Consider the following 457,970-nt stretch of genomic DNA (forward strand, 5'->3'; position numbering starts at 1 on the left):
GGTCAACATCACGTCGAGCCGTTCGCTGCGCCTGTCTGAAACGCGCGAAGTGATGAACACGATCAAGAGCTACGCGGCGGAAGACGCCACGGTGATCTTCGGTGCGGTGTACGACGACGCAATGGGCGATGCACTGCGCGTGACGGTCGTGGCGACGGGTCTGGGCCGTGCGGCGAAGAAGCAGCAATCGGCTCCGATGACGCTGCTGCGCACGGGTACCGACAACCAGCCGGTCAGCGCGGTCTCGCACGGCTATGCGCAGCCGCAGCACGTCAGCACGGCCGACTACGGCGCGCTCGATACGCCGGCGGTGTGGCGCAACTCGCGCGAAACCGCGGCATCGCACGTGCAGGCGCTGCAGGAGAAGGGTGTCGACACGTACGACATTCCGGCTTTCCTGCGCAAGCAGGCTGACTGACGACGCACACACAGGCGAAGCCGCGGCGCGATCGACGAGATTGCCGCGGTAACGCCGGCGTGACGGATGCCACGGACCACGACAGGCCGCGTCGAATGCGACGCCGGGCCGGGAAACGTGCCCTCTTCGCATGAGCGGAGCGGGATGGGACGTGCTGTCCGCAATACGCCGAAAAACCGTATCGCTATGAGGGACCAGCCATGATTCAAGTGGGCGACGCGCTGCCCGACGCGCAACTGTTCGAGTTCATCGACGACGCGCGCGAAGGCTGCACGCTGGGGCCGAATGCCTGCAGCGTGCGCGATCAGGTTGCGGGAAAGCGGGTGGTGATCTTCGGATTGCCGGGCGCTTTCACGCCGACCTGTTCGGCGCAGCATGTGCCGGGCTATGTCGAGCACGCCGAGCAACTGCGCTCGGCGGGCATCGACGAGCTCTGGTGCGTGTCCGTCAACGACGCATTCGTGATGGGCGCATGGGGACGTGATCTGCACACCGCGGGCAAGGTGCGCATGATGGCGGACGGCAGCGCTGCTTTCACTCATGCGCTGGGGCTGACGCAGGATTTGTCCGCGCGTGGCATGGGAATCCGTTCCCTGCGCTACGCGATGGTGGTCGACGACGGTGTGGTCAAGACGCTGGCCGTCGAAGCGCCGGGCAAGTTCGAAGTGAGCGATGCGGCGAGTGTGCTCGCGACGTTGACGTCCTGATCGTGCGGTGCGCCGTTGCCTGCCGGCAACGCTGCTCACCGGCCTCAGGGCAGTTGTAACACGGGCCGATGACCGGAAACGCCTCCGTTCCGGGCATCGGCCCGTCCCGTATCGGTGCGGGTAAACAGTCGAAACAGATTGATACGCAGTTTCAAACAGCGTTGAATAGGGAATTACGCTATAATCCCACCTATCGAATATAACTCCTGATTGATATTCTCAATCAAGATGAAGAACATCATGCTGAAGCAGCGCACCATCAAATCGATCGTGAAGACCGTGGGCATCGGTCTCCACTCGGGCCGCAAGGTCGAACTGACGCTCCGCCCGGCCGCGCCGGGCACGGGGATCGTTTTCTCGCGCGTCGACCTGCCCACGCCTGTCGACATCCCGGCATCCGCGATGTCGATCGGCGACACGCGGCTCGCGTCGGTGCTGCAGAAGGATGGTGCGCGCGTGTCGACCGTCGAACACCTGATGTCGGCGTGTGCCGGCCTCGGCATCGACAACCTCTACGTCGACGTGACGGCCGAGGAAATCCCGATCATGGACGGCAGCGCCGCGTCCTTCGTGTTCCTGATCCAGTCCGCGGGCATCGAGGAGCAGAACGCGCCGAAGCGCTTCATCCAGGTGAAGAAGCCGGTCGAAATCCGCGACGGCGACAAGTTCGCGCGTCTCGATCCGTATTTCGGCTTCAAGCTGAAGTTCACGATCGACTTCCGTCACCCGGCCGTCGACAAGACCGGCCAGGAACTCGAGGTCGACTTCGCGAACACGTCGTACGTGCGCGAGATCGCGCGTGCGCGCACGTTCGGTTTTGCCCATGAAGTCGAAATGATGCGCGAGCTGGGTCTCGCACGCGGCGGCAGCATGGACAACGCGATCGTGCTCGACGAATACCGAATCCTGAACAACGACGGGCTGCGCTACGACGACGAGTTCGTGAAGCACAAGATGCTCGACGCGATCGGCGACCTGTACGTGGTCGGCCATCCGCTGCTGGCGTCGTACACCGCATACAAGTCGGGTCACGGGCTGAACAACGCGCTGCTGCGCGAACTGCTCGCGCGCGAGGACGCGTACGAGATCGTCACGTTTGACGATCCGCAAGCCGCGCCGAGCGGCTTCGCATTCGACACGCAGACGGCCTTCGCCTGATCGGCGTTCGGCACCCGCGATAAAAAAGCGACCTTCGGGTCGCTTTTTTGTTGGGCGTCAGGCCCGCGGGGGCGGCGCGCACTCAGCGCGACGACTTCGCACCGTGCCGCGCGGCCATTCGCGCGAGTGCAGCCTGCAGTGGCGACGGCTCGAGGTGATCGGCGAGGTCGCGCAACGCGGTGGCGCCGACGGTCGTCATGCGCGCCTGCTTCACGTGCGGGGGTTCCGGCGCGTCCTTCGGACGCACGCGCACGCGCAGCGCCGAGACCGGCCAGCCGCGCTTCTGGAGATCGGCGAGCAGGCGCGGCTCGACCTGCCGCAGCCGGGCGGCGAGCGCATTGTGCGCGGCAAAGAGGGTCAGGGTGCCGTCCTTGATGGAGCCCGGTTCGACGTGATTCGCGAGATAGTCGGGCAGCAGCGCGGCCAGGTCGCGCTGCAGCGACGCGACCTGTTCGACGCCGGCGCGCAGCGCCGCGAACGCGTCGGTGCGGTTGAGCACTTCGGACACGGGTTGCGGGCGATAAGCGGGGAGCGGGCCGAAACGCTTGGAAAATCGGTTCATCGAGGCATTCTTCGGGCGCGCACGGGCGCGGACGTTGACGCCGATTGTACCCGCGCCGGCTCGCGCACGGGCGGCTTTCGGGCCATGCGCCCGATTGCTCGCACGGGTTTGGCGTGCGGCGCGAGTCCGGCCGGGACACCGGCGCATGCTTCCTCGCGTGCTAAAATTCCTCGTTTGATTCCACTAATTCGCTAAGCCGCCGAGGCTCGGGCGTCGGGGCGCGCAACGCGCGCCGGGCGCCGGTGCTGCGACGCAGGATCCGATCCGATGACAACCGGTTTTCTCCAGAAAATTTTTGGCAGCCGCAACCAGCGGCTCGTCAAGCAATACCAAAAGACCGTCGCGACGATCAATGCGCTCGAAACGCAGATCGAGAAGCTGACGGACGACCAGTTGCGCGGCAAGACGGATGAGTTCCGCCAGCGGATCGCGGGCGGCGAGTCGCTCGACAAGCTGCTACCCGAGGCGTTCGCGGTCTGCCGGGAGGCGAGCCGCCGCGTGCTGAAGATGCGCCACTTCGACGTGCAGATGATCGGCGGCATGGTGCTCCACTACGGCAAGATCGCGGAAATGCGCACCGGCGAAGGCAAGACGCTCGTCGCGACGCTGCCCGTCTACCTGAATGCGCTGGCCGGCCGTGGCGTGCACGTCGTGACGGTCAACGACTACCTCGCGCAGCGCGACGCCGAATGGATGGCGCGCCTCTACAACTTCCTCGGTCTGTCGGTCGGCATCAACCTGTCCGGCATGGAGCACGACCAGAAGCAGCAAGCCTACGCGTCGGACATCACCTACGGCACGAACAACGAGTTCGGCTTCGACTACCTGCGCGACAACATGGTCTACGAGACCGACGCGCGCGTGCAGCGGGCACTGAACTTCGCGGTCGTCGACGAAGTGGACTCGATCCTGATCGACGAGGCGCGTACGCCGCTGATCATCTCCGGCCAGGCGGAAGATCACACCGAACTGTACGTGCGGATGAATGCGCTGCCGCCGCTGCTCGAGCGCCAGATCGGCGAGGAGAAGGCCGACGGCACGGGCGTCGAGAAACCGGGCGACTACACGCTCGACGAGAAGGCGCGCCAGGTGTTCCTGACGGAGTCGGGCCACGAGAAGGCCGAGCGGCTGCTCGCCGAGTGGGGCCTGATCGGCGAGGGCGAGAGCCTGTACGCGCCGCAGAACATCACGCTGATGCACCACGTGTACGCGGCACTGCGCGCACACACGCTGTTCCACAAGGACCAGCACTACGTCGTGCAGAACGGCGAAGTGGTGATCGTCGACGAATTCACGGGCCGCCTGATGGCGGGCCGCCGTTGGTCCGACGGCCTGCACCAGGCGGTCGAGGCGAAGGAACACGTGAAGATCCAGAGCGAGAACCAGACGCTCGCCTCGATTACGTTCCAGAACTACTTCCGCATGTACGCGAAGCTCGCGGGCATGACCGGTACGGCCGACACCGAAGCGTACGAATTCAACGAGATCTACGGCCTCGAGACGGTCGTGATCCCGACCAACCGCCCGCCGAAGCGGATCGACAAGCAGGACCAGATCTACAAGACGGCCAAGGAGCGCTACGACGCGGTGATCCGCGACATTCGCGACTGCTACGAGCGCGGCCAGCCGGTGCTGGTCGGCACGACGTCGATCGAGAACTCGGAACTGCTGTCGCACCTGCTGAAGCAGGCAGGCCTGCCGCACGAGGTGCTGAACGCGAAGCAGCACGAGCGTGAAGCCGCGATCGTCGCGGAAGCTGGCCGGCCGAACCGCATCACGATCGCGACCAACATGGCCGGTCGCGGTACCGACATCGTGCTCGGCGGCAACGCCGAGAAGCAGGCTGCGTTCATCGACGCCGACGACGCGATCCCCGCCGACGAAAAAGCGCGCCGCATCAAGCAACTGCACGACGAGTGGGAAACGCTGCACGAGCAGGTGAAGGCTGCGGGCGGCCTGCACATCATCGGCACCGAGCGCCACGAATCGCGCCGGATCGACAACCAGCTGCGCGGCCGTGCGGGCCGCCAGGGCGACCCGGGATCGTCGCGCTTCTACCTGTCGCTCGACGATCCGCTGCTGCGTATTTTCGCGGGCGACCGCGTGCGCTCGATCATGGATCGCCTGAAGATGCCGGAAGGCGAGGCGATCGAGGCCGGTATCGTCACGCGTTCGATCGAGTCCGCGCAGCGCAAGGTCGAAGCGCGCAACTTCGACATCCGCAAGCAGCTGCTCGAATACGACGACGTGTCGAACGACCAGCGCAAGGTGATCTATCAGCAGCGCAATGAACTGCTCGAAGCTCACGACATCACCGAGACGATCTCGGCGATGCGTCATGGCGTGATCGCCGAAGTCGTCCACCAGTTCGTGCCGCAAGGCAGCATCGAGGAACAGTGGGACGTGCCCGAGCTCGAGGAAGCGCTGCGCAACGACTGGCAGCTCGACCTCGCGATCCAGGAAATGGTGAACGAGTCGTCGTCGATCACGGCCGAGGAGATTCTCGAAGCGGTGACGACCGCCGCCGACGAGCAGTACGAGACGAAGGTCGCGATGGTCGGCCGCGAATCGTTCAGCGCGTTCGAGCGCTCGGTGATGCTGCAGACGGTCGACCGCCTGTGGCGCGAGCACCTCGCGGCGCTCGACCACCTGCGCCAGGGCATCCACCTGCGCGGCTATGCGCAGAAGAACCCGAAGCAGGAATACAAGCGCGAAGCGTTCGAGCTGTTCGCCGCGATGCTCGAGGCGATCAAGCAGGAAGTCACGCGCATCGTGATGAACGTGCAGATCCAGTCGCCGGAGCAGCTCGAGGAAGCCGCCGAGCAGATCGAGGAGCGCGGCGGTCATCTCGAGAACGTCGAGTATCAGCATGCCGACTACGCGGAATCCGGCGCGCCGGTCGCGAACGTCGCGGCCGCCACCGCGGCCACGGCGACGGCCGACATGGTTGGCAGCGCGATGACCCACAGCGGCCCCGGCGGCGAGATGCCGAAGGTCGGCCGCAACGACCCGTGCCCGTGCGGCAGCGGCAAGAAGTACAAGCAATGTCACGGGAAGCTGTCATGATCGGCGGCGGCGCGCATTCGCGTGCCGCTTCGTTCGCAGCTTCGAGTCAGTGACGTGAGTTGCGGCGGCCCGCGCGTGCGGCCGCCGGTTCTTCCAATCGATGCCGGCGCATGCCGGCATTTTCCATCCGGCAGGTGTGCCCCATGGCTGTCAATTTTCCGTCGATCGATCCCGCCCAACTCCATCCCGTCGCCGGCGTCACGCTCGGCTGGGCGGAAGCGAACATCCGCAAGCCGAATCGCAAGGACGTGCTGGTCATCTCCGTCGACGAAGGGGCGACGGTCGCCGGCGTGTTCACCGAGAATCGCTTCTGCGCCGCGCCGGTGACGGTGTGCCGCGAGCATCTGGCAAAGGTGCGTGCCGGCGGTGCGGGCATCCGCGCGCTCGTCGTGAACACGGGCAATGCGAATGCGGGCACCGGCGAGCCGGGCCTCGCGAACACGCGCGAGACCTGCTCGGAACTCGCGCGCCTCGCGGGCATCGACGCTGCACAGGTGCTGCCGTTCTCGACCGGCGTGATTCTCGAGCCGCTGCCGATCGACCGCCTGAAGGCCGGGCTGCCGGCAGCGCTCGCAAACCGCAAGGCCGCGAACTGGTACGACGCCGCGCATGCGATCATGACGACCGACACGCTGCCGAAGGCCACGTCGCGCCAGGTGACGATTGATGGCCACACGGTCACGCTGACGGGCATCAGCAAGGGTGCGGGCATGATCAAGCCGAACATGGCGACGATGCTGGGCTTCCTCGCGTTCGATGCGAACGTGGCGCAGCCGGTGCTCGACACGCTCGTGAAGGAAGTGGCCGACCGCTCGTTCAACTGCATCACGATCGACGGCGACACGTCGACGAACGACTCGTTCATCCTGATCGCGTCGGGCAAGAGCACGCTGCCCGCGATCACGTCGACCGACTCGCCGGCCTATGCGGCGCTGCGCGACGCGGTTACGCAGGTCGCCCAGGTGCTGTCGCAGCTGATCGTGCGCGATGGCGAAGGCGCGACGAAATTCATGACGGTGCAGGTCGAAGGCGGCAAGAGCGTCGCCGAGTGCCGCCAGATCGCGTATGCGATCGGGCACTCGCCGCTTGTGAAGACGGCTTTCTATGCATCCGACCCCAATCTTGGCCGGATTCTCGCGGCGATCGGCTACGCGGGCGTCACGGATCTCGACGTGGGCAAGATCGATCTCTATCTCGACGACGTGCTCGTCGCCAAGGCCGGCGGCCGCAATCCGGCTTACCAGGAGGAGGACGGCCAGCGCGTGATGAAGCAGAGCGAAATCACGATCCGCGTGCTGCTCGGCCGCGGCGACGCGCAGGCAACCGTCTGGACGTGCGATCTTTCGCACGATTACGTGAGCATCAACGCGGATTACCGCTCCTGATCGGGAGCGCTCGAACGACATGGACAAGCTCGAACAGTTTCTGACGCGCGCGGAAGCGCTGCTCGGCCGCCTCGAGGGGATGCTGCCGCCTGCGCCGGCGGCCATCGACTGGAACGCCGCCACCGCGTTCCGCTGGCGCAAGCGCCAGGGGCGCGGCTATCTGCAGCCGGTGCCGGCAGCATCGTCGATTACGCTCGACGATCTGCACAACATCGATCGACAGAAAGGGCTGATCGAGCAGAACACGCGACAGTTCGTCCAGTGCAAGCCGGCGAACAACGTGCTGCTGACCGGTGCGCGCGGCACCGGCAAGTCGTCCTTGATCAAGGCCTGCCTGAACGCGTATGCGAAGGACGGCCTGCGCGTGATCGAAGTCGACAAGGACGACCTGCACGATCTCGGCGACATCGTCGACCTGATCGCGCAGCGTCCGGAGCGGTTCATCGTGTTCTGCGACGACCTGTCGTTCGAGGAGGGCGAGTCGGGCTACAAGGCGCTGAAGGTCGCGCTCGACGGCTCGATCGCTGCGCAGTCCGACAACGTGCTGATCTACGCGACGTCGAACCGCCGCCATCTGCTGCCCGAGTACATGAGCGACAACGAGTCGTACAAGCATCTGCCGGACGGCGAGATCCACCCCGGTGAAGTCGTCGAGGAAAAGATCTCGCTGTCGGAGCGCTTCGGGCTGTGGGTCAGCTTCTACCCGTTCAAGCAGGACGACTACCTCGACATTGTCGCGCACTGGCTGCGCCATTTCGGCTGCGCGGACGCCGAGATCGAGACGGCGCGCGGCGACGCGCTCGTCTGGGCGCTCGAGCGCGGTTCGCGTTCGGGGCGCGTCGCATGGCAGTTCGCGCGCGACTGGTCGGGTCGCAAGGAGCAGGTATGAGTGCGGATTTTGCAGCAGGCAGCGTGCGCGCGCCTGATGGACGCAAGGTGACGGAGGTCGCGGTCGGCGTGATGGTGCAGGCAGACGGTCGTTACCTGCTCGCGCAGCGGCTGCAGGGCAAGCCGTACGAGGGCTACTGGGAGTTTCCTGGCGGCAAGCTGGAGGCCGGGGAGAGCGTGGAGGACGCGCTGGCGCGCGAATTGCACGAGGAACTCGGCATCGAAGTCACGGCCAGCCACCGCTGGCATACGCTCGAGCACGACTATCCGCACGCGTACGTGCGGCTCTATTTCTGCAAGGTGACGGGCTGGACGGGCGAGCCGCACAGCAAGGAAGGGCAGGCGTTCGTGTGGCAGCAACTGCCGGTCGAGGTCGCGCCGCTGTTGCCGGCGGCGCTGCCGGTGCTGGAACTGCTCGAGAAGGAGGCGGCGTCGCAATGACGCCGTGGCGGCTCGTCGGAAAGGCGGGCCACATCGCAGGACGGGCGGCGTCGCGGGCCGCTCAGCTGTCGCGGCGGCCGTCGGTGCCGTCTTCCTCCGACGACGGACCCTCGTCGGAGGACCCGCCGATCCGGTACTTTTCTGCGGCCCATGCGCCGAGGTCGAGCTGCTTGCAGCGGGCCGAACAGAAGGGACGGAACTTGTTTTCAGGCGTCCAGCGCACTTCTGCGCCGCACGAAGGACATTTCACAACGGTAGTCATACGAGAGCGTCGAACCGGCACGCGGCCGTTACAGATTGCACAGTGTCAGGTGGAATGGCACGTCGATGTCCACCGCACGCGGCCGCACGTCGCCGTCCTGCATGGTGAACCGTACCCACAGCATGTATTTGTTGGCGCTCGCTTCGGGAATCACGCGCAGCTCCGGGGGCACGCGCACCTGCATCAGCTGGTAGGTGCGCCCCGACAGCATCTGCTGGTAGCTGCCCTGCATTGCCATCACTTTCGAAGCCTGGCCCGATTCACGCGCGAGCCGCAGCACGATCGCAGCGGCGTCGCGCAACGGCAGCAGCGGCAGGATCCATTTCGCGATGTCCTGGCGCCGCTGTTCCGCGGGCCATTGCTGCCACGCATAGTACGACGGCAGGTCGAACTTGCATGTGCCGCCGGGAATCACCGCGCGGCTGCGGATGCTGGCGAGCCACTCGTTGTCGATCAGATGCTGCCCGGTCTTGCCCTGCATCTGCGCAAGATTGGCGAGCGTCTGCTCGATTTCACCGAGAACGGCCTCGAGCGCATTCTGTTCGATGCCCGGATTGCCGCGAAAGGGGGCGAGCGTCTGGCGTTGACGTTCGAGCTCCTTCATCAGATCCGATTTCAGGTCCGCGCGGCCTGTGACCTCGGCGATTTCGAACAGCGTCGTCAGCGCGACGTGATGTTCACGCGGGTCCTCCTGAGCCAAAAAGAACGCGAAGCGCTCGAACAGGTCTTCGAGGCGCAGCAGCGTGCGAATTCGCTCGTTGAACGGATACTCGTAAAGAATCAAGCGCGCTCGCCTCTAGGGTAGGGATTGAAACAATGCAGGACATTCTAATGCTCACTGTCTACCCTAGCAACGCACCAATTTCGTACACCATCACGATCGCGCGCGGCGATCAGTGCGCGGCGGCCGCGAATGCGAGATAGCGTTGGTGCAGTGCATCGACCTGTGCGGCGAGAGCCGCGGGTGTCGTCGCGTCGTTGACGATCACGTCGTCGGCCGCAGCGAGACGCGCTTCGCGCGTCGCCTGTCTTGCGATGATCGCTTCGACCTGTTCGCGCGTGAAATCATTGCGCCGCATCACACGTGCGATCTGCGTCTCGACCGGGCAGTCGACGACCAGCACGCGATCGCTGCGCGCCTTCCAGTTACCTGACTCGACGAGCAGCGGCACGACGAAGATCACGTAAGGGCCCTGCGCTTCGCGGGCCTCGCGCTCGGTCTCGGCGCGGATCAGCGGATGCGTGATCGCTTCGAGGCGCCGGCGTGCGTCGTCGTCGCTGAAAATGAGTGCGCGCATCTTTGCACGGTCGAGCGAGCCGTCGGCCGCGACGAAGTCCGGTCCGAATGCATGTTCGATCGCCGGCATCGCGAGGCCGGCCGGTGCGGTGATGCGGTGCGCGATCAGGTCGGTATCGACGAGCGATGCACCGCGTGCGGCGAACATGTCGGCGACGGTCGTCTTGCCGCTGCCGATGCCGCCGGTGAGTCCTATTGCAAACATGTGAGCCTCCGCCGTGCCGTCACGAGGCAGCGAAGCGCCTCCCCGCGACGCAGCGAACATGGCGGCCGCCGGCGGTGCGTCATGTCAGCCGCCGAGTGCCGAATAGAAAGGGGTGCCGAAAAACAGCGTCGCGACGCCGCCTGCCGCGAGGAACGGGCCGAACGGAATCGGCTCCTCGAAGCGCATGCGTCCGCGCCAGGTCGCGACGAGCCCGACGAGTGCGCCCGTCACCGCGGCGAACAGCACGACCTGCGGCAGTGCGGCCCAGCCCATCCATGCGCCGAGCGCGGCGAGCAGCTTCAGGTCGCCGAAGCCGATGCCCTCGATGCCGCGCAACCATTTGAACAGCCAGTAGATCGACCACAGGAACAGGTAACCGGCCATCGCGCCGACCACGGCCGAACGAAGCGACGTGAACGTGCCGCCGAGGTTCAGTGCGAGCCCGGCCCACAGCAACGGCAGCGTCATCGAATCGGGCAGGTACCCGGTCCGGATATCGATCGCGCTCATTGCCAGCAGTGCCGCGCACAATCCGAACGCGGCGAGTGCGGCGACGGTGGGGCCGAACGCGGCGAGCGAACCGGCGGCGAGCAGCGCACCGGCGAGCTCGACGAGCGGATAGCGCACGCCGATCGGGTGGCCGCACTGACGGCAGCGCCCGCGCAACAGCAAGTAGCTGACGAGCGGGATGTTCTCCCACGCACGCAGCACGTGGCCGCAATGCGGGCAGGCGCTGCGCGGGCGCCACAGATCGTAGTGCGGCGGATAGCCGTCATCCGGCGGCGTGCTTGTGCTGCCGGTCGCTTCGGCGATCTCGGCCTGCCAGGCGCGCTGCATCATCACCGGGATCCGGTGCACGACGACGTTCACGAAGCTGCCGACGCACAGGCCGAGCATGACGGCGAACGCATACTGCACTGCGGGCGGCAACATCGCCAGCGCGAGCAACGTACTGTCGGGCGAGTCGAAAACGGTGATCAGGGGCGCGGACGTCATGGGGCTCGGGTTCGGGCATGAAAGGCGACAGAATCGGTTGCGATGCTACACCACGTTGCCCAGCTGAAGGATGGGCAGATACATCGCGATCACAAGGCCGCCGACGAGTGCGCCCAGCACGATCACGATCAGCGGCTCGCCGAGCGCGGCGAGCGCATCGAGGCGCGCGTCGAGCTGACGCTCGCATAGCGCGGCGATATCGGCGAGCATCGTGTCGAGCGCGCCGGTTTCCTCGGCGACGGCGATCGGCTGCACGACGTCGTCCGGGAAGCATCCTGCCGCGTGCATCGCATCGGCCAGACGCGCGCCGCGCAGCACGCGCGTCGCGATCTGTGCGGTGGCCTGTTCGAACACCGGATGGCCGGCGGTGCGCTCGAGCGTGGCGAACGCATCGGCGAGCGGGACGCCCGCGCCGAGCAGCGTTGCAAGCGAGCGGCACCAGCGCGCGGTCGCGAAGCGTGTGAGCGCGGTGCCGACGAGCGGCAGATTCAACAGATGCCGCGCGACCGTATAGCGCAGCGAAGGCGAGCGCCGCAGCGCGTGGCGCGCGACGAGTCCGACGCCGGCTGCGCCCGCAACCAACGTGCCGCCCCAAGCCGATGTCGCGGACGAGAGGGCGAGCAGGGCGCGGGTTGGTGCCGGCAGCGCCGCGCCGAAACCGTCGAAAATCTGTCGGAACGTCGGCACGACCCACACCATCAGCGCGGCCGAGATCGCGAGCGCGAACACGATGACGGCGACCGGGTATGCGAGCGCGGCACGCAGCTTGCGCCATTGCGCGTCGGCGCGTTCCCGGTGCTCCGCGACGCGGGTCAGTACGGTACCGAGCGCACCCGATGCCTCGCCCACCTCGATCAACTGGCGATACAGCGTGCCGAACTGGGACGGATAGCGTGCGAGCGCGGCGGCGAAGCGTTGCCCGCCGATGATCTCGCGCGCGAGACCGGCGGCGATGCGCGGCAACCCGTCGCGTGTACGGGTGCGGGCGAGCATCTCGAGCGACGGTGCGAGCGGTAGTCCGGCTTGCAGCAGGCTCGCGAGCTGACGCGTGAAGCGCGTGACCTCTCGTGCGCCAGCCGCGGGTGGTCGGGCCGCGCTGCGGACGTCGAGCGACAGCACCGCGACGCCGTCGCGCGCGAGTGCTGCTCGTGCGGCGGCTGCATCGAAGGCGATGACGTTCCCGCGGCATGGCGTGCCGTCGCGACGACGGCCGCGCCACGCGAAGCAGGTTTCCTTTGGCGGTGCATGCATGGCGATCATGCGTCGGGCGTCGCGGCCAGCGCTTCCGCGATGCTCGTCGTGCCGTCGCGGACGTGCGCGAGTGCCGCGTCGCGCAGACTGCATACGCCCTCGGACGCCGCGCATTGCGCGAGCGTGCCGACGCTTGCGCGTGCGACGATGTGCTCCGCCATTGCCGGTGAAACCGGCATCGTCTGATGCAGGCCGATCCGGCCGCGATAACCGATGCCGTGACAGGTGGCGCAGCCGTGCGCGACGAACGGGCGCCATCCGGATTCCAGCGCTGCCGAATCGCAGCCTGCTTCGCGCAGCGCGCGTGCCGATGCGTCCGAGCGCACGCGGCAGACGGTGCAGAGGCGCCGAACGAGGCGTTGTGCGGTGACGAGGCGCAATGCGGCCGCCAGGTTGTATGGTGCGACGCCGATGTCGAGCAGTCGCGCGACGGCTGTCGGCGCGTCGTTCGTGTGCAGCGTCGACAGCACGAGGTGCCCGGTCTGCGCGGCCTTGATCGCGACGTCGGCCGTCTCCGCATCGCGAATCTCGCCGACCATGATGACGTCCGGGTCCTGCCGCAGCAGCGCGCGCAGCGCAGTGGCGAAAGTGAGCCCGGCTTTTTCGGCCACGCCGACCTGGTTGATGCCATCGAGCTGAATCTCGGCCGGATCCTCGACCGTGCACACGTTGTGCGCATCGCGGTCGAGCATCTGCAGCGCGCAATAGAGCGACAGCGTCTTGCCGCTTCCGGTCGGCCCGGTGACGAGCACGAGACCGTGCGGCGCGCGAATCGCGGCCTCCATCGCCGCGGCCTGACGCGCGTCGAAGCCGAGGCGCGCGAGCGTGAGGTCGGGCGGCAACATTTCCAGGCGACGCAACACGAGCTTCTCGCCGAACAGTGTGGGCAGCGAGCTGACCCGGTAGTCTCCTCGTATGCCGCCGTCGACCGCGATGCGCAGCCGGCCGTCTTGCGGAAGCCGGCGCTCGGCGATGTCCATGCGGGCGAGCACCTTGATGCGTGTTACGAGTGCATCGCGCAGATGAGCTGGCGGCCGCGCGTGTTCATGCAGGACGCCGTCGATGCGCAGGCGGATGCGCCAGCCTCCTTCGAACGGCTCGACGTGGATGTCGGACGCGTCGCGCACGCGGGCGGCGTGCAACGTGTCGGTCAGCAGCCGTACGGCGGGCGAGTCGTCGAGTTGCGCCGCATCGAGCGACCGGGGCGTTTCAGCGGGCGATGCGTCGAGGGTGGCGGGCGGCCGCTGCGTGCGCGGCGGCGCCCCGGGAGGTGGGAAGTGCATGTGAGCCGGCGCTCGGCCGCCTGTTGATCGTGACCAGCAAATGGTCGCGTATCGCCAGCGGCGCCGACAGTCGGCCGTTCGGCTAGCGCGCGGCGCGTGCGCGCGTGCTGCGCGGCTTGAAGAGCTTGACGGTGCGCACGGCCTGATCGTCGCTGCGCATGACCTCGAGCATTACGTCACGGATTTTCAGGCACACGTCGCCTTCGGGAATTTCTTCGAGGATTTCGAGGATCAGGCCGTTCAGCGTCTTCGGTCCGTCGGTTGGCAATTGCAGGTGCAGCCAGCGGTTCAGTTCGCGCAGCGGCATGCTGGCGGCGACGATGCATTCGCCGTTCTGGTCCCAGCCGCCCGCGCGTTCGCCGCGCGGCATCGACGTCGTGAATTCGCCGATCAGTTCCTCGATGATGTCCTCGGGCGTGACGAGCCCCTCGAGTTCGCCATACTCGTTGACGACGAGCGCAGTTCGCTGCCGGCTTTCCTGGAAATACTGGAGTTGCTGGACGACCGGCGTGCCCGACGGCACGTAGTACGGCTCGGCGAGCAGCGTGCGCAACGTTTCGCGGTCGAAATCCTGGTTGTGCAGTGCGGTGAGTGTCTTCCGGACGTGCAGCACGCCGAGCACCTTGTCGATGTCGCCTTCGTAGACGACCAGGCGGTTGTGATAGCAGGTCTCGAGCTGATGCAGGATGTCGTCGAGCGGCGCGTAGAAGTTGAGCGATTCGATTTGCCGGCGCGGCACCATCACGTCGTCGACCGTGATGTTCTCGAGGTCGAACAGGTTGAGCAGGATGCTGCGGTGCTTGGTCGGCATGAAGCTGCTCGATTCGAGCACGATCGCGCGCAGCTCGTCGGCAGACATCCGCTGATCGCGGCCCTTCTTCGTGTTGATGCGCAGCACCCAGAGCACGCCGTTCGCGAGCGCGTTGACGAACCAGACGACCGGCTTGAACACGCGCATCAGCGGCGCGATCACGAGACTGGCGGGCAGCGCGATGCGCTCGGGAAAGGTTGCGCCGACGATCTTCGGCGCGATTTCCGCGAACACGATGATCAGGAACGCGACGATGCCGGTCGCGATCGACAGCGCGAGGTTGTTACGGCCGAACGTATGCAGCGCGAGCGAGGTCGTCAGAACCGGGATGATCGTGTTGAACAGATTGTTGCCGATCAGGATCACGCTGAGCAGCAGGTCGGTGCGCGTGAGAAGACCCTGCGTGGTTTTCGCGCCGAGCACGCCCTGACCGGCAAGGTGCTTCAGCCGATGGCGGTTGAGCGCCATCATCGCGGTCTCGGAAATGGAAAAGAAGCTGGAGCAGAGGAGAAGCAGGAAGACGGCGCCGATTTGCGCCCATAAGGGAATTTGGTCCACGCGTCAGAAGGGCAGTGAAGGACAGGGATGGAGGGAATATAGCAGAGGCCGGCGGCCGGGATGTGTCGCACGCGGCATCGGGCCCGTGCGACCGGGCAAAACGAAGGCAAAAAAAAACCGTGCACATGGTGCACGGTTTTTTCAAATCTGGTCGGGGTGAGAGGATTCGAACCTCCGGCCTCTACGTCCCGAACGTAGCGCTCTACCAGGCTAAGCTACACCCCGATTTTTTGCTCTTCCGACTCTGGCGCCTTCGTGAAGATCGCTGCGTCGTCTCAAGCAAGAACGTAACTATAACGATGTTTTTTCTAAAAGGGAATACCTTGTTGAAGAAATTTTTCGAGGCAAGGTATCGCGTTCCCTTCGCGGCGCGTTTACGACTGCCGCGACGTCGAGTACGAGCACAGCGCGAGCAGGCTTTCCTTGTAGATCGAATCCGGGAACGCGGCGATCGCGGCCGCAGCGGCCTGTGCTTCCTGGCGCGCGCATTCGAGCGTATGGTCGAGCGCGCCCGAACGCGTGATCGCGTCGAAAATCGTATCGAAGCGATCGGTGCCGCCTTGTTCGATCGCCTCGCGCGCGAGCGCCGACTGTTCGGGCGTGCCGCGTTCGATCAGATAGATGAGCGGGAGCGTCGGTTTGCCTTCGCGCAGATCGTCGCCGGCATTCTTGCCCATCGCTTCGGCCGTGCCCGCGTAGTCGAGCCAGTCGTCCATGATCTGGAATGCGGTGCCGATCCGGCGGCCGTATTCGGCCGCGGCGGCTTCGGTCGGCGCATCGGCGCCGGCGAGCACCGCGCCCAGGCGGGCCGATGCCTCGAACAGCTTCGCCGTCTTGTAGCGGATCACCTGCATGTAGCGCGACTCGTCGACGTCCGCGTCGTGCATGTTCAGAAGCTGCAGCACTTCGCCTTCGGAGATGATCGTCGTCGCTTCCGACAGGATCTCCATCACGCGCATCTTGCCGACGCCGACCATCATCTCGAACGAGCGCGAATAGAGGTAGTCGCCGACCAGCACGCTCGCCGCATTGCCGAACAGCGCGTTCGCCGTCTGGCGGCCGCGCCGCAGTTCGGATTCGTCGACGACGTCGTCATGCAGCAGCGTGGCCGTATGGATGAACTCGACGACGGCGGCCAGCACGTGCCGCTGGTGTGACGTCTCGCCGAGCGCACCGGCGACGAGCAACAACAGGGCCGGACGCAGCCGCTTGCCGCCCGCGCCGATGATGTACTCGGCGATCTGGTTGATCAGCAGCACGTCGGACGCGAGGCTTTGCCGGATAACGCGATTCACCTGCTCCATGTCGCTGGCGATCGGGGCGAGCAGGTGGGCGGCGCTGAGGGTGGGGGAGGCGGTGGACGACGACATGATGATCGAAATGGGTGATGCCGCGGATTATAAGTCGAATCCGCGATATCCCGGTCTGTCGGACGTGCCTGCACCGTGATTTTGGCCGTCCGGCCAGGGCTTGCGCGCGGCAATCGTGGATCGGCTTTGACTCGGGTGCTAACCCCATGTATAATCACGTGTTTTCCGCGCGTGGTGTGCGGAAAAATTGGATCCAGAGTGAGGTTCTCAATGTACGCGGTCATAAAAACCGGCGGCAAGCAGTACAAGGTTGCCGTTGGCGAAAAACTCAAAGTAGAACAGATACCGGCTGACATTGACGCTGAAATCACGCTCGACCAGGTTCTCGCAGTGGGCGAAGGCGAATCGATTAAGTTCGGTACGCCGCTGGTCAGTGGGGCTTCCGTCAAGGCCACCGTTGTGTCGCACGGTCGTCATGCCAAGGTCACCATCTTCAAGATGCGTCGCCGGAAGCACTACCAAAAGCACGGCGGCCACCGCCAGAACTACACTGAGCTGCGCATCGACGCGATCAACGCGTAAGCGCCTCGGTAAAGGAGCAATCAGATGGCACACAAAAAGGCAGGCGGCTCTTCCCGGAACGGCCGCGACTCCGAGTCGAAACGTCTCGGCGTGAAAGTGTACGGCGGCCAGGCGATCAACGCTGGCGGCATCATCGTGCGTCAGCGTGGTACGCGCATGCACGCTGGCGAGAACGTCGGCATGGGCAAGGATCACACCCTGTTCGCGCTGGTCGACGGTCACGTCAAGTTCGCGACCAAGGGCGCGGACAAGAAGCATCTGGTCATCGTCGTCCCGGCGGCTGCCTAAGTTCAGGCACCCACGGGCTTCGTAGCCGAAAGGCCCCGCAGTCTTCGCGGGGCCTTTTTTTATTTGGCCGCCGGGCGCATGTGCGCACCGGCGGCTGTCGCGAAACGGCGGGCAATCGGCCGAACGGCAGATTGTTCAAGCGCGCCGGCGCGCGGCACAATAGCGGAAATACTGGTCGGAGTGACGAATGAAGTTCATTGACGAAGCACGAATCGAAGTCATCGCCGGCGACGGAGGCGATGGCAGCGCGTCGATGCGCCGCGAGAAATTCGTCCCGTTCGGCGGGCCGGATGGCGGCGACGGCGGCCGGGGTGGCAACGTCTACGCGATCGCCGACCGCAACATCAACACGCTGATCGACTACCGTTACGCGAAGAAGCACCTGGCGCGCAATGGCGAAAACGGTCGCGGATCCGATTGCTACGGCAAGGGCGGTGACGACGTCACGCTGCGCATGCCGGTCGGCACGGTCGTGACGGACATGGACACGGGCGAATTGATCGCCGACCTGACCGAGCACGATCAGCAGGTGATGCTCGCGAAGGGCGGCGCAGGCGGCCTCGGCAACCTGCATTTCAAATCGAGCACGAACCGTGCGCCGCGCCAGAAAACCGACGGCAAGCCGGGCGAACGGCGCATGCTGAGGCTCGAACTGAAGGTGCTCGCCGACGTCGGTCTGCTCGGCATGCCGAACGCCGGCAAGTCGACCTTCATCTCGTCGGTGTCGAATGCGAAGCCGAAGATCGCCGACTATCCGTTCACGACACTCGCGCCGAACCTCGGCGTCGTGCGTGTCGGCCCGAGCAAGAGCTTCGTGATCGCCGACATCCCTGGGCTGATCGAGGGCGCAGCCGAAGGTGCGGGCCTCGGCCACCAGTTCCTGCGACACCTGCAGCGCACCGGTGTGCTGCTGCATCTCGTCGATTTGGCTCCGTTCGACGAAAGCGTCGATCCGGTCGCGGAAGCAACCGCGATCGTCGGCGAACTGCGCAAGTACGACGAGGCGCTCTACGAGAAGCCGCGTTGGCTCGTCCTCAACAAGCTCGACATGGTGCCGGAAGACGAGCGCGAGGCGCGCGTCGCCGATTTCCTCGACCGTTTCGGCTGGGACGGCCCGGTGTTCGAGATTTCGGCGCTCACGGGTCAGGGCTGCGAAGCGCTGTGCTACGCGATCTACGACTACCTCGCCGAGCATTCGGATGCGCATCGCGCGGCGGAAGAGGAAGATCTGGCCGCGGACGTGCGGTTCCGCGATGCACCGCCCACCGATGGCGGCGCGACGCCCGGCGACGACGCCTGAGCGGGGCCGGAGCGCACCGGGCGTCGCGCCTGGTGCCGGAATTTAATCGCGCCCGGTCGGGCCGGCATCAGATACAGGAGACAGCGCACGATGCGTTCGATCATCGCGGATTCGAAGCGATTGGTGGTGAAGGTGGGCTCGAGCCTCGTAACCAACGACGGCAAGGGGCTCGATCATGCTGCGATCGGCCGCTGGGCGGCCCAGATCGCCGCGCTGCGCGCGCAGGGCAAGGAAGTGGTGCTCGTTAGTTCGGGCGCAATCGCTGAAGGGATGCAGCGGCTCGGCTGGAGCAAGCGTCCGCGCGAGATCGACGAACTGCAGGCCGCCGCCGCGGTTGGCCAGATGGGACTCGCGCAAGTCTACGAAAGCCGCTTTACCGAGCACGATATCCGCACCGCGCAGATCCTGCTGACGCATGCCGACCTTGCCGATCGCGAACGCTACCTGAATGCGCGCTCGACGCTGCTCACGCTGCTGCGGCTCGGCGTCGTGCCGATCATCAACGAGAATGACACGGTCGTCACCGACGAAATCAAGTTCGGCGACAACGACACGCTCGGCGCGCTGGTCGCGAACCTGATCGAAGGCGATGCGCTGATCATTCTGACCGATCAGTCCGGGCTGTTCACCGCCGATCCGCGCAAGGATCCGAACGCGACGCTGGTCGCGGAAGCCAGTGCGGGCGCACCGGAACTCGAGGCGATGGCGGGCGGAGCCGGCTCGAGCCTCGGCCGCGGCGGAATGCTGACGAAGATCCTCGCGGCGAAGCGCGCAGCGCACAGCGGCGCGAACACCGTGATCGCGAGCGGCCGCGAAGCCGACGTGCTGGTGCGACTGGCGGCGGGCGAGGCGATCGGCACGCAGTTGATCGCGCGCACCGCGCGGATGGCCGCGCGCAAGCAATGGATGGCCGATCATCTGCAGGTACGCGGGCACGTCGTGATCGACGCCGGCGCGGTCGAGAAGCTGACGGCTGGCGGCAAGAGCCTGCTGCCGATCGGCGTGATCGGCGTGCAGGGCGCATTCGCGCGCGGCGAGGTGATCGCATGTGTCGGCCCCGACGGGCGCGAAGTGGCGCGCGGTCTCACGAACTACAGCAGCGCGGAAACGAAGCTGATTCACCGCAAGCCGAGCGGCGAGATCGAGACGGTGCTTGGCTACATGCTGGAACCGGAGCTGATTCACCGCGACAACCTCGTGCTCGTGTAATCATCCGGCCAAGGCGTCGCGAGACACTAAAAAAGCCCGCGTTATGCGGGCTTTTTGTTGCGACTGGCGAGAGGCAGGGGCCGGGCCGGCGCCCTGCGTCGCGCGGTCAGCGCAGCTGGCTCATCGCGGTGCGGTGGAACCGGATGTTCTCGAGAATCTGCTGGGTCGTGCCCTGTGGCATCTTGTTCGAGCAGAAGTAGTCCTGATATAGCGCCGAATGGTACGCGTTAAGCTCACCGTTCTCGATGCGACGCCAGTCGTTCTCGACCGTGCGGTCCCAGCCGTCGTGATCCGAATTCAGGCCTGCATACTGACGCCATTCGTAGGTGTCGCAGCGGATGCCTTCGTAGTTCACGTTGCGTGCGCCGGCCGGGCTCGTGATGACGACCGCATAGCGCACGACGCCGTCGGTGCCGACCGCGAGCGACTTCGCATCGACGGAGAACTTGAGCGGCGTGTTCTGCGATACGTTGAACGGCAGCAGGTCGCCCGCTTGCGGAAGCGGCGGCAGCGTGTCGACCGGGTTTTCCTTCCAGTTGCCCTGGCGGTCCAGCAGGTACACGAACTCGCTGTCATCCTTGTTGGTCGGCGTCTTCGAATTCGCGCAACCGGCCAGCGTGGCCGCCGCGACAATCGATGCGAGCGCGAGAGCAATCGCTTTCAATATGCATTCCTCGTAAAAAAAGGGCGCGACACAAGGTCGCGCCCGGTCATGCAGTCCGACTCGTCATTTGCCGATGATCTCGCGGGGCGGCATCTCCTCGAGCGTGCTCGCCTCCACTTCGATCTCCGAACAGACCACCGATGTGTCGACAATCGTCAGCGTCTGCTGGACCTGCGCACCGATGACGCGCGGATAGCGCGACGGACGCGGCCCACGCGGCTTTTCGGCTCGCTGCGCCGGGCGGCGCAGGAAGCGCGACAGTTCCGTCAGCGCCAACTGATAGACATCCCGCTTGAACTCGATCACCGCATCGAGCGGCACCCAATACTCGTTCCAGCGCCACGCATCGAACTCCGGGTGATCGGTCGCGCGCAAGCAAATGTCGCAATCGCGTCCGACCATCCGCAGCAGGAACCAGATCTGCTTCTGGCCGCGGTAATGGCCGCGTACTTCGCGTTTGATGAACTTGTCAGGCACCTCGTAACGCAACCAGTCGCGGGTGCGGCCGATTATCTTGACGTGTTCCGGGTGCAGGCCGGTCTCCTCGTGCAGTTCCCGGTACATCGCCTGCATGGGGGTCTCGCCGTACTTGATCCCACCTTGAGGAAACTGCCAGGAATGCTCGCGGAGCCGCTTGCCCCAAAACACCTCGTTGCGCGCGTTCAAGAGGATGATGCCGACGTTCGGGCGAAAGCCTTCACGATCCAGCATACAACCACCTTCGAATCCTTTAAAATTGCTTTGATTATAAACAGATAACGGGCGCTGCGCACCGTGACGGAGCGAATCCGCGCGGGGTGCACCGGCTGAATTGTCCCTGATTAGTCTGCTACGTCATCTGCGCCATCGTCGTTCGTCGCGCGCAGCTTTTTCACCTTGAAACTTTTTCGGGCGCCCCGCCTGGGGGCGCCGTATTTGGAACCGTCCGCATGAAAGCTTCCCGTTTCTTTATCGGCACCCTCAAAGAAGCACCGGCCGACGCAGAGATCGTCAGCCACAAGCTGATGGTGCGCGCCGGCATGATCCGTCGCGTCGCCGGCGGCATCTACAACTACCTGCCGGTCGGCCTGCGTTCGATTCGCAAGGTCGAGGCGATCGTGCGCGAGGAAATGAACCGGGCAGGCGCCATCGAGCTACTGATGCCGGCCGTGCAACCGGCCGAGCTGTGGCAGGAATCGGGGCGCTGGGAACAGTACGGCCCTGAACTGCTGCGCTTCAAGGATCGCAAGGACAACGACTTCGTGATCGGGCCGACGCACGAGGAAGTCGTCACCGACATCGCGCGCAACCAGATCAAGAGCTACCGGCAGATGCCGGTGAACTTCTATCAGATCCAGACGAAGTTCCGCGACGAGATTCGTCCGCGCTTCGGCGTGATGCGCGGCCGCGAATTCATCATGAAGGACGCGTATTCGTTCGACAAGGACGCGGCCGGCCTGAACGAGTCATATCGCAAGATGTATGACGCATACGTGCGCATCTTCACGCGCCTCGGCCTCGAGTTCCGCGCGGTCGCGGCCGACAGCGGCTCGATCGGCGGCAACTTCTCGCACGAGTTCCACGTGATCGCCGATACCGGCGAGGACGCGATCGCCTACTGCCCGACGTCCGACTTCGCGGCGAACGTCGAAGCGGCCGAAGCGCTGCCGCTGACGCCCGCGCGCGCCGCACCGGCCGAAGCGATGGAGAAGGTCGCGACGCCCGGCAAGGCGAAGTGCGAGGCCGTCGCCGAACTGCTGGCGATCCCGCTCGAGCGCACGATCAAGTCGATCGTGCTTGCCACCGACAACGAAGGCGCCGAGCCGACCATCTGGCTCGTGATGCTGCGCGGCGACCACGATCTGAACGAGATCAAGGTGTCGAAGCTGCCGGGGCTGAAGAACCACCGCTTCGCGACCGAGCAGGAAATCGTCGAGTGGTTCGGCACGCCGCCGGGCTATCTCGGCCCGGTCGGCACGAAGAAGCCGGTGAAGGTGATCGCCGATCGCACGGTCGCGAACATGAGCGATTTCGTCGTCGGCGCGAACGAGGTCGACTATCACATCGCGGGCGTGAACTGGGGCCGCGACCTGCCGGAGCCGGACGTCGCCGACGTGCGCAACGTCAAGAAAGGCGATCCGTCGCCGGACGGCAAGGGCGAGATCGACATCTGCCGCGGCATCGAAGTCGGCCACGTGTTCCAGCTCGGCACCAAGTACTCGGAAGCGATGGGCGCGACGTTCCTCGACGAATCGGGCAAGCCGCAGCCGATGCTGATGGGCTGCTACGGCGTCGGCGTCACGCGCATTCTCGGCGCGGCGATCGAACAGAACTTCGACGACCGCGGCATCATCTGGCCGGAGTCGATCGCCCCGTTCGAGGTCGTGCTGTGCCCGATGGGCTACGATCGCAGCGACATGGTTCGCGAGGCGGCCGACAAGCTGTACGCGGAACTGGCCGCTGCCGGCATCGACGTGATCCTCGACGATCGCGGCGAGCGCCCGGGCGTGATGTTCGCCGACTGGGAACTGATCGGCGTGCCGCATCGCCTGGTGATCGGCGAGCGTGGCCTGAAGGAGGGCAAGATCGAGTATCAGGGCCGCCGCGACGCCGAAGCGACGCTGCTGCCGGCCGACGCGGCCGCGGCGACGGTGACGGAGAAGATCCGCGCCGCGCTCGCGCGCTAAGCGCTGCAACCGGGGGACACGGTGGAATACACCTTCCTGTCGGCCACCGTGCTCCTCGTGCTGATCACGGATCCGCTCGGCAACATTCCGCTGTTCATCACGGCGATGCGGGACGTGCCGCGCGAGCGGCGCGTGAAGCTGATTCTGCGTGAAGTGGGGATCGCGTTCGTGATCCTGCTGTTCTTCATGGTGGTCGGCGACCGCTTCCTGCGGATGATGAGCCTCACCGACCTGTCGCTGCGGCTCGGCGGCGGGATCGTGCTGTTCCTGATCGCGCTGCGGATGATCTTCCCGCATCCGGACGGCGCGCTCGGCAGCGATCCGCGCGCTGGCGGCGAGCCGTTCATCGTGCCGCTCGCGATTCCGGCGCTTGCCGGGCCGTCCGCGCTCGCGACGGTGATGCTGCTGACGTCGCAGGCGCCGGGCAAGATGTTCGAGTGGGTCGGCGCGCTGACGGTCACGATGATCGTCTGCGCGATCACGCTGGTGCTGGCCGAACGGATCCAGCAGTGGCTCGGCGAGCGAACCGTCGCCGCGTTCGAGCGGCTGATGGGTTTGGTGCTCGTCGCGATCTCGGTCGAGATGCTGCTGGCCGGCATCCGGGCGTTCGTGCACCAGCTGTAGCGCGGGCGGGGCGCGGCGCGTGCCGACGCAAAAAAGCGGCGCTCCGGAAAACCGGAGCGCCGCTTTTCTTTGTGGCGGGCAGGGCGGTCAGACGTTCGCGGTCAGCGCGCGGATCGTCGGCAGATTGCGCCAGTAGCCCTTTGCGTCCATCCCGCAGCCGAACACGTAGCGGTCCGGCACCGAGAAGCCGCAGAAGTCCGGGTGCAGCGGTTTCGCCTTCGCGAGCGTCTTCTCGCACAGCACGGCGGACATGAAGCGCTTCGCACCCATGTCGAGGATGCGGTCGCGGATCGCCGCCATCGTCTCGCCTTCGTCGAGGATGTCGTCGAGCACGAGCACGATCCGGTCCTTCACCGATTCGCGCGGCGCGACGCGCCAGTGCATCTCCGGGCTGCCCTGCGTCGTGTTGCGGTAGCGGGTCAGGTGGATGTAGTCGAATTCCAGCGGGAAATCGAGATGCGGCAGCAGCATCCCGGTAAACACCGCGGCGCCACCCATCACCGAGAGCACGAGCGGGAACGCGTCGCCGATGTCGGCGCGGATCGCGTCGGCCATCCGGGCGATCGATGCGTTGACGGCATCGGCCGAGACGATCTCTTCGGAGTGGTCGAAAATGTGGAGGGCTTCTTCGCGGTTCATGTGTTCTGGCGGGCAGTCGGTATACAAATAAGGATGAAGCAGAACGGCCGGCGCGCGCTACGGCAAAAACCCGCGCGCCGACCGACGGGCGAAATCAGCGCATGCCGGGCATCATGCCCTTCAGGCCGCGCATCATCTTCTGCATGTTGCCGCCCTTCAGCTTCTTCATCATCGTACGCATCTGGTCGTACTGGTTCAGCATTCGGTTGACTTCCTGCACCGGCACGCCCGCGCCGGCTGCAATGCGGCGCTTGCGCGTCGCCTTGATGATTTCGGGTTTCGCGCGCTCGGCGGGCGTCATCGAGCTGATGATCCCTTCCATGCGGCGGATCTGCTTCTCGGCCTGGCCCATGTCGGCGCCGGCCGCCGCCTGCTGGAACTGCGCGGGCAGCTTGTCCATCAGCGACGACAGGCCGCCCATGTTCTTCATCTGCGAGATCTGCGCGCGGAAATCGTTCAGGTCGAAGTCGCCGCCTTTCTTCACCTTGTCGGCGAGCTTCTGCGCGGCCTGCACGTCGACGCCGCGCTGGGCCTCCTCGACGAGCGCGAGGATGTCGCCCATGCCGAGGATCCGGTTCGCCATCCGGTCCGGGTGGAACACCTCGAGGCCGTCGAGCTTCTCGGCGACGCCGACGAACTTGATCGGCTTGCCCGTGATGTGGCGCACCGACAGCGCGGCACCGCCGCGCGAATCGCCGTCGAGCTTGGTCAGCACGACGCCGGTGAGCGGCAGCGTGTCGTTGAACGCCTTCGCGGTGTTGACCGCGTCCTGACCGAGCATCGCGTCGACGACGAACAGCGTTTCGGCCGGCTTCAGCGTGCCGTGCAGCGCGGCGATTTCCTGCATCATCGCCTCGTCGATACCGAGGCGGCCGGCCGTGTCGACGATCAGCACGTCATGGTAGTGGCGCTTCGCCCAGTCGACGGCCGCGAGTGCGATGTCGACGGGCTTCTGGTCCGGCGTCGACGGGAAGAAATCGGCGCCGACCTGTTCGCTCACCGTTTTCAGCTGCATGATGGCGGCCGGGCGATACACGTCGCACGACACCGTCAGCACCTTCTTCTTGTACTTCTCGCGCAGCAGCTTCGCGAGCTTGCCGGCGGTCGTCGTCTTGCCGGCGCCCTGCAGGCCGGCCATCAGGATCACGGCGGGCGGCGTGACGGCGAGGTTCAGCTCGGCGGCCTTGCCTTCGTAGTCGCCGCCGATCACGGCGGTCAGTTCCTTCTGGACCACGCCGACGAGCGCCTGACCCGGCGACAGGCTGCTGATCACTTCCTCGCCGAGCGCCTTTTCCTTGACCTTAGCGATGAATTCGCGGACGACGGGCAGCGCGACGTCGGCTTCCAGCAGCGCGAGACGCACCTCGCGGAGCATCTCCTGGGTGTTCGCCTCGGTGAGCCGGGCCTCGCCGCGCAGCGTCTTGACGACGCGCGCCATCCGTTGAGTGAGATTGTCGAGCATGGGGAGCGATGGACAGTGGGGCCCGAAGGCGCAACGGAACCGAACAAAGGGAGCCGTCGCGGGAAGGGGGCCTAGTGTAAACTTCGAACATGGATATTGTACTGTATGCCCTCACCGCATTCCTGTACGGCGGCCTCGCCGTCGCAGGCTGGCGCACGCACCGCCAGGGCGCGACCTCGCTCGTCGCGAGCGTGCCGGCCGTGCCGGTTCCGGCGTCCGCCGCGTCGGGGATGAGCGGGGCCGGCCGCGCGCTGCTGTTCGCGGCGCTCGTCGCGCACGGCGTGCTGCTGCACATGACGATTTTTCCGCACGACGCGATGGTCTTCGGCTTCGCGTTCGCGCTGTCCGCGATGTTCTGGCTCGGCGCCGGCATCTACTGGATCGAGAGCTTCTTCTTCCCGCTCGACAGCCTGCGCCTGCTGGTGCTGCCGCTCGCGTGCGGCGCGTCGCTGCTGCCGCTCGTGTTCGGCGGCGTGCGGGTGCTGCCTTATGCCGCAGCGCCGCTGTTCAAGATGCACTTCCTGATTGCGAACATCGCGTACGGCCTTTTCGCGATCGCCGCGCTGCACGCGGTCCTGATGCTGATGGTCGAGCGGCGTCTGCAGTCGTTGAGGAGCGGCGGGCGCGACGGCTCGACCGGCTGGATCGCGAGCTGGCTCGAAACGCTGCCGCCGCTGCTCACGCTCGAGAAGCTGCTGTTCCGCCTGATCGGCGCCGGCTTCGTGCTGCTGACGCTGACGCTCGCGTCGGGGATCCTGTTCAGCGAGCAGGTCGATGCGCGCGCGTTGCGGCTCGATCACAAGACCGTGTTCGCGGTGCTGTCGTGGTTGATGTTCGGCGGCCTGCTGGTCGCCCACAAGACGTCCGGCTGGCGTGGGCGCGGCGCCGCGCGCTGGGTGCTCGTGTCGTTTGCCGCGCTGCTGCTCGCGTATGTCGGCAGCCGGTTCGTTTTCGAGGTGCTGCTGCACCGCTCCGTGGTTTGAACGCAGGTTTCCGATGCGACAGATTCTTCTCCTGATCCTTCTCTTCTTCGCGGGTTCGTGGCTCACGCGCAAGCTGCGCCAGGCCCAGGAGCACGCGCAGGCGCGCAACGGCCGCGGTGGCGGCTTCGACGGCGCGCCCGGTTCCGGCAGTGCCGGGACGGCACGCCCGAACGGCGATGCGCGCTCGCTGCCCGAACCGATGGTGCGCTGCGCCGAATGCGGCGTGCATACGCCGAAGGGCGACGCCGTCGCCGCGGGTGGCGAATACTTCTGCAGCACCGAGCACGCGCAGCGCCACGGCGCACACGCGAGCGGCCGCGACGCCCGATGAGCGACGCAGCGCTGCTGTCGGTCGACGCGCACGGCTGGGTGCGCGAAGCGCGCCACGCGCCGTCGCCGAATTTCGAGGCGCGGCCCGCGGGCGCGGTGCCGACGCTCGTCGTCGTCCACAACATCAGCCTGCCGCCCGGCGAGTTCGGCGGCGACGCGATCGAGGCGTTGTTCCTGAATCGCCTCGATTGCGATGCGCACCCTTATTACCAGAGCCACCTGCGCGGCGTGCGCGTGTCCGCGCATTTCCTGATCCGTCGCGACGGTGAGCTCGTGCAGTTCGTGTCGTGCGACGAGCGTGCATGGCATGCGGGCGCGTCGGAGTTCTTCGGCCGACCGCGCTGCAACGACTTCTCGATCGGCATCGAGCTCGAAGGCGCGGACGACGTACCGTTCGACGCGGCGCAGTACGCGACGCTCGGCGTGCTCGCGCGCACGCTTGCCGCGCGCTATCCGATCGATGCGGTGGCCGGGCATTCCGACGTCGCGCCGGGCCGCAAGACCGACCCGGGACCGCACTTCGATTGGCAACGCTTCGCAGGCGATGCCGGCTTTTCCGCCGAATACTTTCCTTTCCGTCAGCACTGAGCGCAGGGTTTTTTGACCGGGGAAAGTTTTTTCTCCGACCAATGCCTTGTCGTGTCTGCGCGCGAGCGATGTCAAGACCTCCATCGCAAATTATCCGTTTTGACCTCGTCCGAATGTCCACTATACTTGGTGCCAGTTGAGCAGTTCTGTACTAGATATAGTGTGTGTCGCAGGGGAAACCCGAGCGGCACCGGCCGGCGGGCAACGCCGGCGGACAGGGTTCTCAGGGCGGCGCGCCAGGCCGGGCGGTCCGGGCGTCGCGATCAAGCGCAGCGAACTTCGACGGGGCAGGGTACACATGACGAAGCACACGACCGGAACGGTTGTCGCGCATCGACCGAACCGGCTTCCCCGACGCATCGCTCGCCTCTTACCGCTCGCGCACGCCATTGCGCAGCGTTCGTTTTAATCCGCGGTTCTCTCCGCACCATCCAACACCAGGAGCTTTGCACATGCAAACCACCGACAACGCGACGTCCCAGTACGAGAGCGCCTCGAGCCGTCCGCTCGGCGGGACCGAACAGGGCGCACAGGCGCTCGCGCCGCAGGCCACGTTCGCCGACTACAAGGTGATCCGCCGCAACGGCAGCGTGGTGTCGTTCGAGCCTTCGAAGATCGCGATTGCGGTGACCAAGGCTTTCCTGGCCGTCAACGGCGGGCAGGGCGCGGCATCGGCGCGCGTACGCGAACTCGTCGAGCAGCTGACGCACAACGTCGTGCGCGCGCTCGTGCGCAGCCGTCCGAACGGCGGTACGTTCCATATCGAAGACATCCAGGACCAGGTCGAACTCGCGCTGATGCGCGGCGGCGAGCACAACGTCGCGCGTGCGTACGTGCTGTATCGCGAGAAGCGTCACCTCGAGCGTCAGCATGCGGGCGAGGAAGCAGCGGCCGTGGGCGGTGAGTCGAGCACCGGCATCAACGTCGTCGACAACGGCGTCACGCGTCCGCTCGACATGAACGCGCTGCGTGCGCTGATCGTGTCGGCGTGCGACGGCCTCGGCGCTGCGGTTAACCCTGACCCGATCGTCGCGGAAACGGTGAAGAACCTGTACGACGGCGTGCCGATGAGCCAGGTCTACGACTCGGCGATCCTCGCTGCGCGCACGATGATCGAAAAGGATCCGGCATACAGCCAGGTCACGGCCCGCATCCTGCTGCACACGATCCGTCGCGAGATCCTCGGCGAGGAAGTGGTGCAGGCCGACATGTCGGCCCGCTACGCCGAATACTTCCCGCAGTTCCTGAAGCGCGGCGTCGACGCCGGCCTGCTCGACGACAAGCTGCTGCAGTTCGACCTGAAGCGTCTGGGCGAAGCGCTCGACGCGAACCGCGATCTGCAATTCGGCTACCTCGGCCTGCAGACGCTGTACGACCGCTACTTCCTGCACGTCGACGGCACCCGCATCGAAATGCCGCAGGCATTCTTCATGCGCGTCGCGATGGGCCTGTCGCTGAACGAGATCGACCGCGAAACGCGCGCGATCGAGTTCTACAACGTGCTGTCGAGCTTCGACTTCATGAGCTCGACGCCGACGCTGTTCAACTCGGGCACCCACCGCTCGCAGCTGTCGTCGTGCTACCTGACGACGGTCGCGGACGACCTCGACGGCATCTATGAAGCGCTGAAGGAAAACGCGCTGCTGTCGAAGTTCGCCGGCGGTCTCGGCAACGACTGGACCCGCGTGCGCGCACTCGGCTCGCATATCAAGGGCACGAACGGCAAGTCGCAAGGCGTGGTCCCGTTCCTGAAGGTCGTCAACGACACGGCCGTCGCGGTCAACCAGGGCGGCAAGCGCAAGGGCGCGGTGTGCGCGTACCTGGAATCGTGGCACCTCGACATCGAGGAATTCCTCGAGCTGCGCAAGAACACCGGCGACGACCGCCGCCGTACGCACGACATGAACACGGCGAACTGGATTCCCGACCTGTTCATGAAGCGCGTGATGGAAGGCGCCGACTGGACGCTGTTCTCGCCGTCGACCTGCCCGGATCTGCACGACAAGTTCGGCGCGGAGTTCGAGAAGGCTTACACGGCTTACGAAGACAAGGTCGCGCGCGGCGAAATCAAGCTGTTCAAGAAGATCCCGGCGCAGCAACTCTGGCGCAAGATGCTCGGCATGCTGTTCGAAACCGGCCACCCGTGGATCACGTTCAAGGATCCGTGCAACGTGCGCTCGCCGCAACAGCACGTCGGTGTCGTCCATTCGTCGAACCTGTGCACGGAAATCACGCTGAACACGAGCGACACCGAAATCGCGGTGTGCAACCTGGGCTCGGTGAACCTCGTCGCCCACCTGGTGAAGCAGGCCGACGGCAGCTACGCGCTCGACCACGACAAGCTGAAGCGTACGATCAGCGTCGCGATGCGCATGCTCGACAACGTGATCGACATCAACTACTACGCGGTGCCGAAGGCGCGTAACTCGAACCTGAAGCACCGTCCGGTCGGCATGGGCATCATGGGCTTCCAGGACTGCCTGCACCTGCTGCGCACGCCGTACGCGTCGGAAGCGGCCGTCGAGTTCGCCGATCGTTCGATGGAAGCGGTCTGCTACTACGCGTACTACGCGTCGACCGAGCTGGCCGAGGAACGCGGCCGTTACTCGAGCTACCGCGGCTCGCTGTGGGATCGCGGCATCCTCCCGCAGGACACGCTGAAGCTGCTGACGGAAGCGCGCGGCGGCTACGTCGAGGTCGACACGTCCGAGTCGCTCGACTGGACGACGCTGCGTTCGCGGATCGCCGCACACGGCATGCGCAACTCGAACTGCGTCGCGATCGCGCCGACGGCGACGATCTCGAACATCATCGGCGTGTCGGCATGCATCGAGCCGACCTTCCAGAACCTGTACGTGAAGTCGAACCTGTCGGGCGAATTCACGGTGGTCAACGAGTACCTCGTTCGCGACCTGAAGGAACGCGGCCTGTGGGACGAAGTGATGGTTGCCGACCTGAAGTACTTCGACGGCATGCTGTCGCGCATCGACCGCATCCCGGCCGACCTGCGCGCGATCTACGCGACCGCGTTCGAAGTCGACCCGACGTGGCTGGTCGAAGCGGCGTCGCGTCGTCAGAAGTGGATCGACCAGGCGCAGTCGCTGAACATCTACATGGGCGGCGCGTCGGGCAAGAAGCTCGACGAGGTCTACAAGCTCGCATGGCTGCGCGGTCTGAAGACGACCTACTACCTCCGCACGATGGCGGCGACGCACGTCGAGAAGTCGACGGTCGCACACGGCGCGCTGAACGCAGTGCCGACGAGCGGCGGCTCGAGCAGCGGCGGCGCGCAAGGCGCGGCAGGCGGCTTCGGTGCAGCGGGCGGCGATGCATCGTCGGGCGCGATCAATGCTGCACCGGCGCTGGCGCCGGTCGAAGCAGACGGTCCGGTGTGCACGATGCGTCCGGGCGACCCGGGCTTCGACGAGTGCGAAGCCTGCCAGTAACGCGGCGCGCATGACCTGAAGAAGGTTCGGGCGGCGCGCACGGCAACCGATCGAGGTTGAAGTGTGCGCCGCTCTCTACTAAAAAAATGATAAGGAATCTGTAACGCGGCACTTGCGTTGCAGGCAGTGACAAGCGATCGAAACATCCCCGACGACGTCGCGTTTCGATCAGCGTTCGATGCGTCGAGCGCACCTCGCGATACATGCGTGACACGCGTCGCGCTCTGCATGAACGACGATGCGTTGCTCAAAGTGTTGTATCGAGGTCGCAACGCGAATCGAAAAAAGGATTTTTCGTGAGCGAACCCTTTTATCGCTCAGGAAAAGATGGTACAAACCGTTCTAAATTGATGGTGAGAATTTATGCTCAACTGGGATGACGAGAAGACTGCCGTAACCCCCGCGAGCGGAGCGCAGCAAAACGCGATGCGCACCTCCGCAGGGATGGCTGTCGGACTGCAGGCTGCAACGCCTGCCGCCCATCAGGTCCGCGACATTTTCGAAGGCGATCTTGCGGTGCCGCCGCAAGCATCGGCTGTTCCCGCTGGCGGTTCGGAAGCGCGGGTCAATGTCGCCGACAAACGCATCATCAACGGCCAGACTGACGTCAATCAGCTGGTGCCGTTCAAGTACAAGTGGGCGTGGGAAAAGTATCTGGCGGGTTGCGCGAACCACTGGATGCCGCAGGAAATCAACATGTCCCGCGACATCGCACTGTGGAAGGACCCGAACGGTCTGACCGAGGACGAGCGCCGCATCGTCAAGCGCAACCTCGGCTTCTTCGTGACGGCCGATTCGCTCGCCGCGAACAACATCGTGCTCGGCACGTACCGCCACATCACGGCGCCCGAATGCCGGCAGTTCCTGCTGCGCCAGGCGTTCGAGGAAGCGATCCACACGCACGCGTATCAATACATTGTCGAATCGCTCGGTCTCGACGAAGGCGAGATCTTCAACGCGTACCACGAGGTCACGTCGATCCGCGCGAAGGACGAATTCCTGATCCCGTTCATCCACACGCTGACGGACCCGGCCTTCAAGACCGGCACGCTCGAAGCGGATCAGAAGCTGCTGAAGTCGCTGATCGTGTTCGCCTGCATCATGGAAGGCCTGTTCTTCTATGTCGGCTTCACGCAGATCCTCGCACTCGGCCGCCAGAACAAGATGACGGGTGCTGCAGAGCAATATCAGTACATCCTGCGTGACGAGTCGATGCACTGCAATTTCGGTATCGACCTGATCAACCAGATCAAGCTCGAGAACCCGCATCTCTGGACCGCGGAATTCCGCGCCGAGATCCGCGAGCTGTTCAAGCAGGCTGTCGAACTCGAATACCGCTACGCCGAGGACACGATGCCGCGCGGCGTGCTGGGTCTGAACGCGTCGATGTTCAAGAGCTATCTGCGCTTCATCAGCAACCGTCGTTGCCAGCAGATCGGCCTCGATCCGCTGTTCCCGAACGAGGAAAACCCGTTCCCGTGGATGAGCGAGATGATCGACCTGAAGAAGGAACGCAACTTCTTCGAGACGCGTGTGATCGAGTATCAGACGGGCGGTGCGCTGTCCTGGGAATAACCCGCAGCAGCGAACCCGTCACATGATGGAGCAGCCGGCGGCCTCTCGGCCCCGGCCCAAGGTTTAGGAGCAAGAACGCCTGATGCAAAGCATGCCCGGTGCCTTATCGGCCCAACGACATGATCGGCACTTTGCGAACCTTCAGTGGGATGGGCAAACTTCCCTCCGGAAAAAGCGGACGGCCGTGTGGCGGTCCGCTTGATCAAGCGATTAGGGGTAGCGGCGCGAGGTGCGCCGGCTACCGACTTGATTTGGCGCGCGAGGCCATGGGGTCACGCGCGCCATACCGTATTCATTAGCGTAAGCGCGTGGTATCCGCGTACGCCGATGAATAGCCCGCTTCGAAGCGCACGTCCTGAACAGCGTCCGCGGGAAGCGGGTTTTGACGAAGGGTGTAGTTTGAACTGACTCTCATCTGAACCTGAAGGAGAACAACATGGCTACTGCCAAGAAAAAACCGGCTGCTAAGAAGGTCGCTGCCAAGAAGACCGTTGCGAAGAAGGCTGCTGCTCCGGCGAAGAAGGCCGCTGCGGTGAAGAAGGTTGCCGCGAAGAAGGTCGCGGTGAAGAAGGTCGCCGCGAAGAAGGCAGCACCGGCGAAGAAGGTCGCGGCAAAGAAGGTCGCAACGAAGAAGGTTGCTGCGAAGAAAGTCGCGGTGAAGAAGGTTGCCGCGAAGAAGGCAGCACCGGCGAAGAAGGCCGCTGCGAAGAAGGTTGCAGCCAAGAAAGTCGCAGTGAAGAAGGTTGCTGCGAAGAAGGCAGCGCCGGCGAAGAAGGCTGCTGCGAAGAAGGCCGCGCCGGCGAAGAAGGCTGCCGCGAAGAAGGCTGCCGCGAAGAAGGCTGCGCCTGCGAAGAAGGCCGCTGCGAAGAAGGCTGCCCCTGCCAAGAAGGCTGCGCCTGCGAAGAAGGCTGCCGCTGCACCGAAGGCTGCCGCACCGAAGGCCGCTGCCCCGGCGAAGAAGGCTGCTGCTCCGAAGAAGGCCGTCGTGAAGAAGGCTGCACCGGCAACCACCGCGTCGACCGCATCGGTCGCGCCGGCATCGGGCGTGAAGACCGCGCTCAACCCGGCAGCGGCATGGCCGTTCCCGACCGGCAGCCGTCCGTAATCGCGGCTGACCAGTACCACCCGGACACTCACGTGGTGTCCGCGGGTTGAGTAGCGCTACTCAATCGGTCCCGCCATCTGGCTCAGGTGGCGGGATTTTTTTCGTCCGTATTCGTCGATGCGTCGACCGGCTGCCGGGCACGGACGAAAAAAAACGCATGTGCAGCTTCGCACATGCGTTCGACCGCGGCTTGCGCCGCGTGCTGAGGATGCTCGTTAGTGCGTGACGCGCGTGACGCCGCCGCTCGACAGCAGTCGCACACGCTCGCCGGCGCGGAACACTTCGCCGCTCGCCGCCTGCGTGATCGAACGCAGGTCGCCGTTGTCGAGGCGCACGGTGATCTCGACACCGTTCGCCGTGCTGAGGTTTTCGCCGACCGCGTTGCCCGCGACCGCGCCGACGAGACCGCCCGCGATGGCCGTCAGGATCGACCCCTTGCCGCCACCGATCGCGCTGCCTGCGACCGCGCCGAGCGCACCGCCACCGAGCGTACCGATCGCGCTGCCGCCGCCGTCGGACTGGATGCGCACGGCACGGACGCTTTCGACCGTGCCCATGCGGACGGTCTGTTCGCGCTGCGCCTGACCGACGCTATAGACATCTGCCGAGCCCGGCGCCGTGAAGCAGCCCGCGAGCGTCAGCGTGGCCGTCAGCATGGCGGCGAGCGTGAGGGTTTTCTTGGTCGTCATTTTTGCTCTCCCACAATATTCATTTGAGACTGTACCCGAAGGCAGCCTCGAAACGCGCGTCGATTTCGGCGCGCGTCAGTGCGTAAGTTTGAGGCCCCTGGTGGGCGATCTTGATCGAGCCCATCAGGCTCGCGAGGCGGCCCGTGGTTGCCCAGTCGAGGCCATTCTCGATGCCGTACAGCAGGCCGCCACGGAAGGCGTCGCCGCAGCCGGTCGGATCGACGACACGCTCGGCTTGCACGACCGGAATCTGTTCTTCGCCGTTTTTGTGAAGAATAGTGGAGCCGTGCTCGCCGCGCGTGATGATCAACGCCTGAACCCGGCTGGCGATTTCCTGTTCGGACCAGCCCGTCTTGTCGCTGACGAGTTTGCCCTCGTAGTCGTTGACCGCGACGAAGGTCGCGAGTTCAATGATGCGGCGCAGCGTCGCACCATCGAACAGCGGCAGGCCCTGGCCCGGATCGAAGATGAACGGGATGCCGGCCTTCGCGAATTGCTCGGCGTGCTGGACCATCCCGTCGAAGCCGTCCGGCGCGACGATGCCGAGCTTCACGCCCGACACTTCGTCCGCGCGGTTCAGGTGCGACTGCATCATCGCGCCCGGGTGGAATGCGGTGATCTGGTTGTTCTCGAGATCGGTCGTGATCATCGCCTGTGCGGTGTGCGTTTCGGGCACCACGCGCACGCTGGCCTTGGACAGGCCGAGGCTGTCGAGACGCTCGAGATAGCGATCGGCGTCGTTCGCGCCGACCGTCGCCATGATGCGCGCGTCGCCGCCGAGCATGTGCAGCGCGTAAGCGATGTTCCCCGCGCAACCGCCGAATTCGCGACGCATCGTCGGCACGAGGAAGCTCACGTTCAGAAGGTGAACCTGGTCGGGCAGGATGTGCTCGCGAAACCGGCCTTCGAAGGTCATGATGTTGTCGTAGGCGAGCGAGCCGCAAATCAGCGTAGTCAAGGCGTGCGTTCCTGTAGAGAGCAAAAGGAAGCGGCCGCCCGGCCGGTGCGCCGAGGCCGTCGGGCCTCGCGCGGCAGCGCCGGGCGGCAGCGGGTTACTTCAGTGCGGCGAGCGCTGCGTCGTAGTTCGGCTCGTCCTTGATCTCGCCGACGAGTTCCGCGTGGATCACCTTGTCCTGCGCGTCGAGCACGACGACCGCGCGGGCCGTCAGGCCGTTCAGCGGGCCGCTCGTCACGTCGACGCCGTACGCGTTCGCGAACGCGCGGGCGCCGCGGAACGTCGAAGCCGTCACGACGTTCGCGAGGCCTTCCGTCGTGCAGAAGCGCGTGGCGGCGAACGGCAGGTCGCCGGATACGACGATCACGACCGTGTTGTCGAGCGACGACGCGGCTTCGTTGAACTTGCGGGTCGACGTTGCGCAGGTCGGCGTGTCGAGGCTCGGGACGATGTTCAGCACCTTGCGCTTGCCGGCGAAGCTGGCGAGCGACAGATCGGCGAGGTCCTTGCCGACCAGCTTGAAGTCGGGGGCTTGCGAGCCGACGGCCGGGAACGTGCCGGCGAGATCGATCGGGTTGCCACCCAGCGTAACTTTGCTCATGTTCGTGCTCCGAAATAGCGCGCCGCTGCGGCGCGCGGGTTGAGACGGCGCGCATGCGCGCGCCGCGGGGCGTCACGGATAGAAGATCTGGACGCGGAAATTCGAGGCGGGTGCGCCGTTCGTGTCGAGACGGACGATCATCGTCCGCGTCGTGCCGGGCGGCAACCCGGCGTCGATCGGCGTGCCCGGGCGGACGTAGTCGCGCGGCGCGAGCACGCGGCGCACGGTCACGTGATTCGTGTCGTCGAGCAGCGTCAGCTCGAGCGACGGGTAGGCGAGCGCGACGCGGTAGCGGTTCGTCAGCGGCACCTTCAACTCCAGCACGCGCGGGCCGTCGAGCTGGCGCAGGTCGGCCGCGTCGAGCCGCAGGCCGTCGATCGCGCGCGGCGGCGTGACCGTGCAGCCGAGCGGCGCGCACGCCTGCCGGAACCAGCCTTGCGTGACCGGCCAGTAGATCATCACGGTTTCGCGCTGCCACCACGCGAGTTGAGCGACGAGCAGCACCGCGAGCGCGGCGGCGACGAGTCCGCCGAAAAAGCCGCCGAGCATCCCGCGTCGCTGCGGCGCGCGCGTCTCGCGGGTCACGGCGAAGTGCGGGCGATCGTCGTCGGCCAGTGCGGCGGGGAAGGGCGCGGCCGGTTGGACGGCCGCTTCGCTGGCCGGTGCGGGGGCGCGCTCGTCGGCGCCGGGTTCAGGGACGGCTTGCGCCGGCGTGAATGCGAAGCGCGGTTCGCGCGGTGCGCGTTCGTCGTCGGGTACGGAGAAGTGCGCGTTGCCGACAGGTTCGTCCGCGTCGGCCGCCGACGGCGTGTGCGCGACGAAGCGCGGTTCGCGCAGGTCGGGTTCGGCGGGTGGCGTGGCCCGCGTTGCGCTGGATGAGTCGGTTTCGTGGCGCGCCCAATCCGGCTCGGCCGACGCGACAGCGTGCAGTTCGGCCGGAGCCGACGCGATCGGGGCAGGCGTGCCGGACAGGTGGACGACGCCAGCGTCCATGGCCGGCGGCGCGAGCGGCACCAGCGGCTCGGTGCGCACGGTCTGCACGGTGTGCTGCAGGGACGGGTCGACGCCGGCATCGAGCCACGGCGCCCACATGTCCCAGCCTTCGGGCTGGTAGTCGGAGCCGGACGTCGGCTCGACCGGTGCGTCGGTGGCGAAGAGCCGTGCGGGCGCGGCTTCGTGTTGCGGTACGGCGGCGGCCGGCCCGGCCGGTTCCGCTTCGGTCAGCGCCGGCTCGGGAACGAGCGACTGCGCCGCGTTGAAGACCTGATGGCAGTGTCCGCAGCGCACGAGCCCGTCATGCAGCGAGAGCTGTTCCTGCTGCAGCCGGAAGACGGTTTCGCAATGAGGGCAGCGCGTCGCAAGAAGCATGTCGAGCCGGGCGGCCTGCTGGCCAGAGTGAAGGACAGCGCTATTCTAATGGCTTTCCCGCCGCGTTCCGGCGAGGCATACCCAACCTTCGTGTTCGCGCCAGACCGAGATGTCGACGTAGCGCGCATAGACGGCCGCGACTTCGTCCGCCTGGCGCGCGAGCACACCCGACAGCGCGATGCGCCCGCCCGGTTTTACCTTCGATGCGAGCATCGACGCCATCAGCTTCAGCGGGTTCGACAGGATGTTGGCGACGACGATGTCGAATTCGCCGGCCGGGCATGCGTCGGGCAGCCCGTACGTGACTTCCGCGTGGTTGCGTTCGCTGTTCTGCCGCGCCGATTCGACCGCTTGAGGATCGATGTCGATGCCGACCACGGGGTTCGCCCCGCATTTCTTCGCGAGGATCGCGAGAATGCCCGAGCCGCAACCGTAGTCGAGCACGGACTGGCCGGGCTTCACCGACTGTTCGAGCCATTCCATGCACAGGCGCGTGGTCGGGTGGCTGCCCGTGCCGAATGCGAGGCCGGGGTCGAGTTCGAGGATCAGCGCGTCGGGGTCGGGTGCGTCGTGCCACGACGGAACGACCCAGATCCGCTCGCCGATCGGAATCGGCTCGAACTGCGATTGCGTGAGCCGCACCCAGTCCTGTTCCTCGACTTCGCGTACGTCGAACTTCGGCGTCTCGGCGACGCCGATCTCGTTCGCGGCCGCCGCGAGCAGCACGGCCGGATCGTGATCGGGCGACAGCAGCGCGATCACGCGCGAGTGCTGCCACGCGGTGCGTTCGGGAACGAGGCCCGGCTCGCCGAAGAGCGGCTGTTCGTCGGGCGTGTCGGCGTCGGCGTCCTCGACGGACACCGACAGCGCGCCCAGGCCGAGCAGCGCGTCGGACAGCGCCTCCGCATGCTCACGGGCCAGTTCGACGACGAGTTCGCGATAGCTCATGCTTACGCTTCTTCCGGTGCGACCTGCTGCTTCTGGGCGAGCCGGTGTTCGAGATAGTGGATGCTGGTGCCGCCTTCGACGAACTTCGAGTCGATCATCAGCTCGCGGTGCAGCGGGATGTTGGTCTGGATGCCTTCGACGACCATCTCCGACAGCGCGATGCGCATCCGGCGGATCGCCTGGTCGCGCGTCGCGCCGTAGGTGATCAGCTTGCCGATCATCGAATCATAGTTCGGCGGCACGAAATAGCCATTGTATGCATGCGAGTCGACGCGCACGCCGGGGCCGCCCGGCGTATGCCACGACGTGATCCGGCCCGGCGACGGCGTGAACTTGAACGGATCTTCCGCGTTGATCCGGCATTCGATCGCATGTCCGCGGAACTGGATGTCGCGCTGGCGCAGCGCGATCTTCTCGCCGGCCGCGATGCGGATCTGTTCCTGGACGATGTCGACGCCCGTGATCATCTCCGACACCGGGTGCTCGACCTGCACGCGCGTGTTCATCTCGATGAAGTAGAACTCGTTGTTCTCGTACAGGAATTCGAACGTGCCCGCGCCGAGATAGCCCATCTTCTTGCACGCGTCCGCGCAGCGGTCGCCGATGCGCTCGATCAGGCGGCGCGGAATGCCGGGCGCCGGCGCTTCCTCGATCACCTTCTGGTGACGGCGCTGCATCGAGCAGTCCCGCTCGCCGAGCCAGATCGCGTTCTTGTGCGCGTCCGACAGCACCTGGATTTCGATGTGGCGCGGGTTCTCGAGGAACTTCTCCATGTACACCTGCGGGTTGCCGAACGCACGGCCGGCTTCCTCGCGGGTCATGTTGACCGCATTGACCAGCGCGGCCTCGGTGTGCACGACGCGCATCCCGCGCCCGCCGCCGCCGCCCGCTGCCTTGATGATGACCGGATAGCCGATCGCGCGGGCAATCTTCACGATCTCCTTCGGATCGTCCGGCAACGCGCCTTCCGAACCCGGCACGCACGGCACGCCGGTCTTGATCATGGTCTGCTTCGCGGTGACCTTGTCGCCCATCAGGCGGATCGTTTCCGGACGCGGGCCGATGAACGTGAAGCCCGACTGCTCGACGCGTTCCGCGAAGTCGGCGTTCTCCGACAGGAAGCCGTAGCCGGGGTGGATCGCCTCGGCATCGGTGACTTCCGCGGCGCTGATCAGCGCCGGCATGTTCAGGTAGCTCAGGTTCGACGGGGCCGGGCCGATACAGACGGCTTCGTCCGCGAGGCGGACATACTTGGCTTCTTTGTCGGCTTCCGAGTAGACAACCACCGTCTTGACGCCGAGCTCGCGGCACGCGCGCTGGATGCGCAGCGCGATTTCACCGCGGTTGGCAATGAGGATTTTTTCAAACATAGCGAGTATTCGTCTCTTCGAGGGGCGCGCGAACGGCGCCTGGCGAGCATCGGCGGTGCGCGGCCGGACAGGCCGCGCGGCGGGCTTAGCCGATCACGAAAAGCGGCTGGCCGTATTCGACGGCCTGGCCGTTCTCGACGAGGATTTCCTTGATCACGCCGGCCTTGTCCGACTCGATCTCGTTGAGCAGCTTCATCGCTTCGATGATGCAGATGGTCTGGCCTTCCTTGACCGTGTCACCGACCTGGGTGAACGGGTCCGCGCCCGGCGACGGCGCGCGATAGAACGTGCCGACCATCGGCGACGTCACGACGTGGCCTTGCGGCACGGCGGGCGCGGCAGCGGCGCCTGCGGCCGGCGCGGCAGCCGCACCTTCGGTCGGCAGCGCGACCGCCGGGGCCGGTGCGCTGACCTGCGGGGCAAATCCGCCCGTCGGCTGGACATAGACCGGCGGCGCGTTCTTGACGATACGCACCTTGCCTTCGCCTTCCGTCACTTCCAGCTCGGAGATGCCGGATTCGGAGACGAGGTCGATCAGAGTTTTCAGCTTACGAAGATCCATCGGGAATTCCCCTTTCAATACGTGAAAGCGCCGGTGGGACCGGCGCTGAATCTAGATCGCGAAATCAGCCGCGCGACGCGCCTTGGAGCTTGTCGAGCGCGTACTCGAGCGCGTACAGATAACCTTTCCAGCCGAGCCCGCAGATCACGCCTTCGGCCTGGTCGGAAAAGTAGGAGTGGTGCCTGAACGCTTCGCGGCGGTGCACGTTCGACAGATGAACCTCGACGAACGGGATGCCAACGCCGGCGATCGCGTCCCGGATCGCGACGCTCGTGTGCGTATACGCGGCGGGATTGATCAGGATGAAATCGGTCTGTTCCTCCCGCGCGGCCTGGATGCGGTCGACGAGCGCGCCTTCATGGTTGCTCTGGAACGACGACAGTTCGGCGCCGGCTTCCTGCGCCCGCGCGGCAAGCGCCTGATCGATCTGCGCGAGCGTGACGCGGCCGTACACCTCCGGTTCCCGGGTGCCGAGAAGGTTCAGGTTGGGGCCGTGCAGCACCAGCAATCGTGTCATGGTCGCTTCTATTTCTGCGGAATTGCGCGAACTTTAGCGCTATTTAGAGAAATTTGTCTAGTTTTGCCGAACGGCCGCGCGCGCCGGACCTGCAAGAATTACCGGTGCGACCGCAAAGTATCAGCGAATTCCCGTGAAATTGCGCCGATCGACGCACAAATCGCCGCCAACGCGCAGGCAGCCGTTCAGGGCGATCACAACGCGTCGAGGGTCTTTTTCAGCTCGGCCGGTTGGATTTGTCCCAATTTTGTCTCGCGAATCTTGCCGGTTTCGTCGATGACGACCGTAAACGGCAGCGCGCCGGCGGTATTTCCAAAATTACGGGCCAGATCGGCGCCCGCATAACCGCTGACGAAAACCGGATAGTCGACCTTCACCTTCTGCAGAAAGTTCTTCACGTTCTGGTCGGAATCGACGCCGATCCCGATGAAACGGATGCCCTTCTGCTTGTATTGGTGCGACAGCGCGACGAGCTCCGGCATCTCTTCGACGCACGGGCCGCACCACGACGCCCAGAAATTGACCACGACCTTCTGGCCCTTGAAGGAAGCGAGCGACGCCGGCTTGCCGTCGACGCCGGTCAGCGACGCGGCCCACAGCTGCTCGACCGGGCTGCCTTTCGCGGTGGATGCGGCGACGGCCACGCCGTCATCGGCGCTGCCGCCGCGGAACCAATGGCCGGCGGCGAGCCCGCCGGCAACGGCGGCGGCCGCGACCACCGCGAGCGCCAACATGCGTTTCATCATCATCGTTGAATCATTCCGGTTCGGAAGGGGCGTTGCTGGCCTCGAGCAGCGCGCGCAACACGGTGGCGTCGGCGCGGGCGACCCGGCCGCGGGCGTCGGCCTTGACCGCGCCGCGCAGGTCGTCGCTCGCGTAGAGCGCGACGTGAATGCCGATCGCGTCCACGTCGCGCCGCGGGCGCCACAGGAAGCTGAGCGTCTCGACGTCGGCGCGACCGGCGAAATGCCGCGTTTCGGACACGTCGTACTGGACGTTCTGGTTCAGCAGGTAGATCGCGACGTCCTTCGGGTTGTCGGTGAATATCTGCAAATGGATGTCCGAATGCGCGTTCGCGGTGCCATTCAGCACCGCGCCCGTCACGTACGGATTGAACTCGGCGAGCCGGCGCATCCAGTCGAGCGCGATCTCGCGCAGGCGGCGCAGTTCGTCCGGCTGCGTGTCGCTCTGGAACAGCGCGAGGTACTCGCGCAGTTCTTCCTCGATCAGGTCGTTATCCGGCAGCCATTCGCCGGCAACGCGCGTATCGCCGAACAGCTGGCGCGCGGCCTTGCGTTTCGCGCCGGCGTAATCGAGGCCGTCTTCCGCGATCAGGCGGGCGGCGGACTGGGCAATTTCCTCGCGGGCACGCCGCGGGTCGACAAGAGGTTTGCGAGACATGATCCGGCAATCATACTCGATCGCCGCCACGGTCGAACGCGGTGCGGCCGGGTGCCGTCCGCCGCGCCGCGCGGCGTTCGGATCCATCGTTCGGGCCGCCGGGCAGGGCGGGCCGTCAGTTACAATGACGGTCTTTGTGTCGCGGCGAAAGTCGTTGGCCGGGCGGCCTGTCCGGCGTGCCGCAGACCTTCCTTTCCGAATCGACGGCGCCCGGCGGCGCGAAAGCATTCATCTATGCACATCCACATTCTTGGCATCTGCGGCACCTTCATGGGCGGTCTCGCCGTGCTCGCGCGCGAGGCGGGCCACACGGTGACGGGTTGCGACGCGGGCGTCTATCCGCCGATGAGCACGCAGCTCGAGGCGCAGGGCATCACGCTGATCGAGGGCTACGGCGCCGAGCAGATCGACCTGAAGCCCGACCTGTTCGTGATCGGCAACGTCGTCACGCGCGGCAACCCGCTGATGGAGGCGATCCTCGATCGCGGCCTGCCGTATGTATCGGGCCCGCAATGGCTCGGCGAGCACGTGCTGGCCGGCAAATGGGTGCTGGCGGTCGCGGGCACGCACGGCAAGACGACCACGTCGTCGATGCTCGCGTGGCTGCTGGAAGATGCCGGCCTGAACCCGGGCTTCCTGATCGGCGGCGTGCCGCTGAACTTCGGTGTGTCGGCGCGGCTGACCGATTCGAGTTTCTTCGTGATCGAGGCCGACGAATACGACACGGCGTTCTTCGACAAGCGCTCGAAGTTCGTCCACTACCGGCCGCGCACCGCGGTGCTCAACAATCTCGAATTCGATCACGCCGACATCTTCCCGGATCTCGCCGCGATCGAAACGCAATTCCATCACCTTGTGCGCACCGTGCCGGGCGTCGGCCGGATCGTGACCAACGGCCGCTCGGACGCGCTGGAGCGCGTGCTCGCGCGCGGCTGCTGGAGCGAGGTCGAGCGTTTCGGCGTCGACGGCGGCTGGCAGGCGCTGCCTGCCGAGGACGGCGTGCCGGTCGACGAGCGTTTCGCGGTGTATTCGCAGGCCGAGCGCGTCGGTGAAGTTGCGTGGCAGGTACAGGGCGACCACAACCGGATGAACGCGCTCGCGGCGATCGCCGCCGCGCGCCACGTCGGCGTGCCGCCCGCGCAGGCTGCCGAATCGCTCGCATCGTTCCGCAACGTGAAGCGGCGCATGGAAGTGCGTGGCAGCGTGGACGGCGTGACTGTCTACGACGACTTCGCGCACCATCCGACCGCGATCGAAACGACGATCGCCGGTCTTCGTGCGCGCATCGGCCGTCAAAATTCCCGCATTCTCGCCGTGCTCGAGCCGCGTTCGAACACGATGAAGCTCGGCGTGATGAAGGCGCAACTGCCGGCAAGCCTCGCCGACGCCGACCTGGTGTTCGGCTACGGTGCCCCGACCGGGCGCGATGCGCTCGGCTGGAACCTCGGCGACGCGCTCGCGCCGCTCGGCGACAAGGCCCGCGCGTTCGACGATCTCCACCTGCTGGTGAAGTCGGTCGTCGAGGCCGCGCGCCCGGGCGACCACGTGCTCGTGATGAGCAATGGCGGCTTCGGCGGCGTGCACCAGAAGCTGCTCGACGCGCTCGGGAGCCGCGCGTGATCCTGTATCTGCACGGATTCCGGTCGTCGCCGGAGTCGCAGAAGTCGCGGCTCCTCGCCGCGCGCATGGCCGAGCTCGGCCGCACGCACGAGTGGCGCTGCCCGTCGCTGTCGGTGTCGCCGCTCGAGGCGATCGCCGTTGCGGAAGCCGAGGTGGCCGGTGCGTGCGACGTGACGGTGATCGGCAGCTCGCTCGGCGGCTACTACGCAACCTGGCTCGCCGAAAAGCACGGCTGGAAGGCGGTGGTGCTGAATCCGGCGATCGTGCCGCAACGCGATCTCGAGCAGTATATGGGCGAACAGCCGCTGTGGCACGGCGGCGGGTCGATCGTCGTCGAACGCCATCACCTGCACGAGCTCGATGCGTTGCGCGTGCCGGCGATTTCGCGGCCCGAACGCTACTATCTGTTCGCGGCGACGGGCGACGAAGTGCTGGACTACCGCGAGATGCTCGCCCATTACCCGGGCGCGAAAACGCGCGTGATCGAAGGCAGCGATCATGGAATCAGCGAATTTGCCGACTATGTCGACGACGTTCTCGCCTTTTGCGACGAAAGAACGTCATGAACCCGGCGTCATGCCGATCGAATTCCCATCATCATGCGGCGCCGCCGATGCGGCGCCCGGCAGTCTGAACGAGAGTACTGAGTGAACGTTTTCTTCGAGGAATCGGGCAGTTTCAAGGCGGGCAGCGTGCTGTCGCGCCAGGGCGACGCATTTCAGGTCGAGTTGCCCGGCGGGCGGCGTGCGAAGGTCCGTGCAAAGGACGTGCTGATCGAATTCGAGAAGCCGGCCGCGAGCGAGCTGATGCAGGAAGCCGATACGGCCGCGCAACAGATCGACCTGGACTTCCTGTGGGAATGCGCGCCGGCCGAGGAATTCGCATATACGGCGCTCGCCTCGGAATATTTCGGCGCGACCTACGGCCCGGTCGAGCGCGCGGCGCTGGTGCTGCGGCTGCACGGCTCGCCCGTCTACTTCCGACGCAAGGGGCGCGGCCAGTATCAGCGGGCGCCGGAAGAGCAGCTCAAGATGGCGCTCGCGTCGCTCGAGCGCAAGCGCCAGCAGGCGCTCGTCCAGGCGCAGTATGAAGAGGAACTGAAGGCCGGCAAGCTGCCGGAAGCGTTCGCGGGCAAGGTGCTCGGGCTGCTGACGCGGCCGGACAAGAACGCGATCGAATACAAGGCGATGGAAGCGGCGGCCGGGGCGCGCGGCGTATCGCCGGCGCGACTGATGCTCGACTGCGGCGGCATCGCGTCGCCGCGCGCGCTGCACGAGGCGCGCTTCCTCGCGGAATTCTTCCCGCACGGCACGGGCTTTCCCGCCGTCACGGTCGGCCCGCTGCCGGACGACCTGCCGCGTGCGGACGTCGAGGCGTTCTCGATCGACGACATCACGACGACCGAAATCGACGACGCGTTCTCGGTCGAACACCTGTCCGACGGTCGCGTGCGGATCGGCGTGCACATCGCGGCGCCGGCGCTCGGCATCGTGCGCGGCGACGCGGTCGACGCGATCGCGCGCGCGCGCCTGTCGACCGTCTACATGCCGGGCGACAAGATCACGATGCTGCCGGACGACGTCGTCGACGTGTTCACGCTGAAGGAAGGCGATTACCGCCCGGCGCTGTCGCTGTACATCATCGTCAACCGCGAGACGCAGGAAATCGTCGCGAACGAGACGCGTGCCGAACTCGTGTTCGTGAAGAACAACCTGCGCCACAACACGCTCGACGAGCTCGTCAACGAAGAGACGCTCGCGGCCGGCACCGGCGACTACCCGCACAAGGACGACATCGCCGTGCTGTGGCCGCTCGCGCAGGCGCTGTTCGAGAAGCGCCAGGTCGCGCGCGCGGGCTACGGCCTGAAGCGCGAAGTGCAGCGCAACACCGACTACAACTTCTACGTCGAAGGCGAGCACGTGACGATCACGCCGCGTCGCCGCGGGTCGCCGCTCGACCTGATCGTGTCGGAGCTCGCGATCCTCGCGAACTCGACGTGGGGCGCGTTCCTGCACGATCACACGGTGCCCGGCATCTATCGCTCGCAGCGCGGTTTCGGCGCGCCGGGCCCGAAGCGCACGCGGATGCAGACGACGGCCGCGCCGCACGAAGGCCTCGGCGTCGCGCAGTACGCGTGGAGCACGTCGCCGCTGCGCCGCTACGTCGACCTCGTGAACCAGTGGCAACTGCTCGCGTGCGTGCAGCACGGCGTCACCGCGAAGCTCGCCGCACCGTTCAAGCCGAAGGACGCCGACCTGTACGCGGTCGTGCAGGGCTTCGACGACACATATACCGCCTATGCCGACTACCAGCGCCGGATGGAGTACTTCTGGTGCCTGCGCTGGCTCGCGCAGGAGCAGAAGAAGCAGGTCGTCGCGAGCGTCGTGAAGGGCGACCTGGTGCGCCTCGAGGAAATCCCGCTGCTGCTGCACGTGCCGGGGCTCGGCGTGCATGCGCGCGGCACGCGCGTGCTGCTCGACGTGATGTCGCTCGACGAGCTGACGATCGAGGCGTCGGTGCGGCTTCTGAACGTGCTCGACGCGCCGACCGTGACGAGTGGTGACGCGGCCGACGACGAAGACGAGACCGAAGGCGGCGACGACACGCTGGTCGATGCGGAAGACGCGTCGGCGGAAGCCGAGGCCGAGGCACTGGCCGAAGCGGACGGCGCGGCGGTCGAAGGCGGCGAGGCCGCGAGCGGCAACGGCCAGGAAAGCGAAGAGAGCGAAGAGGGACGCGCATCATGAACGCAGTCGCGTCGACGAGCGGCGCCGACCGCTACGTGGTGTTCGGCAATCCGGTGGCGCACAGCAAGTCGCCGTTCATCCACGCGCAGTTCGCCGCGCAGACGGGCGAGGCGATCGTCTACGAGCACCGGCTCGCGCCGGTCGACGGCTTCGAGGCCGCCGTGCGCGCGTTCATCGCCGAAGGTGGCCGCGGCGCGAACGTGACGGTGCCGTTCAAGCTCGACGCGCATGCGCTCGCCGATACGCTGTCGCCGCGCGCGGCGGCGGCGGGCGCGGTGAACACGCTGCGCATCGAAGCCGACGGCCGCATCTACGGCGACAACACGGACGGCGTCGGCCTCGTGCGCGACATCGAATCGAATCTCGGCGTGTCGCTCGCGGGCGCGCGCATCCTGCTGCTCGGCGCGGGCGGTGCGGCGCGTGGCGTTGTGTTGCCGATGCTCGAGCGCGCGCCGCTGTCGATCACGATCGTGAATCGCACCGCGAGCAAGGCCGAGGCGCTCGTCGGTCAGTTCACGCAGGCCGCGCACGATGCGGGCTGCGTGCTGTCGGGCGGCGGCCCGGACACCGTGCGTGCGGAACCGTACGACGTGATCGTCAACGCGACGGCCGGCAGCCTCGACGCGGCGCTGCCGGAGTGCGACGCGGCGGCGTTCGGCGCGGGCACGCTCGCGTACGACATGATGTACGGCGCGCAGCCGACCGTGTTCATGCAGCATGCGGCGTCGCTCGGCGCACGCACGGCCGACGGGCTCGGGATGCTGGTCGAGCAGGCGGCCGAATCGTTCTTCATCTGGCGCGGCGTGCGGCCGGACGGCGCACCGGTGCTGGCCGCGCTGCGCCAGGCGCTCGCGGCGGCCTGACCGGAGCGCGGCAGGTGGTGGCGGTAAGCGGCACGCAGCGCACGCGGACGATCAGCCCGACCCGCTGGATCGTCTATGCGGGTTCGGTGTTCGCGGGCGCGTGGCTCGCGACGCAGCTGTTCTATCTCGTGCAGATCGCGCTTTGGTCGTTCATCAATCCGGGTTCCACCGCGTTCATGCGGACCGACGCGTGGTGGCTGTCGCGCGACAATCCGCCCGCGCGGATCCAGCACCAGTGGGTGCCGTACGACCAGATCTCGCGCAACCTGAAGCGCGCGCTGATCGCGTCGGAGGATTCGACGTTCGCGACCAACAACGGCTACGACGTCGACGCGATCCTGCAGGCGTGGGAGAAGAACAAGGCGCGCGGCCGGATCGTCGCGGGCGGTTCGACGATCACGCAGCAACTCGCGCGCAATCTGTTCCTGTCGCGCGAGAAGAGCTACATCCGCAAGGGGCAGGAGCTGATCATCACGTGGATGCTCGAGACGGTGCTCGACAAGGAGCGAATCTTCGAGATCTACCTGAACTCCGTCGAATGGGGCCGCGGCGTGTACGGTGCCGAGGCCGCCGCCCGCTATTACTACAGGGTTCCCGCGAGCCGGCTCGGCGCGTGGCAGTCGGCGCGCCTCGCGGTGATGCTGCCGAAGCCGCGCTGGTTCGACGCGCACCGCGGCTCGGCGTACCAGGCGCAGCGCGCGGCCGTAATCGCCCGCCGGATGGGCGCGGCCGAACTTCCGCAATCGCAGTGAGCGGCGCGCCCGCGCCGTCACATTGTCCGTTCCGTCGCCGGCGCGCCATTGGTGCGCTGCAGCGCATTCATGTCGCCCGCATTTCGGGACATATCCATTAGACGAATTCGTCTATTTCGCTTTACTGAGCAATGCCAGCCCGCGCGGGATTTTGTTTGCCGATATGGCACGAAATCCACGCGGTTTTAGTGTTTCCGGGTAAACGCGAAAGCAGTTGAAAGGCTGCCGAAAAACAATGGTTCGTTAATCGAAGCATTCCTGAAAGGTGTGCACCGCACCGAGCGGTGCTCGAATATTTCCAAATTTTTCAAAGCCGACCCGCTCACGTATATTGGCCAGCGCCTCGGCTTATCGGCCGCAATCGAGGCGGGGGGCGGCTTACCCGGCTGCTCGACACAAAAAACATTCGAGAGAAGGAAAGCAACGATGCCAGCGAGCAAAGCGAAGCTGTTGTTGGGAGTTGTGTTCTCTTCGCTGATTCTGACGGCCTGCAACGACGACGTGTCGTCGTCCTCCGCAGCAGGTACCGACAATTCAGCCGATCCCGCCGCTCAGGTGGACAAGCCGTACAACGATCCCAACAGTTATTCGTCGAGCGCGACCGCGTCGCTCGACGCGTCCGCCGCGGTCGAAAAGGCCGCCGTCACCCATCACCAGATCACGCTGAACGGCAAGACGATTCGCTACACGGCCACCGCCGGCCACCTCGTCGCGCGCAATCCGCAGACGGGCGCGCCCGAAGCATCGTTCTTCTACGTCGCGTACACCGCCGACAACCAGCCCGCGGCGAAGCGGCCCGTCACGTTCCTGTACAACGGCGGCCCCGGCTCCGCATCGGTGTGGCTCCATCTCGGCTCGTTCGGTCCGAAGCGGATCCAGACGGGCGACCCGAACGCGAACGCGTCGACGTTCCCGTTCGTCGACAACGCGGAAAGCCTGCTCGATACGACCGACCTCGTGTTCGTCGATGCGATCGGCACCGGCTTCTCGGAGGCGATCGCACCGAACACGAACCAGACGTTCTGGGGCGTCGACCAGGACGGCGGCGCGTTCCGCGACTTCGTGACGCGCTACATCGCCGTGAACCAGCGCGACACTTCGCCGAAATACCTGTTCGGCGAGTCGTACGGCACGCCGCGCACCGACGTGCTCGCGAACCTGCTCGAGACGGCCGGCGTCAAGCTCGACGGCATCGTGCTGCAGTCGTCGATCCTGAACTACAACGCGAACTGCGACATGGCGAGCGACTATGTCGGCAACTCGAACAACGGGGCGAGCCCCGTGAGTTGCGCGGGCTTCGTGCCGTCATACGGCACCGTCGGCGCGTACTACCAGCTCGACAACCCGAACCCGTCGAGCCTGCCGCAATACGCGGACCAGATGCGCCAGCTGACGGCCGGCAGTTACGTGCCCGCCGTGAACGCGTATCTCGCGAGCCACACGCCGCCCCCGCCGACGCTCGTCACGACGATGGTGAATTCGACCGGCGTGAAGCAGTCGCTGTGGAACGCGGACTTCAACGTCGTCCCGACCTTCTTCGACAACAGCTTCCAGGTGTCGCTGATCCCGGGCACGCTGATCGGCCGCTACGACGCACGCGTGAACGTGCCGTCGTCGAGCCCGCTCGCGGCGGACGGCGACCCGTCGAGCACGTTCATCACGAAGCCGTTCACCGACACGATCGGCAGCTACCTGCCGAACGTGCTGAAGTACAGCGCGCAGTCGGCGTATTCGCTCAGCAGCAATGCGATCCAGACCTGGGACTGGACGCACGACGGCCTCGCGATGCCCGACACGATTCCCGATCTTGCGGCTGCGCTGACGCTGAATCCGTCGCTGAAGGTGCTGTCGCTGAACGGGTATCACGACATCGCGACGCCGTTCTACCAGACCGAGCTCGACCTCGCGCGGCTCGGCGCGCAACCGAACCTGACGATCAAGGACTATCAGGGTGGACACATGGTCTATCTCGACGATACGTCGCGTCCGCAGGAGAAAGCCGACCTCGTGACTTTCTACAACGCGGCCGCGCACTGATGCGATGTGCGGGCCTGGCGACGCGCGCCCGTGGCGGCGCCGTTCGCCGGCCGTCGACGACCTCATTCCAGACTGGAGCCTGACATGAAGAAACGTTTCATCGTCGTTGCCGCCGCGCTCGCGTGCGCCGGCGTTGCAGCATCCGCATCGGTGTCCGCGTTCGCGCAGGCGAGCGACGACGCCACCCCGGCGCGCGCGCGCCAGGCGCAGCTCGGCGATCCGTACGTGCCGCCGGCCGCGCGCAAGCCGACCGCCGGCACGCAGACGACGGGCGCCGCGCTGCACGCGCAGGTGGTGCGCAAGCTCGCGCGGCAGTTCGGCGCGGCCGATACGCAGAACACCGGCTCGATCACCGAAGCGCAGGCGCGCGCGGCCGGCCTCGGCTATGTCGCGAATCACTTCCGGCAGATCGACGCGAGCGGTAGCGGTCGCGTGTCGTTCTCCGACGTGCAGCGCTACATGCAGGCGCGCAGCACGAACCAGCAGTAAGCGCGGCGCGCATGACCAATACGGGGGCGGAACCCGCGACGTGTCGGGTTCCGCCCCCGTGCGCATGGCGCGGGCCGTTTCGCGACGGCCGCCGCAGCCCTTCGCTGGGTTATCTCATTATCTGGACAACGCATTCAAATATTGGAGACGAGTGCGTGCGCTCCTACAATCCGAAGCACATCGACAGCTTCGGACCCACGCATCGCGCGGCGCCCGACGCACACGGAGACACATTCCATGAAGTTCGCCGGGCGCTTTCCTCGGTGCATCGACCGCCGCGTTGCCGCGACGCCCGACCTCGTTCCGGCGTCGCGACGGCGGCTTCACCGATTCCGTTGAAGAAGCACGTTCCATGACCAAGATGCCCGATTCCCTTGCTCTCGACACCCGGCGCGCGACGCCGGACGCTGCGCCGCTCACCGACACCATCGGCGCGACCAGCACGCCGCTCGACCTCGCCGCGCAGCAGGCCGGCACGCAGACGCTGTTGCGCGGTCTCGCGATCCTCGAAGCGATCGCGAACGGCGCGCGCGACATGCGTGCGATCGGCGCCGCGCTCGGCACGACGCGCAGCACGACGCACCGTCTCGTCAGCAGCCTCGTGCAGGCGCGCTACCTGCGCCAGGTGCAGGGCGGCTACCTGCTCGGCCCCAAGCTGATCGAGCTCGGCACGATCGCGCTCGAGCAGATGCCGCTCACGGCGGTCGCGCGGCCGCACCTCGAGGCGCTCGCCGAAGCGACGCTCGACACGATCCACCTCGGCGTGCGCGACGGCGACGACGTGCTGTACATCGACAAGATCCCCGGCACGCGCGGCCTCGAGATGCGCTCGCGTGTCGGCCACCGGATGCCGCTCGCGTCGACCGGCATCGGCAAGGCGATGATGCTCGACCTCGATCCGGACCTGTGGCGCTCGCTGTTCGAAGCCGCGCGGCGCGCGCTGGCCGGCGTCAACTTCAAGCCGGACAACCGGCCCGAGACGAGCGCGTTCCTGCAGCGCATGGCGCATTACGCGGCCGGCGGCTACACGTTCGACCTCGAGGAAAACGAGGCGTCGATCCGCTGTGTGGCCGCGCCGATCCGTGACGCGTCGGGCGCGATCGTCGCGGCCGTATCGGTCGCGAGCACGATTCCGTACATGCCGCACGACCGGATGGACGAACTGATTCCGCTCGTGCAGCGCGAAGCGCGAGCCATTTCCGCGGAACTGGGCTGGAGCCCGCCGCAGGGTACCCGCAGGATCAAACGATGACCAATTCGACCCGGACCGCTCCGGACGCCTCCTGCGCCGCACCGTCGTTGATCGCGCTCGACTGGGGCACGACGTCGCTGCGCGCGTATCTGTTCGACGCGCACGGGGCGCTGCTCGACACGCGCAGCCGTGCCGCGGGCGTGATGCACGTGCCGGCCGGCGGCGCGCGTGCGTTCGACGTCGTGTTCGAGGAAGCGTGCGGCGACTGGCTCGACCGCGCGCCGGGCGTGCCGGTGCTGGCAGCGGGGATGGTCGGCAGCGCGCAGGGCTGGCGCGAGGCGCCGTACGTCCAGGTGCCGGCCGGCGCCGACGCGCTCGTCGCGGGGCTCGTCACGGTGACGACGTCGCGCGGCACGACGGTGTCGATCGTGCCGGGCGTGATCGCGACGGGCGACTTGCCCGACGTGATGCGCGGCGAAGAAACGCAGATATTCGGCGCACTCGCGAACGATCCCATGCTTGATGCAGATCGTTCAGGCGTACTGATCGGATTGCCGGGCACGCATGCGAAATGGGCATGGGTGAAGGACGGGCTCATCGAGCGCTTCCAGACTTTCATGACCGGCGAGTTGTTCGCGGCGCTGCGCGATCACACGATCCTCGGCCGCACGATGCGCGCGAGCGAATCGCCCGACCGCGCGGCATTTGCGCGCGGTGTCGCGGTGGCACGCGGCGCGCAGCGCGCGGGGCTGCTCGCGACGATCTTCAGCACGCGCACGCTCGGCCTGACCGACCGGCTCGCGCCCGATGCGCAGGGCGATTACCTGTCCGGCCTGCTGATCGGCCATGAGATGAACGCGCTCGACGCGATGCTCGCGGAACGCGGTGTCGCGCTCGCGAACCAGCCGCTGCTGCTGATCGGCGACGACGGATTGTGCGCGCGCTATGTCGACGCATTGAGCGTGTTCGGCTGCACGCACGCGCGCGTCGTCGCGCAGGCGACGGAGCGCGGCTTGTGGTGGATCGCGTCGCGCGCCGGGCTCGTGCGCGCGGATGGCGAGCCCGTCTGCGCCGACCAGTGAACCGATTGAAGAGGAACCGTTGATGTCGTCCGACCTTACGCTGCCCGCACCGTACACGCCGCACGCCGCGCTGATGCGCGCGTTCGACGCGTGCCCGCTGATCGCGATCATGCGCGGCATCACGCCCGCCGAAGCGGCCGACCACGGCCTGGCGCTGCACGAAGCGGGCTTCCGGATCGTCGAGGTGCCGCTCAACTCGCCGGATCCGTTCGGCAGCATCGCCGCGCTGCGCCGCGCGCTGCCCGACGACATGATCGTCGGCGCCGGCACCGTGCTGCGCGCCGAGCATGTCGACCGCGTGCAGGACGCGGGCGGCACGCTGATCGTGATGCCGCACAGCGACGCGGCCGTGATCCGCCGTGCACGCGAGCGCGGGCTCGCGAGCGCGCCGGGCGTCGCGACGCCGACCGAGGCGTTCGCCGCGCTCGCGAACGGCGCCGACGTGCTGAAGATGTTCCCGGCCGAGCAGCTCGGCGTGCCCGTCGTGAAGGCGTGGCGCGCGGTGATCGCCCGCGCGGTGCCGCTGGTTCCGGTCGGCGGAATTTCGCCGGACAACATGCAGCCGTTCCTCGCGGCCGGCGCCAACGGCTTCGGGCTCGGTTCGGCGCTGTACCGGCCCGGCCAGTCGGCGAACGAGACCGCGGCGAACGCGCGCGCGTTCCAGGCCGGCCTGCGCGCGGCGCGCGGCGGAGCCGCATGATGGGACGTCTCGCGGGCAAGGTCGCGATGGTGACGGGCGCGGGCCGCGGAATCGGCGCCGCGATCGCGCGGGCGTTCGCGCGCGAGGGCGCGGCCGTCGCGCTCGTCGACCTCGACTTCCCGCAAGCGCAGCGCACGGCCGCGGCGATCGCCGACGACATCGACGGCGCGCGTGTGCTGCCGCTGCTTGCGGACGTCACGCGGCAGGATTCGGTGCGCGACGCGCTCGCGCAGACCGAGGCCGCATTCGGCCCGCTCGACGTGCTGGTGAACAACGCGGGCATCAACGTGTTCGCCGATCCGTTGACGATGACGGACGAAGACTGGCGCCGCTGCTTCGCGGTCGACCTCGACGGCGTGTGGCACGGCTGCCGCGCGGCGCTGCCGGGAATGGTCGAACGCGGTCGCGGCAGCATCGTGAACATCGCGTCGACGCATGCGTTCCGGATCATCCCGGGCTGCTTTCCGTACCCGGTCGCGAAACACGGCGTGCTGGGCCTCACGCGTGCGCTCGGGATCGAATACGCGGCTCGCAACGTGCGCGTGAACGCCATCGCGCCCGGCTACATCGAGACGCAGCTCACGCGCGACTGGTGGGACGCGCAGGCCGACCCGGCCGCGGCGCGCGCCGAGACGCTCGCGCTGCAGCCGATGAAGCGGATCGGCAAACCGGAGGAAGTTGCGATGACGGCCGTGTTCCTCGCGTCCGACGAGGCGCCGTTCATCAATGCCGCGTGCATCACCGTCGACGGCGGGCGCGCGGCGCTGTACCACGACTGACACAACGATTCGACAGACCGCACGTGCGACGGCCGCGCGCACGCTGCGTCGAAACCAACAAGCGGCTGCATTCCGTTCGATGAAGACAAGGAGACACTGGAGATGAAACGCAGAACCTTCGTAACGCTGGCCGCCGCGGCGGCAGTGGTGATCGGCAGCCCGGTCGCGCATGCGGCCGACCCGGTCAAGATCGGCTTCCTGGTGAAGCAGCCGGAAGAGCCGTGGTTCCAGGACGAGTGGAAGTTCGCCGAGATCGCGGCGAAGAACAAGGGCTTCACGCTCGTGAAGATCGGCGCGCCGTCGGGCGAGAAGGTGATGAGCGCGATCGACAACCTGTCCGCGCAGAAGGCGCAGGGCTTCATCATCTGCACGCCCGACGTGAAGCTCGGGCCGGGCATCGTCGCGAAGGCGAAGTCGCACAACCTGAAGATGATGACGGTCGACGACCGCCTCGTCGACGGCGCGGGCAAGCCGATCGATGCGGTGCCGCACATGGGGATCTCCGCGTACAACATCGGCAAGCAGGTCGGCGACGGCATCGCGGCCGAGATCAAGAAGCGCGGCTGGGACATGAAGGACGTCGGCGCGATCGACATCACCTACGAGCAGCTGCCGACCGCGCACGACCGCACGAGCGGCGCGACCGACGCGCTGGTGGCGGCCGGCTTCCCGAAGGCGAACGTGATCGCGGCACCGCAGGCGAAGACCGACACCGAGAACGCGTTCAACGCGGCGAACATCGCGCTCACCAAGAATCCGCAGTTCAAGCACTGGGTCGCGTACGGCCTGAACGACGAGGCCGTGCTCGGCGCGGTGCGCGCGGCGGAAGGACGCGGCTTCAAGGCGGACAACATGATCGGCATCGGCATCGGCGGTTCCGATTCGGCGCTGAACGAGTTCAAGAAGCCGCAGCCGACGGGCTTCTACGGCACCGTGATCATCAGCCCGAAGCGCCACGGCGAGGAAACCTCGGACTTGATGTACGCGTGGATCACGCAGGGCAAGGCACCGCCGGCGCTGACGCTGACGACGGGCATGCTCGCGACGCGCGACAACGTGTCGAAGGTGCGCGAGGAGATGGGGCTCGCGTCGAAGTAAGCGGCCCGCCGGCTGCCGCGGCGATGCGGCGGCCGGCGATCGATGGAACTGGAAGTAGGGAGACGACGTGTCAGCGGCACTGCGTTTTGACAATATCGGCAAGGTATTTCCCGGCGTGCGCGCACTCGACGGCATCTCGTTCGACGTGCACGCGGGCGAGGTGCATGGCCTGATGGGCGAGAACGGCGCGGGCAAGTCGACGCTGCTGAAGATTCTCGGCGGCGAATACCAGCCCGATGCGGGCAGCGTGCTGGTCGACGGCCAGCCCGTGCATTTTTCGAGTGCGGCCGCGTCGATCGCGGCCGGCATTGCGGTGATTCACCAGGAGTTGCAGTACGTGCCCGACCTGACGGTCGCGGAGAACCTGCTGCTCGGCCGTTTGCCGAATGCGCTCGGCTGGGTGAGGAAGGGCGAGGCGAAGCGCCATGTGCGCGAGCGGCTCGCCGCGATGGGCGTCGATCTCGATCCCGACGCGAAACTCGGGCGGCTGTCGATCGCGCAGCGGCAGATGGTCGAGATCTGCAAGGCGCTGATGCGCAACGCGCGCGTGATCGCGCTCGACGAACCGACGAGCTCGCTGTCGCATCGCGAGACCGAGGTGCTGTTCAAGCTCGTCGACGATCTGCGCGCGCAGGGCCGCGCGCTGATCTACATCTCGCACCGGATGGACGAGATCTACCGGCTGTGCGATGCGTGCACGATCTTTCGCGACGGACGCAAGATCGCGTCGCACGAATCGCTCGCCGACGTGCCGCGCGAGCGGCTGGTCGCCGAGATGGTCGGGCGCGAGATCGCGGACATTTATCACTACGCGCCGCGTGCGCTCGGCGACGTGCGGTTTGCGGCCGAAGGCGTCGACGGCGCCGCGTTGCGCGAACCCGCGAGCTTCTCGGTGCGCGCGGGCGAGATCGTCGGCTTCTTCGGGCTGGTCGGCGCGGGGCGCAGCGAACTGATGCGGCTCGTGTACGGCGCGGACCGCCGGCGCGCCGGCGCGCTGACGCTCGACGGCAAGCGCATCGATGTGAAGCGCACCGGCGACGCGATTCGTCACGGCATCGTGCTGTGCCCGGAAGACCGCAAGGAGGAAGGGATCATCGCGATGGCGTCGGTCGCGGAGAACATCAACATCAGTTGCCGCCGTCATTCGCTGCGCGCGGGCCTGTTCATCGACCGCAAGACCGAAAGCGAAACGGCCGACCGCTTCATCCAGCGGCTGAAGATCAAGACGCCGAACCGGCGGCAGAAGATCCGCTTCCTGTCGGGCGGCAACCAGCAGAAAGCGATCCTGTCGCGCTGGCTCGCGGAGCCCGACCTGAAGGTCGTGATCCTCGACGAGCCGACGCGCGGCATCGACGTCGGCGCGAAGCACGAGATCTACGACGTGATCTACCGGCTCGCGGAGCGCGGCTGCGCGATCGTGATGGTGTCGTCGGAACTGCCGGAAGTGCTCGGCGTGTCCGACCGCATCGTCGTGATGCGCGAAGGCCGCATCGCGGGCGAGCTGCCGCGCGAGCAGGCGAACGAGCATGCGGTGCTGAGCCTCGCGCTGCCGCAGACGAGCGTCGTCGAAGCGGCTGACGCAGCGTGAGGTCGCCACGGGCGGCGCACGACATTCGAATCGATCAAGCGCGGCGCGGGTCGCGCGATGCAGGAGCAGGAGATACAACCATGCAAGTCAGGGAAAACCTCGCCAGCGCAGCCGTGAAGCCGTCGGCCGACGCGCTGGTCCCCCAGCAGAGCGACCGCCAGAAGTGGTGGCAGCACCTCACCGAATACAGCCTGATCGCGATCTTCGCGGTGATGTTCGTGACGATGTCGCTGACGGTCGATCACTTCTTCTCGATCGACAACATGCTCGGCCTCGCGCTGTCGATCTCGCAGATCGGGATGGTCGCGTGCACGATGATGTTCTGTCTGGCCTCGCGCGACTTCGACCTGTCGATCGGCTCGACCGTCGCGTTCTCGGGTGTGCTGTGCGCGATGGTGCTGAATGCGACCGACAACACGTTCGTCGCGATCGTCGCGGCGGTCGCGGCCGGCGCGGCGATCGGCTTCGTGAACGGCGCGGTGATCGCGTACCTGCGCATCAACGCGCTGATCACGACGCTCGCGACGATGGAAATCGTGCGCGGGCTCGGCTTCATCGTGTCGAAAGGGCAGGCGGTCGGCGTGTCGTCGGATACGTTCATCGCGCTCGGCGGGCTGTCGCTCTTCGGCGTCTCGCTGCCGATCTGGGTCACGCTCATGTGCTTCATCGTGTTCGGCGTGCTGCTGAACCAGACCGTGTACGGCCGCAACACGCTCGCGATCGGCGGCAATCCCGAGGCGTCGCGCCTCGCGGGGATCAACGTCGAACGCACGCGCGTGTACATCTTCCTGATCCAGGGCGCGGTGACGGCGCTCGCCGGCGTGATCCTCGCATCGCGCATCACGTCGGGCCAGCCGAACGCGGCGCAGGGCTTCGAGCTGAACGTGATCTCCGCATGCGTGCTCGGCGGCGTGTCGCTGATGGGCGGCCGAGCGACGATCTCGGGCGTCGTGATCGGCGTGCTGATCATGGGCACCGTCGAGAACGTGATGAACCTGCTGAACATCGACGCGTTCTACCAGTACCTGGTGCGCGGCGCGATCCTGCTCGCGGCCGTGCTGCTCGACCAGCTGAAGAACCGCGGCGTACGCGACTGACCGATTCCACGGAGACGATTCGCATGACCAACGAAACTTCCGCGCAGAACCCGCGCGCCACGAGCGACGCGCGCTATGCGCGCTACCCGAGCCTGGAGGATCGCGCGGTGCTGATCACGGGCGGCGCGACCGGAATCGGCGCGGCGTTCGTCGAGCACTTCGCGCGGCAGGGCGCGCGCGTGGCGTTCGTCGATCTCGACGAGCACGCGGGCCAGGCGCTCGCTGAAAGCCTCGCGCAGGCGCCGGACGTGCGCCACGCGCCGCTGTTCATCCCGTGCGACCTGACCGACATCGACGCGCTGCGCCATGCGATCGACGCGATCCGCGCGCGCATCGGCGCGATCGCGGTGCTCGTGAACAACGCGGCGAACGACGCGCGCCACGCGATCGGCGACGTGACGCCCGAATCGTTCGACGCGGGCATCGCGGTGAACCTGCGTCATCAGTTCTTCGCCGCGCAGGCGGTGATCGACGACATGAAGCAGCGCGGCGGCGGCGCGATCATCAATCTCGGTTCGATCAGCTGGATGCTGAAGAACGGCGGCTACCCCGTCTACGTGATGGCGAAGGCGGCCGTGCAGGGCCTCACGCGCGGGCTCGCGCGCGATCTCGGCCCGTTCGGGATCCGCGTGAATTCGCTGGTGCCCGGCTGGGTGATGACCGACAAGCAGCGCAGGCTGTGGCTCGACGACGCGGGCCGCGCGGCGATCAAGGCCGGCCAGTGCATCGACGCCGAGCTGCTGCCGGACGATCTCGCGCGCATGGCGCTGTTTCTCGCGGCCGACGACAGCCGGATGATCACCGCGCAGGACGTGGTGGTCGACGGCGGCTGGGCCTGATTGCCGACGTTCGTGTTCGCGCGGCACCGCGCGACGACCCATATCGCTTCATCGACGAAGGAAAGGAGCTCACCATGACCGCCACGTCCTCGCGCGCATCGTCGTCGTCCACGAGCCAGTCGCGCCGCGCGCGCCTGGCTGCCGCCGCGCAGCCGGTCAGCGCCGGCCCGCAGACCGCCGCGTTCGCGCAGGGCGTCGGCGCCGCGCATGCGGCGGCCGTCACGCTGTCGAACGCGGCGCTGCGGCTCGATGTGCTGCCGCACCTCGGCGGCGGCATCGCGCGCTTCGACTGGCGTGGCGACCACGGCGCGCTGGTGCCGGTGTTCCGGCGGTGCGAGCACCCGGAAACGGCGACGGACCCGAACGCGCTCGCGTGCTATCCGCTGCTGCCGTACTCGAACCGGATCGGCAACGGCCGCTTCGAATGCGACGGACGCAGCGTCGCGGTGCCGCGCAACCGCCGCGACGAGCCGCTGCCGATTCACGGCGACGGCTGGCTCGCGCCGTGGCAGGTGGACGACGCGACCGACACGACGCTGCAGCTGTCGCTCGATCGCGCGAGCGGCGCGCCGTACGCGTTTCGCGCGATCCAGTCGTTCGCGCTCGACGACACGACGCTGTCGATCGCGCTGACGATCGAAAACGCGGGGCGTGCACGGCTGCCGTTCGGGCTCGGCCTGCATCCGTTCCTCGTGCGCGACGACGCGACCGAGCTGGCCGCGGCCGCGGGCGGCCTGTGGCTGTCGGGCACGGATTTTCTGCCGGTGCGGCACGTGAGCGTGCCGCCGGCCTGGCAGTTCGGCGTCGCGTATCCGTTGCCGACGACGCTCGTCAATCATGCGTTCACCGGCTGGGGCGGCCACGCGACGGTAAGCTGGCCGCGCCGCGGGCTGTTGCTGACGATCGCGGCCGACGCCGATTCGTACGTGCTCTATACGCCGCCCGGCGAGCATTTCTTCTGCTTCGAGCCGGTCGATCATCCGATCAATGCGGTGAACCTGCCGGGCGGCGCGGCCGCGCACGGGATGACGCTGCTCGCGCCGGGCGAGCGGCTCACGCGGCGTTTCGCGTTCACCGTCGAACGGTCCGATGCGCGCATCGACGCCGCCGCGCGCGAAGGACGCCGGCGACGCGGGTAAAATACGCGGTCTACCAACGGTTTGCCGCGAGTATCCGCCATGTCTTCCCCGCTTACTTTCATCGAATCGCTGCGCGCCGCGTGGCAGCGCACGAATTCGCTGCTGTGCGTCGGCCTCGATCCCGAGCCGTCGCGCTTTCCCGTGCAGTTCGACGGCCAGCCCGACGCGATCTTCGAATTCTGCCGGCAGATCGTCGACGCGACCGCGCAGTATGCGAGCGCGTTCAAGCCGCAGATCGCGTACTTCGCCGCGCATCGCGCGGAAGATCAGCTCGAGCGCCTGATCGCGCACATCCACCTCCAGCATCCGGGCCTGCCCGTGATCCTCGACGCGAAGCGCGGCGACATCGGCAGCACGGCCGAGCAGTACGCGCGCGAGGCGTTCGAGCGCTATCGCGCGGACGCGGTCACCGTGAACCCGTACATGGGCTACGACTCGGTGGAGCCGTACTTCGAGCATGAAGGCAAGGGCGTGATCGTGCTGTGCCGCACGTCGAACCCGGGCGGGTCGGACCTGCAGTTCCTCGACACCAACGGCCGGCCGCTGTACCAGGTCGTGGCCGACCTCGCGGCGAACAAGTGGAATGCGAAGAACGGCCAGCTCGGCCTGGTGGTCGGCGCGACATTCCCGAAGGAAATCGAGATCGTGCGCGGGATCGTCGGCGACATGCCGCTCCTGATCCCCGGCATCGGCGCGCAGGGCGGCGACGTGCAGGCGACCGTCAACGCGGGCCGCACCGCCGACGGCACCGGGATGATGATCAACTCGTCGCGCGCGATCCTGTACGCGAGCAAGGGCGAGGATTTCGCCGAAGCCGCCGCGCTCGCCGCGCAGAAGACGCGCGATACGATCAACGCGTATCGCTGAAATATCGCCGAAACACGGGCCGCCTGCACGGGCGGCCTTTCACCGCCGAGCCCGCATCCGCGGGCCGCGCGGCAGAACGCGCCCGGCCTGCCGGTCACGGCGGACAAGAGCGGGAGCGTCGTGAAGCCCGACGCGATCCAGCAGGCGTGCACGGGCGGAGGCCGCCCCTGCCGCTGCGCCGGCGAATCAGCGTTCGCGTTCGTCGAGCAGCTTCAGCAGCCCGCGCAGCGCATGCGCGGCCGCCTGCGTGCGGATCTGCTCGCGGTCGCCCTTGAATACGAGGGTCTCGACGTCGGTATGCAGCCGGTTGCTCCATGCGAACGACACGGTGCCGACCGGCTTCTTCTCGCTGCCGCCCGCCGGGCCGGCGATGCCGGTGACGGACAGCGCGACCTGCGCGCGGCTGTTGCGCAGCGCGCCTTCGGCCATCGCGCGCGCGACCGGCTCGCTGACGGCGCCGTGTTTCTCGATCAGGTCGGGCGGCACGCCGATCATGTCGATCTTCGCCTGGTTCGAGTAGGTGACGAAGCCGCGCTCGAACCACTGGCTGCTGCCGGAGATGTCGGTGATCGCGGCGGCGATCATGCCGCCCGTGCAGGATTCGGCGGTGGCGAGCGACAGGTGCTCGTCACGCAGCTTGTTGCCTGCGCGGATCGCAAGCTGATGGACGACGGAATCGGTTGGCATGCGCGTCGGGAAACGGGAGTCGGGAAATCGGTCAGCCGACGACGGAGCGCCAGAACGCGATCACGAGCAGCGTCATGAACGCGGCGATCAGGTCGTCGACCATGATGCCGAGCCCGCCTTTCACGCGACGGTCGAAATAGCGGATCGGCGGCGGCTTGAGCATGTCGAAGAAGCGGAACACGACGAACGCCCACAACTGGCCGATGAAGGTCGCGGGCGTGACGAACAGCATCACGAGCCAGATCGCGACGATTTCGTCCCAGACGACGGCGCCCGGATCGGACGTGCCCATCTTCCGCGCAGTGAAACCGGTGATCCACGTGCCCGCCGCGAAACCGACCGCGATCAGCGCCCACCATTCGGGCACCGTCAGGTAGCGGTTGAACACCACGAACGTGAGCCAGCCGAACAGCGAGCCGAACGTGCCGGGCATGAACGGCGCGAGCCCGCTGCCGAAGCCGAGCGACACGATGTGCGCCGGGTGCGACAGCATGAAGCGCGCGGTGGCGCGCTGCGGCACGTGTCGGGCGGCGCCGGGCGCGGCCGCGGATTGCGCGGTCGGGTCAGTCTGCATGGAAGTGGTCGAAACCGTGCAACGTGAGAGTCAGGGGGGCGCCGGCGGCGTCGCGCCACGCGATCGCGGGCTGCTCCGACGGCGAGGACAACGCGTGTATTGTACCGACTCGCGTCACCCGAACGCCGGCTGCGGCGCCCGCTGCCTCGATCGCCGCGCGGGCCGCGGCCGGCGCGGTGAAGCACAGTTCGTAATCGTCGCCGCCGGCGAGCGTGCAGCGTCGCTGCACGTCGGGCGGCAGCGTCGCGAGTGCGGCCGAGCGCGGCACCGCGTCCGCGTCGATCTCGGCGCGCACGTTCGAGCGGGTCAGGATGTGCTGCAAGTCGCCGGCGAGGCCGTCCGAGATGTCCAGCGCCGCATGCGCGACGCCAGCGAGCGCAAGCCCGAGCGCGATGCGCGGCTCGGGACGCTCGAGCGCCTGCCGGAACGCGGCGGCTTCGTCCGCGCCGGCGGTCCATTCGCCGCGCGCGAGCCCGAGCCCCGCGCGGGCGTCGCCGAGCGTGCCGGACACCCAGACGTCGTCCCCGTCACGCGCGGCGTCGCGCCGCAGCGCCGCGTCCGGCGAGACTTCGCCGAACACGGTCACGCACAGGTTCAGCGGCCCGCTCGTCGTGTCGCCGCCGATCAGTTCGCAGCCGAACCGCTCGGCGAGTGCGAACAGCCCGTTGCTGAACGCCTCGAGCCACGCCGCGTCGGCGCGCGGCAGCGCGCACGCGAGCGTGAACGCGCGCGGCTCGGCGCCCATCGCCGCGAGATCCGACAGGTTGACCGCGAGGGTCTTGTGGCCGAGCGCGTCGGGCGCGACATCGGGGAAGAAATGGCGGCCTTCGACCAGCATGTCCGTCGAAATGGCCAGCAATTTTCCGGATCGCGGTGCGATCAGCGCGCAATCGTCGCCGATGCCGAGCGTCGACGCACGCGCCCCCCGGGCCGCGCGGCGCGCGAAGAAGCGATCGATCAGCGAAAACTCGGACAAGGCGGCTGGCACGGCGGACGAACCCGGAAGCGGTGAAGGGAACGGCATTGTACGCAGCGAACGGCGCCGTTCCTGCACCGTTCAGTACATTTTTGTCGCGGCTGTTGCACTCGAATCGCCGGTCTGGCGGCCTTCGATTGGCGCTACAATGCCGTCGAACAGTTATTCTAATCCGCACGTCAAGAGACACATGTCGACCCAAGCCTCCTCCAAAGCCAAGCTCCGCGAAGCCGCTCTCGACTATCACGAATTCCCGACCCCGGGGAAAATCGCGATCGCCCCGACCAAGCAGATGATCAACCAGCGCGACCTCGCGCTCGCGTATTCGCCGGGCGTCGCGTATGCGTGCGAGGAGATCGTCGAGAACCCGCTGAACGCCGCGCGCTTCACGGCGCGCAGCAACCTGGTCGGCGTCGTCACGAACGGCACGGCGGTGCTCGGGCTCGGCAACATCGGCCCGCTCGCGTCGAAGCCGGTGATGGAAGGCAAGGCCGTACTGTTCAAGAAGTTTGCCGGCATCGACGTGTTCGACATCGAGCTGAACGAGTCGGACCCGCACAAGCTGGTCGACGTGATCGCCGCGCTGGAGCCGACCTTCGGCGGGATCAACCTGGAAGACATCAAAGCGCCGGACTGCTTCATCGTCGAGCGCGAAGCGCGCAAGCGGATGAAGATCCCGGTGTTCCACGACGACCAGCACGGCACCGCGATCGTCGTGGCCGCGGCCGTCACGAACGGCCTGAAGGTCGTCGGCAAGGACATCAAGAAGGTGAAGCTCGTCGCGTCCGGCGCGGGTGCGGCCGCGCTCGCGTGCCTGGACCTGCTGGTCGACATCGGCCTGCCGCTCGAGAACATCACGGTGACCGACCTGGCCGGCGTGGTCTACAAGGGCCGCACCGAGCTGATGGATCCGGACAAGGAGCGTTTCGCCCGCGAAACCGAAGCCCGCACGCTGGCCGAGGTGATCGACGGCGCGGACATCTTCCTCGGCCTGTCGGCCGCCGGCGTGCTGAAGCCGGAGATGGTGAAGGGCATGGCCGAGCGTCCGCTGATCCTCGCGCTCGCGAACCCGACGCCGGAAATCCTGCCGGAAGCGGCGCTCGAAGTGCGCCCCGACGCGATTCTCGCAACCGGCCGCACCGACTATCCGAACCAGGTCAACAACGTCCTGTGCTTCCCGTTCATCTTCCGCGGCGCGCTCGACGTCGGCGCGACGACGATCACGCGTGAAATGGAGATCGCGGCCGTCAACGCGATCGCCGAACTGGCTCAGCACGAGCAGAGCGACATCGTCGCGACCGCATACGGGATCCAGGACCTGTCGTTCGGGCCCGAATACCTGATTCCGAAGCCGTTCGATCCGCGCCTGATCGTCAAGATCGCGCCGGCCGTCGCGCAGGCCGCGATGGACGGCGGCGTCGCGACACGCCCGATCGAGGACATGGAGGCGTACCGCGTTCACCTCCAGCAGTTCGTGTACCACAGCGGCACGACGATGAAGCCGATCTTCCAGCTCGCGCGCAGCGCGCCGGCGGAGAAGAAGCGCGTCGTGTTCGCGGAAGGCGAGGAAGAGCGCGTGCTGCGCGCCGTGCAGATCATCGTCGACGAGAAGCTTGCCAAGCCGATCCTGATCGGCCGTCCGTCGGTGATCGAGCACCGTATCCAGCGCTACGGCCTGCGTCTCACGCCGGGCACCGACTTCACGGTCGTCAACACCGAGCACGACGAGCGCTACCGCGATTTCTGGCAGACGTACTACAAGATGATGGCGCGCAAGGGCATCAGCGAGCAGCTGGCCCGTGTGGAGATGCGCCGTCGCACGACGCTGATCGGCTCGATGCTGGTGAAGAAGGGCGAAGCGGACGGGATGATCTGCGGCACGATCAGCACCACGCACCGCCACCTGCACTTCATCGACCAGGTGATCGGCAAGCGCCCGGGCTGCAGCGTGTACGCGGCGATGAACGGCCTCGTGCTGCCGGGCCGCCAGATCTTCCTGGTCGATACGCATGTGAACGTCGATCCGACCCCCGAGCAACTTGCCGAGATCACGATCATGGCCGCGGAAGAAGTGCGCCGGTTCGGTATCGAGCCGAAGGTCGCGCTGCTGTCGCACTCGAATTTCGGCACGAGCAACGCGCCTTCGGCGCAGAAGATGCGCGATACGCTCGCGATCCTGCAGGAACGTGCGCCGGAATTGAAGGTCGACGGCGAAATGCACGGCGACGTCGCGCTCGACGCCGCGCTGCGCAAGGAAATCCTGCCGGAATCGACGCTGGAAGGCGACGCGAACCTGCTGATCCTGCCGAACATCGATGCCGCGAACATCGCGTACAACCTGCTGAAGACGGCGGCCGGCAACAACATCGCGATCGGGCCGATCCTGCTCGGCGCGGCCCAGCCGGTGCACGTGCTGACCGAATCGGCGACCGTTCGCCGCATCGTCAACATGGCGGCGCTGCTGGTCGCCGACGTGAACGCCGCCCGCTGAGTCGGAAAGAACCGCGCGGCAACGGTCGAACCGGTGCCGCGCGTCGGGCGAAATTGTAAACAAAAGCAAAAAGAGGCGCGCCCGCAATGGGCACGCCGTCGGGCAGGGCGCAAACGCGCTTCCCATAAGCAGCAGCAACATCTCTCCACTCCAGGCAGCGAGCGTGGCAAGGAGGCAAAGTCTTGCCATACGAGAGATGCCGCCAATATTCTATCTCATGTAAGATAAATGTAGTCTTGTTTCGGTAAAAAATGCGCGATTCCGGGCGGGGCCAGCCTTTCGATTCCCAAACGAACATTGATTCGCGCGGACAATAGCGCTACGCTAACGCCTTTGGTTGGTCGTCAACTACTTGATTTAACAGCGGGAACCCTGGTTCATGGCACGCAAGTGGCTCCGCAACGGCGCGCTCGCGTCCGTCTTCGCGATGTTCGCGATGGGTATCGTCGGTACACCGACGGGCAGTCTGGTTTCCGCCGCTTACGCACGGCAGGCCGCGTCGGCCGACTTGGCCGTCGGCGGGGTCGATACGATCCCGACCGCCTGTCTGCCGCGCGAGGCCGTGACCACGCTTGGCCTGATCGGCGCCGGTGGCCCCTATCCGTACGAGAAAGACGGCGTCGTCTTCGGCAACCGCGAGCGGATCCTGCCGAAGGCGAAGCGCGGCTACTACCACGAGTACACGGTGCCGACGCCGCGCGCACGCAATCGCGGCGCGCGCCGGATCGTCTGCGGCGGGCCATTGCGCCGGATCGACAACTGTTATTACACAGACGACCACTACAACAGTTTTAAACGTATTGTTGAATGACTTCGGGATGAACGGAATGAGCGACTCCATCTACGCGCACGATACGGCGGCGGCGGAACTGTTCGCGGCCGGCGACGGCAATCTGTTTCAGCGCGTGATGCAACTCCACGCGGCGGCACAGGCCGGCGGCGCGCCGGAGCAACAGGAAGCCGAGCCCGGGCTTTCATCGAACGAGGAGCCTATGAGCCTTTTCACGACCGTGCGACCCAATCTCGTGCAGTCGATCCGCGCGTTCCGCGTGCAGGATCTCGCCGACGAAGCCAACCGGCTCGGCCAGCATTTCCTGTACGCGTATTGCGGCGCCGCGCAGTCGAAGCAGGAAGTGATGGAGACGATCGCGACGTCGTTCCTGTTTCCGAAACATTTCGGGAAGAACTACGATGCGCTGTACGACTGCCTGACCGACCTGGTCGCGAAGGCCGGCGCGCAGCCCGGTTTCGTGATCGTCCTCGAAGGGCTGCCGATCGCGCAGAAATTCGACAAGGAAGGGCGCGAAACGCTGCTCGACGTGTTCCGCGAAGCCGCCGAATTCTGGGCCGAGCGCAAGGTCGCGTTCCGCGTGTTCTATTCGTTCGCGTAAAGCGCGAACCCGTCGGCCGCCCGAACGCGGCCGATCCGGCAAAAGGCCCGCCTCTCGCGGGCTTTTTTGCGTCCGCGCGTCGCATTCGCGCGGCGACCCCGCGAGCCGGCGCGCCGCGTGTCGCGACACGTCGGGCTCGTCACCAGCCGCCCCAGCGCGCGGCCAGCGCCGCGAGCACAGCCGCGCCGGCCGTCTCCGTGCGCAGCACGCGCGGGCCGAGCGACAACGCGGTGAACCCGCGTGCGCGAGCCGCGTTTTCCTCGTCCGGCGACAGCCCGCCTTCGGGGCCGATCAGCAGCGTGACGGCCGCCGCGGGCGGCGCGTCGGGCAGCGACGCGAACGGGATGCTCGCGCGCGGCGACAGCAGCAGCCGCAGCTCGCCGTCAGCCGGCGCGGCCGGCAGCCCATCGAGCCAGGCGCCGAAGCCGCGTACCGGCGCGACGTCGGGCACGCGGTTGCGCCCGCATTGTTCGCACGACGCGCGCACGACGCCGCGCCAGTGCGCGACGCGCTTGTCCGCGCGCTCGCCGGACAGTTTCACGACGCCGCGCGCGGTCGACAGCGGCACGACCGCCGCGACGCCGAGCTCGACGGCCTTCTCGATCACCCAATCCATCTTGTCGCCGCCGGCGATGCCTTGCGCGAGCGTCACGCGATAAGGGGGCTCGGCCTCGGCCGGGTCGAACGCCTCGATCTGCGCGAGCGCGCTGCGCTTGTCGATCTCGACGAGCCGCGCGCGGTACTGGCCGCCACTGCCGTCGAACAGCGCCAGCGCGTCGCCGGGCTGCAGCCGCAGCACTTGCGCGTGACGCGCGACGTCGGCCGGCAATGCGAGCGTCGCGTCGGTGCGCAGCGCCGCCTCGATGAAAAAGCGCGGCACGGCCGCGGTGGTGGTGGCTTCACTCATGCGTATCGCGGCTCCGTTCATGCGCTCAGACGGCGCGCGAGCGCCCAGCGGTAGCCATCGAGATCCTCGATCTGCGCGAAGCGGTCGCCCCAGAACTGGTCTTGCGGCGCGGTCAGCGATTTTGCGCCCGCGTCGAGCGCGCGCTGCCAGGTCGCGTCGACGTCGTCGACATACAAATAGAACGATTGCGGGGCGGTTGCGCCCGCACTCTTCGGTGTGAGCGCGGTGGAGCCGAACGCGCCTTCTGGCGCGAACATCACGATCAGTTGCCCGCGGTAGGTCATCTCGACGTGCATGATCGCGCCGTCCTCGTCGAGGACGTCACGCAACTCGAAGCCGAACGCGGCCTGGAAGAACTCGATGGCCGCATGCGCATTGCGCACGGCCAGGTAAGGCGTCAACCAAGGCACGTTGGCCGGACGTGGATCGGTCATGAAAATCTCCTGTCGAACGGTGTTGGCGCTTGAGCGGTTACTCCGGTCCCATGCTTGGCAGTCCAACGGATATTGGCGCGCGGGCGCCCGGTGCGGTTCCGCGGACATGCCGGCGGGCCGCGTGCATCGTTCCGGGCGCGGGCGTCGCGGGTCGAGCGCGGCAGAACGCGCGGCCAACCCGCAGAACGATGCGTCCGCCCGGGACGCTCAGCGACGAACGCCCAGTGTATCGCGCAGCGCGCGCGGCAGGGCAAAGAGGGCCGCATGGAGCCGCGCATCGTAGTGGCGCAAGCCCTGCACGCGGCGCGCGGAGAGACGCTCGTCGATGTCGTGCGCGAACAGCGCGGCGGCATCGAGCGTGTCGCTCGCGATCGCCATCAGCCATTGGGATCCGTACAGCGGCACGTGCGCGGACAACGGATCGACGAACGCGAAGCTCGCGCGCAGGTCGGCGAGCAGCGCGGCGATGCGCGCCGCGTGGAACACCGGCGAGCCGAGATGCAGCGAGATCGCGCCGCACGGCGTGAGGATCCGCTTGAGTCGCGCGTAGAACTCGCGCGTATAGAGGCCGGCCGCCGGCGAATCCGGCGGCGTGAGGTCGAACACGACGAGATCGAAATGCTCGACGGTCGACGTGACGAACTGCGCGGCGTCGCCGATCACGACCTCGACGCGCGGGTCGTCGAGCGCGCCCTGGTGCACGTCGTCGAGATAGCGGCGCGCCATGCCGACCACTTCATCGTCGAGTTCGGCGACGACGATCCGCTCGATGCACGCGTGCTTGAGCAGCTGGCGCGCCGCGCCGCCGTCGCCGCCGCCGAGCACGAGCGCCTTGCGCGGGCACGGATGCGTGAGCGCGGCCGGGTGCGTCATGCACTCGTGGTACACGTATTCGTCGCCGACCGACGTCATCGGCCGTCCGTCCAGCGTGAACAGGCGGCCGAGCTGCGGGGTTTCCCAGACTTCGATGTGCTGGTGCGGCGACGCGACGTGCGCGAGCCGGCGTGCGTTCGGGAAGCCGTACGCGGCGTCGGGCGTGGGATGGAAGAGAAGGGTCGTGTTCACGGGCGGGCCGCTCGGGGCGGGCAGTTCCGACGCCTGAATTATAGGAGGCATGCGGTTCCGCGGAAAAGCGTGCCGGAACACCGCGCGCCGACAAGGGAAATGTCAGCCCATCTGTTAAAATGTCGAGCTTTGCAACCCCGTCCGTAGGCTCCGTCCGCTTCGCGTCCGTCAGGCGCCGCACCGCGCGCTGGGAACGATTGACGCTCGAGCTTCCGGATGCCGCCGTGCCCCCGTTTCCTCGACTCGTTCTCCGGACTCGACATGACGACTTCGTCTCCCGCCTCCACTACCCTGATGGCCAACGCGATCCGTGCGCTCGCGATGGACGCCGTCCAGCAAGCGAACTCCGGCCACCCCGGCATGCCGATGGGCATGGCCGAAATCGGCGTTGCGCTCTGGTCGCGCCACCTGAAGCACAACCCGACGAACCCGCACTGGGCAGACCGCGACCGCTTCGTGCTGTCGAACGGCCATGGCTCGATGCTGCTGTACTCGCTGCTGCACCTGACCGGCTACGACCTGCCGATGGAAGAGCTGAAGAACTTCCGCCAACTGCACTCGAAGACGCCGGGCCACCCCGAATACGGCATCACGCCGGGCGTCGAGACGACCACCGGCCCGCTCGGCCAGGGTCTCGCGAACGCAGTCGGCATGGCACTCGGCGAAGCGTTGATGGCCGACGAGTTCAACCGTGACGGCGCGAAGATCGTCGATCACCACACGTACGTGTTCCTCGGCGACGGCTGCCTGATGGAAGGCATCTCGCACGAAGCCTGCTCGCTCGCGGGCACGCTGAAGCTGAACAAGCTGATCGCGCTGTACGACGACAACGGCATCTCGATCGACGGCGACGTCGTCAACTGGTTCCACGACGACACCCCGAAGCGCTTCGAAGCCTACGGCTGGAACGTGATTCCGAACGTGAACGGCCATGACGTCGACGCGGTCGACGCGGCGATCGCGAAGGCGAAGCTGTCGGACAAGCCGACGCTGATCTGCTGCAAGACGGTGATCGGCAAGGGCGCGGCGACCAAGGCCGGCGGCCACGACGTGCACGGCGCGGCGCTCGGCGCGGAAGAAATCGCGAAGACGCGCGCAGCGCTCGGCTGGAAGTGGGAACCGTTCGTGATCCCGCAGGAAGTCTATGCGGCGTGGGACGCGAAGGAAGCCGGCAAGCGTGCCGAATCCGAGTGGGACGCATCGTTCGCGCAATATCGCGCGAAGTTCCCGGCGGAAGCCGCTGAATTCGAGCGCCGGATGGCCAACAAGCTGCCGGCCGACTGGGCCGAGAAGGCCGCGGCGATCATCGCCGGCGCGAACGAGCGCGCCGAGACGGTCGCGACCCGCAAGGCATCGCAGCAGGCGATCGAAGGGCTGGCTGCCGCACTGCCGGAACTGCTCGGCGGCTCGGCCGACCTGACCGGCTCGAACCTGACCAACTGGAAGGCATCGAAGGCGGTCCGCGCGAATCCGGAAGGCGCGGGCGTGCTGCTCGGCAACCACATCAACTACGGCGTGCGCGAATTCGGCATGAGCGCCGCGATCAACGGCCTCGCGCTGCACGGCGGCCACAAGCCGTTCGGCGGCACCTTCCTGACGTTCTCCGACTACAGCCGCAACGCGCTGCGCGTCGCGTCGCTGATGAAGGTCCCGTCGATCTTCGTGTTCACGCACGATTCGATCGGCCTCGGCGAAGACGGCCCGACGCACCAGTCGATCGAGCACGTGTCGAGCCTGCGCCTGATCCCGAACCACGACGTATGGCGTCCGGCCGACACGGTCGAGACGGCCGTCGCATGGACCCACGCGGTTGCCGCAGACCGTCCGTCGAGCCTGATCTTCAGCCGCCAGAACCTCGCGTTCAACCCGCGCACCGACGCGCAGATCGCGAACATCGAGAAGGGCGGCTACGTGCTGAAGGACTGGGACGAAGAGATCGTCGCGCGCAAGATCATCCTGATCGCGACGGGCTCGGAAGTCGAACTCGCGATGAAGGCCGTCGAGCCGCTCGCGCAGCAGGGCATCGCGGCCCGCGTCGTGTCGATGCCGTCGACCAACGTGTTCGACCGCCAGGACGCCGAATACCGTGAACGCGTGCTGCCGCACGGCGTGCGCCGCGTCGCGATCGAAGCGGGCGTGACCGCGTTCTGGCACAAGTACGTCGGCCTCGAAGGCGGCGTCGTCGGGATCGACACGTTCGGCGAATCGGCCCCGGCCGGCGTGCTGTTCAAGTACTTCGGCTTCACCGTCGAGCACGTCGTCGAGACCGCGAAGGCCGTGCTGGCCTAAAAGCATTCGCGACGCGCGTCACCCCCGCGCGCGTCGCACCGTGAAGCTGCACGAAACGAATTTTTTCAGCCATCAGGAGATAGACCATGACGATTCGCGTCGCAATCAACGGCTACGGCCGTATCGGCCGCAATACGCTGCGCGCGTTTTATGAAAACGGCAAGAAGCACGATCTCGAGATCGTCGCGATCAACGACCTGGGCGATGCGAAGACCAACGCGCACCTGACCCAGTACGACACCGCGCACGGCAAGTTCCCGGGCGAAGTGTCGGTCGACGGCGACTACCTCGTCGTGAACGGCGACAAGATCCGCGTGCTGGCCAACCGCAACCCGGCGGAACTGCCGTGGGGCGAGCTGGGCGTCGACGTCGTGATGGAATGCACGGGCTTCTTCACGACGAAGGAAAAGGCGAGCGCGCACCTGAAGGGCGGCGCGAAGAAGGTGATCATCTCGGCGCCGGGCGGCAAGGACGTCGACGCGACGATCGTCTACGGCGTGAACCACGACGTGCTGAAGGCCGAGCACACCGTCATTTCGAACGCATCGTGCACGACGAACTGCCTCGCGCCGCTCGTCAAGCCGCTGAACGACAAGATCGGCCTGGAAACCGGCCTGATGACGACGATCCACGCGTACACGAACGACCAGGTGCTGACGGACGTCTACCACGAAGACCTGCGCCGCGCGCGTTCGGCCACCCACAGCCAGATCCCGACGAAGACGGGTGCTGCATCGGCCGTCGGCCTCGTGCTGCCGGAACTGAACGGCAAGCTCGACGGTTACGCGATCCGCGTCCCGACGATCAACGTGTCGATCGTCGACCTGTCGTTCATCGCGAAGCGCGACACGACGGTCGAGGAAGTCAACGCGATCATGAAGGAAGCATCGGAAGGCGCGCTGAAGGGCATCCTCGGCTACAACGACGCACCGCTGGTGTCGATCGACTTCAACCACAACCCGGCTTCGTCGACGTTCGACGCGACGCTGACCAAGGTGTCGGGCCGCCTCGTCAAGGTGTCGAGCTGGTACGACAACGAGTGGGGTTTCTCGAACCGCATGCTGGATACGGCAATCGCATTCGCGAACGCGAAGTAATCCCGCACGTCGCGCGGCCGCCGCAAGGCGGTCTGCGTCGCGAACGAGCCCGGCCCGGTTTTTCCGGCCGGGCTTTTTTATGGTTCATCGCAGAAAACCGTGGAGGGTTTTCGAGCGATTGCATAATCTGACACCTGATTCTAAGGATGTCGGAGGGGGCAATTGCTCGATAGAAAGGCACTTCAGGCATTGGGCTGCTGGACCGGCTATCGGTTGGAGCGTGTGGAATGGCCGCAAGGAGAAGAGCGCACGCTATCGCTGCATTTGAAGCCGGTCAGCAAGGTGATGTACTGCGAGCAATGCGGTGCACGGTGCAATCAAATCCACGAGACGATAGTTCGCCGCGTGCGCGATCTGCCGCTGTTCGAATACCGAGTAGTGCTGCACGTCCCCCGCCGCCGGGTCTGGTGCGAACGCTGCGGCGGTCCACGACTGGAGAAACTGGCGTGGCTGGGCCGTTACCAGCGAGTGACGGAGCGATTTGCCAAGGCCTGCGAGAAACTGCTGCAAGCAGCCAGCGTGCAGGCAGTGGCGGCCTTCTACGATCTGGGCTGGCACACGGTCAAATCGATTGACAAGATGCGCTTGCAAGCGCGTGTGGCTGAGCCGGACTGGTCGACGATCCGTTATCTTGCGATGGACGAGTTTGCACTCCATAAAGGCCATCGATATGCCACGGTGGTGGTCGATCCGATCGGCCGGCAGGTGCTCTGGATTGGATCGGGACGCTCACGCGAGACGGCCCGCGCCTTCTTCGAGCAGCTTCCTGAGGGTGTCGCCGAGCGCATCGAAGCAGTCGCGATCGACATGACCACGGCCTACGAGCTGGAAATCAAGGCGCAGTGTCCGCAGGCCGAGGTGGTCTACGACCTGTTCCACGTCGTGGCCAAGTACGGGCGCGAGGTGATCGATCGGGTGCGAGTGGATCAGGCCAATCAGTTACGCCATGACCGGCCGGCCCGCAAGGCATTGAAATCCAGTCGCTGGCTACTGCTGCGCAACCGCCACAACCTGAAGCCCGAGCAGTCCGTGCATCTGAAGGAATTGCTGGCTGCCAATCAGCCGCTGCTGTGCGTCTACGTGCTACGCGACGAACTCAAACAGCTCTGGTTCTACCGAAAGCCTGCCTGGGCGGAAAAGGCCTGGGAACACTGGATCGAGCAAGCCCGGCAAAGCGGGATTGCCGCGCTACAACTGTTCGCGCAACGCCTGCAGGGTTACTGGCACGGAATCCTCGCCCGCTGCCGCCATCCGCTCAATACCAGCGTCGTCGAAGGCATCAACAACACCATCAAGGTCATCAAGCGTCGGGCCTACGGGTACCGCGACGAGGAATACTTCTTCCTCAAAATCCGCGCCGCGTTCCCCGGTAATCCTCGATGAACCTTTTTTATTGCCCGGCGTTCGCCGTCACGTGTTCGAGCGCGTCGACGAACGCGCGCTTGAGCGGGCTGTCGAGGTCGGTCCACGCGAGGCCGATGCCGGTCCGGTGCCCGGCCAGGTCGAGCGGCCGCGCGAGCACGTTCGGCGGCAGCGCGCTCGCGGCTTCTGCCGGGATCAGCCCGATCCCCATCCCGGCCGCGACGAGCGCGAGCATCGTCGTGAATTCGCCGAATTCCTGCGCGATCTCGAGCGTCGTGCCCGCGCGGCTCAGCGCGAGCAGCATGTCGTCGTGAAAGCCGGGCGCGTAGCGGCGCGCGAGCACGAACGCGGGCTGGCCGCGCAACGCGGCCGGTGCGATCGTCTCGTGCGCGGCGAGCGGATGGTCGATCGGCAGCGCGACGACGAAGCCCTCCTCGAGCACCACGCGCGTGTCGATGCCCGCATACGCGGCCGGCAGCCGGATCATTCCGAAATCGATGCGCCGGTCGCGCAGCGCGGCAATCTGGTCGGGTGTCGGCAGATCCTTCAGTTCGAGCGCGATCAGCGGATAGCGCTCGCGCATCGTGCGCAGCACGGCCGGCAGCAACGCCGGCAGCACCGACGACACGAACGCGATGCGCAGGGTGCCGATCTCGCCGCGGCTCGACAGCCGCGCCATCTGCTCCGCACGCGTGGCCTGCTGCAGCGTCGCCCGCGCCTCGGGCAGGAACACGCGTCCGGTATCGCTGAGCTCGACCTTGTGGCGGTCGCGCTCGAACAGGCGTGCGCCCAGATCTTCCTCGAGCGCCTTGATCTGCATGCTCAGCGCGGATTGCACGATGAACAGGCGCTGCGCGGCGCGCCCGAAATGCAGCTCTTCCGCGAGCGTGACGAAGGCGCGCAATTGCTTGAGTTCCATGGTGGGCGGGCGGCGGACGGTGATCGGATTTCATGATAACCGGATCAAAAAAGACCATTGGCGCGACTCCGGCGGAGCGCCGAAGATACGCTCATCGCGAGACCGGCCGCGACCGGCGGTCGGCTCGATGGCACGAGGAGACACGCATGAGCAACGCGCTTGACCGGTTCCGCCTGGACGGCCGCCGCGCACTGATCACCGGTTCCGGACGTGGGATCGGGTTGACGCTCGCCCGCGGGCTCGCGGAGGCCGGTGCTGCGATCGTGATCAACGATCGCAATGAGGAGAAGGCCGCGACGCTCGCGCACCATTTCCGCGATGAAGGTTTCGCGGCCGATCACGCGGTATTCGACGTCGCCGAGCACGCGCAGGTGCGTGCGGCGATCGACGATTTCGAGGCACGCGTCGGCGCGATCGACATCCTCGTGAACAACGCGGGCATCCAGCGCCGCGCGCCGCTCGATGCATTCGATCCGGACGACTGGCATGCGCTGATGCGCGTGAATCTCGACGGCGTGTTCAACGTCGCGCAGGCGGTGGCGCGCCACATGATCGCGCGCGGCCGCGGCAAGATCATCAACATCTGCTCGGTGCAGAGCGAGCTTGCGCGGCCGACGATCGCGCCGTATGCGGCGACCAAGGGCGCGGTGCGGATGCTGACGAAAGGGATGTGCGCCGACTGGGCGCGTCACGGCATCCAGGCGAACGCCCTCGCGCCTGGCTATTTCGAGACGGAGCTGAACCGTGCGCTGGTCGACGACGCGGCGTTCTCCGACTGGCTGTGCAAGCGCACGCCGGCCGGCCGCTGGGGGCGCGTCGACGAGCTGTGCGGCGCAGCGATCTTCCTGGCGTCGGCCGCATCGGATTTCGTGAACGGCCAGACGCTGTTCGTCGACGGCGGCCTGACCAGCGCGGTATAGGAGAACGTCATGCGTATGCGTTGCACGTGTCTCGTGATCCACGGGCCGAACGACCTGCGGCTCGAAGAGCAGGACGCGGGCGAGATCGGCCCGGGCCAGGTGCGCGTCGATGTCGCGACGGGCGGCATCTGCGGCTCCGATCTCCATTATTTCCGGCATGGCGGCTTCGGCGCGATCCGGCTGCAGCAGCCGATGGTGCTGGGCCATGAAGTGGCCGGCACGGTGGCGGCGGTCGCGCCGGACGTGACGTCGGTGAAGGTCGGCGATCGCGTCGCGGTGAATCCGAGCCGCCCATGCGGCGCGTGCCGCTACTGCCTGGAAGGGCTCCCGAACCAGTGTCTCGACATGCGCTTCTACGGCAGCGCGATGCGCATGCCGCACGTGCAGGGCGCATTTCGCAACGCGCTCGTGTGCGATGCCGCGCAGTGCGTGAAGGTGGCGGACCATGTGCCGCTGTCGCTCGCGGCGCTCGCCGAGCCGTTCGCGGTCGGGCTGCATGCTGTGTCGCGCGCCGGCCCGCTGATCGGCCGCCGCGTGCTCGTGTCGGGGTGCGGGCCCATCGGCGTGCTGGCGGTCGCGGCGGCGCGCGTGCACGGCGCGGCGGAGATCGTCGCGACCGACGTGGTCGATGCGCCGCTCGAGGTTGCCCGCGCGCTCGGCGCGGATCACGTGATCAACGCGTCGACGGACACCGGCTGGGTCGCGCGCTACGGCGCCGACAAGGGGACGTTCGACGTGATGATCGAGTGTTCGGGCAATGCGCGCGCATTGCGCGACGGCCTCGACGTGATGCGGCCGCGCGGCGTCGTCGTGCAACTCGGGCTCGGTGGCGACGTCAGCCTGCCGCAGAACGTCGTGGTCGCCAAGGAGCTGTCGATCTGCGGTTCGTTCCGCTTCCATGCGGAATTCGCGCTCGCGGTGCAGTTGATCAATGCGCGGCGCGTCGACCTGAGCCCGGCCGTGACGGGCGTATTCCCGATGCGCGACGCGAACCGCGCGTTCGAGCTGGCCGGTGACCGGCAGCGTGCGATGAAGGTGCTGATCGATTTCGCGCACGAGGGGGCATGATCGTCTGCTGATGGCGCGACGGCGCGCATGCAGAAAAGGCACGCCCGCGATTTGCGGAGCGTGCCTTTTTCATTGGCCGGGGCGAAAGCGGGCTATTGCGTGACTTGCCGCGCGCCGACGCGCTGCGACGCGAGCCACAGGGCGATCAGCACGCCGGAGAGCGCCGCGCCCGCGATGCACACGCCACGCCAGCCGTCGACGCCGTACGCGACGCTCGCCGCGAACGACCCGAATGCGCCGCCGACGAAGTAGCTCGTCAGGTAGATCGTCGTCACGCGGCTGCGCGCATGGCCGGCGAGCGCGTAGATCACGCTCTGGTTCGAGATGTGCATGCCCTGCACGCCCACGTCGAGCAGCAGGATGCCCGCGATCAGCGCGACGAGCGAATGCGCGCCGGCCGCGATCAGCGCGAACGAGGCGAGCACGGCCGCCGCGAACAGGCCGGTCGCCGCGTTGCCGTGGCCGCGATCAACGAGGCGGCCGGCCGACGTCGCCGCGAGCGCGCCTACCGCGCCGACGATCCCGAACAGGCCGATCTGCCCTTCGGAATAGCTGTACGGCGGCTGGCTCAACAGGAACGTGAGGCCGGTCCACAGCAGGCTGAAGCATGCGAACACGAGCGCGCCGTAGGTCGAGCGCAGCGCGATCAGCGGCTGCGCGCGCACCAGTGCGACGAGCGACTTCATCAGCGCCGCGTAGTCGAGCCGCGCGTGGCGGCGATCCTTCGGCAGCTTCGCAGCGAGCACGCCGGTCAGCGCGAGGATCATCGCCGCGGCGATTCCGTACACCGCGCGCCAGCCGAACTCGTCGGCGATTGCGCCGGCCGCGACGCGCGCGAGCAGGATGCCGAGCAGCAGCCCGCTCATCACGGTGCCGACCGCGCGGCCGCGCGTGCGCGCATCGGCGAGCGAGGCGGCGAACGGCACGAGCAACTGCGTCGAGCACGTGACGAAGCCGAGCGCGACGTTCGCGACGACGAACATCGTGAAGTTCGTGCTGAACGCGACGCCGACCAGCGCGATCACGTTGAGCACGAGCAGCCGCACGATCAGCGTATGGCGATTGACCGCGTCGCCGAGCGGGACGATCAGCAGCAGGCTCGCCGCGTAGCCGAGCTGGGTCAGCGTGACGAGATAGCCGAGTTCGGCGGGCGGGCGGCCGAAGCTGTGCGCGATCGCTGCGAGCAGCGGCTGCGCGTAATAGATGTTGCCGATGACGATGCCGCACGCGCAGGCGAACAGCAGCGTCATCGCGCGGGTCAGGGGAGAATGGTTGTCGTGATGCGGTTCCATGGTCGCGAAAAAAACAGCGGCGCCGGCCGGCGGCATGGGTCGTCGGCGAAGCGGGTTGCGGAAATCGGGGCCGACGTCAACGGATCGACGATGTGCCGATGCGCGCCGGGCGGCGCGTCGTGCGGCGGGCGAAGGGAGGACGGGCCCGGGTGGGCCGCTCCGGTGCGGCGGCCAGGCGCCGTGGGCGGGAGCGGATGTGCGTATGATGCGGAAATCGAACCATAGCGTCCAAGACTGGATTCTTATGGTATCCATTGGTGTTGCCAATACATCGCCCACGATGCTACTCCGCCACATTCGCTATTTCCTGGCCGTCGCCGAGCAGCGCAGCTTCACGCGCGCGGCCGATGTGCTGCACGTGTCGCAGCCGACGCTGTCGCAACAGGTCCGCCAGCTCGAGGACATGCTCGGCGTGCAGCTGTTCGACCGCTCGGGCCGCGCGGTGCAGCTCACCGAATTCGGCGAGGTCTACGCGCGTCACGCGCGCGCGGCGCTGCACGAGCTCGATGCCGGGCAGCGCGCGCTGCACGACGTCGCCGATCTCGGCAGCGGTTCGCTGCGGCTCGCGATGATGCCGACCTTCGCGGCCTACCTGAGCGGCTCGCTGATCGACGCGTTCCATGCGGATTTCCCGAACGTCGCGCTGACGATCGACGCGATGCCGCAGGAGCGCATCGAGGCGCTGCTCGCCGACGACCGGCTCGATGCGGGTTTCGCGTTCGTGCCGCCGCGCGCGCCGGACATCGACGCGCTGCCGCTGTGGGACGAACCACTCGCGCTCGTGACGGGCCGCACGCACCGCCTTGCCCGCCGCCGGCGCGCGCTGAGCCCGGCCGAGCTCGTCGGCGAGCCGCTGGTGCTGCTGAGCCGCGCGTTCGCGACGCGGGAAAGCATCGACCGGTACTTCATCGAACAGGGCGCGCGGCCGACGATCGCGATCGAGACGAACACGGTCAGCGCAGTGCTGGAGCTCGTACGCCGCGGGCGGCTCGCGACGGTGCTGCCGGACGCGGTCGCGCGCGAGAGCGGCGACCTGTGCGCGCTGGCGCTCGATCCGCCGCTGCCGTCGCGCACGGCGGCGCTGCTCACGCGCAAGGGCGCGTACCGCAGTGTCGCGGCGCGCGCGTTCATCGCGCGTGCGCTCGCGTATCGCGATCCTTCGGGGGGATGACCGGTACGACCGGAGAATGGCTGCCGCGGCGGCCGGGACCGCCGGCCGACGGCGGCGTCAGGCGCCCGGCGTCGGGAAGAAGATGCCCGCGCGTTGCGCGGCATTCGCGATGTGCGTCTCGATCGCCGTGCCGGCCGCGGCCGCATCGCGGGCGATCAACGCGTCGACGATCGCACGGTGCTCGTGCCACGTCGACAGCAGCAGCTCGCGCCGATAGAACGGCATGCGCTGGCTTTCCTTCATGATGTCCGCGCTGCTGCGCAGCACTGACTCGATCGCCGCGTTGCCCGCGAGATGGATGATCCGCATGTGGAAGTCGAAGTCGAGCCGCGACGCTTCGTCGAGTGCGCTTTCGGTCAGCGCGACGTGCAGGTCGGCGAGGTTGTCCTCGAACCATGCGATGTCGTCGTCGGTGACGACGTGCGCGGCCATCCGCGCGGCGAACCCTTCGAGCGCGTAGCGCATCTGGTACGTGTCGGGCGGCGACGATTGCTCGGCGAACTGCCACGGATGGGCGGCCGTCGCCTGGGCGCTTTCGACATAGACGCCCTTGCCGGCGCGGATGCGCAGCATCCCGAGCGCCTCGAGCGTGGAGAGCGCCTCACGCAGCGACGCGCGGCTGATTTCCAGCTCCTCGGAGAGCTGGCGCTGGGCCGGCAGCAGGCTGCCGACCGGATACACGCCTGCCTCGATCCGGTCGCGGATCGTCGCGATGGCGGCGTCGGTCACGGTGTGCGGAACGTTTTTCATGATGTGAACGATGGCCGGTCTGACCGGCATTGTAATCCGCCCGCGCACGATGCATGACCGGCCTACGGGAAAGCCACGATCCGCCCCCGCATGCGCGGGAAATCCCTATTTTGTTCGCCCTTGACGCGACTATATCGGCTTCCTACTATCCACCATAACATCACTGGTCTTACCAGTATGAACAGACGAAACTGCAACCGTTGGATCGGGAGAGCGCCGTGTCGAAATTCCTCAATTCGCTGTTTGGCCGGGTAGTCGTCGCATTAATCCTGGGGGTCGCGCTCGGCGCGTTCTTCCCGCATTTCGCCGAGTCGCTGCGACCGCTCGGCGACGGCTTCCTGAAGCTCATCAAGATGGTCATCGGCCCGATCGTGTTCTGCGTCGTGGTCAGCGGGATGGCCAATGCGGGCGACCTGAAGAAGGTCGGCCGGGTCGGCCTGAAGGCGGTCGTCTACTTCGAGGTGATGACGACGATCGCGCTCGGCATCGGGCTCGTCCTCGCGTGGCTGACGCGCCCGGGCGTCGGAATGAACATCGACCTGCGCTCGCTCGACGCGGCCTCGCTCTCGTCGTATGCGAAGAACGCCGAAAGCCTGAAGGATACGGCCGGCTACCTGATGAAGATCATCCCCGAGACCGCGATCGACGCGTTCGCGAAGGGCGACATCCTGCAGATCCTCGTGTTCGCGGTGCTGTTCGGCTCCGCGCTGTCGCTGCTCGGTGACAAGGCGCAGCGCGTGAACAGCCTGATCGAGGAACTGTCGCACGTGTTCTTCCGCATCATCGGCTTCATCATCAAGCTCGCGCCGCTCGGCGTGCTCGGCGCGATTGCGTTCACGACCGGCAAGTACGGCGTCGCGTCGCTCAAGCAGCTCGGCTACCTCGTCGCCGTGTTCTACCTGAGCTGCATCGTGTTCGTCACGGTCGTGCTCGGCATCGTGATGCGCATCGCGGGCTTCTCGGTGTTCAAGCTGATCCGCTACCTGCGCGAGGAGCTGTCGATCGTGCTCGGCACGGCGTCGTCGGACGCGGTGCTGCCGCAGGTGATGAGCAAGCTCGAATACATGGGCATCAAGGATTCGACGGTCGGCCTGGTGATCCCGACCGGCTATTCGTTCAACCTCGACGGCTTTTCGATCTACCTGACGCTCGCCGTGCTGTTCATCGCGCAGGCCACCAACACACCGCTGTCCACGCATGACCTGATCGTCGTGCTGCTGGTATCGCTCGTCACGTCGAAGGGCGCGCACGGGATTCCGGGGTCGGCGATCGTGATCCTTGCGGCGACGCTGTCGGCGATTCCCGCGATTCCGGTGCTCGGCCTCGTGCTGATCCTGCCGGTCGACTGGTTCGTCGGCATCGCCCGCGCGCTGACCAACCTGATCGGCAACTGCGTCGCGACGGTGGTCGTCGCCGTGTGGGAGAACGACATCGACCGGGCCCGCGCGACGCGCGTGCTGAACCGCGAACTGCGCTATGTGGCCGACGAGCAGGGCAGCGCCGCACCGGTCGCCGGCGACCAGGCCCACGCGCTCTGAGCGTCCTCGCGCGAAGCGGCTTCCCCGACCGCTTCGCGCGAACGAATTTCCTGCGGCCGGCGCCACGATGCGCCGGCCCTCATCAAGATAATGGAGACGACATGGCAGCCCCCATCCTCGATCCGAACGCGCCGGCCTTCACGCGGCGCTACATGAACCTCGCCGACCCGCGCCTGGGCGCGCAGGCGCTCTTCGCCAGCGACGAATTCTTCGCGCCGAAGGAGCGCATGCTGAATCCCGAGCCGGCCGTCTTCATTCCCGGCAAGTACGACGACCACGGCAAGTGGATGGACGGCTGGGAAACGCGCCGCAAGCGCACCACCGGCCACGACTTCTGCGTGGTCCGGCTCGCGCGGCCGGGCGTGATTCACGGCGTCGATCTCGATACGAGCCACTTCACCGGCAACTTCCCGCCGGCCGCGTCGATCGAGGCATGCGCGGTGGACGGCGACACGCCGCCGGACGACGCCGAATGGCGCACGATCGTGCCCGCGACGACGCTGCAGGGCAATTCGCACCACTACGTGAGCGTCGACGATGCGCAGCCGGTCACGCACCTGCGCGTGAACCTGTATCCGGACGGCGGGCTCGCGCGGCTGCGCGTATACGGCCAGCCGCAGCGCGACTGGCGCCACGTGCCGGCCGGCGAGCTCGTCGATCTCGCGGCGATCGAGAACGGCGGCTACCTGGTGGCCGCGAACAACCAGCACTTCGGTCCGGCCTCGCAGATGCTGATGCCGGGGCGCGGCGCGAACATGGGCGACGGCTGGGAAACGCGGCGCCGCCGCGAGCCCGGCAACGACTGGGCGATCGTCGCGCTGGCGCGGCCGGGCATCATCCGGCGCGTCGAGGTCGACACGGCGTTCTTCAAGGGCAACTTCCCCGACCGCTGTTCGCTGCAGGCCGCGCGGGTCGCGGGCGGCACCGACGATTCGCTCGTCACGCAGGCGATGTTCTGGGCCGAACTGCTCGGCGAGCAGAAGCTGCAGATGGACCACGTGCATACGTTCGACCAGCTCGCGGCGCTCGGCCCCGTCACGCACGTGCGCTTCAACATCTTCCCGGACGGCGGCGTGTCGCGCCTGCGTCTGTGGGGCGAGCCGGCTTGAGGGAGGAATCGGCATGAGCGGACCACACATCCTGCGCGTCGAGCGCCTGACCCGCGAGGCGTTCGCGCCGTTCGGCGACGTGATCGCGCTCGAAGGCGCGCGGCACTTCCCGATCAACGGCGGCACGACCGAGCGCTTCCACGATCTCGCGACGATCGACGTCTGCGCGGACGGCGGCCGGCCGCTCGTCAGCGTGTTTCGCGCGCAGCCGCGCGCGCTGCCGGTCGCGATCACGCTGATGGAGCGCCATCCGCACGGCAGCCAGGCGTTCATTCCGCTCGCGGCCGTGTCGCGCTACGCGATCGTCGTCGCGCCGGCCGGCGAGTTCCGGCCCGACGCGATGCGCGCGTTTCTCGCCGAAGGCTGGCAGGGCGTGAACTACGCGAAGGGCGTCTGGCACCATCCGCTGCTCGCGCTCGACGCGGTCAGCGACTTCGTGATCGTCGATCGTGGCGGCCCGCAGCCGAACTGCGACGAGATTCCGCTCGACGACGCGTGGGCGCTCGAGTTCGCGCCGGCGTGCGCGAGCGCGGCCTGACGCACGACGAAGGCGTCGGGCGTCGAGCATCGCGCGCCACACGGCGGCGGCACGGCTCGCCGCTCACGATCGGAAACATTCCCGAACCGGCCCGCACGCAATGTGCGGGCCTTTTCCATTCCGATCCCGAAAACAACACGGCCCGGACGGCGAGATGCCGGCCGGGCCGTGGCGCAGGCGTGAAGCGTGCGGATCAGTGCTTGCGGTGCGGGCAGTTCTCGGTCGTGCAGGAGCCGTACATCGCGAGCGAGTGTTCCTGGAGCCGGAAGCCGCGTTCCTTCGCGATCGCCTGCTGGCGGCTTTCGATCTCGGCATCGAAGAATTCCTCGACGCGGCCGCAATCGAGGCAGACGAGGTGATCGTGGTGCGAGCCTTCGTTCAGTTCGAACACGGCCTTGCCGGATTCGAAGTTGCTGCGCGTGAGCAGGCCGGCCTGCTCGAACTGCGTCAGCACGCGGTAAACGGTGGCGAGCCCGATGTCGAGCTGCTCGTTGAGCAGGTTGCGGTAGACGTCTTCGGCCGTCAGGTGACGCACCGGGCTTTGCTGGAAGATCTCGAGAATCTTGAGGCGCGGTAGGGTGGCCTTTAGCCCGATATTCTTGAGATCCGTCGGATTGGTCATGGCTAGGCATCCCTAGAGTACAATGCAGGGCTTCAATGTTACCGGCTTTTCGCCGTTCCAGAAACACGCGCGGCCTGCGACGCGGGCCTGCACGGTGACGGAAATGTTCCCGGAATCTCTTTCGCACCTTCAGAGGAGTCGCATGCGGAGTGCCATCATCGCTGCCGCCGCCGTTGCCGCGCTGGCTGGTTGTTCGTCGTACGACAGCGTGACGCAGCGCATCGCGCAAAGCATCACGCCCTATCGGATCACTGTCGTGCAGGGCAACTTCGTGTCGCAGGAGAAGGCCGCGCAGCTGCAGGCCGGAATGACGCGCGAGCAGGTCCGCGCGCTGCTCGGCACGCCGCTGCTGTCGGACATGTTCCATGCCGACCGCTGGGATTACCTCTTTTACTTCAAGCGCGGCTCGACGTCCGTCGTCCAGCAGCGCGACCTCGTGCTGACGTTCGCGGGTGATCGCCTCGCGAGCTGGACGGGCGCCGAGAACCTGCCTTCCGAACTCGACCTGCTGGCCGATATCGACGGCGATCGCGGTGGCAAGAAGGCGAAGGCCGCAGCCGCGGCGAAGAAGGCGTCCGAAGCCGCTGCTGCCGCGAGCGCCGCGCAGGCGGCCGCTGCCGCGAGCCCGTCCGCCGAGCCGGTTTCCGGCGCGGTCGTCGATCAGGATGCCAACGCCCAGGCGGCGCGCGCGGCGAACCGCGCGACCAACCAGGTGTCGGGGCAGGGCACGACCGCTCGCCGCTTCACGCCGTCCGCGCAGGCCTCGGGTGGCGCGCCGGTGCCGGGCGGCCAGCCGCCGGGCGCCGCGCCGGCGATCCAGCCGCAATTCCAGTTCCATCGCCCGCCTCAGCCGAACGTGTCGAACGAGGCGTCGCCGCCGGTCGGCCCGCGGGGTTCGGACAACCTGCAGAATCAGCCGCTCACCGCGCCGGCCCAGTCGCAGTAAGCGGCCGGCGAGCGGAAACAGGGCGGCATGCGCCGCCCGCCTTTAGACCTGTCGTGTAGAAAGCCATGAAGATTGCGATTGCCGGTGCATCGGGCCGTATGGGCCGGATGCTGATCGAAGCCGTTCTCAACGATTCCGACGCGCAGCTCGTCGGCGCGCTCGACCGCGCCGATTCGCCGTTCCTCGGCCAGGACGCGGGCGCGTTCCTCGGCAAGGAAACCGGGATCAAGCTGACCGACGACCTCGACGCCGTGTTCGCACAGGCCGACTACCTGATCGACTTCACGCGGCCGGAAGGCACGATCGCGCACGTCGCGGCCGCGCTGCGCCACGACGTGAAGCTCGTGATCGGCACGACCGGCTTCACCGCCGAGCAGAAGGCGGAGCTGCAGGCCGCGGCAGGCAAGATCGGCATCGTGTTCGCGGCGAACATGAGCGTCGGCGTGAACGTCACGCTGAAGCTGCTCGAATTCGCGGCGAAGCATTTCTCGCACGGCTACGACATCGAGATCATCGAGGCGCATCATCGTCACAAGGTCGACGCGCCGTCGGGCACCGCGCTGATGATGGGCGAGGCCGTTGCCGGCGCGCTCGGGCGCTCGCTCGACGAATGCGCGGTGTACGGCCGCCACGGCGTGACGGGCGAACGCGATCCGTCGACGATCGGCTTTGCGGCCGTGCGCGGCGGCGACATCGTCGGCGATCACACCGTGCTGTTCGCCGGGATCGGCGAACGGATCGAGATCACGCACAAGTCGTCGAGCCGCGTGTCGTACGCGCAGGGCGCGCTGCGTGCGGTCCGCTTCCTGTCGGCGCGCGGCGCCGGCCTGTTCGACATGCAGGACGTGCTCGGCCTGCGCTGACCCTCACGGGGAAACTCCGATGGCGATTCCCACCGGCGTTGTCCACTACCTCGAAAGCGGCGATGCGATCACGCACGCCGTCGCCTATGTGCTGCTGGCGATGTCCGTCGCCAGCTGGTGCTTCCTCCTCATGAAAGCCTGGCTGCTGGTCCGCGCGAAGCGGCAGGGGCCACGGGCGCTCGCCTCGTTCTGGCGGGCGGCGTCGCTCGACGCCGGCATCGCCGCGCTCGCCGATGCCGATCGCGAGCGCGTGTTCGTACCGCTCGCCGAAGCCGCGCGCGATGCGGCCGACGAACACGATCCGGCCGCGCTCGCCGCGCGTGTCGAGCGCAGCGAACGCGTACTGCGCGCGCTGCGTCACGCGATGCTGCGCTCGCAGCGGCGTCTCGAGTTCGGTCAGGTGCTGCTCGCATCGATCGGCAGCACCGCGCCGTTCGTCGGGCTGCTCGGCACCGTCTGGGGCATCTACCACGCGCTCGGCAGCATCGCCGCGAGCGGACAGGCGCAGATCGAGAACGTCGCGGGGCCGGTCGGCGAGGCGCTGATCATGACCGCGTTCGGGCTCGTCGTCGCGATCCCCGCAGTGCTCGCCTACAACATCCTCGGGCGGCTCGTGCGCCAGCTCGCAGAGGAACTCGACGGCTTCGCGCGCGACCTGCACGTATTCGTGTGCGCGCAGGGCGCCTGACGCGCGGCCGGGAGGAACGATCATGGCATTCGGCGGACTGGAGCATCACAAGACGTCCGCGCCGATGGCGGAGATCAACATGACGCCGCTGATCGACGTGATGCTCGTGCTGCTCGTTATCTTCATCATCACCGCGCCGCTGATGACGCACGCGATCCGGCTCGACCTGCCGAAGGTCGCGGCCAGCGTTGCGCGCGACACGCCGCAGTCGGTCACGCTGTCGATCGACGACGCCGGCAAACTTTACTGGGACGACGCGCCCGTCGCACTCGACGCGCTGCCGGCGCGCTTCCGGGCCGCCGCCACGGGCGCTGCGCCGCCCGAGCTGCGGCTGCGCGCATCGCGCGCGACCCGCTACGACGTGATCGCGCAGGTGATGGGCGCCGCGCAGGCCGCGGGCCTCACGCGGATCGGCTTCGTCACCGACATGCCGCCGGCGGGCACCGCCGCGCCGGCTGCCGCGGGCGCGGCACGCTGACGCGCAGGCCGCCCGCGCGGCCGGGCGGGCAAGAATGCATGGCCGGCCCGCGAGACCGGCCGTCCCGCCCGCCACGGACGGTATAATCGTCGTTTCCGCCCGGTTGGCAGGGTTTCGCCGGGTAACCTGGAGACCCTCCGGGTTACCCGGCGAATATCCGGAACCATGAGGCAGGCCCGAGAACCGTGAGCCTGCTCCCGCCGCCGGGCTGCCCGATTTCGTCCACTTCCGCGTGCCCGCCCCGTGGCGCGCCGCTTAAAGCCTAGTCCGAACCACACCATGCACGAGAGATACGTACCCGCCGACGTCGAAGCCGCCGCTCAGGGCGACTGGCGCGCAGCCGATGCCTACAAGACGAAGGAAGATTCGCAGAAGCCGAAGTTCTACTGCGTGTCGATGCTGCCGTACCCGTCCGGCAAGCTGCACATGGGTCACGTGCGCAACTACACGATCAACGACGTGATGTACCGCTATCTGCGGATGAACGGCTACAACACGCTGATGCCGATGGGCTGGGACGCGTTCGGGATGCCGGCCGAGAACGCCGCGATGGCGAACGGCGTGCCGCCCGCGAAGTGGACCTACGACAACATCGACTACATGAAGGGCCAGATGCAGTCGATGGGCCTCGCGATCGACTGGTCGCGCGAGATCGCGACGTGCAAGCCCGACTACTACAAGTGGAACCAGTGGCTGTTCCTGAAGATGCTCGAGAAGGGCATCGCGTACAAGAAGACGGGCACCGTGAACTGGGACCCGGTCGACCAGACCGTGCTCGCGAACGAGCAGGTGATCGACGGCCGCGGCTGGCGCTCGGGCGCGCTCGTCGAGAAGCGCGAGATCCCGATGTACTACCTGCGCATCACGCAGTACGCGGACGAGCTGCTGAACGACCTCGACGGCCTCGGCTGGCCCGAGCGCGTGAAGATCATGCAGCAGAACTGGATCGGCAAGAGCTTCGGCGTGAACTTCGGCTTCCCGTACGAACTCGACGGCGAGAAGGCGCTCCTGCGCGTGTTCACGACGCGTGCCGACACGATCATGGGCGTCACGTTCTGCGCGATCGCGGCCGAGCACCCGCTCGCCACGCGCCTTGCGCAGGGCAAGCCGGAACTGCAGGCGTTCATCGACGAATGCAAGCGCGGCGGCGTCGCCGAGGCCGATGTCGCGACGATGGAGAAGAAGGGCGTCGCGACGGGCTTCACGGTATCGCATCCGCTGACGGGCGAGCCGGTCGAGGTGTGGATCGGCAACTACGTGCTGATGAGCTATGGCGAAGGCGCGGTGATGGGCGTGCCGGCGCACGACGAGCGCGACTTCGCGTTCGCGAAGAAATACGACCTGCCGATCAAGCAGGTGATCGCGGCCGAAGGCCAGACGTACTCGCTGGACGCATGGCAGGAGTGGTACGGCGACAAGGAAGTCGCGGTCTGCGTCAACAGCGGCAAGTACGACGGCATGGCATACGGCGCGGCGGTCGATGCGATCGCGGCCGACCTGAAGGCCGGCGGCTTCGGCGACAAGCAGGTCACGTGGCGCCTGCGTGACTGGGGCGTGTCGCGCCAGCGCTACTGGGGCACGCCTATCCCGATCATCCACTGCCCGTCGTGCGGCGACGTGCCGGTGCCGGAGCAGGACCTGCCGGTCGTGCTGCCGGAAGACCTCGTGCCGGACGGCTCGGGCAACCCGCTCGCGAAGTCGGAAGCGTTCCTGAACTGCACGTGCCCGAAGTGCGGCGCGGCCGCGAAGCGCGAGACCGACACGATGGACACGTTCGTCGATTCGTCGTGGTACTTCTCGCGCTACACGGCGCCGGACGCCGAGACGATGGTCGACGCGCGCACCGATTACTGGATGCCGATGGATCAGTACATCGGCGGCATCGAGCACGCGATCCTGCACCTGCTGTATTCGCGCTTCTGGACCAAGGTGATGCGTGACCTCGGCCTCGTGAAGTTCGGCGAGCCGGCGAAGAACCTGCTGACGCAGGGCATGGTGCTGAACGAGACGTTCTACCGCGAGGATGCATCGGGCAAGAAGACCTGGTACAACCCGGCCGACGTGACGGTCACGCACGACGACAAGGGTCGCCCGGTCGGCGCGACGCTGAACACCGACGGCCAGCCGGTGGTGCTCGGCGGCATCGAGAAGATGTCGAAGTCGAAGAACAACGGCGTCGATCCGCAGGTGCTGATCGACCAGTACGGCGCCGATACCGCGCGCCTGTTCACGATGTTCGCCGCACCGCCCGAGCAGCAGCTCGAGTGGTCGGGCGCGGGCGTCGAAGGCGCGAGCCGCTTCCTGCGTCGCGTGTGGAGCTTCGGCGCGACGAACCGCGAAGCGCTCGCCGCGCGCGCGGGCTTCGACGCGGCCGCGCTCGGCGACGCCGACAAGGCACTGCGCCGCGAGATCTACAGCGTGCTGAAGCAGGCTGATTTCGACTACCAGCGTTTGCAGTACAACACGGTCGTGTCGGCCGCAATGAAGATGCTGAACGCGATCGACGGCGCGAAGGGCGCGACGCCCGGCGTGCTGCGCGAGACGTACGGCGTGCTGCTGCGCGTGCTGTACCCTGTCGTGCCGCACGTGACGTTCGAGCTGTGGAAGGCGCTCGGCTACGCGGACGAATTCGGCCCGCTGCTGGACGCCCCGTGGCCGAAGGTCGACGAGGCCGCGCTCGAGCAGGCCGAGATCGAACTCGTGCTGCAGGTGAACGGCAAGGTGCGCGGCGCGCTGAAGGTGGCGAAGGACGCGAGCCGCGAGGCGATCGAAGCCGCGGCGGTGGCCGACGAAGCATTCGCGAAGTTCAGCGACGGCAAGCCGGCGAAGAAGATCGTCGTCGTGCCGGGCCGCCTCGTGAACATCGTCGTCTGACGGCCGCAGGCCGTCGGGCGTACACAGAAGGAGCGAAGGTGATCCGCAGATCGTTTTTGATGCTCGCCGTCGGCAGCGCGGTCGCGCTGTCGGCATGCGGCTTCCAGCTGCGCGGCCAGCAGGACTACGCGTTCAAGCACCTGCTGGTGGCCGGTGCGCCGGCGCCCGTCGAGGCGCGTCTCACGCGCCTCGTCGAGGCCGGCAGCGACACGAAGATCGTCAAGTCGGCGGACGACGCCGACGCCGTGCTGAGCATGTGGGAGTCGCGTGGCCAGAACACGCTGACGCTCAACAAGTTCGGCTCGGCGCAGGAATACGCGTTGTTCTATACGCTGAACTACACGCTGACGAGCAAGGACGGCACCGTGCTGATCCCGCCGAGCGCGATCGCGCTGAACCGCGCGATGACGTACAGCGATCAGTACACGAACGCGAAGGCACAGGAAGCCGACATCCTGTACGGCGACATGCAGAACGATGCGGTCGACCAGCTGATGCGGCGTCTTGCGATCGTCCACTCGCTGACGCCGGCGCCGGAGGACGTGGTGCCGGGCGTTGCGCCGCGCGCGCCGCTGCCGCCGCCGCCGCTCTGATCGCCCGCGCACGCACCGATGCAATTGCGACTTGATGCGCTGGAGCCGCACCTCGCGAAGGGGATGGCCGGGCTCTACATCGTCTACGGCGACGAGCCGCTGCTCGCGCAGGAAGCGTGCGACCGCATTCGTGCGGCCGCGCGCGCGGCCGGCTTCACCGAACGTTCGGTGCATACGGTCGAGCGCGGCTTCGACTGGAGCGTGCTGCTCGGCGCGACCCAGGCGATGTCGCTGTTCGGCGAGCGTCAGCTGATCGAGCTGCGCATTCCGTCGGGCAAGCCCGGCAAGGAAGGCGCCGACGCGCTCAAGACGCTCGCGGCGACACCCAATCCCGACGCGCTGCTGCTCGTCACGTTGCCGCGCCTCGACGCGGCAACGCAGAAATCCGCGTGGTTTACCGCGCTGCAGAACGGCGGCGTCGCGCTGAAGATCGACCCGGTCGACCGTGCGCAGCTGCCGAACTGGATCGGCCAGCGTCTGTCGATGCAGGGCCAGCGCGCCGCGCCGGGCGACGATGGCCGGCGCGCGCTGCAGTTCATCGCGGAGCGCGTCGAGGGCAACCTGCTCGCCGCGCACCAGGAAATTCAGAAGCTCGGGCTGCTCTATCCGCAGGGCGTGCTGTCGTTCGAGCAGGTGCACGACGCGGTGTTGAACGTCGCGCGCTACGACGTCTTCAAGCTGAACGAGGCGATGCTCGCGGGCGACGCAGCGCGGCTCGCGCGGATGATCGACGGGTTGAAGGGCGAGGGCGAGGCGATCGTGCTCGTGATGTGGGCCGTCGTCGAGGAATTGCGCACGCTGCTGCGGATCAAGCGCGGCGCGACGGCCGGCAAGCCGCTCGCCACGCTGCTGCGCGAGAACCGCGTGTGGGGCCCGCGCGAACGGCTGATCGGCCCCGCGCTGAACCGCGTGTCGGAAGCGGTTCTCGAGAAGGCGCTCGCGTTCGCCGCGAAGCTCGACCGGCAGGTGAAGGGGCTGTCGGCCGTCACGCCGGGCCGCCGCACGCAGGACGATCCGCCGCCCGATCCGTGGGATGGCCTGTTCCAGCTCGCGATGACGGTGGCAGGCGCCCGCGGCGAGCGACCGCCGACCGCGGGTCGCGTGCGTCGTTAAGCCCTGTCCGGGCCTTCAGCGCACGCATCGCAACCCGCTTACAATGTTTCGATAGCTGGCGCGGCCCGCTTGCCGCCGCGCTCCACGCTTCCCACGAATTCACGCCGCGCCAAGCGGCTCGCTTTTCGAGTCACACGATGGATATCGACCAGTACATGACGGACCTGGGCCGCCGTGCCCGGCACGCTTCCCGCGCGATGGCGCGCGCCAGCACGGCCGCGAAGAACGCCGCGCTCGACGCCGTGGCCCGCGCGATCGAGCGCGACGCGCAGGCGCTGAAGGATGCGAATGCACGCGACGTCGCCCGTGCCCGTGAAAAGGGGCTCGATGCGGCGTTCATCGACCGCCTGACGCTGTCAGACAAGGCGCTGAAGACGATGGTCGAAGGCCTGCGTCAGGTTGCGTCGCTGGCCGATCCGATCGGCGAGATCGGCAATCTCAAGTACCGCCCGAGCGGGATCCAGGTCGGCCAGATGCGCGTGCCGCTCGGCGTGATCGGCATCATTTACGAGTCGCGCCCGAACGTGACGATCGACGCGGCCGCGCTGTGCCTGAAGTCGGGCAACGCGACGATCCTGCGCGGCGGCTCCGAGGCGCTCGAATCGAACGCGGCGCTCGCGAAGCTGATCGGCGAAGGGCTCGAGGCGGCCGGCCTGCCGCAGGATGCCGTGCAGGTCGTCGCGACAGCCGATCGCGCGGCGGTCGGCAAGCTGATCACGATGACCGAATACGTCGACGTGATCGTGCCGCGCGGCGGCAAGAGCCTGATCGAGCGCCTGATCAACGAGGCACGCGTGCCGATGATCAAGCACCTCGACGGCATCTGCCACGTGTATGTCGACGATCGTGCCGATCTCGCCAAGGCGCTGACGGTGTGCGACAACGCGAAGACGCACCGCTACGGCACCTGCAACACGATGGAAACGCTGCTCGTTGCGAGCGGCATCGCGGCGACGCTGTTGCCGCCGCTCGGCAAGCTGTATCGCGACAAGCAGGTCGAGCTGCGCGTCGATGCTGCCGCGCGCGCGGTGCTCGCCGAGGCCGGTATCGGGCCGCTCGTCGACGCCACCGACGAAGACTGGCACACCGAATATCTCGCGCCGGTGCTCGCGATCAAGGTCGTCGACGGCCTCGACGCCGCGATCGAGCACATCAACCACTACGGATCGCACCACACCGATGCGATCGTCACCGAGGATCACGACCGTGCGATGCGCTTCCTGCGCGAAGTCGACTCGGCGAGCGTGATGGTCAATGCGTCGACGCGCTTCGCGGATGGCTTCGAATTCGGCCTCGGCGCGGAAATCGGCATCTCGAACGACAAGCTGCACGCACGCGGCCCCGTCGGCCTGGAAGGGCTCACGTCGCTGAAGTACGTCGTGCTCGGGCACGGCGAAGGCCGTCAGTAAAGCGAGGCGCACAACCGATGGCAATGCTCTGGGTCAAGACGTTCCATATCGTTCTGATCGCCGCGTGGTTCGCGGGCCTGTTCTACCTGCCGCGCATCTACGTGAACCTGGCCATGGAAACCGATCCGGCCGCGGTGCGGCGCCTGTTGCTGATGGCGCGCAAGCTGTTTCGCTTCATGACGATGATCGCCGTGCCGGCGCTCGCATGCGGGCTGTGGCTCTGGCTTGTGATCGGAATCGGCCAGGGGCAGGGCTGGATCCACGCGAAGGTGACGGTCGTGCTGCTGCTCGTGATCTATCACGCGTACTGCGGGCACCTGCTGAAGGTGTTCGAGCGCGGAGAGAACAAGCGCACCGACAAGTGGTATCGCGTGTTCAACGAACTGCCGGTGCTCGGCATGCTCGCGGCGGTCGCGCTGGTCGTGATCAAGCCGTTCTGAACTTTCCGGCGGCATGCCGGCAGTCGATCGATGCGCAACGGCGTCCCTCGGGGCGCCGTTTTCATGTGCGCGTCGTACGCGTCATTCCTTCGTCTGGTCGTCGATCCGGCGGCGCGTGATCGCTTCCTTCGCGCGGCCGACGCGCTCCATCAGCGCGGGTCCGCGCGACAGCGCAACGCCGACCGCGAGGATGTCGCCGATCGCGAGATGGGACATCCGCGACGTCATCGGCGAGAACACGTCGGTTTCCTCGGCCACGTTCGACGCGAGGCTCACCGTCGCGAGCTTCGCGAGCGGCGAGTGGCTCTGCGTGATCGCGACGACTTTCGCGCCGCACGCGAGCGCCGAGCGCGCGGCATCGACGATATCGCGCGTGCGGCCGGTGTTCGAGATCGCGACGACGACGTCGTGCGGCCCGAGCAGCGCGGACGACATCGAGAACGTGTGCGGGTCCGAATACGCGACGCTCGGTACGCCGAGCCGGAAGAACTTGTGCTGGATGTCCTGCGCGGCGATGCCCGAGCCGCCGGCGCCGTAGAACTCGATGCGCGACGCGTTCGACAGCAGCGCGATCGCGTCGGCGACGCTGCCGGCCGACAAGCTGTTGCGCACTTCGATCAGCGCGCCGATCGTGCGGTCGAACACCTTGCCGATGATGCCGGGCGCGGGCTCGTCGGGCTCGACGTCGCGATAGACGGACGACACGCCAGGCGCGACGCTCTGCGCGAGCCGGATCTTGAATTCGCGAAAGCCGCTGCAGCCGAGCGCCTGGCAAAAGCGCGCGATGGTCGGCTGGCTGACGCCCGCGCGGGTCGACAGCTCGGTCATCGCGAGGTCGAGCACCTCGCGCGGCGCGGCGAGAATGTAGTCGGCGAGCTTGCGCTCGGACGGGCGCAGGTCGGCGCGGATCGCTTCAATGCGAGGCAGCATGGGACGGCGAATGAAAATCGGGTTCGGATGAGCGAGTGTATCTCAATCGAATTGTAGAAAATCTACATGAAAATTCTAGCTCAATCGACAGAGATTCCCTGGGCGATGAGTGCCGAAGATTAGGGTTTTCACTAGGTAAAGCCTTGCTGGTGGCGGGAATAAGGGTTGCGCGCATGTGAATCCGCATTGCATGCGTGTAGTTTTTCTACTAGACTGGCTTCGTTCGTTCGACGCACTCGACCGTCCCCACGATTCCAACCGCCGGTGTCGTCCGGCATACAGGAGCGCCCAGCATGACGTCGCTGCACCCCACCCTGGCGAAAGTCACCGAACGCGTGATCGCCCGCAGCCAATCGACCCGTTCCGCCTATCTGCAGCGCATCGACGGCGCGCAGGGCAAGTTCCCGGCGCGTGGTGCGCTGTCGTGCGCGAACCTCGCGCACGGCTTCGCGGGTCTCGAAGGCAGCGACAAATTCCAGATCAAGGCGATCCGCGAGCCGAACATCGGCATCGTGTCCTCGTACAACGAGATGCTGTCCGCGCACGCGCCGTACAAGGATTTCCCCGACATCATCAAGGCCGCCGCACGCGAGAACGGCGGCGTCGCGCAGTTCGCGGGCGGCGTGCCCGCGATGTGCGACGGCGTCACGCAGGGCAATCCAGGGATGGAGCTGTCGCTGTTCTCGCGCGAGGCGATCGCGATGGGCACGGCGATCGCGCTCACGCACAACATGTTCGACGCGGCGCTCTGCCTCGGCATCTGCGACAAGATCGTGCCGGGCCTGCTGATCGGCGCGCTCCAGTTCGGCCACCTGCCGACCATCTTCGTGCCGGCCGGCCCGATGACGAGCGGCCTGTCGAACGACGACAAGGCGAAGATCCGCCAGCAGTTCGCGACCGGCCAGGTCGGCCGCGACGCACTGCTCGAAGCCGAATCGGCCGCGTATCACGGCCATGGCACCTGCACGTTCTACGGCACCGCGAATAGCAACCAGATGCTGATGGAACTGATGGGCCTGCACCTGCCGGGTTCGGCGTTCGTTCATCCGCACACGCCGCTGCGTACCGCACTGACGGCCGAAGCCGCACGCCGCGTGCTCGACCTGACGGTCGAGCGCGGCCAGTACACGCCGATCGGCCATGTGATCGACGAGAAGGCGATCGTCAACGGGATCGTCGCGCTGCTCGCGACGGGCGGCTCGACCAACCACACGCTGCACCTCGTCGCGATCGCGCGCGCGGCCGGCATCCTGATCGACTGGAACGATTTCGACGAGCTGTCGGCGGTCGTGCCGCTGCTCGCGAAGATCTACCCGAACGGCAAGGCCGACGTGAACCATTTCCACGCGGCCGGCGGCGTCGCGTTCCTGGTGCGCAACCTGCTCGAAGGCGGGCTGCTGCACGAGGACGTGACGACCGTCGCGGGCAAGGGACTGTCGCACTACACGAAGGAGCCGAAGCTGATCGACGACAAGCTGACGTGGGTCGACGGCACGGCCGAGAGCCACGACACGAAGGTGCTGCGCGGCATTCGCGACCCGTTCCAGCCGGACGGCGGCCTGCGCCTGATGCAGGGCCGGCTCGGCCGCGGCGTGATCAAGATTTCGGCGGTCGCGCCCGAGCACCGCAAGGTGACCGCGCCCGCGATCGTGTTCGATTCGCAGGAAGCCGTGCAGGCGGCCTTCGATCGCGGCGAGCTGAAGCGCGATTTCGTCGCGGTCGTGCGCTTCCAGGGCGCGCGCGCCAACGGGATGCCCGAGCTGCACCGTTTGACGCCGCTGCTCGGCGTGCTGCAGGATCAGGGCTTCCACGTCGGGCTCGTGACCGACGGCCGCATGTCCGGTGCGTCGGGCAAGGTGCCGGCCGTGATCCACGTGTCGCCGGAAGCGCTGCTGGCGGGCCCGCTCGGGAAGGTGAAGACGGGCGACACGCTCGTGATCGACGCGGAAGCCGGCATCCTCGACATCGAGGTCGACGACGCCGAGTGGCAGGCGCGCCCGGTCGCGCAGCCGCTGCATCAGGCCGAGAACGAAGTCGGTTTCGGTCGCGAACTGTTCGGCGTGTTCCGCGCGGCGGCCGCGCCGGCCGAGCAGGGCGCATCGGTTTTCGGGGCGCTGGTCGGCGAAGCGGCCGTCCGCGTCTCTGCATGAATTTCAAGGAGCGAATTTGATGAAGACGATTGCTGAAATCGTGAAGCTGGGCCCGGTGATTCCGGTGCTCGCATTCGACTCGGTCGAGCAGGGCGAACACGTGTCGCGCGCGTTGCACGCGGGTGGCGTCAAGGTGCTCGAGATCACGCTGCGTACGCCGGCGGGCCTGGAGGCGATCCAGCGCGCGAGCCAGCTCGCGGACGACATCGTCGTCGGCGTCGGCACGATCACGAAGCCCGAGCACTGCGAGCAGGCGAAGCGCGCGGGGGCGAAGTTCGGCGTGTCGCCGGGCCTGACGAAGGATCTGCACCTCGCGTCGCTCGACGCCGGCCTGCCGCTGCTGCCGGGCGTGATGACGCCGAGCGACATCATTCAGGCGCTCGAATTCGGCTACGAAATCGTCAAGTTCTTCCCCGCGCAGCAGGCCGGCGGCGTGCCGATGCTGCAGGCGTTCCACGGCCCGTTCCCGGCGCTGAAGTTCTGTCCGACGGGCGGCATCACGGTCGACACCGCGCCGAATTTCCTGAAGCTGCCGAACGTCGTGTGCGTCGGCGGTTCGTGGCTCACGCCGAAGGCCGCGCTCGCCGCGCAGGACTGGGCCGAGGTCACGCGTCTTGCGCAAGCCGCAAGCCAGCTTCACCGTTAATACTTGTACGAAATGAAGGTTTGACCCTCGGCAAGCAAGCGCTTAGTGCTTGTTTTACCGAGGGTTTTTGCTGATGGAACCGGTTCTATCCGCGGGCCGTAAAGATAAGTAAAATTCAGCGTCCTCACGGGGTGGGTACCCCCCGTGTTTCGGAGACCTGCATAGCCGGGCATACTCGCAACAGCTCGCCCGGTTTCGAACAATTCAAGGAGGAGTGCCACATGGGGGCTGTCCAAGGCAGCATGCTGCTCGTATTCACGCTGATCGCGATTGCCGCGCTGATCCTGATGATCGCGCGCTACAAGATCTACCCGTTCCTGGTGCTGATCATCGTTTCGCTGGGCCTGGGTCTCGTCGTCGGCATGCCGATGGACAAGATCGTCAAGTCGTTCGAAACGGGCACGGGCGGCACGCTCGGCCACATCGCGATCGTCGTCGGCCTCGGCACGATGCTCGGCAAGATGATGGCCGAATCGGGCGGCGCCGAACGGATCGCGACCACGCTGATCGACTGGTTCGGTGAAAAGAACATCCACTGGGCGATGATGTTCGTCGCGATCATCGTCGGCTTGCCGGTGTTCTTCGAAGTCGGCTTCGTGCTGCTGATCCCGATCGCGTTCAACGTCGCGAAGCGCACCGGCAAGTCGCTGCTCGTCGTCGGTCTGCCGATGGTGGCCGGCCTGTCCGTCGTGCACGGGCTGATCCCGCCGCACCCGGCCGCGCTGCTGGCCGTTCAGCAATACGGCGCCGATATCGGCAAGACGATCGCGTTCGGCCTGATCGTCGGCGTGCCGACCGCGATCATCGCCGGTCCGCTGTTCGCGCTGATGATCTCGAAGTTCGTGAAGCTGCCGGAAAACAACCCGCTCGCGGCGCAGTTCGTCGATACGCATACGGACGGTCGCAAGCGCGAACTGCCGAGTTTCGGCATCACGCTGTTCACGATCCTGCTGCCCGTCGTGCTGATGCTCGTCGGCAGCTGGGCCGACCTGGTGTTCGCACCGAAGTCGCTGCCGAACAACCTGCTGCGCTTTGCCGGCAACTCCGACGTCGCGCTGCTGATCGCCGTGCTCGTGAGCTTCTTCACGTTCGGCAAGCTGCAGGGCTTCAACCGCGACCAGATCCAGAAGTTCTGCGGCGAGTGCCTGGCGCCGATCGCCGGCATCACGCTGATCGTCGGTGCGGGCGGCGGCTTCGGCGGCGTCCTGCGCGACAGCGGGATCTCGCAGCAGATCGTCGAGACCGCGAAGCACGCGCACCTGTCGCCGTTGCTGCTCGGCTGGTTCGTCGCGGCGCTGATGCGTCTGGCGACGGGTTCGGCGACGGTCGCGATGACGACGGCCTGCGGCATCGTCGCGCCGATCGCCGCGGCGTCGGGCGCGGCGGTTCGTCCGGAGCTGCTCGTGCTCGCGACGGGCTCGGGCTCGCTGATCTTCTCGCACGTGAACGACGGCGGCTTCTGGCTGATCAAGGAATATTTCGGGATGACGGTCGGCCAGACGTTCAAGACCTGGTCGCTGCTTGAAACCATCATCTCGGTGCTCGGTCTGAGCTTTACGCTGTTGCTGAGCGTGGTTTTGTAACAAGGGGTAGTCAATGATTCTGATCGCAATGGGCGTGTCGGGCGCGGGCAAATCGCGAATCGGCGAAATGCTGGCAGAACGCCTGTCGTGCAGCTATACCGACGGCGACGCGTTTCACAGCGCGGCGAACAAGGAAAAGATGCACAACGGCATTCCGCTGACCGACGACGACCGCTGGCCGTGGCTGCGCACGATCCGCGCGGCCATCGAGGAGAAGCAGCGTGCCGGCGAGACCGCCGTGTTCACCTGCTCGTCGCTGAAGCGGTCGTACCGCGACGTGCTGCGCGGCTCCGACACCGACGTGCGGTTCGTGTATCTGAAGGGTTCGTTCGAGGTGTTGCACGAGCGCCTGAAGACCCGCACCGGCCATTTCTTCGATCCGTCGCTGCTGAAGAGCCAGCTCGACACGCTCGAGGAACCGGGCCCGGATGAAGCGATCGTGGTCAGCATCGAGCTGACGCCCGAACAGATCGTCGATCAGGTCATGCTGAAGATCGGTATCGCGCAGCAGCACTGAGCGCGGTTCGCGGTATTCCATCTGACGGGGTGTGCAGATGAATTGATCCGGCAATGACAGATACGAAAAACCCCCCAAGGGCTGAGTCCTGTATTGCGCAGGCCTCAGCCCTTTCCGTATGAGCGTGTGGTGTTCGCGGAAATCCCGGTACGACGCACCGTATCGTTGTTCGCGGCGATTCTTGCACCGCCTTGCCTCGCGTGACTTGCGCTCGGCCCGGAGTCACTTCTTGTCGCGGGGAAGTTTTTTGAATTTGCCGCCAGTTACCCAACCGTCGCCGGACTGGCACTGGACCTTGGTGTACATGTCGACTTTGCCCGCCATGTCCATTCCGGGCTCGCAACTATCCGACGGTTGAAGGAAGAAAATGATCTTTCCGTCGACACCGTCGTAGACAGGAATGCGATCTTCAGCAACCCATGTTTCATCTGGGTGTGCGGAGCAACTGATCATCAAGGTTGATAGCAGCGAAATGACGCTACTTTTTCGGATAAACATGCTCGGTAACGAGTCGTCGAGAATGCTTTAATCCTATCATGAGGTCGGCAGGGGAAATTGTATCCATAAATGACCAGCGCGGATCATGCGCCTGTATCCCTGCTGCTTCCAATATCTCGGCAATATTGGAAGAGCAGCTATTTGTGAATAGGGAGTAGGGTTTGTTGGCTGCTATCCGCCCGTGAATTTCGGTAAGAATCTTCTGCTTTTCCGAGGCGGTTACTCTCAGCACGTAGCCCCACGAGTCTCGATGCATGTCAACCTGCTGACGATGCAAATAATGTTCTTTTGTGTCGGTGTCCCAGCCTGTCGGAGCACGTCCATATTCTTGATTGTTAATGACGATAGCAGTGTGACCGAACTGCGACCCTCTGGAAACCATTCGTGAATCGCTGATAATTACCTCGATGGTTTCGTGGCTGGTGTCTACGGATATCCCCTTTGCATTGGAGTCGGTCGTTGGGGTAGTCGTTTTTGAGGCCACTCTCAACAGCGGCTTTCCGGATTTCGATTTGATGGCGTCCATTCTTTTTAAACGTAGATGTGTACGATCTCGGAATTGGCTGTTGACGAGAGCAAGTGCGTGTGGCCGCTTCGATCTGTTACTCCGTGTTCAATATCGCCATTCGCCCGCAGAATCACATATTCCATGTTTGCCAGCGGCGTGCCAGTAGCTTCGTCGAAGAGCTTGAAGCGATCGTCGAAGCTCGAAGGTTCGATCAAAGTAACGAATGGATCCCCGTCTGCATGAAGGCCGTATTGCGCAAGCTCGTGAAGTTTGAACGACATGGATCCGGTACTCTGTGAGGCAATTAAGCGAGGTGGGGGATCGCATTTGCAGATACAGACGTCGTTCTCGAGAGCGACCTGTTTGCCTCTCAGCAGCATGGGGCGAAATGGCGGAATATTTGCAATTCGACCAGCCGATGCGCACGTATCGCAACAGACTTCTGCACCTTCATACGCAACGGCCTTCCCGTTGTGCCTGAAGAAATTCGCTCCTTGCGTCACGGTTCCTCCGGCTGTTGTTTTGTCGCCGATTCGAATGAAGTATCGTTTCATGGAATCTCCTGTCGGTTATTGGATGGAGTTTGCCATGTGGTTTATTGAGATGCCTGTCGGAGGCTGAGAAATGGTTAACGAATGTGAATGCGGCAGCGCTGTTGAGAGGCGATTTTTCTGATTCGGGTTTGCTTCCTTGGGAAGCGGATGTTTGGCTATGGATGTCTTATAGCGGGGAAGCCGGAGGCGGAAAACGAGGGGTTAAGCACGATTGCTGAGCGCATTGAACGATATGAGGTCTTGAAGGGCGTGTCGTTGAGGCAAGGAGGATTTTTCTCAAAAAGCAAAATATTAAATTAAGCTTGTCCAAGAGTCGTCCTATCGAGAGATGCGTCTTTTCTTTTGCTTGATAATCCTATTCTTGACTCCCTGCAATATTCTTGGGATCAATCCTATGCAAATTGTGGAATTGGTTTCTTGGAGTTGGGGCCAAGTTCACTGCGTGCCTAAAGCGGTGTCGTGCGCCTGTTTTGCGATGCCGTCGAGCAGCACGTCCAGCATCGTGTCGTGCACGGCGGCCGGATCGAGCTGCGCATAGAGCGGGGCGGCCGATTTGACGAGCGGGTGCGCGGTATCGGACAGCGCATGCATTTCCGCGAGCTCGACGTCGTTCGCGGGCCGCGTGAGGCCGCCGGCCTCGGCGGCGGCGAGTCCGATCACGCTCGCATACCAGCCCACGCACACGGACGGCAGCGCGGTGCGCGGGATGCCGGCGTCGGCCAGCGCACGATGCACGGTCTCGATGTGCGCGAGATCGGCCGGCCCTGTGCTCATATGACGCTGCAGCAGCGCGAACGCGGCGGGGTGGCGCAGCGCGAGCGCGCGATACTGGCGTGCGAGATCGCGCAGCCGCTCGCGCCACGGCAGCGAAGGATCGACCGGCACGAGCGAGCGCGAGAGCGCGTTCGCGATCGCACGGCTCAGGCCCTCTTTCGACTTGAAGTGATAGAGCACGCTCATCGGGTCGCAGCCGACCGACTGCGCGAGCTTGCGCACGCTGAACGCGGCTTCGCCGACCTCTTCGAGCAGCGCGAGCGCGGCCGCGACAATCGCATCCTTGTCGAGGCCGCGCGGGCCTTGGGCGGGTTTGTCTTTCATGGAAGCAGGATGACAACGACTGTAATCTTGACGAAAGCGTATTCTACGCTGTAGAATTATTTCTGCGGTGTAGAAATTGGGTGTCCCGGCACCTTTCAATGCGTGCTTTCGCACGGTCCGGGATCCTGGCAGGCACGAGCGTGTCTGCCGTCAACACGGGCCATCGCGCCCTTTATCTCGTTGACACCCAAGTGGAACCGGCTGCCCCACCCGCGAAGCCAGAACGGCTCTTCGACAGGCGGCCCAAGACCATGCAAGTGCAATCATGACTTCCAATCACAAACCCCTGATCCAGGGTGAATCGCGTTTCGACCAGACGCAACTGAACATCGAAAAGGACAACTGGAACTGGTGCGATCCGTCGCGCTACGACGGCGAGCGGCCGGCCAACTGGTACGAGGCGTCGTTGTCGCGCCATGAAAACGGCGCGCCGCTCGCGCACGACACGGTGTGCGACGTGCTGGTGATCGGCGCGGGGCTGCTCGGCGCATCGGCCGCGCTGCACCTCGCGGAAGCGGGCGTCGACACGATTCTCGTCGACAAGCATCACGTCGGCTCCGCAGCGTCGGGCCGCAACGGCGGCCAGCTCACGCCGGGCCTCGCGCGCTGGGAAGCGGCCGACATGATCGACCATCTGTCGCACGACGACGCGAAGCGGCTGTGGCGCTTCGCGTCGGCCGAATCGATGGACTTGATCGACGCGATCGGCGCGCGTTACGCACTCGACCTCGACCGCAAGCGCGGCCACATCACGGCGGCGGTGCACCCGGGTCACATGAGCGCGCTGCTCGACGGCGCGGACGCACGCCGCCATCTCGGCGACGCCGGCGTGACGCTCGTCGGCCGCCATCAGCTGCACGACGAATACGTGCGTTCGGGGCTGTATCACGGCGCGGCGATCGACGCGACCGGCGGCCAGCTTCATCCGCTCGCGCTGGTGCGGGGCCTCGTGCACGGCTTCCGGCTGAACGGCGGCGCGCTGTACGAAGGCACCGAGGTGCTGGAGCTCGACGAGACGCCGGCGGGCGTCGTCGCGACGACGCCGGGCGGCACGATTACGGCGCGCCGTGGCGTCGTGCTCGCGCTGCACAACACGACGTTCCGGCTGCTGGACGACGGCGGCGCCACCACCGTGCCGTTCTTCACGTACGTGAGCGTGACGGCGCCGCTCGACGTCGACGTCGCGACGCTGATGCCGGCCGGCATGCCGGTGTACGACACGCAGTTCCAGATCGACTATTACCGGCCCGTGCGCGGTAACCGCCTGCTGTTCGGCGGGCAGGGCACCGGTACGTGCTGGGCGCAGCCCGACGTCAACGCGTATCTGCTGACGCGGCTGAACACGGTATTTCCGCAGCACGACGGCCGCTTCGCGCTCGACTACTGCTGGAGCGGCGTCAGCGATTTCACGCTGAACGGCGCGACCGACAGCCGCAAGACCGACGGCCGTGTGCCGATGTACATGGTGCAGGGCTGGAGCGGGCATGGCGTCGCGCAGACGGTGCGGATCGGCAAGGCGATCTGCGACGACTTCGTCGGACGCAACGACGATTTCTCGATGCTGACCGGCATCGACCACCGCGAGATTCCGCTCGGCCGGCAACTGTCGCCGATCGCAATTCCTGCCGCGAAGGCGGCGATGAGTGTGATGAGCGCGCTCAATCCGGGGCGGATGATTTCGTTCTGATCGCCGGCGTTCCGGCGTTCCGACCGCGCGCGAGCCGCCAATGAAAAAGCCCGATGCGATTGCTCGCATCGGGCTTTTTTCCGTCCGGCGACGGCGGCGCTTACGCGATGCGCTTCGCGAGTTCGACGGCCTTGCCGATGTACGACGCAGGCGTCATCGCGAGCAGGCGGTCCTTCGCGTCCTGCGGGATCGCCAGCGTGCCGACGAATTCCTGCAGCGCTTCGCGCGTGATGCCCTTGCCGCGCGTCAGTTCCTTCAGCTGCTCGTACGGGTTCTCGATGCCGTAGCGGCGCATCACCGTCTGCACCGGCTCCGCGAGCACTTCCCAGCAGTTGTCGAGGTCTTCGTTCAGGCGCTGCGGGTTCACTTCGAGCTTGTCGAGGCCGCGGATCAGCGAGTCGTACGCGAGCAGCGAGTAGCCGAGTGCGACGCCCATGTTGCGCAGCACCGTCGAGTCGGTCAGGTCGCGCTGCCAGCGCGACACCGGCAGCTTGTCGGCGAGGTGGCGCAGCGTCGCGTTCGCGAGGCCGAGGTTGCCTTCCGAGTTCTCGAAGTCGATCGGGTTGACCTTGTGCGGCATCGTCGACGAGCCGATTTCACCCGCCTTCGTCTTCTGCTTGAAGTAGCCGACCGAGATGTAGCCCCACACGTCGCGGTCGAGGTCGAGCAGGATCGTGTTCGCGCGCGCGACCGCATCGAACAGCTCGGCCATGTAGTCGTGCGGCTCGATCTGGATCGTGTACGGGTTGAAGGTGAGCTTGAGGCGGTTCTCGATCACGTCGCGCGAGAACGCTTCCCAGTCGAATTCCGGATACGCGGAAAGATGCGCGTTGAAGTTGCCGACCGCGCCGTTCATCTTGCCGAGGATCTCGACCTTCTCGATGCGCGTGATCGCGCGCGCGAGGCGGGCGGCGACGTTCGCGAGCTCCTTGCCGAGCGTCGTCGGGCTGGCCGGCTGGCCGTGCGTGCGCGACAGCATCGGCTGCTCGGCATGCGCGTGCGACAGCGCGACGAGGCGCTGGTGGACCGTGCGCAGCGCCGGCACGATCACGTGCTCGCGCGCGCCGGCGAGCATCATCCCGTGCGACGTGTTGTTGATGTCCTCGGACGTGCACGCGAAGTGGATGAATTCGCTGGCCTTCTCGAGTTCGGCCTGGCCCTTGACCGATTCCTTCAGCCAGTATTCGACGGCCTTCACGTCGTGGTTCGTCACGCGCTCGATTTCCTTGATGCGCGCGGCGTCGTGCGCGGTGAAGCGCTCGGCGAGCTGCAGCAGGAATTGTTCGGAGGCGTCCGAGAAGCGCGGGACTTCCGCGAAGCCGGCGCGCGACAGCGCGATCAACCAGTGCACCTCGACGGTGACGCGGTGGCGCATGAAGGCGGCTTCGGAGAGCCAGTCGCGCAGCGCTTCGGTCTTGCTGGCGTAGCGGCCGTCGATGGGCGAGAGCGCGGTGAGGGCGAAAAGCGTATCGGGACGAGTGTCGGACATGATCGGGCGTGGCCTTTGGGGCCGGTGCGAACGAGGGGAGGAGAATCCGGCATTTTACCATTGGCGCGGGGCGATTCCGGCCGAACCGGTCCGGCCGCCGCCGCCGTGGGCGATCGGCACGCGTGCGGGCGCCCGGGCGGCGCGCAAGCCGTCCGCCGGCCGGCGCCCGGGCCGGCTCGCCGGGCTGGCCGCCGCACCGCCGGGCCGGCCCGCCCGCCGGTAGAATGCAGGCTTCCTCCCGACCGCCGCCCGTCGCGCCCGCCTGCATGGAACTGAAATGGCTCGAAGACTTCGTCTCGCTCGCGGAAACGCGCAGCTTTAGCCGGTCCGCCGAACTGCGGCACGTGTCGCAGCCCGCGTTCTCGCGGCGCATCCAGGCGCTCGAGGCGTGGCTCGCGACCGAACTGATCGATCGTTCGGTTTATCCGACGCGGCTCACGCAGGCCGGCCAGATCTTCTACGAGCAGGCGCTGACGATGCTGTCGCAGGCGCACGAGGCGCGCACGCTGCTGCGCGGCCACGTCGGCGCGCCGGTGCCGACCATCGAGTTCGCGGTGCCGCATACGCTGTCGCTCACGTATTTTCCGCGCTGGCTGCAGCGGATCGAAGCGAAGATGGGGCAGGTCCACACGCGGCTGCGCGCGCTGAACGTGCACGACGCCGTGCTGTCGCTGGTCGAGGGCGGCTGCGATCTCGTGATGGGCTACCACCACCCGAGCCACCCCGTCGCGCTCGATCCGGCCCGCTACGACATGCTGGTCCTCGGCAGCGAGCCGATCAGCGCATTTTCGGCGCCGGGCCGCGCGGGCCGGCCGCGCTACACGCTGCCGGGCACGGCCGAGGCGCGCGTGCCGTACTTGTCGTATACGCCGAACGCGTATCTCGGCCGGATGACCGAAGTCATCGTTGCGAACGCACCGACGTCGCTGTTCCTCGATCGCGTGTACGAAACCGACATGGCCGAAGGACTGAAGGCGATGGCGCTCGCGGGCCACGGCGTCGCGTTCCTGCCGCACAGCGCCGTCGAGGATGCGGTGGCCAGCGGCCGCTTGATCCGGCTCGACCGGTCCGCGCGCGGCGGCACGCACCCGTTCACGCTGACGATGGAGATCCGCCTGTACTGCGACAAGCTCGCGCTGCAGGGCGACGACCCGCATCAGAAGCTCGTGCGCGCGCTGTGGGAAGTCGTGCGCGACGAGCTGCGCGAAACCGCCGGTTAACCGTGGGCGGTTAACCGCGCCAGCCGAGCGCGCGCCGCCGCCGCCGCGCTTGCCGCGCCCGTCGGACGCTTGTCCGGCGGGCGTTCCGCGTATTTCCCCGCCGATTTTTCGCCGACGCGATGCACGACCGATCGCGGGCGTTCTTGCGCAAATCGACCGTGGATTTGCGAAAAATCGCGATCATGCAAGAAACGCATAATCGAATAAGCAAACGGCATTGGATAAAAAAAACGGGTTTTTCGACAATGTGCGCAATCCGTTGAACGTTGGAGCGTCCATGTCTTCGCAACTGCAGTCCATCCCGTCCTACCTTCATGCCGACGATCTCGGCCCGTGGGGCAACTACCTTCAGCAGGTCGATCGCGTCGCACCGTACCTCGGTTCGCTGTCGCGCTGGCTGGAAACGCTGAAGCGTCCGAAGCGCATCCTGATCGTCGACGTGCCCATCGAGCTCGACAACGGTACCGTCGCGCACTTCGAGGGCTATCGCGTGCAGCACAACGTGTCGCGCGGTCCGGGCAAGGGCGGCGTGCGCTACCACCAGGACGTGACGCTGTCGGAAGTGATGGCGCTGTCGGCATGGATGTCGGTGAAGAACGCGGCCGTGAACGTGCCGTACGGCGGTGCGAAGGGCGGCATCCGCGTCGACCCGCGCAAGCTGTCGCGCGGTGAGCTCGAACGCGTGACGCGTCGCTACACCAGCGAAATCGGCATCATCATCGGCCCGAACACCGACATTCCGGCACCGGACGTCAACACCAACGAACAGGTGATGGCGTGGATGATGGACACGTTCTCGATGAACCAGGGCCAGACGTCGACCGGCGTCGTGACCGGCAAGCCGATCTCGCTCGGCGGTTCGCTCGGCCGCAAGGAAGCGACGGGCCGCGGCGTGTTCGTCGTCGGTTGCGAGGCGGCGAAGAAGAAGGGCCTCGAGATCGAAGGCGCGCGCATCGCGGTGCAGGGCTTCGGCAACGTCGGCGGCATCGCGGCGAAGCTGTTCCAGGAAGCGGGTTCGAAGGTGATCGCGGTGCAGGATCACACGGGCACGATCTACCAGCCGGCCGGCCTCGATTCGAACAAGCTGCTCGACCACGTCGCACGCACGGGCGGCGTCGCGGGCTTCGAAGGCGCCGAACCGATGCCGAACGACGAGTTCTGGACGGTCGAGACCGACATCCTGATCCCGGCGGCACTGGAAAACCAGATCACCGAGAAGAACGCATCGAAGATCCGCACGAAGATCATCGTCGAAGGCGCGAACGGCCCGACGACGACGGCGGCCGACGACATCCTGAGCGCGAACGGCGTGCTCGTGATCCCCGACGTGATCGCGAACGCGGGCGGCGTGACCGTGTCGTACTTCGAGTGGGTGCAGGACTTCTCGAGCTTCTTCTGGACGGAAGACGAGATCAACCACCGTCTCGAGCGCGTGATGCGCGAAGCGTTCGCCGGCGTGTGGGCGGTCGCGGAAGAGCACAAGGTGTCGGTGCGTACGGCGGCGTTCATCGTTGCGTGCAAGCGCATCCTGATGGCGCGCGAAATGCGCGGCCTGTATCCCTGATCGGTCATTTCCGAGTCGATCGGATGACTATGACAAAAGCATGACGCAATCCACCCGATTGTGTGCATGAACCCTCGCGGGCGGTGCCGAATCCGGCACCGCCCGCGTGTGCATTCAGGCGCTGCAGGAGGCGCGCGAAGCCGGGAGGACGGCTTCGTACAGGACGATTCGTAGTACGGTAAACAACCAGTACTTTCAAAAATATTACTTTGATACACTGGCGCGGGTTTTAGCCAAGGAGATGACCAAAATGAAATACCAGAAGGCAGTCCTGATGGTCGCGGCGCTCTGCGCGTTCGCGAGCGGCGCGCATGCACAGGAGACCGGCACGCTGAAGAAGATCAAGGACACGGGCGTGATCGCGCTGGGCCACCGCGAATCGTCGATTCCGTTCTCCTACTATGACCAGAACCAGCAGGTCGTCGGTTATTCGCGCGAATTCCAGATGAAGGTCGTGGACGCGGTGAAGAAGAAGCTGAACCTGCCGAACCTGCAGGTCAAGAATATCCCGGTGACGTCGCAGAACCGCATCCCGCTCGTGCAGAACGGCACGGTGGACATCGAGTGCGGCTCGACGACCAACAACACGGAGCGTCAGCAGCAGGCCGCATTCTCCGACACGATCTTCGTGATCGGCACGCGCCTGATGACGAAGAAGGATTCGGGCGTGAAGGACTTCGCGGACCTGAAGGGCAAGACGGTCGTGACCACCGCCGGCACGACGTCCGAGCGCCTGCTGCGCAAGATGAACAACGACAAGCAGCTGGGCATGAACATCATCAGCGCGAAGGACCACGGCGACTCGTTCAACACGCTCGAGTCGGGCCGCGCGGTCGCGTTCATGATGGACGACGCGCTGCTCGCGGGCGAACGCGCGAAGGCGAAGCAGCCGGGCGAGTGGGTGATCGTCGGCACGCCGCAGTCGGAAGAGGCGTACGGCTGCATGATGCGCAAGGGCGATGCTGACTTCAAGAAGGTCGTCGACGACGCGATCTCGCAAGTCGAGAAATCGGGCGAAGCCGCGAAGATCTACGCGAAGTGGTTCGAGAACCCGATCCCGCCGAAGGGGCTGAACCTGAACTTCCCGCTGTCCGATTCGATGAAGAAGCTGTACGCGAACCCGAACGACAAGGCGCTCGACTGACCACGCTGCCGTTGACGCAGAAATGACGCTACTGAAACGGAAGAGGCCTCGCTTCTTCCGTTTCTTTTTGCTGGAGTCTTGCCCATGTCTTACCACTGGAACTGGGGCATCTTCCTGAGCCCCGTCTCGACCGGCGAGCCGACGACTTACTTCGGATGGCTGATGTCCGGATTCTGGGTGACGATCGAGGTGTCGCTCGTCGCCTGGGTCGTCGCGCTGATCGTCGGTTCGCTGTTCGGCGTGCTGCGCACGGTGCCGAACAAATGGCTGTCCGCGATCGGCACCGTCTACGTGTCGATCTTCCGGAACATCCCGCTGATCGTGCAGTTCTTCGTCTGGTACCTCGTCGTGCCCGAACTGCTGCCCGCGTCGATCGGCACCTGGATCAAGCAGTTGCCGCCCGGCACGCAGTTCTTCACCGCGTCGATCATCTGTCTCGGCTTGTTCACGGGCGCGCGCGTGTGCGAACAGGTACGCTCGGGGATCAACGCGCTGCCGAAGGGCCAGCGCGCAGCCGGCCTCGCGATGGGCTTCACGCAATGGCAGACGTACCGCTACGTGCTGCTGCCGGTTGCATACCGGATCATCGTGCCGCCGCTCACGTCCGAGTTCCTGAACATCTTCAAGAACTCGGCGGTCGCGTCGACGATCGGCCTGCTCGACCTGTCCGCGCAGGCCCGACAGCTTGTCGACTACACCGCGCAGACCTACGAGTCGTTCATCGCGGTGACGCTCGCGTACGTGCTCATCAACCTCGTCGTGATGGCGTTCATGCGCTGGATCGAAGGCCGCACGCGGCTGCCCGGCTACATCGGAGGCAAGTGATGCATCAGTTCGACTGGAGTAGTATTCCCGGCGCGATCCCGACGCTGTGGACGGGGGCGATCGTCACGTTCAAGATCACGCTGATCGCGATCGTCATCGGCATCGTCTGGGGCACGCTGCTGGCGCTGCTGCGGCTGTCCGGCGTGAAGCCGCTCGAGTGGTTCGCGAAGGCATACGTGACGGTGTTCCGCTCCATCCCGCTCGTGATGGTGCTGCTGTGGTTCTTCCTGATCGTGCCGCAGGTGCTGCAGGGTGTGCTCGGGCTGTCGCCGACGATCGACATCCGGCTTGCGTCGGCGATGGTCGCGTTCTCGCTGTTCGAAGCCGCGTATTATTCCGAGATCATCCGCGCCGGTATCCAGGCGGTGCCGCGCGGGCAGGTGAACGCCGCGTTCGCGCTCGGCATGAACTACGCGCAGGCCATGCGCCTCGTGATCCTGCCGCAGGCGTTCCGCGCGATGGTGCCGCTGTTGCTCACGCAGGCGATCGTCCTGTTTCAGGACACGTCGCTCGTGTACGTGATCAGCCTCGCGGACTTCTTCCGCACGGCCGCCAACATCGGCGATCGCGACGGCACGACCGTCGAGATGGTCCTGTTCGCGGGTGCATGCTATTTCGTGATTTGCTCGGTGGCGTCTGCCCTCGTCAAAGGTCTCCAGAAAAAGGTCACAAGATGATTTCCATCAAGAACGTTTCGAAGTGGTACGGCCAGTTTCAGGTCCTCGCCGATTGCACGACCGAGGTGAAGAAAGGCGAAGTGGTCGTGGTGTGCGGCCCGTCGGGCTCGGGCAAGTCGACGCTGATCAAGACCGTGAACGGCCTCGAGCCGTTCCAGCAGGGCGAGATCCTCGTGAACGGCCAGTCGGTCGGCGACAAGAAGACGAACCTGTCGAAGCTGCGCTCGAAGGTCGGGATGGTGTTCCAGCATTTCGAGCTGTTTCCGCATCTGTCGATCACCGAGAACCTGACGCTCGCACAGATCAAGGTGCTCGGCCGCGGCAAGGACGAAGCGACCGAGAAGGGCATGAAGCTGCTCGATCGCGTCGGCCTGAAGGCGCATGCGCACAAGTTTCCGGGCCAGTTGTCGGGCGGCCAGCAGCAGCGGGTCGCGATCGCGCGCGCGCTGTCGATGGACCCGATCGCGATGCTGTTCGACGAACCGACGTCCGCGCTCGATCCGGAAATGATCAACGAAGTGCTCGACGTGATGGTCGAGCTCGCGCAGGAAGGGATGACGATGATGGTCGTCACGCACGAAATGGGCTTCGCGAAGAAGGTCGCCCATCGCGTGATCTTCATGGACAAGGGCGCGATCGTCGAGGACGACCGCAAGGACGATTTCTTCTCGAATCCGAAGTCGGATCGCGCGAAGGACTTCCTCGCGAAAATCCTGCACTGAGCGCTCGTGCGTCGCGCGCTTCATGCGCGCGGCATGCGCAAACCGCCCGGCCGAACGCCGGGCGGTTTTTTTTCGCCGGTCGCCCGTCGGCCGCCGGCGGCGACGGACCGATTCCGGCACCGGGCGTCACCAGCTGTAGCGGTAACCGACCTGCCCGGTGACGCCGCGCCGGTAATCGCCGCCGATGTTGCGCGCATATTTCACGTTCGCGTACAACTCGCCCGACTTGCCGAAGCCCGCGGTCACGCCAAGGCCGAGCTCGTACCATGTGCGGCCCAGGTGCGTCGCGAACGGCGTGCCGCCGACGACGGTCTGGCCAGGCGACAGGAAGTCGTGCAGCACGTCGGCCGTGAAGTACGGCGTCGCGGCGCCGCCGCCCGCGTTCGCATCGAGGTTCGGCCGGAAAATGCGCACGCCGACGCGTCCGCGCAACGCACTGGTCGTCGTGCCCGACACGGCCGACACGTTGTCGTTGAACCCGTTCAGCTTCAGGTACTGGTACATCAGCTGCGCCTGCGGCTCGACCGCGATCGGCGTGCCGCCGATCCCGAACGGCTTGCCGACCTCCTGCGACAGTGCGATGCCGAAGCCGTTCTGCGATGCCTCGTTGCCGTAGCTGTCGCGATAGCGGTTGCCGTAGTGCGTGACCTGGCCGACGCTGTCGAAGTAAGTGCCGTCGGACAGGTAACGCGTCCAGTAGCCGCCGACGCTCTGCGCGTGCATCTCGACCGAGCCCGTCGATGTCGACAGGCCTGCCGTGCCGGCGCGTGCCATGTCGCTGAAGCTCGCGTTCGCGACGCCGATGCTCGCCGTCACGCCCGCATGCGTGCTGCCGCCGGCCGGCGCCTGGTCGAGCGTCCAGTCCTTGCCGAACTGCGCGAAGAACGTGCGCTCGTCGGCCGCGAAGCGGCCCGCGTTCGCATCGAGGCTCTGTCCGCCCACGCGGCCCCAGACGCCGTCGCGGTTGCCCGGCGCCTGCTTCTCGAGGTTGTAGATGTCGCCGACGCGCTCGTGCAGCTTGCCGAGCGTCGAGAAGCCGTAGTCGGCGTTCAGCAGCGGCGTCATCGCATAGCCTGCAACGCCCGGACGGTACGCGAGATTGCCGCCGCCGCCGTTGATGACGTTCGGACCGACCGGATCGCCCGGGTCCGTCGGGTCGAGTTGCGAGCGCAGATACCAGCCGTTCGCATCGCTCTGGCCGCCGCGGTAGAGCCGGTATTCGTATGCGCCCGCCTGCACCGGGCCCGCGAGATGGAACGCCGATGCGGAGGTCGTGCCGCCGTTGGTCGTGACGACCACCGGAATACCGTCGCCCGTCGTCTGCGCGCCGGTGCCGGCCGTGTTCGCGACCTTCAGCCCCGTCGTGCCCGTCGCGGCGCCGCCGTTCACGATCAGCCGGTCGGTCGGCGACGCATCGGCGCCGAGATAGGTGTTCAGCGCGATCGTGCCGCCGTTGCCGACATAACTGCCCGTCGTCAGCGTCCGGTAGCTGCCTGCCGCCGTCGGTGCGCCGGACGGCGCGGCGAACGCGACCAGACCTGCGTTGTTCAGGCTGCTCAGCACGGAGCTACCGGTCATGTGCCACGTGCTCGTGCCGTCGACGGTCAGCGCGACCGGGTCGATCTTGCCGGTGAGGGTCGTGCCGTTCGTCAGGAACACGTTGCCGGTGCTCGACGCGTCCGACACGATGTCGCCGGCGAGATTCACGGCCGATGCGTTGAAGGTCGCGGTGCTGCCGTTCGCGAGGTCCAGCAGCGTGCCGTTGCCGGCCGTCACGACGGTGCCGTTGCGCACCGCGATATCGACCGTGCCGCCGCGCGCGGCGAACGCCGGCCCGGCGATGGACGCGACGCTGCCGCCGTCGACGAGCACGGCGCTGGTCGCGCCGGTCGCGAGCGTGTCGGTGCTCAGCACGCCGGCCGTCGCGCCCTTGAGCGTCGTGCCGGTCAGCGCGAGCACGCCGCCACCATCGACCGTCGCGCCGTTGCCGGCCGCGCTCGCGATCGACGAACCCGTGTCGCCGATGCGGCCGCCGTTCCGTGCGACGAGGCCGTCGGCCGCCGTACCCGCCGTGGACACCTTCGCGCCCGACAGCAGGGCGGTCGCGCCGCTGCCCGCGACGATCGCGTGCGCGCCGGCACCCGTCGTCGCGACGGTCGTACCGTCGGCGGCGAGCGTCGAATCCGTGCCCGTCACGAAGAGGCCGCGCGCGTCGTCGCCGGCGGTGCGCACGACGGTCGCCGCGTCGGTCGCGATGTGCGCGCCGGCGCCCGTCGACGACAGTCCGTCGGCGCCGTTGCCGGTCGTGCCGATCTGCGTGCCCGACAGCACGATCGTCGTGTTCGCGCCGAGGTTGTCGATGCCCTTGCCGGCGCCGCCCACCGCGATCGACGTCGCGCCGGCCGCGATCCCGCCGCCCGACACGGTCGAGTCGATCAGCACGCCGTCGGCGCTGCCGTTCGCGACGACGGTGCCCGCGCCCGACAGCGCGACCGACGCACCGGACCCCGTCAGGTGCACGCCGGCGATGCCGTCGTCCGCCTCGATCGTGCCCGCGTTGGCGAGCGTGGCCGACGCGCCCTGCACGAGCGCGCCGGTGCCGTTCGATACGCGGATCGCCGATGCGTTGTTCACCGTGCCCAGCGTGCCGGCCACGACCCCCGTCGAGCCGGCGCCGGTCAGCAGCACCGTATTGCGGTTCTCGAGCGTGCCGAGGTTTTGCGCGACGAAGCCGGTCACGCCGGCCGTCGACGACGCGACCGCCGCGTTGTTGGTCAGCGTCGTCGCCACCGGCGTACCGGCGTTCGCGCCGCTGAGCGCGTGTGCCTGGCCGTCGACGGTGCCCGCGATCGCGCCGGCCGCATTCAGGTCGATGGTCGCGCCCGAGTCGATCGTGCCATTCGCACCGCCTTCGACCGCGACCGCGATGCCGTTCGCGCCGTTGACGTTGTAGGTGGCGTGGCCGGTGGACAGCGTCGTGCCGGCGCCCGTCGCGAGCACGCCGCGCGCGCGCTGGCCGTTCACGTCGGTCGTCAGCGTGCCGGCCGCCGACGCGCCCGTGTAGGCCGCGCCGCCCGCGATGCGGAACAGCGTCGAATCGTCGGTATCGACGCTCAGATGCTGCGCGGCGACATTGATCTTCGAGCCGGCGCCGTATGCGTAGAAGCCGGTCTGGTTCGTGCCCGACATGAAGGCCGGCACGGCGTTGGCGTCGACGTTGATCGTCGCGCCCGAGCGTGCATGGACGCCGATCGCACCGTTGCCGGTCGGGTTGAGCGCGCCGTCGACCGTGGCCTTCGCGCGCGGCCCTTCGGCCCACACGCCGTAGTTGCGCGTGTCCGACGCCGGATCGAGCCCGCCGGCCACGTTGATCGTGCCGGTCGACGTCGCGGCCGTCGCGGTCGCACCGGTGCCGACCACCATGATGCCAATGCCGTTCACGCCATTCAGCGTGATCGTGCCCGTGTTGGTCACGGTCGCGGCCGTATTGGCCGCGAGCATGCCGACGTTGGCGAACGGCGTGCCGGGTGCCGCGCCATTCACGGCGATCGTGCCCGCGTTGCGCAGCGTGCCGGACGTCGACTCGATGCTCGCCATCCCGGCGCCGTTTTGCGTCTGCGAGCCGATCACGATCGAGCCGAGGTTGCTGGCGGTGCCCGATGCGCCGAGCAGGATCCCGTATGAATGCGCGGACAGCGCGACGTCGTTCGCCGCTGCCCCCGGTCCGTACTGGGCCGCGCGGCCGAGATAGATTGTGCCGCCGGCGGCGTTCGTGAAGGTGCCGCCGGCCGCGAGGCCGCCGATCACCTGGCTGTCGAGCGTCGTCGCGTTGACGCCGACGTTGATCGTGCCGGCGTTCGACGCGTTCGCACCGCTCGTCACGGCCACCGCGTAGTTCTGCAGGTCGGGGCGGTTGCCGTCGAGCGTCCACGCGCCGACGTTCATCACGCCGTTGTTGACGAACGAGGTGCCCGTGCCGCTCGCGTACACGCCGTTGCCCTCGGTGTACGCGTGGAAGCCGAAGTTGTCGGGCGGCGCGCTGCCGCTCGTGTCGAAATTGTCGCCGGACGCGTAGCCGGACGAGATCGTGCCGTTGTTGACGCCGCTTGCGCCGCTCAGCAGGCGCACCAGCGTGAAGTCGCCCGACAGGCGCCCGTCGTTGACGAAGTGCGCGCCGTTTTCCGCGAGGACGGCCGAACTCGACGCGATCGTGTTGGTGCCGCGGAAGTCGATCTGGCCGTCCTTGCCGATCTGCAGCGTCGCGTTCGCGCCGGTGCCGTGCATTGCCGACAGGTGATCGATCGGGAGCGTGTTCTTGTCGCCGGCGGACACGTTGTTCGCGTACTGGAAGATTTCCTTCGAGAACGTGACGGCCTGGCCGAACGCCGTGTCGTAGGCGGCCTGCGAGCCGAGCGCGCCGCTCTGGACCGAGCGCACCAGGAAGTCGTTGTACGCGGCGAGCGACGCGGCGTCGGTGACGGTCCATGTGCTGCCGTCGAATGCGGTGAAGGTACCCGCGTAGGCCGGGACGTCGAGCTGGAGATTGCCGACGGCACCGCCGCTCGCGAGATAGTCGCCGGTGCCGAGCCAGACCTGGTTGCGCGAATTCCAGTTGACGATGCTCTTTGCCGAACCGGTGCCGTCCGCGAAGGTCAGGTCGGTCTGCTTCGGCGCGATCGAGATCGCGTTGCCGGCCGAGTCGGGCGCGTTCGCGGCGTTGCCGATCGACACGTTCAGCGTGCCGCCGGTGTTGTCGACGGTGCCGATCCGCAGGTTCACGTACTGGTTGCCGTTTACGTCATGGTAGACGGGCACGTTGGTCGAGCCGGCCGTCGACGCGGCGAACGCGGACGAGTTGTACGTGGCGATCGACGTATGGGTGCCCGTGATCGTGTCGGGCGTGCTGACGCTCTGCGTCTTGCCGCCGAGCGACAGCAGCGGCTGGTTCGGGTTGCCCGACACGATAGACGTATTGCCGATCGGCGTGAGCGTATAGCCGGGGTCGCCGGCGGCGCCCGTCCATGCACCCGTCACGCCGACCGTGTCGCCGCCCGACACGGTCGTGGCGCCGGCCCGGTTGTCGTTGACGGTCGGGCTGACGCTGCCGAGCGCGCAACTGCCGCCGCTTGCGACCGCCGAACCGTTACCGCAGGTCGATGCGTACGCGGAGCCGGCCGACAGCGCGGCCAGCGCGGCACCGAGCGCGGCGACGCGCAACGGCGAGCGGCGGATGGCCGTGCGGCCCGCACGGCGGCTTGCGGCCGATTGGCTGCCCGAACGCTTGCCGCGCGCCCGGGCCGTTTCCGCAACCGCGACCCAGCAGCCGGCGGTTTCGCTCCATATCGATCGAAATGAGTGATTCACGACAAGCCCCTCTCTCTTTATTTGAACTGGTATTCGCCGTATGCGGCGAATGCGCATTCCACGGTGACGTGTATTTCGAATGGGCGTGCGGCAGCCGGGGCTGCGTCGAGTGCCAATCAGGATGCGTTACACCGAAGATGGAGCGAGTCTACTAATCGAGGAGGTTGCCGATTTTCGAAAAATTAAGATATGTGAGGATGCTAACGGTATGGGGTGGTATTTCTGAATTGTGTGGTTAATCGAACTGAAAGCCTTGGTGGGGAAGGGTTTGGCAGGTTTTTCTATAGACCGGCCGGAATCGTTCGGTCGGTGGGATAGCGCACGGTCGGTATTTGGTTTGTGCTTTATTCTATGGTTTCCGGATTATCCGCTTTAGATCGCTCTTGTCTTGTTTTTCGCCGATGAACTATTTTTACTCGAAAATTAATAAAATAAAAGCGAATGTTGCATGTCGATGATCGCATGCATCTAATGGCGATCTGAATGAAACGTGTAACGTCATCGGGCGCAGACCTTCACTGCCGGTGATCGCCGGGTCGTGACGTTCGTATACACGCGGAAGGCGGGAAAGCGGGCGCCCGACGGCGCGGCGCGCTCAGAAGTCGATCGGGTCGTCGGCGTCGTCCGCGGTGCCGGCCGCCAGTGCCTCGCGCCGCACACCGCCGCACGGCGCGGACGCCGATGCGTCGAGCGCCGGGTTGCGCAGCTTCTCGAGTACGCGTTCGGGCACCGGAATCTGCATCCGCGCGGCGACGTCGCCGCACTGGAACATGATCAGCTCGCCCGGTTCGAACGAGGTCCAGATTTCGTTGTCGGTCAACGGCTGCGTGGCGATCACCGCGACGCGATCCTCGGGCGTCGTATATTTCGCGAAGTCGATCGACAGGTCTTCGTCGACCAGATGCGCGGTCGAGAACGGCCAGCGCCGCACGAGGTAGTGCAGCCGCGTCGAGCAGTGCGCGAAGAGCGCCTGGCCGTTCGACATCAGGAAGTTGAACACGCCGTGATCGGTGATGCCGCGCGTCAGCTCGCCGACGCGCTCGAACAGCTCCGGCAACGGCGGCTGCGCGCCGGGGAACGCTTCGCGCAGCCCCTGCATCAGCACGCAGAACGCCTTCTCGCTGTCGGTCGTGCCGACCGGATGGTAGACGCTGCCGTCGAGGTCGGGTTCGTAGTCCTGCAGATCGCCGTTATGCGCGAAGATCCAGTGCCGCCCCCACAGCTCGCGCATGAACGGGTGGCTGTTCTCGAGCAGGATGTGGCCCTGCGTGGCCTTGCGGATGTGCGCGATCGTGTTCTTGGACTTGATCGGGTAGCGCTTCACCATTTCGGCGATCGGCGACGTGGCCGACGCCTGATGGTCGACGAAGAGCCGACAGGCTTTATCTTCGAAGAACGCGATCCCCCAGCCGTCGGCATGGTGATCGGTGAGGCCGCCCCGGGCCGCGAAACCTGTGAAGGAGAATGTTACGTCCGTCGGCGCGGCGCAGTTCATTCCTAGGAGTTGGCACATTTTACTTGGGGCGGGGGCGGAAGCGGGGTAACCAACCGGGTGAACCCCGGTACAATGTGGCTTCTAGCATATCACCGAGCCTTGAGCGGTAAAAAGCGGATTCCGCCGGCCGAAGGCCTCGTGTTGCGGTTTGCCGTCAGTCGGCCCGCGCACGTGCGTTCCGGCCCCGCAGATGGCCAGCCCGTTCCTCACGACGCCTCCTATGACTGCCTCGAACGCTTCCTCTCCGGCGACGCTCACGCTCGCCCGTCCCGACGACCTGCACCTGCACCTGCGCGACGGCGACATGCTGGCCGCGGTGCTGCCGCACACGGCGCGCCAGTTCGCCCGCGCGATCGTCATGCCGAACCTGAAGCCGCCCGTCACGACCACCGCGCAGGCGCAGGCCTATCGCGAGCGAATCCTGGCCGCGCTGCCGGCGGGCATGGCGTTCGAGCCGCTGATGACGCTGTACCTGACCGACAACACGGCGCCCGACGAAATCCGCCGCGCGCGCGACAGCGGCTTCGTGCACGGCGTGAAGCTGTATCCGGCCGGCGCGACGACGAACTCCGATCACGGCGTCAGCGATCTCGCGAAGTGCGCGAAGACGCTCGAGGTCATGCAGGAAACCGGCATGCCGCTGCTCGTGCACGGCGAGGTGACCGATCCGGCGATCGACATGTTCGATCGCGAGAAGGTGTTCATCGACCGCGTGATGACGCCGCTGCGCCGCGATTTCCCGGGCCTGAAGGTCGTGTTCGAGCACATCACGACGAAGGACGCGGCCGACTACGTGCGCGACGCCGACGCGGCGCCGGGCCTGCTCGGCGCGACGATCACGCCGCAGCACATGCTGTACAGCCGCAACGCGCTGTTCGTCGGCGGGATTCGCCCGCATTACTACTGCCTGCCGGTGCTGAAGCGCGAAACGCACCGCGTCGCGCTCGTCGAAGCGGCGACGTCGGGCAACCCGCGCTTCTTCCTCGGTACCGACAGCGCGCCGCACGCGCGCGGCGCGAAGGAAACCGCGTGCGGGTGCGCGGGCTGCTACACGGCGCTGCACGCGCTCGAGCTGTATGCGGAAGCGTTCGACCAGGCCGGCGCGCTCGACAAGCTGGAGAATTTCGCGAGCCGCTTCGGCGCCGATTTCTACGGGCTGCCGCGCAGCACCGAGACGATCACGCTGCGCCGCGAGACCTGGGAACTGCCGCGCGAGGTCTTCGCGGGCGATACGCCGGTCGTCCCGCTGCGCGCCGGCGAAACGATCGGCTGGAAATTCGCGTGACCGGTACGCCGCCGCGCGGGGCCGGCCTGACGGCCGGCGGCGGGGCGGCGGTATTCGCGCAGATCGACTGGTCGGCGCCGTGGCTCGCGCCTTACGCGGCGCCCGGTCGTACGCTGCAGGCGGCGGCGCTCACGGGCGAGACCGTGTTGCTCGATGCGTTGAACGGCGCGCTGCGCGGCGGTACGCGGGCGAGCGGCCGAGGCCGGTCGCTGCGCTTCGTGCCGCAGGCGGAGCTGCCGCCAGGCATCGCATACGAAACGCATATCGCCGACACGGGCGGCGTCCCGACCCGCCACAATCTTCACGACTTCTTCAATGCGCTCGTCTGGTTCGCGTATCCGCGCACCAAGGCCGCGCTGAACGCACGCCAGGCCGCGGCGATCGACGCCGCGGGCGGCGTCGGTCCTGTGCGCGGCACGCTGCGCGATGCGCTCACTCTGTTCGACGAGAACGCCGCGCTGTTCGTGACGGCCGACCGCGCGCTCGCCGACGCGCTGCGCGGCTTCAACTGGCAGCAACTGCTAGTGGCGGCGCGCGACGCGTGGGGCACGCGCTGCGAGGCGCGGCTCGTCGGCCATGCGCTGCTCGAGAAGCTCGTCGTGCCGTACAAGTCCTGCACCGCGCACACGTGGATCGTCGAAGTGAGTGACGACTATTTCTCGTGGCCCGACGCGCAGCGTGCCGCGCACGTCGATGAGCGGATCGCCGGCGAACTTGCGACCCGTGACCTGACGAGCCGCGATTTCGCGCCGCTCCCGGTGCTCGGCGTGCCGGGCTGGTGTGACGCGAATGCCGTGCCCGCGTTCTACGACGATCCGGCGGTTTTCCGCAGCGGCCGCCGTTCGCGCGCTGCCGGCGGCGGCGCGCAGTGCTAGAATGCGCGTCGCAAAGCAGGCCAGGCAGTCGCGGCCTCGTCGCCTTCGGGCAGGCGAGGGCGAGGAAAGTCCGGACTCCACAGGGCAGGGTGATGGCTAACGGCCATCCGTGGCGACACGCGGAACAGGGCAACAGAAAGCAAACCGCCGATGGCCCGGCGCAAGCCGGGATCAGGTAAGGGTGAAACGGTGCGGTAAGAGCGCACCGCGGCGACGGCGACGTCCGCCGGCACGGTAACCTCCACCCGGAGCAATTCCAAGTAGGCAGGCGCGCATTTTCGGATGCAGGACGGTGCCCCCGTCTCGTCTGCGGGTAGGAAGCTTGAGCGCGTCAGCAATGGCGCGCCTAGAGGAATGGCTGCCACGCGCCGTGCGCTTCGGCGTGCAGCGTGCACAGAATCCGGCTTATCGGCCTGCTTTGCCGTTCGAATGCGAAAGGGCCGGCGCTCCGTCAGGAGCGCCGGCCCTTTTTTTCATCCGTGGCTGCTAGGCGTTCAGGCCGCGACGATGTCGAACGAATGCGTGAGCTCGGCCGTCTTCGCGATCATGATCGACGCGGAGCAGTACTTGTCGTGCGACAGGTTGATCGCGCGTTCGACCGTGGCCGGGTTCAGGTTGCGGCCCGTGACGGTGAAGTGGAAGTGGACCTTCGTGAACACCTTCGGATCTTCGCTCGCGCGTTCGGCCTTCAGCGTGACCGAGCAGCCGGTGACTTCCTGACGGCTCTTCTTCAGGATCAGCACGACGTCGTACGCGGTGCAGCCGCCGGTGCCGACCAGCACCATTTCCATCGGGCGCGGTGCGAGATTATGGCCACCGCCTTCCGGTGCGCCGTCCATCGCGACGAGGTGTCCGCTTCCGGTCTGAGCGGAAAACGCCATGCCGTCCTGACCCATCCAGCTTACTTTGCATTCCATGCTTGCACTCCAGCGTTGCCTGATTCGAATTCGATCGTGCATTGTAGCCCGCAGTGCAACGGTCGGCTGATGCGCTGCACGACGTGCAACGTCGCGCCGCCGCACGCGGCGCCTGGCGGCGCGCCGAACGCCGATTTCCCTGCCTGCTTTAGGGGTTTTGCTCTAGATGTGGCGGACTTCCGGTTGCATCCTTGTTTTCCAATCGATTGATTTTAAAAGAGAAAACGTGACCTGGCGACGAAATCACCCATATTCCACATTATGGTTGTGAATTTCGCAATGCAAATTTTCTTGTGAAGTCGCCGGCGCATTCGTATAATGAGCCTCATTGGTTGTCGCGCTGCGGCAACCTCCGCATGTCTCCTCCACCCTCCTCCTAAGGTGGATTAAGCCCGAACCAGCCGTTCGGGCTTTTTTTCGTCCCATGCAAGCATCGACGCGCAGTTTGCGCGCTTCGATGTCGGTCGTTGACTCTCTGTCTTTGACTCCGTTTACGTGGGCTGTCGTCCGGCTGCCTGCGATGCCGCGCCGGTTGGCGTGTCGGTCGAGCCGGCCGCAGGGGATGAGACCTGTGCGGCCGACGCGTGGCCATGACCGCGCGCGCAGAAGTGGCGCACGCGTTCGCGTACCGCGCGCAGGCGGGCGATGCGATCTTCGGCATGGGTGCCGCGGGCGTCGGCGATACGGGCGTCGAGTGCGTCGAGCTTGGCGTCGCAGCCGGCCCGGGCGGCGACGGCGGGCGCCGCGGCGGCCAGCAGCGCGGCCGCGAGAAGAGGCGTAAGTCGTTGTTTCATCATGCTTGTTTGTTGTTTTTCCGTTGTCGGCCAGTCTGGCGCGGCAAGGTCAGGTGCCGCGCGTCGATGGGTGCCTCCGAGGGCGCTCGGTTCGCCTGGCATATCGGGGCACGACCGGATTTTGGCGCATTTCGGGCGCCGCCGGCACGGGACGTGGATTCTTTTTGACCGCGCTCCCGTATTTCCTTTATAATTCAGGGCTTTTCCGCATTCATGCCCACGGAAAAAGAACAGGGAGAGCCTGCACCGCGCCTCGAAGCGCACACAGACAAGCAGGAAGAACACATCGGGCAAAGCATTTTTTTTGGATCGATCATGAAGACGTTTTCCGCAAAAGCCCATGAGGTGACGCGCGAATGGTACGTGATTGACGCGACGGATAAGGTTCTCGGCCGTGTTGCCAGCGAAGTGGCACGCCGTCTGCGCGGCAAGCACAAGCCTGAGTTCACCCCGCACGTCGACACTGGTGATTTCATCATCATCATCAACGCAAGCAAGTTGAAGGTCACGGGCAACAAGACTCTGGACAAGAAGTACTACCGTCACTCGGGCTACCCGGGCGGTATCTATGAAACGACGTTCGGCAAGATGCAAGAACGCTTCCCGGGCCGCGCGCTCGAGAAGGCGGTCAAGGGCATGCTGCCGAAGGGCCCGCTCGGCTACGCGATGATCAAGAAGCTGAAGGTCTACGCTGAAGCGACGCATCCGCACTCGGCTCAACAGCCGAAAGCGCTCGAGATCTAAGGGGAGCCCACATGATCGGTAACTGGAACTACGGTACGGGCCGCCGCAAGAGCGCAGTCGCACGTGTCTTCATCAAGGCTGGCAAGGGCGACATCATCGTCAACGGCAAGCCCATCGCTGACTACTTCTCGCGCGAAACGTCGCTGATGATCGTGCGTCAACCGCTGGAACTCACGAACCACGGCCAGACGTTCGACATCAAGGTGAACGTGAACGGCGGCGGCGAAACGGGTCAGGCAGGCGCGGTGCGCCACGGCATCACCCGCGCGCTGATCGACTACGATGCGACGCTGAAGCCGTCGCTGTCGAACGCAGGCTTCGTCACGCGCGATGCACGTGAAGTCGAGCGTAAGAAGGTTGGTCTGCGCAAGGCACGTCGCGCAAAGCAGTTCTCGAAGCGTTAATTCCGCTTCATGGCCGCGCCGCTTCCGGGCGGCGTCCGCCGGAAAAACCGCCAGCTTTCACGCTGGCGGTTTTTTTATGCCCGCGCGGCGGGGCTCCGCGGGCCGTTTCCTTTACGGAAATCAACAAGAACCTATTGATTTCATGGACATCAGCACGATCTTCTGATCGGCCCTACAATAGCGGCTAAAGCTTTTTGGAGAGTTCGCATGAACGCTGTTACCGAATCCGCAGCAACGACCACCGAAATGCCGGTACCGTTCGTCTTCACCGACGCCGCGGCCGACAAGGTCAAGCAACTGATCGACGAAGAGGGCAATCCCGACCTGAAGCTGCGCGTATTCGTGCAGGGCGGCGGTTGCTCGGGCTTCCAGTATGGCTTCACGTTCGACGAGGAAGTCAACGAGGACGACACCGTGATGAACAAGAACGGCGTCCAGCTCCTGATCGACTCGATGAGCTACCAGTACCTGGTCGGCGCCGAGATCGACTACAAGGACGACCTCAACGGCGCCCAGTTCGTGATCAAGAACCCGAACGCAACGACCACCTGCGGGTGCGGCTCGTCGTTCTCGGTCTGAACGCACGACGGATCCTGTCGGGTTCGCCGGAATGAAAAACGGGGCTTCATGCCCCGTTTTTTTTGTGCCCATGCGCGGCGCGAACCGCTTCCTTCGGCCTTTCGTCAGCGCGGATAAAGCGCGCCTAGCACGCGCGCATCCGCTGCACCCGTCACGCTCGCGAGGTTGCCGGGCTGACGCGCGGTGAAGCGATACGCGAGCCACGCGAACGCGAGCGCTTCGACCTGTTGCGGCGGCACGCCGAGCGCGGCCGTCGTCTCCACCGTCGCCGGCACGCCGGCCTCGCGCAGCGCTTCCGCGAGCGCGGCGAGTAGCACCGGATTGCGGGCGCCGCCGCCGCAGACGAATACGGCTTTGCAATCCGTCGCGTGCTGCGCGACTTCGCGGGCGACCGAGACGGCGGTGAGCGCCGTCAGCGTTGCCTGCACGTGTTCCGGCGCGACCTGCGCGAACGTGGCGAGCTTCGCGTCGAGCCACGCGGGATTGAACAGGTCGCGGCCGGTGCTTTTCGGCGGCAGCGCGGCGAAGTAGGGCTCGTCGAGCAGCGCGTCGAGCAGCGGCACGTGCACCGTGCCGCGCGCGGCGAACTTGCCGCCGTCGTCGTACGGCTTGCCGAGGTGGCGCGTCGCCCATGCGTCGAGCAGCGCGTTCGCGGGCCCGCAGTCGAAGCCGCGCACGTCGCCGCCATCACCGGGCAGGATCGTGATGTTGCTGATGCCGCCGAGGTTGCAGACGACCCGCGTCTCGCCCGGCGCGCCGAACATCGTCGCGTGGAACGCAGGCGCGAGCGGCGCACCGTGGCCGCCGGCCGCGACGTCGCGGCTGCGGAAATCGGCGATCACGTCGATGTGGGCCAGCTCCGCAAGCAGTGCCGGATTGTTGAGCTGGCGCGTGTAGCCGCGCTCGGGACGGTGCCGGACCGTCTGGCCATGCACGCCGATCGCGCGGATCTCGTCGCGCGACAGGCCGGCGGTGCGCTGCAACTCGTGACAGCACACCGCGTAGCGCGCGACGAGCGCGTTCGCCGCGAGCGATTCGCGGTCGATCTCGTTGTCGCCGGGCTGCTGCAGCGCGAACAGCGCGTCGCGCAGCGATTGCGCGAAGCCGACGAAGGCTTCCGCGAGCACGACCGGCGCGCGGCCGGTCTCGAAACGCACGGCGACGCCGTCGACGCCGTCCATGCTGGTTCCCGACATCAGCCCGAAGTAGATGCCGTCGGCCGGATGGGCGAGTTGCGGATGTCGTTGCGGCACGTTGGGTTCTCCTGGATCGAGCGGCGCGGGCCGGTGCCGCGCGCCTTGCGCCCGATTATCCGCGCAACCTGACGCATCGTTAAGCGATGCACGCGCAAGTTATGGGAAAATCCCTGTCTTTGCGACATTCTTCCTGGCACCGATGAGCACCGAACCCAGTTCCAAGCCTGTTTTCCCGATCACCGACGAAGTCCGCCATGCGCTCGCCGTCACGAAGCGCGGCGTCGACGAACTGCTGATCGAGGAAGAGTTCGCGCAGAAGCTCGCGCGCAGCGCGGCCACCGGCACGCCGCTGCGCATCAAGCTCGGCCTCGATCCGACCGCGCCCGACATCCACATCGGCCATACGGTCGTCTTGAACAAGATGCGTCAGCTGCAGGATCTCGGCCACACCGTGATCTTCCTGATCGGCGATTTCACGTCGCTGATCGGCGACCCGTCGGGCCGCAATGCGACGCGTCCGCCGCTCACGCGCGAACAGATCGAGTCGAATGCGAAGACCTACTTCGAACAGGCCGCGCTCGTGCTCGACCGCGCGAAGACCGAAATTCGCTACAACAGCGAATGGTCGATGCCGCTCGGCGCGGACGGGATGATCAAGCTCGCGTCGCGCTACACGGTCGCGCGAATCCTCGAGCGCGAGGATTTCACGAAGCGCTTCCAGAGCGGCGTGCCGATCTCGATCCACGAATTCCTGTACCCGCTGATGCAGGGTTACGACTCGGTCGCGCTGAACGCCGACCTCGAACTCGGCGGCACCGACCAGAAGTTCAATCTGCTCGTCGGCCGCGAACTGCAGAAGCAATACGGCCAGGAACAGCAGTGCATTCTGACGATGCCGCTGCTCGAAGGCCTCGACGGCGTCGAGAAGATGTCGAAGTCGAAGGGCAACTATGTCGGCATCAGCGAGAAGCCGACCGACATGTTCGGCAAGCTGATGAGCATCTCGGACACGCTGATGTGGCGTTACTTCGAGCTGCTGTCGTTCCGGGGCCTCGACGAAATCGCCGGCTTCAAGCGCGACGCCGAAGGCGGCCGCAATCCGCGCGACTTCAAGGTGCTGCTCGCGCAGGAAATCGTCGCGCGCTTCCATTCGCAGGCCGACGCCGAGCGTGCGCTCGAAGATTTCAATCATCGCGCGAAGGGCGGCGTGCCGGACGACATCCCGTCGGTCACGCTCGCGGGCGCGCCGCTCGCGATCGGCCAGCTGTTGAAGCAGGCGGGCCTCGTGCCGTCGACGAGCGAAGCGCTGCGCAACATCGAGCAGGGCGGCGTGAAGATCGACGGTGCGACGGTGTCCGACAAGGGCCTGAAGGTCGAGGCCGGCGAGTTCGTCGTTCAGGTCGGCAAGCGCCGCTTCGCGCGCGTCACGCTGACCGCATGATCGCGCTGATCCAGCGCGTGAAGCGCGCCGACGTGCGCGTCGGCGACCGCACGACGGGCGAGATCGGCGCAGGACTGCTCGCGCTCGTCTGCGCGGAGCGCGGCGACACCGAGGCCGCCGCCGACAAACTGCTCGCGAAGCTGCTCGGCTATCGCGTGTTCAGCGACGCGGCCGGCAAGATGAACCTGCCGGTGTCGAACATCGACGGCGCGGGCGGCGCCGGCGGCCTGCTGCTCGTGTCGCAGTTCACGCTCGCGGCCGATACCAACAGCGGGCTGCGGCCGAGCTTCACGCCGGCCGCGCCGCCCGACGAAGGCGCGCGCCTGTTCGACTATTTCGTCGCGGCCGCGCGCGAGCGTCATCCGGTCGTCGAGACGGGCGAATTCGGCGCCGACATGCAGGTGTCGCTCGTCAACGACGGCCCCGTGACGTTCTGGCTGCAAGTGCGGCCCTGATTCTTTCCCGGAGACGCGCCGCGATGGCCACCACGCAGATTCTCTTCATTCGTCATGGCGAGACGGCCTGGAACCGCATCAAGCGCATCCAGGGCCATATCGACATTCCGCTGGCCGACACGGGGCTCGCGCAGGCGCAGCGGCTGGCCGTCCGGCTCGCGCGGGACGCGCATGAAGGGCAGCGCATCGACGCGATCTATTCGAGCGACCTGATGCGCGCGCAGCAGACCGCGCAACCCTTTGCCGATGCGCTCGGGCTGCCGCTGCGGTTGCGCGAAGGGCTGCGCGAACGTGCGTACGGCGTGTTCCAGGGGCATGACAGCACCGAGATCGAGACGCTGTTTCCGGACGCCTACGCTGCTTGGCAGACGCGCGACCCGGGTTTCGCGCCGGACGGTGGCGAGTCGCAGCGCGAGTTCTATCATCGCGTGCTGCATGCGCTCGAGCCGATCGTCGCCGCGCATCCGGGCGGGCGCATCGCATGCGTCGCGCACGGCGGCGTGCTCGATTGCGTGTATCGCTTCGCAAACGGTCTCGACCTCTCGGCACCGCGCAGCTATCAGTTGCTCAACACCAGCATCAACGTCGTCGATTACGTCGATGGCCGTGCGCAAGTCGTGCAATGGGCCGACGTGTCGCATCTGGATACCGCGAGCGACGACGACGGGTATCGCAAGGTACTTTGATTTTGATGCGGTCATGCCGGTGCCGCCGGCGTGATCGGGCGGGGGTGGCCCCCTCCATTTCAGGTTTGGTGCGGCAGTGCCTGGCGCGTCCTGTAGCCGAGCGCGTACGCGATCCTGCCGGGCTTGTCGGCCGTAATCGGCTGGCGCAGCTTGTCGAATTCTCCTTTCGGGTACTTCTTGCCGCCATCGATCGCATCGACGCGGCGGTCACGGGAATATCACGGTCACGGCAATTGAAATGATCCGAAGAAACGGATCGTCAGGCGGGCGGGGTACCGTCGGGCGTCGTCGCCGTTGCGCGTCGGCGTGCGCGTTTCGAGGCGCCGTTGACGAGCGCCCAGCGCAGCACGGGCGCGACCGCCCTGACACCGGGCCGGACCACCGCGCGTCGCAACGGCGCGAACGTCGATACGCTGAGCATGCGCTGCGCCCAGTTCGGCAGCAGGTCTATGCCCGCATGCATGATCAGTGACGCGGCCGGCCGCAGCACGGGCGTGGAGATCGGCACATTCAGCAGGATGTCCATGACGTCGAAGGTGCGTGGCCCTGCTTCGAGTTCGGATTGCATGCGCGTGAAGTAGGCCGCCACTTCCGCACGCGAACGGGGAACATCCCTGGCGCCGAGCAGCTCGGCGATCAATGCCGTCTCGGCGTAGTAGCCGTCCTGCTGCTCGCCCGACAGCGACGGATTCACATAGCGCAAATGTGCGGCGAGGAAGCTCGATACTTCCGCGACATGCACCCAGGTCAGCAACGCCGGATCGTCGGCTCGGTACGGCCTGCCGTCGGGCGCGGTACCCGATACGCGCGCGTGGATCGTTTTTACGCGCTCGATCAGCGCGAGTGCGTCCGCGCGGCTGCCGAACGTCGTGCCCGTGATGAACGTTGCGGTGCGCCGCAAGCGGCCGAGGATGTCGGTGCGAAACGACGAGTGATCCCAGACGCCCGCGAGCGCGAGCGGATGGAGCGCCTGCAGCAGCAGCGCAGCAATGCCGCCCGTCATCATCGACGTGAAATCGGCATGCACGCGCCAGCAGATGGCGTCGGGGCCGAACAGCCCCGGGTCTCCGGGTGGCGACGACAGGTCGATCGACGGGCCGCCGCCGCCCGTCGTCAGGTGCGTGATGCCGGCCACGAGCCGCTTGCGGATCGGTTCGACCCAGCGCGGACCCGGCGTGGGCGTGGCGGGGTGCGGGCTGGGCGGCGTGGTCATGGCAGGTGTGGCGTGGGCGGCGGGTTACTTCCCGTCGGCGGTATCCCACATTCCGCGTTCGGTATTGCCGGCATCGGGCGCGGAGAGCCCGAAGTGGCGGTACGTGAGCAGTGTCGCGACGCGCCCGCGCGGCGTGCGCTGCAGGAAGCCCTGCTGGATCAGGTATGGTTCGAGCACGTCCTCGATCGTGTCGCGCTCCTCGCCGATCGCCGCCGCGAGGTTGTCGATACCGACCGGGCCGCCGTCGAACTTGTGCAGGATCGCCTCGAGCAGCTTGCGGTCCATCAGGTCGAAGCCGACCGGATCGACGTCGAGCATCGCGAGCGCGGCGTCGGCCACGGCCGCGGTGATCTGGCCGTCGGCCTTCACTTCCGCATAGTCGCGCACGCGACGCAGCAGCCGGTTCGCGATCCGCGGCGTGCCGCGCGAGCGCTTCGCGATTTCCAGTGCGCCGTTCGGATCGATCTGTGCGTTCAGCAGCGACGCCGAGCGCCGCACGATGCGCGACAGCTGGTCGGCATCGTAGAACTCGAGGCGCGCGACGATCCCGAAGCGATCGCGCAGCGGGTTGGTCAGCATCCCCGCACGCGTGGTCGCGCCGACCAGCGTGAACGGCTGCAGGTCGAGCTTCACGCTGCGCGCGGCCGGCCCTTCGCCGATCATGATGTCGATCTGGTAATCCTCGAGCGCCGGATACAGGATTTCCTCGACGACCGGCGACAGCCGGTGGATTTCGTCGATGAACAGCACGTCGTTCGCTTCGAGGTTGGTCAGCAGCGCGGCGAGATCGCCCGCGCGCTCGAGCACGGGGCCCGAGGTCTGGCGCAGATTCACGCCCATCTCGCGCGCGATGATGTGCGCGAGAGTGGTCTTGCCGAGGCCCGGCGGTCCGAACAGCAGCACGTGGTCGAGCGGCTCGGAGCGGCGCTTCGCGGCCTCGATGAAGATCTCGAGCTGGCCGCGCACCTTTTCCTGGCCGACGTAGTCGTCGAGCTGGCGCGGCCGCAGCGCGCGTTCGAACACCTCCTCGTGCGACGAGGCGGGCGTGGCGGCGATGATCCGCTCGGCGGCGAGTTTGTCGGTTTCAATCATGCGGCCATTGTACCGCGCGCGGTCACGCGGTCGAACTGGCCGAACGGCCGACTGGTGCGCGCCGCACGGCGGCGCGACACTGGCTCCGAAAGCCGGTTCGGGCGGGTGTTACGCCTTCGACAGTGCCTTGAGCGCGAGCTTGATGCCCTCGGACACGCCGGTGCCGGCCGGCACGTTCTTGATCGCGGCGAGGCCTTCCTTTTCCGAGTAGCCGAGCGCGAGCAGCGCGTTGAGGATGTCGGTCGCGTGATCGGACTGGGATGCGGCGCCGGCGAGCGCACCGAGGTCCGCGCCGAGCTTGCCCTTCAGCTCGAGCAGCAGGCGCTCGGCGGTCTTCTTGCCGATGCCGGGCAGGCGCGTGAGACGTGCGGCGTCCTGCATCGTCACCGCCTGCGCGAGCTCCTGCACGCTCATGCCGGACAGCACGGCCAGCGCCATGCGCGCGCCGATACCGGTGATCTTCAGCAGTTCGCGGAAGGTCGTGCGCTCCTGCGGCGTCAGGAAGCCGTACAGCAGGTGCGCGTCCTCGCGCACGATCTGCTGCGTGAGGAGCACGACGCGCTCGCCGGTCTGCGGCAGGTTGTAGAAGGTGCTCATCGGCACGTCGATCTCGTAGCCGACGCCGTTGCAGTCGACGAGCAGGTGGGGCGGGTTCTTTTCGAGCAGGATGCCGGCGATGCGACCGATCATGGATGGCGGGAAGCGAGGAAGAAAGCGCGAGTGTAGCGCAGGTGCGGCGCGATGCCGATGGGTTGGCCTTCAGGTCGGGGCGATGCGACACGCGTGCGTGATGCAGGGCGATGAGGCGATCGGGTGGGCAGGGCGGTCGCAGCCGCAATGCGCGACGCGCCGTAGACATGCGTGCCGTTTGCGTCAGCCGACGAGCCGTCCGCGCCGCACCCGCAGCCCCTTTTTCGCGAGCGCCGGCGCGAGGCCGCTGATCGTGCCGAGCGTATTACCGCTGTGCGCATGGCAGATCGCCATCCCGAGCGCATCGGCCGCGTCGCTGCCGGGCTGGCCCGTGAGATTGAGCAGCCGCGTGACCATCTCCTGCATCTGCGACTTGGTCGCGCGGCCGTAACCGACGACGGCCTGCTTCAGTTGCAGCGCGGTGTATTCGGCCACCGGCAAGCCGCCGGCGACGAGCCCGCAGATCGCGGCGCCGCGCGCCTGACCGAGCAGCAGTGTCGACTGCGGGTTCACGTTGACGAACACCTGCTCGATCGCGGCTTGATCGGGCGCGTGTTCGCGCACGAGCGTCGATACGCCCTGGAAGATCGTGCCGAGTCGGGTGGCCAGGTCGGCTGTTGGCGTGCGGATCACACCGCTCGCGACATAGGCGAGCCGATGGCCGCTGACGTCGATGATGCCGAAGCCGGTGACGCGCAGGCCGGGGTCGATGCCGAGAATTCGCATGAGTGAGGAGAAAAACCTGATGCAGCGATACTACAACGAATGGTGTGCGGTGCCGGCCGCATGGTCGTGTGCGCCGGCGCCGCGCAATAAAAAACCCGGCGGGTGTGATGCCGCCGGGTTTGCATGCAGCGGCCGCGCGGGCCGCGTGCGATCAGTGACGGAAGTGACGCACGCCCGTCAGGACCATCGCGATGCCGTGCTCGTCGGCCGCCGCGATCACTTCGTCGTCGCGCATCGAGCCGCCCGGCTGGATCACGCAGGTCGCGCCAGCCGCCACGACGACGTCGAGGCCGTCGCGGAACGGGAAGAACGCATCCGACGCGACGGCAGAGCCGGCCAGCGTAAGGCCCGCGTTCTGTGCCTTGATGCTCGCGATGCGCGCGGAATCGACGCGGCTCATCTGGCCGGCGCCGACGCCGAGCGTCATGCCGTTGGCGCAGAACACGATCGCGTTCGACTTCACATACTTCGCGACGCGCCATGCGAACAGCAGGTCGTCCATTTCCTTCGCGGTCGGTTGACGCTTCGTGACGACGCGCAGCTCGCTCGGCTGCACGTTCTTCGAATCGAGCGACTGCACGAGCAGGCCGCCGCCCACGCGCTTCAGGTCGAACGCGTTATGACCGTCGCCCAGCGCGATTTCGAGCAGGCGCACGTTCTGCTTAGCGGCGAACACCTGCTTCGCGGCGTCCGAGAACGACGGCGCGATCAGCACTTCGACGAACTGCTTCGCCACCGCCTGCGCGGCCGTCTCGTCGACTTCGCGGTTGAACGCGATGATGCCGCCGAATGCCGACGTCGGGTCGGTCTGGAATGCCTTCGCGTACGCATCGGCCGAGTCGTTGCCGACCGCGACGCCGCACGGGTTCGCATGCTTGATGATCACGCAGGCCGGCGCGTCGAACGTCTTCACGCATTCCCACGCCGCGTCCGAATCCGCGATGTTGTTGTACGACAGCTCCTTGCCCTGCAGCTGGCGGTAGTTCGCCAGCGCGCCGGCCGGTGCCGCGAGGTCGCGGTAGAACGCTGCGCTCTGGTGCGGGTTCTCGCCGTAGCGCAGGTCCTGCACCTTGTCGAACGCCATGTTCAGCGTGGCCGGGTACGCGCTGCGCGATGCGTGCTGCAGCTCGTCGGTCAGGCTCGTCAGGTAGTTCGTGATCGCGCCGTCGTATTGCGCCGTGTGCGCGAACACCTTGGTCGCGAGACGGAAGTTGGTCGCGTAGCCGATCGCGTTGCCGTTCGCCTTCATTTCGTCGAGCACGACCGCGTAGTCGGCCGGATCGACGACGACCGTCACGTCGCGGTGATTCTTCGCGGCCGAGCGCAGCATCGTCGGGCCGCCGATGTCGATGTTCTCGATCGCGTCGGCGAGCGTGCAGTCGTCCTTCGCGATCGTCGCGACGAACGGATACAGGTTCACGACCAGCAGGTCGATCGTCGGGATGCCGTGCTGCTCCAGCGCCTGCATGTGCTCGGGCAGGTCGCGGCGGGCGAGGATGCCGCCGTGCACCTTCGGGTGGAGCGTCTTCACGCGCCCATCGAGCATTTCCGGAAAGCCCGTGTAGTCGGCCACTTCGGTAACGGGCAGGCCCGCGTCGGCGAGGAGTTTCGCGGTGCCGCCGGTCGACAGCAGCTTGACGCCGAGGTCGGACAGCGACTTCGCGAAGTCGACGATGCCGGTCTTGTCGGAAACGGAAATGAGCGCTTGCTTGATCATGATGGAACCACCAATAGCCAGGGAAACGGGGACGGGACGGCTGCCTACAGCAGGCCGTGCTGCTGCAGCTTCTTGCGCAGCGTATTGCGATTGATGCCGAGGTACTCGGCGGCGAGCGACTGGTTGCCGCCGGCCTGTACGAGCACGACCTCGAGCATCGGCTTTTCGACGCAGGACATCACCATTTCATAGACGTCGTGCGGATTGGAGCCGTCTAGATCCCGGAAATACACGTCCAGGCTCTCGCGGACACATTGTTCGATGTTGTGCTTGCTCATGCTGCTAACTGGTTATGGTCGTCCGACTCGCCCTGGCCGTTTTCCTCTTCGTCATCGACGTAGACGAGGTGGTCCGACAGCGCTTTTTGCGCCTCGAAGAATGCATTGACGGCGGCGAGCTGCTCGCGGGTGGAATCGAGCGTGTTCATCCTGTGCCGGAACCCGTTGGCACCGGAAAGGCCGCGAGTGTACCAGCCGATGTGCTTGCGCGCAGTACGGACGCCGGTGAATTCACCATAGAACGCGTAGTGGTCTTCCAGGTGTTCGTTCATCACGTGCTGGATCTCGTCGATCCGCGGCGGGGGCAGCAGCTCGCCGGTTTGCAGGAAATGATCGATTTCACGGAACAGCCAGGGCCGACCTTGCGCGGCACGACCGATCATCAGTGCGTCGGCGCCGGTTGCGTCGAGCACGGCCTTCGCTTTCGCCGGCGACGTGATGTCGCCGTTCGCGACGACCGGGATGTGCACGGCCGCCTTCACGGCCGCGATGGTGTCGTATTCCGCGTCGCCGCGGTAGAGGTCGGCGCGCGTGCGGCCGTGCACGGTCAGCATCGAGATGCCGGCCGCCTCGGCGAGGCGCGCGACCGTGATCGCGTTCTTGTGCTCGCGATCCCAGCCGGTGCGGATCTTCAGCGTGACGGGCACCGCATCCGGCCCCGTGCCGACCGCCGCGACGACGGCCTCGACGATCCGCTGCACGAGCGGCTCGTTCTGCAGCAGCGCGGAGCCGGCCGCGACGTTGCAGACCTTCTTCGCCGGGCAGCCCATGTTGATGTCGATGATCTGCGCGCCGTTGTCGACGTTGTAGCGGGCGGCTTCGGCCATCATCGCCGGATCGGCTCCGGCGATCTGCACCGCGATCGGCTCGACTTCGCCTTCGTGGTTCGCTCGCCGCATCGTCTTCGCGCTCTTCCACAGCTGCGCATTGGACGCGACCATCTCGGACACGGCGTATCCGGCCCCCAGCCGCTTGCACAGCTGGCGGAACGGGCGATCCGTCACCCCGGCCATCGGGGCGACGAACAGGTTGTTACGCAATACGTGAGGGCCGATAACGGGCATCGCAATGGCACCGCCCGCGAGCGCCGGGAGTCGCGGGCAAAAAAGGGCGGAGGGAAAACGCGCATTTTACCGTATTCCCATGCCCCGCCGATTTGACCCGGTTTGCACGGCGCCGACGACACGCAACGCGCGCCGCGCCGCGCGTCAGTTGCGCTGGCCGAACATCATCTGGCGCGCGATCGCCTTCTTCAGCGGCGGTACGAATTCGAGTGCGGTGAGCGCCGCGCCGCGCAACAGCGGAAGGGGGCCGGTGTCGACCGTGAACAACCGCGCGAGCGTGTCGGTCGCACCGATCGTGAAGCGCCGGTCGAGTGCACGCCGCGCGTTGAAGGTTGCGAGCGCGGTCGGTTCGAAGCCTTGGGTGGACAGCGCGTCGACGAGCGTATGCGCATCGCGCAGCCCGAGATTGAGCCCCTGGCCGGCGACCGGATGCAGCGTTTGCGCGGCGTTGCCGACGATCGCGATGCGCCCGCTGACGAGCGTTTGTGCCGCGTTCAGCCCGAGCGGGAACGAGGCGCGCCCCGCGATCGCGACGAACTGCCCCATCCGCTCGCCAAAGGCAGCGCCGAGTTCGCGCAGGAACGCGTCGTCGGGAAGGGCGGCGCGGCGGACCGCTTCGTCGGGCGTGCAGCACCATACGAGCGAATACTCGGCCTGGCGCGGGCCACCGAGCGGCAGCAGCGCGAGCGGGCCTTCGTGCGTGAAGCGTTCCCATGCGACGTTCGGGCGCGGCGCCGAGACCGTGACCGTGCCGACGATCGCGGTCTGACCGTAGTCGCGGCGATGCTTGCCGGTATCGGCCTGCTGTTCGTGGAACAGCCCGCCTTCGGCGTTGATGACGATGCGCGCGCGCAGCGTGCGCTCGCCTTGCGGACCCTCGAGCGTCAGCGTGACGCCGTCGGCGTCCTGTTGCGGCGTGCGCGCGGTGGTCGACGTGAGCCAGTCGACGCGCGTGCCGCGCACGGCCTGCGCGAGCGCCTGCACGATCGAACCGTAGCGCACGACATAGCCGAGCGCGGCGAGGTCGTGCTCGTCGCGGTCGATCAGCGTGCGGCCGAAATGGCCGCGCTGCGACACGTGGATGTGTTCGATCGGCGTCGCGTCGCCCGGCCATCCGAGCGTGTCGAGCAGCACGCGGCTGCCGTGCGATACGGCGATCGCGCGCGGGTCGTTCGCGCTCGCGGCCGGCTCGCGCGCATCGATCAGCGCGATCGACGCGTGCTGCGTCGCGCTGCGGCGGGCGAGCCAGCCGGCGAGCGCGAGCCCGACGGGGCCGGCGCCGACGATGGCGAGATCGTAGTCCGGCGTGGCCGGGGAGGAAGCGGTCGTCATCAATGTTCGTGAAACGGGGTAACGGTCAACGGCGGTCAACAGCGAGTCGACGGTGGCTCGACAGCGGAGCGAGGGCAACCTGCGGCACGCTCACGCGCCGTGCGCCGCGCCAGCGCGCATCAACGCCTCGATCTCGGCAGCCGCCACCGGCACGTCGCGCGTGATCAGCTCGCAACCGTGCTCGCGCACGATCGCGTCGTCCTCGATGCGGATGCCGATGTTCCAGTATTCGGACGGCACGTCGTCGGCTGCCCGCACGTACAGGCCCGGCTCGACGGTAAGCGTCATGCCGGGTTTCAGCGTGCGCCACGGCAACGCGCCGTCGGCGTCGCGCGCGGCAAGCCGCTCGCGGTAGTCGCCGCAATCGTGCACGTCCATGCCGATCCAGTGGCCCGTGCGGTGCATGTAGAAGCGTGCGTATGCGCGCTCGGCGATCACGTCGTCGACGTTCGAGAAGCGCGTCTTCGGGATGATGCCCGTATCGAGCAGCCCTTGCGCCAGCACACGCACGGCCGCGTCGTGCGGTGCCTCGAACGATACGCCCGCGCGCGTCGCGTCGATTGCGGCCTGCTGCGCGGCGAGCACGATGTCGTACAGCGTGCGCTGCGCGGGCGAGAAGCGCCCGTTGGCCGGGAACGTGCGCGTGATGTCCGACGCGTAGCCGTCGAGTTCGCACGCGGCATCGATCAGGATCAGGTCGCCGTCCTGCGCGGCCGCGTTGCCGGCCGGGTAGTGCAGCACGCACGCGTTCGCGCCGGCCGCGACGATCGAGCCATACGCGGGCGCCTGCGCGCCATGCTTGCGGAACGTGTACAGCAGCTCGGCCTCGAGTTCGTATTCGCGGATCCCCGGGCGGCACACCTGCATCGCGCGACGGTGCGCGAGCGCGGAGATGTGCGCGGCGCGCATCATGATCGCGAGTTCGTGTTCGTCCTTCACGAGCCGCATGTCGTCGACGAGCGGCGTGAGGTCGAGCAGCGCGTCCGGCGCGGCGACACCTGTGCGCGCCTGCGCACGCACCGCATCGATCCAGCCGGCGAGCTGGCGGTCGAACTCGGCCGAGGCGCCGAACCGATAGTGCACGGTGCCCGCATCGGCGAGCAGGCGCGGCATTTCGGTGTCGATCACGTCGACCGCGTAGGCCGCGTCGAAGCCGAATGCATCGCGCGCGGCCTCGGGTCCGTAATGGAAACCTTCCCAGATCTCGCGATCGGCATTCTTCGCGCGGCAGAACAGGATCGATTCCGGCGTGCCTTGCGACCCGGCGGCGTTCAGCACGAGCACGGCATCCGGCTCGGTGAAGCCCGTCAGGTAGTGGAAGTAGCTGTCATGCCGGTACGGGAAGGCCGTATCGCGGTTGCGCAGCATTTCCGGCGCGGTGGGAACGATGGCGACGCCGCCGCCCGCGGCGCGCAGTGCGGCAAGCACGCGTTCACGGCGCTGGCGGTAGACGTCGACGGCGATGGCGGTATCGAGGGGCGCATTCATCGTGCGATTGTAGCGCCGCCGGACGCGGTGTGTGAAAGGCGCGGCTGCAAGCCGCGCCGGACGGGGCTCGGCGACGGCTGTTGCAAACCATCCACAGGCCGGACGGGCAGATTTTCTGCCCGGCCACGCCGGCCGGTTATGATCGGCGACAACGTATACTCTCGGCGGTTCCCTTAAAAAGGCAGATGATGAAATTAATCGGTTCGCTCAGCAGCCCGTACGTCCGAAAGGCGCGGATCGTGCTTGCTGAAAAGAAGATCGACTACAAGCTGGAGCTCGAGAACGTGTGGGCGCCGGATACGAACATTCATGCATCGAATCCGCTCGGCAAGGTCCCGTGTCTCGTGATGGAGGATGGTGCCGCGGTGTTCGATTCCCGCGTGATCTGCGAATACGTCGATACGCTGTCGCCGGTCGGCAAGCTGATTCCGCCGTCGGGGCGCGAACGTGTCGAAGTGCGGTGCTGGGAAGCGCTGGGTGACGGCGTGCTCGACGCGGCCGTGGCGATTCGTCTCGAACACACGTTGCGCGACGAAGCGCAGCGCAGCGCGAGCTGGGTCTCGCGTCAGCAGCGCAAGATCGACGACGCGCTCGTCGCGATGTCGCAGGGCATCGGCGGCAAGACGTGGTGCGTCGGCAATCATTACACGCTCGCCGACATCGCACTCGGCTGCGCGCTCGGCTACCTCGACTTCCGGATGCCCGAACTCAACTGGCGCGACCGCCATCCGAACCTCGACAAGCATTTCGTGAAGCTGTCGCAGCGGCAGACGTTCGTCGACACGCTGCCGCAGGGCTGACCGACCGCCGGCGGCGGATCGGGCAGACAAAAGAAAAGCGCCCCGCGGGGCGCTTTTCTTATGGCGAGCCGCCCGTCGGCTGGCGATCGCGTTACTCGATCGACGTGTAAACGGTTTCGCCGAGCACGAACGAATCGCTGCGCGCGATCGGCCACCACTTGTCGTACAGCGTATAGCCGCAGGTCTGGCCGTCGAGCAGCGCGCCGGGCTTCAGGTACTTCAGCAGCTGCGACATCAGCCGCACCTCGTGCGGCGCGACCCGCTGCACGATGTGATGCGCGCGCAGCTCGGACGGATGGCCGAGGCCGGCCGCCTGCACGAGTTCCTGCAGCGCATGCAGCGTATTGCGGTGGAAGTTGTACACGCGCTCGGCCTTGTCGGGCACGACGATGGCGCGCTGGCGCACCGGGTCCTGCGTGGCGACGCCGGTCGGGCAGCGGTCGGTGTGGCAGTGCTGAGCCTGGATGCAGCCGACCGCGAACATGAAGCCGCGCGCCGAATTCACCCAGTCCGCGCCGATCGCGAGCGTGCGCGCGATGTCGAACGCGGTGATGATCTTGCCGCTCGCGCCGATCTTCACGCGGTCGCGCACGCCGATGCCGACGAGCGTGTTGTGCACCAGCAGCAGCCCTTCCTGCAGCGGCACGCCGACGTGATCGGTGAATTCGAGCGGCGCCGCGCCGGTGCCGCCTTCCGCGCCGTCGACGACGATGAAGTCCGGCACGATGCCCGTCTCGACCATCGCCTTCGCGATCCCGAAGAATTCCCACGGATGGCCGATGCACAGCTTGAAGCCGGTCGGCTTGCCGCCGGACAGCGTGCGCAACCGCTCGACGAATTCGAGCAGCCCGCGCGGCGTCGAGAATTCCGAGTGCGTCGCGGGCGAGATGCAGTCCTTGCCCATCGGCACGCCGCGTGTCTCGGCGATCTCGGGCGTGATCTTCGCGGCCGGCAGCACGCCGCCGTGGCCCGGCTTCGCGCCTTGCGACAGCTTGATCTCGATCATCTTGACCTGCGGATCGGCGGCCTGCTTCGCGAACTTGTCCGGATTGAACGTGCCGTCGTCGTTGCGGCAGCCGAAGTAGCCGGATGCGATTTCCCAGATGATGTCGCCGCCGTTCTCGCGGTGGTACTTCGACAGCGAGCCTTCGCCGGTGTCGTGCGCAAATCCGCCTTTCTTCGCGCCGAGGTTCAGCGAGCGGATCGCGTTCGCGGACAGCGAGCCGAAGCTCATCGCCGAGATGTTGAAGATCGAGATGTCGTACGGCTGCGCGCGATTCGCACCGACCCGGATGCGGAAGTCATGGTTCGGCAGCTTCGTCGGCGCGAGCGAGTGGCTGATCCATTCGTGCGCGACGGCCTTCACGTTCAGCTCGGTACCGTACGGGCGATTGTCGGCGACGTTCTTCGCGCGCTGGTAGACGAGGCTGCGCTGCGCGCGCGAGAACGGCTTCTCGTCGGTGTCGTCCTCGACGAAATACTGGCGGATCTCGGGGCGGATGAACTCGAACAGGAAGCGGAGATGGCCCCAGAGCGGGTAATTGCGCAGGATCGCGTGGCGGTCCTGGTTCAGGTCGTACAGGCCGAGAGCGACGAGGGCGACGGGGATGATGATCCACAGCCAGGAAAGCACGTGGATCGACGCGAGTGCGGCCGCGGCAACGAGCAGCAGGACGGCACACCACATCGCGAGGTAGCGTCGTGAAAGCATGGGGGCTCCGTAAGCATCTTGAAATGCCGCCATGCGTACGCTGCGCGGCGGCGCACCGGCCGCGGCGGAATCGTGTTCCGCCGGGCGCGGCGTGCCGCAAGTCTAAACCGAATGGATGTCAGCGTGCTTCCGCGAGCGCGCCCGCGTGCGTTGCCGCCGGCGCCGTCTGGCCGGGCTGGCCGGTGGCCGCGAACTCGATGATGCCGCCGCCGAGGCAGATCTCGCCGTCGTACAGCACGGCCGACTGGCCCGGCGTGACCGCCCATTGCGCGTCGTCGAACGCGAGCGAGAAGCGCTCGCCGTCGGCCCGGCCGAACGCGGCCCGGCCGAGCGCGGCCCGGCCGAACGTGCAGGCCGCATCGGCCTGCCGGTAGCGCGTCTTCGCACCGCACGAGAAGCCGTCGGCCGGCGGCTCGCCCGCGACCCAGCTCACGTTGCCGGCGACGAGCTCGCGCGACAGCAGCCACGGGTGGTCGTGGCCCTGCACGACGTACAGCGTGTTCGACGCGATGTCCTTCGCCGCGACGAACCACGGTTCGCCGCTGCCGTCCTTGCTGCCGCCGAGGCCGATGCCCTTGCGCTGGCCGAACGTGTAGAACGCGAGGCCGATGTGCTCGCCGACCACCTTGCCGTCGGGCGTCTTCATCGGGCCGGGTTTCGTCGGAAGATAGCGGTTCAGGAAGTCGCGGAACGGCCGTTCGCCGATGAAGCAGATGCCGGTCGAGTCCTTCTTCTTCGCGTTCGGCAGGCCGATCTGCGCGGCGATCTCGCGCACCTTCGTCTTCGGGATCTCGCCGAGCGGGAACATCGTCTTCGACAGCTGCGCCTGGTTCAGCCGGTGCAGGAAGTACGACTGGTCCTTCGTGTGATCGAATGCCTTCAGCAGTTCGAAGCGACCGTCGCGCTCGCGCACGCGCGCGTAGTGGCCGGTTGCGATCATTTCCGCATCGAGCGACATCGCGTGGTCGAGGAACGCCTTGAACTTGATCTCGGCGTTGCACAGCACGTCCGGGTTCGGCGTGCGGCCGGCCGAATATTCGCGCAGGAATTCGGCGAACACGCGGTCCTTGTATTCGGCCGCGAAGTTCACGGCTTCCACGTCGATGCCGATCAGGTCGGCCACCGACACCACGTCGATCCAGTCCTGGCGCGTCGAGCAGTATTCGCCGTCGTCGTCGTCTTCCCAGTTCTTCATGAACAGGCCGACCACGTCGTACCCCTGTTCCTTCAGCAGCCACGCGGTCACCGACGAATCGACGCCGCCCGACATGCCCACTACTACACGGCGCTTGCTCATTTGTTTACCGCCTGACGGTCGAATGCTTCCGGGCGCGGCGCGACCGAATGCGTGTGCACGAAATCGAGCGGAATGCGCCGCCCGGCGAGATAGTCGTCGACGCAGCGCATCACCGCCGGCGAGCGGTGGCGCTCGCTGCACGCGCGCAGTTCGTCGGCGCTCATCCATAGCGTGCGGACGATGCCGTCGTCGAGCATGTGGCCCGGCAGCGGTTCGCCGGCCGTGCCGCAGAACGTGAAGCGCAGGTAGGTCGCGCCGGCGCTGTCGGGGCGGTCGTAGTGCGCGAGATAGACGCCGACGAGCGCGTCGGGCACGAACGGATGCGCGGTTTCCTCGAGCGTCTCGCGGATCACGGCGTCGGCGAGCGTTTCGCCGGCTTCGAGATGGCCGGCCGGCTGGTTGATGCGCAGGCCCGTGGAGGTTTCTTCCTCGATCACGAGAAAGCGACCGGCGCGCTCGACAAGCGCCGCGACGGTCACATGCGGGGTCCAGATTTCGGGTTTCATGGTTCGGCATTTTACCGGTTGCGCCCGGACGCTGCCGGCCGTCAGGTTAGACGAATCCGACCCCGGTCGTTCTTGTGGCGCCGCAGGCCTTGCCGATTGCCGCGACGCGTCCCGGCGCCGCCGCCTGCCTCGGCTGGCGGCCAGCCGAGGCGGGGCGGTCCGACAGTCACGCGCCGAATCGCGCCCCGTTTTTCACGGTGCGACGATCGTCGCGACGCAGGCGGCGATCGTATCCCGCACGCGCACGATCGCCGGGTCACGCTGCGTGCTCGTGCGCCAGCCGATTTCCACCGGGTAGCGCGGCAGCTCGACCGGGCACGCGAGCGCGCGCAGCGACGTCGCCTGCGCGATCGCGCGAGCCGCGTGCGCCGGAATCGTCGCCACCGCGTCGGAGCCGGCGAGCAGGTACGGCAGCGCCGCGAAATGCGTGGTCGACGCCGCGACGCGCCGTTTGTGTCCGAGCGCGGCCAGCGCTTCGTCGACGATCCCGATCACGCCGCCCGACGACACGAGCAGGTGATCGCGCTGCACGAAATCGGCGAGCGCGAGCGTGCGCGGCGCGTGCGCGCGGCCGGCCGGATCGATCAGGCACGCGTAGCCGCCCGTCGCGACCGCGCGCCGGCTCAGTCCGTTCGCCGAGAATCCGCCCGACGCGATCGCGAGATCGACGCCGTGCCGCAGCAGCGCGTCGCCCGCGATGCCGCTGTGCGTCTGCCGGAAGATCAGCCGGATGCCCGCGGCTTCGCGGGCGACCGCGTCGATCAGCGCGCGGCCGAGCGCGATCTCGAAGTCGTCCGACAGCCCGACCGAGATCGTACGGCCGACCCGCTCGCCGCCGTCGGCTGCGATCGCGAGGCTTGCGCGGCAGCGGTCGAGCGCATCGGAGAGGATCGGCTTCAGTTCGTCCGCGCGCGGCGTCGGCGCGAGCCCGCGGCCGGTGCGCACGAACAGCGGATCGGCGTAGATCACGCGCAGCCGCGCGAGCGCCGCGCTCGCCGCCGATTGCGTGAGGCCGAGCCGCAGCGCCGCGCGGCTCGCGCCGCCTTCCTCGTACAGCGCCTCGAACACTTTCAGCAGATTCAGGTCGAGCGCGGCGATATCATCCGTATTCATGTCAGTTATCGTTTTATCGATTTGATCGATGAAATGATATCGATAAAGATGGCGTCACCCACTCACCGGAGACGCCTTCATGTCCACCTCAGTCATCGCCGCGCTGCAGATCGGCGCATCGCCCGCCGGCACGCGCGCCACGCTCGACACGATCCTCGGCTACGAAGCCGCGATCCGCGACAGCGGCGCGTCGCTCGTCGTGCTGCCCGAGGCCGTGCTCGGCGGCTATCCGAAGGGCGAGATCTTCGGCACGCGGCTCGGCTACCGGCTGCCCGAGGGCCGCGACGCGTACGCGCGCTACGCCGCGCAGGCGATCGACGTGCCGGGGCCCGAAACCGACGAACTGGCCGCGCTGTCGCAGCGCACGGGCGCGAGCCTCGTGATCGGCGTGATCGAGCGTGGCGGCAGCACGCTTTACTGCACGGCGCTGTTCTTCGATCCGCGCGCCGGGCTCGTCGCGAAGCACCGCAAGCTGATGCCGACCGGCACCGAGCGGCTGATCTGGGGGCAGGGCGATGGCTCGACACTGCCGGTGATCGACACGGCCGCGGGCCGTGCGGGCGCCGCGATCTGCTGGGAGAACCACATGCCGCTGCTGCGCTGCGCGATGTATGCGAAAGGCGTGCAGATCTGGTGCGCGCCGACCGTGGACGAGCGCGACCTGTGGCAAAGCTCGATGCGGCACATCGCGCACGAAGGGCGCTGCTTCGTCGTGAGCGCGTGCCAGGTGCAGCCGTCGCCGCGCGCGCTCGGCATCGACGTGCCGGGCTGGGATCCCGAGCGGCCGCTGATCCGCGGCGGCAGCGTGATCGTCGGGCCGCTCGGCGACCTGCTGACGGAGCCGCTGATCGGCGAGGCCGGGCTCGTGACCGCGCGCATCGATACGGACGAGCTCGTGCGTGCGCGTTACGACTTCGACGTGGTCGGGCACTATGCGCGCCCCGACGTGTTTTCGCTGCACGTCGACGAGCGGCCGAAGCGGTCGGTCGTGTTCGGGGAATGACGGGCGTTGCCGGGGCGCGGACGCCCCGGCTTGCGAATGGCGGCGGCGCGCGTCAGCGCATCGGCGCTTCCGCGATTCGCATGTAGTCGGCGATGCGCCGGCCTTCCATGTCCGGAAACTGCTCGTGCACGGTGATGTCGCCCATCCGCGCGATGTCGAAGGTGCGGAAGTCGTCGCGCAGCTCGCACCACGCGCCGATCGTCCAGCGTCCGCCCCAGTAGACGAGCCCGAGCGGCCACACACGGCGCTTCGTGTGCGCGCCGAGCCGGTCGCGATAGTCGAAGCTGACGATGTGGTGCGTGTCGACTGCCTGGTGGATCGCGTCGACCTTCGCGCAGAACGTCTCGTCGATGTGGAACGACGGCGCGAACACCGGCAGGCGATCGAGCGCGGTGCGCTTGTCGGCCGGCATCGCCGACGCGATCTTCGCGAGCGCCGAACGCGCGCCGCCCGCGAAGCGCGCGCCGCCCCAGGTCTCGAGCATCCGCGCGCCGGCCGCGAGCGCCGCGAGCTCCTCGGCCGTGAACGTGAGCGGCGGCAGGCTCGCGTTGCGGTTCAGCCGGTAGCCGATGCCGGCTTCGCCTTCGATCGGCACCCCTGACAGTTGCAGGTCGCGCACGTCGCGATAGACCGTGCGCGGCGACACCGACAGCCAGTCGGCGAGCTGCTGCGCGGTCGTGAGACGACGCCCGCGCAGCAGCTCGGCGATCTGGAACAGGCGGTCGGCACGGCGCGTCATGGCTGAACCTCGACTCCAACGGCTACGGGGACTTCGCGATGATAGCGCCGTGCCGGCCGGATCGTGGATGCGCTCAGTGGCATTTCGGTGCGTGCAGGCCGACGCGGTTGCCTTCGGTATCGATCAGGTAGCCGATGTAGCCGTAGTTGTTCGGCAGCTCGACGACCGAGCCCTGCACGACACCGCCCGCGCGCTTCGCGCGTTCGAGCGCCGCGACGACCGATTCCCCGGCGTTCAGGTACACGAGCACGCCGTTCGCGCTCGGCTTCATCTGCTGCGGATCGAACACGATGCTGCCGCCCGTGCTCGACGCTTCGTGATCGAATACGGCCATCGGCACGCCGCCGATGACTTCGCGCTGCAGCGTCGTCTGCAGCACGGTTTCGTAGAAACGGATCGCCCGGTCGAAATCGAGGGACGGGATGTCGAACCACGCGATCGCGCGTTCCAGGGTTGCGGTTTCGGTTGCAGTTGCAGTTGCGGACGTCATGACGAGCTCCTTGTTGTTCGGGTTCTTGATGGAAACCAGCCTTGCATTGCGCCGGGATTGCAGTGTGATCGGGGGCTGCTGACAGCGTGCTGTCAGTAGTCGTGGCGGTGCTGACAAAAGGGCGAACCTGACGGCCTGGGCGGGTAAGGGCGGTGCGGGAACCGCATCGGCGCGCGGGGTGGCGGGGCGGCACGCGGGGCGCCGCCCGCGTGGGGGCGGTGGAAAGAAAAACGCCCGGCACAGGCCGGGCGTCGTGGGGTGTCAGCAGGCGGCCGCGACGGCCGTCTCGCGTGTCAGGCGTCGCCTTCCGGCGCGGCCGGGCGTGCCTTCACGCTGCCGGCAATCAGGTCGAAGCGGAACAGCCGGCATTCGAGCGCGCCGTTGAACAGCGGCGTCTTCGCCGATTCGCGCAGGCGCAACTGGCCCGGCAGCGACCGGTCCGACGTCAGCAGGAACGCCTGCCAGCCCGTGAAGCGCTGCTTGAGCGCATCGCCCAGCGCGTTGAAGAATTCGCTGTCCGGTGCGTCGGTGTGCGTGCGGCGGAAAGCGTCGTCGTTGCCGCGGTTGCGGCCGGTCTCGCGCACCTCGCCGCGCGCGCTGCGGCCGCGGACCTCGATCCGCTCGCCGTACGGCGGGTTCGCGAGGATGATGCCCGGGCCGTCGCACGGCGGCGTCATCCCGCGCGCGTCGACCTGCTTGAGCCACACCGACGGCACGCCCGCACGCTCGAGGTTCGCGCGCGCCTTCTCGAGCATGTCGCCCGAGATGTCGCTGCCGTACACGCCGAGCGAATCGCGCTTGCCGCGCGCCGCGCGCTTCGCGTCGAGCGCCGCGACCTTCAGGCCCTGCCATGCGGTGATGTCGTATTGCTTGAGCTTTTCGAAGCCGAACCGGCGCTCGACGCCCGGTGCGACGCCGAGCGCGATCTGCGCGGCTTCCGCGAGGAAGGTGCCGCTGCCGCACATCGGGTCGTACAGCGGCGTGCCGGGCGTCCAGCCCGTCAGGCGCAGGATGCCGGCCGCGAGGTTCTCGCGCAGCGGCGCCGCGCCCTTGTCGAGGCGCCAGCCGCGCTTGAACAGCGGCTCGCCCGACGTATCGAGGTACAGCGTGCACTCGGTGGCCGTCAGGAACGCGAACACGCGCACGTCCGGCGCGCCGGTGTCGATGCTCGGGCGTGCGCCGGTCTTGTCGCGCATCCGGTCGCAGATCGCATCCTTCACGCGCAGCGTCGCGAATTCGAGGCTCTTCAGCGGCGACTTGATCGCGGTGATGTCGACGCGCAGCGTCTGCGTCGATGCGAACCAGCGTTCCCATGGCTGCTCGAGCGCGAGCGCGTAGACGTCCTGCTCGGTGCGGTACGGGCGGTGCGCGATCTTCAGCAGGATCCGGCTCGCGATTCGCGAATGGAGGTTCGCGGCCATGCCGGCGGCCCAGCCGCCGCGGAAATGAACGCCGCCCGGCACCTGCGCGCCCGCGGTGAACGGCGAGCCGTCCAGATGTCGGCCGGCGATTTCGGCCAGCTCGGCGGCAAGCGCCGCTTCGAGGCCGCGCGGGCAGGGAGCGAAGAATTCGTACAGGGTGGGCGAGGACATAAGGCGGGTGAGGACGTGCAAAAGTCCACTATTGTACGCGGCGCGAGCGGCCGGAGCCGGCGTTGCATCCGATTCGGGACGCCGGCGCCGGTGCGCCGGCCGCGACGGCGAGCCGGCGGGCCCGTGCGGCGGCGCCCACCCGGATGGCACGCCGTCGTCGAAGAATCAGTGCGAGCCCGGCTGGCTGGCCCGCGCGGCCGGGGTGCCGGCCGGCCAGAACAGCGCGGACGGCTTCGACAGCACCGTGCGGACGATCGCGCCGACCAGCGCGCGCACCTTGGTGCGGCGCAGGCTGCGCGAGCGCACGGCCATCGTGAACGCGAGCGCGAAGCTCACGAGCACGTTGAGGATCGCCATGCTCAGGACGCCGGCGCAGGCCCACCACAGCTCAGGCGTGCCGAGCGCGCCCTTGCCGAGCACGCCGAGCGCGATCCCGATCGACCCGGCCGACAGCGTCACGTGGCGCACCTCGAACGGGAACAGGAACACGGTGACGATCGCCGGAACCAAGCCGAGCATCAGGCCGAGACCCACGTTGGCGACCACGCCCGCGACGTTCGAGCGACAGAAGTGCGCGAGTTTCGCGGCACCCGACGCACCGAGCGTGAGCCGCAGCCGTCGGTTGTACGTCAGCGCGTCGCCGACCCGATGCAGCACGAACCAGTTGTCGGCCCAGCCCGCGAGCAGGCTCGACGCCCACAGCAGCACGCCGGTCAGCGCCGCGTAGAGCGGCGTCGGGCCGAGCAGCGAGAACGAGTGCAGCGTCGCGTGTGCCTTCTCCGGCGAGATCAGGTTCGCGTGCATCAGGTTGCCCGCGAACAGCTGCACGAGCAGGCACACGGGCAGCACGACGAGCACGTTGCCGGAAATCGCCGCGGCCTGCGTGCGGATGAGCGCGATCACCGATGCCACGAACGCCTTCACGCCTGCCTCGTGACCGGTGTCGTCGAGCTCGCGCGCGAGCGTCGGCGCGGTCATCGCGGGTTGCTTGGTCGCGAGCGTGAAGTGCAGGAAGTGCATCAGCATGAAGCTCGCCGCGTAATTGACGCCCGCGAGCAGCCCTTCGAGCATCGACTGCAGGTGCGCGCCGGTGATCGCGAACTTCACGCACACCGTCACGACGGTGACGAGCCCGCCGCCCGCGGCCATCCGCAGCATCTTCAGATACTCGGCGCGGCCGCGCGAGATGTAGTGCTCGCCGGTGTCCGCGTTGGTCTCGACGAGCTTGCGCGCGAACAGCGAGAAGTTGCTGCGCACGAGGTGCGACACGCTCTGGCTGTTCTGGTTCGCGTCGACGAGCTCGGCCGTCAGGCGCGCCATCCCGCGCAGATCGTCGCGTGCCATCCAGGCGTTGAGCAGCATTTCCGCGCGCAGGATGCGCATGCGCATCCGTTCGACCTGGAACACGATGTCGACCGACACGCCGTTGCGGTACAGGTGCGCGAACACGTCGTCGACGGCGATCCGGCATTCGTCGAGCAGCACGCGCAGGTAGTTCACTTCGTGCAGCAGCTTGCTCGGGTCGCCGCCGTCCTCGACGGCCGCGTGCGCGGTCTCGACCGCGAGCATCGCGCGCGTGAGCCGATAGAACGGCTGCGTTTCGAGCGGCTTGCGTGCGTCGTCGTCGGACAGGCGGCTGCGCACCGTCTGCGACAGGCCGGTCGAGCTGATCTGGCAGGTCAGGTTGTGCAGGGCGGCGAGCAGGTCGCGCGAGAACGAGCCGGGCTCGTGGCGCTCTTCGTCGGTGACGTCGAATGAGATCAGCTCGGCGAGGCGGGCGAGCAGGTCGTCGGGCAGCGCGTCGATCCATTGCACGTCTTCGGGCGTCGGAAACATCAGCGTGAACAGCGCCGTCAGTTCGCGGCGATTCGGCGCGGGCGGGATCAGCGACGTGTCGATGCGCTCGAACAGCGCGCCGAAGAAGCCGGAATGCACGGGCATGCCCGCGTCGCACAGCAGCGAGATGCCGTCGCATTCGCGCAGGATCCCGCGCAGGATGCGTGCGGCGTGTGATTTCCATGCCGGATTGCGGTCGAGCACGTGGAACAGGTAGCGCAGCCGCGCGTGCGCCGGATATGCGCGCGCGTCGGCGTCGCGTTCGGCCGGCGCGTCGTGCGCGACCTGCATCGCGCCGTTGCGGCGCAGCCAGTGCGCGAGCTCGATCAGCCATTCGCTGCGCTCGGCGTACGGCGCGTCCGCGTCGGCATGCGCGAGCAGCGCATCGAGCTGGTGGCCCGCATTGCGCGACGCGCGCCACTTCTTGATCAGGGTCGTCAGGGAACGAAACATAAACGGAATAGCGAAAGCCCTGGACGGGCGGGTTCGGGATGCCGGCCGGAACACGGCGCGGCGCCGGGGAGAACGGTGAGGCTGGCCGGGTGGCCGGACGACGCGCGGCGACCCGCGATGCGGCTGCCCCGGTGCGGTGCACGCGGACACGCATGCGCGCCCCGGGAGACGCGGCGATCGGACCGGACGCGACGGGCGGATCGCCGCCGGCGGGCGCGCACGACGAGCGGCGCGAGCCGGAAAGTGCGTAGGATCGTCAATCGGGCGCGAAAACGCAAGCCGACCGTGTTGCGTGGTGCCGGTTCCGGCGGATTTTGACAAACAATGCAAACCCGCCGTCCGGCCGATGGATGCCGAGCAGTGTCGGCCGAAGCGGCGAGGGCGGCGAGAGCGGCAGGTTCGCGTGCGCGGTCGCGCGCGCACGCGGATCGATGCCGATGACGTCTATCGGGCGGCGCGTGCCGAGTGCGGCCGCACCGCGCGCATGCGTCGGACGCCGGCCCGCGCGTCGCGCTTACGCGCCGGACTTGCCGGTCGCGCCCGCGTCGTCGCCGGGTGTCGGAGCGGCCGGGCAGGGCACCGCGGGTGCAGCGGCCGTTGTCTTGCCGGATGCGGTCGTCGAGGTGGTCGACGCAGCCGCGGCGCCGCGCCGCGCGGCCATCGCGCGCACGCCGGACGCGGCCTGCGATGCGATCACGTCGAGCGCGCGCCGATGGCCCGCGACGAGCGCGTCGTAGCCGTCGGCGACCGGTTCCGCGACGCTCGTGCGACACGTCATCACGGCCTGCGTGCCGAGCGCGCGCACGCTCCACACCGCATCGATCGCCGCGCGTTTGCCGGGCCACGACTCGAAGCGCTGCACGTTCACGCTGATCCGATAGACGGGCACGCCGGCCGGATACGCGGAATTCGCGACGTCGATCGTGCCGAGCTGCGCGGCGAGGTCGTCGGACAACGCGCGGCGGATTTCGTCGGCGGGCGGCGCGGCCCAGCGCTCCTGCTCGAGCACGTCGACCTGCGCGGCGTTCTTCTGCACGACGAGCTGGTTCTTCGCGACCTGCTCGGGCACGCCGACGGACGGCACCTCGATCAGGAACGACGGATTGGCGGGCGCGGTGCGCACGGGCGCGGCGGCGTCGGCCGGGCTCAGCGTATAGAACCGCGCGGGCGGCGAACTGCACGCGGCGAGCGCGAGCGCGGCGAAGACTGCCGCCGCGCCGCTCGCGAGGATATTCACGCGTGTCGTCGTCATTATTGATCTCCTGGCTTGCCCTTGAGCAGCGATTCGGGATGGCGCTCCAGATAGTCCGCGAGCGCGTTCAGCGATTGCAGCGTGCGCGTGAGTTCCTTCAGCGCGCCGCGCACGTCGGACTGCAACGGCGAATCCTGCTGCAGCGTCGCCTCGGCGGTCGAGAAGGTCTGCTTCGCGGCCGACAGCGTGTCGCGCGCTTCCGGCGCGACTTGCGTGTCGAGCTGCTTGAACAGCTTGTCGGCGTTCGACAGCGCGCTGTTCAGGTTCGCGCCGATCTGGTCGAACGGCACCTTGTCGAGCTTCTTCGCGATGTCGGCGACCTGCAGCTGCAGTTCGTCGAGCGTGTTCGGCACGGTCGGCAACTCGAGCGGCTGGCGTGCCGCGTCGATCTTCACGACCGGCGCCTTCGGGAAGAAGTCGAGCGCGACGTACAACTGGCTCGTCAGCAGGTTGCCGGTGCGCAGCTGGCCGCGCAGCCCGTGCCTGACGAGGCGCTCGACGATCTCGCGGCGGCCCGCTTCGCCCTTGCTCTCGATCGTTTCGCGGAAGCGCGGGCCGAGCCGCTCCGGATACACGTTCATCGTCACCGGCATCAGGAAGTTCTTGGTCTTCGGATCGAAGTCGATGCCGATGTTCGTCACTTCGCCGAGCACGATGCCGCGGAAGTCGACCGGCGCGCCTACCGCGAGCCCGCGCAGCGACTGGTTGAAGTTCATCACGACCTGCAGCGGCTGGCCGTCCGGATCGCGCATCGCGTCCGTCTCGTCGGAGCCGAGGCGGAAGGTCGTGTTGTTCGGCGCCGTCGCGCCGCTGTCCTGGTTCGGCGGCGTCTGGAACGCGATGCCGCCGAGGATCACCGTCGCGAGCGACTGCGTGTTCAGCTTCAGGCCGCTCGAATCGAGCCGCAGGTCGACGCCGCTCGCCTGCCACCAGCGCGAGTTCACGCCGACGTACTGGTCGTACGGCGCGTTGACGAACACGTTGAACGTGACGCCCGTGCCGTCCTTGTCGAGCGAGAAGCCGACCACCTGGCCGACCGGCACGCGGCGGTAGTAGACGGGCGAGCCGATGTCGACCGAGCCGAGCGAATCGCCGCGCAGCACGTACTGCGTGCCCTTCTGGTCGCCGGTCACGGCCGGCGGCGTCTCGAGGCCGGTGAAGTCGGTTTGCGTGTCCTGCCCGTGGCCGGCATCGACGCCGATGTACGCGCCCGACAGCAGCGTGCCGAGCCCCGACACGCCGGTCGCGCCGACCCGCGGACGCACGATCCAGAAGCGCGAGCCCTTGACCGCGAAGTCCTCGGCTTCCTTCTTCAGCTGCACCTGGACGAGCACGCGCGACAGGTCCTTCGACAGCTTGATCGTCTTGACCATGCCGATCTCGACGTCCTTGTACTTGACCTGCGTCTTGCCCGGCTCGAGCCCTTCCGCGCTGTGGAAGCTGATCGAGACTTCCGGGCCGCGCTCGCGCACGGACTTGATCACGAGGCCGATACCGATCAGCGCGGCGATCAGCGGCACGAGCCAGACGAGCGACGGCAGCCAGCCGCTTTTCGTCGAGATCGCCGGATCGGGCGGCCGGGACGCGTCTTGCTGCGGGCCTTGCGGACTATTCATGGTGTTTCCCTGAGGTTTCGACTGGATCCCAGATCAGGCGGGGATCGAACTGCATCGACGCGAGCATCGTCAGGATCACGACCGAGCCGAACGCGAGCGCGCCGGGTCCGGCCGTGATGACGGCGAGCGAACGGAAATGGACGAGCGCGACGGTGAGCGTCACGACGAAGATGTCGAGCATCGACCAGCGGCCGATCCGCTCGACGATCCGGTACAGGCGCGTGCGCTGCAGCGGCCGCCACACGGTGCGCCGCTGCGCGGTGCCGACGAGGAGCGTCAGCACGCCGAGCTTGAGCATCGGCACGAGGATGCTGGCGACGAACACGACGACCGCGAGCGGCCAGTCGCCGGACGTCCAGAAATAAATGACGCCGCTCATGATCGTGTCCTCCTGCGAGCCGACGATCGACGACGTGCGCATGATCGGCAGCAGGTTTGCCGGAATATAGAGGATCGCGGCCGCGATCAGCAGCGCCCACGTGCGCATGATGCTGTTCGGCGTGCGGAAGTGAAGCGTGCTGCCGCAGCGCGCGCAATGCGCGTGCGGATGGTCGATCGTCTGCACGAGCCCGCATGCGTGGCAGCTGGCGTAGCCCTCGCGGGCGGCGGTCGGCATCGTCATTGGCGGGGCGCTTGCGGCGGCGGAGCGGTGCCGTCGGGCGAGGCGGGCGAGCGCCCGGCGCGCAGGTCGTCGGCGATGTCCCACAGCGTGCGTGGATCGAACATCAGCACGACGGCGGTCATCAGCGTGAGCGCGCCGAACGCGAACAGCGCGGCGTCGGGCACGACGCGCGCGAGGCTCACCATCTTCACGATCGTCACGACGATCCCGAGCATGAACACCTCGATCATCCCCCACGGCCGCACGAGCTGGATCGTGCGCAGCACGAAGTTGAGGCCCGGCGGCACGACGCCACGCCGGATCGGCAGCAGCACGTAAAGCAGCGCGGCCATCTCGACGAGCGGGAACAGCACGGTCGAGCAGAACACCATCACGCCGACGGCCTCCATGCCCTGATGCCACAGCGCGTCGATCGCGCCGATCAGCGTCGTCTGCACGCGGGTGCCGTTGAGGTCCATTTCGAGGATCGGGAACGCCTGCGCGATGACGAACGTGACGAGCGCCGCGACCGCAAGCGCGCTGATGCGCTCGATCTGCGTGGTGCTGTTGCGATAGAGCAGCGCGTCGCAGCGCGGGCAGCGCGCGATTTCGCGACCGCTCAGGCGCGGTTTATGCAACAGTGCGTCGCATTCGTGGCAGGCAATCAGGTCGTGTCGTTGCATGGAAAAGGCGGTGGTGCGACGGGTGGGGGAACGCGTCGACGGGGCCGGAACCCGCGCCAATCTTACCAAAACGGCTTTTTCGGCGTGTCAACGCCCGGTTGCCGGGTGACCGGGCGGTAACATGGCGCAAACCTGACAGCGGGCTGGCGTGCCTGTCCTCAGAGTCCGCGCATGACAAAAGGTTGCGGTAGCATGGCGGCCTTGACAAGCGTCGGACGAATTTACCGGCGCAGCCGTTCGCTCAACTGAGGAATCCATGATGGCATCGAAATCGCCGCCGGCCGCGCCGGCACGCTACGCGCACACCGCGATCGCGCTGCACTGGCTGATCGCGCTGCTGATCGTCTGCGGCTTCGCGCTCGGCTGGGTGATGACCGACATCCCCGGCTTCACGCCGACGAAGCTCAAGTACTTCTCGTGGCACAAGTGGATCGGCGTGACGGTGTTCGCGCTGGCCGTCGTGCGCGTGCTGTGGCGCGCGACCCACGTGCCGCCGCCGCTGCCGGGCGGCACGCCGGCGTGGCAGCGTGCGGTGTCGCACGGCGTGCACATGCTGCTGTACGTGCTGATGATCGTGATTCCGGTGACGGGCTACCTGTACAGCTCCGCGTCGAACATCCCGGTCGTCTATCTCGGCATCGTGCCGCTGCCGCGCCTGATCGATCCCGATCCTGCGCTGAAGGAAACCTTCAAGACGCTGCACGTGTCTTTGAATTACATTCTGCTTGCGCTCGTCGCCATGCACGTGCTCGCGGCGTTCAAGCACCAGTTGTTGGACCGCGACGGCCTGCTGTCGCGGATGCTTCCCTCCGCCAAATGAAGGATCCCATGAAAGTGTCTTTCTCCCGCTCCATGCTGACCGCGTTCGCCGCGGTGTCACTTGTCGCGTCGGCCGCGGCGCACGCCGACGTCGATCTCGCGAAGAGCAAGGTGTCCGCCGTGTCGAAGCAGATGAACGTGCCGACCGAAGGCGCATTCAAGAAGTTCTCCGCGCAGGTGAAGTTCGACCCGGCCAAGGCCGCGCAGGGCAGCGCGCAAATGACGATCGACATCGCGAGCTTCGACCTCGGCGACAAGATGTACAACGACCAGGTCGCGGGCAAGGACTGGTTCGACGCGAAGGCGTATCCGCAGGCGACCTTCGCGTCGTCGGCGATCGCGCCGGCGGGCGGCAACAAGTACAACGTGACCGGCAAGCTGACGATCAAGGGCAAGTCCGAGACCATCACGGTGCCCGTCACGGTCACGCAGAGCGGCGCGACGCAGACCTTCGACGGCGTGCTGCCGATCAAGCGTTCGGCGTTCAACGTCGGCACCGGCGAGTGGAAGGACACGTCGATCGTCGCCGATGAAGTGCAGATCAAGTTCCATCTCGTCGCCACGAAGTAAGCGGCGGGCTGTCGCATCACCCCGAATGCCGCGCGAGGGCGCGGCGCTGTTCCAAGGAGAAAGCGTTTGAAAAAGCATCTGATCATCGCCGCGGGCGCGCTGGCCGCTTCGCTGTCGTTCTCGGCATTCGCCGACAGCGCGACCTACCAGTTCGACTCGAGCCATACGTACCCGAGCTTCGAGGCCGACCACTTCGGCGGCCTGTCGGTCTGGCGCGGCAAGTTCGACAAGTCGAGCGGCACCGTGACGCTCGACCGCGCGGCGAAGACCGGTACGGTCGACGTGACGACCGACATCGCGTCGATCCACACGGGCAGCGCGAAGCTCGACGAGCACCTGCAGACGGCCGAGTTCTTCGACGTCTCCAAGTTCCCGCAGGCGAACTACAAGGGCGCCATCAAGTTCGACGGCGACAAGCCGGTGTCGGTGGTCGGTAACCTGACGCTGCACGGCGTCACGAAGCCGGTCACGCTGAAGATCGATTCGTTCAAGTGCATGCCGCATCCGATGCTCAAGCGCGAAGTGTGCGGCGTCGACGCGGTCGGCGAATTCAGCCGCGACGATTTCGGCCTCGACTACGGCAAGCAGTACGGCTTCAAGATGAAGACGAAGCTGCTGATCACGGCCGAAGCCGTCAAGCAGCAGTAACGCGCCCGACCGGGCCGGCCGCCGCGTCACGCCGCCGGCCCGTCGCGAGCCAGCCGCCGCACTCCCGTTTTCAGGGGGCGCGGCGGTTTTTTTTGCGCGCCTATAATCGTCGGCGCAGCTCGCGGCGCGAGAACCGGCGCGCCGGATACAACGTACAACGACAAGGAGATCGCCGATGCACGCCGTCACGCAGTCCAGCTCCATTGCCTCGTCGCCGCGCGTGTGGCGCGCGGTGGTCGCCGCGTCGATCGGCAACGCGCTCGAGTGGTTCGACCTCGTCGTCTACGGCTTCTTCGCGGTGACGATCTCGAAGCTGTTCTTCCCGGCCGGCAACGACACCGTGTCGCTGCTGCTCACGCTCGGCACGTTCGGCGTGTCGTTCTTCATGCGCCCGCTCGGCGCGATCGTGCTCGGCGCGTATGCCGACCGCGCGGGCCGCAAGGCCGCGCTCACGCTGTCGATCCTGTTGATGATGGCCGGCACGCTGGTGATCGCGGTGCTGCCGACCTACCAGACGATCGGCGTTGCCGCGCCGCTGATCCTCGTCGCCGCGCGGCTGATGCAGGGTTTCTCGGCCGGCGGCGAATTCGGCAGCGCGACTGCGTTCCTGGCCGAGCACGTGCCGGGCCGGCGCGGCTTCTTCGCAAGTTGGCAGGTCGCGAGCCAGGGGCTCACGACGCTGCTCGCCGCCGGCTTCGGCACCGTGCTGAACGCACAGCTCACGGCCGACCAGATGGCCGCGTGGGGCTGGCGCATCCCGTTCTTCTTCGGGCTGCTGCTCGGGCCCGTCGCGTACTACATCCGCTCGAAGGTCGACGAGACGCCCGAATTCCTCGCTGCCGAAAGCACCGCGAGCCCGCTGCGCGACACGTTCGCGTCGCACAAGGCACGGCTCGTTGCCGCGATGGGCGTGGTGGTGCTCGGCACCGTCGCGACCTATCTCGTGCTGTTCATGCCGACCTACGGCGTGAAGCAGCTCGGCCTTGCGCCGTCGGCCGCGTTCGCCGCGATTCTCGTCGTCGGCGTGATCCAGATGGCGTTCGCGCCGCTCGTCGGCCACTGGTCGGATCGGTACGGACGCGTGCGCGTGATGCTTGCGCCGGCCGTCGGCATCCTCGTGCTGATCTATCCGGCGTTCGCGTACCTCGTCTCGCATCCGGGCTTCGGCACGCTGATCGCGCTGCAGGTGCTGCTCGCGTTCCTGATGACCGGTTATTTCGCGGCGCTGCCGGGCCTGCTGTCCGAAGTGTTTCCGGTGCAGACGCGCACGACCGGGATGTCGCTTGCGTATAACGTCGCGGTGACGATCTTCGGCGGCTTCGGGCCGTTCATCATCGCGTGGCTGATCCGCGCGACCGGGATGAAGACCGCGCCGAGCTTCTACCTGATGTTCGCGGCCGTGCTGAGCCTTGTGGCGCTGGTCGTGCTGCGCCGGCGGTTCGGGTTCCGGTGACGCGGGGCGCGCGGCGGCGCGTCAGTCGCTGACGCGCTCGCATACCGGCTGTGCCGGCATCAGTTGCGCGGGCGCGGCGACGGTCCGCACCGACCGGCCGGCGAGCGCGTCAAGCGCCTGCCGGAGCTGCCAGTCGGCATCCGTGCCGAATTCCCGCTGCGGCAGCGCCGCGCTCTTCGACGTATCGATTTTTTCGCGCACGCGCGCTTCGCGCAGCGTTTGCCGTGCCTTGCGGACCTGCGCGAACGGATCGGGCGCCAGCCGGTCCGCATACGGCGCGCGGGCGAGATCGACTTCGCGGTACCAGAGCAGCACGCCGTCGACGTCCGAGTCGCGGCGCGGCGGCACGAGCCAGTCCGGCACGACGCCGTAGCCGTCCATCGGGCAGCCGTTCGGCCGCAGGTTGCGCGCGAACGTGAAATTGACGCGCGTGCCGTCGATCAGGTCGACGCCGGTCTGCGCGAGCCCCTTTCCGTAGGTCGGCATCCCGAGCAGCCGCGCGCGGCCGAGATCCTTCAGTGCCGCCGCGGTCGCTTCGGCGGCTGACGCGCTCTGTCCGTCGACGAGCACGACGAGCGGCACGGTGCGCCACCAGTCGTCCGCCTGCAGCGGCGCGAGCGGATCCTGGCCGTGCATGACCGGCAGTTCGTAGTCGGGCCAGTTGGTCGTGAAGCGGCGGCGCTTCGTGCCGTCGCGCTCGAGCGTCATCATCGCGGTGCGGTCGCGCCCGGCGAACAGCGCGGTGATGCCGATCGCCGCATTCAGCGCGCCGCCGCCGTTGATGCGCAGGTCGAGGATCACGCCTTTCACCGGCGGCCCCGCGCGGCGCGCGGCCTGCACCGCGTCGATATAGTTGCCGACCGCCGGCTCCGGGAAGCTCGACAGCCGCGTGTACAGGATGTCGCCGGCGAGCCGCTTCGCGGTCGCCGGGTGTGGCCGGACGATCGCGCGGACCGGCGCGAAGGTCAGCGTTGCAGGGTTCGGACCACGCCGGACCGTGAGCTTCAGCGGCACGCCCGCGTCGCCCTTCGCGAGTTTCACGACCTCGCCGCTGTCGATGCCGACGACGCTCCGGTCGTTCATCGCGACGACGAGATCGTCGGGCCGCACGCCTGCCTGTTCGGCGGGCGCGTCCGGGATCACGTCGATGATGTGCAGCCCGTCGGGCCGCGTCTCGAACACGATGCCGATGCCCGGCGTGCCGTCGCGTGCGCGGCGCTCGTCGTCGCGCCGTTCCTGCTCTTCCTTTGCGTTGAAGAAGCGCGCATACGGCAGCGTCTTGATTCCGTCGTGCACGGTGGCGTCGAGCAACGCGCCGATGTCGACGTCGGTCAGGTGCTGCTTCTTCAGCACTTCGACCGCAGCCTTCAGTTCGCAGAGCTGCGGTTCCCAGTCGGGCGGGCAGGGTGACGGTTGTGACGTCGCCGTCGCAGCAACGGCGTGCGGGGCGGACGCGGATTGCGCGCGGGCGGCCGATGCGCATGCAACGAACGCAGCCGCGGCGGCGGCACCGGTGCTCCAGGCGACGATGCGATGAAGGACACGCGAGGCAGGCATCATGAGAACCGCGGCTTCGACGGGTGGCGGGACGGGATGGTGAAGCGATTGTAGCCGACGGTTCGTGCGGCCGCGCCGGAGGAAGCGGGCGCGGCTCGCGCATGAAAAAAGGCCGGTCCAACAGGACCGGCCTTCTGGTATCCGCCGAAACTGCGCGGCGCTTAAACCTGCGCGCCCGCGTTCGGATCGTCCGGATCGTGCGCCGTCTTCTTTTCCTTGATCAGGTCTTCGCGCTTGATGCCGAGCCACATCGCGAGCGAGCCCGCGACGAACACCGACGAGTAGATGCCGAACATGATGCCGACCGTCAGCGCGAGCGCGAAGTAGTGCAGCGTCGGGCCGCCGAAGAAGAACATCGACAACACCATCATTTCCGTCGACGTGTGCGTGATGATCGTCCGCGACATCGTGGTCGTGATCGCGTGGTTGATCACTTCCGACACGCTCATCTTGCGTTCGCGGCGGAACGTTTCGCGGATCCGGTCGAAGATGACGACCGACTCGTTGACGGAGTAGCCGAGCACCGCGAGGATCGCCGCGAGCACCGCCAGCGAGAACTCCCACTGGAAGAACGCGAAGAAGCCGAGAATGATCACGACGTCGTGCAGGTTCGCGATGATGCCGGCGACCGCGTACTTCCATTCGAAGCGGATCGACAGGTAGATCACGATGCCGATCACCACGCACGCGAGCGCGAGGAGACCGTCGGTCGCGAGCTCGCGGCCGACCTGCGGACCGACGAACTCGACGCGCTGCAGCGTCACGTCGGGGCTCTGCGCCTTCAGCGCAGTCATCACCTGGTCGCTCTGCTGCGCGGACGTGAGGCCTTCCTTCAACTGCAGGCGGATCAGCACGTTGCGCGACGTGCCGAAGTTCTGCACCTGCGCGTCGGCGTAGCCGAGCTTGCCGAGCGTGTCGCGCACGGGTTCGAGCTGTGCGGCCTGCTGGTACTGCACCTCGATCACCGTGCCGCCGGTGAATTCGACGGACAGGTGCAGCCCGCGGTGGAACAGGAAGAACACGGCGGCGAGGAACGTGACCAGCGAGATCACGTTGAACACCAGCGCGTGCCGCATGAACGGAATGTCTTTACGGATGCGGAAAAATTCCATGGCTTCGTCTCCGGGGCCTTATTGGGTCGAGCCCGGTTTCTTCGGCGACACGCCTTGCTGCGCGCGGTTGCGCAACTGCGGCTTGCCGGCACGCGGTGCGTTGCCCTTCGCGGGTGCGGCGAGCTTCGCGGCGCGCGCGGTGTCGGTCGATTCGTCGGCCGCGGCGAACGAGGCGCCGGCCGTGGCGCCTTCCGGCTTCCACACCTGGCCGATCGCGAGCGACTTCAGCTTCTTGCGGCCGCCGTACCAGAGGTTGACGATCCCGCGCGAGAAGAACACCGCGGAGAACATCGACGTCAGGATGCCGAGGCAGTGCACGATCGCGAACGCGCGAACCGGGCCCGAGCCGAAGGCGAGCAGCGCGAGGCCGGCGATCAGCGTCGTGACGTTCGAGTCGAGAATCGTCGCCCATGCGTGCGCGTAGCCGGCCTGGATCGCGGTCTGCGGCGGCTGGCCGGCGCGCAGTTCTTCACGCACGCGCTCGTTGATCAGCACGTTCGAGTCGATCGCCATGCCGAGCGCGAGCGCGATTGCCGCGATACCCGGCAGCGTCAGCGTCGCCTGCATCAGCGACAGCACCGCGACGAGCAGCAGCAGGTTCACCGACAGGCCGATCACCGAGATCACGCCGAACAGCATGTAGTACGCGATCATGAACACGGCGATCGCGCAGAAGCCCCAGATCACCGAGTGGACGCCCATCTTGATGTTGTCCGCGCCGAGGCTCGGGCCGATCGTGCGTTCCTCGATGATGTCCATCGGTGCGGCGAGCGAACCGGCGCGCAGCAGCAGCGCGAGGTCGGCCGCGGCCTGCGGCGTCGGCTGGCCCGTGATCTGGAAGCGGTCGCCGAGTTCGGACTGGATCGTCGCGACCGTCAGCACCTCGCCCTTGCCCTTCTCGAACAGCACCATCGCCATCGGCTTGCCGATGTTCTCGCGCGACACCGCGCGCACCGAGCGGCCGCCCGCCGAGTCGAGGCGGATGTTGACCGACGGACGCTGGTGTTCGTCGAAGCCGGCCGACGCATCGATGATGCGGTCGCCGGTGAAGATCACGTCCTTCTTCAGCAGCACGGGCGCCTGGTTGCCCTGCGTGAACAGCTCCTCGCCCGGCGGCACGGGGTCGTTCGGGTTCGGGTGCGTGTTGATCGGATCGGCGAGGCGCGCCTCGAGCGTCGCGGTGCGGCCGATGATGTCCTTCGCCTTCGCGGTGTCCTGCACGCCCGGCAGTTCGACGACGATGCGGTCGCTGCCTTGCTGCTGCAGGATCGGTTCGGACACGCCGAGTTCGTTCACGCGGTTGTGGAGGGTCGTCAGGTTCTGCTTGAGCGCGGCGTCCTCGACGGCCTTCTGCACGGCCGGCGTGAACGTGCCGACGACTTGCGTGCCGCCGCCGCCGGGCTGGGTCGCCCATTGCAGTTCGGTGACCGACGCGGCGAGCACCTTGCGGGCGTCTTCCGCCGTCTGCGCGTCGCTGAAGTTGACGACGACGGACTGGTCGACGCGACTCACGCCGCCGTCGCGGATGTTCTTGTCGCGCAGCAGCGTGCGCGCGTCGGACGCGTCGGAGTCGAGCTTCTTCGTGAGCGCGCCCGTCATGTCGACCTGGAGCAGGAAGTGGACACCGCCGCGCAGGTCGAGGCCGAGATACATCGGCAGTGCGTGCAGCGCGGTCAGCCAGCGCGGCGACGCGCTTTGCAGGTTCAGTGCGACGACGTACTGCGGATCGTTCGGATTGGCGTTCAGCGACTTCTGCAGCAGGTCCTTGACGCGCAGCTGCGTATCGGTGTCCTTCAGGCGCACGCGGATGTTCGCGTTGGACGCCGTGTTCTCGAAGGTGACGTCGTCCGGCGTGATCTGCGCGGAGGCGAGCGCGGATTCGACCTGGGTCAGCGTGGTCGAGTCGAGCTTGACCGTGGCCTTGCCGCTCGACACCTGCACCGCCGGCGCTTCGCCGAAGAAGTTGGGCAATGTGTACAGAAGGCCGATGGCGAGCGCCACGACCATCACGACATATTTCCAGAGTGGATAACGATTCATGAGGGGGCCGAACGGGTGGTTGGCGTGAAAGCGTCGCGTCCGGCGCCGCGGCGGCCCGCTCTCTCAGGCGGGCACGACGCGGGGAGCCGGACGCTCGGTAAAAGCCTTACAGCGACTTGATCGTGCCCTTCGGCAGAATGGTCGTGACGGCAGCCTTCTGCACGGTGATTTCGGTGCCTTCGGCGATTTCGACGCCGATGTAGCCTTCGGTGACCTTCGTCACCTTGCCGACGAGGCCGCCGCTCGTGACGACTTCGTCGCCCTTCGCCATGGCCGCGAGCATGTTGCGGTGTTCCTTCTGGCGCTTCATCTGCGGACGGATCATGATGAAGTACAGCACCGCGAACATCAGGATGAGCGGCAGGAAGCTCATCAGGCTCGATTCGGCGCCACCGGCACCTTGCGCGAAGGCATTGGAAATGAACGGCACGTTGGTCTCTCCGTAGGGGAAGATCGAAAATTAAGCCGGTTATTCTACCACCGGCCCCATGTGCAAACGGCGCAGCAAATGCGCTTTCGGATCAAGCTGTTAAAGCATGAAACGGCACCGTTGCGGCTCGTTTGGAAAGGTAATTGTAATATTCGGCGGCCGCGACCGGCGGTCGGGACGCGATATTTAGTACATGTCTTATGTGACGTGGCGCGGTGCGGGCAGCGGTGCGGGCCGCCGCCCGGTCAGTCGACCCCTCTCGCGCGATCCTCCGCGAAGCGCTGGCGGAACGCGTCGAACGTATGGGTCTCGATCGCGTCGCGGATCTCGCTCATCAGCTGCAGGTAGTAGTGCAGGTTGTGGATCGTGTTGAGCTGCGCGCCGAGGATTTCGCCGACGCGGTGCAGGTGGTGCAGGTAGCCGCGCGAAAAGTTCTGGCACGTGTAGCACGTGCAGCTCGCGTCGAGCGGCTTCAGCGAATTCTTGTGCGTTGCGTTGCGGATCTTCACGTCGCCGAAGCGCGTGAAGAGCCAGCCGTTGCGTGCGTTGCGGGTCGGCATCACGCAGTCGAACATGTCGACGCCGTTCGCGACGCCCTCGACCAGATCCTCCGGCGTGCCGACGCCCATCAGGTAGTGCGGCTTGTTGGCCGGCAGCTTCGGGCCGACGTGCCGCAGCACGCGCATCATGTCTTCCTTCGGCTCGCCGACCGACAGCCCGCCGATCGCGAGGCCGTGGAAGCCGAGCTCCGACAGGCCCGCGAGCGACTCGTCGCGCAGGTCCTCGAACATCCCGCCCTGGACGATCCCGAACAGCGCGTTCGGGTTGCCGAGCCGGTCGAACTCGTCGAGCGAGCGTTTCGCCCAGCGCAGGGACATGCGCATCGAGTCGGCCGCTTCCTTGTGCGTGGTCGGCACGCCGTTGGTTGCGTACGGCGTGCATTCGTCGAACTGCATCACGATGTCGGAGTTCAGCACCTTCTGGATCTGCATCGACACTTCCGGCGACAGGAACAGCTTGTCGCCGTTGATCGGCGATGCGAACGTCACGCCGTCCTCGGTGATCTTGCGCAGGTCGCCGAGCGAGAACACCTGGAAGCCGCCCGAGTCGGTCAGGATCGGCTTGTTCCAGCCCATGAAGCCGTGCAGGCCGCCGTGCGCGTCGATCGTCTCGAGGCCGGGGCGCAGCCACAGGTGGAACGTGTTGCCGAGGATGATCTGCGCCTTGATCTCGTGCAGCTCGCGTGGCTGGATCGCCTTCACGGTGCCGTACGTGCCGACCGGCATGAAGATCGGCGTCTCGACCACGCCGTGGTTGAGCTTCACGCGGCCGCGGCGCGCATGGCCGTCGGTCGTCAGCAGTTCGAATTCGAGCCCGTTGGCCGGGCGGTCCTGCACGGGAGCGTGCGTATCGTGGGATGAACCTTCGGTCATCGCGTCATTCTCCTTGCCACCGAAGAAGCCTTGCATGGGACCGGAGTATGCGCTGAAGCGCTGACTCCGGATCGCAAGTCCGGCGCATGTTGGAAACGCCGCCGGCAAGCCGGCGGCTGGGAAAAGCGGGGCGCGCGCCATCGGAGCGCGCGCTGCGGGACAACGGTGCAACGGCGGCTGCGCGGTCGCGGCCGGTGCGTCTTCGCACCTGCCGCGCTCACGCGCGCGGCGTCTCCGGCGTGTCGCGCCGCGTGAGCAGCATCGCATCGCCGTAGCTGAAGAAGCGGTAGCGTTCGTCGATCGCGTGCCGGTACGCGGCGCGGATCGTCTCGACACCCGCGAACGCCGACACCAGCATCAGCAGCGTCGACTTCGGCAGGTGGAAGTTCGTCACGAGCCGGTCGACGACGCGGAAACGGTAGCCCGGCGTGATGAAGATGTCGGTCTCGGCCTGCGTCGCCGCGAGCGGGCGGCCCGCTTCGTCGGCGCTGCGCGCCGCGGCTTCGAGCGCGCGCATCGACGTCGTGCCGACCGCGATCACGTTGCCGCCGCGTGCGCGGGTCGCGGCGATCTTGTCGACGAGCGATTGCGGCAGGTCGTACCACTCGCTGTGCATCCGGTGCTCGGCGATGTTCTCGACGCGCACCGGCTGGAACGTGCCGGCGCCCACGTGCAGCGTCAGCGTCGCGCGCTCGACGCCCATCGCGTCGAGCTTCTCGAGCAGCGGCTGGTCGAAATGGAGCCCTGCCGTGGGCGCCGCGACCGCGCCCGGGTTGCTCGCATAGACGGTCTGGTAGCGCGTCTCGTCATTCGCGTCGGCGTCGTGCTCGATGTACGGCGGCAGCGGCAGGCGGCCGTGCTGCTCGATCAGCGTGAGGCACGGCTCCGGGAAATGCAGCGTGAAGAACGGCTCGACGCGCTCGCCGACCGTCACGTCGAACGCGTCGGCGAGACGCAGCGTCGTGCCGGCGCCCGGCGACTTGCTCGCGCGGATCTGCGCGAGCGCGGTGTGCGTGCCGGTCACGCGCTCGATCAGCACCTCGATCTTGCCGCCGCTGGCCTTCTGGCCGAAGAAACGCGCCTTCAGCACCTTGGTATCGTTGAACACGAGCAGGTCGCCGGGCGCGATGCACGACGGCAGCTCGGCGAAGCGGCGGTCGACGAGGCGCGCGGGCCCGGCGGTGCCATCGACCTCGAGCAGGCGGCTCGCGGTGCGGTCGGGCAGTGCGGTCTGCGCAATCAGCTCAGGGGGCAGATTGAAATCGAAATCGGAAAGCGTGAACATGCGGGCTGGTTCGAAACGGCCGGCGGGCGCCGCCGACAGGGCGGAAACGCATGAATGGGGCGCGCGAGCCGCTATGATGGCGGGATGCGCGGCCTGGCCGGCGTCGTTCGTTCGGACGACGTGAAAGCCGCTATTGTACTTGCCTTGCGAAGCACCCAGACGATCCGATGCCAGTGTCACCACGCCGTTCCTCCGCCGCCGTTGCCGATTCCGCCGATCCGTTCGACGCGGACGATGCCGCGTTACCCGCGCAAAGCGCGGAGCCGCGCGGCGGCGCGCCGCGCCGCGCGGGCCCGAAGCGCGGCGCCGACGGGCGGCTCGCGCAGCCGGCCGCCGCCGCGCCCGACGTCGATCCGGGCGCGGACGGCGACGAGGCGGGGGCAGCCGGCACGTCCGGCGCGAAGCGCAAGAAGAAGCCGGCCGCCGACAAACCCGTGAAGACCGCCGCCGTGAAGACCGCCGACAAGCTCGCGAAGCTCGGCCTCACGCGCTCGATCGATCTCGTGCTGCATCTGCCGATGCGCTACGAGGACGAAACCACGCTCACGCCGATCGGCGAACTGCTGCCGGGCGGCATCGCGCAGACCGAGGGCGTGGTGTTCGACAACGAAGTCGCATACCGGCCGCGGCGCCAGCTCGTCGTGAAGATCCAGGACGACGACGGCGAGCAGCTCGTGCTGCGCTTCCTCAATTTCTACGGCTCACAGGTCAAGCAGATGGCCGTCGGCCAGCGGCTGCGCGTGCGCGGCGACGTGCGCGGCGGCTTCTTCGGAATGGAGATGGTGCATCCGGCCGTGCGCGTCGTCGAAGCCGACGCGCCGCTGCCGCAGGTGCTCACGCCCGTCTATCCGAGCACGGCCGGCGTGTCGCAGGCGTATCTGCGCAAGGCGATCGAGAACGCGGTCGAGCGCACGCCGCTGCCCGAGCTGCTGCCGCCGGAGATCGAACGCGACTACCTGAAGCCGCTCGGCGTGCCGACGCTCGCGCAGGCCGTGCGGATCCTGCACCACCCGGCTGTCGATTCCGATGAAGCTGCGCTGATGGACGGCTCGCATCCGGCGTGGACGCGTATCAAGTTCGAGGAGCTGCTCGCGCAGCAGCTGTCGCTCAAGCGTGCGCACGAGGAGCGCCGCACGCGCGCGGCGCCCGCGATGCCGCGCCGCACCGCGGCCGATGCCGACGCGCTGACGACGCGTCTCTACGCGGCGCTGCCGTTCACGCTGACGGGCGCGCAGTCGCGCGTCGTCGACGAGATCGCGCACGACCTCACGCTCGCGCATCCGATGCAGCGGCTGCTGCAGGGCGACGTCGGCAGCGGCAAGACGGTCGTCGCGGCGCTGGCGGCCACGCAGGCAATCGACGCCGGCTACCAGGCCGCACTGATGGCGCCGACCGAAATCCTCGCGGAGCAGCATGCACGCAAGCTGCGCGCGTGGCTCGAACCGCTCGGCGTCTCGGTCGCATGGCTCGCGGGCAGCCTGAAGGCGAAGGAGAAGCGCGCGGCGATCGAAGCCGCGGCGCTCGGCACCGCGCAGCTCGTGATCGGCACGCACGCGATCATCCAGGACACGGTCGAATTCGCGCGGCTCGGCCTCGTGATCGTCGACGAGCAGCACCGCTTCGGCGTCGAGCAGCGTCTCGCGCTGCGCGCGAAGGCCGCGAACGCGGCCAACGGCGCGCGCGATTTCCAGCCGCACCAGCTGATGATGTCGGCCACGCCGATTCCGCGCACGCTCGCGATGACGTATTACGCGGATCTCGAGGTGTCGACGATCGACGAGCTGCCGCCGGGCCGCACGCCGGTGTTGACGCGCCTCGTCGGCGATGCGCGGCGCGAAGAGGTGATTGCCCGCGTGCGCGAGGCCGCGCTGACCGGCCGCCAGGTGTACTGGGTGTGTCCGCTGATCGAGGAGAGCGAGACGCTGCAGTTGCAGACGGCCGTCGAGACTTACGAGACGCTGGCCGAGGCGTTGCCCGAGCTGAAGGTCGGGCTCGTGCACGGGCGGCTGTCGCCGGCCGACAAGGCGGCCGTGATGGAAGCCTTCACGCGCAACGAGGTGCAGTTGCTCGTCGCGACGACCGTGATCGAGGTCGGCGTCGACGTGCCGAACGCGTCGCTGATGGTGATCGAGCACGCGGAGCGCTTCGGTCTCGCGCAGCTGCATCAGTTGCGCGGCCGCGTCGGGCGCGGCACCGCGGCGTCGGTCTGCGTGCTGCTTTATACGGGCCCGCTGTCGCTGACCGGCCGCGAGCGGCTGAAGACGATGCGTGAGACGACCGACGGCTTCGAGATCGCGCGGCGCGACCTCGAAATCCGCGGCCCCGGCGAATTCCTCGGCGCGCGCCAGTCCGGTGCCGCGATGCTGCGCTTCGCGAACCTCGAGACCGACGGCTGGCTGATCGACCCGGCCCGCGATGCGGCAGCGCGACTGATCGCCGCGTATCCCGACGTGGTCACGCAGCATCTCGCGCGCTGGCTCGGCGCGCGGGAGCAGTACCTGAAGGCCTGATTCGCGCATTCGGGGACGGATTTAAAACCGCCAGTCGGCGGCGATTCGGCGCATCGCGATGCAGAGAAACTTGGCGAATCGGTGCCAACGGGTGTATAAATTAAACCTATCGCCTGTATATCCCTGATTGACCCACAATGACCCTGACTGAATTGAAGTACATCGTCGCGGTCGCGCGCGAGCGGCATTTCGGTCGCGCGGCCGAAGCATGCTTCGTGAGCCAGCCGACGCTATCGGTGGCGATCAAGAAGCTGGAAGACGAGCTCAACGTGCAGATTTTCGAGCGCGGCGCGAGCGAAGTAAGCGTGACCCCGATTGGCGACCAGATCGTCACGCAAGCGCAGCGCGTGCTCGAGCAGACCTTCGCGATCAAGGAGATCGCGAAGCAGGGCAAGGACCCGCTCGTCGGTCCGTTCCGGCTCGGCGTGATCTACACGATCGGGCCGTACCTGCTGCCGACGCTCGTCAAGCAGATGATCCAGCGCGTGCCGCAGATGCCGCTGATGCTGCAGGAGAATTACACGCTGAAGCTGCTCGAACTGCTGAAGCAGGGCGAAATCGACGCCGCGATCATGGCGCTGCCGTTCCCCGAAACCGGCCTGATGGTGCGGCCGCTGTACGACGAGCCGTTCGTCGTCGCGCTGCCGGCCGGCCATCCGTGGGAGAAGCGCAACGAGATCGATGCCGAGGATCTGAAGCAGGAAACCATGCTGCTGCTCGGCAACGGTCACTGCTTCCGCGACCACGTGCTCGGCGTGTGCCCGGAACTGATGCGCTTCTCGCAGACGGCCGACGGTATCCAGAAGACCTTCGAAGGCTCGTCGCTCGAAACGATTCGCCATATGGTCGCGAGCGGTGTCGGCATCACGGTGCTGCCGCGGATGTCGGTCGCCGAGATCGGCCCGCGCGCGAACGGTCCCGACGCCGAGTTGCTGTCGTACGTGCCGTTCAACGAGCCGGTGCCGGATCGCCGCGTCGTGCTGGTGTGGCGCAAGAGCTTCACGCGGATGCCGGCGATCGACGCGATCAGCGAGGCGATCGCCGCGTGTGATCTGCCGGGCGTCGCGAAGCTCGACATGCCCGCGACGATGAATTGAGCAGGGTGCGGTGCATCTGAGGCAGGCAGTCAACGGGGTCTCGCGACCCCGTTTATTTTTGCCTATCGAATAGATGAAATTTATCAAATTCAAATAAACGATAGAAATGCCTAGAATCCTTTCCATGGATTGCACCGGATCGGCGGTCCGATTTGCACGTTGAGTGCAGGTGTCAAAGGAGGATGTCATGATGCGGTCGGTATTGCAGCACGCGCAGCGGAACATCCCGTCGCGCGACGAGGTCGTAAATCGCGCGAGGGCCGCGGCCCGGAGCCTGCGCCCGATTGCGTTCGCGTATCTGGCGGACCGTGTGTATGGCGGATGAGTGCCGCGGCATGCCGGTTCCGTGTTCCCCGACTCACCGCAGTTCAGCCATGAGGGAGCATTGCATGTCCGAAGTCCCGCAGCCCGCATCGAAGGCCACGCCGCCTGCCACCCCGTAGCACGACAGGACCAACCTGTTCCGTTTCATCCCCCCGCAATGCTCCACGAACCGCGCCAGGCAAGTGGGGGCTTACGAGCAAGTAAAGGAGAAAAAAGCATGTCGACCGAATCGAAATGTCCGTTCAACCATACGGCGGCCGGCGGCACGTCGAACAAGGACTGGTGGCCGAACCAGCTCAATCTCAACATCCTGCATCGGCATTCGGCGCTGTCCGATCCGATGGACAAGGATTTCGACTACGCGGAAGCGTTCAAGAAGCTCGACCTCGCGGCGGTGAAGCGCGACCTGCAGGCGCTGATGACGACGTCGCAGGACTGGTGGCCGGCCGACTTCGGCCACTACGGCGGCCTGTTCATCCGGATGGCCTGGCACAGCGCCGGCACGTACCGGACCGCCGACGGCCGTGGCGGCGCGGGCGGCGGGCAACAGCGCTTCGCCCCGCTGAACAGCTGGCCGGACAACGGCAACCTCGACAAGGCGCGCCGGCTGCTGTGGCCGATCAAGCAGAAATACGGCCGCAACATCTCGTGGGCCGACCTGATGATCCTGACCGGCAACGTCGCGCTCGAGTCGATGGGCTTCAAGACTTTCGGCTTCGCCGGCGGCCGCGTCGACACGTGGGAACCGGACGACGTCTACTGGGGTTCGGAAAAGATCTGGCTGGAACTGAGCGGCGGCCCGAACAGCCGTTACTCGGGCGACCGTGACCTCGAGAATCCGCTCGCGGCCGTGCAGATGGGTCTCATCTACGTGAACCCGGAAGGCCCGGACGGCAACCCCGACCCGGTCGCGGCGGCGCGCGACATCCGCGAGACGTTCGCGCGGATGGCGATGAACGACGAAGAGACGGTCGCGCTGATCGCCGGCGGCCACACGTTCGGCAAGACGCACGGCGCGGGCCCCGCATCGAACGTCGGTCCGGAACCGGAAGCGGCCGGCATCGAGCAGCAGGGTCTCGGCTGGAAGAGCACGTACGCATCGGGCAAGGGCCGCGACGCGATCACGAGCGGCCTCGAAGTCACGTGGACGTCGACCCCGACCAAGTGGAGCAACGACTTCTTCAAGCACCTGTTCAGCTACGAATGGGAACTGACGAAGAGCCCGGCCGGCGCGCATCAGTGGGTCGCGAAGGGTGCCGACGCGGTGATTCCGGATGCGTTCGATCCGGCGAAGAAGCATCGCCCGACGATGCTGACGACCGACCTGTCGCTGCGTTTCGACCCGGCCTACGAGAAGATCTCGCGCCGCTTCTACGAGAACCCGGCCGAGTTCGCCGACGCGTTCGCGCGCGCCTGGTTCAAGCTCACGCACCGCGACATGGGCCCGCGCGCCCGCTATCTCGGCCCGGAAGTGCCGGCCGAGCAACTGCTGTGGCAGGACCCGATCCCGGCTGTCGATCACAAGCTGATCGATGACGCCGACGTCGCGGCGCTGAAGGCGAAGGTGCTTGCATCGGGCCTGTCGGTCGCGCAGCTCGTGTCGACCGCATGGGCGTCGGCCTCGACGTTCCGCGGTTCGGACAAGCGCGGCGGCGCGAACGGTGCGCGCATCCGCCTGGCGCCGCAGAAGGACTGGGAAGTGAACCAGCCGGCCGCGCTTGCGACGGTGCTTGAGACGCTGGAAGGTGTGCAGAAGGCGTTCAACGATGCGCAGACGGGCGGCAAGAAGGTGTCGCTCGCCGACCTGATCGTGCTGGCCGGTGCGGCCGGCGTCGAACAGGCCGCGAAGAACGCGGGTGTCGCGGTGACGGTGCCGTTTGCACCGGGCCGGATGGACGCGTCGCAGGAGCAGACCGATATCGAAGCGATGGCCGTGCTCGAGCCGGTTGCGGACGGTTTCCGCAACTACCTGAAGAGCGCGTACAAGACGCCGGCCGAGGCGCTGCTGGTCGACAAGGCCCAGCTGCTGACGCTGAGCGGGCCGGAGCTGACGGTGCTCGTCGGCGGCCTGCGTGTACTCGGCGCGAACGTCGGTGACTCAACGCACGGCGTGTTCACCGATCGTCCGGGCTCGCTGACCAACGACTTCTTCGTGAACCTGCTCGACATGGGCACGGAGTGGAAGCCGGTGTCGGCCGCGAACGACGTGTTCGAAGGGCGCGATCGTGCGTCGGGCCAGGTCAAGTGGACGGGTACGCGCGTCGACCTGATCTTCGGTTCGCACTCACAGTTGCGTGCGCTGGCCGAGGTGTACGGCAGCGCGGACGCGAACGAGAAGTTCGTGCGGGATTTCGTCGCGGCCTGGAACAAGGTGATGAACCTCGACCGCTTCGACCTCGCGTGAATGTCGCGATGCGGTAACGCAGTTTCGCTGTAACGTGAAACGGCCGGTCGCACGACCGGCCGTTTTTTCTTCAAGGATCGTGTCGAAGGAGTGACGATCATGACGCAAATGATGCTGAACATGCGCACCGCGTTCACGCCGGCCGAGTGGGCGCGGCGTATCGTCGGTTTCGCGATCGTCGTCGGCGGTGCGGCCGAGCTGGTCGCGCAGGCGCTGCACGCGCTCGCGCCGCTCGTGTCGGGCGCCGGCGGCTGAGCGCGCGAATCGCTCGCCGGACCGGACCGGCGAGGCGTGAACGGATGCCGTGCGACGCGGTATGCGAATTGCTCGACGCATTTTCTCCGCTTCAACATTTCGAGTGAGGAGTTCCGAAGATGGCCAGGAAAGGCAACGCCACGCAGATCAACATCGGCATCAGCGACAAGGACCGCAGGAAAATCGCGGACGGCCTGTCGCGCCTGCTTGCCGATACGTTCTCGCTTTACCTGAAGACCCACAATTTCCACTGGAACGTCACGGGTCCGATGTTCAACACGCTACACCTGATGTTCGAAGAGCAGTACAACGAACTGTGGCTCGCGGTCGACTCGGTCGCCGAGCGCATTCGCACGCTCGGCGTCGTCGCGCCGGGCACCTTCGCGGATTTCGCGAAGCTGTCGTCGGTGCCGGAAGCGAACGGCGTGCCGGCGGCCGAAGAGATGATCCGTCAGCTCGTGGAAGGGCACGAGACGGTCGTGCGCACGGCGCGCGAAATCTTCCCGATCGCCGACGCGGCGAGCGACGAGCCGACCGCCGACCTGCTGACGCAGCGCCTGCAGACGCATGAAAAGACCGCGTGGATGCTGCGGTCGCTGCTCGCGTAAGTTCGACGCGGCCGGTCGCCCGCCGCGCGGCCGGCATCGGCGGGCAGTCCGACCTCAAATCGGGGCCGGGTTGCCTGCATCGGATCGAATCCTGCCTTGGCCGCCCGTGCATGTTCGCCGCGTATCTGTCCCTTGATCGGCGGGCGGGACTGCTTCGGCCGCTTGCAGCGGGCCTGAGTGGCCGACGCGCGTACCGCGGCACGCGGGCGCGGGCCATCCCGACATGACGCGAACCGCGCCTCGGCTCTAAAATGCCGGGATTATCTTCCCGGTGCTTCGCCATGCTTGCCCGCTTTCCCCTGTATCTGCGGCTCGTCCGGATGGACAAGCCGATCGGCAGCCTGCTGCTGCTCTGGCCGACGCTCAACGCACTGTGGATCGCATCGGACGGCCATCCGCGCTGGCCGCTGCTCGTGATCTTCGCGCTCGGCACGCTGCTGATGCGCTCGGCCGGCTGCGCGATGAACGACTATGCCGATCGCGATTTCGACCGTCACGTGAAGCGCACGGCCGACCGGCCGCTGACGTCGGGCAAGATCCGCGCATGGGAAGCCGTCGCGATTGCGGTGGTGCTGTCGTTCATCGCGTTCCTGCTGATCCTGCCGCTCAACACGCTGACGAAGGAGTTGTCGGTCGTCGCCTTGTTCGTCGCGGGTTCGTATCCGTTCATGAAGCGATTCTTCGCGATTCCGCAGGCATATCTCGGCATCGCGTTCGGCTTCGGCATCCCGATGGCGTTCGCGGCCGTCCAGGACACGGTGCCGATGCTCGCATGGGTGATGCTGATCGCGAACATCTTCTGGTCGGTCGCGTACGACACCGAATACGCGATGGTCGACCGCGACGACGACATCAAGATCGGCATTCGCACGTCCGCGCTGACGTTCGGCCGCTTCGACGTCGCGGCCGTGATGGCGTGCTATGCGGTGACGCTCGGCATCTACGTATGGATCGGCGTGACGCTTGGCTTCGGTCTCGCGTACTGGGCCGGCTGGGCGGCGGCGGTCGGCTGCGCGCTGTATCACTACACGCTGATCAAGGGGCGCGAGCGGATGCCGTGCTTCGCGGCGTTCCGGCACAACAACTGGCTCGGCGGCGTGCTGTTCGCGGGGATCGCCGCGCATTACCTGCTGGCGGGTGCGGCCGGCAACTGACGCGACCGCGCGCCGATGCGCGATGCCAGCAAAAAAGCGGCCTCGGCCGCTTTTTTGTTGCCGGTGCCGGAAACCCGGCGGCGGTCGCGGCGCTTATGCGCGGCCGAGCTCGTCGCCCATTTCCTTCGCGCGTGCCTCGGCTGCGAGCGCGCCGCGCACGATCGCTTCCTTCACGCCCTGCGCGTCAAACGACGCGAGCGCGGCGGCCGTCGTGCCGCCCTTCGACGTCACGCGCTCGCGCAGCACGCTTGCCGGCTCGCCCGATTGCGCGGCGAGTTGCGCGGCGCCCGCGAACGTCGCGACCGCAAGCGCGCGGCCCTGTTCGTCGTTCATGCCGAGGCGGCGCGCGGCTTCCTGCAGCGCTTCGATGAAATAGAACACGTAGGCCGGGCCGCTGCCCGAGATCGCCGTGACCGCATCGAGCTGCGCTTCGTCGTCGAACCACACGATCTCGCCGACCGCGCCGAGCACGTTCGACGCGAGCTCGCGACCGGCCGCGTCGACGCCCGGCAGCGCGGCGAGACCCGTCACGCCCATGCCGACCAGCGCGGGCGTGTTCGGCATCGTGCGTACGACGCGCGCGTAGTCGCCGAGCCAGCGGGCGAGGTCGGTGCCGCGGATGCCCGCCGCGATGCTGATCACGAGCTGCGATTTCAAATGCGGCGCGAGCGCTTGCGCGACGTCCTTCAGCACCTGCGGTTTCACCGCGAGCACGATCGCGTCGTAGGCCGCGAGCGTCGCGTCGATGGCCGCGCCGGTGCGGATGCCGAACTGCTGCGCCGTGCGCGCGCGGGCGTCCTCGTTGACGTCGATGGCATACAGGCCGTCAGCGGCGACGCCGCGCTTGATCAGGCCGCCGATGAGGGCCGCGGCCATGTTGCCGCCGCCGATGAATGCGATTTTCATGATGTCCGATTGAGCAGATGAGTGAACGGAAAGGCGGAAAAGGGCAGCGCTCAGTGCGAATAGTCGCGCGCGCCGAAGATCGCGGTGCCGACGCGCACGATCGTCGCGCCTTCGAGCACCGCGGCTTCGAGATCGGCGGACATGCCCATCGACAACGTGTCGAGCGGCAGGCCCTCGGCGCGCAATGCATCGAACAGCGCGCGCAGCGCGCGATGCGGCACGCGTTGCGCGTCGGTATCGCCGGCCGGTTCGGGAATCGCCATCAGGCCGCGCAGCCGCAGCGCCGGCAGCGCGGCGACCGCGCGCGCGACATCGGCCACGTCGGCCGGCGCGACGCCGCTTTTCGACGCCTCGCCGCTGATGTTCACCTGCACGCACACGTTGAGCGGCGGCAGGTGCGCGGGGCGCTGTTCGGCGAGGCGCTGCGCGATCTTCAGCCGGTCGACCGAATGGACCCAGTCGAACCGTTCGGCGACCGGGCGCGTCTTGTTCGATTGCAGCGGCCCGATGAAATGCCATTCGAGGTCCGCGCGCAGGTCGGCGAGCGCGTCGATCTTGTCGATCGATTCCTGCACGTAGTTCTCGCCGAACGCGCGTTGTCCGGCCGCATGCGCGGCGCGCACGTCGTCGGCGGGAAACGTCTTCGACACGGCGAGCAGCGAGACGGTGGCGGGATCGCGGCCGGCCGCGCGGGCGGCGTCGGCGATGCGGCGGTGAACGGAATCGAGACGGGCGGCGAAGTCGGACATGACGGGCACGGAAGCAGGCACGGGGAAGCGATTACGGCGGCGAGTACGGTGACGAATGCGGCACGGCACGCGCCGCTTCGATTCGCCCATTATACGGACGCCGCCGCGGGTGCCGCGCTAGCCGTACAGCAGATGCTCGACGAGCTGAATCCAGTGAGTGACCGGAATCTGCGTGCCGCTTTGCAGGTGCGCGATGCAGCCGACGTTGCCGGACACGATCATCTGCGGCTCGAGCGCCTGCAGCTTCAGCAGCTTCTGCTTGCGCAGCCGGTACGACAGCGACGGCTGCGTCAGCGAATAGGTGCCGGCCGACCCGCAGCACAGATGACTGTCGGCCGGCAGCCGCACGTCGATGCCGAGCGTCTCGAGCAGGCGCTCGACCTTGCCGCGCGACTGCTGGCCGTGCTGCAGCGTGCACGGCGGGTGATACGCGACGGTATGGATCGCGCGGCGCCGCGCGAGCGTCGAGAGCTCGGCCTCGAACGCGAGCAGCACGTCGGAGATGTCGCGCGTCAGCGCGACGATGCGCTGCGCCTTCTCCGCATACGCCGGATCGTCGCGCAGCAGGTGCGCGTATTCGAGCACCGTCGCGCCGCAGCCCGATGCGTTCATCACGATCGCCTCGGCGCCTTGCTCGACGTACGGCCACCACGCGTCGATGTTGCGGCGCGCGTCGTCGAGCGCTTCGTCGTGATAGTTCAGGTGCAGGCGGATCGCGCCGCAGCACCCCGCGTCGGGCGCGACGATCGTCTCGACGCCGAGCGCATCGAGCACGCGCGCGGTCGCGATGTTGATGTTCGGCAGCATCGACGGCTGCACGCAGCCGGCGAGCATCAGCATCTTGCGCGGATGCGTGCGCTGCGGCCATTCGAGCAGCCGCGTGCGCGGCGGCACCTTGTCGCGCAGCCGTTTCGGCAAGAGCGGCCGCACGTGCTGGCCGAGCCGCATGATCGGCGAGAACAGCGCCTCGTTCGGCACGAGGCTGGCGAGCACGCGGCGCACGAGCCGCTGCTGCACGGGGCGCTGCACTTGCGCCTCGACGTGCTTGCGGCCGATCTCGACGAGCCGGCCGTACTGGACACCCGACGGGCAGGTCGTTTCGCAGCTGCGGCAGGTGAGGCAGCGGTCGAGGTGCTGCTGCGTGCTGCGCGTGACGGGCGCGCCTTCGACCATCTGCTTGATCAGGTAGATGCGGCCGCGCGGGCCGTCGAGTTCGTCGCCGAGCAGCTGGTAGGTCGGGCACGTCGCGGTGCAGAAGCCGCAATGCACGCATTTGCGCAGGATTGCGTCGGCCTCGTCGCCGTCGGGCGTATTGCGGATGAAATCGGCGAGGTTCGTTTGCATCGAGCCCTCAGAGATCGGGGTAGAGCCGGCCGCGGTTGAAGATGCGCGCGGGATCGAACGCCGTCTTCAGCCCGCGGTGAATCTTCATCAGCGGCGCGGGCAGCGGCGTGAACACGCCCGCGCTGCGGTCGTAGGATTCGCCCGCGCGGAACAGCGTCGCATGGCCGCCGGCCTGCTTCGCGCTCATGCGCACCGTCTGCGCGTCGGCGTCGGTGATCCACCAGCGCTGCGCACCGCCCCATTCCATCAGCTGGGTGCCGGGCAGGTGCATCGGTTCGGTGATCGACGGCAGCGCGAGGCGCCACAGCGCATAGCCGGGCGGAATGCCGTTGAAGAACGGATCGGTGTGCTCGCGCAGGCCGGCCCAGAAGCGCTCGGCCTCGACCGCGTCGACGACTTCGCCGCCGAGCAGCGTCTTCGCCGATTTCACGGCGGCCTCGGCGCCCGACAGCCGCAGCACCAGCGTGCCGTTGCGCCAGGCGCTCGCGCTGACCGGCAGCGGATGGCCGCCCCATTCGTTGAGCTTGCGCACCGCGTCGGTCGCGGTCATCTCGAACTTCAGCGTGACTTCGGCGACCGGCACCGGCAGCACCTTGATCGACAGGTCGAGCATCAGCCCGAGCGTGCCGAGCGCGCCGGCCATCAGCCGCGACACGTCGTAGCCGGCGACGTTCTTCACGACCTGCCCGCCGAAGCGGAGCACTTCGCCGCGCCCGTTCATCAGCGTGACGCCGAGCACGAAGTCGCGCGGCGCGCCGCAGGTCGCGCGGCGCGGGCCGGCGAGGCCCGCCGCGATGCAGCCGCCGACGGTGGCCGCGCGGCCGAAATGCGGCGGCTCGAACGCCAGCATCTGGCCGCGCTCGGCGAGGACGGTTTCAAGCTGCGCGAGCGGCGTGCCCGCGCGGACCGTGACGACGAGCTCGGCCGGGTCGTACGACACGATGCCCTGAAACGAGCGCGTGTCGAGTATTTCGCCGTCCAGCGCCTGGCCGTACCAGTCCTTGGTGCCGCCGCCGCGAATCCGCAGCGGCCGGCCGTCGGCACTGGCGGCACGGATGCGCTCGGCCCATCCGGCGACGATGTCGTCCTCTTCCATGTTCTGTTGCTGCCTCGTTGTTGTCCGGTCGATTGTACCGGGGTGGCGCGAATCCACATCGCGACTATCCCTAAGCCCCGTCTGACGAAGGCGTGCGGCCGCCACGCGCGCGGCCGGCACGGGCCGCGCGACTGCGCGGCGCTCAGAAGCGCGGCAGGTCGGGGTGCGGCAGCAGCCCCCCGCGCACGTGCTGGCGGCCGTACTCGGCGCAACGCGCGCGGGTCGGGATGCCCTTGTCGGGATTGAGCAGCCCGGCCGGATCGAACGCGCGCTTGACCGCGAAGAACGCATCGCGCTCCTGCGGCGAGAACTGTACGCACATCGAATTGAGCTTTTCGATGCCGACGCCGTGCTCGCCCGTCACGCTGCCGCCGAATTCCACGCAGCATTCGAGGATTTCCGCGCCGAACTGTTCGGCGCGGTGCAGCTCGTCCGGATCGTTCGCGTTGTAGAGGATCAGCGGATGCATGTTGCCGTCGCCGGCGTGGAACACGTTGATGCAGCGCAGCCCGTAGCGCGTCTCGAGTTGCTCGATGCGCGCGAGCAAGGGGCCGATCGCGCGGCGCGGCACGGTGCCGTCCATGCAGTAATAGTCGGCGGAAATGCGCCCGGCGGCCGGAAACGCGTTCTTGCGGCCGGACCAGAAGCGCAGCCGCTCGCTTTCGTTGCGCGATACCTGGATCCGCGTTGCGCCATGTTCGCGCAGCACGGCCGTCATGCGGACGATTTCCTCCGCGACTTCCTCGGGCGTGCCGTCCGATTCGCACAGCAGGATCGCCTTCGCGTCGAGGTCGTAGCCCGCATGCGTGAACGCCTCGACGGCCTGGGTGGCCGGCTTGTCCATCATCTCCAGCCCGGCCGGGATGATGCCCGACGCGATGATCGCGGCAACCGCCTCGCCGCCCTTCACGACATCGTCGAAGCTCGCCATCACGAGCTGCGCGGTCTGCGGTTTCGGGATCAGCTTCACCGTGATCTCGGTGACGATCGCGAACATCCCTTCGCTGCCGATCATCACCGCGAGCAGATCGAGGCCCGGCGTGTCGAGGCCGAGCGAGCCGAATTCGACGATCTCGCCGTCGATCGTGACCGCGCGCACGCGCATCACGTTGTGTACCGTCAGCCCGTATTTCAGGCAGTGGACGCCGCCGGAATTCTCCGCCACGTTGCCGCCGATCGTGCAGGCGATCTGCGACGAAGGATCGGGCGCGTAGTACAGCCCGTACGGCGCGGCGGCTTCCGAAATCGCGAGGTTGCGCACGCCGGGCTGCACGGTGGCGGTGCGCGCGTACGGATCGACCTCGACGATGCGCGTGAAGCGCGCGAGCGACAGCACGACGCCGTTCGCGATCGGCAGCGCGCCGCCGGACAGACTCGTGCCCGCGCCGCGCGGCACGATCGGCACCTCCATGCGGCGGCAGATCTGCACGATACGCTGCACCTGCGATTCGGTTTCGGGCAGCGCGACCGCGAGCGGCAGCCGGCGGTACGCCGACAGGCCGTCGCATTCGTACGGCGCGGTGTCTTCGTCGCGGAACAGCAGGCAATGCGTCGGCAGCACGGCCATCAGCGCCTGCACGACTTCGCGCTGGCGCTGCGCGCGGGTCGCGCTCGACAGTTCGACGGAAGCGTTCATCGGGTCTCCTGCGGGCGGCGCGGCGGCGCGCCGCCATGTCAGCACGTGAAGATCTTGCCGGGATTCATCAGATTGCGCGGATCGAGCGCGAGCTTGATCGCGCGCATCGCGTCGATCGCATTGTCGCCGTGCTCTTTCGGCAGGAAGCGCATCTTGTGCAGGCCGACGCCATGCTCGCCGGTGCAGGTCCCGCCGAGGCGCAGCGCGCGTTCGACGATCCGGTCGTTGATGCGTTCGGCTTCGTCGATTTCCTCGGGCTTGTCGGGATCGATCAGGATCGCGACGTGGAAATTGCCGTCGCCGACGTGGCCGACGATCGGGCAGGGCAGCGACGACGCGCGCAGGTCGACTTCGGTTTCCTCGACGCACGCGGCGAGTTGCGAGATCGGCACGCACACGTCGGTCGTCACCGCGCGGCAGCCGGGTTTCAGCTGCAGCATCGCGAAGTACGCGTTGTGGCGCGCGGCCCAGAGCCGCGTGCGATCCTCGGGGCGGGTCGCCCATTCGAAGCCCTGGCCGTTGTTCTGGCCCGCGAGCGTCTGCACGAGCTCGGCCTGTTCCTTCACGCCGGCTTCGGTGCCGTGGAATTCGAAGAACAGCGTCGGCGCTTCGGCGAGCGTCAGGTTCGAGTGGCGGTTGATCGAGCGCACCGCGAGCGAGTCGACGAACTCGACGCGCGCGATCGGCACGCCGATCTGGATCGTCTCGATCACGGTGCGCACCGCGTCGCCCATCGACGGGAACGTGCAGATCGCGGCCGACACGGCTTCGGGCAGCGGATGCAGGCGCAGCGTGATCTCGGTGATCACGCCGAGCGTGCCTTCGGAGCCGACGAACAGCCGCGTGAGGTCGTAGCCGGCCGACGACTTGCGCGCGCGCGAGCCCGTCTTCACGACACGGCCGTCGGCGAGCACGGCGGTGAGGCCGAGCACGTTCTCGCGCATGGTTCCGTAGCGCACGGCGTTGGTGCCCGATGCGCGGGTCGCGGTCATGCCGCCGATGCTGGCGTCGGCGCCCGGATCGATCGGGAAGAACAGGCCGGTGTCGCGCAGCGCTTCGTTGAGCGCCTTGCGCGTGATGCCCGGCTCGACCGTGACGGTCAGGTCTTCCGCGTTGATCGACAGCACGCGGTTCATTTCCGACAAGTCGAGCGAGACGCCGCCGCGCACGGCGAGCAGGTGGCCTTCGAGCGACGAGCCGGCGCCGTACGGGATCAGCGGCACGCCGTAGAGCGCGCACAGCAACACGACTTCGCAAACTTCATCGGCGTTGTGGGCGAATACGACGGCGTCGGGCAGTTGCGGATCGAACGGCGATTCGTCGCGGCCGTGATGGGCGCGGACGGCGTCGGCGGTCGACACGCGCTCGCCGAAGGCGGCGCGCAGCGCATCGAGCATGGCGGAGGGCAGCGGGCGGCGCGCGGTGGCCGGCGGGGCAGGGTGATTCACGAATGTCTCCTGACGACTGCTTGTCAAACTTTCGGCCCATTCTACGCTGTAACGCCCGCTGCACCAGCCGCCGCGGGCTGCGATAATCGCGTTCCTGGGCAACCGGGCCGCATCGCGGCCGCGCACGAGAGGACATTCGCATGGGTAACCGCTTGAGCAAGATCGCGACGCGCACGGGCGACGACGGCACCACGGGCCTCGGCGACGGACGGCGCATCGGCAAGGACGACGCGCGGATCGCCGCGATCGGCGACGTCGACGAACTGAACTCGAACCTCGGCGTGCTGCTCGCCGAGCCGCTGCCGGACGACGTGCGCACCGCGCTCGTCACGATCCAGCATGACCTGTTCGATCTCGGCGGCGAGCTGTGCATTCCCGGCCATGCGGTGCTCGACGACACGCACCTCGCGCGCCTCGACCGGTGGCTCGCCGACTACAACGCGACGCTGCCGCCGCTGAAGGAATTCATCCTGCCGGCCGGCTCGCGCGCGGCGTCGCTCGCGCACGTATGCCGGACGGTGTGCCGCCGCGCGGAGCGCTCGATCGTCGCGCTCGGACGGAACGACGCGCTCAATGATGCGCCGCGACGTTACGTGAACCGGCTGTCGGACTTGCTGTTCGTGCTGGCGCGCGTGCTGAACCGCGCGGGTGGCGGTTCGGACGTGCTGTGGGAGCGCGGGCGCGTCCGCTGACGCGCGGCCGCGTTCTTGCGCACTGCGACAATTTGCCCGGGGGGCCGTCGATTTTTAAAGATGTATCGTATGAGCATGTTTAACGGAGAATACGAACATGACCCACATCACTGCTGACCAGATGGCTCGTGTGAAGGCCACTGCCCCTGTCCTCGCCGTGCACGGCGCGACGATCACGAAGCACTTCTACCAGCGCATGTTCGCGCGCCATCCGGAACTGAAGAATCTGTTCAACCAGACGCATCAGAAGACCGGCAGCCAGCCGGAAACGCTCGCGAAGGCGGTCTATGCATATGCGGCGAACATCGACAACCTCGGCGCGCTCGGCGGGGCGGTGTCGCATATCGCGCACAAGCACGCGAGCTTGAACATCCGTCCCGAGCATTACCCGATCGTCGGCGAGAACCTGCTTGCGTCGATCGTCGAAGTGCTCGGCGACGCGGTCGATGCTCAGACGCTCGAGGCATGGCGTGTCGCGTACGGCCAGCTCGCGCAGATCCTGATCGGCGCCGAGGCCGATCTGTACGCGGGCGCCGCGTGGAGCGGCTTCCGTCCGTTCAAGGTCGCCCGCAAGGTGCGTGAAAGCGACGAGATCACGTCGTTCTACCTGACGCCCGCCGACGGCGGCGAGGCGCCGACCTTCGCGCCGGGCCAGTACGTCACGGTGAAGCGTTTCGTCGGCGACCTCGGCGTCGACCAGCCGCGCCAGTACAGCCTGTCCGACGCGCCGCACGGCAAGTGGCTGCGCATCTCGGTGAAGCGCGAGGCCGGCCAGCCGGAAGCAATCCCGGCCGGCAAGGTGTCGACGCTGATGCATGACGGCGTGGAGGAGGGCGCGATCGTCGAAGTGACCGCGCCGATGGGCGAATTCTCGCTGAAGCGCGGCGTCGATACGCCGGTCGTGCTGATCTCCGGCGGCGTCGGCCTGACGCCGATGGTGTCGATGGCATCGACGCTGGCCGGCGAAGGCAGTACGCGCGAGGTGCGGTTCGTCCACGCATGCCGGTCTGGCGCGGTGCATGCGTTCCGCGATTGGCTGAACGATACGGTGCGCGAACACGCGAACGTGAAGCGCACGGTGCTGTACGAGCTGGTCGGCCCGAACGACCGGGGCGGCGTCGATCACGACCTCGAAGGGCGCCTGACGCCGGAACGCGTGAAGCAATACGCGCTGGTGCCGGATGCCGACTACTACGTCTGCGGCCCGATCGCGTTCATGAAGGCGCAGCGCGACGCGCTGGTCGCGCTCGGCGTCGCGCCGGCGCGCATCAATACCGAGATCTTCGGCTCGGGCGCGCTCGAGTGAAATCCTGACGGCGGCTGCCCGTCAACGAAAAAAGCCCGGCGCGAGCCGGGCTTTTTCTTGCTGCGCAGGCGGCAGGCCGCGGGCGGCACGCGCCGCCTCGAGCCTGCCGGCGATCAGTTACCGCTGCCGCGCGCGACGCGCCGTGCCTTCACCGATTCCGCGAGACCTTCGAGCACCTTCACGCTGTCGTCCCACGCGATGCACGCGTCGGTGATGCTCTGGCCGTAGGTCAGCGGGCAGCCTTCCTTCAGGTCCTGGCGCCCCTCGACGAGGTGCGACTCGATCATCACGCCGACGATGCGCTCGTCGCCGGCCGCCACCTGGCGGCCGATGTCCGCGCACACGGGGATCTGGTTCTCGTGCTTCTTCGAGCTGTTCGCGTGGCTCGCGTCGATCATCAGGCGTGCGGCGAGGCCGGCCTTGCCGATGTCCGCGCACGCGGCGTTCACGCTGTCCGCGTCGTAGTTCGGCGTCTTGCCGCCGCGCAGGATCACGTGGCAGTCCTCGTTGCCGGCCGTCGACACGATCGCCGAGTGGCCGCCCTTGGTCACCGACAGGAAATGGTGCGGCTGCGATGCGGCCTTGATCGCGTCGACCGCGATCTTCACGTTGCCGTCGGTGCCGTTCTTGAAACCGACCGGGCACGACAGCCCCGACGCGAGCTCGCGGTGCACCTGCGACTCGGTCGTGCGCGCGCCGATCGCGCCCCACGAGATCAGGTCGGCGATGTACTGCGGGCTGATCATGTCGAGGTATTCGGTCGCGGCCGGCAGCCCCATCTCGTTGATCTGCAGTAGCAGTTCGCGCGCGGTGCGCAGCCCTTCGTTGATCTTGAAGCTGTTGTCGAGGTGCGGATCGTTGATGAGCCCCTTCCAGCCGACCGTCGTGCGCGGCTTCTCGAAGTACACCCGCATCACGATTTCCAGCTCGCCCTTGAAGCGCTCGCGTTCCTTCACGAGCCGCCCCGCGTACTCGATCGCCGCCTTCGTATCGTGGATCGAACACGGCCCGATCACGACGATCAGCCGGTCGTCCATCCCGTGCAGGATGCGGTGCATCGACTGGCGCGAGTTGTAGATCAGCTCGGACGCGGCCTCGGAGCACGCGAATTCGCGGATCAGGTGGGCGGGCGGCGTCAGTTCCTTGAGTTCGCGAATGCGGACGTCGTCGGTGTTGTGCGGGGGCATGCTGTTTCTCCTAATTTTGCGGGCGCCGTTCGGTCAGTGCGCGTGCGGCAGATTCATCAATTCAAGCGATTCAGTGATTTCGGTCGGGGCCGCGGGATGTGCTGCGGCAGCGACCGGTTGGCGAAGGGCGAAAAAAAACCGCCGGGTTCGCCGGCGGTTTTTTCGGGAATTTCGGTTGCGCTTTACGCGCCATCAACCCTCTCGATCCGCCAGCGGTCTGAGATGCCAAAAAAAGTAAAAATAAAACTTGGCGGACATGACGGAGATTCGGTTCGTCAAAAAAGTTGATTCGGAATTTATACCCGGTCGTCGGGCCGCTGGCAACCGGGGACGCTCGAAAATGCGGACAATCCGCGCGCTTTCGTCGAAATGCGCGGATTGTCTGCGCCGCGATGCGGTTATGCCGTACCGCCGACCGTCATCTTGTCGATCCGCAGGGTCGGCTGGCCGACGCCGACCGGCACGCTCTGGCCTTCCTTGCCGCACACGCCGACGCCCGAGTCGAGCGACATGTCGTTGCCGATCATGCTCACGTACTTCAGCGATTCCGGGCCGCTGCCGATCAGCGTCGCGCCCTTCACCGGGTAGGTGATCTTGCCATTCTCGATCATGTACGCCTCGGACGCCGAAAACACGAACTTGCCGTTCGTAATGTCGACCTGGCCGCCGCCGAAGTTCACCGCGTACAGGCCGTTCTTGACCGACGCGATGATTTCCTGCGGATCCTTGTCGCCGTTCAGCATGTACGTGTTGGTCATGCGCGGCATCGGCAGCGCCGCATACGACTCGCGCCGCGCGTTGCCGGTGACGGGCATCTTCATCAGGCGCGCGTTCAGCGTGTCCTGGATGTAGCCCTTCAGGATGCCGTCCTCGATCAGCGTCGTGCACTGCGTCGGGTTGCCTTCGTCGTCGATGTTCAGCGAGCCGCGGCGATTCGGCAGCGTGCCGTCGTCGACCACCGTCACGCCCTTCGCGGCGACCTGCTCGCCGATACGGCCGGCGAACGCCGACGAACCCTTGCGGTTGAAGTCGCCCTCGAGGCCGTGGCCGATCGCCTCGTGCAGCAGCACGCCCGGCCAGCCCGGCCCGAGCACGACCGTCATCGCGCCGGCCGGGGCGGGGCGCGCGTCGAGGTTCACGAGCGCCGCGTGCACGGCGTCGTCGACGTAGCGCGACAGCACTTCGTCGGTGAAGTAGCCGTAGTCGAAGCGGCCGCCGCCGCCGCCGGAGCCGATTTCGCGGCGGCCGTTCTGTTCGGCGATCACCGTGACCGACACGCGCACGAGCGGGCGGATGTCGGCGGCGAGCGCGCCGTCGCTGCGCGCGACCAGCACGACGTCGTATTCGCCGGCGAGCCCCGCCATCACCTGCGTGACGCGCGGGTCGCGACCGCGCGCCATCTGCTCGATGCGCTCGAGCAGCTTGACCTTGGCCGTCGCGTCGAGCGACGCGAGCGGATCGGACGGCAGGTACAGGTCGCGGCCCGAGATGCCCTTCAGCGACGTCGCCGCCTTGATCTTCTGGCGGCCGCCGCCGGCCGCCGCGATCGCCTTGGTGGCCGCGGCCGCCTGGGCGATGGCTTCCGGCGACAGGTCGTCCGAGTAGGCGAACGCGGTGCGGTCGCCCGCGACCGCGCGCACGCCGACGCCCTGGTCGATGCTGAAGCTGCCCGACTTCACGATGCCTTCCTCGAGGCTCCACGCTTCGCTGCGGGTCGCCTGGAAGTACAGGTCCGCGTAGTCGACGCGATGCGTGAAGATGTCGGCGATCGTGCGCGTGAGCAGGCTCTCGTCGAGGCCGTACGGCGTGAGGAGGATGTCCTTCGCCAGCGCAAGATTGCGGATGCCGGGTTCGATGATGTTCATGCGGGTATCGAGGGTTCTCAAAAAGTTGTCGGGTGCGTGCTGGGCAGATGGGTTGGCCGGGCGGCGTTTCAAGCGCCAGGGCGGATCGGATGTTCAGGCCAGCACGCGATGCCGCCACGCGGGCAGGCTCTGGCGCACGTCGGCGATGCGCTGCGGATCGAGCGCGCCGGTCACGACGCTCGCGCCTTCGTCGCGGACCGCGACGATTTCGCCCCACGGGTCGATCAGCATGCTGTGGCCCCAGGTGCGCCGGCCGTTCTCGTGCTTGCCGCCTTGCGCGGCCGCGAGCACGTAACACTGATTCTCGACGGCCCGCGCGCGCAGCAGCATTTCCCAGTGCGCGCGGCCCGTCGTATAAGTAAACGCCGACGGCACGACGATCAGCGCGCAGTCGCCCATCCTGCGATACAGCTCCGGAAAGCGCAGATCGTAACAGACCGACAGGCCGACCCGCCCGAACGGCGCGTCGAACGCGACGACCGTGTCGCCCGCGCGGATCGTGCGCGCCTCGTCGAACGATTCGTCGCCTTTCTCGAAGTTGAACAGGTGGATCTTGTCGTAGCGGGCCGCTTCGTGACCGCTCGAGTCGAACACGAGCGTCGTGTTCAGCACGCGATCGGGTTCGGGCGCCTTCAGCGGCAGCGTGCCGCCGATCACCCAGACGCCGTGACGGTGCGCCGCCTCCGAAAGGAAGCGCTGAATCGGACCGTCGCGGTAGGGTTCGGCGAGCGCGAGCTTGTCGGTGTCGCGATGGCCCATGAAGCAGAAATACTCGGGCAGCAGCACGAGCTGCGCGCCGTCGCCGGCCGCTTCCGCGATCAGGCGGCCGGCTTCGGCGAGATTGCGTGCGACGTCCGGCGTGCTCACCATCTGCAGCGCGGCGACCCGAAAGGGCGTGGCGGAACGGGTGTGATCGGTCATCGCTGGATCGGTTGCATCATAAATGGGGTGCGGCCCGGCACCTTGCGCGCGTCAGTGGCTCGCCGCATCGGCCGGACCGTGATTCATCTTACCCTGATCGCCCCGCACCCGCTCGATGTGCGGATGCGCCCACGAGCCGGTGATCGCGTAGTCGAGCGCGAACGCGCGCGACAGCGTCTCCGACAGCGCGTAGTTCGCCGCCAGCACGCCGACGCCGAGCAGCGGATTGATGATCGCGGCCGCGATCGCGGCCGTGCCGGCGCCGATCTTCGGCGCGACGTGCGCGTGCAGGTCCTGCGTCTCGGTGCCGAGGTCGACCGCGCCGCGCACGGTCACGTTGGCCGGCGCAGTCGTCATCGAGAAGTCGTCGGTGCGTGCGATCCCGTTCGAGATCCGGCTGGTGCCCGTGATCTTGTCGAACGGCAGTCCCTTGCCGATCACGTCGCGGAAATTCAGCGTCAGGAAGCGCGCGAGACTCTGCAGGCTCAGCACGCCGAGCAGTTTCGCGGCGCCCGGATCGACCTTCAGGATCTGACCGTGCTCCAGGTCGAGCGCGATCTGGCCGCCGAGCGACGGCAGATCGACCGCGGTCGGGCCGCCGCGCCAGCCGACCTTGCCGGTCACCGTGCCGTGGCCGTTCGCCAGCGTGCGCGGCAGGCCGACGAGGTCGAGCAGCGCGCCCGCGTTGCCGACGTCGAGCTTGAAGTCGAACACGCTGCGGCGCGGTGCATCGTTCTCGTCGACGCCGCGGGCCAGCGCGCGGCGCGACGTGCGCCAGTTGCCGGTCGCCGTCAGCTTCGCGGCCGGGTTCGCCAGCTCGAGCTTGTCGAGCTGCCACACCGGCGCGCCGTCTTCCTCGATGTTGCGCGCATTGACGACGAGCCGGCCGATGTCGTGATCGCGCGCAACGACCTGGTCGACGATCAGGTCGACCGACGGCATCGGCCGGTCGGTCGGCGTCGGCAGGTTCATCGCGCGGCCGACGAGGTCGTGCTGCGCGCTCTGCGGAATCACGAGCTTCGCAAGCCGCGCATTCAGCACGCCCGCGCCGTTGTGGCCGCCGCCCGGCGCCCACGACAGGTAGCCGGAGACCTGGTTCGACGCGATGTTCGCCTGCCACAGCTCGTCGATGTGCGACGCGCCGATGATCACGTTTTCCCAGTTGCGCTTGAGCAGCTTCAGCGTGCCGAAGTGGAGCGCGAAGCGCTTCGGCGTGAAGCTCGCGACGTCGATGCGCGGCGCGGTTTGCGGTTCCGGCGCGCGCGGCGCGTCGTGCTGCAGCGTGCGGGCCAGCGCGAGCCAGGCGTCGGCATCGAGTTCGTCGACGTCGACGGCGGCGCTCACGCCGTCCTGCGGCAGGTCGGGCATCCGGTGGATACCCATCGCGCCGCGCACCGCGCGCAGCGGCTGGCCGGGCGTCGCGTCGAGCAGGTAGGTCGCGGCCACGGGGCCGAGCGTCAGGTCGGCATGCTCGAGGCGCTTGCCGCCCGCCTGGGCGGCCGGCTGCAGCGTGAAGCGGAACGGCATCGGCGTGCCGGCCGGTTTCGCGAACGGCGCCGGGAAGTTGAGCGCGACGCCCGTCAGGTCGGAACGCGCGGTGACCTCCGGCAGACGGCCCGGCGCGCCGCGCACGGCGAGCTGGTACGGTGCGTCGCCGACCACGTGCTCGAGCAGCGCCGCGGCCGTGCCGCGCAGGTTCAGGCCGCGCGCGGCGTCGAGCGCGAGCTTGCCGTCGACGTCCACCGCGTACGGGCCGTGCGACTGGAAGTTGCCGTTCGCGCGGACCGGGCCACCGAGGAAGCGCCCCGACAGGCCCTGCAGCGACGCGCCAGTCTCCGAAAAACGCACGCTGCCGCGCAGCGCGGACAGCGGCGGTACGCCGTCGGTCGACAGCGTGTTGCCGCCGAACGCGAGTGCGCCTTCGACGTGGGTATGCGGATGCGGTACGTGTTGCGGAATCGTGATCTTGAGCGCGAGCGCCGCCGGCCCCTGCGCATCGATCCGCCGGCCGATGTGCCCACTCATCGCGCCGAGCGAGCTGTTGTCCGCGTAGTCGATCAGGTCCGCGAGCGGGCCTTGCGCATGGCCGTCGATGATGAGCGGCGACTTCGACGGGTTGCCGAGATCGTCGATCCGGCCGGCAACCTTCGTCAGCGCGACGCGTTTGTAGTGCGCGCGCGCGATGTCGAAACACAGCTTGTTCTGCGCGAGCTCGAACACGCCGTCGATCCCGTCGAGTGCGGGCCAGACGCTCGGCGTGCCGTTCGCGAGCTTGCGCGGCGGGTACGGCGTCGGCTCGAAGCGCCCGCCGGTGAACGGCGCGACGATATGGAACACGCCGGCGTCCGGCTCGTGTTCGAACGGGAATTTCTCGAGCGGGCCGCGGGCGACGATCGACGCGCCCTTGGTCACCTGGCCGTCCTGCAGCGCATGGCCGAGATAGTCGCGCAGGTGCTCGGACATCCCGGTCGGCAGGTAGCGCGGAATGCGCGCCACCGACGCGCGCGCGAAATCCGCGCGCAGGTCGAGCGAGCCGCGGCCGTGGCCGGGGTTCGTGTACGAGCCAGACACCGCGATTTCCGCATCCGGGTTCGCGACGAACAGGTCGGGCAGCGTCACGTCGACGCGCGCGTGCTTCTCGCCCGGCGCCGGCGTGATCACCCATTTCGCGTTGCCGCGCAGCCGGTCGAAGGTGAGGCGCGGCTCGTCGAATTCGCCCGGCACCGTGACCGCTGCGTTGACGGTATCGAAGTGCGCGGCGCCGCCCGTCTCGTTCGCGTCGACGCGGCCCCACAGGTTTTCGACGCCCGGCCAGCCGGCGCGCGGATGGCCGCGCGGCGAGAGGCCGGGAGGCGGCTCCTGCGCGGCGAAGCTGATGCCCTGCAGGTCGCCGAGGAAGCGGTAGCGGACGATCGGTGCGGCGCCGGTGCGACGCTCTTCGTCGGCGAGCTCGGCCCGAGCCGGCTTCGCGCGTTCGACCTCGATGTGATAATTCGACACCATCCCGCGCGGGTCGAGCTTGATCAGTTCGTTGCGCAGCCGCGCCGGCAGCGGTAGCCCGCGGATGAACTCGCTGAGGATGCCGAGATCGACGCGGTCGCCGACGACGCTCAGCAACTGCCCCTGGTCGGCGGCCGGCACGCGGTAGCGGGCGGTCAGCGTCGACAGCGCGAGCGAGCGGGCGAGCGGCGTGCCGTCCGGCAGCGGCGGCTGGCCGAGCTCCGCGTTGAAGCGCGTCAGGTGCAGCGTGTAGTCGCGGCCGGTGTCCAGCGCCATGTCCCAGCCGAAGCCGACCGTCGGCACGTCGAGGCGCGGCTGGGTCGGCCGCACGCGCAGCACGACGTCGGCGCCCTGCAGGTCGCCGCCGGCGGAGCGCAGGTGGCCGTTCTCGAAGGTCGCCCAGATCGCGTTGTCGATCCGGCCCGCGTGGATCGTGAGCGGGATGTCGAGATAGCGGCCGAGCGTCTGCAGGTCGACGGGGCCGGTCGACAGATACGCGTCGCCGGTCCAGTTCGTCGGCTTGCCGATCGGCGCGAGCGGCTTGTGCCGGAAACGCGCGCGGAAATCGAGCGGACCGAGCAGCAGGGTGCCGTTCGCGGGCGCCTGCAGCGCGGCCTTGTGCTCGCGGCCGTGGTTGAGCACCGCGAGGCGGATGCCGGACAGCGCGAGCTCCGGTGCGTCGTGCTGCGCGTCGCGCCAGCGCAGCGTGCCGTTGCGCAGTACGATCGCTTCCTGCTTCAGCAGCCAGGTGCTGAACGTGTCGTTGCCGCCATGGGTGGTCGCGACGCCGACGCCCGCGATGCTCAGCGAGCCGTCGGCCGCGCGCGCGACGACGAGATCCGGATGGTCGACGATCAGACTCGACAGCGCGGGCGACAGCCGCAGCAGCGACATCCACGACAACGCGGCCGTCGCGTGCGGGACCGACAACGCGATCTGGCCGTCACGGCCGCGAATGGTGAGGTTGGCGACTTCGACGCCCGGCTGCATGCCGGACCAGTGGGGGGACAGTTTGCCGATCGAAAGCTGCGCGTGGAGCTTGTCGGACACCGCGCGCTCGATGCGCGGGCGAAATTCGTCGATGCGCGGCAGCACCACGTAGCGCAGCCCGAGGAACGCGCCGGCCGCGACGAAGTACGTGCCGATCCCGACCGCCAGCGTCACCCTGAACACGCGACGCAGGACTGGATGATCGTGCTTCGGAGGTCCCGCTTCGGGCTCAGCTAAGGCGGATTCCTGACGGTCGGACATGCGGCGGAAGGGCGGCGATATGGTAGTTTTGCAGACTGACGTTGAAATGTATCACAGGGGTTCGTGCCGGCGGCCGTTGCGGCGGCGCGGCACGGGCTTTCCGGCGCGCGGTTTTCGCGGCGGCGCATCCGCGTCGCGACACCGCGCCGAGTCCACGGGGCCTGTCGGCGGCGGGGCGCGCAAGCGTTCTCCCGCGGCGGCGGGCCTTACCGCCAGGCCCGCTTTTCGATGACCGACGCTTCCGCCCTGATCAGCCCGTCCTACTCCCGATATATCGCCCGTGCGGTGGCCGCGCGTCCCGCGCTGTCCGACCAGATCGCCGCGTGGGCCGCCGCGCCGCTCGCCCGCGCGCAGCTCGACGCGCGCCTGACCGAACTGCTCGCATCGCCGGCCGGCGCGGCCGCGCCGGGCGACGAGCAACTGAAGCGCGCGCTGCGGCAGTTGCGTGTCGAAGTGTTCGGCGCGGTCGCGGAGCGCGACCTGCGCGGCGTCGCGAATGTCGCCGAGGTGACGTCCGCGATGACCGATCTCGCCGAGGTGGCCGTGCAGCGCTCGCTCGCGCTGCTGTCGGCCGAACTCGAGGCGATGTACGGCGAGCCGCGCGGCGCCGACGGCCAGCGCGTCGTGCTGGGCGTGGTCGGGATGGGCAAGCTCGGCGGCCGCGAGCTGAACGTGTCGTCCGACATCGACCTGATCTTCGTCTACGAGGACGACGGCGAGACGGCCGGCGGCACGCGCTCGCCGCTGTCCACCCAGGAATACTTCACGCGGCTCGGCCGGCGCCTGATCGGCGTGCTGTCCGAAGTCACGGCCGACGGCTACGTGTTTCGCGTCGACATGCGGTTGCGCCCGAACGGCGATTCGGGGCCGCTCGTATGCAGCCTCGGGATGCTCGAGGAATATTTCTACGTGCAGGGGCGCGAATGGGAGCGCTACGCGTGGATCAAGGGGCGGCTCGTGTCGGAAGGCGACAGCGACGCGGCGCGGCGGCTCGAGTCGCAGCTCGAATCGATCGTCAAGCCGTTCGTGTACCGCCGCTATCTCGACTTCGGCGTGATCGGTGCGATCCGTTCGCTGCACCAGCAGATTCGCCAGGAAGCCGCGCGCCGCGCGTCGATGCGGCCCGACAAGGCCGACGACATCAAGCTCGGGCGCGGCGGGATCCGCGAGATCGAATTCAGCGCGCAGGTGTTCCAGCTGATCCGCGGCGGCCAGGATGCGGAATTCCGCGTGCGGCCGACGCTCGCGGTGCTGCGCCATGCGCAGGCGCGCGGGCTGATCGGCGAGGACGTGCGCGAGCGCCTGACCGACGCCTACAACTTCCTGCGCACGCTCGAGCATCGGCTGCAGTACCGCGACGACGCGCAGACGCACGCGATGCCGGTCGACCCGAACGAGCGCGCGGCGCTGGCCGCGTCGCTCGGCTTCGCCGACTACGCGGCGCTGATGACGGTGCTCGACGGCTACCGCACCTTCGTCGAGGCGCAGTTCGACCAGATCTTTGCCGATAAGGCGAACGGCGGCCCCTGCGCGGCGGGGGAGGACACCACCGCGTCGTGGATCTGGAGCGGGGCGCTCGCCGACGACGGCGAAGACGACACGCTGCGCGCGCGCCTCGACGGCCTCGGCTTCAGCGATCCGGCGACCGTGCTCGCGCGGCTGCGCGCGATCTCGCAGTCGTCGCGCTACGCGGGCCTGCCGGAAAAGAGCCGGCAACGCTTCGACAGCGTCGCGCAACGCGCGCTCGAGGCCGCGCCGCGGATCGATGCCGCGCGCCGCGACGACACCATTGTGCGGCTGTTCGACCTGCTCGAGACGGTCAGCCGGCGCGGCGTCTATCTCGCGCTGCTGACCGAGTATCCGGCCGCGCTCGATCGCGTGCTGTCGGTGCTCGGCGCGACGCGCTGGGGCGGCGGCTACCTGATCCGCCATCCACAATTGCTCGACGAACTGCTCGACGACGAAGCGATCGCCAGCCCGTTCGACTGGCCCGCGTTCAAGGACGCATTGCGGGCGCGCCTGGCGGCCGCCGACGGCCCCGAGCAGCAGATGGACCTGCTGCGGCATGCGCAGCACGCGGAGGTGTTTCGCATCCTGCTGATCGATCTGGCGGGCCAACTGTCGGTCGAGCACGTGAGCGATCGTCTGTCGGAGCTCGCCGACGCGGTGCTCGACGTGACGATCGAGGTGGTCTGGTCGCAGCTCGCGAAGCGCCACCGCGACGTGCCGAAGTTCGCGGTGATCGCGTACGGCAAGCTCGGCGGCAAGGAGCTCGGCTACGCGTCGGATCTCGACCTGATCTTTCTGTACGACGACCCCGACGAGCGCTCGGCGGACGTCTACACGACCTTCACGCGACGGCTGATCACGTGGCTCACGACCGCGACCGGCGCGGGCGCGCTGTTCGACATCGACCTGCGGCTGCGGCCGAACGGCGAGGCCGGACTGCTCGTGACCGATCTCGACGCGTTCCGCCGCTACCAACTGCGCGAGGGCGACGCCGCGAACACCGCGTGGGTGTGGGAGCACCAGGCGCTGACGCGTGCCCGCTACAGCGCGGGCGACACGCAGATTGGCGCGGACTTCGAGGCGATCCGTCAGCAGGTGCTGACGACGCCGCGCGACGGGGCGGTGCTCGCGAAGGAGATCGTCGACATGCGTGGCAAGGTGTTCGCCGGCCACCCGAACCAGACGGACCTGTTCGACCTGAAGCACGATCGCGGCGGGATGGTCGACATCGAATTCATCGTCCAGTACTGGGTGCTGCTGCATGCGTCGAGCGATGCCGAGCTGATCCGCAACACCGGCAACATCGCACTGCTGCGCGAGGTCGCCCGGTTCGGGCTGATGGGCGAGGACGAAGCCGAGCGCGTCGGCGCCGCGTACCGCAAGTACCGGAAGCTGCAGCACAAGCTGCGGCTCGACGGGATGGAAAAGGCGCGGGTCGATCCGGCGCTGGTGGCCGACGAGCGGGCGGCTGTGACGGCGTTGTGGGAGCGGGTGTTCGGCGCGGTCGAAACGGGGGTTTGAGTCGGGCGTTCGAATCGAGCGTTCGAATCACCGGGGCAGGGCGGGCGCGATCGGGTGGCCGCTGCTGCCGATGAAAAAAGACCGGCGCATGCGCCGGTCTTTTCGCTTTCGGGGGACCCGCGTCAGGCCGCCAGCATTTCCTTCGCGTGTTTGCGCGTCGTCGCGGTGATCTCGAGCCCGCCGAGCATCCGGGCGACTTCCTCGACCCGGCTCGCCTTGTCGAGCGGGACGACCGACGAGACGGTGCTGCCGCGGTCGTCGGCACCCTTCGCGACCTGGAAGTGATGGTCGCCGCGTGCGGCGACCTGCGGCAGGTGCGTCACGCACAGTACCTGGCGGTCACGTCCGAGCTGATGCAGCAGGCGGCCGACCACCTCGGCGACGCCGCCGCCGATGCCCGTGTCGACCTCGTCGAAAATCAGCGTCGGTGTCGGGCTGGCGGCGCTCGCGATCACCGCGAGCGCAAGGCTGATCCGGGCGAGTTCGCCGCCCGACGCGACTTTCGCGAGCGGCCGCAGCGGTACGCCAGGGTGCCCGGCGACTCGGAATTCGACCTGCTCGAGCCCGTGCGGGCCGCCATCGGCGAGCGGCACGAGCGCGACTTCGAAGCTGCCTCCTGCCATCGACAGTTCCTGCATGCCCGCCGTGACGGCCGTGCCGAGCGCCTTCGCGGCCTGCGCGCGCGCCTTCGACAGGTGTTTCGCGTCGGTGAGATAGGCTTCCCATGCCTTGGCCTGCGCGGCTTCGAGCGCGCCGAGATCGGCGGCTGCGTCGAGCGCGGCGAGCTGCGCGCGGCGTGCCGCATGTTCCTCGTGCAGCGTGTCGGGCGGCAGCCGGAACTTGCGGGCGGTCGAGTGCAGCGCGTCGAGGCGCGTCTCGACCTGCGCGAGCCGGGCCGGGTCGAGATCGAGGCGCTGCGCGTAGTGCGACAGCGAATAGACGGCTTCCTGCAGCTGGATCTCGGCCGGTTCGAGCGATGCGAGCGCGTCGCCGAGCCCCGTGTCGTAGTCGGCCAGGCTGCGCAGTTTCGACACGATTGCGCCGAGCTGCGGGAGCATCGCGTCGTCGGCCTCGGACAGCGCGTTGAGCGCACCCTGCACGCCGGCGATCAGGTTCGCCGAATGCGACAGGCGCTTGTGCTCGCTGCCGACTTCGTCCCATTCGCCCGGTTGCGGTGCGAGCTTGTCGAGCTCGGCGAGCTGCCATGCGAGCTTCTCGCGTTCGAGCTGCAGTTCGCGCTCGTGCGCCTTCGCGGCGTCGATCGCCTGCGTCGCGTCGCGCCAGACGCGCCACGCGCGTGCGACGTTCGCGGCATCGGCGACGAGCCCCGCGTGCGTGTCGAACAGCTCGCGCTGCGCATCGGGACGCATCAGCAACTGGTGCGCGTGCTGGCCGTGGATGTCGACCAGCATCTCGCCGAGCTCGCGCAGCTGCGCGAGCGTCGCGCTGGTGCCGTTGATGAATGCGCGCGAGCGGCCGTTCGCGTCGATCACGCGGCGCAGCATCACGGTGTCCTCGGCGTCGAACGCGTGTTCATCGAGCCAGCGCGCGACGCGGTCGTGCGGCGTGAATTCGGCGGTGATGTCGGCGCGGCCGCAGCCGGCGCGCACGACGCTCGCGTCGGCGCGTTCGCCGAGCGCGAGGGCGAGGGCGTCGATCAGGATCGATTTGCCGGCGCCGGTTTCGCCGGAAAAGACGGTGAAGCCGCTATCGAATTCGAGATCGAGCGCGGCGACGATGACGAAGTCGCGAATCGAGAGGTGGCGAAGCATGGTGTCGGGCTCAGGTGCGTCAGGACGCCTTGTCGTCTTCGTTCGATGCGTGTTCGTTCCAGTGCAGCTTCTTGCGCAGCGTCGCGTAATAGCTGTAGCCGACCGGATGCAGGAACGGCACCGTATGCTTCGAGCGGCGCACCTCGATCGTGTCGTTCAGCTCCAGCGCGGTAAACGACTGCATGTCGAAGTTCACGTTGACGTCGCGGCCGCCGACGATCTGGATCGCAATCTTCGAATCGTCGGGCAGCACGATCGGCCGGTTCGACAGCGCATGCGGCGCGATCGGCACGAGCACGATGCCCTGGAGTTGCGGGTGCAGGATCGGCCCGGCCGACGACAGCGCGTACGCGGTCGAGCCGGTCGGCGTGGCGACGATCAGGCCGTCCGAACGCTGGTTGTACATATACCGGCCGTCGACCGACGCACGCAATTCGACCATCCCGGAAAAGCCGCTGCGGTTCACGACGACGTCGTTGAACGCGAGTGCGTGGTAGATCGGTTCGCCGTCGCGCACGATCCGGGCCTCGAGCAGCGAGCGCTCCTCGCGCTCGAACTTGCCCGACAGGATCACCGGGACGCGCGCCTGCATGTCGGCCGCCGCGATGTCCGTGATGAAGCCGAGCCGCCCGTGGTTGATCCCGATCAGCGGTGTCTTGTACGGCGCGAGCTGGCGGCCGATGCCGAGCATCGTGCCGTCGCCGCCGAGCACGACCGCCACGTCCGCGCGCGCGCCGATTTCAGCCGGAGTGAGCGCCGGATAGCCGGAGATGCCGATCTCGCGCGCGGTTTCGGCTTCGAACACGACCTCGAAGCCGAGCTTCGCGATGCAGCCAGCCAGCGTGGCGAGCGGCTCGGCGATGCCGGGCGTGTTGCTCCGGCCCACGAGCGCGACAGTATTGAACTGATTACCGGTTTTCATGCCGGCATTACACCATAGCTCGTTGACGAAAAGAACCGGCTGTGTGAAGACGGGGCCGGATCGGTCAGCCCGCGCGACAGTGGCCGCGGCCACTCGCCGTGCTCGCGCGGTTGCGCTAAAATTTTCCACCATGCTAGATCCTCGCGCACGAACCCTCCTGAAAACCCTGATCGAACGGTATATCGCCGACGGTCAGCCGGTCGGCTCGCGCACGTTGTCCCGTTACTCGGGGCTCGAGCTGAGCCCGGCAACGATCCGCAACGTGATGTCCGACCTGGAGGAGCTCGGCCTCGTGTCGAGCCCACACACGTCGGCCGGCCGCGTGCCGACGCCGCGCGGCTATCGCCTGTTCGTCGACACGATGCTGACGGTCGAGGCGCCGATCGATGCCGAGGCCGTTGCGCGCCAGGTGCAGAACACGCTGCAGGCCGGCGAACCGCAGCAGCGGGTGGTGGCCGCAGCGGCGAGCGTGCTGTCCAACCTGTCGCAGTTCGCGGGTGTCGTGCTGACGCCGCGCCGCAGCCACGTGTTCAAGCAGATCGAGTTCATGCGGCTGTCGGACAAGCGCATCCTGCTGATCATCGTCACGCCCGAGGGCGACGTGCAGAACCGGATGCTCGCGACGCCGCGCGACTATTCGCCGTCGCAGCTCACCGAGGCGTCCAACTACATCAACGCGCATTTCGCCGGGCTGTCGTTCGACGAGGTGCGCCGCCGCCTGCGCGACGAGATCGACCAGCTGCGCGGCGACATGACCACGCTGATGCACGCGGCCGTGACGGCCAGCACCGAGGTGCCCGACACCGAGGACACCGTGCTCATTTCCGGCGAGCGCAACCTGCTCGAAGTGGCGGATCTGTCGTCCGACATGGCGCGGCTGCGCAAGCTGTTCGACGTGTTTGACCAAAAAACGGGCCTCCTGCAATTGCTCGACGTGTCGAGCCACGCCCAGGGCGTGCAGATCTTCATCGGCGGCGAATCGACGCTGGTGCCGATCGAGGAAATGAGCGTCGTGACCGCGCCCTACGAGGTGAACGGCCAGATCGTCGGCACGCTCGGCGTGATCGGCCCGACCCGCATGGCGTACAACCGCGTGATTCCGATCGTCGACATCACCGCTCGGCTGCTGTCGCTCACGCTGAGTCAGCAATAACCCGAACCGACACCGTTCCGCCATCGTGCCGCGACGCCGCGTGCGCCGCCAGTCGGCCGAACGGCCAGCCGACCCGAGCGAGCGGCCCGCTATAATTGAGGGCCGTCCGACTGCGTGCCCCGAGCACGTTCCTGCCCATGCGTTTCGATCTTGAGCCGCCTTCGAGCGTTGCGGCCGCCCATCGCATCGGCGTGCTGCTGATCAATCTCGGCACGCCCGACGCCCCGACGCCGCGCGCGGTGCGGCGCTATCTGGCCGAATTTCTGTCGGATCCCCGCGTCGTCGAAATCCCGCAGGTCGTCTGGCAGGTGCTGCTGCGCACGCTGATCCTGCCGCTGCGCGGCCGCGCGTCCGCGAAGAAATACGCGGCCGTCTGGATGCCCGAGGGCTCGCCGCTGCGCGTGTACACCGAGCGCCAGACCGAAGGCGTGCGCCACCTGCTCGCATCGAACGACTACCAGGTGACGGTCGACTACGCGATGCGCTACGGCAGCCCGGGCATTGCGCAGGCACTCGCGCAGTTCAAGCGCGCGGGCGTCGAGCGCGTGCTGCTGATGCCCATGTATCCGCAATACTCGGCGTCCACCACCGCGACCGCATTCGATGCCGCATTCGCCGCGCTCGCGCGGATGCGCAACCAGCCGGAAGTGCGCACGGTGCGGCAATATGCCGACCATCCCGCCTACATCCATGCGCTCGCCGAGCAGGTGCGCCAGTACTGGGCGCAGCACGGCCGGCCCGACTTTGCGGCCGGCGACAAGCTCGTGCTGAGCTTTCACGGGGTGCCGAAACGCACGCTCGACCTGGGCGACCCCTATCATGAACAGTGCCAGCAGACGGGCGCGCTGCTGATGGCCGCGCTCGGGTTGTCGACGCTCGAGTGCCGCGTGACGTTCCAGTCGCGCTTCGGCAAGGCCGAGTGGCTGCAGCCGTATACGGCGCCGACGCTGCGCGAACTCGGTGAGGCCGGCGTGCGGCGAGCGGACGTGTTCTGTCCCGGTTTTACGGCTGATTGTCTGGAGACGATCGAGGAGATCGGGATGGAGGTGCGCGACGAATTCATCGCCGGCGGCGGCCAGGCCTTCCACCGGATTCCGTGCCTGAACGGCGCGCCCGCGTGGATCGGCGCGGTGGGCGAGATTGTCGCCGAGAATCTGCTGGGCTGGCCGGTGAAGGCCGCACAGCCCGAAACGGTGAGTTGAGCGCGATGAACTACAAGATTTCGACGGAACCCGGCGCGAAGCTGCGCATCGACAAATGGCTATGGGCAGCGCGCTTCTTCAAGACGCGCTCGCTCGCGTCCGACGCGGTCGACAAGGGCCACGTGAAGATCGGCGGTGCGGCGGTCAAGCCGGCGAAGGACGTGCGCGTCGGCGACGAGGTCGAGATTGCGATCGACGGTGTCGTCTGGCACATTGCCGTGCTGGGCATTTGCGACGTGCGGGGGCCCGCGAGCATCGCGCAGACGCTTTACGAGGAAACGGAAGCGGGGCGCGTCGCGCGGCTCGCCGAACTGGAGCGGCGCCGCACGTATCGCGAGCCGGCGGCGGAACTGCACGGCCGGCCGACCAAGCGCGACCGGCGCATCATCGACAGATTTTCTGGTGGGAGCTGAACATCTGGTCGAACGTCGCCCGCGCGCTTCCGTATTCGGTCGTGCGGTCGGTCACGGCTCCGGACAGGCAGATGGTGGTGGTGCCGGCAATCAGTACCAGCGCGACCACCGATATGGCAAAGGTCAGTTTCACGGTACTCGCCTCGATGGGACGGTGAATGCAGCGCCAGGTGGATGTCAGGCGGCGGTAAGCTAGGGTAAACGCGCTTTCTCGACGCTTGAGTGGAGTGTAGTGCAGCCCCCTGTGCCGGGCTAGTACTTGCCTGGTAAGCGTTGTTACAGGCCGTTTCGTCCAATCTGGCGACAAATGCGCGCAATCGGGCGACGCGCAGCGCGGTTGTTTCGCGGTATTGGCGAATGCCGGCGAATAACCCTCTTGAAATCGCAATTTTCGCCCTTATTTGCACCAACAATGTGCGGTGCCGCCGGCATACGGTCCGGCGGTTGCCGATTTGGCTTCAACCTCTAATCGACTTTCAGCGACATGGAAAACACGCAAGAGAACCCGGCTACCCAATCGGCCGAAGACATCGGCAGCGAGAAGCAGGCGGCGCAAGGCGCTGCTCCCGCCGCCGAAGCAGCCGACGCGGCGCTCGCGGAGGCTCAAGCCAAGGTCGCCGAGCTGCAGGAGAGCTTCCTCCGGGCGAAGGCCGAGACCGAGAACGTCCGCCGCCGTGCGCAGGAAGATGTCTCGAAGGCGCACAAGTTTGCGATCGAAGGCTTCGCGGAGCACCTGCTGCCCGTGCTGGACAGCCTCGAGGCCGCCGTCAGCGACACGTCCGGCGACATCACGAAGGTGCGCGAAGGCGTCGAGCTGACGCTGCGCCAGCTGACGAGCGCGCTCGAGAAGGGCCGCGTCGTCGCGATCAACCCGGTCGGCGAGAAGTTCGATCCGCACCAGCACCAGGCGATTTCGATGGTGCCGGCCGATCAGGAGCCGAATACCGTCGTGACCGTCCTCCAAAAGGGCTACACGATCGCGGACCGCGTGCTGCGCCCGGCGCTCGTCACGGTCGCCCAGCCGAAGTAAGGCTGCCGCGATGGTTCCCGCCGGCGTCGATCCGGCCGCGTTCGAAGCGTTCGACATGCAGGCGCTGGCGGCCGACACGTTCGACGCCGGGATCGCCGGCGCCGGCGACGCGCTCGCGGTGATGTTCTTCTGGGGCGTCGACTGCTTCAACTGCGAGATCGCGAAGAAGGCGATGCTCGCCCAGCCGGACGCGATCCGCGCGCTGGACCTGAAGTGGTTCCATTGCAACGTGTACGAACATCATGAGCTGGGGCGCCGCTTCGGCCTGCACGGCGTGCCGACGTGGGTCTTTTTCCACCGCGGCAAGCGGCTCGGCCGCGCGACCGGCTGGCATGGCCTCGCGCAGTTCCAGGCGGCGGTGTCGGCGGCGCGCGCGAAGATCGCCGCGGCGGCCGGCACGCCGTCGGACCGCGACGATGGTCCGCACGATCCGGCTACCGGCGTCGATTGAAAAAATTTAATATCCGCATCGCCTGGCGGGTCTTGAAAACGGATCGGCCGGACGCATTTCGGGAACAGAGTTGAATTCTGGCGCGCGAAACTGCCCAAAAACGCGGAGTTTCGCGCAGCAAACAGGCATTTCTGGAGATTAGGAAAAATGGGAAAGATCATCGGTATTGACCTCGGCACCACGAACTCGTGCGTCGCCATCATGGAAGGCAACCAGGTCAAGGTCATCGAGAACTCGGAAGGCACGCGCACGACGCCGTCGATCATCGCCTACATGGACGATAACGAAGTGCTCGTCGGCGCACCGGCCAAGCGTCAGTCCGTGACCAACCCGAAGAACACGCTGTTCGCGGTGAAGCGCCTGATCGGCCGCCGTTTCGAAGAGAAGGAAGTCCAGAAGGACATCGGCCTTATGCCGTACGCGATCATCAAGGCCGACAACGGCGACGCATGGGTCGAAGCGCACGGCGAGAAGCTGGCGCCGCCGCAGGTTTCGGCGGAAGTGCTGCGCAAGATGAAGAAGACGGCCGAAGACTACCTCGGCGAGCCGGTCACGGAAGCCGTGATCACGGTGCCGGCGTACTTCAACGACAGCCAGCGTCAGGCGACCAAGGACGCCGGCCGCATCGCGGGCCTCGAAGTCAAGCGGATCATCAACGAGCCGACCGCGGCCGCGCTCGCGTTCGGCCTCGACAAGGCCGAGAAGGGCGACCGCAAGATCGCCGTGTATGACCTCGGCGGCGGCACGTTCGACGTGTCGATCATCGAGATCGCGGACGTCGACGGCGAAATGCAGTTCGAAGTGCTGTCGACCAACGGCGACACGTTCCTCGGCGGCGAAGACTTCGACCAGCGCATCATCGATTACATCATCGGCGAGTTCAAGAAGGAGCAGGGCGTCGACCTGTCGAAGGACGTGCTCGCGCTGCAGCGCCTGAAGGAAGCCGCTGAAAAGGCGAAGATCGAGCTGTCGTCGAGCCAGCAGACCGAAATCAACCTGCCGTACATCACGGCCGACGCATCGGGTCCGAAGCACCTGAACCTGAAGATCACCCGCGCGAAGCTGGAAGCGCTGGTCGAGGATCTGGTCGAGCGCACGATCGAACCGTGCCGCATCGCGATCAAGGACGCCGGTGTCAAGGTGTCGGACATCGACGACGTGATCCTGGTCGGCGGCCAGACCCGCATGCCGAAGGTGCAGGAGAAGGTGAAGGAGTTCTTCGGCAAGGATCCGCGCCGTGACGTGAACCCGGACGAAGCCGTCGCAGTCGGCGCGGCGATCCAGGGCCAGGTGCTGTCGGGCGACCGCAAGGACGTGCTGCTGCTCGACGTGACCCCGCTGTCGCTCGGCATCGAGACGCTCGGCGGCGTGATGACGAAGATGATCAACAAGAACACGACGATCCCGACGAAACACGCACAGGTGTATTCGACGGCAGACGACAACCAGTCGGCCGTGACGATCAAGGTGTTCCAGGGCGAACGCGAGATGGCGGCAGGCAACAAGCTGCTCGGCGAGTTCAACCTCGAAGGCATCCCGCCGTCGCCGCGCGGCGTGCCGCAGATCGAAGTGACCTTCGACATCGACGCGAACGGCATCCTGCACGTTGGCGCGAAGGACAAGGCGACCGGCAAGGAAAACAAGATCACGATCAAGGCGAACTCGGGCCTGTCCGACGCTGAAATCGACCAGATGATCAAGGACGCGGAAGCGAACGCAGCGGAAGACCACAAGCTGCGCGAGCTGGCCGATTCGCGCAACCAGGGCGACGCGCTGGTCCACAGCACGAAGAAGGCGCTCACCGAGTACGGCGACAAGCTGGACGCGGGCGAGAAGGAAAAGATCGAAGCGGCGCTGAAGTCGCTCGAGGACGTGCTGAAGGATACGTCGGCCGACAAGGCGGCGATCGACGCGAAGGTCGAGGAACTCGGTCAGGCTTCGCAGAAGCTCGGCGAAAAGATGTACGCCGACATGCAGGCGCAGCAGGCCGGTGCGGCCGGCGCGGCGGGTGCAGCGGAAGGCGCGGCCCATGCGGGCGGTGCGCAGCAGGCTGCGGACGACGTCGTCGACGCCGAGTTCAAGGAAGTGAAGAAGGACTAAGCCGGGTTGCCATGGCACCGCACGCCGCGCGCGACACGCGCGCGGCGCGGCTGAACAGCGGTCTGTCTTTCCTTCCGGATGGCCGGATCGACTCCACGCCTGGCGGGCTTCGCGGCCCTCCGGGCACATTTGTTTTTTGGCGGGTGCTGCGCGAGCCGTCCGCGGACGGCGCAGCGCCAGACGAGTCGAGAGACTTTACTGCGGGCGAAAGGAGCCGCCGCGTGCGTGACGCGCGACGGCACAGCGAATCGATATGGCGAAACGGGATTACTACGAGGTTCTGGGCGTCGCGAAGAATGCGAGCGACGACGAAATCAAGAAGGCGTATCGCAAGCTTGCGATGAAGTATCACCCTGACCGCAATCCGGACAGCAAGGATGCGGAAGAGCATTTCAAGGAAGTGAAGGAAGCCTATGAAATGCTGTCGGACGACCAGAAGCGCGCGGCGTACGACCAGTACGGCCATGCGGGCGTCGATCCGAACATGGGTGGTGCGGGCGGACAGGGTTTCGGCGGCTTCGCGGATGCGTTCGGCGACATCTTCGGCGACATCTTCGGTCAGGCCGCGGGCGGTGCCGCGCGTGGTGGCCGCGGCGGTCCGCAGGTGTATCGCGGTGCCGACCTGCGCTACAGCATGGAAATCACGCTCGAGCAGGCCGCGCACGGCTACGACACGCAGATCCGCGTGCCGAGCTGGGTGTCGTGCGAAGTCTGTCACGGGTCGGGCGCGAAGCCCGGCACGAAGCCGGAAACCTGCCCGACTTGCCACGGCCAGGGCACGGTGCGCATGTCGCAGGGCTTCTTCAGCATCCAGCAGACCTGCCCGAAGTGTCACGGCACCGGCACCTACATTCCCGAGCCGTGCGCGCACTGCCACGGGTCGGGCAAGGTGAAGGAAACCAAGACGCTCGAAGTGAAGATCCCGGCCGGCATCGACGACGGGATGCGGATCCGCTCGGCCGGCAACGGCGAGCCGGGCATCAACGGCGGGCCGCCGGGCGACCTGTACGTCGAGATCCACATCAAGCCGCACTCGGTGTTCGAGCGCGACGGCGACGATCTCCACTGCCAGATGCCGATTCCGTTCACGACCGCCGCGCTCGGCGGCGAGATCGAGGTGCCGACGCTGGCCGGCCGTGCGACGTTCCCGGTGCCGGAAGGCACGCAGTCGGGCAAGACGTTCCGCCTGCGCGGCAAGGGGATCAAGGGTTTGCGTTCGAGCATCGCGGGCGATCTGTACGTACACGTGCAGGTCGAGACGCCCGTGAAGCTGACCGACCAGCAGCGCGACCTGCTCAAGCAGTTCGAGAAGTCGCTGGCCGAGGGCGGTGCGCGTCACAGCCCGCAGAGCAAGAGCTGGTTCGACCGGGTGAAAAGCTTCTTCGAGTAACGGCATGACTGAAGGCAACGAGAGCGCGTCGTTCGCGCTCTTGGACGATTGCGACTCGACCGCGTCCGCGCGGTCGAGTCGTTTGTATTCCGGTTTCGTGCGCGAACGCGTGTGCACGGATCCGGCACGGCTCGACGAGCTCGATGCGGCGGTGGCGCAGGATCTGCGCGACGGGCTGCATGCGGTCGTCGTCGGCGATTACGAATTCGGACGCAATCTTGAAAGAGCGCAGCCGGGCCATGCCCCGCTGCGCTTTTTGCTGTATGCGCGCTGCGAGCGCCTGTCGCGCGACGAAGTCGACGCGTGGCTCGCGCAGCAGGACGGCGGCGGCCCGCCGTCGATCGCGGGCGTCGCGCATGTTGCGAAGAGCGTGTCGCGCGACGCGTTCGACGCGGCGATCGCCGCGGTGCACGACGCGCTGCGCGCGGGCGATTCGTACCAGATCAACTACACGTACCGGCTGAATTTCGACATGTTCGGCACGCCGCTCGCGCTGTACCGGCGGCTGCGCGCGCGTCAGCCGGTGCGTTATGGCGCGCTGATCGCGCTGCCCGACGGTGCGTGGGTCGTGTCGTGCTCGCCGGAGCTGTTCGTCGAGAAGCACGGCGACGTGCTGCGCGCGCGGCCGATGAAAGGCACGGCGCCGCGCTCGGCCGATCCGCGCGACGACGCGGCGGCCGCCGCGTTCCTCGCGAACGATCCGAAGAACCGCGCGGAAAACGTGATGATCGTCGACCTGCTGCGCAACGACGTGTCGCGGATCGCGCGCACGGGCACGGTCAGGGTGCCGGCGCTGTTCTCGGTCGAGCCGTACGCATCGGTATGGCAGATGACGTCGACGGTCGAGGCCGGCTGGCGCGACGGCACCACGTTCGCGCAGATGCTGCGCGCGCTGTTTCCGTGCGGATCGATCACCGGTGCGCCGAAGCACAAGACGATGGAACTGATCGACGCGATCGAGTCGACGCCGCGCGGGCTCTATACGGGCGCGATCGGCTGGCTCGACGCACCGACGGAACGCGCATCGGCAGGCGATGCGTCGCCCGACGATGCGGCCGGCTGCGGCGATTTCTGCCTGTCGGTCGCGATCCGGACGCTGACGCTCGAGACGGTCGATGTCGATGCCGCCGCAACGATCGACACGCGTGACGCGGCAACGGCCGCCGCCGGCCGGCGGCGCGGCACGATGGGTGTCGGCGCGGGCATCGTGCTCGACAGCGTCGCCGCCGACGAATATGCGGAGTGCGAATTGAAAGCGCGATTCCTGACCGACGCCGATCCCGGCTTCCAGTTGTTCGAAACCACCGCCGCGACGCGTGCGGACGGCATCCGGCATCTCGAGCGCCATCTCGCGCGGCTGCGGCGCAGCGCGGACGCATTCGGCTTCCGCCTCGACACCGATGCGTTGCGCGGCGAGATCGACGCGCGCTGCGCGGCGCTCGACGGCGACGGTCCGTACCGGATGAAGCTCGCGCTCGCGAAGGATGGCACGGTCGACATCACGACCGCGACGCTGAAACCGCTGCCCGCCGGGCCGGTCGGCGTGATGCTTGCGTCCGCGCACGGCTTCGCACCGACCCGCACGGACGACACGCTGCTGCTGCACAAGACGACGCGCCGTGCCGAATACGACCGCGCATGGCAGGCGGCGGAGGCGCTTGGCGGCTTCGACATGCTGTTCGTCAACGAGCGCGGCGAGGTGACGGAAGGCGGCCGTTCGAACCTGTTCGTGAAGCTCGGCGGCCGGTGGGTGACCCCGCCGCTGTCGAGCGGCGTGCTGCCGGGCGTGATGCGCGGCGTGCTGCTCGACGACCGCACATTCGGCGCCGAGGAGCGCGTCGTCAAGCTCGACGATCTGGCGCGCGCCGAGGCGCTGCTGCTGACCAATGCACTGCGCGGCGCGCTCGATGCGGTATTGAAATGACGCGATGAACGACGGGGCCGCGTGCCGGAAGAACTGGCACCGCTGACCTTCGGCAACACGGCATCCAAAGAAAAAGCGCGGCGCCCCGCAAAGGGTGCCGCGCTTTTTTCGTATCGAACGGGCGCCGGCCGCGCGTCAGAACGAGTGTTCCGGGCCCGGGAACGAGCCGTCCTTCACCGCGCTCACGTACGCCTCGACGGCCGCCTGGATGTTCGGCTGGCCCTGCATGAAATCCTTCACGAAACGCGGGCGCTTGCCGGGGAAAATGCCGAGCATGTCGTGCAGCACCAGCACCTGGCCCGAGCACTCGAGGCCCGCGCCGATGCCGATCGTCGGGATCTTCAGCATGTGCGTGACTTCGGACGCGACGAGCGTCGGCACCGCTTCGAGCACCACGAGCTGCGCGCCCGCATCCTCGACCGCGCGCGCATCGCGCAGCAGCTGCGCGGCGCCGGCTTCCGTGCGGCCCTGCACCTTGAAGCCGCCGAACGCGTGAACCGACTGCGGCGTGAGGCCGAGGTGCGCGCATACCGGCACCGAGCGTTCGACGAGGAAGCGGATCGTGTCGGCGAGCCATTCGCCGCCTTCGAGCTTGACCATCTGCGCGCCGGCGCGCATCAGCGTGACCGCGTTTGCGAACGCTTCTGCCGGCGTGCCGTACGTGCCGAACGGCAAATCGGCAACGACGAGCGCGCGCGGCTGCGCACGCGCGACGCATGCTGTGTGGTACGCGATGTCGTCGATCGACACGGGGAGCGTGGTGGTGTGGCCCTGCAGCACGTTGCCGAGCGAGTCGCCGATCAGCAGCACGTCGGTGCCGGCGCGATCGAGCAGCGCGGAAAAGCTCGCGTCGTAGCAGGTGAGCATCGCGATCTTCTCGCCGGCTTCGCGCATTGCCTGCAGCTTGGGCACAGTGACGGCAGGCCGGCTCGATTCCTGGAGATAGGTCATGGGAAATCCGGTTCGATGGAGGGGGAACGACGGGCGAGGACGCGTCAGCGCGTCGTTTCGCCCTTGACGAAGAATTCCTTGCGGCCGCGCATCGTGTCGATGCGCTCGATCAGCAGCGCGAGGTCTTCGGGGGAATCTTGCGGGTTCAGGTGTTCGGCTGCGACCGTGAGCACCGGCGTGCGGTCGTAGTGATAGAAGAATTCGTTGTACGCATCGACGAGCGAGCGCAGGTACGCGTCGCTGATCTGCAACTCCATCGGCAGCCCGCGCTTCTGGATGCGCGAGAACAGCACTTCGGGGCTCGCCTGCAGGTAGACGACGAGATCGGGCGCGGGGGCCTGCGGAACGTCGAGGTGCGTCGCGATCGACCGGTACAACTGCCATTCGTCTTCCGGCAGGTTCAGCCGCGCGAAGATGTCGTTCTTCTGCGGCATGAAATCGGCGACGACGGGCCGGCCCGTATCGAGCGCGCCGACCAGTTCGCGCGCCTGCTGCGCGCGCTGCAGCGCGAACGACAGCTGCGCGGGCAGCGCGTAGCGCGCGGTGTCGCGATAGAAGCGTTCGAGGAACGGGTTGTCCTGCGGGCGCTCGAGCAGTGTCTGCATCGACCAGCGCTCGGCGAACAGGCGCGCGAGCGTCGTCTTGCCGACGCCGATCGGCCCTTCGATCACCAGATAGCGATGCGGGGCGCGCAGGTCGGGCGCGGTGACGGTCAGCGGAGTGATGTTCATCGGCAGCGGTTCTTGTCGGCGTCAGCGCCGGCGGCAAGGGCCTTCTGCATCAGGCACTGACAGGTCTGCACCTTCTCGACGCGCTGATCCGCGACGGAGGCGAGGTACGCATCGGCGCGGCCGCGCGCGGGGATGTCGAGCGCGGGCTCGATCTCGACGAGCGGCACGAGCGCGAATGCGCGATCGGTGAGGCGCGGATGCGGGACGATCAGGTCGGGTTCGTCGATCGAATCCGTACCGAACAGCAGGATGTCGAGGTCGAGCGTGCGCGGCGCGTTGCGATACGGGCGCTCGCGCCCGAAGTGATGTTCGATCTTCTGGCAGAGCGCGAGCAACTCACGGGCCGACAGCGTCGTATCGAGCTTGACGACGCAATTGTAGTAATCGTCGCCGCCCGCTTCGAAGGGCGCCGTGCGATACAGGCTCGATTTGCCGAGGATCGAGATGGTGCGCTGCTGCGCGAGGCACACCACCGCGTCCTTCAGGGTCTGGCGCGCATCGCCGAGATTCGCCCCCAGTCCGATATATGCAACCGTCATGGCATCACTTCCTACGTCGTTCGCCGGCGAGCGCGTCAGTCGTCGGAACCGCCCGCGGTGTCCGGCGCCTGCTCGGCGGCGCCTTCGCCCGGCTTGCGGTTTCGCGCACCGCCGCGGCGGCGCCGCTTGCGGGGCGATTTTTCCTTCGAGCCGCCCTGCGTGAGGAGTGCCTCGCGCGCGGCCGCGTCGCCTTCGATGAAATCCGTCCACCACTGTCCGACTTCCGCATCGAGCTCGCCGGATTCGCAGCGTAACAGGAGGAAATCATACCCCGCTCTAAACCTTTGGTGTTCCAGCAGCCGCATCGCGCTGCGGCCCGAGCGCTTTTCGAGGCGCAGCTGCAGGCCCCAGATCTCGCGCATGTCGGCCGAGTAGCGCTTGTGGATCGCGAGTTTCTCGGTCTGCATGTCGATCACGTCGTCCATCGCGCGATGGAGCGCCGGCACCGGGAATTCGCCTTCCGCCGAGTATTGCTCGAAGCGCTGGCGCATGTCGTGCCACAGCAGCGTCGCGAACAGGAAGCCCGGCGACACCGTCTTGCCGGCGCGCACGCGCGCGTCGGTGTTGTTCAGCGCGAGCGTGATGAACTTCTCGCCCTGCGGTTGTTCGAGCACGACGTCGAGGAGCGGCAGCAACCCGTGGTGCAGGCCTTCCTTGCGCAGCTGCTTCAGGCATGCGAGCGCGTGGCCCGACAGCAGCAGCTTCAGCATTTCGTCGAACAGGCGCGCGGCCGGCACGTTGTTGATCAGGTCGGCGAGCGCGTTGATCGGCTCGCGCGTGTGCGGCTCGATCTCGAAGCCGAGCTTCGCCGCGAAACGCACGACGCGCAGCATCCGCACCGGATCCTCGCGATAGCGCGTGGTCGGGTCGCCGATCATCCGCAGCAGACGGGCGCGCATGTCGGCCATCCCGTCGTGGTAGTCGAGCACCGTCTGCGTCGACGGGTCGTAATACATCGCGTTGATCGTGAAGTCGCGGCGCGCGGCGTCTTCGTGCTGTTCGCCCCACACGTTGTCGCGCAGCACGCGGCCGCTGGCGTCCACCGCATGCGTGCGGCGATCGAGTTCGTCGCGCTTCAGGCGCTTCGGCGGCTCGGCCGCGGCGGCTTCGGGCGGGGCGTCGACCAGGGCGCGGAACGTCGACACCTCGATCAGTTCCTGGCCGAACTGCACGTGGACGATCTGGAAGCGGCGGCCGATCAGGCGCGCGCGGCGGAACAGGCGCTGCACCTCGGTCGGCGTCGCGTCGGTCGCGACGTCGAAGTCCTTCGGTGCGATGCCGAGCAGCAGGTCGCGCACCGCGCCGCCGACGATGAACGCGCGAAAGCCCGCCTGCTGCAGCGTGTCGGTCACGCGTACGGCATTGCGCGAGATCAGCGACGGATCGATCTGATGCACGCTGGCCGGCACGACGGTCGGTTCGTGATTGCTGCGCGGCTTCCTGGCGGCGCCGCCGCGGCTACCCTTCGCGGGGCGCTGGGCAGGGGCCGTATCGGCGGCGGGCGCCTCGACGGGCGACGTTTGTTCGGCGCCGTCGTGGCCGAGCAGCTTGCGAATGAATTTTTTGATCACGACGTTCAGAAGAGATCGAGGATGCGCCAGCCGCGGTCGCTTGCATGCGCACGCAGCGTGTCGTCGGGGTTGGTCGCGATCGGGTCGGTGACTTTCTCGAGCAACGGGATGTCGTTGTGCGAGTCGCTGTAGAAGTAGCTGTGTTCGAAGTCGTCCCAGTGCTTGCCGAGCGACGCGAGCCACGCTTCGGTGCGCACGATCTTGCCTTCGCGATAGCTCGGCGTGCCGGTCGGCCGGCCCGTGTACGGCGAGTCGGGGTGCCCGTCGGTCGTTTCGACCTCGCACGCGATCAGCGTGTCGACGCCGAACGCGGTCGCGATCGGACGCGTGATGAACTCGTTGGTCGCGGTCACGACGCAGCACAGGTCGCCGGCATCGATGTGCTTGCGGACGAGTTCGAGCGCGGCGGGCGTCATCGCGGGGCGGATCACCTCGTGCATGTACTGCTCGTGCCATTCGGCGAGCTGCGCGCGCGAGTACTTCGCGAGTGGCGTGAGCATCGCGCACAGGTACGCATGGATGTCGAGCTTGCCGGCCTTGTAGTCGGCGAAGAACTGATCGTTCTGACGCGAGAAGCTTTCCGCGTCGACGATGCCGAGCTTCACCATGAAGCGGCCCCATTCGTGGTCGCTATCGGTCGGGATCAGCGTGTGATCGAGGTCAAAGAGTGCCAGATTAGTCATGGATGCGCATTTTACTCGAAGCGGTTCGGGCCTGTGCCCGGTGGTGCGATGTCGTCGCCGGGGCGGGCCAGCATCCGGCGCAGCAGCGGCAGCGTGACGGCGCGCTTCTGCTCGAGCGAGAAGCGGTCGAGCGCGTCGAGCAGCGCCATCAGGCTCGGCATGTCGCGGCGGAAATGGGTCAGCAGGTAGGCGGCGATGTCGTCGGTGAGCGCGATCCCGCGCTCCTTCGCCGCGAGCTTCAGCACGGCGATCTTGCCGGCGTCGGACGGCGGCGACAGGTGAAACACGAGCCCCCAGCCGAGGCGCGTGCGCAGATCTTCGCGCACGTCTAGCGCGAGCGGCGCCGCGGGGCCCGCCGCGACGAACGCGCTCGACGGGTGCGCGCGGACCTCGTTGAACAGGTTGAACAGCGCGACCTGCTGCGTGTCGCTCATCCGGTCGCAGTCGTCGATCGCGTAGATGCCGATGCGCGGGTCGAACGTGAATGCGCCGAGCGGGCTTTGCGGCGTCAGGTAGCGCGCGTAGCCGTACGACGCGTCGCTCACGAGCGCCTGCAGCAGGTGGGTGCGGCCGCTGCCGGGCTCGCCCCAGATATAGAACGACCGGTCCGGAACGGGCCCCGCCGCGAGCGCGAGGTCGAGCTTTTGGAGCCGCGAGATGAGCTCGTCGTTCTCCTCATTCATGATGAAGTTGTCGAACGTGGCGGGCGGCGGCGTGCCGAGATCGAGCGTCAGTTGACGGGACACAACAGTCACAATGCGGGTCGGTTGATGAAACGCGCGCCGTACGCCGGGCACGCGCGGGGGGCTGCTCCGGTGCCTGCACACGCGGCCGCACGCACGGCGGCGCGCGGGTTTCGGCGCGGCTCGCGTGGCGATGAAAACGGGGACGTGTCGACCAAGATGCAATCCCTGACGATTCGGTGCTGGGAATTCCGGCCAACGGGCCGGCTTCGGGTAAAATCGCATTTTACCGACCTTCTCGCATTCCCCCATGAATCCTCCGAAATCCGCTCCCGACGCTCAGGGTCTGTCCTACCGCGACGCAGGCGTCGACATCGACGCAGGCGACGCGCTCATCGACAAGATCAAGCCTTTTGCGAAGAAAACCCTGCGCGACGGCGTGCTCGGCGGCATCGGCGGGTTCGGCGCGCTGTTCGAAGTGCCGAAGAAGTACAAGGAGCCCGTGCTCGTGTCGGGCACCGACGGCGTGGGCACCAAGCTCAAGCTGGCCTTTCATCTGAACAAACACGACACCGTCGGCCAGGACCTGGTGGCGATGAGCGTGAACGACATCCTCGTGCAGGGTGCCGAGCCGCTGTTCTTCCTCGACTACTTCGCGTGCGGCAAGCTCGATGTCGACACGGCCGCAACGGTCGTCAAGGGCATCGCGCACGGCTGCGAACTGTCGGGCTGCGCGCTGATCGGCGGCGAGACGGCCGAAATGCCGGGCATGTACCCGGACGGCGAATACGATCTGGCCGGTTTCGCGGTCGGTGCGGTCGAGAAGAGCAAGATCATCGACGGCAGCACGATCGCCGAAGGCGACGTGGTGCTCGGCCTTGCCTCGAGCGGCATCCACTCGAACGGCTTCTCGCTCGTGCGCAAGATCATCGAGCGCGCGAACCCCGACCTGTCCGCCGATTTCCACGGCCGTTCGCTGGCCGACACGCTGATGGCGCCCACGCGCATCTACGTGAAGCCGCTGCTCGCGCTGATGCAGAAGCTGTCGGTGAAGGGCATGGCCCACATCACCGGTGGCGGCCTCGTCGAGAACATTCCGCGCGTGCTGCGCGAAGGCCTCACGGCCGAGCTCGACCAGAACGCGTGGCCGCTGCCGCCGCTGTTCAAGTGGCTGCAGGAGCACGGCGGCGTCGCCGACGCCGAAATGCACCGCGTGTTCAACTGCGGGATCGGGATGGCCGTGATCGTCGCGGCGGCCGATGCCGACGCAGCGATCGCCGACCTGACGGCCGCCGGCGAGCAGGTATGGAAGATCGGCACCGTGCGTGCAAGCCGTGAAGGCGAGGCGCAGACGGTCGTGGTCTGACGCACCGCACGCAAGATGCAGCAAGGAAAGCCGCCCGGAGTCGATCCGGGCGGCTTTTTTTTCGGTTCTTCGAGGATTACCGGAGGACGCGACGCGAATCTCCGGGGAGAAGGACTCCCCGTCCGGATATCCTTAAGCCCGACGCTCGACGACCTTGATGGCGTTGTTGATGCTTCCAGCCATGGCCAGTTCAGCCATCAACCGAAGCCGAAGCGGATGATGAAGCTGCGTGTGCCAGCGTCACGGCCTGTTCGCGCGCAACCTCTCTGCCCGCATGATCGACTTCAGGTCCAAACAGCGTTTTCTCGACGATGATCGATTCGATGTCGGTGATACCGATGAAGCGCAGCCACGCTTCAAGAAACGGCCGCTGAAAGTCGAACGACTCGGCGGGCGTGCTCGATTGCCTCGAATAGTCGAGGCCTCTCGCGTAGATCACGACTGCTTTCTTGCCGTTCAGCAATCCCGCTAACCCACGCTCGTCGAATGAGAAGAGCAGGCCGCGGTGGGACACGGCGTCGATGAAATGCTTGAGCTTGTATGGGATGGAGAAATTCCACAGCGGCACGGAGAACAGCAGCGTATCCGCGTCGTGCAGCCGCTGCGCGAGCTGCCGGAAACCTGCCCACGCTTGTTGCTGGCCTTCACTGAGCGGCGTGCCGCTCAAGTCCGCGTATTTGGCATCGAGCGCATCGCCGTCGAGTTCCGGCAATGGCGTCGCCCAGAGGTCGAGCACGTCGACCCGATGCTCCGGATGCGCGTCGCGCCAGGCTTCCAGATACGCGTGCGCAACGTCGCGTGATGCGGACCGCGACTTGCGCGGAGAAGATTCGATATGCAGCAAGGTCGACATGAAACGGCTCCTGACGGGTTGACGGCCCTCATCAGAACATAGTTCGATTCGAAATATAAACGAAGTATCATCGCGATATTCAGTAGCATTCGCACTGTATTGCGGGGCATCTCATGTTCGATACCGTTTTGCTGCGCTCTTTCGTGGCCGTCGTCCAGGAAGGCGGATTCACGCATGCCGCGGCCCGTCTGAATCTGACGCAGTCCGCCGTCAGCGCGCATCTTCGGCGCCTGGAAAAACAGATCGGCCGTGACCTGCTCGTGCGCACCACGCGCTCGGTCACGCTCACGGTGGACGGCGAACTGCTGCTGGGTTACGCGCGCGCCATCCTCGCGCTCAATCAGGACGCGCGGGCGCAACTGCTGCGCGAACCGAGTGCGGGCACGATCCGCGTGGGTCTGTCGGAAGACCTCGCCAATGTCAGGCTGATGCATGTGATGCAGGCGTTTGCCGCGCGGTACCCGCGCATCGCGTTCAGCATCCGGGTCGGTATTCCGGGCGAACTGCTCCAGGCGCTGGATCACGGTGAGCTGGATGTGGTGATGGGTGGACGCTGTCACGGCGGGCCCACCGGACGCGTGCTGTGGCGCGAGCCGCTTGTGTGGGCCGGTGCGGATTGGGCGCCGCTCACGCCGGGTGTACCGGTTCCGATTGCGCTTCTGCCGGAACCGTGCCCGTATCGCGAGGCCTCGCTGGCAGCACTGGCCCGCGCGGGCGTGGATTACCGGATCGTGCTCGTGTGCCCGAGCGGCGCCGGCCTGTGCGCTGCCGCGCACGCGGGCTTTGCGGTGACGCCAATCGTGCACACACAACTGGCGCACGGCTTGCGTGCGATCCCCCCGGATGCCGGCCTGCCGGCGCTGCCCGATGTCGAGTTCACGATGTTCGCGGCCCCGGGTGCGTCGGACAGGGTTGTTGATGAACTGGGCAACGCGATCGTGCTGGCATTCGCGCACAACGGATGACCGCGGTCATCGCGGCGACAGAGTCGGGATCTTCGCGGCCAGAGGCACACGCATCGTCATCGGTTCACGAAATTCCACGAAGAACTTCTTTCTGGGGCAGGGCCGATGCGGGCCGATGGGGCCCCGTTAGCGATCCTCGATACGGCCGTCCAGCACGCGCTCGAGCGCGTCAACCGCGCGGTCGGTCGAATCCGGCGCGACGCAGTCGACGACGATCCGCTCGGGCATTGCGCGCAGCCACGTGATCTGCCGTTTGCACAGCTGGCGCGTCGCGAAGATGCCTTTGTCGCGCATGGTCCGGTAATCGGTGTCGCCGTCGAGGAATTCCCATGCCTGCCGGTAGCCGACGCAGCGCATCGACGGCAGGCCGAGATGCAGATCCTCGCGGCGGCGCAGCCGTTCGACTTCGTCGATGAAGCCGGCGTCGAGCATCGCGTCGAAACGTTGTGCGATGCGCGCGTGCAGCACCGCGCGGTCCGACGGCTCGAGCGCCACCGGGACGAAGCGGTACGCGGCGGCTGCATCGTCCGCGCGACGCGGCGCGGCGAGCAGCGCCGACATTGGTTGCCCGCTCAGCAGGAACACTTCGAGCGCGCGCTGGATCCGCTGCGAATCGTTCGGCGCGAGCCGTGCAGCCGTCGCCGGGTCGACTTGCGCGAGCCGCGCATGGAGTGCCGGCCAGCCGTCGCGCGCGGCGTCGGCATCGAGCTCGGCGCGCACGGCCGGATCGGCGGTCGGCAGATCGTTGAGGCCCTGCGTCAGCGCCTTGTAGTACAGCATCGTGCCGCCCGCGAGCAGCGGTGTGCGGCCGCGCGCGGTGATCTCGCCGATCACGCGCAGCGCGTCCGCGCGGAATTCGGCCGCCGAATAGGCGTCGGCCGGGTCGATGATGTCGATCAGGTGGTGCGGCACGCTCGCGCGCTCGTCGCGCGTCGGTTTCGCGGTGCCGATATCCATGTCGCGGTAGACGAGCGCCGAATCGACGCTGACGATCTCGATCGGACGGCGCGCGGCAAGCGCCAGCGCCGCGGCCGTCTTGCCCGATGCGGTGGGGCCGAGCAGGCAGGCGATCGTCGTTGGGCGGGACTGCGGTGAAGCGTTCATTGGCCGCGCATGAAGAGACGGTCGAGATCGTTCAGCGTGAGCTGATACCACGTCGGCCGGCCGTGATTGCACTGGTCCGCGCGTTCGGTCGCTTCCATCTGGCGCAGCAGCGCGTTCATCTCGTCGAGCGTCAGGCGCCGGTTCGCGCGCACCGCGTGGTGACACGCGAGCGTGCCGAGCAGCTCGTGCTGGCGCTCGGTGAGCACGCGCGAGCCGCCGAATGCGTGCAGGTCGGCGAGCACCGCGCGCGCGAGCGACTGCAGGTCGGCGTCCTTCAGCAGCGCGGGCACCGCGCGGATCGCGAGCGTCGTCGGCGACAGCACCGCGAGGTCGAAGCCGAGCGATTCGAGCGTGTCGCGTTCTTCCTCGACCGTGCCGATCTCGACCGGCGTCGCCGTCATCGATATCGGCAGCAGCAGCGATTGCACCGCGACTGTGCGGTCGGCGAGCGCGTTCTTGAACTGTTCGTAGAGGATCCGTTCGTGCGCGGCGTGCATGTCGACGATCACGAGGCCGTGCGCGTTCTGCGCGAGCACGTAAATCCCGTGGATCTGGCCGAGCGCGAAGCCGAGCGGCTGCTCGTCGTGTACGGCGGCGCCAAGCGGCGACGCGGCGAAGCCCGGCAGCGGCGCGACTGGCGCATTGGCCGCATCCGCCGAATCGCGCGCGACGATCGTCGTGCCGTCCGGTGTGCCCGCACCCGTGTCCTTGCGGCCGAACAGCGCATCGTAGAGCGCGAGCGGTTGCGCGACCGGCAGCGTGCCCTGCGTCATGCGTGCCTGGCGCATCCACGTGTTGCCCGACGACGACGATGACGGCGGCGACGAGAAGCCGCTACCGCCCGTGCCGGTGGCCGCACCCTGGCCGAGCGGTGTATTCAGGAACGACGCGGGGCCGCTCGGCGCCGGCGAGAGTTGCGCGGCATGGCCGCCCGCGGTGGTTTCCGGCGACGCGCCCGCGTGGCGCGCGAGTGCGCGCTGCACCGCGTGGAACACGTACTGGTGGATCGAGCGCGAATCGCGGAACCGCACCTCGATCTTCGACGGATGCACGTTCACGTCGACGGCTTCCGGCGGCAGGTCGAGGAACAGCACGTACGACGGGTAGCGATCGCCGTGGAGGACGTCCTCGTACGCCGCGCGCACCGCGTGCGTGAGCAGCTTGTCGCGCACGAAGCGGCCGTTGACGAAGAAGTATTGCTGGTCGGCGCGGCCGCGGCTCGCGGTCGGCAGGCCCGCGCAGCCGTAGACGGCAAGCGGCCCGGCCTGCTCGTCGAGCGGCAGGTGCGCGGTCGCGAAGCCGTCGCCGAGAATCTTCGCGACCCGCAGTGCGGGCTCGGTCGCGTTCCAGTGCTCGACGGCCTTGCCGTTGTGCAGCACCGAGATCGCGACGTCCGGCCGCGCAAGCGCCGCGCGGCGGATCATTTCGAGGCAGTGGCCGAACTCGGTCTGCTCGCTTTTCAGGAACTTGCGGCGCGCGGGCGTGTTGAAGTACAGCTCGCGCACCTCGATCGTCGTGCCGACCGCGCCGGCGGCCGGCGACAGCGCGCCCGTGGTCGCGTCGATCTTCGTCGCGTGCGCGACGTCGGCCGTGCGGCTCGTGATCGACATTTCGGCGACCGACGCGATCGACGCGAGGGCTTCGCCGCGAAAACCCAGCGTCGCGACCGCCTCGAGCTCCTCGAGCGAGCGAATCTTGCTCGTCGCGTGACGCATCAGCGCGAGCGGCAGTTCGGCGGGCGGGATTCCGCAGCCGTCGTCGGTGATCGAGATGCGCTTGACGCCGCCTTCCTCGAGCACGATGCGCAGCGTCGTCGCGCCGGCGTCCATCGCGTTTTCGAGCAGCTCCTTGACGACCGACGCCGGGCGTTCGACGACCTCGCCGGCCGCGATCTGGCTGATCAGCTGGTCGGGCAGGGGCTGGATCGCGCGCAGCGGGCGCGGAGCAGGGGCGGGCGCGGCGCCCGCGGCCGTTTCGGTGATTTCGGACATGGCCGAATTATAGCGAGGCGGCGGGGGCGTGCCGGGCCGCGGCTGGTTACGTTTTTTCACGGAGCCTTAAGGTAGTTTCGGTATGATGGCTCCGTTCCGCGCCCCGCCTTGTCGGGCGGGCACTTCCGCTTTTTCGGCCGTTCCGGCCCTTTCGCCTTCGAGGAATCGCATTTGGATACGCTGCTTCATTTCGTCAACCTGGTCCTGCATATCGATGCGTTCCTCGGCGACTTCATCCGGCAGTACGGTGCGTGGGTGTATCTGGTGCTGTTCCTGATCGTGTTCTGCGAGACGGGGCTCGTCGTGCTGCCGTTCCTGCCGGGCGATTCGCTGCTGTTCATCGGCGGCGCGTTCGCGGCGACGGGCGACATGAACGTCGGCGCGCTGATCGTGCTGCTGCTGGTCGCGGCAATTGCCGGCAATACCGTGAACTACCTGATCGGCCGCTGGATCGGGCCGAAGGTGTTCAATACGCATATCCCGGTGCTCGAGCGCTTCCTCGATCGCGCGGCGCTGCAGAAGACCCACACGTTCTACGACAAGCACGGCGGCAAGACGATCGTGCTCGCGCGCTTCATCCCGGTCGTGCGCACGTTCGCGCCGTTCGTCGCCGGCGCGTCGTCTATGAGCGTCGCGCGCTTCCAGCTGTTCAACGTGATCGGCGCGCTGGTCTGGGTGTTGCTGCTGGTGCTGCTCGGCTACTTCTTCGGCAATATTCCGTTCATCCGCCAGTATCTGAACGTGATCGTGCTGGCCGGGATCGGCGCGGCGATCGTGCCGGTTGCGCTGGGCGCGCTGTGGAAGCTGGTGCGCGGGCGGCGATCGGGCGGTACGCCGAACGCGGGCGGCCACTGAGCCGAACGTTTTCGCTTCGGCGCAATAAAAAAGCGTGGCGGCTGCCACGCTTTTTTTTCGTCCGTGCGGTCCGGCCGATTGCCGAGTGGCGGTGTCGGCCGTTCCGGCTGCTCGACGCAGGCTGCTTCAGCCAGAATCCGGCGGGCCGTCGGGCGCCATCGTTCCGTCAGGTCGTGCGACGAAAGATCGGCGTTTCGGGCGTCGGGTATTGCGCGTCGCGGAACGTCTCGAGAATCACGCGATTGGTATCGCAGTACACCTGCCAGTAGTTCTCCGGCTGCGTCGACGGACGCACGAACAGCAGCGGGCCTTCCGGCGTGAACTGCAGCACGCCGACGTCCGGCGCCGGCTGGGTCAGCACGTTCGGAATCTGCTCGATCCGCGACTTCAGGCGGTTGATCGCATCGACCGCGTCCACGCCGTTCGCGATCTTGGCGGTCAGGTCGACGCGGCGATGCGGCGTCGCGCTGTAGTTCGAGATGTTGTCCGAGAAGATCTTGTTGTTGCCGACGATCGTCACGATGTTGTCGGCGGTGATGATCGTCGTGCCGAACAGACCGAGCTCCTTCACCGTGCCGGTGACGCCGCCCGCGCTGACCACGTCGCCGATCTTGAACGGCCGCAGCACCTGCATGAACACGCCGGCGGCGAAGTGGGCGAGCAGGCCGCCCCAGGCGGTGCCGATCGCGAGGCCGAGGCCGGCGAGCAGCGCGGCGAACGACGTGGTCTGCACGCCGAAGATCTGCAGGATCGCGAGGATCAGCAGGATCGTCAGCAGCACGCTGACGACGGAGGTCAGATAGTCGGTGAGCGTCGGGTCGACCTTGCCGCTGCGGCGCACGACCTTGCCGAGCAGGCGCGTGGCGATGCGGATCGCCCAGCGGCCGACGAACCACAACACGATCGCGGCGAGGAGATTGAGGCCAAAGTCGAGGCCGCGGGTCATCAGGAATTGCTGGGCGGATTCCAGGTTCGGCATGAGGGCTCCAAGACGGGTTTAAAGAACGGCCTGCGGCCGATATTCATCGCACGGTTATAACCGACCTGTGAGACCGAGACAACCGCCGCGACTGCCTGGGCGCCGGTATCGAAAACGTTTCAATCAGCGCGACGTACGTCGTTTGCCGAGACACGGACATTGTTAATTCCGGAGTGCAATCCGAGTTAATTACCACTTATTACCGTGAGATCGCGGGTGCGGACTGATCCTATGGTTTTCGGACTGAATTCGGACATGTCCTATTTCCATGCGATAATGCCGGCGTTTGGGAGACCTGCGCTGTAAGTTGCGAGAACCTGAGCGGACAGTGCGATTGCCGGAGAGGGATCGACCACCCCGATAACAGGCGCAGACGGCCGGCTGGCAAGGCCGGGCGCGGTTTTAAGACGTGCCGTCGTTTCGGTTATTTCCCATGAATTTCTGAAGTTCGTTCGCCATCGAGCCTGAATCCGTGGCGGAAATTGACATGCAGTAACCATTTCTTCTGCTGTCACAGAGGGTGGGTTTGTTGCTTTTTCGGTCGCCAATGGCCGAAAGAATGCAAATTTAAGTGAAGAATTTTTGAGAGGTCGATGGCCTGATCGAGCCAATCGACTGATGAAAAAGCGGCCGGGTGTTCGGGGGATGCGTTGATTGAACGCCCGGGAAATGACGCTGGCAAATCAATAGTAAAAAGTCTTGACCTCAAGATCCATGAAAAAGAGTTTATTGGCAATTTCCGTGCTTGCCGCTTTGGCGCTTTCGGGGTGTGGGACCTATCCGGATTGGATACCTGCTTCCGGTGCGTCTCGCCAGAAGGTGCAGCAAGCACCCGAGACCGGCGGGCGGATCGAAGGCATTCAACTGGTGGACGTCAACGACACGTTGGCGAGGAAGCTTGCCGATAGCAAGAAACTGGGCCAGTTCGCGACCATCTTTCCGAGCGCGGTTACCAATAACTACTTGATTGGCCCGGGCGACGTCATCGAGGTGACGATCTGGGAGGCGCCGCCGGCGATGCTGTTCAGCACGCTGGCGCCCGCGCAGCCGATGACGACGACCACGGCCAATAGCGTCACGTTGCCCAACCAGATGGTGGCCTCGGACGGCACGATCACCATCCCGTTCGCGGGGCGGATCGCCGTCAAGGGGCGGACGACCGAGCAGATCGAGGCGAGCATCGTCAGCCATCTCAAGGGCAAGGCGAATCTGCCGCAGGTGCTCGTCAGCGTCACCAAGAACAATGCGTCGAACATCACGGTCGTGGGTGAGGTCAACACGAGCGCACTGATGCCGTTGACCCCGAAGGGCGAGCGTCTGCTCGATGCGCTGGCATTCGCCGGCGGCGTGAAGCAGTCGGTCAACCGCATGGCCGTACAGCTATCGCGAGGCAGTGTCACTGCGACGATGCCGCTCGATTCGGTCATTCGCGATCCGCGCCAGAACATCGTGCTCAAGCCGGGCGATGTCGTGACGGCGCTCTTCCAGTCGCAAAGCTTCTCGGTGTTGGGCGCAACGGGCAAGAACGACGAGATTCCGTTCGAGGCACAAGGCATTTCGCTGGCCCAGGCGCTTGCGCGTTCGGGCGGCCTCAACGACAACCGTGCCGACGCGCGCGGCGTGTTCGTGTTCCGGTTCGAAGACGCGAAGCTGGTCGATGCGCAGGACAAGACGGTGAGGGCCATCAATGGCACGGTGCCGGTGGTCTACGAGATCAACCTGCGGGATCCCGCCGCGTTCTTCGTGACGCAGAACTTCCCGATTCAGAATCATGACGTGATTTACGTCTCGAACTCGCCCGAGGTCGAGTTCAAGAAGTTCCTGACGCTCGTCGTGATGGTGGCCAGCCCGACGGCGACCATTAACCGGGAACTGGAGTAAGGCGCGATGTCGGCAAAGGTGCGTACTCCGTTCGAGGTCACGGTCTCCGTCTGGAGAGCCATGTTCCTGCGCGAGGCGCTGGATCGGTTGTTCGAGGCGCGTGCGGCGTGGTTGTGGTTGCTGATGGAGCCCGTGATCTATATCGCGATACACGCTTTCGGATATACGACTTTCCGGATTCACGAAGTCGGAGGAATTGCGATAACGATGTGGATCATCGCGGGATTCGTTGGCTTCCTGCTCTGGCGGCGCACGTGGATTCAGGTGTTGCACGGGATCGATTGCAACTACGCATTCTTTGTTTACCGGCAGGTAAAGCCGTTTGACGCGGCGATCGTGAGAGCGGTGCTGGAGCTTTTTTTGATGGTCCCGATTTCGATCATCATAATCGCGGCGGCGCTTGCTACGGGGCGCGTGATAACACCTGACCTGCGCAATCCGATTTTGCTTCCGGCGGATCCGTTATTGGCTATCGCCAGTCTTCTGGGGTTGTGGTTGTTTGGCTTGGGGCTCGGCCTGGTAACGTCGGTGGCGATGAATTTCGTCCCCGAAGTGGATCACATTTTCAAGCTGTTTTATTTGCCGCTTTATTACATTTCCGGGGCTTTGTTTCCGATTATGTCGATACCTAATCCATATCGGGACATTCTGCTGATCAACCCGGTCGTGCATGGTCTGGAACTGGTGCGGACCGGTTTTTTGCCGTCGTATCACACGGCACCCGGAATCAGTCTGACTTATCTCTATGGGTGGGCTCTTGGCGCCATGTTATTGGGACTGGCGCTTTACCGTCGCTTTTCTAATAAGTTGGTGACGCGATGATCTGTATCGAGGACGTTCATAAGCGTTACATGACCGAGCACGGCGTCGGGAAATGGGTGCTGCGCGGGATTGACATGACGATCCCGCCAAAACAAAGCGTTGCACTGATTGGCGTGAACGGAGCAGGGAAGTCGACGTTATTGCGCATCATCGGTGGCGTCGACCATCCCACCAAGGGGCGCGTCGAGCGGCTGTGCCGTGTGTCCTGGCCGATGGGAGCGGGCGGGCTTGAGGGAACGCTGACCGGACGGCAGAACGCAAAATTTGTCTGCCGGATTCACGGTCGACAGGACGAACTTCGGGATCGGCTCGCCTTTATTCAGGATTTCGCCGAGCTGGGCGAGGCTTTCGACAGACCGGTTCAAACCTATTCGTCGGGGATGAGATCGCGTTTGCAATTTGCATTGTCGCTCGCATTCGACTTCGACGTATATATATCAGATGAGGTTACGGCTGCGGGTGACGCGAAGTTCCGAAAAAAAGCTGCGGACGCATTCAAGGGAAAAACAAGTCAGGCGAGCGTGATCATGGTTTCTCATGATGAAAGCACGCTTCGGCAGTTCTGTCAGTCCGGAATTTGGATAAACGAAGGTCGCGCTTCCTGGTTCGATGATCTCGACGAGGCATTGCGAGCGTACAAGGAAAGTATTTTTGCATGAAAAAGCAGCTATCCATTGGGGAAGAGGGCGGCGTCGCTCGGCTAGTGGCCATTTTCCGAAGGGCCAAGGATGTCGTGTGCTCTGTCAGGATTTTTAGGCTGGTTATCAAGCTGATTTTTATTTACGCGGTGCTGTCCATTCCGTACTGGTTGTTGATTGCGTCTGATCGTTACGTGTCCGAGGCTAACGTCATCATTCAGACAACCGATCAAATCAGTAATCCGGGCGTGGACGTATCTGCAATCGTCCCGGGTGCCGGCGGCCCGAATCGTGCCGATCAGTTGCTGCTGCGGGAGTATCTCTTGTCGCTCGATATGCTCAAGAAGCTTGATGCTTCTCTGGATTTGCGCTCGCATTTCAGCAACTGGCGCCGGGATCCCATTTCACGGATGTGGTTCAAGAATGCGCCGACCGAATGGTTCTATCAGTATTGGTTGTCGCGCGTCGACGTTCAGTACGATGACTATAGCGGGGTATTGCATATTCGAGCGCAGGCATACGATCCCGATATGTCGCAGGCGATCGTCAAACTGATGGTTCACGAGGGCGAGGCCCACATGAATCAGATCGGTCATCAACTGGCGCAATCGCAAGTCGACTTTCTGTCGAGGCAAGTGACCGCGGCGCACGACCGGCTTCTGGATGCAACGCATACCGTAATCGACTTTCAGAACCGCAAAGGCCTGGTCGCTCCGCAGGCAACGGTGGAGAGTCTGAACGCGATCATCGACAAGCTCGAAGCGCAAAAGACCGATGTTCAGACTCAACTGTCGGCACTGCCGGCATCCCTGAGTCCAAATCAGCCTACGGTCGTGATGCTCAGGAATACGCTCAATGCGCTTGAGCAGCAGATCGCCCAGAAGCGCGCCGAACTTGCTTCTCCGTCGAGGAAAACGCTCAACTACACCGTCGAGGAGTTCCAGCGCCTCCAAATGCAGGTTGGATTCGCTCAGGATCTGTACAAGACGGCCCTGTCCGCATTGGAGAAGGGGCGAATGGATGCCGCGCGGACCTTGAAAATGGTTTCGATCATTCAGACGCCGACCAAGCCGGGTTATCCGACGGAGCCGGGGCGGCTCTACAACGCCTTTGTCACGTTGCTGGTTGCGGCCGCGCTGGCCGGGGTGGTGAAGCTGCTGGAAAGCATCATCATGGATCACGTGGATTGAGATCGGGGACGGCGATGAGAACCTTGATCGTGCTCGGAACGCGACCGGAAGCGATAAAGATGGCGCCGTTGGTCAACGTGCTGAAGAAGGATCCGGAGATCGAAACGAAAGTCTGCGTGACTGCGCAGCATCGGCAGATGCTCGACTCGATGCTCGGGTTCTTTCGTGTTCGTCCCGACTACGATCTGGACGTCATGGCACCCGATCAATCCCTTCTGGGGATGACGAGCAAGGCATTGGCAGGCCTTGATTCCGTGTTGAGCGATGCTCGTCCGGACCTGGTGCTGGTACAGGGCGACACGTCGACGACGCTCGCCGCGGCGCTATCGGCACATTATCGGCAAATCTGCGTGGGTCACGTGGAGGCAGGACTGCGCACCGGGAATTTGTCAGCTCCGTGGCCGGAGGAGGCGAATCGACGTCTTACGAGCGTTCTGGCGAAGTATCACTTCGCTCCGACATCGTCTGCGCGTGACAATCTTTTGCGAGAGGGTGTTTCGGAGGATCGCATCCACATCACGGGCAATACGGTTGTCGATGCCCTGTTGGAAACCGTGGCCGGCATGCGCGAGGATGTCGCTCAGCGCAAAGCGCTGGATACCCGATTCGCCTTCCTCAATCCGGAAAAGCGCTTGATTCTTGTGACTGGCCATCGCCGGGAAAATCTGGGCGAAGGGCACGAGGCCGTTTGTCTCGCGCTGCTGAAAATCGCGCAGCGGGGCGACGTCGAAATCGTTTTCCCGGTGCACCTCAATCCCAAGGTCAAGCAGCCGGTACATCGACTTCTTGCAAATGCTCCTGGCGTGTTCCTGATCGAACCGCAGGATTACCTGCCGTTCGTTTACTTGATGAACCGGGCAGCACTGGTCATTACGGATTCCGGTGGCATTCAGGAAGAAGCACCGGCCTTGGGCAAGCCGGTACTTGTGACACGCGAGACGACGGAACGCCCGGAAGCCGTTGCGGCCGGTACGGCAAAGATTGTGGGGACGGATTCAGCCACGATAGTTGCGGAAGCAACCAGATTGCTCGACGACCCGGCGAGCTATGCCGCGATGGCGCGAGCGGCAAATCCGTACGGGGACGGCAAGGCTGCGCAACGCATCCGCGATATTCTAGTGAGTACACGTTGAACACCATTTCAATCATCGGTCTCGGCTATATCGGCTTGCCGACCGCAACGCTATTCGCTTCCCGCAAACTGAGGGTCATTGGCGTCGATGTATCGCCGTATGTCGTCGATACGATCAACCGTGGCGATATCCACATCGTCGAGCCTGAACTGGACATCCTGGTTCAGGCAGCGGTGGGCGCCGGCTATCTGAGAGCGGCTGCGCACGCCGAGCCAGCGGATGCATTCGTCATTGCCGTACCGACGCCGTTGACGCCGGATCACCGGCCCGATTTGAACTGCATCGAGTCGGCGGCGAAGTCGATCGCTCCCGTGCTTTCCAAAGGCAACCTCGTCATTCTCGAATCGACGTCGCCTGTTGGCACGACGGAAATGTTGGCCAACTGGCTGGCAGAGATGCGCCCCGACCTCAGTTTTCCACAGCAGGTGGGTGACGAATCCGATATTCGAATTGCCTACTGTCCTGAACGGGTTCTCCCCGGGCGCATCGTCCATGAGCTGGTCGTCAACGATCGTGTGATCGGTGGTATGACGCGCGGATGTTCCGACGCAGCCGTCGCACTCTACAAGTCATTTGTACAGGGTGATTGCATTGTCACGGACGTGCGCACCGCGGAAATGTGCAAGCTGACCGAGAACAGCTTTCGTGACGTCAACATTGCTTTTGCCAACGAGCTTTCGATGATCTGCGACAAGCAGGGAATCGATGTCTGGGAACTCATCAAGCTGGCAAATCGGCATCCTCGCGTGAATATCCTGCAACCCAGTTGTGGGGTGGGCGGGCACTGCATCGCCGTCGATCCGTGGTTCATCGTGGATAGCGCGCCGGATGAATCGACGTTGATCCAGGCCGCTCGTCACGTCAACGACGCCAAGCCGCAGTGGGTCATTCGCAGGGTGAACGAGGCCATTGTCGAGATGACGACGTCCGGCGCCACGCGTGGCGATATCCGCATCGCGTGCCTGGGCGTTACATACAAGGCGGATATCGACGATTTGCGCGAAAGTCCGGCGCTACAAATCGCCGGGATTCTTGCCGAAAGCCATCCCGGCAAGATCATGATAGTTGAGCCGAATCTCGAAGAGATGCCGGAACACTTGGCGACTTCGGGAATGAATCTGGTGACGCTTGATGAGGCACTTTCGCGAGCCGACATATTGGTTTTGCTGGTTGATCACACTGAATTCAAAAGTGTGAAACCTGACCGGATCGATGGAAAGGTACTCATCGATACACGTGGCATTTGGAAGGGCATAAAACAATGATCGAACAAGAAAATTCGACCATCCGGGTCAATGTTGAATCTCGTCTCGAGGCAATGAAAGAGGAGAACGAGATTCTGCTATTGCAGCTTCACCAGGTGCAGGAAGAACTCGAACACCGTTATCGGCAGGAGAGAGCTGCAGAAGACGAGTGGTCGAGTGGGGCATTGGGAAATCGCGGATCGAGCGCGGGCAAGGTCGATGACGAGTTGCACAATGCCTTGGCCGAAAATCAGCGCTTGCGTGCGTTGGTGAACGCGCAGAGAAAGGTCCATCGGCTTGAGAGGGAAAACGCCCTGAATATCAAGCTCGGGAATCTTTTGATTCAAGGCGTCGATTCGCCGAAGACGCTGTTCTCCGTACCTGGTGCGCTTGGGAAGATCTGGCGCAACTATCGTCGCCAGTCGCCCCCCGAAGTGCTCGGCGGGAAGGACTTTACGAAGGTCATTGCCGCGTATGGTGCCGGAGGCTTCGAGGCGGTGGAAAAGCTGATGGCTCGCGACTCGATTTCTCCGGTCACTCGGGCGAACGGCTATACGACGCTTGGGCGTCATCTGATGAATAGCGATCGCGCCGGCGCGGCAGAGGCGGCGCGACGAGCGTACGCGTTGGAGCCGAAGTCCTTTCGACTGAAATGGCTCGCCTTCAGGCTTCATGAGGTGGGCAGTCTCGTCGAAGCGGAGGCCTTGCTGGACATCCTGCCATCGGATACCAAATTCAGCGATTCGGAGGCTCGCCAAGCCAGCCAGTTGCGCCATGAAGCCAAGCAAGCTCGCCAACGCGAAGCGAAGCAGGGTGCCGGATTTTTCGAGCGTCGGGACGAGATCGAGAAGCAACTGGTCAATCTGGCTCGAGCGCGTGACGAGAGCGCGCAGTTGCTTGCCGAACGCACGCGCGAGGTCGAGGCGCTGACGCGGGTCAATACGCAACTGACGCAGGAAAAGTCCGCGTTGGTAAAGCACCAGGAAACGGCGCTGAAGCATTCTGGCACCCGAGATCGGGAAGTCGATGCGCTTAAACAGGCCAACGCGCGCCTCGAGCGGGAAAAATCTGATCTCGAACGAACGAAGTCTGACCTTGAGCGAGAAAAATCCGAACTTGTGGCTCGTCACGAAAATGCTGTCAGACAGGTCGCCGAGCGTACGCGGGAAGTTGAAACCCTGAAGCAGGCCGAAATGCGACTGGGGCAAGAGCGCTCCGAGCTCGTCGAGCAGCACGAGAGAAACGTCGAGCATGTCGGCGAACTCTGTCAGGACGTCACCGACCTGACGGAGGCAAAAACTCAACTGGAAGAAGAACTTCTTGCCTCGATCGCAATGCACGAGGAGGTGATCGAGCAGTTGATCGCTTGTAGCCTGGAAGTCGAGTCGATGAAGCAGGCGTGGGCTCAACTGGAACAGGAAAAGCTGTCGGCGCTGGCGCAACACGACCAGATCAGCGCTCAGGTGGTCGAGCGAACAAGGCAGGTCGAAGCGCTCGAGCGGGTCGTGATGCACCTCAAACAGGAAAAGGTGGCACTGGAGAGGCGGCATGAGGCGACGCTCAGGCAGTCGACCGAGCAGGCGCGGCGCGTCGTGGATCTCGAGCGGATGGTCGCGCGGCTGGAGCAGGAAGTAAGGGATCTGACCATGCGGCATCAAGCGGAGATTGCGACGCAGGTGGCCGAACGCGCGCGCGAGGTCGATGTTCTTGCGGAGGATCGGGCACGTCTCGAGCGCGAAAATCTGGCGCTGGTCGCGCAATACGACGACGTCGTCAGGCATGCGATCGATCGCGATCGTGAAATCGAACTGCTCATGCAAGCCAAAGCAGAACTGGAACAACAAAACTCGGCATTGACCACCCAACTCGAAGGTGCCAGCGAGCATGCGGCCGAGCGCTCGCGTGAGCTCGATGCGCTGAAGCAAGCCAATGCCGTATCCGAGCGTGAGCGGCAGACGTTGGCGGTGCGGTATGAGGATGCCGTCAAACAGGAGGGCGAACGCAGACGAGAGATCGAACTTCTGGTTGCAGCCAAAAAGCAGTTGGAAGGTGAAAAGTCGACCTTGATGAGTCAGCATGGCGAGTCCTCCCGACTGGTGACGGAGCACATCGAGCACATCAACGCGTTGCAACAGCAGCTCGAAAATCAGCAGGAGAGCGATGCGGAGTTGAAGGCGCGTCAGAGGATGGTGCAGGAAGAGATGATTCGCGCGGAAGCACAGCTTGAGCTGATCAAGGACATCCTGCTTCGAGAGCCAGGGCTATGAGAAAGAAGTCGGTGAACTTGCGCTACAGGGCACTGGCAAGTCAACGCGTGCGGCCGAACGAAATCGTCGAGATTCGGTCCGAGCAGACCGTCGTGCCTTACGACGAAAATCTGCTCGAACGAGCACGTACCCAGTGGCAGTTTGGTGATTGGCAAAGCCTCGCCCGACTGGAGCGCGCCACCCTGCAACACCATCCCGAGCGTGCAAAGCTGGCCTTGCTCGCGGCATCGGGGCGTCTGCAACTCGGACGATTCGCCGAAGCCAAACTCTATGTGCGGCTCGCTCGGGACTGGGGCGTCAGCGAGCGTCATCTTTGTCAGATCCTCGTCGCCGGCGTGCATAACAGCTTGGGACGTGCCGCTGTCGTAGCAGGGAGTTTCCCCCGTGCATTGAAACATTTCGAATCGTCGATCAGGGTCGGCGCACCCGGGTCGGACAAGGTGTTGTTGACCAAAGCGCGAATCAGTCAACAATGTCAGGAGCTTGGCATGACGTCGACCCATCTCGAAAGTGACGCAAGCGCGGCATTGCGCGGACTGGCTCATTCGAGTTCCGCTTTCGACGTTGTCACGCTGTCAAAGCTCCATCTCGGTGATGCGTGGGCAGGTAACACCATCAATACCGTTATTTTCAGGCATCACGGGATACTGACCCATCTGAACTGGCAGGTTACTGCGTTCTATGTCGATTCCCGGACGCTGCGCATTGTTCGGCGCAATCTGAAGACGGACGCGATCGAGAGCCATGATGTAGAAGGTTCGTACGATCTGAATGACGCGCACAATAGTATTAGCCTCGGCGTTGACCGGAATGGCCATATCCACCTGTGCTACGGGCATCACGCTACGCGATTGCGTTATCGCCGAAGTATCACGGCCAACGACATTAACGAGTGGACGGATGAGCTTCCGATGACGGGCACGTCCGAGGAACGGGTGACCTATCCGACCTTCATTCAGCCGCGTCATGGATTTCCGCTCGTCCTGCTTTATCGTGACGGCGTGCACGATAGCGGAAACGCTCGCCTCAAGGCGTACGACGAACAGACCAAGCGCTGGACGGATCGCCCCTTGCCGATTCTCAGCGGCAGTGAGTCGAAGCCCTGGACGAGCAACGCTTACTGGAACCATCCGGCCATCGGCAACGACGGAAGCTTGCATCTCAGCTTCGTATGGCGCACGCATACGCTCGGTGACGACGATCTCATCAACAATGTGAATATCGGATATGCATGTTCATTCGATAATGGCGCCAGTTGGCAGACGTCAAAGGGTCGAGACTATCAACTTCCGATCACCCAGGTTAATGCTGAAATAATTTGCCCGATCTCGCCCGGAAGTAATTTGATCAATCAGTGCAGCATGGCATTGGACAGCCGAAACCGTCCGCATATTGTTTTCTATGCGGACGATTCGGATGGGGTTCCGCAGTATCAGCATTTGTACTTCGATGGCGCGAAGTGGCGGCATCAGACCATTTCTGCGCGCACTCAGCCTTTTGCATTGAGAGGGAAGGGGACGCTGCAAATTCCGATAAGTCGCCCGGAAGTGGTCATCGATCGATTCGACAATGTGTATGTCATCGCTCGCGGAGATCATAGCCGCGGTCGAATGGCCGCGACTTTGCTTGCGGCGCCCGATTACATGTGGTCGGAGAAAAACACGCGATTCATTCTGGATGAGGATCTCGGCTTTGCCGAACCAATCATCGATCGAACTCGTTGGGAAAATGAGAGTGTTCTCAGCCTGTTGTTGCAGCGTAACGAGCAGCCGGCGCATGACCTTGACTGCCAGGTTATGAGCTCTGCAGTCACGTTGTTGGACATCAAATTCACAAATAACTAAATGTGATGAACAAGAATATGAAAACGCCGCTCGCACTTGGCAACGAATACATGCGTTCGGGGAAGTACGAAGACGCCATTCGGAAATATGCCGAGGTGTTGATCACCACGCCCGGGCTCGCCCGGATCGCGTCGACGAACCTCGCTCTCGCGAAGCAAAGATATCGAAAGAGTCGCGAAGAGGCTGGCAGGCCGCGAGTGGGTGTCTGCAGTTGGGAACTCGCACATAATTCGGCGGGGCGAGCCTACACGCTGGCGATGGTGTATGAGCGATTTGCCGACGTGGAGATCATCGGCAGCCTCTTTCCACAGTTCGGGCGGGAGATCTGGGGGCCGATACAGGAAACCGAAATTGCGAAGCACGCAATCCTGGTAGAGGACGAGTCGCGATTTGTCGAGCAGGCTATCGAACTGGTTGTCGCGCATCCCTACGATATCGTGCATCTCTCGAAGCCGCGCGGGCCCAATGTCTTGTTCGGCGCGCTGTACAAGCTGATCTGGGATGCGAAGGTATTGATGGACATCGACGACGAGGAGTTGGCGTTTGTCCAGGCAGAGTCCCCTATCGGCATCGGGGAGTATCTGGACAAGCATCTGCAGTTCCCCAGGTTGAACTTGGCCGGCCAGGACTGGACGCGCATTGCCGTTGGCCTGGTGAATTTGTTCGATGGTGTCACCGTTTCGAACCCTGCATTGCAGAATCGATATGGTGGTCTGATTATTCGTCACGCTCGCGACGAAAATGCCTTTGTTCCGTCGCCGGGGTTGAAGAGCAGGAGCAGGAAAAAATACGGCCTGCCCGCGGACAAGAAAATCGTGCTGTTTTTTGGTACCCCCCGGCCGCACAAGGGGCTGGTTGAGACCGCCGAGGCAATCGCCGAGCTCGGGCGGGACGACGTCCTGTTCGCAATCGTGGGAGACTTCCCGGATCAGTCGCTGAAGGAGACGCTCAAGCAAGTTCGCGGTTGCCAAACGGCATTCATCGCCAACAAACCATTCGCCGAAATTCCGGCCGTCGTCTCGATGGCTGATGTCTGCGTTTTCCTGCACGACGGTGGGCTGGCTGCGCAGTTTCAGGTTCCGGCAAAGCTTACCGATGCTGTCGGGATGGGGGTCCCGGTACTGGCTTGCGACTCGCCGGCAATGGCGGATCTGTTCAAGTATGACGAAGTCTCGATGGTTTCTATCGACAAGCTTGCACCTGCGCTCGGAGCCGTGTTGGGTGCCGTCGACGGAAACTCGCAGCAGGGCAACAGGCGCAGCACGCTGTTTCAAGACATCCTGTCCGTGGGGGCTAATGCCGAGGAATTGCGAAACTGGGTGGCGGACCTTCGTTGTTCGAACGATTCGGAAATCGTTCGACTCTTTGGTCATTTGATCAATCGCGGGCGCGAGCGCGAAGCAACCGTCGATACGATTCGGGCGGACCGAGCGGCCAACGACGCGGTGGCGAAGTCGAACGTCAGCCATCGGACCGATCAACCGATGTTCAGGTTGGGAAAGGACGCGTTCATGTTGCGCGGACTACGTCCGATGGCCTCGATCGCGATCGTGGCAAACGTGATGAACGACGAAGCGTGGGAGCGTGTGAGAAGGACGCTTCCCATTCTGGGCCACCGACACGATTTGTTTGTACTTGGGTTCTCCGATGTCGAGCACGTCAATTTCGGCAACTTGACCGCATCCGTGACGATCGTTGGTGACGGCGATGGCGAAGGGAACGCCCAGAATTTTCTGCGACTGGCCGGATCGAATGTATTCGACGACTATCAGGCCGTACTGTGGCTTGCGCCCGGCGAGGGTGACGACGAATTGTCGGACGTCGCGAGCCGGGCAGTCGAATTTACGGCGGATTCTGACTGGGGAATACGTGCGAAGCGGTTCGTCTCGCTTTCCAAGGAGGGCGGCAATCATCGTGTGATCGACGGCGTGAAGATTGCACTGTCCCGCATGGGACTGAGCCTTTCAGACGAGACGGTCACGGTGCCGGTCGGCGCCGAAGTGTGGCTCAAACCTTTGCTGTTGAGAGGGCTGGCTTCGGCGCTCTGGGCGAGCGAGCTTGTCGGCGACAAGAATGCTGCCAACGGGTTTCCGGGACGACCCACTGTTCTGGGCGTGTTGTCCGTACTGGCAAAACTCGGGAATCTGTTTGTTCAGTCAGAAGCGAGAAAAGGCGCTCAAGCGATTCAGCCCGCTCGTCCTCGGACGTTGAAGACGATCGCGTTCTATCTCCCGCAGTTTCATCCGATTCCGGAAAACGATTTGTGGTGGGGGAAAGGTTTCACGGAGTGGACCAACGTCACGCGGGCTCGACAGTTGTTCAGAGGCCATTATCAGCCGCGAGTGCCGACCGAGCTCGGATACTACGATCTGCGTCTCGAGGAAACACAGGTCGCGCAAGCCAAACTGGCCAGCGAGTTCGGGATTCACGGGTTCTGCTATTACTACTACTGGTTCGACGGCAAGAAACTGCTGAATCATCCAATCGAGCAGATGGCTCGATCCAAGAGCGTCGACACGGGCTTCTGCGTTTGCTGGGCCAACGAAAACTGGTCACGGAACTGGGATGGGCAGAACCGGCATGTGCTGATGGAGCAGACCTATACGCTCGAGAGCAATGTCGCGTTGATTCGGGAACTGATCCCGATGATGAAGGACCCGCGCTGGATTCGGTACGACGGCAAGCCGGTGATGATGGTATATCGAATCTCGATCATTCCGAACTGGCTGGAAACCGCTGCTGCGTGGCGAGAGGAGTGCCGGAAGGCGGGGCTGGGTGAGATTCACCTGTGCGCTGTTCGGTTCGGGCTGGAAACGCTGCAAGGTTCCCCGGAGGATTACCGGCTCGATAGTTATGTCCTGTTTCCGCCTCACGAAGCGGAGCGCGTGGATCTGCGTGACAAGGTGCACGACCTGCACAAGAATTTTGGCGGCCAGATCTTCGATTACTCGGCAGTGGTCGAGGGTGATATCGCGAAGTTTGAGGATGGTTATTCGTGGCCGGTTCACCGAGGAACCATGCTGGGTTGGGACAATACCGCTCGCCGCCTGACGGATGCGCGAGTGTTCCACGGAGCGACGCCATATGGCTTCCGTCGCTGGATGCAGCGCATCCTCGAGCAAGAGCAGCGTTTCAACCAAGGCAACGAGTCGCTCGTCTTCATCAACGCCTGGAACGAGTGGGCGGAGGGCACCTATCTTGAGCCAGATCAGCGGTGGGGTCGTTCGTATCTGAAGGCCTTCGCTTCGGCCGCTGAATCGGTCGCTGGAGTTACGCCGCAAGTATTGCCTGCGGGGATCGCGGCTAGTTCGAAAGAAGCGGACGTACTCAAGCTGCCGGAAAATTCGCTTGCGGATACGAAAGACGCCATCACGGACGGAAAGCCGCTGCCTTCGGTTGCCTGGCATGAAGGACAGAGGCAGCCGAACCCTGACTGGCCGACAGTGATGCTCTGTGCGCACATCTCCGGCCATCATCTGTTTGGCGGAGAGCGGAGTCTCCTGGATGTGCTGAGCGCGTTCGCCGAACAATCCGTCAACGTCGTGATGACCCTGCCGTCCGGCGGAAACAAGGCCTACATTCGCGAAATATGTGAGCGCAGCCTCGGTGTGTATTGCTTTCCCTATCCGCAATGGAAGAACAACCGCGCCAGCAAGGCCTGGTTGACGGTGACCTTTGCAGACATCATCGCGCGTCACGCGGTCGATGTCGTGCATGCGAACACAATCGTGCTGCTTGAGCCGTTGGAGGCCGCGACGCGCATGGGCAGGACCCGGGTCGTTCACTCGCGCGAACTGATTTCGCTGGATGACCCTTTGCGTGAACAACTTGGTTTGACGATCAGCGAAATCATCGGGCGTGTATTCGAACGTTCGGATTGGGTGATTGGGAACAGTCGCGCCACGAGTCAATTGTTTTCGCGTCCGGAAAAGACGCTTTACGTACCCAATGCGGTGACGCCGAGCGATTTCGAACTGGGAAACAAGTTCGGTAACACCATCAAGTTCGGCATTGTCAGTTCGAATATTCCGAAGAAGGGTGTTGAAGATTTCGTCGAGGTGGCGCGGCGAGCCGCGGAACGAACACCGCGAGCCCGCTTCGTGGTGGTTGGTCCGGTGAATGCCCAGGTCAAAAAGTGGCAGGAAGAGGTCGCGTCCGGTGCGCGTCCCGACAATCTGATCATTGCCGGCTATGCCGAACATCCGCGCAAGGCGATGTCGGAATTGAACGTGCTTCTCAATCTCTCGCACTTTGCCGAGAGTTTCGGCCGTACGGTTGCCGAGGGAATGGCCGCCCGCCGCCCGGTCATTGCCTATGACTGGGGTGCGCTGGGCGAGCTGGTGCAGCACGGGAAGACGGGCTTTCTTGTGCCTTACCGCGATATCGACGGAGTCGTGGACGCGGTGGTGCGCTTCTGCGAAAACGACAAGCTCGTCTCCGAAATGGGACAGGCCGGACGCATGTTTGTCGAGCAGCATTTCACTCAAGACAATTTGAAGGCCGCGCTTTCCGATGGCTATGCAAAGATCTTCGAGCGTGAGGGTTTGATCGCGACGGGTAACGCACCAGCCGCTGTCGCGGCGCGCGCGATCGGCTATGCAAAGCCGACGACCGTGATTGTGCCGGTCTATAACGCGGTCACTGCCGTTCGCGACTGCCTGCGATCGGTGCTCCAGCATACCGATCTGACTCGGGACCGATTGATCGTGATCGACGACGGGAGTCCGGATCCGGGCATCACGCCGATGCTGGAAGAGTTCGAGGACGTGCCGGGTGTTCTTATTCTCAAGAACAACGTGAATATCGGCTATACCAAGACGATAAATCGCGGGATTCGCGAGGCGGGCGACAACGACGTCGTACTGCTGAACTCGGATACGGTCGTAACGCCGCGCTGGCTCGAGGGGTTGCGGGCCGCCGCCTATAGTCGAGAGAAGGTGGCGACCGTTACCGCGATGAGTGATAACGCAGGAGCGTTTTCATTCCCGAAGTTCAACGAATATTGTCCGCGTCCGCCGCATCTGAGCCACGACGAATACGCACTCCTCGTGACACAAGCAACACAGGCATGTGTTCCGCCGGAAGTGCCGACCGGGTCGGGATTCTGTATGTATATTCGCCGAGCGCTCATTGACGAATGCGGGGCGTTTGACGAGGAGGGCTTCCCGCGAGGCTACGGCGAGGAGAACGACTTCTGCATGCGTGCTTATAAGGCTGGCTGGCGCAACCTGATTTCTCCCTGGTCGTTTGTCTATCACATTCGAACGGCCAGCTTCAAGGGCGAAAAAACGGCATTGGTCAAAGCGGGCGTGGATGTGGTCACCCGACGATATCCGGAATACGCGGGGCTCGTAAAGGCGGCCTTTGCCGGAGTTGAAATGGGACGCGTGCGCGAAGCGGCCGGGGCTGTGATGAGGCGCTGAGTGAGCTGCGGTGGCCGCTGACGAAACGTGCGGCTAGGGGTGAGCGCCGCTTCAGGTGGGTTCTTTGTACGGTGCGGCTTTGAGTAATTCGGAGAGGAGGTGGCCTTGGAAACGAAGCAGTTTGCTGTTCGATTGCTGGTCTTGCTGAGTGTCTCGGCATCTTCGGCATCGTGGGCGGCCGAGGCCACTGATGCGAAGTGTGCGGGGATGTCACTGGATCTGACGATAGATCGGGTGTGGGGCGCTTCGCGTGTCAAATTCGATGCACTGGAAGACCAGAAATTTATTTATGTTTCGTACTACGACGCGGATCGATGGTTGTCGGTTGCACAGGTCAATAAATGCACCGGGGAGGTTGCGAAGACGAGGGTTGCATCGCGCTTTGGCGGGTGGGATGCCCACAACTCGATCGTCCTTGCGCTCGACAAGTCGAATCGCCTTCATGTTTCCGGGAATATGCACGCCTCACCGCTTGTATATGCACGAATGGACGCTCCGGACAAGTTGGCCGGCCTTGAAGCGGTTCGGCCGATGATCGGATCAGACGAGGTGCAGGCGACGTATCCCTATTTTTTCCGGTTCATGGATGGTGCATTGGGATTTTCGTACCGCTCCGGGCACAGCGGAGACGGCGAGGAATTTATTAACCGGCTCGATAACTCCGGTTGGGTGCGTTGGACAAATCGCCCGATTTTTGCCCCCACTTCGGAAAAGAAGCCCGTGAATGCGTACCATACGAATTACGTTCGCGGTCCGGATGGCTTCTTCCACGTTGCGTGGGTCTGGCGGGAAAATTACTTCGTCGAAACGAACTTCAACGTGAATTACGCGAAGAGTCGTGACCTCAAGACGTGGCAAAACAGTGCGGGCGACGTCATTCCTTTGCCGATTACACCCAGGTCGGCGGAAGTCGTGGACGAGATCCCTGAAAGAAGCGGCCTGTTGAATAATATCCGGCTGGGGTTCGATGAGGCCGGGCGGCCCGTCATCTCATACTTGAAGTTCGATTCAAAGGGGGCGACGCAACTGTTCCATGCCCGCCTTGAAAACGGAATCTGGAAAACGGTGCCGGCAACGCAATGGACCTACCGTTGGGATCCGAGGGGTGGAGGCACCATCAAGGGTGAAATCAACTTCTCGGGCGTGAAGGTGAGTGATGGCCACCTGATCGAACAGGTCAGCCAGCCGGAAATCGGCGCCAAGACACTTGTCTACGACGATAAATCGATGAAGGTGGCGGAGGCGCTTTCTCCCAATGTGTGGAGTCCGTCTCCGGCTGTCCGGAAGGTGAAGGCACCTAATGGCGCAGTGCCCAACGTTCAGGTGGTGAGATTCGAGAATATGGCGGCACATGAATCGAAGGAGAGTCATGTCGTGACGTGGTTCAGCTTGCCGGCCGATAACAGGGACAAGCCGCGAAATTGTGATAACGCCGCCGTCCCGTGCGATTTCACTTCAGATCTGATCTTGCATACGGACCGGAGGTCGCCTTGATGGGGTTTTGGCCTGTCGTGAGCGTCGGATCGGAACGATACTCGCTCGATCCGGAGCTCGGGATTCGATATTTTCGGCTGCTCATATCAAGCAGCCAATGAAATTAAGGGTAGATATAAGAGATGAAAGTTCCTGTGTTTGCCTGTGAGAAACACGCATGAAAATCGCTATCGCCGGCACAGGCTACGTCGGCCTGTCCAACGCCGTCCTGCTGTCGCAGCGCAATGAAGTCGTGGCTCTCGACATCGTCCCCGAGAAGGTGGCGATGCTCAACCGCAAGGAGTCGCCGATCGAGGATGCCGAGATCGAGGACTACCTGCGCCACAAGAGCCTGAACTTCCGCGCGACGCTGGACAAGGAAGACGCGTACGCCGGCGCCGACTACGTGGTGATCGCCACGCCGACCGACTACGATCCGGACACGAACTACTTCAACACCCGCTCGATCGAGGTCGTCATCCGCGACGTGATGGCGATCAACCCGCGCGCGGTGATGGTGATCAAGTCGACCATTCCGGTCGGCTACACCGAGCGTACGCGCGCGGCACTCGGCACCGACAACCTGATCTTCTCTCCCGAATTCCTTCGCGAAGGCCGGGCGCTGTACGACAACCTGCACCCTTCGCGGATCGTGATCGGCGAACGTTCCGAGCGAGCCGAAGCGTTTGCCGGTCTGCTGAAGCAGGGGGCGATCAAGCAGGATATTCCGACGCTGTTCACGGGCAGCACGGAAGCCGAGGCGATCAAGCTCTTCGCGAATACGTACCTGGCGATGCGCGTGGCCTATTTCAACGAACTGGACACCTACGCCGCGCAGCACGGTCTCGACACGCACCAGATCGTCGACGGCGTATGTCTCGATCCACGCATCGGTGCGCACTACAACAACCCGAGCTTCGGCTACGGCGGCTACTGTCTGCCAAAGGATACGAAGCAGTTGCTGGCCAACTATCGCGACGTCCCGCAGAACCTGATTCGTGCGATCGTCGAGTCGAACAGCACGCGCAAGGACTTCATTGCCGAGAGCATTCTCAAGCGCAAGCCGAAGGTTGTCGGCATTTATCGCCTCGTGATGAAGGCCGGGTCCGACAATTTCCGCGCGTCCAGCATCCAGGGCGTCATGAAGCGCATCAAGGCCAAGGGCGTCGAGGTCATCGTCTACGAGCCGGCATTGCACGAATCGACGTTCTTCAACTCGTCGGTCGTCCACGACCTGGCTGAATTCAAGCGCTCCGCCGACGTGATCGTTGCCAACCGCCTGACCGACGACCTGACCGACGTCGCAGGCAAGGTCTACACGCGCGACCTGTTCGGCGGGGACGCATGATCGGCCAGAAGCCTGGTCACCCGGCGCGCGCGGCGAGCGCGTTGCCGCGCATCCTGTTCTTCAACGTGAACGGCTCGGGCATGGGCCATCTGAACCGTTGCCTCGCGTACGCGCGTCGCATGCGGGGCCGCGCGCGCCCGTTCTTCTTTTCGCTGGCGTCGGCGATCGAGATCATCGAGGAGATGGGATTCGAGGCGGACTATTTCGTTTCCCATTACTGGTCGTCCAGCTCGACGTTCGGCTGGAACAGCGAACTGGCCGTGCGGCTGGGCCTGATGCTGGAGCGGGTTCGCCCGGATGCGGTCGTATTCGACGGAACGTGGCCCTTCAAGGGTTTGCTGACGGCATGCGAAACGTATGGATCGCCCGTCCTCGTGTGGTCCAATCGCGGGCTGCTCAAGGCAGATACCAAGACGGTGCCGGTGGACGAAGCGCTGTTCGATCTCGTGATCCAGCCGGGTGAACTGGGTGCGACCGAAGCACGCGCGTCGCTGACGAACGGCGGCACGCGGCTGTCGGTGCCACCGGTCTGCCTGCTGGAGGACGACGAGTTGCTCGACCGCGCAGCGGCGAGAAACGCGCTGGGCCTGCCGCAGGCCGGTCGCTTCGTCCTCTTTTCTCTTGGCCCGGGCAACCTGAAGGATGTTGCCGGCATCGGGCACGGACTGATCGCCGCGTTCGAGGCGGCCGGGTTCCAGGTGGTCTGGGCGCGGGCGCCCATTTCGGTGCGCGACGTCGAATTGCCGGCCGGTGTGCTGCCGATCTCGGTCTACCCGTTGGCGCGCTATCTGCGTGCGTTCGATGCCTTTGTCGGCGCCGCGGGCTACAACACCTGCTGCGAACTCGTGCAGTCGGGCATTCCCGCGCTGCTGGTGCCCAACGCGCAACTGGTGGACGATCAGGTTCGCCGCGCGCGGATGGTCGCCGACGCGATGCCGGCCGTCGTGTCGGCTTGCGAGACCGAGCAGGAACGCAAGGCGGCCGTCGACGCGCTGCTGGGCATGTTGCCCGAGGCGGCGCCCGCGCGGTGCGCGATGCCGATGAACGGCGCGTCGCTCGCGGCGGACGAGATCATCGCCAGGATTGCTGACAAGAGGCGAACGCATTGAGCATCATCGACCAAACCCGGGCCTTGAGGCACGAATTGCGCACGCTGGCGGCGAAGCCCGACTGGACGTTGCTGACGCGCCATGACCTGCTCGCCGGGAAGCCGCCTGCCACGCTGAAGGAGCGCGCGTGGCGCGGCATCAGGCGCGTGCTGGCCACGTTAGGTGTGATTACGCCTCACGTGACGAACTATCCGTGGCTGCCGACCCTGAAGCACGCGCCGGTTTCGGCCGAAGCGAACACGCTGCTGATCTGGGCGCCGGGTACGGAGCGCGATGCACTGCGCCGTGCGTGCGAAGGCTTTTCCGCGCGACTGAAAGGCAACGATGCGCTGGCGCCGGTACTGGTGACCGACGTGGCCGATTTCGCCTTCTATTCGCGGCTGGGCTGGCTGGTGGAATACCTGCCGGAATTGAGCGGCGACGATCGTTCGTATCGCGAAAGAAAGCGCGCGTATCTCGCGTGGCGCTATCGCGATGCGCGGATCGTGCCGCCGGCCGCGGCGCAGGCCAGCGACGCCGACTGGAAGGCATTGGTGGAAGTGAGCTGAACATGATGGATAGAAATCGCTATGCCATGTTGACGGTGGATACCGAGGCGCTGCCCAAGCGCGCCACGGAGGATCACGTCAAACGGTTGATGTGGGGTGTGCACGAGAAGGGGCGGGCAGGGGTTGCCGAAATGGCTTCCATCGGCGACGAGTTCGGCGTCAAGCACGTGTTCTTCGTGGATCAGTGCGGCGCGTATGCATACCTCGACGAAACGAAGGAGGTCGTGCGCCGGCTGGATGCCGCGGGGCAGGACGTTCAACTGCATACGCATCCGGAATACCTGCCGGACTCGTTCTGGGCCGAGCACGGCCTTGCGCGGCGGCCGCAATACATGAATCAATACACGGACGATGCGCGCGCGGAGTTCGTGATTCGTCACTTCGGCGGGCTGATTTCGGCGGAAACGGGCAAGCCGGTGCTGGCGCACCGTGCCGGTTCGTTTCGCTGGAACGCGTCGACGATCCGGGCGCTGAAGTCCACCGGCGTACAACTGTCGTTCAACAATTCCCTGTGCGCGGTCCATGCCGGGCAGTGCAACTACAGCGAGCCCACGAATCTGCCGTTCCAGTGGTCGAACGGCGTGATCGAAGTGCCGATGACGGAAAAGAAGATCCTGCCGAAGGTCGGCAAGGAAGAATGGTGGGCACGCCTGACTTACCCTGAATCGCCGTATTTCCGGTTTCGTCCGTGGTGGGGCAAGCTGTTGCTCGACGCGTTCAGCGGCAGTCCGACGTTCTCGATTTTCCTGCTTCATTCGTGGTCGCTGCTGTATTGGGACGAGAACGGGCATGCGACCTATCGGGACGACCAGCGTGTCGAAGGCTACCGGAAACTCCTGTCGCGCCTGACGAAGGACTACGACGTGATCACGACGTCGGAATTCCTCGACTTGCAGGCCCGCGGCAGGATCCGGACCACGCATACGACCGATCTCGCCTGTGCCGAACTGAAGACGGCCGGGGCGGCGAAAGCATGAGCACGATGCTCAATTCGTTGCAGACTGCGTTGACCGAGCCGCTGCTCGCGATGAGCCGTCGACTGACGGCGCATGTGCTCGAGCGCAAGTTGAAGCAGCGTTCGCACGGCGCGCCGTTCGTCGGCGATCCGGACAGCATGCTGTACGTGGCGGCGAGTGCATTGCCGTATCACACGAGCGGCTATACGACGCGCACGCACGAAGTCGTCCGCGCATTGGCGGCTGCGGGCGGTCGCGTGCATCCGCTGACGCGGCCCGGCTATCCCGGCGATCGCGCGGATCGCCTGACCGACGCCGCCGAAAGCGAGACGCAGGTGAGCGAGGTCCGGTATCTGCATGCGAGCGCGCCGTTCAACAACCGGCCGGTGCTGATGTATGCGTTGCAGGCGGCGCCCGTCATCGCGCGCGTGGCCATGCAGCATCGCGCGTCGGTGATCCACGCGGCGTCGAATCACGTGAACGCGCTGCCGGCGCTGCTGGCGGCGCGGCAACTGGGCATTCCGTTCCAGTACGAGATGCGCGGGTTGTGGGAGTTGACGCGCATCTCGCGCATGCCGGAATACGAAAGGCGGCAGGGGTTCGCGCAGGGGCTGCAGCTGGAGGGTCTGGTGGCCCGGCACGCGGACAAGCTGTTCGTGATCTCGGCGCAACTGGGCCGGTTCGCGCGCGATCGCTGGGGGATTGCCGGCGAGCGGATGTATTTGCTGCCGAATTGTGTGGATCCCGAACGGTTTACACCTTCGGCGCCCGAGGAGATCGACGCCGACACGATTGGATATGCAGGCTCGCTGATCGGCTATGAAGGACTCGACACGTTGATCGATGCGGTCGGCCGGTTGAGCGGGCAAGGGCGCGCGGTGCGGGTCGAGATCGTCGGAGAAGGCGAGGCACGGCCGGCGCTTGAGGCGCAGGTGCGGCGCCTCGGATTGTCGGAGCAGATTCGCTTTCTGGGCCGGACCTCGCCCGAGCAGGCGCGCAGGACGCTCGGTCGTTGTGCACTGGTGTGCATCCCGCGCAAGCCGTTCAAGGTTTGCGAGATCGTGCCGCCGATCAAGCTCGTGGAAGCGCTCGCGATGGGCAAGCCGGTGATCGTGCCGGATCTGCCGGTGTTTCGCGACGAAATGGGTCCGAGTCCGGCTGGCTGGTTTTTCAAGGCCGGCGATGCGTTCGACCTGGCACGGGTGATCGATGCGGCGCTGTCCGATCGCGGTACGCTCGCGGCGCTCCGTGGCCAGGCGAGAGAATACGCGGCCACACAGCGCCGCTGGCGCGAATTTGTCATGAACGCACTGCCAATGTCGCAGGGTGAGGGGTTAAATGGTCGGCAGGGTCATTAGAAAACTGGGTTCGTTGGTCTACGACTATCCGACGGTTGCGGAGGATGTGGAGCAAGTCGGACGCTTCGGGTGCCTGAAGATTGCGCTCGTCACCGATTACTTCACGGCGGACTGCTTGTCGGCGGAATGTCGCGTGCGCACCATGACGCCTGCCAACTACGCGGACGTGATCGGCAACTGGAAACCGGATCTCGTGCTCGTGGAATCGGCGTTTCACGGCGTGGACGGGAGCTGGCGCTACGAGCTGGCGCGACAGTCGCCGCCGATGCGGCTGAGCAAGCCGACGGCGATCTTTCGCCTGGTCGACTTCGCCAGGCGCGCGGGCGTTCCGACCGTATTCTGGAACAAGGACGACGGCGCGTTCTTCGACACGTTCATCGACGTGGCGAAGGTGTTCGACTACGTGTTCACGACCGACGAGGCATGTCTCGACCGATATCGGCAGCAGGTGCCCGCGCACGTGCCGGTCAACACGCTGGTGATGCCGTATCAGCCGGCGTCGCATAATTTCTCGGGCTTCAATTTCGTTCGCAACGAAGCGTGCTTCACGGGCAGCTACTACCGGCGCATCCTGAACGAGCGCCGCCGTTTTCTCGACATGGTGTTCGACACCTGCGAGCAGAGCAATCTGCAGCTCAACGTATTCGATCGCAATCACGATCGCCTGTCGCGCTTTTTCGAGTTCCGCTATCCGAAGCGGAACGGGCTGCGCGTGCACGGCAAGGTGCCGCATCGGGAAACCGCGCAGGTGTACAAGTCCCATGCGATCTCGATCAACGTGAATTCGGTGACGGGCTCCGAGACGATGTTCTCGCGACGCCTGCTCGAGATTCTCGCGTGCGGCGGCATCGCGGTGACCAACGCGAGCTGCGCGGTCGACCGGTATTTCCGTGAGTTCTGCCACGTGATCGATACGCATGACGAGGCGCGGGAGTTGTTTTCGCGGCTTCGGCACGGCCCGTCGCAGGATGATCTGGACCGGGCCGAGGCAGGCGCACGCTACGTACGGCAGAACCATACGTGGGCGCACCGGCTGGAAGAAATCTGCGCCGTCGTGAAGATCTGAGGGGAAGTGGTCACGATGCTCGCGCTGCTTTCCTACGCTGCCCAACTGGTCTTCCTGCTGGTGGTGCTCTACTTTGCGCTGTACGTGCTGCTCGAATTGCGCGTGCTGCTGATTTCCCGCAAGGTCGAACGGCGCAAGCTGACCGATCTGGCGCAGCCCGTCCGGATATCCGAAGACGGGTTTCATCCTCGGGTCAGCGTGCTGCTGCCGATCTGCAACGAGTCCGAGATGGTCGAGCGGCTGATCGATGCGGCCTGCCGCCTGACCTATCCGTCCAACGAGATCGAGATCCTGGTGCTCGACGACTCGTCGGATGCGACGACGAAGCTCGCGCGGGCGAAGGTCGATCGCTACGCCGCCGACGGAATCGACATCCGGCTCATCAAGCGTCAGTCGCGAACGGGCTACAAGGCCGGCAACCTGGTCAACGGCATCCAGCAGTCGTCCGGCGACTTCTTTGCGATCTTCGATGCGGACTTCTTGCCGCCTGCGGATTTCCTGCTGAAGACCATTCCGTGTTTCACCGATCCGAAGCTCGGCTTCCTTCAGACCGGCATCGGCTACGAGAATCGCGACGCGTCGTTCCTGACACGCTTCCAGGCCATGGAAATGGGCCACCAGCAATACGTGACGGTGGGGCTGAGCGAGGACGGCGACATGGCGTCGCTGAGCGGCAGCTCGTGTGTGTGGCGCAAGGAGTGCGTCGATGCGCTGGGCGGCTGGAATGCGTCGACGGTCACCGAAGACGTGGACCTGGGCTATCGCGCGCAGTTCGGCGAATGGAAGTACGCGTATCTGCGAGAAGTCGTTTCCATGTCGGTGCTGCCAGAAACCATCAGCGCGTTTCGCATTCAGCGCGAACGCTGGGGGCGCGGCCTGATCCACAGCGGGTTCAAGCATGTCGGACAGATGCTGTCGCAAAGCATGCCGCTGATGAAGCGGATGCACGCGATCTCGGTGATGTTCTCGTCCGTGCTGCTGGCTTCGATCTATGTGCTGATACTGCTCAGCATGCCGTTGACTTGCCTGGTGCATTTCGACGGCGAGGGGATTCATCTCGGCGCATTCGTCTTTTTCGTTCTGGTGGCAATCTGGGCGCTTGCGAATGCGTTCGGTTCGCGCAAGGGCGCGAGATTCGACGACAAGCCGAGTGTTCTGAAAACGGTATGGGATACCTACCTTTATATTGCGATGTTTTTGCCGATGGCCTGGTATTACTTCGCGGGGGGCGTGCGCGCGGTTTTCGGTGTGTATAGCGGCTTTCATCGCACGCCAAAAGGCAAGGAAGCCTATCGCTCGACGATGCCTCGCATCAACGCAGTTCTGCTGGCCGGCGAAATCGCCACGTTCGCCTATTCACTCATGACGGTTTTGCTGGCGATTCAGAAGAAGAACTATGTTTTGATTCCGCTCAACGTAACGGTTTGCGTCGGCTTCGGTATGGTTCTCTTTTGGTCATGGCAAGAGCATCGTACCCGCGTGCAATCGTGATTTTCCGCGTGAGCGCAGTCCAATCGACCCGAATGGCGGGCACGGATTGCCGATTTGTTAAGGGTGCCTTCCTTTCTCGCATATGGTTCGCATAAAGCTGATTGTCAGCATCGAAAGAAACGCAGGTGTTTGCACGACGAGGGAGCGCAAGATCACGAGCGATGTTGTACGACGAATGCCGCAGGCCGCCGATGCGTTGACCGGCGGTGCTCGCCCGATCGAATCGGGGCGTGCGTTCAGTTTTACCGATGGCGCGGCCGCCTGGCTTCGCTCCCGTCTCCGGTCCGGCGCCGATCTGGCGGTGCCGCCTGACGATTTGCATACGTGGCTCGGCGAATCAAGCGAGTCGAAGGATCATCAAGATTTGCAAAGAAGATTCGAGGAATTCTGTCCGTCCCAATTGGACGGGGCAGAATGCCACCAGACAGTCTCTCATCGAACCCGCCAAGTCGGAGATTCATGTCTGACAAATGGCCAGGCAACTTTAACAACGGCTTGCAGGATTGCCGCATGCAGCCGACCGAACGGTGACGCGATCATCGGCATTCGACGCGACTAAAACGTCGTGCGAATGGACCGCTACCGGACGGTCAAGTGAAATGATTCGGCAGTTTTTTCCGATGTTTGCACTTCGCGGATCGGTGTGCGACCGGTGCCAGACGATTGCAAGCAATGCGAGTTTCGTGTTTTGCATGGTCCCGATCGGCGAGAGCAAGTGCGGCGTAAGCGGTCGTAACATGCAAGGTATTACTCGAATATTAATATTGATGTATGATCGCGTCGGCGCGTTGTAAGCTTGTGGCCAACAACCTTTCGCGTCGCGCAAATTTCCATGCGGTGTCGTTTCGCTGCATGGCCCGCACATTTTTTCGCAACCCTGATTCGGGCGGTCGCACATCGTTACATCGATGTTCCGTGCCAATGCGTGATGTGTCGCGGACGTAGTCAAATCATACGAAATAATCGAACGCAATAAATCGATAATGTTGTCTGCTGCTTGATCGAAATATCAGGCAGCGCTTCGCGCTTGAAGATCGATAACCAGACACCGCTGAAAAACAAAGTCTGTTTAAAACGATGGATAGCAGCAATATTCGCAACCGGGGAGGGCAGGTGAGCGCAAGCGGGCCACGAGCAATCGTGATAACCGGCAGCAGTGCCGGGCTTGGACGTGCGCTGGCATTGAGTTATGCCGCGCCCGATACCACGTTGGGGTTGATCGGCAGAAATTCGGCGCGGCTGGAATCCGTCGCCGCGGAGTGCCGTGCGCGCGGCGCCCGCGTCGTGATCGGCTGCATGGACGTGCGCGACTCGGCCACCGTCCAAGACTGGATGATCGATTTCGATACGCGGTATCCAATCGAATTGATGATTGCGAATGCCGGCGTGGCCAGCACGCTGCAGTCCGCGGACGACTGGGAGCACATGGCGCGCACCGCCGATGTCGTCGATACCAACCTGTACGGCGCGTTGCATGCGGTGCTGCCGGCCATCGACCGGATGCGCATGCGCCGGTGTGGGCAGATCGCGGTCGTCAGTTCGCTCGCCGCGTTGCGGGGTATGGCCATCTCGCCTGCCTACTGCGCGAGCAAGGCGGCGCTGGTCGCTTACTGCGATTCCGTGCGCCCGATCCTCGCACGCGAGGGCATCGGCCTGTCGGTCGTGATGCCGGGCTTTGTCCGCACAGCGATGAGCGACGTCTTCCCGGGCAGCAAGCCGTTCATGTGGAGTGCGGACAAGGCTGCCGGTTACATCAAGAAGCGCCTCGCGCGACGCCGCGTGGAAATTGCCTTTCCGTTCAGTCTTGCCTTCGGCATCAAGTTGCTGCGCCTGCTGCCGGCCACGCTGGCGGATGCCATTCTCGGTCGTCTGTCCTATCTCCCGCGCGGGAAGGCGTGACGTGCTGCCCGGATTCGCGTTCGCGGCTGCGGCAGCCGCACTCTCGTTTCTCGTAGAGGCCATCGCGTATCCGCGCGCGTCGTTCGTCCGTTCGCCGGCGGCGATCGCTCTGCATGTCTGCGCGTTCGCGATCGTGGCGGGCGCGACTTTCGCCGTGACGGCACGGCCGCTTGTCTCGGCATCCGTCGCCCTCGTGCTGATCGCGTTGCTAGCCGTCATCAGCAACGCAAAATACGAATCCCTGCGCGAACCCTTCGTCTTTACGGACCTGAGCTTGTTCAGCCAGGTTTTCGCTCATCCGCGTCTTTATCTGCCGTTTCTGAGTGCGGGCAAGGTGTTCGGCGTCGTTGCCGCCGTGGCGGTCGCGACGGTCGGGTTTCTGCTCGAACAACCGGCCGGCATGCTGGCGCGTGGCGCCGCCGCACTGATCGCGGTCGCTTGCGCGCCGGTCTGTGTCGCGCTGTCGCGTTGCGTGCCGCTGACGCTCGACCCGATGGCGGACCAGCGCCGGACGGGTTTCTTCGCGGCATTCGTCGCTTACCTCGTCAACGGGCTGCGGCGTGCGGAGCGTAACGCGTTCTTTCGCGCGGTCGACGCCGGGCCGTTCGCCGGCGGCCGTCCGCACAGCACGCCGGACGTGATCGTCATCCAGAGCGAATCCTATTTCGACGCGCGACGCCTCGGCGCATGCGTGTCGTCGGAGCCGTACGCGAATTTCGATCGCGCCCGCCGCGAGGCATTCACGCGGGGCAGCCTGGACGTTCCCGCCTGGGGCGCCAATACGATGCGCAGCGAATTCGCGATGCTGACGGGATTGCCGTCGGCGGCGCTCGACTATTCGCGCTTTTACCCGTACATGTATGTGCGCCGCGCATGTGCGTCGCTGGCGGGCTGGTTCAAGCGAGGCGGATATCGCACGCTCGCGATTCATCCGTATCACGCCGATTTCTTCGGGCGCAACCGGGCATTCCGGTTCATGCATTTCGACCGTTTTCTGGATATTCGGGATTTCGGCGGTGCCGCGCGAGTCGGGCCTTATATCGGAGACGGCCCGGTCGCCGATGCAATCATCGCGGCCCTCCAGGAGCACGGCGACGGGCCGGTGTTCGCGTTTGCGATCACGATGGAGAACCACGGCCCGCTGCATCTGGAACCGGTCGGGCCGGGCGAATCCGAAGCGCGGCATACGCTCGGCGACGACGCGCGCTGGCGCGATCTGACCGCCTATCTTCGACACGTCGAGAATGCCGACGGCATGATCGGCAAGCTGACTGATTATCTCCGCAAGCGGGAGCGTCCGACCGTGCTGTGCTTTTACGGCGATCACGTTCCCGCTCTGACTTCGGTGTTCGACGCGCTCGAAACCGAACCGACCAATAGCGATTACTTTATTTGGCGCAACTTCGCGAACGATTTCGGTGAGCACCGAAACCTTCGCGTCGAGAGTCTCGGCGCTGCGATACAGCGCGCGATGGTGCACGTCGACTGCACTCGCGCCGCTTCGCCGACCGGGATGCTTCAGACGCCGGCGTGATGATGAAAAAAAAAATTGCGATTATTGGGATAGCGTGCCGCTTTCCCGGTGGGGTTGAGGGACCCGACGACTTCTGGCAACTGCTGCGTGACGAGCGCGATGCCGTGACCGCCATTCCGCCGGACCGATTCGGCACGGCGTTCTATCAGCACCCATCGAAACGGGAGCCGGGAAAGAGCTACACGTTCGCGGCGGGCGTCGTCGACGACGTCGCGGGTTTCGACGCCGAATTCTTCGGCATCTCGCCGCGCGAGGCGGCGCAAATGGATCCGCAGCAGCGGCTGCTGCTCGAACTCGCGTGGGAGGCGTTCGAAGACGCCGGCGTGCGTCCGGCCGTGATGCGCGGACGCGACTGCGGCGTGTTCGTCGGCGTGGCGGGCATGGATTACGGCAACCGCAATATGGACGACATGAACACGATCGATCCGTATTCGGCAACCGGCAACACGCTCAGCATTGCGTCGAACCGCGTGTCTTACCTGTTCGACCTGCGCGGCCCGAGCATGTCGGTCGACACCGCTTGCTCGTCCTCGCTCGTCGCGCTGCATCAGGCGGTCCGCGCGTTGCAGTCCGGCGAGACGGCGATGGCGCTTGCCGGCGGGGTCAACCTGCTGCTGCATCCGTTCGGATTCGTCAGTTTTTCGAAGGCGTCGATGCTGTCGCCGCGCGGTCGTTGCCGCGCGTTCGACGCGACCGGCGACGGCTACGTGCGCGCCGAGGGCGGGGCGTTCGTGCTGCTCAAGCCGCTCGACCAGGCGGTGGCCGACGGCGATACGATCCACGCGGTGATCGCCGGATCGGGCGTGAATTCGGATGGCCATTCGCACGGCGGCATCAACGTGCCGGCAGCCGCGACGCAGGCGGACCTGCTGCGCGCCGTGTATCGGCGCGCGGGCATCGATCCGCGCACGCTCGCGTATCTCGAGGCGCACGGCACGGGCACCGCGGTCGGCGATCCGATCGAGGCGCGCGCGTTGATCGACGCGGTGTCGGGCGGCCGGCCGGAATCCGATCCGCTGCTGATCGGTTCGGTCAAGACCAATATCGGACACCTCGAAACGGCATCGGGCATGGCCGGTCTGCTGAAGGCCGTGCTGTGCCTGAAGCATCGCGCGGTGCCGCGTTCGCTGCACTTCGACACGCCCAACCCCGGCATCGATTTCGAAGGCGGCCGCTTGCGCGTGGTCGATCGGTTCACACCGCTCGCGCGCGGCGATGCACCGCTGACCATCGGCATCAATTCGTTCGGCTTTGGCGGCACGAATGCGCACGTCGTCGTCACCGAAGCGCCGGCGCCGGCGCCAGTCGCGCAGTCGGCGGCAAGGATCGATGCTCCGTTGCCGCCGCTCGTCCTCACCGCGCGGTCGCCGGCCGCGCTGGCAGCCGTCGCCGCACGCCATCTCGCGCGCCTGCAGTCGGGGGCCGACTGGGCCGCACTCGCGGCCGCCGCCGCACGGCGTCGCCAGTGGCTCGAGCATCGCGCGGTCGTCGCGCCGGCGGATCAGGCTGAAGGCCTGGCGGCGCTCGCCGCGCTTGCGGAGCCGTCGGAGCAGGGGCTGCCGGCCTGCGCCGTGCAGGGGCAGGCCATCGAAGGCGACGCGCCCGTCGCGTTCGTCTACGCGGGCAACGGCTGTCAATGGGCCGGGATGGGCAAGCGGCTCTATGCCGAGGACGCGGTGTTTCGCGCGGCGCTCGACGAAGTCGATGCGCTGTGGCGCGCGGACGGCAACGCATCGCTCGTCGAAGTCATGTGCGAAGGTGTCGACGCTGAATGGCTCGCCGCGACCGAGAACGCGCAGCCGCTGCTGTTCGCGATGCAGGTCGGCATCACGCGTGTGCTGACCGCGCGCGGCATCCGCTTCGATGCGGCGGTCGGTCACAGTGTCGGCGAGATCGCGGCGGCCTGGGTGTCGGGCGCGCTCACGCTCGCCGAGGCCGTGCGCGTGATCCGGATTCGCAGCGGTGCCCAGGGCCTGACGCGCGGCGCGGGCAGGATGGCGGCGGCCGGCATCGGCGAAGCCGCGGCGCGCGACTGGATCGCGCGTCTCGATCTCGCCGCTGCCATTGAAATCGCGGGCACCAACAGCCCCGACTCGGTGACGCTCGCAGGTTCGCAAGCCGCGCTCGAAACAATCGGCGCGGCGCTCGCGGACGCCGGCCATTTCTATCAGATGCTCGGCCTCGATTACGCGTTCCACAGCAGTCGCATGGATGCGATCGAGCCGGTCGTACGCGACGGGCTGGCCGATCTCGCGCCGCGCGATACGCACACGCGATTCGTGTCGACGGTGACCGGCGACACGTTGCCGGGGACCGCGCTCGACGCGGGTTACTGGTGGCGCAACATTCGCGAGCCGGTCCGTTTCGGCGATGCCATTGCTCGCCTGGCCGACGATCGCGTGCGCGTGTTCGTCGAGATCGCCCCGCATTCGATCCTGCGCACTTACGTGAAGCAGACGCTTGCCGCCCGCGTCGCGCCGGGCATCGTCGTGCCGACGCTCAAGCGTCAGCACGACAGCGCGGAAATGCTCGCTCATGCGATCCTGTCGGCGGTCGCGCAGGGGGCGCGCGTCGATCTCGACCGCCTCGTTCCCGATGTCCCGCACGCCGCGCTGCCGACTTATCCGTGGCAGCGCGAGCGTTACTGGCTCGTGCCGAGCGTCGAGGGCTACGGGCTCGTGAATCGTCGCGTCGATCATCCGCTGCTCGGCTATCGCCTGCACGAGCATGCGTTCGCATGGGAGAACCAGCTCGATCCGCAGCGCGTGCCGATGCTCGCCGATCACGTGGTCGACGGCGGCGTCGCGTTCCCGGGCGCCGGTTATGTCGAAATGGCACTCGCGGCGGCGCGCAGGTTCTTCGGCACACCGGATGTGGCCATCGAGAACGTCGAGATCCGCATGCCGGTCGTGTTCCAGCCGCAGCACGCGAAGTTGTTCCGGTTCACGATCGACGTGCGCACCGCGTCGTTTACGATCGAGACACGCGACCGGATGTCGGACGGCCCGTGGAACCTGAACGTGACGGGGCGCCTGCTCGAAAGCGGCAATACGCTCGATGCGTGCAGCATGCCGGATGCGTCCGTCGTCACCTGTCTGCAGTCGCGCCCGGCGCTTTCCGGCGACGCGCTGTATGCGGGCACGACGGCGATCGGCCTCAGCTACGGGCCCGCGTTCCGTTGGGTGCGGTCGCTGCGCGTGTCGGGCGACGACGCGCTTGCCGAGCTCGATGTGCCGTCGGTTCTTGCCGATGAGCATGCGCGATCGGACTATCTGCTGCATCCCGCGCTGATGGACAGCGGCTTCCATCCGCTGTTCGCGGTGCTGGCGCAGGCCGGTGCCACGCCGGACGATGCGCATTCGGCGTTTGTCCCCGTGCAGATCGGTCGTGTCGATTTCCTGAGCGGCGAAGCGATTCGTTGCGTGCTGGCGCGCATTCATCGCCGCAGCCCGCATTCGATCGTCGCGTCGTTCGAATTCATCGATGCAAACGGCAAGATCGTCGCGCGCCTTTCCGCGTGCCGCTTCCGTCGCGTCGATCTCGCCGGGCGCCGTCAAGGCGCGCCCGCGCGCTTTGCCTACGTGCTCGAAGCGAGGCCGCTGCCGGCCGGTTACACGGCCGACGCGTTGCCGCCGCCGGGCGTGCTCGTCGAGCGTGCGAACGCGCATGTCATGGCGCGTGAGGACCTCGCGCGCCGCACGCAGCATCTGACCGAAACGTTGCCGCTGCTCGACGTGCTTGCCGGTCTGCATGCGCTCGACGCGCTGGATGCGCTCGGCGTGTTCGCCCAGCCGGCGCTGCTGACGAACACGCATCCGCAACAGGTCGCGCGACTGGCGGAAATCGTCGTCGAGGACGGGCTGGCGCGCTTCGAAGGCGATCGCCTGGTTCGCGACGACGAAGCCTGCGAGGCGATGCCCGCGCGTGACGCGCTGTGGCGCGACGTGCTGGCCGCATCGCCGGCCCATGTCGCCGAGTTGACGCTGCTGGCGCACGTCGGCGCGGCGCTGCCGCGCATGCTGCGCGACACGTCGCCCGAGGGCGCGCTGCTGTCGTCGACCGGGCGCAGTCTGGTCGAGCAGTTCTTCGATGCATCGCCGACCTGGGCGCATGCGCGCGCACTGCTCGCCGCCTGCGTGACGCAGGCCGTCGCGGCGTGGCCGGACGCACGCCGCTTGCGTGTCCTGGAGTTCGGTGCCGCGAGCGGCGACGTGTTGCAGCCGCTCGACGTGGACGTGCCGGCCGGTCGCTGCGAATACCTGCTGGCGGGTACGGCGCAGCAGCTCGCCGGGTTCGATGCGGAAGCGCATGCGCACGTACAGACGCTGGCGTTCGCGACCGACGCGCCGCTGTTCTCGCAATGCCGCGATACGACGCCGTTCGACGTGGTGATCGTCAACCGGATGCTGGGCGATCATCCGGATCCACTCGCCGCGCTGACGGCGATCGCCGAACGGCTCGCGCCGGGCGGGCTCGTCGTCATCGCCGATGCGCGCCGCAGCCGCTTCTCCGACATCGTGTTCGGCACGGCCGGTGGCGCGGGCGCTGCCGGAGCGTACGGCACGCTGGCGCCTGGCGCGATCGAGTCGATGTGCGAACGCGCCGGACTGGTCGACGTGGTGCGTGATACCGAACAAGGCCTCGATCTCGAGGGCACGCCGACGTTCGTCGTCGCGCGCAAGCCGGCTGCCCGCGAGCAGGCGGCCGGCGCATCGCGGGACGAGGATCGAGCGCGCATGGTGCAGCGTGACGGCGCGCACTGGCTGATCGTGCAGGACGATGACGATGCGTTCGGCATCGCACTGGCGGGCGAACTCGAGCGGCTGGGCTGCCGCGTCGAGTCGGCAGCGGTGCGTGACGCCGCGGCATGGGCGGCGCGTCAGCCGGCCGGGCAGCCGGCGCATGTCGTGTTCGTGGCGCCGCTTGCATCGCTTGACACCGCCGACGGTGCGGCCATGATGCGCGCGCAGCACGGTGGCGCGCTCGCGCTGGCATCGATCGTGCGCGATCTCGATGCCGCCGGCGCGACGGAGCGCGGGCGACTGTGTGTCGTGACGCGTGGCGGCGCGCCGTTCGCCGCAGGCACGTCGTCAGACCCCGAGCATGGAACGTTGTGGGGTCTCGGCCGCGTGATCGCGAACGAGTATCCGACGCTGCCGCTCCGGTTGATCGACGTCGATCGCGCCGTCGAACAACCGGCGTCGCAGCTTGCGATGGCGCTGCTCGGCGACGATGGCGAGGAAGAAGTGCTGCTTGCGCCGCAGGGCCGCTACGTGCCGCGCATGTTGCCGGCCGCGCAGGCGGCCGAGCGCGACGACGCGCCGTCGAGCGCATCGGACCGGGCGGGGGCGCGGCTCGCATTCGACATGCCGGGTTCGTTGCGCAACCTCGCATGGTTCGCGATGCCGGCACGCGATCTCGCCGCCGGCGAGGTCGAGATCGAGCCGATGGCGACGGGGCTCAATTTCCGCGACGTGATGTACGCGATGGGGCTGCTGTCAGACGAAGCCGTCGAGACGGGCTTCGCGGGCGCGACGATCGGCATGGAAGTGTCGGGACGCGTCGCGCGGGTCGGCGCGGACGTCGAAGGGTTTGCACCGGGCGACGCGGTGCTGGGTTTCGCACCGGCATCGTTCGCGACGCGCGTGGTCACGCGCGCGACCGCGATCGCACGCAAGCCCGACACGATGTCGTTCGAGGAGGCCGCCACGGTTCCGACGACGTTCTTCACCGCGTACTACGCGTTGTGCGAACTGGCGCGACTGCGACGCGGAGAGCGCGTGCTCGTGCACGGCGGCGCGGGCGGGGTCGGCATCGCGGCGATCCAGATCGCGCGGTATCTCGGCGCGGAAGTCTTCGCCACTGCGGGTAGCGACGAGAAGCGCGAGTTCATTCGCCTGCTCGGCGTCGACCGCGTGTTCGATTCGCGCAGCCTCGCGTTCGCCGACGAGATTCGTGCGCGCACGCACGGCGAAGGCGTCGACGTCGTGCTCAATTCGCTCGCGGGCGAAGCGATGGTGCGCAGCATCGATACGCTGCGTCCGTTCGGCCGCTTCCTCGAACTCGGCAAGCGCGACTTCTACGAGAACAGCCAGATCGGCCTGCGGCCGTTCCGCAACAACATCAGCTATTTCGGCATCGACGCGGACCAGCTGATGGGCGCGCTGCCGTCGCTGACGACGCGACTGTTCGAGGAAGTGATGCGCCTGTTCTCCGCCGGCGTGCTGCATCCGTTGCCATACCGCGCGTTCCCGGCCGCACGTGCGGAGGAAGCGTTCCGCTACATGCAGCAGGCGCGCCAGATCGGCAAGGTGCTGGTCACCTATCCGTCGGGCACGCCGGCGCCGACGCGTGGCGTCGCGGTGCCGACGCTGCGGCTCGACCCGCAGGCGGCATACCTGATCGTCGGTGGCACCGGCGGGCTGGGCTTCGCGACCGCGCGCTGGATGATCGAGCGCGGCGCGCGGCACCTGACGCTCGCGAGTCGCGGCGGCGCACTGGGCGCGGCAATGCAGGCCGAAGCCGACCGCTGGCGAGACACGCTCGGCGCCGACGTGTCGGTCGCGCGATGCGACGTGACCGACGCCACGGCGCTCGACCGCATCGTCGACGAGATCGAGCGTCGCGGAACGCCGCTCAAGGGCGTGCTGCATTCGGCGATGCAGATCGACGACGGGCTGCTGCGCAACGTCGACGACGCACGCTTCGCGGCTGTGCTCGAACCGAAGGTGGCGGGCGCATGGAACCTGCATCGCGCGACGCAGCGTTGCACGCTCGATTTCTTCGTCGTGTATTCGTCGGCGACGACCTGTCTCGGCAACCCGGGGCAGGGCGCGTACGTCGCCGCCAACGGCTTTCTCGAAGCGCTGGTCGCGTATCGTCGCGCGGCCGGCGAGCCGGGCCTGTTCATGGCGTGGGGGCCGATCGAGGACGTCGGCTTCCTCGCGCGCAACGCCGGCACGCGCGAGGCGTTGCAGTCGCGGATTGGCGGTGCGTCGATCACGTCGGACGAAGCGATGGCCGCGCTCGAGCGCGCGCTTGCCCAAGGCGCTGCCGGCGAAGCCGTCGTGCGCCTCGATTGGGGTGCCATCTCGCGCGGCATGCCGGCCGCGCACGCTCGCCGTTACACGGCGTTGCAGACGGGTGGGGCGGCCGAGACGTCGAGCGAGGATCGCGTGTTGCCGGAACAGTTGCGTGCGCTGCCGCCTGCCGAGGCGGTCGCCCTCGTCGAGACGGCGCTGCGCGGCCAGATCGCGCGGATTCTGCACATGTCGCCGGAGCGCGTCGATGCCGGCCGGTCGGTCCTCGATCTCGGGATGGACTCGCTGATGGGCATGGAGCTCGGCATGGCCGTCGAGGAGACCTTCGGCGTCAAGCTGTCGATCATGGCGATCGCGGAAGGCGCGACGGTGCATACGCTGGCCGAGCGCATCGTCGAATTGCTCGATGATCGGCACGGCGACGGAAAGGCCGCGGCAGCGGACGAGCTGGCGCAAGCGCTGGTCGCGCGGCATGCATTGGGCGATGAGGCGCGGGCGACGCTCGCACGTCATCAGGATCACGAAAAAAACCAGGGGGCAGCAACATGCAAGTCGACGCCGGTGCATGCCGGGTGAAAGCACCGCAGGGGTGGCAGGCGAGCGAAGGCACGGTCGCCCGGCCGGTGACGATGACCGGACATGGTCTGCACACCGGCCGCCGGGTCCAGGTGCGGATCCTGCCCGCGACGCCGTCGGACGAACGGCACGGGATCGTGTTTCGCCGCATGCGCGGCGATCATCAACTGGGGATGCTTGCCGCCGGCCCGGCGGTGCGTCGCGCGCAGCCGCTCTGCACGATGCTGCGTGCCGACGACGGCATGGGCGTGCGTACGGTCGAGCACCTGCTTGCATCGCTGCTGACCTGCGAGATCGATCACGCGATCGTCGAACTCGATGCGGAAGAAGTGCCGATTCTCGACGGCAGCGCGCGGCCGTGGATCGACGCGATCGCGGCCGGCGGCCGTGCCGAATTGCGGCGTTCGAAGCGCTTTCTCCGGGTGCTGAAGCCGGTGAGCGTGGCCGACGGCGAGGGCGCGTCACGGCGCGAATTGCGCGTCGAGCCCGCCGAGCGATACGAATTCAGCGTGCGCGACGATCTCAAGGGGTTCGGCGACATGCAGTGGGACGGCGAGCTCACGCCGGGGACGTTCGCCAGCGAGATTTCGTCGTCGCGTTCGTACGGGCGGATCAAGTGGGCCGTGCCGGCGATCGCCGTCGGCTACCTGACGGGCACGCCGATCCTGCGCGGCGCGAGGCCGTCGTGCACGGCGTCGATCATCGGCAATCACGTGATCGGCGGACTGCGCGCGCCCGACGAATTCGTGCGTCACCGCGTGCTCGATCTCGTCGGCGATCTGGCGCTCTCGGGCTCGCCGCTGCTCGGGCGCGTCACCGCGCATCGCCCCACTCACGAAATGAATTACCGACTCCTCAGTGCGTTGCTCGGTACGCCCGACGCGTACGAATGGATCGACGTATCCGCGTAACGCGGACGCAATGACGTAACGGACGGATTGCCCGGAACCCAAGACATGGCACTCGGAGAACACCTTCGCCAGCAACTGGCGGCGAAAGCCCTGAAACGGCAACTCGAGCGCGCGACGGAAGCCGCCGCGGCGCCCGGCGTGCCCGGTACGCCGGCGGCGCAGGCCGCGTCGGCGCGCAGCCGTTTCGAATCGATGCCGCAATATCAGCAGGTCAGGATCATGCGCGAGATGGGCGAGAAGCTGCGCGTCGACTCGCCGTTCTTCCGCGTGCACGATGGCGTTGCCGGCGCGACCACGCAGATCGGCGGTCGCGAATACGTGAACTTCGCGAACTACAACTACCTCGGCCTCGCCGGCGATCCGACCGTATCCGAACGTGCGAAGGCCGCGATCGACCGCTACGGTACGTCGGCGTCCGCGAGCCGGATGGTCGCGGGTGAGCGTCCGGTGCAGCGCGACCTCGAGCGGGCGCTGGCCGCGTTCTACGAGACCGACGATTGCGTCGCGTTCGTGAGCGGCCACGCGACCAACGTGACCGTGATCGGCGCGCTGTTCGGCCCCGGTGACCTAATCGTCCACGACGCGCTCGCGCACAACAGCATCGTGCAGGGTGCGCAGCTGAGCGGCGCGAAACGGCTGAGCTTCGCGCACAACGACTGGCAGGCGCTCGACGAACTGCTGTCGCGCGTGCGTCGCGAATACCGGCACGTGCTGATCGCGATCGAGGGGCTGTACAGCATGGATGGCGATTTCCCGGACCTCCAGCGTTTCGTCGACGTGAAGACGCGCCACGGCGCGTTCCTGCTGGTCGACGAAGCGCATTCACTCGGCGTGCTCGGCGCGACGGGCAAGGGCATCCGTGAACATTGCGCGGTCGCGCCCGACCAGGTCGACATGTGGATGGGCACGATGAGCAAGACGCTGGCCGGTTGCGGCGGCTTCATCGCCGGCTGTCAGCCGCTCGTGGACATGCTGCGCCATCTGGCGCCGGGCTTTCTCTATAGCGTCGGACTCGCGCCGACGCTCGCCGAAGCGTCGCTGGCCGCGCTCGAACGCCTGCGGGCCGAACCGGAGCGGGTTGCGCAACTGCAGGCGCGCGGGCGGCAGTTTCTGACCGAGGCACGCGCGGCGGGGCTGAACACCGGCACGAGCGCGGGGTATGCGGTCGTGCCGGTCATCACCGGAAGTTCGCTGAAAGCCGCGCAGTGGGCCAACGCGATGTTCGACGAAGGGATCAACGTGCAGCCGATCTTCTATCCGGCCGTCGAGGAGAAGGCCGCGCGCCTGCGGTTCTTCATCTGCTCGACGCACGAGCCCGGGCAGATCAGCCGGACGGTCGATGTGCTGGCCCGCCTGGCGGGGCGGGCGGCATGATGTCCGCCGCGGTGCTCGCGCCGTCCTTCGACGTGCCGCAAGCCGGTGCGTCGACGCCGTTTCGCGCCGCATGCGCGGACGATGCGGCGGCATGTGCGCCGCTCGTGTTTGCATCCGGCGTCGGCGAATTCGGTTTCTTCCTCGGTGAAAGCGACGCGCGCTGCATTGCGTTCCTGCAACAGGCGTTCCGGTCGCGTCACGGCCGGTTCTCGTGGCGCAGGCATCGGGTCGCGGTCGGCGCCGACGGCACCGTGCATGCCGTGATGGCCATCCATGACGGGCGCAGGACGATGTTCGACGACGTTCACGTCGTGTGGGCCCTGGCGCGTTTTTTCGGCGTGCGCCGCACGATCGGCCAGCTGCTGCGCGGGCTGGTGCTCGAAACGGAGATTCCGGCGCCCAAGCGCGCGCAGATCCTCATTGCGCATTGCGCGACGGCCGAGCAGCGGCGCGGTGCGGGCGTCTTCACCGTACTGCTGCGCGACGCGTTCGAGAGCGGTGCGTTGCCGGACGACGACAGCCGTGACATCGTGCTCGACGTGCTGACCCGCAACGAGCGCGCCCGCGCGCTGTACGAGCGGCTCGGCTTCGTCGCACTGACGCGGTCGCGTCAGCGCTCGCGAAAGTTGCCGGCCGAGCTCGATTCGGTACGCATGCGGTTCACGCGTCGCGGCTGACGGCGCGCTTCACATCTCTTTCATGCACAGTTCGAGCGCGGCTTCCCAATGCGGCGCGCACAAGCCGAAGTGCTCCGCCAGTTTTGCATTCGACATGCGGGAATTGGCCGGGCGCGACTCGGGTGTCGGATAAGCGCTGGCCGGAATGGGTGACAACGACGGCCTTTTCGACAGATTCGAAAGACGGAAGATCGCCTCGGCGAATCCATGCCATGAAGTTGAGCCGGCCGCACACAGGTGATAGACGCCCGAATGCGTGTTCCACCATTCGTGCTGTCCGTCCCGTTCGTTCATGGAGGCGCCGATAGCTTGCGCGGCGACGTTCGCGCTCAGCGCGGCGATCGTCTTCGACCAGGTTGGCGCACCGATCTGGTCCGCGACGATCTTCAGTTCGTCACGCTCGGCGCCGAGGCGCAGCATGGTCAACAGAAAGTTCTTGCCGCGCGTGCCGTACACCCAACTCGTACGGAAAATCAGGTGCGCGCATCCCGATGCCGCGATCGCCTGCTCGCCCGCGAGTTTGGTCGCGCCGTACACGTTTTGCGGATCGACCGGATCGTCCTCGATGTACGGGCCGTTCTTCGTCCCGGCAAACACGTAGTCCGTCGAGTAATGAATCAGCGCCGCACCGATGCGCTTCGCTTCTTCGGCGAGCACGGCCGGTGCCTCCGCATTCAGGCGCGTGGCCAACGCGATGTCGTTCTGCGCCTGGTCCACGGCCGTATAGGCGGCCGGGTTGACGATGATGTCCGGCCCGACGTCGCGCACGACGTCTCGCACCTGATCAAGGCGCGACAAGTCGAGCTTCCCGCGATCGAGCGCGACCACCCTGCCGAGACCCTGCAGGCTGCGCGCCAGTTCGAATCCCACCTGGCCATTGATGCCGGTGAGCAGGATGGTGCGTTGCTCGGGCGATTTTTTCTGTCGCACGGTGCCGCTCACTCGTAGTACTCGGCTTCGGCGAGCCGCTTGCCAGCCGCATCCTTGGCCGCAAGCACTGGTTCGCCGTCGAGCGGCCAATCGATGCCGATCTCCGGATCGTTCCACAGCAAGCTGCGCTCGTGCTCCGGGAACCAGTAGTCGGTGGTCTTGTAGAGGAATTGCGCCGTCTCCGACAGCACCACGAAGCCGTGCGCGAAGCCGGGGGGCACCCAGAGCTGGCGATGGTTGTCGGCCGATAGTGTCACGCCGGCCCATTTGCCGAAATTCGGCGAACTGCGCCGGATGTCGACCGCGACGTCGAACACCTCGCCTTCGACCACGCGCACGAGTTTGCCTTGCGCGTGCTCGATCTGGTAGTGGAGCCCGCGCAGCACGCCTTTTACGGAACGGGAGTGGTTGTCCTGGACGAACTCGACGTCAGCCTCGACGAGCGCAGCGAATTCCCGCGCGTTGAAGCTCTCGTAGAAATAGCCGCGTGCGTCGCCGAATACCTTCGGCTCGACGAGCTTGACTTCGGGGAGCGCCGTAGCAGTTACCGTGATGGCCATGCAACCTGATCCGTAAGAATGTTCAGCAAATATTTGCCGTAGCCGTTTTTCGACAGCGGCTGCGCGAGCTTCTGCACCTGCTCGGCATCGATCCAGTGCCGGCGGTACGCGATCTCCTCGGGGCAGGCGACGACCAGGCCTTGCCGCTTCTGCAGCGTCGCGATGAAGCTCGCGGCCTCGATCAGCGAATCGTGGGTTCCGGTGTCGAGCCATGCATAACCACGCCCCATGATCTCGACGTTCAACGCACCGTCCGCGAGATAGCGGGAATTGACGTCGGTGATTTCGAGCTCGCCGCGCGGCGACGGCTCGATGTCGGCGGCGATGTCGCACACGCGGTTGTCGTAGAAGTAGAGACCGGTTACGGCGTAGTTCGAACGCGGCTTGGCCGGCTTCTCTTCGATCGATACGGCACGGAAGTCCTGATCGAATTCCACGACGCCGTAACGTTCCGGATCATGCACGTGATAGGCGAACACCGTCGCGCCCGCGTCTTGCGCGTCTGCGTGCTCGAGCTGTTTGGCGAGGTCATGACCATAGAAGATGTTGTCGCCAAGGATGAGCGCCGACGGATCGTTGCCCACGAATTCGCGACCGATGATGAAGGCCTGTGCAAGGCCGTCGGGCGACGGCTGCACCGCATACCGGATGTTCATCCCCCACTGGCTGCCGTCGCCGAGCATGGCTTCGAAGCGTGGGGTGTCCTGCGGCGTAGAGATGATCAGGACGTCGCGAATGCCCGCGACCATCAGCGTCGAGAGCGGGTAATAGATCATCGGCTTGTCGTAGACCGGAAGCAGTTGCTTCGAGACCGCATGCGTGATCGGATAGAGCCGTGTGCCGGAACCGCCGGCGAGAATGATGCCCTTGCGCGCCATGTCCGTTCCTCTTACGCGCGGTGCGCGTAGTTCGTTGCGACCCACTTCCGGTAGTCGCCCGAAGCGACTTCGTCGACCCATTCCTGATGGTCCAGATACCAGCGCACCGTTTTCGCGAGACCGGTTTCGAACGTTTCGGCGGGCTTCCAGCCGAGTTCGCGCTCGAGCTTGCGTGCGTCGATCGCATAGCGGCGATCGTGGCCCGGCCGGTCGGTCACGTAAGTGATCTGGTCGCGATACGAACCCGCCGATTTCGGTCGCAGTTCGTCAAGCAGGTCGCACAGCGTGTGCACGACCTCGAGATTCGTTTTCTCGTTCCAGCCGCCGACGTTGTACGTGTCGCCGGTCTGGCCGCGCGCGAGTACCTCGCGGATCGCACTGCAGTGGTCGCCCACATACAGCCAGTCTCGTACATTCTGGCCGTCGCCGTACACGGGCAACGGCTTGCCGGCGAGCGCGTTGGCGATCATCAGCGGAATGAGTTTCTCGGGGAACTGGTACGGGCCGTAGTTGTTCGAGCAGTTCGTGGTCAGTGTGGGCAGGCCGTAAGTATGCTGATACGCGCGCACGAGATGGTCGGAACCGGCCTTGGTCGCCGAATAGGGGCTGTTCGGTGCGTACGGAGTCGTTTCGGAGAATTGCGGATCGGCAGGCGACAGCGAACCGAATACTTCGTCCGTGGAAACGTGCAGAAAGCGAAATGCGGCCTTGTCCGTCTCTGGCAGCATATTCCAGCATTGGCGTGCTGCTTCGAGCAGCGTAAATGTTCCGACGACATTGGTCTGAACAAAATCCGCCGGCCCGTGAATCGAGCGATCGACATGGCTTTCCGCAGCAAAATGCAGGACTGCGCGAGGCTTGTATTCGGCGAACAATGCATCGAGCGCCGCTCGGTCGCAAATATCGGCCTGCGCGAACACGTGCTTCGGGTTTCCGTGCAGCGCCTTTAATGTTCCGAGATTGCCCGCATAGGTCAATTTGTCGACGTTCAGAACCGATTCGTCAGATTGACGCAGCCAATCCAGCACAAAATTGGCCCCGATAAAGCCGGCGCCACCTGTAATCAATATCATGTAGCCTCTTTTTTTATGTTAATGGCAGTGAATCCTGCCTTGCTCTCATTCGTGCGCGTAGCCCTCGATTGACGCAGGACGAGGAATACCAAGAAATCATGTGGCTCCAACCGATCTGGGGGCTGAGTTGCACGCATATTCTAGGGTATTCCTTCGAGGAGACGCATGTATCAACCGGACAGTCTGCTTGAAAGACTATTAATTCTCTATACCGCAGGACTCGGATGGTGAGGGTCGTGGGCGGTGTATCTCGGTTTCCCGTGCGTTTGCACGGGATTCATCAGACGTCTATCGCGCGCCAACATTTGCGGAAAACCGCAAGGCGAGTACGCGCAGAAGTCGGTGACGAATGCAGTGATGGTTTTTTGGATACTAAAAATCGATAGCAACTATATCATGCGCGATTCGATCCGTGCGAATCGGTCGTTTTATATCGGGATTTGGAGTCGCAATATTTTTACTTTACTGTCATGGTGGGTGCCGCGGCCATTGACGTCCCTGTCGTATGACTCGTTAAATACGGTTCGATTCGGACTCATTTCCCCGGTGCGGGGAATTTAGACGCCGCTTCAACCTACTTGTGCCGCGGATTGAACGGCCGCTGCTGCACATCCGCTCCATGCGCGACGATCGCCGTGCTTTCGGGCACTTCCTCCCATGCGCCGCGCAGGTCGACGAGCGGTTCCGACACGACCATGAACGCGTCGTCGCCCGCTTCGACGATGCGCGGATTGTGTGGGTAAAGTTCGTGCAGATGTTTGAACGACGTGCTGTGGAATAGCGAGCGCGATTGCCGTTCGCTTGAGTAGCGCACCGCGATGATCCGGTCGCCGTCCGTCGCGCAGATCGTCATGTTGAGCGGCTCGGCGACGCGGTAGCGCGCGGCGGTGTCCTCGATCACGCCGACCATGCGTTCGAGCGCCGGCAGCGGCATCTGCTCGAGGCCGTAGGTCAACGCGAGACGGAACATCACCTCGGAGTCGGTCGATCCTTCGAGCGTCGCGAACAGCGCCGGGTCGACCTTCATCGTCAGGTCGCGGCGCAGCTTGTGGAAATCGCGGATCAGTCCGTTGTGCGCGAACAGCCAGCGGCCATGGCGGAACGGGTGACAGTTGGTTTCCTGGACGGGCGTATCGGTTGCCGCACGGATGTGCGCGATGAACATCCGCGAGCGGATCGCGCGCGCGGCTTCGCGCAGGTTGCGGTCGTTCCATGCGGGATGCACTGAGCGGTAGCGGAACGGCAGTTCATCGGGGCGGCCGTACCAGCCGATGCCGAACCCGTCGCCGTTGGTGGTCGTGGCGCCCAGTTCCGAATGCAGGCTCTGGTCGATCAGCGAATGCTTCGCGCGAAACAGTACGGTCTCGAGATGGATCGGATTACCCGTATAGGCGAGCCAGCGGCACATGGAGCGCTCCTTCGCGATGAACCCTCTCGCGCATGGTAGCCGACTTCGCGGCGCCGCTATACGCGGCTGCCGCGCGCTCGCCGGTCGGCGGACTGCACCGGGCGATCGTCGATGAAGGATGCGGCGGGTGCCGCATCCTTCGTGTACGCGTCAGTCGCCGAGCGCGTCCATCACGCGGGCGGAGTAGACGAGCGCCGCGCCCGCATTCAGTGCGATCGCGACGCCGAGCGCTTCGGCCACTTCCTCTTTGGTCGCGCCATGCTTCGCGGCTTCCGCCGTGTGCACGGCGATACAGCCGTCGCAGCGCGTCGTGACGGCCACCGCGAGCGCGATCAGTTCGCGCGTCTTCGCGTCGAGGTGGCCCGTCTTGGCACCGGCGCCGGACAGCGCCTTGTAGCCGGCCAGCGTGTCGGGCGAGAGCTTCGCGATTTCGCCGATGCGCGTCGTGAGTTCCTTCCGGTATTCGTTCCAGTTCAGCATGATGCGTCCTTTCGAGAAGAAGTGGATCGGGCGGCGGATGCCGCGATCTCGGGCGATGCAGCACTTATTCTGATCGCCTATGCTGAGGGTTTCGATACGTTAGAGTGTCAATTTTTAGCGCAAACGTCTCATGGACGCGTTGAGTCAACTGTTGTCGCTGGGTCGCAGTCATGTCGAACTCGACGTGCGCTGCCTGCTCGATGGCCCGTTCGCGATGCCGCACGATCCGTTGCCGCCCGGCGAGGCGGCGTTTCACCTGCTGCTGTCCGGTACGTGCCAGCTGCGCACGGCTGACGGGCGTACGCTGCGGCTGTCCGACGGCGATTTCGTGCTGTTGCCGGCGGGGGACGCGCACGACTTGTCCGATGTCGAGGGCGGCGGTGTGCGGTCGGTCGCGTCGCTGCGCGAACCAGGCGCGGCCGGCGGTGCGGTGCTGCCGGTCAAGTCGAATCGCGATCTCGCGGCCCCGGCCGATGCAAGTGTCGACCTGCTCTGCGGCCGCTTCGTCTACGCGCGCGGTGCCGGTGATTTGTTGATGCGCACGCTGCCGCGCGTGCTGCATGTCGGGTTGCGCGAGGCGTCGGGGCCTGCGTCGCTGCAACTGCTGACGAGCGTGCTGCGGGCGGAGGCATCGAACGCGCAGCCGGGTGCGCGTGCGATCGTGAATGCGCTCGGACAGGCGCTGCTCGCCTACGCGTTGCGCGCGTACGGCCGCGATGCGCGCGTGCCGGCCGGCTGGCTCGCGCTGGCCGCTGACGCGCGGCTCGGCCCGTCGGTCCAGGCCGTGCTGCAGGCGCCGGCGCAATCGTGGACGGTCGAGTCGCTCGGCGCGGCATCCGCGATGTCGCGTGCGACCTATGCGCGGCATTTCCGAGCGAAGGCGGGGATGAGTGTCGGCGCATTCGTCGCGCGGATCCGGATGATGCATGCGTGCGCGCTGCTTCAGGATACGCAGCGCGGCCAGGCGGAAATCGGGCAGGCGGTCGGTTATCAGTCGGAGGCGGCGTTCGGCAAGGCGTTTCGCGCGGTGCTCGGCACGACGCCTGGGCGCTGGCGGCGCGCGCAGCGCGGCACGTGAGATTGCCCACGGGATCGTCGTGCCCGACGATGAACCGTTGGCGAAAATCGGGGAGGGGAGAAGTGTCTGCCTGCCGCGGCGCACACTTGCTCGCGAGGCAGCGACAATGAAAAAGGGGCTTCCGGTTTCCCGGAAGCCCCTTCTTGACATCTTGGTAGGCCGTGCGTGACTCGAACACGCGACCAACGGATTAAAAGTCCGCTGCTCTACCAACTGAGCTAACGACCCAAAGAGCAAAAAATTATAGCGGCGGATCGCTGGTCTGTCAACAACCCGTCACCATGATTTATTTGATGCTTTCGATCTTGCCCTGTGCCGTCTGCGCAGCGTTCGATCCGGCGTATTGCGACACGACCTGCTCGAACGTCTTCTTCGCGGCCGCCTTCTGGCCTTGCTCGAGCTGGTTCGTACCGATCGCGACGAGCGCGTCGGCCGCGCGCGGATGCTGCGGATACTTGCTCACGATCGCTTGCCACGTCGCGGTCGAGCCGCGGTAGTCGCGTAGCGCGTATTGCGCGTTGCCAAGCCAGTACTGCGCGGTCGGCTGGTATGGGCTCTGCGGATACTTCGCGATGAAACTGCGAAACGACGCGGCGGCAGCCTTGAAGTTGCCGTTGCGGAATTGCTGCTGCGCCGCGCTAAGCGCATCCGTTTCACCCGGCTGCACGGTGCCTTCGACACCATCGATCGTCGCCTGTTGCGGCTCGAACTTCTTGAGCCGCGTGTCGAGATCCTGGTAGTACTCCTTCTGTTGCCGCTCGAGCGTCGTCAGCCGGTTCGTCAGATCTTCGTTCTCGCCGCGCAGCGTCGCGACCTGCTGGTTCAGCTGGTCGATACGGCCGGATTGATCGAGGATCGTACGCTGGGCGGCCGACAACTGGCTGGACAGGTTGTCGCTCTTGCTGCGCAGATCGAGCACGGCGCGGCGCGCCTCGTTGTCGTCGAACATGCCGGCGTGCGCCGGCGCGGCCGACCACGCCGCGCCGACGACGCAGATTGCTGCGGTGATCCGCAGCCAGGATACACGGTGCGTCATACGGCAACTCTTCCGTTACTTACTGTTGGTAGACGAGGTCGGCGCGACGGTTCTGCGCCCACGATGCTTCGTCGTGACCCGATGCTTGCGGCTTTTCCTTGCCGAGGCTCACGGCTTCCATCTGCGAGTCGTTCACGCCGAGCAGCGCCATCGCGCGGCGGACAGCCTCCGCACGCTTCTGGCCCAGCGCGAGGTTGTACTCGCTCGTGCCGCGTTCGTCGGTGTTGCCCTGGATCAGCACGTGGCGCTGCGGGTGGCTCTTCAGGTACTGCGTGTGTTGCTGCAGCAGCGGCTGGTATTCGTCTTTCACCGAATAGCTGTCGAAGTCGAAGTAGATGCTGCGCTTCGCGAGCGGGCTGTTCGGGTCGTTCAGCGGATCGACGTTCACTTGTGCGACGTTGTCGGCGCTCGGTTGCGTGCTCATCGCGCCCGCGTTGGCCTTGTCGTCGAGCTTCACGCCCGACTTACACGCTGCGAGCGCGCTGATCATCATCACGGCCAGGGCCAGACGAGCTTTGTTCGACATCATGGTTACTCTCCTTGTGGTCATTGCATGAAGGGCCCCCACGACGGCTCACGAACGGAGCCGCCCTGGACGGACAGGATCTGCGGCGGCGCGCTGCCGTCGGAGGGCACTGCTGCCAGCACGTTGCGACCACCCGACTGGGTAGCGTAAAGAAGGTACTGGCCGTTTGCCGCGAAGCTCGGCGATTCGTCGCGATTGGTATTCGTGATGGCGTTCGCCGCGCCGGTTTGCAGATCCTGAACGTACAGCTTGAACCCCCCACCCGTGCGGGAGATGTAGGCGAGCAGCTTGCCGTCCGGGCTGATGCGCGGGCTGGTGTTGTAGCTGCCGGTGAAGGTCACGCGTTGCGCGGAGCCGGCGCTTTCGCCTTGCGCGGGCATCCGGTAGATCTGCGGCGCGCCGCCGCGATCGCTCGTGAAATAGATCCAGCGGCCGTCCGGCGAGTAGAACGGCTCGGTATCGATCGAGCTGCTCTGCGTGAGCCGGCGCAGACCGCCGCCGTTCGCATTGACCGTATAGATTTGCGTATTCCCCGTCAGCGACAGCGCAACGGCCAGCGTGTTGCTGTCCGGCGACCACGCCGGCGCACTGTTGTTGCCCTTCTGGTCGGAGACCATGTAGCGGCGGCCGGTCGGCAGGTCGTGGATGTAGACGATCGGCTTCTTGCGCTCGAACGATACGTACGCGACCTTCGTCCCGCTCGGCGACCACGCCGGCGAGATGATCGGCTCGGTGCTCGACAGCGCGATGCGTGCGTTCTGGCCGTCCGAGTCCGAGATCTGCAACTGATACCGGTTGCCCGTCTTGATCACGTACGACAGACGCGTGGCGAACACGCCGCGCACGCCGAGCAACTTCTGGTAGATGTAGTCGGCAATCTTGTGGCCGGCCGTGCGCAGCGAGGTGTCCGTCGCCGTCAGCGACAGGCCGCCGAGGCTTTGCTGCTTCACGGTGTCGTACAGGATGAAGTTCACCTTGTACTGGCCGTTGGCTTCGCGGTTCACGCTGCCGGCGACGAACGCGTTCGCGCCCTTGGCCTTCCAAGCGCCGAGATCGACCGATGCGGTCTCGGGCACGGGCGTGCTGCCCGCGTCGATATTGGTGAATTTGCCGCTGCGGGCGAGGTCGGCGCGGACGATCGACGTGACCTGCTGCGGCAGGCCCGCCTCGTTCGCGAAGTTCGCGGTGGCGATGGGGAACTGGGTCGAACCGACGCCGGTGATCAGCACGTTGACCTGCGCGTTAGCGGCGCCGCCGGCCGCAATCAGACACGAGGCCACGAGTGCCCTGAAACCTAGTTTCGTCATCAAACTCATGCTTCTTGCTTCCCATGTGACTTGGATCGCTGCGCAACCGCAGAGACAGTAAAAATACCCGATTCGTTCCCGTCCGGCAGCGACGCACGGAGTGTAAGCGCATTTGCGATCACTCCGCCGCCTTGAAGGTAATCGTAATGTCGGACGGGGTACGACCGTTAGAATCGGGCGGCAATGGGACCGACGCCTGAATCGCATTGACCACGGCTTGATCCCACCCCGAATTTCCGCTCGAACGGCGGATCGAAACGCTCAACACGTCGCCCGACGGCGTGCAGCGGATCGCGACGACCGTCGTCAGGCCCGCGCGCTCGCCGCCCCAGACGATGTTCGGCTTCACACGGCGACGCACCTTGTCGGGATAGCCGGGCGACGCGGCATTGCCGCCGGAGCCCGTCCCGGTACCGCTTTTCGCGAGGCCTTCACCGCCGCCTTCGCCGGCCCCGGACATGCCTTGCATCTGTGCGAGACGCGCGCTGCGCTCGCGGTCGAGCTTCGCCTTCGCCGCCGCGTCGGCCTTCGCGCGCGCCGTCGCTTCGGCCTTCGCCTTGGCCTGGGCTTCCGCCTTCGCCTTCGCGGCCGCGTCGGCCTTGGCCTTCGCCGCTTGCTGCGCTTCAAGTTGCGCCTGCTTCTGTTGCTGCAGTTTCTGCTGCTGGAGTTTCTGCTGTTCGAGCTTCTGCTGCTCCACGAGCTGTTGTTGCTTGAGCTTGTCCGCCTGCTTCTGTTTTTCGCGCTCGGCGGCCTTCTGCGCGGCGAGGGCAGCAGCCTGCTGGGCCGCCAACTGCTCGCGCCGCGTTTCTTCTTGCTGGGCCTTCAGTTGCTGCGCGCGGCGCTGCTGCTCGAGCAGCGCTTCGCGCGCGGCCGCTTCCTGTTGCCGTTTCTTCTGCTGCAGCGCGATGTCCGCCTGCTCGTCCCGCACCGGGGGAGGGGGAGGAGCGAGCTTTGCGGGCGGCGTCGGCGTGACGACGGGCCGCGGCGCGGGCACGTCGGGCACCTCGGTCCACAGTTCGGCTTCGGCGCCGGCCGGCGTGCTGTTCTGCCACTGCACGCCGTGATACAGGAACAACGCGAGCAGCACGTGCATCAGCGCAGCGAGCGCGAACGCGCGCCAGGTGCCGCGTTCGCGTGGGGGCTGAGACGGATAGGCGTTGCCGCGTGTGGATTGCTGCCGGTTCATTGCGATTTGACGAGGAGGCCGACGCGCTTGACGCCACGCGCCTTCAGGTCCGACATCACGGTCATGACGGCATCGTACTGCACGGTCTTGTCGGCCGCGATCACGACGGGCTGGTCGGGATGGTCAGCCTGCCGGGCCAGGATGAAGCTGTCGAGCTCGGCCTTGGTCATCGTGTCTTCCTGCGTCGCGCCGGAGTCGCTCTTGTACTTGACGCTCATCGTGCGGTCGGCCTTGATGTTGACGACGACCGGTGGCGTCTGTTCCTGGGGTGCGGCATTGCCGACGGTCGGCAGATTGATGATCGACGGGGCGACGAGCGGTGCCGTGACCATGAAGATCACGAGCAGCACCAGCATCACGTCGATGTACGGCACGACGTTGATGTCGGCCATCGCGCGGCGCGAGCGGCCGCCGCGCATGCTGGATCGAATGGGACTTCCTGCCATGGCGCGCTCCTTACTGGGCCTGACGCTGCAGGATGTTCGAGAACTCTTCGATGAAGGTCTCGAAGCGGATCGCGAGGCGGTCGATGTCGTGCGCGTAGCGGTTGTACGCAACCACCGCCGGAATCGCGGCGAACAGGCCGATCGCGGTGGCGACAAGCGCCTCGGCAATGCCCGGTGCGACGTTCGCGAGCGTCGCCTGCTGCACGTTCGCCAAGCCGCGGAACGAGTTCATGATCCCCCAGACGGTGCCGAACAGACCGATGTACGGACTGACCGAGCCGACCGACGCGAGGAACGCGAGGTTCGCTTCGAGCACGTCCATTTCGCGCTGGAACGACGCGCGCATCGCGCGGCGCGCGCCGTCGAGCACGAGGCCCGGGTCGCTGATGCGCTTTTCTTTCGCCTTCAGAAACTCACGCATCCCCGATTCGAAAATTCGCTCGAGCGCGCCGATCGTGTGGCGATTGTTGGCCGCGCTCTGATACAGCGCCTGCAGGTCACCGCCCGACCAGAAATCCCTTTCGAAGCGTTCGGTCTGCGCGCGTGCGCGGCGGATCGCGAACCACTTGCGGAAGATGAAGGTCCACGACATCAGCGACAGAAGCAGCAGCAGCCCCATCACGGCCTGGGCCAGCACGCTCGCATTGAGGACGAGGGAAATGATCGACAGGTCTTGAGAAGTGTTCATAGAGGTTTGAGTAATGTCCCTTCGGGGATGTCCGGCGAGGGGGCACGGTATGCGTGTGGCGCGGCGCGCCGGCCTGGCCTGGCGCCGAACCTTGCTTAGTATCGATTCAGGAAGGCAAGTTCATAGGTTTTGTCTAAACGGTGCTCATCCGAGCTTCGTTGACAATACAGTCTGCCCGGCGTCGATGACGGGCCCGCGTTGCAGCGCGTCGAGCACGACCGGCGGGATTGCCGCGGGCCGGATGCCGGTTCGGTCGACGCAGCCGAGGCGAATGTGTCCGGCGACGAGCAGCGTGTCGCCACGCCAGGCTTCCTGCGTGAATTCCACGGATGCGCGGCCGATGCGTCCGGGCCGGCTCGTGATCGTCAGCGTGTCGTCGAGTCGCGCCGGTGCGCGGTAGTCGAGCGAGGTACTGCGGACGATGAAGATCGCGCCCGTGTCGTCGGCGAGCCGACGCTGGTCGATGCCGCACGCGCGTAGCCATTCGGTGCGGGCGCGCTCGAAGAATTTCAGGTAGTTGGCATAGAAGACGATGCCGCCTGCGTCGGTGTCCTCGTAGTACACGCGTACCGGCCAGGTGAAGCCGGAGTGCGCGTCCGGGGAGCGGGTAGGCTGAGTCATGGCGCGCATTTTACCGGAAGGCCGAGGCCCGATTCGTAACCGATTCGTAACGGAATGTAGTACGTCGTAGCACGCCGCGGGCCGGCCGGAACCGGGCCCGCGGCTGCGCTCGCCGTGTCAGCCGCGATGGATCGCGAGGCCGGCCGGGGCTTGTGCGACCGGCATCATTTCGATCGTGTTGATGTTGACGTGCGCGGGGCGCGTCGCGATCCAGTAGATCGTGTCGGCGATGTCCTCGGCCGTGAGCGGCTGGACGTTCTGGTAGACGTTCGCCGCCTTCGCATCGTCGCCGCGGAAGCGGACGTTCGAGAATTCCGTGCCGCCGCACAGGCCCGGCTCGATATCGGTGACGCGCAACGGCGTGCCGATCAGGTCGGCGCGCAGGTTCAGGCTGAATTGTCGGACGAAAGCCTTGGTCGCGCCGTATACGTTCCCGCCCGGATACGGATAGGTGCCGGCCACCGAACCCAGGTTGAAGATGTGACCGCGCCCGCGCTCGATCATGCCGGGCAGCAACGCATGGGTGACGGTCACGAGGCCCGAGCAATTCGTGTCGATCATGGTTTGCCACTCGTCGAGGCTGGCTTTGTGCGCAGGCTCGACGCCGAGCGCGAGACCGGCGTTGTTGACGAGCACGTCGAGCGCCGCGAATTCGGCGGGAAGGGCGGCCGGCACGGCTTCGACGGCGGCGCGGTCGCGCACGTCGAGCTCGAACGGCAGCAGTGCGTCGCCGAGTTCGGCCGCGAGCGCATCGAGACGATCCTTGCGGCGCGCGGTTGCGACGACACGGTGGCCGCCCTTGACGAAGGCACGGGCGATGGCGGCGCCGAAGCCGGCGGACGCGCCTGTGACGAACACGATCATTGCTGCTCCTGGTCGGTAACAAAGTAGCGGATGGTATCCCGCAAGCCTACTGAGATTGCGGCACCGCGGCAAGGCGCCAAAGCGCGTCGGCACGGGCACGTAAAGTCTGGCCCCCATTATTTCCGGGCGACTGCCGCGCGGTTGCCTATTCATGACGCATCCAATACACTAACGCGCTCATCACCCCTGCGTGACTGGCGATAGAACCCTTCGGGTTCAAGGTGGAGCATCCCACCGTGAAGCGCGGGGCGCCGTTTTTGCCGTTCGCCTGGGCAGCCGTTGTGCGCCGTCGCGTGCATCGCCGGTGGCTGTCCTGCCTCGCGTCATACGGATTCTTCCGCCACGTCGGGCTGGTTCCGCCAGCAGCGCAATGTACTCGGCCACTCCGGTCAACCTGTACACACTTAACGGAAACCGTATGTTTGACAGAGCCCAAAGCACCATCGCGAACGTCGATCCCGAAATCTTTGCAGCGATCGAGCAGGAAAACCGCCGCCAGGAAGAGCACATCGAGCTGATCGCGTCGGAAAACTACACGAGCCCGGCCGTGATGGCCGCACAGGGCTCGCAGCTCACGAACAAGTACGCGGAAGGGTATCCGGGCAAGCGTTACTACGGCGGCTGTGAATACGTCGACGTGGTCGAGCAACTGGCGATCGACCGCGTGAAGCAGCTGTTCGGCGCGGAAGCCGCGAACGTGCAGCCGAACTCGGGTTCGCAGGCGAACCAGGGCGTGTTCTTCGCGATGCTCAAGCCGGGCGACACGATCATGGGCATGAGCCTCGCTCACGGCGGTCACCTGACGCACGGCTCGCCGGTGAACATGTCGGGCAAGTGGTTCAACGTCGTGAGCTACGGCCTGAACGAAAACGAAGACATCGACTACGACGCCGCCGAGAAACTGGCGAACGAACACAAGCCGAAGCTGATCGTCGCGGGGGCGTCGGCATTCGCGCTGAAGATCGACTTCGAGCGTCTGGCGAAGATCGCGAAGTCGGTCGGCGCGTACCTGATGGTCGACATGGCGCACTACGCGGGCCTGATCGCGGCGGGCGTGTATCCGAACCCGGTGCCGCACGCGGATTTCGTGACGACGACGACGCACAAGAGCCTGCGCGGCCCGCGCGGCGGCGTGATCCTGATGAAGGCCGAGTACGAGAAGCAGATCAACTCGGCGATCTTCCCTGGCATCCAGGGCGGCCCGCTGATGCACGTGATCGCGGCGAAGGCGGTGGCGTTCAAGGAAGCGCTGTCGCCGGAGTTCAAGGAATATCAGCAAAAGGTGGTCGAGAACGCGCGCGTGCTGGCTGAAACGCTGGTCAAGCGCGGGCTGCGGATCGTGTCGGGCCGTACGGAAAGCCACGTGATGCTGGTGGACCTGCGCGCGAAGAACATCACGGGCAAGGCGGCGGAAGCGGCGCTGGGCGCGGCACACATCACGGTGAACAAGAACGCGATCCCGAACGATCCGGAAAAGCCGTTCGTGACGAGCGGGATCCGTCTGGGCTCGCCGGCGATGACGACGCGCGGCTTCGGCCCGGCGGAAGCCGAGACGGTCGGCAACCTGATCGCCGATGTGCTCGAGAACCCGGAAGACGCAGCGACGATCGAGCGTGTGCGCGCGCAAGTAGCCGAGCTGACCAAGCGTTTCCCGGTTTATCGCTGATCCAGCATGCGCTGCCCGTTCTGCCGGCATGAGGACACGCAGGTCGTCGACTCGCGTGTGTCCGAAGATGGCGCCGCGATTCGTCGGCGCCGTCGTTGTTCGGCTTGCGACAAGCGCTTCACGACGTACGAGCGGGTCGAGCTGAACTTGCCGGCCGTCGTGAAGAAGGACGGCAGCCGCACGGAATTCGACCGTCGCAAGATCGTCGCCAGCATGCAACTCGCGCTGCGCAAGCGGCCGGTTGCGGCTGAAGCGATCGACGCGGCGGTCGCCCGCATCGAGTATCAACTGCTCGCAACCGGCGAGCGCGAAGTGCGTAGCGAGAAGCTTGGCGAACTCGTGATGAACGAGTTGCGCGGCCTCGATACGATCGCCTATGTCCGTTTCGCATCGGTATACCGCCGGTTCGAGGATGTTTCCGAATTTGCCGACGTGATCGAAGAGTTCCGTCGCGCGTCCCCCTCCAAGCCTCCGCGTAAGCGCTGACGCGCTGCGTCCGTTCATCGTCTTCTCCGTGGGTTCAGTTCGCGCCGATTGTGTCGACCGCGATCGCATGTCGCCAGTCGGCCGTTCGGCTAATGGCGCGTGTGTGCTTGCGTCGCTACAGTCGTCGCATCACGTTGACGGAGGGCGATGGCGATGGGACTGCACCGACACGGCGTTGCACAACGCATGCGACGCGGCGGCGGCTTTACGCTCGTCGAGCTGATGGTCGCGATCGCGCTGGCAGCCGCGATCGGACTATACGCAGCACCTGCATTCGATCAGTGGCACATGCGTGAACGTGTGGATGCACGCTCGCGTGCGTTGCTCGGCGCGCTGTCGTTCGCGCGCACCGAGGCGACACGTCTCGGCGTGCGCGTCACGCTGTGCAGGGCCGGGCGCAACGGCGATTGCGTGCATTCCGGCGAGCGGTGTGACCTGGCGGGATGGTCATGCGGCTGGATCGTCAGCGGGCAGTTCGACGGACGGTCGCGCGTGCTGCGGCGCTATCCGCGCGATGCCGACATTGCCGTCGCGGGGGCGGCGCACGATCTGGCATTTGCTCCGCCGGCGGGCCAGGTGCTTGGGGGGATCAGGCGTTTCGAGTTGCGTCCGCGGCGCACGCTGTCCGGTGACGACACACGCGTGTCGCGCTGCATTCGGATCGCGGCAGGCGGCCGGGCGCGCGTCGTTGCCGGTCATTGCGAAGCGGCATGAAGCGCACGCGCAAGTCCATGCACGGCACGTCGCTGCTCGAAGCGGTGCTGGCCGTCGCGCTACTTGCAACGGTGATGCTGGCGGTGGCCGGCAGCCAGCTTGCGATGACGCGCGCGCAGCGGGCGACGATCTGGCGTGAGCGCGCGCTATGGCTGGCCGATGCCCGCATTGAGAGCCGGCGCGCAGTGGCGGGCGCCGACGACGGCATCGCGGCGCTCGCGTCTGCGTCGTTGCCCGGTGGCACGACGGCGCTCGACGATGGGCCGGCGAGTGTCCGCTACGTGACGGTCGGCTGGCGTGACGCTCAGGCCTCCGCGCCGACATCGCCGCGCTGCGAAAGTGCGCGGGCAGCAGTCGGGCCGCCGTCGTGCGTGCGGATGCCGTTTCGGGAGGCCGAGGACGATGCCGATGAACGGTGAGCGCCGCAGCCGCGCGCATACGCTGCTCGAAGTGCTGATCGCGATGACGGTCGGTCTGCTGGTGCTTGCCGCTGCCGGTGCGCTGTACCACGCCCAGCGCGTCGCGCAGCGGCGAGCGGAAGACGGCTTCCGGATGCGCGATGCGGCCGCGACCGCACTGATGCTGATCGGCGAGCAGATCCAGATGGCCGGGTTTCGCCCGCTCGATGTCGAAGGTGCGCCATCGTTACCGCCGGTGTTCGGCTGTTCCGCGGGGCGCGTGCGAGGCAATGGAGCGCAGGTGCGCTGCGAAACCGTGCGCGCAGCGTCGGACGCATTGCTGGTTCGGTATGTCGGCGATGCCGTGTCGACGTGGCCGACGATTGGAGCACAGGTGTCGGATTGTCTCGGGCAGGGCGTTGGCGCTCCTGGTGCGCGGCCGCTCGTGGAAAACCGTTTCGACGCGCATGTCAGTCCGTCGACGGGCGAGCCCGAGTTGTACTGCGAGGGAAGCGGGCGCCCGGGTACGCCGCAACCCGTCGTGTCCGGCATCGACCAACTGCGCGTGCGTTACCTTCTGCGCGAAGCCGCGCAGTTCGTTGATGCAGGGGCGATGGGTAGCGGCGACTGGCGCGATGTCGTTGCCGTGCATGTGTGCGTGCGTGCGCGTGGCGAACCGAGGCACGGGCCCGCGCGTCATGTCGATTGCGACGGCCGCACGGCCGTTTCGCCGGATGGTCGCGCGCATCTGGTGCTGCATCGAATCGTCGCGTTGCGCAATGCCGCGGTCGCATCCACGGATCCCGTGGGTGATGCGGCGCAGGATCATGGGGTGTTGCGATGATCTACGCAAACCGATTCGTCGACGAGCTCGCGATGCGAATCGCAGCAGGTCGCGCAAGGCAGCGCGCGGTGAGGGCCCCATGCTGAGCGGAACAACATCACGCGCACGCTTTCCGTCCACCAGTCGCGGCTGGCGTCGCGACGCGGGCCTTGCACTGCCGGCCGTGATCGCGGTCGGCGCGGCGGTCGCCGCGCTGACCGGCACATGGTTCGAATCCGCGTTGACGGAATCGCGCCGCACGCGTGCATTGTCGGACCGTCTGATCGCATTTCACGCAGCCGATGCAGCGCTGGCAGCCTGCACAGCGCGATTGCTCCGAGGCGGGGCGCCATACATCGACGAACCGGCGTCACCTGTCGAGCCGGACGCATGGCGGCGTGCGCCCGCGCTGGGCGTCGCCGAAGCGTTTGCCCCGTTCGCCTCCTGGCCGATGGCGGCACAGCCGCCGCGTTGCCTGATCGAAGCCTGGCGAGGTATCGGTCCGCAAGGGAGTCGCGCTTACATCGTCACCGCGCGTGGTGTCGGCGGCCATGCGTCGAGCGTGGTCTGGCTGCAGAGCCAGGTCGCGTTGCGAGACGGGCGCATCGTTACACAGCGCTGGCGGCGCGTCGCGGCGGTTCATCGATGAAACAGCCTCGATTGCTGCACCGATCGGTGGCGTTCACGTTGCTCGAACTGATGATCGTGCTCGCGATCGTTGCCGCGCTGGCCGGGTGGGGTATTCCGTCATATCGCGAGCATGTCGCGCGCGTGCATCGCGCATCCGCGGTCGCTGCGCTTTATCGCGCAGCTCAGTATCTCGAAACACTCGACGGCGCGCCGCCACGGACGCTGCCTGACGCATATTCGCAGGCGCCTCCGGACGGGCAGGCGGTCTATGACGTGGCGCTGCGGCGAACAGCGGGCGACGATGCGCCGGTGGCCTACGAACTCGTTGCGCGCCCGCTCGATGCAGGCCCGATGCGCGACGACGCATGCGGTGCGTTCACGCTGCGCGCGGACGGGACCAAAGGCAACGCGGGATCGAACGACGCAGAGGCGGACTCGCGGGAGCGGACATGCTGGGGCGTGCGTTGATCACGCGATCACGCACGGGAAACACACAGCGGAGCCGGGCGCGTGCGCGCCTGGGTGTCAGTCGTCGTTCGCGGCAGGTTCGCGCTCGTCGCGCGACTGTTTCCAGATCCGGTAGATCTCCCATGCAGCGAAGCCGACGGAGCCCCACTTCAGCGCGGGGCCCGCGCTCGCGCGCAGCAGCGAGCGTATGGGTTTCGCCAGCACGAGCGACGCGAGCGAACTCAACATCGGGTACTGGTTGACGAGCTGGCCGAGGCTCGCGTTCAGGTTCTTGGCGGACTGGCTGAACTTCGTGCCCGACAGTCCCGGGACGAATACCTTGAGCCAGCTGAAGCGCGTGACGGCGTGGCGCATTTCGGCGGCGGCTTCGGCAAGCTCGAGCCGCTCGACCTCGGATCGCAGGATCAGCAATTCCTTCCGGAGCGCGCGATGCTGCGACGCGTTCCAGTTCGATCGCGACGAATGGGGGCGGGTCGAATGGCCCGTGACGTTCTGGCTCATGGCGCGTCGGCGAAGTAGGTGAGAGAGGGGAACGCGACTGCGTTCACGGCTTGCCGCGGAAAATTTCGCGGTCTTTCTCGAGCTCGGCGAGCGTCGCCTCGAACACGGTCGGCGCGTCTCGCAGGCCCGAACGCGCTTTCAGCGCACATACGATGCCCGCGATCGCGTACAACGCGGTGATGGCCGCGAGTGACTGCCAGCGATAGGTATCCCAGAACGCGATCGTGACGAGCACGGTCAGGCTGATGAGCGCCATCGTCGCGAGCATCATGGCCGCGAGCCCGAGGAACAGTACGCCCATCAGGCGTTCCTTCTCCTCGGCGAGTTCGATGCCAACCAGTTCGAGGCGCGTTTGCAGGAGGCCGATCGCGGAGCCGACGAGGCGGCGCAGCGGTCCCTGGCCGGACGGCTGCGGGTGGGTGTCTGTCGTCATGGATGAGGCGCTTGTGCGCGCAATAAGCGGCTAGGGCAAAGCCAGCCGGCAGCGAACCGCCGGCTGGCTTCGGCACCCATGCACCGCACCAGGCGGCACATGGGGCGGAACGGCGCTGAGCGCGTTACTTGCGGTTGATCAGCAGGCCGATCAGCACGCCGACGCCGGCGGCGACGCCGATCGACGTCCACGGATGCTCGTGCACGTAGTCGTCGGTCGCGCGCGCGGCCTTCTTGCCTTTCTCGACCACCACGACCTGGACGTCGGTTGCCTTTTCCTTGGCCTGCTTCAGGCGCGACATGGCTTTTTCGCGCAACTCGGCCGCCCGGTCGCCCGTGCTGCTCGCTGCCTGCTTGAGCAGATCCTCGGCGTCCGCGAGAACGGTTTTGATATCCGACATCAGTTTCTCCTTGTTGATTTCCGACATTGCAACTCCCTTCATGCTGTCATGCTGCAGGTTCACATCGTAGCGAAACCCCTGCCGGCTGGCGAGCCGGGAAGACACGCGGCGGCGGTGCAAGACCACATGGTAAACGACCCGTAAGTATTGACGGAGCCGCAAATGCTGCGAAAAGTTTCCCTTGTGGCCGTCCGTCCTGCCCCGATACCGGGTAAAAATGACAAAAAAGTATGAATATCAAACAGAATAATCGTTCGCACCGCCCATTGCTTCCCGTAAGCTGATGGACTGTCCCGCGCCGTCCAGCGCGCGGTTTCAACCAGCATCGTTCGAGGAGGGAACATCATGAGTCTGCGTCTTGGTGACATTGCACCGGATTTCGAGCAGGAATCGAGCCTGGGCCCCATCAAGTTTCACGAGTGGCTGGGCGACAGCTGGGGCGTCCTGTTCTCGCACCCGGCCGACTACACGCCGGTCTGCACGACTGAACTCGGGCTGACGTCGAAGCTGAAGGGCGAATTCGAGAAACGCAACGTGAAGGTGATCGCGCTGTCGGTCGACGGCGTCGAATCGCACAAGGGCTGGATCAACGATATCAACGAAACGCAGTCGACGGTCGTCGGTTTCCCGATCATCGCCGACGCGGACCGCAAGGTGTCGCAGCTGTACGACATGATCCACCCGAACGCGAACGAAACGCTGACGGTGCGTTCGCTGTTCGTGATTGACCCGAACAAGAAGGTGCGGCTCACCATCACCTATCCGGCCAGCACCGGCCGCAACTTCGACGAAGTGCTGCGCGTGATCGACTCGCTGCAGCTGACCGACAACTACAAGGTCGCGACGCCCGGCAACTGGAAGGACGGCGACGACGTCGTGATCGTGCCGTCGCTGCAGGATCCGGAAGAACTGAAGAAGCGCTTCCCGAAGGGCTTCAACGCCGTGCGTCCGTACCTGCGCCTCACGCCGCAGCCGAACAAGTAAGCAGCGGCTGCCACATCGGCGGCGCGTGACGAACGCGTGCGCCGATGAAAACGGCCCGCCCGGCAGCGATGCCGGGCGGGCCGTGTCGTTTCAGCGGCGACTACGCGACGCGACGGGCGCCGCGTACCGCACGCGAATGGTCAGAAGAAAGCCTGGATGCCCGTCTGCGCGCGGCCGAGGATCAGCGCGTGGATGTCGTGCGTGCCTTCGTACGTGTTCACCACTTCGAGGTTCACGAGGTGGCGCGCGACGCCGAATTCGTCCGAGATGCCGTTGCCGCCGAGCATGTCGCGCGCGAGTCGCGCGATGTCGAGCGCCTTGCCGCACGAGTTGCGTTTCATGATCGACGTGATCTCGACGGCCGCCGTGCCTTCGTCCTTCATCCGGCCGAGACGCAGCACGCCCTGCAGGCCGAGCGTGATTTCGGTCTGCATGTCGGCGAGCTTCTTCTGGATCAGCTGGTTCGCGGCGAGCGGCCGGCCGAACTGCTTGCGGTCGAGCACATACTGGCGCGCGGTGTGCCAGCACGACTCGGCCGCGCCGAGCGCGCCCCAGGCGATCCCGTAGCGCGCCGAGTTCAGGCACGTGAACGGGCCGCGCAGGCCGCTCACGTTCGGCATCAGGTTCTCCTCGGGCACGAACACTTCGTCGAGGACGATCTCGCCGGTGATCGACGCGCGCAGCCCGACCTTGCCGTGGATCGCGGGCGCCGACAGGCCCTTCCAGCCCTTCTCGAGGATGAAGCCGCGGATCGCGTCCTTGCCGTTTTCTTCCAGTTTCGCCCACACGACGAACACGTCGGCGATCGGCGAGTTGGTGATCCACATCTTCGCGCCGGACAGCGAATAACCGCCGGGCACCTTCTTCGCGCGCGTGACCATGCTGCCCGGATCGGAGCCGTGGTTCGGCTCGGTCAGGCCGAAGCAGCCGATCCATTCGCCGCTCGCGAGCTTCGGCAGGTATTTCTGCCTCTGCGCGTCCGAGCCGAATTCGTGGATCGGCACCATCACGAGCGACGACTGCACGGACATCATCGAGCGGTAGCCGGAGTCGACGCGCTCGACTTCGCGCGCGATCAGCCCGTAACTCACGTAATTGAGGCCGGGGCCGCCGTATTCTTCCGGAATCGTCGGGCCGAGCAGACCGATCTCGCCCATCTCGCGGAAGATCTCGGCGTCGGTGCGTTCGTGGCGGAACGCCTCGGTGACGCGCGGCGCGAGCTTGTCCCGCGCATACGCGTGCGCGGCATCGCGCACCATCCGCTCTTCTTCGGTCAGTTGCTGGTCGAGCAACAGCGGATCGTCCCAATGAAAAGTTGCAGCGCTCATCGTGTCATCTCCTGTTGGCCAGGGTGGGCGCTTCGGCGCTTGCCCTGATCCCATGCTTGGCGGTCGGTCCCGGGCTGGCGCTTCGCGGCCTGCCCCGATGTCTAAAGTTCGCTTGACTCAAGTTCCGCTGTGCGGAACAATGTTTTGCAAAACGAACCCAGTGTAGCATCACATGACGCTTTCAACCATCGACGAAACCACGATCGACGAACGCAAGTTCGTCGTTGCGCTCGCGCGCGGGCTCGACCTGCTGCGCGCATTCCGGCCCGGCGAGACGATGCTCGGCAATCGCGACTTCGCGGAGCGCACCGGGCTGCCCAAGGCGACGGTGAACCGGCTCGCCTATACGCTGACCGTGCTCGGCTATCTGCGCTATGACGAGACGCTCGGAAAGTATGCGCTCGACGCCGGCGTGCTGTCGCTTGGCTACGCGCTGCTGTCCGGCTCGGGGACGCTCGATCTCGCCCGGCCGCACATGCAGGCGCTCGCGCGCGAGATCGGCGCTGCCGTGTCGCTCGGCTGCCGCGACGGGCTCGACATGATCTATCTGGAGACGATCCGCAGCGAAACCGCGCTGACGCTCGGGCTTGCGCCCGGCTCGCGGCTGTCGATGCTGACGAGCTCGATGGGGCGCGCGTACCTGGCCGTGCAGCCGGAGGACGTGCGCCGCGCGCTCTATGCGGATCTGCACCGGGCGGCCGGCGGCGCGGCCGACGCGGATGCGCTCGTCGCGGCCGCGCAGGACGCGGTGGCCGAGTTCTCCGCGGGCGGATGCTGCTATTCGTTCCGCGCGTGGCACATGGACGTGAACGCGGCGGCCGTGCCGTTTCGCGAACCGCGCGAGGGGCGCTGGCTGATCCTGAGCTGCAGCGGGCCTGCGTCGTCGATGGACGAGGACGTGTTCCGCACGCAGGTCGGGCCGAAGCTGAAGGCGCTCGCGCAGCGGCTCGGGCAGACGGTCTGAAACGGGCGCCGCGAGCGGCGCGTCGCCGGGCCGACCGGGCGCCAGCGTGGCGGCCGCTGCCGGTTGCGCCGCGCGCGAGGCGCGCTCATCATCATCCACCGGTTCCCCGACGATGACGAGGTTCGCGATGTCCCACCCGGAAACCATGGAAGGCGGTTGCGCATGCGGGGCGATCCGCTACCGGATCGCCGGCATTCCGGCCGACGCAGGCTTCTGCCATTGCCGGCTCTGTCAGCGCACGACGGGGGCGGCGGTCGTCGCGTCGGCATCGGTGCCGCTCGACGCATTCGAATACCTGCAGGGCGAGCCGACGGTCTATGCGTCGAGCGCGTGGGGCGAGCGGCGCTTCTGCGGCCGCTGCGGCGCGCAGTTGGAGTATCGGCTGGCCGATGCGCCGACGACCGTGGAAATCAACTATGCAACGCTCGACGAGCCGGCGCGGCTGCGTCCCGCGTGGCACGTCTGGTACGGGGATCGCTTCCCGGGCATCGAGATCGACGACGATCTGCCGAAATTCGACGATGGCGGAAGGGCCTAGCGACTTGCCGGCGTCGAATCCGCACACACGCGCGTTCGACCTTTCACGCATGAACCGAAGAGGAACCGACCATTATCGGGCGACGATGCACGCTGCCCCCGATTCCCGACGCAATACCGACGGCGGATTCCGCCATCCGCCGTGCCGCGCCCCGCGCGGGCCGGCCATCCGCCCGCTCAGGCCGGGACGACCTTCGAGAACACCGGTCCCTGCATGAACCGCACGTCGTGCTGGCGCAGCAACTCGCACTGCGTCTCGTCGACGACGCCGTCGAAAATCAGCGGAATCCGCACGCGCTGCGCATATGCGACCAGCGCCTTCACCATCCCGTCGCGCAGCGCGATGCCCGCATCCATCTTGATGTAGTCGGGCCGCGCCATCTCCGATTCGACCGCGAGGATCCGGCCCGGGTCGGGCAGCTTGTCAGCGACCTTGAAACCGTGATGCTGGTAGCTGCGCGTCAGGTAGCCGAGGAAGGTCTTGTGCGCGACCGCGACCGCCGGCAGCTCGATCACGATCCGCTCGGTCGGCAGCCCGAAGCGCTGCAGCACCGACGAGAAATGCTTGCCGTGGTCGTACTTCACGCTTTTCAGCAGCCGTTCGTGCACGCGCAGGAACAGCAGCCCGTGGCGTTGCGCGCCGAAGAAGTTGATCGCGTGCAGCGCGCGAGACAGCCGGTCGATCGCGACGAGCGTCTGGTCGTCGACGGCCGAATCGACCGGATCGTGCGGCGCGCCGGTGACCAGCGTGACGGCCTGGAAGCCGAGTTCGTCGCCGTAGCGCTCGATCGCGTCGGCGAACGACGTCGACTGCGGCGCGCCGGGCATCGTCACGTCGTAGATCGGTTCATAGGCGCTCGCGAGCGTGCGCTCCGGCAGGTTTGCGCACGCGGTGCCGCCCGCTGCAAGCGCGAGGTGTTCCCGCAGATACGGCAATTGCCCGGCACGGACGACCAGCTCGGGAATGTTGGGCGGAATCATCGGCGTAGGAAGGAAAAATGGCGGCCGAAACGGCCGCCTCATGCCTTGATATTAGCAGCGCCCGTCCGGCTCGGCTTGGCGTTTCGCTCATATGGTTATCCCGTTCTCGCGCGGATGGCTAGGGTTTACGTTGATTTCACTATTCGTAATTGGTTTTACTATTCGTAAATCCAAAGATTTGTCGCCGATCAAGAAAAGCGGCGTTCGGGCGCCCGGAGCGGCGCCGATTCCCGAATCGGATCAACAGGAAGCAAGGAGCGAGACGTGGCGGTTGACAGCAAGTGGGCGAGGCAGGGCGGGCCGCGGCAGTGGCGGGCAACGGGCATGAGCGGGACGACGCAGCGCGCGTCGGCGCGCGGACGGCAGGGTTGAGGAGCGGATGGCGACCATGAGCATCGATTACCAGACGCTGAAGTTCGACTACCGGCCGCGCGCGACGCGGGCCGCCGGCGATGACGCCGCCATCCACCCGGTGGTGGTGGTCGGTGCGGGTCCGGTGGGCCTGTCGGCCGCGATCGACCTCGCGCAGCAGGGCGTGCCGGTCGTGCTGCTCGACGACGACGACACGCTGTCGACGGGCTCGCGCGCGATCTGCTTCGCGAAGCGCACGCTTGAGATCTTCGACCGGCTCGGCTGCGGCGAGCGTTTCGTCGACAAGGGCGTGAGCTGGCACGTCGGCAAGGTGTTCCTGCAGGACGAGCAGCTGTATGCGTTCGACCTGCTGCCGGAGGAAGGTCATGCGCGTCCCGCATTCATCAACCTGCAGCAGTACTACGTCGAAGGCTATCTGGCCGAGCGCGCGTTCGCGCTGCCGAACATCGACATCCGCTGGAAGCACAAGGTGACGGGTGTCGCGCAATCGGCGGAACACGCCACGCTCACCATCGAGACACCGGAAGGCATCGAGACGCTGCGCGCGCAGTACGTGATCGCGGCCGACGGCTCGCGCAGCCCGATGCGCGCGGCAATGGGCCTCGAGAGCCGCGGCCGCACGTTCAAGGACCGCTTCCTGATCGCCGACGTGAAGATGAAGGCGGAATTCCCGACCGAACGCTGGTTCTGGTTCGATCCGCCGTTTCACCGCAACCAGTCGGTGCTGCTGCATCGCCAGCCCGACAACGTGTGGCGCATCGACTTCCAGCTCGGCTGGGACGCCGATCCGGTCGCCGAGAAGCAGCCGGAGCGCGTGATCCCGCGCGTGCGCGCGCTGCTCGGGCCGGACGTCGAGTTCGAGCTTGAATGGGTGAGCGTCTATACGTTCCGCTGCCAGCGGATGGATACGTTCCGTCATGGCCGCGTGCTGTTCGCGGGCGATTCCGCGCATGGCGTGTCGCCGTTCGGCGCGCGCGGCGCGAACAGCGGCGTGCAGGACGCGGACAACCTCGCGTGGAAGCTGAAGCTCGTGCTCGACGGCCGCGCGGACGACCGCCTGCTCGACACCTACGCGAGCGAACGCGAGTTCGCCGCCGACGAGAACATTCGCAACTCGACGCGCTCGACCGACTTCATCACGCCGAAGAGCGCGGTATCACGCGTGTTCCGCGACGCGACGCTGAAGCTCGCGCGCGACTGCGAGTTCGCGCGCAAGCTCGTGAACAGCGGCCGCCTGTCGGTGCCGGCCGTGCTGGCCGATTCGCCGCTGAACGCGCCGGACCGCACCGGCGACACGTTCGCGTGCGCGATGCGGCCGGGCGCGGCGGCGGCCGATGCGCCGGTGCGCGCGCACGGCACGTCGGGCTGGCTGCTTCGGCATCTGAGCGACGGTTTCGCGGGCGTGCTGTTCGGGCTGCCGGGCGACGCCGCCGCGCTCGCGCAGGCGCTCGACGGCCTGGCGCTGCCGGTGCGGCCGGTGCTGGTCGTGCCGGCCGGGCACGCGCAATCGGTGGCCGGCGTCGACGTCGTGGAGGACGTCGACGGTCTCGCCGCGCAACGCTACGACGCGAGGCCCGGCACGTTCTATCTGTTGCGCCCCGACCAGCACGTCTGCGCGCGGATGCGCACGCTCGAGCGCCAGACGATCGCCGACGCGCTGGCGCGCGCGACCTGCGCGCGCGGAACATCGCATTGAACACGACAACGATACCGGAGACACCCGTCATGCCCCGACTCGACACCCGCCCGCGCCTGGCCGATCCGGACGCGTTCTACGAAGCGCTGATCGACATGCATCGCGATCTGTCCGACGCCGACAGCCAGCTCGTCAACGCGAAGCTGATCCTGCTGCTCGCGAACCAGATCGGCGATGCCGACGTGCTGCGCGAAGCGATGGCGCTCGCGCGTCAGGGCGTGACGCCGCCCGTGCATCCGGCCGCCGAGGTGGCGCAATGAGCGCGGCGCCGGCCGACGCGCGCGTGCTCGAAGTCGAGCGCGTGATCGACGAGACCCATCGCCCGGGCTTTCACTGGATGCTGCTCGCGTTGTGCGGGCTGTGTCTCGTGATCGACGGCTTCGATGCGCAGGCGATGGGGTATGTCGCGCCCAGCGTGATCGCCGAATGGGGCGTGCCGAAGCAGGCGCTCGGGCCGGTGTTCAGCGCGAGCCTGTTCGGGATGCTGCTCGGCGCGCTTGGGCTGTCGGTGCTGGCCGACCGGATCGGGCGGCGCCCGGTGCTGATCGGCTCGACGCTGTTCTTCGCGGTGACGATGCTCGCGACGCCGTTCGCGGGTTCGATCCCGGTGCTGATGGCGCTGCGCTTCGTCACGGGCCTCGGCCTCGGCTGCATCATGCCGAACGCGATGGCGCTGGTCGGCGAATTCAGCCCGGCCGCGCATCGCGTGAAGCGGATGATGATCGTGTCGTGCGGCTTCACGCTCGGCGCCGCGATCGGCGGCTTCATCAGCGCCGCGCTGATTCCGGCGCTCGGCTGGCGCTCGGTGTTCTTCGTCGGCGGCGCGGTGCCGCTCGTGCTGACGCTCGCGATGTTCGCGCGGCTGCCCGAGTCGCTGCAGTTCCTGGTGTTGAGAGGGCGCGACGCGCAGGCACGCGCCTGGCTCGCGCGCTTCGCGCCGCAGGCCGGCATCGACGCGAGCACGCGCCTCGTCGTGCGCGAGCGAGCGGCGAGCGGCGCGCCGGTCGCGGAGCTGTTCCGCCATGGCCGCCTGCCGGTCACGCTGCTGCTGTGGGCCATCAGCTTCATGAACCTGATCGATCTGTACTTCCTGTCGAACTGGCTGCCGACCGTGATGCGCGACGCGGGCTATTCGCCGGGCACGGCGGTGATCGTCGGCACGGTGCTGCAGACGGGCGGCGTGATCGGCACGCTGTCGCTCGGCTGGTTCATCGAACGCTACGGCTTCGTGCGCGTGCTGTTCGCGTGTTTCGCGTGCGCGGCCGTCTCGGTCGGGCTGATCGGATCGGTCGCGCATGCGCTGCCGTGGCTGCTGATCGTCGTGTTCGCGGGCGGATTCTGCGTGGTCGGCGGACAGCCGGCCGTGAATGCGCTTGCGGGCCAGTATTACCCGACGTCGCTGCGCTCGACCGGCATCGGCTGGAGCCTCGGCATCGGCCGGATCGGCTCGGTGCTCGGGCCGCTCGTCGGCGGACAACTGATTGCGCTGAACTGGACCAACGGCGCGCTGTTCCACGCGGCCGCGGTGCCCGTGCTGTGCTCGGCGCTGTTCGTGCTGGGACTGGCCGGCGTAACGCGGCGCAGCGGCGCGCAGGCGCCGAACGCCGCCATGAATTGATGGAGAAAGGAAACGATGACGCTTGACCTGTCGAAACCGGCGCGAGCCGGCTACCTGAGCGGTTTCGCGAACGAATTCGCGACCGAGGCGCTGCCCGGCGCGCTGCCGCACGGCCGCAACTCGCCGCAGCGCGCGCCGTACGGCTTGTATGCGGAGCAGTTGTCGGGCACCGCGTTTACCTCGCCGCGCAGCCACAACCGCCGCTCGTGGCTGTACCGGATCCGGCCGGCGGCCGTGCACCGGCCGTTCGAGCCGTTCGCGGGCACGCAGCGGCTCGTGTCGGAATTCGGCGATTCGGCCGACGTGCCGCCGACGCCGCCGAACCAGTTGCGCTGGGATCCGCTGCCGATGCCGGTCGAGCCGACCGATTTCGTCGAAGGGCTCGTGACGATGGCCGGCAACGGCTCGGCGGCCGCGATGAACGGCTGCGCGATCCATCTGTACGCGGCGAACCGCTCGATGCAGGACCGCTTCTTCTACAGCGCCGACGGCGAACTGCTGATCGTGCCGCAGCAGGGGCGGCTCTTCATCGCGACCGAATTCGGGCAGCTCGACGTCGAGCCGTTCGAGATCGCGGTGATCCCGCGCGGCGTGCGTTTTTCCGTCGCGCTGCCGGACGGCGATGCGCGCGGTTACATCTGCGAGAACTTCGGCGCGCTGCTGCGCCTGCCGGACCTCGGCCCCATCGGCTCGAACGGGCTCGCGAACCCGCGCGATTTCCTCACGCCGCAGGCCGCGTACGAGGATCGCGAAGGCGCGTTCGAACTGGTCGCGAAGCTGAACGGGCGCCTGTGGCGCGCGGACATCGGCCATTCGCCGTTCGACGTCGTCGCGTGGCACGGCAACTACGCGCCGTACAAATACGACCTGCGTCTGTTCAACACGATCGGCTCGATCAGCTTCGACCATCCCGATCCGTCGATCTTCCTCGTGCTGCAGTCGCCAAGCGACACGCCGGGCGTCGACTCGATCGACTTCGTGATCTTCCCGCCGCGCTGGCTCGCGGCCGAGGATACGTTCCGTCCGCCGTGGTTCCACCGCAACGTCGCGAGCGAGTTCATGGGGCTCGTGCACGGCGCGTACGACGCGAAGGCCGAAGGCTTCGTGCCGGGCGGCGCGAGCCTGCACAACTGCATGTCGGGCCACGGACCGGATGCGGACACGTTCGAGAAGGCGTCGGCGAGCGACACGACGAAGCCGCACAAGGTCGACGCGACAATGGCGTTCATGTTCGAGACCCGCACGCTGATCCGGCCGACGCGCTATGCGCTCGACACCGCGCAGCTGCAGGCCGATTACTTCGAATGCTGGCAAGGCATCAAGAAACACTTCAATCCGGAGCAACGATGAGCGATACCCAAGACTGGCGCGCGACGCTCGACCCGGCCCGCAAGAGCTGGGTCGAGACGGCGAACGATCCCGCTTGCGATTTTCCGATCCAGAACCTGCCGTTCGGGATCTTCAGCGATGCGAAGCAACCGGCGCGCCGCGCGGGCGTCGCGCTCGGCGACCAGATCGTCGACCTCGCCGCGCTCGCGCGTGCGGGCCTCGTGATGCTGCCAGCCGGCGCCGACGTGTTCGCCGCGCCGACGCTCAACCCGTTCATCGCGCTCGGCCGCGACGCATGGCGCAGCGTGCGCGTGCAGCTGTCGGGCCTGTTCTCGCGCGAGGACGCGCGGCTGCGCGATGACGCCGCGCTGCGCGCGCACGTGCTCGTCGCGCAGCGCGACGCGACGCTGCACCTGCCGGTCGACATTCCTGGCTATACCGATTTCTATTCGTCGAAGGAGCATGCGACCAACGTCGGATCGATGTTTCGCGATCCGAAGAATGCACTGCTGCCGAACTGGTCGGAGATGCCGATCGGTTATAACGGCCGCGCGTCGTCGGTGGTCGTGAGCGGCACGCCGGTGCGGCGCCCGAACGGCCAATTGAAGCTGCCCGACCAGGAACGTCCGGTGTTCGGCGCATGCCGCAAGCTCGACATCGAGCTGGAGACGGGCTTCATCGTCGGCCGCGGCAACGCGCTCGGCGAGCCGATCGCCTGCGAGGATGCCGAAGCGCACATCTTCGGGATGGTGCTGCTGAACGACTGGAGCGCGCGCGACATCCAGCAGTGGGAATACGTGCCGCTCGGCCCGTTCAATGCGAAGACCTTCGCGACGACGATCTCGCCGTGGATCGTCACGCTCGACGCGCTCGAACCGTTTCGCGTCGAGCAGCCCGAACAGTCGCCGCAGCCGCTCGCGTATCTGCGGCACGCGGGCAAGCATGCGTTCGACATCGCGCTCGAAGTGACGCTGCGCGCGGAGGGCGCCGCCGAAGCGACGTCGATCTGCCGCACCAACTTCAAGCACATGTACTGGACGATGGCGCAGCAGCTCGCGCATCACACGGTCGCGGGCTGCAACACGCGCGTCGGCGACCTGATGGGATCGGGCACGATCAGCGGGCCGACGAAGGACTCGTTCGGCAGCCTGCTCGAATTGACGTGGAACGGCACGGAGCCGCTCGCGCTGAACGGTGGCGGCAGCCGCGCGTTCATCGAGGACGGCGACGAGCTCACGCTCGCGGGCTGGTGCCAGGGCGACGGCTATCGCGTCGGTTTCGGCGCATGTGCCGGCAAGATCCTGCCGGCGCGCAGCGTATGACGGACTGCACCGCGACTCGTTACGCGTAGTCCGGATGCAGAGGGCGGCCCGCATTGTGCGGGCCGTTTTCATTTCGGCGGCGGGTGGCGGGCGGCGGTACGCAAGCGCTGGTGCGTGACGCTGCGCACGAGCGTCGGCGCCAACATCTGCGTCGGCGTCAGACCGCGCGCTGCAACGCGACGCGTCGTTCCCACAGCGCGGCCGCGACGAACGCGGCGACGCAGACGACCAGCACGCCGATCAGCGCGTTGCTGCCCAGTTGCTCCATCAACGCGCCGGCGACCAGTGGGCCGCCGAAGCTCGCGGCGCTCCACGATGCCGACACGAGCGAGCTCGCGGTGACGAGCGCCGCGCCGCGGAAGCGTTCGCCGCATGCGACGAGCGACAGCGTGTAGATGCTGCCGGCCGCCGCGCCGAGCACGAATAGCAACGGCCAGCACAGCCACGGGTTCGCGATCACGAACGGCAGCAGCGGCAGGCCCGCGAGCACGATCCAGCCGGCGCCGAGGTGCACGCGTTCGCGGCCGAGCTTGTCCGCGAGCCAGCCGATCGGAAATTGCATCGCGGTATCGCCGAACAGCATGATCGACGCGAGCAGCACGGCGGTCGCGCTCGCGACGCCGTGATCCATCGCATAGAGCGGCAGCAGCGACAGCGCGAGCGTATCGAACAGCGCGAAGAAGCCGGTGCCGATGATCAGCGCGGGCATGCGCGGCAGCACGGCGAGCCAGCTGTCGTGCGCTGCGTGATGCGCGTCGTCGCCGGCGAGCGGCGCGCGGCGGATCGTCGCGAGCGTCGGCAGCGCGAGCAGGAACAATGCGCCGCACAGCGCGAAGCGGATGCTCGTCGCGCCGGCGATCTGGCTGACGAGCACGGGGCCTGCCATCTGGAACAGCGTGAAGTTGGTCGCGTAGATCGCGACCACGCGGCCGCGCGTCGAATCGTCGGCGAGCTGGTTGACCCATGCCTCGCCGATCGTGAACAGCAGCATCAGCGCCGCGCCGCACAGCACGCGCAGCACGCCCCATATGATCAGGTTCGACGTGAACTGCATCAGCGCCGTGGCCGCCGCGAGCAGCACGACCGACACGACGATCGCGCGGCGCGAGCCGATGCGCCGCGCGAGTGCGGTGACGAACGGGACGATCGCGAGGCCACCCAGGGCCTGCGCGGCCGTCAGCATGCCGACGACGTTGGTGCCGTGTCCGGCTTCGGTCAGGGCGAGCGCGGTGAGCGGCATCGTCGCGCCGGTGCCGAGACCGACGACCGCGACGCTCAGGATCAGCGCGAGGAAATCACGATTGAGAATGGCTTTCATCGGCCGCGATGCTACACCGCGGACCCTGAAAGGTCCATGAAGGCCATCAGGTTCGCATGGCGTTGCGCGCGCAACGAACGACGAGGCATGCGGCCCGGCCGCTGCACCGCCACGCTTCGCCGCTGCGCGCGCGTTACACGTATCCGGTCGGCCCGCTCACCGGACGGCGCTCGAGCGACGCCGACCACAGCGTGAGCGCGAGCGCGGCTACCGCCATCGCGGCACCGACCCACGGCAGGTTCACGAGCGACACGCCGGAGCCGATCGCCATCCCGCCGAGCCAGGCGCCCGTCGCGTTGCCGAGGTTGAACGCGCCCTGGTTCAGCGTCGACGCGAGGTTCGGCGCGTCGCTCGCGCGATCGACGATCAGGATCTGCAGCGGCGGCACGATCGCGAACGCGAGGATGCCCCACACGAAGATCGTCGCGAGCGCCGCGAACGGCAGGTGCATCGTGCCCGCGAACAGCGCGAGGACGATGCCGATCAGCGCGAGCGTCGCGATCAGCGACGGCATCCGGCGCCAGTCGGCGAGCTTGCCGCCGAGCGTGCCGCCGACGGTCAGGCCGAGACCGAATAACAGCAGCACATAGGTGACCTGGCGCGGCGAGAAGCCCGTCACGTCCTCGAGGATCGGCGTGATGTACGTGAACACGCTGAACAGGCTCGCGGACGCCAGCACGCTGATGCCGAGCACCATCAGCACCTGCGGATGCTTCAGCACGCTGAATTCCCGCGTGATGCTGGTGTCGGGCATCGCGAGGTTCCTTGGCAGGCACACCGCGAGCGCGGCGGCCGCGGCGATGCCGATGCCGGTGACGGCCCAGAACGTCGCGCGCCAGCCCCACGCCTGGCCAAGCGCGGTGCCGAGCGGCACGCCGAGCACGTTCGCGAGCGTGAGGCCGGTGAACATCAGCGCGATCGCCTGCGCGCGCCGGTTCGGCGCGACGAGGTTGCTCGCGACCACCGAGCCGATCCCGAAGAACGCACCGTGGCAGAACGCGGTGACGACGCGCGCGGCCATCAGCACCGCGTAGCCGGGCGCGATCGCGCAGAACAGGTTGCCCGCGATGAACAGCCCGATCAGGCCCATCAGCGCGCGCTTGCGCGGCATTCTCGCGGTGACGATCGCGAGGATCGGCGCGCCGATCGTCACGCCGAGCGCGTAGCCCGACACGAGCATCCCGGCGGCCGGGATCGACACGCCGAGGTCGCGGGCGACGTTGGGCAGCAGCCCCATGATCACGAACTCGGTGGTACCGATTCCAAATGCGGCGACGGCAAGGGCGAAAAGAGGTAATGGCATCGCGGTGGGCTACGGAAAGGCCGCGGCCCGAGGCCGGCGCGGGATGCGCGCGGCGGGCGGGGCGGGGGGACATCAGCCGCGATTCTACTTCAGTGAAAACCCCTATGCTCGGGGCCAAAACGGATGTTGCCGGCGTGCGACGCGGTAGCGGCCGCAGGGTGTCACAGTGTGGGATTGAACGATGTCCGACGTCGGCAACGCGGCAAAAATTCGGGTCGGAGCGACGCCGGTGGAGCGGCGCTTTTCGCGCGCCGGGCTCGATTAACGCTCGGGCAGGGCGCCGGCTGATGTCGAGTCGGAGCGGTCGGCCGGTGCTGCCACCTCGGGCGACGGCGATGACGACGGCGACGATCCGCCTGACGTGCCGGCATTTGCCGTGCAATCGGCGGTTTGCGTCGCCGGTGCGTCCCACCCGTTTTCGAACAGGCATGCCTCGATCGGCATCCGCGCGGCCCAGCGCTCCTCCTCGAGCATCGGCTTCGCATAGAACGCATCGACATGCCCGACGCACAGCACGGCGATCGGTTTCGCGCCGGCCGGCATGCCGAGCAGCGTGCGCAGCGCGTCGACATCGAACAGCGACACCCAGCCCATCCCGAGCCCTTCGGCGCGCGCGGCGAGCCACATGTTCTGGATTGCGCAGGCGGCGGACGCGAGGTCCATCTCCGGCAGCGTGCGGCGGCCGAACACGTGGCGCTCCCGATCGTCGGTCAGCGCGACGACCAGCAACTCGCCGCATTCGCGCACGCCTTCGACCTTCAGCCGCATGAATTCGTCCTGCCGCTCGCCGAGCGCGTCGGCGGTCGCGCGGCGCTCGGCCTCGACCAGCGCGTGGATCGCGGTGCGCAGCGCGGGATCGGTGATGCGGATGAAGCGCCACGGCTGCATGAAACCGACGCTCGGCGCGTGGTGCGCGGCGCGCAGGAGCCGCGCGAGCGTGGCCGGATCGACGGGCGCCGGCGTGAAGTGGCGCATGTCGCGCCGTTCGAAGATGGCGCGGTAGACCGCGGCAATGGCGGAGTCGTCGAAACGCATGAGCGGCAGAAGCAAGGGGGAAGTCGGCGCAACGATAGCAGACGCCGGCCGCGCGGCGTTACATCAGTCAAAACAAAATGATGAATCGTTGACGGATCGCGTGCGCCGCGCGCCGTGGATCAGCGCCCCGTCGTGACGACGTTGGTCGGCGTGCCGGCGTGCCACGCCTCGATGTTCAGCAGCGTCGTATGCGCGATCTCGGCGAGCGCCTCGCGCGTGAAGAACGCCTGGTGCGACGTGACGATCACGTTCGGGAATGTCAGCAGGCGCGCGAGGACGTCGTCCTGCAGCGGCAGGTCGGAGTGATCCTCGAAGAACAGGCCGCTTTCCTCTTCGTACACGTCGAGCCCGAGATGGCCGAGCTGCCCGCTCTTGAGCGCGTCGACCAGCGCCTGCGCGTCGACGAGGCCGCCGCGGCCGGTGTTGATCAGCATCGCGCCGTGCTTCATCCGCGCGAGCGTCTGCGCGTTGATCAGATGGTGCGTCGACGGCAGCAGCGGGCAGTGCAGGCTGACGATGTCCGATTGGTGCAGCAGCTCGTCGAGTTCGACGTAGCGCGCGCCGAACGCGATCAATTCGTCGTCGTACGGCGGCATCGAGTGCGCGAGCACGTGCATCCCGAAGCCCATCATGATCTTCGCGAACACGCTGCCGATCAGGCCGGTGCCGATCACGCCGACGGTCTTGCCGTGCAGGTCGAAGCCAAGCAGGCCGTTCAGCGAGAAGTCGCCTTCGCGCGTGCGTGCGACCGCGCGCGGCAGCCGGCGGTTGAGTGCGAGGATCAGCGCGACCGCGTGTTCGGCAACGGCATGCGGCGAGTACGCCGGCACGCGCACGACGGCGATGCCGAGCCGCTCGGCGGCCGCCAGGTCGACGTGGTTGAAACCCGCCGAGCGCAGCGCGATCAGGCGCGTGCCGCCGTCGGCGAGCCGTTCGAGCACGGCCGCGTCGACGGTGTCGTTGACGAACGGACACACGACCTCGTAGCCGTGCGCGAGGATCGCGGTTTCCGCGTCGAGGTGCGACGGCTGGAAGTGCAGCCGATAGCCGAATTGCCGATTGGCGGCGGTAAACGATTCGTCGTCGTACTGCCGGCTGCTGAACAGGATCACACGCACGCTGCACCTCCGATGGCTGTCGCGTGCAGTTTACTGCAGGCCCGTCTGCCGGCCGGTGACGATGTCGGCGCGATCGGGCGAGCGCAGGAAGCCGTAGCCGGACCGCTCGCGGGCCGCCTGCGCGCCGAAGTGCTCGAGCGCATGCTCGACGAAGCTGCGCGTGCGGGCCGGCACGTACTGGCGGTTCGGGTAGACGAGCGACAGTTGCGCGTCCGGGTCGTCGATCCGGTAGGCGGGCAGCAGCCGCACGAGCGTGCCGGCGGCGAGCGCGTCGGCGATGCTCGGCTCGGGCAGCACCGCGATGCCGGACCCGGCGACGGCCGCCGCCTGCACGAGCGCCAGCTGGTTGACCGTGCAGGTCGGGCGCACCGTGATCGAATGCGTGACGCCGTCGTGGCCGACCAGCCGCCACGCGGGCGCATGCTGGTGCGGCGCGAGCGCGACCCAGTCGTGACCCGGCAGGTCGTCGGGTGCGCGCGGCTCGCCGCGCCGTTCGAGATACGCGGGCGCCGCGCAGGCGACGAACGGGCTCGGCGCGAGTGCGTGGCCGATCAGGGTCGGGTTGCCGTCGAGCCGGTTGCCCGTCGCGATGCCGACGTCGTAGCCGGAATCGAGCACGTCGAGCGGCCCTTCGGCGACGGTGAGCTGCACGCGCAGTTCGGGGTAGCGGTGCCGGAAACTGCTGACGAGCGGCGTGAGCGCCAGCGGCGACAGCAGGCCCGACGCGACGACGCGCAGCGTGCCGGCGGGCTCGCGCACGGCGTGCGCGACGGACGCCTCGAGGTGGTCGAATTCCTCGAGCAGCGCACGGCAGCCGTCGAGGTAGCGCAGGCCGGCCTCGGTCAGCGACAGGTTGCGCGTGGTGCGGTGGATCAACCGCGTGTTCAGGTGAGACTCGAGCATCGCGATCGAGCGCGTGACGAGCGCATTGGACACGCCTAGATGGTGCGCCGCGCGCCGGAAGCTCTGCTGCTCGGCGACGCAGACAAACACACGCATGGTCTGAATCTGGTTCATGGCTCGCGGATTTCTGGCCCGGTTGATTGATTTTGGTTGTGATTTTTCGTTGCGCGACCTGGAAAACCGTCGCGTGACACCGGGGTTCTGGCCCGTATCGAAAAATCGGTTTTCGATTCTGCAGACGATTGTTCATTACAGAACCGATATCCGTCAACCTGAGAAAAAGGGCGGGTTGCGTAAAATCGAAATCGCGGGTATCGATTTAGCGGGGCAGTGTCGTGTGTGTATGCGGGGGATAGCCGGAAGTGAATTGAGTGAAACTGCCGGTGGTTTGAATGTTTACCATTTAAATCAATGCATTGTGCGTGATCGTGTGTGGCCTGGTGCGGTAATGGGTGAAATCGCTCACCAATTGATGCCGCGATAATGGATGTTTTTTACCGGGCCCGGTTTTCGTGGACCGATTCCATTCGCGCGATTTTTATCGTGATGGCCGGTATTCCGGCCGATGCATGTATCGTGCAGAACGCGGGCATCCGGAGCGCGTCGCGCATACTGCGCGAGAAAATCGCGGACATCGAACTGCGGATGGAACCGTTACGCATCCGCACGGCAATGCCGCGGCATGGCGAAATCCGCTCATGCGGCGCAGGCGCGGCCGGCTGGCCCGGTCCGTCGACCGGGCCAGCGTCGCGCTGTCCGGCGGCGCGTGCCTCTTGCGCGCGGGCGCGGAACGGGGAATGATCGATCAGTTCGCCATGCCGTGCGGCGAACGACGTCCGAGCGTTTTCTTCCTTCCTTCTTGACCTGCCATGTCCATCGATTACTCGCCGATTCCCTGTCCCGTCGTCGTGCCGCTCGACGCGATCCTGCCCGAAGAACCGCTGCTGATGATGGGGGCCGGCCCGGTCCCGATCCCGGCCGCCGTCGCGAAGGCGAACACGATCGTGATCAACCACCTCGGCGCGACGATGGCGAAGATCATCGAGCAGGTGAAGGAGATGGCGCGCTACGTATTCCAGACCCGCTCGAAGTGGGTGCTCGGCGTGGCCGGCCCCGGCTCCGCCGCGATGGAGATGGCGATTTCGAACCTCGCGTGGCGCGGCACGCGCGTGCTGTCGATCCGCAACGGCTTCTTCAGCGCGCGGATGGCCGAGATGGCCACGCGCGTCGGCGCCGACGTCGCCACGCTTGAGGTGGCCGACCGCTCGGTCGCGAGCCTCGACGAGATCGCGGACGCGATCGCGCGCGAGCGGCCCGAAATCGTCACGATCGTGCAGGGCGAGACGTCGAACACCGTGTGGAACCGCGATCTGCGCGACATCGCCGCGCTCGCGAAGGCGGCCGGCGCGCTGGTCGTGGTCGACGCGGTGTGCACGCTGTCGACGATGCCGCTCGAGATGGACGCATGGGGCATCGACGCGGTGATCACGGGCGGCCAGAAGGGGCTGTCGTCGATCCCCGGTGTGTCGCTGATCGCATTCTCCGACGCCGCGTGGGAGCGCATGAAGCAGCGTCCGGAACCGAATGCGCACTGGTGCCTCGACATGGCGCTCGCGGAGAACTTCTGGCACAACGCGGGCTATCACTACACGGCGCCGGTGTCGGGCGTGCTCGCGCTGCACGAGGCGCTGCGGCTCGTCTGCGCGGAGACGCTCGAAAGCCGCTTCGCGCGCCATCTGCGCTGCTCGCTCGCGCTGCAGGCGGGCGTCGAGGCGATGGGGCTCACGCTCTATGCGCCGAAGGACTGCCGGCTCAACTCGGTGGTCGGGATCGAGACGCCCGAAGGGCTCACGCCGGGGATGGTGTGCGGCCATATCTCGAAGCAGTACCAGGTCGAGATTTCGGGCTCGTTCGGGCTGCCGATCGTGCGGATCGGGCAGATGGGCGAACAGTGCCGCGAACACAACCTGTTCCGCACGCTGCACGCGTTCGGCCGCACGATGGACGACCTGAAGGTGCCGGTCGACCTGCCGGCCGGCGTGGCCGCGCTCGAGCAGGAACTGTCGCGGCGCGGTACGTAAGCGGAGAGCCGAGAGTGGCGAGGCGGGTGCGCTGCACGAAACCGCCTCGTCGACGGCCGGGGCGCGTGGCGTTCAGCCGCCCTGCATCGCGCGCCGGTACGCGTTCGGCGTCGTGCCGTGCGCGTCGCGAAAGCGATGGCTGAAGTGGCCGGCGTTCGCGTAGCCGCATTCGGCCGCGACCTGCGCGAGCGGTAGCGTCGTCGTGCGCAGCAGCAGCCGCGCCCGCGCGAGCCGCTGCTCGGCCACCCACGCGTGCGGCGCGCGGCCGAACGACAGCCTGAACATCCGCGAGAAATGGTATTCGGACAGCGCGGCGACGTTCGCCAGTTCGCCGAGCGTCAGCGGCTGCGACAGGTAGCTGTCGATATAGTCGCGCACGCGGCGGCGCACGGCCGGCGCGAGCCCGCCGCGGAACGGCACATTGGTGCGCGTCGTGCTCTGGCCGCGCAGCAGCAGGCTCAGCACGTCGTGCGCGGCTTCGTTCACGCGCAGCCGTCCGTCGGCATCGTCCCAGCGTTCGAGCGCGAGCGAACGGAACTGCGCCGCGACGCGCGCATCCTCGAAATAGGTGCGGTCGGCGAGCTTCAGCTCGCGCGGCTCGCGATCGAGCTCGCGGATCGCGCGCTGCGTGAAGTGCTCGGGCAGGAAGTACAGGTGGATGAAGTGCATCTCGCCGCGCACCCACCAGCGCGATTCATGGTCGCCCGGCAGCGCGCACAGCAGGCTCGGCGCGCCGTAGCGCGGCACGCGTTCGCGCTCCGTCCGGTAGCCGCCGTCGAGATAGCACGACAGCGTGTGGTGGCCGGGCTGTTCGTAGATCGTCTCGCTTTCGTCGGTGATGCGCGTCCATTCGGCGATCGCGAGATGGTCGCCGAGCCACGCGAAGCGTTCGAGCGTCGCGTTCGCCTCGGCGAGCGTGCGGCACACCGACTGCAGGCCGAACGGCATCGCACCGCCGGCAAGGGCGGCCGCGTGGTCGGCGGGCGGGGCGTACAGGGGCGAACTCATGATGGGGCGAGTATAAGCGCGCGCGAAGCGCGCCGTGCGGCCGCCCGAAAAAGACCGCAATTCCGGACAATCCGCGCCGGCAGGGTGGCGGCACAGTCGGAGTCCGTTTCACTCGTTCCGCTTCGTTGCCGCCATGAACCTGTCGCTTTATTTCGTCACCGTGCTGATCTGGGGCACCACCTGGATCGCGATCAAATGGCAGCTCGGCGCCGTGCCGCCGCCCGTGTCGATTGCGTGGCGCTTCTGGCTCGCGGCCGCCGTGCTGTTCGCGCTGCTGCGCGTGATGCGCCGGCCCGTGCGCCCGCCGCGCGAGGCGTGGCGCTACCTCGTCGCCCAGGGCTTCGCGCTGTTCTGCCTGAATTTCCTGTGCTTCTACTATTCGGAGCAGGTCGTGCCGAGCGGCCTCGTCGCCGTGATCTTCTCGACCGCGCCGCTGCTGAACTCGATCAACGGCCGGCTGTTCATGGGCCGCCCGCTGCGGCCGTCCGCGATCGCCGGCGCGCTGCTCGGGCTGACCGGCATCGCATGCCTGTTCTGGCAGCAGATGGCCGGTCACCTCGACGATCACGCGACCTGGACGGGCCTCGCGATCGCGTTCGCGGGCACGATGTGCTTCTCGGCCGGCAACCTGCTGTCGAGCCGGATGCAGTCGATGGGCCTGCACCCGCTCGCGACCAACGGCTGGGCGATGCTGATCGGCGCGGCGATCCTGACGGTCGGCAGTGCGGTGGCCGGACTGCCGTTCATGATCGATCCGAGCCCCCGCTATATCGGCGCGCTTCTCTATCTGGCCGTGCCGGGCTCGGTGATCGGCTTCACGGCATACCTGACCCTCGTCGGCCGGATCGGGCCCGAGCGCGCCGCGTACTGCACGGTGCTGTTCCCGATCGTCGCGCTGGCCGTGTCGACGGTCTTCGAGGGCTACCAGTGGTCGCCGCTCGCGGTGCTCGGGCTGCTGCTCGTGCTGGCCGGCAATCTCGTCGCGTTCGACCTGACGCGCCGGTTGTTCCTGCGCACGGCCTGACCGGGGCGGCCGCCGCGATCGCCGCCGGAAACAAAAAACGCCCGCGCGATGCGGGCGTTTTCCTTTGGGCCGCCAGGGCAGCGGCCGCCTGGCCGGCCGGCGAGCGGCTCGCTCAAGCCGCCGCGCCGCTCCCCGCGACCCGCGCCTGCCGCTGGTACAGCATCATCGACAGCGCGACGCCCGCCGCCGCGGCCACCGCCGCGAACAGGAACACCTGCGGATAACCGAACTCACCGGCCACATAGCCCGCGAGCGGGCCCGTGATGCCGAGCGACAGGTCGAGGAACACCGAATACGCGGACAGCGCCGCGCCGCGGCTTGCCGGTGGCACCAGCGCGACCGCCTCGACGCCGAGCGCCGGGAAGATCAGCGCGAAGCCGAAGCCGGTCAGCGCGGCGCCGACGAGCGCGACGTGCGGCACGGGCGCGAGCCACAGCAGCACGAGGCCCGAGCATTCGAACGCGAACGACACGATCGCGACGCGGAAGCCGCCGTAAGTCTTGATCGTGTTCGCGAACAGCAGGCGCGCGCCGATGAACAGCGTGCCGAACACGGTCAGCGACAGCGCGGCGTTCGGCCAGTGGCGCGCCGCGTAGTACAGCGTGACGAAGGTCGCGATCGAGCCGAAGCCGGCGGAGCCGAGCGCGAGACCGAGGCCGTGCGGCAGCACGCGCGTGAACACGCTCGCATACGACATCCGTTCGCCGTGCACGAGCGGCACGGAATCGATCAGGCGTGCGAGATAAAAGCCGGTCGCGGCGAGCGCGATCACGATCACGCCGATCAGCGCCGGATTCAGCGTATGCGCGATCGCGACGCCGACCGGCGCGCCGAGCGCGAGCGCGCCGTAGGTCGCGATGCCGTTCCACGAGATCACTTTGGCGTTGTGTGCGACGCCGACCCGCCCGATGCCCCATAGGATCGCGCCGGTGCCGCACAGGCTCTCACCGACGCCGAGCACGAGCCGGCTCGCGACCAGCAGCACGAGGCTCGCGACCGGCCAGTGGGCCAGCAGCAGCGCGACGAGCAGCAGCACGCCCGACACGCCGCAGCCGATCAGCCCGCGCAGCACCGTCTGCTTCGGCCCGAGCGTGTCGGCGAAGCGCCCGGCGAGCGGGCGCGACGCGAGCGTCGCGAAATACTGGACGCTGATCGCGCCGCCCGCGACGATCGCGGAAAAGCCGAGGTCGTCGTGGACGAAGCCCGGCAGCACGGCGAGCGGCAGGCCGATGGTCAGGTAGCAGATGAACGTGAAGCAGACGACGGACACGATTTGCAGCGTGACGGCAAACCCGCTGCGCGGCGATGTGGCGGAATCGGTGGACATGGGGTCGGATCGAATGGGCGAAACGGAGCGGAAGACGGCGAAAAACGGAATCGGGATTTTCCCATGGAACCGGTTTTCCCGCAGGGACCATTTAGTTAATCGCGCCCCGTTTCCGTTGCCGAAGAATCGCTGACGGCGCGGCGCCGGCAAGCCCGGAATCCAGATGGAGCAAGGCGCGCGCCGCCCGTCGGGCGGCCTCGGCGCCCATATCGCGACAGTTATATGGGCCCCATGCGTGATGGGCTATGGGTTGCGGAATTTGATGGTGATAGCGTGCAAACTGTCAGAGAAACGTCGGTCGAGCGCCCCGCGCAGGCCGCCTTGCCCCCACTTGAAGAACGAACGAGACATGAGTGAGCCGATCCGCTTCTACCATCGTCACGCGGTCCGCGAAGTCAGCGGCGCGGACGTCACCCGCACCGTGCTGCAGTATCTGCGCGAGGATGCGCACTGCACCGGCACCAAGGAAGGCTGCGCGGAAGGCGACTGCGGTGCGTGCACGGTCGTCGTCGGCGAGCTGACCGACGCGGGCACCGTCGCATTCAACGCCGTCAACGCCTGCATCCAGTTCCTGCCGACGCTCGACGGCAAGGCGCTGCTGACGGTGGAAGACCTGCGCCAGCCGGACGGTTCGCTGCATCCGGTGCAGCAGGCGATGGTCGACTGCCACGGGTCGCAATGCGGGTTCTGCACGCCCGGTTTCGTGATGTCGATGTGGGCGCTGTACGAGAAGCACGGCCACGAAGGCTGCGGCAGCGCGTGCGCAAAGGCGAAGGACGTGCCGACGCGCACCGAGATCGCCGATGCGCTGACCGGCAACCTGTGCCGCTGCACCGGCTACCGTCCGATCGTCGACGCGGCCGTGCAGATGTTCGACGCGACCGGCGAAGGTGCGCCGGCGTCTACCGCGCCGGTCGACACGGCCACGCTCGCCCGTACGCTCGCGTCGCTCAAGCGCGACGACACGTTCGACTACACGACGCCCGACGGCGCGCGCTTCGCGGCGCCGCGCACGCTCGACGCGCTGGCCGCGCTCAAGGCCGAGCGTCCCGCCGCGCGGATCCTCGCCGGCAGCACCGACATCGGCCTGTGGGTCACCAAGCAGATGCGCCGTCTGGACGACCTGATCTACGTCGGCCAGATCGCCGAACTGCAGAACGTCGTGCACGGCGACGACTGGATCGAGATCGGCGCGGGCGTGACGGTCGAGAACGGGTATGCGGCGCTCGCCGGCACGTATCCGGAACTGACCGAAATGTGGAAGCGCTTCGCGTCGCTGCCGATCCGCAACGCGGGGACGATCGGCGGCAATGTCGCGAACGGTTCGCCGATCGGCGACTCGATGCCGGGCCTGATCGCGCTCGGCGCGCGGGTCGTGCTGCGCGGCGGCGACACGGTGCGCGAGTTGCCGCTCGAGGCGCTCTACACCGGCTATCAGCAAAAGGACATGGCGCCGCACGAATTCGTCGTCGGCCTGAAGGTGCCGACCCGCACCGGCGCGCGCGCGAAGCTGCAGTTCCGGACGTACAAGCTGTCGAAGCGGTTCGACTCCGACATTTCGGCGGTGTGCGCGGCGTTCGCGTTCATCGCGGACGGCGAGCTGATCCGCGAGCCGCGCATTGCGTTCGGCGGGATGGCCGCGACGCCGAAGCGCGCGACGCACACGGAAAGCCTGCTCGACGGCGCGCCATGGCACGAAGCCACCGCGCAGGCCGCGATGCAGGCGCTCGAGCGCGACTATCAGCCGCTCACCGACATGCGTGCGACGAGCGCGTATCGCCTTGATACCGCGAAGAACCTGATGTACCGATTCTGGCTGGAGACGCGCCCGCACGATCCGCTGCCGCCGCAGGCGCTGAACGTGCGTGAAGTGGCCGCCGAAGTTGCCAACGACGCGGCGCGCGTCTGACGAGGGAGAACACCGAACATGAACCAGCAAGCAGAACCGTTCCTGAACACCCTCGACCCGCAAGCCGACGCCGCGCAGGTGCACGTCTCGCGCGCGCACGAATCCGCGCACCTGCACGTGAGCGGGCGCGCGACCTACACCGACGACATCCCGCTCGTCGCGGGCACGCTGCACGCGGCGCTCGGGTTGTCCGCGAAGCCGCACGCGAAGATCCTGTCGATGAACTTCGACGCGGTGCGCGCGACGCCCGGCGTGGTCGCCGTGTTCACGGCCGACGACATCCCCGGCGTGAACGACTGCGGCCCGATCATCCACGACGACCCGGTGCTCGCGAAGGGCATCGTGCAGTTCGTCGGCCAGCCGATGTTCATCGTCGTCGCCACGTCGCACGAAATCGCGCGGCTCGCCGCGCGCCGCGCGCAGGTCGACTACGAGGAGCTGCCTGCGATCCTGACCGCGCAGGATGCGCGCAAGGCCGAAACCTACGTGATCCCGCCGCTGAAGCTCGCGCGCGGCGACGCGGCCGCGCGCCTGGCCGCCGCGCCGCATCGCGAGTCGGGCGAGATGCTGCTCGGCGGCCAGGAGCAGTTCTACCTGGAAGGGCAGATCGCCTACGCGGTGCCGAAGGACGACGACGGGATGCACGTGTACTGCTCGACGCAGCACCCGAGCGAGATGCAGCACCTCGTCGCGCACGTGCTCGGCGTCGCGTCGCACAACGTGCTGGTCGAATGCCGCCGGATGGGCGGCGGGTTCGGCGGCAAGGAATCGCAGTCGGGCCTGTTCGCGTGCTGCGCGGCGCTCGCCGCGTGGAAGCTGCTGTGCCCGGTGAAGCTGCGCCCCGACCGCGACGACGACATGATGATCACCGGCAAGCGGCACGACTTCCACTACCGCTTCGATGTCGGCTACGACGACGACGGCCGCCTCGACGGCGTCGCCCTCGACATGACGTCGCGCTGCGGCTTCTCGGCCGACCTGTCGGGCCCGGTGATGACGCGTGCGGTGTGCCATTTCGACAACGCGTACTGGCTCGGCGACGTCGACATCGCCGGCTACTGCGGCAAGACCAACACGCAGTCGAACACCGCGTTCCGCGGTTTCGGCGGCCCGCAGGGCGCGTTCGCGATCGAGTACATCCTCGACGACATCGCGCGCTCGCTCGGCCGCGATCCGGTCGACGTGCGCTACGCGAACCTGTACGGCAAGACCGAACGCAACGTGACGCCTTACGGGCAGACGGTCGAGGACAACGTGCTGCACGAACTGCTCGGTGAACTCGAGACGACGAGCGATTACCGCGCACGGCGCGCGGGCGTGCGCGAATTCAACGCACGCAACGCGGTGCTGAAGAAGGGCATCGCGCTCACGCCGGTGAAGTTCGGCATCGCGTTCAACGTCACGCACTTCAACCAGGCCGGCGCGCTGGTGCACATCTATACCGACGGCTCGGTGCTCGTGAACCACGGCGGCACGGAGATGGGGCAGGGGCTCAACACGAAGGTCGCGCAGGTGGTCGCGCACGAGCTCGGCATCCGCTTCGGCCGGATCCGCGTGACGGCGACCGACACGAGCAAGGTCGCGAACACGTCCGCGACAGCCGCGTCGACGGGCTCCGACCTGAACGGCAAGGCCGCGCAGGATGCGGCGCGCCAGCTGCGCGAGCGCCTCGCGGCGTTCGCGGCGAAGCAGTTCGGCGACGGCAAGGTCGACGCGGCCGACGTGAAGTTCGGCAACGACTTCGTCTGGATCGGCGGCGCGAGCGTGCCGTTCGGCGAGGTGATCGCGAAGGCGTATCTCGCGCGCGTGCAGCTGTGGTCCGACGGGTTCTACGCGACGCCGAAGCTGCACTGGGATCAGTCGAAGCTGCAGGGACGGCCGTTCTACTACTACTCGTACGGCGCGGCCGTGTCGGAAGTCGTGATCGACACGCTGACGGGCGAGATGCGCACGCTGCGCGTCGACGCGCTGCACGACGTGGGCGCTTCGCTGAACCCGGCGCTCGACATCGGCCAGGTCGAAGGCGCGTTCATCCAGGGGATGGGCTGGCTCACGACCGAGGAGCTGTGGTGGAACGCGGGCGGCAAGCTGATGACGCACGCGCCGTCCACGTACAAGATTCCGACCGTCAACGACACGCCGCCCGAGTTCAACGTGCGGCTGTTCCAGAACCGCAACGTCGAGGACAGCATCCACCGGTCGAAGGCCGTCGGCGAGCCGCCGTTGTTGCTGCCGTTCTCGGTGTTCTTCGCGGTGCGCGACGCGATTGCCGCGGTCGGCGACTACCGGGTGAATCCGCCGCTCGACGCGCCGGCCACCGGCGAGTCGATCCTGCGTGCGGTGAATGCGGTGCGTGCGGCGAGCGCCGCGCGGGCAGGCTGACATGAAACAGCTCCCCGGCTCACTGCGCTCGCTGCATGCCGCGCCGGATGCGCCAGCCGCCGGTTGCGACGGCGCGTGCGGCAACACGCCGTCGCCGATACAGACGTTCGCGCCGGGCACCGGCCGGCGCCCCCGCGCGAATGCCGCGCCGCCGCCGATGCACATCGTGCTGTTCGGTGCGGGGCACGTCGGTCATGCGCTCGTGACGCTGCTCGGCGCACTGCCGTGCGTCGTGCAGTGGGTCGACACGCGCGACGAACTGTTCCCGGACGAATGTCCGCCGAACGTGCAGCCGGAGCCGACCGACACGCCGGAGGCCGTCGTCGACGCGGCGCCGCCCGGTGCGTACTTCCTCGTGATGACGCACAACCACGCGCTCGATTTCTCGCTCGCCGCGCAGATCATGCGGCGGCGCGACTTCGCGTACTTCGGGATGATCGGTTCGCGCACCAAGCGCGTGAAGTTCGAACGCCGGCTCGCGGCGCGCGGCGTCGATCCGGCGCGGCTCGCGGAGATGGTGTGCCCGATCGGCATCGCGGGCATCGTCGACAAGGCGCCCGGCGCGATCGCGGTGGCCGTCTGCGCGGAACTGCTGCAGGCCCGCTCGGGCATGCCGGTGGCCGACACGAAGGCGGCCGCGGCGGGACGCGTGCGCGACGACGTGAGCTGCGCGCGGTAACGACGGGTAACGACGCGGGTCGGCACGCCCGACGCACGTCCGCCCGTTTTTGCCTACACTGCACGGATCGCGCGGCATCGGGCCGCGCGTCATTTCGTGCAGGCACCATGTCCGATCCCCAGGTCTATCTCGACGCACTCGATGCAAGCGTCGTCGACATCGAGCGCTGGCTGTCCGGCACCGATACTTCACCCGCGGCGCTCGATGCGCTGATCGCAGCCTTTTCCGCCGATTTCACGATGATCATGACCGACGGTCGCGCGCTCGACCACGACGGCACGCGCGCGCTGTTCGCGACGCTCGGCGGCGCGAAGCCGGGGCTGCGCATCGCGCTGTCGGACATCCGCGTGCTCGCGGCCGACGCATCGCATGCGGTGCTCACCTATGTCGAAGCGCAGCATGCGGCGTCGGGCGAACTGCCCGCGCGTCGCGCGACCGCCGTGTTCGCGCGCGACGCGGCCGGCATCGTGCGCTGGACCCATCTGCAGGAAACTTTCTGCACGGCCTGAGCGCCGGCGCTGCGTCGTCGCGCGCTGGCAATGCCGCGCGGCGTCAGCGCTTGCGGCCGCGTGCGGCGGTCAGCTCGTCGGACACGCTCTGCATCAGCGCGCACAGCCACGCGATGTCGGTCGGGCGGTCGGGGTGCGGGTGCGTGAGCAGGTAGCTCTTGATGCGCGGAAACGGCACGGGCGGCGTGACGACCACGAGCGGCAGCAGCTGCGCATAGTGTGTCGCGAAGCGGCGCGTCGTCGTGAAGATCAGGTCCGACTGCAGCAGCACCTGCGGCACGATCCCGAAATACGGCAGCGTCGTCACGATCCGCCGCGTGAGGCGCGCGCGCGCGAGGCCGATCTCGATCGCGTTGCGCTTGTCGCCGGTGTACGGCGTCGGCGCGACGTGCGCGGCCGCCGCGTAGGCTTCGCGCGTGAGCGGTTCGCGCGCGAGCGGATGCGCGTCGCGCATCAGGCACACGATCGTGTCGGAGAACAGGTCCTGGCGCGCGAACTGCGGGTCGGGCTTCGGCCAGTTGCCGATCACGAGATCGAGCGCGCCTGATTCGAGCGCCTCCGCGTGATCGAGCGCGGGGTTCAGCGAGTCGATTTCCAGATGTGCATGCGGCGCCGCGTCGCGAAAGCGCTCGATCAGCGTCGGCATGAAGAAATCGTTCAGGTAGTCGGGCGCGGCGACGCGGAACGTGCGCCGCGCCGACGACGGGTCGAAGTCGCCGTGCGGCGTCGCGATGAAGTCGACCTCGCGCAGCGCACGCGACGCCGCCCCGAGCAGCGACGCGCCATACTCGGTCGGCACCATCCCGGACTTGCCGCGCACGAGAATCGGGTCGTTCAGCGTCTCGCGCAGCTTGCGCAGCGCGGTGCTGATCGCGGGTTGGGTCTGGTTCAGCCGCAGCGCGGCCTGCGTGACGCTGCGCTCGAGCAGCAGCGTGCGCAATACGCGCACGAGCCAGATATCGAGCGAGGCGGTACGGTCGTCGTCTTCCATCGGTGCGCGGTGATTCGGCAGAAGCGTAACCTTACCGCAGCCACGCGTCGCGGTGCGTGATACCGGCCATCACACGCGCCCCTTCGGAAGCGTGCTGATCCGCTTGACCTCGCGCGACTCGAGCCAGTTCGGCGTGCGCGCGCAGTACAGCACCATCGGCAGCGCGTCCTCGCCCCAGAACAGCTGCTGGTTCATCCAGAACGTCGGTACGCCGAACACGCCGAGCGCGATCGCGTCGTCGGTGTTGCGGCGCAACTGCGCGCTCGTTTCCTCGAATTCGATCAGCTCGTCGCCGTGCCCGACGCCGACGCGCTCGCACAGCGCGGCGAACCCGCTCGGCGTCGACGGATCGTTGCCGTCGTGCCAGATGAAGCGGAACATTTCCAGCACGGTCGCGATGTCGGCGCGCAGCGCGATCGCGAGGCGCAGCACCTTGTCGGAGTCGAACGGATGCGCGGGCGGCATCTTGAAGCGGATGCCGAGCTGTTCGGCGCGAAACAGCGCATGGCGGTACGTGAACATGCGCTTGGCCGGCACGTCGGCGCTCGGGCGCTGTCCCCAGTGGCGCTGCAGGTCGGGCAGCGACACGGCGACGGGGTCGAACGGCACGTCCGGCCACTTGTCGTGCTGTTCGAGCAGCAGGTAGGAGAACGGCGACACGAAGTCGAAGAACCAGGCAGGCTGGGTGGTGTCGAGGCCGGTTGTCATGGCGATCTCCAGAGAGTGGGGCGTGTGCGCCTCGCGGCGGCCTTCATGTTACGGGGCGGCGCGCGGACGCAGCCGCGCGGATGCAGCAATGATCGCGGATCGGCCGCTCATGCGGAACCGGGAGTCGCCCGAGGGGGCTCGCCGGCCGGCGGCGGCGCCGCGCCGCCGCGCGTCGCGGCGAGGCCGCCGGCGCCGGGTGTGCCCGACGTGCCCGACGTGCCCGACGTGCCCGATGCGGCGTCGTGGTCCTGCGCGGTGAGCCGCTCGCGCACGAAGCCGATGTGCTCGCGCAGCACGTAGAACTGCCCGGCATACGCGAGCGGCATCTTCATTCGATTCACGGCTTCCTCGATGTCGTCGAGTTCGTCGAGCAGATGGACGCGCTCCTCGGCCGTATGCTCGCCGAGCGCGCGGCGCTCGAGCGCGATCAGCGCGCCGTACCAGCGGTAGATACGCGAACGCACGCGCCAGCCGTACAGCGACGGCACCAGCCGCAGCCCGGGGATCAGCACGACGATCAGCGGCACCACGACGACCAGCAGCCGGTCGACGAGACTCGCGACCCAGAACGGCAGCCGCCGGTACAGGAAGGTCTTGCCCGACTTGTAATAGCGCGCCGCGTCATCCGACAGCGGGAAGCCGCGCGTGACGGCCGACGGGAATTCGCCCGCGTGCTGCAGGATCGTCGCGTGGCCGTGCACTTCGCGCGCGGCCTCGATCAGCAGGTCGGACAACGCGGGGTGCAGCGAATCGCGCGCGACCAGCTCGATCGTCGGCGCGACCGTGTGGATGTCGGCGGGCGGCAGGTTGCGGCCGAGATCGTAGACGCCCATCGGCAGCGTGATCGCGGTCAGGTACGGAAAGCGCCGCGCGTACGCCTCGGCCTGCGTGAACGAGTACACGTGCACGCCGGGCGCGCGGAACAGCTTCGCCATCACCGGGATCTGCGTCGAGTCGCCGGACAGGAAGGCGGCGTCGATCGTGCCGTCGAGCAGCGCGGTCGCGGCGTCCTCGCCGGCCGTCGGCAGCAGCTCGGTCGAGCCGCCCGGCACGATGCCGTTCATCTTCAGCAGCGCCAGGCTCAATTCGCGCGCGCCGCTGCCTTCCGCGCCGAGCGCGAGCCGCTTGCCCTTGAAGTCGGACAGGCGCGCGACCACCGGGCCGCGGTACATGATCGCGAGCGGCACATAGCCGATGCTGCCGAGCGATACCAGGTGCTCGTCGCGCTCCTTCGGGCCGATGCCGCTCTGCACGAAGCCGACGTCGACCGGCGCGTTCGGGTTCGACAGTCGCGCGAGGTTCTGCGCGGATCCTTCGGATGACTGGACGTCGAGCGTGACGCCGTTCTTCGCGAGGATCGTCTTGTATTTCTGCGCGGCGTTCCAGTAGGTGCTGCCCGGCGGGCCGGACGAAATCACGAGCGTGGACGGCGGCGCCGGCTGGATCAGCTTGACCGCGAGCCAGACCGCCGCGGCCGCGAGCAGCACGGTGGGGCCGATCGACAGCGCGAGGTCGCGCCACGACACCGCGACGAAGCGGGCGAGGATGCGGCGGGGCGGGCGAGGGCGGGCTGGCTTCATGACGTGGCGGATGACACGGGCGTGACGCGTCGATGACGGGCGTCACGGACGATGTTCGCGATGCAGGTTCTGGCGGCGATGGTACCCGGTTTCACCCGGCATGCGCGAGTTCGGCGCGGTGGCGCGGCGCGGGACGCGGGCGCGCGAGCCGGCCGCCGCCGGGCGCTCGCGCGTCAAAAGCTTTGCGCTTCGGCGGGCGCTGGATTACATTGTGCGTCGCAGCCGCGACCGATTCGCGCGCGACCCGGCACGCAATAGACCGGGCGCGTCCGGCCGGCGGCTGTCCGGCCCGGCCGGCCCGCATTCGCGTGCGCCGGTCGCCGGCCCGTGTCGCCTCTCTCGCATCGCCGTGGAAATCATCGGCCATCCCGCCCGTTCGCGCGCGGGCCGGCCGCCTTTGGGGGTATCCGGCCGTACTGTGCACGGCCGTTCCGAAGTCATAAGGAGATAGCATGAAGTCGATCGTGTTGAGAGCGTTGGGTGTTGCGGCCGTGGCGGCCTGTCTGTCGGGCAGCGTATATGCGCAGTCGAGCGACGCGGCGGCAACCGAGGCGCCGGCTGCGGCAGCGAGCTCGCCGAAGGCCGCGGCCAAGACCGCGAAGAAGGCGAACCGCCAGCTCGGCTACGCGGTGCGCAAGGCAATTACGAAGGCTGGCGGCATCGACGTGGCGAACCTCGTCGTGCGCTCGAAGGGCGGCGCGATCTCGCTGGAGGGCACGGTGCCCGACCAGGCACAGATCGACAAGGCGGAAGAGGCAGCGAAGAGCGTGAAGGGCGTGACGTCGGTCTCGAACAAGCTGACGGTCCAGCAGCAATGATGCCGGGCGGCGGCGCGCCAGCGCCGCGCGCCCGCTTGCGGCGGTCCCCGGTGTACCGGGGACCGTTTGCGCTTTAGAATGCCTCGGGCCTGCCGCTTTGCGCCAGGCCCCCCCGAACGGGTATCCCCAAGGGTTTTCCTTCGGGACGGAAAGTGCTGGACGGCCCGGCGTTTCTTCCGAGGCCGTGAGCCGCGCACGACGCAGCGGCGGACCGATAACGATATCGAGAGGTCGGCAATGACGACGCACGGGTGGGGCAGTCGGATTCTCTTGGGCGCGGCGCTGGTCGCGGTCGCGATGCTCGGCGCCTGCAACGGCGACGATTCGGGCGAGCGCAACCGGCTGCCCGGTTTCGTGTCCGGCAGCGTGCGCACGACCGCTTACGACGGCTCGAGCGACGATCTGCTGACGGCCGGCCTCGGCAAGACCGGGCTCGCCACGGCCACCGCGCCCGCGTTCGCGAATCCGTCCCGGCCGACGAGCGCCGAGCTGCGTCGGGTCGCGATCTGGTCGAACTACCGCGCGCTCGTCGACATGAGCACCAATGGCGGTTACGGCCGTTTCTGGGGGCCGAACGTCGACCTCGACGGCAACGACACGCTCGGCGAGGGCAAGATCCCCGGCACCGAATATCTCGCGTATTCCGATGACGGCAGCGGCCGCAAGAACGTGACGCTGCTCGTGCAGGTGCCCGCGAGCTTCGATCCCGCTCAGCCATGCATCGTCACCGCGACGTCGTCCGGTTCGCGCGGCGTGTACGGCGCGATTTCGGCGGCCGGCGAGTGGGGCCTCAAACGCGGCTGCGCGGTCGCATACAACGACAAGGGCGGCGGCAACGGCGCGCACGAACTCGGCACCGACACGATCACGCTGATCGACGGCACACTCGCCGACGCCGTGCTTGCCGGCAACGCCAGTCTCTTTACCGCCAACGTGACGAGCGGCGACCTGGCCGCGTTCAACAGCCGCTTCCCGAACCGCTACGCGTTCAAGCACGCGCATTCGCAGCAGAACCCCGAGCAGGACTGGGGGCATGTGACGCTGCAGTCGGTCGAATTCGCATACTGGGCGCTCAACGAGCAGTTCGGGCCGCTGCTCGACGGCTCGCATCACGGCGTGCGGTACCGCCCGGGCGACATCACGACGATCGCCGCGTCCGTCAGCAACGGCGGCGGCGCGGCGCTCGCGGCGGCCGAGCAGGACACGCGCCGCTGGATTACCGCGGTCGTGGTCGGCGAGCCGCAGGTCAACGTGCGGATGGCGCCGAACGCGGTCGTGCGCGAGGGCGGCCAGCCGGTGCCGTCGTTCGGCCGGCCGCTGGCCGACTATGCGACGCTCGCGAACCTGCTGGAGCCGTGCGCGGCCGCATCGGCGTCGCTCGCGGGCGCGCCGTATCTGAGCGCGCTGCCGGCCGCCACCACGCAGTCGATCCGCGCGCAGCGCTGCGCGACGCTCGCCGCGGCGGGGCTCGTGTCGGGCGCCGATACGCAAAGCCAGGCCGCCGACGCGCTCGCGCAGCTCCACGCGGCCGGCTATCTCGCCGATTCCGACCTGCTGCAGGCGCCGATGTGGGATTCGCAGGCGATCCCGGCGATCGCGGTCACCTATGCGAACGCGTATACGCGCTCGCGCGTGACCGACAATCTGTGCAATTTCAGCTTCGCGACCACCAGCGCGGCGACGGGCACGGTCGCGCCGCCCGCCACGTCGCCGATGCCGGCCGTGTTCGGTCTCGGCAACGGCGTCCCGCCGACCGCCGGCGTCAGTCTCGTGTTCAACACCGGCGCGGGTGTCGACCACCGGCTCGCGACGCCCGATGCGAGTTTCGCGGGCGCGCTGTGCCTGCGGCAGCTGTGGACCAACGGAATGCTCGACATGCCGGCGAACGTCGACGCGGTGCGCGTGAACGCGAACCTGCAGGGCAAGCCCGCGATCATCGTGCAGGGCCGCAGCGACGCGCTCGTGCCCGTCAATCACGCGTCGCGCGCATACGTCGCGCAGAACGGCATCAGCGAAGGCGGTCGCAGCCAGCTCGTGTTCTACGAGGTGACGAACGGACAGCACTTCGATGCGTTCCTGCCCGTCGCGGGCTTCGACACGCGCTTCGTGCCGGTCCACTACTACAACCTTCAGGCGCTGAACCTGATGTGGCGGCACCTGAAAAGCGGTGCCGCGCTGCCGCCGTCGCAGGTGATCCGCACGGTGCCGCGCGGCGGCACGCCGGGCGCCGCGCCGGCGTTGACGAGCGCGAACCTGCCGCCGATCTCGGCGTCTCCTGGTGCGAACGCGATCACGACCGGCGCTGGCGCGATCGACGTGCCGCTCTGACGGCGCCCGCCGCGCCGCGATACGGAAGCCGGACAGTCGTCCGGCTTTTTTCTTTTCAGCGCCTGGAATCCGTCCCCGCATTGGCCTTTATCGGAATGGCGCGCGCTGTAACAAATTATTACTTTACGGCGGAAAACCCGGAATCTATTATGCGCCGATATTTTCACTTAATTTAATAAATTCCCGTAAAGACAATATTCCTTTCCGTATAGTTAATCGATCCTTTCGATTTTATTAAATCGGCTCGAACTGCGATTGGTCGCCGTTTGGCGATTGATCGGCATTTCGCCGAGGGGGATTGTTCGTCTGTTGGAAGCGAAGGCGCCTTGTCTGGCGGGCTTTGCGGGGAATGCTTTTGCTTGCTGTTTCTCGCGCATGCGGATGATGGGGCTGAATTCGCATTGCCGCGCATTATTGAATCGTCGTTTGCAATGGAATTGATTCCATTGCGCGGTCGCAGAATATGGGTGGGGTAAATCGTGCCGATCGGTATTCGCCGATCCGGTAAAAAACTCGGAGTGCATCGCAAAACGAATGCGCTCCCGGTGCGGAGCGCCGGCGCAAATGATCCTTTGCGACCGGCGGTATTTATCGTTCTGTTCGAGAGGCAATAATGACGACACTGAAGTCCTTGAAAGACGGTTTCGCGCTATTTGGAACGACACTGAGCCTGCCGCTCGCCGCAGCCGCGGCCGCGGCGCTGCTCGTCACCGGGTGCGGCGGCGACGACGGGTCCGGCCCGACCGCCGCCACCGCGGCGGCCGCGACGACGTCGAACGGCAGCACGGCGGCCACCAGCAATGCCACGGCCGCCGTCCCGGCCGACCAGCCGTACGTCGACAACGACGTGTACGGCACCGGGCCGAACGACGCGGTCACGGATTCGACCGAAGGGGCCGCGGTCGTGCACCGCCAGGTCACGATCGGCGGCAAGACCGTCCAGTACACGGCCACCACGGGCCACCTGACCACCATCGATCCGATCACGTCGGCGCCGAACGCGAAGATGTTCTACGTCGCGTACACGCAGGACAACCCGGACCCGTCAAAGCCGCGCCCGGTCACGTTCTTCTACAACGGCGGCCCCGGCTCGTCGTCGGTCTACCTGCTGCTCGGCTCGTACGGGCCGAAGCGCCTGCAGTCGTCGTTCCCGAACTTCACGCCGCCGGCCCCGTACAAGCTGCTCGACAACCCGGACAGCCTGCTCGACCGCACCGACCTCGTGTTCATCAATCCGGTCGGCACCGGCTACTCGGCGGCGATCGCCCCGGCGAAGAACAAGGACTTCTGGGGCACCGACCAGGACGCGCACTCGATCGATCGCTTCATCCAGCGCTACCTGACCAAGTACTCGCGCTGGAACTCGCCGAAGTTCCTGTATGGCGAGTCGTACGGCACGGCGCGTAGCGCGGTCGTGTCGTGGGTGCTGCATGAGGACGGCATCGACCTGAACGGGATCACGCTGCAATCGTCGATCCTCGACTACGCGAACGCGCTGTCCGCGCCGGGCACTTTCCCGACGCTCGCGGCCGACGCGTTCTACTGGAAGAAGACGACGCTCAACCCGACGCCGACCGATCTCGACGCGTACATGGTGCAGGCCCGCAACTACGCGGACAACACGCTCGCGCCGCTCGCGCAGAAGCCGAATCCGCAGGACGGCGGCTTCGTGAACGTGCGGCTGAACCTGAACCTGCAGACCGCGCAGCAGATGGGCTCGTACATCGGCACGGATCCGACGTCGCTGATCCAGACGTTCGGCAACCCGGCCGCGCTCGGCAACGTGCCGTCGTCGGACGACAACCCGCCGTACACGTTCTTCCTGACGCTCGTGCCGGGCACGCAGATCGGCCAGTACGACGGTCGCGCGAACTTCACGGGCAAGGGCATCGCGCCGTACATCCTGCCGAACTCGGGCAGCAACGATCCGTCGATCACGAACGTCGGCGGCGCGTACACGGTGCTGTGGAACAGCTACATCAACACCGACCTCAAGTACACGTCGACGTCGTCGTTCGTGGACCTGAACGACCAGGTCTTCAACAACTGGGACTTCAGCCACACGGACCCAACCGGCGCGAACAAGGGCGGCGGCAATACGCTGTACACGGCCGGCGACCTGGCGGCGACGATGAGCGTGAACCCGGACCTGAAGGTGCTGTCGGCGAACGGGTATTTCGATGCGGTCACGCCGTTCCACCAGACCGAGCTGACGCTCGCGCAGATGGCGCTCGATCCGACGCTCAAGGCGCAGAACCTGACGATCAAGAATTACCCGTCGGGCCACATGATCTACCTGAACGACGCGTCGCGGACCGCGTTGAAGGGCGACCTCGCCAACTTCTACGACGGGATCCTCGCGAACCGTACCGCGCTGCAGCGCGTGCTGAAGCTGCAGGCGCGCACGCAGCAGCTCAAGCAGCAACAGTTGAAGCAGCAGGGGCAGTAAGCATCGCGTTGCGGCCCGCACGGTCCGGCCTCGCGCCGGGCGGTGCGGGTTCGCGAGGCCCCGGATGGACGACAGCCCGATCGGCGCAGGCCGGTCGGGCTGTTTTTTTCAGAAGACGGCGGCGGCGGAGCGGGGCGGCTGGCGGCGCCGCTTACGCGAGCACGAGCCGCACGCCGACCGCGACGAGCGTCGCGGCGAGCAGGTTGCGCAGCAGCCGTTCGGGCGCGCGCGCCGACAGCAAGCTGCCGAGCACGATGCCGGGCAGCGAGCCGAGCAGCAGCGACAGCAGCATCGACCAGTCGACCGAGCCGAGCAGCCAGTGGCCCATGCCCGCGACGAGCGTGAGCGGCACCGCGTGCGCGATGTCGGAGCCGACGATGCGCGTGGTCGCGAGCATCGGGTACAGCAGCAACAGCACGGTGACGCCGATCGCGCCGGCGCCGACCGAGGTCATCGACACGAGCGCGCCGAGCACGGCGCCCGTCAGCACGGTCGACCAGAGCGTGCGCGCGGGGCTCGGCGCGAGCGGGTTGCGCGCGGCGAGCGCGGTCAATTGCGGACGGAAGATCAGCGCGAGCGACGTGAGCAGCAGCGCGACGCCGAGCACCAGCTGGATCAGCCGCGCGGTGCCGGGCGAATTCATCCCGTGCGTGTGCAGCACCCACAGCGTGACGGCCGCGGCCGGGACACTGCCGGCCGCGAGCCGGCCGGTGATGCGCCAGTCGATCGACCCCTTCAGCCCGTGGACGAGCGTGCCGGTGGCCTTGGTCGCGGCCGCGTACAGCAGGTCGGTGCCGACCGCCGTCGCGGGGTGGACGCCGAACAGCAGCACGAGAATCGGCGTCATCAGCGAACCGCCGCCGACGCCCGTCAGGCCGACGAGAATGCCGACGAACAGGCCGGACAGGGAGTACAGCAGATCGATATGGGGAAGCGACATCGGAAGCAGGCGGTTATGCGGCGTTCGGCGGCGGCGCGCGGCCGCGGCGCGCGCATCAAAGTCCGCCATTGTCGCAAAAGTGGCGCGTCGGTGTACGACTACGTTAAAAATCGGCCGGGAAGGCTTGCTGGACGGGCAGTTGGTGGCGGGTGAAACGGTCGTTTGAATGAGGCCGGGCCTGACGTGGCCGTGCGCCGGCGGGTGTTTCGCCGATGGTTTGCTATCGGGCATGACGGGGGCGGCGCGCGCCCGGTTCAGGCACGGACGGCCGTCAATGCATCGCGGGACCGACGCCGGCAACGGCATCCTGGCGGCGGATGCGCAGCGCGAGGCCGAGCAGCCCGGCCGCGGCCGCAAAAGCCGCGCCGACCGCGAACGCGGCGTGGTAGCCGCCGTTCAGTGCGTCGAGCGGCGTGGCGTGCGCCGCCGCGAGCGCATCGGTGCGCGCGGCCGCGAGGCTCGCGAGCACGGCGAGGCCGAGTGCGCCGCCCATCATGAACGCGGTGTTGACGATGCCCGACGCGAGCCCCGAATCGGCCGGGTCGACATCGCTCATCGCGGCGAGCAGCACCGGATTGAACGCGACGCCGGCGCCGATGCCGAGCAGCGTCATGCCCGGCAGCACGTGCCAGATGAAGCTGCCGTCCGCCGGCGCGCGGGAGAACAGCGCAAGGCCGCACGCCGCGATCAGCAGGCCGGCCGCGATCGGGCCGCGGATGCCGAAGCGCATCACGATCCGCGCCGACAGCCCGAGCGAGAACGCGGCCATGATCAGGTTCGCCGGCAGGAACGCGAGCCCGACCTGCAGCGGCCCGTAGCCGAGCACGCGCTGCATGTAGAGCGCGGACAGGAAGAACCACGCGAACATGGCCGCCGCCCATAGCACGCCGATCACGTTCGCGAGCGCGACGTTGCGCGCGGCGAACAGCGTGAGCGGCATCAGCGGATGCGCGACGCGCGCCTCGATCGCGATGAACAGCGCGAGCAGCACGACGGCCGCGCCGATCAGCACGACGGTCTGCATCGACAGCCAGCCGGCCTCGTTGCCGCCGACGATCCCGTAGACGGCGAGCATCAGCGACGCGGTCACGGTGATCGCACCCGCGACGTCGAGCCGCGCGGCGCCGGCCGGCGCGCGCATGCGCGGCAGCAGCGCGACGCACATCGCATAGACCGCGATGCCGATCGGCAGGTTGACGAGGAAGATCCAGTGCCACGACAGCGTGCTCGTCAAGAGCCCGCCGAGCAGCACGCCGATGCTGCCGCCGCCCGCGCAGACGAAGCCGTAGACGCCCATCGCGCGCGCCCGTTCGCCCGGTTCGGTGAAGAGATTCATGATCAGCGACAGCGACACGGCCGACACGATCGCGCCGCCGAAACCCTGCACCGCGCGCGCGGCGATCAGCATCGCCTGCGATTGCGCGAGGCCGCAGGCGAGCGATGCGAGCGTGAACACGACGAGGCCGGCGAGGAACATGCGCCGCTGGCCGTACAGGTCGCCGAGGCGGCCGCCGAGCAGCAGGCAGCCGCCGAACGTCAACAGGTACGCGTTGACGACCCACACGAGGGCCGTCTCGGTGAAATGGAGGTCGGTGCTGATCGACGGCAGCGCAACGTTCACGATCGTGCTGTCGAGCACGATCATCAGCACGCCGAGGCAGAGGACGATCAGCGCGTACCAGCGCTTCTCGCCGTGGATCCCGTGGGTCATGGGTTGGCCGCCTTCTCTCTGATAGTTATTTGAAAGGCTGCATTGTAGGCGTCATTCGCGCGCGCTTCCTGCCGGTTTATGGCAGGAGCGACGCGTAGCGGCGGCGCGCGTCGCGCGGCGCCGGAGATTATCCGCGCGGCGGCAGTTCGCAGCCGTCGGGGCCGCACGCGGCGGCGTCGTCGCCGGCGAATTCGACGATGGCGCCGTCGCGCCACGCCTGCTCGAGCGCCTGCGCGAACACGTCGGCCGGCTGGGCGCCCGATACCGCGTAGCGGCCGCCGAACACGAACAGCGGCACGCCGCGTCCGCCGATCTGCGCCGCGCGCGCGATGTCGGCCTCGACTTCGTCGCGGTACGCGTCGCTGCGCAGCACGGCTTCGACGGCCGAGCGCTCGAGCCCCGCTTCGACCGCGAAGTCGATCAGCGACGCGTGGTCGAACAGCGAGCCGTGCTCGCAGAAATAGGCGCGGTACAGCCGCTCGGTCAGCGCATGCGCACGGCCGGTGGCCTCCGCGAGTTTCACGAGCCGGTGACCGTCGAGCGTGTCGCCGACGAACGTGCCGGGCAGGTCGTAGCTCAGCCCGACGCTCGCGGCCGCATCCGTCACCTGACGCAGCATCTGGTCGACCTGCGCGGGCGACATCCGGTACTTGCCCGCGAGCATCGCCTCGACCGGTTCGACCGGCTGGCCCGGCATCAGCCGGTACGCGCGCAGCGCGACGTCGACGTGCTCGGCGTGCGCGAACGCGGCGAGCGCCTCGTCGAAGCGGCGCTTGCCGATCCAGCACCATGGGCAGATCAGGTCGGACCAGATTTCGACGGTCAGGATCGGGCGGGCAGTCGGGGCAGGGGTGGTCGTCATGAGCGGTCCGGGGCGGCAAATAAATGTAACCGGGACTATATCACTTTATGCTTCGATGCTTCGTCGGCTCGCCCGGGCGGAGCGGGGCGGCCCGGATGCTTCACGAAGCATAGTCACGGACCGGGTGTCCCGGTAGCGATTGTCGATGCCAGTTGTGGCGCCGCCCGCTGCGTGCGCCGCTTACACGTCGCCCTGCGTTTCCTTCAGATGCTTCAGGTGCTTGTAGACGGTCGCGCGCCCCATCCCGAGCACGTTCGCGACGTAGTTCGCGGCGCTCTTGCCGCGGAACGCGCCTTCCGCGTACAGCGCCTCGACGAGCTCGCGCCGGTGCTCGCGCGTGAGCCCGTTCAAGCCGACCTGCCGCTCGCGCAGCCAGCCGTGCAGGAACGTGTTGATGCGTTCCTGCCAGTCGTCGCGGAACAGCTCGTCCGGTTGCGCGACGATGCCCGCGCCCTTGATGAAGACGTCGAGTGTCGCGCGGACGTCGTCGAACACCGCGATGTTGAAGTTGATGCACATCATCCCGGCCGGGCGGCCTTCGTCGTCGAACAGCACGTTGCTCACGCAACGCATCCGCCGGCCGTCCCAGTTCAGCTTTTCGTACGGACCGATCACGCGCTCGCGCGCCGAATGATCGATTTCCTCGAGTGCGGAGTCGTCGCCGACCTCGCGCTTCGACAGGTTGTTCGCGAGATACAGCACGGTCTGGTCGTGCAGGTCGTGGATCACGACTTCCGCATACGGGAAGAACAGCGCCGCGATGCCGTCGGCGATCGGTGCATAGCGGGTGAGCAGCAGGTCTTTGACGGGGGATTGCTTCTTGCGCATCGGAATCGCCATCTCGGGTGAGCGGGGGCCGGGCGGTGCGTCGGCGCGGCGCGCCGGCGTGCCGTCGACCGGCTGCTCCGTGCGCCCGCGCGCTGCCGCCGCGGCGGTTGCGCCATTGTATCGGCCCCGCGTGCGCGCACCGCTCATGCGCGCGTCAGATGCGTGTACAGCGCATGTGCGATCGCGATGTCCTCGAGCCCGAGGCCGATCGAGCGGAAGAATGCATGACGCGTGCGCGACGGCGCCGCGCAGGTGCCGGCGACGAGCGCGGGCAGGTCGCCGACGATCCGCTCGGGCGTCCAGCCGTGCCCGGCCGCCGCGATCTGCATCTCGCCCGCGCTCGCGGGCGTCGTGTGCCGGTAGTCGCAATACACGTCCATGTCGGGCAGCCACGCGGGCGGGATTTCGTGCGCGCGCGCGACGTTGGTGCTGATCGACGTGACGAGCGTGGGGCGCGTGAGCATGCCGTCGGCGAGCACCGGCGTGCCTGACGACGTGCACAGCATCACGACGTCCGCGTCGCGCACGCACGCCTCGACGCTGGCGGCCGCACGGGCCCGCGGATCGATCCGCGCGAGCGCCGCCTGCAGCGCCGGGTCGCCGGCGAGCGCGGGCGAATGAACGCTGATCGATGCCCAGTCGCGCAACGCCGCGGTGTGGCGCAGATGCGCGAGGCCGACCGCGCCCGTGCCGATCACGGCGAGCCGGCGGGCGTCGCGCGGCGCGAGGCAGTCGACCGCGAGCGCCGTCGTGCCGGCCGTGCGCTCGACCGTCAGCAGCCCCGCGTCGCACCACATCAGCGGCTGGCCGGTGCGCATCGACATCAGCGCGGTCCATGCGGTGACGATCGGTTTGCCGCCGGTCACGACGTACGGCGACAGCTTCGCGCCGAACACCTGCTCGTCGGCGAGCGCGCCGAGATACGTGATGAAATCGCCGGCCTGCTCGGGGAACAGCGTGAGCGTCTGCGGCGGCTGCACCGCGCGGGCCGACGCGAGCGACGCGAACATGCGGCGCAGCGTGCCGAGCACGTCGAGCGACGGCAGCGCCGCGCGCACCGCGGCTTCGTCGACGGTCAGCGGCAGGGTCGGGGCGGGTTGCGTCATGGGACTTCTCCGGTCGGGGCCGGACAGGACAGTCTCCAAATAGCGCGTCCGGCGGTGTTCGTGATGGACTAAAAGTCTAATATAGACAAAATAAGTTGGGTGAATTTTTCTTTTCAGGAGCGGGAGGAGTCGATTTCCTCGGAAAAAACATCGATAAATCAACGACGCGGAGCATGGCCGACGGCATCTCACGGGACTGCGTGAGCGCCAGATTATCGTATCCCCTATAGTCTATAGTAGACTAAGAGTCTATATTTTCGCGTGCAGACCGGCGTGCCGTCGCACGATGACCGGTCTTCATCGCCTCAATCCGGAATCGAAGGACATCCGTCATGAACTGGAAGCTTTCCCTCTGCGCCGTCGCGGCGCTTGCGTGCGCGGCCGTCACGGCCCACGCGGAACAGACCACGCTGCGCTTCGGGATCGAAGCCGCGTATCCGCCGTTCGAGAGCAAGACGCCGGCCGGCCAGCTGCAGGGTTTCGACGTCGACATCGGCAATGCGGTGTGCGCGAAGCTGAACATGAAGTGCGTGTGGGTCGAGAATGCGTTCGACGGGCTGATCCCGGCGCTGCAGGCGCGCAAGTTCGACGCGATCAATTCGGCGATGAACATCACCGCGAAACGCAAGCAGAGCATCGACTTCACGCCGGCGATCTACGTGGTGCCAATCGTGATGGTCGCGCACCGCGGCTCGCCGCTGCGGCCCGATGCCGCGAGCCTGCGCGGCAAGCACGTCGGCGTGCTGCAGGGCTCGTCGCAGGAGGATTTCCTGAAGGCGCACTGGGCGAATGCGGGTGTGGCCGTCGTGTCGTACCAGGATCAGGACCAGATTTATGCCGATCTCGTCGCCGGGCGTCTCGACGCGGCCGTGCAGGAGGCGCAGACCGCGCAGGACGGTTTCCTCGACAAGCCGGCCGGCCGCGACTATCAAATCGTCGGCGACGCGCTGAAGGATCCCGCGACGCTCGGCGAAGGCACCGGCTTCGGGATGCGCAAGGGCGACAAGGCGCTGCAGGCGAAGATCGTCGGCGCGCTGGACGCGCTGAAGAAGGACGGCACGCTGAGCGCGCTGTCGCAGAAGTACTTCAAGCGCGACATCGTCGCGAAGTAAGCCTGGCCGCGCGCCGGCCGCGGTGTCGGCGCGCGTCGCACCGAATCTCGACGCAGTACGGGGAAGCATGGATTTCGACGTCATCGTTCTGGGGGCCGGCATCGTCGGCGTGTCGTCGGCGCTGCATCTGCAGGATCGCGGGCTGCGCGTCGCGCTCGTCGACCGGCGCGCGCCCGGCGAGGAGACGAGCCACGGCAATGCCGGGCTGATCGAGCGCTCGTCGGTCGTGCCGTACGCGTTCCCGCGCCGTCTCGGCACGCTGCTGCGCTACGCACGCAACCGCTCGGTCGATCTCTACTGGGATTACAAGGCATTGCCCGCGTATGCGGGCTGGCTCGCGCGCTTCTGGCGCGAATCGTCGCGGCAGCGGCTCGCGGCCGCCGCGCGCGACATGCTGCCGCTCGTCGCGGCGAGCGTCGTCGAGCACGACGCGCTGCTCGCGCGTACCGACGCGCAGCCGCTCGTGCATGACGGCGGGTGGATCGAGGCGTTCCGTTCGCCGGCGCTGTTCGACGCGGAAACGCGCGCGCAGCAGCGGGTGGCCGACGCGCATGGGTTGCGGATGCGCGTCCTCGACGCGCGCGCGTTGCGCGAACGCGAGCCCGGCATCGGCGACGCATTCTGCGGCGCATTCCACTGGCAGGACCCGAAGACCGTGTCGAGCCCCGGGGGCCTCACGAAGGCGTACGCGCGGCTGTTCGAGCGCGACGGCGGCACGTTCGTGCACGGCGACGCGACGACGCTCGCGCAGGTGAGCGACGGCTGGCAGGTCAAAACCGAGCATGGGCCGATCGCGGCCCGCTCGGCCGTGGTCGCGCTCGGGCCGTGGTCCGATCACGTGTTCGCGCCGCTCGGCTACCGGATTCCGCTGCGCGCGAAGCGCGGCTATCACATGCATTACCGGCCGACCCGTGCGTCGCTGAACGTGCCCGTGTGCGATACCGAGGCGGGTTTCGTCGTTGCGCCGATGGAGGGCGGCCGCCTGCGGCTCACCACCGGCGTCGAGATCGCGTTGCGCGGCGCGCCGCCGACCGGCGTGCAGCTCGCGCGCGCCGAGCCGCTGGCGCGCGACGCGTTCGGCATCGGCGAGCGGCTCGATCCGGCGCCGTGGCTCGGGATGCGGCCGTGCACACCCGACATGCGTCCGGTGATCGGGCCTGCGCCGCGCCATCGTCATCTGTGGTTCGCGTTCGGCCATTGTCACCACGGGCTCACGCTCGGACCCGCGACCGGGCGTCTGCTTGCCGAGATGATGACGGGCGAGCCGACCTACATCGATCCACATCCATACCGACCCGCGCGCTTCGGCTGAGCGCGTTTCGATATGACGGCCGCCCCGGTGCGGCCGTCACATTTTTTCATTTGGTAATCCGCATTATCCGCGGTCGCGCGAATGGAAATTGTCTGCGTAATTGATCGGAAAGAAATCGCTAAATAAGAAAATCGGTAAACAAGCGATTTATTAATGCATTTTCATGAAAATGAAATGCGAAACAGGCGATTTGGCCGGGCAATCCGGCGGCGCTTTCGTGCCGGACGTTCCGATGTGGCACGGAATGTACCGGAACACGTTACTTCGGGCCTCGCAAACGTTACGTTACATCCGCGCACCAGACACCTTATTCATCAGATGATTATCGCTGTGCGAACCGTTTATTTGCCCTGAAATCCATATAAAACCGTTATTGGCTTGCAATGGGCCGACGAATCAATCCGCTTTAACCGGGTGGCACACTTCGTGCAATCCGTCCCCATGCTTTATCAACGTAGTGCCAACCGAGATGGGGTAAAGATGGGACAAAAGCTTAAATTGACGGGTGTGGCGCTGTCGGTCGCGACGGTGTTCGGGGTACTGGCTTCCGGTTCGGCTATCGCGGGGACGCTCGATGCGCTGCCGCTTCCGCAGGTAATCGTGAATCCGCCGACGAACAGCGTCTCGATCGGGCTGGCCGCGACCGGCACGTCGCCGCTGGGTTCGGTCACCGTGGCGGCGGGCGGATCGGGCGCGATCCAGACGTCGCTCGGCAATCCGGCGCAAGCCTTGTCGGGCGCGGTGAACGCGCTGCAAGGCGCGCTCGGCGGCGCTGGCGGCACGGTGACGCCGCTCGCGCCGGTGCAAGGCGTGGTGAACCAGGTGACGGGGGCGCTTGGTGGCGGCAATCCGGCAGGTGCGTTGACTGGCGCGTTGGGCACGGCGACGGGGACGTTGAGCAATGCGGTTGGTACGGTGACGGGCGCGCTGGGTAGCGTCGGCGGTGGGGTGAATCCGCTGGCGCCGGTTCAAGGCGCGGTGAATCAAGTGACGGGCGCGCTCGGTGGCGGCAACCCGGCAGGTGCGTTGACCGGCGCGCTGGGCACGGTGACGGGTGCGCTGGGTAACGTCGGTGGCGGTGCAAACCCGCTGGCGCCGGTTCAAGGCGTCGTCAATCAAGTGACAGGCGCGCTGGGCGGCGGCAATCCGGCGGGTGCGTTGACCGGCGCGTTGGGCACGGTCACGGGTGCACTGGGCAACGTCGGCGGCGGTGCAAACCCGCTGGCACCGGTTCAAGGCGTCGTCAATCAAGTGACGGGGGCGCTCGGCGGCGGCAATCCGGCAGGTGCCTTGACCGGCGCGTTGGGCACGGTCACGGGCGCACTGGGTAGCGTTGGCGGCGGCGCGAATCCGCTGGCGCCGGTGCAGGGCGTGGTGAATCAAGTGACGGGCGCGCTCGGTGGCGGCAACCCCGCCGGTGCGTTGACGGGTGCGCTGGGCACGGTCACGGGTGCACTGGGTAGCGTTGGCGGCGGCACGAACCCGCTGGCGCCGGTTCAAGGCGCCGTCAACCAAGTGACGGGCGCGCTCGGCGGTGGCAACCCGGCAGGCGCCTTGACCGGTGCGCTGGGCACGGTCACGGGTGCACTGGGTAACGTGGGCGGCGGTGCAAACCCGCTGGCGCCGGTTCAAGGCGTGGTGAATCAAGTGACGGGCGCGCTCGGCGGCGGTAACCCGGCAGGTGCGTTGACCGGTGCTCTCGGCACGGTCACGGGCGCACTGGGTAACGTCGGCGGCACGAACCCGCTGACACCGATCCAGAACGTCGTCGACCAGGTCACGGGCACGGTGGGCAACGGCAATCCTGCCGGTGCGCTGAGCAATGCGGTCAATACGATCACGGGGACGCTCGGCAACATCGGTGGCGCGTCGAGCCCGCTGGCACCGGTGCAAGGCGCCGTCACGCAACTCGCCGGCACGCTTGGCAACGGCAACCCGGCCAGTGCACTGACGGACGCCGTGAACTCGATGACGGGCGCGCTCGGCAACCTCGGCGGCACGAACCCGTTGGCGCCGGTGCAGGGCGTCGTGAACCAGGTCGTCGGCACGTTGTCGGGCGCCGGCGGCGGCAGCCCGATCGCGCCGATCACGAACCTCGTCAGCGGCCTGCAGAACGCACTGCCGACGGGTGGCAATGCGGCCGGCGCGCTGACCGGTGCGCTCGGTTCGGTCACGAGCGCGCTCGGCAATCTCGGCGGCACGAACCCGCTGGCCCCGGTTCAAGGCGTCGTGAACCAGGTGGTCGGCACGCTCGGTGGCAGCAACCCGGCAGCCGCACTGAGCAACGCGGTGAATTCGGTGACGGGTGCACTCGGCAATCTCGGTGGCACGAACCCGCTGGCCCCGGTGCAAGGCGTCGTGAACCAGGTGGTCGGCACGCTCGGCAGCGGCAACCCGGCAGCCGCACTGAGCAACGCAGTCAGTTCGGTAACGGGCGCACTCGGCAACCTCGGCGGTACGAATCCGCTGGCGCCGGTGCAAGGTGTCGTGAACCAGGTCGTCGGCACGCTGTCGGGCGCAGGCGGCAACCCGATCGCGCCGATCACGAACCTCGTCGGCGGTCTGACAGGCGGCAGCAACCCGGCCGGCGCACTGACCGGTGCACTCGGTTCGGTGACGGGCGCCCTCGCGAACGGTCCGGCAGCCCTCGGGCAGGCGGCCGGCGCGCTGTCGGGCGCGGCCGGTTCGACGGCTGCGGCGGGCGGCAGCCTGCTCGGCTCCGGCGCGAGCGCGGCCGGCAGCACGGCGGGCGCGACTGGTTCACTGGTGTCGACGACCGGCAACGCGACGGCAACGGTCGTCAATGCCGTCGGCACGACGCTGGGCGCGGCGCTGGGTTCCACGCCGAGCCTGTCGGTCACGCCGCACTCGGGCAACGGCTCCGCGAACAACCCGCTCGCACCGGTGTCGACGCTGCTGCAGGCGGTGACTGGCGCATTGCCGAAGTAACCGGCCGGAGCGCGCGGCGGCGATCCATCGCCTGCCGCGTGCAACGGGCCGTACGACGCGGCATGACAGCAATGTCATGCCGCGTTTTTCTTGGGGATCCCGAGGTGTTTCGTGCGAGGAATGGCGCCGCTTCGTGGGGCGGCATGGAATAACTGGCCGGATTCGTCCGTTTACATACCGAGTCTCGGCGCGGCCGGACAGCGGGATAATGGTCATGAAGAAGTCGATCTCCCGTCCGGCGGCATCGTGCCGCGACGCCATGCCAAGGAGAACGGGAATGAAGACGATGATGTTCGCCGTCGCACTGACGGTCGCGATCGCGCGGCCCGCGGCCGCCGAGCCGCCGCAGGCCGGTGACGGGAAACTGGTCGACGAAGATCACATGACGCTGTACGTGTTCGATCACGACGCGCCGGGCAAGAGCACCTGCACCGGCACCTGCGCGGCCAACTGGCCGCCGGCGCTTGCCGACGGATACGACAAGGCGTCGGGTGCACTGAGCCTCGTCACGCGCGACGATGGGAAGAAGCAATGGGCGTACCACGGCCGTCCGCTGTATCGCTGGAAGATGGACCGAAAGGCCGGCGACGCGGGCGGCGACGGAATCGGCGGCATGTGGCACGTCGCGCGTCCCTGAACACCGACCGACGGACTGACGGCGCGGCGACGCGCGAGGCATCCGGATGAGCTACGAATCGGACCTGCTGGTGTGGTTGCCGCATCTCACGCGATATGCGCGCGCGCTGACGGGCGACCGGGCCTGGGCGGACGATCTCGTGCAGGACACGCTCGAGCGCGCGTTGAACCGGCCGCCGCGCGACGGCGGCAACCTGCGTGCGTGGCTGCTGACGTTGCTGCGTCACCGCTTCATCGACCAGCTGCGCGCGCGGCACGAGATCGCGGTCGACGATGCGACCGCGCCATGGCAGACGATGGCCGCGCCGACCGACGAGATCGGCGGCCTGCTGTTGCGCGACGTGCAGCGCGCGCTGTACCGGCTGCCCGTCGAGCAGCGCGAGGTGCTGCTGCTGGTCGCGCTCGAGGAATTGAGTTACCGCGACGCCGCGCAGGTGCTCGGCGTGCCGGTGGGGACGGTGATGTCGCGGCTGTCGCGGGCGCGTGAACAGATGCGTGCGCTGCTGTCCGACGAGCCGCCGGCGCGCGGCGCGGCCGCGTTACGGGTGATCGGGAAGACATGATGGACGACGATCCGCGCAAACCTTCGAACGATCGGGACGGCGGAGCCGACGCGTCGGCGCAACTGCTGTCGGCGCTGCTCGACGGCGAGCTGTCCGGGCAGGAGCGCCGCGAGGTGCTCGAACGGCTGGCGTCCGATCCGCGCGAAGCCGACCGGTTCGCGCATTACCGCGCGCAGCGCGACGCGCTGCAAGCGCTGTTCCCGCTGCCGGCCGCCGCACCCGCGCTGTTCGTGCAGCGGCGCGTGCCGCGTTGGCGCGGCGTCGCGTATGCATTCGCGGGGCTGGCGGCCGGGCTGGTGATCGGCGTCGCGCTGCACGCGGGCTGGACGACCTTCGGCGCCGAGCCGGCCTTCGCCGCGCACGCGGACGTCGCGTATGCCGTGTACGCGGCCGATCGCGAACATCCGGTCGAGGTCGACGCACGCGATCCGGCGCGCCTTGCCGCGTGGCTGTCCGCGCGTCTCGGGCGGCCCGTGCGTGCGCCGTCGCTCGACGAATACGGCTATGCATTGCTGGGCGGCCGGCTGCTGCCGGGCGACGCCGGGCCGGCCGCGCAACTGATGTACCAGCGCGCGGACGGCAAGCGCGTGACGCTCTACATGACGGCCTATGATGCGCGGCGCTTCGCGCCGCGGGCGATGTCCGCCGGCGGTCGCGATACGTACTTCTGGTCCGATCGCGGCATGGGTTATGCGCTCTCCGGACACGCCGACGAACGACGGCTGCGCGAGCTCGCGATCGAAGCATGCGGCGCGCTCGGCGGACCGACCGACGCGTGGAAGGGCTGACGCGCGCGACATCGGCAGGGAGCCAGCGATGAACACGAAGGCGGTGATGGTGGCGGTGGCGCTCGTGGCGGGCGCCGGGCTCGCGCGGGCGGACGGCGATGCGCCGGTGCGCGTGCCGGTCGACGCCGACGGCGTGCAGCGGGTGGCGATCGTCGGCGGCAGCTATTTCTTTCGGCCGAGTCACGTGATCGTCCGCGCGCACGTGCCGGTCGAACTCACCGTCTCGGCCGAACCGGGCGTCGTGCCGCACAGTTTCAAGATCGACGCGCCGCAGGCCGGCATTGCGGTGCATACCGAGCTGGGCACGACGCCGCGCACGTTGCGCTTCACGCCGACGGCGCCCGGCCGCTTCGCCTACTATTGCACGCATCGGCTGCTGTTCCTGCGCAGCCATCGCGAGCGCGGAATGGAAGGCGTGCTCGACGTCGAGGCGGCGCCGTGATCGCCGCGTTGCTGGCCGCGAGCCTGATAGGAGCGAGCATGACCGCCGATCCCGTGACCATCGCGCAGACGCATTTCGACCAGGTCCATTCGTACCGCGCGACGATCCGGTCGTCGGCGCGAAGCGGCGAGCATGCCGAATTCCACTATGCCTACTTGAAACCCGGTTTCGTCCGGATGGACTTCGTGTCGCCGCATCACGGCGCGGTGCTCGCGTACGACCCCGGCAACGGCAAGGTGCGGCTGCGTCCGTTCGGCGAGCATGCGCTGCCGGCGCTGACGCTCTCTCCGTCCAATCCGCTGCTGCGCGACCGCAGCGGCCATCGCGTCGACCGTTCGGACGTCGGCGTGCTGCTGCACAACGTGCATGCGCTGCAGCAGGGCGGTGCGACCGTGACGGAAGGCAAGGAAACCCTCGGCGGCCGCGCCACGCTGCGCGTATCGGTGACGGGCGCGCCCGCGCACGTGGTCGACGGCGTGCATCGCTATCGTCTGTGGCTGGACACCGAGGACGGCTTTCCGCTGAAGGTCGTCAGCTTCGCGGACGACGACGGCGCGCCGCTCGAAACGGTGACGCTCGACGACGTCGAGATCGACGTCGCGTTTCCCGCCCGATTTTTCTCGCCCTGATCGCGCTTTTGACCCCGATTCTGATTCGCGCCGGAGGCAGCATGGCGGAATACCGGTTTTCGACGACGTGGCGCGTGGACGCGCCGCTCGCGGCTGTCTGGGACGCGATCTACCAGGTCGATCGCTGGCCGGACTGGTGGAAGAGTGCCGTGCGGACCGTCGAGATCGAGCGCGGCGACGCGCGCGGCGTCGGCGCGCTGCAGCGATATACATGGAAAGGCGCGTTGCCGTACCGGCTGACCTTCGACATGCGCGTGCTGCGCGTCGAGCGGCCGCATGTGCTCGAAGGCCGCGCGAGCGGCGCGATCGAAGGCGACGGCCGCTGGTCGTTTGCCGGCGACGGCGCGCGCACCGTCGTGCGCTACGACTGGCACATCCGCACGCGCGAGCGCTGGATGAACTGGCTGGAGCCGATCGCGCGCCCGCTGTTCGCGTGGAATCACGACGTCGTGATGCGCGAAGGCGCGAAAGGCCTCGCGCGGCTGCTCGGCGCGACGGTCGAGACCGACGGCCGGACGTTTCAGCCGGTCGTGGGCTGTCCGGACATGTGACGATCCCGTGGCCGAAGTTTGCGCCCTTGGCACGTCCGCGCAGCCCTATTCAAGCGATGCCGGACGACCGCGGGAACTCGGTGCTCGCCCTGTGTCCAATTGGGGCGTGGGTCGGGATATCCCGTATCTCGTCCGCTCCCGGTGTGCGGAATCGATGTTTATGTGATTGTTTTTAATGAAATTTTTCAATCAATCCCCGTTTTTCCATCGTTCCGCCCCGCACGAAAAAACCTCTGGCTCCCCTTCTTGAATTTGTCAAAACCCGTCCATATAATTAGCACTCGCTGCACGAGAGTGCTAACAATTCTCTGCCGGGCGACCCGCCGGGCAGATTCCCTAAGCGTTCTTCAATCTCAGTCAAGAGAGGAGTGAATATGAACCTTCGTCCTTTGCACGATCGCGTGATCGTCAAGCGCCTGGATCAGGAAACCAAGACCGCCTCGGGCATCGTGATCCCCGAAGCTGCTGCTGAGAAGCCGGATCAAGGCGAGATCCTCGCGGTTGGCCCGGGCAAGCGCGACGACAAGGGCGCGGCGATCGCGCTCGACGTGAAGGTCGGCGATCGCGTGCTGTTCGGCAAGTACGCTGGTCAGACCGTCAAGGTCGACGGCCAGGAACTGCTGGTCATGCGCGAAGAAGACATCATGGCCGTGGTCAACGCGCAGTAAGCGTCCACCGACGGTACATATTCCCAAGAATTCAAGGAGTTAGAAGATGGCAGCTAAAGACGTCGTATTCGGCGATTCCGCCCGTTCGAAGATGGTCGAAGGCGTGAACATTCTCGCCAACGCAGTCAAGGTCACGCTGGGTCCGAAGGGCCGCAACGTCGTGCTCGAGCGCAGCTTCGGCGGCCCGACGGTCACCAAGGACGGTGTGTCGGTCGCGAAGGAAATCGAGTTGAAGGACAAGCTCCAGAACATGGGCGCGCAAATGGTCAAGGAAGTCGCTTCCAAGACCAGCGACAACGCAGGCGACGGCACGACGACGGCAACCGTCCTCGCGCAATCGATCGTTCGCGAAGGCATGAAGTACGTCGCATCGGGCATGAACCCGATGGACCTGAAGCGCGGCATCGACAAGGCAGTCGCAGCGGCTGTCGAAGAGCTGAAGAAGATCAGCAAGCCGTGCACGACGAACAAGGAAATCGCACAGGTCGGCTCGATCTCGGCGAACAGCGACACGTCGATCGGCGATCGCATCGCTGAAGCGATGGACAAGGTCGGCAAGGAAGGCGTGATCACCGTCGAAGACGGCAAGTCGCTCGCCGACGAACTCGACGTCGTCGAAGGCATGCAGTTCGACCGCGGCTACCTGTCGCCGTACTTCATCAACAACCCGGACAAGCAAGTCGCCGTCCTCGACAACCCGTTCGTGCTGCTGCACGACAAGAAGGTGTCGAACATCCGTGATCTGCTGCCGGTGCTCGAGCAAGTCGCGAAGGCTGGCCGTCCGCTGCTGATCATCGCTGAAGACGTCGAAGGCGAAGCGCTCGCAACGCTGGTCGTCAACAACATCCGCGGCATCCTGAAGACCGTTGCGGTCAAGGCGCCGGGCTTCGGCGATCGCCGCAAGGCCATGCTGGAAGACATCGCGATCCTGACCGGCGGTCAAGTCGTCGCGGAAGAAACCGGCCTGACGCTCGAGAAGGCAACGCTGGCAGAACTGGGCCAGGCGAAGCGCATCGAAGTGGGCAAGGAAAACACGACGATCATCGACGGCGCAGGCGAAGCCGTGAACATCGAAGCGCGCGTCAAGCAAGTTCGCACGCAAATCGAAGAAGCGACGTCGGACTACGACCGTGAAAAGCTGCAAGAGCGCGTGGCCAAGCTGGCCGGCGGCGTGGCAGTGATCAAGGTCGGTGCTGCGACCGAAGTCGAAATGAAGGAAAAGAAGGCACGTGTCGAAGACGCACTGCACGCAACGCGCGCAGCTGTGGAAGAAGGCATCGTGGCAGGCGGCGGCGTTGCGCTGATCCGCGCTCGCACCGCGATCGCAGGCCTGACCGGCGCGAACGCCGACCAGAACGCCGGCATCAAGATCGTGCTGCGCGCAATGGAAGAGCCGCTGCGCCAGATCGTCACGAACGGTGGCGAAGAAGCGAGCGTCGTGGTGGCGGCAGTTGCTGCAGGCACGGGCAACTACGGCTACAACGCAGCAACGGGCGAGTACGTCGACATGGTTGAAGCCGGCGTCGTTGACCCGACCAAGGTCACGCGCACCGCACTGCAGAACGCAGCGTCGGTTGCAGGCCTGCTGCTGACGACGGACGCAGCTGTCGCAGAACTGCCGAAGGAAGACGCACCGATGCCGGGCGGCATGCCGGGCGGCATGGGCGGCATGGGCATGGACATGTAATCGACTTCGGTCGATGGTGTCCGGAACGCGCAGCGATGCGCGTTCCAGCCAAAGAAAAAGACCCGCAGCGATGCGGGTCTTTTTTTATGCGCGCGCGAAAAGGGGCGGACATGCCGCCCCGAAGCGAGCGCAGGCCGCGCAACGGCGGCGCAGGGCCGCCGCGCGGGCGTCAATGCCGGGCGATTCGCGGCGAGCTTTTGCTGCTTTCCGTCACCGGACGCCCACCTTCCTCGTCATTGCTGCGCGCCCAGAAGAACCGGTCGGGCAGGTACGCGCCCATGCCGGGCCGGAACGCGTCGCGGACGGCCTGATACAGGTATTCCTGCGCCTCGCGCACCGCTTCGGGCGGCTCCTGGCCGTTCGCGAGCAGTGCCGCGATCGCCGCGCCGAGCGTGTCGGTGATGCCCATCAGCCGGTGCGGCGAGCGATCCCACATGTCTTCGCGAAGCTGGCCTTCCTCGCCGTACAGCGTGTTGACGAGCCGGTGCGAGCCCGTTTCCGACGACAGGATGTACTCGCAGCCCTGCGACAGCAGGTGCGACACGGCCGCGTCGAGATTCGGCGCCTCGGCATCGCCGTCCGGCTGCGCGAGCGCGATCAGCGTCGCGTGGTCGGCGACCAGCAGCGTCGTCTGCGGCGCGAGCAGGTCGGCGATCGATTCGCGCAGGTCGTCGGCGGCGAGCACGTGCTCGTCGTCGAGCGTGAAGTCCGGTGCGAGCACGAGCGGCACGCCGTCGTAGTCGGCGACCACTTCCGCGATCGCGCTCACGACTTCCGCGCGCGTCGCGGCGCCGATCTTGAACGCGGCGACCGGCATGTCCTCGAGCAGCATGCGCGCCTGGGCGGCGACGACATCGGGATCGAGACCGGTCACTTCGTCGCAGGCGGCGGAGTCGCGCACGGTGTAGCCCGTCAGGACGGACACGCCGTGACAGCCCATGCTCGCCAGGGTCATCAGATCGGCTTGGAGGCCGGAGCCGCCGGTGGGATCGGACAGGCCGAAGGTGAGGACGATCGGAGGGGCGTTGCTGGACATGTAAAAATGGGGCAAGAAAAAAACGGGGAAGCGACAGAGCTGCGGACGGCGAGGCGAATCGGGCGTTTGGGCCCCGTGTTGCCCGGCAGGCCGCACTTTTCAGCCATTATGCGGCGGAATCCGGCCCGCACGACGGAATTTTTAGCGCAGCGCAACGTAGTCGTCGGACTCCAGTGCGATTGCTAGGCAGTCCGGCCCCGACACGGTACCATCATGGCTCCCGAATTTACCGACTTTTCCCCGACGCGGCTTAAGATGGAATACAAGAGCTGGATGTGCCTGATTTGTGGCTGGATTTATGACGAAGAAGCCGGGCTGCCCGAAGAGGGCATCGCCCCGGGCACGCGCTGGGAAGACGTCCCGATCAACTGGACGTGCCCCGAATGCGGCGCTCGCAAGGAAGACTTCGAGATGGTCCAGATCTGACCGGACCCTTGGCCCACGGACACACCGCTTCGGCCTCGCGGTTGCCCGGCGCTCGCGCGCCGCGGCCGGCGCGAGCGACTTGACGATGATAGGCGCGCGTGTCCATGACGTCCGATCCGGCGAACGTTTCCCACCCTGACGCACTGCCCAACCCGCGTGGCGGGGCCGTGCGCGCGGCCGACGCGTGGCTCGTGGCGGCCGCCGATGCATTCGAGCAGCGGGACGACGCGGCCGCGCCGCTGTCGGCCGCCGCGGCCGTGCTGGCGGAGGCCGGCTGGCTGCCAGCCGCCCGTTTCGCCGGGCAACTGGCCGCCGCGGTGCCGCTGGTCGCCGACGAACCGGCTTCCGCCGCCTGGCGCCTCGCGCTGCGCGATTTCCGCGCGGCGGTCGAGCGCCACAATCTGCGCGAGCTGGCCTGCTCGCCCATCCTGTTCGAACATTTCCGGGCGCTGCGTGCGCAAAGCGCGGCCGACCTGCACGCGAGCGTGCCGCTCGACGTGCTGGCGCTCGTCGGGCGCGCGATACCGCCGGCGACGCTGCGCGCGCTGCCCGACGCATTCGCCAGCCGGGCGCGGGCCCGATACGAGCAGGCGCTGCTCGGCGTGCTGCGCGCGCCGCACGGCACGCCGGACGCGGCGCTCGACGAACTCGACACGATCCTGACCGCGCTGGCCGACGGCGCGCCGTACGATTTCTGGCGGCTCGCCGCCGCGTGCCTGCGCGCGCTGCGCGCCAGCGCCGCGCCCGAACTGAAGCGTTTCCTCGCACGCACCAACCTGCTGCTCGGCGAGCACGCGCAGGGCAGGTGCAGTGCGCCGCCGGCGCTCGTGCGCGAGACGGTTGCGCTGCTGTGGCGCGATTTCGCGCTGTTCGGCGCAGCCGCGGAAGACGTCGCGCTCGTCGACGTGCTGCACGACTATGGGCTGACCGTGGACTGGCACGTCGCCGGCACGCCCGCGTCCGAGGCGCTGTGGGAGGCCGACGCTGCGCGCGCCGAGCGTGATGCGGTCGCGGCGGCGCCCACCCGCATGCTCGGCGTCGTGACCGTCAACGCTCATGCGTATGAGGATTTCCTGCAGACGGCCGACGCATCGATGGCCGATCTGGCCGTCGATCCTGCCGCCGCCGATGCGGGGGCGGCATGGCGCGCATCCGCGGCCGCCTACCGGGTCGGTACGGCCGCATGCGCGCTCGGGCTCGGTCATGCGGCGCTGCTGGCCGACACGCTCGGGCTGGCATGGCGCCGTACCGCGCACGGCATGCCGCTCGCCGAAGGCGGGCTCGACGCGCACGCCCGCGCGTCCGACATGCTGCGCGCCGCGCTGCTGAAGATCGCCGCGGGGGTGGCACCGCCGGACCTGACCGCGGCGTCCGGGGCGCTCGGCGCGGCGCTCGGCCGGACCTGATGCGCAACGGGGCGCGACCGCGGCGGCAGCCCTTGTCGCACGGGCCGGCAACACGCTGCCGACAGCACCCGCGCGCGTGTTAGAGTGCCGTGTGATCCGCGCGCGTCGTTGCCAGCGTCGTGCGGCGTTGCTTGTTGATCGCGGCCCGGTCAGGTCGCGGCGTCTTTGCTAAAATTCAAACCATGTCAAAGCCTTCCGATCGCATCAATCTCACCAACCAGTTCCTGATCGCCATGCCGAACATGGCGGATCCGACGTTTTCGGGAACGGTGGTCTATCTTTGCGATCACAGCGAGCGCGGCGCGCTCGGCCTCGTCATCAATCGTCCCACCGACATCGACCTCGAATCGCTGTTCAACCGCATCGACCTGAAGCTCGACATCGAGCCGCTGCTGCACATCCCCGTGTACTTCGGCGGCCCGGTCCAGACCGAACGCGGCTTCGTGCTGCACGAGCCGGTCGAGGGCGCGAACTACAACTCGTCCATGTCGGTCGAGGGCGGGCTCGAGATGACGACGTCGAAGGATGTGCTCGAGGCGGTCGCGACGGGCACCGGCCCGAAACGCTTCCTGCTGACGCTCGGCCATGCAGGCTGGGGCGCCGGGCAGCTCGAAGAAGAAATTTCTCGCAACGGCTGGCTGACCGTGGCCGCCGATCCCCGCATCGTGTTCGACACGCCGGCCGAGGAGCGCTTCGAAGCCGCGCTTGGCCTGCTCGGCGTCAGCTCGTCGATGCTGTCCGGCGAAGCAGGGCACGCATGAGTGGCGCGAGCGCGCGCGATGCGACGCTCCTGGCGTTCGACTATGGCGAGAAGCGGATCGGCGTCGCGATCGGCAATGCGCTGACGCGCTCGGCCCGCGCCCTCGTCGTGATCCCCAACCTGAACCGCGAGCACCGCTTCAAGGCGGTCGGCGAACTGCTGGCCGAATGGCGGCCGGACGCGCTCGTCGTCGGCCTGCCGATGCATCCGGACGGCACGCCGCACGACATGACGCAGCAGGCGAAGCGCTTCGGCAACCAGCTGAACGGCCGCTTCGGGCTGCCCGTCACGTGGGTCGACGAACGCTATTCGTCGGTCGAGGCCGAGGCCGGGCTGCGCGAGCGCAACGTGCGCGGGCGCGCACGTGCCGAGATGCTCGACGCCGAGGCCGCGCGCGTGATCCTTCAACAGTATCTCGATCAATTGTCCGACCATGAGCACCATTGACGCCGACGCGCTCTACCGCGTCCTGCTCGACCAGATCCGCGACGCATACGGCACGGCCTTCGCCGAGCCGGGCGGCCCGCGGCTCGCCGGCATTCACAGCGGCGGCGCCTGGCTCGCCGAGCGCCTCGCGCGCGATCTCGGCGCGCCGGGGTTCGGCGTCGTGAACGTCGCGCTGCATCGCGACGACTACGCGAAAAAGGGGCTGCACAGCCAGGCGAGCCCGACGTCGCTGCCGTTCGAGGTCGACGGCGCGCGCATCGTGCTCGTCGACGACGTGCTGTACACCGGCCGCACCGTGCGCGCCGCGCTCAACGAACTGTTCGACTACGGCCGTCCGGCCGCGGTCGAGCTCGCGGTGCTCGCCGATCGCGGCGGCCGCGAGCTGCCGGTTGCAGCGCGCTTCGCGGGCGGCACGCTCGACGTGCCGGCCGATGCGACGCTCGTGCTCGCGCGCGACGAGGCCGCGCAGCTGACGCTGCGCATCGAGGCGCACGGCGCCTGACCGAACCGCGAAACCGTATCCCGGGCCGCCGGTTCGTGCCGCGGCCCGTTTGCATAGTTGGAATCACGCACACCATGACCACCGACACCACTGGCCGCACCGGCAATCCCGCTGCGGCCGCGAGCCCCGAGCGGTTCCGCTACGGTTTCCTGAAGGGCAACCCGCAGCTCACGAAAAACGGCGAGCTGAAACACCTGCTGTCGATCGAGGGGCTGCCGCGCTCGATCGTCAATCACATTCTCGATACGGCCGAGCAGTTCGTCAGCGTGACGGACCGCGAGGTGAAGAAGGTGCCGCTCCTGCGCGGCAAGTCGGTGTTCAACCTGTTCTTCGAGAACTCGACGCGCACGCGCACGACCTTCGAAATCGCCGCGACGCGCCTGTCGGCCGACGTGCTGAACCTGAACATCAACGCGTCGTCGACGAGCAAGGGCGAGTCGCTGCTCGACACGATCAACAACCTGTCGGCGATGCATGCCGACCTGTTCGTCGTGCGCCACGCATCGAGCGGCGCGCCGTACCTGATCGCCGAGCACTGCGCGCCGCACGTGCACGTGATCAACGCCGGCGACGGCCGTCATGCGCACCCGACGCAGGGCCTGCTCGACATGTACACGATCCGTCACTACAAGCGCGACTTCACGAAGCTGCGCGTGGCGATCGTCGGTGACATCCTGCATTCGCGCGTCGCGCGCTCGGACATCCACGCGCTCACCACGCTCGGCGTGCCGGAAGTGCGCGCGATCGGCCCGCGCACGCTGCTGCCGGGCGGTCTCGAGCAGATGGGCGTGAAGGTGTTCCACAACCTCGACGAAGGGCTGAAGGGCGTCGACGTGATCATCATGCTGCGCCTGCAGAACGAGCGGATGAGCGGCGCGCTGCTGCCGTCCGCGCAGGAATACTTCAAGACCTGGGGCCTGACGCCCGAGCGCCTCGCGCTCGCCGCGCCCGACGCGATCGTGATGCACCCGGGTCCGATGAACCGCGGCGTCGAGATCGACTCGCAGGTCGCCGACGGCCCGCAGTCGGTGATCCTCAACCAGGTCACGTTCGGTATCGCCGTGCGGATGGCGGTGATGGGCATCGTCGCCGGCAACAGCGATTGAGCCTGCCTTCGCGCATCCTTATTCACGCAATCAACGCATTCACAGACAGCGCATGAAGATTCATATCCAAGGCGGCACGCTGATCGACCCGGTCGCCGGCACCGAACGGCAGGCCGACGTATTCGTCGCGGACGGCAAGATCGCCGCGCTCGGCACGGCGCCGGCCGGTTTCAACGCGGAGAAGACGATCGACGCGACGGGCCTGATCGTTGCCCCCGGTCTCGTCGACCTGTGCGCGCGGCTGCGCGAGCCGGGCTACGAGCACAAGGCGACGCTCGCGTCCGAGATGGCCGCGGCCGTCGCCGGCGGCGTCACGACCCTCGTATGCCCGCCGGACACCGACCCCGTGCTCGACGAGCCGGGTCTCGTCGAGATGCTCAAGTTCCGCGCCCGCAACCTCCACCAGGCGAACGTCCATCCGCTCGGCGCGCTCACCGTCGGCCTCAAGGGCGAAGTGATCACCGAGATGGTCGCGCTGACCGAGTCGGGCTGCGTCGGCTTCACGCACGCGAACGTGCCGGTGCGCGACACGCAGGTGCTGCTGCGTGCGCTGCAGTACGCGAGCACCTACGGCTACACGACGTGGCTGCGTCCGCTCGACGCGTTCATCGGCCGTGGCGGTGTCGCCGCGAGCGGCGCGCTCGCGTCGCGGCTCGGGCTGTCCGGCGTGCCGGTCGCGGCCGAGACGATCGCGCTGCACACGATCTTCGAACTGATGCGCGTGACGGGCGCGCGCGTGCACCTCGCGCGCCTGTCGTCGGCGGCCGGCCTCGCGCTCGTGCGTGCGGCGAAGGCCGAGGGGCTGCCCGTGACGTGCGACGTCGGTGTGAACCACCTGCACCTGATCGACGTCGACATCGGCTACTTCGATTCGCAATTCCGGCTCGACCCGCCGCTGCGCGGCGAGCGCGATCGCGAAGCGATCCGCGCGGCGCTCGCCGACGGTACGATCGACGCGATCTGTTCCGATCACACGCCGGTCGACGACGACGAGAAGCTGCTGCCGTTCGCCGAAGCGACGCCGGGCGCGACGGGGCTCGAACTGCTGCTGTCGCTCACGGTGAAGTGGGCCGATGAAACGAACACGCCGCTCGCGCAGGCGCTGCGTCGCATCACGGCGGCGCCGGCCGACGTGCTGCAATTGCCGGCGGGCCGTCTGGCCGAAGGCAGTGCGGCCGACCTGTGCGTGTTCGACCCGCGCGCGCACTGGCGCGTCGAGCCGCGCGCGCTGAAGAGCCAGGGTCACAACTCGCCGTTCCTCGGCTACGAACTGCCGGCCTGCGTGCGCACGACGCTCGTGGCGGGGCAGGTCGCGTTCGAGCGCCACTGAACCACGCCGGATCCTCGCCATGACCGCTCTTCGCAAGCTGCGTCTCGTCTTTCACCTGTTGCGCGGCATGGCGATCGTCGCGCTGCGCTTTTCGCATGTCACGCCCGCGCGCCGCGCCGAGATGACGCGCCGCTGGTCGCTCAAGATGCTGCGGATCTGCGGGATGCGCCTCGTCGTCCACAACGACGGCGCGCGGCTCGACGCGAGCGCGCTCGTGGTCGGCAATCACGTGTCGTGGCTCGACATCTACGCGATCAACGCGTGGCGGCCGACGCCGTTCGTGTCGAAGGCCGAGGTGCGGCAGTGGCCGGTCGTCGGCTGGCTCGCCGAGAAGCTCGACACCGTGTTCCTGCAGCGCGAGAAGCGTACCGAGGCGATGCGGATCATGCACGAGATGGCCGAGCGCCTGCGCAACGGCGGACTGATGTGCGTGTTTCCGGAAGGCACGACGTCGGACGGGCAGTCGCTGCTGCCGTTCCATGCGAACCTGTTCCAGGCGTCGGTATCGGCCGGCTGCTCGGTGCAGCCGATCTGCCTGATGTACGAGGACGCGCAGCGGCGGCAGTCGGTCGCGCCGGCGTATACGGGCGAGCTGTCGCTCGGGATGTCGCTCGACATGGTGCTGCGCGGTGGTCCGCTGGTTGCGCACCTGTACGTGTGCGAGCCGATCGCGCCGGGCGGTGACCGCCGCACGACTTCCGCGGCGGCGCGCGACGCGATCGCGGCTGCGCTCGAAGCGATGCAGGCGAAGGTCGGCAAGCCGTCGCCCGAGTCGCTGGCGGAGCTCGAGCGGCACGCGTATCCGGCGATCGAAGTCGGCGGCGGTGCGGCGGGCGATGCGGCTGCCGAGGAGCCGGTGCCGGGGCGCGAGGGTTGATGCTTCATTCCGCCCGCGCGTCTCGCGTGCGGACTACTCGCCGCCCGGCGTGCGGCACGCTTCGCACTGCACCTGCGTGACCGTGCGCTGCGCCGGGTCGGCCGTCAGTCGTACGGCCGACAATTGATTTCCCCATACGCAACCCGAATCGAGCGCGACGACGTTGTCGCGCAGCATCAGGCCGAGTGCGGCCCAGTGGCCGAACACGACCGTCACGTTTTCGGTGCGGCGCGCCGGTACGTCGAACCACGGCAGGTAGCCGGGCGGTGCGGTGTCGGGGCCGCCGTTCGCCTTGAACTCCATCGTGCCGTCGGGCGTGCAGAACCGCAGGCGCGTGAACGCGTTGAATGCGACGCGCATCCGGTCGCGTTTTTTGAGGTTCGGACTCCATTGGTTCGGCTCGTTGCCGTACAGGCCCTGCAGGGTGTCGCGCCAGTCGGGTGCGCGCAGCGCGCGTTGCAGCTCGTCCGCGAGTTCCAGTGCGAGCGTGGCGTCCCATTGCGGCAACACGCCTGCGTGGACGAGCAGCATGTCGTTTTCGAAATGAGCGAACGGGCGGTGGCGCACCCAGTCGAGCAGTGCGTCGGCGTCGGGCGCGTCGAGGATTTCGCCTATCGTGTCGCCCGGGCGTTCGGTGCGGATGCCGGCTGACACCGCGAGCAGATGGAGGTCGTGGTTGCCGAGCACGGCGGTCGCGCGCGGGCCGAGGTCGACGACCGCGCGCAATGCGGCGAGGGAGCTCGGGCCGCGGTTGACGACGTCGCCGGCGATCCAGAGCGGGGTGTCGGCGGGGGCCGAAAGCTTTTCGGAGAGCGACTGGAAAGCTGAATGACAGCCTTGGATGTCGCCGATGGCGATGGGGGGCCGGCTCATGAGGGTAGGTGCGTTGTCGAGGAGGTTGAAGTCGTGATGGAGGCGGGCAGTGAGGCCAGGGCGATGCCTCGATTGCCGTCCCATGATAATCGACAGTCGAATGCGTGCAATGTAGCCTCGGCAAGGTTGGTGCGGGGGCGGCTAGCCGCTCGCGCGATTTTTACGGTCTTCGCGGGCGGCTCAAGATGATCCGGTAAAATTTCGGCCCTGACGTGACGACCATTTGCATTGGCAAGTCGAAGGCGGGCGGTACCAGCCGGTGCCAGCCGCGTACTATTAGAGAGAATCTCATGATCCTGATTACGGGCGGTGCGGGATTTATTGGTGCCAACTTTGTACTCGACTGGCTGAATCAATCCGACGAAGGCGTACTCAACGTCGACAAGCTCACCTACGCGGGCAACCTCCGCACGCTGCAATCCGTCGAGAAGAATCCTGCGCATGTGTTCGCGCGGGTCGATATCTGCGATCGCGTGGCACTCGATGCGCTGTTCGCCGAATACAAGCCGCGTGCGGTCCTGCATTTCGCGGCGGAAAGCCACGTCGACCGTTCGATTCACGGGCCGGCCGACTTCGTGCAAACCAACGTCGTCGGCACGTTCACTCTGCTCGAAGCGGCCCGCACGTATTGGAGCGGTCTCGGCGATGCCGACAAGGCGGCATTCCGGTTCCTTCACGTATCGACGGACGAGGTATTCGGCTCGCTGTCTGCAACCGACCCGCAATTCTCCGAAACGACGCCCTACGCGCCGAACAGCCCGTACTCGGCGACGAAGGCCGGTTCGGATCATCTCGTGCGTGCCTATCATCATACGTACGGTCTCCCGACACTCACCACAAACTGCTCGAACAACTACGGTCCATACCAGTTTCCTGAGAAGCTGATCCCGTTGATGATCGCGAACGCGCTCGCCGGCAAGCCGTTGCCCGTGTACGGCGACGGCATGAACGTGCGCGACTGGCTGTATGTCGGCGACCATTGCAGTGCCATCCGGGAAGTACTCGCACGCGGCGTGCCCGGGGAAACCTACAATATCGGCGGCTGGAACGAAAAGACGAATCTTGAAGTCGTGCACACGCTGTGCGATCTGCTCGATCGTGCCCGCCCGAAGGCGGCTGGCTCGTATCGCGAGCAGATTGCCCACGTGAAGGATCGGCCCGGCCATGACCGCCGCTATGCGATCGACGCGCGCAAGCTCGAGCGTGAACTTGGCTGGCGTCCCGCCGAAACATTCGAGACCGGGCTCGCGCGGACGGTGCGGTGGTACCTCGATAATCAGCAATGGGTCGACGAAGTCGCGTCGGGCGAATATCGAAAGTGGGTCGAAACCAATTACGCGGAACGGAACTGAGAGCTCACCCCATGGCACGCAAAGGCATCATTCTCGCCGGCGGTTCCGGCACACGCCTGTATCCGGTCACCCATGTCGTATCGAAGCAGTTGCTACCCGTATACGACAAGCCGATGATCTACTATCCGCTGTCGACGCTGATGGTCGCGGGCATCCGTGACGTGCTGATCATTTCGACGCCGCAGGACACGCCGCGCTTCGAGGCGATGCTCGGCGATGGCAGTCAGTGGGGCATGAATATCCAGTACGCGGTACAGCCGTCTCCGGACGGCCTCGCGCAGGCATTCCTGATCGGCCGGGACTTCGTCGGCAACGATCCGTCGGCGCTCATCCTTGGCGACAACATCTTCTACGGCCACGATCTTGCAAAGCAGCTCGAGCGGGCAGACGCACGCGACACGGGAGCGACGGTATTCGCCTATCACGTGCACGATCCCGAACGCTATGGCGTGGTCGAATTCGACCAGTCCTTCCGCGCGCTGTCGATCGAGGAAAAGCCGGCCCACCCGCGTTCGAATTACGCGGTCACGGGCCTGTATTTCTACGACAACCGCGTCTGCGATATCGCCGCCGAGATCAAGCCGTCGCCGCGCGGCGAGCTGGAAATCACCGACGTCAACTCGCGCTATCTCGCGGACGGTTCGCTCAACGTCGAGATCATGGGGCGCGGCTATGCATGGCTCGACACCGGCACGCACGATTCGTTGATCGAGGCAGCCAGCTTCATCGCGACACTGCAGAAGCGTCAGGGGCTAGTCGTCGCGTGTCCCGAGGAAATCGCGTATCGCCGCCGCTGGATCGATGCGGAGCAGGTGCTGAAGCTCGCGCAGCCGCTGGCGAAAAACGCATACGGGCAGTATCTCAAGAACATCCTGACGGACCAGGTCGCATGGCTATCCAAGTAATTGCAACGGCGTTGCCCGAAGTGAAGCTCATCGAGCCGAAAGTGTTCGGCGATGCGCGAGGATTCTTTTACGAGAGCTTCAACGCGCGGGAGTTCGCCGAGCGTGTCGAGGCCGGTGTCGAATTCGTCCAGGACAACCATTCACGCTCGGCGAAGGGCGTGCTCCGCGGACTGCACTATCAGATCGAGCATGCACAGGGGAAACTCGTGCGCGTGGTCGAAGGCGAGGTGTTCGACGTCGCAGTCGACATCCGGCGCAGTTCGCCGAACTTCGGCAAGTGGGCCGGCGTGGTGCTGACCGCTGACAATCATCGTCAACTGTGGGTTCCGCCGGGGTTCGCGCACGGCTTCGTCGTGCTGTCCGACACTGCGCAGTTCCTCTACAAGACGACCGATTACTGGTACCCGGAACACGAGCGGTGCCTGTTGTGGAACGATCCCGTGCTCGGCATCGACTGGCCGTTCGACGGCGAACCTCAACTGGCGGCGAAGGATGCGGCAGGCAAGCGTCTGGCCGATGCCGACGTGTACGCGTAAGCGCGAGCCGGAGCGATACGATGCAACGCAAACAAACCATTCTCGTCACGGGTATCGGCGGCCAAGTCGGCTTCGCGCTGCTGCGCCATCTGCAGGGGCTCGGCGAGGTTGTCGGGCTCGACCGGACGGCGCTCGATCTCGCCCGCCCGGACATGATCCGGGAAGTCGTGCGCACGATCCGCCCGACGCTGATCGTCAATCCCGCAGCGTACACAGCTGTCGACGTTGCGGAGCGCGAGCGTGATCTCGCGATGGCGATCAACGCGGCTGCGCCGCGCGTGCTGGCTGAAGAGGCGGCGCAAGTCGGCGCATCGCTGATTCATTATTCGACGGACTATGTGTTTGACGGGACGAAGGCCGATCCCTATGTCGAGACCGACGTGCCGAACCCGCTGAACGTCTACGGCCAGTCGAAGCTGGCCGGTGAGCAGGCCATCGCGGCGGTTGGCGGCCGTCACCTGATCCTGCGCACGAGCTGGGTCTACGGCGCGAGAGGCCGCAACTTCCTGACGACGATGTTGCGCCTGGCGAAAGAACGGGACGAACTGAAGATCGTTGCGGACCAGTTTGGCGCGCCCACGTGGTCGGAAACGATCGCGGCGCTGACTGCGCACGTCGCCGCACAGGCGCTTGTGTCGGATGATGCCGACGCGTGGTGGCGCCGGCATGGCGGGCTCTATCACATGACGGCGGCGGGTGCTGCGTCGTGGCACGAGTTCGCGACCGCGATTTTCGAACAGGCGAGCATGGATCGCGTGCTGACGGTCTTGCCGATCTCGGCCTCGGCTTATCCTACGCCCGCGTCGAGACCGGTCAATTCGCGACTGGCAAACGACCGGTTCGTACGCGCGTTCGGTCTCGCGGCGCCGCAGTGGCGTGATGCACTCCGACTTTGCATGGATGGCATGACCGGTTGACGACCGTCTCAGGCCGGCCGCCGTTCCCGCAACACGCGCTCGTAGATTTCAACGTAGCCGTCGACCATCTTGTCGGCGGTGAAGCGGGCTTCGTAGCGTTGCCGTGCCGCCGCGCCGAACCTGGCCGCGAGTGCCGGGTCGTTCGACAGCGTGTCGAGCGCGTTGCGCAGGGCTGGCGTGTCGCCGAGCGGGACGACTAACCCGGTCTCGCCGTTCACGTTGACGAACGACGTGCCGGTCCCGATCTCCATCGACACCATCGGCTTGCCGAACATCGACGCCTCGAGCAGCGAGATTCCGAATGCCTCGGAGCGCAGATGGGACGGAAAGACGAGCGCCTCGCAGAGTTCCAGCAACGCGATCTTGTCTTCGTCGGGCGATGCGCCGGTAAACAGCAGCTGGCCTTCCACACCGAGCCTGCGCGCTTGCGCCTTCAGTTCCTGTTCCATCGGACCGGCGCCGACGATGACGACGCGGTGGTCGGTGCCATGCAGCGCATCGAGCAGCAGATGCAGCCCCTTGTAGTAGCGCAGGTTGCCGACGAACAGGAAGAACTTGCCGCCGATCTCGCGCCGCCAGCGTGCGAGCGTCGCATCGGTCGCACGCGGATACGCGGCTTCGTCGATGCCGATCGGCACGACGTCGACCTTGTCGCGGTAACGTTGAAGCACCGGGCTCGTGTCGACGTAATTCGGCGACGTCGCGACGATTCGCGTGACCGAATCGAGAAAGCGAAACATCAGCGGCCGATATACCTTCAGCAGGTTCTTCTGCCGGATGATGTCCGAGTGGTAGGTGACGACCGACGGCTTGCCGGTGCGCGCGGTCAGGTGAACCATGTCCGCGAACGGCCATGGAAAATGGTAGTGCACGATATCGGCGTCGCGCACGAGTTCCCGGTAGCGGCGAAACGCGGACACGGAGAACGGCGACGACGCGATATCGATCGTGACCTTGGCGCGATGGTGCAGGTGGCTGCCGAGGTCGACCGTCGACGTGTTGCGGCTGACGGTCAGCACGTCGCTGCGGATGCCGCGTGCCGCGGCGCCGTCGCAGATGTGCCAGATCATCTGCTCGACGCCGCCCATCGAGTCGGGTTTGTACGTTTTGTAGAAATGCAGGACGCGCATTGCGGATCGGTAGGCTCGGTTAGTCTGCTGCAAGCATCCAGCGCAGCGTCGAACGCAGATCGATCGGCGCGACGTCCGGCACCGCGGCCCGCAGCTTGTCCGGCACGCCCATCAGCATCTTGACCTCGTTGGCACGGACGAACGCCGGGTTGACATCGACGTCGAGGTCGTGTCCCGAGAGCTCGCGGCACATGTCGACGATGTCGGTCAGCGAATGGGCGGTGCCGCTGCACACGTTCACGGTCTCGCCCGCGGTGTCGTTTTCGACAAGCCGGCGATAGACCTCGGCGACGTAGCGGACGTCGGAGAAGTCGCGCGACACGTCGAGATTGCCGAGCTCGATCCGCGGCTTGCGCTCCGAGAAATGGGACACGATCTTCGGCACCAGGAAGCGCGGCGACTGCCCGCGTCCGGTGTAGTTGAACGGGCGCGTGATTACGATCGGCAGCCGGTCGAACCATGTCCGCACGAGGTGTTCCATCGCGACCTTGCTGGCCGCGTAGTGGTTCACCGGTGCGAACGGCTGCGTTTCGCTCACGGCGCCGCTCGCGTTCCCGTAGATGTTCGCGCTACTGGCGATCAGGATCTTGTCCGGCACGTGGCCGACGTCCGCGCATGCCTGCAGCAGGTTGAGCGTGCCGATCACGTTGACGTTGTAGAACATGCTGGCGTCGTCGTGACCGACGAAGCTGATCGCCGCGAGATGGACGATGCTGGTCGGACGGACCGCATCGATCGTCGCGCGACAGGCGTCCAGCGAACAGATGTCGAGCGCGATCAGGCCGTCATGGGCATGATTTCCCGCGCCCGTGACGCGATGCCCCGCGCGCACGAGCGCATCCGTGACGTAGGCCGCCGTGAATCCGCTCGCTCCGGTAATCAGCGCATGACGTTCCATGGGCGCGAAACCGTCAGAACGAGAAACCGGCTTCGTTGCGGCGAAGGTCGGCTTCGACCATCATCGCGCAGAGCGTTTCGAGGTTCGTCTCGGGCGCCCAGCCGAGCTTTTCCTTGGCCTTCGCCGGATCGCCGATCAGCAATTCGACTTCCGCCGGGCGATAGAACTTCGGATTGACGCTGACGAGGGTCTTGCCGGTCGCGACGTCGATCCCGCGCTCATTGTCCGCCGTCCCTTCGAAGCGCAGCGTATAGCCTGCTGCCTTGAACGCCATCGTCACGAAATCGCGCACGGTTTCGGTGCGGTTCGTTGCCAGCACGAACGTGTCCGGCTCGTCCGCCTGCAGCATTCGCCACATCCCTTCGACGTATTCCTTCGCGAAGCCCCAGTCGCGCTTGGCGTCCAGATTGCCGAGCTCGAGCACGTCCAGCTTGCCGAGCTTGATCTTGGCGACCGAGTCGGTGATCTTGCGCGTGACGAATTCGCGGCCGCGCAGCGGCGACTCGTGATTGAACAGGATCCCGGACGAACCGAAGATGCCGTACGACTCGCGATAGTTGACGGTGATCCAGTGCGCGTACAGCTTCGCGACGCCATACGGGCTGCGCGGGTAGAACGGCGTGGTTTCGATCTGCGGAACGGCCTGGACCTTGCCGAACATCTCCGACGTCGACGCCTGGTAGAAGCGGATCTTGTCGTTGACGATGCGGATGGCCTCCAGCACGTTGAGCGCGCCGATGCCGGTGATCTCGGCGGTCGTGACCGGCTGGTCGAACGAGACGCCGACGAAGCTTTGCGCCGCGAGGTTGTATACCTCGGCCGGTTGGGCCGTCTGCAGCAGGCGGATCGTCGACGAAAGGTCGGTCAGGTCATGCTCGACCAGATTGAGGTCCGGATGCCCGGCGATGCCGAGTTCCTCGATGCGCCAGAAGTTCACGGAGCTTGTGCGGCGGTACGTGCCGAACACGCGATAGCCCTTGCCGAGCAGCAGTTCCGCGAGGTACGCGCCGTCCTGACCGGTGATGCCGGTGATGATTGCAGTTTTCTTTTGCATGTCAGATCCTCTGTAACTTGCGATGGTTGAACGGGCGGGCAGATTTACTCGGCCGCGAGCGCGTTTTCGAGTTCGTCGAGCGTGATGGTAGCGGTTCCGAGCTTGCCGACCACGACGCCCGCCGCGACATTGGCTTCGTGCATCGCACGCAGCCAGTCGCCATGTGTTGCATATCGTACCGCCAGCGTGGCGATGACCGTATCACCCGCGCCTGACACGTCGAATACCTCGCGGGCCTTCGCCGGCTGGTGGTGTGCGCCGCGTGCGTCGAACAGTGTCATGCCTTCCTCGCTGCGCGTGACGAGCAGCTTGTCGAGCGACAACTGCTGACGCAGTGCCTCGGCCTTCGCAGTCAGTTCGGCTTCCGAGCCGAACCGGCCCGCGACCGCCTTGAATTCCGAGAGATTGGGCGTGAGCAGGGTCGCGCCGCGATAACGTTCGTAGTCGTCGCCTTTCGGATCGACGAGGACCACCTTGCCTTGCGACCGTGCACGCTGAATCAGCGCCTGCACGTCGTCCAGCGCGCCTTTGTGGTAGTCCGAAAAGATCACGACGTCGGCGCGCGGCAGCGCGTCGTCGAAGGCGGCCGCGATCTCGGCGAGCACGGGCGGTGCCGGCGTGCGCTCGAAGTCGAGGCGCAGCAGCTGTTGCTGATGACCGACCACGCGGAGCTTCACCGTCGTATGCAGATCGTCGTCGACGCAGAGCCGCGCGTCGATGCCGTTCTCCCGGCACAGGCGCCCGATCGTGTCCGCATTCGCGTCGCGCCCCGCGACGGCGAGCAGCGTGGCGGTCGCGCCCAGCCGCGCGCAGTTGTGCGCGACGTTGGCGCTGCCGCCGAGCCGGTCTTCGGTTCGCTGGACCGCGACGACGGGCACCGGCGCTTCCGGCGAAATTCGGTTGACGTTGCCGAACCAGTATTGATCGAGCATCACGTCGCCGACGACCAGGATATGAGGCTGGGTATTCACGTTGTCCTCGATAATGGCCATGGGTGGGTTCGGGTCAGATATGGCTGGGGCCGCAGACGAAATGCAGCAGGCGCCCCAGTTTGGGTTTTGCACCGGGGCCGGACGCGAGCAGGGCGGCTTCGATGTCCGGCGCCGTGATCAGCGCGGCACACTCGCGTATGACGCAGCCGTTGTAGGCATCCTTGGAAAACTGAATGCACGGCGAGCAGGGAACGTCGGAGTACAGCACGCGGTTCGACGCGCCGAACGGCGAGAAGCGTTGCCACGGGCTCGACGTGAATACGCCCAGCACCGGCCGGCAGACGGACACGAGGTGCAGGGTGCCGCTGTCGGCGCCCACCACGACGTCGCATGCGCCGACGCGCGCGTGGAAATCGGACAGTTTCGAACCACCGAGGATTACGTCGGAGTCGGCCAGATTCAGCATTCGCGCAAGCATGCTCAGTTCGTCTGCCTCGAGCGGGCCGCCGATCAGCTTGATCGCGATGCCGTGCTTCGATTGCAGGGACTGTGCGAGCCGCACCCAGGTCGTCGCCGGAATCTTGTTCGCGAAGAAGCCAGCACTCAGCGAGATGCCGACGGTGCGGAGGGCCGATGGCCATTGCGGTGCGGAGCCGGCCGTCGGCCACATCAACGATGAGCGCGAGTACTTGCCCGTCAGCGATTCCGTGACGCGCTGCTGAATGCGCGTCTCATGGGTGACGTTGTCGCTGCGCGGTACGACGGCGCGCGTGCCGAGGATGCTGCCCGCTTCGTGGCAGAACCCGTCATCGCGCAAGAAGACGATGAGCGAGTAGGGCTTCAATTGCGCGATCAGTTCCGGCATGCCTTCGCCGATCCCGTCCTTCTGCAAGTGTGCGAGCTTCGTCGGATGCAGCGCCGGCCCGTCGGGCAGGAAATGTTCGAGCAGAAACCGGTTGCCCGGCGCGGCGTACAGATCGAAGTTGCCGAACTTCTGCTGCAGCGCGCGCAGCGCCGGTACGCTGAGGACGAAATCGCCGAGGTGATCGGGCTTGACGACAGCCACGTCAGTCATGATCGCGCTCCAGACGCGTCCCGAGTTTCTGGATCAGCGTCTCGTTGATCATCGATCGAACCAGCGTATTGGTGACCTGCAGCGAAACGGCTTCGGCGACCACGCGCACTGCGTACCACGGATACATCCAGATCCGGCCGGACATGAAGCGCGACAGCATCCGCGACAGGCGCAGGCGCCGCTCCTGTTGCAGGCAGTAGAGGTAGTCGAGTGAGAACGAGTTGCCGGGTACGTCGCGCAGCGTGGCCGGCACGATCCGCGATCGATGGATCAGTGCGCGTCGGATGCGGCGCGTGAGCGGCAACGGTCGATTCGCCGCGGGCGAGTCGACCGCGGATTCGCCGGGCGCCGCCGCATGTTCGGACAACGGATCGTTGCGCGCGCTGGATCGCGCGGCCGCGCTTTCCGTGTGGCGAACGGCTTCCGTGACGACCGACAGGTAGGCTTCGCGCGAGAACTTGCGAACCCATTCCTGGCGTGCGCCAAGGGTGTGCGCGCCGTAGTCGGGGTCGTCATCCGCGCGGCGGGCGGCTTCGACGAGGCCCTGCGCGATCGAATGCGGATTGCACGGATCGACATAGCGCGCGAACGGGCCGCCGACCTCGGGTAGCGCGCCAGTGTCCGACAGCAGCAGCGGGATGCCGCGCGCGAGCGCTTCCAGCGCCGGCAGGCCGAAGCCTTCCCATAGCGACGGGTATGCAAGCGCGCAGCAGCGCTCGTACTCGTCGCGCAGCTTGTCGTCGGGCAGGCGGCCGCAGAGCACGGCGCCTTCCACGCGGGCGACCGCGGCCTTGATGACCTCGGCACCGTGACCGTCGCCACCGACGATGCGCAGCGTGTAGCCTTCCTTGGCCAGACCCGACAGCGCGAAGCCCTGGACGAGTCCGGTGATGTTCTTGCGGGTTTCCAGGCTGCCGACGAACAGGAATTGCCGCGACGGCTGGCGCCGCTTCGCCTCGACCGGATGATCGAAACGATCGTAGAGCGGGACGACGCGCATGCGGCTGCGCGGAATGCCGTAGTTGGCCCACAGGTCGCGTGACGTGCTTTCGCTGATCGACAGGATGTCTATCGACGGGTCGTAAAGACGGTCGTACGCGATCGAATAGAGGCGCGACACGCTCGGGTTGTGCCACTGCGGCCGCGTGATCGGTGTCAGGTCGAGCACGTATGCGATCGTGCGTGCGGCCCGGCCGACGAACAGCAGGTACAGCGGGTCGAACACGAAGTTGATGCACGGTGCTTCGGGCTGCCGATCGTCCTGGCGGCGTGCGAACGCGTCGGGATTGGCGAGGGCCGCGCCGAGCAGTGCGCCGACGCGCGACTCGAAGCTGGCGTTCAGCGTGTAGTCGTTTGCGACGAATTCCGCGAGATCGACCGGTTCGCCGAGCGCCTGAAGTTGAACCGGATGGCCGGACAGGATCAGATGGCGCACCGTATCGCGCACGATGAAGTACATCGCGGTGCGATTGATCGCGAGCGGAGTGATGTCGATGACGAGACGCATCATGCGTGGTGCTCCCATGCCCGCGGGCTGCAGACGGTCCGGAAATGTTCGACCGCGGCACTGATTTCGGTGTTCGTACGCCGCTCGCGCAGATCGCCGAGCAGGGTTTCGACCGTCGCGAGCAGCGCGCCTTCGCGAAGTACGCCCCAGTGCGCCGAGATCGGATTCACGCCGACCGGATCGGCAAGACCGAAGTTTGCGATCTCGGTGTCGATGAAATAGCGATAGTCGGCCGGCAGGAATTCCGCGAACGACGTATGGCGAGGACACAGGGCCGGCTTGCCTGCCAGCAGGTTTTCGAACAGGCCGAGCCCCAGACCCTCGCCGAACGACGCGGTCAGGAAGCCGTCGCAGGTCTGCCCGAGCGCCTGCATCGTGTCGTGCGTCAGCGCGCCGGTGCACAGATAGACGCGCGAAGCGTCGACGTCGTGGCGGCGCGCGATCTGCGCGAACAGGGTCGCTACACGGTCGAACAGGCGATCTGCCGTTTCCGTGACGTCGATCGTCGATACCTTGAGCACGAGCCCCGCGCGCGGATGCGCGCGAATCACGTCGAGCCATTCGTCGGCGAGGACCGGGAAACCCTTGCGCGGGATCAGCGTGTTGGTGCTGAGCAGAAGCAGGTCGCACGACGCACGTACTTCGGACAGCGATGCGAGTTTCGGCGCCGCGCCTTCGCGCAGCGGAATTTCGCGCAACGTAAGATCCGGAACCGACGCGTCGCGCGGTTCGGAGGAGCCGTGCGGCATCGGGCAGGGCGTGTAGACGACCGGAACCTCGACGCCCTCTTCCTCGAGCATCGGCTGCATGAACCGGGCCGGAACCCAGACTTCGTCGATATCGTTGATCGATGCGATCCACGACTGATTGCCGAGGCGATCGGTTTCCCAGAAGAACAGGCCGATACTCCGCGCGCCGCTGAACGGACGGAAGTTGTCGGGCGTCGAGATCGTCAGGACGACGACCTCGCTATCGGGCATCTTCGCGGCGCTCGCGACGCAGTTGTCGGCGATCAGCGGGTACGGCCATACCGTGACATGGCGGGACGGGTGTCCATGAAGGTCGACGCCGAGCACGATGTCGAAGTGTGGCTCCAGCCATTCGAGATAGAGACGGGTCGCATACGCATAGCCGCTGTAGCTGTTCAGGTCGCCACGAATGATCAGAACGCGCCGCTTGGCGGACAGGTTACCGGTGGTCATGCTGCGTGATCCGCTTGAGTTCCGTGTAAATCAGGTCGACGCAGTCGGCTGTTGCTTGCGACTGGGTGCGGCCCGGGCGCGTAAAGTAGTTCCATACGCGCAGGACCATGCGCTGCACGGGACCGAACCGCAGCAACCGGTAGCGTGCGATGCGCGGCGGCAGCGACGTTCGCGGCGCGGCGAGGTGCCTCAGCATGCCGATGCGCGCGAGCAGCTCGGCGTCGATGCGCAACGGGGACAGCACGGGTTGACGCGTGTCGTCGCGCGTTGGTTCGAGATGCTTCGCGAACGCCTGCGAATCGCGGATTCGCGCGTCGCGCGTCGATGCTTCGTCGCCCGATGCAATGTCCGGGCGGTTATCGGATTGAGTCATGTCGTCGATCCCTCGTCGTCACTTATCGCGATGCGCCATGCAATCGCAGCGCAAGGCGCACGAGCGGCTGCGCAAGCCGTTCGGACTGCCGCGCGTGCTCCGCTTGCAGCGTGTCGAGCCGACGTTTCAGATCCATCGCCTGCGCGTCGGCATGGGCGGCGGTCAGGTGCGCCTCGGAGAGCTCGGCGCGCACGGCGCTCAACTCTCCCCGCAATGCGGCCAGTTCGGCCTGCAACGCGGCCAGCGTGCGCTCCCGCTCCGCAAGGGTGTCCTGCAACGCGCGATGCGCGTCCGGCGAAATTTCGGGATCGAGCACGAAGCAGTGGCCGCGACGCAGTTTCGCGCGGTCGAACACGTTCGGCGCGAGTGCGATGCGCGGCTTCAGGTCGCGATGCTCCGTCGCGACATAGAACCGGTTCAGGCCGTCGAAGTACACGTATTCGTAACCGGCGTCGGTCACGATCGATTCCCACTCCGCGCTGTTGTCGACCGGCGAATTCGGCTCGGTCGATTCGATCACGAGAATCCACGGGCGGAAGCGCTTGAAGTCCGCGCCGAGCAGCACGTTCCGCTCGAAGCCCTCGACGTCGATCTTCAGGAAATGGATGTCGCGCGGCGCGTACGCTTCGCAGACGTCCGCGAGCGTACGAACCTCGACCTCGCGTTCGCCGTGCAGGCGACCGCTTTCGCGGTAGCGATTCGCAATCTCGGGGGCGTTGGTCGACAGGCCGCGTGCGTCGATTTCATAGAGCGTCAGGCGGCCGGGCTTTTCGCCCAGCGCACAGGCGAGATTGATGTCGCGCGGCCGATCTTGCACGAGCGCATCGAAATGCTCGGTGACCGGCTCGACGTTGACGCCGTGCCAGCCCCGTTCGTAGAACGCCTTCGTGACGGAATCCTCGATCGGTTCGTTGGCGCCGACGTCGATGTAGAACCCCTGTTCGACATCGGAAAGCGCGCGCCAGAGAACGATGTCTTCGAAGTTCTGCGCAAAGGAGAGAAAGGTCATTGCCGCTCGATCCGGATGGTGGGTTCGATGAAGCTGAAACCGAGGAAGAAGGGGCGGGTCAGGTTCGCGACAGTGAAGACCAGTGCGTAGTCGCGCCACTCATAGTTGTTGGTCAGGTGATCCGACCCGCTGGTAAGTGCCGTTGCAACCGAATACGAGCCCGGGCCGACGTTCATGTCGAACGCGAACGTGAACTTCAGGCGTTCGCCGGCACGCACGTTTTCCGCGATCTGCTTCGTGTGGTACGTGTTGGTACCGTAGATGTCCTGGCCGAGGCGGTTCTTGATCATGTAGCCGAGCACGAGCTTCGGAATCGCCTCATTGGCGCGCACGGTGATCTCGAGCTGGGCGCTGGAGCCCACATCGACCATTTCGACCTCGTTGCCGTCGCCGTCGCAGAGCGCGATGTGTTCGATCGTGGCTTCGCCGGTGCCGGAGATGGTGCGGGTGTTGCCCTCTGCCGTCACTTCCTGGCGAATCGTCTGACTTTGGCGCTGCGCGAGCGACGCGTTGTAGAAGTCGATCACTTCCTCGGGCGGCCCGATCTTGGAGACGGTGCCTTTCTCGAGCAGGATAGCCTTGTCGCAGATCGACTGGATCGACGTCTTGTCGTGCGAGACGAGCAGCAGGGTCGTGCCCTGTTCGCGGAACTTACGGATCCGGTCGAAGCTCTTGTGCTGAAAATACGCGTCGCCGACCGACAGCGCTTCGTCGACGATCAGGATGTCGGGACGGCGCGCCGTCGCGATGCTGAATGCCAGACGCATTTGCATGCCGCTCGAATAGACGCGCACCGGCTGGTCGATGTATTCGCCGATCTCGGCGAATTCCTCGATTTCCGGCATTAGCGTGTCGACGTCGTGATTGGTCAGGCCGAGCAGCTGGCCGGCCATGTAGACGTTTTGCCGGCCGGTGAAGTCCGGATGGAAGCCCATGCCGAGTTCGAGCAGCGCCGCGACCGAACCGTTGATCGCAATCTGACCTTCGGACGCGCGCGCCGTGCCGGTGATGATCTTGAGCAGCGTGCTCTTGCCCGCACCGTTGACACCCATCAGGCCTACGGCTTCGCCTGGTTCGATGTCGAACGAAATATTGCGCAGCACCCAGCGCAACTCGTGGCGGTTCGCGCCCGGCACGAGCCATTCGATGAGCCGTCCCCACCGGGACCGATAGATTTTGTATGCCTTGCCGACGCCGGCTACCTTGATCGCCGTCATTACAGTTCGTCCACCATTTCAGCCGAATGCCTGCGGAAAATAAATGCGCCGGCCGCGCAGAGCAGTACGGCAAGGGCAAGAACGGGCCACAGCGAGTACCAGTTCGGCATGCGATGCCACACGCAGATGTCCTGATAAGCGGTAATCACGCGCGCCATCGGGTTGAACATGATGTAGTGGCGCACGCGCTCCGGCAGGACCGCGATCGGATAGACGATCGGCGTGAACCAGAACCAGAATTGCATGACCACGCCGAAGAGCTGGCCGACGTCGCGAAAGAAAACGTTCAGCACGCCGAGCACGATGCCGAGGCCCATCGAGAACGCGACCTGGAGCAGCAGCACCGGAATCAGCGCGAAATACGACCAGCCGGGGAAATTGTTCGAGATCAGCAGGAAGATCGTGAAGAGCGCGAACACGATGCCGAAGTTCAGCAGCGCGTTCAATGCGACGATGATCGGCAGACAGATGCGCGGGAAGTTGAGCTTCTTGATCAGGTTGGCCTGCTCGAGAAACACGTTCTGCGCACGCGTCAGCGTGTCGGCGAACAGGCCCCACGTGAGCGAGCCCGCGCACAGGTATACGCTGTATGCGAGATTGCTGTCGACACCGGGAAGTCGTGCGCGCATCAGCTGGGAGAAGATCACCGTATAGACGAAGATCATCGCCAGCGGGTTGATCACCATCCACGCGCCGCCGAGCAGCGAATTCCGGTAGCGCGACTGAAACTCGCGCTTGACGCTGCTGACGATGAATCCGCGATATCGCCACGCGGATTTGACAATTCCTACTGCCATGCAGAATTCCTATGAACAGGTCGTGCGCGCGACACGGGGCGGCGGCTTCCGCGCGTCGATTGCCGTCGGGACGAGCGGCGCGGCACCGGAAAACCCGTCGCACCGCGACATCCATGCCGCGCGGCCCCCGGATCGACCGGGGGCGCGGGCGGTCCGTTCGGCCGTGTCAGTTCGACGATGTGCGGCCGTAGACGTCCTCGAAGCGGACAATGTCGTCTTCGCCGAGATATTCGCCGCACTGGACCTCGATCAGCACGAGATCGAGCACGCCGGGGTTGATCAGCCGATGCTTGTGACCGGCCGGGATGTAGGTCGATTCGTTCGGCTGCAGCGAGATGACCTGTTCGCCGTTGACGACATCCGCGCAACCGCTCACCACCACCCAGTGCTCGCTCCGATGGTGATGCATCTGGAGCGACAGCGAGGCGCCCGGCTTGACGACGATCCGCTTCATCTTGAATCGTTCGCCTTCCTCCAGCACCGTGTAGGTCCCCCAGGGACGATGCACGGTGCGGTGCAGGCGATAAGCGCTGTGGTTCGACTGCTTGAGCCCGGCGACGATGTGTTTGACGTCCTGCGCGCGTTGCGCCGATGCGACGAGCAGGGCGTCCGGCGTATCGACGACGATCAGGTCGTGCACGCCGACGAGGCCGACCATCCGGTCCTCGCTCTGAACGAAGCAGTTGTCGGCGTCGTGAAGTTGCGCAGGGCCGCTGATGCGGTTGCCGCGCTCGTCAGGGGCGGTGAGACTGCTGATCGACAGCCAGGAGCCGATGTCGCTCCAGCCGATGTCGCACGGCACCACGTAGACGTTGGCCGAGCGCTCCATTACCGCGTAGTCGATCGAGATGCTTTCCGTTTCGCGGAAGGCGGCGGGCGTGAGTTCGAGCGCGTAGTCGCCGTCGGACGACGCACTGCGCGACGCCGTATCGATCGCATGGATGACCGGCGTGGCAACGTCGGGCGCGTGACGCTCGAGTTCCGTGAGGATGGTCTGCGCGGTAAAGCAGAACATGCCGGCGTTCCACAGGTGGCGCCCGTCGGCGACAAGCGCCTCGGCGACTGACAGCTGCGGTTTCTCGACGAAACGCGTCACCTTGCGCGACGCCGGGCCGCGGGCAGGCGTCGCATCGTATTCGATGTAGCCGTAGCCGGTTTCGGGACTGGTCGGGTGAATGCCGAACGTCACTACCTGACCATCGACCGCGGCGGCCGCGGCTTGTTGCACCGCAGCATCGAACGCCGCCTGATCGGCCACGAGGTGGTCGGCGGGCAGGACGAGCATGACGGCCTCGGGGCCGTGCTCGCGGCGGATCAATTCGGCGGCGGCGCCAATGGCGGCAGCCGTATTGCGGGCCTCGGGCTCGAGCACGAAGCCGAGCCGGTTGCCTGCCTCCCGCACGTTCGTGCACTCGTCCTTGGTCAGGAAGTAGGTTTCGCGGTTCGTGACGACGACAATTTCGCGTGCAGCGGTCGCCTGCTGGGCCCGAAGATAGGTCTTCTGGAGCAGGCTTTGCCCGTCAGCAAGGCGCAACAGCGGCTTCGGAAACGCTTCACGCGACACGGGCCACAGCCGGGTGCCCGCGCCTCCGCAGATGATGACGGGTATGATGTTCATTGACTCGATCTGGTTACGATCCGTTTACGGCATGGTGCGGGACCATCGGAAGGCTGCGATTCTAGCGGATTTCACCCTGCGGAACCATTGCACCATACATCTCGTTACGGAAGTTGCACTGCAAGAAAACAACAATAATTCGAGACGGGGTATCGTCCCGAGATCACATCCGCCGCAACATGCAGGTATCCGAATTTGCCTGTTTGTTCGGTCTATCGGCATAATTCCTACCAGTTCACGGCGGTCGTGCGCTGGAGTCCCTCTAGCCGATCCGCACACTATACGACACGGCCAAGCGGCCAAGCCGTTCGCGCGACGGCTGCCGCACAGTAGTTAACGTTCTGTTTCACTAGGATCTCACGCATGCTTCGATTCAAACCGTCGTGGCGGTCACTGAGCGTATTCGGATTCGACTTGCTCGCCGTCGCCGCCGCATGGATATCGGCTTACGTGATTCGTTTCAACGGGGCCGTGCCGACGGAGTTCTGGCACGGTTGTCTCGTTGCGCTCGCGGGCGTCGTCCCGACTTATGCGATCCTGTTCCGGATCTGCGGCCTGTACCGTGGCATGTGGGTGTTCGCGAGCCTGCCGGATCTCATCCGCATTGCGAAGGCGGTCGGCATCGGTGCGCTGCTCGTGATGATCGGCGCGGTGATGCTGCAGCCGACACCGATCATTCCGCGCTCAGTCCTGCTCGTTTCGCCGCTGCTGTTGTTTCTGTCGACCGGCGGCGCGCGTGCGCTGTACCGGACGGTAAAGGAGTTCTATCGATACGGCGGCCTGATCGCGCAAGGCAAGCCGGTCGTCGTGCTCGGTGCGGGCGCGGCGGGTGCGACTCTCGCGCGTGAACTGTCGCGTTCGGGCGAATGGCGCCTGATCGGACTCCTCGACGACGACCCGACCAAGCGCGGCCGGGAGATTTACGGCTACAAGGTGCTTGGTGCGATCGACGAGTTGCCGCATTTCGCCGACATGCTCCGCGTCGAGACCGCGATCATCGCGATTCCCTCCGCACCGGTCGAAGTGCAGCGGCGGGTCGCGACGCTCTGCGTGCGTGCCGGCGTTCGCGCCATGGTGCTGCCGGCGCTCGCCGACGTCGCACAGGGGCAGGCTTCCCTGTCGCGTGTGCGCCAGATCGATCTCGAGGATCTGCTGGGCCGCGAGCCCGTGTCGATCGATACGGCTCACGTGGATGCGTTGCTGCGCGGGCGGGTCGTAATGGTGACGGGCGCGGGCGGCTCCATCGGTTCCGAACTGTGCCGTCAGATCCTGCGATTCGAGCCGGCCCAGGTGGTTGCGTTCGATCTGTCGGAGTACGCGATTTACCGGTTGACGGAAGATCTGCACGAGCGTTTTCCAGGCGTCGACGTCGTGCCGATCGTCGGCGACGCGAAGGACTCCCTGTTGCTGGACGAAGTGTTTCGTCGCCATGCGCCGCACATCGTTTTCCATGCGGCGGCCTACAAGCATGTGCCGTTGATGGAAGAGCTCAACGCATGGCAGGCGGTCCGCAACAACGTACTTGGTACATACCGCGTCGCGCGCGCGGCTGCGCGTCATGCCACGCGCCACTTCGTGCTGATCTCGACTGACAAGGCCGTAAACCCCACGAACGTGATGGGTGCGAGCAAGCGGCTGGCGGAAATGGCATGCCAGGCATTGCAGCAATCGAGTTCGACGCAGTTCGAGACGGTTCGCTTCGGCAATGTGCTCGGCAGTGCCGGGAGCGTCATTCCGAAATTCCAGCAGCAGATTGCGAAGGGCGGCCCGGTGACAGTCACCCATCCGGAAGTCACACGCTTCTTCATGACGATCCCCGAGGCGTCGCAGCTGGTGTTGCAGGCCTCCAGCATGGGGCTGGGTGGCGAGATCTTCGTCCTCGACATGGGGCAGCCGGTCAGGATTGTCGATCTGGCTCGTGACCTGATCCGTCTCTACGGCTTCGACGAGAGTCAGATCCGCATCTCATTCTCGGGCCTGCGGCCGGGTGAAAAACTGTACGAGGAACTGCTCGCGGACGACGAGACCGCGACCCGTACGCCGCATCCGAAGCTGCGCATCGCGCGAGCGCGCGAGGTGCCGGACAACTTGCTCGACGAGCTTCTGCCCTGGCTGATGCAGAATCGCGTGCTGCCCGACGACGAGGTGCGACGGGACCTGCGCCGCTGGGTGCCCGAATACCAGCCGACGGTCTTGCCGCAACTGCAGCCAGTTGCATCGGCGCGGTCGGCCTGAGCCGCACCGTCCATCCTTCATTTTCCTGACACGGCGCCGTGACCTGTCTTTCGACGGGTAACGGCGTCGTCAAGTTCGTTTGGCCCTCGATCGCATGAAACTGCTTTTCGATCTCAATTCGCTGCGTCCGCCCCGAAGCGGCATCGGCTACTACACACAACATCTGCTCGAAGGTCTGCTTCGGCGCAGCGACGTCGAAGACGTCGCCGGTTGGGTCGGGCGTACCGTGTTCCAGGGCGAGCGTCTCGACGCCATGATGGTCGACCAATCGTCACTGCAGAAGGCCGTGCAGTTCCGTAACGGGATGACTGCGAGCCTGCTGCAGAAATCGAGGGCGATTCCGGGGCTGTACCGTTTGCGCACGGTCGTGCGGAGTTCTGCTTCGCGCACGTTGCGCAGCGACTTCGCGCGGCGCGGCTATCTCTATCACGAGACCAATTTCGTCGCGTCGCGTTATCGCGGCCCGAACGTCGTGACCGTGCACGACCTGTCCCACCGGCGTCATCCGGAGTTTCATCCTCAGGTCGCCGTCAACTACCTCGATCACGGGCTGCCGCGTTCGCTGCGACAGGCCGGCGCGATCATCGTCGACAGCCTGTACACGAAGCAGGAACTGCTCGACATCTACGACGTGCCGGAGGAGCGGGTGGTGCCGATCCATCTCGGCGTCGAACCGGTGTTCCGGCCATACAGTGACGAAGAGTGCCGTCCCGTGCTCGACGCGCTCGGGATTCAGTCGCGGCGTTTCGTCCTGTCGGTCTGCACGCTGCAGCCGCGCAAGAATCTTCAGCGGCTGGTCGAAGGATTCGCACGGTTGCCGGAGGAACTGCGGCAGATGTATCCGCTGGTCCTTGTCGGCGCCGACGGCTGGAAGAACTCGCAGCTGATGGCGTGCATCGAGCCGCTCGCCCGAGCGGGCCAGATCATATCGCCGGGCTACCTGTCGCGCTCGAGTCTGCTGCATCTTTTTTCGTCGGCCGCGGTCTTCGCATATCCGTCGCTTTACGAAGGATTCGGTCTTCCGGTCGCGGAGGCGATGGCGAGCGGGGCGCCCGTCCTGACGTCGAACGTGACGTCGATTCCGGAGGTCGCGAACGGCGCCGCGCTCGAAGTCGATCCGTATTCGGTCGACGCGATCGAGGCCGGGCTCGAGCGCCTGCTGACGGACGCCGCGTTGCGCGACCTGCTGGTGGAGAAGGGGTTGCGGCGCGCAGCCGAGCTGACTTGGGACGCTACCGTCGACAAGACCTGCGAGGTCTATCATTCACTGGTCTGACGCGCGTGCGGCGACGAATGCCGCCGATGGAGGAAAGGCAATGCGGATTGGCGTGAGCGGGGCGAACGGTTTCGTGGGGCGCGCACTGGTTCAGGCGTTGTGCGACGCGGGACACGATGTTATCGCGCTCGTTCGCCGCCACGCGGGCGATACCGATGCGCGGGCGACCGAGTGCGTCATCGCGGACGACGATTTCGCCAGCGTCGCAGCCGGACAACCCGCTTTGCCACCGTGCGGCGTGTTCGTGCATCTCGCCGCACGCGTGCACGTGATGCGTGACGACGCAACCGATCCGCTGGCGTCCTACCGGGCCGCGAACGTTCAGGGCGCGCTGAATGCGCTCGAGGCCGCGCGCCGTGCCGGCGTGCGCCGGTTCGTGTTCGTGAGCAGCGTCAAGGCGCTCGGCGAGCACGAGAACGGCCGCCCGTTGCGTGAGGACGACGTGCCGCGCCCCGGCGATCCGTACGGCATCTCGAAGCAGGAGGCGGAAGTCGCGTTGCGCGATGCCTGCGCGGCCTGCGGGATCGAACTGACGGTCGTGCGGCCGCCGCTCGTGTACGGTCCCGGCGTGCGAGCGAATTTCCTCGGGCTGATGCGCGCGGTCGCGCGTGGCGTGCCGCTACCGCTCGGCGCCGCACATGCGCAGCGCAGCATGGTGTATATCGGCAACCTTGTCGACGCATTGCGGTTCCTGGCCACGCGCGATCACGCAACGGACGGGGTGTTCCATGTGACCGACGGCAACGACCGGTCCGTCGCCGAACTCGTTGCGGGGATTGCCGCCGCGCTCGGCCGGTCGCCGCGCCTCGTGCCGGTGCCCGTCGCGTGGTTGCGCGCTGCGGGCGCGTTGACCGGACGCCGCGCGGCGGTCGACCGCCTGACGAGTCCGCTGCGGATCGAATGCGCGCACCTGCGCGAGCTCGGCTGGGCGCCGCCGTTTACCGTCGACCAAGGGCTGGCCCAAACAGTGGCCGGCTTGGCGAAGGGGGGCGGAGCATGATCGCATCGTTACCCATCGTCGTCGTTGCCGCGTTCGCGGCATGCGCGAGCTTCGCGGTGCTTGCATGGCTGCTGAAATCGGGTCTGGCGTGGCGACTCGCCGTTGACGTGCCGAACCAGCGCTCCCTTCATGAGCGTCCCGTGCCGCGTGTCGGCGGATGGGGTGTGATGTGTTCGGCGCTGCCGCTGATCGCGCTCGGCGTGCCGGGATTCGGCTGGGCGGCGCTCGCCGCGTGCGTGCTGGCCGTCGTGTCGTTGATCGACGACCGGCGAGGCCTGTCGGCGCGTGTGCGTTTCAGCGTGCATCTGCTGGTGGCCGCAGGCGCCGTCGCGGTCTCGTCCACCGGAATGCCGATATGGGCGACGGTGCTGGTCGTCATCGCGCTCGTCTGGATCGTGAATCTCTACAACTTCATGGACGGCGCGAACGGTCTCGCGGCCGGCATGACTGTGCTGGGTTTCGGCACCTATGCGATCGCGGCGTCGCGCGTCGCGCCGGAGCTCGCGCTGGCGAGCGGCGTGATCTCGGGCGCGGGCCTGGGTTTCCTCGTGCTCAATTTCGGAGCGGCGAAGGTCTTCCTCGGCGACGTCGGATCGATTCCGTTGGGTTTCCTGGCCGGCGCATTCGGGCTGTGGGGCTGGCAGCACGGTGTCTGGCCGGTGTGGTTCGTCGCGATGGCGTTCGGACCGTTCATCGCGGATGCATCCGTGACGCTGTTGCGTCGCCTGTTGCGCGGAGAAAAGGTCTGGCAGGCGCACCGCGAGCATTTCTATCAACGGCTGGTGCGGACACTCGGTTCGCACGTGCCGGTTGCGCTGCTGTATTACGCGTTGATGGTGGGTGGTTCGGCGGCGGGTCTCGCGGCGCGCCAGCTTCCGTCCGTCGCGGAGCAGTGGGGGATCGTGGTTGCGTGGTACGCCCTGCTCGCCGTCATCGGCGCGTGGATCGAGTGGCGCTGGCGCAAGTCCGGGCTGACTCGTTGATTTCGCGTTATATCCGGCCTCGAGCGTCATACCGGATGTCGTATGAAGGGCGGCGGTCGAGCGCCGCCTGATCGCTTGCCCGCGCCGGCATTCGCTCGGCGCCATCGTCCCGATCGACACACCGATCGTTCCATTCGCGTTCACCCATATCGACCCACTTCGGTCATTTGACTACCCGTCGATTCCTTCCTATGTTTTCCTCAAGGTAGCCGTCCGATTGCCGTAAAGAACAAAGGTGAAAAGCCAAATACGAGATCTACGGTCCATACCAATCCGATGAAAGCGGAACATATTGCAAGGGGAATGAGCGCGGCACTCATGGTGTTCGCGCTCGCGGGGTGTGGCGGCGACGAGAGTCCGACGGCGTCGACCGTCACCGCCACTGCGCAGGTTGGCAAATTGTCGGCGCTGCGCGCCACCGGCAACGTGGTGAGTGCAGCGCCGATGAGTGCGACGGCGCCGGTCCATGTTGTGCTCATACTCAAGCCGAACGACCAAGCCGCACTGCATCGCTTCGTGCAGGACTCGCGAACGCCCGGCAGCGCCAGCTTCGGCGCCGTGCTGACCTCCGCGCAGATCGCCGCGCGCTACGCGCCCACCGCCGACCAGGTCGCCACGGTGAAGGCCTATTTGGGAAGTAAGGGCTTCACGAACATCAATGTTGCCGGCAACAACATGATCGTCGAAGCCGATGCGCCGGCCGGCGTGATATCCGGCGTGTTCAAGACGACGCTGGTGCCCGTCGCGATGGCGGACGGCAGCCGCGCGCATATCAACACTGCCCCCGAGACGGTGCCGGACGCACTCGGCGGTGTCGTCCAAGCGGTTCTGGGGCTCGATACCGCGACGCGTCTGCATCCGCACTTCGTGCGCGCGTCCGTGGCCGCCCGTGCGCCAACCGCAAACACGTCGCCGACGACCAACGCAATCATGGTGGGCCACAACCCGACGCAATTTCCGGGCATCTATTCCGTCGGCAGCGCGCCGACGGCCGGCAACACCACGGTGGGCATCATCGCGGAAGGGAACCTGACGCAACCCGTCATCGACCTGACGACGTTCGAAACCAACAACCGGTTGCCCGCCGTACCCGTTTCGGTGATCAACGCCGGCACGCCGAGCGCCGACACGAGCGCGAACGTCGAATGGTCACTCGACAGCCAGACCATTGTCGGGATGTCCGGCGGCGTCAAGCAAATCAACTTCTATGTTGCGCCGTCCTTCGCATGGAGCGACATGGCGCTCGCGATCAATCGCGCCGTGTCGGACAACACCGCGCGGGTCGTCAACATGTCGATCGGCGGATGCGAGAACTGGGCGCCGACCGCCTCGATGGACGTGCTGTTCGAAATGGCCGTCGCACAGGGGCAGACCTTTTCGGTCAGCACGGGCGACTCGGGTAGCGTTGCGTACGGCTGCAGCGGCACGTCGGTGCAATATCCGGCGAGCTCGCCCTACGTCGTGGCCGTCGGCGGCACCAGCCTCTATACGAACGGGAACGGCAGCTATGGCGGCGAGATGGCCTGGGACTCCGGCGGAGGCGGCAGCAGCGGCTTCGAGCCGATTCCGACCTGGCAGTCGAACGTACCGCAGCTCAAGGGACGGGCGTTCCGGGGCCTGCCGGATCTCGCGTTCGACGCCGATCCCAACAGCGGCGCGCAGATCATCGTGGGCGGACAACTCGAGACGCTGGGCGGTACGAGCCTGTCCGCGCCGTTGTTTGCCGCGACCTGGGCGCGTCTCTTGTCCGGCAGCTGCGCGACGAACCCCGGCTTCGCGGCACCGACGATTTACAGTGCACAAGCCACGACACCGTCGATCTTCCGCGACATCACCTACGGCAGTAACGGCGCATACAGTGCCGGTTCGGGCTGGGACTTCGTGACCGGCTGGGGCACGCCGATCGTCACCACGCTGCAATCGTCGATATGCGCGCCGACGACACCGATCTATGGCGGCACCATCGGTGAAGGGACGACGCTCAAGCCGGGACAAACCGTGTACTCGGCGTCCCAAAACCATCGACTGGTCATGCAGAATGACGGCAACCTCGTGCTTTATAACGTGAGTGGTGCCGCGATATGGAATTCCGGGACGTTCGGAAACGCAGGGGCGTACGCAGTGTTCCAGACTGACGGCAACTTCGTGGTCTACAGCGCGGGCGGCAGGGCGCTGTGGTTTTCGGCGACCAATGGCGGGTCCTATGGCCAGTATCTTGCCGTGCAGGATGACGGCAACATGGTGATCTACGCGTGGTCCATCCCGGTATTTGCCACGGCGACGTCAGCGGCGGGATTGACGAACTCGTCGAGCGGGCCGGCTGTCTGGAACGGCGGCGTCACCCTCGGCAGTGGCCAGAGCCTGGCGTCAGGCAACGGTGCAAACACACTCGTCATGCAGAGTGACGGGAATCTGGTGCTGCTTCGCCAAGGCGTCCCGAAATGGAATTCGGGGACCTACAGTCATCCGGGCGCCTATGCGGCGATGCAGACGGACGGCAATCTGGTCGTCTACAGTCCAACGGGCGTGCCGCTCTGGTATTCCGGCACCAACGGCAATCCGGGGGCGGTCACGTACATTCAGGACGACGGCAACCTCGTAATCTATGCGCAGGCGCCGCGCTGGAACACCTATACCTCGGGACGCTAGGATTCTGCGATTCGCGGCCGCGCCGTCACGGTCACCGTCGGCGATGGCCGCGTAGTGTGTAGCAGTGGACAGCCCGCGCGAACCGGCAGCGCGCCGGCTGACCCGCCCCCCTCAATGCCCGCGCTTCTCCTTCCTCACCACCATCCACCGCGGCACCCTGAACCTGACGATGCTGATATACAGCCACACATAGGTCAGTGCGAACAGCACCACAAAAACGAACAGGTGCACCGTGTGTCGCCAGAACAGCGTCGCCGGAATCACGGCAACGAGGCACAGCAGCCAAAGATAAGGTGATGTGAGCGAATTGCGCCGCGTGAGGTCGTGCGCATGCTTCGTCCCGACGGCCCATCGCATCAGCCGCTTGTACACGAGCATGTGCAGGTGAACGCCGTCCGGAATCCCCGGCGACATCCCGCGAATGAACTTCTTCCGGTAGATCGAGAAGCACGTCTCGAAGATCGGATACATGAACAGCAGCACCGGGTACCACGCCGACACTTCGCGATTTCGCATCACCAGCATGATCGCGAGCTCGGCGAGCATGAAGCCGATGAAATACGCGCCGCCGTCGCCGAGGAAGATCAGGCCGGCCGGGAAATTCCACAGGAAGAAGCCGAGCACGGCGCCCATCATGATGATCGACGCGGACATCACGACCGGGTCGTTGACGTGGAATGCGACGTAGGCGAGCGACGCGAACATCATGAAGCTGACCATCGACGCGAGCCCGTTGAAGCCGTCGATGATGTTGATCGCGTTGGCCAGCGCGGCGACCGCGAGCACCGTGATGAACGCCGAAATGGCCACGTAGTGGAGCAGGAAGTCGAGCGGCGGCACGCTGATGCGCGTGACCGCGATGTTCAGCAGCCAGAACGCCAGCGCGGCCGCGCCCATCGTGCACAGCAGCCGCGCGCGCGGCGACACGCGCTTGGTCAGGTCCTCGACGAGCCCGGAGAGGAACGCCGGCAGCCCGCAGGCCACGATGCCGAGAATGCTGCCGGCGATCGTTGGATAGCGCCGGGTCAGGAGCAGCGCGGCAATGACGACGCCGGCGAGGATCCCGATGCCCCCGACGCGCGGCACGGGCCGCACGTGGAATTTCTGCACGCCGGCCAGATCGCTGTCGATCGAGAATTTCTCGTGCAGATGCGCATAGCGCACGATGAACAGCGTGACGAGCAGGGAGACGATGAAGCCGGACGCGAAGCTGAGCATGGGATCGCTCGAAAAATGGACAGCGGATTATACAAAACCGCGGGGGTTCCCCTCCTGCCATTTCCAGTGGTCGGCGCACATCTCCTCGATCCCGAGCGTCGCGCGCCAGCCGATGAGGTCGGCGGCGGCCTGCGGATTCGCGTAGCACTCGGCGATGTCGCCCGGGCGGCGCGCGACGAGTTCGTACGGCACCGGGCGGCCCGACGCCTTCTCGAACGCGCGCACGACTTCCAGCACGCTGTAGCCCTGGCCCGTGCCGAGGTTCACGACGAAGCTCGCATCGCGCTTCGCGAGCGCGTCGAGCGCGGCGATGTGCCCCTTCGCGAGATCGACGACGTGGATGTAGTCGCGCACGCCGGTGCCGTCCGGCGTCGGGTAGTCGGAGCCGAACACGCGCAGCTTCTCGAGCTTGCCGACCGCGACCTGCGCGACGTACGGCATCAGGTTGTTCGGGATGCCGGCCGGGTCCTCGCCGATCAGCCCGCTCGCATGCGCGCCGACCGGGTTGAAGTAGCGCAGCGTCGCGATGCGCCACGACGGGTCCGATACCTCGAGATCGCGCAGGATCTGCTCGGCGATCAGCTTCGACTGGCCATACGGGTTGGTCGCGGACAGCGGGAACGATTCGTCGATCGGCGAGCGCTCCGGCACGCCGTACACGGTGGCGGACGAGCTGAACACGAATTGCTTGACGTTGCGCTCGCGCATGATCTTGAGCACGGAGAGCAGTCCGCCGAGGTTGTTCTGGTAGTACTCGAGCGGCTTCGCGACCGATTCGCCGACCGCCTTGAGCGCCGCGAAATGGATCGTGCCCGTGATCGGATGTGCATCGAACACCTTCGCGAGCGCGGCTTCGTCGCACACGTCGACCTGGTGGAACGCGGGCGTCCTGCCCGTGATTCGCTCGATGCGCCGGACGGACTCGGCCTTGCTGTTGACGAGGTTGTCGACGATCACAACATCGTAGCCGTTGTCGAGCAGCTCGACGGCCGTGTGCGAGCCGATGTAGCCCGCACCGCCGGTAACGAGGATGGTGCCTTTAGCGGTCATGCTGATGCGCTCCTTCAGAGTGTGATGCCGGTCAATGTATGAATGGTCTGCCGGTAACGTTCGACGACCTGCTGCTCGTCGAATTCAGCGGCGACCTTGCGGCGGCCGTGCGCGCCCATCGCATCGCGCCCGGCGGTCCCGAGTTCGATCATGCGGATCAACTGCTCGGCGAGGCTCGCGCTGTCGCGCACGCGGCACAGGAAGCCGGTTTCGCCGTCGGCCACGACGTCGCGGCAGCCTGGCACGTCGGTCGCCACGATCGGGCGGCCCATCGCGGACGCTTCCATCAGCGTGCGCGGCACGCCCTCGCGGTACGACGGCAGCACGACGCAATCGGCCGCCGCGATGTGCGGGCGCACGTCGTGCGCCTCGCCGAGATACTCGACGACGCCTTCGCCGACCCACGCGTCGACGTCCGCGCGGCCGATCGCGCTCGGATTGTCGACGCCGAGCGGCCCGAGCAGCTGGAAGCGCGCATCCGGGTAGCGGGCCCGCACGACGCGTGCTGCCTCGACGTATTCGCGCACGCCCTTGTCCCACAGCAGCCGGCCGATCAGGATGAACACCGGGCCACGGCCGGCGGGCAGCGGCGCCGGCGCGAACTGTTCGAGGTCGACGCCTTCGCCGTGCAGCAGCCGCGCGCGGTCGGGGTGCGCAAGCAACTGCTCGTCGGTGAAGGTCGCGAGATCGTCGCGGTTCAGGAACCAGACTTCACGCGGAAAGCGGAACGCGAACCGGTACAGGCGTTTCGCGACGCTGGCCGCGCGACTTTTCTGGATGAACACGTAGCCGAGGCCGGTGGTGACCGCGATCGACGGCACGCGCGCGAGCCACGCCGCGATCGACCCGTAGATGTTCGGCTTGATCGTGTAATGGAACACGAGATCGGGCTTGAGCGCGCGGTAATGGCGCACCAGCGCGGCAAGCGTGCCGAGATCCTCGCGCGGGCTCGTGCCTTTCGACGCGACGGCGAGCGCGACGTAGCGGCAGCCCATCTGCTCGAGCAGCGGCACCGTGCGGTCGTGCGGCGCGATCACGATGACCTCGGCGCCGCGCGCGACGAGCGCACGGATCAGCCCATGGCGGTACGTGTAGATCGCCCAGGCCGTGTTGCAGACGAGCGCGATGCGCAGCGAGGAGGTAGCGGACATGAAAAAAAGAAAAAATAAAGCGTCGAAAATGCCGGATGCGGACTACGCGGACGGACGCGCCGCGAACAGCGTCCGCTTGATCCGCTGCAACGTGCGGTATGGCGTCACGAAATGCAGCAGGTTCTTGGCGAGGCCGGCCCAGTCGTACGGGTTCAGCACGTTGAAGTGTCGCAGCAGCAGCGATAGCGTCGATATCAGCTGGCGGCGGCGCTTGGTCGCGCTGATCCCGCCCTCGTTGAGCTCGTAGTAGAGGCCGAGCTCGGGCAGGTTCGCGCAATCGTAGCGTTGCATTAACCGTAAAAAAAGATCGAGATCCTCGGCCGCGCGGTACTTCGCCCGATAGTTGCCGACTTCGCGCACCGCGTCGATGCGCAACATGACCGATGGATGCACGAGCGGCGAGCGCAGGAAGCGCGTGCGGCGCAGCGTGTGCGGATCGGCGGGCGGCGTCAGCATGAAGCGCGGCTCGCCGGCGCGCGACACGACCTGGGTCCACATGCCGACGCAGGCCACGCGCGGGTGGGCGTCGAGATACGCGCGCTCTTTCGCGAGGCGCTGCGGCGCGGCGAGGTCGCCGGCGTCGATGCGGGCCGCATAGCGGAAGCCGCGCGCCGCGAGCGCATCGATGCCGGCCTCGAGCGCGCGCTCGATGCCGCCGTTTTGCGGCATGCGCAGCACTTCGACCGCGAGGCCGGGCAGGTCGGGCACCGCGATCGGCGGCGTGCTGCCGTCGTCGACGATCAGCACGTGCACCGGCGCGTTCTCACGAAACGACGCGAGGGTGCGCACGACGTCGTCGTGGCCGTTGTAGGCCGGCATCAGCACGGCCACGTCGTCGAGCGGGGGCGGGCAATCGGGAGACGTCATGGGCGCAGCTTGATACGAATGTAATAAAAGTTAACGGCGGCGGCGACAACATAGCCGGCCGCCAGCCCGACGAGCGCGCCGTACAGGCCGAGCCGGGGGATGGCGAACACGTTGACGAGCGCGGCGATCGCGAGCGCGAGCACCCATTTCGCCAGCAACACGAATTTTGCTTGATATTTGAGAACGATAAGATTGCCTATCGCCTCGATGCCGGCCGGGACGGACAGCCAGACGGCCCAGCGGAAGATGTCGACCGACGCCTCGTAGCCGCGGCCGAACACCTTGCCGACGATAAGCGGCGCGGCCGCGTCCAGCACCAGCGCGCCGGCCGTCATCAGGCCGGCGGTCATCGCGATCAGCCGGACGATGTTGCGGCGCAGCCGCGCGACGTCCTGCACGCGGTACACGAACGCGGGCGCGATGGTCTGCGCGAGCATCAGTGCGAGCGTGATCCAGTTCTCGTTGAGCTGCTGGGCCGCCGAATAGCGGCCGAGGTCGGCGAACGACACGTGACGCTCGAGCATCAGGCGGTCGAGCTTCAGGAACAGATACATGCAGATCAGGCCGAGCCAGAACACGGTGCCGGCGGTGGCGAAGTGCCCGAACAGCGGTTTGTCGAACGTCCAGCCGAGCGTGCCGCCGTTACGATGGCGGTAGTAGAGCAGCAGCGCGAAGCCGATCGCGGCGGCCTCCAGCGCCCACAGCCACGCGAAGCGGGCAGGGCCGGCGGCCGCGCGGACCAGCAGCCAGACGCACAGCGCCTTCGCCAGCGCGGTGACCATGCTGGTCACGAGCTGCGGCTTGCTGTAGGTCATGCTCTGCAGCCACGCGTTGATCACGCCGACGAATGGCTCGCGGAACACCATCGTGACCGCGAGGCCCGCGAGCATCGCGCCGACGAGCGGGTCGAACGCGCCGGCGCCGATCGCGACCCAGGTCGCGACGAGCGCGGCGGCGGACACGCCGATGCGCAGCGCGAATGCGCTGCCGAGCACCGCGCCGAGTTGCGCGGGCGGGCGCTGGACGATGGTCGGAACCAGGATTTCGGCGCCGCACACCCAGGTGAGCGGCGCCAGTACGAGGAGAAGCGTATTCGCATACTGCCACTTGCCGAACACGTCCGGCCCGAAATAACGGGCCAGAAGACCGCTGATCGCGATCGCGACGCCGATCTGCGTGAGCCGTTCGAGCCCAAGCCAGACGAGGTTCGCGACGGCTTTCGCGACATCCGGGTTGCCGAATCGCTTCAGCATGCGGGGCAGCCGCACGCGCGCGAGGCGGCTGGCAGGGCGCCCGGAGGCGGCAGGGTGGCGGCGGCGGAACGGCTAGGCATTAAAATGGGCGGAATCCGCGTCATCAAAACCCGCGATTATAAGTTGGATCGGGGCCGCTCCAGCCGTCCCGTTCCTTGCAGCGCCGGGCCCGCAGGTATGATGCCGGGCATGCGCGAAAGGCGGCCAGACTATTTTCCATGCACGCAACCGAGAGAGAATCGATGATCTCCCAATCCATCTTCAAGGCATATGACATTCGCGGTGTGGTCGGCAAGACGCTCGACGCCGACACGGCGCGCGGGATCGGCCGGGCATTCGGCAGCGAAGTGCGCGCACAGGGCGGCGACGCGGTCGTCGTCGCGCGCGACGGCCGCCTGTCGGGGCCCGAACTCGTCGGCGCACTCGCCGATGGCCTGCGTGCGGCGGGCGTCGACGTCGTCGACGTCGGCATGGTGCCCACGCCGGTCGGCTATTTCGCGGCGAGCGTGCCGCTCGCGCTGAAGGGCGGCGAGCGTCGCGTCGATTCGTGCATCGTCGTCACGGGCAGCCACAACCCGCCCGACTACAACGGCTTCAAGATGGTGCTGCGCGGCGCGGCGATCTACGGCGAGCAGATCCAGGCGCTGTACCGCCGCATCGTCGACGAGCGCTACGAGACGGGCAGCGGCTCGTACGAGGCATTCGACGTCGCCGATCAGTACATCGAGCGCATCGTCGGCGACGTGAAGCTCGCGCGCCCGCTGAAGCTCGTCGTCGACGCCGGCAACGGCGTCGCGGGCCCGCTCGCGACGCGCCTGTTCAAGGCGCTCGGCTGCGAACTCGTCGAGCGTTTCACCGACATCGACGGCACGTTCCCGAACCACCACCCCGATCCCGCACACCCGGAAAATCTGCAGGACGTGATCCAGGCGCTGAAGGACACCGATGCCGAGCTCGGCTTCGCGTTCGACGGCGACGGCGATCGCCTGGGCGTCGTCACGAAGGACGGCCAGATCATCTTCCCGGACCGCCAACTGATGCTGTTCGCGGAGGAAGTGCTGTCGCGCAACCCGGGCGCGCAGATCATCTACGACGTGAAGTGCACGCGCCATCTCGCGCAGTGGGTGAAGGCGAAGGGCGGTGAGCCGCTGATGTGGAAGACGGGCCATTCGCTCGTGAAGGCGAAGCTGCGCGAGACGGGAGCACCGCTCGCGGGCGAGATGAGCGGCCACGTGTTCTTCAAGGATCGCTGGTACGGTTTCGACGACGGTCTCTACACGGGCGCGCGCCTGCTGGAAATTCTCGCGAAGGCGGCCGATCCGAGCGCGCTGCTGAACGCGCTGCCGGACGCGATGAGCACGCCCGAACTGCAGCTCTGGCTCGACGAAGGCGAGAACTTCCGCCTGATCGAGAAGCTGCAGAAGGAAGCGAAATTCGACGGTGCGGACGAGGTCGTGACGATCGACGGCCTGCGCGTCGAATACCCGGACGGCTTCGGCCTCGCACGTTCGTCGAACACGACGCCGGTCGTCGTGATGCGGTTCGAATCCGAGACCGAGGAAGGGCTCAAGCGCATCCAGGACGACTTCCGCCGCGTGCTGACGGCCGCGAAGCCGGACGTCAAGCTGCCGTTCTGAACCCCGGCGGCCTGCGGGCCGCCGCCGGCGCGACGATGGTCGAACGATCGTCGCGCCATCCCCGAAAAGCGGCGCACGCCGACGGCGTGCGGCCGCTTTTTGCCTGTGTGGTCCCCCGGGCGCGATAAAATCGCGTCTTTATGCCTGTCGCCGGCCGTCCGCTGGCGTTTTTTCAGCGTGCAAAAGATCCTGATCGTGCGCGTGTCGTCGCTGGGCGACGTCGTGCACAACATGCCGGTGATCGCCGATATCCGGCGTCGCCACCCCGACGCGCAGATCGACTGGCTCGTCGAGGAGAGCTTCGTCGACCTCGTGCGGCTCGTCGACGGCGTGCGCGACGTGCTGCCGTTCTCGCTGCGCCGCTGGCGCAAGAAGCCGTTCTCGGGTGCGACGTGGCGCGAGATCCGCGCGTTCCGCAAGCGCCTCGCGGCCGAGCAGTACGACCTCGTGATCGACTGCCAGGGTCTCATCAAGACGGCGTGGGTCGCGAGCTGGGCGCGCGGCCCGCTCGCGGGCCTCGGCAACCGCACCGACGGCGCGGGCTACGAATGGCCGGTGCGCTTCTTCTATCGCAAGCGCGTGCCGATCGCGCCGCGCACGCACGTGGTCGAGCGTTCGCGCCAGCTGGTCGCGGCCGCGCTGGGCGACCCGGCGCCGACGCCGGCCGATCCGGTCGACTTCGGCCTCGATACGCGTGCGGCGGCGCTCGCGGTCGCGGCGCTCGGACTGAACTTGCCGGTGCCGTACGTGGTGTTCGTGCATGCGACGTCGCGCGCCGACAAGCAGTGGCCGGACGCCGCCTGGATCGAGCTCGGCCAGGCGCTCGTGCGGCGCGGTGCGTCGCTCGTGCTGCCGTGGGGCAACGACGCGGAGCGCGCGACCAGCGAGCGGCTCGCGAAGGAATTCGGCGCGGCGGCGATCGTGCCGCCGAAACTGTCGCTGCCGGCCGTCGTCGGCCTGATCGACGGCGCAGCCGCGACGGTCGGGGTTGATACAGGTCTGGTTCACATCGCGGCCGCGCTGAAGCGTCCGACGGTCGAACTGTACAATTTCGCGACGGCCTGGCGCACCGGCGGTTACTGGTCGCCGAACGTCGTCAACCTCGGCACGGCGGGGCAGCCGCCGTCGATCTCGCAGGTGAAGGCGGTGCTCGCGGGCTTCGGTCTGCTGTGATGCCCGTCATGCCTGCCCTGCCCGTCACGCACGCGAACCGATCATGAGCGAATCCCAGATCATCGAAGTCCCGTCCGCCGACTGGAGCGGACACAACCTGTCGGTGCCACGCGAGCAGCTGCTCGCCGCGGTCGAGGAAGGCAAGGTGCTGTATTTCCCTCACCTGCGCTTCGCGATCGAAGGCGGCGAGGAAGCGCTGCTCGATCCGGCGCTCGCCGATCCGAAACGCAAGAACATCAGCCTTGCGCCGAACGGCGGTGCGCTCGCCGGCGTGCTCGGCGACAGCGTTACGCAGTCGGCCGTGCGCGCGCTGGTCGCGCGCTTCCAGCAGCAGGCCGGCACGCTCGTCGACGGCCTCTTTCCCGAATACCGCGGCAAGCTTCGCGTCGCGCCGACGAGCCTGCGGCTGATGCAGGTCGAGACGCGCCAGACGTCCTGGCGCAAGGACGACAGCCGGCTGCACGTCGACGCGTTCCCGTCGCGGCCGAACTACGGCGAGCGGATCCTGCGCGTGTTCACGAACGTGAACCCGGCCGGCCAGCCGCGCGTGTGGCGCGTCGGCGAGCCGTTCGAGGACGTCGCGAAGCGTTTCCTGCCGAAGATCCGGCCGCAGTTCCCGGGTTCGGCGTGGCTGCTGAACCTGCTGCACGTGACGAAGTCGCCGCGCAGCGCATACGACCACCTGATGCTGAACCTGCACGACAGCATGAAGGCCGATCTCGACTACCAGAAGACCTGCCCGCAGCAGACGATGCCGTTTCCGCCGGGCAGCGTGTGGATATGTTTCTCGGACCAGACTTCGCACGCTGTGATGTCCGGCCAGTTCATGCTCGAGCAGACCTTCTTCCTGCCGGTCGACGCGATGGTGCGTCGCGAATGCGCGCCGCTCGGGATTCTCGAGCGCCTGCAGGGCAGGGCGCTGGTTTGAGCGCGCACCGCATCCTTCACGGTTTCGGAGCCCGCGCATGCTGAGGGCGATCTATCGCGCGCTGTGGTGGCTCGTCGCGCCGATCGCGGTCATCCGGCTCTATGTGCGTTCGCGCAAGGAGCGCGGCTATCGCGAGCACATCGGCGAGCGCTTCGGTCACGTCGCGGGCCGGTCGCCGGACGATCGCACGCCGCTGATCTGGGTGCATGCGGTGTCGGTCGGCGAGACGCGCGCCGCCCAGCCGCTGATCGATGCGCTGATGCATGCGCGTCCCGACGCGCGCATTCTGCTCACGCATATGACGCCGAGCGGCCGCGCGACCGGCGAGCAGATCTTCGGCGATCGCGTGCTGCGCTGCTATCTGCCGTACGACATGCCGGGCGCGGTGCGGCGCTTCCTGCGCGCATGGCGGCCGACGCTGGGTCTCGTGATGGAAACCGAGGTGTGGCCGACGCTGATCGACGAGTGCCGCCGCGCGGACGTGCCGCTCGTGCTGACCAACGCGCGGATGTCCGCGCGCTCGCATCGACGTGCGGCGAAGTTCGGCGCTGCGACGCGCGACGTGTTCGGCGGCTTCTCGCGCGTGCTCGCGCAGAGCCCGGCCGACGCGGAGCGGCTGACGTCGCTCGGCGCACGCAACGTGACGGTGCTCGGCAACCTGAAGTTCGACATGACGACGCCGCCTGAGCTGGCGGCGCGTGGCCATGCATGGCGCGACGCGATCGGCACGCGGCCGGTGTGGGTCGCCGCCAGCACGCGCGAGAACGAGGAGGCGCTGGTGCTGCAGGCGTTCGCCGCGATGAAGACGCCCGGCGCGCTCCTCATTCTTGTGCCGCGTCATCCGCAGCGCTTCGCCGAAGTCGAGGCGCTCGTCGAGCGCAACGGGTTCAAGTGCGTGCGGCGTTCGGTGTGGGGTGCGGACGCGGCGGCGCTCGCCGCGGGTCGGCCCGCCGCGGCCGAACCGTTGCCGGCCGACGTGACGGTGCTGCTCGGCGATTCGATGGGTGAGCTCGGCGCTTACTATGCGGCCGCCGACGTCGCGTTCATCGGCGGCAGCCTGCTGCCGCTCGGCGGGCAGAACCTGATCGAGGCCTGCGCGGTCGGCGTGCCGGTGCTGATCGGGCCGCACGTGTTCAACTTCACGCAGGCGACCGCCGATGCGGTCGCGGCCGGTGCGGCGATGCAGGTCGCGGATCCGCTCGATCTCGCGCACGTGCTCGACGCTCTGTTCGCCGACAAGGCACGGCGCATCGCGATGGGCGCGGCCGGTGCCGCGTTCGCGTCGCGCCATCGCGGCGCGACGGCGCGCTCGGTCGATGTGCTCGCGGCGCTGCTGCCGCCGGTGGAGAACGGCGGGCGTGCGATGCACGGCGCAGCCGACGCGTCCGACGACTAAGCGGGCGGCGCAAGGCCGTTTCCCCCGGGTAGACGTGGCGGCATGCTGCCGCCGCGTCGCTCAAACCGTCAACAACCCCTTCTTCTCGATGAACGCGACGACATCCGCGACGCCGTCAAGCGCCTTCAGGTTCGTCATCACGTAAGGCCGCTCGCCGCGCATCTTCTTTGTGTCCGACGCCATCACGTCGAGGTTCGCGCCGACGAGCGGCGCAAGGTCCGTCTTGTTGATCACGAGCAGGTCGGACTTCGTGATGCCGGGGCCGCCCTTGCGCGGAATTTTCTCGCCGCCCGCGACGTCGATCACGTAGATCGTCAAGTCCGACAGCTCGGGGCTGAACGTCGCCGCGAGATTGTCGCCACCCGATTCGATGAACACAATGTCGGCGTCGGGAAAGCGCGACAGCATCCGGTCGACGGCCTCCAGGTTGATCGACGCATCCTCGCGGATTGCCGTATGCGGGCAGCCGCCCGTCTCGACGCCCATGATGCGTTCCTCGGGCAGCGCGCCCGCGACCGTCAGCAGGCGCTGGTCTTCTTTCGTGTAGATGTCGTTCGTGATCGCGACGAGGTCGTAGCGCTCGCGCATCGCCTTGCACAGCATTTCGAGCAGCGTGGTCTTGCCGGAGCCGACCGGGCCGCCGATGCCGACGCGCAGCGGCGGCAGTTTCTTGGTGCGGCGGGCGGAGGAGAGAGCGGGTGCGTTCATGGCGTGGGTGGGATTCAGGAGCGGAACAACCGCGAATACTGGGTTTCGTGCCGCGCGGACAGGATGCCGAGCTGCGGCGCGAACGTGTTGATGGCGTCGGGCGGCGTCGCGAGAGCGCGGCGCACGGCCGCGTCGATCGCGCCGCGCAGCGCGACGATGATGCGCTGGCCGGCGAGCTGGCCGAGCGGCACGGCTTTCAGCGCGGCCGACGTCTGGTTCTCGACCCAGCCGAATGCATAGGCGGCGAGCGTCGCGTCGGCGCCGGCATCGTGCGCGGCGGCCGCGTAGGCGAACGCCGTCGGCAGCGCGATCGGCGAGATCGACGCGAGCGTCGCGCGGCGCGCGGCATCGCCCCATTCGAGCGACGCGCAGAGTTGCGCGAGCGACCAGCCCATCTGCTCGGTTTCGCGGCGCAGCTCCGACGATTCGCGGCTCGCGACGAACCACGCATTCTCGCGTGTGAGCGCATCGGCGTCGTGCGCGTGCCAGCGCGCGAGCTGGTGCGCGAGGAACGGCAGCTCGCCGTGCGCGAGCACGTCGGTCAGTCCGCTCGCGATCCAGTCGCGCGCGGTATCGGCGTCACGGATCAGGTTTGCGTCGAGCGCGGCTTCGAGCCCCTGCGAATAGCTGAACGCGCCGATCGGAAGCGCGGGCGACGCGAGATGCAGCAGCGCGACGAGCTCAGTGGTGGTCATGACCGTGGTGGCCGTGCGCGCAGCCCGGACCATGCTGATGATCGTGATCGTGATCGTGATCGTGCGAGTGGCCGTGATGTTCGCCGAATACCTGCTGCGCGAGTGCGTAATCCTCGGCGAACGTCGCGTCGTGTCCGTGCTTGTGGCCGCCGCCGTATGCGCCGGCTTCCGGCTGGAACGGTGCGCTGGTTTCTTCGACCTGCGTGCCGAGCCGGCGCAGCATGTCCGCGAGCACCGGATCGGCTTCGAGCTTCAGGTAGCCGTCACCGATCTCGACCGGCGTGTGACGGTTGCCGAGGTGATACGCGGCGCGCATCAGCGTAAGCGGATCGGCCGCACGCACGAGCAGCACGGTCTCGGGCGCCGCGGCGACGCGCACGAGCGCGCCGTCGTCGGCGACGAGCACGTCGCCGTCGCGCAGCACGGTGCCGCGCGGCAGCAGGACCGCAACGTCCTCGCCGGTGTCGAGCGTCGCCGCGAGGCGGCTCTTGCAGCGGGCGTCATAGGCGAGCGTGAGCGTCGGCGCGCGCGCGACGAGCGACGCGGCGAGCTTCACGTTCGGGGCAATGCGTTTGTCGAGGGTGCGCATGGAACGAAAAACCGGAAATCAGAACAGGAAATAGCGCTGCGCCATCGGCAGCACCGTCGCCGGCTCGCAGGTGAGCAGCTGGCCGTCGGCGATCACGTCGTAGGTTTCGGGATCGACGCTGATCGACGGGCGCCATGCGTTGTGGATCATGTCGGCCTTCGTCACGTTGCGGCAGTTGCGCACGGGCACGACGCGTTTCGCGAGCCCGTAGCGTTCGGCGATGCCCGCATCGGCGGCCATCTGCGACACGAAGGTCAGCGACGTGCGCGCGAGCGCACCGCCGCGCGTGGCGAACATCTCGCGGTAGTGGACGGGCTGCGGCGTCGGAATCGACGCGTTCGGATCGCCCATCTGCGCCATGGCGATCATCCCGCCTTTCAGGATCATCGACGGCTTGATCCCGAAGAACGCGGGCTCCCACAACACGAGGTCGGCCCACTTGCCGGGTTCGATCGAACCGACTTCGTGCGCGATGCCGTGCGTGAGCGCCGGGTTGATCGTGTACTTCGCGACGTAGCGTTTCGCGCGGAAGTTGTCGTTGCGTGCGCCGTCCTCGGGCAGCGCGCCGCGCTGCACCTTCATCTTGTGCGCGGTCTGCCAGGTGCGGATGATCACTTCGCCAACGCGACCCATCGCCTGCGAGTCGGACGACAGCATCGACAGCGCGCCGAGATCGTGCAGGATGTCCTCGGCCGCGATCGTCTCTCGGCGGATCCGCGATTCGGCGAACGCGAGATCCTCGGCGATCGACGGATCGAGGTGGTGGCACACCATCAGCATGTCGAGATGTTCGTCGAGCGTGTTGATCGTGTACGGGCGCGTCGGGTTGGTCGACGACGGCAGCACGTTCGCCTCGCCGCACACCTTCAGGATGTCGGGCGCGTGGCCGCCGCCCGCGCCTTCGGTGTGGTACGTGTGGATCGTGCGGCCCTTGAATGCGGCGACCGTCGATTCGACGAAGCCGCCTTCGTTCAGCGTGTCGGTGTGGATCGCGACCTGGGTGTCGGTGTCGTCGGCGACCGACAGGCAGTTGTCGATCGCGGCGGGCGTCGTGCCCCAGTCTTCATGCAGCTTCAGGCCGATCGCGCCGGCCGCGATCTGCTCGACGAGCGGCTGCGGCAGGCTCGCATTGCCCTTGCCGAGGAAGCCGAGATTGATCGGCCAGCCGTCGGCGGCCTGCAGCATCCGCTCCATGTGCCACGGGCCCGGCGTGCAGGTCGTCGCGTTGGTGCCGGTGGCCGGCCCCGTGCCGCCGCCGAGCATCGTCGTGACGCCCGATGCGAGCGCCTCGTCGATCTGCTGCGGGCTGATGAAGTGGATGTGCGTGTCGATGCCGCCGGCCGTCACGATCAGCCCTTCGCCGGCGATCACTTCGGTCGCCGCGCCGATCGCGATCGTCACGCCCGGCTGGATGTCCGGGTTTCCCGCCTTGCCGATCGCGGCGATGCGGCCGTTCTTGATCGCGATGTCGGCCTTCACGATGCCCCAGTGATCGAGGATCACGGCATTCGTGATGATCGTGTCGGGCACGTCGGCGGCCACCCGCTGCGATTGGCCCATCCCGTCGCGGATCACCTTCCCGCCGCCGAATTTCACTTCCTCGCCGTAGGTGGTGAAGTCGCGTTCGATCTCGATCAGCAGTTCGGTATCGGCGAGCCGCACGCGGTCGCCCGTCGTCGGCCCGAACATTTCCGCGTATGCGCGGCGGCTCAAGCGTAGTGTCATGTGCTGTTCCTGAAGAGAGGGGAGCGGCTTACAGCGGCCCCATCACCTTGCCCTGAAAACCGTAGACGGCGCGTTCGCCGGCCAGCTCGACGAGCTCGACGGTGCGCGTCTGGCCCGGCTCGAAGCGCACGGCCGTGCCGGCCGCGATGTTGAGCCGGAAGCCGCGCGCGGCTGCGCGGTCGAAGGACAGCGCGTCGTTGACTTCGAAGAAGTGGTAATGCGAGCCGACCTGCACCGGGCGGTCGCCGGTATTCGCGACGACGAGCGAGACCGTCGCGCGGCCCGCGTTCAGTTCGTGCTCGCCGTCGTCGGTGAGGATTTCGCCGGGGATCATGCGTGCTACCTCGGTCACGGAATCGGGTGGTGGACGGTGACGAGCTTGGTGCCGTCGGGGAAGGTCGCCTCGACCTGGATGTCGGGAATCATCTCCGGCACGCCTTCCATCACGTCGTCGCGCGTGAGCAGCGTCGTGCCGTAGTGCATCACCTCGGCGACGGTCTTGCCGTCGCGCGCGGCTTCCATCAGCGCGGCGGTGATGAACGCGACCGCTTCCGGATAGTTGAGCTTCAGCCCGCGCGCGCGACGGCGCTCGGCCAGCAGCGCCGCCGTGAAGATCAGCAGCTTGTCCTTTTCTCGGGGAGTCAGTTTCATGAAGGCAGTCGTTCAGGAAAACGTAATTTTTATCGGTGCGCGGGGTTCCGGCCGGGGCGCGGGTCATCGTAGCACCGCGCCGTTTTTCGTGCGTCGTGTAGCCGTTATGTAAGCAGCAAGGTGCGTGCCATGTCGATGGAACGGGCTTCGATGCGCGATCGTGGTGCGCGATGCATGAATCGTGGGCAGGGTGGACGGCGCGGCTGCGCCGAAACGGTGCGTGCCGGGCCGCGTGCTCAGGTCTGCCAGAGGCGCAGCGGCCGTGCGTCGACGCCGTGCACCAGCGGCCGCAGGTAAAGCCAGCAGTCGGCGAAGTGACGCTGCAACGCTTCCATCGACGTCGATACCGCGCGCACCAGCACGACGCCCGGCGTCACGCAGGTCGCGCCCGCGCGCAGTGCGTCGTCGAACGGCATCCGCGCGGCGAGCGCTTCGGCGAGCGCGGCATCGCACGCGGCGCCGGCCGCCCACAGCGTGCCGTACACGGGAAAGCCGCCGAGGCCCTGCAGCGCGCCGCGCAGCGGATCGTGCGCGTCGAGCAGCGCGCGCTCGGTCCATAGCGGCCGGCCGTCGGCATCGACGAGTGCCGAACCCGACGCAATGCGGCCGGCCGACCACGTTTCGCCGGCCGCCTGACGGCCGAGCTGCGTCGCGTCCCAGCCGATCGCGCTCGCGCCGGCGCCGAGCGTCACCGTGAAGTCGAGCGCGGCGTGGGCCGCGTCGAAGAACAGGTTGTTCTGCGGGAGCCAGTCGAGCTTCGCGTGCTCGCCGACCGTGATGCCGATGCGCTGCGTCGCGTCGAGGCCGTTCGACTTGTACCACTTGGTCGCGCCGGGTGTCGTCAGCACCGCGTGCGTGCCGTCGCCGAGCGTGATGTCGATGTCGAGCCGGTCGCCGCCCGCGACGCCGCCCGGCGGGTGAACGATGACCGCGTGGCAGATCGCGTCGCCTTCCGGATACAGCGGCCGCTGGACGCGCAGCGGGCCGTCGTGCAGCCGGTGGACGAGCGTCGTGCGCGCGCCGTGCCGCTCGAAACCGAGTTCGAGACGGCCGCGCCACGACTTGGCGACGGCGGGGCGGGACAGCGGGGCGTGGGAATCGAGGGCGGACATCGGCGGGAAGCTGGAGACGGGCGCGGTGATCGGAGATGCTACCGCAACACTATACGCTTGGGTGTTCGGGATGCCGAACGAGGCGACGGGGAGGGGCGGCGGCGCGGCGGCGATGCCGACGTTCGCCCGACATGCGTCGATCGCCGGCACCTCGCGGCAACGTCATCGCGTGCCGCATTCCTCGGCTACACCGCGATCAGCTCGCGCACGCCGTTGGTTTCCATGTCGCGCGCCTCGCCACCCGCGATGACCTCGCCGCGGCTCATCACCCAGTAATGGTCCGCGATCGAGCGCGCGAAGTCGTAATACTGCTCGACGAGCAGCACGGTCATTTTCGATTCGTCGACGAGCTGGCGCAGCGTGCGGCCGATGTCCTGGATGATCGACGGCTGGATGCCCTCGGTCGGCTCGTCGAGGATCAGCAGTTGCGGCTCGCTCATCAGCGCGCGGCCGATCGCGAGCTGCTGCTGCTGGCCGCCCGACAGGTCGCCGCCGCGCCGTGCGCGCATGTCCTTCAGCACCGGGAACAGGTCGTAGATGCGGTCGGGCACTTTCGACGGCGCCTTGCGGCTCGCCGCGCCGACGAGCAGATTCTCCTCGACGGTGAGGCGCGGAAAGATGTCGCGGCCCTGCGGCACGTACGCGAGGCCGGCCGCGACGCGCGCATACGGCGGCAGTGCGCCGAGCGCCGTGCCGCGCCACGACACGCTGCCGCTCTTCGCGGCGACGACGCCCATCAGGCAGCGCAGCAGCGTGCTCTTGCCGACGCCGTTGCGGCCGAGCAGCACGGTGAGCTTGCCGTCGTCGGCGGCAAGCGTGACGTTGCGCAGGATATGGCTGCCGCCGTAATACTGGTTCAGTGCATCGATCTTCAGCATTGGATTACCGTCCGAGGTAGGACTCGATCACCGCGTCGTCGCGCTTGACCTGATCGAGCGTGCCTTGCGCGAGCACCGCGCCTTCGGCCATCACCGTCACGCGGCCCGTGTCGCCCGCGAGCGCCGCGACGAACTCCATGTCGTGCTCGACGACCATCATCGAGCAGGTGCCGCGCAGCGTGTTCAGCAGCTTCGCGAGTTCCATCGTCTCGTGGTCGGTCATCCCGGCGGCCGGCTCGTCGAGCAGCAGCAGAGCCGGGCGCTGCATCAGCAGCATGCCGATCTCGAGCCGCTGCTTCTGCCCGTGCGACAGCTCACCGGCCGCGCGATACGCGTCGCTTTCGAGGCCGATCAGCGCGAGCGTCTCCTCGATCTTCGCCTGCGCGGCGCGGTCGAGCCGCGCGCGCAGCGACGCGAGCCAGCCCTTGTCGGTCTGCATCGCCAGTTCGAGGTTTTCCCACACCGGATGCTGTTCGAACACGGTCGGCTTCTGGAACTTGCGACCGATCCCCGCACGCGCGATCTCGGGTTCGTTCATCCGCGCGAGGTCGATGGTCTGGCCGAGAAACACCTTGCCCGCATCAGGGCGCGTCTTGCCGGTGATCACGTCCATCATCGTCGTCTTGCCCGCGCCGTTCGGGCCGATCACGCAGCGCAGTTCGCCCGCGTCGATCGCGAGCGACAGCTTGTTCAGCGCGCGGAAGCCGTCGAAGCTCACCTCGATGTCCTCGAGGTAGAGGATCGTGCCGTGCGACGTGTCGATGCCGGGCGGCACCACGCGGCTCATCGATGCGGTGCCGCTGACGGTCAGCAGCTCGTCCTCGGCCGGTGGCGTGAACTGGTAGAGGGCCGTGCCGTTCATGCGCGTTTCCCCTTTGCGAGCAGCGTGTCGACGAGGCCCATGATGCCGCGCGGCAGCAAGAGCGGCACGAGGACGAAGATCAGTCCGAGAAAGAACAGCCAGTACTCGGCGAAGTAAGCGGTAAAGAGGCTCTTCGCACCGTTCACCGCGAACGCGCCGACGATTGGCCCGATCAGCGTGCCACGCCCGCCCACCGCGACCCAGATCGCCATTTCGATCGAGTTGCCGGGCGACATCTCGCCGGGGTTGATGATGCCGACCTGCGGCACGTACAACGCGCCTGCGATTCCACACAGCACGGCCGACAGCGTCCACACGAACAGCTTGTACGCGAGCGGGCTGTAGCCGAGGAACATCAGCCGCGTCTCGCCGTCGCGCACCGCGGTGACCACGCGCCCGAGCTTGCTGGTGACGATCGCGCGCGCGGCGATGAACGCGAGCACGAGCGTCGCGAAAGTCAGCAGCAACAGCACCGTGCGCGTGCCGGGCGACGTGATCGGAAACCCGGCGATGCGCTTGAAGTCGGTGAAGCCGTTGTTGCCGCCGAAACCCGTCTCGTTGCGAAAGAACAGCAGCATCGCGGCAAACGTCAGCGCCTGCGTGATGATCGACAGGTACACGCCCTTCACGCGCGAGCGGAACGTGAAGAAGCCGAACACCCATGCGAGCACGGCCGGCACGAGCACGACCAGTGCGAGCGCCCAGGCGAGATGCTGAGTGCCGCTCCAGTACCAGGGAAGCTGATGCCAGTCGAGGAACACCATGAAGTCGGGCAGGTCGCTGCCGTACTTGCCGTCGCGGCCGATCTCGCGCATCAGGTACATGCCGATCGCATAACCGCCGAGCGCGAAGAAGAGGCCATGGCCGAGGCTCAGGATTCCGCAGTAACCCCACACGAGATCGAGCGCGAGCGCGGCGATCGCGTAGCACATCAGCTTGCCGGTGAGCGTCATCGCGTACGCGGACAAATGGAACGCGCTCGACTCGGGCGCGACCAGCGCGGCGAGCGGCACGCCGATGCCGATCGCGATGCACAGCGCGACGAGCGCGAGCCACGCGCGGCGCGACAGCAGCGCGGGGCGGGGCGGCAGGCCGAGCGCGAAACCGTCTGCGCGCGCGGAGGCAGCGGGCTTCGGCGCGTCGGCGATCGGGTTCGACAACGAATCGGTGATTGAAGTCATGTCAGGCCTCCGCGCTGCGTCCCTTCGGGGCGAACATGCCCTGCGGACGTTTCTGGATGAACAGCACGATCATCACGAGCACCGCGATCTTCGCGAGCACGGCGCCCCAGAACGGCTCGATCGCCTTGCTGACGAGGCCGAGCCCGAAGCCGCCGAGCACGGTGCCGGCGATCTGGCCGACGCCGCCGAGCACGACCGCCATGAACGAATCGATGATGTAGTTTTGCCCGAGGTCCGGGCCCACATTGCCGATCTGCGACAGCGCGCAGCCGCCGAGGCCCGCGATGCCCGCGCCGAACGCGAACGCATACGCGTCGACGCGCGCGGTCTTCACGCCGACGCACGCGGCCATCCGGCGGTTCTGCGTGACCGCGCGCACGAACAGGCCGAGCCGCGTCTTCGTCAGCACGCCCCAGGCGACGCACACGACCGCGAGCGCGAACGCGAGGATCGCGAGCCGGTTGTACGGCAGGATCAGGTTCTGCATCACGGTCACGCCGCCGCTCATCCACGACGGGTTCACGACCTGCACGTTCTGCGCGCCGAACAGCATGCGCGTCGCCTGGATCAGGATCAGGCTCACGCCGAAGGTCGCGAGCAGCGTCTCGAGCGGGCGGCCGTACAGGTGCCGCAGCACGAGTCGCTCCAGCGCGATGCCGACCAGTGCGGCCGCCGCGAACGACACCGGCACCGCGACGAGCGGATACCAGTCGAATGCCGCCGGCGCATAGCGCTGGATCAGCGTCTGCACGACATAGGTTGCGTACGCACCGATCATCAGGAATTCGCCGTGCGCCATGTTGATTACGCCGATCAGCCCGTATGTGATCGCGAGGCCGAGCGCCGCGAGCAGCAGCACGCTGCCGAGCGACAGGCCCGCGAACACGGTGCCCGCGATCTCGCCGCGGCGCTGCAGCGCGTGCAATGCGTCGAGCCCTTGCTGCGCGGCTTCGCGCACGCGTGCGTCGGGCTCGGAGAAACTGCCGTCCGTATTCTTCGCGACGAGCGGGCGCAACTGCTCGATCATGTCGAGGTCGCGGCGCGCGGCCACCACCTGCACGGCTTCGAGACGCTTTGCCGGATCGGCATCGTGCAGCGCGGCGATCGCCCATAGCGCGTCGAGGCGGCGCTTCAATGCCGGATCGGTTTCCTTCGCGCGGGCGCGATCGATCATCGGCTTGAGTGCCGGGTCGGGCGACTTCAGCAGCGCGTCGATTGCATCGCGGCGCGCGGCGACATCGGGCGAGGCGAGGGCGAGACCCGACAGCGCACCGGCGATCTTCGTGCGCAGCAGGTTGTTCAGAAGCACGGGCTGCGCGTCGCCGGCCGGCGTCGCGGCCTGCGTGAGCGCGTCGTGCGCGGTGTCGCCGGTCTGGATCAGCAGGCGTCCGTCGCCCGTCGCGAGCGCGTCGCCGGTCGACAGCGCATTGAGCAACGCGACGGCGCGCGGATCGGCATCGGCGGCGAGATGGTCGATCGCGGTCGTCTTCGCGTCGAAGTCGTCGCCGGCGAGCGCGGCGGTATCGGCCGCCGTCAGGGCGAACGCGGCACGCGGCAGCGCGCCCGCCAGCGCGGCGCAGGCGACGACCGCGACGGCGGCGCGGCGAAAGCGTGTAGGCATCGGGAAATCCTGTCGGGCGTGGGAAAGCGAATGCGTGCGGCGGTGCGCGAGCGCGTGCGGCGCGTTACCGCAATCGCGGCGAGTGCCTGCACCGGCCTGCGAACGGAGCGCCAGGCCGGTGCGCGGCGCTCCGCATCGCATCAGGCGAGCGCCGCGCGCTGCCGGCGCAGGAACGCCGGAATCGAGCTGACGATGTCCGGCTTGCCCTGGTTGCCCGCGATGAACGGGCTCCACGGCTGCGCGCGCACGGCCGTCTTCGTCTTCCACACGACGTTGAACTGCCCGTCGCCGCGAATCTCGCCGATCATCACCGGCTTGTGCAGGTGATGGTTGCCGTCCATCGAGAGCGTGAAGCCCGACGGCGCGGCAACCGTCTGTCCGATCATCGCGACGCGCACCTTGTCGACGTCGGTGCTCTTCGCCTTCTCGACCGCCTGCTTCCACATGTGGATGCCGACGTAGGTCGCTTCCATCGGATCGTTGGTCACGCGCTTCGCGCCGCCCGGCAGGTTGTTCGCCTTCACCCACGCGGCGAACTGGTCCTTGAACTTCGTGTTCGTCGGGTTCTTCACCGACATGAAGTAGTTCCACGCGGCGAGATGGCCGACGAGCGGCTTCGTGTCGATCCCGCGCAGCTCTTCCTCGCCGACCGAGAACGCGACCACCGGCACGTCGGTCGCCTTGATCCCCTGGTTGCCGAGCTCCTTGTAGAACGGCACGTTCGAATCGCCGTTGATCGTCGAGATCACGGTCGTCTTACCGCCCTGCGCGAAGTTCTTGATGTTCGCGACGATCGTCTGGTAATCGCTGTGGCCGAACGGTGTGTAGACCTCCTGAATGTCGGCGTCTTTCACGCCCTTCGATTTCAGGAACGCACGCAGGATCTTGTTGGTCGTGCGCGGATACACGTAGTCGGTGCCGAGCAGGAAGAAGCGCTTCGCGCCGCCGCCTTCCGCGCTCATCAGGTACTCGACGGCGGGGATCGCCTGCTGGTTCGGCGCGGCGCCCGTGTAGAACACGTTGCGCGACATTTCCTCGCCTTCATATTGCACCGGGTAGTAGAGCAGGCCGTTCAGTTCCTCGAACACCGGCAGCACCGACTTGCGCGACACCGACGTCCAGCAGCCGAACACGCACGCGACCTTGTCCTGCGTGAGCAGCTGGCGCGCCTTCTCGGCGAACAGCGGCCAGTTCGATGCGGGGTCGACGACCACGGGCTCGAGCTTGCGGCCCATCACGCCGCCGCTCTTGTTGATGTCGGCGATCGTCATCAGCGCCGTGTCCTTCAGCGACGTTTCGGAGATCGCCATCGTGCCCGACAGCGAATGCAGGATGCCGACCTTGATCGGACCCGTGCCCGCATCGGCCGCGTGCGCGAACGGACTCTTGCCCGCCAGCGCGAGTGCACCGGCCATCGAACCGAACTTCAGCAGACTGCGACGTTTCATCGAGTTCCCCTTGACGTGTTGGATAGGCGTGCGCCGTGCCGGCGCCGGCATCGGACTAACGCAAGGCATGTGCCAGTCGCACCGATGCACGCCGGGCGTGCCTGTGCGGGGTGGCGCGGGGCGTCGGTGTGGTGCGCGTGACGCGTCGTGCAGCATGCGCGATCCGTTGCGGTGCAGTCGCGCGGGCGCAAATGGTGCACGGCGCGCGCCCGGGTGCGAGCGCGAAGGTCACTTGTTTAGAGACGCGCGGAACGTGATCGATGCGGATGCATCCGGCCGCGTCGTGCCGCGGTGATCGTGAAGTACGACGGGAAGGGCGAGGCGCTCCGCTCGACGGGGGGCCATGTTCGGGTGACCGCCGCCGTTCGTCATCGAACGAACGCGGATGGGCGACGCGGTGAAGCAATCGAAGAAGGAGGAAGCAGAAACGCAAACGGGCGCGCCATGCGCGCCCGTTCGGCGGATCGGAGCGATCGGCTGCAACGGGCCGGTCGCCGTGGCGGCGCGCGATGCGCCGCCGGAAGGTCAGTCACTCAGTAACGCGGCACGGACGGATCGACGTCGCGCGACCACGCGTCGATCCCGCCCTGCAGGTTGTACAGCTTCGTGAAGCCGCGCGATTCGAGGAACATCGCGACCTGGGCGCTGCGCATCCCGTGATGGCACACGCAGACGATTTCCGCTTCGTCGTCGAGCTCCTCGCTGCGCGCGGGGATCTGCTGCATCGGGATCGACATGCTGCCGGCGATCTGCGCGGTCGAGATTTCCCACGGCTCGCGCACGTCGAGCACGATCGGCGCGGGACGCGCCGGATCGCGAAGCCATTCCGCGAGCATCGCGGGCGTCAGGATCTGCATGGAAGCTCCGCCGCTCAGAACTTGAAGCGCGACGGTTCGATCGCGTTGACGAGGTGATTGACGTAGGTTTCGAACACGTCGGCGACACGGTACTGCTTGTCGTCGATGCGCGTGATGATCTGCGCCTTCATCACCGGACGGCCGCCGACGAACGCCGACAGGCGGCCGCCGATCTTCAGCTGTTCGAGCATCTGCTGCGGCACGACCGGCAGGCCGCCCGCGACGCAGATCACGTCGTACGGCGCCTTGTCGGGCCAGCCGAGCGAGCCGTCGCCGAGCACGACTTCCGCGTTCGTCACGCCGTCGTTGCGCAGGTTGTCCGCCGCGAACTTTGCGATGGTCGGATCGATATCGACAGCCGTCACGTGCTGTGCGCGATGCGCGAACAGCGCGGCCAGGTAGCCCGAACCCGCACCGATCACGAGCACGTTTTCGTGCTTCTTGACCGCCAGTTCCTGCAGCACGCGCGCTTCGACGCGCGGAAACAGCATCTTGCTGCTGCCGCCGGGCAGCGGCAGCTCGAGGTCGGCGAACGCGAGATCGCGGTGTTCGGGCAACACGTAGTTTTCACGCTTGACGATCGCCAGCAGGCCCAGGACGTCCAGATCCAGCACGTCCCACGGCCGGATCTGTTGTTCGATCATGTTGAAACGCGCGTTTTCGATATTCATGGTGTGGTCACGCAGCCAGGTCGGCCATCAGCGGGGGTAGAGAAACTTCGTGATTGTACCAAACGGGGCAGCGGCGAAGCCTTCAGACGGCCTGCAACAGACCTTTACCCCTTGCTCTTCTTGATCTGCGCCTCGAACGCGAGGTCGAGCTTGCTCGCCTTGCGCGGCTTTTTGGGGCCGAATTCGTCGACGAACCTGACGAATTCGTCGAGCGGCAGCGGCTCGCTGCGCTTCTCGGCAGAGCCGCCGGAGCGGTCGACCAGATAGAACAGGCCGCCCGCCATCGCGACGGCCGCGAATTGCGGGTTGCCGGAACGGGTCTTCAGGCGTTCGACCGCGTTGGTTGCTTTGGTGGTGCGCATCGTGCGGATTCTTGCAGGGGCGTTGAGCCCCTTACTTTATCAAACCGGCCGCCCGCATGCGGCCGTGCGGCGTCAGACCGTGCGCGAGTAGCGTTGCCGCGGCGTCTGGCCGAGGTAGGCGTCGAACGCCATTGCGATGTTGCGCACGACCATTCGGCCGGCGGGGTGGATCGTCAGGCGGTCGCCGGCGATGGTCAGCAACCCGTCCTGCTCGAACGCGCGCAGCGCGTCGAGCTCGCGTGCGAAGTGATCGGCGAAGCGGATCCCGTGCGCGGCCTCGATATGCGAGAACGGCAGTTCGAGGTTGCACATCAGCTGGGTGATCACGTCCCGGCGCAGCCGGTCGTCGGCCGTGAGCCGCACGCCGCGCGCGATCGGCAGCCGGCCCGCGTCGAGCGCGGCGCCATACGCCGGGAGGTCCTTCGCGTTCTGCGCGTAGACGTCGCCGACCTTGCCGATCGACGACACGCCGAAGCCGACCAGGTCCGTATCCGCGCGCGTGCTGTAGCCCTGGAAATTGCGCTGCAGCGTGCCGTTTTGCTGCGCGCGTACGAGTTCGTCGGTCGGCCGCGCGAAGTGATCCATGCCGATGTACACGTAGCCGGCCTGCGTCAGCATGTCGATCGCGAGGCCGAGCAGCGCGACGCGCGTCGCGGGCGGCGGCAGCGTCGCGTCGTCGATCTGCCGCTGCATCTTGAACAGGTGCGGCATGTGCGCGTAGCCGAACACCGAGAGGCGGTCGGGCGCGAGTTCGATGATCGTCTCGAGCGTGCGCGCGAACACGGCGACCGTCTGGTGCGGCAGCCCGTAGATCAGGTCAACGCTGACCGAATGGAAGCCCGTCGTGCGTGCGGTCGACAGCAGGTCGGCCGTCATCGCGAGCGGCTGGATCCGGTTGATCGCCTGCTGCACGACCGGGTCGAAATCCTGCACGCCGAGGCTCAGCCGGTTGAAGCCGATGTTGCGCAGGTGCACGAGCGTCGCGGGCGTGACCGTGCGCGGGTCGATCTCGATCGAGAACTCCGCGTCGGTGTCCGGCGCGAGCGCGAAGTGTTCGCGGGTGGCCACCATCAGTTCGGCCGTTTCGTCGTCGGACAGGAAGGTCGGCGTGCCGCCGCCCCAGTGCAGCTGCGTGACCGGACGCGCGGGATCGAACAGCGCGGCCTGCAGCGCCAGCTCGCGCTTCAGTTGCTCGAGATACGGGCGCGCGCGGCCGCGGTTGTTGGTCGCGATCTTGTTGCAGCCGCAATAGAAGCAGGCCGTGTTGCAGAAGGGGATGTGGAAGTACAGCGACAGGTCGCTCGACGACGCGCCGGGATCGCCCGCGGCGCGCACGTAGTCGGCCGGGTCGAAATCATCGCGGAACTGCAGAGCGGTGGGGTAGGACGTATAGCGCGGCCCGTTCGCGCCGTACTTCGCGAGCAAATCGGGACGGAACAGGGTGTCGGCAGAACCGGAACTCATGATGGTCTCGCGCTTTTTAGATGCTTTCGAGTATATAAACGCGCATTCTGGCTGCATTGTGTAATAACGTCGCAGCCGGCGGTGGCACAATGCGCAGTGGGCTGCCGCACACTGCGTCCGGTTGCCGCACCGTTTTTCGTTGTTCGTGAGAGAGCCGAGTGTCCGTCGAAATGCCTGTCCGTCCGGCGCCCGCCGATGCCCCGCCGCCGCATGCGTGCCGTGAACGGTGCGGCGCGTGCTGCATCGCACCGTCGATTTCCTCGCCGATTCCGGGGATGCCCGACGGCAAGCCGGCCGGCGTGCGCTGCGTGCAGCTCGGCGACGACCTGCGCTGCCGGATCTTCGGCCGGCCTGAGCGTCCCGCGTGCTGTTCGGGGCTGCAGCCGTCAGCCGAGATGTGCGGTGCGTCGCGCGACGACGCGCTCGCGTGGCTGACGCGCCTCGAGGTCGCGACGCAGCCGTCGCTCGGTGCCGGCGCGGCTCGCTGACGCATTGCCCGCGCTGCCGCCCACCGGCATGCGCATGGAACCGGCGACATGCGCCGAAGCACTAACTTCGGTCCCCGGCCCCGCTTGCGGCCGAGCCGGTAACCCGACTGCCGCTTCGCCCGATACAGGAGATTGTTCAGCATGACCGCATCTTGCACGCCCGGCCGGCGCCGCTTCCTCGCCGCCTGCGCCGGCGCCATCGGCGTGTCGGTATCGCTCGCCGCCTGCGCGTCGACGTTCCCGTTCATCCCCGATCACTACACGTTCTCGCGCGGCGACGTGCAGAAAGCCGTCGCGCGCAAGTTTCCGTACCAGAAGACGGTCGCGCAGGTGGTCGACGTGTCGCTCGCCAATCCGGCCGTCAACCTGCTGCCCGACCAGAACCGCGTCGCGGTGCAGCTCGACGCGCATTTCGCGAGTCCGTTCCTGCGCGAACCGGTGAGCGGCAAGTTCATCGTGTCGGGCCAGCTCGCTTACGACGCGCCGAGCCGCTCGGTCGTGCTGAAGGCGCCAGCCGTCGACAGCCTCGTGCTCGACGGCAACGCGCAGATGTACGCGCAACAGGTCGGCGCGGCCGCCGGCCTGCTCGCCACGCAGGTGCTGACCAACTACCCGATCTACACGTTCAAGCCCGAGCAGCTGCAATTTGCCGGCGTGAACTACGAACCCGGTACAATTACGATTCTTACAAACGGCATACGCGTGGCGATCGTCGAAAAGTGACGGCGCACCGCGCGCGGCCGGGCGGGCCGCGGCGGTGACGCGGCCCTTTCTTTCGACTACTTCGGAGTTGGGCCACGGATGGACTGGATCCTGATCTGCAAGGCATTGATCCTCGGCGTCGTCGAGGGGCTGACGGAATTCCTCCCGGTGTCGAGCACCGGCCACCTGATCGTCGCGGGCAGCTTCCTGAATTTCAACGATGCGCACGCGAAGACCTTCGACGTCGTGATCCAGTTCGGCGCGATCCTCGCGGTCTGCTGGGAATACCGGCAGCGGATCGTGTCCATCGTGACCGGGCTGCCGAGCCGGCCCGACGCGCGGCGCTTCACGCTGAACGTCGTGATCGCCACGATTCCCGCGATCGCGCTCGGCCTGCTGTTCGAGAAGAAGATCAAGGCCGTGCTGTTCTCGCCGGTGCCGGTCGCGTTCGCGCTCGTCGTCGGCGGCGCGATCATCCTGTGGGCCGAGGCGCGGCAGCGCGAACGCGGCGAGCCGCCGCGCGTGCAGTCGGTCGATGCGCTCACGCCGCTCGACGCGCTGAAAGTCGGCATCGCGCAATGTTTCGCGCTGGTGCCGGGCATGTCGCGTTCGGGGTCGACGATCATCGGGGGGATGCTGTTCGGCCTCGACCGGCGCGTTGCGACCGAATTCTCGTTCTTCCTCGCGATTCCGATCATCTTCGGCGCGACGCTTTATGAAACGGTCAAGGACTGGCAGGCGTTCACGGTCGATTCGCTCGGCCTGTTCGCGCTCGGGCTCGTGGCCGCGTTCGTCAGCGCGTTCGTGTGCGTGCGCTGGCTGCTGCGTTTCGTCGCGACGCACGACTTCACCGTGTTCGCGTGGTACCGGATCGCGTTCGGCCTGTTCGTGCTGCTGGTGGGTTACAGCGGGTGGCTGAACTGGGCGTGATGCCGGTGCGGGGGTGAGGGCGCATCCAATAGAAAACGGCCCGATCGGCAGCAGATGCCGGTCGGGCCGTTCGTTATTGCGCGGCGAGTCGCGTGCGTTGCGCGCCGTGTTCAGCTGGCGCGTTTGCGGAACACCAGGTCCCACACGCCGTGGCCGAGCCGCAGCCCGCGCCGTTCGAACTTCGTGACGGGGCGGTAGTCGGGGCGCGGCGCGTAGTCGGCGGCCGTGTTTTCGAGCGTCGGTTCGGCGCCGAGCACTTCCAGCATCTGTTCCGCGTAGTTTTGCCAGTCGGTCGCGCAGTGCAGGTATGCACCGGGCTTCAGGCGCGATGCGAGATGCGCGACGAGCGGCGGCTGGATCAGCCGGCGCTTGTGGTGGCGCGCCTTGTGCCACGGATCCGGGAAGAAGATGTGCACGCCGTCGAGGCTTTCCGGCGCGAGCATGTGCTCGAGCACCTCGACCGCGTCGTGCTGGATGATGCGGATGTTCGGCAGGTCCTGCTCGCCGATCAGCTTCAGCAGCGCGCCGACACCCGGCTCGTGCACCTCGACGCCGAGGAAGTCGTCGCCCGGGCGGTGCGCGGCGATTTCCGCGGTCGATGCGCCCATCCCGAAACCGATCTCCAGGATACGCGGCGCGCGGCGGCCGAACACGGCGTCCCAGTCCGGGATTTCCGCCGCGTACGGAACGACGAAGCGCGGGCCGAGATCGTCGAGCGCGCGGCGCTGGCCGGTCGACACGCGGCCGGCGCGCGTCACGAAGCTGCGGATGCGGCGGCGGTGCAGCGGGTTGACTTCGTCGGCGCCGTCGGCGGCTTCGTCGGGAAGGGCGGCGTCGTCCGGCGGCAGGCCGGCTTCGTTCGGATCGTCGTGCATCATCGGTGACAGAGAAAGGCTCGGTTCGGGCGCGGGCCCGTCATGCGCAGCGGCGCTACCGGATGAACCGGCAGATGGTACAAAAAAGCCGCCTTCGACGAGGCGGCTCTTGCGCAGGCTGCGAGCAGCCGAAGGTGGAGCGGGCGATGGGAATCGAACCCACGTCATCAGCTTGGGAAGCTGAGGTAATGGCCATTATACGACGCCCGCAGAACGCGTAATTCTACAGGGGTTCGGGTGGGGATGGCAAGCGTCGGATTCTGGCTGCTGGCATCGAAACTGGCATGGCTCGATGCTGGAGCTGTGGCGTCGCTGGCAGTGTCGGGTGAGCCCCGCTATTCACGGGATCTACCGTCCATGCAGAAGGCACATCCCGTCGGCGCGCTGTAGCATCGGAGCCGAATTTCAGCGTCCCAATGGATGTGCCGCATACGCTCCTTGGGCGATTCGTGCTTAAGCTCACGATTCGATATATTGCTGGCCTCAGCGGGCTACATTCTCATGACTTGTCGGCTCCGCTACAATTCCGGCGGCATAACCGGGGAGCCGTCCCCGTGAGAGCGCGAGCCACCGAGGGCTTGCAACAAATAAGAAGATGGATAACGCATGAACATGACTGAATTAGCTCAGGCAATTCGTGGTGGCCTGATCCAACAAGATCGCTTGCTCAAGACAGACATCCCGTCGTTGCCGGACAATGCGCTCATACCGTGCCGGGCCGTGACCTATTCCGAGCTCGGTCGCGACTTCAGCGTCATGGTCGACATGGTATCCACGGCAGGCGACATCGAACTCAAGGCGTTGATCGCTCAACCGATGACGCTGTGGATTCAGCAGGTGAACAAGTCCTATCTGCCAGTCAACGGTTATATCCACACGGCGCGCAGGCTGGGCGACGACGGTAGCCTTTCTAGCTATCAACTTGTCGTCGCCTCATGGATGCATTTCCTCAAATTCCGGCGCGATATGCGGTACTGGCAGGACAAGGGCGCCGACGGCATCATCGCTGACGTATTCGATGCGCATCCGCAGGCTCGTGGACAGTATCAGTTTGCGTTGTCGAAGCCGTTGCCCTCGCGCTCATACTGCCGTCAGAGCGAAACCGACTGGAATTTTGTCCATCGACTGATGGAAGAGGAGGGCCTGTACGGCTTCTGGCGCCAAGGCAAGGACGGCAAGTCGCATACGCTGGTCGTGACCGACGACATTTACGCGCTGGACGAGATGTCGCCCAATCCGGTCGGATTCAACAGGTCGGGCACAGGCAGCGAAACGGATGCGTTCACGCAGTGGGCGGGTTCGCGGACGTTGCAAAGCACGGTCCATACGACGCGCACGTTCGACTACAAGGCGCCGTCGTCCGCCGACAGTCCGAACGGAACGACGTTGCCGACGAAGGCCGACCAGGGAAATTTGCCGGAACGTGCTGAAGTCTACGAGTACACGGGCGCCTATACCTATGGACGTCAGGACCGAGGTGAGCAGCTCTCGAAAATTCATCTGGAAGAATGGGAGTCGCGCGCCAAGCGGTTCGTAGGGATGGGAGGGGTGCGAGGTATCGACGCTGGCCTGCGCTTCGGATTGACTGGCCATCCGGAACACGATCGCGATTCCGGCGAGCAGCGAGAGTTTGCTGCGATCAAGGTCCGGCGCTACATCGAGAACAACCTACCGCTGTCGAATCAGGAAGCCAGCTTTCCGCATAGCGTGCAATCCGACCTGAAGCGGGCGAAAGCGGGGTACGCGGGCGTGTCTGTCCACCACGATGACGGTTCGGCAGGTTTTTATTTGGTCGAAGTCGAGGCGCAACGCACCACGGTTCCGTATCGCAGCCCGTTCGAACACTTGAAGCCGGAGATGCATCTCGAGACGGCGATCGTCGTCGGGCCGCAGGGGGAAGAGGTCCATACCGATGAACTGAACCGTGTGAAGGTGATGTTCGTCTGGGACCGGCAGAACCCGGGAGATGCCGGTGCCTCGTGCTGGGTCAGAGTTGCGCAATCGGATACCGGCGGCGGCTACGGCGGTGTGCATATTCCGCGAGTCGGTGAGGAGGTCATCGTTGGTTTTGTCGGCGGCGACTGCGACCGGCCGATCGTGCTGCATCGCGTCTACAACGGTGCGGTCAACCCGCACTGGCATAGCAACGGAATCCTTTCGGGCTATCGCTCGAAAGAGTACGGCGGCAGCGGCTACAACCAGATGGTAATGGACGACGCGACGGGCCAGAACCGCGTCCAGTTGATGAGCAGCAGTGCGAATAGTTTGCTGCATCTGGGCTACCTCATCGATCAGAGCGGAAATACTCGCGGTACGTATCTTGGATCAGGTTTCGATCTGAGGACGGATGCGTACGGCGCCGTGCGTGCTTCGCAGGGGCTGTATGTTTCGACGTATCCAAAGTCGGCGAATAGTCAGCCGCTCGACGTTCGCGAAGCGCAACAGCAGCTCGTCAATGCCGAGGGCATGATCGAGGCAATGTCGCAGGTAAGCGAGACGCATCAGGCGGAAAGCCTCGGAGAGGGGCATGACGCGCTGAAGACGTTTACCGATGCGACGCAAAGCAGCGTGCAAGGCTCGCAGTCGGGAGGACGGACGGCGGGAGGTGGTGCCGGGAGTGTGAACGCGTTCAAGACGCCAGTCATGCTGGTGGCGAGTCCTTCCGGTATCGCGCTGTCGACGCAGGCATCCGTGCATGTTTCGAGCGATCAGCAAACGAATCTGGTGAGCGGTCAGAGCACGTTCATCGCCAGCGGGAAGTCGTTGGTAGCGAGTGTGGCGGAGAAGATCAGCCTGTTTGTGCAAAACGCCGGGATGAAGCTGTTTGCGGCCAAGGGAAAGGTGGAGGTTCAGGCGCACTCGGACAATATCGAAATAACGGCCCAGAAAGCGGTCAAGGTCCTGTCGGCCACCGAGAATATCGAGGTGGCGGCGCAGCAGGAGATTTTGCTTACCTCGGGTGGCGCCTATATCCGGCTTAAGGGCGGCGAAATCGAGATTCACGCGCCTGGAAAGATCGATGTGAAAGGAGCGCAGCATGCATTCAGCGGGCCGACGCGGATCGATTATCCGCTGTCGCCTGCGCCGACGTCCCGCGGTGCTGCCGCGCTGCAATACCATTACCACGACGACACGCCCGTGCAGGGTGCCAAGTTCACCATCCACTACGACAGCGGCGCTACCTTTTCCGGCACCGTCGACAGCAAAGGCATGGCTGATTTGACAGGCGCTCCGCAAGGACCGGGGCGCATCGAGTTGGGTGAGGACAGCCGACCCTACGAAATCAAGGCCACCGAGAAAAATCCCAGCTACAAGGCTCATTGGGACGAGTTCGACATGCAAGCCTCCCTGGAACGGATGCAAGGAGGTCGGGCATGAGTAGCAGTTGGGTCAGCCAGGCCGCATCCGAGGTCGGCGACTATCTGTGGAGCGGCGCCACTACAGTCGGCGATACTGTCGTCGGCGCCGTCGTAGGGGAGTTCTCGCAAAAGCGCAATACGGGCGCCATCATCATCGATGCCGTCATCAGCATGTTCCCTGTCGCCGGAGAAATTACGGCCGCGCGCGACGCGATCGCCATCACGCTTCGCATGTGCGACGACCCGAAGGTTCGGGACGACAGGTGGGAGTGGGTGGCGCTTGTGCTTTGTCTTGTCGCGGTCGTTCCGGTGGTCGGAGGTTTGCTCAAGGGCATAGGCAAGTTGTTGATGCGAGCGGTCAGCAAATCCGAAGATCTGGTCAAGCTATGCCAGGAAATCCTGGCCTTGATCCGCAAGGCTGGCTTTGGCAATGCTGTGGAGTGGCTCAGGCAACTGGACTTCAACAAGTATCAGTTTGTCGTGAGAAACGCGTTCGGCATGATGCTGGATCGCATCGGCAAGGCGCTGAATTTCATTCTGAACCGGCTCGGGTCTGTTATCCCGGCGCGGGTGGCGAGTTATATCCGGAAGCTGCTGCCGATGCTGGAGGAACTGCGCAAGCTGGGGGACACACAAATCGCGCTGGCCTTCAAGGATCTGATGCGCTTGCTGGAGCGCGTGCGAGGCCATCTGGTGGAGGGCACCTGGGCGGATGTGAAGGTGGGGGGCGGGACCACTCGGACGATGACCGAGGAGGCGCGCTTGGCTCATCTGGCCGAGGAGACGAAGAGCCTGGGGCATAAGCCGATGACCATCAAGCAATACGTGCATAAAGAAGAGTGGCCCGACCTTCGCAACTGGGAAGAGGGGGAGGCCATAGGTACGTTCAGCGCCAAGGTGCCGCTTGAAGCGATTATTCAGGCGCCGGGCCAGACGATGATTCGTGTGGTCGACACTCGTTACCTGGACAAACCATGGACAATCCCGGGCAAATTTTGGACCGATAGCCTTGCTCCCAACGGGCTTTGGTGGCGTATACGAAGTGCGATCAAGCACGCTTGGAGCATGAATGGCAGCTATGTGAAGATACAGGTGCCGACGCGCGAGGCAATGGAAAAGCTCGGCATCGCAGTCCCAGCTGGATGGGACGGGATGCGCCTGTGGAAGGGGCGGATTGCTGAGCAATGGGACGACGAAAAAGAGGTTGCCACCATGCGTTTGCTGGTCGGGGGCGACCTTCAATTCTTCGTGGACTTTAACAACAAGTTCAATGCACCCGTGAAAAAATGGATAGATGCGCAGCTTGCGAACGGGCAGCTCAAGGCGCTTCGGACGCATTGGACTGACGTTAAGCTACCCGATCAACCAACTGCGCGAGCGCTCATGCTGGCCGAGCGCGAGCGATCTGCCAAGATCAGACAGGAAGGTTACGCTCGGAGAGCGCTAGCCGATGCTGGCAAACAATCGACGGACGAACAGGTTCCATGATGTTGAATATTTTGACCATGACCGCCGAGCAGGAACAGGATGCGCGAGCAAAGGCGTTTTATCTGCTCAAGAAATGGACGAGTTTCACGTTCCTGGAATACGCCGTTGGACTATATCGGGACTTTCTCGGCGCGTATGCAAAACAACTGGACACACCGAGCCCAAATCAGGTAGAGCTTGAGGAAGCCTACACGCATGATTTCTTGGGGGCACTGGTGCAGATGGATCTGGGCATCGATGCATTGCGCCGAGGTCTTGACAAACGAGCAGCATACGACGCGCTGGTTATAGGAAGCCAGCAAGGTGGCGACCTGTTGTTTGGTCGGAGTGCGCTTGAAATCGGTCGTAGATACGATCCGTTTTTTCATTCACTGGGACTGAAGGACACCAACTTTTCGGACCCGGTGTATGCCACCGGGTTCGCGGAGGGCGTGTGGATCGAGAGATTGATTTGCTACGCGCTCAAGTGCTCGGTCGGATTCGGTTATACCGGGATGCTTGCATACGGAACACGTGCGGATGGCGGAACCCGCATCTTTGAGCACTGGACCTATGAATCCATGTTCGAAAATGCGCCCCTTCCGGCTTGGCGGTATTGGCCACCCGGTCGCACCTATCCTGCATCGCTTCCTCCCTGTCCGTCCAAGAACGAATCCGCAAGCGGCGAGGTTTGCAGCGATCAGGAGATTCCTGTCGAGGGTATCTGGGAGCCATGGTTTCCTTCCGGCAAGGTGGGCTGTCCGAGCTACTTCCTCAAAGGCAGTATTGCCCACAAGTACCTGTTGGAAGGTACGAATGACGAACATGTGGTGCGCTGGCGGCTGCTTTGGGAAGACAAGCGTTACCGGGATGGCAGCATTCCGGCGGAGGAGGAAACTTACTTCCCCAAGCCTGTCGCGCAACCGAGGCTACGGGTCCTGCCCGGAGAGCCTTGTCCGCGCACCGGCTACTGGCAAAGCCCGGCCGTGAAAGATTCGGTTCATGTCGAGGCCGGAGCGCCTATGCCGGGGCCACAGCGCACAACGTGGGGGATGGTCATTTGGCATTATGGAGATCCTCAACCGGACAATTGAAGAGCTGCTGAGTCAAGAGGGTAACGGCGCTTCGCGACTAGGTCATGAAGTGCCTGATGATCTATTTCGTGCTCCATCCATCTCCACGAGTGTCTCCGTCCGTTGTTCATGGGGGGTAGGTCGTGTCGATCCCATACGTGATCTCGGGCAGCTTGCCGTGAGGATGGCAAGCGGGCGGTTTAGGGCGGTGGTAGCGAAACTGGCAGGGCCGGATCGTGGGGCGGTGGCGTCGCTGACGATGGTCCCGCACGCATTTGGTTTTCACTGTTGGCCGACGGATCGCCGGGAGCGGGTGTCAAGGATCGGCCCGAATCCGTCCGTCAACGCAAGGCCGACCGGAACACGACGCGCGCCCGCACGCAGGCCCGTGTCGAAAATAGACGAGTCGGTGTCGGACGCATACAAGCCCCGGTGACGCTTTCGAACTAACGTGACAGACCTCTTACCCGATCGTTAGTCTGGAGCCGACATGTCCGATTTCATCACCGTTCTGCGCAAAACCTGCCCGACCCCGGTCGTCGACGCGACCAAGTGGAAGCGCATCGGCGGCGATCCGCACACCGTGAACCTCAACGCCTACCTCTCGAAGGATGGCAGCAAGATCATGGGCACGTGGATCTGCACGCCGGGCAAGTTCGAGGTGAACTACGAGAAATGGGAGTACTGCCATTTCCTCGACGGCTATTGCATCATCACGCCGGAAGGCGAGGAGCCGGTGCATCTGAAGGCCGGCGACGTGTTCGTCATCGAACCCGGCATGAAAGGGACGTGGGAAGTGGTGGAGACGGTACGCAAGTACTTCGTGTTTGCCTGAGCGGGCCCGTCAATTCGACTTGCGTACGAGCGCCGGTCGAATCGATGCGTTGAAACGCATTCCGGTTCGGAAACAACACGCCGAGCGTGGTCGCACGCTCGGCCGGTTCCGCTATCCCGTCGGTCCGACCGATCGCGCCGACTGCCTGTCGCTTGCGAGAGCGGTGGTGATGGGAGTCTGTCGATCGAATCCGCAGGTTCGACGATGAGAAAGAAGCTCGACCAGTCCTGAGTCGGTCAGGCCGCTCGCATGCGCGTCACTGACCAGCACAACGCGATTCGACAACGTCGAGGCGGCGTTCAATGCTCGATGCTCAACGCCTTTTCGATCGCGGCAATCAATCTGAATGCATCGTCTCGGCCGATCAGGAGGCCGCGACTGGTGTACTCGCAGCCGAACGCGTAGAAGCTCGGCAGAAGCGTGATCGCGTCGTTCTGTCGATCGAAATCGACTTCGCATTTCGTCAATGGGAAGAACGGAGGATCTTCGACGGTCGGCTGGTACACGGCGCTCTCCTAGTAGAGCTTGCGAGGCGGCAGCATACGTTTCGCGCGCAGGCGCTGTCTCGCGACGGCGCTGGCTTTCTTGCGCTTGCGCTCGGTGGTCGGCTTTTCATAGCTCGTGCGACCGCGCAACTCGCGGATCAGGCCCGTCTTCTCGATGTTTCGACGGAAGCGCCGGAGCGCGACATCGACAGGTTCGTCGGGCTTGAGGATGATCGTCGTCATGTAGGTCCTGTTTCAAGACATGCGTGGAGGAAAACTAGCCGAGTCGGGTCATGACGGCACTCGCGATCTCGTCGGATTCGAATTCCGAATATCCGGCGCTGATCGACAATGCGCGTACGGCAGCGAACATCTGCAACTCGGGTTGGTGACGCAACGCAGAACCGGCGAGGCCGTCGTTCGGGACCGCGTCGGTCCTGGAAATCTCGCGCCGTTCGATCAGGCGGAGGAGTTCATCGATGATCATTTCGTCATCCGAATCAGAGTGCCGCCGCGCTGCCGCGACAGGAAGCGTCAAGGGGAATCGGCGAAGAGCGGCTGCTCGCCGCGATTGCCGTCGATGATTTCCTCCGCGTAGCGTACGGACGCCCGGCGCGCTTCGCCCGCCGATTCGAACGGTGCGTTCTCGAGCAGCCGGAACGTTTCGCTGCGGGTCAGCGTGTCGGCGGTGCCGCGCAGGCAGATCTTAACGGCCGCGTCGAAGCCGCCGTCGTAGTTGTGCGGATTACCGTTCAGCGACGGAATGTGCGGGTAGATCAGTGGATAGATTTCGAAGCCACGATAGAGATGCATGCTCATGATGAACTCCTGGGTTCGGTCGCGACAAATCGCGTGGACGAACGCATCCGACCGGTATCGCCGCGGCGCGGCGTGACGGGTGGGGTGAAAAGGGCGGCAATGCGTGCGGGTAACGGCGCGACGCAGTGAGAGGGTAGACGGCGGGGCGAGCGGAGTGACGCGAGCTCGGACAAAATTCATCATACGCGCTTCGCGTCGGATGTCCATCTAATTCGCGGCCGTGCCAGTGCGGTGCGATGACCGGCGTCGAGGCCGCAACACACCTCGCGCATGACGCGGCATTCGTCCGCACTTCGACGCGGCACGGCGCGATTCGGATGATGTCGATCGAGTCCGATCCCTTCACCGCATCGTGACGGTCGCACGCCTGCACGACATCGCGCAAGCGCCTATGATGCAGCGATCCGCCAGTCGCGCCGGCCCGCAATGCGCGCATGGCCCGCGAACGCCGAACGTTTTCCCGGAACCCCGACCATGCGCATCATCGACATCCGCGAGCAAGCGATCCCGGTTTCCCGTTATGCCGATCCGGCGATTCCGTCGGGTGGCCTGACGACGAGCGTCGTCGCGATCGTCACCGATGTCGTGCGCGATGGCCGGCCGGTCACGGGTTACGGCTACGCATCGGTCGGCCGTCATGCACAGGGCGGGCTGATTCGCGAACGGTTCGCGCCGCGTCTGCTGGCCGCCGCGGACGCCATCGCCGACGATGCCGGCACGAACCTCGATCCATTTCGCGCATGGCGCGCGATGATGGCGGGCGAGAAGCCCGGCGGGCACGGCGAACGCTGCGTCGCGGTCGGCGTGCTCGACATGGCGATCTGGGATGCCGCAGCGAAGATCGCGGGCCTGCCGCTCCATCGCTTCGTCGCCGATCGGCTCGCGCGCGACGCGGCACCTCGCGTGCGTGTCTACGCGGGCGGCGGTTACCGCTATCCGCACGACGATCTCGCGCGCCTGTCGGACGAGATGCATCGCATCGCTGATCTCGGCTACACGCACGCGAAGATCAAGATCGGCGGCGCGGATGTCGATCACGACAAAAGACGCATCGAAGCCGCCGCGGCGTGTCTTGCCGACAGTTCGCATCTCGCGGTCGATGCGATGAACGCGTACGACGCGACGAGCGGACGCGCAGCCGCCGCGATGCTGGCACCGTTCGAACTCTGGTGGTTCGAGGATCTCTGCGATCCGCTCGACCTGCCGCTTCATGCGGACCTGATCGCGCAATACGCGCCGCCGGTCGCGGCCGGCGAGGCGTTGTTTTCGCTCGCGGAAGCGAAGCTGCTCGAACGCTACGGCGGTCTGCGCCCGGACCGCGACGTCCTCGTGTTCGATCCGGTTCATTGCTATGGCCTGCCGGGCTATCTGCAGATCGTCGACCATTTCGTGTCGAACGGCTGGCGGCGCGATGCGTTCTGGCCGCACGGCGGTCATCTGTTCTCGCTGCACGTCGTGTCGGCGCTCGGGCTCGGCGGCGCCGAAGTCAGCCCGTTCGCGTTCCGTCCGTTCAACGGGCTGGCGGACGGCGAATCGGTTGACGCCGGCTACGCGGCCGTGCCGCAGGCGCCGGGCATCGGCTTCGAGCTTCATGCCGATGCGTACCACGCGTTTCGCGCGGTAGCCGGCTTGTGAACGGCGCGGCCGGTCTCGGCGCGCGTCGATCGTGAAGCGGGCCGCGAATCCGAGCCTCGTCACCGCGATGAACCGGTCGAGCACACGCCACGTGAGCGCGCGGTCGAACCACGCGCGGCATGACCGTACGCCGTAGGCGAGCCACCGTCACCTGATCACGTGCACGCCGACCAGTAGCCACGCACCGCCGACGTCCAGACGTCGAAGCCACCGCTCGGCTATGCGCGCACGACCGTCACGCCCGCGGCCTCGATCGGCTCGGTCAGCGCTGCATCGGTTTCCTGTTCGACCACGATCGCTTGCGCGAGCGCGAGCTCGCCGATCACGAACTGCGACGCCGCTCGCAGTTTGGATTGCGAAGCCAGCACGACCGTCTCGCCGGCGCGCCCCGCCAATGCGCGCTTGATCGCCGCTTCCTCGAAGTCGCCGGTACTCAGCCCCGCGACCGGATGAACGCCGGTCACGCCCATGAAATACAGGTCCGCGTGGATGCGCGAGATGCCTTCCATCGCCGCGGCGCCCACCGCGACGATGGAATGCTTGTACAGCCGTCCGCCGATCAGGATCACGTCGATCGACGGATGCGCGGCCAGCGCGACGGCGACGCTCGGGCTGTGCGTGACGATCGTCGCGCGCAGGTCCGGCGGCAACTGGCTGACGAGCAGTGCCGACGTCGTGCCGCCGTCGACGATCACGACTTGTCCGGGCGCGATCATCTGCGCGGCCCGGCGCGCGATGCGCCGTTTTTCCGCGGTTTCGATCGCCTCGCGCTGCGCGAACGGCGCGATCGCCGGCGACGCCGGCAATGCGCCGCCGTGCACGCGCTGCAGCAGGCCCTCGGCCGCCAGTTCGCGCAGGTCGCGCCGGATCGTGTCTTCGGACACGCTGAATTGCGCGCTCAGCTCGACGGCCAGCACCTGGCCGTCGCGGGCGAGCGCGTCGAGGATCGCTTTCTTGCGTTGGGTCGTCAGCATCGGAATTGCACGAAATTTCTTGAAAGTGCACGAATGTGCACGTTACCATGCGTGCCGTCACTTGTCGAATGGGAGACCACCATGGCCGCAACGCGGGACCGTGTCCGCATCGTCGATACGACAGTGCTGTCCGATGACTGGTATGTGCTGAAGAAGGTAACGTTCGATTTTCTGCGCCGCGACGGCACGTGGCAGCGCCTGAGCCGCGAAACGTACGACCGCGGCAACGGCGCGACGATCCTGCTGCGCAACGCGGCGACGGGCGACGTGCTGCTCACGCGGCAGTTCCGGATGCCGGCGTTCGTCAACGGACACGACGGGATGCTGCTCGAAGCCGCCGCCGGCCTGCTCGACGACGCGACGCCCGACGCCCGGATTCGCGCGGAGGCCGAAGAGGAAACCGGCTATCGCGTGCGCGGCGTGCGCAAGGTGTTCGAGGCGTTCATGAGTCCGGGCTCGGTGACGGAAAAGCTGCATTTCTTCGTCGGCGAATACGATGCGTCGCTGCGCACGGGCGACGGCGGCGGCATCGCGGAGGAGGGCGAGGATCTCGAGGTCGTCGAGATGCCGCTGCACGCGGCGCTGGATGCCGTCGCGCGGGGCGAGATCGTCGACGCGAAGACGATCATGCTGCTGCAGTACGTCGCGCTGCGGGAACCCGGGAGCGGGCGCGCCGCGGCGGCGTGATGTCGCGGCGCGGCGCCCGAACCGGCGTATGATCGCGCGACGCCACTCGCGCACCGTTCGACGCTCCCGCTGCTCCATCATGCCGATTTCCGACTCGTCCGATTTCACCGATTCCAGCGCCGCTGCCGCATCACTGCCGGCTCATCTGGTCGCGTCCGCCGTCGAGGCGCTCGCGCGCGCCGATGCGTTGCTCGTGACAGCCGGCGCCGGCATCGGCGTCGATTCGGGGCCGCCCGATTTCCGCGGCACGGATGGTTTCTGGCGCGCGTATCCGGCGCTGCGCCACGAGCGTTTCGAATTCCACGAGATTGCCTCGCCGCAGGCGTTTCGCGCGCATCCGCAGCTTGCGTGGGGCTTTTACGGCCACCGTCTCGGACTTTACCGGCAGACGGTGCCGCACGCGGGCTTTGCGATTTTGCGGCGCTGGATGGACGCGATGCCGAACGGCGGCTTCGTGCTGACGAGCAACGTCGACGGCCAGTTCCAGAAGGCCGGCTTCGATCCGGCGCACGTCGTCGAGATCCACGGTTCGATTCATTCGATGCAGTGCCTGCGACCGTGCTCGGACGACACCTGGGACGCCGCGCCGTTCACGCCCGACGTCGACACGGCCGCGTGCCGGCTGGTCGGCGAGCTGCCGCGCTGCCCGCGTTGCGGCGGCCTCGCGCGACCGAACATCCTGATGTTCGGCGACAACGGCTGGCTCGGCGAACGCTACGACGCGCAGGAGCGGGCCCTGCAGGACTGGATTGCGCAGGCGGGATGGGTGACCGTCGTCGAGATCGGCGCGGGCACCGCGATTCCCACCGTGCGTCTCTCGAGCGAACGGCTCGGTGCCGACGTGATCCGCATCAACGCACGCGAGGCCCATGCCCGCCGCGCGGACGTGATCGGGTTGAAGGGCGGCGCGCTCGCGACGCTCGCCGCGCTCGACCGAGCATGGCACGGCGGCTGAGCGGCGCGGGACGAACCGGCCGGCCGCGGCCGCGCGATCACGGCTGCGCGACGAGCGCCTGGACGAGCGCCGGCGCGATCGGCGAGCCGAGGCCCGTCACGTAGTCGTAGCCGCCCGCTGCGTTGCAGATGCTGCCGCAAGTGCCGTTGGATCCGGTCGTTACGTCGTGATAGTCGCTGCCGTAGGCGTTTTTTCCGATCGTATAGAGCGTGTCGTAGGTGCCGCTCAGCGAGTGTTTGCCGGCCGCCGTACGCAGCGAATTCGCGATCGCGACGAGCGCCGACCACTGCGGCGCGCCCGCGCTCGTGCCGCCGACCTGGAACCAGCCGGCCTGCCCCTGATAGGTCACCGAGTCATACACCGCGAAGCCGCTGGACGGGTTCGCGTCGTAGCTCACGTCGGGCACGCCGCGCTTGCCGGCCACCGGCACCGGCCAGCCGGTCTGCCCGGCCGGCTCGGCCTCGATCGAGCTGACACCGCCGCCGCTGCCGCTCCACGCGGCCTCGCCGACGTAGGCGCCGGACGCGTCGGTCGACAACGTCGTGCCGCCCACCGCCACCACGTACGGCGACGCCGCCGGGTACTCGGTGCCGGTGCCGCTGTCGCCGGACGATGCGACGAACGTGACGCCCGATACGTTGAAGTGGCTGTCGAAGCCGGTCTCGCTGCCGAACTCGTTGCCGCCGAAGCTCATCGACACGACCGATGCGCCGCGCTTGACCGCGACGTCGACTGCGGCCATCAGGTCGCTGAAGCTGGCCGACGCGGCTTCGACGAGCACGATCTTCGCCTTCGGCGCGATCGCATGCACCCATTCGACGTCGAGCGACATCTCGAGAGACCAGCCCGCGTCCGTCTTGGGTCGCGCGCCGCGTGCGTAGACCTTGGTGAAGCAGCCGTTCGACGAAGTGCAGGCCGGTAGCGAGAACGCGTTGCTGAATACGCCGAGATCGGCTTCGATTTTCGGATCGTCGTACGCGTCGACGATCGCTACGACCATCCCGTCGCCCTGGTTGGCGATCGAATCGAACCCGTACGCATGTCGTACGAGCACGGGTGTGAGGCCGGCCACCGTGGCGGTGTTCGCGCGCTGTTTCGTATGGAATGGCGGGCGCGCATAGCCTTTCGGCGCGCGGTTGCCTTCGACGTAGGACGGGGGGCCGTTGTCCTCGGCGAGCGCGACGCTCGATGCGAGCAGCGACGCGCACAGCGCCGGAATCAACATGGATGACAGGCGGTAATTGTTCATTTTTCGAGTCTCCATGCCGATGGAGTGGTGGGCGAAATTATTTTACGAAACTGGTCGAATGAATTGCATGGAATATCGGCCTGATTCGGGAATGTCTGGATTAGGGAAAACATGCGGAATGCCCGTCAAAGCATGGCTTGCATCGGCGGCGTGGGGCCGCGCGGCTGATTTTTCGACTTCGGGAAAATCAGATGAATAATCGATTTGTTTATAGTGATTTGTAATGTCCTGCGTAATGCATTGGAAAATGCCGAACCCGGCGGCGCACGGAAATAATGAAATGCGTGATTCCGGCGTGGCACGATCCGGTGCGCGCGGGGTGCCGGCCGGCATTGCCGGCGCGGCGCGATTGCGCATACAGTTCGGCGTAGGCCGCATCCGCCATGCGACCTCGTCAGCGAGGAGTTCCCTTGTTCTATTCGATCGTCGCGATCTTCGTCGGCGCCGGGCTCGGCGCATTGCTGCGCTGGTTCCTGAGCCTTGCGCTCAACGCGTTCTTTCCCGCCGTGCCGCTCGGCACGCTCGCCGCGAACCTGATCGGCGGCTACGTGATCGGCATCGCGGCCGTCGCGTTTACCACCCGCGTCGGGCTGCCACCCGAGTGGCGGCTCTTCGTGATCACCGGCTTCCTCGGCGGCCTCACGACGTTCTCGACCTATTCGGTCGAAGTGATGACGCACGCGGTGCAGGGCGAATTGGGATGGGCGTTCGCGGTGGCTGCCCTACACTTGACTGGATCGTTCACGCTGACGGCGCTCGGCATGTGGACCGCGCGCGCGTGGTTCGCGGCGGCCTGAGCGCGTCGGCATCGGGAGGACGCGATGGACAGGGTCTTCTTGCGCTTCTACGTGCACGAGCAGCACCGGCTGCACTGGAAGCCGCTGTGGGAGTGGTTGCTGGAGGAGGGGAACCGGATGGGTGTCGCGGGCGGTTCCGCGTTTCGTGCGATGGCCGGCTTCGGCCGGCATCGGGTGCTGCACGAGGACCGCTTTTTCGAGCTGCAGGGTTCGCTCGCGATCGAGGTCGAGTTCATCGTCACCGAGGACGAGGCGCAGCAACTGCTCGAGCGGCTGACGCGCGAGAAGGTGCGCGTGTGCTACGCGATGATTCCCGCGCGCTTCGGCGTGATCGACACGCTCGAGGCGCCGCCGGCGCAGGGGCCGGCAGCGTAGCGCAATACGTCAGATGCCGAACATCGTCAGCGACACGGCGGCGCGCGTGACGATCATCAGCAGCACCTGGACGATCACGAACAGCAGGATCGGCGACAGGTCGATGCCGCCCAGGTTCGGAATCACGCGGCGCAGCGGGTTCAGAAACGGCGCGGTGAGCTGGTAGAGGATCGGCATCGCCGGCGAGCGCGGATTGAGCCACGACAGCAGCGCCATCAGGATCGTCATCCAGATCACGAGATTGAGCGCCCACTTCACGACGGTGAGCAGCGCGACCACGACGAGCGTCGCGATCACCGAGGCCGGATCCAGGCCGGCCATCACGACCATCAGCACCACATAGACGAGCGCGGTGAGGAGGGCGGCGACGACGCTTGCCCAGTCGATGCCGCGCACGCCCGCGATCACGCGGCGCAGCGGCAGCACGAGCCAGTTGGTCGCCTGCAGCACGGCCTGCGTGACGGGGTTGTACGGCGGCACGCGGACGGCCTGCATCCAGACGCGCAGAATCAGCGCGGCGCCGAACAGCGTGAAGACGGTATTGAGCAGAAAACGGGCGATCTCGCCGAACATCGTTGGCATCCTTTTTATACAGTCGAGTAGCGTGCGGCCGCCAACGCCGGATGGCGGCGCATCGGCCGACACCTTATCACGCCTCGTCTCGCGGCGGGGAGGGGTGCCCGATCGTGCGCTCGAGCGACGTTTCGACGGCCTGCGCAAGCGCCGGCAGCGCGGGCGGCGGCGCCGCCCGCTTCGCCGCGAGCGCGACCGCGCGGCGGGTCATCAGCGCATACAGCGTCGCATGGTCGCCGCCGCGCGCCTCGAGCAGCGCGAGCTGACGCTCGACGATGCCGGTGTCGCCGCGCGACACCGGGCCCGCCAGGGCGTTCGCGAGGCCCTTGTCGCGCGCGGTCGCGATCGTGCCTGTGAGCATCGGCAGCAGCGCGCGCAACGCGGCTTCCTCGTCGAAGCCGAGGCCGCGCCACAGCTCGACCGCTTCCGACAGCCCGCACAGCGCGAAGCTCGCCGCGTAATGCGCGGCCGCGTGATACAGCATTCGGCCGCCGGCCGGAATCGACAGCGGATGGCAGCCGAGTGCGGCAGCAAGTCGCAGCAGCGTCACGTGCAGCGCGCCGTCGGCTTCGAGCGTGACCGAGCAGCCGTCGATGCGGGTGAGATCGGCGTCCGTGCCGCCGAACAGATAGAGCGGATGGAAGCCGCCCGTGGCCGCGCCTTGCCGCTTTGCCGGATCGAGCAACTCGACCGCCGACGCGCCGCTGCAGTGGACGAGCGCCTGGCTTGCCGCGCGCGCCGCGTCGAACCGCAGCGCGGCGGCGGTCGATGCGAGATGGTCGTCGGGCACGGTCAGGAAGATCAGGTCGGCGGCGTCGACGACCTGCTGCGGCGTGTCGACCGCCCGGCAGCCGTCGATACGCGCGGCAAGCGCCGCGGCCGATTCCGCCGTGCGGCTCGCGATCGCGACGACCGGAAAGCCGGCCGCCGCGAAGCGCAGCGCGAGACAGCGCGCCAGGCGGCCGGCGCCGATGAAGCCGAGGCGGGGAGTGTCGGGGAGGGGCATGGCGGGTCCCGAAGCGCAAACGGAGCAGACGCCAGTATCGCAGGAATGACGGGGCGGTCGTGGATAGGCGGCGTTGCCGAACGGGGACAGCCCGAACGGTCGGCGTTCGGTACGGACAACCGGCAAATTCGCGCGGCGGCTTCGTCCCGTCGAAGGCGGCTCAATCCGGCCCCAAATCACGCGGCGGCTGTGCCCCGCTCGGCATGTCGGCGTCCTGTCGCAAATTTGTAATCGTTGATTACTGAAGCATGCGCGCCGCGCTTACCGGATCCGGTAAAACTGACCGGCCGGCATGGCGCGATTTCGCTGGTCGGACGGAATCGCGGGACCCGCGAGGGGGATCGCCGGTCCACGCAGCCCTGCCGCACGGTGGCTGCGGCCGTGTGGAATTGCAATTTGCAACAAATGCGCGATACGCGGGCGGCGGGTTTTCGCTACATTGCACCCATGCGACGTGCATGCCCGCCGTTGCCGACAGGAGCGCACAAATTACCGCTCCAGCAGGAGAATCGAAGTGAAAAAGCTCATTCCGTTCATCGCCGTCGCCGCGCTGGCCCTGGGTGCCGCAAGCGCCGCGCAGGCTCACGTGTCGATCGGGGTCGGCATCGGTGTCCCGGTCGCACCTGCGTATCCCGTGTATGCGCCGCCACCGCCCGTGTACTACGCGCCGCCGCCGCCCGTTTATTACGCGCCGGCACCGGCGTACTATGCACCGCCCGCCGTGGTCGTCGGCGGCTACGGCGGCTACTACGGTCGTCCGTACTGGCGTCACGGCTACGGCGGCTGGGGTCACCACGGCTGGCGTCGCTGACGCATTCCGCGTGGCGGCCTGACCGCGCGCGGCAAAACGGCGCAACGTCCCTCGCGGGGCGTTGCGCCGTTTTTCATTCGGGGCGCGGCTCGGGGCGCGGCGGTCACGCCGCGTGGGCAATCAGGTCGCGGTAGCCGCCGACGATCACGCTGTACGAGAAATACGCGAACAGCAGCGCCGACGCGACGTGACACGCGCGTATCATCCCCGCGCCCGCGCGCTTGCGGCCCTGGCTCGCGAGCGTGCACATGAAGAGCGTCCACGCGAGGCCGCCGAGGAAGAAGCCGGACAGGAACACCGACGCCGTCGCCGGCGTGGTCGCGCCGGCTTTCGCGATCAGCGCGCCGCCGACCGCCGCGAACCACAGGATCGCGCTCGGCGACGACATCGCAAGCAGCATCCCGCGCACGAAGCTGCGCCGCGCGCTGGCACGCGGCTGCGGTGTTTCGTCGGCCGTGCCGTCGTCGGCGCTGCCGGCCGGCGCGAGCGCTTCACGCGCCATCTTCCACGTGAGGAACAGCAGCACCGCACCGCCGCCGATCCAGACGATCCAGCGCACGGCCTCGAATTGCAGCAGCACGGCCATGCCCGCGAGCGCGAGCGCCGCGTAGACGAGATCGCCGAAGCACGAGCCGACGCCGAGCCAGAAGCCCGGCCGGAAGCCGTGCGACAGCGTCAGCGACAGCATCGCGACGTTGACGAGGCCGATGTCGAGACACAGCGACAGCGACAGGAAGAACCCGTCGGACAGCATCGAGGCGGGGGGAAAGCTCATCGTCGTTCTTGTCGGGTGCGTTCAAGGCGTGGACTTACAGTCCGATTTCCTGCCAGAGTCGGTCGACGCGCGCCTTCACGGCCGCATCCATCTCGATCGGGCGACCCCATTCGCGGTTCGTTTCGCCGGGCCACTTGTTGGTCGCGTCGAGCCCCATCTTCGAGCCGAGGCCCGCGACGGGCGACGCGAAATCGAGATAGTCGATCGGCGTGCTGTCGACCATCACGGTGTCGCGCACGGGGTCGACGCGCGTCGTGATCGCCCAGATCACCTCGTTCCAGTCGCGGATGTTCACGTCTTCGTCGACGACCACGATGAACTTCGTATACATGAACTGCCGCAGGAAGCTCCACACGCCGAACATCACGCGCTTCGCATGGCCGGCGTAGCTCTTCTTCATCTGGACGATGGCCATCCGGTAGCTGCAGCCTTCCGGCGGCAGGTAGAAGTCGGTGATCTCGGTGAACTGCTTCTGCAGCAGCGGCACGAACACCTCGTTGAGCGCGACGCCGAGCACGGCCGGCTCGTCGGGTGGCTTGCCGGTATAGGTCGAGTGATAGATCGCGTCGCGGCGCATCGTGATCCGCTCGACGGTGAACACCGGGAACCACTCCTGCTCGTTGTAGTAGCCGGTGTGGTCGCCGTATGGGCCTTCGAGCGCGTGTTCGTATGCGGCGGCCGCGTTGCCGGCCGGCCGCGGCGGTGCGCCGGCCGGGGCAGGGGCGGGCGCGCCTTCCTGCGGATGGATGAAGCCTTCAAGCACGATCTCCGCGCGCGCGGGCACCTGCAGCGTATCGACGCCGGGCGTCAGGCACTTCGCGAGCTCGGTGCGGCTGCCGCGCAGCAGGCCGGCGAACTGATACTCGGACAGCGAATCGGGCACGGGCGTCACCGCGCCGAGCGTCGTGGCCGGATCGGCGCCGAGCACGACCGCGACCGGATACGGCTTGCCGGGGTTCTGCAGCGCGAATTCGCGGAAGTCCAGCGCACCACCGCGATGCGCGAGCCAGCGCATGATCAGCTTGTTGCGGCCGATCAGCTGTTGGCGATAGATGCCGAGGTTCTGGCGCGGCTTGTTCGGCCCGCGCGTGACCGTGAGGCCCCACGTGACGAGCGGCCCCGCGTCGCCGGGCCAGCAGGTCTGGATCGGCAGCTTGTTCAGGTCGACGTCGGCGCCCTCCCAGACGATCTCCTGGCACGGCGGCGACGACACCGATTTTGGCGCCATGTCCCATACGGCCTTCGCGAGCGACAGCAGCTTGCCGGCGTCCTTCAGGCTCTTCGGCGGATCCGGCTCCTTCAGCGCGGACAGCAGCCGCCCGAGGTCGCGCAGCGAGCCGAGCGCGGCGTCGTCGCCCGCATCGACACCCATGCCGAGCGCCACGCGGCGCGGCGTGCCGAACAGGTTGCCGAGCACCGGGAACGCATTGCCGGGCGGCGCTGCGAACAGCAGCGCCGGGCCGCCGGCACGCAGCACGCGGTCGCACAATTCGGTCATTTCGAGCACGGGCGACACGGGCTGCGTGACGCGCCGCAGTTCGCCGAGCGCCTCGAGGCGCTGGATGAAATCGCGTAAGTCTTTGTATTTCATGAAGAAGGTCCGGGCCGCCCGCAAGGCGGGCAGCGATGGGCGGGCGCAGCGGCCGGCTGCGCCCCGAATCGACCGACGATTTTACCCGGGCGGCCGCTCGCACGCCCGGCGGAGAAAAATGTCGACGACGCGCAGAGCCCCTACGGCAGGGGGCCGGCGATCTGAAGGGGGATTCAAAATTACTTTTTGTTATAATTTCAAAGTTTTATAGTGTTGACGATCTATAAAACCCTGCTAGAATCCGCTCACATTGGTTGCAGGGTAAAAGGCTTCGAGCCGCCAATCACCGATCTTTGACGCAGCGCGTCACCGTCCGCCGAAACCTGCACGGCGTATTCGACGGCCTTTGTCGTAGTCCCAGCCAGCGCCACCAGACGCTGGTTTTTTGCGTGGGTGCCACCGCGTATGCCCGCCTCGCCCATTGTGCGAAGGTGCCGGCCCTCTTACACCGTGGCCTCGAACGGTACTTATACCGTTTCCCCGATGCTTGCGCGTCCCAACCAAGGCGTGCGGTGTCGTGATTCCGCGGCGCGTTTTCAGTCTCGCCATCGAGCAGAGCGAGCCGCACGAGTCATGTTCATGGGAGATGATCTGAATGAACGCTTGGTTATCGTGGCGTCCCAGTGAGCAGCATGCGCAAATCGTGCGCAACATGCTGCGTCGCGGGACGCGTGTCAGTCACCATCTATTCAGCGTTGTCGGCTGTCTCGCTGTCGCGGTCGCACTTGCCCTTTGGCTGCTGCCGACCGTGCGCGGGAATCTCGCCGCGAAGCTGATGCCGGTCGTATCCGCGGCCGTGCAGGCCGGTCCGGCCCGTCTGCTGACCGGTCATCCGCTGCCGAACTTCGCGCCCGCTGGCGCGCAGCCGCAGCAGGAAGACGCCCCGGAAACGGATGCGCTCGCCGTCGGTCTCGACGTCGCACCGGAAACCGCCGCGCAGAACGATGCGTCCGATCCGGCCCGTAACGGCCCGTCGCCCGTCGCGCTGGCGAAACTGATCCCGACCCAGCGGGTCCCGGCCGATGCGCGCGACGATCGCGCGCTCGCGTCGAACCGCGAACAGGCGCTGGTCGCCACCTACCTGTCGCGCCGTTACCGGGTCGCGCAGGAGCCGCTCGGCCAACTCGTCAAGGCTGCTTTCCAGACCGGCCGCGACGTCGGCCTCGATCCGCTGCTGCTGCTGTCCGTGATGGCGATCGAATCGGGCTTCAACCCGTACGCGGAAAGCGGCGTCGGCGCACAAGGCCTGATGCAGGTCATGTCGAAGGTTCATTCCGACAAATTCGAGTATTTCGGCGGTACCGACACCGCGCTGCAACCGCTCGCGAACCTGCAGGTCGGCGCGCTCGTGCTGAAGGACTGCATCGCCCGCGGCGGCTCGCTCGCGAACGGCCTGCGCCTGTACAACGGCTCGACCAACCCGGACGACACCGCCTACGGCTCGAAGGTCATGGCCGAGCGCGGTCGCCTGCGCGACGTTGCGCATGGCCGCAGCGTGTCGGTCAATGCGCCGCAGGCGCCGGCCCAGCCGTCGAAGCCGATCGTGACCGCGGCCGTGACGGCATCGGCCGGCGGCGCCAAGCGCGTGCATGCGACGCTCGACGGCGCGCAGCCGATCACCGCTAAGGCGGCTGCCGCGCCGAAGGGCACACCGCAGCAGGACGACGCGAGCGTCGATACCGCGAAGCAGGCGCATGGCGGCGACCACTCGGAACTCGGCGCGTAACGTCCCGCGGTTCCGGCCAGGCTCCAACGAAAAGGCACCCGAATCGGGTGCCTTTTTCTTTTGCGCGGCCGGGAACGCGGATCGCGGTCAGTGCTGGCCGAAGAGTGTCGCGAGCCGCTCGACGGCCTCTTCGAGGCGCGAGTAGGCGGTCGCATAGGACAGCCGGATATAGTCGCGCGGTGCATGCACGCCGAAATCCATGCCCGGCACCAGCACGACACCCGCGTCGTGCAGCATCGCCTGCGTGAGCGCCGCGCTGTCGCCGGCCGCGGGATGAGCGACGCCGCCGCAGTGCGCATACACGTAGAACGCACCGTCCGGCATCACGGGCACGGTGAAGCCGAGCTTCTCGAGCGCTGGCGCGATGAAGTCGCGGCGACGCTTGAATTCGAGGCGGCGCGCCTCGTAGATGTCGAGCGCCGCCGGCTCGAAGCACGCGAGCGCCGCGTGCTGCGCGAGCGCGGACGGACAAATGAACAGGTTCTGCGACAGCTTTTCGAAGGTACCGACGAGCGCGGGCGGCACGACGAGCCAGCCGAGCCGCCAGCCGGTCATGCTGAAGTACTTCGAGAAGCTGTTCACGGTGACGACATCGTCGCCGAACGACAGCGCCGACACGGGCGCCGCGTCGTAGCTGAGCCCCTGGTAGATTTCGTCGACGATCGTGAAGCCGCCGCGTGCGCGCACGGCTTCGACGATCCGCTTCAGCTCGTCCGGCTCGAGCGACGTGCCGGTCGGGTTCGACGGCGACGCGAGCAGCACGCCGCGCGTGCGGCTGCCCCAGCGCGTGCGGACGTCGTCTGCGGTGAGCTGGAAGCGCGCTTCCGGGCCGCTCGGCACGAGCACCGGCCGACCTTCGGCCGCCGCGACGAAGTGCCGGTTGCACGGATACGACGGGTCGGGCATCAGCACCTCGTCGTCGCGGCCGACGAGCGCGAGGCACGCAAGCAGCAGCGCGGCGGAGGCGCCGGCCGTCACGACGATCCGCTCGGGGCTGATCGTGAGGCCGTAGGCGCGCGCATAGTGCGCGGCGATCGCTTCGCGCAGCGGCGCGATGCCGAGCGCGCTCGTGTACTGCGTGACGCCGCGGCGCAGCGCGGCCGCCGCCGCCTCGACGACGGGCTCCGGCGCGGTGAAATCCGGTTCGCCGATGCCCATGTGGATAACATCGCGCCCGGAGGACTCGAGCCGCTGTGCCTCCTTCATCAGTTCCATCACGTAGAAGGGCTGGATCGCGTCGACGCGTGCGGCGAGCGTGACGAGCGAATCGGCGGTGGTATTCATCGGTCGGGCGGAGCGGGGAGGGGGAGGGAGAACGAAAAACGGGCGCTTGCGCGCCCGTCTGCCTGCGGAATCAGCCGTTGCGGCGCGCCTGCGTTTCGGCGGGGCGCAGCTTTGCGGCCAGCTTGTCGAGCACGCCGTTGACGTACTTGTAGCCGTCGGAGCCGCCGAACGTCTTCGCGAGTTCGACTGCTTCGTTGATGATCACGCGGTACGGCGTTTCGACATGATGCGTGAGCTCGAACGTCGCGATCAGCAGCACAGCGCGTTCGACCGGCGACAACTGATCGACCGGACGGTCCAGCGACGGCGTGAGGGCTTCGACGAGCGTCGCATGCTCGCGAATCACACCGTGCAGGATCGCGTCGAGCAGCTCCTTGTCGGCCTTGTCGTAACCGAGCGCGCCGCGCAGTTGCGCGTCGATCTCGCCGGAGGCCGCGTTCGACAGCAGCCACTGATACAGGCCCTGCGTCGCCAGCTCGCGCGATTGTCGGCGGGCGCTCTTCTTCATGCGCGCTCCTCTTCGTCGTCTTCGTCCTCTTCTTCCTCGTCCTCGTCGTCGCCGAGCTGGTCGAGTGCCATCGTCAGGTTGGCCATCTCGACCGCGACGCGTGCGGCGTCACGACCCTTTTCGGTCATGCGCGCGACGGCTTGCTCGTCGTTTTCGGTCGTCAGGACCGCGTTGGCGATCGGCAGGTTGAAGTCGAGGCCGATGCGGGTGATGCCCGCGCCGCTTTCGTTCGACACGAGTTCGAAGTGGTACGTCTCGCCGCGGATCACCGCGCCGAGTGCGATCAGTGCGTCGAACTGGCCGCTTTCCGCGAGCTTTTGCAGCGCGAGCGGGATTTCCAGTGCGCCGGGCACCGACACGAGCAGCACGTCTTCACCGGAGACGCCGAGGCGCTCGAGTTCCTCGACGCACGCATCGGCGAGGCCGTTGCAGACGGGTTCGTTGAAGCGGGATTGCACGATGCCGATACGCAGGCCGTCGCCTTCGAGATTCGGTTGGTATTGTCCGATTTCCATGATCTGGTCCGTGGTGTGGATGAACGGTTATAGGGCGAAAGCGTCGTGGCGGGTTACGCGTGGGACGCCGGGCAGGACTTGGCTTCGCCGCCGGGCATCGGAATGAAGCCCGTGACTTCGAGGCCGTAGCCGGACATGCTGCCCAGCTTGCGCGGATTCGACAGCACCTGCATCTTGCCGACGCCGACGTCGCGCAGGATCTGCGCGCCGATGCCGAACGTCTTGAAATCGACCGGCCGGCGCTTCAGCGCAGCGGCCTTTTCTTCCTCGTCGAACGCCTTGAAGACGTCGATCAGATGTTCCTTCGTGTCGCCGCAGTTGAGCAGCACGATCACACCGAGGTCGCGTTCCGCGATCTCGTGCATCGCCGCGTCGAGCGTCCACGAGTGCGTCGAGATGCCCGTCTCGAGCAGATCGAGGACCGACAGCGGCTCGTGCACGCGCACGGGCGTATCGACGTCGGGCGACGGCGTGCCGCGCACCAGCGCGATGTGCGGCGAGCCGCTCGGCTGGTCGCGGTACAGCACCGCGCGGAACGTGCCGTGCGCGGTCTGCATCGTGCGCTCGGCGATCCGCTCGATGATCGATTCGGTGCGGCTGCGGTACTGGATCAGGTCGGCGATCGTGCCGATCTTCAGATCGTGTTCCTTCGCGAACTCGAGCAGGTCGGGCAGGCGCGCCATCGTGCCGTCGTCCTTGATGACCTCGCAGATCACCGCGGCGGGCGTGAGCCCGGCAAGCGCGGTGAAGTCGCAGCCGGCCTCGGTGTGACCGGCGCGCACGAGCACGCCGCCCGGCTGCGCCATGATCGGGAACACGTGGCCCGGCTGCACGATGTGCTCGGGGCGGACGTCGTGCGCGACCGCCGTGGCGATCGTGTGCGCGCGGTCGGCGGCCGAGATGCCGGTCGTCACGCCTTCGGCCGCTTCGATGCTGACCGTGAACGCGGTGCCGTATTGCGTGCCGTTGCGGTAGGTCATCAGCGGCAGGTGCAGCTGCTTGCAGCGTTCCTGCGTCAACGTCAGACAAATCAGGCCACGGCCGTACTTGGCCATGAAGTTGATCGCTTCCGGCGTGACGAATTCGGCGGCGATCACGAGGTCGCCTTCGTTTTCGCGGTCTTCTTCGTCGACCAGGATCACCATCCGGCCGGCTTTCAACTCCGCGATGATGTCGAGCGTGGAGGCGAGCGTCATAAAGGGGCGAGAAAGAGGAAAGTGCGTATTTTACGCCAGCCGGACCGCGTTTCGGCTGGCACCGGCTGCGCGCGGCCGGCGAGCGCGCCGGAAAGCGGTGCGGCCGGCAGTCGGGACCGGCCTGCCCGGGCCGGCGCGGGCCGCCCGAAGACGGGCTGCCGCAGGCCGGCCGAGGCCCGGCCGTGCGTCACGCCTGGTCGTTACGGCCGCCGAGGTAGTCGAGCTTGCCGAGTTCGACGCCGCTGTGGCGCAGGATGTCGTACGCCGTCGTCACGTGGAAGAAGAAGTTGGGCAGCACGAAGTTCAGCAGATACGACTGGCCGGTGAACTCGATCGGGCCGACGCGCATCTTGAGCACGACCTGGCGCGCTTCGCTGCCGTCGATCTGCGCGGCGTCGAAGCCTTTCAGATAGTCGATCGTCTTCTGGATGCGCGCGTGCAGTTCGTCGAATGTCTGCTCGACGTCGGGATAGCTCGGAATGTCGACGCCGGCGAGCCGCGCGGCGCAGCCCTTGGCCGTGTCGGTCGCGATATACACCTGGCGGACGAGCGGCAGCATGTCCGGATAGAGGCGTGCGCCGATGAACACCGACGGGTCGATCTGCTTCTCGGCCGCATGCGCCTGCGCCTTGCCGAGGATGTGCTGCAGGTTGGTGAGGCCGCGGATCAGGACGGGCAGCGAAGCCTGGTACATCGAGATGGACATGGGGACGACTCCTGGAGGAAAAGGGGCAGCCGGTACGCGGCGCACCGTGCGCCGCGGCGCCGAAACTGCTGCCGTTGCATCTTAGCGCGACGGGATGACCCGTGCGCGTCGTTGGCCATCAGGCCAGGTGCCGGGCCACGCCGCCGGGCGCCATTTCCCATCCAGCGGGCGGAACCGCCTGGTCAGTCCTGATGCACGCCCTGCGATGCCGACATCATCCGCTCCACATACCGCGCGATCATGTCGATTTCGAGATTGACCTTGTCGCCGGTCTTCACGTGACGCAGCGTCGTGACCTCGACCGTATGCGGGATCAGGTTGATCGAGAACTCGCAGCCGTCGGCGCGATCGTCGACCGTGTTGACGGTCAGGCTCACGCCGTTGACCGTGATCGAGCCCTTGTACGCGAGATAGCGGCCGAGCTCGCGCGGCGCGACGATCCGCAGCTCGTGCGATTCGCCGACCGGCGCGAAGCGCGTCACGGTGCCGAGGCCGTCGACGTGGCCCGACACGATGTGCCCGCCGAGGCGGTCGTGCGCGCGCAGCGCCTTCTCGAGGTTCACTTCGCCGGGCTGCGCGAGGCCGACCGTGCGGTTCAGGCTTTCGCGCGACACGTCGACGTCGAATCCGGTGTCGGCCTTTTCGATCACCGTCATGCACGCGCCCTGGATCGCGATGCTGTCGCCGAGCGCGACATCGGCCAGGTCGAGCCCGCCGGCCTGCACCGTCAGCCGCACGCCCGCCTCGGGCGACGCGCCAAGCGGGTTGATCGCTTCGATGCGGCCGACGGCCGCGACAATTCCGGTAAACATCGTGACGGCTCCGTTCAAAGAGTGACGACGGGCGGCGCGACGCGCGCCAGGATCCGCAGATCGTCGCCGATCCGCTCGACGCTGTGGAACGCGAGTCGCGTGCGGGCGTCGAGGCTCGCCGGCGCGGCGAGGTCGAACATGCCGGCCGCGTCGCTGCCGAGCAGGCTCGGCGCGAGGTAGACCAGCAGCTCGTCGACGCACTGCTCGCGCAGCAGCGAGCCGTTCAGCTTGTGACCGGCCTCGACGTGCAGTTCGTTGACGCCGCGCGCGCCGAGCGCCGCCAGCATCGCGGGCAGGTCGACCTTGCCGTACGCATTTGCGAGCGGCACGATTTCCGCGCCGCGCGACTTCAGCACGTTCGCGCGCACTTCGCCGGCGGCATCGAGCCGGCCGCAGAAGATCAGCAGCGGCGCGCCTTCGAGCAGGCGCGCATCGAGCGGCAGGTCGAGGCGGCTGTCGACCAGCACGCGCTGCGGCTGGCGCGGCGTGTCGACGCCGCGCACGGTCAAGAGCGGGTTGTCCTCGCGCACGGTACCGATCCCGGTGAGGATCGCGCACGCGCGCGCGCGCCAAGCATGGCCGTCGAGGCGCGCGGCCTCGCCGGTGATCCACTGGCTTTCGCCGGACGGCAGCGCGGTGCGTGCGTCGAGCGACGCGGCCGTCTTCATCCGCACCCACGGGCGGCCGCGCGTCATCCGTGACACGAAGCCGATGTTCAGTTCCCCCGCTTCGTTCGCGAGCAGCCCGCAGCGCACGTCGATGCCCGCGTCGCGCAGCATCCCGAGGCCGCGCCCCGACACCTGCGGATTCGGGTCTTCCATCGCCGCGACGACCTTCGCGACGCGCGCGTCGATCAGCGCGTTCGCGCACGGCGGCGTGCGGCCGAAGTGGCTGCACGGCTCGAGCGTCACGTACACGGTGGAGCCGGCGACGTCTTGGCCGCGCGCACGCGCGTCCTTCAGCGCCTGCACTTCCGCGTGGTCCTGGCCGGCCGGCTGCGTGAAGCCTTCGCCGATCACGTCGCCGTCCTTGACGATCACGCAGCCGACGCGCGGGTTCGGCGCGGTCGTATACATGCCGCGCGCCGCGAGCGTCAGCGCGCGCTGCATGTGGGCGAAATCGGTATCCGAGAACATGCGTGCGGACCCGGGTCAGGCGGCGAGGGCCGCGAATGCGCGGCGTGCGGCCGCGAGCGTCGCGTCGATCACCGCGTCGTCGTGCGTGCTCGACACGAAGCCGGCCTCGTACGCGGACGGCGCGAAGTACACGCCTTCGTCGAGCATCAGGTGGAAGAAGCGGTTGAAGCGCTCGACGTTGCTCTTCGTCACTTCCGCGAAGCTGACCGGCACGCGCTCGGCGAAGTACAGGCCGAACATCGCGCCGATCGAGTCGGCGGCGAACGGCACGCCGGCCGCGCGCGCTTCGGCCGCGAGGCCGTCGGCGAGGCGTTTCGTCTGCGCGGTCAGCGCGTCGTAGAAGCCGGGCGCCTGGATCAGTTGCAGCGTCTTCAGGCCCGCGGCGACCGCGATGGGGTTGCCCGACAGCGTGCCGGCCTGGTACACGCCGCCGAGCGGCGCGAGGTGGGCCATGATGTCGCGACGGCCGCCGAACGCGGCGGCCGGCATCCCGCCGCCGATCACCTTGCCGAGGCAGGTGAGGTCGGCCGCGATCCCGTAGTACGCCTGCGCGCCGCCCAGCGCGACGCGGAAGCCGCACATCACCTCGTCGAAGATCAGCACGGCGCCGTGCTTCGTGCACAGCGCGCGCAGCGCATTCAGGAATTCGGGCGTGCCGCGCACGAGGTTCATGTTGCCCGCGACGGGCTCGACGATCACCGCGGCGATCTCGTCGCCGAACGCGCCGAACGCTTCTTCGAGCGCGGCGACGTTGTTGTATTCGAGGACGGTCGTGTGTTTCGCGATGTCGGCGGGCACGCCGGCCGACGTCGGGTTGCCGAACGTCAGCAGGCCGGAGCCGGCCTTGACCAGCAGGCTGTCCGCGTGGCCGTGATAGCAGCCCTCGAACTTGACGATGCGGCTGCGGCCCGTGAAGCCGCGCGCGAGACGCAGCGCGCTCATCGTGGCCTCGGTGCCGCTCGACACCATCCGCACCTGCTCGATCGACGGCACGAGCTTGCAGATTTCCTCGGCAATCTCGATTTCCGCCTCGGTCGGCGCGCCGAACGAGAAGCCGTCGGCGAGCACGTTCTGCACGGCCGACAGCACTTCCGGATGAACGTGGCCGACGATCATCGGGCCCCACGAGCCGATGTAGTCGATGTACTGCTTGCCGTCGGCATCCCAGAAGTACGGGCCCTGCGCGCGCGAGACGAAACGCGGCGTGCCGCCGACCGAACGGAAGGCGCGCACCGGCGAGTTGACGCCGCCCGGAATGGTCTTCTGGGCGCGTTCGAAGAGGATCTGATTGTTGGACATGTGCGAAACCTGCGAGAGAAGGGCGCGGGGGCCTGTGCACGGGCCGCGGCGCCTGGGCGGAACGATCGTCCGATTGTACCGGAGACGCGCATGACGGGCCCGCCGCGCGGTCTGCGGCCTTTCGGCGCGCGGGGGATTGGCCGGCGCGCTTGGCCGGCGTCCGATCCGGCCCGGTTATCGCGGCGGTTTGCGCTTGCCGGTCAGTTCGGCCCAGCGCTTCTCCAGCGGGCCTTCGACCATCGGCTTGATCGACGTGCCGGAGGACTGCGCGTCCCAGGTCTGCACCGAGTATGGATGCACGCGCAGCGCGTCGCGCGGGATCACGACGTCCTGGTGGGCGTCGACCAGCCAGTCGTAGACGAAATTGATGCACAGCCGGTAGCCGCGCTTCGTCGCCGGGTCCGGCACTTCGTAGGGCGCGCGCGTCACGTAGCCCGAGCCGAACACGCCCTTCGGCTCCTTCGCGACGCGGTGCAGGAACACGCGATCGCCCGGCAGGATGCCGCGCGCGAAGCCGCAGCCCCACACGTCGTGCACGGCCTCGCCGGCCTTCACGCGCGCGGCGACGTCGGGCAGCTCGGGCCACGGCCATTTCTTGGGGCTCCAGATCAGCAGGAAAGCGGTCATCGGTTCGGTCGTGCGTCGATTGGGTCGGACAGGAAGAGCGGGGAGCCGCAAGCTTAATCGAATCCGCGTGCGGCCTCGTGCCGCCTCGTGCGACAGCGGCAGTGACCGGCCGTTCGGCCGTGCGCGGCACCCGGCCGCCGGCACGCGAAAAAGTTGCGCGTACAATCATGGGCCTGAGCGCCGTCCGCGGCGCGGCCTCCCGTCTTCACCGCCACGCGCGCCCCGATGCGCGCGGGCCTCCATTCCGGATACCCATGTCCCACGTCGTCCGGCGCCGGCCCGATGCCCGGCTGATCCTGTTGCTTGGCGCGCTCGCCGCTTGCGGGCCGATCGCCACCGACATGTACCTGCCGAGCCTGCCGTCGATCGCCGACGGCTTTTCCGTCAGTCCCGGCGCCGCGCAGCGCACGCTGACGAGCTTCATGGCCGGCTTCTCGATCGGCATGCTGCTGTACGGTCCGATGTCCGACACGTGGGGCCGCCGGCCCGTGCTGCTCGGCGGCATCGCGCTGTTCACGCTCGCGAGCATCGGCTGCTTCGTGTCGAACTCGATCGACATGCTGATCCTCGTGCGGTTCCTGCAGGCGCTCGGCGCAGGCGCGGCGTCGGTGCTGTCGCGTGCGATCGCGCGCGACGCGCACGAGCCGACCGATGCGGCGAAGGTGCTGTCGATGGTTGCGATCGTCACTGCGGTCGGGCCGCTGCTCGCGCCGCTGATCGGTGGGCAGATCCTGCGCTTCTCGGGCTGGCGCGGCGTGTTCGTCGTGCTGGCCGTGTTCGGTGCGGTGTGCGCGACGACCGCGTACCTGCGCGTGCCCGAAACCTGGCCGAAGGAGCGGCGCAAGAGCGCGGCCGTGCTCGCGTCGTTCGCATCGTACGGGCGCATCCTCTCCGATCCGGTCGCGTGGGGGCACATGCTGTGCGGCGGGATGGCGTTCGCGTCGATGTTCTCGTACATCACCGCGACGCCGTTCGTGTACATCGAGTATTTTCACGTGTCGCCGCAGCACTACGGGCTGCTGTTCGGCCTGAACGTCGTCGGGATCATGATCGGCAATTTCGCGAATACGCGGCTCGTCGGCCGCATCGGCTCGCTGCGCATCATCGCGGCCGCGTCGCTCGTGAGCTGCATCGCGTCGCTCGCGGTCGCGCTCGTCGCGCTGACCGGGTGGGGCGGGTTGTGGTCGATCGTCGTGTGCCTGTTCTTCGTGGTCGGCGTGGTCGGGATCCTGTCCGCGAACTGCACGACCGACCTGATGCATCGCTATCCGCATAACGCGGGCGCGTCGGCGGCCGTGTTCGGCGCGATGCAGCTCGCGCTCGGCGCGATCGCGAGCGTCGCGATCGGCGCACTCGCGGACGGCACGCCGTTCGCGATGGGCGTGACGATCGGCGTCACCGGCGTGCTGTGTTTCGTCGGCCGCTCCCTCGTGCTGCGCTGGCATGGCCGGCCGGTGAAAGCAGGCGCCTGAGCCGCCGCGGCATGAAAAAACGCCACCGCGCGATGCGTCGGTGGCGTTTTTTTCGGGCGGACGGAAAGCGGCCGCCGCCGTGCCGTGTCGGGCGTCAGTCCCGCGCGACGTCCTTCGCCGCCGGCGACGCGCCGTGGCTCAGCCAGTCGAGCACGTCGGCCGTCTCGTCGTCGCTCGCCCGTGCACGCGCCTGCGCGACGGCCTCCGGCAGTTCACCGTTGGTGGACGCACGACGGATCGCGACGCCGACCGCGAGGATGTCGATCATCAGCAGATGCAGGATCCGCGAGATCATCGACAGCTGCGATTCGCGCATTTCGATGTGGTCGGTCTCGAGCGCGACGGTCGCGCGCTTCGCGAGCGGCGTGTTGCTCGACGTGATCGCGATCACCTTCGCGCCGGCCTGCATCGCGACTTCGAGCACGCGGAGCAATTCCGGCGCGCGTCCCGACTTCGACACCGCGACGATCACGTCGCCCTTGCCGAGCAGCGCGGCCGATGCGGCCTGCATGTACAGGTCGCCGTACGCGATCGTCGGAATCCCGAAGCGGAAGAACTTGTAATGCGCGTCCTGCGCGACGATGTTCGAGTTGCCGAGCCCGTAAAACTCGATGCGACGCGCGCCGTTCAGGATCTCGATCGCGTTCTCGACGTGCTCGAAGTTCAGGTGTTCGCGCAACTGCAGGATCGCGGACACCGTGTTGTCGAGCACCTTGGCGCCGAAGTCGGTGGCCGTGTCGCCGAGATGCACCTGGCTGTGGCTCATCGGAATCGTGCCGGTGAGGCCGGTCGCGAGCTTCAGCTTGAAGTCCGACAGCCCTTGGCAGCCGAGCGAGCGGCAGAAGCGGATCACCGTCGGCTGGCTCACGTCCGCCTTGCGTGCGATGTCGACGATCGGGTCGTTGATGATCGAGCGCGGATGGTTCAGCGCGAGATCGGCGACGCGGCGCTCGGCCGGCGTCAGCGCGTCGCGCATCTGGCGGATCCGCTCGAACACGGCCGACGACGCGCCGCCCGACCGGTTCGACAACTGCTCCGCGAGGATCGCCGACACGCCGAGGAACGCCGGATATTCGGCGGTGATCAGGTAGGTCGGGATGTTCTGGAGATACTGCGCGAAACGGCCCTTCGCCTCGAAGCGCGCGCGGAACGACGAGCGCGTGAACAGTTCGCCGAGCTTCAGCGCGACGCCGCCGCCGATGTACACGCCGCCGAGCGCGCCGAGCGTCAGCGCGAGGCTGCCGGCGAACGAGCCGAGGATGCCGCAGAAGCATTCGACCGCCTCGAGCGCGAGATCGTCGCCCGCATGCGCGCGCTCGACGATCTCCGCCGTGTCGACGGTCGCGGCCACGCGCTTCTTGTCGCGCGCGGCGAGCGCGCGGTAGATGACCTCGATGCCGGGGCCCGCGCACACGCGTTCGAACGACACGTGCGGAAACTTCTTGCGCGCGTATTGCAGCACGAGGTCCTCGCGCTCGTCCTGCGGCGCGAACGATGCGTGACCGCCTTCGCTGCCGAGCGCGATCCAGCGGTCGTCCGCGGGAATCAGGCCGGAGACGCCGAGCCCGGTGCCAGGCCCGAGCAGCCCGATCACGCTGTTCTGGCGGCGCGTGCCGCCGCCGATCTGCACGCGCTGCGCATCGGTCAGGCCCGGCAGCGCCATCGCGAGCGCGGTGAAGTCGTTCACGACGAGCAGCGTGTCGAAGCCGAGCGCGCGGCGCGTGGCCTCGATCGAGAAGCTCCAGTCGTGATTGGTCATCGTGACCTGGTCGCCGTCGACCGGGTTCGCGATCGCGATCGCCGCATGGTTCACGCGGCTGATCTTCACGTCCTTCAGATACTTGCGGATCGCGTCGGTGAGCGTCGGATAGTCGGCGCCGGGGTAGACGCGGATCTGCGTGATCTCGCCGGGGCCGGTTTCCAGCGCGAAACGCGCGTTCGTGCCGCCGACGTCCGCGAGCAGGCGCGGGCCGTCGGCATGCTGGCCCGCGACGACAGCCTTACTTTGCGCACCAGTAGACATCGAGCTTGGTCCCCTTGTCGTTGGCCAGTTGGGAAATCGCGTTCTTCTGCAGCGATGCGGCCGCTGCGTCGAGCACCGCGCGTTTGCGTTCGCCCGCGATCAGCAGGAACAGCCGGTCAACGCGCTTGAGCGCATCGAGTGAGAAGCTCACCCGCGCATGCGGCGCGGCGCCGGGATGCACGGCGACGAAGCGCTCGGGCGTCGCGATCGCGTGGTCCCATTCGGGTGCGTCCGCGAAAATCGACGCGGTGTGGCCGTCCTCGCCCATGCCGAGCACGGCAACGGTCGGTACGCGGTAGTCGGCGTTCGCGTTGAGCGCGGCGACGTGCGCGTCGAGCGAGACGCGCGTGTCGATGAGCGGCAGGAAGCGGGCAGGGGCCGCCGCGTGCTGCAGCAGCGTGTCGCGCACGAGGTGCGCGTTGCTGGCCGCATCGTCCTCCGGCACCCAGCGGTCGTCGACCAGCGTGACGTCGACGCCGGCCCAGTCGAGCGCCGCATGCGACAGCGTTTGCAGGAACGGGCGCGGGCTCGTGCCGCCGGACACCGCGAGCGTCGGGCGCGCGGGGCCGCCGAGCGCGGCGCGCAGCGCATCGCCGACGGCGCGCGCGAGCGCTTCGCTTTGCGCTTCCTGGGTGTCGAAAGCGTGAATCTCGATCACATCTCCTCCGGACTGCTTTGTCTGTTCAATTCGTGCGAATCATGGGGCACGTTGCCGCGCGCTTGCGCGCACGACAACGGTTTGCATCAGTTTTCTTCTTCGAGCCAGCAGGTGCCGTGCTGCGCGAGCATCGCGCTCGCCGCGGCCGGCCCCCACGTGCCTGCCGCATACGGCTTCGGCGGCTTCAGCGAGCGGGCCCATTCGTTCAGGATCGGCTCGACCCAGCGCCACGCGGCTTCCTGCTCGTCGCGACGCACGAACAGCGCGAGGCGGCCGTTGATCACGTCGAGCAGGAGGCGCTGGTACGCCTCCATCTGCCCTTCCTTGAAGAAACGGTCGAACGCGAGGTCGAGGTGCACGCTCGCGAGGTTCATCCCTTCGCCGGGCTGCTTCGCGAGGCAGTACAGGCGAATCGTCTCGTTCGGCTGCAGCCGGATCACGAGGCGGTTCGAGCCGGCGCGCAGCGCGGTCGGCCCGAGGGCCGAGTGCGGCACCGGCCGGAAGTTGACGACGATTTCCGCGACGCGATCGGCGAGACGCTTGCCGGTGCGCAGGAAGAACGGCACGCCGGCCCAGCGCCAGTTCTCGATCTCGACCTTCAGTGCGACGAAGGTTTCGGTCGGGCTGTCCGGCTTCACGCCCGGCTCGGTCGCGTAGGCCGGCACCTGCGCGCCCTTGATCACGCCCGCATGATACTGGCCGCGCACCGCGACCTTGCCGATGTCGCGCGAATCGACGGGTTTCAGCGCGCGCAGCACGCGCAGCTTTTCGTCGCGCACCGAGTCGGAGTCCATCGAATGCGGCGGCTCCATGGCGACGATCGACAGCAGTTGCAGCAGGTGGTTCTGCACCATGTCGCGCAGCGCGCCCGTATTGTCGTAGAAATCGCCGCGCGCCTCGACGCCGAGCTCCTCGGCGATCGTGATCTGGATGCTCTCGACCCATTCGCGGCGCCACAGCGGCTCGAACAGCGCATTGCCGAAGCGCAGCGCGAGCAGGTTCTGCACCGGCTCCTTCCCGAGGTAGTGGTCGATCCGGTAGATCTGGTCTTCCGCGAAGATCTCGCCGACCGCGTCGTTGATCGCGTTCGACGAGCGCAGGTCGTAGCCGAGCGGCTTCTCGAGCACGATGCGCGCGCCTTCGTTCAGCCCGACCGATGCGAGCGCCTTGCAGATCGGCACGAACAGCGACGGCCCCGTCGCGAGATAGAACACGCGGATGCCGGGAAGTTGCGCGACCGCGTCGCGCAGCACGACGTAGTCCTCCGCGCGACCGAGGTCGAGCTTCACGTATTCGATGCGTTCGAGGAAGGATTTCCACGCGGTGTCGTCGAAGGCCTTGCCGGCCGCCTTCGCCGCGTGCGGCTTCACATGCGTGTCGACCCACTCGAGATAGCCGGCCCGATCCGATTCGTGCCGCGCGACGGCAACGATCCGGCCGCTTTCCGCGAGCATGTTGCCGCGGTGCGCTTCGAACAGCGCGGGCAGGATCTTGCGCATCGACAGGTCGCCGGTGCCGCCGAAAAGTACGAAGGTAAAGCTGGAATCGGTATGCATGTGTCTCCGCCGGTTGGGGTGCTGGGAAGCGATCCGTAGTGCGATAAAAATATTTTTGACACTGAATTGTAGTTTAACTACAATCCGCCGCAAGGGGTAGCACCTGGGTGAAGAAAAAAAGAAGTGCGGTCGATGAACTGCGCGAGCTTCGCCTTCGGGAACGCCTTGTGCCGAATGTTATCGGACATTGACGGTGCGCATCGTCCGCGCGCCGTCGCCCCCGGGCTCGCGCCGCAGCATCGCGGCGGGCCAGAAACACAAAGAGGAGACACGCCGTTGAATCTCGATTCACGCTTTCTGTAAGAGCCCGGCCGGTCATCGGCCCCGTACGCTGCATGCGTCCCGCGGCTCGATTTCCCCGTCGTTTATCAAGAAGCCGGTTCCCCGTCGGGGAACTTCACGAGTTGATTCAGTCTGGAGGAGATAAGTAATGAAAGTTCGCTCGATCATGGGCGCGCTCTGCGCCGCGGGTCTGATGGCTGGCGCCGTGGCGGCGCAGGCGGCCGAGAATGTAACCGTGCTGCACTGGTGGACCTCGGGCGGCGAGTCGAAGGCCGTCGGCGTGCTGAAGGACGACGTGCAGAAGCAGGGCTACGTGTGGAAGGACTTCGCGGTCGCGGGCGGCGCCGGCGCCGCGGCGATGACCGCGCTGAAGACCAAGGTGATCAGCGGCGACGCACCGTCGGCCGCGCAGATCAAGGGCCCGCTGATCCAGGACTGGGCCGACCAGGGCGTGCTCGTCAACATCGATTCCGTCGCTGGCGACTGGAAGCAGAACCTGCCGCCGGAAATCGACAAGATCATCAAGTACAAGGGCCACACCGTCGCCGCGCCGTTCTCGGTGCACCGCGTGAACTGGCTCTATATCAACAAGGCCGCGCTCGACAAGGTCGGCGCGAAGGTGCCGACCACTTGGCCGGAATTCTTCGCGGTCGCCGACAAGCTGAAGGCCGCGGGCATCCAGCCGGTCGCGATGGGCGGCCAGCCGTGGCAGGACCTGACGCTGTGGGAAGACGTCGTGCTGTCGCAGGGCCCGGGCTTCTACAAGAAGGCGCTGGTCGATCTCGACCAGGCGACGCTGACGTCGCCGCAGATGCTGTCCGTGTTCGACACGGTGCGCAAGATCCAGGGCTACTTCGATACCGGCCGTAACGGCCGCGACTGGAACCTCGCGACCGCGATGGTCATCAACGGCAAGGCCGGCATGCAGTTCATGGGCGACTGGGCGAAGGGCGAGTTCGAGAACGCCGGCAAGAAGGCGGGCAAGGACTACATCTGCGCGGCGGTCCCGGGTACGGCGAATTCGTACACGTTCAACGTCGACTCGTTCGTGTTCTTCCAGCAGAAGGGCCAGAAGGACGCGACGCCGGGCCAGCTGGCACTCGCGAAGACGATCATGACGCCGGACTTCCAGGAGCAGTTCAGCCTGCTGAAGGGCTCGGTCCCGGTGCGCCTCGGCGTGAAGATGGACAAGTTCGACGACTGCGCGAAGAAGTCGTACGCCGACGAGCAGACCGCGATCAAGTCGGGCGGCTTCGTGCCGTCGCTCGCGCACGGGATGGCGCAGGGCGACGCAACGGCCGGCGCGATCACCGACGTCGTGACGAAGTTCATGAACTCGCAGCAGGATTCGAAGAGCGCGGTCGCCGCGCTCGCGAAAGCCGCGAAGGTGAAGTAAAGCGCGACAGGCGCCCGGCCGGAAACGCTTCAACGGCCGGGCGTTTTTGCAAGTGCAGCAAACGGGCTCGCCCGCGGGCCCGTGCCGTACCCGGCGCCGGCCCGGCCTGCGTCACCCTCGTTCCAGGAGTCGAATCAAGTGGCTGCCCCTCTTAGCGGAAACGGATCCGGCGCTGCCGCCGCACGGCGCACGTCGCCGATGTCGGCCTTCGCCGATCGCTGGATCCCGAAGCTCGTGCTCGCGCCGAGCCTCGCGATCGCCGTGGTGTTCATCTACGGCTTCATCCTGATTACCGGCTATCTGTCGCTGACCAACTCGCGGCTGTTGCCGAACTACGAATTCGACGGCTTCGGCCGTTACACGGACCTGTTCCAGAACGACGTGTGGTGGACTTCCGCCGCGAACCTCGGCTGGTTCGGGATTCCGTTCATCGCGATCTGCGTCGCGCTCGGGCTGTTCCTCGCGATCCTGCTCGACCAGCGGATCCGCAACGAAGGCGCGCTGCGCGCGATCTTCCTGTATCCGATGGCGCTGTCGTTCATCGTCACGGGCACCGCATGGCAGTGGATCCTGAACCCGGGCCTCGGCCTGGAGAAGGTGATGCACGACTGGGGCTGGACGAGCTTCTCGTTCGGCTGGCTCGACGATCCGGACAAGGCGATCTTCTGTATCGTGATCGCCGCCGTGTGGCAGTCGACCGGCTTCGTGATGGCGCTGTTCCTCGCCGGGTTGCGCGGCGTCGACGCCGAGATCTTCAAGGCCGCGCAGGTCGACGGCGCGACGCTGCCGACCATCTACCGCAAGATCGTGATCCCGAGCATGCGCCCGGTGTTCTTCTCGGTGCTGCTGATTCTCTGCCACATCACGATCAAGACCTTCGACCTGGTGGTCGCGTTGACGGCAGGCGGCCCCGGCACGTCGTCGTCGCTGCCGGCCATGTTCATGTACACGTTTTCGTTCAACCGCGGCCAGCTCGGGCTCGGCGCGGCGTCGTCGGTGATGATGCTCGCGACCGTGGTCGCCGTGCTGGTGCCGCTGATGTATATGGAATCGAGGAGCACCCGCAATGCAGCCTAAGATGACGATCAGCCGGGCAGTGATCTATGCGGCGCTGATCCTGTTCGCGCTGTATTTCCTGTTCCCGATCTACGTGATGCTGTCGACGTCCTTCAAGGATCTCGACCAGTTGCGCACCGGCAACCTGCTGACGCCGCCGACGCACTGGACCGTCGATCCGTGGGTGAAGGCGTGGAGCGGCGCGTGTACCGGCGTGCGCTGCGACGGCATGAAGCCGTTCTTCCTGAATTCGCTGCAGATGGTGATCCCGGCCGTGCTGATCTCGTCGCTGATCGGCGCGTTCAACGGTTACGTGCTCACGCACTGGCGCTTTCGCGGCGCGGATGCGCTGTTCACGATGATGCTGGTCGGCTGCTTCATTCCGTTCCAGGTGATCCTGCTGCCGATGGCGCGCCTGCAGGGGATGCTCGGCCTTGCCAACACGATTCCGGGCCTCGTGTTCGTGCACGTCGTGTACGGGATCGCGTTCACGACGATGTTCTTCCGCAACTTCTACGTGAGCGTGCCGGCCGAGCTCGTGAAGGCCGCGCGCATCGACGGCGCGGGCTTCTTCACGATCTTCACGAAGATCCTGCTGCCCGTGTCGCTGCCGATCTTCATGGTGTGCCTGATCTGGCAATTCACGCAGATCTGGAACGACTTCCTGTTCGGGATCGTGTTCTCCGGCGTCGACTCGATGCCGATCACGGTCGCGCTGAACAACCTCGTCAACACGTCGACGGGCGTGAAGGAATACAACGTCGACATGGCCGGCGCGATCATCGCCGCGCTGCCGACGCTGCTCGTCTACGTGGTCGCCGGCCGCTACTTCGTGCGCGGGCTGACGGCGGGCGCGGTGAAGGGGTAAGCGCGGATTCATCCGATACGACGAACCGGCCGCGCACGACGCGCGGAGCATCGAAACGAACCCGACGCGGCGCCGCAGTGCGCCGCGCGAGACGAGACAGAGGATTCACAGCATGGCAAGCCTTTCCATCCGTGACGTGTACAAGACCTACCCGAACGGGGTGCCGGTCCTGAAGGGTGTCGACATCGAGATCGAGGACGGACAGTTCCTGATCTTGGTCGGCGGGTCGGGCTGCGGGAAGTCGACGCTGCTCAACATGATCGCCGGCCTCGAGACCGTGACGAGCGGCGAGATCTGCATCGACGGCAAGGTCGTGAACGACCTGTCGCCGAAGGATCGCGACATCGCGATGGTGTTCCAGTCGTACGCGCTGTATCCGTCGATGACGGTGCGCGAGAACATCTCGTTCGGCCTGAACATCCGCAAGGTGCCGAAGAGCGAGCAGCAGCAGATCGTCGAGCGCGTGTCGGCAATGCTGCAGATCCAGCATCTGCTCGACCGCAAGCCGGGCCAGCTGTCGGGCGGCCAGCGCCAGCGTGTCGCGATGGGCCGTGCGCTCGCGCGCGATCCGTCGCTGTTCCTGTTCGACGAACCGCTGTCGAACCTCGACGCGAAGCTGCGCATCGAGATGCGCGCGGAAATCAAGCTGCTGCACCAGCGCCTCGGCACGACGATCGTCTACGTGACGCACGACCAGATCGAGGCGATGACGCTCGGCGACCGGATCGCGGTGATGAAGGACGGTGTAGTCCAGCAGTTCGGCGCGCCGCAGGAAATCTACGACTCGCCGTCGAACCTGTTCGTCGCGGGCTTCATCGGCGCGCCGCCGATGAACTTCATCAACGGCAAGCTGGTCGAGCAGGGCAGCGGGATCGCGCTCGAGATCGACACGGGCCTCGCGCGTGGCGCGCTGAATCTGCCGTTCGACGCGAAGCGGATGAACGGCCACGTGGGCCGCGAGGTGATTCTCGGCCTGCGCCCGGAGCGTATCACCGACGTGCGCAACGCGCACCACGGCGAGACGTCGCAGCTGCAGCCGATCGACGTGCGCGTCGACGTGACGGAGCCGACCGGGCCGGACACGCACGTGTTCGCGCAGGTCAACGGCAAGCGGATCGTGAGCCGCGTGCATCCGGCCGCGAATCCGCAGCCGGGGCAGACGCAATCGCTGCTGTTCGACGTGTCGAAGGCGGTGCTGTTCGATCCGGCGTCGGAAGAGCGGATCGCGTGAGGTCGCGTATGCGCTGAACGAAAGAGAAGGGGCCGTGTCGAACGGCCCCTTTTTGTTTTGGCGTGCCGGCGATGCGCGGCGGTATCGCGGTGTCAGTGCGGCAACCGCACGTCGAACTTGAACGTCGCGAGCCGCGCGACGAGGATGAAGCCGGTCGCGAGCAGCACGCTGTACACCGAATCGAACTGAAGCCACGCGAGCAGCAGGTAGAACCAGCAGCCGATGAACGCGCAGGTCGCGTACGGCCGCGAATCGCGCAGGATCAGCGGGATGTCGTTGCACAACACGTCGCGGATGATCCCGCCCACCACGCCCGTGATCACGCCCATCATCACCGCGATGAAGCGCGGCATCTCGGCATCGAGCGCGATCGCGGTGCCGGAGATGCTGAAGATGCCGAGCCCGATCGCGTCGGCTACCAGCAGCAGCCGCTCGGCCGACAGCCGCGACAGCATCCGCAGCACGAACGGCGCGAACAGCGCGAGCACGAAGATCGCGATCACGTAGTCGTCGTGCACGACCCAGTAGAACGGCCGGCGCTCGAGCAGGATGTCGCGCAGCGTGCCGCCGCCGAACGCGGTGGCGAGCGCGACGACGAACGTGCCGACCGAGTCGAGCCGGTTCTTGCGTGCCTCGATGAAACCCGAGATCGCGAACGCCAGCGTCGCGATCGCTTCCAGTACCGCGATCGCGAGCGTCAGCCTAGGATGCGGCACGCGGCCCCCGATCGGCGGGCGCCGCGAGCGGCTGCAGCAGCACGAGCACCGCGCCCGCGCCGCCGTCGTGGCTGCGCGCCTCGCAGAACGCGATCACTTCCTCCTTCTGCACGAGCCACGCGCGCACCTTGCCCTTCAGCACGGGTTCCTTGCCGATCGAGCCGAGCCCCTTGCCGTGAATCACGCGCAGGCACCGCAGCCCCTTCTTGCCGGCCTCGCGGATGAATTCCGCGAGAGCGTCGCGCGCTTCGTCGCGCCGCATCCCGTGCAGGTCGAGCTGCGCCTGCACGATCCATGCGCCGCTCCTCAGCTTGCGCACGACGTCGCGGCTGATGCCGGGGCGGTGGTAGTACAGCGATTCGTCGCTGTCGAGCAGCGTCTCGGGATCGAACTCGTCGGACAGCGTCGCATTCAGCACGTCTTCCTCGTCGCGCTGAGTCTGCTTCGGCACCGGGTCGGGCGGCGTGCGGCCGGACTTCGCGCGCGGCGGCGCGTTCAGCGGCCGGATCGCGCCGATTTCGTTGCGGAACAGGTTCGCGTCGGCCTCGGCCTGGCGGGCGGCCTTCGCGGTTTCGACGCGGGTGCGCTCGCGGCGGTCGGCTTCGCCTTGCAGCGACTTGCGCAACGCGCCGAGGCCGGCCAGACCCTGGCCGCGCAGCGCGGCTGCGTCGGGCGCGGGCGGCGGCGCGGCGGGCGCGGGGTTCGACGGACGGGCGGCGATCTGCCGCTTCGCGGGATCGCTCGGATGGGGCTGGTTCTTTGCCATGATTCTGTAACCGGGCAGGCGCGTTCGGACGCGCGGGCACAAAAAAGCCGCTGCACGGCGGCAGCGGCTTTCCGGTCGAGCCCGCTTCGCGGCAGCGGACGCCATTGTAGCGCCCGGCGCGCGAAGGCCTGACGCTTACTTCTTGTCGTGCAGGCTTTCGAGGTAGCGCTGCGCGTCGAGCGCGGCCATGCAGCCCGTGCCGGCGCTCGTGATCGCCTGGCGATACACGTTGTCCTGCACGTCGCCGGCGGCGAACACGCCCGGCACGCTCGTCGACGTCGCGTTGCCTTGCAGGCCGCTCTTCGTCAGGATGTAGCCGTCCTTCATCTCGAGCTGGCCCTGGAACAGGTCGGTATTCGGCTTGTGGCCGATCGCGACGAACACGCCCTGCACGGTGAGATCCTGCTTCTCGCCGGTCTTCACGTTCTTGATGCGCAGGCCCGTGACGCCCGATTCCTCGCCCGTCACCTCGTCGAGCACGTGATCCCACTTGATGTCGACGACGCCTTCCTTTTCCTTCTCCAGCAGACGGTCGATCAGGATCGGCTCGGCGCGGAACTTGTCGCGGCGGTGGATCACCGTGACCTTCTTCGCGATGCCCGTCAGGTAGAGCGCTTCCTCGACGGCCGTGTTGCCGCCGCCGATCACCGCGACTTCCTGGTTGCGATAGAAGAAGCCGTCACAGGTCGCGCAGGCCGACACGCCCTTGCCCATGAATGCTTCCTCGGAAGCCAGGCCGAGATACTGCGCGGACGCGCCGGTCGCGATGATCAGCGAGTCGCACGTGTATTCACCGGAGTCGCCGATCAGCCGGATCGGCTTTTCGTGCAGTTTCGCGGTATGGATGTGATCGAATACGATTTCGGTGTTGAAACGCTCGGCGTGTTCCTGGAAGCGCGCCATCAGTTCCGGGCCTTGCACGCCCTTCGCGTCCGCCGGCCAGTTTTCGACGTCGGTCGTGGTCATCAGCTGGCCGCCCTGCGCGATGCCGGTGATCAGCACCGGGGACAGGTTGGCGCGTGCCGCGTAGACGGCAGCCGTGTAGCCGGCGGGGCCGGAACCGAGAATCAGGACTTTGGCGTGTTTGGGCGTGGACATGTGCGAATCCGTAAAAGGCGGCCGCGGCGGGTGGGGTAGGCCCGCCGTACGATCCGGGTTGACCGGGATGCCGTCATAGATGGGTATCAGACGTGCATTATAAAGGCCCCGTTGCTGCGCTGCCGAACGAGAGTTTCAATCGTGGCGATAGCATTGCCCGGCGGTCGCTTCGGCGCCCCGGCCCTCTTATGTAACCGTCATTTACACTTGACGCCCCGGTGCAGCGTTTACAATAAGCGCGATCGAACGACAGGCGGGCGCGCGGCCCGTCCTCTTTATACGGATTCATGGCAAAAGCTCCTTATTCCGCCCAGGCACAGGCGTTGCCGCACCGGATGTCGAAGCTCCTCACGGAGATCCGCTGGATTCTCCAGGTCGCGCTCTGCGCTTTTCTGGTGATGGCCTTGTTGAGCTACAGCCGGCGCGATCCGAGCTGGACGCACGCCGCGCAGGTGGACCACATCTCGAACTGGGCCGGTCGCGTCGGCGCATGGACGGCCGACATCATCCTGCTGCTGTTCGGCCTGTCGGCCTACTGGCTGATCGTGCCGCTCGGGCGGCGCATCGCGGTCAACTACCGGCGCATCACGCGACACGAGGCGGTCGCCGACGAACCGGAGCGGCCGATCGGCTGGCTCACCGAGATCTTCGCGTTCGTGCTCGTCGTGCTCGCGTGCGACGGCATCGAGGCGCTGCGGATGTGGTCGCTGAAGGTGCAGCTGCCGCGCGCGCCGGGCGGCGTGATCGGCGAGGCCGTCGCGGGTGCGATGTCGCATGCGTTCGGCTTCACCGGCGGCACGCTGCTGCTCCTGATCCTGCTCGCGATTGGCCTGTCGCTGTATTTCCGCTTCTCGTGGCTGTCGGTCGCCGAGCGCGTCGGCGGCGCGATCCTGTCCGCCGTCAACGTCGCGAAGCTGCGCCGCGAGGCCGAACGCGACCGCAAGCTCGGCGAGGCTGCGGCCGTGCGCCGCGAAGGGAAGGTCGAAGAGGAGCGCGTGCGTATCGAGGATCACGAGCCGGTGACGATCGTGCCGCCGGTCGTCACGCCGGCGAAGTCCGAGCGCGTCGAGCGCGAGCGCCAGGTGCCGCTGTTCACCGACCTGCCGGGCGATTCGACGCTGCCGCCGGTGTCGCTGCTCGATCCCGCGCCGAAGACGCAGGAAGCGATTTCCGCCGATACGCTCGAATTCACGTCGCGCCTGATCGAGAAGAAGCTGAAGGACTTCGGTGTCGAGGCGAGCGTCGTCGCCGCGTATCCGGGCCCGGTCGTCACGCGCTACGAAATCGAGCCGGCCACCGGCGTGAAGGGCAGCCAGATCGTCAACCTCGCGAAGGATCTCGCGCGTTCGCTGTCGCTCGTGTCGATCCGCGTGGTCGAGACGATCCCCGGCAAGAACTACATGGCGCTCGAACTGCCGAACCAGCGCCGCCAGACGGTCCACCTGTCCGAGATCATCGGCTCGGAAGTCTATGCGGCCGCGTCGTCGGCGCTGACGCTGAGCCTCGGCAAGGACATCGGCGGCAAGCCGGTATGCGCGGATCTCGCGAAGATGCCGCACTTGCTGGTCGCCGGCACGACCGGTTCGGGCAAGTCGGTCGGGATCAACGCGATGATCCTGTCGCTGCTCTACAAGGCCACCGCGGAGCAGGTGCGTCTGATCCTGATCGATCCGAAGATGCTCGAAATGAGCGTCTACGAAGGCATTCCGCACCTGCTGTGCCCGGTCGTCACCGACATGCGCCAGGCCGGCCATGCGCTGAACTGGACCGTCGCGGAGATGGAGCGTCGCTACAAGCTGATGAGCAAGCTCGGCGTGCGTAACCTGGCGGGCTACAACAACAAGATCGACGAAGCGGCGAAGCGCGAGGAAAAGATCCCGAATCCGTTCAGCCTGACGCCGGACGATCCCGAACCGCTCGGCCGCCTGCCGAACATCGTCGTCGTGATCGACGAGCTGGCCGACCTGATGATGGTCGTCGGCAAGAAGGTCGAGGAGCTGATCGCGCGGATCGCGCAGAAGGCGCGCGCGGCCGGCATCCACCTGATCCTCGCGACGCAGCGTCCGTCCGTCGACGTGATCACCGGCCTGATCAAGGCGAACGTGCCGACGCGGATCGCGTTCCAGGTGTCGTCGAAGATCGACTCGCGCACGATTCTCGACCAGATGGGCGCCGAATCGCTGCTCGGGATGGGCGACATGCTGTATCTGCCGCCAGGCACCGGGCTGCCGGTGCGCGTGCACGGCGCGTTCGTCGCCGACGACGAAGTGCATCGCGTCGTCGACAAGCTCAAGGAGCAGGGCGAGCCGAACTACGTCGAAGGGCTGCTCGAGGGCGGCACCGTCGACGGCGACGAGGGTTCGGCCGGCGCGGGAACCGGCGAAGGCGGCGGCGAGTCTGATCCGTTGTACGACCAGGCGGTCGAGATCGTCATCAAGAACCGCCGCGCGTCGATTTCGCTCGTGCAGCGCCATTTGCGGATCGGCTACAACCGCGCGGCGCGGCTGCTCGAACAGATGGAACAGTCGGGGCTCGTGTCGGCGATGTCGTCGAGCGGCAACCGCGAAATTCTTGTGCCGGCGCGCGACGCGGAATGAGTCCGCGGCGCCCGCAGCGCCGGCCACCCAGGGAGAAAACCGCAACATGCAGCAACTTTCGTTCGTCCCTTCCCTTCGTTCGACGCGGCGCTGGCTCGGCGCGGCGTTCGCCGGCGCATCGCTGATGCTCGCGGCGACGCACGCGTTCGCGGGCGGCACCGAGCAACTGAAGGCCTTCGTGTCGCAGGTGCGATCGGCGAAAGGCGATTTCACGCAGCAGATCGTCAAGGCGCCGGCCAAGGGCGCGAGCGCCGCACAGGCCGCGCCGAAGCCGAACGACAACTCGAGCGGCACGTTCGTGTTCTCGCGTCCGGGCAAGTTCATCTGGACGTACCAGAAGCCGTACCAGCAGGTGCTGCAGGCCGACGGCGACAAGCTCTACGTGTACGACCGCGACCTGAACCAGGTCACCGAGCGCAAGCTGAACGGCGCGCTGGGCGCGAGCCCGGCCGCGATCCTGTTCGGCAGCAACGATCTCGACAAGAACTACACGCTGCGCGACGCCGGCGAGAAGAGCGGCATCGAGTGGCTGGAGATGCTGCCGAAGGCGCAGGACACGCAGTTCCAGCGGATCGGCATCGGTTTCCGCAACGGCACGCTCGCCGCGATGGAACTGCACGACGTGTTCGGCAACGTCACGCTGCTCACCTTCACGAACATCCAGACGAACCCGCCGCTGAAGAGCGATGCGTTCAAGTTCGTCGTGCCGAAGGGCGCGGACGTGATCAACGGCTGATCGGCACCGCACCATTTTCCCGACACGGGCCTGCCGGCGACGGCAGGCCCGTGTTGTTTTCCGGAGCGGGCATCGGGCGCGGGCACTGGGCCCGGCGATGCCGTCGTGCGGCTGTCATAATGTCGGGTCCGGCGGCCGGTTCGGCCGCCATCGTTTGATCTGGAGCGAGGGTTCATGTCCGACCTGTTTCAAGTCGAGCCGCGCCGGCCGCTCGCCGAGGCGCTGCGGCCGAAGACGCTCGCCGAGGTGATCGGCCAGACGCATCTGCTGGGCGAAGGCAAGCCGCTGCGGCTCGCGTTCGAATCCGGCAAGCCGCATTCGATGATCCTGTGGGGGCCGCCCGGCGTCGGCAAGACGACGCTCGCGCGTCTTACCGCGCTCGCGTTCGACTGCGAGTTCATCGCGCTGTCCGCGGTGCTCGGCGGCGTGAAGGACATCCGCGAGTCGATGGAGCAGGCGAAGGACACGTTGAACCGCACCGGCCGCCACACGATCCTGTTCGTCGACGAAATCCACCGCTTCAACAAGGGGCAGCAGGACGCGCTGCTGCCGTTCGTCGAGTCGGGGCTCGTGACCTTCATCGGAGCGACGACCGAGAACCCGAGCTTCGAAGTCAACTCGGCGCTGCTGTCGCGGGCGCAGGTGTACGTGCTGCAGTCGCTGAACGACGAGGAGATGCGCCAGCTGCTCAAGCGCGCGCAGGAAATCGCGCTCGACGGCCTCGCGTTCGACGACAAGGCGATCGATACGCTGATCGGTTATGCCGACGGCGACGCGCGGCGCTTCCTGAACCTGCTCGAGCAGGCGCAGACGGCCGCATCGTCCGCCAGGGTCACGACCATCGATGCCGATTTCGTCAGCAGCGCGATGACGCTGAACGCGCGGCGCTTCGACAAGGGCGGCGACAACTTCTACGACCAGATCTCGGCGCTGCACAAGTCGGTGCGCGGTTCGAGCCCCGACGGCGCGCTGTACTGGTTCTGCCGGATGATCGACGGCGGCGCGGATCCGAAATATCTCGCGCGGCGGATCGTGCGGATGGCGTGGGAAGACATCGGCCTCGCCGACCCGCGCGCGCTGCAGGTGGCGAACGACGCGGCCGAGACCTACGAGCGGCTCGGCTCGCCGGAAGGCGAGCTGGCGCTCGGGCAGGCGGTGATCTATCTCGCGTGCGCGGCGAAGAGCAACGCGGGCTACAACGCGTTCAACCAGGCGATGGCGTTCGTGAAGCAGGACAAGTCGCGCGAGGTCCCCGTGCATCTGCGCAATGCGCCGACCAAGCTGATGAAGGAACTCGGCTACGGTCACGCGTATCGCTACGCGCACGACGAGCCGAATGCCTACGCGGCCGGCGAGTCGTACCTGCCGGAAGGAATGCGCGAGCCGCGCTGGTACAAGCCGGTGCCGCGCGGGCTCGAATCGAAGATCGCCGACAAGCTCGCGTGGCTGCGCGAACTCGACCGCGAGGCCGGCAAGAAGGACTGACCGGCCACGCGCGGCTTGGAGCGCATCAGCGCTTGCGGAGGCCCCTGGCCGGGGCTGCTGACGCACGCCGAGCAGCGGCGCCGCGCGACGCGTTTCGCCGGCTGCCGACGCGCAGCCGGGATTGCGATATTCCCACGCCCGTCGCGCGTTTGCGGCACTGTCCATCCGGCCAGTGCCGTGGCGGCCCCGCGGTGCGTTAGAATTCCCGTCTTACACAACGATTTTCCAAGTCCTCCCATGCTCGACATCCAGTTGCTGCGCAAAGACCTCGACGGCGTCGCGAAGCGCCTCGCCGATCGCGGCTACACCCTCGACGTCGCCGCGTTCTCCGCACTCGAAGCGGAACGCCGTGCGATCCAGACCCGTACCGAAGAGCTCCAGGCACGCCGCAACAGCCTGTCGAAGCAGATCGGCGCGATGAAGGGGAAGGGCGAGGACACGTCGGCCGTCATGGCCGAAGTCGGCGGGATCGGCGACGAGATGAAGGCGTCGGAGGCCAAGCTCGGCGAGATCCAGACGCGCCTGTCCGACCTGATGCTGGGCATGCCGAACATCGCGCACGAAAGCGTGCCGGTCGGCAAGGACGAGGCCGACAACGTCGAGGTGCGCCGCTGGGGCACGCCGCGCGAGTTCGATTTCGCGGTGAAGGATCACGTCGACGTCGGCACGCCGCTCGGCCTCGATTTCGAAACCGGCGCGAAGCTCGCCGGTGCGCGCTTCACGATGCTGCGCGGCTCGATCGCACGCCTGCACCGCGCGCTCGCACAGTTCATGATCGACACGCACACGCTGCAGCACGGCTACAGCGAGACGTACACGCCGTACATCGTGAACCCCGAAATCCTCTACGGCACGGGCCAGCTGCCGAAGTTCGCCGACGACATGTTCCGCGTCGAGAAGGGCGGCGCCGAAAACACGATCACGCAGTACCTGATCTCCACGTCCGAGATTTCGCTGACGAACACCGTGCGCGAATCGATCGTCGAAGGCGCCGCGCTGCCGATCAAGCTGACCGCGCATTCGCCGTGTTTCCGTTCGGAAGCCGGTTCGTACGGCCGCGACACGCGCGGCATGATCCGCCAGCATCAGTTCGACAAGGTCGAGATGGTGCAGGTCGTCGCGCCGGACGCTTCGTATGCGGCACTCGACGAGATGGTCGGCCACGCGGAAGCGATCCTGCAGAAGCTCGGCCTGCCGTACCGCGTGATCACGCTTTGCACGGGCGACATGGGCTTTTCGGCCGCGAAGACGTTCGACCTCGAAGTGTGGCTGCCCGCGCAGAACACCTATCGCGAGATCTCGAGCTGCTCGAACACCGAAGCGTTCCAGGCGCGCCGCATGCAGGCACGTTTCCGCAACGCGCAGGGCAAGCCGGAACTCGTGCATACGCTGAACGGTTCCGGCCTCGCGGTCGGCCGCACGCTCGTGGCCGTGCTGGAGAACTACCAGAATGCCGACGGTTCGGTCACGGTGCCGGAGGCACTGCGTCCGTACATGGGCGGCATGGAGCGAATCGAAGCGCCTGCGCAGGCGTCGTGAGATCGTTCCGCGATCGGTCTTTGAAGGCCCCGCAAAAAATTTGCAAAAAGGGCTTGTGAGATTCAAAGAGATCGTTCTATAATCTTTTCTTTCCCGGACACGACCAACCGGGAAATGAAGCAGCAAGGAAGGAGAGGTGGCAGAGTGGTCGAATGTACCTGACTCGAAATCAGGCGTACGGTTTCCCCGTACCGTGGGTTCGAATCCCACCCTCTCCGCCAAAATACGAAGCCCCGTGATCCGGAAGGATCACGGGGTTTTTCGTTTGGGTCGCGCGTGAGTGAACGCTGCGTCGATGGCGGTGTACGATAGCGCGCAGGCGTTGGGGCCCGTCACACGAACCACAAAAAAGCAACGATGAGAGCGAGCACGCGAATCTGGGGGATGCTGACCGGGGCGGTATTGCTGACGGCGCTTGCCGCCGGCATGTGTGTCATGCATGCGGATTGGGTCGTGAATCCTGGCAGCGTGGTCGAGTTCGCGCAGCACGTCGCGCTCGGGTTTGCAGCAAGCGCGTTCCTTGCCGTGCTGTCTCGTGTGCGCCGCTATCGCGACATCACGCGAACGCTGCGCTGTCGCGAATTCGCATTCGCGCTACTGAGCGTGGCGCTGCTCGCAACGCTCGGCGCGGCCGTCGCCGTGCTCGATTATCTTTGCGTGGCGATCGCCCCGCCGTCGATCGAAAGCCATCTCGTTCGCTTCGATGCGATGCTCGGTTTCCATTGGCCGGACCTGTACCGATGGGTGACGGCGCAAGCCGGCCTGCACCGTGTGCTCGACCTCGCGTATCGCAGCGGCATGCCGCAACTGCTTGCGGTGCCGTTCATCCTCGCGGCGGTCCGTCGCGTCGACGATCTCGCCGAGTTCGTCGCGCAGTTCATGTTCGCGGTGATCGTGGTCGTGCTCGTCTCCACGCCGTTCCCCGCCGCCAGCGCATTCGTCCATTTCGGCATCACCGACCCGGGCACCGCATCGACGGTGACGCACTACGGCCTGTTGCGCAGCGGGCAACTCCGTCAACTGAATCTGGCCGACGCGCAGGGGCTCGTGTCGTTGCCATCGTTTCACGTGATGCTGGCGCTGCTGTTCGCGTATGCGGTGCGGCATGTCCGCTACGTGTTTCCGGCTGCGATCGTGCTGAATGCGGTGATGATCGCGTCGACGCCGACGCAGGGCGGCCACTATCTCGCCGACGTGATCGCCGGGATCGTGTGCGGCGCGCTGTCGATCGCCGCGGTGCGTCGCTGGATGGGCGGTCGACGCGCGATCGAGGCGGCCGGACCGCACGCGGCAAGCCCGACCTGATCGCGCGACGCCAGAGTCGCAATTTCCCCGTGCTTGCCGGCGGGCCAGGTTCCTCACCGTCGCCGAACCGCCGTCCTCCTCGCGGCCGGTCCGGCGGATTCCCGCTGCCGATGCCCTGCTTCAGCCTTGGTTTCGCACGCCGTTAACAATGGGCGACGGCACGCGCCTTTTGCGTCGTCGCCGTTTCCCGTCGATTCAAGGTCCCATGAAGCTGAGCTACAAGATTCCCCTCGCATTCGCCGTCGCGCTGCTGCTGATGTTCTGCGGCGCCCTGTACGGCATCCGCATCCTCAATCGCTCGATCGATACGTTCGCGAACGACGTGCAGACCCGGGTCGCCGACGAGCGGCTCGTGTCGGCGACGCTCGTGCAGTTCAAGCTGCAGGTCCAGGAATGGAAGGACACGCTGCTGCGCGGCAAGCAGCCCGACAAGCTCGACAAGTACTGGCAGGCGTTCCAGACGCGCGAGCGCACGGTCGATACGCTCGCCGCGCAGCTCGTGAACCAGTTGCCGCCCGGCGAGAGCCGTACGCTCGTCGAGCAGTTCATGCGCGCGCATGCCGCGATGGGTGACGGCTATCGGCGCGGGTTCGACGCATTCAAGGCCGCTGGCTTCGAGCCGACGGCCGGGGATGCGGCCGTCGCGGGCGTCGACCGGGCACCCGCCGCGCTGCTCGAGCGCGCGGCGAAGGCGATTGCCGACGAGAGCGCCGCCGTGTCGGCGCAAGCGAGCCGCGATGCGAGCCACGCCACCGCGGCGAGCGTCGTGCTGATGCTGATCGTGCTCGGCATCGCGATGATCGGTGCGTTCCTGTTCAGCCGCGCGATCCTGCGGCCGCTCGATCGCGCCGTGGCCTGTGCGCAGGCGGTGGCGGGCGGCGACCTGACGCGCGATGTCGACGCGGCCGGTCGTGACGAGATCGCCGAACTGCTGCGAGCGTTGCGGACGATGCAGGCCAGCCTGTCGGGGGTCGTGCTCGAGGTACGGACGCATGCCGAAGCCGTCGCGACCGCGAGCGCGCAGATCGCGGCGGGCAATCATGACCTGTCGTCGCGCACCGAGGCGCAGGCTGCGTCGCTCGAGGAAACTGCCGCCAGCATGACCGAACTGACGGGTATCGTGCGTCAGTCGGCCGAGCACGCGCAGCACGCGGCGCAGTTGGCGCGCGACGCGTCGGACATCGCGTCCGCGGGCGGCGGCGTGATGACCGACGCCGTCGACACGATGGGCGGGATCGCCGCCACCGCGGCGAAGGTCGGCGAGATCATCGCGGTCATCGACGGCATCGCGTTCCAGACCAACATCCTCGCGCTGAACGCGGCCGTCGAGGCGGCGCGCGCGGGGGAGCAGGGGCGTGGCTTCGCGGTCGTCGCGTCGGAGGTGCGCACGCTCGCGCAGCGCAGTGCGGCCGCCGCGAAGGAGATCAAGGCGCTGATCGAGCAATCGACGCGGCGGGTCGACGAGGGCGCCGTGCTGATCGCGCGCGCGGGCGAATCGATCCACGAGATCGTCGGCGCGGTGCAGCGGGTCACGGCGATCGTCGGCGAGATTTCGTCCGCATCGCAGGAGCAGAGCGGCGGGATCCAGCAGGTGAACGTCGCGGTCACGCAGATGGACGAGGCGACACAGCGCAACGCGGCGCTGGTCGAACAGGCGTCGGCCGCGACGCAGGCGCTGGCCGAGCAGGCGAGCGCGCTGCGGCACGCGGTCGCCGTGTTCAGGCTGCCGCAGGCCGCGTGACGATATCGCAGACCGCGACTACACCGTCGTGCATCACACCGCGGCCGAATGCTGCGCGAGCACGCGCGCGCGGATCGACGGCTTGATGTTCGACTGCGCCATGTCGCCGCCGTAATGCGCGACGACACGCGGATTCATCACGCGATACCAGAGCGGCGGCACATACGCGAACAGGATCATCGTCGCGTAGCCGGCCGGCAGTTGCGGCGAGTCGTCGAAGTGGCGCAGCGCCTGGTACGAGCGCGTCGGGTTCGCGTGATGGTCGGCGTGCCGCTGCAACTGATACAGGAACAGGTTGGTGACGACGTGATTGCTGTTCCACGAATGCTGCGGCGTGCAGCGTTCGTAGCGGCCGCTCGGCAGCTTGCGGCGGCCGAGCCCGTAGTGTTCGACGTAGTTGACGACTTCGAGCAGCGACGCACCGTACACGGCCTGGATCACGAGGAACGGAATCACGACCTTGTCGGCCATCGCGATCGCGATGCCCCACACGACGACGGTCATCGCCCACGCATGCAGCACCTCGTTGCGCCAGGTCCACGGCGAATGCCCGAGGCGCTCGAGGCGCGCCGTCTCGAGCCGCCAGGCCGAGCGGATGCTGCCGGTCACGGTGCGCGGCAGGAACGCCCAGAACGATTCGCCGTAGCGCGCGCTCGCCGGATCCTCGGCCGTCGCGACGCGCACGTGATGGCCGCGATTGTGCTCGACGAAGAAATGCCCGTACGCGACCGGCGCGAGCGTGACTTTCGCGAGCCAGCGCTCGAAGCGGCTGGTCTTGTGCCCGAGTTCGTGCGCGGTGTTGATCGAGATGCCCGTCGCGGCGCCGAGCGACAGCGCGAAGCCGACGTAGTCGTACCACGCGAGCGCATGCGTGCCGACGACCCACACGCACATGAAGAACGCGATGTATTCGACCAGCGTCGCGAGATAGACGATGTAGCGGTAGTAGCGCTCGCGTTCGAGGTGCGGGACGGCGGCTTCGGGCGGATTGTCGCGATCGTCGCCGATCAGCGTATCGAGGACCGGGATCACGCCGAATGCGAACAGCGGGCCGAACCACCAGAACACGTGAAGGCCCGTCGACAGTGCGAGCTGGGCCGAGAGGATCGGCAGCGTGATCGTCACCGCGCCGAGCAGCCATAGATAACGTTTGCCATCCGACCAGCCCGAGGCCGATGCGTCGGTCATTGCCATTGTTTCCCTCCTTGTTTTGGCCGGCTCCCGCGTGTGCGGGCGCGGCGGCCGGGTGACGCGTTCGTCGTCGTTGGAATCGTCGTGGGTCCGCGGCGCGACGCGCGGCACGGATCGTTGGTCCGGTTGTGCCAGTTATACGACCGTCGCGCACGCTTTCCAAACCCTCGCGTTAGGCGTGCAACTCCAAACGGCGAACCGTGCATGACACCGGTTGGGAAGGGCCGGCATGGGGTGATTGAAACGGGCTGGCGCGGGCCGATTCGCTTGCACGGCCTGCGTTCTTGTCAGATGAATGCTCGACGCGACGCACGCGTGCATTCGGCGGCGAAGTTCGCAACGAATGTTGCGGCGCAGCAGGCGTGGCGCGACGCCGCCCGGCAGCGCGGTTCGTTTGGATACATATGTAACGAACCATTACAATCTCGACGACGAAATGCCGGACCCTCGCCGCATGAGCGCCATGCATGACAAGGCGAGTGAGGCGACGCCCCCGGTCTCGCAGTGCGGGCTGCATGCGTCGCCGCACGTCGACGCATCGATGCTGCACCTGCACACCGGCGTGTGCGCGACATCGATTGCCTTTCGATCGGCGCTGCCATTTGAAAATTACGATTTGACTCATGCCCCGCTTTCGGTTGAAGCTAATAGCTTGCTGTCCGAAGGGGGCTGTGCCTGCATGAGTTCGACCTTGACCGTTCGTCGTATCGCTGCCGACCAAGGCCGCGTGTATCGCGAACTCCGCGCCGCATCGCTGCGCGAGCCCTACGCGCCCGGTGAAGCGCCGGAGGCCGAATTGCTGAACGTCGATTCCGACGCGGCGGCGGCCGTCGCCGCGCTGCGTGCCGCGTCCGACGAGTCGACGACTTTCCTGCTGTATACCGAAGGCCATCCGGCCGGCATGATCGGCGCGTATTTCGACAATACGCCCGAGCGGCGAGCGTTCGTCAGCGAGCTGTGGGTCGCGCACGCGGTCCGCCACCTGCGCGGCGGCGTGCTGTTGCTCGAAACGGCCACCGCGTGGCTGGCCGAACGCGGTGCGCAGGACGTCTACGCATGGATCGCCGATGCGAACCGCAACGCGATCCGTTTCTACGAACGCGCGGGTTTCGGCAACACGGGCGAGCATGCGCCGATCGCGCGGATGCCCGGCGCGATGAAGTCGTTGTTCGTGTCGCACGTCAACACGCCCTGACGCATGAATGCGCGGGCCGCACGGTGCGATGAATTCCCGGCCGCCCGTCCGATTGCCCGCCTGCCGGTTGCGCGCTCGCCGCGACCGTCGCTACCCGGTTCCCCAAAAATAATGGCCGCGCGCGTGGACGCCTGTAAAATACGCAAAAATTTTTTGCAGAGTGTCCATGTCGCTTAAAAAATCGCCATTCTTCGAGCTGCGCAGCGGATCGGTCGATACGTTGCTGTTCACCGTGAAGACGACCGATCTCGATGCGTTGCGTACCGAACTGGTCAAGCGCTTCGAAGCGACTCCCGAGTTTTTTGCCGATGATGTCGTCGCGATCGACGTCCGCCGCCTCGCGGACGGCGAACGCGTCGCGCTTGCCGACATCCGCCAGATGCTGAACGATGTGCGGATGCGCCCGGTGGGCGTCGTCGCGCTCGCCACGCAGGGATGGGCGGGGGAAGCCGGCCTGCCGTTGCTCGAGGCGCGCGACCGCCGCGTGTCGACGGCGAAGCCGGCCGAGGAAGCGGAGCCGGCGCCTGTCGTTGCCGCGGCCGCTGCCGTGGCGGCCGAACCGGCGCCGGAGCCCGCGCCGACGCCGATTCCGGCAGGCGGCCAGACACTGGTGATCGATCGGCCGCTGCGTTCGGGGCAGCAGATTTACGCGAAAGGAGACCTCGTGGTGCTTGCGCCGGTCAGTCACGGCGCCGAAATCATCGCGGAAGGCAACATCCACATCTACGCGCCGTTGCGCGGCCGCGCACTCGCGGGCGTGCACGGCAATCACGACGCGCGCATTTTCTGCACGTGTCTGGAGCCGGAACTGATTTCGATCGCGGGTATCTATCGAACGACCGAGAACCCGTTGCCCGCTGACATACTGGGCAAATCGGTGCAGATCCGGCTCGAAGAGGAAAAACTGATGATCGAACCGCTGCGCCTGACGTGATTCACGCGGCACGCTCCGGATCGATCGGCTCTCATTGACGAACACAGGGTATTGGGTAAATGGCAAAAATCATCGTGGTGACTTCGGGCAAGGGCGGCGTGGGCAAGACGACGACCAGCGCGAGCTTCGCGTCCGGCCTCGCGCTGCGCGGCCACAAGACGGCCGTGATCGACTTCGACGTCGGCCTGCGCAACCTCGATCTCATCATGGGCTGCGAGCGTCGCGTGGTGTATGACCTGGTCAACGTGATCCAGGGCGAAGCGAACCTGAACCAGGCGCTGATCAAGGACAAGAAGTGCGAGAACCTGTTCATCCTGCCGGCGTCGCAGACGCGCGACAAGGATGCGCTCACGCGTGACGGCGTCGAGAAGGTGCTGAACGACCTGGTCGCGATGGATTTCGAATACATCGTCTGCGATTCGCCGGCCGGTATCGAGGCGGGCGCGCTGCATGCGATGTACTTCGCGGACGAAGCGCTGATCGTCACGAACCCGGAAGTGTCGTCGGTGCGCGACTCGGACCGCATTCTCGGCATCCTGTCGTCGAAGACGAAGCGCGCAGCCGAAGGCAAGGATCCGATCAAGGAACACCTGCTGATCACGCGCTACAGCCCGAAGCGCGTGAGCGAAGGCGAAATGCTGTCGCTCGAGGACATCAGCGAGATCCTGCGCATCAAGCTGATCGGCGTGGTGCCGGAATCGGAAGCCGTGCTGCACGCATCGAACCAGGGTCTGCCGGCGGTGCATATCGACGGCACCGACGTTGCGGAAGCGTACAAGGACGTCGTCGCTCGCTTCCTCGGCGAGGACAAGCCGCTGCGCTTCACCGATTATCAGAAGCCGGGCCTGCTGCAGCGCCTCTTCGGCAGCAAGTAACGGAGGCCGCCCATGTCCATCCTTTCGTTTCTCCTCGGCGAGAAGAAGAAGTCCGCATCGGTCGCGAAGGAGCGCCTGCAGCTCATCATCGCGCACGAGCGGGTCGGCGGCCGGCCACCGGCCGATTACCTGCCGGCGCTGCAGAAGGAGCTAGTCGCGGTCATCTCGAAGTATGTCCATATTTCGAACGATGACATCCGCGTGAGCCTCGAGCGCCAGGACGATCTCGAAGTCCTCGAAGTGAAGATCGAGATCCCGCAGGCCTGACGCTTGCCTGTCCCCCCGCACGGCGGCGCATGCCGTCGTGCGCGTCTTACGCCCTGTTGCACTTTCGGGCTCGCCGTAACACGGCGCCTGTCGGCCGCCGATCGACCTCCCGCATTGAACGAATACGCTAGCGTCATTTGTTAATCAGGAGGTTGTAATGGCTGTCTCTACCGTTCGACGTCGTATCGTTTCGCTCGCGCTGTTCGCCGCGGGCCTGTCAGCCATCGCCGCGCCGCTTGCCGCACGCGCGGACGAAATTCTTGTCGGTGCGCCGGTGATGGTGCAGTCGGGCCGGATGGTCGTCGCCGAACCGGTGGCCGCGCCCGTCGAGGAAATCGTCGTCGTCGCGCCGAATGCGCCGCCGCCCGTGCGCTACGAGGTCGTGCCCGACGCGCGCGTCGGCTATGTGTGGGAGCGCGGGCACTGGCGCTGGGATCACGGCCGCTACGTCTGGATCGGCGGTCACTGGGAAGCCGAGCGCATCGGCATGCACTGGGTGCCGGGCCACTGGGATCAGCGTGGCCCGAACTGGTTCTGGAGCCGCGGCCACTGGGCTTGACGGAGGCATGCGATGAAACGAACCGCCATTGCCATCGCGCTCGTCGCGATCACGCTCGCCGGCTGTATCGTCGTGCCGGCCCGTCCCGTCTACTATCGGCCGGCGCCGGTGGTGATCTACTGAGGGTCACGCGGGCCCGTCCGCGCCGGGCCGCTCGCACCGGATGCGGCCGGATCGGGTTCGTGCGGCGTCACCGGCGTGTGCGCGGCGACGTTGCCGGCCACCGGGGCCCCCGGCTCGCCAGCGTCCTGCTCACGCAGCGTGTCGAGCGGATCGGCGGGCGCGGCGGCTGCATCCTGCGGCTCGACGACACCGGCCGCAGCCGCCGGTGCCGCGGCGGGGGCGGCGGTGGCCGCGGGCGGCGCGAGATAGCGCTCGGCGAGTGTTTCGTAGAGCGGCGGCGCGAAAAAGCGCGCCATGCGGCTCGATACCAGCGCGGTCGCCATCAACGAAATCACGAGCGCGTGACCGTTGATCATCTCCATCACGATCACGAACGACGTGATCGGCGACTGCGTGACCGCCGCGAGGTAGCCGACCATCGCGAGCGCGATCAGCACCGGCAGGCTCATGTCGCCGAACACGATGTGCAGCAGGTTGCCGAACCCGGCGCCGATCGACAGCGAAGGCGCGAAGATCCCGCCCGGGATGCCCGGCAGGTACGACGCGACCATCGACACCATCTTCAGGAATGGATAAAGCACCGACAGCCGTTCATGGCCGTCGAGCAGGCCGCGCGCCTCGGCATAGCCGCTGCCGAACGTCGTCCCGCCCGACACGAGGCCGACGACCGCGATCACGAAGCCGCACAGCGCCGCGAACGCGATCGGGCGCTCGCGATACAGGCCGAGCAGGCGCGCGGGCAGCCAGCGGCCCGTATTGAGCAGCAGCCAGCTGAAAAGGCCGCCCGCGATGCCCGTCACGATCGCGGTGACGAGTACGGCGACGGCCAGCATCTTCGGAAAATGCTGACCGGCGTCGATCGTGCCGAAGTACGTGTAATTGCCGTTCAAGCCCAATGCGACGACACCGGCGAGGATGATCGCGGTGATCAGCACGCCGCTTGCGCGGGCGGAGAAGCTGCGGGTCAGCTCCTCGATCGCGAACACGATCCCGGCGAGCGGCGTATTGAACGCGGCCGACAGGCCGGCCGCCGCGCCGGCGAGCACGAGCTGCCGTTCGATCTGCGCGTTCGAGCGCGGGTAGAAGCGCCGCAGGTTGAACATCAGCGCCGCGCCGACCTGCACGGTCGGGCCTTCGCGGCCGATCGTGAAGCCGCCGAGGATCCCCAGGAACGAGATCAGGACCTTGCCGAACAGGATGCGCAGCGTCAGCAGCCGCGCACCGAATGCGCTCGGGCTCGCGTGCAGTGTCGCGATGACCTGCGGGATCCCGCTGCCCTCGGCACCGCGGAAGAAGCGGCGCGTGAGCCACGCCGACGCCGCGGCGATCGACGGCGTCAGCAGCAGCGGCAGCCATGCGGCGTGGTCGCGCATCGTGCGGAATGTGTCGTAGCCCCAGTCGATCAGTCGCGCGTACAGCACGGCCGCGAGGCCGACGGCGATCGCGCCGAGCCAGAACACGCCATACTGGCGCCAGATCCGAAGCGACCGGCGGGTGAGAGCAGGAAACAGCGCGGGAAGGGGAGGGCGTTGCATCGGCAGCGGGCCGGAAGAGCAAAGAACGCATTATAAAAAGAACCGATGCGGCCGGGGCTCGACAAATATTCACAAGAACGTCGCATTTTGTTGCAAATGTAATGTCGGCGTAATGTCTGCGCACCGCAAGCATCGTTAGCATGGCGCAATGGCCAGCCATTCCTCACAACGAACGTGAAACGCATCCTCATCGTGAAAGTGACGTCGCTCGGCGACGTCGTCCAGACGCTGCCTGTCGTCGCGGACCTCCATCGCGCCTTCCCGGGCGTGACGGTCGATTGGGCCGTGGACGAATCGTGCGCGGAGGTCGTGCGCTGGCATCCGGGCGTGAGCGAGGTGCTCTGCGCGCCGCTGCGGCGGTTCAAGAAGCTGCGCAACGGCGGCGACCTGAAGGCGATCTCCGCGTCGATCGGCGCACTGCGCGCGCACCGCTACGACGCCGTCATCGACCTGCACGGCGTCTACAAGAGCGCGATCATCTCGGCACTCGCGCGCGCCGCACGCCGTATCGGCTATCAGACCCAGGATCTCGGCGAGACCGGCGCCCGTTTCGCGTACTCGCATCGCTTCGGCCCGCGGCCGGACTGCGACGCGTGGCATGGAATGCGCGTGAGCGCCGGCGAGGCGCTGGGCTATGTCCCCGAGGGCATCGCCACGTACGGGATCGTCCCGCCGCAGGATGCGAACCTGCCGCCCGCCGTGACCGACGGCGCACCGTTCATGCTGCTGTTCCACGCGACGTCCAACCCCGACAAGAAATGGCCGGCCGACGACTGGGCCGCGCTGGCCATCCGGATGATGGCGCGCGGCGTGCGTGTGCTGTTGCCGTGGGGATCGGCCGCCGAACACGACGATGCGCAGGACATTGCCGCCCGCGCGTCGGGCGCGATCGTGCTGCCCGCGATGTCGGTGCGCGAACTGGGCGCGGCCATTGGCCGGGCTGCACTCGTGGTGGGGGTCGATACCGGGTTTGTGCACATGGCGCACGCGCTGCAGCGGCCGACCGTGATGATTTTCGTCGCGACCTCACGCCACCATTGCGGCATCGGCGGCGCACCGAATGCACTGTCGATCGGCGAGCCCGGCGTGCCGCCGTCGGTGGAGCAGGCACTCGATGCGATCGATGCGGTCGGGCCGGCCTACGACGCGCAGCGCGAGCGGCTGACGGCCTAGGGCCTCCACAGGCCCGCTTTCGGCGTGAATGGGCCCCGCGGAAACGGAGCCGGCCGGTTCAGGCGAGGAGCGCTTCGACCGTGACCACCGCGGCGACGGCGGCCAGGTTGGCGAGCAGCGCCTCGAACAGAAGGCCACGCCAGGTTTTCGGCCGGAAGCGTGCCGCGAGCAGCAGGGCGCCACCCAGCGCGAGCGCCAGGATCAGCACGAGGTCGGCGTTGTTGAGGTGGATGTTCATCGCGGCGGCTCCTTCGGGGATCCAGGGGGCGCGACGGCGCCCCCGGATCGAGTATAGGCAGCGCCGCCCGCCGCACAACCCGGGGCGCCCCGGAGGCTCAAACGAGCGATGCGTCGCGGGTTTCGCGCATCAACAGCACGCCGATCAGGCTGATCGCCGCCGCGACCGACACATAGCCGCCGACCCACGACAGGCCGCCTCGCGCGGCGAGCAGCTGCGCGATGTACGGCGCGATCGACGCGCCGAGGATCCCGCCGAGGTTGTACGCCACGCCCGCGCCCGTATAGCGGACGTTGGTCGGGAACAACTCGGGCAGCAGCGCGCCCATCGGCGCGAACGTCACGCCCATCAGGAACAGCTCGAGCGTCAGGAACAGCGCGACGAGCGGCATCGAGCCGCTGCCGAGCAGCGGCTCCATCGCGAAGCCGGACAGCAGTGCGGCGATCGCGCCGACGGCCAGCACCGGCTTGCGGCCGAAGCGATCCGACGCCCACGCCGACAGCGGCGTCGCGAGCCCCATGAATACGACAGCAAAGCACAGCAGGCCAAGAAAGCTCTGGCGCGGAATATGCAGCGTCGACACGCCGTACGACAGTGAAAACACCGTCGAGATATAGAACAGCGTGTAGCAGACCACCATCGCGAGCGCGCCGAGCAACGTGGGCTGCCAGTGTTGCGAGACGAGCGTCGCGACCGGCACGCGCACGCGTTCGTTGCGGTCGAGTGCGGCCTGGAACGCCGGCGTCTCGGTGATCTTCAGCCGCACGTACAGGCCGAGCGCGACGAGCAGCGCACTGACGAGGAACGGGATGCGCCAGCCCCAACTGCGGAATTGTTCGTCGGACAGCGACAGCGCGAGCGCGAAGAACAGCCCGTTCGACATCAGGAAGCCCACCGACGGGCCCAGTTGCGGGAACATCCCGAACCAGCCGCGCTTGCCTTGCGGCGCGTGCTCGGTCGCGAGCAGCGCCGCACCGCCCCATTCGCCGCCGAGGCCGATGCCCTGGCCGAAGCGCAGCACGCACAGCAGCACCGGCGCGAGCGTGCCGATCGTGTCGTAGCCGGGCACGAAGCCGATTGCGGTAGTGGACACGCCCATCACGAGCAGCGACGCGACGAGCGTCGACTTGCGGCCGATGCGGTCGCCGAAGTGGCCGAACAGGAACGAGCCGATCGGCCGCGCGATGAATGCGATGCCGAACGTGACGAATGCGGACAGCGCCTGCGCGGTCGCGGAGCCGTGCGGGAAGAATACGGGGCCGATGACGAGCGCTGCGGCGGTCGCATACACGTAGAAGTCGTAGAACTCGATCGCGGTGCCGATGAAGCTCGCGAACACGATGCGCCGGTGGCTGACGGCGCCGGCCGAACCGGTTGCGTGTGCAACGGCCGGGGGAGATGCGGACATGGATGTCTCCGTTTTATCGTTGGGGCATTCGACTGAGCGTGCGCTCGGGCGGGCAGGTGGACGCCTGCCGGCAGAGCGCAGCCGGGCGGATGATGCGGTAGCGGCGTGGACGCGCGTCGTGGCGCGGACGTCACCCGCCGGTCGACGATGGAGACGGATAGGCCGCCGCCGCCCGGTGCCGGCATGGTCGGCTCGCATGCCGGGTGCGGCGCGCGAACGCGCGCGCGGGAGGGTGGCCGCGCGATTGCGGAAAATTATAGCCAGCGCCGCGACATAGCGGCAATCGCGTGCGGGCGCGGGCTCAGTCGAGCGATTGCGCTTGTGCGGATGCAGTGCTTTGCAACTGGAAATGGCCGTCATCGTTGAACAGCCACCCTTCCATCATCTCGAGCCGGCCATTGCCGTCCAGCAGCTTCGACGGTGGTGGCGGCAGCGGTGCCGAGCGGCGCAGCGACGCGAGCGCGAGCCCTTCCGCTTCGCTGTCGCCGTTGCTGCGATAGACGGACGCGTTGACGAGGCGGCCGCTGCCATCGACGGTGTACGCGACGACGACGAGCGAGCGCAGCATCGCCTGCGGCGTCCCGCGCGATACGCCGGACGGATTGTGCTCCGTCACGCACCGCGCGACTTCCACGCGATATTGGTCGCGATTCGCGCTGCGGATGACGGACGGGATCGTCAGCACCGAGTGCACCGACGGCGGCGGCGTGATCGTGCACGCGGCAAGTAACGAGGCGGCGACCAGTGCGGCAATACGCAGCCGGCTGGCGCATGAGAGGGGAAGAGGGGACATGGCGGAGTGCCGGAGGGTGACTATAAAAAAATGATAGGCGTCCCGGCGCGACCTGTTATCGGGAGAAACGCATAGTGGGCGAAGCGCGACGTGGCGATTCACGGAGGATGGCGATCGGCGGGCCGACCGTCATGCGTCGCGATGTGACGTGACATGTGACGGCGCGGGCGCGATATGTGCTCGCGTATCGCGCGCCGTGGCGGTGGGCGTGGCCCGACCGGCCCGTTCAGTAGCCGTGCGTGACGAGCGACAGAACGGACAGGTCCGGATGCGTGCCGTCGATGATGCTCTTGCCGATGTGCACGCCTTCCTGAACCGCTTCGTCGACGCTCGCGAAGCTTTCCTCGCCGTCGGCGTGGAAGGGCACCGCATGATCGGGCAGCGCGGGATTCACGCCGGGATGGCAGACATAGCCGGTGTAGGTGTAACGCGTGTCGCTGCCGGGAGCGAGGCCCGGCACCACATGGATCTCGAAGCCTTCGTAATCGACGTGATCCGTCGCTGTCGACAGTTCGGTCATGGCGGTCTCCGTGGGCCGCACGCACGGATGGCGCGGGCGGCATCGAGTCGCGGCGGCGGTCGTGTCGCCGTGCTGATCGAATTCTAGGCGATGGCGGCCCGGCTCGTGAGGCTCGCGCGCGTCGTCGACTGCCACGGCGGGCGTGCCGTGTCGCGCGTTACCGCGTGCAGCGCGCGTCCTTGCGCTGCACCACGAGGATCACGGGATACTTCTCGCCGTGCTCGAGTTCTACAGGCGCGACGACCGTCAGCGTCGCCGGGTCGGAATCGTCGTACACGCTGACCTGTTCATTGCGGATATAGGTCACGCCGGTGCAGTTCGATGCGCGCCCATCGTCCGAAACCTTGCACTGGATCTCGTTTTCCTTCAGGTAGTTGTACGGCGTCGGGCTCGCGAGATATTCGCGCAGGCTGCGCGGCGAGCCGCCGACGCCCTTCACGTACGCGATCGCGCACGATGGCGTTTGCGCGTCCGTGCCGGAGGCGGAATCGGCGGCCACGGCGTGCGTGCCGACAGCAGCCAGCAGGGCGACGAGCGACGAGACGATGAAGGGCTTCATGACGTGGTTTCCCGTTTCGCGAATCGGAGCGCCGGATTGTAACGGCATCGGGCGAGATGCGTCGGCACGCCGGGCGGACACCGTGCGCGGCGCGCGGCGGACAAACAAAAACCCCGTCATTCGATGAATGGACGGGGTTTGGCGAACTTCCTGGCGGAAGCGGTGTCCGCTAAGCATCCTTTTGTGACAAGGGTTTTGGTGAATTTTGCAGATTGAACCCACCAAAGAACCCACCAAAAGGACGCTTGCAGCCATTCTTGTCTTGCCGCCCTATTTGAGGCACGGTAAACGCCCAGTAAAGCCCGCGGGGAACGCCGAACATGAAATGTCCACACTGCAGCGTCGAGGTCCACGATACGCGAACCGAAACCCTCATTGCATTCGACGACGAGGATACTCACGTCCTGGACGGTGACACAGTCTGGCTAGCTTCCGCGATGCAGTGCCCTTCCTGCGGGGCCCCTATTATTTATCTGGGGAGCGCTGACACGCAGCAGGAGAATGAAAAGACACCTGCGTTTCTGGTCTATCCACGAGTGGCCAACAGGCCGAAGCCGCCACAGCAGGTGCCCGCACATATCGCGGAAGACTATGTCGAAGCGTGCCTCGTATTGAGCGATAGTCCGAAAGCCTCGGCGGCATTGAGCCGACGATGCTTGCAGACCGTGCTACGAGAGCATGGTTACGCGCAACGAGATCTTGCCCCAGCCATCCAGGCGGCGCTCGATTCGGGAACCTTGCCGGCCTTGGTTGCTGAAAGTCTCGATGCAATCAGAAACATCGGCAACTTCGCGGCGCATCCAATGAAAGACACCAATACTGGTGCCATCCTCCCCGTCGCTGCCGAAGAGGCAGAATGGAATCTCGAGGTCTTGTCCGATTTGTTCGACTTCTATTACGTTCAGCCGGCACGGTTGGAAGCCCGGCGTGCCGCGCTCAATGCAAAGTTAGAAGCTGCCGGCAAGCCCCCGATGAAGTGAGGTCGGCCCTCTCGCGGGACTTGATTCAATAGAGCGTCGTTGTTACCGCGCTT

General features: G+C 66.6%; 413 protein-coding genes, 4 tRNA genes, 1 other RNA gene, 3 pseudogenes and 1 riboswitch (1 of these 422 only partly in view). Of the genes and pseudogenes, 219 read left to right on the forward strand and 202 right to left on the reverse strand.

Annotated elements, in window-relative coordinates; genetic code table 11:
* The 3 genes from ftsZ to lpxC all read left to right on the forward strand — a co-directional run.
* On the forward strand, positions 1-418 hold the end of the coding sequence (ftsZ, locus tag WS87_RS03445) for a cell division protein FtsZ (protein ID WP_011883181.1). It extends 779 nt beyond the left edge of the window; only the last 418 of its 1,197 coding nucleotides appear in the window; its start codon lies off the left edge, out of view; the stop codon is at positions 416-418.
* A gap of 200 nt (positions 419-618) precedes the next feature.
* Positions 619-1,125, forward strand: a complete 507-nt coding sequence (locus tag WS87_RS03450; RefSeq protein WP_059535173.1) for a peroxiredoxin — start codon at positions 619-621, stop codon at positions 1,123-1,125.
* Positions 1,126-1,365: 240 nt separating this feature from the next.
* Positions 1,366-2,283: a UDP-3-O-acyl-N-acetylglucosamine deacetylase gene (gene lpxC, locus WS87_RS03455; protein ID WP_059820727.1), complete on the forward strand. Its 918-nt coding sequence runs from the start codon at positions 1,366-1,368 to the stop codon at positions 2,281-2,283.
* Positions 2,284-2,365: 82 nt separating this feature from the next.
* Here the strand turns inward: lpxC and WS87_RS03460 are convergent, their stop codons facing one another.
* The gene (locus WS87_RS03460) at positions 2,366-2,845 is read right to left on the reverse strand and encodes a DUF721 domain-containing protein (protein WP_059681772.1); all 480 of its coding nucleotides are present in this window, start codon (positions 2,843-2,845) and stop codon (positions 2,366-2,368) included.
* Between the two features lie 267 nt (positions 2,846-3,112).
* Here WS87_RS03460 and secA point away from each other — a divergent pair, with 267 nt between their 5' ends.
* The 4 genes from secA (at position 3,113) to WS87_RS03480 (ending at position 8,625) form a co-directional block, all read left to right on the forward strand.
* The gene (gene secA, locus WS87_RS03465; protein ID WP_059535177.1) at positions 3,113-5,911 is read left to right on the forward strand and encodes a preprotein translocase subunit SecA; all 2,799 of its coding nucleotides are present in this window, start codon (positions 3,113-3,115) and stop codon (positions 5,909-5,911) included.
* 143 nt (positions 5,912-6,054) lie between these two features.
* Positions 6,055-7,296, forward strand: a complete 1,242-nt coding sequence (argJ, locus tag WS87_RS03470; RefSeq protein ID WP_059820696.1) for a bifunctional glutamate N-acetyltransferase/amino-acid acetyltransferase ArgJ — start codon at positions 6,055-6,057, stop codon at positions 7,294-7,296.
* A 19-nt stretch (positions 7,297-7,315) separates the two neighbouring features.
* Positions 7,316-8,185, forward strand: a complete 870-nt coding sequence (locus tag WS87_RS03475; protein WP_059820697.1) for an ATP-binding protein — start codon at positions 7,316-7,318, stop codon at positions 8,183-8,185.
* A complete protein-coding gene (locus tag WS87_RS03480; RefSeq protein WP_059820698.1) occupies positions 8,182-8,625 on the forward strand; it encodes an NUDIX domain-containing protein in 444 nt (147 codons plus the stop codon). Before WS87_RS03475 ends, WS87_RS03480 begins: the two co-directional genes overlap by 4 nt.
* A gap of 61 nt (positions 8,626-8,686) precedes the next feature.
* Here the strand turns inward: WS87_RS03480 and WS87_RS03485 are convergent, their stop codons facing one another.
* From WS87_RS03485 to WS87_RS03525, 9 genes are all read right to left on the reverse strand, one after another.
* On the reverse strand, positions 8,687-8,887 hold the full coding sequence (locus WS87_RS03485) for a DNA gyrase inhibitor YacG (RefSeq protein ID WP_039317342.1): 201 nt from the start codon (positions 8,885-8,887) through the stop codon (positions 8,687-8,689).
* A 28-nt stretch (positions 8,888-8,915) separates the two neighbouring features.
* Positions 8,916-9,671 (reverse strand): cell division protein ZapD, encoded by a 756-nt coding sequence (gene zapD / locus WS87_RS03490; RefSeq protein WP_059535184.1) that lies wholly within the window; start codon positions 9,669-9,671, stop codon positions 8,916-8,918.
* A gap of 109 nt (positions 9,672-9,780) precedes the next feature.
* Positions 9,781-10,389, reverse strand: coding sequence for a dephospho-CoA kinase (gene coaE, locus WS87_RS03495; protein WP_059820699.1), 609 nt, complete (start codon positions 10,387-10,389; stop codon positions 9,781-9,783).
* Positions 10,390-10,473: 84 nt separating this feature from the next.
* Positions 10,474-11,385, reverse strand: coding sequence for a prepilin peptidase (locus WS87_RS03500; protein WP_059820700.1), 912 nt, complete (start codon positions 11,383-11,385; stop codon positions 10,474-10,476).
* A gap of 45 nt (positions 11,386-11,430) precedes the next feature.
* Positions 11,431-12,645 (reverse strand): type II secretion system F family protein, encoded by a 1,215-nt coding sequence (locus WS87_RS03505; RefSeq protein WP_059820701.1) that lies wholly within the window; start codon positions 12,643-12,645, stop codon positions 11,431-11,433.
* The gene (locus tag WS87_RS03510; protein ID WP_059820702.1) at positions 12,642-13,919 is read right to left on the reverse strand and encodes a GspE/PulE family protein; all 1,278 of its coding nucleotides are present in this window, start codon (positions 13,917-13,919) and stop codon (positions 12,642-12,644) included. The genes WS87_RS03505 and WS87_RS03510 overlap by 4 nt, the downstream gene beginning before the upstream one ends.
* Positions 13,920-14,001: 82 nt before the next feature.
* Positions 14,002-15,288, reverse strand: coding sequence for an HlyC/CorC family transporter (locus WS87_RS03515; protein WP_081055055.1), 1,287 nt, complete (start codon positions 15,286-15,288; stop codon positions 14,002-14,004).
* Positions 15,289-15,436: 148 nt separating this feature from the next.
* Positions 15,437-15,513 (reverse strand) — tRNA-Pro (locus WS87_RS03520).
* A 149-nt stretch (positions 15,514-15,662) separates the two neighbouring features.
* On the reverse strand, positions 15,663-16,658 hold the full coding sequence (locus tag WS87_RS03525; protein WP_059451907.1) for a polyprenyl synthetase family protein: 996 nt from the start codon (positions 16,656-16,658) through the stop codon (positions 15,663-15,665).
* A gap of 210 nt (positions 16,659-16,868) precedes the next feature.
* On the opposite strand from WS87_RS03525, the gene rplU reads away from it, so the two are divergent.
* The 4 genes from rplU to proB all read left to right on the forward strand — a co-directional run bounded on the left by rplU (position 16,869) and on the right by proB (position 19,977).
* Positions 16,869-17,180: a 50S ribosomal protein L21 gene (gene rplU / locus WS87_RS03530; protein ID WP_006025184.1), complete on the forward strand. Its 312-nt coding sequence runs from the start codon at positions 16,869-16,871 to the stop codon at positions 17,178-17,180.
* A gap of 24 nt (positions 17,181-17,204) precedes the next feature.
* Complete coding sequence (rpmA, locus tag WS87_RS03535; protein ID WP_006476999.1) at positions 17,205-17,468, forward strand: 50S ribosomal protein L27; 264 nt, start codon at positions 17,205-17,207, stop codon at positions 17,466-17,468.
* A gap of 187 nt (positions 17,469-17,655) precedes the next feature.
* Positions 17,656-18,768 carry an Obg family GTPase CgtA gene (gene cgtA, locus WS87_RS03540; RefSeq protein WP_059820703.1) on the forward strand — a complete coding sequence of 371 codons (1,113 nt, stop codon included), beginning with the start codon at positions 17,656-17,658 and terminating at the stop codon, positions 18,766-18,768.
* 90 nt (positions 18,769-18,858) lie between these two features.
* On the forward strand, positions 18,859-19,977 hold the full coding sequence (proB, locus tag WS87_RS03545) for a glutamate 5-kinase (protein ID WP_059465328.1): 1,119 nt from the start codon (positions 18,859-18,861) through the stop codon (positions 19,975-19,977).
* A 106-nt stretch (positions 19,978-20,083) separates the two neighbouring features.
* Here the strand turns inward: proB and WS87_RS03550 are convergent, their stop codons facing one another.
* Positions 20,084-20,641, reverse strand: coding sequence for a CNP1-like family protein (locus WS87_RS03550; protein ID WP_059465329.1), 558 nt, complete (start codon positions 20,639-20,641; stop codon positions 20,084-20,086).
* A gap of 63 nt (positions 20,642-20,704) precedes the next feature.
* The gene (locus tag WS87_RS03555; RefSeq protein ID WP_059820704.1) at positions 20,705-21,352 is read right to left on the reverse strand and encodes an RNA pyrophosphohydrolase; all 648 of its coding nucleotides are present in this window, start codon (positions 21,350-21,352) and stop codon (positions 20,705-20,707) included.
* A gap of 218 nt (positions 21,353-21,570) precedes the next feature.
* On the opposite strand from WS87_RS03555, the gene WS87_RS03565 reads away from it, so the two are divergent.
* Both WS87_RS03565 and WS87_RS03570 read left to right on the forward strand, forming a co-directional pair.
* Positions 21,571-23,307 (forward strand): proline--tRNA ligase, encoded by a 1,737-nt coding sequence (locus tag WS87_RS03565; protein WP_059820705.1) that lies wholly within the window; start codon positions 21,571-21,573, stop codon positions 23,305-23,307.
* A 21-nt stretch (positions 23,308-23,328) separates the two neighbouring features.
* Positions 23,329-23,931: a MarC family protein gene (locus WS87_RS03570; protein ID WP_012363042.1), complete on the forward strand. Its 603-nt coding sequence runs from the start codon at positions 23,329-23,331 to the stop codon at positions 23,929-23,931.
* 87 nt (positions 23,932-24,018) lie between these two features.
* Here the strand turns inward: WS87_RS03570 and WS87_RS03575 are convergent, their stop codons facing one another.
* Positions 24,019-24,570 carry a hypoxanthine-guanine phosphoribosyltransferase gene (locus tag WS87_RS03575; protein ID WP_059465332.1) on the reverse strand — a complete coding sequence of 184 codons (552 nt, stop codon included), beginning with the start codon at positions 24,568-24,570 and terminating at the stop codon, positions 24,019-24,021.
* 94 nt (positions 24,571-24,664) lie between these two features.
* Entirely contained in the window at positions 24,665-26,032 is a 1,368-nt protein-coding gene (gene ffh, locus WS87_RS03580) for a signal recognition particle protein (RefSeq protein WP_059465333.1), read from the reverse strand.
* Positions 26,033-26,121: 89 nt separating this feature from the next.
* On the opposite strand from ffh, the gene WS87_RS03585 reads away from it, so the two are divergent.
* The 7 genes and pseudogenes from WS87_RS03585 (at position 26,122) to WS87_RS03620 (ending at position 34,059) form a co-directional block, all read left to right on the forward strand.
* On the forward strand, positions 26,122-27,015 hold the full coding sequence (locus WS87_RS03585) for a cytochrome C assembly family protein (RefSeq protein WP_059535204.1): 894 nt from the start codon (positions 26,122-26,124) through the stop codon (positions 27,013-27,015).
* A 13-nt stretch (positions 27,016-27,028) separates the two neighbouring features.
* The gene (locus WS87_RS03590) at positions 27,029-27,346 is read left to right on the forward strand and encodes a PP0621 family protein (RefSeq protein WP_059700725.1); all 318 of its coding nucleotides are present in this window, start codon (positions 27,029-27,031) and stop codon (positions 27,344-27,346) included.
* Positions 27,343-27,933 (forward strand): 1,6-anhydro-N-acetylmuramyl-L-alanine amidase AmpD, encoded by a 591-nt coding sequence (gene ampD / locus WS87_RS03595; RefSeq protein ID WP_059608190.1) that lies wholly within the window; start codon positions 27,343-27,345, stop codon positions 27,931-27,933. Before WS87_RS03590 ends, ampD begins: the two co-directional genes overlap by 4 nt.
* A gap of 452 nt (positions 27,934-28,385) precedes the next feature.
* Positions 28,386-31,379 (forward strand): ribonucleoside-diphosphate reductase subunit alpha, encoded by a 2,994-nt coding sequence (locus tag WS87_RS03600; RefSeq protein WP_059820706.1) that lies wholly within the window; start codon positions 28,386-28,388, stop codon positions 31,377-31,379.
* Between the two features lie 363 nt (positions 31,380-31,742).
* The gene (locus WS87_RS03610; RefSeq protein ID WP_059535212.1) at positions 31,743-32,954 is read left to right on the forward strand and encodes a ribonucleotide-diphosphate reductase subunit beta; all 1,212 of its coding nucleotides are present in this window, start codon (positions 31,743-31,745) and stop codon (positions 32,952-32,954) included.
* A gap of 82 nt (positions 32,955-33,036) precedes the next feature.
* Positions 33,037-33,362: pseudogene (locus tag WS87_RS34555) on the forward strand (hypothetical protein).
* A gap of 28 nt (positions 33,363-33,390) precedes the next feature.
* Entirely contained in the window at positions 33,391-34,059 is a 669-nt protein-coding gene (locus WS87_RS03620; RefSeq protein WP_059820707.1) for a histone H1-like DNA-binding protein, read from the forward strand.
* Between the two features lie 215 nt (positions 34,060-34,274).
* Here the strand turns inward: WS87_RS03620 and WS87_RS03630 are convergent, their stop codons facing one another.
* The 10 genes from WS87_RS03630 to WS87_RS03675 form a co-directional block, all read right to left on the reverse strand.
* Positions 34,275-34,748 carry a glycine zipper 2TM domain-containing protein gene (locus WS87_RS03630; RefSeq protein WP_059820708.1) on the reverse strand — a complete coding sequence of 158 codons (474 nt, stop codon included), beginning with the start codon at positions 34,746-34,748 and terminating at the stop codon, positions 34,275-34,277.
* Positions 34,749-34,767: 19 nt separating this feature from the next.
* A complete protein-coding gene (locus WS87_RS03635; protein ID WP_059689104.1) occupies positions 34,768-35,706 on the reverse strand; it encodes a carbohydrate kinase family protein in 939 nt (312 codons plus the stop codon).
* Positions 35,707-35,800: 94 nt separating this feature from the next.
* The gene (gene tpx, locus WS87_RS03640) at positions 35,801-36,304 is read right to left on the reverse strand and encodes a thiol peroxidase (RefSeq protein ID WP_059535219.1); all 504 of its coding nucleotides are present in this window, start codon (positions 36,302-36,304) and stop codon (positions 35,801-35,803) included.
* 72 nt (positions 36,305-36,376) lie between these two features.
* Positions 36,377-37,672, reverse strand: coding sequence for a DUF3426 domain-containing protein (locus WS87_RS03645; RefSeq protein WP_059820709.1), 1,296 nt, complete (start codon positions 37,670-37,672; stop codon positions 36,377-36,379).
* A gap of 45 nt (positions 37,673-37,717) precedes the next feature.
* Positions 37,718-38,620, reverse strand: a complete 903-nt coding sequence (prmA, locus tag WS87_RS03650) for a 50S ribosomal protein L11 methyltransferase (RefSeq protein ID WP_059820710.1) — start codon at positions 38,618-38,620, stop codon at positions 37,718-37,720.
* A 2-nt stretch (positions 38,621-38,622) separates the two neighbouring features.
* Positions 38,623-39,990, reverse strand: a complete 1,368-nt coding sequence (gene accC, locus WS87_RS03655) for an acetyl-CoA carboxylase biotin carboxylase subunit (protein WP_059535225.1) — start codon at positions 39,988-39,990, stop codon at positions 38,623-38,625.
* An 85-nt stretch (positions 39,991-40,075) separates the two neighbouring features.
* The gene (gene accB, locus WS87_RS03660) at positions 40,076-40,552 is read right to left on the reverse strand and encodes an acetyl-CoA carboxylase biotin carboxyl carrier protein (protein ID WP_059535226.1); all 477 of its coding nucleotides are present in this window, start codon (positions 40,550-40,552) and stop codon (positions 40,076-40,078) included.
* Positions 40,553-40,616: 64 nt separating this feature from the next.
* On the reverse strand, positions 40,617-41,069 hold the full coding sequence (gene aroQ / locus WS87_RS03665; RefSeq protein ID WP_040143361.1) for a type II 3-dehydroquinate dehydratase: 453 nt from the start codon (positions 41,067-41,069) through the stop codon (positions 40,617-40,619).
* 194 nt (positions 41,070-41,263) lie between these two features.
* Positions 41,264-41,818, reverse strand: a complete 555-nt coding sequence (locus WS87_RS03670) for a TlpA family protein disulfide reductase (RefSeq protein ID WP_059535229.1) — start codon at positions 41,816-41,818, stop codon at positions 41,264-41,266.
* Positions 41,819-41,825: 7 nt separating this feature from the next.
* Positions 41,826-42,470: a hypothetical protein gene (locus WS87_RS03675; protein ID WP_059535498.1), complete on the reverse strand. Its 645-nt coding sequence runs from the start codon at positions 42,468-42,470 to the stop codon at positions 41,826-41,828.
* Between the two features lie 234 nt (positions 42,471-42,704).
* Here WS87_RS03675 and mpl point away from each other — a divergent pair, with 234 nt between their 5' ends.
* The 17 genes from mpl (at position 42,705) to pyrF (ending at position 61,359) form a co-directional block, all read left to right on the forward strand.
* Positions 42,705-44,090, forward strand: coding sequence for a UDP-N-acetylmuramate:L-alanyl-gamma-D-glutamyl-meso-diaminopimelate ligase (gene mpl / locus WS87_RS03680; protein ID WP_059689100.1), 1,386 nt, complete (start codon positions 42,705-42,707; stop codon positions 44,088-44,090).
* Positions 44,087-44,656, forward strand: coding sequence for a YqiA/YcfP family alpha/beta fold hydrolase (locus tag WS87_RS03685; protein WP_059820711.1), 570 nt, complete (start codon positions 44,087-44,089; stop codon positions 44,654-44,656). Before mpl ends, WS87_RS03685 begins: the two co-directional genes overlap by 4 nt.
* Before the next feature lie 81 nt (positions 44,657-44,737).
* Positions 44,738-46,837, forward strand: coding sequence for an RNB domain-containing ribonuclease (locus WS87_RS03690; protein ID WP_059820712.1), 2,100 nt, complete (start codon positions 44,738-44,740; stop codon positions 46,835-46,837).
* Positions 46,834-47,700 (forward strand): shikimate dehydrogenase, encoded by an 867-nt coding sequence (gene aroE / locus WS87_RS03695; protein ID WP_059820713.1) that lies wholly within the window; start codon positions 46,834-46,836, stop codon positions 47,698-47,700. The genes WS87_RS03690 and aroE overlap by 4 nt, the downstream gene beginning before the upstream one ends.
* 14 nt (positions 47,701-47,714) lie before the next feature.
* A complete protein-coding gene (mtgA, locus tag WS87_RS03700) occupies positions 47,715-48,452 on the forward strand; it encodes a monofunctional biosynthetic peptidoglycan transglycosylase (RefSeq protein WP_059820714.1) in 738 nt (245 codons plus the stop codon).
* 426 nt (positions 48,453-48,878) lie between these two features.
* Positions 48,879-50,489: a S10 family peptidase gene (locus WS87_RS03705; protein WP_059820715.1), complete on the forward strand. Its 1,611-nt coding sequence runs from the start codon at positions 48,879-48,881 to the stop codon at positions 50,487-50,489.
* A gap of 84 nt (positions 50,490-50,573) precedes the next feature.
* Entirely contained in the window at positions 50,574-50,978 is a 405-nt protein-coding gene (locus WS87_RS03710) for an EF-hand domain-containing protein (protein ID WP_059820716.1), read from the forward strand.
* Between the two features lie 352 nt (positions 50,979-51,330).
* A complete protein-coding gene (locus WS87_RS03720; protein WP_059820717.1) occupies positions 51,331-52,230 on the forward strand; it encodes an IclR family transcriptional regulator in 900 nt (299 codons plus the stop codon).
* On the forward strand, positions 52,227-53,252 hold the full coding sequence (locus WS87_RS03725; RefSeq protein ID WP_059820718.1) for a 2-dehydro-3-deoxygalactonokinase: 1,026 nt from the start codon (positions 52,227-52,229) through the stop codon (positions 53,250-53,252). The genes WS87_RS03720 and WS87_RS03725 overlap by 4 nt, the downstream gene beginning before the upstream one ends.
* Before the next feature lie 22 nt (positions 53,253-53,274).
* The gene (locus WS87_RS03730; RefSeq protein WP_059820728.1) at positions 53,275-53,952 is read left to right on the forward strand and encodes a 2-dehydro-3-deoxy-6-phosphogalactonate aldolase; all 678 of its coding nucleotides are present in this window, start codon (positions 53,275-53,277) and stop codon (positions 53,950-53,952) included.
* Positions 53,952-54,731 (forward strand): SDR family oxidoreductase, encoded by a 780-nt coding sequence (locus WS87_RS03735; RefSeq protein WP_059700746.1) that lies wholly within the window; start codon positions 53,952-53,954, stop codon positions 54,729-54,731. Before WS87_RS03730 ends, WS87_RS03735 begins: the two co-directional genes overlap by 1 nt.
* 102 nt (positions 54,732-54,833) lie before the next feature.
* Positions 54,834-55,829, forward strand: a complete 996-nt coding sequence (locus WS87_RS03740) for an arabinose ABC transporter substrate-binding protein (RefSeq protein WP_059535248.1) — start codon at positions 54,834-54,836, stop codon at positions 55,827-55,829.
* A gap of 67 nt (positions 55,830-55,896) precedes the next feature.
* Complete coding sequence (araG, locus tag WS87_RS03745) at positions 55,897-57,417, forward strand: L-arabinose ABC transporter ATP-binding protein AraG (RefSeq protein ID WP_059820719.1); 1,521 nt, start codon at positions 55,897-55,899, stop codon at positions 57,415-57,417.
* 80 nt (positions 57,418-57,497) lie between these two features.
* A complete protein-coding gene (gene araH, locus WS87_RS03750) occupies positions 57,498-58,514 on the forward strand; it encodes an L-arabinose ABC transporter permease AraH (RefSeq protein ID WP_059465359.1) in 1,017 nt (338 codons plus the stop codon).
* 23 nt (positions 58,515-58,537) lie between these two features.
* On the forward strand, positions 58,538-59,353 hold the full coding sequence (locus WS87_RS03755) for an SDR family NAD(P)-dependent oxidoreductase (protein ID WP_059820720.1): 816 nt from the start codon (positions 58,538-58,540) through the stop codon (positions 59,351-59,353).
* Between the two features lie 74 nt (positions 59,354-59,427).
* The gene (locus WS87_RS03760; RefSeq protein WP_059820721.1) at positions 59,428-60,492 is read left to right on the forward strand and encodes an aldose 1-epimerase; all 1,065 of its coding nucleotides are present in this window, start codon (positions 59,428-59,430) and stop codon (positions 60,490-60,492) included.
* A 39-nt stretch (positions 60,493-60,531) separates the two neighbouring features.
* Positions 60,532-61,359: an orotidine-5'-phosphate decarboxylase gene (gene pyrF / locus WS87_RS03765; RefSeq protein ID WP_059535255.1), complete on the forward strand. Its 828-nt coding sequence runs from the start codon at positions 60,532-60,534 to the stop codon at positions 61,357-61,359.
* 186 nt (positions 61,360-61,545) lie between these two features.
* Here pyrF and WS87_RS03770 read toward each other — a convergent pair whose 3' ends face one another.
* From WS87_RS03770 to thiL, 3 genes are read right to left on the reverse strand one after another with little or no spacing between them, the layout of a single operon-like run.
* Positions 61,546-62,046 (reverse strand): CinA family protein, encoded by a 501-nt coding sequence (locus WS87_RS03770; RefSeq protein WP_059820722.1) that lies wholly within the window; start codon positions 62,044-62,046, stop codon positions 61,546-61,548.
* Positions 62,047-62,077: 31 nt separating this feature from the next.
* Positions 62,078-62,620: a phosphatidylglycerophosphatase A family protein gene (locus WS87_RS03775; protein WP_059535259.1), complete on the reverse strand. Its 543-nt coding sequence runs from the start codon at positions 62,618-62,620 to the stop codon at positions 62,078-62,080.
* Entirely contained in the window at positions 62,610-63,644 is a 1,035-nt protein-coding gene (thiL, locus tag WS87_RS03780; RefSeq protein ID WP_107938102.1) for a thiamine-phosphate kinase, read from the reverse strand. Before thiL ends, WS87_RS03775 begins: the two co-directional genes overlap by 11 nt.
* A 100-nt stretch (positions 63,645-63,744) precedes the next feature.
* Between thiL and WS87_RS03785 the strand changes: the two genes are divergently transcribed.
* The 3 genes from WS87_RS03785 to WS87_RS03795 all read left to right on the forward strand — a co-directional run bounded on the left by WS87_RS03785 (position 63,745) and on the right by WS87_RS03795 (position 67,478).
* The gene (locus WS87_RS03785) at positions 63,745-66,087 is read left to right on the forward strand and encodes an NADP-dependent malic enzyme (RefSeq protein WP_269467394.1); all 2,343 of its coding nucleotides are present in this window, start codon (positions 63,745-63,747) and stop codon (positions 66,085-66,087) included.
* 379 nt (positions 66,088-66,466) lie between these two features.
* Positions 66,467-66,898: a ribonuclease gene (locus WS87_RS03790; RefSeq protein WP_059820724.1), complete on the forward strand. Its 432-nt coding sequence runs from the start codon at positions 66,467-66,469 to the stop codon at positions 66,896-66,898.
* Positions 66,899-66,914: 16 nt separating this feature from the next.
* Positions 66,915-67,478 carry a barstar family protein gene (locus tag WS87_RS03795; RefSeq protein ID WP_059820729.1) on the forward strand — a complete coding sequence of 188 codons (564 nt, stop codon included), beginning with the start codon at positions 66,915-66,917 and terminating at the stop codon, positions 67,476-67,478.
* A gap of 139 nt (positions 67,479-67,617) precedes the next feature.
* On the opposite strand, the gene WS87_RS03800 is transcribed toward WS87_RS03795, so the two are convergent.
* From WS87_RS03800 to speE, 3 genes are all read right to left on the reverse strand, one after another.
* Positions 67,618-68,385 carry a 16S rRNA (uracil(1498)-N(3))-methyltransferase gene (locus tag WS87_RS03800; protein WP_059689088.1) on the reverse strand — a complete coding sequence of 256 codons (768 nt, stop codon included), beginning with the start codon at positions 68,383-68,385 and terminating at the stop codon, positions 67,618-67,620.
* Between the two features lie 17 nt (positions 68,386-68,402).
* The gene (locus WS87_RS03805) at positions 68,403-68,819 is read right to left on the reverse strand and encodes a VOC family protein (RefSeq protein ID WP_059535265.1); all 417 of its coding nucleotides are present in this window, start codon (positions 68,817-68,819) and stop codon (positions 68,403-68,405) included.
* Positions 68,820-69,026: 207 nt separating this feature from the next.
* Positions 69,027-69,884, reverse strand: coding sequence for a polyamine aminopropyltransferase (gene speE / locus WS87_RS03810; RefSeq protein ID WP_059820725.1), 858 nt, complete (start codon positions 69,882-69,884; stop codon positions 69,027-69,029).
* Between the two features lie 216 nt (positions 69,885-70,100).
* On the opposite strand from speE, the gene tkt reads away from it, so the two are divergent.
* From tkt to WS87_RS03830, 3 genes are all read left to right on the forward strand, one after another.
* Positions 70,101-72,173 (forward strand): transketolase, encoded by a 2,073-nt coding sequence (tkt, locus tag WS87_RS03815; RefSeq protein WP_059689086.1) that lies wholly within the window; start codon positions 70,101-70,103, stop codon positions 72,171-72,173.
* An 86-nt stretch (positions 72,174-72,259) separates the two neighbouring features.
* On the forward strand, positions 72,260-73,270 hold the full coding sequence (gap, locus tag WS87_RS03820; RefSeq protein WP_006476940.1) for a type I glyceraldehyde-3-phosphate dehydrogenase: 1,011 nt from the start codon (positions 72,260-72,262) through the stop codon (positions 73,268-73,270).
* 162 nt (positions 73,271-73,432) lie between these two features.
* Entirely contained in the window at positions 73,433-74,653 is a 1,221-nt protein-coding gene (locus tag WS87_RS03830) for an ISL3 family transposase (RefSeq protein ID WP_059819742.1), read from the forward strand.
* Positions 74,654-74,660: 7 nt separating this feature from the next.
* On the opposite strand, the gene WS87_RS03835 is transcribed toward WS87_RS03830, so the two are convergent.
* Positions 74,661-75,551: a LysR family transcriptional regulator gene (locus WS87_RS03835; protein WP_059820428.1), complete on the reverse strand. Its 891-nt coding sequence runs from the start codon at positions 75,549-75,551 to the stop codon at positions 74,661-74,663.
* 146 nt (positions 75,552-75,697) lie between these two features.
* Here WS87_RS03835 and WS87_RS03840 point away from each other — a divergent pair, with 146 nt between their 5' ends.
* Both WS87_RS03840 and WS87_RS03845 read left to right on the forward strand, forming a co-directional pair.
* On the forward strand, positions 75,698-76,471 hold the full coding sequence (locus WS87_RS03840) for an SDR family NAD(P)-dependent oxidoreductase (protein WP_059820429.1): 774 nt from the start codon (positions 75,698-75,700) through the stop codon (positions 76,469-76,471).
* Between the two features lie 9 nt (positions 76,472-76,480).
* Positions 76,481-77,539: an L-idonate 5-dehydrogenase gene (locus tag WS87_RS03845; RefSeq protein WP_059820430.1), complete on the forward strand. Its 1,059-nt coding sequence runs from the start codon at positions 76,481-76,483 to the stop codon at positions 77,537-77,539.
* Between the two features lie 92 nt (positions 77,540-77,631).
* Here WS87_RS03845 and WS87_RS03850 read toward each other — a convergent pair whose 3' ends face one another.
* A complete protein-coding gene (locus WS87_RS03850) occupies positions 77,632-78,831 on the reverse strand; it encodes an MFS transporter (protein WP_059820431.1) in 1,200 nt (399 codons plus the stop codon).
* A gap of 280 nt (positions 78,832-79,111) precedes the next feature.
* Here WS87_RS03850 and cynR point away from each other — a divergent pair, with 280 nt between their 5' ends.
* Positions 79,112-80,002 (forward strand): transcriptional regulator CynR, encoded by an 891-nt coding sequence (gene cynR / locus WS87_RS03855; protein ID WP_059689081.1) that lies wholly within the window; start codon positions 79,112-79,114, stop codon positions 80,000-80,002.
* Positions 80,003-80,059: 57 nt separating this feature from the next.
* Here the strand turns inward: cynR and WS87_RS03860 are convergent, their stop codons facing one another.
* On the reverse strand, positions 80,060-80,782 hold the full coding sequence (locus tag WS87_RS03860; RefSeq protein ID WP_175911119.1) for a FadR/GntR family transcriptional regulator: 723 nt from the start codon (positions 80,780-80,782) through the stop codon (positions 80,060-80,062).
* Positions 80,783-80,970: 188 nt separating this feature from the next.
* On the opposite strand from WS87_RS03860, the gene WS87_RS03865 reads away from it, so the two are divergent.
* The 3 genes from WS87_RS03865 to WS87_RS03875 all read left to right on the forward strand — a co-directional run bounded on the left by WS87_RS03865 (position 80,971) and on the right by WS87_RS03875 (position 83,937).
* The gene (locus WS87_RS03865; RefSeq protein WP_059535511.1) at positions 80,971-82,290 is read left to right on the forward strand and encodes a C4-dicarboxylate transporter DctA; all 1,320 of its coding nucleotides are present in this window, start codon (positions 80,971-80,973) and stop codon (positions 82,288-82,290) included.
* Positions 82,291-82,391: 101 nt separating this feature from the next.
* Positions 82,392-83,399 (forward strand): allantoicase, encoded by a 1,008-nt coding sequence (gene alc, locus WS87_RS03870; RefSeq protein ID WP_059689080.1) that lies wholly within the window; start codon positions 82,392-82,394, stop codon positions 83,397-83,399.
* Between the two features lie 13 nt (positions 83,400-83,412).
* Positions 83,413-83,937, forward strand: coding sequence for an ureidoglycolate lyase (locus WS87_RS03875; protein ID WP_059535280.1), 525 nt, complete (start codon positions 83,413-83,415; stop codon positions 83,935-83,937).
* Between the two features lie 193 nt (positions 83,938-84,130).
* Here the strand turns inward: WS87_RS03875 and fur are convergent, their stop codons facing one another.
* The gene (gene fur, locus WS87_RS03880) at positions 84,131-84,559 is read right to left on the reverse strand and encodes a ferric iron uptake transcriptional regulator (RefSeq protein WP_006753314.1); all 429 of its coding nucleotides are present in this window, start codon (positions 84,557-84,559) and stop codon (positions 84,131-84,133) included.
* 142 nt (positions 84,560-84,701) lie between these two features.
* Between fur and WS87_RS03885 the strand changes: the two genes are divergently transcribed.
* The 9 genes from WS87_RS03885 to WS87_RS03925 all read left to right on the forward strand — a co-directional run bounded on the left by WS87_RS03885 (position 84,702) and on the right by WS87_RS03925 (position 93,963).
* Positions 84,702-85,505: an outer membrane protein assembly factor BamE gene (locus WS87_RS03885; protein ID WP_059535282.1), complete on the forward strand. Its 804-nt coding sequence runs from the start codon at positions 84,702-84,704 to the stop codon at positions 85,503-85,505.
* 65 nt (positions 85,506-85,570) lie between these two features.
* Positions 85,571-86,368, forward strand: coding sequence for a 4-hydroxy-tetrahydrodipicolinate reductase (gene dapB, locus WS87_RS03890; protein WP_059535284.1), 798 nt, complete (start codon positions 85,571-85,573; stop codon positions 86,366-86,368).
* A gap of 19 nt (positions 86,369-86,387) precedes the next feature.
* Complete coding sequence (locus WS87_RS03895) at positions 86,388-87,056, forward strand: MotA/TolQ/ExbB proton channel family protein (protein ID WP_059535286.1); 669 nt, start codon at positions 86,388-86,390, stop codon at positions 87,054-87,056.
* A 22-nt stretch (positions 87,057-87,078) separates the two neighbouring features.
* The gene (locus tag WS87_RS03900; protein ID WP_059820432.1) at positions 87,079-87,534 is read left to right on the forward strand and encodes an ExbD/TolR family protein; all 456 of its coding nucleotides are present in this window, start codon (positions 87,079-87,081) and stop codon (positions 87,532-87,534) included.
* Positions 87,535-87,813: 279 nt separating this feature from the next.
* Positions 87,814-90,408: a leucine--tRNA ligase gene (gene leuS / locus WS87_RS03905; protein WP_059820433.1), complete on the forward strand. Its 2,595-nt coding sequence runs from the start codon at positions 87,814-87,816 to the stop codon at positions 90,406-90,408.
* Between the two features lie 38 nt (positions 90,409-90,446).
* The gene (locus WS87_RS03910; RefSeq protein ID WP_059820434.1) at positions 90,447-91,001 is read left to right on the forward strand and encodes an LPS-assembly lipoprotein LptE; all 555 of its coding nucleotides are present in this window, start codon (positions 90,447-90,449) and stop codon (positions 90,999-91,001) included.
* An 18-nt stretch (positions 91,002-91,019) separates the two neighbouring features.
* A complete protein-coding gene (gene holA, locus WS87_RS03915; protein ID WP_059820435.1) occupies positions 91,020-92,114 on the forward strand; it encodes a DNA polymerase III subunit delta in 1,095 nt (364 codons plus the stop codon).
* A gap of 137 nt (positions 92,115-92,251) precedes the next feature.
* Complete coding sequence (locus tag WS87_RS03920; RefSeq protein WP_059820436.1) at positions 92,252-93,523, forward strand: glutamate-5-semialdehyde dehydrogenase; 1,272 nt, start codon at positions 92,252-92,254, stop codon at positions 93,521-93,523.
* A 17-nt stretch (positions 93,524-93,540) separates the two neighbouring features.
* Positions 93,541-93,963 carry a CopD family protein gene (locus WS87_RS03925; RefSeq protein ID WP_107938103.1) on the forward strand — a complete coding sequence of 141 codons (423 nt, stop codon included), beginning with the start codon at positions 93,541-93,543 and terminating at the stop codon, positions 93,961-93,963.
* 81 nt (positions 93,964-94,044) lie between these two features.
* Here WS87_RS03925 and WS87_RS03930 read toward each other — a convergent pair whose 3' ends face one another.
* Positions 94,045-94,893 carry a MurR/RpiR family transcriptional regulator gene (locus tag WS87_RS03930; protein ID WP_059820437.1) on the reverse strand — a complete coding sequence of 283 codons (849 nt, stop codon included), beginning with the start codon at positions 94,891-94,893 and terminating at the stop codon, positions 94,045-94,047.
* Positions 94,894-95,186: 293 nt separating this feature from the next.
* Here WS87_RS03930 and edd point away from each other — a divergent pair, with 293 nt between their 5' ends.
* The 4 genes from edd (at position 95,187) to WS87_RS03960 (ending at position 99,789) form a co-directional block, all read left to right on the forward strand.
* Positions 95,187-97,043 (forward strand): phosphogluconate dehydratase, encoded by a 1,857-nt coding sequence (gene edd / locus WS87_RS03940; protein WP_059820438.1) that lies wholly within the window; start codon positions 95,187-95,189, stop codon positions 97,041-97,043.
* A gap of 19 nt (positions 97,044-97,062) precedes the next feature.
* Entirely contained in the window at positions 97,063-97,689 is a 627-nt protein-coding gene (gene eda / locus WS87_RS03945; protein ID WP_059465387.1) for a bifunctional 4-hydroxy-2-oxoglutarate aldolase/2-dehydro-3-deoxy-phosphogluconate aldolase, read from the forward strand.
* A 221-nt stretch (positions 97,690-97,910) separates the two neighbouring features.
* Positions 97,911-99,272: a GntP family permease gene (locus tag WS87_RS03955; protein ID WP_059535304.1), complete on the forward strand. Its 1,362-nt coding sequence runs from the start codon at positions 97,911-97,913 to the stop codon at positions 99,270-99,272.
* 13 nt (positions 99,273-99,285) lie between these two features.
* Complete coding sequence (locus WS87_RS03960) at positions 99,286-99,789, forward strand: gluconokinase (protein WP_059535306.1); 504 nt, start codon at positions 99,286-99,288, stop codon at positions 99,787-99,789.
* Positions 99,790-100,011: 222 nt separating this feature from the next.
* On the opposite strand, the gene WS87_RS03965 is transcribed toward WS87_RS03960, so the two are convergent.
* From WS87_RS03965 to WS87_RS03980, 4 genes are all read right to left on the reverse strand, one after another.
* Complete coding sequence (locus WS87_RS03965) at positions 100,012-100,287, reverse strand: hypothetical protein (RefSeq protein WP_059820439.1); 276 nt, start codon at positions 100,285-100,287, stop codon at positions 100,012-100,014.
* Positions 100,268-100,813: a lipoprotein N-acyltransferase Lnb domain-containing protein gene (locus tag WS87_RS03970; RefSeq protein ID WP_082750738.1), complete on the reverse strand. Its 546-nt coding sequence runs from the start codon at positions 100,811-100,813 to the stop codon at positions 100,268-100,270. Before WS87_RS03970 ends, WS87_RS03965 begins: the two co-directional genes overlap by 20 nt.
* A 5-nt stretch (positions 100,814-100,818) precedes the next feature.
* Positions 100,819-101,349, reverse strand: a complete 531-nt coding sequence (locus tag WS87_RS34205; RefSeq protein WP_236873201.1) for a PAAR domain-containing protein — start codon at positions 101,347-101,349, stop codon at positions 100,819-100,821.
* Between the two features lie 435 nt (positions 101,350-101,784).
* Entirely contained in the window at positions 101,785-102,447 is a 663-nt protein-coding gene (locus WS87_RS03980) for a TetR/AcrR family transcriptional regulator (protein WP_059820441.1), read from the reverse strand.
* Between the two features lie 265 nt (positions 102,448-102,712).
* Here WS87_RS03980 and WS87_RS03985 point away from each other — a divergent pair, with 265 nt between their 5' ends.
* Entirely contained in the window at positions 102,713-104,134 is a 1,422-nt protein-coding gene (locus WS87_RS03985) for an NAD(P)/FAD-dependent oxidoreductase (RefSeq protein WP_059820442.1), read from the forward strand.
* A gap of 100 nt (positions 104,135-104,234) precedes the next feature.
* On the opposite strand, the gene purB is transcribed toward WS87_RS03985, so the two are convergent.
* Entirely contained in the window at positions 104,235-105,623 is a 1,389-nt protein-coding gene (gene purB, locus WS87_RS03990) for an adenylosuccinate lyase (protein WP_059820443.1), read from the reverse strand.
* A 266-nt stretch (positions 105,624-105,889) separates the two neighbouring features.
* Here purB and WS87_RS03995 point away from each other — a divergent pair, with 266 nt between their 5' ends.
* The 6 genes from WS87_RS03995 (at position 105,890) to WS87_RS04025 (ending at position 111,775) form a co-directional block, all read left to right on the forward strand.
* Positions 105,890-106,843 carry a LysR substrate-binding domain-containing protein gene (locus WS87_RS03995; RefSeq protein WP_059535314.1) on the forward strand — a complete coding sequence of 318 codons (954 nt, stop codon included), beginning with the start codon at positions 105,890-105,892 and terminating at the stop codon, positions 106,841-106,843.
* A gap of 277 nt (positions 106,844-107,120) precedes the next feature.
* Positions 107,121-108,407 (forward strand): Glu/Leu/Phe/Val family dehydrogenase, encoded by a 1,287-nt coding sequence (locus WS87_RS04005; protein ID WP_059465395.1) that lies wholly within the window; start codon positions 107,121-107,123, stop codon positions 108,405-108,407.
* A gap of 250 nt (positions 108,408-108,657) precedes the next feature.
* Positions 108,658-109,551: a glutamate/aspartate ABC transporter substrate-binding protein gene (locus WS87_RS04010; protein WP_059820512.1), complete on the forward strand. Its 894-nt coding sequence runs from the start codon at positions 108,658-108,660 to the stop codon at positions 109,549-109,551.
* Positions 109,552-109,635: 84 nt separating this feature from the next.
* On the forward strand, positions 109,636-110,376 hold the full coding sequence (locus tag WS87_RS04015; RefSeq protein WP_059535316.1) for an amino acid ABC transporter permease: 741 nt from the start codon (positions 109,636-109,638) through the stop codon (positions 110,374-110,376).
* Complete coding sequence (gene gltK, locus WS87_RS04020; RefSeq protein WP_059535318.1) at positions 110,376-111,053, forward strand: glutamate/aspartate ABC transporter permease GltK; 678 nt, start codon at positions 110,376-110,378, stop codon at positions 111,051-111,053. The genes WS87_RS04015 and gltK overlap by 1 nt, the downstream gene beginning before the upstream one ends.
* Positions 111,050-111,775: an amino acid ABC transporter ATP-binding protein gene (locus WS87_RS04025; RefSeq protein ID WP_059465398.1), complete on the forward strand. Its 726-nt coding sequence runs from the start codon at positions 111,050-111,052 to the stop codon at positions 111,773-111,775. Before gltK ends, WS87_RS04025 begins: the two co-directional genes overlap by 4 nt.
* Before the next feature lie 126 nt (positions 111,776-111,901).
* On the opposite strand, the gene WS87_RS04030 is transcribed toward WS87_RS04025, so the two are convergent.
* Together WS87_RS04030 and WS87_RS04035 are read right to left on the reverse strand one after the other, a co-directional pair.
* Entirely contained in the window at positions 111,902-117,139 is a 5,238-nt protein-coding gene (locus WS87_RS04030; protein ID WP_059820445.1) for an autotransporter outer membrane beta-barrel domain-containing protein, read from the reverse strand.
* Between the two features lie 595 nt (positions 117,140-117,734).
* The gene (locus WS87_RS04035; RefSeq protein WP_059820446.1) at positions 117,735-118,652 is read right to left on the reverse strand and encodes a class II glutamine amidotransferase; all 918 of its coding nucleotides are present in this window, start codon (positions 118,650-118,652) and stop codon (positions 117,735-117,737) included.
* A gap of 202 nt (positions 118,653-118,854) precedes the next feature.
* Here WS87_RS04035 and pyrC point away from each other — a divergent pair, with 202 nt between their 5' ends.
* From pyrC to rnpB, 3 genes are all read left to right on the forward strand, one after another.
* Positions 118,855-119,919 (forward strand): dihydroorotase, encoded by a 1,065-nt coding sequence (gene pyrC / locus WS87_RS04040; RefSeq protein WP_059689071.1) that lies wholly within the window; start codon positions 118,855-118,857, stop codon positions 119,917-119,919.
* The gene (locus WS87_RS04045; protein ID WP_059820447.1) at positions 119,916-120,794 is read left to right on the forward strand and encodes a DUF3025 domain-containing protein; all 879 of its coding nucleotides are present in this window, start codon (positions 119,916-119,918) and stop codon (positions 120,792-120,794) included. The genes pyrC and WS87_RS04045 overlap by 4 nt, the downstream gene beginning before the upstream one ends.
* A 12-nt stretch (positions 120,795-120,806) precedes the next feature.
* Positions 120,807-121,218, forward strand: an RNA gene (gene rnpB, locus WS87_RS04050) — RNase P RNA component class A.
* A 70-nt stretch (positions 121,219-121,288) separates the two neighbouring features.
* Here rnpB and WS87_RS04055 read toward each other — a convergent pair.
* Together WS87_RS04055 and WS87_RS04060 are read right to left on the reverse strand one after the other, a co-directional pair.
* The gene (locus WS87_RS04055) at positions 121,289-121,753 is read right to left on the reverse strand and encodes an OsmC family protein (RefSeq protein WP_082721941.1); all 465 of its coding nucleotides are present in this window, start codon (positions 121,751-121,753) and stop codon (positions 121,289-121,291) included.
* Between the two features lie 449 nt (positions 121,754-122,202).
* Entirely contained in the window at positions 122,203-122,508 is a 306-nt protein-coding gene (locus WS87_RS04060) for a DUF1090 family protein (RefSeq protein WP_059820448.1), read from the reverse strand.
* Positions 122,509-122,820: 312 nt separating this feature from the next.
* On the opposite strand from WS87_RS04060, the gene rplM reads away from it, so the two are divergent.
* From rplM to erpA, 3 genes are all read left to right on the forward strand, one after another.
* Positions 122,821-123,249: a 50S ribosomal protein L13 gene (gene rplM, locus WS87_RS04065; RefSeq protein WP_009687896.1), complete on the forward strand. Its 429-nt coding sequence runs from the start codon at positions 122,821-122,823 to the stop codon at positions 123,247-123,249.
* 11 nt (positions 123,250-123,260) lie between these two features.
* A complete protein-coding gene (rpsI, locus tag WS87_RS04070; protein WP_011883283.1) occupies positions 123,261-123,653 on the forward strand; it encodes a 30S ribosomal protein S9 in 393 nt (130 codons plus the stop codon).
* 207 nt (positions 123,654-123,860) lie between these two features.
* Complete coding sequence (gene erpA, locus WS87_RS04075) at positions 123,861-124,232, forward strand: iron-sulfur cluster insertion protein ErpA (protein WP_059451991.1); 372 nt, start codon at positions 123,861-123,863, stop codon at positions 124,230-124,232.
* Positions 124,233-124,336: 104 nt separating this feature from the next.
* On the opposite strand, the gene WS87_RS04080 is transcribed toward erpA, so the two are convergent.
* Entirely contained in the window at positions 124,337-125,485 is a 1,149-nt protein-coding gene (locus WS87_RS04080; RefSeq protein WP_059820449.1) for an anhydro-N-acetylmuramic acid kinase, read from the reverse strand.
* Positions 125,486-125,627: 142 nt separating this feature from the next.
* On the opposite strand from WS87_RS04080, the gene tyrS reads away from it, so the two are divergent.
* From tyrS to WS87_RS04095, 3 genes are read left to right on the forward strand one after another with little or no spacing between them, the layout of a single operon-like run.
* A complete protein-coding gene (tyrS, locus tag WS87_RS04085) occupies positions 125,628-126,869 on the forward strand; it encodes a tyrosine--tRNA ligase (protein ID WP_059535332.1) in 1,242 nt (413 codons plus the stop codon).
* Positions 126,866-127,324 carry a D-aminoacyl-tRNA deacylase gene (gene dtd / locus WS87_RS04090; RefSeq protein ID WP_006751891.1) on the forward strand — a complete coding sequence of 153 codons (459 nt, stop codon included), beginning with the start codon at positions 126,866-126,868 and terminating at the stop codon, positions 127,322-127,324. The genes tyrS and dtd overlap by 4 nt, the downstream gene beginning before the upstream one ends.
* Positions 127,325-127,347: 23 nt before the next feature.
* The gene (locus WS87_RS04095) at positions 127,348-128,010 is read left to right on the forward strand and encodes a histidine phosphatase family protein (RefSeq protein ID WP_059535333.1); all 663 of its coding nucleotides are present in this window, start codon (positions 127,348-127,350) and stop codon (positions 128,008-128,010) included.
* A gap of 59 nt (positions 128,011-128,069) precedes the next feature.
* On the opposite strand, the pseudogene WS87_RS04100 reads toward WS87_RS04095, so the two are convergent.
* The 10 genes and pseudogenes from WS87_RS04100 to WS87_RS04150 form a co-directional block, all read right to left on the reverse strand.
* Positions 128,070-128,213: pseudogene (locus WS87_RS04100) on the reverse strand (ParB/Srx family N-terminal domain-containing protein); the annotation flags it as partial.
* Between the two features lie 56 nt (positions 128,214-128,269).
* Positions 128,270-129,223 carry an oxygenase MpaB family protein gene (locus tag WS87_RS04105; protein ID WP_059820450.1) on the reverse strand — a complete coding sequence of 318 codons (954 nt, stop codon included), beginning with the start codon at positions 129,221-129,223 and terminating at the stop codon, positions 128,270-128,272.
* A gap of 24 nt (positions 129,224-129,247) precedes the next feature.
* A complete protein-coding gene (ruvB, locus tag WS87_RS04110; protein ID WP_059465408.1) occupies positions 129,248-130,315 on the reverse strand; it encodes a Holliday junction branch migration DNA helicase RuvB in 1,068 nt (355 codons plus the stop codon).
* Positions 130,316-130,423: 108 nt separating this feature from the next.
* Positions 130,424-131,005 carry a Holliday junction branch migration protein RuvA gene (gene ruvA, locus WS87_RS04115; RefSeq protein ID WP_059451998.1) on the reverse strand — a complete coding sequence of 194 codons (582 nt, stop codon included), beginning with the start codon at positions 131,003-131,005 and terminating at the stop codon, positions 130,424-130,426.
* 183 nt (positions 131,006-131,188) lie between these two features.
* On the reverse strand, positions 131,189-131,731 hold the full coding sequence (gene ruvC / locus WS87_RS04120) for a crossover junction endodeoxyribonuclease RuvC (protein ID WP_059465409.1): 543 nt from the start codon (positions 131,729-131,731) through the stop codon (positions 131,189-131,191).
* A 151-nt stretch (positions 131,732-131,882) separates the two neighbouring features.
* Positions 131,883-133,448, reverse strand: a complete 1,566-nt coding sequence (purH, locus tag WS87_RS04125) for a bifunctional phosphoribosylaminoimidazolecarboxamide formyltransferase/IMP cyclohydrolase (protein ID WP_059820451.1) — start codon at positions 133,446-133,448, stop codon at positions 131,883-131,885.
* A gap of 44 nt (positions 133,449-133,492) precedes the next feature.
* Positions 133,493-133,726, reverse strand: coding sequence for a Fis family transcriptional regulator (locus WS87_RS04130; protein WP_006476892.1), 234 nt, complete (start codon positions 133,724-133,726; stop codon positions 133,493-133,495).
* A complete protein-coding gene (gene dusB, locus WS87_RS04135) occupies positions 133,723-134,790 on the reverse strand; it encodes a tRNA dihydrouridine synthase DusB (RefSeq protein WP_059689065.1) in 1,068 nt (355 codons plus the stop codon). The genes WS87_RS04130 and dusB overlap by 4 nt, the downstream gene beginning before the upstream one ends.
* A 144-nt stretch (positions 134,791-134,934) precedes the next feature.
* Positions 134,935-136,122, reverse strand: coding sequence for a UbiH/UbiF/VisC/COQ6 family ubiquinone biosynthesis hydroxylase (locus WS87_RS04145; RefSeq protein WP_059820452.1), 1,188 nt, complete (start codon positions 136,120-136,122; stop codon positions 134,935-134,937).
* Positions 136,123-136,212: 90 nt separating this feature from the next.
* Complete coding sequence (locus WS87_RS04150; RefSeq protein WP_059820453.1) at positions 136,213-137,610, reverse strand: aminopeptidase P N-terminal domain-containing protein; 1,398 nt, start codon at positions 137,608-137,610, stop codon at positions 136,213-136,215.
* 188 nt (positions 137,611-137,798) lie between these two features.
* Between WS87_RS04150 and WS87_RS04155 the strand changes: the two genes are divergently transcribed.
* A complete protein-coding gene (locus tag WS87_RS04155; RefSeq protein ID WP_059820513.1) occupies positions 137,799-138,410 on the forward strand; it encodes a glutathione S-transferase family protein in 612 nt (203 codons plus the stop codon).
* 91 nt (positions 138,411-138,501) lie between these two features.
* Here the strand turns inward: WS87_RS04155 and WS87_RS04160 are convergent, their stop codons facing one another.
* The 4 genes from WS87_RS04160 to WS87_RS04175 form a co-directional block, all read right to left on the reverse strand.
* The gene (locus tag WS87_RS04160; RefSeq protein ID WP_059820454.1) at positions 138,502-140,121 is read right to left on the reverse strand and encodes an FMN-binding glutamate synthase family protein; all 1,620 of its coding nucleotides are present in this window, start codon (positions 140,119-140,121) and stop codon (positions 138,502-138,504) included.
* Between the two features lie 118 nt (positions 140,122-140,239).
* A complete protein-coding gene (gene mnmA / locus WS87_RS04165) occupies positions 140,240-141,418 on the reverse strand; it encodes a tRNA 2-thiouridine(34) synthase MnmA (RefSeq protein ID WP_059820455.1) in 1,179 nt (392 codons plus the stop codon).
* Entirely contained in the window at positions 141,415-141,924 is a 510-nt protein-coding gene (locus WS87_RS04170; protein WP_059535350.1) for an NUDIX hydrolase, read from the reverse strand. The genes mnmA and WS87_RS04170 overlap by 4 nt, the downstream gene beginning before the upstream one ends.
* Positions 141,925-142,116: 192 nt before the next feature.
* On the reverse strand, positions 142,117-143,037 hold the full coding sequence (locus tag WS87_RS04175; RefSeq protein WP_059820456.1) for a LysR family transcriptional regulator: 921 nt from the start codon (positions 143,035-143,037) through the stop codon (positions 142,117-142,119).
* 79 nt (positions 143,038-143,116) lie between these two features.
* Between WS87_RS04175 and WS87_RS04180 the strand changes: the two genes are divergently transcribed.
* Positions 143,117-144,040 (forward strand): carbon-nitrogen hydrolase family protein, encoded by a 924-nt coding sequence (locus WS87_RS04180; RefSeq protein WP_059820457.1) that lies wholly within the window; start codon positions 143,117-143,119, stop codon positions 144,038-144,040.
* A 52-nt stretch (positions 144,041-144,092) separates the two neighbouring features.
* Here WS87_RS04180 and WS87_RS04185 read toward each other — a convergent pair whose 3' ends face one another.
* The 8 genes from WS87_RS04185 to WS87_RS04225 form a co-directional block, all read right to left on the reverse strand.
* Complete coding sequence (locus WS87_RS04185; RefSeq protein ID WP_059535356.1) at positions 144,093-144,779, reverse strand: helix-turn-helix transcriptional regulator; 687 nt, start codon at positions 144,777-144,779, stop codon at positions 144,093-144,095.
* A gap of 73 nt (positions 144,780-144,852) precedes the next feature.
* Entirely contained in the window at positions 144,853-145,269 is a 417-nt protein-coding gene (locus tag WS87_RS04190; RefSeq protein ID WP_059535358.1) for a VOC family protein, read from the reverse strand.
* Positions 145,270-145,562: 293 nt separating this feature from the next.
* Positions 145,563-146,861 carry a THUMP domain-containing class I SAM-dependent RNA methyltransferase gene (locus WS87_RS04195; protein ID WP_059820458.1) on the reverse strand — a complete coding sequence of 433 codons (1,299 nt, stop codon included), beginning with the start codon at positions 146,859-146,861 and terminating at the stop codon, positions 145,563-145,565.
* Between the two features lie 165 nt (positions 146,862-147,026).
* Positions 147,027-149,150, reverse strand: coding sequence for a site-specific recombinase (locus WS87_RS04200; RefSeq protein WP_059820459.1), 2,124 nt, complete (start codon positions 149,148-149,150; stop codon positions 147,027-147,029).
* 514 nt (positions 149,151-149,664) lie between these two features.
* Positions 149,665-150,402, reverse strand: a complete 738-nt coding sequence (locus WS87_RS04210) for a PqiC family protein (RefSeq protein ID WP_059820460.1) — start codon at positions 150,400-150,402, stop codon at positions 149,665-149,667.
* Positions 150,402-152,018: a PqiB family protein gene (locus WS87_RS04215; RefSeq protein WP_059535365.1), complete on the reverse strand. Its 1,617-nt coding sequence runs from the start codon at positions 152,016-152,018 to the stop codon at positions 150,402-150,404. Before WS87_RS04215 ends, WS87_RS04210 begins: the two co-directional genes overlap by 1 nt.
* Positions 152,011-152,640, reverse strand: a complete 630-nt coding sequence (locus WS87_RS04220; RefSeq protein ID WP_059820461.1) for a paraquat-inducible protein A — start codon at positions 152,638-152,640, stop codon at positions 152,011-152,013. The genes WS87_RS04215 and WS87_RS04220 overlap by 8 nt, the downstream gene beginning before the upstream one ends.
* Positions 152,637-153,302 carry a paraquat-inducible protein A gene (locus WS87_RS04225; RefSeq protein WP_059820462.1) on the reverse strand — a complete coding sequence of 222 codons (666 nt, stop codon included), beginning with the start codon at positions 153,300-153,302 and terminating at the stop codon, positions 152,637-152,639. Before WS87_RS04225 ends, WS87_RS04220 begins: the two co-directional genes overlap by 4 nt.
* Positions 153,303-153,561: 259 nt before the next feature.
* On the opposite strand from WS87_RS04225, the gene WS87_RS04230 reads away from it, so the two are divergent.
* The 4 genes from WS87_RS04230 to WS87_RS04245 all read left to right on the forward strand — a co-directional run bounded on the left by WS87_RS04230 (position 153,562) and on the right by WS87_RS04245 (position 156,792).
* The gene (locus WS87_RS04230; protein ID WP_059820463.1) at positions 153,562-154,122 is read left to right on the forward strand and encodes a cytochrome b; all 561 of its coding nucleotides are present in this window, start codon (positions 153,562-153,564) and stop codon (positions 154,120-154,122) included.
* Positions 154,123-154,130: 8 nt separating this feature from the next.
* On the forward strand, positions 154,131-154,691 hold the full coding sequence (locus tag WS87_RS04235; RefSeq protein WP_059820514.1) for a YceI family protein: 561 nt from the start codon (positions 154,131-154,133) through the stop codon (positions 154,689-154,691).
* A 66-nt stretch (positions 154,692-154,757) separates the two neighbouring features.
* Complete coding sequence (locus WS87_RS04240) at positions 154,758-155,339, forward strand: YceI family protein (protein ID WP_059820464.1); 582 nt, start codon at positions 154,758-154,760, stop codon at positions 155,337-155,339.
* Positions 155,340-155,514: 175 nt separating this feature from the next.
* Positions 155,515-156,792, forward strand: a complete 1,278-nt coding sequence (locus WS87_RS04245; RefSeq protein ID WP_059820465.1) for an MFS transporter — start codon at positions 155,515-155,517, stop codon at positions 156,790-156,792.
* Between the two features lie 21 nt (positions 156,793-156,813).
* On the opposite strand, the gene WS87_RS04250 is transcribed toward WS87_RS04245, so the two are convergent.
* From WS87_RS04250 to queA, 6 genes are all read right to left on the reverse strand, one after another.
* Positions 156,814-158,352 (reverse strand): S41 family peptidase, encoded by a 1,539-nt coding sequence (locus WS87_RS04250; RefSeq protein WP_179952337.1) that lies wholly within the window; start codon positions 158,350-158,352, stop codon positions 156,814-156,816.
* 158 nt (positions 158,353-158,510) lie between these two features.
* Positions 158,511-159,461, reverse strand: coding sequence for a protein translocase subunit SecF (gene secF, locus WS87_RS04255; RefSeq protein WP_059465429.1), 951 nt, complete (start codon positions 159,459-159,461; stop codon positions 158,511-158,513).
* A gap of 18 nt (positions 159,462-159,479) precedes the next feature.
* Positions 159,480-161,501, reverse strand: coding sequence for a protein translocase subunit SecD (gene secD / locus WS87_RS04260; protein ID WP_059820466.1), 2,022 nt, complete (start codon positions 161,499-161,501; stop codon positions 159,480-159,482).
* Between the two features lie 106 nt (positions 161,502-161,607).
* Complete coding sequence (gene yajC / locus WS87_RS04265; protein ID WP_006476868.1) at positions 161,608-161,931, reverse strand: preprotein translocase subunit YajC; 324 nt, start codon at positions 161,929-161,931, stop codon at positions 161,608-161,610.
* A gap of 245 nt (positions 161,932-162,176) precedes the next feature.
* On the reverse strand, positions 162,177-163,364 hold the full coding sequence (gene tgt, locus WS87_RS04270) for a tRNA guanosine(34) transglycosylase Tgt (protein WP_059608278.1): 1,188 nt from the start codon (positions 163,362-163,364) through the stop codon (positions 162,177-162,179).
* 217 nt (positions 163,365-163,581) lie between these two features.
* A complete protein-coding gene (gene queA / locus WS87_RS04275) occupies positions 163,582-164,649 on the reverse strand; it encodes a tRNA preQ1(34) S-adenosylmethionine ribosyltransferase-isomerase QueA (protein ID WP_059820467.1) in 1,068 nt (355 codons plus the stop codon).
* Between the two features lie 167 nt (positions 164,650-164,816).
* On the opposite strand from queA, the gene recG reads away from it, so the two are divergent.
* The 6 genes from recG to ubiA all read left to right on the forward strand — a co-directional run bounded on the left by recG (position 164,817) and on the right by ubiA (position 173,001).
* Positions 164,817-167,159: an ATP-dependent DNA helicase RecG gene (gene recG / locus WS87_RS04280; RefSeq protein ID WP_059689055.1), complete on the forward strand. Its 2,343-nt coding sequence runs from the start codon at positions 164,817-164,819 to the stop codon at positions 167,157-167,159.
* Between the two features lie 137 nt (positions 167,160-167,296).
* Positions 167,297-168,256, forward strand: coding sequence for a hydrogen peroxide-inducible genes activator (locus WS87_RS04285; RefSeq protein ID WP_059820468.1), 960 nt, complete (start codon positions 167,297-167,299; stop codon positions 168,254-168,256).
* A 541-nt stretch (positions 168,257-168,797) separates the two neighbouring features.
* Positions 168,798-170,984 carry a catalase/peroxidase HPI gene (katG, locus tag WS87_RS04290; RefSeq protein ID WP_059820469.1) on the forward strand — a complete coding sequence of 729 codons (2,187 nt, stop codon included), beginning with the start codon at positions 168,798-168,800 and terminating at the stop codon, positions 170,982-170,984.
* Positions 170,985-171,083: 99 nt separating this feature from the next.
* A complete protein-coding gene (locus WS87_RS33925; protein ID WP_175909117.1) occupies positions 171,084-171,239 on the forward strand; it encodes a hypothetical protein in 156 nt (51 codons plus the stop codon).
* Between the two features lie 119 nt (positions 171,240-171,358).
* Positions 171,359-171,847: a non-specific DNA-binding protein DpsA gene (dpsA, locus tag WS87_RS04295; RefSeq protein ID WP_059465436.1), complete on the forward strand. Its 489-nt coding sequence runs from the start codon at positions 171,359-171,361 to the stop codon at positions 171,845-171,847.
* A 281-nt stretch (positions 171,848-172,128) separates the two neighbouring features.
* Complete coding sequence (gene ubiA, locus WS87_RS04300; RefSeq protein WP_059535384.1) at positions 172,129-173,001, forward strand: 4-hydroxybenzoate octaprenyltransferase; 873 nt, start codon at positions 172,129-172,131, stop codon at positions 172,999-173,001.
* Between the two features lie 93 nt (positions 173,002-173,094).
* On the opposite strand, the gene proC is transcribed toward ubiA, so the two are convergent.
* The 6 genes from proC to WS87_RS04330 form a co-directional block, all read right to left on the reverse strand.
* Complete coding sequence (gene proC / locus WS87_RS04305) at positions 173,095-173,907, reverse strand: pyrroline-5-carboxylate reductase (RefSeq protein WP_059689053.1); 813 nt, start codon at positions 173,905-173,907, stop codon at positions 173,095-173,097.
* A gap of 50 nt (positions 173,908-173,957) precedes the next feature.
* Entirely contained in the window at positions 173,958-174,656 is a 699-nt protein-coding gene (locus WS87_RS04310) for a YggS family pyridoxal phosphate-dependent enzyme (protein ID WP_059535387.1), read from the reverse strand.
* Positions 174,657-174,773: 117 nt separating this feature from the next.
* Positions 174,774-176,000 carry a glycolate oxidase subunit GlcF gene (glcF, locus tag WS87_RS04315; RefSeq protein WP_059535389.1) on the reverse strand — a complete coding sequence of 409 codons (1,227 nt, stop codon included), beginning with the start codon at positions 175,998-176,000 and terminating at the stop codon, positions 174,774-174,776.
* A gap of 7 nt (positions 176,001-176,007) precedes the next feature.
* Positions 176,008-177,096, reverse strand: coding sequence for a glycolate oxidase subunit GlcE (glcE, locus tag WS87_RS04320; protein ID WP_059820470.1), 1,089 nt, complete (start codon positions 177,094-177,096; stop codon positions 176,008-176,010).
* 142 nt (positions 177,097-177,238) lie between these two features.
* Complete coding sequence (locus tag WS87_RS04325) at positions 177,239-178,732, reverse strand: FAD-linked oxidase C-terminal domain-containing protein (RefSeq protein WP_059535522.1); 1,494 nt, start codon at positions 178,730-178,732, stop codon at positions 177,239-177,241.
* Between the two features lie 38 nt (positions 178,733-178,770).
* A complete protein-coding gene (locus WS87_RS04330; RefSeq protein ID WP_059820471.1) occupies positions 178,771-180,180 on the reverse strand; it encodes an FAD-binding oxidoreductase in 1,410 nt (469 codons plus the stop codon).
* A 140-nt stretch (positions 180,181-180,320) separates the two neighbouring features.
* Here WS87_RS04330 and WS87_RS04335 point away from each other — a divergent pair, with 140 nt between their 5' ends.
* Together WS87_RS04335 and hmpA are read left to right on the forward strand one after the other, a co-directional pair.
* Positions 180,321-180,872, forward strand: a complete 552-nt coding sequence (locus WS87_RS04335) for a cob(I)yrinic acid a,c-diamide adenosyltransferase (protein ID WP_059535394.1) — start codon at positions 180,321-180,323, stop codon at positions 180,870-180,872.
* Positions 180,873-180,969: 97 nt separating this feature from the next.
* A complete protein-coding gene (hmpA, locus tag WS87_RS04340) occupies positions 180,970-182,178 on the forward strand; it encodes an NO-inducible flavohemoprotein (protein WP_059820472.1) in 1,209 nt (402 codons plus the stop codon).
* A gap of 113 nt (positions 182,179-182,291) precedes the next feature.
* Here the strand turns inward: hmpA and aroG are convergent, their stop codons facing one another.
* Positions 182,292-183,365: a 3-deoxy-7-phosphoheptulonate synthase AroG gene (aroG, locus tag WS87_RS04345; protein WP_059465445.1), complete on the reverse strand. Its 1,074-nt coding sequence runs from the start codon at positions 183,363-183,365 to the stop codon at positions 182,292-182,294.
* 42 nt (positions 183,366-183,407) lie between these two features.
* Between aroG and WS87_RS04350 the strand changes: the two genes are divergently transcribed.
* On the forward strand, positions 183,408-183,653 hold the full coding sequence (locus tag WS87_RS04350; RefSeq protein ID WP_162499718.1) for a hypothetical protein: 246 nt from the start codon (positions 183,408-183,410) through the stop codon (positions 183,651-183,653).
* Between the two features lie 110 nt (positions 183,654-183,763).
* Here the strand turns inward: WS87_RS04350 and tldD are convergent, their stop codons facing one another.
* The 3 genes from tldD to WS87_RS04365 form a co-directional block, all read right to left on the reverse strand.
* Positions 183,764-185,230: a metalloprotease TldD gene (gene tldD / locus WS87_RS04355; protein ID WP_059451318.1), complete on the reverse strand. Its 1,467-nt coding sequence runs from the start codon at positions 185,228-185,230 to the stop codon at positions 183,764-183,766.
* A 93-nt stretch (positions 185,231-185,323) separates the two neighbouring features.
* Positions 185,324-186,151, reverse strand: coding sequence for a carbon-nitrogen hydrolase family protein (locus tag WS87_RS04360; RefSeq protein ID WP_059820473.1), 828 nt, complete (start codon positions 186,149-186,151; stop codon positions 185,324-185,326).
* Between the two features lie 51 nt (positions 186,152-186,202).
* On the reverse strand, positions 186,203-190,402 hold the full coding sequence (locus WS87_RS04365) for a YhdP family protein (RefSeq protein WP_059820474.1): 4,200 nt from the start codon (positions 190,400-190,402) through the stop codon (positions 186,203-186,205).
* A gap of 228 nt (positions 190,403-190,630) precedes the next feature.
* On the opposite strand from WS87_RS04365, the gene glnE reads away from it, so the two are divergent.
* A complete protein-coding gene (gene glnE, locus WS87_RS04370) occupies positions 190,631-193,432 on the forward strand; it encodes a bifunctional [glutamate--ammonia ligase]-adenylyl-L-tyrosine phosphorylase/[glutamate--ammonia-ligase] adenylyltransferase (RefSeq protein WP_059820475.1) in 2,802 nt (933 codons plus the stop codon).
* A gap of 122 nt (positions 193,433-193,554) precedes the next feature.
* On the opposite strand, the gene recN is transcribed toward glnE, so the two are convergent.
* Complete coding sequence (recN, locus tag WS87_RS04375; protein ID WP_059820476.1) at positions 193,555-195,204, reverse strand: DNA repair protein RecN; 1,650 nt, start codon at positions 195,202-195,204, stop codon at positions 193,555-193,557.
* 19 nt (positions 195,205-195,223) lie between these two features.
* Positions 195,224-196,126 (reverse strand): NAD kinase, encoded by a 903-nt coding sequence (locus WS87_RS04380; RefSeq protein ID WP_059535408.1) that lies wholly within the window; start codon positions 196,124-196,126, stop codon positions 195,224-195,226.
* A gap of 130 nt (positions 196,127-196,256) precedes the next feature.
* Here WS87_RS04380 and hrcA point away from each other — a divergent pair, with 130 nt between their 5' ends.
* The 3 genes from hrcA to WS87_RS04395 all read left to right on the forward strand — a co-directional run bounded on the left by hrcA (position 196,257) and on the right by WS87_RS04395 (position 198,894).
* Entirely contained in the window at positions 196,257-197,279 is a 1,023-nt protein-coding gene (gene hrcA / locus WS87_RS04385; protein WP_011544637.1) for a heat-inducible transcriptional repressor HrcA, read from the forward strand.
* Between the two features lie 137 nt (positions 197,280-197,416).
* Positions 197,417-198,481, forward strand: a complete 1,065-nt coding sequence (gene hemH / locus WS87_RS04390; protein WP_059820477.1) for a ferrochelatase — start codon at positions 197,417-197,419, stop codon at positions 198,479-198,481.
* A 5-nt stretch (positions 198,482-198,486) separates the two neighbouring features.
* Complete coding sequence (locus WS87_RS04395; protein ID WP_059535412.1) at positions 198,487-198,894, forward strand: RNA-binding S4 domain-containing protein; 408 nt, start codon at positions 198,487-198,489, stop codon at positions 198,892-198,894.
* On the opposite strand, the gene WS87_RS33930 is transcribed toward WS87_RS04395, so the two are convergent.
* Positions 198,866-199,027: a hypothetical protein gene (locus tag WS87_RS33930; protein ID WP_006476841.1), complete on the reverse strand. Its 162-nt coding sequence runs from the start codon at positions 199,025-199,027 to the stop codon at positions 198,866-198,868. The genes WS87_RS04395 and WS87_RS33930 overlap by 29 nt on opposite strands.
* Positions 199,028-199,378: 351 nt before the next feature.
* On the opposite strand from WS87_RS33930, the gene grpE reads away from it, so the two are divergent.
* The 5 genes from grpE (at position 199,379) to WS87_RS04420 (ending at position 205,789) form a co-directional block, all read left to right on the forward strand.
* Positions 199,379-199,924 (forward strand): nucleotide exchange factor GrpE, encoded by a 546-nt coding sequence (gene grpE / locus WS87_RS04400; RefSeq protein ID WP_059465453.1) that lies wholly within the window; start codon positions 199,379-199,381, stop codon positions 199,922-199,924.
* Between the two features lie 10 nt (positions 199,925-199,934).
* On the forward strand, positions 199,935-200,375 hold the full coding sequence (locus WS87_RS04405) for a thioredoxin family protein (protein ID WP_059820478.1): 441 nt from the start codon (positions 199,935-199,937) through the stop codon (positions 200,373-200,375).
* Positions 200,376-200,522: 147 nt separating this feature from the next.
* Positions 200,523-202,475, forward strand: coding sequence for a molecular chaperone DnaK (gene dnaK, locus WS87_RS04410; RefSeq protein WP_059535415.1), 1,953 nt, complete (start codon positions 200,523-200,525; stop codon positions 202,473-202,475).
* Between the two features lie 253 nt (positions 202,476-202,728).
* Positions 202,729-203,865: a molecular chaperone DnaJ gene (dnaJ, locus tag WS87_RS04415; protein WP_059820479.1), complete on the forward strand. Its 1,137-nt coding sequence runs from the start codon at positions 202,729-202,731 to the stop codon at positions 203,863-203,865.
* 4 nt (positions 203,866-203,869) lie between these two features.
* Entirely contained in the window at positions 203,870-205,789 is a 1,920-nt protein-coding gene (locus tag WS87_RS04420; RefSeq protein WP_059820480.1) for a chorismate-binding protein, read from the forward strand.
* 135 nt (positions 205,790-205,924) lie between these two features.
* On the opposite strand, the gene panB is transcribed toward WS87_RS04420, so the two are convergent.
* The 6 genes from panB to hda are packed head-to-tail and all read right to left on the reverse strand — an operon-like array spanning position 205,925 to position 211,010.
* Positions 205,925-206,740 (reverse strand): 3-methyl-2-oxobutanoate hydroxymethyltransferase, encoded by an 816-nt coding sequence (panB, locus tag WS87_RS04425; RefSeq protein ID WP_059820481.1) that lies wholly within the window; start codon positions 206,738-206,740, stop codon positions 205,925-205,927.
* A 44-nt stretch (positions 206,741-206,784) separates the two neighbouring features.
* Positions 206,785-207,471, reverse strand: coding sequence for a deoxynucleoside kinase (locus WS87_RS04430; RefSeq protein WP_059820482.1), 687 nt, complete (start codon positions 207,469-207,471; stop codon positions 206,785-206,787).
* Positions 207,468-208,010, reverse strand: coding sequence for a 2-amino-4-hydroxy-6-hydroxymethyldihydropteridine diphosphokinase (gene folK / locus WS87_RS04435; RefSeq protein WP_059535422.1), 543 nt, complete (start codon positions 208,008-208,010; stop codon positions 207,468-207,470). Before folK ends, WS87_RS04430 begins: the two co-directional genes overlap by 4 nt.
* 35 nt (positions 208,011-208,045) lie before the next feature.
* Positions 208,046-209,581 (reverse strand): polynucleotide adenylyltransferase PcnB, encoded by a 1,536-nt coding sequence (gene pcnB, locus WS87_RS04440; protein ID WP_059820483.1) that lies wholly within the window; start codon positions 209,579-209,581, stop codon positions 208,046-208,048.
* A gap of 5 nt (positions 209,582-209,586) precedes the next feature.
* A complete protein-coding gene (locus WS87_RS04445; RefSeq protein ID WP_059535426.1) occupies positions 209,587-210,264 on the reverse strand; it encodes an HAD family hydrolase in 678 nt (225 codons plus the stop codon).
* An 11-nt stretch (positions 210,265-210,275) separates the two neighbouring features.
* A complete protein-coding gene (gene hda, locus WS87_RS04450) occupies positions 210,276-211,010 on the reverse strand; it encodes a DnaA regulatory inactivator Hda (protein WP_006760485.1) in 735 nt (244 codons plus the stop codon).
* 247 nt (positions 211,011-211,257) lie between these two features.
* On the opposite strand from hda, the gene purM reads away from it, so the two are divergent.
* On the forward strand, positions 211,258-212,313 hold the full coding sequence (purM, locus tag WS87_RS04455) for a phosphoribosylformylglycinamidine cyclo-ligase (RefSeq protein WP_059451336.1): 1,056 nt from the start codon (positions 211,258-211,260) through the stop codon (positions 212,311-212,313).
* A gap of 190 nt (positions 212,314-212,503) precedes the next feature.
* On the opposite strand, the gene WS87_RS04460 is transcribed toward purM, so the two are convergent.
* A complete protein-coding gene (locus tag WS87_RS04460) occupies positions 212,504-213,166 on the reverse strand; it encodes an FMN-dependent NADH-azoreductase (protein WP_059820484.1) in 663 nt (220 codons plus the stop codon).
* Between the two features lie 113 nt (positions 213,167-213,279).
* Between WS87_RS04460 and WS87_RS04465 the strand changes: the two genes are divergently transcribed.
* Positions 213,280-214,131, forward strand: coding sequence for a LysR substrate-binding domain-containing protein (locus WS87_RS04465; protein WP_059820485.1), 852 nt, complete (start codon positions 213,280-213,282; stop codon positions 214,129-214,131).
* Positions 214,132-214,257: 126 nt separating this feature from the next.
* Here the strand turns inward: WS87_RS04465 and miaA are convergent, their stop codons facing one another.
* Positions 214,258-215,235, reverse strand: coding sequence for a tRNA (adenosine(37)-N6)-dimethylallyltransferase MiaA (gene miaA / locus WS87_RS04470; protein ID WP_059820486.1), 978 nt, complete (start codon positions 215,233-215,235; stop codon positions 214,258-214,260).
* Positions 215,232-217,226 (reverse strand): DNA mismatch repair endonuclease MutL, encoded by a 1,995-nt coding sequence (mutL, locus tag WS87_RS04475; protein WP_059820487.1) that lies wholly within the window; start codon positions 217,224-217,226, stop codon positions 215,232-215,234. Before mutL ends, miaA begins: the two co-directional genes overlap by 4 nt.
* A 171-nt stretch (positions 217,227-217,397) precedes the next feature.
* On the opposite strand from mutL, the gene WS87_RS04480 reads away from it, so the two are divergent.
* A complete protein-coding gene (locus WS87_RS04480; protein WP_059820516.1) occupies positions 217,398-218,081 on the forward strand; it encodes a DedA family protein in 684 nt (227 codons plus the stop codon).
* A 166-nt stretch (positions 218,082-218,247) separates the two neighbouring features.
* Here WS87_RS04480 and WS87_RS04485 read toward each other — a convergent pair whose 3' ends face one another.
* Positions 218,248-219,060 (reverse strand): mechanosensitive ion channel family protein, encoded by an 813-nt coding sequence (locus tag WS87_RS04485; protein WP_059820488.1) that lies wholly within the window; start codon positions 219,058-219,060, stop codon positions 218,248-218,250.
* Positions 219,061-219,774: 714 nt separating this feature from the next.
* Between WS87_RS04485 and WS87_RS04490 the strand changes: the two genes are divergently transcribed.
* The 23 genes from WS87_RS04490 to WS87_RS04600 all read left to right on the forward strand — a co-directional run bounded on the left by WS87_RS04490 (position 219,775) and on the right by WS87_RS04600 (position 258,862).
* Positions 219,775-220,941: a polysaccharide biosynthesis/export family protein gene (locus WS87_RS04490; protein WP_059820489.1), complete on the forward strand. Its 1,167-nt coding sequence runs from the start codon at positions 219,775-219,777 to the stop codon at positions 220,939-220,941.
* A 6-nt stretch (positions 220,942-220,947) separates the two neighbouring features.
* Positions 220,948-221,763 carry an ABC transporter permease gene (locus WS87_RS04495; protein ID WP_059820490.1) on the forward strand — a complete coding sequence of 272 codons (816 nt, stop codon included), beginning with the start codon at positions 220,948-220,950 and terminating at the stop codon, positions 221,761-221,763.
* On the forward strand, positions 221,760-222,422 hold the full coding sequence (locus WS87_RS04500) for an ABC transporter ATP-binding protein (protein ID WP_059689036.1): 663 nt from the start codon (positions 221,760-221,762) through the stop codon (positions 222,420-222,422). Before WS87_RS04495 ends, WS87_RS04500 begins: the two co-directional genes overlap by 4 nt.
* Positions 222,419-223,591 (forward strand): chain-length determining protein, encoded by a 1,173-nt coding sequence (locus WS87_RS04505; protein WP_236873202.1) that lies wholly within the window; start codon positions 222,419-222,421, stop codon positions 223,589-223,591. The genes WS87_RS04500 and WS87_RS04505 overlap by 4 nt, the downstream gene beginning before the upstream one ends.
* Before the next feature lie 14 nt (positions 223,592-223,605).
* Complete coding sequence (gene wecB, locus WS87_RS04510; protein WP_059820491.1) at positions 223,606-224,724, forward strand: non-hydrolyzing UDP-N-acetylglucosamine 2-epimerase; 1,119 nt, start codon at positions 223,606-223,608, stop codon at positions 224,722-224,724.
* Positions 224,721-225,989, forward strand: a complete 1,269-nt coding sequence (wecC, locus tag WS87_RS04515) for a UDP-N-acetyl-D-mannosamine dehydrogenase (protein ID WP_059689034.1) — start codon at positions 224,721-224,723, stop codon at positions 225,987-225,989. Before wecB ends, wecC begins: the two co-directional genes overlap by 4 nt.
* Entirely contained in the window at positions 225,986-228,235 is a 2,250-nt protein-coding gene (locus WS87_RS04520; RefSeq protein ID WP_107938105.1) for a hypothetical protein, read from the forward strand. The genes wecC and WS87_RS04520 overlap by 4 nt, the downstream gene beginning before the upstream one ends.
* Positions 228,232-230,079: a BNR repeat-containing protein gene (locus tag WS87_RS04525; RefSeq protein ID WP_059820494.1), complete on the forward strand. Its 1,848-nt coding sequence runs from the start codon at positions 228,232-228,234 to the stop codon at positions 230,077-230,079. The genes WS87_RS04520 and WS87_RS04525 overlap by 4 nt, the downstream gene beginning before the upstream one ends.
* Before the next feature lie 17 nt (positions 230,080-230,096).
* Positions 230,097-235,502, forward strand: coding sequence for a glycoside hydrolase family 99-like domain-containing protein (locus WS87_RS04530; RefSeq protein ID WP_159085632.1), 5,406 nt, complete (start codon positions 230,097-230,099; stop codon positions 235,500-235,502).
* Positions 235,503-235,607: 105 nt separating this feature from the next.
* On the forward strand, positions 235,608-236,996 hold the full coding sequence (locus WS87_RS04535; protein ID WP_159085633.1) for a BNR repeat-containing protein: 1,389 nt from the start codon (positions 235,608-235,610) through the stop codon (positions 236,994-236,996).
* 157 nt (positions 236,997-237,153) lie between these two features.
* Positions 237,154-238,323 carry a nucleotide sugar dehydrogenase gene (locus WS87_RS04540; RefSeq protein WP_059820497.1) on the forward strand — a complete coding sequence of 390 codons (1,170 nt, stop codon included), beginning with the start codon at positions 237,154-237,156 and terminating at the stop codon, positions 238,321-238,323.
* A gap of 65 nt (positions 238,324-238,388) precedes the next feature.
* Entirely contained in the window at positions 238,389-239,432 is a 1,044-nt protein-coding gene (locus WS87_RS04545; protein ID WP_218929479.1) for a glycosyltransferase, read from the forward strand.
* Complete coding sequence (locus WS87_RS04550; RefSeq protein ID WP_159085634.1) at positions 239,429-239,980, forward strand: hypothetical protein; 552 nt, start codon at positions 239,429-239,431, stop codon at positions 239,978-239,980. The genes WS87_RS04545 and WS87_RS04550 overlap by 4 nt, the downstream gene beginning before the upstream one ends.
* On the forward strand, positions 239,893-240,957 hold the full coding sequence (locus WS87_RS04555; protein ID WP_236873203.1) for a polysaccharide deacetylase: 1,065 nt from the start codon (positions 239,893-239,895) through the stop codon (positions 240,955-240,957). Before WS87_RS04550 ends, WS87_RS04555 begins: the two co-directional genes overlap by 88 nt.
* Positions 240,954-242,294: a glycosyltransferase gene (locus tag WS87_RS04560; protein ID WP_236873204.1), complete on the forward strand. Its 1,341-nt coding sequence runs from the start codon at positions 240,954-240,956 to the stop codon at positions 242,292-242,294. Before WS87_RS04555 ends, WS87_RS04560 begins: the two co-directional genes overlap by 4 nt.
* The gene (locus WS87_RS04565) at positions 242,275-243,360 is read left to right on the forward strand and encodes a CgeB family protein (protein ID WP_059820501.1); all 1,086 of its coding nucleotides are present in this window, start codon (positions 242,275-242,277) and stop codon (positions 243,358-243,360) included. Before WS87_RS04560 ends, WS87_RS04565 begins: the two co-directional genes overlap by 20 nt.
* Positions 243,361-243,375: 15 nt before the next feature.
* On the forward strand, positions 243,376-244,851 hold the full coding sequence (locus WS87_RS04570; RefSeq protein ID WP_059820519.1) for a glycosyltransferase: 1,476 nt from the start codon (positions 243,376-243,378) through the stop codon (positions 244,849-244,851).
* A gap of 1,113 nt (positions 244,852-245,964) precedes the next feature.
* Positions 245,965-246,750, forward strand: coding sequence for an SDR family NAD(P)-dependent oxidoreductase (locus tag WS87_RS04575; protein WP_059689021.1), 786 nt, complete (start codon positions 245,965-245,967; stop codon positions 246,748-246,750).
* A gap of 1 nt (position 246,751) precedes the next feature.
* On the forward strand, positions 246,752-248,284 hold the full coding sequence (locus tag WS87_RS04580; protein ID WP_236873205.1) for an LTA synthase family protein: 1,533 nt from the start codon (positions 246,752-246,754) through the stop codon (positions 248,282-248,284).
* A 2-nt stretch (positions 248,285-248,286) separates the two neighbouring features.
* Positions 248,287-255,900, forward strand: coding sequence for a type I polyketide synthase (locus WS87_RS04585; RefSeq protein WP_107938149.1), 7,614 nt, complete (start codon positions 248,287-248,289; stop codon positions 255,898-255,900).
* Positions 255,897-256,811, forward strand: coding sequence for a UDP-3-O-acyl N-acetylglycosamine deacetylase (locus WS87_RS04590; RefSeq protein WP_107938150.1), 915 nt, complete (start codon positions 255,897-255,899; stop codon positions 256,809-256,811). The genes WS87_RS04585 and WS87_RS04590 overlap by 4 nt, the downstream gene beginning before the upstream one ends.
* 45 nt (positions 256,812-256,856) lie before the next feature.
* Positions 256,857-258,185, forward strand: a complete 1,329-nt coding sequence (locus WS87_RS04595) for an aminotransferase class I/II-fold pyridoxal phosphate-dependent enzyme (protein ID WP_059820503.1) — start codon at positions 256,857-256,859, stop codon at positions 258,183-258,185.
* A complete protein-coding gene (locus WS87_RS04600; protein ID WP_236873225.1) occupies positions 258,185-258,862 on the forward strand; it encodes a GNAT family N-acetyltransferase in 678 nt (225 codons plus the stop codon). The genes WS87_RS04595 and WS87_RS04600 overlap by 1 nt, the downstream gene beginning before the upstream one ends.
* 9 nt (positions 258,863-258,871) lie before the next feature.
* On the opposite strand, the gene rfbD (WS87_RS04605) is transcribed toward WS87_RS04600, so the two are convergent.
* The 6 genes from rfbD (WS87_RS04605) to WS87_RS04630 form a co-directional block, all read right to left on the reverse strand.
* On the reverse strand, positions 258,872-259,792 hold the full coding sequence (gene rfbD / locus WS87_RS04605) for a dTDP-4-dehydrorhamnose reductase (RefSeq protein ID WP_059820521.1): 921 nt from the start codon (positions 259,790-259,792) through the stop codon (positions 258,872-258,874).
* A gap of 8 nt (positions 259,793-259,800) precedes the next feature.
* Complete coding sequence (rfbC, locus tag WS87_RS04610) at positions 259,801-260,352, reverse strand: dTDP-4-dehydrorhamnose 3,5-epimerase (RefSeq protein WP_059820505.1); 552 nt, start codon at positions 260,350-260,352, stop codon at positions 259,801-259,803.
* Entirely contained in the window at positions 260,337-261,230 is an 894-nt protein-coding gene (gene rfbA / locus WS87_RS04615; RefSeq protein ID WP_059820506.1) for a glucose-1-phosphate thymidylyltransferase RfbA, read from the reverse strand. The genes rfbC (WS87_RS04610) and rfbA (WS87_RS04615) overlap by 16 nt, the downstream gene beginning before the upstream one ends.
* Before the next feature lie 11 nt (positions 261,231-261,241).
* Positions 261,242-262,303: a dTDP-glucose 4,6-dehydratase gene (rfbB, locus tag WS87_RS04620; RefSeq protein WP_059820507.1), complete on the reverse strand. Its 1,062-nt coding sequence runs from the start codon at positions 262,301-262,303 to the stop codon at positions 261,242-261,244.
* A 574-nt stretch (positions 262,304-262,877) separates the two neighbouring features.
* On the reverse strand, positions 262,878-263,711 hold the full coding sequence (locus WS87_RS04625; protein WP_059689014.1) for a class II glutamine amidotransferase: 834 nt from the start codon (positions 263,709-263,711) through the stop codon (positions 262,878-262,880).
* A 150-nt stretch (positions 263,712-263,861) separates the two neighbouring features.
* The gene (locus WS87_RS04630; protein WP_059474721.1) at positions 263,862-264,191 is read right to left on the reverse strand and encodes a carboxymuconolactone decarboxylase family protein; all 330 of its coding nucleotides are present in this window, start codon (positions 264,189-264,191) and stop codon (positions 263,862-263,864) included.
* Between the two features lie 130 nt (positions 264,192-264,321).
* Here WS87_RS04630 and WS87_RS04635 point away from each other — a divergent pair, with 130 nt between their 5' ends.
* Complete coding sequence (locus WS87_RS04635; RefSeq protein ID WP_059820508.1) at positions 264,322-265,269, forward strand: cupin domain-containing protein; 948 nt, start codon at positions 264,322-264,324, stop codon at positions 265,267-265,269.
* A 152-nt stretch (positions 265,270-265,421) separates the two neighbouring features.
* On the opposite strand, the gene WS87_RS04640 is transcribed toward WS87_RS04635, so the two are convergent.
* The 9 genes from WS87_RS04640 to WS87_RS04680 all read right to left on the reverse strand — a co-directional run bounded on the left by WS87_RS04640 (position 265,422) and on the right by WS87_RS04680 (position 271,943).
* Positions 265,422-265,497 (reverse strand) — tRNA-Lys (locus WS87_RS04640).
* A 58-nt stretch (positions 265,498-265,555) separates the two neighbouring features.
* Positions 265,556-266,305: a tol-pal system protein YbgF gene (ybgF, locus tag WS87_RS04645; RefSeq protein ID WP_059535482.1), complete on the reverse strand. Its 750-nt coding sequence runs from the start codon at positions 266,303-266,305 to the stop codon at positions 265,556-265,558.
* 19 nt (positions 266,306-266,324) lie between these two features.
* Positions 266,325-266,834 carry a peptidoglycan-associated lipoprotein Pal gene (gene pal / locus WS87_RS04650; RefSeq protein ID WP_059535484.1) on the reverse strand — a complete coding sequence of 170 codons (510 nt, stop codon included), beginning with the start codon at positions 266,832-266,834 and terminating at the stop codon, positions 266,325-266,327.
* 17 nt (positions 266,835-266,851) lie between these two features.
* Positions 266,852-268,147 carry a Tol-Pal system beta propeller repeat protein TolB gene (tolB, locus tag WS87_RS04655; protein WP_059690845.1) on the reverse strand — a complete coding sequence of 432 codons (1,296 nt, stop codon included), beginning with the start codon at positions 268,145-268,147 and terminating at the stop codon, positions 266,852-266,854.
* 109 nt (positions 268,148-268,256) lie between these two features.
* On the reverse strand, positions 268,257-269,324 hold the full coding sequence (gene tolA / locus WS87_RS04660; protein ID WP_059820509.1) for a cell envelope integrity protein TolA: 1,068 nt from the start codon (positions 269,322-269,324) through the stop codon (positions 268,257-268,259).
* Positions 269,321-269,770: a protein TolR gene (tolR, locus tag WS87_RS04665; protein WP_059820510.1), complete on the reverse strand. Its 450-nt coding sequence runs from the start codon at positions 269,768-269,770 to the stop codon at positions 269,321-269,323. The genes tolA and tolR overlap by 4 nt, the downstream gene beginning before the upstream one ends.
* A 10-nt stretch (positions 269,771-269,780) precedes the next feature.
* Positions 269,781-270,458, reverse strand: coding sequence for a protein TolQ (gene tolQ, locus WS87_RS04670; RefSeq protein ID WP_010091489.1), 678 nt, complete (start codon positions 270,456-270,458; stop codon positions 269,781-269,783).
* 144 nt (positions 270,459-270,602) lie between these two features.
* Positions 270,603-271,088, reverse strand: a complete 486-nt coding sequence (gene ybgC, locus WS87_RS04675) for a tol-pal system-associated acyl-CoA thioesterase (protein ID WP_059820511.1) — start codon at positions 271,086-271,088, stop codon at positions 270,603-270,605.
* 108 nt (positions 271,089-271,196) lie between these two features.
* Complete coding sequence (locus WS87_RS04680; protein ID WP_059535494.1) at positions 271,197-271,943, reverse strand: SDR family NAD(P)-dependent oxidoreductase; 747 nt, start codon at positions 271,941-271,943, stop codon at positions 271,197-271,199.
* A gap of 180 nt (positions 271,944-272,123) precedes the next feature.
* Positions 272,124-272,224, forward strand: a riboswitch (ZMP/ZTP riboswitch).
* A gap of 137 nt (positions 272,225-272,361) precedes the next feature.
* On the opposite strand from WS87_RS04680, the gene glyA reads away from it, so the two are divergent.
* The 7 genes from glyA (at position 272,362) to WS87_RS04720 (ending at position 277,128) form a co-directional block, all read left to right on the forward strand.
* The gene (gene glyA / locus WS87_RS04690) at positions 272,362-273,609 is read left to right on the forward strand and encodes a serine hydroxymethyltransferase (protein ID WP_107938106.1); all 1,248 of its coding nucleotides are present in this window, start codon (positions 272,362-272,364) and stop codon (positions 273,607-273,609) included.
* A 6-nt stretch (positions 273,610-273,615) separates the two neighbouring features.
* The gene (gene nrdR, locus WS87_RS04695) at positions 273,616-274,095 is read left to right on the forward strand and encodes a transcriptional regulator NrdR (protein ID WP_059820119.1); all 480 of its coding nucleotides are present in this window, start codon (positions 273,616-273,618) and stop codon (positions 274,093-274,095) included.
* Between the two features lie 153 nt (positions 274,096-274,248).
* A complete protein-coding gene (locus WS87_RS04700; protein ID WP_059820227.1) occupies positions 274,249-274,809 on the forward strand; it encodes a GspH/FimT family pseudopilin in 561 nt (186 codons plus the stop codon).
* Complete coding sequence (locus WS87_RS04705; RefSeq protein WP_059820120.1) at positions 274,806-275,228, forward strand: PulJ/GspJ family protein; 423 nt, start codon at positions 274,806-274,808, stop codon at positions 275,226-275,228. Before WS87_RS04700 ends, WS87_RS04705 begins: the two co-directional genes overlap by 4 nt.
* Entirely contained in the window at positions 275,212-276,051 is an 840-nt protein-coding gene (locus WS87_RS04710; RefSeq protein WP_082750719.1) for a PilW family protein, read from the forward strand. The genes WS87_RS04705 and WS87_RS04710 overlap by 17 nt, the downstream gene beginning before the upstream one ends.
* A gap of 79 nt (positions 276,052-276,130) precedes the next feature.
* Positions 276,131-276,679 carry a pilus assembly protein gene (locus WS87_RS04715; protein WP_082750720.1) on the forward strand — a complete coding sequence of 183 codons (549 nt, stop codon included), beginning with the start codon at positions 276,131-276,133 and terminating at the stop codon, positions 276,677-276,679.
* On the forward strand, positions 276,676-277,128 hold the full coding sequence (locus tag WS87_RS04720; protein ID WP_059820121.1) for a type IV pilin protein: 453 nt from the start codon (positions 276,676-276,678) through the stop codon (positions 277,126-277,128). Before WS87_RS04715 ends, WS87_RS04720 begins: the two co-directional genes overlap by 4 nt.
* A 57-nt stretch (positions 277,129-277,185) precedes the next feature.
* Here WS87_RS04720 and WS87_RS04725 read toward each other — a convergent pair whose 3' ends face one another.
* From WS87_RS04725 to WS87_RS04735, 3 genes are all read right to left on the reverse strand, one after another.
* On the reverse strand, positions 277,186-277,629 hold the full coding sequence (locus WS87_RS04725) for a DUF3318 domain-containing protein (RefSeq protein ID WP_059530521.1): 444 nt from the start codon (positions 277,627-277,629) through the stop codon (positions 277,186-277,188).
* A 43-nt stretch (positions 277,630-277,672) separates the two neighbouring features.
* Entirely contained in the window at positions 277,673-278,062 is a 390-nt protein-coding gene (locus WS87_RS04730; protein WP_059690700.1) for a phage holin family protein, read from the reverse strand.
* Between the two features lie 124 nt (positions 278,063-278,186).
* The gene (locus WS87_RS04735; RefSeq protein WP_006754606.1) at positions 278,187-278,489 is read right to left on the reverse strand and encodes a DUF883 family protein; all 303 of its coding nucleotides are present in this window, start codon (positions 278,487-278,489) and stop codon (positions 278,187-278,189) included.
* A 318-nt stretch (positions 278,490-278,807) separates the two neighbouring features.
* Here WS87_RS04735 and WS87_RS04740 point away from each other — a divergent pair, with 318 nt between their 5' ends.
* Positions 278,808-279,446: a peroxiredoxin gene (locus WS87_RS04740; protein WP_034182833.1), complete on the forward strand. Its 639-nt coding sequence runs from the start codon at positions 278,808-278,810 to the stop codon at positions 279,444-279,446.
* Positions 279,447-279,586: 140 nt separating this feature from the next.
* Here WS87_RS04740 and WS87_RS04745 read toward each other — a convergent pair whose 3' ends face one another.
* Positions 279,587-280,774, reverse strand: a complete 1,188-nt coding sequence (locus tag WS87_RS04745; protein ID WP_059820122.1) for an acyl-CoA dehydrogenase — start codon at positions 280,772-280,774, stop codon at positions 279,587-279,589.
* Positions 280,775-280,946: 172 nt separating this feature from the next.
* On the opposite strand from WS87_RS04745, the gene WS87_RS04750 reads away from it, so the two are divergent.
* Positions 280,947-281,738 (forward strand): IclR family transcriptional regulator, encoded by a 792-nt coding sequence (locus WS87_RS04750; RefSeq protein ID WP_044844103.1) that lies wholly within the window; start codon positions 280,947-280,949, stop codon positions 281,736-281,738.
* Positions 281,739-281,865: 127 nt separating this feature from the next.
* Complete coding sequence (locus WS87_RS04755) at positions 281,866-282,276, forward strand: GFA family protein (RefSeq protein WP_059690834.1); 411 nt, start codon at positions 281,866-281,868, stop codon at positions 282,274-282,276.
* 176 nt (positions 282,277-282,452) lie between these two features.
* Here the strand turns inward: WS87_RS04755 and WS87_RS04760 are convergent, their stop codons facing one another.
* Positions 282,453-283,256, reverse strand: coding sequence for an EAL domain-containing protein (locus tag WS87_RS04760; RefSeq protein WP_059530510.1), 804 nt, complete (start codon positions 283,254-283,256; stop codon positions 282,453-282,455).
* 379 nt (positions 283,257-283,635) lie between these two features.
* Here WS87_RS04760 and WS87_RS04770 point away from each other — a divergent pair, with 379 nt between their 5' ends.
* Genes WS87_RS04770 through fahA form a run of 5 tightly spaced genes read left to right on the forward strand, consistent with a single transcriptional unit; the run spans position 283,636 to position 289,593 of the window.
* Positions 283,636-285,324 carry an FAD-dependent oxidoreductase gene (locus tag WS87_RS04770; protein WP_059820123.1) on the forward strand — a complete coding sequence of 563 codons (1,689 nt, stop codon included), beginning with the start codon at positions 283,636-283,638 and terminating at the stop codon, positions 285,322-285,324.
* Between the two features lie 29 nt (positions 285,325-285,353).
* Complete coding sequence (locus tag WS87_RS04775; protein WP_014897947.1) at positions 285,354-285,584, forward strand: DUF2783 domain-containing protein; 231 nt, start codon at positions 285,354-285,356, stop codon at positions 285,582-285,584.
* Positions 285,581-286,942, forward strand: a complete 1,362-nt coding sequence (locus tag WS87_RS04780; RefSeq protein ID WP_059530505.1) for an MFS transporter — start codon at positions 285,581-285,583, stop codon at positions 286,940-286,942. The genes WS87_RS04775 and WS87_RS04780 overlap by 4 nt, the downstream gene beginning before the upstream one ends.
* A gap of 15 nt (positions 286,943-286,957) precedes the next feature.
* Complete coding sequence (gene hmgA / locus WS87_RS04785; protein ID WP_059820124.1) at positions 286,958-288,292, forward strand: homogentisate 1,2-dioxygenase; 1,335 nt, start codon at positions 286,958-286,960, stop codon at positions 288,290-288,292.
* Positions 288,289-289,593, forward strand: coding sequence for a fumarylacetoacetase (fahA, locus tag WS87_RS04790; RefSeq protein ID WP_059820125.1), 1,305 nt, complete (start codon positions 288,289-288,291; stop codon positions 289,591-289,593). The genes hmgA and fahA overlap by 4 nt, the downstream gene beginning before the upstream one ends.
* A gap of 157 nt (positions 289,594-289,750) precedes the next feature.
* Here the strand turns inward: fahA and WS87_RS04795 are convergent, their stop codons facing one another.
* The 5 genes from WS87_RS04795 to WS87_RS04815 all read right to left on the reverse strand — a co-directional run bounded on the left by WS87_RS04795 (position 289,751) and on the right by WS87_RS04815 (position 295,384).
* Positions 289,751-290,911, reverse strand: a complete 1,161-nt coding sequence (locus tag WS87_RS04795; RefSeq protein ID WP_059820126.1) for an MFS transporter — start codon at positions 290,909-290,911, stop codon at positions 289,751-289,753.
* Between the two features lie 133 nt (positions 290,912-291,044).
* Positions 291,045-292,214, reverse strand: a complete 1,170-nt coding sequence (locus tag WS87_RS04800; RefSeq protein WP_059530493.1) for an MFS transporter — start codon at positions 292,212-292,214, stop codon at positions 291,045-291,047.
* A gap of 261 nt (positions 292,215-292,475) precedes the next feature.
* Entirely contained in the window at positions 292,476-293,249 is a 774-nt protein-coding gene (gene bluB, locus WS87_RS04805) for a 5,6-dimethylbenzimidazole synthase (RefSeq protein WP_059820127.1), read from the reverse strand.
* Positions 293,250-293,368: 119 nt separating this feature from the next.
* Positions 293,369-294,367, reverse strand: a complete 999-nt coding sequence (locus tag WS87_RS04810) for a 2-hydroxyacid dehydrogenase (RefSeq protein WP_059690708.1) — start codon at positions 294,365-294,367, stop codon at positions 293,369-293,371.
* Between the two features lie 30 nt (positions 294,368-294,397).
* Positions 294,398-295,384, reverse strand: a complete 987-nt coding sequence (locus WS87_RS04815; RefSeq protein WP_059820128.1) for a LysR family transcriptional regulator — start codon at positions 295,382-295,384, stop codon at positions 294,398-294,400.
* On the opposite strand from WS87_RS04815, the gene WS87_RS33475 reads away from it, so the two are divergent.
* Positions 295,383-295,754, forward strand: a complete 372-nt coding sequence (locus tag WS87_RS33475; protein WP_159085635.1) for a hypothetical protein — start codon at positions 295,383-295,385, stop codon at positions 295,752-295,754. The two genes, WS87_RS04815 and WS87_RS33475, sit on opposite strands and share 2 nt — an antisense overlap.
* A 385-nt stretch (positions 295,755-296,139) precedes the next feature.
* A complete protein-coding gene (locus WS87_RS04820; RefSeq protein ID WP_059699324.1) occupies positions 296,140-297,351 on the forward strand; it encodes a pyridoxal-phosphate-dependent aminotransferase family protein in 1,212 nt (403 codons plus the stop codon).
* 72 nt (positions 297,352-297,423) lie between these two features.
* On the opposite strand, the gene WS87_RS04825 is transcribed toward WS87_RS04820, so the two are convergent.
* Positions 297,424-298,359: an AraC family transcriptional regulator gene (locus WS87_RS04825; RefSeq protein ID WP_059820130.1), complete on the reverse strand. Its 936-nt coding sequence runs from the start codon at positions 298,357-298,359 to the stop codon at positions 297,424-297,426.
* Positions 298,360-298,492: 133 nt separating this feature from the next.
* Between WS87_RS04825 and WS87_RS04830 the strand changes: the two genes are divergently transcribed.
* Positions 298,493-299,383, forward strand: coding sequence for a DMT family transporter (locus WS87_RS04830; RefSeq protein ID WP_059820131.1), 891 nt, complete (start codon positions 298,493-298,495; stop codon positions 299,381-299,383).
* Positions 299,384-299,495: 112 nt separating this feature from the next.
* Here WS87_RS04830 and WS87_RS04835 read toward each other — a convergent pair whose 3' ends face one another.
* Positions 299,496-300,710 (reverse strand): MFS transporter, encoded by a 1,215-nt coding sequence (locus WS87_RS04835; RefSeq protein ID WP_059690711.1) that lies wholly within the window; start codon positions 300,708-300,710, stop codon positions 299,496-299,498.
* A 349-nt stretch (positions 300,711-301,059) separates the two neighbouring features.
* Here WS87_RS04835 and xdhA point away from each other — a divergent pair, with 349 nt between their 5' ends.
* The 4 genes from xdhA to WS87_RS04855 all read left to right on the forward strand — a co-directional run bounded on the left by xdhA (position 301,060) and on the right by WS87_RS04855 (position 306,189).
* Entirely contained in the window at positions 301,060-302,619 is a 1,560-nt protein-coding gene (gene xdhA, locus WS87_RS04840) for a xanthine dehydrogenase small subunit (RefSeq protein ID WP_059820132.1), read from the forward strand.
* An 18-nt stretch (positions 302,620-302,637) separates the two neighbouring features.
* Positions 302,638-305,001 (forward strand): xanthine dehydrogenase molybdopterin binding subunit, encoded by a 2,364-nt coding sequence (gene xdhB / locus WS87_RS04845; RefSeq protein ID WP_059820133.1) that lies wholly within the window; start codon positions 302,638-302,640, stop codon positions 304,999-305,001.
* 1 nt (position 305,002) lies between these two features.
* Positions 305,003-305,680, forward strand: a complete 678-nt coding sequence (gene xdhC / locus WS87_RS04850) for a xanthine dehydrogenase accessory protein XdhC (protein WP_059820229.1) — start codon at positions 305,003-305,005, stop codon at positions 305,678-305,680.
* Positions 305,681-305,787: 107 nt separating this feature from the next.
* Positions 305,788-306,189, forward strand: coding sequence for a hypothetical protein (locus WS87_RS04855; protein WP_059820134.1), 402 nt, complete (start codon positions 305,788-305,790; stop codon positions 306,187-306,189).
* 43 nt (positions 306,190-306,232) lie between these two features.
* Here the strand turns inward: WS87_RS04855 and WS87_RS04860 are convergent, their stop codons facing one another.
* From WS87_RS04860 to WS87_RS04870, 3 genes are all read right to left on the reverse strand, one after another.
* Complete coding sequence (locus WS87_RS04860) at positions 306,233-307,180, reverse strand: LysR family transcriptional regulator (RefSeq protein ID WP_059530460.1); 948 nt, start codon at positions 307,178-307,180, stop codon at positions 306,233-306,235.
* A gap of 69 nt (positions 307,181-307,249) precedes the next feature.
* On the reverse strand, positions 307,250-307,888 hold the full coding sequence (locus WS87_RS04865; RefSeq protein ID WP_059820135.1) for a 2-hydroxychromene-2-carboxylate isomerase: 639 nt from the start codon (positions 307,886-307,888) through the stop codon (positions 307,250-307,252).
* Positions 307,889-307,995: 107 nt separating this feature from the next.
* On the reverse strand, positions 307,996-309,468 hold the full coding sequence (locus WS87_RS04870; RefSeq protein WP_059820136.1) for a TAXI family TRAP transporter solute-binding subunit: 1,473 nt from the start codon (positions 309,466-309,468) through the stop codon (positions 307,996-307,998).
* 452 nt (positions 309,469-309,920) lie between these two features.
* Between WS87_RS04870 and WS87_RS04875 the strand changes: the two genes are divergently transcribed.
* Together WS87_RS04875 and WS87_RS04880 are read left to right on the forward strand one after the other, a co-directional pair.
* Complete coding sequence (locus WS87_RS04875) at positions 309,921-310,286, forward strand: BON domain-containing protein (RefSeq protein ID WP_059820137.1); 366 nt, start codon at positions 309,921-309,923, stop codon at positions 310,284-310,286.
* A gap of 237 nt (positions 310,287-310,523) precedes the next feature.
* Positions 310,524-312,614 carry a D-(-)-3-hydroxybutyrate oligomer hydrolase gene (locus WS87_RS04880; protein WP_059820138.1) on the forward strand — a complete coding sequence of 697 codons (2,091 nt, stop codon included), beginning with the start codon at positions 310,524-310,526 and terminating at the stop codon, positions 312,612-312,614.
* Between the two features lie 212 nt (positions 312,615-312,826).
* Here the strand turns inward: WS87_RS04880 and WS87_RS04885 are convergent, their stop codons facing one another.
* Positions 312,827-313,237: a hypothetical protein gene (locus WS87_RS04885; protein WP_236873206.1), complete on the reverse strand. Its 411-nt coding sequence runs from the start codon at positions 313,235-313,237 to the stop codon at positions 312,827-312,829.
* Between WS87_RS04885 and WS87_RS04890 the strand changes: the two genes are divergently transcribed.
* The gene (locus WS87_RS04890) at positions 313,228-315,063 is read left to right on the forward strand and encodes a S10 family peptidase (RefSeq protein WP_059820139.1); all 1,836 of its coding nucleotides are present in this window, start codon (positions 313,228-313,230) and stop codon (positions 315,061-315,063) included. The genes WS87_RS04885 and WS87_RS04890 overlap by 10 nt on opposite strands.
* Positions 315,064-315,214: 151 nt before the next feature.
* On the opposite strand, the gene WS87_RS04895 is transcribed toward WS87_RS04890, so the two are convergent.
* From WS87_RS04895 to WS87_RS04915, 5 genes are all read right to left on the reverse strand, one after another.
* Complete coding sequence (locus tag WS87_RS04895; protein ID WP_059820230.1) at positions 315,215-316,003, reverse strand: sulfite exporter TauE/SafE family protein; 789 nt, start codon at positions 316,001-316,003, stop codon at positions 315,215-315,217.
* A 271-nt stretch (positions 316,004-316,274) separates the two neighbouring features.
* Positions 316,275-317,714 (reverse strand): DHA2 family efflux MFS transporter permease subunit, encoded by a 1,440-nt coding sequence (locus WS87_RS04900; protein ID WP_059820140.1) that lies wholly within the window; start codon positions 317,712-317,714, stop codon positions 316,275-316,277.
* Positions 317,715-317,841: 127 nt separating this feature from the next.
* On the reverse strand, positions 317,842-318,576 hold the full coding sequence (locus WS87_RS04905) for a DsbA family oxidoreductase (RefSeq protein WP_059530439.1): 735 nt from the start codon (positions 318,574-318,576) through the stop codon (positions 317,842-317,844).
* A gap of 180 nt (positions 318,577-318,756) precedes the next feature.
* A complete protein-coding gene (locus WS87_RS04910) occupies positions 318,757-319,551 on the reverse strand; it encodes a helix-turn-helix transcriptional regulator (protein WP_059530436.1) in 795 nt (264 codons plus the stop codon).
* Entirely contained in the window at positions 319,548-320,510 is a 963-nt protein-coding gene (locus WS87_RS04915; protein WP_059820141.1) for an ornithine cyclodeaminase family protein, read from the reverse strand. The genes WS87_RS04910 and WS87_RS04915 overlap by 4 nt, the downstream gene beginning before the upstream one ends.
* A 332-nt stretch (positions 320,511-320,842) precedes the next feature.
* On the opposite strand from WS87_RS04915, the gene WS87_RS04920 reads away from it, so the two are divergent.
* From WS87_RS04920 to groL, 11 genes are all read left to right on the forward strand, one after another.
* Positions 320,843-321,622, forward strand: coding sequence for an ABC transporter substrate-binding protein (locus WS87_RS04920; protein WP_059530430.1), 780 nt, complete (start codon positions 320,843-320,845; stop codon positions 321,620-321,622).
* 67 nt (positions 321,623-321,689) lie between these two features.
* The gene (locus WS87_RS04925) at positions 321,690-322,934 is read left to right on the forward strand and encodes an NAD(P)/FAD-dependent oxidoreductase (protein WP_059820142.1); all 1,245 of its coding nucleotides are present in this window, start codon (positions 321,690-321,692) and stop codon (positions 322,932-322,934) included.
* A gap of 480 nt (positions 322,935-323,414) precedes the next feature.
* On the forward strand, positions 323,415-325,883 hold the full coding sequence (locus tag WS87_RS04935; protein ID WP_059820143.1) for a beta strand repeat-containing protein: 2,469 nt from the start codon (positions 323,415-323,417) through the stop codon (positions 325,881-325,883).
* A gap of 277 nt (positions 325,884-326,160) precedes the next feature.
* Entirely contained in the window at positions 326,161-326,520 is a 360-nt protein-coding gene (locus WS87_RS04940) for a COG4315 family predicted lipoprotein (protein WP_059820144.1), read from the forward strand.
* A 46-nt stretch (positions 326,521-326,566) separates the two neighbouring features.
* Positions 326,567-327,082: a sigma-70 family RNA polymerase sigma factor gene (locus WS87_RS04945; RefSeq protein WP_059530417.1), complete on the forward strand. Its 516-nt coding sequence runs from the start codon at positions 326,567-326,569 to the stop codon at positions 327,080-327,082.
* Positions 327,082-327,870, forward strand: a complete 789-nt coding sequence (locus WS87_RS04950; protein ID WP_059820145.1) for an anti-sigma factor family protein — start codon at positions 327,082-327,084, stop codon at positions 327,868-327,870. Before WS87_RS04945 ends, WS87_RS04950 begins: the two co-directional genes overlap by 1 nt.
* Before the next feature lie 28 nt (positions 327,871-327,898).
* A complete protein-coding gene (locus WS87_RS04955) occupies positions 327,899-328,312 on the forward strand; it encodes a hypothetical protein (RefSeq protein ID WP_059820146.1) in 414 nt (137 codons plus the stop codon).
* Positions 328,309-328,941 (forward strand): LolA family protein, encoded by a 633-nt coding sequence (locus WS87_RS04960; RefSeq protein WP_059530409.1) that lies wholly within the window; start codon positions 328,309-328,311, stop codon positions 328,939-328,941. The genes WS87_RS04955 and WS87_RS04960 overlap by 4 nt, the downstream gene beginning before the upstream one ends.
* Positions 328,942-328,982: 41 nt before the next feature.
* A complete protein-coding gene (locus WS87_RS04965; protein ID WP_059820147.1) occupies positions 328,983-329,492 on the forward strand; it encodes an SRPBCC family protein in 510 nt (169 codons plus the stop codon).
* A 374-nt stretch (positions 329,493-329,866) separates the two neighbouring features.
* Positions 329,867-330,160, forward strand: a complete 294-nt coding sequence (gene groES, locus WS87_RS04970) for a co-chaperone GroES (RefSeq protein WP_014897904.1) — start codon at positions 329,867-329,869, stop codon at positions 330,158-330,160.
* A gap of 46 nt (positions 330,161-330,206) precedes the next feature.
* On the forward strand, positions 330,207-331,847 hold the full coding sequence (gene groL / locus WS87_RS04975; RefSeq protein ID WP_044846298.1) for a chaperonin GroEL: 1,641 nt from the start codon (positions 330,207-330,209) through the stop codon (positions 331,845-331,847).
* Positions 331,848-332,016: 169 nt separating this feature from the next.
* Here the strand turns inward: groL and WS87_RS04980 are convergent, their stop codons facing one another.
* Entirely contained in the window at positions 332,017-332,883 is an 867-nt protein-coding gene (locus WS87_RS04980) for a hydroxymethylpyrimidine/phosphomethylpyrimidine kinase (RefSeq protein WP_059466951.1), read from the reverse strand.
* A 255-nt stretch (positions 332,884-333,138) separates the two neighbouring features.
* On the opposite strand from WS87_RS04980, the gene WS87_RS04985 reads away from it, so the two are divergent.
* From WS87_RS04985 to WS87_RS05020, 8 genes are all read left to right on the forward strand, one after another.
* Positions 333,139-333,309, forward strand: a complete 171-nt coding sequence (locus WS87_RS04985; protein ID WP_004186709.1) for a rubredoxin — start codon at positions 333,139-333,141, stop codon at positions 333,307-333,309.
* Positions 333,310-333,413: 104 nt separating this feature from the next.
* The gene (locus WS87_RS04990) at positions 333,414-334,715 is read left to right on the forward strand and encodes a hypothetical protein (RefSeq protein ID WP_059820148.1); all 1,302 of its coding nucleotides are present in this window, start codon (positions 333,414-333,416) and stop codon (positions 334,713-334,715) included.
* Between the two features lie 182 nt (positions 334,716-334,897).
* Positions 334,898-335,476 (forward strand): YqgE/AlgH family protein, encoded by a 579-nt coding sequence (locus tag WS87_RS04995; RefSeq protein ID WP_006751106.1) that lies wholly within the window; start codon positions 334,898-334,900, stop codon positions 335,474-335,476.
* A complete protein-coding gene (gene ruvX, locus WS87_RS05000; RefSeq protein WP_059820149.1) occupies positions 335,473-335,922 on the forward strand; it encodes a Holliday junction resolvase RuvX in 450 nt (149 codons plus the stop codon). The genes WS87_RS04995 and ruvX overlap by 4 nt, the downstream gene beginning before the upstream one ends.
* Positions 335,909-336,424, forward strand: a complete 516-nt coding sequence (gene pyrR / locus WS87_RS05005) for a bifunctional pyr operon transcriptional regulator/uracil phosphoribosyltransferase PyrR (RefSeq protein WP_059538920.1) — start codon at positions 335,909-335,911, stop codon at positions 336,422-336,424. Before ruvX ends, pyrR begins: the two co-directional genes overlap by 14 nt.
* Before the next feature lie 74 nt (positions 336,425-336,498).
* Entirely contained in the window at positions 336,499-337,530 is a 1,032-nt protein-coding gene (locus WS87_RS05010) for an aspartate carbamoyltransferase catalytic subunit (RefSeq protein ID WP_044846292.1), read from the forward strand.
* A 52-nt stretch (positions 337,531-337,582) separates the two neighbouring features.
* Positions 337,583-338,860 (forward strand): dihydroorotase, encoded by a 1,278-nt coding sequence (locus WS87_RS05015; RefSeq protein ID WP_059690734.1) that lies wholly within the window; start codon positions 337,583-337,585, stop codon positions 338,858-338,860.
* A 19-nt stretch (positions 338,861-338,879) separates the two neighbouring features.
* Complete coding sequence (locus tag WS87_RS05020; protein ID WP_059530392.1) at positions 338,880-339,737, forward strand: lysophospholipid acyltransferase family protein; 858 nt, start codon at positions 338,880-338,882, stop codon at positions 339,735-339,737.
* Positions 339,738-339,770: 33 nt separating this feature from the next.
* On the opposite strand, the gene WS87_RS05025 is transcribed toward WS87_RS05020, so the two are convergent.
* Complete coding sequence (locus tag WS87_RS05025; RefSeq protein ID WP_059820150.1) at positions 339,771-340,610, reverse strand: symmetrical bis(5'-nucleosyl)-tetraphosphatase; 840 nt, start codon at positions 340,608-340,610, stop codon at positions 339,771-339,773.
* A 290-nt stretch (positions 340,611-340,900) separates the two neighbouring features.
* Here WS87_RS05025 and rfbB (WS87_RS05030) point away from each other — a divergent pair, with 290 nt between their 5' ends.
* The 4 genes from rfbB (WS87_RS05030) to rfbD (WS87_RS05045) are packed head-to-tail and all read left to right on the forward strand — an operon-like array spanning position 340,901 to position 344,320.
* A complete protein-coding gene (gene rfbB / locus WS87_RS05030; protein WP_059820151.1) occupies positions 340,901-341,962 on the forward strand; it encodes a dTDP-glucose 4,6-dehydratase in 1,062 nt (353 codons plus the stop codon).
* An 11-nt stretch (positions 341,963-341,973) separates the two neighbouring features.
* Positions 341,974-342,867: a glucose-1-phosphate thymidylyltransferase RfbA gene (rfbA, locus tag WS87_RS05035; RefSeq protein WP_059820152.1), complete on the forward strand. Its 894-nt coding sequence runs from the start codon at positions 341,974-341,976 to the stop codon at positions 342,865-342,867.
* Positions 342,852-343,403 (forward strand): dTDP-4-dehydrorhamnose 3,5-epimerase, encoded by a 552-nt coding sequence (gene rfbC / locus WS87_RS05040; RefSeq protein WP_059820153.1) that lies wholly within the window; start codon positions 342,852-342,854, stop codon positions 343,401-343,403. Before rfbA (WS87_RS05035) ends, rfbC (WS87_RS05040) begins: the two co-directional genes overlap by 16 nt.
* A gap of 20 nt (positions 343,404-343,423) precedes the next feature.
* Positions 343,424-344,320 (forward strand): dTDP-4-dehydrorhamnose reductase, encoded by an 897-nt coding sequence (gene rfbD / locus WS87_RS05045; protein WP_059820154.1) that lies wholly within the window; start codon positions 343,424-343,426, stop codon positions 344,318-344,320.
* 8 nt (positions 344,321-344,328) lie between these two features.
* Here rfbD (WS87_RS05045) and WS87_RS05050 read toward each other — a convergent pair whose 3' ends face one another.
* The 12 genes from WS87_RS05050 to WS87_RS05100 all read right to left on the reverse strand — a co-directional run bounded on the left by WS87_RS05050 (position 344,329) and on the right by WS87_RS05100 (position 357,132).
* Positions 344,329-345,450, reverse strand: coding sequence for a glycosyltransferase (locus tag WS87_RS05050; protein ID WP_059820155.1), 1,122 nt, complete (start codon positions 345,448-345,450; stop codon positions 344,329-344,331).
* A 19-nt stretch (positions 345,451-345,469) separates the two neighbouring features.
* On the reverse strand, positions 345,470-346,348 hold the full coding sequence (locus tag WS87_RS05055; RefSeq protein ID WP_059820156.1) for a GDP-mannose 4,6-dehydratase: 879 nt from the start codon (positions 346,346-346,348) through the stop codon (positions 345,470-345,472).
* A gap of 13 nt (positions 346,349-346,361) precedes the next feature.
* Positions 346,362-347,402, reverse strand: coding sequence for a GDP-mannose 4,6-dehydratase (gmd, locus tag WS87_RS05060; RefSeq protein WP_059820157.1), 1,041 nt, complete (start codon positions 347,400-347,402; stop codon positions 346,362-346,364).
* 44 nt (positions 347,403-347,446) lie between these two features.
* Complete coding sequence (gene rfaE1 / locus WS87_RS05065; RefSeq protein WP_059820158.1) at positions 347,447-348,394, reverse strand: D-glycero-beta-D-manno-heptose-7-phosphate kinase; 948 nt, start codon at positions 348,392-348,394, stop codon at positions 347,447-347,449.
* A 13-nt stretch (positions 348,395-348,407) separates the two neighbouring features.
* Positions 348,408-349,409: a glycosyltransferase family 9 protein gene (locus tag WS87_RS05070; RefSeq protein WP_082750721.1), complete on the reverse strand. Its 1,002-nt coding sequence runs from the start codon at positions 349,407-349,409 to the stop codon at positions 348,408-348,410.
* Positions 349,402-350,919 carry a glycosyltransferase family 4 protein gene (locus tag WS87_RS05075; protein ID WP_059820160.1) on the reverse strand — a complete coding sequence of 506 codons (1,518 nt, stop codon included), beginning with the start codon at positions 350,917-350,919 and terminating at the stop codon, positions 349,402-349,404. Before WS87_RS05075 ends, WS87_RS05070 begins: the two co-directional genes overlap by 8 nt.
* Complete coding sequence (locus WS87_RS33480; protein WP_059820161.1) at positions 350,916-352,118, reverse strand: glycosyltransferase; 1,203 nt, start codon at positions 352,116-352,118, stop codon at positions 350,916-350,918. Before WS87_RS33480 ends, WS87_RS05075 begins: the two co-directional genes overlap by 4 nt.
* A complete protein-coding gene (locus WS87_RS05080) occupies positions 352,105-352,491 on the reverse strand; it encodes a hypothetical protein (RefSeq protein ID WP_059820162.1) in 387 nt (128 codons plus the stop codon). The genes WS87_RS33480 and WS87_RS05080 overlap by 14 nt, the downstream gene beginning before the upstream one ends.
* Before the next feature lie 22 nt (positions 352,492-352,513).
* A complete protein-coding gene (locus WS87_RS05085; protein ID WP_082750723.1) occupies positions 352,514-353,500 on the reverse strand; it encodes an FkbM family methyltransferase in 987 nt (328 codons plus the stop codon).
* Positions 353,497-354,717: an ABC transporter ATP-binding protein gene (locus WS87_RS05090; RefSeq protein ID WP_059820163.1), complete on the reverse strand. Its 1,221-nt coding sequence runs from the start codon at positions 354,715-354,717 to the stop codon at positions 353,497-353,499. Before WS87_RS05090 ends, WS87_RS05085 begins: the two co-directional genes overlap by 4 nt.
* Positions 354,717-355,514, reverse strand: a complete 798-nt coding sequence (locus WS87_RS05095; RefSeq protein ID WP_059820164.1) for an ABC transporter permease — start codon at positions 355,512-355,514, stop codon at positions 354,717-354,719. Before WS87_RS05095 ends, WS87_RS05090 begins: the two co-directional genes overlap by 1 nt.
* A gap of 166 nt (positions 355,515-355,680) precedes the next feature.
* Complete coding sequence (locus WS87_RS05100; protein WP_059820165.1) at positions 355,681-357,132, reverse strand: mannose-1-phosphate guanylyltransferase/mannose-6-phosphate isomerase; 1,452 nt, start codon at positions 357,130-357,132, stop codon at positions 355,681-355,683.
* 363 nt (positions 357,133-357,495) lie between these two features.
* On the opposite strand from WS87_RS05100, the gene WS87_RS05105 reads away from it, so the two are divergent.
* The 5 genes from WS87_RS05105 (at position 357,496) to WS87_RS05125 (ending at position 365,275) form a co-directional block, all read left to right on the forward strand.
* The gene (locus WS87_RS05105; protein WP_059820166.1) at positions 357,496-359,367 is read left to right on the forward strand and encodes a polysaccharide biosynthesis protein; all 1,872 of its coding nucleotides are present in this window, start codon (positions 357,496-357,498) and stop codon (positions 359,365-359,367) included.
* 94 nt (positions 359,368-359,461) lie between these two features.
* Positions 359,462-360,643, forward strand: coding sequence for a glycosyltransferase family 4 protein (locus WS87_RS05110; RefSeq protein ID WP_159085636.1), 1,182 nt, complete (start codon positions 359,462-359,464; stop codon positions 360,641-360,643).
* Positions 360,644-360,683: 40 nt separating this feature from the next.
* Positions 360,684-361,643, forward strand: a complete 960-nt coding sequence (locus WS87_RS05115) for an NAD-dependent epimerase/dehydratase family protein (protein WP_059820168.1) — start codon at positions 360,684-360,686, stop codon at positions 361,641-361,643.
* Positions 361,640-362,626, forward strand: a complete 987-nt coding sequence (locus tag WS87_RS05120; protein ID WP_059820169.1) for an MraY family glycosyltransferase — start codon at positions 361,640-361,642, stop codon at positions 362,624-362,626. Before WS87_RS05115 ends, WS87_RS05120 begins: the two co-directional genes overlap by 4 nt.
* Before the next feature lie 303 nt (positions 362,627-362,929).
* Positions 362,930-365,275 (forward strand): protease pro-enzyme activation domain-containing protein, encoded by a 2,346-nt coding sequence (locus WS87_RS05125; RefSeq protein ID WP_236873207.1) that lies wholly within the window; start codon positions 362,930-362,932, stop codon positions 365,273-365,275.
* Positions 365,276-365,386: 111 nt separating this feature from the next.
* Here the strand turns inward: WS87_RS05125 and WS87_RS05130 are convergent, their stop codons facing one another.
* Genes WS87_RS05130 through WS87_RS05150 form a run of 5 tightly spaced genes read right to left on the reverse strand, consistent with a single transcriptional unit; the run spans position 365,387 to position 370,814 of the window.
* The gene (locus WS87_RS05130) at positions 365,387-366,493 is read right to left on the reverse strand and encodes an MraY family glycosyltransferase (RefSeq protein ID WP_059820171.1); all 1,107 of its coding nucleotides are present in this window, start codon (positions 366,491-366,493) and stop codon (positions 365,387-365,389) included.
* A 27-nt stretch (positions 366,494-366,520) separates the two neighbouring features.
* Positions 366,521-367,543, reverse strand: a complete 1,023-nt coding sequence (galE, locus tag WS87_RS05135; protein WP_059530331.1) for a UDP-glucose 4-epimerase GalE — start codon at positions 367,541-367,543, stop codon at positions 366,521-366,523.
* 14 nt (positions 367,544-367,557) lie between these two features.
* Positions 367,558-368,694 (reverse strand): glycosyltransferase family 4 protein, encoded by a 1,137-nt coding sequence (locus WS87_RS05140; RefSeq protein ID WP_059820172.1) that lies wholly within the window; start codon positions 368,692-368,694, stop codon positions 367,558-367,560.
* A 42-nt stretch (positions 368,695-368,736) separates the two neighbouring features.
* Positions 368,737-369,561 carry a glycosyltransferase gene (locus WS87_RS05145; protein WP_059820173.1) on the reverse strand — a complete coding sequence of 275 codons (825 nt, stop codon included), beginning with the start codon at positions 369,559-369,561 and terminating at the stop codon, positions 368,737-368,739.
* Complete coding sequence (locus tag WS87_RS05150; protein ID WP_059820174.1) at positions 369,558-370,814, reverse strand: lipopolysaccharide biosynthesis protein; 1,257 nt, start codon at positions 370,812-370,814, stop codon at positions 369,558-369,560. The genes WS87_RS05145 and WS87_RS05150 overlap by 4 nt, the downstream gene beginning before the upstream one ends.
* Before the next feature lie 242 nt (positions 370,815-371,056).
* Between WS87_RS05150 and WS87_RS05155 the strand changes: the two genes are divergently transcribed.
* From WS87_RS05155 to waaA, 4 genes are all read left to right on the forward strand, one after another.
* Entirely contained in the window at positions 371,057-372,451 is a 1,395-nt protein-coding gene (locus tag WS87_RS05155) for a phosphomannomutase/phosphoglucomutase (protein ID WP_059690756.1), read from the forward strand.
* Between the two features lie 177 nt (positions 372,452-372,628).
* Entirely contained in the window at positions 372,629-373,624 is a 996-nt protein-coding gene (gene waaC, locus WS87_RS05160) for a lipopolysaccharide heptosyltransferase I (protein ID WP_059530317.1), read from the forward strand.
* Positions 373,625-373,667: 43 nt separating this feature from the next.
* Positions 373,668-374,552, forward strand: coding sequence for a Kdo hydroxylase family protein (locus WS87_RS05165; protein ID WP_059530314.1), 885 nt, complete (start codon positions 373,668-373,670; stop codon positions 374,550-374,552).
* A 37-nt stretch (positions 374,553-374,589) separates the two neighbouring features.
* Positions 374,590-375,948 carry a lipid IV(A) 3-deoxy-D-manno-octulosonic acid transferase gene (waaA, locus tag WS87_RS05170; protein WP_059820175.1) on the forward strand — a complete coding sequence of 453 codons (1,359 nt, stop codon included), beginning with the start codon at positions 374,590-374,592 and terminating at the stop codon, positions 375,946-375,948.
* Positions 375,949-376,008: 60 nt separating this feature from the next.
* On the opposite strand, the gene ureG is transcribed toward waaA, so the two are convergent.
* The 16 genes from ureG to hemN all read right to left on the reverse strand — a co-directional run bounded on the left by ureG (position 376,009) and on the right by hemN (position 390,772).
* Entirely contained in the window at positions 376,009-376,656 is a 648-nt protein-coding gene (ureG, locus tag WS87_RS05175) for an urease accessory protein UreG (protein WP_059820176.1), read from the reverse strand.
* Positions 376,657-376,670: 14 nt separating this feature from the next.
* Positions 376,671-377,351, reverse strand: a complete 681-nt coding sequence (locus WS87_RS05180) for an urease accessory protein UreF (protein WP_059820177.1) — start codon at positions 377,349-377,351, stop codon at positions 376,671-376,673.
* The gene (gene ureE, locus WS87_RS05185; protein ID WP_059820178.1) at positions 377,338-377,940 is read right to left on the reverse strand and encodes an urease accessory protein UreE; all 603 of its coding nucleotides are present in this window, start codon (positions 377,938-377,940) and stop codon (positions 377,338-377,340) included. Before ureE ends, WS87_RS05180 begins: the two co-directional genes overlap by 14 nt.
* Before the next feature lie 18 nt (positions 377,941-377,958).
* Positions 377,959-379,665, reverse strand: a complete 1,707-nt coding sequence (ureC, locus tag WS87_RS05190) for an urease subunit alpha (RefSeq protein ID WP_059820179.1) — start codon at positions 379,663-379,665, stop codon at positions 377,959-377,961.
* Positions 379,666-379,693: 28 nt separating this feature from the next.
* Positions 379,694-379,999 carry an urease subunit beta gene (locus WS87_RS05195; protein ID WP_059448107.1) on the reverse strand — a complete coding sequence of 102 codons (306 nt, stop codon included), beginning with the start codon at positions 379,997-379,999 and terminating at the stop codon, positions 379,694-379,696.
* 14 nt (positions 380,000-380,013) lie between these two features.
* A complete protein-coding gene (gene ureA / locus WS87_RS05200; RefSeq protein WP_006048588.1) occupies positions 380,014-380,316 on the reverse strand; it encodes an urease subunit gamma in 303 nt (100 codons plus the stop codon).
* Between the two features lie 236 nt (positions 380,317-380,552).
* The gene (locus WS87_RS05205; protein ID WP_059820180.1) at positions 380,553-381,428 is read right to left on the reverse strand and encodes an urease accessory protein UreD; all 876 of its coding nucleotides are present in this window, start codon (positions 381,426-381,428) and stop codon (positions 380,553-380,555) included.
* 185 nt (positions 381,429-381,613) lie between these two features.
* A complete protein-coding gene (urtE, locus tag WS87_RS05210; RefSeq protein WP_059820181.1) occupies positions 381,614-382,306 on the reverse strand; it encodes an urea ABC transporter ATP-binding subunit UrtE in 693 nt (230 codons plus the stop codon).
* 4 nt (positions 382,307-382,310) lie between these two features.
* Positions 382,311-383,168, reverse strand: coding sequence for an urea ABC transporter ATP-binding protein UrtD (urtD, locus tag WS87_RS05215; protein WP_059820182.1), 858 nt, complete (start codon positions 383,166-383,168; stop codon positions 382,311-382,313).
* Positions 383,165-384,349: an urea ABC transporter permease subunit UrtC gene (gene urtC / locus WS87_RS05220; protein WP_059820183.1), complete on the reverse strand. Its 1,185-nt coding sequence runs from the start codon at positions 384,347-384,349 to the stop codon at positions 383,165-383,167. The genes urtD and urtC overlap by 4 nt, the downstream gene beginning before the upstream one ends.
* A 1-nt stretch (position 384,350) precedes the next feature.
* On the reverse strand, positions 384,351-385,970 hold the full coding sequence (gene urtB / locus WS87_RS05225; protein WP_059820184.1) for an urea ABC transporter permease subunit UrtB: 1,620 nt from the start codon (positions 385,968-385,970) through the stop codon (positions 384,351-384,353).
* Between the two features lie 140 nt (positions 385,971-386,110).
* Entirely contained in the window at positions 386,111-387,418 is a 1,308-nt protein-coding gene (gene urtA / locus WS87_RS05230) for an urea ABC transporter substrate-binding protein (RefSeq protein WP_059699402.1), read from the reverse strand.
* Positions 387,419-387,951: 533 nt separating this feature from the next.
* Positions 387,952-388,275, reverse strand: coding sequence for a rhodanese-like domain-containing protein (locus WS87_RS05235; RefSeq protein WP_059820185.1), 324 nt, complete (start codon positions 388,273-388,275; stop codon positions 387,952-387,954).
* Between the two features lie 14 nt (positions 388,276-388,289).
* The gene (locus WS87_RS05240) at positions 388,290-388,946 is read right to left on the reverse strand and encodes a protein-L-isoaspartate O-methyltransferase family protein (protein WP_059530282.1); all 657 of its coding nucleotides are present in this window, start codon (positions 388,944-388,946) and stop codon (positions 388,290-388,292) included.
* 104 nt (positions 388,947-389,050) lie between these two features.
* Entirely contained in the window at positions 389,051-389,308 is a 258-nt protein-coding gene (locus WS87_RS05245) for a hypothetical protein (protein ID WP_059820186.1), read from the reverse strand.
* A gap of 72 nt (positions 389,309-389,380) precedes the next feature.
* Positions 389,381-390,772, reverse strand: a complete 1,392-nt coding sequence (hemN, locus tag WS87_RS05250) for an oxygen-independent coproporphyrinogen III oxidase (RefSeq protein ID WP_059820187.1) — start codon at positions 390,770-390,772, stop codon at positions 389,381-389,383.
* Positions 390,773-390,942: 170 nt separating this feature from the next.
* Here hemN and WS87_RS05255 point away from each other — a divergent pair, with 170 nt between their 5' ends.
* The 3 genes from WS87_RS05255 (at position 390,943) to WS87_RS05265 (ending at position 392,892) form a co-directional block, all read left to right on the forward strand.
* Positions 390,943-391,260 (forward strand): YkgJ family cysteine cluster protein, encoded by a 318-nt coding sequence (locus WS87_RS05255; RefSeq protein WP_059820231.1) that lies wholly within the window; start codon positions 390,943-390,945, stop codon positions 391,258-391,260.
* Between the two features lie 141 nt (positions 391,261-391,401).
* Positions 391,402-391,983: a DUF1439 domain-containing protein gene (locus WS87_RS05260; RefSeq protein WP_059820188.1), complete on the forward strand. Its 582-nt coding sequence runs from the start codon at positions 391,402-391,404 to the stop codon at positions 391,981-391,983.
* A gap of 78 nt (positions 391,984-392,061) precedes the next feature.
* The gene (locus tag WS87_RS05265) at positions 392,062-392,892 is read left to right on the forward strand and encodes an undecaprenyl-diphosphate phosphatase (protein ID WP_059820189.1); all 831 of its coding nucleotides are present in this window, start codon (positions 392,062-392,064) and stop codon (positions 392,890-392,892) included.
* A 110-nt stretch (positions 392,893-393,002) separates the two neighbouring features.
* Here the strand turns inward: WS87_RS05265 and trmB are convergent, their stop codons facing one another.
* Together trmB and WS87_RS05275 are read right to left on the reverse strand one after the other, a co-directional pair.
* Entirely contained in the window at positions 393,003-393,770 is a 768-nt protein-coding gene (trmB, locus tag WS87_RS05270) for a tRNA (guanosine(46)-N7)-methyltransferase TrmB (protein ID WP_059530270.1), read from the reverse strand.
* 132 nt (positions 393,771-393,902) lie between these two features.
* Positions 393,903-393,977 (reverse strand) — tRNA-Gly (locus tag WS87_RS05275).
* 396 nt (positions 393,978-394,373) lie between these two features.
* On the opposite strand from WS87_RS05275, the gene WS87_RS05280 reads away from it, so the two are divergent.
* The 4 genes from WS87_RS05280 to WS87_RS05295 all read left to right on the forward strand — a co-directional run bounded on the left by WS87_RS05280 (position 394,374) and on the right by WS87_RS05295 (position 400,501).
* Positions 394,374-397,145: a type VI secretion system Vgr family protein gene (locus tag WS87_RS05280; protein ID WP_059820190.1), complete on the forward strand. Its 2,772-nt coding sequence runs from the start codon at positions 394,374-394,376 to the stop codon at positions 397,143-397,145.
* A complete protein-coding gene (locus WS87_RS05285) occupies positions 397,142-398,614 on the forward strand; it encodes a hypothetical protein (protein ID WP_059820191.1) in 1,473 nt (490 codons plus the stop codon). The genes WS87_RS05280 and WS87_RS05285 overlap by 4 nt, the downstream gene beginning before the upstream one ends.
* A complete protein-coding gene (locus WS87_RS05290; protein ID WP_059820192.1) occupies positions 398,611-399,687 on the forward strand; it encodes an Imm72 family immunity protein in 1,077 nt (358 codons plus the stop codon). Before WS87_RS05285 ends, WS87_RS05290 begins: the two co-directional genes overlap by 4 nt.
* 469 nt (positions 399,688-400,156) lie before the next feature.
* A complete protein-coding gene (locus WS87_RS05295; RefSeq protein ID WP_059466993.1) occupies positions 400,157-400,501 on the forward strand; it encodes a cupin domain-containing protein in 345 nt (114 codons plus the stop codon).
* Positions 400,502-400,800: 299 nt separating this feature from the next.
* Here the strand turns inward: WS87_RS05295 and WS87_RS05305 are convergent, their stop codons facing one another.
* Genes WS87_RS05305 through WS87_RS05320 form a run of 4 tightly spaced genes read right to left on the reverse strand, consistent with a single transcriptional unit; the run spans position 400,801 to position 401,805 of the window.
* A complete protein-coding gene (locus tag WS87_RS05305) occupies positions 400,801-401,007 on the reverse strand; it encodes a hypothetical protein (protein WP_059530263.1) in 207 nt (68 codons plus the stop codon).
* 9 nt (positions 401,008-401,016) lie between these two features.
* Positions 401,017-401,229 carry a 30S ribosomal protein S21 gene (gene rpsU, locus WS87_RS05310; RefSeq protein WP_059530260.1) on the reverse strand — a complete coding sequence of 71 codons (213 nt, stop codon included), beginning with the start codon at positions 401,227-401,229 and terminating at the stop codon, positions 401,017-401,019.
* A gap of 34 nt (positions 401,230-401,263) precedes the next feature.
* On the reverse strand, positions 401,264-401,473 hold the full coding sequence (locus WS87_RS05315) for a hypothetical protein (RefSeq protein ID WP_059530257.1): 210 nt from the start codon (positions 401,471-401,473) through the stop codon (positions 401,264-401,266).
* A 47-nt stretch (positions 401,474-401,520) separates the two neighbouring features.
* The gene (locus WS87_RS05320; RefSeq protein ID WP_059820193.1) at positions 401,521-401,805 is read right to left on the reverse strand and encodes a hypothetical protein; all 285 of its coding nucleotides are present in this window, start codon (positions 401,803-401,805) and stop codon (positions 401,521-401,523) included.
* A 474-nt stretch (positions 401,806-402,279) separates the two neighbouring features.
* Here WS87_RS05320 and WS87_RS05325 point away from each other — a divergent pair, with 474 nt between their 5' ends.
* Entirely contained in the window at positions 402,280-403,440 is a 1,161-nt protein-coding gene (locus WS87_RS05325) for an enolase C-terminal domain-like protein (protein WP_059820194.1), read from the forward strand.
* A 218-nt stretch (positions 403,441-403,658) separates the two neighbouring features.
* On the opposite strand, the gene WS87_RS05335 is transcribed toward WS87_RS05325, so the two are convergent.
* A complete protein-coding gene (locus tag WS87_RS05335; RefSeq protein WP_059820195.1) occupies positions 403,659-404,414 on the reverse strand; it encodes a DeoR/GlpR family DNA-binding transcription regulator in 756 nt (251 codons plus the stop codon).
* A gap of 81 nt (positions 404,415-404,495) precedes the next feature.
* Between WS87_RS05335 and WS87_RS05340 the strand changes: the two genes are divergently transcribed.
* Complete coding sequence (locus WS87_RS05340) at positions 404,496-405,101, forward strand: NUDIX domain-containing protein (protein WP_059820196.1); 606 nt, start codon at positions 404,496-404,498, stop codon at positions 405,099-405,101.
* A 79-nt stretch (positions 405,102-405,180) separates the two neighbouring features.
* The gene (locus tag WS87_RS05345) at positions 405,181-406,056 is read left to right on the forward strand and encodes an SIR2 family NAD-dependent protein deacylase (RefSeq protein WP_059820197.1); all 876 of its coding nucleotides are present in this window, start codon (positions 405,181-405,183) and stop codon (positions 406,054-406,056) included.
* A gap of 37 nt (positions 406,057-406,093) precedes the next feature.
* On the opposite strand, the gene WS87_RS05350 is transcribed toward WS87_RS05345, so the two are convergent.
* Positions 406,094-407,305 (reverse strand): S53 family peptidase, encoded by a 1,212-nt coding sequence (locus tag WS87_RS05350; RefSeq protein ID WP_059820198.1) that lies wholly within the window; start codon positions 407,303-407,305, stop codon positions 406,094-406,096.
* A 42-nt stretch (positions 407,306-407,347) separates the two neighbouring features.
* A complete protein-coding gene (locus WS87_RS33485) occupies positions 407,348-407,662 on the reverse strand; it encodes a hypothetical protein (protein ID WP_159085637.1) in 315 nt (104 codons plus the stop codon).
* Between the two features lie 53 nt (positions 407,663-407,715).
* Here WS87_RS33485 and crcB point away from each other — a divergent pair, with 53 nt between their 5' ends.
* A complete protein-coding gene (gene crcB / locus WS87_RS05355; RefSeq protein WP_059530237.1) occupies positions 407,716-408,102 on the forward strand; it encodes a fluoride efflux transporter CrcB in 387 nt (128 codons plus the stop codon).
* 24 nt (positions 408,103-408,126) lie between these two features.
* Positions 408,127-408,477 (forward strand): DUF190 domain-containing protein, encoded by a 351-nt coding sequence (locus WS87_RS05360; protein ID WP_059690770.1) that lies wholly within the window; start codon positions 408,127-408,129, stop codon positions 408,475-408,477.
* A gap of 9 nt (positions 408,478-408,486) precedes the next feature.
* Here the strand turns inward: WS87_RS05360 and WS87_RS05365 are convergent, their stop codons facing one another.
* Both WS87_RS05365 and WS87_RS05370 read right to left on the reverse strand, forming a co-directional pair.
* Positions 408,487-409,050, reverse strand: coding sequence for a YggT family protein (locus tag WS87_RS05365; RefSeq protein WP_059530230.1), 564 nt, complete (start codon positions 409,048-409,050; stop codon positions 408,487-408,489).
* Positions 409,051-409,126: 76 nt separating this feature from the next.
* Entirely contained in the window at positions 409,127-410,056 is a 930-nt protein-coding gene (locus WS87_RS05370) for a Rossmann-like and DUF2520 domain-containing protein (protein WP_059820199.1), read from the reverse strand.
* A gap of 514 nt (positions 410,057-410,570) precedes the next feature.
* On the opposite strand from WS87_RS05370, the gene WS87_RS05380 reads away from it, so the two are divergent.
* Complete coding sequence (locus tag WS87_RS05380; RefSeq protein WP_059690772.1) at positions 410,571-410,867, forward strand: hypothetical protein; 297 nt, start codon at positions 410,571-410,573, stop codon at positions 410,865-410,867.
* Positions 410,868-410,970: 103 nt separating this feature from the next.
* On the opposite strand, the gene WS87_RS05385 is transcribed toward WS87_RS05380, so the two are convergent.
* Entirely contained in the window at positions 410,971-411,642 is a 672-nt protein-coding gene (locus WS87_RS05385) for a LysE family translocator (RefSeq protein WP_059820200.1), read from the reverse strand.
* A 34-nt stretch (positions 411,643-411,676) separates the two neighbouring features.
* On the reverse strand, positions 411,677-413,233 hold the full coding sequence (locus WS87_RS05390) for a UbiD family decarboxylase (RefSeq protein WP_059690774.1): 1,557 nt from the start codon (positions 413,231-413,233) through the stop codon (positions 411,677-411,679).
* A 595-nt stretch (positions 413,234-413,828) separates the two neighbouring features.
* Between WS87_RS05390 and WS87_RS05395 the strand changes: the two genes are divergently transcribed.
* A complete protein-coding gene (locus tag WS87_RS05395) occupies positions 413,829-414,959 on the forward strand; it encodes a transglycosylase SLT domain-containing protein (protein ID WP_059820201.1) in 1,131 nt (376 codons plus the stop codon).
* Positions 414,960-415,046: 87 nt separating this feature from the next.
* Here the strand turns inward: WS87_RS05395 and WS87_RS05400 are convergent, their stop codons facing one another.
* The 9 genes from WS87_RS05400 to WS87_RS05440 all read right to left on the reverse strand — a co-directional run bounded on the left by WS87_RS05400 (position 415,047) and on the right by WS87_RS05440 (position 423,042).
* Positions 415,047-416,243 (reverse strand): pyridoxal phosphate-dependent aminotransferase, encoded by a 1,197-nt coding sequence (locus WS87_RS05400; RefSeq protein WP_059690775.1) that lies wholly within the window; start codon positions 416,241-416,243, stop codon positions 415,047-415,049.
* A 70-nt stretch (positions 416,244-416,313) separates the two neighbouring features.
* Complete coding sequence (gene nusB, locus WS87_RS05405; RefSeq protein WP_059530215.1) at positions 416,314-416,751, reverse strand: transcription antitermination factor NusB; 438 nt, start codon at positions 416,749-416,751, stop codon at positions 416,314-416,316.
* Complete coding sequence (gene ribH, locus WS87_RS05410) at positions 416,748-417,266, reverse strand: 6,7-dimethyl-8-ribityllumazine synthase (protein WP_059530212.1); 519 nt, start codon at positions 417,264-417,266, stop codon at positions 416,748-416,750. Before ribH ends, nusB begins: the two co-directional genes overlap by 4 nt.
* 53 nt (positions 417,267-417,319) lie before the next feature.
* Complete coding sequence (ribBA, locus tag WS87_RS05415) at positions 417,320-418,462, reverse strand: bifunctional 3,4-dihydroxy-2-butanone-4-phosphate synthase/GTP cyclohydrolase II (RefSeq protein WP_059530209.1); 1,143 nt, start codon at positions 418,460-418,462, stop codon at positions 417,320-417,322.
* Between the two features lie 187 nt (positions 418,463-418,649).
* Entirely contained in the window at positions 418,650-419,168 is a 519-nt protein-coding gene (locus WS87_RS05420) for a DUF1993 domain-containing protein (protein WP_059530206.1), read from the reverse strand.
* A gap of 182 nt (positions 419,169-419,350) precedes the next feature.
* The gene (locus WS87_RS05425) at positions 419,351-419,980 is read right to left on the reverse strand and encodes a riboflavin synthase (protein WP_059820202.1); all 630 of its coding nucleotides are present in this window, start codon (positions 419,978-419,980) and stop codon (positions 419,351-419,353) included.
* 14 nt (positions 419,981-419,994) lie between these two features.
* Positions 419,995-421,116 carry a bifunctional diaminohydroxyphosphoribosylaminopyrimidine deaminase/5-amino-6-(5-phosphoribosylamino)uracil reductase RibD gene (gene ribD, locus WS87_RS05430; RefSeq protein ID WP_059820203.1) on the reverse strand — a complete coding sequence of 374 codons (1,122 nt, stop codon included), beginning with the start codon at positions 421,114-421,116 and terminating at the stop codon, positions 419,995-419,997.
* A 15-nt stretch (positions 421,117-421,131) separates the two neighbouring features.
* Positions 421,132-422,415: a glutamate-1-semialdehyde 2,1-aminomutase gene (gene hemL, locus WS87_RS05435; RefSeq protein WP_059530198.1), complete on the reverse strand. Its 1,284-nt coding sequence runs from the start codon at positions 422,413-422,415 to the stop codon at positions 421,132-421,134.
* Between the two features lie 174 nt (positions 422,416-422,589).
* Positions 422,590-423,042 carry a hypothetical protein gene (locus tag WS87_RS05440; RefSeq protein WP_059820204.1) on the reverse strand — a complete coding sequence of 151 codons (453 nt, stop codon included), beginning with the start codon at positions 423,040-423,042 and terminating at the stop codon, positions 422,590-422,592.
* Positions 423,043-423,296: 254 nt separating this feature from the next.
* Here WS87_RS05440 and WS87_RS05445 point away from each other — a divergent pair, with 254 nt between their 5' ends.
* Entirely contained in the window at positions 423,297-424,514 is a 1,218-nt protein-coding gene (locus WS87_RS05445; protein WP_059820205.1) for a Bcr/CflA family multidrug efflux MFS transporter, read from the forward strand.
* 94 nt (positions 424,515-424,608) lie between these two features.
* On the opposite strand, the gene WS87_RS05450 is transcribed toward WS87_RS05445, so the two are convergent.
* The 3 genes from WS87_RS05450 to zwf form a co-directional block, all read right to left on the reverse strand.
* Complete coding sequence (locus WS87_RS05450) at positions 424,609-426,537, reverse strand: bifunctional transcriptional regulator/glucokinase (RefSeq protein WP_059690778.1); 1,929 nt, start codon at positions 426,535-426,537, stop codon at positions 424,609-424,611.
* Positions 426,515-427,195 carry a 6-phosphogluconolactonase gene (pgl, locus tag WS87_RS05455; protein ID WP_059820206.1) on the reverse strand — a complete coding sequence of 227 codons (681 nt, stop codon included), beginning with the start codon at positions 427,193-427,195 and terminating at the stop codon, positions 426,515-426,517. Before pgl ends, WS87_RS05450 begins: the two co-directional genes overlap by 23 nt.
* Positions 427,196-427,281: 86 nt before the next feature.
* The gene (gene zwf, locus WS87_RS05460) at positions 427,282-428,751 is read right to left on the reverse strand and encodes a glucose-6-phosphate dehydrogenase (protein WP_059530188.1); all 1,470 of its coding nucleotides are present in this window, start codon (positions 428,749-428,751) and stop codon (positions 427,282-427,284) included.
* 430 nt (positions 428,752-429,181) lie between these two features.
* Between zwf and WS87_RS05465 the strand changes: the two genes are divergently transcribed.
* The 4 genes from WS87_RS05465 to WS87_RS05480 all read left to right on the forward strand — a co-directional run bounded on the left by WS87_RS05465 (position 429,182) and on the right by WS87_RS05480 (position 433,584).
* Complete coding sequence (locus tag WS87_RS05465; RefSeq protein ID WP_059820207.1) at positions 429,182-430,429, forward strand: ABC transporter substrate-binding protein; 1,248 nt, start codon at positions 429,182-429,184, stop codon at positions 430,427-430,429.
* A gap of 138 nt (positions 430,430-430,567) precedes the next feature.
* Positions 430,568-431,506, forward strand: coding sequence for a carbohydrate ABC transporter permease (locus WS87_RS05470; protein WP_059509685.1), 939 nt, complete (start codon positions 430,568-430,570; stop codon positions 431,504-431,506).
* Positions 431,496-432,353 (forward strand): carbohydrate ABC transporter permease, encoded by an 858-nt coding sequence (locus tag WS87_RS05475; RefSeq protein WP_059448153.1) that lies wholly within the window; start codon positions 431,496-431,498, stop codon positions 432,351-432,353. Before WS87_RS05470 ends, WS87_RS05475 begins: the two co-directional genes overlap by 11 nt.
* 112 nt (positions 432,354-432,465) lie before the next feature.
* Entirely contained in the window at positions 432,466-433,584 is a 1,119-nt protein-coding gene (locus tag WS87_RS05480) for an ABC transporter ATP-binding protein (RefSeq protein ID WP_059530181.1), read from the forward strand.
* 92 nt (positions 433,585-433,676) lie between these two features.
* Here the strand turns inward: WS87_RS05480 and WS87_RS05485 are convergent, their stop codons facing one another.
* The 3 genes from WS87_RS05485 to trxB all read right to left on the reverse strand — a co-directional run bounded on the left by WS87_RS05485 (position 433,677) and on the right by trxB (position 436,164).
* A complete protein-coding gene (locus WS87_RS05485) occupies positions 433,677-434,300 on the reverse strand; it encodes a trimeric intracellular cation channel family protein (protein ID WP_059530178.1) in 624 nt (207 codons plus the stop codon).
* Positions 434,287-435,066, reverse strand: coding sequence for a Smr/MutS family protein (locus WS87_RS05490; RefSeq protein ID WP_059820208.1), 780 nt, complete (start codon positions 435,064-435,066; stop codon positions 434,287-434,289). Before WS87_RS05490 ends, WS87_RS05485 begins: the two co-directional genes overlap by 14 nt.
* Before the next feature lie 135 nt (positions 435,067-435,201).
* Positions 435,202-436,164 carry a thioredoxin-disulfide reductase gene (gene trxB / locus WS87_RS05495; RefSeq protein ID WP_059690783.1) on the reverse strand — a complete coding sequence of 321 codons (963 nt, stop codon included), beginning with the start codon at positions 436,162-436,164 and terminating at the stop codon, positions 435,202-435,204.
* A 287-nt stretch (positions 436,165-436,451) separates the two neighbouring features.
* Between trxB and WS87_RS05500 the strand changes: the two genes are divergently transcribed.
* From WS87_RS05500 to WS87_RS05530, 7 genes and pseudogenes are all read left to right on the forward strand, one after another.
* A complete protein-coding gene (locus WS87_RS05500; RefSeq protein ID WP_059530170.1) occupies positions 436,452-438,761 on the forward strand; it encodes a DNA translocase FtsK in 2,310 nt (769 codons plus the stop codon).
* A gap of 88 nt (positions 438,762-438,849) precedes the next feature.
* Positions 438,850-439,497 (forward strand): annotated as a pseudogene (gene lolA, locus WS87_RS05505) (outer membrane lipoprotein chaperone LolA); the annotation flags it as partial.
* Positions 439,498-439,671: 174 nt separating this feature from the next.
* Positions 439,672-440,982, forward strand: a complete 1,311-nt coding sequence (locus WS87_RS05510; protein ID WP_059820210.1) for a replication-associated recombination protein A — start codon at positions 439,672-439,674, stop codon at positions 440,980-440,982.
* Between the two features lie 237 nt (positions 440,983-441,219).
* Positions 441,220-442,521 carry a serine--tRNA ligase gene (serS, locus tag WS87_RS05515; protein ID WP_059820211.1) on the forward strand — a complete coding sequence of 434 codons (1,302 nt, stop codon included), beginning with the start codon at positions 441,220-441,222 and terminating at the stop codon, positions 442,519-442,521.
* A 130-nt stretch (positions 442,522-442,651) separates the two neighbouring features.
* A tRNA-Ser gene (locus WS87_RS05520) sits at positions 442,652-442,742 on the forward strand.
* A gap of 136 nt (positions 442,743-442,878) precedes the next feature.
* Entirely contained in the window at positions 442,879-443,826 is a 948-nt protein-coding gene (locus tag WS87_RS05525; protein WP_236873208.1) for a phosphatase PAP2 family protein, read from the forward strand.
* 205 nt (positions 443,827-444,031) lie between these two features.
* Positions 444,032-445,567: a methyl-accepting chemotaxis protein gene (locus tag WS87_RS05530; RefSeq protein WP_059820213.1), complete on the forward strand. Its 1,536-nt coding sequence runs from the start codon at positions 444,032-444,034 to the stop codon at positions 445,565-445,567.
* Positions 445,568-445,600: 33 nt separating this feature from the next.
* Here WS87_RS05530 and WS87_RS05535 read toward each other — a convergent pair whose 3' ends face one another.
* A complete protein-coding gene (locus WS87_RS05535) occupies positions 445,601-446,761 on the reverse strand; it encodes an alkane 1-monooxygenase (RefSeq protein WP_059820214.1) in 1,161 nt (386 codons plus the stop codon).
* A gap of 538 nt (positions 446,762-447,299) precedes the next feature.
* Here WS87_RS05535 and WS87_RS05540 point away from each other — a divergent pair.
* From WS87_RS05540 to WS87_RS05560, 5 genes are all read left to right on the forward strand, one after another.
* Complete coding sequence (locus WS87_RS05540; RefSeq protein WP_236873226.1) at positions 447,300-447,953, forward strand: GNAT family N-acetyltransferase; 654 nt, start codon at positions 447,300-447,302, stop codon at positions 447,951-447,953.
* A 166-nt stretch (positions 447,954-448,119) separates the two neighbouring features.
* Positions 448,120-448,887, forward strand: coding sequence for a septum site-determining protein MinC (minC, locus tag WS87_RS05545; protein ID WP_059820215.1), 768 nt, complete (start codon positions 448,120-448,122; stop codon positions 448,885-448,887).
* A gap of 59 nt (positions 448,888-448,946) precedes the next feature.
* A complete protein-coding gene (gene minD / locus WS87_RS05550; protein ID WP_044849298.1) occupies positions 448,947-449,762 on the forward strand; it encodes a septum site-determining protein MinD in 816 nt (271 codons plus the stop codon).
* Positions 449,763-449,774: 12 nt separating this feature from the next.
* A complete protein-coding gene (gene minE, locus WS87_RS05555; protein WP_006486661.1) occupies positions 449,775-450,029 on the forward strand; it encodes a cell division topological specificity factor MinE in 255 nt (84 codons plus the stop codon).
* A 157-nt stretch (positions 450,030-450,186) separates the two neighbouring features.
* Positions 450,187-450,588 carry a YXWGXW repeat-containing protein gene (locus WS87_RS05560; RefSeq protein WP_059820216.1) on the forward strand — a complete coding sequence of 134 codons (402 nt, stop codon included), beginning with the start codon at positions 450,187-450,189 and terminating at the stop codon, positions 450,586-450,588.
* A 116-nt stretch (positions 450,589-450,704) separates the two neighbouring features.
* Here the strand turns inward: WS87_RS05560 and WS87_RS05565 are convergent, their stop codons facing one another.
* Complete coding sequence (locus WS87_RS05565) at positions 450,705-452,246, reverse strand: chloride channel protein (protein ID WP_059820217.1); 1,542 nt, start codon at positions 452,244-452,246, stop codon at positions 450,705-450,707.
* Positions 452,247-452,420: 174 nt separating this feature from the next.
* Here WS87_RS05565 and waaC (WS87_RS05570) point away from each other — a divergent pair, with 174 nt between their 5' ends.
* Entirely contained in the window at positions 452,421-453,419 is a 999-nt protein-coding gene (gene waaC / locus WS87_RS05570) for a lipopolysaccharide heptosyltransferase I (RefSeq protein ID WP_059820218.1), read from the forward strand.
* A 58-nt stretch (positions 453,420-453,477) separates the two neighbouring features.
* On the opposite strand, the gene WS87_RS05575 is transcribed toward waaC (WS87_RS05570), so the two are convergent.
* The 5 genes from WS87_RS05575 to WS87_RS05600 form a co-directional block, all read right to left on the reverse strand.
* Positions 453,478-453,657: a hypothetical protein gene (locus WS87_RS05575; protein ID WP_059820219.1), complete on the reverse strand. Its 180-nt coding sequence runs from the start codon at positions 453,655-453,657 to the stop codon at positions 453,478-453,480.
* Between the two features lie 97 nt (positions 453,658-453,754).
* Positions 453,755-455,065 carry an MFS transporter gene (locus WS87_RS05580; RefSeq protein WP_059820220.1) on the reverse strand — a complete coding sequence of 437 codons (1,311 nt, stop codon included), beginning with the start codon at positions 455,063-455,065 and terminating at the stop codon, positions 453,755-453,757.
* A gap of 301 nt (positions 455,066-455,366) precedes the next feature.
* A complete protein-coding gene (locus tag WS87_RS05590) occupies positions 455,367-455,858 on the reverse strand; it encodes a TonB family protein (protein ID WP_059820221.1) in 492 nt (163 codons plus the stop codon).
* Between the two features lie 226 nt (positions 455,859-456,084).
* Positions 456,085-456,378, reverse strand: coding sequence for a hypothetical protein (locus WS87_RS05595; RefSeq protein ID WP_059820222.1), 294 nt, complete (start codon positions 456,376-456,378; stop codon positions 456,085-456,087).
* A gap of 157 nt (positions 456,379-456,535) precedes the next feature.
* Positions 456,536-456,937, reverse strand: coding sequence for a hypothetical protein (locus tag WS87_RS05600; RefSeq protein ID WP_059820223.1), 402 nt, complete (start codon positions 456,935-456,937; stop codon positions 456,536-456,538).
* Between the two features lie 320 nt (positions 456,938-457,257).
* Between WS87_RS05600 and WS87_RS05605 the strand changes: the two genes are divergently transcribed.
* Entirely contained in the window at positions 457,258-457,917 is a 660-nt protein-coding gene (locus WS87_RS05605) for a DUF4145 domain-containing protein (RefSeq protein WP_236873209.1), read from the forward strand.
* Positions 457,918-457,970 lie beyond the last annotated feature (53 nt).

The organism is Burkholderia sp. MSMB0856 (assembly GCF_001524645.2).
Lineage (GTDB): Bacteria > Pseudomonadota > Gammaproteobacteria > Burkholderiales > Burkholderiaceae > Burkholderia > Burkholderia diffusa.

Bases quoted from the DNA above. Each gene is read 5' to 3' on its own strand.
- WS87_RS03450 (WP_059535173.1), top strand. From the start codon at position 619: ATGATTCAAGTGGGCGACGCGCTGCCCGACGCGCAACTGTTCGAGTTC.
- lpxC (WP_059820727.1), top strand. From the start codon at position 1,366: ATGCTGAAGCAGCGCACCATCAAATCGATCGTGAAGACCGTGGGCATC.
- WS87_RS03460 (WP_059681772.1), bottom strand. From the start codon at position 2,845: ATGAACCGATTTTCCAAGCGTTTCGGCCCGCTCCCCGCTTATCGCCCG.
- secA (WP_059535177.1), top strand. From the start codon at position 3,113: ATGACAACCGGTTTTCTCCAGAAAATTTTTGGCAGCCGCAACCAGCGG.
- argJ (WP_059820696.1), top strand. From the start codon at position 6,055: ATGGCTGTCAATTTTCCGTCGATCGATCCCGCCCAACTCCATCCCGTC.
- WS87_RS03475 (WP_059820697.1), top strand. From the start codon at position 7,316: ATGGACAAGCTCGAACAGTTTCTGACGCGCGCGGAAGCGCTGCTCGGC.
- WS87_RS03480 (WP_059820698.1), top strand. From the start codon at position 8,182: ATGAGTGCGGATTTTGCAGCAGGCAGCGTGCGCGCGCCTGATGGACGC.
- WS87_RS03485 (WP_039317342.1), bottom strand. From the start codon at position 8,887: ATGACTACCGTTGTGAAATGTCCTTCGTGCGGCGCAGAAGTGCGCTGG.
- coaE (WP_059820699.1), bottom strand. From the start codon at position 10,389: ATGTTTGCAATAGGACTCACCGGCGGCATCGGCAGCGGCAAGACGACC.
- WS87_RS03500 (WP_059820700.1), bottom strand. From the start codon at position 11,385: ATGACGTCCGCGCCCCTGATCACCGTTTTCGACTCGCCCGACAGTACG.
- WS87_RS03505 (WP_059820701.1), bottom strand. From the start codon at position 12,645: ATGATCGCCATGCATGCACCGCCAAAGGAAACCTGCTTCGCGTGGCGC.
- WS87_RS03510 (WP_059820702.1), bottom strand. From the start codon at position 13,919: ATGCACTTCCCACCTCCCGGGGCGCCGCCGCGCACGCAGCGGCCGCCC.
- WS87_RS03525 (WP_059451907.1), bottom strand. From the start codon at position 16,658: ATGTCGTCGTCCACCGCCTCCCCCACCCTCAGCGCCGCCCACCTGCTC.
- rplU (WP_006025184.1), top strand. From the start codon at position 16,869: ATGTACGCGGTCATAAAAACCGGCGGCAAGCAGTACAAGGTTGCCGTT.
- rpmA (WP_006476999.1), top strand. From the start codon at position 17,205: ATGGCACACAAAAAGGCAGGCGGCTCTTCCCGGAACGGCCGCGACTCC.
- cgtA (WP_059820703.1), top strand. From the start codon at position 17,656: ATGAAGTTCATTGACGAAGCACGAATCGAAGTCATCGCCGGCGACGGA.
- proB (WP_059465328.1), top strand. From the start codon at position 18,859: ATGCGTTCGATCATCGCGGATTCGAAGCGATTGGTGGTGAAGGTGGGC.
- WS87_RS03555 (WP_059820704.1), bottom strand. From the start codon at position 21,352: ATGCTGGATCGTGAAGGCTTTCGCCCGAACGTCGGCATCATCCTCTTG.
- WS87_RS03565 (WP_059820705.1), top strand. From the start codon at position 21,571: ATGAAAGCTTCCCGTTTCTTTATCGGCACCCTCAAAGAAGCACCGGCC.
- WS87_RS03575 (WP_059465332.1), bottom strand. From the start codon at position 24,570: ATGAACCGCGAAGAAGCCCTCCACATTTTCGACCACTCCGAAGAGATC.
- ffh (WP_059465333.1), bottom strand. From the start codon at position 26,032: ATGCTCGACAATCTCACTCAACGGATGGCGCGCGTCGTCAAGACGCTG.
- WS87_RS03585 (WP_059535204.1), top strand. From the start codon at position 26,122: ATGGATATTGTACTGTATGCCCTCACCGCATTCCTGTACGGCGGCCTC.
- WS87_RS03590 (WP_059700725.1), top strand. From the start codon at position 27,029: ATGCGACAGATTCTTCTCCTGATCCTTCTCTTCTTCGCGGGTTCGTGG.
- ampD (WP_059608190.1), top strand. From the start codon at position 27,343: ATGAGCGACGCAGCGCTGCTGTCGGTCGACGCGCACGGCTGGGTGCGC.
- WS87_RS03600 (WP_059820706.1), top strand. From the start codon at position 28,386: ATGCAAACCACCGACAACGCGACGTCCCAGTACGAGAGCGCCTCGAGC.
- WS87_RS03610 (WP_059535212.1), top strand. From the start codon at position 31,743: ATGCTCAACTGGGATGACGAGAAGACTGCCGTAACCCCCGCGAGCGGA.
- WS87_RS03620 (WP_059820707.1), top strand. From the start codon at position 33,391: ATGGCTACTGCCAAGAAAAAACCGGCTGCTAAGAAGGTCGCTGCCAAG.
- WS87_RS03630 (WP_059820708.1), bottom strand. From the start codon at position 34,748: ATGACGACCAAGAAAACCCTCACGCTCGCCGCCATGCTGACGGCCACG.
- tpx (WP_059535219.1), bottom strand. From the start codon at position 36,304: ATGAGCAAAGTTACGCTGGGTGGCAACCCGATCGATCTCGCCGGCACG.
- WS87_RS03645 (WP_059820709.1), bottom strand. From the start codon at position 37,672: ATGCTTCTTGCGACGCGCTGCCCTCATTGCGAAACCGTCTTCCGGCTG.
- prmA (WP_059820710.1), bottom strand. From the start codon at position 38,620: ATGAGCTATCGCGAACTCGTCGTCGAACTGGCCCGTGAGCATGCGGAG.
- accC (WP_059535225.1), bottom strand. From the start codon at position 39,990: ATGTTTGAAAAAATCCTCATTGCCAACCGCGGTGAAATCGCGCTGCGC.
- accB (WP_059535226.1), bottom strand. From the start codon at position 40,552: ATGGATCTTCGTAAGCTGAAAACTCTGATCGACCTCGTCTCCGAATCC.
- aroQ (WP_040143361.1), bottom strand. From the start codon at position 41,069: ATGACACGATTGCTGGTGCTGCACGGCCCCAACCTGAACCTTCTCGGC.
- WS87_RS03670 (WP_059535229.1), bottom strand. From the start codon at position 41,818: ATGATGATGAAACGCATGTTGGCGCTCGCGGTGGTCGCGGCCGCCGCC.
- WS87_RS03675 (WP_059535498.1), bottom strand. From the start codon at position 42,470: ATGTCTCGCAAACCTCTTGTCGACCCGCGGCGTGCCCGCGAGGAAATT.
- mpl (WP_059689100.1), top strand. From the start codon at position 42,705: ATGCACATCCACATTCTTGGCATCTGCGGCACCTTCATGGGCGGTCTC.
- aroE (WP_059820713.1), top strand. From the start codon at position 46,834: ATGAACGCAGTCGCGTCGACGAGCGGCGCCGACCGCTACGTGGTGTTC.
- WS87_RS03705 (WP_059820715.1), top strand. From the start codon at position 48,879: ATGCCAGCGAGCAAAGCGAAGCTGTTGTTGGGAGTTGTGTTCTCTTCG.
- WS87_RS03710 (WP_059820716.1), top strand. From the start codon at position 50,574: ATGAAGAAACGTTTCATCGTCGTTGCCGCCGCGCTCGCGTGCGCCGGC.
- WS87_RS03720 (WP_059820717.1), top strand. From the start codon at position 51,331: ATGACCAAGATGCCCGATTCCCTTGCTCTCGACACCCGGCGCGCGACG.
- WS87_RS03725 (WP_059820718.1), top strand. From the start codon at position 52,227: ATGACCAATTCGACCCGGACCGCTCCGGACGCCTCCTGCGCCGCACCG.
- WS87_RS03730 (WP_059820728.1), top strand. From the start codon at position 53,275: ATGTCGTCCGACCTTACGCTGCCCGCACCGTACACGCCGCACGCCGCG.
- WS87_RS03735 (WP_059700746.1), top strand. From the start codon at position 53,952: ATGGGACGTCTCGCGGGCAAGGTCGCGATGGTGACGGGCGCGGGCCGC.
- WS87_RS03740 (WP_059535248.1), top strand. From the start codon at position 54,834: ATGAAACGCAGAACCTTCGTAACGCTGGCCGCCGCGGCGGCAGTGGTG.
- araH (WP_059465359.1), top strand. From the start codon at position 57,498: ATGCAAGTCAGGGAAAACCTCGCCAGCGCAGCCGTGAAGCCGTCGGCC.
- WS87_RS03755 (WP_059820720.1), top strand. From the start codon at position 58,538: ATGACCAACGAAACTTCCGCGCAGAACCCGCGCGCCACGAGCGACGCG.
- WS87_RS03760 (WP_059820721.1), top strand. From the start codon at position 59,428: ATGACCGCCACGTCCTCGCGCGCATCGTCGTCGTCCACGAGCCAGTCG.
- pyrF (WP_059535255.1), top strand. From the start codon at position 60,532: ATGTCTTCCCCGCTTACTTTCATCGAATCGCTGCGCGCCGCGTGGCAG.
- WS87_RS03770 (WP_059820722.1), bottom strand. From the start codon at position 62,046: ATGCCAACCGATTCCGTCGTCCATCAGCTTGCGATCCGCGCAGGCAAC.
- WS87_RS03775 (WP_059535259.1), bottom strand. From the start codon at position 62,620: ATGCAGACTGACCCGACCGCGCAATCCGCGGCCGCGCCCGGCGCCGCC.
- thiL (WP_107938102.1), bottom strand. From the start codon at position 63,644: ATGCCGTTCCCTTCACCGCTTCCGGGTTCGTCCGCCGTGCCAGCCGCC.
- WS87_RS03785 (WP_269467394.1), top strand. From the start codon at position 63,745: ATGCCGTCGAACAGTTATTCTAATCCGCACGTCAAGAGACACATGTCG.
- WS87_RS03790 (WP_059820724.1), top strand. From the start codon at position 66,467: ATGGCACGCAAGTGGCTCCGCAACGGCGCGCTCGCGTCCGTCTTCGCG.
- WS87_RS03795 (WP_059820729.1), top strand. From the start codon at position 66,915: ATGAGCGACTCCATCTACGCGCACGATACGGCGGCGGCGGAACTGTTC.
- WS87_RS03800 (WP_059689088.1), bottom strand. From the start codon at position 68,385: ATGAGTGAAGCCACCACCACCGCGGCCGTGCCGCGCTTTTTCATCGAG.
- WS87_RS03805 (WP_059535265.1), bottom strand. From the start codon at position 68,819: ATGACCGATCCACGTCCGGCCAACGTGCCTTGGTTGACGCCTTACCTG.
- tkt (WP_059689086.1), top strand. From the start codon at position 70,101: ATGCCGCCGTGCCCCCGTTTCCTCGACTCGTTCTCCGGACTCGACATG.
- gap (WP_006476940.1), top strand. From the start codon at position 72,260: ATGACGATTCGCGTCGCAATCAACGGCTACGGCCGTATCGGCCGCAAT.
- WS87_RS03835 (WP_059820428.1), bottom strand. From the start codon at position 75,551: ATGGAACTCAAGCAATTGCGCGCCTTCGTCACGCTCGCGGAAGAGCTG.
- WS87_RS03840 (WP_059820429.1), top strand. From the start codon at position 75,698: ATGAGCAACGCGCTTGACCGGTTCCGCCTGGACGGCCGCCGCGCACTG.
- WS87_RS03845 (WP_059820430.1), top strand. From the start codon at position 76,481: ATGCGTATGCGTTGCACGTGTCTCGTGATCCACGGGCCGAACGACCTG.
- WS87_RS03850 (WP_059820431.1), bottom strand. From the start codon at position 78,831: ATGGAACCGCATCACGACAACCATTCTCCCCTGACCCGCGCGATGACG.
- cynR (WP_059689081.1), top strand. From the start codon at position 79,112: ATGCTACTCCGCCACATTCGCTATTTCCTGGCCGTCGCCGAGCAGCGC.
- WS87_RS03860 (WP_175911119.1), bottom strand. From the start codon at position 80,782: ATGCCGGTCAGACCGGCCATCGTTCACATCATGAAAAACGTTCCGCAC.
- alc (WP_059689080.1), top strand. From the start codon at position 82,392: ATGGCAGCCCCCATCCTCGATCCGAACGCGCCGGCCTTCACGCGGCGC.
- WS87_RS03875 (WP_059535280.1), top strand. From the start codon at position 83,413: ATGAGCGGACCACACATCCTGCGCGTCGAGCGCCTGACCCGCGAGGCG.
- fur (WP_006753314.1), bottom strand. From the start codon at position 84,559: ATGACCAATCCGACGGATCTCAAGAATATCGGGCTAAAGGCCACCCTA.
- WS87_RS03885 (WP_059535282.1), top strand. From the start codon at position 84,702: ATGCGGAGTGCCATCATCGCTGCCGCCGCCGTTGCCGCGCTGGCTGGT.
- dapB (WP_059535284.1), top strand. From the start codon at position 85,571: ATGAAGATTGCGATTGCCGGTGCATCGGGCCGTATGGGCCGGATGCTG.
- WS87_RS03895 (WP_059535286.1), top strand. From the start codon at position 86,388: ATGGCGATTCCCACCGGCGTTGTCCACTACCTCGAAAGCGGCGATGCG.
- WS87_RS03900 (WP_059820432.1), top strand. From the start codon at position 87,079: ATGGCATTCGGCGGACTGGAGCATCACAAGACGTCCGCGCCGATGGCG.
- leuS (WP_059820433.1), top strand. From the start codon at position 87,814: ATGCACGAGAGATACGTACCCGCCGACGTCGAAGCCGCCGCTCAGGGC.
- holA (WP_059820435.1), top strand. From the start codon at position 91,020: ATGCAATTGCGACTTGATGCGCTGGAGCCGCACCTCGCGAAGGGGATG.
- WS87_RS03920 (WP_059820436.1), top strand. From the start codon at position 92,252: ATGGATATCGACCAGTACATGACGGACCTGGGCCGCCGTGCCCGGCAC.
- WS87_RS03925 (WP_107938103.1), top strand. From the start codon at position 93,541: ATGGCAATGCTCTGGGTCAAGACGTTCCATATCGTTCTGATCGCCGCG.
- WS87_RS03930 (WP_059820437.1), bottom strand. From the start codon at position 94,893: ATGCTGCCTCGCATTGAAGCGATCCGCGCCGACCTGCGCCCGTCCGAG.
- edd (WP_059820438.1), top strand. From the start codon at position 95,187: ATGACGTCGCTGCACCCCACCCTGGCGAAAGTCACCGAACGCGTGATC.
- eda (WP_059465387.1), top strand. From the start codon at position 97,063: ATGAAGACGATTGCTGAAATCGTGAAGCTGGGCCCGGTGATTCCGGTG.
- WS87_RS03955 (WP_059535304.1), top strand. From the start codon at position 97,911: ATGGGGGCTGTCCAAGGCAGCATGCTGCTCGTATTCACGCTGATCGCG.
- WS87_RS03960 (WP_059535306.1), top strand. From the start codon at position 99,286: ATGATTCTGATCGCAATGGGCGTGTCGGGCGCGGGCAAATCGCGAATC.
- WS87_RS03965 (WP_059820439.1), bottom strand. From the start codon at position 100,287: ATGTTTATCCGAAAAAGTAGCGTCATTTCGCTGCTATCAACCTTGATG.
- WS87_RS03970 (WP_082750738.1), bottom strand. From the start codon at position 100,813: ATGGACGCCATCAAATCGAAATCCGGAAAGCCGCTGTTGAGAGTGGCC.
- WS87_RS34205 (WP_236873201.1), bottom strand. From the start codon at position 101,349: ATGAAACGATACTTCATTCGAATCGGCGACAAAACAACAGCCGGAGGA.
- WS87_RS03980 (WP_059820441.1), bottom strand. From the start codon at position 102,447: ATGAAAGACAAACCCGCCCAAGGCCCGCGCGGCCTCGACAAGGATGCG.
- WS87_RS03985 (WP_059820442.1), top strand. From the start codon at position 102,713: ATGACTTCCAATCACAAACCCCTGATCCAGGGTGAATCGCGTTTCGAC.
- purB (WP_059820443.1), bottom strand. From the start codon at position 105,623: ATGTCCGACACTCGTCCCGATACGCTTTTCGCCCTCACCGCGCTCTCG.
- WS87_RS03995 (WP_059535314.1), top strand. From the start codon at position 105,890: ATGGAACTGAAATGGCTCGAAGACTTCGTCTCGCTCGCGGAAACGCGC.
- WS87_RS04005 (WP_059465395.1), top strand. From the start codon at position 107,121: ATGTCTTCGCAACTGCAGTCCATCCCGTCCTACCTTCATGCCGACGAT.
- WS87_RS04010 (WP_059820512.1), top strand. From the start codon at position 108,658: ATGAAATACCAGAAGGCAGTCCTGATGGTCGCGGCGCTCTGCGCGTTC.
- WS87_RS04015 (WP_059535316.1), top strand. From the start codon at position 109,636: ATGTCTTACCACTGGAACTGGGGCATCTTCCTGAGCCCCGTCTCGACC.
- gltK (WP_059535318.1), top strand. From the start codon at position 110,376: ATGCATCAGTTCGACTGGAGTAGTATTCCCGGCGCGATCCCGACGCTG.
- WS87_RS04025 (WP_059465398.1), top strand. From the start codon at position 111,050: ATGATTTCCATCAAGAACGTTTCGAAGTGGTACGGCCAGTTTCAGGTC.
- WS87_RS04035 (WP_059820446.1), bottom strand. From the start codon at position 118,652: ATGTGCCAACTCCTAGGAATGAACTGCGCCGCGCCGACGGACGTAACA.
- pyrC (WP_059689071.1), top strand. From the start codon at position 118,855: ATGACTGCCTCGAACGCTTCCTCTCCGGCGACGCTCACGCTCGCCCGT.
- WS87_RS04055 (WP_082721941.1), bottom strand. From the start codon at position 121,753: ATGCACGATCGAATTCGAATCAGGCAACGCTGGAGTGCAAGCATGGAA.
- WS87_RS04060 (WP_059820448.1), bottom strand. From the start codon at position 122,508: ATGATGAAACAACGACTTACGCCTCTTCTCGCGGCCGCGCTGCTGGCC.
- rplM (WP_009687896.1), top strand. From the start codon at position 122,821: ATGAAGACGTTTTCCGCAAAAGCCCATGAGGTGACGCGCGAATGGTAC.
- rpsI (WP_011883283.1), top strand. From the start codon at position 123,261: ATGATCGGTAACTGGAACTACGGTACGGGCCGCCGCAAGAGCGCAGTC.
- erpA (WP_059451991.1), top strand. From the start codon at position 123,861: ATGAACGCTGTTACCGAATCCGCAGCAACGACCACCGAAATGCCGGTA.
- tyrS (WP_059535332.1), top strand. From the start codon at position 125,628: ATGAGCACCGAACCCAGTTCCAAGCCTGTTTTCCCGATCACCGACGAA.
- dtd (WP_006751891.1), top strand. From the start codon at position 126,866: ATGATCGCGCTGATCCAGCGCGTGAAGCGCGCCGACGTGCGCGTCGGC.
- WS87_RS04095 (WP_059535333.1), top strand. From the start codon at position 127,348: ATGGCCACCACGCAGATTCTCTTCATTCGTCATGGCGAGACGGCCTGG.
- WS87_RS04105 (WP_059820450.1), bottom strand. From the start codon at position 129,223: ATGACCACGCCGCCCAGCCCGCACCCCGCCACGCCCACGCCGGGTCCG.
- ruvB (WP_059465408.1), bottom strand. From the start codon at position 130,315: ATGATTGAAACCGACAAACTCGCCGCCGAGCGGATCATCGCCGCCACG.
- ruvA (WP_059451998.1), bottom strand. From the start codon at position 131,005: ATGATCGGTCGCATCGCCGGCATCCTGCTCGAAAAGAACCCGCCCCAC.
- ruvC (WP_059465409.1), bottom strand. From the start codon at position 131,731: ATGCGAATTCTCGGCATCGACCCCGGCCTGCGCGTCACCGGCTTCGGC.
- purH (WP_059820451.1), bottom strand. From the start codon at position 133,448: ATGATCAAGCAAGCGCTCATTTCCGTTTCCGACAAGACCGGCATCGTC.
- WS87_RS04130 (WP_006476892.1), bottom strand. From the start codon at position 133,726: ATGAGCAAGCACAACATCGAACAATGTGTCCGCGAGAGCCTGGACGTG.
- dusB (WP_059689065.1), bottom strand. From the start codon at position 134,790: ATGCCCGTTATCGGCCCTCACGTATTGCGTAACAACCTGTTCGTCGCC.
- WS87_RS04145 (WP_059820452.1), bottom strand. From the start codon at position 136,122: ATGACGACCGCTTCCTCCCCGGCCACGCCGGACTACGATCTCGCCATC.
- WS87_RS04150 (WP_059820453.1), bottom strand. From the start codon at position 137,610: ATGAATGCGCCCCTCGATACCGCCATCGCCGTCGACGTCTACCGCCAG.
- WS87_RS04155 (WP_059820513.1), top strand. From the start codon at position 137,799: ATGAAATTAATCGGTTCGCTCAGCAGCCCGTACGTCCGAAAGGCGCGG.
- WS87_RS04160 (WP_059820454.1), bottom strand. From the start codon at position 140,121: ATGCTTTCACGACGCTACCTCGCGATGTGGTGTGCCGTCCTGCTGCTC.
- mnmA (WP_059820455.1), bottom strand. From the start codon at position 141,418: ATGAGCAAGCGCCGTGTAGTAGTGGGCATGTCGGGCGGCGTCGATTCG.
- WS87_RS04170 (WP_059535350.1), bottom strand. From the start codon at position 141,924: ATGAAACCCGAAATCTGGACCCCGCATGTGACCGTCGCGGCGCTTGTC.
- WS87_RS04175 (WP_059820456.1), bottom strand. From the start codon at position 143,037: ATGAATACGGATGATATCGCCGCGCTCGACCTGAATCTGCTGAAAGTG.
- WS87_RS04180 (WP_059820457.1), top strand. From the start codon at position 143,117: ATGTCCACCTCAGTCATCGCCGCGCTGCAGATCGGCGCATCGCCCGCC.
- WS87_RS04185 (WP_059535356.1), bottom strand. From the start codon at position 144,779: ATGACGCGCCGTGCCGACCGCCTGTTCCAGATCGCCGAGCTGCTGCGC.
- WS87_RS04190 (WP_059535358.1), bottom strand. From the start codon at position 145,269: ATGACGTCCGCAACTGCAACTGCAACCGAAACCGCAACCCTGGAACGC.
- WS87_RS04195 (WP_059820458.1), bottom strand. From the start codon at position 146,861: ATGTCCTCGCCCACCCTGTACGAATTCTTCGCTCCCTGCCCGCGCGGC.
- WS87_RS04200 (WP_059820459.1), bottom strand. From the start codon at position 149,150: ATGTTTCGTTCCCTGACGACCCTGATCAAGAAGTGGCGCGCGTCGCGC.
- WS87_RS04210 (WP_059820460.1), bottom strand. From the start codon at position 150,402: ATGACGACGACACGCGTGAATATCCTCGCGAGCGGCGCGGCGGCAGTC.
- WS87_RS04215 (WP_059535365.1), bottom strand. From the start codon at position 152,018: ATGAATAGTCCGCAAGGCCCGCAGCAAGACGCGTCCCGGCCGCCCGAT.
- WS87_RS04220 (WP_059820461.1), bottom strand. From the start codon at position 152,640: ATGACGATGCCGACCGCCGCCCGCGAGGGCTACGCCAGCTGCCACGCA.
- WS87_RS04225 (WP_059820462.1), bottom strand. From the start codon at position 153,302: ATGCAACGACACGACCTGATTGCCTGCCACGAATGCGACGCACTGTTG.
- WS87_RS04230 (WP_059820463.1), top strand. From the start codon at position 153,562: ATGGCATCGAAATCGCCGCCGGCCGCGCCGGCACGCTACGCGCACACC.
- WS87_RS04235 (WP_059820514.1), top strand. From the start codon at position 154,131: ATGAAAGTGTCTTTCTCCCGCTCCATGCTGACCGCGTTCGCCGCGGTG.
- WS87_RS04245 (WP_059820465.1), top strand. From the start codon at position 155,515: ATGCACGCCGTCACGCAGTCCAGCTCCATTGCCTCGTCGCCGCGCGTG.
- WS87_RS04250 (WP_179952337.1), bottom strand. From the start codon at position 158,352: ATGATGCCTGCCTCGCGTGTCCTTCATCGCATCGTCGCCTGGAGCACC.
- secF (WP_059465429.1), bottom strand. From the start codon at position 159,461: ATGGAATTTTTCCGCATCCGTAAAGACATTCCGTTCATGCGGCACGCG.
- secD (WP_059820466.1), bottom strand. From the start codon at position 161,501: ATGAATCGTTATCCACTCTGGAAATATGTCGTGATGGTCGTGGCGCTC.
- tgt (WP_059608278.1), bottom strand. From the start codon at position 163,364: ATGACCGAAGGTTCATCCCACGATACGCACGCTCCCGTGCAGGACCGC.
- queA (WP_059820467.1), bottom strand. From the start codon at position 164,649: ATGTTCACGCTTTCCGATTTCGATTTCAATCTGCCCCCTGAGCTGATT.
- recG (WP_059689055.1), top strand. From the start codon at position 164,817: ATGCCAGTGTCACCACGCCGTTCCTCCGCCGCCGTTGCCGATTCCGCC.
- WS87_RS04285 (WP_059820468.1), top strand. From the start codon at position 167,297: ATGACCCTGACTGAATTGAAGTACATCGTCGCGGTCGCGCGCGAGCGG.
- katG (WP_059820469.1), top strand. From the start codon at position 168,798: ATGTCGACCGAATCGAAATGTCCGTTCAACCATACGGCGGCCGGCGGC.
- WS87_RS33925 (WP_175909117.1), top strand. From the start codon at position 171,084: ATGACGCAAATGATGCTGAACATGCGCACCGCGTTCACGCCGGCCGAG.
- dpsA (WP_059465436.1), top strand. From the start codon at position 171,359: ATGGCCAGGAAAGGCAACGCCACGCAGATCAACATCGGCATCAGCGAC.
- ubiA (WP_059535384.1), top strand. From the start codon at position 172,129: ATGCTTGCCCGCTTTCCCCTGTATCTGCGGCTCGTCCGGATGGACAAG.
- proC (WP_059689053.1), bottom strand. From the start codon at position 173,907: ATGAAAATCGCATTCATCGGCGGCGGCAACATGGCCGCGGCCCTCATC.
- WS87_RS04310 (WP_059535387.1), bottom strand. From the start codon at position 174,656: ATGTCCGACTTCGCCGCCCGTCTCGATTCCGTTCACCGCCGCATCGCC.
- glcF (WP_059535389.1), bottom strand. From the start codon at position 176,000: ATGCAAACGAACCTCGCCGATTTCATCCGCAATACGCCCGACGGCGAC.
- glcE (WP_059820470.1), bottom strand. From the start codon at position 177,096: ATGGAAGAGGACGACATCGTCGCCGGATGGGCCGAGCGCATCCGTGCC.
- WS87_RS04325 (WP_059535522.1), bottom strand. From the start codon at position 178,732: ATGAACGCTTCCGTCGAACTGTCGAGCGCGACCCGCGCGCAGCGCCAG.
- WS87_RS04335 (WP_059535394.1), top strand. From the start codon at position 180,321: ATGGGTAACCGCTTGAGCAAGATCGCGACGCGCACGGGCGACGACGGC.
- hmpA (WP_059820472.1), top strand. From the start codon at position 180,970: ATGACCCACATCACTGCTGACCAGATGGCTCGTGTGAAGGCCACTGCC.
- aroG (WP_059465445.1), bottom strand. From the start codon at position 183,365: ATGCCCCCGCACAACACCGACGACGTCCGCATTCGCGAACTCAAGGAA.
- tldD (WP_059451318.1), bottom strand. From the start codon at position 185,230: ATGAACATCATCGAACCCGGCATCCGCAATCTTGCGCTGGCGAAGGAC.
- WS87_RS04360 (WP_059820473.1), bottom strand. From the start codon at position 186,151: ATGACCGATCACACCCGTTCCGCCACGCCCTTTCGGGTCGCCGCGCTG.
- WS87_RS04365 (WP_059820474.1), bottom strand. From the start codon at position 190,402: ATGTCCGACCGTCAGGAATCCGCCTTAGCTGAGCCCGAAGCGGGACCT.
- glnE (WP_059820475.1), top strand. From the start codon at position 190,631: ATGACCGACGCTTCCGCCCTGATCAGCCCGTCCTACTCCCGATATATC.
- recN (WP_059820476.1), bottom strand. From the start codon at position 195,204: ATGCTTCGCCACCTCTCGATTCGCGACTTCGTCATCGTCGCCGCGCTC.
- WS87_RS04380 (WP_059535408.1), bottom strand. From the start codon at position 196,126: ATGAAAACCGGTAATCAGTTCAATACTGTCGCGCTCGTGGGCCGGAGC.
- hrcA (WP_011544637.1), top strand. From the start codon at position 196,257: ATGCTAGATCCTCGCGCACGAACCCTCCTGAAAACCCTGATCGAACGG.
- hemH (WP_059820477.1), top strand. From the start codon at position 197,417: ATGCGTTTCGATCTTGAGCCGCCTTCGAGCGTTGCGGCCGCCCATCGC.
- WS87_RS04395 (WP_059535412.1), top strand. From the start codon at position 198,487: ATGAACTACAAGATTTCGACGGAACCCGGCGCGAAGCTGCGCATCGAC.
- grpE (WP_059465453.1), top strand. From the start codon at position 199,379: ATGGAAAACACGCAAGAGAACCCGGCTACCCAATCGGCCGAAGACATC.
- WS87_RS04405 (WP_059820478.1), top strand. From the start codon at position 199,935: ATGGTTCCCGCCGGCGTCGATCCGGCCGCGTTCGAAGCGTTCGACATG.
- dnaK (WP_059535415.1), top strand. From the start codon at position 200,523: ATGGGAAAGATCATCGGTATTGACCTCGGCACCACGAACTCGTGCGTC.
- dnaJ (WP_059820479.1), top strand. From the start codon at position 202,729: ATGGCGAAACGGGATTACTACGAGGTTCTGGGCGTCGCGAAGAATGCG.
- WS87_RS04420 (WP_059820480.1), top strand. From the start codon at position 203,870: ATGACTGAAGGCAACGAGAGCGCGTCGTTCGCGCTCTTGGACGATTGC.
- panB (WP_059820481.1), bottom strand. From the start codon at position 206,740: ATGACCTATCTCCAGGAATCGAGCCGGCCTGCCGTCACTGTGCCCAAG.
- WS87_RS04430 (WP_059820482.1), bottom strand. From the start codon at position 207,471: ATGAACATCACTCCGCTGACCGTCACCGCGCCCGACCTGCGCGCCCCG.
- folK (WP_059535422.1), bottom strand. From the start codon at position 208,010: ATGACGGTTGCATATATCGGACTGGGGGCGAATCTCGGCGATGCGCGC.
- WS87_RS04445 (WP_059535426.1), bottom strand. From the start codon at position 210,264: ATGACTAATCTGGCACTCTTTGACCTCGATCACACGCTGATCCCGACC.
- purM (WP_059451336.1), top strand. From the start codon at position 211,258: ATGAATCCTCCGAAATCCGCTCCCGACGCTCAGGGTCTGTCCTACCGC.
- WS87_RS04460 (WP_059820484.1), bottom strand. From the start codon at position 213,166: ATGTCGACCTTGCTGCATATCGAATCTTCTCCGCGCAAGTCGCGGTCC.
- WS87_RS04465 (WP_059820485.1), top strand. From the start codon at position 213,280: ATGTTCGATACCGTTTTGCTGCGCTCTTTCGTGGCCGTCGTCCAGGAA.
- miaA (WP_059820486.1), bottom strand. From the start codon at position 215,235: ATGAACGCTTCACCGCAGTCCCGCCCAACGACGATCGCCTGCCTGCTC.
- mutL (WP_059820487.1), bottom strand. From the start codon at position 217,226: ATGTCCGAAATCACCGAAACGGCCGCGGGCGCCGCGCCCGCCCCTGCT.
- WS87_RS04485 (WP_059820488.1), bottom strand. From the start codon at position 219,060: ATGCCGAACCTGGAATCCGCCCAGCAATTCCTGATGACCCGCGGCCTC.
- WS87_RS04490 (WP_059820489.1), top strand. From the start codon at position 219,775: ATGAAAAAGAGTTTATTGGCAATTTCCGTGCTTGCCGCTTTGGCGCTT.
- WS87_RS04495 (WP_059820490.1), top strand. From the start codon at position 220,948: ATGTCGGCAAAGGTGCGTACTCCGTTCGAGGTCACGGTCTCCGTCTGG.
- WS87_RS04500 (WP_059689036.1), top strand. From the start codon at position 221,760: ATGATCTGTATCGAGGACGTTCATAAGCGTTACATGACCGAGCACGGC.
- WS87_RS04505 (WP_236873202.1), top strand. From the start codon at position 222,419: ATGAAAAAGCAGCTATCCATTGGGGAAGAGGGCGGCGTCGCTCGGCTA.
- wecB (WP_059820491.1), top strand. From the start codon at position 223,606: ATGAGAACCTTGATCGTGCTCGGAACGCGACCGGAAGCGATAAAGATG.
- WS87_RS04520 (WP_107938105.1), top strand. From the start codon at position 225,986: ATGATCGAACAAGAAAATTCGACCATCCGGGTCAATGTTGAATCTCGT.
- WS87_RS04525 (WP_059820494.1), top strand. From the start codon at position 228,232: ATGAGAAAGAAGTCGGTGAACTTGCGCTACAGGGCACTGGCAAGTCAA.
- WS87_RS04530 (WP_159085632.1), top strand. From the start codon at position 230,097: ATGAAAACGCCGCTCGCACTTGGCAACGAATACATGCGTTCGGGGAAG.
- WS87_RS04540 (WP_059820497.1), top strand. From the start codon at position 237,154: ATGAAAATCGCTATCGCCGGCACAGGCTACGTCGGCCTGTCCAACGCC.
- WS87_RS04560 (WP_236873204.1), top strand. From the start codon at position 240,954: ATGAGCACGATGCTCAATTCGTTGCAGACTGCGTTGACCGAGCCGCTG.
- WS87_RS04565 (WP_059820501.1), top strand. From the start codon at position 242,275: ATGGTCGGCAGGGTCATTAGAAAACTGGGTTCGTTGGTCTACGACTAT.
- WS87_RS04570 (WP_059820519.1), top strand. From the start codon at position 243,376: ATGCTCGCGCTGCTTTCCTACGCTGCCCAACTGGTCTTCCTGCTGGTG.
- WS87_RS04585 (WP_107938149.1), top strand. From the start codon at position 248,287: ATGAAAAAAAAAATTGCGATTATTGGGATAGCGTGCCGCTTTCCCGGT.
- WS87_RS04595 (WP_059820503.1), top strand. From the start codon at position 256,857: ATGGCACTCGGAGAACACCTTCGCCAGCAACTGGCGGCGAAAGCCCTG.
- WS87_RS04600 (WP_236873225.1), top strand. From the start codon at position 258,185: ATGTCCGCCGCGGTGCTCGCGCCGTCCTTCGACGTGCCGCAAGCCGGT.
- rfbC (WP_059820505.1), bottom strand. From the start codon at position 260,352: ATGGCCATCACGGTAACTGCTACGGCGCTCCCCGAAGTCAAGCTCGTC.
- rfbA (WP_059820506.1), bottom strand. From the start codon at position 261,230: ATGGCGCGCAAGGGCATCATTCTCGCCGGCGGTTCCGGCACACGGCTC.
- rfbB (WP_059820507.1), bottom strand. From the start codon at position 262,303: ATGATATTGATTACAGGTGGCGCCGGCTTTATCGGGGCCAATTTTGTG.
- WS87_RS04625 (WP_059689014.1), bottom strand. From the start codon at position 263,711: ATGTGCCGCTGGCTCGCCTATACGGGTAATCCGATCCATCTCGAGACC.
- WS87_RS04630 (WP_059474721.1), bottom strand. From the start codon at position 264,191: ATGCTGAACTGGAACGAATACCGGAAGGAACTCACGACGCGCATCGGC.
- WS87_RS04635 (WP_059820508.1), top strand. From the start codon at position 264,322: ATGGACGCGTTGAGTCAACTGTTGTCGCTGGGTCGCAGTCATGTCGAA.
- ybgF (WP_059535482.1), bottom strand. From the start codon at position 266,305: ATGACGCACCGTGTATCCTGGCTGCGGATCACCGCAGCAATCTGCGTC.
- pal (WP_059535484.1), bottom strand. From the start codon at position 266,834: ATGATGTCGAACAAAGCTCGTCTGGCCCTGGCCGTGATGATGATCAGC.
- tolB (WP_059690845.1), bottom strand. From the start codon at position 268,147: ATGAGTTTGATGACGAAACTAGGTTTCAGGGCACTCGTGGCCTCGTGT.
- tolA (WP_059820509.1), bottom strand. From the start codon at position 269,324: ATGAACCGGCAGCAATCCACACGCGGCAACGCCTATCCGTCTCAGCCC.
- tolR (WP_059820510.1), bottom strand. From the start codon at position 269,770: ATGGCAGGAAGTCCCATTCGATCCAGCATGCGCGGCGGCCGCTCGCGC.
- tolQ (WP_010091489.1), bottom strand. From the start codon at position 270,458: ATGAACACTTCTCAAGACCTGTCGATCATTTCCCTCGTCCTCAATGCG.
- ybgC (WP_059820511.1), bottom strand. From the start codon at position 271,088: ATGCGCGCCATGACTCAGCCTACCCGCTCCCCGGACGCGCACTCCGGC.
- WS87_RS04680 (WP_059535494.1), bottom strand. From the start codon at position 271,943: ATGATCGTGTTCGTCACAGGCGCGTCCGCCGGCTTCGGCGCCGCCATC.
- glyA (WP_107938106.1), top strand. From the start codon at position 272,362: ATGTTTGACAGAGCCCAAAGCACCATCGCGAACGTCGATCCCGAAATC.
- nrdR (WP_059820119.1), top strand. From the start codon at position 273,616: ATGCGCTGCCCGTTCTGCCGGCATGAGGACACGCAGGTCGTCGACTCG.
- WS87_RS04700 (WP_059820227.1), top strand. From the start codon at position 274,249: ATGGGACTGCACCGACACGGCGTTGCACAACGCATGCGACGCGGCGGC.
- WS87_RS04705 (WP_059820120.1), top strand. From the start codon at position 274,806: ATGAAGCGCACGCGCAAGTCCATGCACGGCACGTCGCTGCTCGAAGCG.
- WS87_RS04710 (WP_082750719.1), top strand. From the start codon at position 275,212: ATGCCGATGAACGGTGAGCGCCGCAGCCGCGCGCATACGCTGCTCGAA.
- WS87_RS04715 (WP_082750720.1), top strand. From the start codon at position 276,131: ATGCTGAGCGGAACAACATCACGCGCACGCTTTCCGTCCACCAGTCGC.
- WS87_RS04720 (WP_059820121.1), top strand. From the start codon at position 276,676: ATGAAACAGCCTCGATTGCTGCACCGATCGGTGGCGTTCACGTTGCTC.
- WS87_RS04725 (WP_059530521.1), bottom strand. From the start codon at position 277,629: ATGAGCCAGAACGTCACGGGCCATTCGACCCGCCCCCATTCGTCGCGA.
- WS87_RS04730 (WP_059690700.1), bottom strand. From the start codon at position 278,062: ATGACGACAGACACCCACCCGCAGCCGTCCGGCCAGGGACCGCTGCGC.
- WS87_RS04735 (WP_006754606.1), bottom strand. From the start codon at position 278,489: ATGTCGGAAATCAACAAGGAGAAACTGATGTCGGATATCAAAACCGTT.
- WS87_RS04740 (WP_034182833.1), top strand. From the start codon at position 278,808: ATGAGTCTGCGTCTTGGTGACATTGCACCGGATTTCGAGCAGGAATCG.
- WS87_RS04745 (WP_059820122.1), bottom strand. From the start codon at position 280,774: ATGAGCGCTGCAACTTTTCATTGGGACGATCCGCTGTTGCTCGACCAG.
- WS87_RS04750 (WP_044844103.1), top strand. From the start codon at position 280,947: ATGACGCTTTCAACCATCGACGAAACCACGATCGACGAACGCAAGTTC.
- WS87_RS04755 (WP_059690834.1), top strand. From the start codon at position 281,866: ATGTCCCACCCGGAAACCATGGAAGGCGGTTGCGCATGCGGGGCGATC.
- WS87_RS04760 (WP_059530510.1), bottom strand. From the start codon at position 283,256: ATGATTCCGCCCAACATTCCCGAGCTGGTCGTCCGTGCCGGGCAATTG.
- WS87_RS04770 (WP_059820123.1), top strand. From the start codon at position 283,636: ATGGCGACCATGAGCATCGATTACCAGACGCTGAAGTTCGACTACCGG.
- WS87_RS04775 (WP_014897947.1), top strand. From the start codon at position 285,354: ATGCCCCGACTCGACACCCGCCCGCGCCTGGCCGATCCGGACGCGTTC.
- WS87_RS04780 (WP_059530505.1), top strand. From the start codon at position 285,581: ATGAGCGCGGCGCCGGCCGACGCGCGCGTGCTCGAAGTCGAGCGCGTG.
- hmgA (WP_059820124.1), top strand. From the start codon at position 286,958: ATGACGCTTGACCTGTCGAAACCGGCGCGAGCCGGCTACCTGAGCGGT.
- fahA (WP_059820125.1), top strand. From the start codon at position 288,289: ATGAGCGATACCCAAGACTGGCGCGCGACGCTCGACCCGGCCCGCAAG.
- WS87_RS04795 (WP_059820126.1), bottom strand. From the start codon at position 290,911: ATGAAAGCCATTCTCAATCGTGATTTCCTCGCGCTGATCCTGAGCGTC.
- WS87_RS04800 (WP_059530493.1), bottom strand. From the start codon at position 292,214: ATGCCATTACCTCTTTTCGCCCTTGCCGTCGCCGCATTTGGAATCGGT.
- bluB (WP_059820127.1), bottom strand. From the start codon at position 293,249: ATGCGTTTCGACGACTCCGCCATTGCCGCGGTCTACCGCGCCATCTTC.
- WS87_RS33475 (WP_159085635.1), top strand. From the start codon at position 295,383: ATGGCTCGCGGATTTCTGGCCCGGTTGATTGATTTTGGTTGTGATTTT.
- WS87_RS04815 (WP_059820128.1), bottom strand. From the start codon at position 295,384: ATGAACCAGATTCAGACCATGCGTGTGTTTGTCTGCGTCGCCGAGCAG.
- WS87_RS04820 (WP_059699324.1), top strand. From the start codon at position 296,140: ATGTCCATCGATTACTCGCCGATTCCCTGTCCCGTCGTCGTGCCGCTC.
- WS87_RS04825 (WP_059820130.1), bottom strand. From the start codon at position 298,359: ATGAGTTCGCCCCTGTACGCCCCGCCCGCCGACCACGCGGCCGCCCTT.
- WS87_RS04830 (WP_059820131.1), top strand. From the start codon at position 298,493: ATGAACCTGTCGCTTTATTTCGTCACCGTGCTGATCTGGGGCACCACC.
- WS87_RS04835 (WP_059690711.1), bottom strand. From the start codon at position 300,710: ATGTCCACCGATTCCGCCACATCGCCGCGCAGCGGGTTTGCCGTCACG.
- xdhA (WP_059820132.1), top strand. From the start codon at position 301,060: ATGAGTGAGCCGATCCGCTTCTACCATCGTCACGCGGTCCGCGAAGTC.
- xdhB (WP_059820133.1), top strand. From the start codon at position 302,638: ATGAACCAGCAAGCAGAACCGTTCCTGAACACCCTCGACCCGCAAGCC.
- xdhC (WP_059820229.1), top strand. From the start codon at position 305,003: ATGAAACAGCTCCCCGGCTCACTGCGCTCGCTGCATGCCGCGCCGGAT.
- WS87_RS04855 (WP_059820134.1), top strand. From the start codon at position 305,788: ATGTCCGATCCCCAGGTCTATCTCGACGCACTCGATGCAAGCGTCGTC.
- WS87_RS04860 (WP_059530460.1), bottom strand. From the start codon at position 307,180: ATGGAAGACGACGACCGTACCGCCTCGCTCGATATCTGGCTCGTGCGC.
- WS87_RS04865 (WP_059820135.1), bottom strand. From the start codon at position 307,888: ATGACAACCGGCCTCGACACCACCCAGCCTGCCTGGTTCTTCGACTTC.
- WS87_RS04870 (WP_059820136.1), bottom strand. From the start codon at position 309,468: ATGAAGCCAGCCCGCCCTCGCCCGCCCCGCCGCATCCTCGCCCGCTTC.
- WS87_RS04875 (WP_059820137.1), top strand. From the start codon at position 309,921: ATGAAGTCGATCGTGTTGAGAGCGTTGGGTGTTGCGGCCGTGGCGGCC.
- WS87_RS04880 (WP_059820138.1), top strand. From the start codon at position 310,524: ATGACGACGCACGGGTGGGGCAGTCGGATTCTCTTGGGCGCGGCGCTG.
- WS87_RS04890 (WP_059820139.1), top strand. From the start codon at position 313,228: ATGACGACACTGAAGTCCTTGAAAGACGGTTTCGCGCTATTTGGAACG.
- WS87_RS04895 (WP_059820230.1), bottom strand. From the start codon at position 316,003: ATGTCGCTTCCCCATATCGATCTGCTGTACTCCCTGTCCGGCCTGTTC.
- WS87_RS04900 (WP_059820140.1), bottom strand. From the start codon at position 317,714: ATGACCCACGGGATCCACGGCGAGAAGCGCTGGTACGCGCTGATCGTC.
- WS87_RS04905 (WP_059530439.1), bottom strand. From the start codon at position 318,576: ATGACGACCACCCCTGCCCCGACTGCCCGCCCGATCCTGACCGTCGAA.
- WS87_RS04910 (WP_059530436.1), bottom strand. From the start codon at position 319,551: ATGAGCGGTGCGCGCACGCGGGGCCGATACAATGGCGCAACCGCCGCG.
- WS87_RS04915 (WP_059820141.1), bottom strand. From the start codon at position 320,510: ATGACGCAACCCGCCCCGACCCTGCCGCTGACCGTCGACGAAGCCGCG.
- WS87_RS04920 (WP_059530430.1), top strand. From the start codon at position 320,843: ATGAACTGGAAGCTTTCCCTCTGCGCCGTCGCGGCGCTTGCGTGCGCG.
- WS87_RS04925 (WP_059820142.1), top strand. From the start codon at position 321,690: ATGGATTTCGACGTCATCGTTCTGGGGGCCGGCATCGTCGGCGTGTCG.
- WS87_RS04935 (WP_059820143.1), top strand. From the start codon at position 323,415: ATGGGACAAAAGCTTAAATTGACGGGTGTGGCGCTGTCGGTCGCGACG.
- WS87_RS04940 (WP_059820144.1), top strand. From the start codon at position 326,161: ATGAAGACGATGATGTTCGCCGTCGCACTGACGGTCGCGATCGCGCGG.
- WS87_RS04945 (WP_059530417.1), top strand. From the start codon at position 326,567: ATGAGCTACGAATCGGACCTGCTGGTGTGGTTGCCGCATCTCACGCGA.
- WS87_RS04950 (WP_059820145.1), top strand. From the start codon at position 327,082: ATGGACGACGATCCGCGCAAACCTTCGAACGATCGGGACGGCGGAGCC.
- WS87_RS04955 (WP_059820146.1), top strand. From the start codon at position 327,899: ATGAACACGAAGGCGGTGATGGTGGCGGTGGCGCTCGTGGCGGGCGCC.
- WS87_RS04965 (WP_059820147.1), top strand. From the start codon at position 328,983: ATGGCGGAATACCGGTTTTCGACGACGTGGCGCGTGGACGCGCCGCTC.
- groES (WP_014897904.1), top strand. From the start codon at position 329,867: ATGAACCTTCGTCCTTTGCACGATCGCGTGATCGTCAAGCGCCTGGAT.
- groL (WP_044846298.1), top strand. From the start codon at position 330,207: ATGGCAGCTAAAGACGTCGTATTCGGCGATTCCGCCCGTTCGAAGATG.
- WS87_RS04980 (WP_059466951.1), bottom strand. From the start codon at position 332,883: ATGTCCAGCAACGCCCCTCCGATCGTCCTCACCTTCGGCCTGTCCGAT.
- WS87_RS04985 (WP_004186709.1), top strand. From the start codon at position 333,139: ATGGAATACAAGAGCTGGATGTGCCTGATTTGTGGCTGGATTTATGAC.
- WS87_RS04990 (WP_059820148.1), top strand. From the start codon at position 333,414: ATGACGTCCGATCCGGCGAACGTTTCCCACCCTGACGCACTGCCCAAC.
- WS87_RS04995 (WP_006751106.1), top strand. From the start codon at position 334,898: ATGTCAAAGCCTTCCGATCGCATCAATCTCACCAACCAGTTCCTGATC.
- ruvX (WP_059820149.1), top strand. From the start codon at position 335,473: ATGAGTGGCGCGAGCGCGCGCGATGCGACGCTCCTGGCGTTCGACTAT.
- pyrR (WP_059538920.1), top strand. From the start codon at position 335,909: ATGAGCACCATTGACGCCGACGCGCTCTACCGCGTCCTGCTCGACCAG.
- WS87_RS05010 (WP_044846292.1), top strand. From the start codon at position 336,499: ATGACCACCGACACCACTGGCCGCACCGGCAATCCCGCTGCGGCCGCG.
- WS87_RS05015 (WP_059690734.1), top strand. From the start codon at position 337,583: ATGAAGATTCATATCCAAGGCGGCACGCTGATCGACCCGGTCGCCGGC.
- WS87_RS05020 (WP_059530392.1), top strand. From the start codon at position 338,880: ATGACCGCTCTTCGCAAGCTGCGTCTCGTCTTTCACCTGTTGCGCGGC.
- WS87_RS05025 (WP_059820150.1), bottom strand. From the start codon at position 340,610: ATGAGCCGGCCCCCCATCGCCATCGGCGACATCCAAGGCTGTCATTCA.
- rfbB (WP_059820151.1), top strand. From the start codon at position 340,901: ATGATCCTGATTACGGGCGGTGCGGGATTTATTGGTGCCAACTTTGTA.
- rfbA (WP_059820152.1), top strand. From the start codon at position 341,974: ATGGCACGCAAAGGCATCATTCTCGCCGGCGGTTCCGGCACACGCCTG.
- rfbC (WP_059820153.1), top strand. From the start codon at position 342,852: ATGGCTATCCAAGTAATTGCAACGGCGTTGCCCGAAGTGAAGCTCATC.
- rfbD (WP_059820154.1), top strand. From the start codon at position 343,424: ATGCAACGCAAACAAACCATTCTCGTCACGGGTATCGGCGGCCAAGTC.
- WS87_RS05050 (WP_059820155.1), bottom strand. From the start codon at position 345,450: ATGCGCGTCCTGCATTTCTACAAAACGTACAAACCCGACTCGATGGGC.
- WS87_RS05055 (WP_059820156.1), bottom strand. From the start codon at position 346,348: ATGGAACGTCATGCGCTGATTACCGGAGCGAGCGGATTCACGGCGGCC.
- gmd (WP_059820157.1), bottom strand. From the start codon at position 347,402: ATGCAAAAGAAAACTGCAATCATCACCGGCATCACCGGTCAGGACGGC.
- rfaE1 (WP_059820158.1), bottom strand. From the start codon at position 348,394: ATGGCCATTATCGAGGACAACGTGAATACCCAGCCTCATATCCTGGTC.
- WS87_RS05070 (WP_082750721.1), bottom strand. From the start codon at position 349,409: ATGACTGACGTGGCTGTCGTCAAGCCCGATCACCTCGGCGATTTCGTC.
- WS87_RS05075 (WP_059820160.1), bottom strand. From the start codon at position 350,919: ATGATGCGTCTCGTCATCGACATCACTCCGCTCGCGATCAATCGCACC.
- WS87_RS33480 (WP_059820161.1), bottom strand. From the start codon at position 352,118: ATGACCACCGGTAACCTGTCCGCCAAGCGGCGCGTTCTGATCATTCGT.
- WS87_RS05080 (WP_059820162.1), bottom strand. From the start codon at position 352,491: ATGACTCAATCCGATAACCGCCCGGACATTGCATCGGGCGACGAAGCA.
- WS87_RS05085 (WP_082750723.1), bottom strand. From the start codon at position 353,500: ATGACCTTTCTCTCCTTTGCGCAGAACTTCGAAGACATCGTTCTCTGG.
- WS87_RS05090 (WP_059820163.1), bottom strand. From the start codon at position 354,717: ATGACGGCGATCAAGGTAGCCGGCGTCGGCAAGGCATACAAAATCTAT.
- WS87_RS05095 (WP_059820164.1), bottom strand. From the start codon at position 355,514: ATGGCAGTAGGAATTGTCAAATCCGCGTGGCGATATCGCGGATTCATC.
- WS87_RS05100 (WP_059820165.1), bottom strand. From the start codon at position 357,132: ATGAACATCATACCCGTCATCATCTGCGGAGGCGCGGGCACCCGGCTG.
- WS87_RS05105 (WP_059820166.1), top strand. From the start codon at position 357,496: ATGCTTCGATTCAAACCGTCGTGGCGGTCACTGAGCGTATTCGGATTC.
- WS87_RS05110 (WP_159085636.1), top strand. From the start codon at position 359,462: ATGAAACTGCTTTTCGATCTCAATTCGCTGCGTCCGCCCCGAAGCGGC.
- WS87_RS05115 (WP_059820168.1), top strand. From the start codon at position 360,684: ATGCGGATTGGCGTGAGCGGGGCGAACGGTTTCGTGGGGCGCGCACTG.
- WS87_RS05120 (WP_059820169.1), top strand. From the start codon at position 361,640: ATGATCGCATCGTTACCCATCGTCGTCGTTGCCGCGTTCGCGGCATGC.
- WS87_RS05125 (WP_236873207.1), top strand. From the start codon at position 362,930: ATGAGCGCGGCACTCATGGTGTTCGCGCTCGCGGGGTGTGGCGGCGAC.
- WS87_RS05130 (WP_059820171.1), bottom strand. From the start codon at position 366,493: ATGCTCAGCTTCGCGTCCGGCTTCATCGTCTCCCTGCTCGTCACGCTG.
- galE (WP_059530331.1), bottom strand. From the start codon at position 367,543: ATGACCGCTAAAGGCACCATCCTCGTTACCGGCGGTGCGGGCTACATC.
- WS87_RS05140 (WP_059820172.1), bottom strand. From the start codon at position 368,694: ATGTCCGCTACCTCCTCGCTGCGCATCGCGCTCGTCTGCAACACGGCC.
- WS87_RS05145 (WP_059820173.1), bottom strand. From the start codon at position 369,561: ATGACGTCTCCCGATTGCCCGCCCCCGCTCGACGACGTGGCCGTGCTG.
- WS87_RS05150 (WP_059820174.1), bottom strand. From the start codon at position 370,814: ATGCTGAAGCGATTCGGCAACCCGGATGTCGCGAAAGCCGTCGCGAAC.
- WS87_RS05155 (WP_059690756.1), top strand. From the start codon at position 371,057: ATGATCTCCCAATCCATCTTCAAGGCATATGACATTCGCGGTGTGGTC.
- WS87_RS05165 (WP_059530314.1), top strand. From the start codon at position 373,668: ATGAGCGAATCCCAGATCATCGAAGTCCCGTCCGCCGACTGGAGCGGA.
- waaA (WP_059820175.1), top strand. From the start codon at position 374,590: ATGCTGAGGGCGATCTATCGCGCGCTGTGGTGGCTCGTCGCGCCGATC.
- ureG (WP_059820176.1), bottom strand. From the start codon at position 376,656: ATGAACGCACCCGCTCTCTCCTCCGCCCGCCGCACCAAGAAACTGCCG.
- WS87_RS05180 (WP_059820177.1), bottom strand. From the start codon at position 377,351: ATGACCACCACTGAGCTCGTCGCGCTGCTGCATCTCGCGTCGCCCGCG.
- ureE (WP_059820178.1), bottom strand. From the start codon at position 377,940: ATGCGCACCCTCGACAAACGCATTGCCCCGAACGTGAAGCTCGCCGCG.
- ureC (WP_059820179.1), bottom strand. From the start codon at position 379,665: ATGACACTACGCTTGAGCCGCCGCGCATACGCGGAAATGTTCGGGCCG.
- WS87_RS05195 (WP_059448107.1), bottom strand. From the start codon at position 379,999: ATGATCCCCGGCGAAATCCTCACCGACGACGGCGAGCACGAACTGAAC.
- ureA (WP_006048588.1), bottom strand. From the start codon at position 380,316: ATGAAACTGACTCCCCGAGAAAAGGACAAGCTGCTGATCTTCACGGCG.
- WS87_RS05205 (WP_059820180.1), bottom strand. From the start codon at position 381,428: ATGTCCGCCCTCGATTCCCACGCCCCGCTGTCCCGCCCCGCCGTCGCC.
- urtE (WP_059820181.1), bottom strand. From the start codon at position 382,306: ATGCTGAAGATCGATGCACTGAACCAGTATTACGGCGGCAGCCATATC.
- urtD (WP_059820182.1), bottom strand. From the start codon at position 383,168: ATGAACGGCACGGCCCTCTACCAGTTCACGCCACCGGCCGAGGACGAG.
- urtC (WP_059820183.1), bottom strand. From the start codon at position 384,349: ATGACTTCAATCACCGATTCGTTGTCGAACCCGATCGCCGACGCGCCG.
- urtB (WP_059820184.1), bottom strand. From the start codon at position 385,970: ATGCCTACACGCTTTCGCCGCGCCGCCGTCGCGGTCGTCGCCTGCGCC.
- urtA (WP_059699402.1), bottom strand. From the start codon at position 387,418: ATGAAACGTCGCAGTCTGCTGAAGTTCGGTTCGATGGCCGGTGCACTC.
- WS87_RS05235 (WP_059820185.1), bottom strand. From the start codon at position 388,275: ATGCAGATCCTGACGCCCGCGATGCTCGCGGAATGGCTTCGCGATCCG.
- WS87_RS05240 (WP_059530282.1), bottom strand. From the start codon at position 388,946: ATGAATATCGAAAACGCGCGTTTCAACATGATCGAACAACAGATCCGG.
- WS87_RS05245 (WP_059820186.1), bottom strand. From the start codon at position 389,308: ATGCGCACCACCAAAGCAACCAACGCGGTCGAACGCCTGAAGACCCGT.
- hemN (WP_059820187.1), bottom strand. From the start codon at position 390,772: ATGAGTTCCGGTTCTGCCGACACCCTGTTCCGTCCCGATTTGCTCGCG.
- WS87_RS05255 (WP_059820231.1), top strand. From the start codon at position 390,943: ATGCCTGTCCGTCCGGCGCCCGCCGATGCCCCGCCGCCGCATGCGTGC.
- WS87_RS05260 (WP_059820188.1), top strand. From the start codon at position 391,402: ATGACCGCATCTTGCACGCCCGGCCGGCGCCGCTTCCTCGCCGCCTGC.
- WS87_RS05265 (WP_059820189.1), top strand. From the start codon at position 392,062: ATGGACTGGATCCTGATCTGCAAGGCATTGATCCTCGGCGTCGTCGAG.
- trmB (WP_059530270.1), bottom strand. From the start codon at position 393,770: ATGATGCACGACGATCCGAACGAAGCCGGCCTGCCGCCGGACGACGCC.
- WS87_RS05280 (WP_059820190.1), top strand. From the start codon at position 394,374: ATGAACATGACTGAATTAGCTCAGGCAATTCGTGGTGGCCTGATCCAA.
- WS87_RS05285 (WP_059820191.1), top strand. From the start codon at position 397,142: ATGAGTAGCAGTTGGGTCAGCCAGGCCGCATCCGAGGTCGGCGACTAT.
- WS87_RS05290 (WP_059820192.1), top strand. From the start codon at position 398,611: ATGATGTTGAATATTTTGACCATGACCGCCGAGCAGGAACAGGATGCG.
- WS87_RS05295 (WP_059466993.1), top strand. From the start codon at position 400,157: ATGTCCGATTTCATCACCGTTCTGCGCAAAACCTGCCCGACCCCGGTC.
- rpsU (WP_059530260.1), bottom strand. From the start codon at position 401,229: ATGACGACGATCATCCTCAAGCCCGACGAACCTGTCGATGTCGCGCTC.
- WS87_RS05315 (WP_059530257.1), bottom strand. From the start codon at position 401,473: ATGATCATCGATGAACTCCTCCGCCTGATCGAACGGCGCGAGATTTCC.
- WS87_RS05320 (WP_059820193.1), bottom strand. From the start codon at position 401,805: ATGAGCATGCATCTCTATCGTGGCTTCGAAATCTATCCACTGATCTAC.
- WS87_RS05325 (WP_059820194.1), top strand. From the start codon at position 402,280: ATGCGCATCATCGACATCCGCGAGCAAGCGATCCCGGTTTCCCGTTAT.
- WS87_RS05335 (WP_059820195.1), bottom strand. From the start codon at position 404,414: ATGCTGACGACCCAACGCAAGAAAGCGATCCTCGACGCGCTCGCCCGC.
- WS87_RS05340 (WP_059820196.1), top strand. From the start codon at position 404,496: ATGGCCGCAACGCGGGACCGTGTCCGCATCGTCGATACGACAGTGCTG.
- WS87_RS05345 (WP_059820197.1), top strand. From the start codon at position 405,181: ATGCCGATTTCCGACTCGTCCGATTTCACCGATTCCAGCGCCGCTGCC.
- WS87_RS05350 (WP_059820198.1), bottom strand. From the start codon at position 407,305: ATGAACAATTACCGCCTGTCATCCATGTTGATTCCGGCGCTGTGCGCG.
- WS87_RS33485 (WP_159085637.1), bottom strand. From the start codon at position 407,662: ATGCGCAATCGCGCCGCGCCGGCAATGCCGGCCGGCACCCCGCGCGCA.
- WS87_RS05360 (WP_059690770.1), top strand. From the start codon at position 408,127: ATGGACAGGGTCTTCTTGCGCTTCTACGTGCACGAGCAGCACCGGCTG.
- WS87_RS05365 (WP_059530230.1), bottom strand. From the start codon at position 409,050: ATGTTCGGCGAGATCGCCCGTTTTCTGCTCAATACCGTCTTCACGCTG.
- WS87_RS05370 (WP_059820199.1), bottom strand. From the start codon at position 410,056: ATGCCCCTCCCCGACACTCCCCGCCTCGGCTTCATCGGCGCCGGCCGC.
- WS87_RS05385 (WP_059820200.1), bottom strand. From the start codon at position 411,642: ATGAGCTTTCCCCCCGCCTCGATGCTGTCCGACGGGTTCTTCCTGTCG.
- WS87_RS05390 (WP_059690774.1), bottom strand. From the start codon at position 413,233: ATGAAATACAAAGACTTACGCGATTTCATCCAGCGCCTCGAGGCGCTC.
- WS87_RS05395 (WP_059820201.1), top strand. From the start codon at position 413,829: ATGAACGCTTGGTTATCGTGGCGTCCCAGTGAGCAGCATGCGCAAATC.
- WS87_RS05400 (WP_059690775.1), bottom strand. From the start codon at position 416,243: ATGAATACCACCGCCGATTCGCTCGTCACGCTCGCCGCACGCGTCGAC.
- nusB (WP_059530215.1), bottom strand. From the start codon at position 416,751: ATGAAGAAGAGCGCCCGCCGACAATCGCGCGAGCTGGCGACGCAGGGC.
- ribH (WP_059530212.1), bottom strand. From the start codon at position 417,266: ATGGAAATCGGACAATACCAACCGAATCTCGAAGGCGACGGCCTGCGT.
- ribBA (WP_059530209.1), bottom strand. From the start codon at position 418,462: ATGACGCTCGCCTCCACGCTCGACATCATCGCGGAGTTGAAAGCCGGC.
- WS87_RS05420 (WP_059530206.1), bottom strand. From the start codon at position 419,168: ATGTCCATCTCGATGTACCAGGCTTCGCTGCCCGTCCTGATCCGCGGC.
- WS87_RS05425 (WP_059820202.1), bottom strand. From the start codon at position 419,980: ATGTTTACCGGAATTGTCGCGGCCGTCGGCCGCATCGAAGCGATCAAC.
- ribD (WP_059820203.1), bottom strand. From the start codon at position 421,116: ATGTTCTCGGATACCGATTTCGCCCACATGCAGCGCGCGCTGACGCTC.
- hemL (WP_059530198.1), bottom strand. From the start codon at position 422,415: ATGTCCAACAATCAGATCCTCTTCGAACGCGCCCAGAAGACCATTCCG.
- WS87_RS05440 (WP_059820204.1), bottom strand. From the start codon at position 423,042: ATGACCGCTTTCCTGCTGATCTGGAGCCCCAAGAAATGGCCGTGGCCC.
- WS87_RS05445 (WP_059820205.1), top strand. From the start codon at position 423,297: ATGTCCCACGTCGTCCGGCGCCGGCCCGATGCCCGGCTGATCCTGTTG.
- WS87_RS05450 (WP_059690778.1), bottom strand. From the start codon at position 426,537: ATGTCTACTGGTGCGCAAAGTAAGGCTGTCGTCGCGGGCCAGCATGCC.
- zwf (WP_059530188.1), bottom strand. From the start codon at position 428,751: ATGCATACCGATTCCAGCTTTACCTTCGTACTTTTCGGCGGCACCGGC.
- WS87_RS05465 (WP_059820207.1), top strand. From the start codon at position 429,182: ATGAAAGTTCGCTCGATCATGGGCGCGCTCTGCGCCGCGGGTCTGATG.
- WS87_RS05475 (WP_059448153.1), top strand. From the start codon at position 431,496: ATGCAGCCTAAGATGACGATCAGCCGGGCAGTGATCTATGCGGCGCTG.
- WS87_RS05480 (WP_059530181.1), top strand. From the start codon at position 432,466: ATGGCAAGCCTTTCCATCCGTGACGTGTACAAGACCTACCCGAACGGG.
- WS87_RS05490 (WP_059820208.1), bottom strand. From the start codon at position 435,066: ATGGCAAAGAACCAGCCCCATCCGAGCGATCCCGCGAAGCGGCAGATC.
- trxB (WP_059690783.1), bottom strand. From the start codon at position 436,164: ATGTCCACGCCCAAACACGCCAAAGTCCTGATTCTCGGTTCCGGCCCC.
- WS87_RS05500 (WP_059530170.1), top strand. From the start codon at position 436,452: ATGGCAAAAGCTCCTTATTCCGCCCAGGCACAGGCGTTGCCGCACCGG.
- WS87_RS05510 (WP_059820210.1), top strand. From the start codon at position 439,672: ATGTCCGACCTGTTTCAAGTCGAGCCGCGCCGGCCGCTCGCCGAGGCG.
- serS (WP_059820211.1), top strand. From the start codon at position 441,220: ATGCTCGACATCCAGTTGCTGCGCAAAGACCTCGACGGCGTCGCGAAG.
- WS87_RS05525 (WP_236873208.1), top strand. From the start codon at position 442,879: ATGAGAGCGAGCACGCGAATCTGGGGGATGCTGACCGGGGCGGTATTG.
- WS87_RS05530 (WP_059820213.1), top strand. From the start codon at position 444,032: ATGAAGCTGAGCTACAAGATTCCCCTCGCATTCGCCGTCGCGCTGCTG.
- WS87_RS05535 (WP_059820214.1), bottom strand. From the start codon at position 446,761: ATGGCAATGACCGACGCATCGGCCTCGGGCTGGTCGGATGGCAAACGT.
- WS87_RS05540 (WP_236873226.1), top strand. From the start codon at position 447,300: ATGCTGCACCTGCACACCGGCGTGTGCGCGACATCGATTGCCTTTCGA.
- minC (WP_059820215.1), top strand. From the start codon at position 448,120: ATGTCGCTTAAAAAATCGCCATTCTTCGAGCTGCGCAGCGGATCGGTC.
- minD (WP_044849298.1), top strand. From the start codon at position 448,947: ATGGCAAAAATCATCGTGGTGACTTCGGGCAAGGGCGGCGTGGGCAAG.
- minE (WP_006486661.1), top strand. From the start codon at position 449,775: ATGTCCATCCTTTCGTTTCTCCTCGGCGAGAAGAAGAAGTCCGCATCG.
- WS87_RS05560 (WP_059820216.1), top strand. From the start codon at position 450,187: ATGGCTGTCTCTACCGTTCGACGTCGTATCGTTTCGCTCGCGCTGTTC.
- WS87_RS05565 (WP_059820217.1), bottom strand. From the start codon at position 452,246: ATGCAACGCCCTCCCCTTCCCGCGCTGTTTCCTGCTCTCACCCGCCGG.
- WS87_RS05575 (WP_059820219.1), bottom strand. From the start codon at position 453,657: ATGAACATCCACCTCAACAACGCCGACCTCGTGCTGATCCTGGCGCTC.
- WS87_RS05580 (WP_059820220.1), bottom strand. From the start codon at position 455,065: ATGTCCGCATCTCCCCCGGCCGTTGCACACGCAACCGGTTCGGCCGGC.
- WS87_RS05590 (WP_059820221.1), bottom strand. From the start codon at position 455,858: ATGTCCCCTCTTCCCCTCTCATGCGCCAGCCGGCTGCGTATTGCCGCA.
- WS87_RS05595 (WP_059820222.1), bottom strand. From the start codon at position 456,378: ATGACCGAACTGTCGACAGCGACGGATCACGTCGATTACGAAGGCTTC.
- WS87_RS05600 (WP_059820223.1), bottom strand. From the start codon at position 456,937: ATGAAGCCCTTCATCGTCTCGTCGCTCGTCGCCCTGCTGGCTGCTGTC.
- WS87_RS05605 (WP_236873209.1), top strand. From the start codon at position 457,258: ATGAAATGTCCACACTGCAGCGTCGAGGTCCACGATACGCGAACCGAA.